This is a genomic window from Prevotella veroralis (assembly GCF_018127765.1).
Classification (GTDB): Bacteria; Bacteroidota; Bacteroidia; order Bacteroidales; family Bacteroidaceae; genus Prevotella; species Prevotella veroralis.
The window spans coordinates 1,384,116-1,845,488 of sequence record NZ_CP072330.1 but is presented as its reverse complement, the minus strand read 5'-3'; the positions used below and the strand labels follow the sequence as shown (position 1 = coordinate 1,845,488).

Sequence of the window (461,373 nt, the reverse complement as noted above, 5' to 3'; positions counted from 1 at the left end):
AGGTGATGTCTTCTTATGGTCATATTCGTGACCTTAAGAAGAAGGAGTTGAGCATAGATCTCGATACGTTGAATCCCGACTATGAAATCCCTGACGAGAAGAAGAAAGTAGTTAGCGAACTGAAGAAGAATGCTAAAGCAGCAAAGAAAATTTGGTTGGCTTCCGATGAGGATCGCGAGGGAGAGGCTATTAGTTGGCACCTATGTGAGGTGTTGGGACTTGATGAAGAGAAGACCAGTCGTATTGTTTTCCACGAGATTACCAAGCCTGCTATCTTGAAGGCGATAGAGACTCCACGTCATTTGAATATGAATTTGGTCAATGCACAACAAGCTCGTCGTGTATTGGATCGCCTTGTAGGCTTCCGTCTATCACCTGTTCTTTGGCGAAAGGTGAAGCCAGCTTTGAGTGCAGGTCGTGTACAGAGCGTTGCAGTTCGACTGATTGTTGAACGAGAACGTGAGATTCAGAACTTCCAAGCAGAACCTTATTATCGATTGAATGCTGTTTTTGCTGTGACTGGAGAGGATGGTACAAAGAATGAAATTAAGGCAGAACTGAATAAGAGATTCAAGACACATGATGAGGCTATAGCATTTTTGGAGTTGTGTAAGACGTCAAAGTTTACGGTTTCATCGATAACGAAGAAACCCTTAAAACGTACGCCGGCTCCTCCTTTCACTACGTCTACTCTACAGCAGGAAGCTGCTCGTAAACTTGGATTTACTGTTAGTCAGACTATGATGGTGGCGCAACGTCTGTATGAAGCAGGACGTATCACTTACATGCGAACCGATAGCGTTAACCTTTCGGCACTAGCCATTAATACAAGCAAAGCAGAGATTGAACGCTTGTATGGGGCAGAGTATAGTAAAGTTAGAAAGTATCAGACGCATAGCAAAGGTGCTCAAGAAGCACACGAGGCTATCCGTCCTACTTATATGGAGAATGTTTCTATTGATGGAACAAGTCAAGAGAAACGACTTTATGACCTTATTTGGAAGCGTACCATTGCTTCTCAGATGGCTGATGCACAGATAGAGAAAACGACGGTAAACATTGCTTTAAATACGGAAGGAGGTAAAAGTCAGACTGATTTGCAGTTTGTTGCAAATGGTGAAGTTATCGCTTTTGAAGGCTTCTTGAAGGTTTATTATGAGTCTACTGACGATGAAGATGGGAGTGAGGAGTTATCACATGCATTGCCAGTAATACATGAAGGTGAAGAGTTGGAACGTCGTGAAATAGTCTCAACAGAGCGTTATTCACAAGGTCCAAATCGTTATACAGAAGCCAGCTTGGTTCGCAAATTGGAGGAACTGGGTATAGGTCGTCCTTCAACTTATGCCCCAACTATTTCAACCATCCAGCAACGTGAATATGTTCAGAAAGGTGATCGTAAGGGTGAGGAGCGTAAGTATGCCATTGATTCTTTGCTTGGATTGAAGATAACATCTAAGAATAAGAAGGAAATGGCAGGTGCTGATAAGGGAAAGTTGATACCAACTGATGTCGGCATCGTTGTTAACGACTTCCTGATGGAGAACTTCCCTGATATCATGGACTACAACTTCACTGCCAAAGTGGAGCAAGAGTTCGATAAAATCGCAGCAGGTCAAGTAGAGTGGAATAGGGAGATGAAACTCTTCTATCAGAACTTTGAACCAGAGGTGGAGAAGGTTATGAATGCCCGTTCTGAGCATAAGGCTGGTGAGCGAGAACTAGGTATAGACCCAAAGAGTGGTAAACCTGTATTCGTAAAGATTGGTCGTTACGGTCCTGTTGTACAGATTGGTAGTGCTGATGATGAGGACAAACCGCGTTTCTCACAACTCCCTGTTGGGAAGAGTATGGAGACTATTACTCTTGGAGAGGCGTTGGAATTGTTTAAGTTGCCACGTACACTTGGACAGTTTGAAAATTCTGATGTAGTTGTTGGTGCTGGTCGTTTCGGACCGTATGTACTTCATGATAAGAAATATACATCAATTCCTAAGGGAGAAGATCCATTAACGATAACACTTGGTGCAGCTATTAATCTTATTCAGACGAAACGTTTACAAGAGGCACAACGTCACTTGAAGACTTTCGCAGAAGATGCCAAGATGGAGGTGATGAATGGGCGTTATGGTCCTTATATAGCTTATGATGGCAAGAACTATCGTATGCCGAAAGCCCTTCATGATAAGGCTGCTGAGCTAACTTATGAACAATGTATGGATATTGTTAAGAATGCTCCAGAGCCAAAGAGAAAGAAGTAAGGTTGATGGTATATCTTCTATAATATAATGTCCATCACATTCATTTTAATATACAGAAGAAGTATAATGGAACGTTAAAGTATCGTGGGCATGTCAGACAATAAGGCTGGAAACATACCGCTTCGGATTATTCTTATCGGCTATATGGGGTCTGGAAAAACTACCATTGGGCGTGCTTTATCGAAAGAGCTAAATATCCCTTTCTATGATCTTGACTGGTATATAGAGAGTAGGATGCGTAAGACTGTAAAGCAGATCTTCGATGAAAAGGGTGAAAATGGCTTCCGAAAGATAGAACAGTCCATGCTTCATGAGGTGGCAGAGTTCGAGAATGTTATCCTCTCTTGTGGTGGTGGAACACCTTGTTTCTTCGATAATATGGATTATATGAACGCCCAGGGGGAGACGGTCTACTTAAAGGCTACCCCTGATGTGTTATATGGTCATTTAAAGATGGGCAAGTCTGTTCGCCCTCTATTATTGGATAAAACACCTGAGGAAGTAAGCCTGTTTGTTCGCAAGCAATTGCAAGAACGTGAACCATTCTACACCAAGGCAAAGCATACATTAGACGTTAGTTTGATGGATAACTATGCGAAGATACAAATATCGGTTGATGGTGTCTGTCAATTGTTATCATTGGATAAGACATTAAACACGTGATAATGTGTAATAACAATAGAACTTATAGTTTAAAAAAGATATACAAGGGATAGAGAACTAAAATGAAAAAGTGGACGATTGAAGATTCTCAAGAGTTGTACAATACCTCTGGGTGGGGTACTTCTTATTTTGGTATTAATAGTAAAGGGGACGTCTATGTTACACCATGTAAGGACAATACACAGATAGATTTGCGTGATGTTATGGATGAATTAGCCCTGCGTGATGTTACTCCCCCTGTATTACTTCGTTTCCCAGATATCCTTGATAATCGAATAGAAAAGACTTCTTCTTGTTTTGAGAAGGCTAAGAAAGAGTATGATTTTAAAGCTGAGAACTTTATCATCTATCCTATTAAGGTAAATCAGATGCAGCCAGTTGTAGAGGAAATTATCTCTCATGGGCGCAAGTTTAACCTTGGTTTGGAGGCTGGTTCAAAGCCAGAGTTGCATGCAGTAATCGCTGTACAGTGCCAGAGTGATTCGCTCATTATCTGTAATGGATATAAGGATCAGAGTTACATAGAACTGGCTCTATTGGCACAGAAGATGGGTAAGCGCATCTTTATTGTTGTCGAGAAACTCAACGAGATAGACCTTATCGCTCGTGCAGCAAAGAAACTTAACGTTAAACCAAACCTCGGTATTCGCATAAAACTAGCATCTAGTGGCTCTGGAAAATGGGCAGAGAGTGGTGGTGATGCATCAAAGTTTGGTCTTACTTCATCTGAACTTCTTCAAGCCTTAGAGACGCTTGATGCGAAAGGCTTACATGATAGTTTGCGTTTAATACACTTCCATATCGGTTCACAAATTACAAAGATTCGTCGTATTCAGACGGCTCTTAATGAGGCAGCACAATATTATGTGAACCTGAGAAAGATGGGTTATAATGTTGACTTCGTTGATTGTGGTGGTGGACTTGGTGTCGATTACGATGGTACACGTTCGTCCAGCAGTGAAAGTTCAGTAAATTATAGTATTCAAGAATACGTCAACGATTGTGTTTACACCTTTGTTGATGCAGCTAACAAGAGTGATATTCCACATCCAAACATTATTACAGAGAGTGGTAGAAGTTTGTCTGCTCACCATTCAGTATTAGTTATTGATGTTCTTGAAACAGCTTCTTTACCAGAGATGTCGGAAGATTTCGAGGCGAAGGAGACCGACCATCAGTTGGTAAAAGACCTTTATGATATCTGGGATAACTTAGATGCTCGTAATATGCTCGAGGATTGGCACGATGCAGAACAGATTCGTGAAGAGGCTTTGGAATTGTTCTCTCATGGTATGGTAGACCTTCGTACACGTGCTGAAATTGAAGCAATGTATTGGAGTGTATGTCATGAAATCAACAACTTAGCAAAGAACATGAAGCATGTTCCTGATGAATTGCGTAACATGGATAAGCTTCTTGCAGATAAGTACTTCTGTAACTTCTCCCTTTTCCAGTCTCTTCCTGATAGCTGGGCAATAGATCAACTGTTTCCTGTGATGCCAATCCAACGTCTCAATGAGCGTCCGAGTCGTAATGCCACATTGCAAGATATAACCTGTGACAGCGATGGTAAGATCTCAAACTTCGTCGCTATGGGGCGTAGCAGTCATGTATTACCAGTTCATCCATTGAAGGCAAATGAGCCTTATTACCTTGGTGTTTTTCTTATCGGAGCTTATCAAGAGATTCTGGGAGATATGCATAATCTCTTTGGTGATACTAATGCTGTACATATCTCAGTGAAGGACGGGAGATACCATATCGATCAGATCTTTGATGGTGAGACTGTAGAAGAGGTCTTGGAGTATGTTCAGTACAACCCAAAGAAACTTGTCCGCCAACTGGAGATATGGGTTACTAAAAGTGTAAAGCAGGGTAAGATTTCGTTAGAAGAGGGTAAAGAGTTCCTTAGCAATTACCGCAGTGGACTCTATGGCTATACTTACTTAGAATAAAAAGCTCTCTCTTAATGGAAGAGGTAACCTTTTCTTAGAGAATGATAGACGCATGGTTTCTATGTCCTGATATTGTTTCTTTAATGTAGACATACGAACCTTACGTCTTTATTCGATAGAGAGATAGAGCCTTGTTATTATGGTTGATTTATGATGAAGGGTTGAGGGTAAATCGTAGTAAATGTGTTAATGAAGATTAAAGAATGAACTTTTGACCTCTTCCGTTGTAACTTCTACCTAACTATAATCGTCATTTAAACAGAGAGAAGATGAAGAATATCAGTTTCCGAGATGATGTCTTACCGTTAAAGAACGAACTCTTTCGGCTTGCACTTCGTATTACACTCAATCGGTTTGAGGCTGAGGACATCGTACAGGATACGCTGATTAAGGTTTGGAATCGTCGATCAGATTGGAATGACATAGACTCTATTGAGGCGTTTAGCTTGACGATATGTCGTAACCTCTCACTCGATCGCATCAAGAGAAAAGAGAATAATAACGATTCTTTAGAAGATGTGAAAGGAGCAGAACCTTTGGCTTCATCTAATCCACAAGACCGAATGATTCAAGCGGATAGGGTGGGTCTCATCAAACAGATAGTGGACTCACTTCCGGAGAAGCAACGTAGCTGTATGCAGCTAAGAGACTTCGAGGGGAAATCTTACAAAGAGATTGCAACGATCTTGGATATTACTGAAGAGCAAGTAAAGGTGAATATCTTTCGAGCACGACAGGCGGTCAAACACAAATATATGAAACTAGATAATTATGGATTATAAGTACATTGAACAGTTACTGGAACGCTATTGGCGTTGTGAAACTTCTCTCCAAGAAGAGGAGATTCTACGTGCGTTCTTCTCTCAAGAGGACATTCCAGCGGCTTTACTACCTTATCGTGACCTCTTCACCTATGGTCAGAGAGAGAAGGAAGAGAGCGTACTGGGCAGTGACTTTGACCAAAGGGTATTGGGTATCATAGAGAAGGATGAGCCTGTGAAAGCACGTGTTATCACGATGCGTCATCGTCTAATGCCTCTCTTTAAGGCTGCAGCTGTGGTCGCAATTATCCTCACTTTGGGGAATGCTATGCAGGTGGCTCTCTCTGACGAGGATGCTTCACGTGCAGTACCAAGTACAGCTACTGTCAATAAACCCCATAAAGGTCCTTCTGTTGCAAAGGCAGACTCAATGAAAGTGGATACCTTGCAGCATAAGATGCAGACGTCTGTGTCATCCATAACAAAGTAAGACAATTTCTATGCTTTCTCAATAAATAATCATTTAAAAGTAAAACAACTCGAGGCCGTGAGGTCTCAATATTCTCTCAAATTTTTCATAAATAGTAACGTAGAAGAGCTGGTATTCGTTAAGAGTATCGGCTCTTCTGTTTCTTAATAAACGTATGTTTAGATTGCTCCTAACTGGTCCGCAACTTTCATGACATTGGCTGGTGGACGTTGATTCAGTAGTTCGTTCTTCATGTAGTCCATATATGGAGCAATGTGTTGGAAGAACTTCTTATACCCTTTGCAGAGGTAGTTAAGACCAGAATTACCGTACTTGTCCTTTATAAATCGGTTCTTTGGACACTCTCCATGACAGGCAAACTCCCATTCACACTCACGACATTGACGAGGGAGAGAAGCGTGCTTGAGTTTGCTAAACTGCCGTTGTTTTTCACCATAAAGCATATTCACCAGCGTTTGATTCCTTATATTACCAAGTTTGTAATCAGGGAACACAAAGTGATCACAAGAGTACACATCTCCATTGAACTCCATTACTCCTGCATGTCCACACTCCTTTGCATACACACAGATACCAGGTGTTTGTCCCACCCAGTTAGCCAATATACAATCAAAGATCTCCACGTAGGTTTGTCCCACATCATTGCGTACCCACTCATCAAAGACAGCACACAAGAAGTCTCCCCATTGCTCTGGTGTAACCGAGAAGTCCGCTATTGGCAACTCTTCCTTATCGGTTAGAGTCGCTAGATGTCGCCCGTCCTTGTGTTGTACAATACGCTCTACAATGGGTGAAATCTGTATGAACTGGCATCTAATCTCCTTGAAGAAGTGATAGAAGTCGAGCGGGTAATCAGCATTGAAATCGTTTACTACCGCCATAGCATTCCATTCCACGTGGTGTTTCTGGAGCTGTTTAATCCCCTTCATAACCTTTGACCATGATGGACCATTGCGTGCTGTACGTCTGTATTCATCGTGAAATTCCTGTGGACCATCAATCGATACACCTACAAGCCAGTTGTTTTCACGTAGGAACTCACACCATTCATCAGTCAATAAAGTACCATTTGTTTGTATAGTATTGCTTATTCTGCGCCCATTAGCATACTTCCGTTGCAGGTCAACTGCCTTTTTGAAGAAGGATAGTGGGCGCATCATCGTCTCTCCCCCATGCCATGTAAAGAGTACTTCATTCATGGTTTGAGCATTGATATATTCCTTTGTGAATCGTTCTAATAGCTCTTCTGTCAGTATGCGAGTTGGTGTGTTCTTATAGAGATTCGCCTTTTCAAGATAATAACAATACTCACATCTGAGGTTACAGGAAGCCCCGACGGGCTTTAGCATGATGTATAATGGGTGTGAAAATGGCGCTATTGTGTTCATGTCTATGTGTCTTTTCTTATCTTACTTATCCTTATCTACATTTGCTTAATTGTCATCTTTTATCCAATGAAGGCATTGTAACAGGGAAAAGTTCACTATTCGTATGCTCTTTCAGAGCAATTTCTATCATCTTCTGTACGATATCTGGATGCTCATTTGCTATGTCATGATCCTCGTGAAGGTCGTTTGATAGATTGTAGAGATGTGGTATTCCATGAATAGTAATCAGTTTCCAATCCCCCATTCGAACAGCTGTTTGGTCCGTTTCAGCGAACTCCCAATAAAGATAAGGGTACTTCTTTTGTCCGATTCCATCGTTTATGAGCGTAGGAAGAATTGATATTCCATCGAAGTAATCGATAGTCTTTTTCTTATTGCGATAGCGTTGTACATAATCCTTTACACCTACCATTTCTGCAAAAGTAGGCATGAGATCATAGAAAGCAAAGGGCAAATTACTCTCTACACCAGCCTTAATATGTCCATTCCAGCGAGCTATGAAAGGTATTCTGATGCCTCCTTCGTAACATTGTCGTTTAATACCTCTTAGCTTTCCATCGCGGTTGAAGAACGAAGGATCAGCCCCACCTTCCTCATGAGGACCATTGTCACTGGTAAAGATAACGAGCGTGTTGTCCGCAAGTCCCCTCTCATCCAATAGCTTGAGAATCTCTCCTACGTATGAATCAAGGCGTGTTATCATTGCAGCAAACTGTGCGTGCGTGTGAACAACGGCGTTATATCGTGAGCCTTCTTGCCCTCCCCACGTCTTATCAGTGAAGAACTGCTTCTTATAAAACGCCACTAACGAGTCGTCTGGTTGTGTAAGTTCTGCATGAGGAAGCGTATAGGTGAACACTCCAAAGAATGGTTTATCCTTCGTTTGAGCCTTCAGCCAGTCCATGGCATGCTGGTGGATGAGGTCAGCCGAGTATTGCGTGCGTTTAAAGTATTCGTCTCCAAACATTGGATGATTGATGTTTTCTGTCAAAACAACACGTTTCACCGCTGTATCTCCTCGTTCTTTATAGTATTCGTTGAGGAAGTTTGGATAATAGAGATGGGCTTGGAATTGGCATATATAGCCATAGAAATCATCCACCCCTCGCTTATCAGGTGTTGAAAGAGAGCCTTCGTAACCTCCTGCCCACTTACCGAACATTCCCGTTCGATAGCCATTATCCTTCATTATCTCTGGTAAGATAATGTGATTAGGGTCGTAAGGATGCTGTCCAACAACGCTGAAGTCTTTGTTTTCCCCATAGTAAACAGGCTTGCTATTCGTCCAATACTCCTTGTTACCACGCACCTCCGTGTGTCCCGAGTGCTGCCCAGTCATCAGGCAAGCACGCGATGGTGCACTCACAGGCGCACCTGCATAAGCCTGCGTGAAGCGCATTCCTTCCTTTGCCATTCGGTCTATGTTGGGCGTAAGGATATACTTTTGACCATAGCAACCGAGGTCGCCATAGCCCATATCGTCACACATTATATATATAATGTTAGGCTTCTGTTGCTTCTTAGGAGTCATAGCATTGCCCTGTACACAGCCTAATGCTGTTATTGGCAAGAGTGTTTTTGTTAGTTTTGAAATCATATTAATAGGTTTTAGGTTTTCGTTATCTGTTTTTAAAAAGGACTTCCATTTTCTTCTACCAAACCTCCTCTCCATCACTAAACGACAGTGGGAAGCGACGGATAGTATCGGGTTGAATGATTGAAAGAGTTGTATTTCCTTTCTGCTTCACAATCCTGTTTCCAGCCTTTAGGTCTTTATCGGTTATTGCCCAGAACTTCGTTATTTTGTGCACACGTGTACGTCCGTCTCGGTCAACACCCTCTACTTGGTATTCTCGAGCAGACTTAAAGGACACCACTTTGAAGTCGAAGGTTTGCTCCTTAAGATACGCTATGTACTCTGAACGAGTGTCCCTTAAGCAATCGTAGAAGAATGCATAACCAAACAAAACATAGAGTATTACTTTTATAATTTCAGCCTTGTAAAGGTCTAAATAAGCAATATAATAGCTCAGATTGTGCATAGGCTATGATGGATCCATTGGTTATGTGCAAAGATACAAATATTTTCTTTTAATTGAGACAAGCATTAGTTATAAATTAGATGAGGCTTCTTCTCCATTTGAAGAGGGCGTTCCTTTGAGATGAAGGAGGCGTTCCTTTGATGCGAGAAGAGCCTTTCCTTGATGTAAGAAGGGCGTCTGCTTCTTTGTATTCTTTTTGTTTCTTGCTAATGAACCATTGTCTTGTTACGTTTGATGCTCACCTCTGCAGTGATGCACCTCCTCGTTTTTCTAAAGATATTTCTTCCTTTCGGAGAGGCTTGCGGGAGACTGTGAGAGACGGAAAAGCGTATTAGATGAAAGATAAAACAGCGCTCAAACCAATAAAAAGCCCGAATTAATCGATGATTAACTCGGGCGAATGAGGATTATCCTGAACATCTTTACCCCAAACCTAATTATGTTGTTCTTATTGTGTTGTTGTTACCCTTGGGTGTAGCAAAGCTCTTTTAACGATGATTCTATTACTTAATTCTATCCAACATTGCCTGTGGGATCTTAGGCATAGCACCGTTTTGTGTGCATACATAAGCACTTACCTCAACTGCTAACTTATGTGCTTCAGGGATGCACATACCAGCGAGAATAGCTGAAGTAAAGGCTGCTGTGAAAGAGTCACCGGCACCGACTGTATCGGCAACATCTATCTTTGGCGTCTCTTGGAACGACTGAATGTTAGGTGCGAAGACGTATGAACCATTCACGCCACAGGTCAGTACGAGCATATCAAGGTTATACTTGCCCAATAAGAGCCAGCATTTGTTCTCTATATCAAGACCCGGATAGCCAAAAAGACGCCCAAGGGTGATAAGCTCCTCATCGTTAATCTTGAGGATATTAGCATGGTGGAGCGAGTTAGTGATAATCTCCTTCGTGTAGAAGTTTTGGCGAAGATTGATGTCAAAGATCTTTAGACAGTCCTTTGGAGTAGCCTCCAAGAACTTCTGGATGGTCTGTCGACTGACACTACTACGCTGTGCCAATGAACCAAAACATACGGCACGACAATTCTTAGCAGCCTCCTCTATTTCGGGAGTAAAGGGTATATTGTCCCATGCCACACCTTCTTTGATATCGTATGTTGGTACACCCTCGCTGTCAAGTTCGACCTGTACAGTACCTGTCTGATAGTCTACTTCAGGCATAATATAGTGTACGCCCTTTTGGTCGAAAGCATTGAGAGTTTCCTTACCTAAGGCATCATTGCCCACAGCACTTATTGCTAACGAGTCGTGACCGAACTGTCCTGTATGATAAGCGAAGTTTGCTGGTGCCCCACCAAGCTTCTTTCCTTCAGGAAGACAATCCCACAATGCCTCTCCGAGGCCTACGATTACTTGTTTCATAAGCTCTTTCTTTTATTTGTTGTTCATCTTTGGAATATAGCTAAAGAGGTACAATACCCCAATAGCCATTATGAGTACAGCACCGAGCTGTTGGTTCATAGCATCGCTGGCAAAGCCCATAAGGAGTGGGAAGATGGTACCTCCAAAGAGTCCCATAATCATCAATCCGCTTACTTCGTTCTGCTTATCTGGAACGCTCTGAAGGGCTCTTGCGAATATCATAGAGAATATATTGCTATTGCCATAACCTACAAGTGCGATGGCAACATATACTGCTGTATCACGTGTTCCAACGCCTAACCATATCATAGCAATAACCATCATCAATACCGAAATAGTGAAGAATACTTTATTATTCATTACTCTCAAGAAGAATGAACCAGTAAGACATCCAAGCGTACGGAATATGAAGTAGAGTGAAGTAGCAAATGCCGCATCATTCAAAGTCATACCGAATCGTTCCATAAGGATCTTCGGTGCGGTGGTATTAGTACCTACATCGATTCCTACGTGACACATGATTCCAAGGAAGCTAAGCAATACGATTGGTTTACCCAATAGGCTTAAGCATTGCATGAAAGAGCTTGCTTTACCCTCAATAGGCTCTTCTTCGATAGGAGTTGAGAAGAGTAAGAGGGTGGCAAGAATACCAATTATAAGATATATAGGGAATAGGACACGCCATCCGAGACCAAAGGCTGGAATGCTTGCCTGCGCTCCCCACATGGCAAGATAGGGTGCCATGAATGAGGCGATAGCCTTAACAAACTGTCCAAAGGTGAGTGTTGAAGCAAGATTTCCACCTTTCATAACGGTAGAAACAAGCGGATTCAACGAGGTTTGCATCAGTGCATTGCCAATACCAAGGAGTGAGAACGATACGAGCATAAGCCCGTATGATTCGCCAAAGACGGGTAGTAGCAATGAAAACAAGGTGATGATGAGACTGAGTAAAACGGTCTTTTTACGTCCAATCTTGTTCATCAACATACCAGTTGGCACTGAGAAGATGAGGAACCAGAAGAAGACTAAAGATGGAAAGACGTTAGCTGTAGAATCAGTTAGGTGTAAATCGTCCTTTACGTAGTTAGAGGCAATACCTACCAAGTCCACAAAGCCCATTGCAAAAAAGCATAGCATGACAGGCACCATAGCCAGTTTATTGGTTTTCGACATAATGTTTAAATTTTTAGTTCGTGTAGTTTAATTGTTTTGGATAACGCTTGCAAAGTTATTACTTTGCGGTGGAAAGAGATTGAAAATTCCGTTCATTGATACCAACAAATGCTTCTTTAACATGATTATTTATAGGTAAATGAACGAATTATTCACCCTTTCTTTAGTCCTTACTATTAATCCTTTAGTGCATGAATCTTTACTTTGCAACCCTTAGCAATAACTTTGTCGTATGGCTTAGAAGGAAAGACAAGATTGGTCATTGATACCTTTCCATCAATATCGAAAGCCTCAACACTGCAGCGATCAACAAATATCTGCATCCCTTTGATTACTCCATTAGTTGGCGCAATGGTCTTTGCTTTAAAGTCATTGTGGAAGTCTGTGAGCCCACTCTGTGTGCGATCCATACTGAATGTACCATTCTTTCCATCATAGACCATTGTTACATGTTCGTTTTTGTCATTACTCAAAACGATGGAGGCATTGCTCTTGATGTTGGTTATCTCTATGTAGGCAGCAGCCTGAAAACGCCCCGATGGTTTCTGCTCGAAAGCTGTGAGTACCTCTGGAGATGGTTTAACGCTGAGGTAATCCTCACCGTTATAATTGTAAAGGCTCACATCTCGTGGCAAACCATTGGCTGAACGGAACTGTTGAGTGGGCACTTGATTAGCATACTGCCAGTTACTCATCCATGGAAGAACGACTATTCGACCATTAGGAGCATTGCTAAACGATACCGTGGCATAGTGATCTTTTCCATAATCCATCCACTTTGTTATCTCAGGCTTTGATTCGCAAGTGAACTTATGACCATCGAATGTACCAATAAAGTATTGTGTTGCACTACCACCGAAGGGACCGCCTGGGTTGATGTTACAAATAAGTACCCACTTATCACCCATCTTTAACAGGTCAGGACACTCCCAAACACCTCCATGATTACCATATCCTTCACCGAAGCTACTCTCATACTTCCAGTCCTTCAAGTTCTTAGAACTATAGATATTCATCTGTTGTCCAGCTGCAAGAATAAGGTTCCATTGCTTTACATCATCGTTCCAAAAGACATTAGGATCGCGGAAGTCGGGTACATCACTTGTGATGATTGGGTTATTGGCATACTTCTTAAAGGTCATGCCATTGTCTGTGCTGTACGCAATACTTTGTGTTTGTGCAGCCCCAGCAGATGTATAAAAAGCAACAACAGCGTCCTTTCCAAATCCAGCAGAGTTCTCTTTGTCAACAACACTACTACCACTGAATATGGTACCAAGGGCATCTGGCTGTATTGCTTCACCTTGATTTTCCCAGTGCATGAGGTCGGTAGAGGTGCTATGTGCCCATGTCATGTTCTCCCACTGCGAACCGTATGGATTGTATTGATAGTACAAATGCCATACACCATCCTTATAGAACATACCATTCGGGTCGTTCATCCAACCATAAGCAGGGGTGTGGTGATAGATGGGACGGAACTTCTCACGGTTCTTAGTGTCGAATACGTTAGTCACTTTTATATCTTTCCAACAAGCAAAGTCATTAATTAGTCCAATGCTACGTTTATCTCCCGTGAATTGGATGTCAAGCAATACATCACCGCTATACTTGCTAATGTCAAGTGGAACACTATAATCAGTTTTATTGATGGAGAGCTTACAGTTGAACTCTTTCACTACTTGGTTGTCCTTGATAATACGAATATGCGCATTATTCTCATCCTCTTCTACTGGTAGAAGAATGTACTTATCTGTTGTCATAATACGCTTGATTGCGTGATTCTGGCTTAAGAATGATTGTGCATGCATAAGCGTAGTACTTGTAAAAAGGCATATAGCCAATGTCATTAACTTTCTTTTCATCGTAGGTTGTGTGTCGTTGTTTGGGTTTCTAATGGACAAAGACAGTAATTTTATCGATAAGTCGAAAAGAAATAGTCGTCCATTCTATGATGTTTTCGCAATACTTAGCAAGTTCTCACGGAATGAACGACTTTCTTAGAAAAGTATCTTTTGTACTATCTTCATCGATGAAATGAGTGATAATCTTAATACTGACTTACTGTGAGATCAGTGATGGTAACGTTGCCACCATAGTTATTGATACTCCAGCAGTTCTTCTGTATTCCATAGATACGGTTGGTGTAACAACATACATCATTGATGTACATTACAGCAATACTATTGTCCGTATAGATGGTTACATGATATATATTGTCACTTGGACGAGCGAAGTTATAGCCGTCAATCCCTGCTATAAAGCCATGACCTGCGGTTCCTTCTTCTTCAAAGTTGACCTTACGTGTTTGGTCATTCTCGGGATTTACAATCATAGAGTAATACTTCTCAGAGTCGGTACCACGTACAAATGATATACCGAACTTGTCCCAGTTATTAGAGGTTGTAACCGTGAAGGTAATCTTATTGTGATAGCCGAGACGATTGAAGAGAAGATAAGAATCACCTGAAAGTTTATAGCCGTTGGTGACATTTTCAATGCCATTCTCACTTTTAGCCATAACCTTTACCTCTTGTTTCTTGGTGTATTTCTCACTGACACCTTTTACTTCTCCTAAGGTAAGAGTGCCATCGGCATGTTGTATGAGACGATGTGCAACTAGGTTACCTGCCCATTCGGGTTCATTAGGAGCAGCACCAACTGCTGTATTATCCTTGCCAGGACGTGTTGGACACCAGCCCCAGATGTAGCGATTCTGACCATCACTAGCAGTCTTTCCTGCATAGAAGGCACGACTGTCTAAGAAGCCCTCATGAGCATCAGGCCATAAACCTGCATCATTTTGTGTGCAGGCTCTCAATTCGTCAAGAGTTCTACCCTTAAAGTATTGTACACGGCGGATAGCAGCATGTTTCTCACTATAAACAAGATACCACCAGTTGCCCATCTTAAATAGATCTGGGCACTCATAGAATCGATCCCACATCATGGTCATGAATGTTCCTGCGTGATTCCATGTCTTGAGATCATCGGATGTGAACTCTGCTAAATGTCCTTTGCTACCTTTCAATGTAGCGACAAGCATGTGCCATTTGTTATCATCGCCTTTGAAGACAAAGGGGTCACGGAAATCGTTCTTACTATATCCGTAATCATCCCCCTTTAGTCGGAATGTGTGATTTTTAGTCCATGTCTTGAAGTCAGATGATGTTGCCATCATCACCATCTCACCATTATCTGTAGCAGTTGTTTGGTATCGGTGTCCTGTATAGAAGGTGTAGTACAATCCATCAGCATCATTATAAACTGTTGATCCTGTGCCCAGTGCCGCATCTTGTTCATTGATACCACCACAGTGAATAAGTTCACCAAGAGACTGATAGTTGGTTGCATCTTTAGTTTCGACAGCCCAAATAGGATGATAGGTGCCAGCTTGATTAGGTCGGAAATCTTGTAGATACATCACCTTAAAGTCCTTTGCTTTGGGATCGAAGAATGGCATCGGGTCTCCAACATAACCAACAGCTGGCTTATAAAAAGTGCTTTGTGCCACTTCATCGGTAGAATTGAAGTAGGTTGCAGTATCCCAGTCTTTTTGATCTACTATGGTCTTGTCATCGCTACAGCCCGTTAACGGGGCTGTTAAAGTCGCGATGAGTGCGAGAGAATATATAATAGTTCTCATTTTTATTAAACTTTTAATGATTCATTAAATAGTTGAATGCGTTCTGTGTCATCTTAGCGATATTGTTGTGATAGTAGGCTGGAACATCATCAATGCTATACCAGTCATAACATCCGGAACCGATACATAGTATCTTACCTTTCGTTCCTGTTGCAGGGAATTCCCATGCAACGACAGCACCATCACCACCATAAGCCAGATCTTGTGCACCTGTTTCTGTGCGCCATTTAGCTAAGTTGTCATATCCTCCCCAGTCTGTACCAATATGCCATTGAGCGGTAGAGTTCGTGATACGATAGTTTGCGTCACAAGTGTAAACAGAGTTTGGCTCGCCACTCTTCATTATGAGATTCTGGAAAAGAGGATGACTTGTATGTCCCTGAATAAAGAAGTTCCAAGGTCCGTTTGCTTTTTCTGCATCAGCTTCATTTTGTCCCCAACAATTATTAGGGGCAGCATTGTTTGTTACAGCGCCAATCTCTGCTGGCATGTTGGTAGCATATCGAGTGAAGAGGAAAGAACCACCATTGTTATAGTAGTCTCTCAATGCGACAGCTGCATTGATGGCTTCTGGTGCATTTCTTTCAAATGCTTCTTTTCCGTCAACACCACCATCTTTATGATAATGCCACCAAATGACTTTACATTCACTGAGGTCTACAGAACCATTCTTAATATCAGAGAATGATGCGTAGAGAGAGTTTGGAATGTTTTGAAGCATCCACTTACAAGCTGTTAACTCCTCTGGATTAAGCTCGTTCATAGTAGCTGGTAAACCAACGAAGACAGCGGTTGGCTTGCCTATAGCTGTTACCTTTACAGTGTATTGAGCAGATGCGGTATTATTGGTAACTGTGAATGTAACAGGGTTTGTGAAGTCTGTTGCTATACCATTAGATGGGCTGACCTTTGCATTTTCACTCAATCCAATTGTTGGTGTAAGAGAATGGAGGTCAAGCGTATTAGGTACATAGACAGAGATGGTCTTATGTGCCTCATCGATGATACCATTGTATATACCATTAATCTTAAATGAGGTTATTTTTGCCTCATCTCGTAGAACCTTGATAGTCCAATTGAGGAAGACATCACCATTCTTAATGCTTAACTGCTGTGCCGTGAGCATATTGAGCTTATCTCCCTCTTTGATATTACTGATGGCACTAGCGCTTAGTTTGAGTGTGGTGACCTTCATGTTTGTGACATCGTAAGTCTCTGGTACACGTATAGTAATTGTTCGTGAAGCCAGGTCTACGATACCTTTATAATTATCCAGTACAATGTTTTCGACTGAACATGATCCGTTTAATTGCAGGTCTGAGGTGTTCTCTTCACTGCAGCTACTTAAAGCTAAGAAAGCAATAAGAGCGATAAATAGTGTTGTTATTTTCGTTTTCATAATTACCACTGACCAATGTTTTGTTTGTAATGTCTATTTGATGCTGCTATTTGTGCGTATGGAATAGGTAAGTACTCATTCTTGTTTTTTGTAAAGTGAGCACTGCTATAGATAGAACAATCATTTGCTTCTTCTGCATAATACTTATTGAGGACGCGATCTGCTTCACCCCATCTAACAAGGTCAAAGAATCTTTCAGACTCCATGCCCATCTCTAGGCGACGTTCCATTTTGACGATGTCAAGAGCTTCAGCCTGACTGTAGGTTCCTGTGTATGGCATAATATTCATTCTTACACCATAGTCACTCTGATAATTGCTGATAGCACCTGTGCTTTGCTTAGCTCGATTGCGAATCTGATTGACAATATTGATAGCTTCATTGATACGACCATCATTTAGTTGAACTAAAGCTTCGGCACGTTCAAGGAGGACATCAGCATAACGGAAGACAATACGATTCTCAGATGTACCCCACCATGCTCCTTTCTTCAGATAAGGACTCTCTGGGTCAACATTCTGCTTTAAAGTTACGTAATAGCCATACAATCCATTACTTCTACTCCATATAGCAGTCTTATCCATTATAAACTTAGAGTTAAACTCATAAGGCAAACCAGGAATACCTACGGTAAGGAATAAACGTGGATCGGCATAATCGGTTACCTTGTTATAGTCATGATTATTGAAAGTACCGATATATGGATGTCCATTTGCATCTGTACGATAGGCATTAACAAGATTTTGACTTGGCTTATAAAAATCACATCCTCCATCAGTAACACCTGGAATGTTTGGCACAATCAGTCCGTAACTCCAGTTGAGATTACCATTCTTGGTTCCATCGTTGATAGAATATTGCATTGCCCAAAGGCTTTCTTTACCATTCTCGTATTGTGGTTCAGGTCTAAAGTTGTTGTGGAAGTCATTCTCCAGGCCATAGCCACCAGCTGTATAGATTGCTGGATCACTAAACTGAACAGCTTTCAAGAGATCATCCTTTGAGATACTTGTAACTTCATTTGTATTCTCATTGTCTTGGTGATAAGCCTTATACATGTAGACTTTCGTGAGGAATGCTGAAGCAGATGCTTTGGTTGGACGCCCCTTATCTGCCTGATGAACGGGTAATGTGTTATAGGCATCCATTAGGTCATCAATAATAACTTGCCAACCTTGGTCGTTTGTATATTGACGATTAGAAAGTGTGTTGTATTGCTCTGTTTTGAGGTTAGGATCTGTAATGAATGGTATGTTCTTATATAATCGTTTCAATAAGAAATGACCATACGCACGCAAGAATTTCATCTCTGCCAAACGTTCATCCTTTTGAGGATAAACAGAGCTATTGACTTGTTCAAGGAGTGCTATTGCCGTGTTAGCACGTGATATACAATTGTATAGTCTCTGCCACATATCGCTGATATTCCAATTTGTGGTCAGTATTCCTTGTTCTATTTCAAGCTGGTGGAACACATCACCATCACTGGTTCCATTGCCACCTTTATAAGCATCATCACTACGGACATCATAGTTCCACATTGAGAAAGAAGAGTTAATATCTTCTGCTGAAATAAATATAGCGTAAGCTGATATTACTAGCTCATCAGCATGATTAGCTTCCTTTACTTGCTCATCACTTAGTGTTGCTTGTGGAGTATGTTCATCTAAGAAGTCTGAACAACTTGTCATACTAAGAGTAGCAAGCACAAGTGCTGAATATATTACTTTTTTCATATTATATTGTCAGATGATAATTGTTAGAATGTAACGTTTATACCGAATGTGATATTGAGTGGAATAGGGTAACCATAGTTTGGATTCTCTGGATCAACACCCGTAAAACTCTTACTATGTATACTTAATAAGTTCTGCGCACTGAGGTAGAAACGTAAACGCTGCATTGCAAGACGATTAGTCATACTCTTTGGCAGATTATATCCTAACTGAATAGTACGTAGCTTTAAGTATGAGCCATTCTCCACCCAATAAGTAGAAACACGCTTCTCATTATTATTATCAGAGAGTGAGAGAGCTGGAATATTACTATCTGAGTTGGTTGTACTCCACGCATTTAACAAACGTTGTCCCTTGTTTAGGAAACCAATATTCAAACCAGCCCAAATATCAGTCTGCTTCTTTAAGTCAGAGATAATATCTACACCTTGTACGCCTTGCCAGAACATTGTGAAATCAAAGTTTTTGTATTCAAGATACACATTAAGTCCATATGAGAAGTCTGGTGTTGGGTCATAAATCCAATCTTGGTCTGCTTCTGTAATAATGTTATTGTCATCCAAGTCCTTCCAACGCATACGTCCAAGGGTTGCACCATCCTGTTTTGCATGATTATCAATTTCATCTTGACTCTTGAAGATTCCATCTGCGATATATCCAACTTGTGCACCCATAGGATGACCGATAACACTCTTCACACCATTACCACCAAAGGTTCCATTAGCCGCAACTGTTGATGGTAAAGCTGTAATCTTATTACGATAAGTACTAAAGTTACCTGCTATGTCATAATGAAAACCACCCTTGGTTGTCTTGCGATAACCCAAGTTGAGTTCAACACCACGATTCTCCATAGCACCAGCATTAATCCACTGTGTGCTTCCTTCTCCCATAGCCGCAATACCAGCCATCTGCACAAGGATATCCTTAGTCTTTTTATAATACCAATCAAAACTTCCATAGAGTGTAGAGTTGAACATAGCGAAGTCCAAACCAAGGTTAGTTTGATAGGTTGTTTCCCATTTGATATCATTGTTACCGAGTTGGTCACGTTTAAATCCACTTGGCAATTGACGACCACCATTGGTTCCAGCTATATCGTATGATGTCCCATAACTCTGACCACCATTTTCATTTACTCCATAGTTACTAACATATATGGTGTAACGCGCAATGTTAGAAATCTCTTGATTACCAGTTGCTCCCCACGATGCTCGAAGTTTTAAATCATTCAACCATTGTGCACTCTTTAAGAACTTCTCCTGATTAACACGCCAGCCCAAAGAGATTGATGGGAATGTCGCATAACGATTGTTTTTACCGAATCGAGATGAACCATCATAACGAAGGGTAAATGAGGCTAAATACTTGTCAGCATAATTATAATTCAGTTTACCAAAATAAGATACTAACGAGTATCCACCTCCACCACCATAGGCTTGTGCAGTACCAGTACCGGCATCAGGCCACATGTATGTAGGGTTAAGAATAAGGAAGTCTTCTTTATATCCAGAGAAATAGTTGTCATCTTCACGATTCAACTCAATACCTGCCATAGCGTCTACACGGTGTAAACCAGCTTGTAGATTGTAAGTCGCAATAGCATTCCACATCCACTTTGTCCAGTGTTCCTGTTTGGCCTCAACGGCATTCTTAGAATTGGCGACATTTCCTTCTGTGATTGGATAAGTGAAGAATCTCTGTTGTTTCTGAGCATAATCCAAACCAAAAGTTGAACGAAGATTGAATCCTTTAAAAAGGTGAAGGTTTATGTAAGCGTCACCGAAAGTACGCCAATAAATATATCGATTATCACTGTTACGATACAAACGAGCCACAGGGTTCTCACGGTCAGGATAACCACCAACAGGACCTGCATAAGTTCCTTTCTCCGTGTAAACAGGAAGAGAAGGATTGAATTGAAGAACGTTCTCAAGGAACCCACCAGGGGCTTGTACCTCCGATGTACGATTCAAGGTGAAGTGTTCGCCAATAGTCAAAACATCTTTTATCAACTTATATTCAGTATTTATACGAGCTGAATAACGATCAAAATCTGATGTTTTAATGATACCTAAGTTTTTATAATAACCTAAAGAGAAATAAGAAGAATGACGATCTGAACCACTACTAACTGCTACATTATAGTTTTGAACAACACCTGTACGTGTTGTCTTATCAAACCAGTCTGTATCATCAGCTGGTGTAGTACCTGCGTCATCAAGGTATTTACGCATACTAATGTTATTCAACACAGGATTACCCTGTGCGTTGTATCCCCAGTCATAACGATAACCTAAACCGTTAGTATTTGGATCCATTCCATCGTTAACATAAGCTTGCCACATTACTTGTCCGTATTGCTTCGCATTAAGAACATTCATCTTGTGAGCATACATTGATGCCGCAATAGAAGCATCAATATCTACATTTACTCTTCCTGCTTTACCTTTCTTTGTGGTAATGATGATGACGCCATTAGCCGCACGACTACCATAGATAGAAGCAGAGGAAGCATCTTTCAAAACTTGGATACTCTCAATATCACTACCGTTTAACTCATGCATACCAGCCTTTGTCGGTACACCATCAATGATATAAAGAGGGTCATTGTTGTTCAGAGTTCCAATACCACGAATACGCACTGTGGCTGATCCAGAGGGTGAACCATCTGCAGAGATATTCATACCCGGAACTCTACCTTGCAATGCCTTCATCGGGTTGTTTTCGTTCTGTTTAGCTAGTTCATCAACACTAACTACTGATACAGCACCTGTAAGATCAGCTTTACGTTGAGTGGTATAACCCGTCACAACCACCTCGTTCAGTTCACTTGCATTTGTTTGTAACTGCACTTTTAAACCAGTGCCAGCTTTTACTTCCACGTTCTTATAGCCCACATAGGAGACAATAAGTGTAGCACCTTGAGGGGCTTTAAACATGAAGTTTCCATCAATGTCGGTGACAGTTCCATTTGATGTGCCCTTCTGTACCACCGATGCACCGATAACAGGTTCTCCCTGTTCGTCAATCACTTTACCACTAACATCTAAAGTTTGCGCCATAGCCCCAGCACAATACATCAGAAGTAATAGGCTCGTGATCACTCGTAATAATTGTTTCATAACTTTTAATAGTTAGTAATACTAAATTAAAATCTTTGGTTTAGTGGCACAAAGATAAGTAATGGTAATATCCTTTCCATATAATAATCGTTCTCTGAATATAATAAATGTTACATGAAAAAGATATTAATAAAAAATGAACGATTTGTCTATTATCTTAAATCAGACAAATCGCTCATTCTATTGAAGCATTCGAGAAGATTATACCTCAGTTTCTCACTTCTTGGGATTCTCCCCAAACTCATCTTTATAGCACTTTGAGAAATAACTGGGCGTAGAGAAGCCTACGGCATAAGCAATTTCAGACACTGTGCGTTCAGTGGTTTGTAGGAGATGGCGAGCACGAGTGAGACGAGCTTTACGTAATATTTCCACAGGAGAATATCCCGTAAGAGCTTTTACTTTCCGATAGAGCTGTACACGAGAAAGCCCGATTTCATCGCCAATCTGCTCTACACTTAAATCACTATTGGCAAGGTTTTCTTGTATAATCTTTCGTAATTGTTTAAGGAAAGACTTGTCCGTTTCATTCGATAAATTACCGATTTTATCGTCCTCAACGCCTTTTGATAGAACTTGACTTAGCTTCTTCCTACTTTCTATAAGATTCTCAATGCGTGAAAGAAGTAAACGAAGCGAGAATGGTTTCGAAATATAGGCATCTGCCCCATGCTCATAACCTTCTGCACGTTGTTCATCCATACTACGTGCTGTTAGTAAAATGACAGGTATATGACTGATGGCTTTATCCGTTTTTAGCTGTTCACAGAATTCCAACCCATCCATCACAGGCATCATAATGTCCGACAGAACGATGTCTGGGACAGTTCTTCTCACCAGTTCTAAGCCCCTCTTTCCATCAGAAGCTTCACTCACATTATACTTTTGAGATAGTACTGACCTTAAATAAGTGCGAATATCACTGTTATCATCAATGATCAATATCTCTGGTTTGTCAGTCTGATAAGGCTGTATGAGGTCATCAATATGTCTTGCCTGATTGGGTATCTCTTGTGTATTGGATGCCTCAATTACCTGCTCTACTGATTCTGTTAATAACTCACTAATCTCTCCCTCTTGTTTAACAGGGATATTGATGGTAAACGTACTACCTTTTCCTAGCTTACTTGTGGCACTTACTTCTCCGTGATGTAATTCTGTGAAAGCTTTTACAATAGCCAACCCAATACCCGTTCCACGACCCGCATTTTTAGCTTGATAGAATCGGTTAAAGATATAAGGTAGTTCATCAGAGGCAATACCACAACCATTGTCTGTCACACTGATTATAACCCGTTCGTCTTTCTTTATAGCTTTCAGAGAGATTTTTCCACCTTCAGCCGTATATTTTAGAGCATTACTAAGAAGATTATAACAGATACGTTCGATCTTGTCATGGTCTGCCCTAAGCATGATTGTATCAGGTGCATCCAAACTGATGGTGATATGCTTCTTTTGTGCGGAGGCACTGAAGAGCGTGATCCATTGTTTCATGTTCTCCGTCAAATTAAAGTCAGAGAGGCGAAGCTCCATCTTTCCACTCTGCACTTTACGGAAGTCTAGTATCTCACTGACCAATTGTGTCAACACCAAAACATTACGTTGTACAATCTGGAGCATACTCCGTTGTTGTGTGTTGAGATTATCGTCATGAATGATATAATTTACAGGGTCGGCAATTAGTGTGAGTGGTGTACGTAATTCATGACTGATATTTGTAAAGAATTGTAATTTTGCTTTTATGGCCTCCTCTTCTATTCTCCGGCGCATGAGAGTGGCCCGATAGATATAAACCATGATTCCTATCAACAAGAGAAGAATTATGCTAAAGAGCACAATGTACATCTTTTGGTGATTATATTGCACCAAGTAAGTATCCACTTTCCCATGCAGTGCGTTGAGACGAGCCGTTTGCTTGTTCATTTCCTCATTTTGCATGAGTAGAACATTGGCATTACCTTTTGTCACTAATGCTCCTTTCAGATAGTTATCACGCTTGTAGGGCTTTTTCTCAAGGATATTCAATGCCAATTGCATAACGGCATCACCACGCGTAGGATAGATGTAGGATGCTTCTAAATTGCCATCCCGCACATTCTCCATACCACCTCCTGGAACAGGAAGAGCATCTATTCCGACAATCTTTATCCCCTTTGCTCCATGCTTCCTAATGGCTTGCAAAGCTCCCAAGCCCATACGGTCATTCTGTGCGAAGACGTATTGGATAGGCTCTTTTGCTTGTGTGAGTACACTGTCCATAGCCATTACGCCACTCTCTTTTACCCAATCTCCATGCTTACGAGCAATCACTTTTACCCCTGAATAATCCTTTAGTGCATCCATGAAACCACGATCACGTTCTATGGCGGGCGATGATGCCTTCAATCCACAAATCTCTACGATATTGCCTTTCCCCTCAAGTTGTTGAGCGATGAAATGACCTATTTCGTGTCCTGCTTCATAGTTATCGGCACCGATGAAAGCAGTATATTTCTTAGAATCGGTCTTACGGTCGAAAAGAATTACGGGTATTCCTCTGTCGTATGCTTTATCAATAACGGCAGAGATCGTATGCACTTGATTCGGAGACACAATAAGGAGATCAACTCCTTCATTGATGAACTGATTGATTTGCTTAGTCTGTAATCGGTCGTTATCATTGGCAGATGCAAACTTCAAACTCACGTTGTCATGTTGATAAGTGCTCATAATAAGTTCGTTGTTCAACTTATTACGCCATATATCTTCCGAGCATTGCGATACGCCAATAACATATCTCCTCTCGTTATTAGCCGTACAAGCGGAGAGGAGAATGGTAAGAAGGGCGATCCAGATATATTGTCTCATATCATATTCGGTTTTAGCATTGTACCTTTTTTAATGTACAAGTAAGGCTGATATGATTATAAGAATCTTATACAAACAGGGTGGCTCAAATAAATGTCTTGATTGGTGTTTTTAAGAAGTCCTGTGTTCTTGTTACGTGAAAAAACTTGAATTTTATTAGCATCACGACAAGCCACAAGGAGGAATTTACCATTGGGCGTGATGGCAAAATTACGGGGATGTTTGCCCGTTGATTGTTTGCCTACCCACGTTAGCGTTCCATTGCCATTCACACGGAAGATAGTAATGCCATCCCCCTTTAGGCGTGTACTAGCATAAACAAAATTACCGTCTGGGCTGACATGAATATCTGCACCTCCTTGCGCATGTGCATCATCAGCCACTAGCGTTTGGATTTCCTTCAACTTCCCTTCTTTATAAGTGTACACCGTCACTTTTCCTGACAATTCGCTTATAAGGTAAGCATATTTTCCATTAGGAGAGAAAGTCAGGTGTCGTGGTCCAGAACCAGCCTTTAGATGAGCAGCTATACCATGATCCTCAAGTTTTTTCTTATTCTTATCATAATAGAAGCTAAGAATCCGATCACCACTGAAGTCCGTTGAAAGAATATAACCATCAGGGGCAAAGATAGCACAATGGGCATGAGGCGTATTCTGACGCGTCTTGTTAGGTCCGCCTTTTTTACTACTTACCATAAGAAGTGACTTATCCAACGTGCCGTTCTTTAGGATGGGGAATACTGAAATTGTACCACTAGAATAATTGGCCGTGAGCGCAATCTTCCCGTCAGTATCAACATAACACGGATCTGCACCATGCGTCAGTTGAGAGTTCATAAATCCGAAATTGCCCTTTAGAGGATCAAAGCTGATGGCATTAAGTGCAGCTGTGGCATTGTTTTTCTCGCTTACAGCATAGATAAAACGCCCATTCTTGCTAAAGGTGAAATAAGAGGGATTGTCGACTTTTAACGAGCTGAGTTCCTTTGCAGAACCATTAGAATCATCAAAAGAGAAGGAATATAAGCCCTTACTTCCTGCGTCGGTATAAGTACCAACAACCATCTTGATGCCATTTTCAGCTCTATTCAAACTAGGGATAAGAGCGAATATAAGTCCCAATAAAATAGCTTTTGTTTTCATTGAATAAATGTTTATAGGTGTTTGTTTTATTCAGAGAATGCTATATAGCAATGCCGTACAGGGATCTCCGAACGCTTGCAAAAGTAAGGAAAAGTTCTAGAAAGAATCTACTTTTTATTTTTTTTGACTTCAAAGTGCAGATTTTTTAATTTTGACTAGGTCTTTATTAAAAAGGGTTTAAACCGTTCGGAACATATCTGTTCGTTCTGCACATTACAGGTCAATGGTTTTTAATGTTCAATGCAAAGATACGAAGAATCGAGGAAGAAAGCAAGGAAATGAGGGTGACGAGAGGGAGTTATTGCTCAAGAAAATGATGCAAACGATTATAACTTGCTAACAATCAGTATGATACAAAAATCCATTTTTCGCATTAACGAGTTGACGAGTTGGACGAGTAGACAAGTGAACAAGTTAATAGAGATTATTGGTACAACAAGTAAAAAACAAAATGTAGTAATAACTGGTTCACTCGTCAACTTGTTCACTTGTCTACTTATCCCCATCTCGATGAAATCGGGCTTTTTTGAAGATTATAAACGTCAGAGAGGGAAAAATAACTCCAGACGAGGGACTTTATTATCTCGCATTAAGTCCTTTTTTGTCAGAGTGTAAAACTGTGTCTTTTAATCTCAAAAAGCCTATCTATATTGCTTTAAAATCTATCCCTATTACACTAAAAGCCTCACTTTTGCCCCTGTTTCACCATAATATTTTTAGAGGTTTTAGAAATAGCATTTTTGAAGATGAAAAAGCATTATAACAAGAGTATTTTTACCATTATGATGATAAAAAAAGCACAGATTTTTATTATTAGGAAAGATAAGAAAATGGCGATTGGTTAAATAATCGTAAATAACATAGAATGATTATAGGAAAAGTATATATATAAGGTAGAAAACAATTACCTTTGCAGTCCGATTATTATAGGGGTACTCTTAGAGCCCCATACGATACATGTTAATAGTGTTGTCTTTGGCCGGGCGACATGGTTAGGAAAAGCATGATCGTGAAATAGAAAACGTTTTTTAGTAGTAAAATTATTAATTTTTTAGAATGGACACTTTAAGTTACAAGACTATTTCCGTTAACAAGGAAACAGCTAAGAAAGAGTGGGTCGTTATTGACGCGAGCGATCAGATTGTAGGTCGCCTTTGCTCTAAAGTAGCTAAGTTACTTCGCGGAAAGTACAAGCCAACTTTCACTCCCCACGTAGATTGTGGTGACAATGTAATCATTATCAATGCAGCTAAGGTTGTATTCTCTGGCAAGAAGGAGACAGATAAGGTTTACACACGTTATACTGGTTACCCAGGTGGTCAGCGTTTCAATACTCCTGCACAACTTCGTGCTCGTAAGAATGGTATCGACAAGATGATTCGTCACGCCGTAAAGGGTATGTTACCAAAGGGCCCTCTAGGTCGTCATTTGATGGATAACCTCTATGTTATCGACGGTACAGAACTCAACGGTCTCGAGGCACAGAAGCCAAAGGCAATTGATATTAACCAGTATAAATAATAAGGAGAAAGATGGAAGTAATTAATACAATTGGTCGCCGTAAGAGCGCAGTCGCTCGTGTTTACCTCTCAGAAGGTACGGGTAAGATCACAATTAACAAGAAAGATTTAACTGAATTCTTCCCATCAGCTATCCTGCAATACGTGGTTAAACAACCACTGCAGTTGCTCGGTGTAGAGGGTCAGTATGACATTAAGGCTAACCTCGATGGTGGTGGCTTTACTGGTCAGAGCCAGGCATTGCGTCTTGCTATCGCGCGTGCATTGGTAAAGGTTAACGCTGAAGATAAGAAAGCACTAAAGGATCAGGGATTCTTGACACGCGACAGTCGTACTGTTGAGCGTAAGAAACCAGGTCAGCCAAAGGCTCGTGCTCACTTCCAGTTCAGTAAGCGTTAATATTTCCTTTGATCTTTATAACCTTGAGAATTTATATGTAACATTTAGCATGTTCGTATTAAAGGCATAAAAGGTCGAAGATCAAAGAAAAGGGTTTTAGTATCTAAATTAATGAGATTCCTTTATCGGGGGACTACTCATTGATTGATTCTAACAAGCCTGACGAAGCTTATTCGTCAAGAAAGAATTAAAAGGAAAGTAAACAAGTAAAAACAAAACAACATGTCAAGAACAAATTTTGACCAGTTATTGGAGGCAGGATGTCACTTTGGTCACCTCCGTCGTAAGTGGAATCCAGCAATGGCGCCTTATATCTTCATGGAGCGCAATGGTATCCACATCATCGATCTTCACAAGACTGTGGCTAAAATTGATGAAGCCTCAGAAGCACTCAAGGGCATTGCAAGGAGTGGAAAGAAGATCTTGTTCGTTGCTACTAAAAAACAAGCTAAGGACGTTGTAGCTGAGAAAGCCGCATCTGTTAATATGCCATACGTTAATGAACGTTGGGCCGGTGGTATGCTGACCAACTTCCCTACAATCCGTAAGGCAGTTAAGAAAATGACGAACATCGACAAGTTGATGAAAGACGGAACATTCTCTAACCTCTCTAAACGTGAGTTACTCCAGATCTCTCGCCAGCGTGCTAAGCTCGAGAAAAACCTCGGTTCTATCTCTGACTTGACTCGCTTGCCATCTGCACTCTTCGTTGTAGATGTAATGAAAGAGCACATCGCCGTTAAGGAGGCTAACCGTTTGGGCATCCCTGTTTTCGGTATTGTTGATACCAACTCTGATCCTAAGAACATCGATTATGTTATCCCTGCAAACGATGATGCAAAGGATTCTGTAGAGGTTATCCTTGGGGCTTGTTGTGAGGCTATCGCTGAAGGTCTTACAGAGCGTAAGGCTGAAAAGGCCGATGAGAAGGCTAATGCAGAGCAGTCTGAAGTAGCACCAGAGGCTAAGCCAAGGCGTGCACGTAAGACTGAAGAGGCTTCAAAGGCAAAGAAAGAGGCATCAGCTTCTGAGTAATTAAATGAAACATAGTGGGCGCTGGTGAGTGCTAATGAGCTTCTATATTAATTATAACATGAAGTTTATTATCCCTCATCAACGCCCACATTATTTAATAATATTAGAAAAGAAAAACAAAAATGGCTGTATCTATTGAAGATATCAAGAAGCTCCGCGCTATGACTGGCGCAGGTTTGGCAGATGTAAAGAAAGCTCTCACAGAGGCTGAAGGCGACTTCGACAAAGCAAAGGAATTGCTTCGTGAGCGTGGTTTAGCTATTGCGGCTAAACGTTCTGACCGTGAGACATCAAATGGTTGTGTGCTTGTAAAGCAGGTTGATGGCTTTTCTGCTATGATTGCTGTTAAGTGTGAGACCGACTTCGTGGCTAATGGTAAGGACTTCATTGCATTGGTTCAAGAGATTTTGGATGCTGCTATAGCAAACAAGTGCAAGAGCCTTGATGAGGTTAAGGCATTGAAGCTTGCTAATGGTGAAGATGTAGTTACTGCTGTTCAACAGCGTTCTGGTGTTACCGGTGAGAAGATGGAGCTTGATGGCTATAACTTCCTTGAGGGTGAGAATGTATCTGTTTATGACCACATGAATAAGCATACTCTTGCTACTATGGTTCAGCTCAATGAGAATAATGAGGATGCTGGTCACAAGATTGCTATGCAAGTAGCAGCAATGAAACCAGTTGCTTTGGATGAGGCTTCTGTACCCCAATCTGTAAAGGACGAAGAGTTCAAGGTGGCTGTTGAAAAGACAAAGGAAGAGCAGGTTGAAAAGGCTGTTATAGCAGCTATTAAGAAGGCTGGTATCAACGCAAACTTGGTTGATAGCGATGATCACATCGAGTCTAACATCAAGAAGGGTTGGTTGACTCGTGAGGAGGCTGACAAGGCTATCGAGATTCGTAAGACTGTTGGTGCAGAGAAAGCCGCTAATCTCAATGAGACTATGATCCAAAACATTGCTAAGGGTCGTTTGAACAAGTTCTTCAAAGAGAGCTGCTTGGTTGATCAGGAGTTCCAGTTTGGTGATGGTGACAAGCAGAGCGTTGGCGAGTGGCTTAAGGCTCAGAGTAAGGACTTGAAGATTGTCGCTTATAAGCGTTTCACACTCTCTGCAGATTAATTAACGTATATCGTTAAAGTGAAATAAACAAGGAGTTGTAGGAAAGCCATCAGGCTCCTACAACTCTTTTTTAGATTATTAGCTCATCAGAATCATATCTATCCATATTGGTGGTGATTAATGGTTGTAGATGAGATAAGCAAGATAAGATATGAAGATATTTGCAGTCGGCATGAATTATGTCGGATACAATAAAGCACTAAATGAGCCGTTATTGAAACAAGATGATCCGGTTATCTTTACAAAGGCAGACTCTTCTCTATTGAAAGATAGAAAACCATTCTTCATTCCTGATGAGTTAGGAACGATAGAATATGAGGCCGAAATCGTCGTAAGAGTATGTCGTTTGGGTAAGTCTATATCCGAGCGCTTTGCTTCTAGATATTATGATGCCGTAACAGTGGGTATCGACTTTACGGCACGTGACTTACTAAAGAAACTGAGCCAGCAAGGGCTTCCTTGGGATATGAGTAAGAGCTTTGATGGTGCTGCGGTAATAGGCGAATGGGTGTCAAAGGATAAGTTTTTAGATGTTCAGCGACTCAGGTTCCATCTTGATGTCAATGGAGAGACGAAGCAAGAAGGATGTACGAGCGATATGATCTATAAGGTGGATGAAATCATTAGTTATGTCAGTCGGTTTTTTACCCTCAAGACTGGCGACCTTATCTATACGGGCTGTCCTGTGAGTGGAACTCCTGTTCATATCAACGACCGACTAGAGGGATATATAGAAGAACGTAAGGTGCTCGATCTCCATTGCAAGTAAAGAGATAGAAAGGGACTTTCTTAGTACGAAGTATATAGGTTGTGTGGTTCTGAATAGAAACCTTTATAACCATCAAAATGAATGATTAAGGCAATGATGAAACGAATAACAATACTCTCTTTCATCCTTCTGTTAGGCTGTATCACGATGAATGGACAACAGAGGAGATTCTTCAATCTAACGGTTGAGGATGTTACGATTGACTCGCTTTTACCTCATTTCCATTATGCTATACCCATTGGAGAGAATTATGCAGACTCCACCTATGAACTAGAGATACGCTATCCTGAGTTCATAGACATGAGCCCTGAGGACATACAACATTATAATTCTCTCACAAAACAAGTACCTCCAACATTGCCAGAGATACATCAACAGATGACGGTCGAGCGTAAGAAGGGTGTGTTGGAGTTCTCCTTAATGCCGATTGTAGAGCGTGATGGCAAGAAGCAGTTCCTTGTTAGCTTTATGATAGCACTCACTTCACGTCCGAAGTCGTTGAATGCTAAGAGAGGAATGAAATCTATGACATTTACTAGAGCTAGTGGGCTTACGACTTTAGAGGTATCCAATCGTTATGCTAACCATTCCGTCTTATCTACTGGCAAGTGGGCAAAGATACGTGTACCAGCTGATGGCATATATCAATTAAGTAATGATTTAATTCGTCGAGCAGGTTTCACCAATATAGATAAGGTGAAAGTCTACGGCTATGGTGGACATCTTCAAGATGAAGAACTGACCGCTGATTATATCATATCGCATGATGATTTGAAAGAGGTTCCAACCTATACAATTCATGGTAAGAGGCTCTTCTATGCTAAAGGTTCTGTTAGTTGGGATAGCAATTCAGCCACTCGACGCACTCGGAATCCCTATTCTGATTACGGATACTACTTCCTCACAGAAGATAACGCAGGTAATCCAGCATCCATATCAGATAGTACCACCTTCTTAAATAGTTTTTATCCATCAGCAAGTGATTACCATTCATTGCACGAGGTAGATAACTTCAGTTGGTTTAATGGTGGTCGTAATATCTTTGAAGAAACCCCATTAAAATTAAACGAGAGTAAGGTCTTCACTTTAAAGAATAAGACAAAAGCTAGTACAGGTATCTTGACTGTAGCTATGACAACGGGTGACTACACATCAACCATCAAGGTGGAAGCCAACGGAAAAGAACTCGGTGAGATACATATTGCACCTGGTGACTCCTTTGATAAAGGTTATGAGGTTATCAGGGACTATGCTGTCTCCAACCTCCAAAGTGTAGATAGCATCCGGCTCACGACGATCTCTGGTGGTCCAACAAGGCTTGATTATCTCGCAATGACCTATCCAACGCCTGCCCCAGTACCTTCACTGAATACATCGTTCCCAACTCCGGAGTATGTCTATAATATCACCAATCAAGACCATCACGCTGATGATCCAGTCAATATGGTGATTATCATCCCAACAAGTCAGAAGCTCTTACAACAAGCTGAGCGCCTAGCTGATTTCCACAGAACACATGATAATATTTCTGTACGTGTTGTCCCTGCTGACGAACTATACAATGAGTTCTCCAGTGGAACACCTGATGCAATGGCTTACCGACGTTACATGAAGATGTTGTATGATCGTGCGACAAATGCACAGACCATGCCTCAGTCTCTCTTGCTCTTTGGTGATTGTGTATGGGACAATCGCATGAATACTAATTCTTGTCGTCTATTAAATCCAGATGATTACCTACTTGCTTACGAGAGTGAGAACTCATTTAGCGAAACCGACTGTTATGTTAATGACGGATGGTTCACACTGATGGATGATGGTGAAGGAACTGACCTTCTGCGTCGCGATAAAGAGGATCTTGGTGTAGGACGATTCCCTGTTACCAATGCTATTGATGCGAAGACGCTCGTTGACAAGACCATTAATTACGCATTAAATAAGAATGGAGGAAGCTGGGAGAATATACTTATGTTCATGGGTGATGATGGCAATAATAATATCCACATGCGCGATGTGAATGAAACTGCTGAATCGGTATCATCCGCCTACCCTGCTTATCAAATAAAGAAGGTGATGTGGGATGCTTACCCTCGAATCTCTACTGCTACAGGGAACACCTACCCAGAAGCTAGTGCGCTTATCAAGCAACAGCAGGCACAAGGAGCATTGATAATGGATTATGCAGGGCATGGTAAAGAAGATCAGATTTCACATGAAGCAGTACTCCGTCTTGTTGACTTCAAGAACTTCTCCAATACAAATCTTCCGTTGTGGATTACTGCCAGTTGTGATATTATGCCCTATGATGGTGTGATTCCAACTATCGGTGAAGCGGCTATGTTGAATAGCAAAGGTGGCTCGGTAGCATTCTGGGGAACGACTCATACAGTATATACTTATTATAACAAGGCTATCAATACTGCCTTCCTAAAGCATGTGCTAAGTCTTACAAACGGAAAGCCAACCACACTCGGTGAGGCGCAACGACTCGCAAAGTGCGAGTTAATCAACTCTAGTAGAGACCTTACACCAAACAAACTGCAATATGCCCTCTTAGGTGATCCAGCTTTAGCCCTCAACCTTCCAAAGTTGCAAGTGAACGTAGAATCAATCAATGGGCAGGCGGTTAATGCTGGTAGTACTATCCTTATTAAAGGTGGCTCAATCGTGAAGGTGAAAGGCTCTATTACAAAGGGTGGTAATAAGCAAACGGACTTCAATGGGCTCATCACTGCGGTCGTAAGAGATACCAAAGAACTCGTAACCTGCAAGAAACAAGACCAGTCTGCCGACGTAGCCCTCACCTATTACGATCGTCTGAAGACGCTTTACAATGGTACGGATAGTGTGCGCAATGGCGAATTTACACTCACTTTTGCTGTACCACGTGACATCAATTATACCTCTGGTACGGGCTTAATGAACTTCTCTGCTATCAACGAAGACCATTCTCTCATGGCGCAAGGATATGAAGATAGATTCAATATTGATGGGTCAGAAGTTGTCTATAACGACTCTATCGGACCATCTATCTATGCCTACATCAATTCTCCTTCTTTTGTCGACGGAGGCAAGGTGAATAGCACTCCTTACTTCGTGGCACAGATAACTGACAAGGATGGTATCAATGCGTCTGGCAATGGGATTGGGCATGATATGCAGTTGTGCATAGATGGTAAATTGACACAAACCTACCTCCTCAATGATAACTTCCGTTATGATTTCGGCAGTTATACTTCGGGTACAACGGGATACAGTCTACCCGAACTATCAGAAGGACCACACACCTTGCAGTTCCGAGCATGGGACATCCAAAACAATGCGTCAACAGTAACGCTCCACTTCAATGTGGTCAAAGGGCTTGCCCCCGATATCTATAGCGTCAGTGCATCGAAGAATCCAGCTTACAACGAGACAACCTTCATCGTATCGCATAATTACATGGGTTCGAATGTGGATGTAGAGATAGAAGTATTCGACATGAGTGGACGCTTACTCTGGCATCACGTGGAGTCAGGCATATCATCAGGTAATGCCATCTCAACCAACTGGAACCTGATAGTAGATAATGGAACTCGATTGCAAACAGGCGTCTATCTCTATCGAGTTCGCCTCAGTTGTGATGGTGCAACAAAGGTGTCAAAGGCTAAGAAACTCATAGTCTTAGGCAATAAGTAACATAAGTAACACGTTTTAATCCATGATGTAAGCTGGCAAATTAGCTGCATCATGGATTCTTTATATAGCAATATTCCATAAGCAACTCAAGTAAATAAGATGAATAAAAAGCTTCGTTTATCCTTCTTAACTGTGGTCGTTATGACCTCTTCTGCTGCATTTGCACAGGGCACAAAGAAGGATATGTTCAACCCAGTTACTACCTCCGTTACCTCACAAACCATTGCTCCTGATGCACGCGCAGCAGGTATGGGTGATGTAGGAGTAGCCACTGACCCTGATGTCAATTCCCAGTATTGGAACCCTGCGAAGTATCCTTTTAATATTTCTCGCGCAGGTGTCTCTTTGAACTACACCCCGTGGCTTCGCCAATTGGTGAGTGACATCGACCTCGCTTACGTAGCTGGATATTATCGCATAGGTGATTACAGTGCAGTGTCGTCCTCCCTTCGTTACTTCTCTTTGGGTGAGGTGCAGACGAATGACGGCTCTAATATGACCATCAACCCATACGAAATGTCATTAGATGTAGCTTATTCTTTGATGTTAAGTGAGCACTTCTCGCTCGGAGCCGCCGTGCGTTGGATTTATTCCGACCTCACGTATGACTATAAGGAAAATACATCTCCCGGTTCCGCCTTCGCAGCCGACCTCTCTTGCTATTACCAGAATTATATCAACATTGGTGAGCGTGAGTGCCAGTTAGGAATAGGCTTGAATATCTCGAACATTGGTTCTAAGATAACGTTCGGTGGCGATAATCGCTCGGAATTCATACCAACTAATCTCCGCTTAGGTGCCGCATTGATGATTCCAGTTGATGAGTTCAATAAGTTCACCATAGCTGCTGATGCAAACAAGTTACTAGTTCCAACTTACCCCAAGCGTAATACGGGCGAATCGCAAGTAGATTATGACAACCGCTTGCAGAAGGATTACTACGATGTATCATCTATCTCGGGTATCTTCAAGAGCTTCGGCGACGCACCCAATGGATTCTCTGAAGAGATGCAGGAGGTGCAATGGAGTGTGGGAGCTGAATATACCTATAATGATAAGTTCTCACTTCGTGCAGGTTATCACAACGAGAGTGAGAATAAAGGAAACCGCAAGTACTTCACTGTAGGTGCTGGATTCAAGATGAATGTATTCGCACTAGATGCGGGCTATGTCATTGCAACAGCTAAGAACAACCCACTCGACCAAACGCTCCGATTCTCCCTATCATTCGATATGGATGGTATAAAGGACTTGTTTAAGAGGAAGTAAATGCCTCCCCCCGCGGGGCTATCATCTAACATATATGACAAATATTACTCAATCAATCCCATCTTTCCGCATTGGAATGGGTTATGATGTTCATAAACTCGTTGAAGGACGTGACCTCTATCTCGGTGGTATAAAGATAGAGCACAGCCTTGGATTACTCGGACATAGCGATGCGGATGTCCTCATTCACGCCATTTGTGACGCACTACTCGGTGCTGCTAATATGCGTGATATTGGTTATCATTTCCCAGATACTGCCAACGAAACATTGGATATGGACTCGAAAGTAATCTTACGTAAGACCATCGAACTACTTGCCACAAAGGGTTATGGTGTGGGCAACATCGATGCAACCGTATGCGCTGAGCGTCCGAAGATAAATCCTCACATACCAGCAATGTGCGAATGTCTAGCCAATATCATAGGTTGCGACATCGACGCTGTATCCATCAAAGCCACCACGTCAGAGCGAATGGGCTTCGTTGGACGAGAAGAGGGTATGGCGGCTTATGCGGTATGCCTGATAGTAAAGGTGTAAAAGGCTAATGAATACTAAATAAAAAACGGCTGATAGCGATTCTTAATACTGCTATCAGCCGTTTTTATTATACGAATATTCCAGCGCTATAAAGTCCAATCGTCTGCTTCTCCTACATGGATTCTCAGCTTGTGTCTATCTTTCCAGTAGATTTACCGAAGGGTGATAATAAAATCAGTTTATATTACAAGAAACAGTCACAGTCCTATCAAAGAGCGTCTGTTTCAGTGGCAGAACATCAACGTTTGACCTGTTTGCGAATCGTTTCCCACCTGTTCCAGCATTCCTTCTCACCTGTTCCAGCATTCCTTCTCACCCGTTCCGCATTCCCTTCTCACGTGTTGCGCATTTCTTTCTCACGTGTTGCGCATCATTTACACACGCATATAAAGTTAGTCTCATCATGATGAGACACAAGTTTCATCGTGAAGAGACACTGGTTTCATCACGATGAGACACTAGTTTCATCACGATGAGACTAATAAAAGATACGGATAAAAAAGACGTAAGACGCATGAGAAAGGAATGGGGAACGGGTGAGAAGGGAATGCGGAACAGGTGAGAAAGAAAGCGGAAACCTATTAGACAAAGAGCGCAAACAGGGTTCAAGGGCTCGTAGCTTTATACAGAACTTACCATTACTGACGTTGGAGACAACTTGACATCAAATGTGAATCTAATTCTTTATCCCCTTTGCCGTTTCAAGAATTATCCTTACTTTTGTCGCACATAACTACTTTAGAACAATTTATGAAGCGTGTCATCTTATCTTTATTATTGCTTGTCGGAGCTTTACAAGTATGTTTTGCGCAAAGTGATAAACCTGCGACGATTTCCGTTTATCCGGCAGTAAAGGATGCAAGGGGGCTTATCAATGGGATTAGTGAGAAGCTGTTGCCTTATCAGAAGCATATTACTTCTAAGTCGCTTATTAAGTTTATGAGTCGTGTACCCCATGCGTATGCTGGTGATGAAGGTCGTACAACAGAGGAGGATAGAGACTCATATCTTGTTAATTACACTTACTTTTATGTGGCAAGGACTGATCAGGCTAATGTGCAGAGTCTTTTAGAGCTTGCCAGAGAAAAGCATTTATATGATACCACCCGCTATCGCTTCTTGTTTTCTAGTGGAGAATCCGCATTAGAGCCGTCTGCCTTATATGCTATAGACCTAAAGAATCCCTACATAATTCCATCGCTTTCGTTTACAGATGTACGTTGCAGCAAGGGCTTTTATGGTGATTATGTATTTAAAATAAATCTTACACATGGTGCTGCGGATGCTTTCACAAACCTTACCTATCACGAAATAAATAATGTGATACTCTTTTTAGTGGATGGTAAGCTCCTCACATCTCCTTATGTTCGATGTGTTGTCTCTACTAAGACGCTGGAGCTATCATTTGGATTTAGTGAGGAGGAAGGTCAGAAACTATTGCCGCATCTGAAAGCTGCTGTGGTGAGTGATTCTGCTTATACGCCCCTTTATCGTTCGCAATACGTATTGGGTGATACGCTGACTTATCGTGTTTCTTTCCCACAGAGTAAGGGTACTGCACAGCGTTCGCACACCTTTCAACTCATCCCAAGGCTTGTGAACGATAGTATAACACGGATGGAATGTGTGGTAGATTCTATTGCTCTTACCACTGACGAGTTCTTTAAGGAAAACAAGGAATATAAAGACTTTGCTAGTTACTTCGTCTATGAGTTGCGTAATAACCATTTTATGATTGAGACAGATCAGTCGTCTCATTTTGCAGTGCCTATGCTGAAGGATTTACCAGCGTTATCCCATGCGTTGGAGACTTATCTTACAACGCATAGTGCAGTGGTCAAACCGATAATGTCTGAGCATGATGACTTGGAGCAGGTGGCTGAAAGGCTGGCAGAAGCCTGGGATGGATTTTTTGAACAAGGGTATATAGAAAGCATTCTACCGGAATTGAACGTGATGACACAGCTCGATAATCGCTTTTCTAATCAGCAGACACAAGGCACATGTTACCTTTATTTGGAGGATAAAATAGCAGAATATACGATCACGAAGATGGATGATGGACTGGTGATTACGCTTACTGTCAAGGCAGATAAGAATGGTGGGGCAGGGAGGTACACCTATTTAATCGACCAGCGTGGACTGATACGACAATTGAGGTATGAGGCGATTGCTAATGCGAAGGTACCTCGTAATGCTGTGAGTCCAACCTTCCGTGTTCCTTCGAGCTATCTTATAGAACGCATAAGATAGTCGGCTGTGGTGATAGCAGCGTATGACTTTAGAACAAATAACCAAATGATAAACCTTATGAAACGAATTATCCTTATTTTTGTCGCACATAACTACTTCAGAACAATTTATGAAACGTTTCTTCCTATCATTATTATCGCTTGTTGCTGTCCTACAATGCGCTATTGCGCAGAGTGACAAACCTGCAACGCTGTCTGTCTACCCTGCCTCTCAGAATGTGGCAAGCCTTATTCGACCAATCAACAAAAAGTTATTGCCTTATCAGAAGCATATTACATCGAAATCGCTTATCGACTTATTGGACTTTATCAGCACAGAGATTGACAAAGCGAGCCCTTCTTCCCCTACTGATGATGCCTTGTTCTATGTTTCTGAACAGAATATAAGTATGGTACAGAGTCTTTTAAATCTTGCCAAAGAGAAAGGATTGTATGACACTTCACATTATCAACTCTTGTTATCGAGGTCACCTTTGGATAAGGATTTGTACGACTTACACGTCATAGACTTAAAAAGTCCTGTGGCTATCCCAACATTGTCAATCACGAATGCGCGTTGCGGCAAGAGCTCTGATGGCAATCCCGTATTCCAACTAAGCCTTACACGTGATGCCGCAATAGCGTTTACGAAGTTGACTTATCAAGAAGTAGACAATAATATTGTGGTTCTGCTGGATGGAAAGTTCCTCGCCACGATGTTTGTTGATAGTGGGGTTTCCACTACAGAGATAGAAATTCCGAATGAGATGGGTGTGGTTAAAGCGGAAGAGGTTGTGCGACGCCTGAAGTCAACGGCTGTAAAGGAGGCTCCACTCAAACCACTTTATCGTCCGCAATACGTGATAGGTGATACCTTGACCTATCGCTTCACAGCTCGAAAAGAGGAAGGTAAGCAGAAGGAATCCCATGTATTCCGTTTCATACCAAGACTTGTAAACGACAAGATGACACGCATAGAATGTATTGAAGATACACTCCACGCTGCAAATGAAAAGGAGATGCGTGAATATGAAGAAGTCTTTCAGAAGATAATAGATTATACCTATGACAGGTTACGCAAGAGTCACATTATGATAGAGACTGACCTGTCAACACACACAGCAGTATCGACATTGATTAACTCCAAGACGTTCCTTAAAGAGATAGAGGAATATCTGATAGAGAATGCAGCTATGTTTGGTGCGAGCAAAGAGGAAATGCAAGGAGCAGCCAAGCAGATGGCTGAGGAACTATTGAAGGAGGTGAGTGCAGACTTTACGGGTGATAATATGGCACGTCGGTTACCCGAATTAGAGGTGATGACGGTAATGGATTACTTCTTCTCTGAGGGGCAGACACAAGGCACATGTTACTTTCCTTGTGCGAAGAACTTAGTCGATTATACAATCGCACAGGCTAACGAGGGACTTGTTATCACGCTCAAGACAAAGGATAAGGATAGTGATACGGAGGAAAGATATATCTACCATATAGATAAGCAAGGACTCATACAGCGGTTAGAATATCAATGGATTGTCAAGCAGGAAGCAACAGAGAAGGACAAAGAAATGTCAGATGTTGAAGCTTATGGCTATCTCATAGAGCGCATGAGCTAATCGGATGGGATGAATGAACGACGAATTAGAATGTAAATAATCAAACATATAGACTTTATGAAACGTATAAGCCTCCTCTTATTAATGCTTATTAGCTGTCTGCAAGTGACTACGGCGCAGACATTGAAGCCCGTGCAGATAGCATTTTATCCAGTAGTACATGACCCACACGAGCTGCTGAAGTCAATTAGTGATAAGCTCTTGCCTTATCAGAAGAATATTACTAAACGTCCATTGGAGAAGTATTTCGGACGCTTTAATGACGAGATTTATGGGAATCAAGATGTAACGGAAGCTGACTCAACAGCGGCTTTCAAGAAGCGTTTCGGGACCTTACCCGATACGGACGGATATGTTGCAGCAGCAGCGGCAGAAGCAGCTGATAATGGAGAAGATGTTGCTTTCCACATGAATTCGTATGTGCAGGTGAATCCACAGGATGAGAAGATGGTGATGCGGTTGCTGAATCTAGCACGTGAGAAGCAACTCTATGACACGTCACGTTACATCTTTGGCTTTGGTATAAACGAACTGATGGATGATTGGCTAATCCTTTGTGCCTTAGATAAGCAATCGACTTATGCCATACCTACGGCTTCATTCACTGCCGTGAGTAAAGATGAAATATCTGATGGGAGCGTTACTGGTACGTTAAGGCTCACTCGTCAGGATGCAAAACGATTGATCAAACTCTATAATAATCCGCAGAAGGATGATGTGTACATGGCGATTGATGATAAGCTACAATGGCCGATTGATAAAAGGAATGTGCCAGTCAACAGAAGAGTCTCATTCTTTCAAGAGATAAAGAATGTGGCAGAGGGGCAACTATTTATGAAGCGTATGCAGGCTTCAGTTGTGAAAGAACCAACTTACAAGCCCTTACTACCATCGCAATATACAGTGGGTGATACGCTCACTTATCGTATAAAAGTGGACTGCGAAATGAACTGGATAACGGGAATACACACCTTTAAACTTGTTCCGCTGGTAGTTAACAATGACCTTTGTCGCCTAGAATGTATAGTAGAGGGGCTCGATGTAAAGCAGCCTGATTGGACAACAGGTGCATACGACAAGGAACTAAATAAACTTGAAGCTAAGACGTTGCAACAGATGCTCAAGCAGCATTTTATCATCGAAGCAAATAATCTGACGGGAGAGACCAACGTTGAAGTGAAGGATCAGAAGATGTTCGATCAGTGGTATAAGAACCTCAAACGATGGTGTCAAGAGGACTGGAAAAGGAATAGAAAGTTCTCTAGAGTAACTGATGAGACGATGAGGACAACTGAAGGAGAGAATATCTTATATCACCTGGATAACTTCATAAAAGATGGATCATTTATACAATATATGCCTGAGTTAACGGCTATGATAGGACTAGAGATGCACTTTGATGAAGGTGAGACCACTGGCAGAGAGTACTTCGACCTACTTGGTGACTATGGAACTTATAACATATCAAAGGATAAGCAAGGGGTTGTCGTATCGCTTAAAGGCGACCCCGAAGTGAAAGATGGTGATCTTGTTGATGAATCGGAGCCAGCCATACAGGATATGAAGACTAGGATTGATTCTTACGAATATCGCTTTGATGCGAAAGGAAACCTACTACAGGTGAAGGGTAAAGTGCGGAGAAATCTATATTATAAGGACTTTGTAATAGACCGAGTGATGTAATCTTATAAAAGTAAACGCCGATACTCTCAACGAGCATCGGCGTTATCAGTATGTTTAACCAAAAATCTTTTTAAATGAAAGGGAATCTCACGACTACCTTTGTCATCCTTGATCAATCGTTAAACGTTTACCTTAAATAAAATAACTAAAAACCTAAATCTATTACTACTAACCTAAACAATCTATTAACCTTTTGACAATGCAAAGGTAGGATGATTCTTATTTCTCTGCAACTTTTTACTTCTGTTTTCTCAAGATAAAGCCTCTTTCTTGATGCAAATCAACCCTCTGTGTGCGGAAACAACTAATATTTTATTACTTTCCTTGTGTGTTTATGGCTTTTCTTGTAACTTTGCTGCAAAGGAAATAAGCGAATGAAAGTTCTGATAGTAAATACCAGTGAGAAGACAGGTGGTGCTGCTTTAGCTGCCAACCGGCTCAAGGATGCTCTGAACAACAATGGTGTAAAGGCGAAGATGCTGGTGCGTGATAAACTGACAGACGATATTACCGTTGTTGGTTTATCGCATACTTTGTGCAATCAGTTACACTTCCTTTGGGAGCGATGGTGTATCTTTTGGCATTTACACTTCAGTCGGAAGCATTTATTTGAGATAGATATTGCTAACTCAGGTGTTGATATTACAAAGCTACCAGAGTTTAAGGAGGCTGATATTATACATCTTTCTTGGATCAATCAAGGGATGCTTTCGCTGAAAGGAATTCGTAAGATCCTCGATAGTGGTAAGCCTGTTGTGTGGACAATGCACGATATTTGGCCTGCAACGGGTATCTGTCATATCACATTGAACTGCCAGCGTTACCAGTCATACTGTGGTAATTGCCGACTCTTACCCAATGGTGGTTCTCCTCACGACCTATCTTATAAGGTGCTTCAACATAAGAAGTTAATGCTTGATGGACGTAATATTATGTTCGTAACATGTAGTAAATGGCTTGAAAAAGAAGCCCAGAAGAGTGCCGTTCTTGCAGGTCAAAAGGTATTCTCTATTCCTAATCCCATTGATACACATACTTTTCAGCCTGCTGACAGTAAGCAAGCACGCATCAATGCAGGACTTCCTTTGAATAAGAAAATTATTCTTTTTGCCTCACAACGAGTAACGAATGTAAATAAAGGTATCTCTTATCTCATTGAAGCCTGCCACAAGTTAGCTTCTGATCATCCTGAGATGGTTGCTAAAATAGCTATCGCCATGCTTGGTGGACATGCGGAAGACTTACGAAAAGAGTTCGACTTTGAAGTCTGCGAGTTAGGTTATGTCAATGATACCCAGCGTATCGTGGATATCTATAATGCCTCTGATGTATTCGTATTACCCTCCCTTTCAGAGAATCTTCCTAATACTATTATGGAAGCAATGGCGTGTGGTGTTCCTTGTGTAGGCTTTAAGGTGGGTGGTATCCCAGAAGAGATTGATCACAAGGTGAATGGTTATGTGGCGAAGTATTGTGATGCTGCTGATCTCGCACAAGGACTTCATTGGATTTTAGAGGAAGCCGATTACCAAGAGCTTTCTTCGTCTGCAATAGCAAAGGTAAAGCGTAGCTACTCACAACGCAGCGTCGCTTTGCAATACATTAATATATATAATGAGGCTATGGCCTTTAAGAATTATCGATTATGATCACGTTCTCTGTTGTCACAATAACCTATAACGCTGCTGCTGTCTTACGCCCTACTTTAGATAGCGTGATGATGCAAGACTATCCGAATGTTGAACATCTTATCATTGATGGAGCTTCAACAGATGAGACACTGGCAATTACCAAGGCTTATCAGAAGCAATCGGATGAAGCAGAGAATGGGCATGTTGTGAAGATTCAAAGCGAACCCGACAAGGGACTCTATGATGCCATGAACAAAGGATTGCGCCTTGCAACAGGTGATTATATTGTCTTTATGAATGCAGGTGACCGCTTCCCAGAGGCTGACACATTAGATAAGGTGATGTTGGCAGCCGTAGTAGGAGATGGAGAAGAACGCCCAGCAGTACTCTTTGGAAATACTGATATTATTGATGATAAGGGTAACTTCTTGTATCATCGTCGCCTTAGTCCACCTGAACGGCTCACATGGCGTTCTTTCCGTTACGGTATGGTTGTCTGTCATCAAGCCTTTTATGCTCACACAGACATTGCTCGTTCGCTGCCTTATGACACCACTTTCCGTTATTCGGCAGATGTTGATTGGTGCATTAGGGTGATGAAAGAGGGTGAACGTCGACATCTTCTTCTGCGTAACATACATGCTGTTGTTGCCAACTACATGGAAGAGGGACAAACAACCATCCATCATAAGGACTCTCTCAAAGAGCGTTTTGAGGTGATGAGATGCCATTACGGACTTCTTACTACAGTCTTACTCCACGCGTGGTTTGCTGTCCGTAAACTATTGAAGTAGGGGGCTTTTATCCTTTTAAAGGCTTTTAAAGCGTACTATCGTTTGTTAAGGACTACAATTTTAGTAACCCTTTTATCGTTTAATCAATATTCATAAACGAAAGACAATGGAACGAATGAAAACGAAACTTATAGTTGTTTTGTCGTTGATAAGCCTATCGGCAACAGCGCAAACAGAGTATAGTGGTATTGCTGGAGCATCTCCACATTTGGTGAAAGAACGTCAGAAAGCAGAGGCAAAAAGGCATCATTCAAATTCAACAAAGCATATTATACCTGCTACTCCAGTAACTTCTACAGCGAAGCCTATTACAACAAAGAAAGTTGAAGCGGCTAGTGTTGAACGGAGAGATTCGGGCGAGACGGAAGTAAAAGACGGCTTGCGTACCATGTCTCGTGGTATTGGTCGTGTTGTAAAACGCGAAGTAAAGACAATGGGAGAGGTAACTCGTAAAATTGGAGAAGGCGGTAAGAAGTTCTTTAAGAAGCTCGGTAAGGGAATCTCCGATTCGTTTAAGAAGGATAGTACTGATACTAAGTAAAGGTTCAAGTGCCTATCGTTTGAATTACTTAAAAGCCCTAATTTAGTTTTAATTATAGTTGCTGTCACTTTTAACATTCATAGTATTTCACTCGTTATCAGGGGATTATACAAACTAAACAGGTGATAGGAATGACAGCAAAGTACAAAAGCTATCATAACAAAAAACACCTCGCTAGAACGTAACATCTAGCGAGGTGTTTGTTTATTATTGGATAATTCGTTTACTTACTAATCTTTAGAATCCATCCCTTGTCTACCTTTGTATATCGACCGAGGCGATTCAAGCGGCATAACTTATCGACATTTACACCATACTGTTCGGCGATTGATTCGATAGTCTCACCTTCCTTTACAGAGTGGTAGATAATCTGACCATTGCTACTTGTAGCCTCTGTGCGCGGTGTGCGATTAGAGAAATTAGTGTTGTAAGTCTTCTCTTGACGAGTAGAAGTGCTCTGACCGCGTGTGCCTTGAATGTTTTCACGAGAATAACCAAGGCTTGAAGAAGTACCACGAGCTGCTGTTGCTTGTTCTGACTCTTGTGCTAGTGTACTCTTGCGGAATACGTAGTAGTCGCCTGTAACATCCTGATGGGCAAAGTCGAAGAATAAGGCTGGATTCAAAGCAACGCCTGCAAGACGTGTTTCAAAGTGTAAGTGAGAACCTGTCGAACGACCGGTATTACCACCTAAAGCGATAGGCTGACCAGCGCGAACTGTTTGATTAATTGAAACAAGCTGCTTTGACAGGTGACCGTAGATTGTTTCAAGACCATTGTTATGGCGTATTACAACATATTTTCCATAACCATTTGCATCGTACTTAACAACACGAACCTTTCCAGAGAAGGCTGCGCGGATGGTATCACCGATGTAGACTTTAATGTCCATACCCAAGTGGCGACGTCCCCAACGGCGTCCGAAGTTACTTGTGATGACGCGACTTGGAGTTGGCATGTGGAATCCGCGGAGATCAATCTTATATACATCAGGAAGGTTTCCGCCCCTGTGTGCATAGTTATTGTTCCAATCGTTGTAAAGTTCTGATGCTGGTTCTTCAATTTCTTCAGACTCACGCAGGCGACTGATAACCATTGTGTCGAGTGCTTTAGCTCGTCTGTCGATTGGTGCTTGACGTGCAAGCAAGTCTTGTGCGTTAGCTGTGTGGGCTGTTAAGGCAAGTAGAGATGTAAGCGTAAAAGTCCTAACTATCTTCTTAAAAATCATAATTAAGTTATTTTATTTCCATACTATGAAGCCTAAGTAGGCCGGAACTAATTGCCAAGTTCCTATCTCTTGACGTGTTGATAACCTATAATGAAGAATCAAACTAAGTATCAAAAGACTTCGCAAAGATAAGAAAAAAATAACGAAAAGGCTACAGGTTAACAGTTTTTATAGGCTGTTTAACAAACGACTTTTATATCTTTTGCTTGGCAGATGATATATGTCAAGCCGTTTAGACATGCGTATTGTGGGCGTTTTCTCCATATTCTTTTTAAGAAGATAGTCGTATTCTTTTTAAGAAATGGCAGCCCAGTTTATGTTAGTCTTTCTTAACGCTTTCAGCCTATCCCACAGTAGTTTATACTCTATCTTTTGGCAAGTTGGATCATTATCTATTACTTTTTGTGCCTCTTCACGTGCCATTTGGACAATCTGACCATCACGAGCTATATCTGCAATCTTTAGGTCGAAGGCTATACCACTTTGTTGCGTGCCCTCCAAGTCGCCTGGTCCTCGTAGCTTCAAGTCGGCTTCTGCGATCTCAAAACCATCGTTCGTTTCACACATGATATCAATTCGTTTGCTCGTCTCTTTGGTTAGCTTGTGATTTGTGACGAGTATGCAATAACTTTGATCAGCACCCCGTCCAACACGCCCGCGCAACTGATGGAGTTGAGAAAGCCCAAAACGCTGTGCATCAAGGATAACCATTACACTTGCATTCGGTACGTTCACGCCCACTTCAATTACTGTTGTGGCTACGAGGATTTGTGTTTCTCCACTTACAAACTTCTGCATCTCCACCTCTTTCTCCTTGTCCTTCATCTTGCCGTGAATCTTACTTAGCTTGAACTCAGGGAATATCTCACACATAGCAGCGTATCCGTCCTCAAGGTTTTTGAGGTCAATTCGTTCGCTCTCTTTGATGAGTGGATAGACAATATACACCTGTCTGCCCAGCGTTATTTGCTGTCTTATCCCCTGATAGAGGCTTGTCATTTGGTCATCATACTTGTGAATCGTCTGTATGGGCTTGCGTCCTGGTGGCAACTCATCGATGATACTCACATCTAAGTCACCATAAATCGTCATGGCAAGGGTACGTGGAATAGGGGTAGCTGTCATTACGAGGATGTGAGGAGGGTTCTCGCTCTTGCTCCAGAGTTTAGCTCTTTGCGCCACACCGAAGCGGTGTTGCTCATCAACAACAGCCATACCGAGGTTCAGAAACTGCACCTTATCTTCTATGATAGCGTGTGTTCCGACGACAATATTTATACTTCCGTCCACGAGACCAGCAAGTACTTCCTTGCGTTTCTTGCCTTTCACAATGCCAGTCAGCAGTTCTATGCGAAGGTTCATACCCTTGAGAAACTCCTTGATAGTCTGCAGGTGCTGTTCTGCAAGTATCTCCGTCGGTGCCATCATACATGCTTGATAGCCGTTATCGATGGCTATGAGCATAGACATAAGGGCTACGAGCGTCTTACCCGAGCCTACATCGCCTTGCAAGAGGCGGTTCATTTGTTTGCCAGACATCATGTCTGCGCGTATTTCATGCATCACTCTCTTCTGTGCACCAGTAAGTTCAAAGGGCAAGTTATGCGTGTAGAACCAATTAAATTGTGCTCCAATGCGATTGAAGATATAGCCCCGATACTTGCGCCGATGGTCACTTGCATAGCGAAGAATATTGAGTTGAACATAGAAAAGTTCCTCAAATTTAAGGCGGATACGTGCCCGCTGCGTGTCATCAACCGACTTCGGATAATGTATCTTACGCATGGCAGCATCGTGAGAGATGAGGTGTAAGCGAGTAGTAATATATGGTGGAAGGGTCTCCTCAAGCGGAGTTGTGAGCTTACTAATCAATGTTTTCGTCAGCTTCTCCATTGCTCTTGAGGTGATACCAGCCTTCTTCATCTTCTCAGTCGTTATATAGAAAGGTTGCATACCCATGTCGTTGAGCTGCAACTGACTGGCATCGTCGATGTCAGGATGGCTGAATTGGAAGCGTCCGTTATAGTAGGTTGGCTTCCCAAAGATGATATATTCCTTATTAATTTGATAGTTCTGATAAATGTACTTAGTGCCGTTGAACCATACTATATCACATATTCCATGCCCATCCGTAGCGTGCGCCACGATTCGTTTCCGACGCTTCCCGACCTCAAACTCCTCGTAGCTTAGTATCTTACACTTCACTTGTACGAAGGGCATATCAGCCGACAACTCAGAGAGGAGATATACCTTTGTGCGGTCAACATACTTGTAGGGGTAGTACTCCAAGAGGTCACGATAAGTCAGGATGCCAAGCTCTTTGCTTAGAATCTCTTTCCTTCTCGGACCTACACCCGGTAGGTACATGATGTCTTGTGATAGTATATCCATCTGTTACAACAACTTTTGAGGATCTCAACACAGCCACAGAAAGCCTCCCCAAGCCCCTCCAAAGGAGGGGATGTAGCCTAACGGAAGCTAACAAGAGAGGCTCTCTTCTGGAACCCCACCCAGCCTCCCCCAAGGGGAGGAGAGCCTAACGGAAATCAGTTTGAATCGTTATGTCCATTTAACAAGAGCCTTTCTTTGATTTAAAGAGGGCGTTTCTTCGATGCAAGGAGAGGCTTTCTTCAATGCAAGGGAACGCCCTTCTCAAATTGTTCTGATTATAACTTATAATTATGAATCGTGTATTTTGAATTACACGTGGGCGTAAGCTTCTGTGGATTTTATTGTTCCGTAAGGAACTCTGTGTCGCCTTTAGGCTTCGTGCCCTCCGTGTATTCCGTGTTAAGAAAAGCCTCATCCCCGCCTCCTCTCCCAATGGAGAGGGGAGTAGACAGTATTGTTTCCTGCAGAACAAACAACTCGTTTACTTGTCAACCTGCCCACTCGTCAACTCTACCTAATCATAATTTTGAATTTTGAATGATGATTTTTGAATTGTAGTAATCCTCCTCGTTGATTGGAATGACTGCCTCAATGTAGGGACAGACGCCCTCGTCTGTCCGCATAAGAGGGGTCACTTGTAATGTAAAGTGGATGTTATGGCGGACAGACGAGGACGTCTGTCCCTACTTTGTTGTGCGACATTCCACAGAACAAATAACCAGTTTACTTGTTAACCAGTCAACTCGTCAACTCGAAGTAATCATAATTTTGAATTTTGAATGATGATTTTTGAATTGTAGTAATTCTCCTCGTTGATTGAAATGACTGCCTCAATGTAGGGACAGACGCCCTCGTCTGTCCGCATAAGAGGGGTCACTTGTAATGTAAAGTGGATGTTATGGCGGACAGACGAGGGCGTCTGTCCCTACTTTGTTGTGCTACATTCCACAGAACAAATAACCAGTCTACTTGTTAACCCGTCAACCCGTCAACTCGAAGTAATCATAATTTTGAATTATGAATTATGAATTTTGAATTATCAGAAGAGCCTTTTTATACCAAAACTTCCGCTACTTTCAGATCGAAGGGAGTAGTGATTTTGATGTTCTCACGATTCCCTTCCACCATAGTGACTGCCTGTCCAATACTTTCAACAACGCTGGCATCATCAGTAAAGCTGGTACTCTCGGGTTGATTATATGCTTTTTTGAGGAGTTGGATATCAAACACTTGTGGCGTCTGAACCACTCTGTAATCACTTCGCAACACATTCCTTCCCTTATCGGAATCGCCCACAAAGCGCAAGGTGTCCGTTACGGGCAATACTGGAATCACTGCCTTCTCTTTCTCTGCAGCGTCATAACAACGTGAGATAGCCTCGTTTGAGACGAAAGGACGCACCCCATCGTGAATGCCTACAAGCCCTTCTGCATCATTGGGTATCATCGATAAACCATTACGGCACGACTGGAAGCGACTTGCGCCACCATCCGCAAGCTGGTAATCTTCGGTGAAATGATATTCTGCACATAGTTCACGCCAATACTCCTGTTGCTCTTTGGGGAGTACGAGGATGATTTTTATATGTGCATCATAGGCTCGGAACCTACTGATAGTGTGCATCAGAACAGGCTTACCGGCGATGGGAAGGAATTGTTTCGGCACCTCCGTTCCCATTCGCAAGCCCTTTCCTCCAGCAACGATAATAGCGTATCTTGTCATCTTCTGACGATGTTTTAATGCAGAGCAATAAGTTCGTTGATCAACATACCCTCCCTGATTTCATTTGCTTTCTCAACTGATACGAGTTGTTCTAATAGCTTGAAACCATAAACGAAGGCAGCAGCAGGACCTTTACCTGTTGTCACATTGCCATCAATAGTGCATAATTCCTTGGTGTATTCTGCACCAGTAAGAAACTTCTCAAAGCCCGGATAGCATGTAGCACGCTTGCCCTTGAGGATTCCCAAAGCACCGAGAACCATCGGACCAGCACAGATTGCGCCCACACGTTTACCACTCTCCACCTGATGAAGCAGTGCTTTTCCAACACGCGCATCGTCCTTCAAATTCTGTGCACCAGGCATTCCACCCGGTATCAAGAGCATATCTGCATCATCAATAACGCCTAAGTCTTCTATTTGTAAGTCGGCTTTCACCATCACCCCATGCGATGATTCAACGAGCGGAGAGCCCGTTATGCTCACAGTCTTAACCTCCACGCCACCTCGACGTAGGATATCTACGGGTGCTAATGCCTCTACTTCTTCGAAACCATTAGCCAGAAACTCATACACTTTAGCCATAATTAATTTCGTATTTAAGCCTATAAATCCAATTAAAAACCTTACTTTTGCAGAAGTAAAGTACTTGCAAATATACTAATTATTCGTCGTTTAGTACCGTTTGCAAGGCTAAAAGATATTTAAAAGGTATGTTTTTATGACTGAGAGGAAACTGAGCTTTGCCGTTTTTGGTAGTGCTTCTAAAGCTTTAGAGTCTATTCGGATAAACGAAATGTTGGGTTATTTGGCTCAACACGAGGCTGATATTTATTTAGAGCAAGGCTTCTTTCATGCTTTAGAGAATAAACTTCAGGAGGATTTAAAGATAGCTGGTGTGTTTGAGGGGGTGAACTTTGATGTTGATTATGTTATCTCTCTCGGGGGCGATGGGACGTTCTTAAAGGCGGCAAGTAAGGTTGGTCCGAAGCAAATACCTATCATTGGAGTGAACATGGGACGCTTGGGATTTCTTGCAAATGTGGTTCCTGATGAGGCTCGATCTATCTTAGATGATGTCTTTGCAGGTGATGTTGAGATTGAGGAACGTGCCGTTATGCAATTAGAAGCACTTGGCGAACCATTGGAGGGATGCCCATACGCACTGAATGATATTGCGATCTTGAAGCGAGATAACGCTGCGATGATTTCTATTAAGGCAACTGTTAATGGTGAATATCTCACCACTTATCTTGCAGATGGACTCGTTATCAGTACGCCAACAGGCTCAACAGCTTACTCATTGTCCGTCGGTGGACCTATTATAGTCCCTCAATCGGACATCTTTAGCATGACACCTGTTGCGCCACACAGCCTTAACATTCGTCCAATCGTTATCAGTGACAATTCCGAGATAACCTTAGAAGTAGAGAGCCGAAGCCATAACTTCTTGGCAGCAGTTGATGGACGATCAGAGAAACTACGCGAGGGGGTAACGCTAAAGATAAGGAAAGCTTCTCATAAGGTGCGTATCGTAAAGCGGAAGGAACAGCATTTCTTCTCCACACTACGCGAGAAGCTCATGTGGGGAGCAGATGCTCGTAAGTTCTAAATGAGGCTTAGCTATAAGAGAATACCACAGCATTTGCTCCTGTAAAAACTGATAGATTAATCACAGCAAACGAAAGATAATGTAATGATTGATACGATAAGAAGACTCTTCCAGATACCCAATACACATTATACCACTAAAGAGATATTCAGGTGGCTATGGATCGCTTGGCGTGGAAATCGACGTCAGGCAGTACTCAATGCGGTGATTGGTCTGCTCAGTGTGGGCGTCTCTTTGGCTACAGTATGGGTTGTCCAAAATGCCATTGATGTTGCTTCACATGTCAAGCCAGGCAGCATTTACATCGCAGTTAGCATTATGGGAGCCTTGATACTATGCGATTTTGGATTGAACATTGCCTCTGTCTGGGTGCGTAATCTGCTGGGAATAAAGGCGCAGAATAGGATGCAACAGAACATGTTAGACCGTATCTTGCATTCAGAGTGGCATGGTCGGGAGCGTCATCACAGTGGGGATGTGTTGAACCGGTTGGAGTTTGACGTTGCTAATGTCGTCACTTTCCTCACCGAAACGATCCCTAGTTCCATCTCAACATTGGCTATGTTCCTCGGAGCTTTCTGTTACCTCTTAACGATGGATTGGCGACTTGCACTCTTGATTGTCGTCATCATACCATTGTTTGTATTGGTTAGTAAGGTCTATGTTCGTCAAATGAGACGACTCACAAGGGAGGTTCGTAACTCCGATTCTAAGGTACAAAGTGTACTCCAAGAGACCATCCAACACCGCATGTTGATTAAGACTCTTGAGAGCGACGAGATGATAGTTGGCAAGCTAGAAGGTACACAGAAAGAACTGCGACAAAAGGTTATTAGCAAGACAAAGTTCTCTGTTTTCTCTAACTTAGTATTGAACTTTGGCTTCGCATTTGGGTATCTTGTCGCCTTCACATGGGCGGCTATTCGCATGTCACTTCATACATTGTCATTTGGCGGAATGACGGCTTTCTTGCAGTTAGTGAATAAGATTCAGAGTCCTGCCCGACAACTAACAAAGCTTGTCCCAGCCTTTGTCTCTGTCTTTACAGCAGCCGAACGACTGATGGAATTAGAGGAGAATCCACTCGAAGAACAGGGCGATCCGATAGAGTTATCATCGCCTTGCGGCATCCGATTGAAGGGTATTAACTATCGTTACGAGGATGGTGATAGGGAGATACTAAGGGACTTGAACTTCGATTTCTACCCTTGTTCGTGTACCGCCATATTGGGTGAAACGGGAGCAGGAAAGACTACTCTCATCAGGATGTTACTGGCATTATTGAAGCCAACAAAGGGCAAGGTTGAGATTTATAATGCGCAGGAAAGTAGAGAACTCTCCCCTCTCATGCGTACAAACTTCGTCTATGTACCACAGGGGAACACGCTCTTGAGTGGTACAATACGTGAGAACCTCCTACTTGGAAAGGTAGATGCTACACAAGAAGAGATGGAAGAGGTGTTATGCAAGAGTTGTGCTGATTTCGTGTTCCACTTGCCTCTTGGACTTGATACTCCATGCTCCGAACAAGGCGGCGGATTGAGTGAAGGACAGGCACAACGCATTGCCATTGCTCGTTCCCTACTGCGTAATCGAAGCATAATGATATTCGATGAGGCCACTTCGGCACTAGACCCTGAGACTGAAAAGAAGCTCCTCAAGAACATACTCTCTACACATGATAAGACGGTGATATTCATCACGCACCGTCCAGCAGTTGTGGAGTATTGCGACCAAACACTGACAATTGAAAAAATACAATAGGTCTTGTGTTATTGAAAATAAGATAGTATATTTGCAACATAACCAACAGAACTAATACAAATAAGGTGAAATAAGAAAACAGCAAGTAGATAAGTAACGATATGAAAAAGATTTTCCTAACAGCTGTATGTGCGTTCTTTATGGCGGTTCCAACTGCTCTCGCACAAACAAATGATACCATTCAAGCCGCAATAGACTTGGATGCAAAGTATGCAACTAACATGTTGAAGCCGGGCACGAAAGCCCCAGAGTTTACCTTGAGAACCTATGATGGTAGGGATATCAAGCTGAGTCAGTACCGAGGAAGTTATGTTGTTTTAGACTTCTGGGCGAGTTGGTGCCCCGATTGTCGGCGTGATATTCCAGCCATGAAAGCACTTTATGAGCAGTTCCGTGACTATGGTGTGCAATTCGTTGGAATCTCTTTTGATACCGACCGAGAGGCTTGGGCAAAGACATACTGGAATCGTTATCAGATGAATTGGACGCAGGTGAGCGAGCTGAAGAAGTTTAGGAAGAATACATTTATCGACAAGTTATATAAGATTGATTGGATTCCTTCGATGTACCTCATTGACCCTAACGGCAAAATAGTTATGGGAACGGTAGAGATCAACAAGTTAAAAGCGAAGCTGGAGTCCATCGACTTGCAACCAAAAGTTAGTAAGGCGGATGTTCTCCCGACGTTTGAAGGAGGGCAGGAAGCTATCGCCAACTATTTTGCACGTAATCAGCACCATAGCCTTCAGGCTATTCGTTCGAAGGTACATGCCGAAATGACCGTCTTATTCAACGTCGAAATGGATGGTTCCGTGACGGGTGCTCGTGTCGTAGATGTTAAGAATGTGCAGGGCACAAGCAAGCATTTTATGAAGTTGGATACGGCTAAGCAGAAGCGAGTACTTGCTAATTGCGTGGAGTTCTACAAGGAGCAAGCGGTTCGATTAACCAATCGCATGGTGGGATGGAAGCCCGCTATGCAGAACGACCGCCCTATACAAGCACGCGTAACACTGCCTATCATCTTTCAACCCTAACGGCTTTTCAATTCAAGATACAAGCCTCACCCCCAACCCTTCTCCTACAGAGAGGGGCTTTTTTTACCCTTATCTCGCCAGTTAAGAGGCGTAAAGTAAGGATTAATATACTTTATTTTCTGTTCTTACTAATACTCATCTCGTATCTTCTTAACCACAATCTTGGTCTTTAAAAGAGCCTTTTTGGAATCTTCCTGAAGTCTTACAGAAATATTACAAAGGGCTTGTAATACTATTACAGAAGCCTTGGAGAAGTATTACAGAAGCCTTGTAATAATCCTGGAGAGCATTCAGTGCCTCAAAGATTGTCGTGAACCCTGATGGAGCTATCGCTTAATAGCAACTTAAAGGACGATTATTTGGAGGCAAACACATTATTGTGTATCTTTGCAACAGAGGTTACATCAAGCATTTCCGCTATATTCCTAACCTCGAAGTTATTAATTGGATGGATAGGTAACTGCCGTTATTAATAGAATAAAACAGATGAGGAAGCCCGTTTATTTATGTATTGTAATAGCCTTGATAGGCATTAGCTGTTCCAAAGGAAACCGAGTGTTGACGGCGAAGAATACGTCAGAAGCGTATGACTCCGTCGTTATTGAGTCACTTCCAGGCTTTGTTTCCAATCCTAAATACATTGCTTGGATAGTCGATAAACAGGGTCGTTCGTGTAAGTATATACAACATCATGTATCGGGAGAGGGCAAGGTGATAAACACAACAGACATAGTTCAGGTTAGTGACGAGCGCAGTTTCCGAGTCAAAGAACTCGTGGATGACATGTACGTCACAGGCTCTGCTAAGGATGTGATAGCCGTTAAGAATAACGATTTTTGTACTGATAAAGGGAGCTTATTTGTGACTATCTATTATCCAGGAAAGAATATTCGTCATGAGTACGAATGGGGTAAGACGGGTGTAAAATACTCCCCCGAGTTCAAAGAATTAGTACAGTTAATAGGTCTGCAAAAGTTTGAGTCGAACAAAGAAGATAAATAAACAAACAGCGAGAAGAGCTTGATTGCCTTCTCGCTGTTTATTGTTTATGGGTTTAGAAACTGAGTATCATCGTCTGACGATGCCCCAGTGGAATGTCCTTTGTGAGGTCGATTGTCTTGCCAGTTGTGATGTCTGTGGCTGTAGTATGTCGACCTATCACTTCTGCATAACGTGCTACCTCCACCTTATTATCAGCCTTCTTGCCATTGAGAATGGTGAGAACAGTCTTGCCATCAAGCTGTCTTGCGAGCACATAAACACCATGCCAAGGGATGAATTGGGTTTGTTTTCCCTTGCTAATCACCTCATTGTTTTGTCGCCAATGTAGTATTCTTGAAGTCCAATCGAACATGGCGTTCTCTGCAGTTGTGCGCCCTTCACGTGTGAACTTATCGACTTTATCACCTGGAAAACCACCTGGGAAGTCCTTACGAACATTGCCATCTGTAATCTCCTTCGTACCATTCATGAGTACTTCCGTACCATAGTAAAGTTGCGGAATACGGTTCATTGTGAGCAACAAAGCGTAAGCCTGCTTCAGAGCCGTTGTGTCCTTGCCATTGCCAAGGAACCTGTCTGTATCGTGATTCTCGATGAATGCCATCACAGAAGATGGGTTTGTATAGAGGTAATCATAGCACAATGAGTTGTAAATACGGTTCAGTCCCTTCCACCAATCATCGGTTTCTTCGTTCTTCGCAAGCGTTAGCTTATCAAAGAAAGAGAAGTCCATCACCGTCTTCAGATGGCTGTTAATATCAGAGAGCTTGCTATCCTTCTGCCAAGCAGCTGTGTAAGCAGGTTCTGTAACCCATATTTCTCCAACGGTATTGAAGTTTGGGTATTCCGCATCCAATGCCTTCATCCATTCAGCCATAGCCTTTCGATCAGCGTAAGGATAGGTATCCATGCGTATTCCATCTATACCCACTGTCTCTATCCACCACATTGAGTTCTGGATAAGATACTTGATAACGTGAGGGTTGCGTTGGTTCAGATCGGGCATGGAAGCGACAAACCAGCCATCAACAGTCTCCCTCATGTCCACCTTACTAGCGTATGGATCGAGCACAGGAGTTAACTTATAGCTTGTTTGCAAACCATAGTTTGGATAATTAAACCAGTCCTTTGAGGGCATATCTCGATTCCATGTGTGATAGTCACCACAATGGTTAAAGATCATATCCATGACTACTTTCAGTCCTTTCTGATGACATTCAGCAATGAGTTTCTTGTACTCATCGTTTGTACCAAAGCGTGGATCCACCTTATAATAATCGGTTGTTGCATAGCCATGATACGTACTATTCTTCCCGTTATCGGCTGGTCTATCGTTCTCCAAAACGGGTGTGAACCATAGAGCTGTTACTCCTAAACGAGTGAAATAATCGAGATGCTGACGTATACCTTCTAGGTCTCCTCCATGTCTGAGGCTCGGTTCGTTGCGGTCGCAAAGTTGGTCTTGCATACCCTTAACAACGTCATTCTTCGGATTACCATTTGCGAATCTGTCAGGCATGAGCATATAGAGAACATCCGAGTTATCGAATCCCTTGTGGTCAGCACTAGCCATAGAACGAGCCAAAAGTTGGTACTTTCGTTTGATAACTTTACCATCCTTGCCCTTAAATGATAGCGTCATCTCACCTGGTTTAGCGTCTTTTAGATTGAGATAAACCAGTAAGTAATTAGGCGAATCAAGTCTAACAAGTGAGTCAATGCGCACGTTCTGATAATCAGTCGATACGTCAGAGAACTTGATACCCTTACCATAAACCATCAACTGAAGTGTTGGATCTTTCATACCGACAAACCAGTTCTCTGGTTCAATACGTGTGATATCCACTTTCGATACCGATTGACTTTTAGGTACGGATGTACTGTTATGAGCTGTCATAGCTGTTGGAACGATGAATAAAGAGAATAAGAATAAGCTGCTCCATAGCCTTCTTGCGGAACAAAGAGCTGCTTTGTTGATTGTTTGTTTTAGGTTCATTGTTATTCGGAAAGCTCCCCAATCCATTGGAAGGATGGGGAGACTTGTTGAAAAGTTATACTTTTACTTCTTCTTACTAGCCTCTTTTTGCTATCTATTTAACCCTTGTAAGGAAGGGAGGAGACGCGTTTAATCATGTAAGATCAAGGCCGATTGCGCATCAACCATTACTTCTCCGCCTTCCATCTGACCAAGTCCTGCTTCGTTGATATCGCCATTTGCACATACAATCGTGTAGTTCCCTTTAGGGATGTTGACGGTTCTTAGACTTGGATTAGCATTGAGTATGACGTAAATATTGTTCCACTTATCACCACCGGCATGGTCTTTTAGACGGAAAGCAACCAGGCAGTCCTGTACTGGAAGGAACTCCAAATGCTTGCGAACAAGGTCTGCATTGCCTAAACGGAAGGCTGGGTGGTTCTTACGAAGTCGGATGAGACGACTGTAATATTGGAACACTTGTGGGTAAGCAGTTAGGTTATTCCAATCCAAGTGATTGATACTGTCAGGTGAATTAAACGAATTGTGGACACCCTTCTTATCGCGTAACATCTCCTCACCAGATAGCATGAAAGGTACGCCTTGAGATGTGAATACAGCCGTTTGAGCCAATTCGTCCAATCTAATTAACGCATCCTTATCATATACCACTTCGGGTATTGAGGCCTTTAAACGGTCTACTAAGCACAAGTCGTCATGGCAGCTTACGTAAGAGATCATCTGTGTTGGCTCTATTGCGTATGGTTTCTTCGAATAGTTCACCTTGTTGTAATCAACCTGCGGGTGGGCTATCATACCTGCAATACCAGCCTTTATGCTCTCTTCCAAACCTTTCACACCACCCAAGAAGCCTGCTTGGTGATCATCAGAGAATGGTCCGCGCAAAGCGTCGCGGATATCATCAGAGAACGCTGCAATGCCTGGCATTTGTGGAATAGCAGCCTTCATCGCCAGCTTGTCATGCGGATAAGCACAAGTTCCAGCACTCCATCCCTCGCCATAAACGAATATCTCGGGGTCAATAGCATTGAGTTCTTGACGGATATCATTCATAGTTTGAATGTCATGAACGCCCATGAGGTCTACACGGAAGCCATCGATGTGATACTCTTTGACCCAGTATTTCATTGACTCAAGCATAAACTCGTGCATAAGTGACTTCTCACTTGCCGTCTCGTTACCACAACCTGAACCATCCGAAGGCGTTCCGTCAGCCTTATAACGATAGTAGGCTTTAGGGAAGGTACGCTCGAAGTTGCTGTTAGCAAGGTCGTAAGTGTGATTATAAACAACGTCAAGTATCACCCTAATACCGGCTTTGTGCAATGCTTGTACCATCTGTTTGAACTCCATGATACGACGAGTTGGCAGACTGGCATCGTATGAGTAACTCCCTTCGGGGACGTTATAATTCAACGGATCATAGCCCCAGTTGTATTGAGGAACATCTGGTTTCGACTCGTCAATAGAGGCAAAGTCGAAGGAAGGAAGAATGTGAATAGCATTCACACCCAACTTCTTTAGATAGTCAATAGCCTTTTGCTCCGTCAGAGCAAGGTACTTCCCTTTGTTTACAAGACCAGATGACTTATCTATAGAAAAGTCCCGATGATGTAGCTCATATATAATAAGGTCGGCTGGACTCTTCGTCGGAACGCGTCTATCCGAGTCCCATCCAACAGGGTTAGTGTCCCTCATGTCCACCACAGCTCCACGACTACCATTGCATCCAACAGCCTTTGCGAAGACACCAGGAGTTTCTCCCTTACCAATATCAAAGGTATAGAATTTCCCTTTTAAGTCGCCTTTCACGACCACTGACCATGTATTATCACCACTCTGCGTGAGCTTCAACTTCTTATAAGCCTTACCACCAAGTCCCTCATCATATAGCCTTAGTACAGGTTTTGATGGTGCATTGAGACGGAAGGTTGTAGCCGATGGTGTGTAAGACACCTCATCGAATCTCTCTTGTGCAGCTGCACCTTGTGAGAGTATTAAGGCAGCGATAGAAGCAGCCAAATAATACTTTATCTTCATTGTTATGTTAGTCTTCTTAATGAATAGTTATAGATGGTTTTATTGATAATAGGCGATTATAACCACTTGTCAAAGCATCATAATCGCCTAATAGAATTATCTTCCAGCTTGGTTAATCAAGTCAATTACTTGTCCATTAAAGTCCTTGTTCTTCATTAACTCTTCGATACTTACATGCATACGATAGCGCCAGTAGTGCTTAGGATTAGCCGGGATGTTAATGCGTTCGGCGTCAGGATCAGCCAACCGGAGCGTTTCATCAATACTCATCCAGTCTTGAATGCCTAAGATGCAGAGCATACTTGGTGATGTCAAATGGCGACTAACGATGTCACGAGCAAGCCATCCAGGTAATGGGTGAGGTGCTGGTCCACCACGATGAAGCATACTATTGAAGTAATCCTGCGCCCTTGCCCAGTCTTCATCCCACCATTGTCGAAGTGTAGCCATGTCATGTGTGGAGATAGTACTTACACTTCTGTAGGGGTTCTGACCCAAGTGTCCGAATCGAACATGCGGGTCTTTCGGCATACTCTGTATCTCCAAACTAAGGATACGAAGCTCATTCATTACCCAGGCAACGCAATCAGGCACCATACCTAAGTCTTCGGCACATACCAACATACGTGTTGCATTCACCAACTTAGGCAACTTCTTCATTGCTTCCTGATACCAGAACTGGTTATTGCGACGATAATAATAATCATTATAAAGCCTGTTGAATACTGCTTTATCACTATCGTAAAGACTCTCATAGATGAATGCGAACTGCACACTAATGCGTGGATGGAAGCGGTTAGGATCCTTATGATCACGCACAAAGAGCACATCGCTAATCAGAGAATACAGACCGTCACGTATCCAAACATCAGTATCTGAGGTCTTACCAGCAAATGCCTTTTCTACCTTACGTTGCGTATCGAAGGCTGGACGCATCTTGTATCTGTCACCCCAAATATGCTCAACATACTTTTGACGAACCTCATCTGCATGCTCTCTAAATACACGATCTAATATCCAATCAGTGATGAATGGCTCGGTAAATAACTCCTCTTGCCAGTGTAAACCATAGCCCTCAATCTCCTCACGACTCATGCCGAGCGATGGAGCAAACTGTCCTAACAAACCATGAACAGAGCTTATTGGAATCTCCCATATACGGAAGAAGCCTAAGACATGATCGATTCGGTAAGCATCAAAATACTTCGACATGTTCTGGAAGCGACGTATCCACCACTTGCAGCCATCGCTTATCATCTCCTCCCAGTTGTATGTTGGAAAGCCCCAATTCTGCCCATTTACAGAGAAATCATCAGGTGGCGCGCCTGCCTGACCATTAAGGTTGAAGTATCGAGGTTGCGCCCACACGTCACATCCGTAACGGTTTACTCCGATAGGAATATCGCCTTTCAGGATCACTTTATGCGCCTGTGCATACTCGTGGACAGCCTTTAGTTGACTGCTAAGGATATATTGTACGTAATAGAAGAAAGCAACCTCCTTGTATGCTTTCTCCTTTGGTGATGATAGCTGTTTACGCTCTGCTTCATCCCATTGGTTATGGTCGGACCAACGTGAGAAGTCAGCTGTTCCATTCTTATCACGCATGTAGCAATATTGAGCATACGGCACTAACCAGCTCTCTGTTTCGATGAAGAAGGCTTTAAAAGCATCACTCGTGAGCACCTTCTGACCCTCTTGTTCGAATAGTAAACGTAGATATTCTGTCTTCGCGTCATTGACTCTTTCATAGTCAATCTGCGGTAAGGCGTTAAGTTCTTTACGCAAGGCTTCGAACTTATCACGCTGCTCTTTATCCTTTAAAGCAGGTAAGGCGTTGAGATCAACATACTGCGGATGAAGTGCAAAGATGGATATACAGCTATAAGGATAGGAATCCGTCCATGTGTGAGTGATGGTTGTATCGTTGATCGGAAGAATCTGTAGCGCACGTTGTTGCGTCAGACTTACCCAGTCAATCATCTTCTTTAGGTCGCCAAAGTCGCCTATTCCGAAGCTATACTCCGAACGAAGAGAGAAGACAGGGACTAATGTTCCGGCTATGCGAACGGCTGGAAGTGGGAAAAAAGCCTCATCCAACTCATAGACCATGACGTCTCCTTCATCCATAGGGGGCAACTCCACAACGCGATTATCGCTGTATTCCCATACGATAGCATCGTTATCTGCTTTGTTTTTAATGAAGAACTTCACTTCTAAATGGCTGCTTGCCAACTTTGCACCATCAATAGTTACCATCCACTCATTGATGTTGTGCTGTGTCATCTTCAGTGCTTTCTTTTCGTTCCAAGCGCCTAATGCTGGTTCAGCACCAATGAGATAGAGTTGATCATCAGCCCTCAACTGTGGTGCACGCACCTTGAGTGTGACCGATTTATTGAAGTTGTTGAGCTTAACCTTCTCTTGTTTCTTGCCAACAACACAATCAGCAATAGCAGAAGAGTATAGGTATGCATCCTCTGGAATATCACTCCAGTGGTCATAAACACAATAGTTTAAACCGCGTTCAGCATCGAAGTTCAATTGATGACACATGACGCTCCATTCCTTTCGCTCCTCGTTATCGCCACGAAGAACACTATAGAAGTAATCAATCTGCGTCCCCGGCTTCACGTCCTTACGCACTTCTACGCTCCAATGATAGCCGTCTAAGGTGTGCATCCTGTACTGTGAGGTCTCATTCACCCCGTTATGTCTCCCTGTAATTATGCTCAAGACAAGTTCTTGACCATAGTAGGTTTGATAGTTTATGTTAAACTGTATGTTCATAGAGTTGGGTAGTTATTTTTCGTCAAAGTTAATAATAATAATGTGAATAAGCAATAGCTCTTTGCATGATTTATATCAATTTGTGCGTAATCGTTTGCATTCTGCATACGAGGGAATGCTTAAGTTAATCAGAAGTAATAATAATCTTGAATTGAGAAGGTGCTTTCTTTGATTTAAAGAGGGCGTTTCTTCACCTCAAAGAGAGCCTCTCTTCACATCAAGGAAAGGCTCTCTTTGTTTGTAAACGATACTATCTACTCCCCTTTTCATTCGAAGAGGGGTTTGTTATGAGGCTGTTTGTGGTTTGTTGTGAGGCATTTACTAAGGTCTGTTCCTATGCTTTCTGTCTTAAAGGAATATTATTGTGGAAGCGGAGGTAAGGGCTAATACAAAGTAAAAAGGCATATCGGAATGCTTTCCGATACACCTTTTTGATTTAGAGAGAGTTATAAAAAAGTAATGTATTTGTTATTCACTTGCACGATGCTCTTTGATGACTGTCACCGAGAGAGCACCTAAGACTAAGGCAACTCCTGCTACAATCATCATGTGACTCTGCTCAGAGCCAACCATGTGAAGCAATAAGCCGCCCACTGCGGCAGCGATGATTTGAGGAATGCAGATCGTTCCGTTAAACAGACCTAAGTATGCGCCCATGTGTCCATAACCCTCCAGTGCGTTTGTAACAAAGGTGAATGGCATAGCAAGCATTGCTGCCCATGCACATCCAATGAGGATGAATGGGATGAACATAACGTACTGGTTGTGTATATAAGCAGCCATGACGAAACCGATACCACCGAGTATGAGCGATAAAGCATACGCCAATTTGCGGTTCTTGAATTGTGGGAGTACAGTTGCCCAAACGACTGATCCAATGGCTTGGATCGCGAAGAGGATGCCCACCCAATTACCTGCTTCCTGATAGCCAGCTGTTGTTGTGGCATCATGTGCAAGCATATCGACGTTCCAGCAGTTTGCTGCTACAGTGCCATTGGTGTATGTCCACATGTACATAAAGGCGAACCAACAGAAGAATTGAACCAATCCAACCTTCCAAAAGGTGGCTGGTGCGTTCTTTAATAAGGTTATCCAGCCCGCTTTCTGTTCGTTTTCTGGATTCTTCAAACTATGATATTCGGCATATTCCTCCGGTGGCATCTCCTTGACTTTGGCTGTTGTATAGATGACACAAAGGATGAGTATGGCTGCACCAATATAGAAGGAGTAGACAACGGAATCGGGGATTACACCCAAAGGAGCCTGATTTGAGATACCAAGGAATGTGAATAAGAAAGGGAAAACATAGCCAGCTATGGAGCCAGCGTTGCATAAGAAGGATTGAATAGAGTAGGCGAGTGTCTTTTGCTTCTCGTTTACCATGTCACCAACAAGCATCTTGAAAGGTTGCATTGCCATGTTGATACTTGTGTCAAGGAACATCAATGAGAGTAGACCAAAGACCATTGCAGTGGATACCGCCATACCCAATGAACCTGCATTAGGCAATAGACACATTACTAAGACGGCTACAGCTGCACCAATGAAGAGGTATGGAATGCGGCGTCCGAAGCGTGTCCATGTCTTGTCGGATAAGGTTCCAACGATGGGCTGAACGATGATTCCCATCAGAGGAGGGAGTATCCAAAAGTAGCTGAGCTTATGTGGATCAGCTCCAAGTGTAGCAAAGATACGAGAGATGTTAGCACTCTGAAGGGCGTAGGCAATCTGTACTCCAAAGAAACCGAAGCTCAGATTCCATAGCTGCCAGAAACTTAAATTAGGTTTTTGTTTCATTACTTATATTCTTTATTAAGCCTCCTTAATAGCTCCAAGGGAGTTTCCTGTAGAGGCAGACCTTGTTTTCTTATTTCGTAGTACCTCTTACTATTAACCTTGTACGTACCACCCTCTTCTCTATGCGGCTCTTGGGTATAACCCCTTCTACCTGATCAATGAGGATATTTGCAGCCTCTTCGCCTACACGCATACCGCGTTGTTCCACTGTTGTTAACATCGGATCGCAAGCAATGGCACGCTCTCCATTGGTAAAACCACAGATAGATATATCTTCTGGAATACGATACCCCATGCGTTTGCAAGAGTAGAGTATGCCAATGGCTGTATCATCATTGACAGCGAAGAAAGCATCAGGAGGATTGGATAAAGACATTACGTCAGGTGTTATAGACTCTGCATCAGCACGATTGTCACAAGTTCTTATCAAGTGTTCATCAGGCTTCATTCCATGCTTCAAGAGGGCATCTTTATAACCATTATATCGGTTTTTTCCAATCTCCATGGTTAGCGATGTCCCATAATAAGCAATGTGTTTACAACCTGTATCTATAAGGTGTGACACGGCAGCGTATGCCCCCATGTAATCGTCAACGACAACTCTACTGGCATTGACACCCGTGCAGATGCGATCGAAGAAGACGAGAGGTAGACCTTGGCTGATGAGCTTTTGGAAGTGATCATACTTCAATGTGTTCTTCGCTTGAGACACGATAATACCGCAAACCTTATTCTCGTGGAAGGCTTTACATATCCTTACCTCGTTCTCATACTTCTCTTTACTTTGTGCAACCATCAATTGGTAACCTCTTGCAGAGGCTTCCTCTTCGATGCCGGAAAGGATAGATGAGAAATAGAAGTGGGATAATTGAGGGATAATAACACCTATTATCTTTAGTGGTTGAACCTTGCTTTTGCGCAAGCTCTCGGCTATGATGTTTGGAAAAAAGTTGTGTTCGCGAGCATAAGCCTTAATCTCTTCGCGCTTCTCAGCCGATATCCTTGGGCTGTCTTTGAGGGCGCGAGAGACAGTAGCAACCGATACTCCTAAGTCTCGGGCTATATCTTTCATTGTTATGCTGGGCAGATTGTTCATCTGAATTAATAGATGTTCTTGATCCTTATAGATTTACTTCTGTAGCGCAAATATACATATTTTTCACAATTCCTTTGACCTATATCAATTTATTTATAGCCTTTTTATGTGCGCAAACGTTTGCGCAGTTTAAATAACATATTTAATACCCAAAAAGTGTGAAAGTCGTCTTTCTCGTTTAACTTTGCACTTACTAAATCTTCAGAATCGGCTATTAACCGACCTTGATGACGCTGAACATATATACTTTAATCAATTTATAACACTTTAATTAACAAAAAGATGAAGCAGGTAAAATGCAAGTTTCCTGTTAAGGTAATGGGGCTCTTCGCTGGTCTCTGCCTTTCAGTTAGTGCTTTTGCACAGTCTACTACTGTCACAGGACAGGTGAAAGATGCTTCAGGTGAGCCTGTTATTGGTGCCTCTGTTCTTATTAATGGAACTACAAATGGTACTGTAACGGATCTTGATGGTAACTTCTCTGTCAATGTGCAACCTGGTGCTACACTTACAATCTCTTACATTGGTTATCAAAAGCAGCAGGTTGCTGCATCCAATGGAATGGTCATTACATTGAAAGATGACCAAGCTCAACAGATGAATGAGGTAGTTGTTATTGGTTATGGTGCCGTTAAGAAGAGCGACTTAACGGGTTCTGTAACAGCTCTGAAGCCTGATGGCAAGAATAAAGGACTTGTTGTCAATGCGCAGGATATGCTCTCTGGTAAGGTTGCCGGTGTGAGTGTCACGAATGATGGTGGTACTCCTGGTGGTGGTTCAACCATTCGTATTCGTGGTGGTTCGTCTTTGAATGCATCTAACAATCCGTTGATTGTCATTGATGGTGTGGCTATGGACCAGACAGGTATTAAAGGTGTATCAAACCCATTGTCACTTGTTAACCCACAAGACATTGAATCATTTAACGTCTTGAAAGACGCTTCCGCTACTGCTATCTATGGTTCTCGTGGTTCGAATGGTGTTATCATCATTACGACAAAGAAAGGTCGTCGTGGAACACAGATATCTTATAATGGTAGCTTTACTGTTAGTACGAATTCAAAGAACTTAGACGTTTTGTCGGCTGATGAATATCGTAAACTTATAACAGAGAAGTTCGGTACGGCATTGTACACACTGGACTCTAATGGTAACAAAGTTCCTACTGCTTACGCTCGTTTGGGTAAGGCAAATACTAACTGGCAAGACGAGATCTTCCGTACAGCATTTAGTCATGATCATAACGTAGCAGTATCTGGTCAGGCTGCAAACTGGTTACCTTATCGTGTTAGTGCAGGCTATACAAACCAACAGGGTATCATTAAGACCTCTAACTTCGAGCGTTTCACTGGTGCCTTCACATTGAGTCCTTCTCTCTTGAATGACCATTTGAAGTTGACGTTGAATGCAAAGGGTATGTGGACAAAGAACCGCTATGCTGATGGTGAAGCGATAAAGGCTGCACGTCAGTTCGACCCTACACAGCCTGTTCGTGCAACTGGATTTGATAACTTCGGAGGTTATTATCAGTGGTTGGACGATGGTACTGCGCTCAATGACCCTACTTGGCCACAGACTTACTACTCATTGGCTACAAAGAATCCTGTGTCTATCCTTAATCTAAGGAACGAACGCGCCATTAGTCGCGACTTCTTAGGTAGTGCTGATGTAGACTATAAGGTACATGGTTTCGAAGACCTCCGTTTACACGTTACTGCTGGTATTGATATTGCCAAAGGACGTCAGACAAAAGATATTGATCCTGCTTCTCCACAGGCTATTTACTATGGTTCACATGGTTGGGAATCACAGTTGAAGCGCAATATGCAGCTTTCTGCTTACGCTCAATACTACCATGACTTCAACGACAAGGCTAAGAATCACTTTGATATCATGGCTGGTTATGAGTGGGCACACTTCTGGCATAATACGCACAACTCATATTGGAGCTTCTATCCAAAGACTAATAACGATGCAACACTTGCCGGTAAAGAGCGCAATCGTACGAAGTATGACTTCGCAACAGAGAACTACCTCGTATCTTTCTTCGGTCGTGCTAACTGGTCGTTGATGGATGGTCGCTACATGGTAACAGCTACTGTTCGTGATGATGGTTCGTCTCGTTTCAAAGATCACTGGGCTGTATTCCCATCATTCGCATTCGCTTGGCGTATGAATGAAGAGAATATGTTGAAGCAGATTGATTGGTTGTCTGACTTGAAGTTGCGCCTTAGCTGGGGTATGACAGGTCAGCAAGAAGGTATCGGAGATTATAACTACTTCGCCGTTTATGAGATGAATACAGGTAACGAGTCTTACTATCCTGTTTATGGCGATGGTACGTTAGCTCGACCAAAGGCATTCGATCCGAATCTGAAGTGGGAGACGACCACCTCTTATAATATAGGTTTAGATTGGGGTATCCTCAAGCAGCGTCTTAGCGGTACAGTTGATTGGTACTATCGTAAGACAAGTGACCTCCTTAACAGTGCAACTGTGTCTGCTGGATCTAACTTCCGCAATCAGGTTATGAGCAACATCGGCTCTATGTTTAACACAGGTGTTGAAGCAAGTATCCACTGGTTAGCTGTTAATACCAAGCTATTTAACTGGACAATGGATTACAACTTCACATATAATTATAATAAGATCACCAATCTTAACGGTGGCAATGATGCGAACTACTTCGTTCCAACAGGTGGTATTTCTGCTGGTACAGGTGGTAACATTCAGGCACAGCATGTAGGTAACGCTGTCAACTCCTTCCATGTATTCCAACAGGTATATGATAAGAATGGAAAGCCATTAGAGGGTGTAGTTGTAGACCGCAACGGTGATGGTAAGATCACAGATGCTGATAAGTACTATTATAAGGCACCTGCTGCTCCTGTAACAATGGGCTTTGCTTCTCGCTTTGAGTATCGTAATTGGGACCTCGGTTTCGCACTCCGTGCAAGTCTTGGTAACTATGTTTACAATGATGCTTTCGCAAGTGTTGCGAACATGTCAAACTCTGAGTTGTATTCAAAGAGTAAGTTTCTTGTAAACCGTCCATCGGATGTCTTGGCTGATAACTGGCTCACAACAGAGACAAAGTCTATACAGACTGATTACTGGGTACGGAATGCTTCATTCCTAAAGATGGATAATATCACCCTTGGTTACAGCTTCGCTAACCTTCTCAAGCAGGGTACTTGGAATGGTATCTCCGGTCGTGTTTACGGTACAGTGAACAATGTCTTCTGTCTTACTAAGTATAAGGGACTTGATCCAGAGGTGTTCAATGGTATTGACAATAACCTCTATCCACGTCCAATATCATTCATCTTGGGTCTGAATTTGAACTTCTAATCCATTTAAAGAGTAGTTACAATGAATACAAACATTAAATATATATTCTCTGCAGCAGCCTTTATGCTGTCTGTAGGACTTACCTCTTGTACTGGTGATTTGGATGTTAATCCAATTGATCCAAATCTAAAGACAAAGGTTAATACAAAGGCTGAAAGCTCCTTAAACAAGTGTTATGCTACCATCGCAATGGCTGGTAATGGAGGAGCTAATGGTGATTGTGATGTCGATGGTATAGATGGTGGTACGAGTGGTTACGTTCGTCAGTTGTTCAATACACAGGAACTTACAACAGATGAAGCCATCTGTGCTTGGGGTGGTGATGAAGGTATTCTCAACTTCAACTTCAATACTTATGATGCTTCACATCCTATGTTGAAAGGTTTCTATAACCGCCTTTACGCAGGCATTACTTACTGTAATCAGTATCTTGTCGACTATGGCGACTATAACGAAACGATGTCTGCTGAGGCTCGTTTCCTCCGCGCTTTGAACTATTATTACCTCTTGGATGAGTTCGGTAACGTGCCATTTACGACAGCAATATCGTCTAGTAAGCCTGCCCGTATCGTGCGTGCTGATCTTTACAAGTGGCTTGTTGATGAATTAAAGACCAATGTTGAGCCTAAATTGAGCGAGCCTCAACCAAAGACTTCAGCTACTGCTGGCTATGGTCGTGTTGATAAAGCTGCTGCATGGATGCTCTTAGCTCGTCTCTACATGAATGCTGAGGTGTATACAGGTACAGCTGACTGGGCTAATGCTAAGCTATATGCAAAGAAGGTCATCGACTCCCCTTACAAGCTCTACACAACCAAGAAAGGACAGTGGAGTGCCTATCAACAGCTCTTCATGGGCGACAATGGCGAGAATGGAGCTTCTGTTGAGGCTATCTTCCCAATCCTCCAAGATGGTAAGACAACTACCTCTTACGGTACAACGCTTTACCTCATGGCTGGCTCAAATGACAACAGCGAGCACATAAAGGATGCTACCACAAAGGGCAACAACACAACTGCAGGATGGGGTGGTAACCGTATGCGCCATGACTTAGTGCTGAAGTTCTTCCCTAATGATGACGCTCCTAATATTGGTGCTTACGCTATGCCAGCTGCTGCCGATGATGATCGTGCACTCTTCGATGGTGATGGAAGAAACGTAGATAATGGTAATAATGAAACTGATGTGAAAGTGTTTACGAACGGATTTGCCGTTTGTAAGTTCACTAACTTTAAGACGGATGGTTCTGCCGGACATGACTCTAATTTCCCTGATACCGACTTCTTCCTCATGCGTGCTGCTGAAGCTTATCTGATATATGCCGAGGCTGATGCCCGTATGAATGGTGGAACGACAACAACCGATGGTACACAATACATCAACGCACTACGTAGTCGTGCGCACGCTACCACTCACACCGCTTATTCTCTGCGTCAGATCTGTGATGAATGGAGCCGTGAGTTCTACTTCGAAGGGCTCCGTCGCACAACGCTCATACGTTTCGGTTACTTTGGAGGTGACGTTAACTATAACTGGAGTTGGAAGGGCGGCGTAAAGAACGGTCGTAACTTTGATGCTCACCTCAATCTCTTCCCAATTCCTTCATCTGACTTGACAGCTAACGGAAATCTTGTTCAGAATCAAGGATATAATTAAAGTGTATGCCAATACTTAGCTGATGGTGCACACCAGAGGCTAAGTATTGGATAGAAAGAAGATTGAACTATCGAATAGAACATAAATGATTAAATGATAATTAATATGAAATCAATAATTAAGTCATCATTGTTATTGTGTGCAGGTGTAGCGTTGTTCTCTGCTTGTGACAAGGACTTGGATCATAATCCAACCCTTCTTACTCCGAAGACATTCAAGCTGAATACTCCTGCCTACGCTGCACAGACAGTTGATCTAAAGGTTGCTGATAAGTTGAACTTCACTTGGTCACAACCAGAATATGGTGCTCCGATAGCTGCCGAGTATGGTATGCAATTCTCAACTACCAATAAGTGGACTAAATCAGTCGATAAGGTAGTTGATATGGATACTGAACGTGGCGACTACGCACCTGTTGGTACACCAACAGGAACATGTAGTACGTCGGTTAGCGCAGCCGAACTTGCGACCGCAATAGAGAAGATGGAGCGTTATGAAGAGGGTCATGTGCCAGCAAGCCAAGACCTCTATGCACGCGTTTACTCAATTGTTAAGGGTGATACCATCTATTCAAATGCCGTTAAGGTTAGCGTTGCTCCTTATTATGTTGAGCTCTCTGATGCTCCTGTTGAGACCTGGTATCTCGTTGGTGGTAGCTTCGGTGATGGCTCATGGGGCAATAGTCAGGTTGTACCATTGCTCCCACAGGAAGGTCAGGAGTATGACAAGAAAACTGGTAAGGGCGTTATCTCTTGGACTGGTTACCTATCAACAGCAGGCTTCAAGTTGAAGAAGAACCCTGCAAATTGGAATGATGGTGAGGTTGGACAAGGTGCAAGCTTTGGTGATTTCACCTATAATATTGGTGGATCAACAGATATTCAAGTGCCAACAGCAGGCTACTATACGATTACATTCGATACAAAGAATCCTAAGTTAAAGATTGTACCTTACACTGGTGCAGCACCTACTGTCTATACTTCAATGGCATTGCCTGGCAAGCACGATGGCTGGACTGTTGCAGGTGGTACACCAATGACTGCAGAGACATCTGTTGTTGAGAACCACGATTGGAAGGCTACAGTGACATTCACAGAGAAGTCAACAGGTGCTGATGGCGAAGGCTGCAAGTTTGCTGCCAATGGCACATGGGACGTAAATTGGGGTGCTGAAAACTTCCCATACGGTGTTGCAACTAAGGGTGGCAAGAATGTTCGTAACTTGAAGGGAACGTACACTGTTTACTTCAACGACATCACTGGACAGTATTCTTTCGTAAAACAATAATTAATAAAAGATACCTTTTAGGGGGTGTGTGCCGATAGGCATAGCCTTGGGGCGCACCCTCTGCTTAATAACAAGAAACGATATGAAGAAGATATTAATCTTAGCAAGTGTCGCACTGCTCCTTGCTTCTTGTGGTAGCAATGAATATGAAGAGTGGACTAAGCCACAGTATAGTCCAGAGGAGACTGCCAGCTCTGTGAAGTTCACAGTAGCCGAAGCACCCGCAATCGACTTCAATACGGTGACTGCCGACTCTGTCCTGCTCTTTACTCCATCAGTGGTTTCAACTGATGCCGTAGCTGCACAAACCTTGACTGCCGTACTTTCTAACAACAACAAGACGGCAACCTTGAATGTCAGCAATGCAGGAAAGGTAAAGAGTTCAGAACTTGTTTCTGCCATAGAGACCCTTTATGGTAAGAATGGCGACCAGCATGAAGTAGCCATAGCCGTAACCAATAAGATTAAACTACAGCGTGGCGAGGGCTACAATCTGTCGCAGAATGTAAAGGCAAAGGTCACCTGTATTGCTCCTGCCTTCACGCAGTATCTCTATATGTCAGGCGATGCTAACGGCTGGTCATTCAGTGATCCGCTCTATAGCCCAGCTACTGATGGCAAGTACACAGGCTTTATGTATCTCAATCAGAACGGCTTTAAGTTTGCTACCCAACAGAATTGGGATGGTACTGACTATGGTCAGGGACTTGTAGAGAAGGGTGCTAACATCGTTATGACAGAGCCTGCTGGCTTCTATAAGGTAGACCTTGATCTGACCACACAAAGCATTACTTACACAGCAATCAATAGTGTTGGTATCATCGGTTCTGCCACTCCTAACGGTTGGAGCAGCGACCAAGCAATGACTTACAATGCAGCTCAAAAGTGTTGGGAACTTAATAACATCACACTGACAACAGGTGAGTTGAAGTTCCGTGCGAATAGCGATTGGGTGTTAGATTGGGGCGGTTCATTGGATAACATCACCTTTAAGGGCGGTAATATCAATGTAACAGCTGGCAAGTACAACATCAAGTTGTATCTCTCTTGTGACAGCAAGTCACACTGCACAATGGAGCTTGTTCCATAGACGTTGAATACCTAATTATATATTTCGGGTGCGTTGGTTCAATCTTGACCAACGCACCTTTTTCTTGCTCCTTGTGTGCATCTGCCCTCGTGATAAGTGTGTTTCATTCCTGTTTCAGTCTATGAAACTCATCGTTTCAATAAATGAAACGTAGAGTTTCAATACATGGAACGCAGAGTTTCAGTATATGAAACGCATAGTCTCAAGCCTTGAGACACACTGTTTCAGGCTGTGAGACACATAGTTTCAAGCCCTGAAACACATAGTCTCAAGGCTTGAAACTCTCATTACTATGCGTTGGTAGTGATTGAAAGTATATTATTTTGAATCAGAGAGAGTCGTATCGTAGGGTGGAGAAAAGGGAGATGTGGGGATGTGATTGCCGTTAGTTGTGGTTGTGACCATACCCTGCTCGAAGTGCAAACGTTTGCATGAAAAAAAGAGTAAACCGTAAGCTGTATAGTAAGATAATGTGTTGTAAATCACTAACTTTGTGCTCATTGATAAGAATTAACTAAAAATTGAAATCTACATGAAACGTATTTTGACAAGTTTATGTGCCTCTTTATGTTGCATCTGTGCGATGGCACAAGGTTGGCCAAGCAGTTATGGCGGTGTGATGTTACAAGGTTTTTATTGGGATTCATTCGATGATTCGCAGTGGACAGTGCTTGAAAAGAAAGCCGACGACCTATCGGGTTACTTCGACCTTGTATGGGTTCCGCAGAGTGGTAAGGCTGCTGGCTCGAAGTCGATGGGCTATGATCCGCTCTATTACTTCAATCAGAACTCATCGTTCGGTACTGAGGCGGAACTCAAGAGTATGATTCGTACCTTCAAAGAGAAGCATATTGGGACGATTGCCGATGTAGTGATTAATCATCACGGAACGAATAATGGATGGTTTGGATTCCCTGCCGAGACATATAAGGGAGTTACTTATCAGCACCAGTCAACTGATGTCTGCGCTAATGATGATGGCGGAAAAGCGGGCGAACAGGCTCGGAAAGAGGGCGTGCAATTAAGTCGGAACAATGATGAAGGACAGGATTGGGGCGGTATGCGCGACCTTGATCATAATAGTCAGAACGTACAAACTATTGTCAAAGCATACGAAGATTACTTGCTCAATGACCTTGGTTATTCTGGTTTCCGATATGATATGGTGAAGGGATTTGGCGCTTCGCATGTTGGTGATTATAATACTGCAGCAGGCGTGAAGTACTCTGTTGGCGAGTATTGGGATGGTAATGCGAATACGGTAAAGGCATGGATTGATGGTACGGGAAAGCGTAGTGCCGCCTTCGATTTCGCCTTCCGTTATTCCGTTCGTGATGCTATCAATAGTCAGAATTGGGCTGTATTAGGCAACAGTTATACTACGGGTTTGAATGTTGATAATGGTGCTTACAAGTGTTATTCAGTGACTTTCGTTGAAAACCATGATGTTGAGTATCGCTCTGTATCAGAGCAACAAGACCCTATCCGAAGGGATACGTTGGCTGCTAATGCCTATCTTTTAGCTATGCCAGGAACGCCTTGTGTGTTCTATAAACATTATCTTGCTTATCCTAAAGAGATAAAGGCTATGATTGACGCACGCAAGTTGGCAGGGATTACTAACGAGAGTGCATATCAGCCTAATCGCTCTTCAAAGGATTATTATGCCAATGTTGTGAAGGGAGAGAAGGGCGATTTGCTTGTCGTTGTGGGTAAAGGTGCGAACCAACTGGATGTTCCTTCTTCACGTTATAAAAAGCTGTTGAGTGGTTATCATTACGCTTATTATCTTGCAAGAGAGGCTGAATTGCCATGGGCGGATAAGGCTAATGGAAGTTATGAAAGTGAGAACTTGAAGGTTAAACTGGTGGCTGTTTCTGCTGATGATAACGCTCAATTGGTTTATACCTTAGATGGTTCAACACCGACGATAGGTAGTGATAAGGTGGCAAATGGTACTGAAATTACATTGCCCGAGGGGAAGACTATATTAAAGGTGGCAGTGTTGTCGAATGGTAAAGTAGGGGAGAAGGTGCTCACACGCACGTATATGGTGAAGCAGCCGGAGCCTTTCGTTCCTCAAATTATCCGTGTTTACGTGAATACGGAGCAGGTGGGTTGGAACGATTATGTGAATATTCACTCTTGGGGTGGTACTCATGTCGGAACGTCTTGGCCAGGTGATAAGGTGACAAATAAGGCTACAGTGAATGGCAAGACATGGTTCTGTAAGGAATACACACTCAACAAGGCGAATGATTATGTCAACTTTGTTTTTAACATAGGGACGGCTACAACGGCTGCTAATAACCAGACCCTTGATATTGAACGAGTGAATAAAACCTCTTACTTTGTGGTTACAAGTACGAAAGAAGATGGGAAATATAAGGTGAATGATGAGACCTTTAGCGTGACAAAGATTGATAATGTACGTGGTAAAGAGGCACCAGTCAGCACCGATAACCATTATTACACCCTGTCTGGGCAACGCCTTTCTAAAGTGCCAACACAAGCTGGTATCTATATTCACAATGGTAAGAAGGTTATTATAAGATAGATAGATTAGGTTTTAGTTCATACTTTTAATTAATGTAGAAGTAATGGTTTTAGGTTTAAGTTTTTATGTTTGAATGGTTCAAAACAATATGTTTACTTAGATAACAAGTTTTGAATGACAATAAGCGAGGGCGTTCACAGCGGTGTTCGCCTTCCTTTCTTTTTATAATGTAAGTCGAATAGTACTTCTCTTATCCCTGCTCCTTTCTCCATTAGTCAGTGCTAATTGTTAAATAATGTAAGGCTTGTAATATTTACAAAGGATAGTTTCTTTTCTTCCAACAAATACTCTTAAATTTGCATCCGAACATTAATTAATAATTTATTATGGCGACAAGAAACGATGTATATAAGTGCCCAGAGACGGGTAGTTTAGTAGAAGTATTGGTTGGTGGAGAGTGTGAGTTAGGTAACTTACAACCAGTTAAAGAGAACACAACCGATGCTGCCACAGAGAAGCATGTACCAGTGGTTGAGAAGGTAGAAGGCGGTTATAGTGTTACAGTTGGTGAAGTTGAGCACCCAATGACAGAGGCTCATTCTATCCAATGGATCGAATTGATTACCGAAAACAACGAAGTTCTCCGTAAGTATCTCTCTCCAACAGACAAGCCTGTGGCAGTCTTCAAGACAGATGCTAAGGAGGTTTACGCACGTGAATATTGCAACCTTCATGGTCTTTGGAGATCAAAGTAAGTAAGAGCTTTAGCAGACATCAATAACTAAAGAGGGTACATAGACACCTTAATCAGGGTCTTATGTGCCCTCTCTCTTTATGGTCTATGAGTAAACTCGCTGTGTTATGGTGTTTAGGTAGGGGCTAATTCCCCTCTTTAAGAATAGTATGTGATTGTTAAGGCTTTGTTTTTAATAAACGAAAAAAGGAAGTTCTGTAATTGAGAACTTCCTTTTCTATGCGCTCCAGGATGGGCTTGAACCAACGACCCCCTGATTAACAGTCAGGTGCTCTAACCAACTGAGCTACTGAAGCAGTGCTTGTTTCTTGTAAGCGGTTGCAAAGGTAGTATGTTTATTTGTAACTACCAAATGTTTTGAGAAGATTTTTTAATTAAAGAGGAAAATCCTTTATTTTATCCTCGATATTATGTGTTTTCGATTATAATAATGTACTTTTGTTCCGTAGATAACCGCATAACTTACAAACAAAACATAAGTAATGAGAAAACTGTTTATAGTATTTAGTCTCTGTATTCTTACTTTCGGTGGTGCTGCGATGGCACAGAATAATACCGAAAAGGATCATAATTTTAAAGTAGCAAAGAATCTTGAGACCTTCTCCGCCATATATAAATACCTTGACTTGATGTATGTTGACAGTCTCAATGCAGATGAGGTTGTAGGCAATGGTATTAATTATATGCTTCATTCGTTGGACCCTTATACGGTGTATTACCCTGCAGATAAGGTGAAAGATCTCGACTTGATGATATCGGGTAAGTATGCTGGTATCGGTGCAATAATACGTTATAACTTTGCTATAAAGAATACGATTATTGATCAGCCATACGAGAATATGCCTGCTGCAGAGGCTGGATTGAAGAAGGGAGATATTATTCTTGCTATCGGCGATTCGTCTATGGTGGGTAAAGATGTATCCTATGTTAGTAACAGGCTACGTGGTGATGCGGGCTCACGGTTCGTCCTCACGATAAAGAGACCATCAACGGGAAAGAAGATGAAGTTTAAGATTACGCGTCGTTCCATCCAATTACCAGCAGTGCCATACTATGGCTTGCAGGATAATGGTGTGGGCTATTTAAATCTCAACTCTTTCACAACTGATTGTTCAAAGGACGTTCGTCGCGCCTTTCTTGATATGAAAAAACAAGGTATGAAGTCGCTTGTCTTCGACCTTCGTAATAATGGTGGTGGAAGTCTGCAAGAGGCTATCAATATCGTAAACATGTTTGTTCCGAAAGGTATCACATTGGTGAAGACCGTTGGAAAGATGGAACGCGCGAATAAGGAATATAAGACAACTGTAGAGCCAATAGATACAGTTATGCCAATAGTTGTTTTAGTGAGTGATGAGACCGCAAGTGCCAGTGAGATTACAAGTGGCAGTTTACAGGACTTGGATCGGGCTGTTGTTCTCGGTACACGAACATACGGTAAGGGACTCGTTCAGGTATCAATGGATCTCCCTTATAACGCCAACTTAAAGTTGACAACCAGCAAGTATTACATCCCTAGTGGGCGTTGCATCCAAGCTATCAATTATAAGCACTCTAACGGAGGCTATACCGAACATGTGCCTGACTCATTGACACATGTGTTCCACACAGCCAATGGACGAGAGGTTAGAGATGGTGGAGGTATTAAGCCAGATATCGAAGTACAACCTGACTCTCTACCTAATATTGCATTCTATCTAACGGCTTCTGGACGTGATTCAACCGAGGTTATGTTGAACTGGGAATTGAAGTATTTGAGAACACATCCTACAATAGCTCCAGCTAAGAACTTCGTTATCTCTGATGTAGATTACGCTGACTTCAAACAGGCAGTACTAAAGAGTGGCTTCAAGTATGACCGTGAAAGCAAGAAGTATTTAGAGGGTCTTGTGAAGCTCGCAAGGTTTGAAGGCTATTATGATGACGCTAAACCTGAGTTCGATGCACTGGAGAAAAAGCTCAATCATAACATTGCTAAGGATCTTGATTACAACAAGCAGACCTTAAAACAGTTGTTGACAAGTGATCTTGTTGCTGCTTATTACTATCAGAGGGGGGCAATGGAAAATGGCTTGCAGTTCGACAAACAATGGAAAAAGGCTGTAGAGTTATTGAATGATCCAGCTGCATATAAGAAAGTGTTACAGCCTTTAGTTGATTCTAAAAAGACTACCGAGACAAAATAAGGAATAATCGTTATAAGTAATAGACGATAGTTTTGAAAAGATTGAAGATACTCTCTGATGTTATCAAGGAGTATCTTTTTTGTTATAGATAGGCATTCTTATTCTTATAAAAGGGCGTTGGAGAGGTGAAAAATTAGTCTATTTTTATTTGATAAATAATTTGTTTAATGCTAATTTTTAGTCTATTTTCCTATTTTAAACAGCATCTTTTCAGAATTAGGTATATGTTTTTAAGAGGATTTGGAAGGCTTATCACAAAGATAATAAAGCGTGTGTCGGAAGGTAGGCGTATGGAGTTAGGCTTGTGTGATAGCGATGGTTGCCAATTACGTATATAATATGTATTAGAGCTACTTATACTTTAAGAAAATGCAGAAAACATTTGGCTTGTGTCGAATTTATTTGTAACTTTGCACACGTTCAGAGGAATGAGGGGCTTTCGATAGCTCCTCATTTTTCATATTAAAACGCTTATGATAGATAAAAACGTTGTAAAGAGTCTCGTTGACGAGTGGCTGGAAGGTAAAGAATACTTCCTTGTTGACATTCAAATAAGTCCAGATGACAAGATTGTTGTTGAGATTGATCATGCCGATGGGGTATGGATTGAGGATTGTGTAGAGCTGAGTAAGTATATAGAGGATCGCCTTTCACGTGATGAGGAAGACTATGAGTTAGAGGTAGGTTCTGCTGGTCTTGGTCAGCCATTCAAGGTTCCACAGCAGTATCAGAACTTCATTGGAAAGGAAGTTGAGGTGCTGGATAAAGACGGGAAGAAAGTTAAAGGCGTTTTGAAGAGCGTTGATGGCAATGATTTCATCGTTGCTGTCAATGAGAAAGTACAAGTGGAAGGAAAGAAGCGTCCTGTGAAGATGGATGTAGACCATGCGTACAAGATGGATGAAGTAAAGTATACAAAATATATAATAAGTTTCAAGTAAAGGCTATGGCAGCAAGAAAAGTAGAAGAAGAGCGTCCGAATATGATCGAGACCTTTAAGGAGTTTAAAGACACCAAGAGCATCGATCGTACAACACTTGTGAGTGTTTTGGAAGAGAGCTTCCGTAATGTTCTCGCAAAGATATTCGGTAGCGATGAAAACTTCGACGTGATTGTTAACCCAGACAAGGGCGACTTTGAGATTCATCGTAACCGTGTAGTAGTGGCTGACGGTGAGGTTAAAGACGAGAATAAAGAGATTAGTCTGACGGATGCACGTAAGATAGAAGCTGACTATGAAGTTGGTGAGGATGTTAGTGAGGAGGTCGATTTTAATAAGTTCGGTCGCCGTGCTATCTTGAATCTACGCCAAACTTTGGCTTCAAAGATCCTTGAATTGGAGCATGATTCACTATATAATAAATATAAGGATCGCGTTGGGCAGATTATTTCCGGTGAGGTTTATCAAACATGGAAACGTGAGGTCTTGCTTGTTGATGACGAGAATAACGAGTTGATCTTACCCAAGGGCGAGCAGATACCACGTGATCAGTACCGTAAGGGTGAGACCATTCGTGCGGTGATCCTGCGCGTTGATAACGAGAATAACAACCCAAAGATTATCCTCTCACGTACAGCACCTGAATTCTTGGAGCGACTTTTGGAGGCAGAAGTTCCTGAAATAGCAGAAGGCTTGATAGCCATTCGTAAGATTGCTCGTATGCCTGGTGAACGTGCTAAGATAGCTGTTGAAAGTTTTGACGATCGCATTGATCCTGTTGGTGCTTGCGTTGGTGTACGTGGTAGTCGTGTACATGGTATTGTTCGTGAGTTATGCAACGAGAACCTCGATGTCATCAATTGGACTGCCAATACTAAGCTCTTCATCCAACGTGCATTGGCTCCTGCTAAGGTTAGCAGTTTGACCATTGACGAGGAAAATAAGAAGGCGGAGGTTTACTTGCAACCAGAGGAAGTGAGCTTGGCAATCGGTCGTGGTGGTATGAATATCAAGTTGGCCAGTATGCTGACAGGTTATACTATTGATGTGTTCCGTGAGCTTGATGAACAGAATGCAGAGGAGGATATCTATTTGGATGAGTTCTCAGATGAGATTGATCAGTGGGTTATCGATGCTATTAAAGGCATTGGTCTTGATACCGCACGACAGGTATTAAATGCTCCACGTGAGATGTTGATCGAGAAAGCTGACTTAGAGGAAGAAACTGTAGATAACGTTTTGAACATCTTAAAGTCAGAGTTTGAACAGTAAAAGGTGATTGGTTGGTGGGTGATGGCTGTTGATGTATAGCTAACGGGTGTGACTATATTCAACTCCATGTTCGGAACCCCTCTCTACCAAAAGGCAATACAACAACCAACAACTAGCACCCAACACCGAATAAAATAAAGTTAATGAGCATCAGATTAAACAAAGCAATTCGCGAATTGAATATAGGACTTCAGACGGCAGTGGAGTTCTTGGAGAAGAAACAAGAGTTGGGGGAAGTTAAGAGTGACTTGAACTTCAAACTCAGTGATGAGCAGTATAATGCCCTTGTCGGAGCCTTTAAGAACGATAAAGAGGTGAAGAATGATGCAGCTAAACTTTTCCAGAAGAAGCCTAAAGAGAAGAAGTCTGCAACTGACCATAGGGCTGAAACGCTCCTAAAGGCTAATCGTCCGCAGTATAAACCAGTCGGAAAAATAGATCTTGAACAGCTTAATAAGCCGGTCAATAAGTCTTCTGTTGCTCCTACTGAAAAGAAGTCTGACCCTGTAGTTGCTACTGCCGTGAGTCAAGCGCAGGATAAGAAAGAGGCTGAAAAGGCTGTGAAAACCAAGAAGGTGGATAAGCCTGTAGTTAATGATAAGCCAGCCGAAAAGAAAGAGACGGTGAAGTCTGAAACATCTGTTAAGCCTAAGATGGAGAATCCTGTAAATACTTCTAAAGAGAAAAAGGTCGTTGACACAAAGGGTGTGAATACGTCTAAGGTGGAGAAGAAGCATGATGAGCCAAAGAAAGAAGTGAAAGCTGAAGTAAAGGCTGAGCCTGCTTCGACAACATCAAATACAACTACAAATTCTGAAGTAGTGGAGGATAAGAATGATAACGGACTGTTCCAGACCAAGAATGAGAAGAAGATGCTCAATACACCAAAGGTGAATGTATTGGGGAAGATAGACCTCAGTACGCTGAATCAGAGCACTCGTCCTAAGAAGAAGAGTAAGGAAGAACGTCGTAAAGAGCGCGAAGAGAAGGCTGGTCAGGGTAATGGTCAGGGCAAGAAGAAACGTGTTCGTATTAATAAGGAACGTGTTGATATCAATGCAGCCGCTAATCAGCAGCAGAACCAGAGTGGTAAGAAAGGTGGCAATAACGGCGGTAACAAGAATGGTGGAAAGAAGAATCGCAATCGTAATCAGAAACCTTTAGAGGTGGATGATGAAGCTGTAGCACGTCAGGTAAAGGAGACTCTTGCTCGTTTAACAAGTAAGAGCCAGAATAAGAAAGGTGCTAAATACCGTAAGGAGAAGCGTGATGCTGTACAGGAACGTCTCAATGCCGAGGCTAAAGCAGAGCGTAAGGAAAGTAAGATATTGAAGTTGACAGAGTTTGTTACCGTATCTGAGTTGGCTACAATGATGAATATCCCAGTAACAAATGTCATATCAACGTTGATGTCTGTAGGTATTATGGTTTCTATTAACCAGCGTTTGGACGCAGAGACTATCAACCTTGTTGCTGATGAGTTTGGCTTCAAGACAGAGTATGTCAGTGCAGAAGTACAGGAAGCTGTAAGCGAGGAGGTAGATGATGAGAACGACCTGGTTTCACGTGCTCCTATTGTTACTGTCATGGGACATGTAGACCATGGTAAGACCTCGTTGCTTGACCATATCCGTAATACTAACGTGATTGCTGGTGAAGCCGGTGGTATTACCCAGCACATTGGCGCCTATAGTGTGACATTGGAGAATGGTCGGAAGGTTACTTTCCTTGATACTCCGGGTCACGAAGCATTTACTGCTATGCGTGCTCGTGGTGCACAAGTAACGGATATTGCTATTATCATCATCGCTGCCGATGACTCGGTGATGCCTACGACAAAGGAGGCTATTGCTCATGCGCAAGCAGCTGGTGTGCCAATGGTGTTTGCTATTAATAAGATAGATAAACCAGGAGCTAATCCTGATAAGATACGTGAGGACTTATCACAGATGAATCTACTTGTTGAAGAGTGGGGTGGTAAGTATCAGTGTCAGGAGATCAGTGCTAAGAAGGGATTAGGTGTTAATGAACTTCTTGATAAGGTACTGCTTGAAGCTGATATGATGGATCTAAAAGCTAATCCTAACCGTAAGGCAACAGGTACGATCATCGAGTCATCTCTCGATAAGGGGCGTGGTTATGTTAGTACGGTACTCGTTTCTAATGGTACGTTGAAGATTGGTGATAACGTTATCGCTGGTACTTCTTGGGGTCGTATTAAGGCTATGTTCAATGAACGTAACCAACGCATTGAGAGTGCGGGACCAGCAGAACCAGCTATTATTCTTGGTCTGAATGGTGCACCAACAGCAGGTGATACATTCCATGTGATGGAGACTGAGCAGGAGGCACGTGAGATTGCTAACAAGCGTGAGCAGCTTCAGCGTGAGCAAGGCTTGCGTACACAGACTCGTCTTACATTGTCTGATATCTCTCACCGAATCGCTCGTGGAGAGTTCCATGAGATGAATATTATCGTGAAGGGTGATACCGATGGTTCTATCGAGGCATTGTCTGACTCATTCATCAAGCTGTCAACAGAGAAGGTGAAGGTGAATGTTATCAACAAGGCAGTAGGGCAGATTTCAGAGAATGATGTGATGTTAGCATCTGCTTCTGATGCTGTCATCGTTGGTTTCCAGGTTCGTCCTTCTGCTGATGCACGCCGTTTGGCTGACCGTGAGGGTGTTGAAATCAATACTTACTCTGTCATCTATGACGCTATCGACGATGTGAAGTCAACGATGGTGGGTATGCTTGACAAGGTGAAGAAGGAAATTGTCACTGGTCAGTTTGAGGTGAAACAAGTGTTCAAGATATCCAAGGTTGGAACGGTTGCTGGTGGTATGGTTACCGAAGGTAAGGTTCACAGCAAGGATAAAGGTCGTGTCGTTCGTGATGGTATCGTAATCCATACGGCTCCTATTGATGCCCTCAAGCGTTATAAGGACGATGTGAAGGAAGTCGCAACAGGGCTTGAATGTGGTATATCACTTGTTAATTACAACGACTTGCAAGTTGGTGATATCATCGAAACCTTCACGGAGATTGAGGTAGAACAGAAATTATAATAAGATAAAAAGAACCGTCTTTTCTCCATCAAAGGAGTAAAGACGGTTCTTTCTTTTTGGTAACAAATGTTGCTATTGTACTAGTGGCACGTAATTTGTCTACCTATACCATACATATATATTAGTATTGAGTTACAAATGTCAGAGAATAAAAATAATGAATTCGTAAAGAAGGTTGCAGAGCAAAAGTACGAGTTTGGCTTTACAACCGACGTACATACGGAGGTCATTCCGAAGGGTCTGAACGAGGATATCGTTCGACTTATTTCGCAGAAGAAAGGGGAACCAGAGTGGCTCCTCGATTTTCGTTTGAAGGCTTTCCATTACTGGGAAGCTCTCCCGATACCAACGTGGGGGCACTTACATTTGCCTGATTTGCATTTGCAAGATATCTCCTATTATGCTGATCCGTTGGCGAAGAAGCCTAAGAATAAGGAGATTGACCCAGAGTTAGAGAAGACTTTCGATAAGTTAGGTATTCCTTTGGAGGAACGATTAGCACTGAGTGGTACGGCTGTTGATGCCATTATGGACTCAGTGTCAGTGAAAACTACTTTCAAAAAGCAGTTGGCAGAGAAGGGAATCATCTTCTGTTCTATCGGTGAAGCAGTCAAGGAGCACCCTGACTTGGTGCGTAAATACCTTGGAAGTGTTGTTCCTTATCGTGACAACTACTCCGCAGCACTCAATTCTGCGGTCTTTAGTGATGGTTCCTTCGTGTACATTCCTAAAGGTGTCCGTTGTCCGATGGAGCTTAGTTCGTACTTCCGCATCAATGCTATCAATACTGGTCAGTTCGAACGTACATTGATTGTAGCTGATGATGATTCGTATGTTAGCTATCTTGAGGGCTGTACTGCTCCTATGCGTGATGAGAACCAGTTGCATGCTGCAGTAGTTGAAATCGTTGTGTTAGATAATGCTGAGGTAAAATACTCTACTGTTCAGAACTGGTATCCAGGTGATGAGAATGGTAAGGGTGGTGTCTTGAACCTTGTTACAAAACGTGGCGAACTGCGTGGAGTGAACTCTAAGCTGTCTTGGACACAGGTAGAGACAGGTTCGGCTATTACTTGGAAGTATCCTTCTTGTGTGTTGAAGGGTGATAACTCACAGGCAGAGTTCTATTCTGTTGCGGTGACAAACAACTACCAAGAGGCTGATACGGGTACGAAGATGATTCACATGGGTAAGAATACGAAGAGTACAATCATCTCGAAAGGTATCTCTGCCGGACATAGTCAGAACTCTTATCGTGGCTTGGTTCGTGCTACAGCCAATGCGGAGAACGCTCGTAACTACTCAAGTTGTGACTCTCTTCTCTTAGGTTCTGACTGCGGTGCACATACATTCCCTTATATGGACATCCACAACGATACTGCTATTGTTGAGCATGAAGCAACCACTTCGAAGATTAGTGAGGACCAACTCTTCTATTGTAATCAGCGTGGTATACCAACAGAGGATGCCGTTGGTTTGATAGTCAATGGTTATGCGAAGGACGTTCTCAACAAACTTCCAATGGAGTTTGCTGTTGAGGCACAGAAACTTCTCTCTGTAACTTTGGAAGGAACGGTAGGATAATATAACTGAATAAACAACATGCGAAAGCTCATTCTTATCACGTTTGGCTTGCTCCTTACAACAATGCTTCGAGCCCAGTCATGGCAGATAAAACCGTGGCAGAAGTATTTGATTGATGAGCAAGTGAAGCAAGATACGGCGATTACATGCCGGTCAGTGATGGGGTTACCGTATACACCCAAGCCCTTTGATACTCGCCTCTATCGTACAGTTACGGGCTCGGAGATGATAGGCAACTTACCACGTTACAAGAAGAAGTCGAAGTCTATCTTTGGTGATAGCGATCCTTCTCAGTCCGTATTTGCCGAGCAAGATGCAGCTACCGAGCGTGCTCGTATGGTAGAGGGAGATCATGATTCTGGATTCGGTTTCTTCTCTGCTATTTTGTCAACTGTCGCTGATATAATAGATTACAATCTTAAAGTAAAGAATAAATAATATGTTAGAAGTAAGAAACCTGCATGCTACCATCGCAGGAAAAGAAATATTAAAAGGTATCAACCTCACGATAAAAGATGGTGAGGTGCATGCTATCATGGGACCTAATGGTTCGGGTAAATCAACACTGAGTGCCGTACTGACGGGTAATCCTCTCTATGAGGTGACCGATGGTATGGCTATTTTTAATGGCAAAAACCTATTGGAGATGAAGCCAGAAGACCGCTCTCACGAGGGTTTGTTCCTCTCTTTCCAATATCCTGTTGAGATACCAGGCGTGAGTATGACCAACTTCATGAAGGCTGCTATCAATGCAAAGCGTGCCTATGAAGGATTAGATCCAATGAAGGCTGCTGAGTTTATGGCTCTCATGCGTGAGAAACGTCAGTTGGTGGGGATGGACTCCACACTCTCTCGCCGTAGTGTAAACGAAGGGTTCTCTGGTGGTGAGAAGAAGCGTAATGAGATTTTCCAGATGGCAATGTTAGAACCAAAACTCAGTATTTTAGATGAGACTGACTCTGGTCTTGACGTTGATGCTATGCGCATTGTAGCTGATGGCGTTAACAAGATGCACACTGATAAAACCTCATACATCGTCATCACGCACTATGAGCGACTGCTTGATATGATTAAACCAGACGTTGTTCACGTGCTTTATAAAGGTCGTATCGTGAAGACGGCTGGTCCAGAATTGGCGAAGGAGATTGAACAACGCGGTTACGATTGGATAAAGGAAGAAGTGGATAACGACTGATAACGTCATGTAAGAAAAAGTATTTACATAATGGAGCGAGTAGGAAAAGAGTTAGTAGAGAATTCAAATTGTCCTATAAGAGATTTTTGATTATCTGTAAGATAATGGTTCTCAACGAGTTATAAAACCTCTTTTTAGGTCATAATAAATGGTCAAAAAGGATTACAAAGACTACTCTTTCATTGCTCCAAAACTTCTTAAAACAAACATGCAAAGCGAAAAACAATATATAGACCTCTATACAGAGGCGCAGCAAATCATAAAGGATCACGCTGCTCCTGTGATGAATGAGGTGCGCGATAAGGCTTTTGACGATTTCCGTCGGCTGGGCTTTCCATCAAAGAAGGTGGAACGCTATAAGTACACGGACATGCAAAAGCTATTCGAACCAGACTATGGTTTGAACCTCAACAGGCTTGAAATACCCGTTGATCCATACGAGACATTCAAGTGTGATGTGCCCAATCTCAGTACTTCTCTTTATTTTATAGTCAACGATCAGTTCTATACAAAGGCTCTCCCAAAGGCAAAACTCAATGATGGAGTTGTCATTGACAGTTTGAACCATGTGGCTATTGAGCATCCAGAATTGGTGAGTAAGTATTATGGAAAGCTGGCTGATACTGAGAAAGATGCTGTTACGGCACTGAATACGATGTTAGCACAAGACGGACTCTTCATCTATGTGCCTAAGAATGTGCAACTTGACCGTACGGTGCAGGTAATAAATATCCTCCGTTCAGATGTTGACTTGATGGTCAATCGTCGTGTACTTATTGTGCTCGAAGAAGGTGCTAAGGCTCAATTCCTCTTCTGTGACCACGCAGCTGACGACCGGAACTTCCTTGCAACACAGGTGATCGAAGCCTTTGTGGGCGATAATGCGAACCTGGAACTGAACTGCATGGAAGAGACACATGCCAAGAATGTGCGTGTTTCGAATGTTTATATCGAACAGCAACGCAATTCACGTGCAAGTCATAACGTCATTACGTTGCACAATGGAGTAACCCGAAACATGCTCGACCTTGTCTTTAAAGGTGAGGGCAGTGAGTGTTTCTGCAATGGTTGTGTGATAGCTGACAAGAATCAGCATGTTGATAACAACACACTTATCGACCATCAAGTGCCTCATTGTATAAGCAACGAACTCTATAAATACGTACTCGACGAGAATGCTGTGGGTGCTTTTGCAGGTCGTGTACTCGTTCGTAAGGGTGCACAGAAGACACTCTCACAGGAGAATAACCGTAACCTCTGCGCCAGCAAGACTGCCAGAATGTTCACGCAGCCAATGCTTGAGATCTATGCTGATGATGTTCAGTGTAATCATGGCTCAACGGTAGGACAGCTCAATGATGCCGCTCTCTTCTATATGGAGCAGCGTGGTATCGACAGAAAAGAAGCTAAACTCCTCCTTGAGTTTGCCTTTATCAATGAAGTCATCGACAAGATGGAACTCGAACCACTGCGTGATCGCCTCCACCATTTGGTAGAAAAGCGCTTCCGTGGTGAACTTGATAAGTGCGAAGGGTGCAACTTGTGTAAGTAAATACCCACCCCTTACCCTCCCGAAGGGAGGGAGATTGATATGATAGTGAGGGCGAGGGAACCCTAAGGGGTTATTTCCGAAAGAACTTATGAAACTTCTCTTCTGTTGAAAACGAGTAGGAAGTTGAGTATTAGAAATTATATAACAATAATAACATATCCATCTCCCTTCCCTTGAAGAGGGATAGTTTTGCGTCTCAAGAGACTATATAGTAATAATAACATACCTATCTCCCCTCCCTTCGGGAGGGTTGGGGGTGGGTTTCCGAGTATCTTTATGTACGATATTAATAAAGTTAGGGAAGACTTCCCGATACTCTCTCGCACCGTCTATGGCAAGCCGCTGGTTTACTTTGATAATGGTGCTACCACACAGAAACCACTCTGTGTACTGGATGCTATGCGTGAAGAGTATCTTAATGTGAATGCAAATGTGCATCGTGGAGTACACTGGATGTCGCAACAGGCAACCGATCTACACGAAGCTGCACGCGGAACAGTAAAGAAGTTCATTAATGCTCGTTCCACTACAGAGGTTGTCTTCACACGTGGAACGACAGAGAGTTTGAATCTCGTTGCCTCCAGTTTCACTGAAGGTTGTATGCGAGAGGGCGATGAGGTGATTGTTTCAGTCATGGAACACCACTCTAACATCGTTCCTTGGCAGTTACAAGAACAGCGCAAAGGGATTGTTCTTAAGGTTATTCCGATGACCGATGAGGGAGTTCTCGACCTACATGCTTACGAGAAACTCTTCTCGAAACGCACGAAATTGGTCAGTGTAACGCAGGTAAGTAACGTCCTCGGAACCATTAATCCTGTAAAGGAAATGATCCGAATAGCCCATGAATGCGATGTACCCGTTATGGTTGATGGTGCGCAGAGCATACCTCATTTCGCTGTTGATGTGCAAGACTTAGATTGTGACTTCCTTGCTTTCAGTGGGCATAAGGTCTATGGTCCTACGGGTGTAGGCGTTCTTTATGGTAAAGAGAAGTGGCTCGATAAGATGCCACCTTACCAAGGTGGTGGCGAGATGATAGAACATGTCAGCTTTGGGAAGACCACCTTTGAACGTCCACCATTGAAGTTTGAGGCTGGAACCCCCGACTATATAGCTACTCACGGACTTGCTAAAGCTCTTGATTATGTATCCTCTTTGGGGATGGATAACATCTTTCAACACGAACAGGAACTTACCCACTACGCCCTTCAGAGGCTCCGTGAGATTGATGGAATGCACATTTATGGACATCACCAAGACGCTGGAGACGCTGTTATTAGCTTCAACGTTGGTGATATCCATCACATGGATTTAGGTACTCTCCTCGATCAACTCGGCATTGCGGTACGCACTGGTCATCATTGCGCACAGCCTTTGATGGATCGTTTGGGCGTCCTTGGCACAGTGAGGGCATCCTTCGGATTGTACAATACATGTGAAGAGGTCGATGCTTTAGTAGCAGGATTAAAGCGAGTGGTAATGATGTTTTAGTATTTACGTGCGTTCTATTTATGATATAGAAAATAGAGACATTGCCTCCAACTAAACATCCTTTCGTTATTCATTGTATGTATGAAGACGAATAAGGATAGGTGTCATAAGGGACAAAATCTCTATTTCTGTATTCAAAGTTTATCCTCTCTTGCACATCCACAGGCTTCTTATAAACCATAAGATAGCGATAATATGCAGCCAGATAGACGACATTATGGGGAATGCTGATAGAACGAATGCAATTTGAGTTTGCGTTATGTACGTTGCTTGTTGGCTGCTCACCTCCCGCTCAAGGATAGCACTATAATAATTGCGAAGCCATTCTGCAGGAGCATGTAACCACACATTTACATCTTTGAAAAATCGACTTAGGTCGTTGTAGGATGTGTTCTGCTCGGTGAAAGTCATTTCTTTTTTCATATCGTTTTGCTTTAGTTTGTTGCTATATATAATATATAAGGTGTAAGAACCATCTTTGGTTTACATTTGCAAAAGTAAGATTGATATGTGCAAAGGATGTTCATTCGCTTAAAAACATTTGTTATATACACTTAAAATGAAAGGTTCTTTAACTATTAAGACGTGCTATTCATGTTGAAAAGTCATTATTATGAAGGGTTGATAGAGGCTGGCTGCGATGAAGCAGGTAGAGGATGCCTTGCTGGAAGTGTGTATGCTGCGGCAGTCATCTTGCCTACTAACTACAAAAACGACCTACTGAACGATTCCAAGAAGTTGTCAGCTAAAAAGCGATATGCTCTTCGCAAGATCATTGAACATGATGCCATCGCATGGGCTGTGGGTATTGTTACACCCGAAGAGATAGACAAGATAAACATTCTCAACGCGTCCTTCCTTGCCATGCATCGTGCTTTAGATCAACTCAAGATGCGTCCCGAAGCCATTATCGTTGATGGTAACCGCTTCACTCCCTATCAAGATTTACCCTTTACCACCATCGTAAAGGGTGATGGAAAGTATCTTTCTATAGCCGCTGCATCCATCCTTGCCAAGACATATCGCGATGATTACATGCTCTCACTGGCTGAGAAATACCCCCAATATGACTGGCAGTCGAATATGGGATACCCCACTAAGAAGCACCGGGAGGCCATCCGTCAATACGGAATAACGCCATTTCATCGCAAAAGTTACAATCTCTTAGGAGATGAACAATTATCATTTGATTTCTAAAATAACGTACCTTCATCATGAGATTTGATAAACTAAAGAAGCAGTTAGAACTTATCATTCTCTTATCGAATGGTAGTAACTATTCGGTGCAAGACCTATGTGAACGCATGGACTTGTCCCGTCGCAATCTCTATTACCTACTCGACTTCATCAAACATGCGGGTTTTATCGTATTCAAGCATGAAGGTTGTTATCATATCGACCGTCGCTCCCCCTTCTTTGTACAACTCTTTCAGAGTATTCAATTGAGTGATACGGATGTAAAGACTATCCATAGTCTGTTGATGATGGCTGGTAATGACAGCGTAATGGTCAATCAACTCCGGCAGAGAATGGAGAATGCTTACAACTTCTCAATCGTTACTAATTCCCCAATTCATCGACAGATGGAGTCCAATCTAAAGGTTTTGAAGAAGGCAATGGAGCGAAAACACATGGTGAAACTATTAGACTATTCCAGTCCACATAGCCATACTGTCAAGGACAGAATAGTTGAGCCTTTTCTCCTTCTGCATAACAATGAGGATGTAAGATGCTATGAGTTGCTGTCAGGAGAGAACAAGACTTTCAAGTTATCGCGCATGGGGAGTGTTGAAGAACTTGATGCTTCGTGGTTGCATGAGAACCTACATCGGAAGATATTCACTGATATCTTCATGTTTAGTGGAGAAGTTCAGCATCGCGTTAAGTTACTCCTTGGGCAGTTATCACATAATCTTTTCATCGAAGAGTACCCTCAAGGAGCCTACTTACTGGTACAAAAATCAGATGATTCGTGGCTTCTTGATATTGAAGTATGCGATTATCGCGGGCTCGGTCGATTTGTCCTTGGACTCTTTAAGGATATTCGGATTATAGAAGGAGATGGTTTTAAAGAATATATGAGAGGTGAGATCGAAAGCCTCGCCCTTAATTTCTCTCTTTCAGAAAAGGAAGTGCAGGATAAGAGTAAATCGAAAGATTCAAAGTGAGGAAATACTCGATTAAATCGATAATAACAGGTATTCAGGATTTAAAACAGTCATAATATGACACGTAAGATTTTATTAGTTTTATTATTATTCATCGCCCTGACCATCCAAGCCCAGCAGCCTCATTGGGTGGGAACATGGGCTTGTGCGCCCCAAACAGTAGATAAATCATTCATGCCTTACAACAATCAGATGACCAATCGATCTGTTCGTCAGGTGGTGAAAGTGAGTATCGGAGGTAATGTTATTCGTTTGCAGCTTAGCAACGAACTCTCTTCTGAACCCGTAGAGATTACGAGTGTCTATATCGCAAAAGCAGGAAATGGACCAGAGATATACAAGACCTCTGCGAAGTATCTACAGTTTGGTAAGAAGCGTCAGGTGGTTATTCCTGCAGGAAAAGCCGTCTTTTCAGATGCTTTGAAGTTTAAGTTACAACCCTTGGAGCGCGTTTCCATCACTATTAACTACCTAAAGGCTCCGAAGGAACCAACCGTTCACATGGGGTCACGCACCACCTCTTATATACTTCGTGGAGTGACTAATTCTTACACAGACTTTACAACAGCTTTTAAGGAAGATCATTGGTTTAATATCTCAGCTATCGATGTTCTTGATGCGACAGCATCGAGTATAGCCATCCTTGGTAATAGTATTACTGATGGAAAGGGAAGCACTACCAATGCTCAAGATCGTTGGCCCGATTTCCTTTCAGCTGCGCTGAATAATGGTGCAGGTTTCAATCTCTTTAAGGTGGGAAAGACGGGTATCTTGAATTTAGGAATTGGTAACAACCGCATCTTGTCAGTAGGTTTGGGTGCACCGGGAAAGGAACGATTCGATCGTGATATACTTGCCCAAAGAGGCTTGCGAGCCGTTATCATCTTTGAAGCCATTAATGATATTGGAACCTCAACCAACCCTGATGAGACCGCACGAAAGCTCGTTGAGGCCTATCAAGTGATGATAAAGAAGGCTCGTCAACGTGGTTTGAAGGTTTATATGGGTACGATAACTCCATTCCGTGGATGCCGTGGTTATTTCACAGAAGAGCGTGAGAAGGCACGTAAAATAGTTAATTCATGGATTCGAACAACGCATGAAATCGATGGATTCATAGATTTTGATGCCCTTATGCGTGACCCTTCTGCCCCTGAACAATTACGCCGTGAGTGGCAAATTGGTGATTGGTTGCATCCTAATCCAGCAGGTTATAAGCAGATGGGAGAGTACGCGGCAAGGTTCTTGATGTAGTTATCAACCTTGCTCCAGTTTCTTTCTTAGCCTACTCTTAATCGATCTTATAGCTTGCGAAGTACAGCAGAATGCTTGTGCTTTTAGCTCATCTTCTATCCCATAATGCTCCATTACGTAATAGAAACACTCCTTAGGTGTGAGTGCAAAGCGTGGGTTGTTGAGGATATAAGACAGTTCGTAATCATAGTTGGGCATAATCATATTGAGGGCTTGTTGCTCTCTTTTGCCCATCTGTGATAAGTTCCCTCCTTTCAAGATGGTATATAAGGTGTCGATTCCGAGTTTAATTTGTTCGATGGAATCGGACGTTTTTATATTTTTACTATGAGCTTTGATAGAATCCCGAAGTTGGTTGAGTTCATCAAGTTTGTTATCTATTTCTGCCTTCATCTCATCTATCGTGGCATCTTTTCGACGTAATGTTAGTTGGATATTATGCTCTGTCTCCTGTTGTTGTAGGCGATAGAACCGAAGTTGTTGGCGCATCCGGCGACGAAACCATATCGTAATTCCAATGGAAACAAGGATGAGTGCAAGGAGAAGATAAGCAATGTAAAGTTTCAACTCGAGTGCTTTGCGCTGTGCTAAGGCTACCTCGTAGAGGTCTTGCAGTTGTACTATTTCAACGTCTTTGCCCGGTGATATGGCGACAATCTGATGCTTCTTGATGCGTTGACGCATCTCTTCTATGCGCTTCTCTTGGTCTTTTCGGATTCGAGGTTTGTACTTTTCCGCCTTTAGCAAGCAGTTAAGAGCAGAATCCCGTTTACCCATTTGGTTGTAAACAAAGGCTTTCTCTATGTCAATATCCGCCATCCTGTGGCTTCGTTTCACGTCATTAGCATGTCGAGCAGCATGTTTCAAGTAATCTAAAGCCAGTTTGTACGCTCCATCTTGTGCGTTGATTTGAGCAATGCGATAGTAAGTGAGAAACTTTAGAGAGTCTTCCGTAACGTTGAAAAGGCGCTTTTCTGCAGCTTTCAGTTGGTACATTGCCTTGTGTAAATCATGTCTTTTCGTATAGATTGCAGCACTGTCAAGGCGCATTTGGGTAATCCCGTCATCCGTTGCAGGATAATGCGGGAGCTTCCTTTGGCTGCATGATAACAACGACAAAAGGCTGATAAACCATAAAAGAAACCTTTTCTTCATGTGTACAAAGGTAGATAATTAATGTGGAAATGGCAAGTTTGCTAAGATTGGGAATGGTTATTTTGTGTCAAAGTGTGGTTGTTGCATCTTGTAAGTAGTTGTAAATTAGGTGTCTTTTTCTTATCTTTGTGTCAACAACAAGAGTGCTATTGCATTGAAGAAGAATGCTTCTTACCTTTGCATTGACGATTAGTTCCAATGATTGTCATCTGCATTTCATAAACCCGCAGCGGTGTGATTGCGTTTAAGCACTGGTGCGGGTTTTGAATAGAAAAGGTTTCGGAGACCTCTCCAAACACCTCCAAAAAGTGGATGTAGCCTATCGGAAGATAGTTAGAATACAATAGCTTGATTTCCAAGATATTGCTTTAGAAAAAAGAAGAGGTGCTTTCTTCGATGTGAGAAGGGCGTTTCCTTGATGTGAAGAGAGGCTCTCTTTGAATGGAGAAGAGGCTTTCCTTTAATTCAAAATTCATAGTTCATAATTCAAAATTATGATTAGGTAGAGTGGACGAGTATAGGAGTAGATAGTAAACGAGTATATGAGTAGACAAGTAAACGAGTTATTAGTCCGAGGGGATGTCGTGCTGCAAGTAGGGACAGACGCCCTCGTCTGGAACCCCTCCCAGCCTCCCCTAAGGGGAGGAGCGCCTAACGGAAGTTAGTTAGTGATAGTTTTTTTGCAGTCTATAATACGCCACAAGTAGGGACAGACGCCCTCGTCTGTCCGCATAAGAGGACGTATTTCACAAAGATGTAAGGCGGTTCGGGTTTCCAGACGAGGGTGTCTGTACCTACTTTTAGCACTTCTTCTTCTGCTTCGTTGGGGCTTGAAAAGAATTAAAGAAATAATGAATAAGGATATTTAAAACAGTAAGATTATGATGAAGAAGTTGTTTTTTGCGTTTTTAATCAGCTTTCTTATGATTGGAAATGCTACTGCCCAGCATCGTAAAAGAACGATGAAACCGAAGAAAAATGCCCCTTCTGGACCTACATGGCGTTATATGTGTGCAGATCCTTCGCAGGAGTTTTTAGACAAGATAAAGCCTGCGAAGAGTGATACAAACAAAGTTGATACCTGTAAACAAGTGCTAACAGAGAAGAAGGATAGTACTAAGAACTTTGTTTGTGAGCTCGGTCCGAGACCTTTCTTTCCTGGTGATTTACCAGAATTCATCGCTAAGAACCTGCGTTATCCACCTATTCTTGCAAATATGTGTGTACAAGGTCGTGTTATTATTGGGTTCTTTGTAGATGTTGACGGGACATGCAGTAATTTCAAAGTAGTGCGTTCCGTTTACCCTATTTTAGATGAAGAAGCACTGCGTGTAGCCAAGTTAATGCCTAAATGGAAGTGGACTTCAAAGCCTAAGAAAGGTATGCCTCTTTATATACCCGTTGGTTTCCGAATGTAAAGGTGTTGTTTTTGAAGCTGGATGATAATGTTTAGTCGTATTAAAGAACATTGTTAAACCTGTTTTAATTCATCGATTGGAGATCAAAAATCAGTAGGCTTTATGCTATCATCTTAGACTTTTATAGTATCTTTGCAAAAGATAGACAGCGATTGACAAATTGGGTATGTGTACTCTTGGTTATCGTTGGCACTATCTTTGCAAGACGTAGATAATAGTGTAAAATATAAAGGTAAAATTATGGCAAAGAAAGCTTTATTGATGATCCTCGATGGTTGGGGTAACGGAAAGCATGGTAAAGGTGATGTGATTTATAATACTCCTACACCTTACTTAGACTACTTGAACGCTGTTAGTGCACACTCTCAGTTGCAGGCATCAGGTGAAGATGTAGGTCTTCCTGATGGTCAGATGGGTAACTCGGAGGTAGGTCACTTGAATATAGGTGCCGGTCGTATCGTTTATCAAGACTTGGTTAAGATTAACAAGGCATGCCAGACTGGTGACATCCTAAAGAACCCTGGTATTGTTGAAGCATATAGTTATGCACAGAAAACAGGTAAGAAACTACACTTGATGGGGCTTACTTCAACTGGTGGTGTACACTCTTCTTTAGATCACCTATTCAAACTCATTGAGATAGGAAAGGAGTATAATCTAAAGGACGTGTACGTTCATTGTTTTATGGATGGTCGTGATACAGACCCAAAGAGTGGTGCTGGTTTTATCGCAGACATTCAAAAGGTGTGTGACAGCAACGGTGCTCATGTCGCTTCAATTGTGGGTCGTTTCTATGCAATGGATCGTGATAAGCGTTGGAATCGTGTGAAGGAAGCATACGATCTACTCGTTGAGGGCAAGGGAGTTCAGGCTACTGACATGGTGAAAGCGGTTGAAGATAGCTATGCAGCAGACGTTACTGACGAGTTTATCAAGCCTATCAATAACTCTTCTGTAGATGGAACTATCCAGGAAGGTGATGTTGTTATCTTCATAAACTTCCGTAACGACCGTGCTAAAGAGTTGACACAAGTGTTGACACAGCAGGATATGCCAGAGGAAGGTATGCATACAATCAAGGACTTGCAGTACTATTGTATGACACCATACGATGCTAACTTCAAGGGTGTACATGTACTCTTCCCTAAGGAGAATGTGATGGATACGTTAGGAGAATACCTCAGTCGCCTTGGTAAGCGTCAGCTTCATACGGCCGAGACAGAGAAGTATGCGCACGTAACCTTCTTCTTCAATGGTGGTAGAGAACAGCCTTATGAGGGTGAAGATCGTATTCTCGTACCTTCTCCAAAGGTTGCAACCTACGACTTAAAGCCTGAGATGAGTGCCTTCGAAGTGAAGGATAAGCTTGTTGGTGCTATCAATACACAGGAGTACGACTTCATTGTTGTGAACTTTGCTAATGGTGATATGGTCGGTCATACAGGTGTTTATCATGCCATCGCAAAGGCTGTTTGGGCGGTTGATCATTGTGTAAAGGAGGTTATCGAGGCTGCTAAGGCTAACGATTATGAGGCTATCATTATTGCAGACCATGGTAATGCTGATAACGCAATTAACCCTGATGGCACGCCCAATACAGCCCATTCACTAAATCCAGTACCATTCATTTACGTTACTGATAATAACTCTGCAACAGTGAAGGATGGTCGTTTGGCTGATGTAGCTCCATCTATTTTACATATTATGGGGCTTGAGCAACCAGCAGATATGACCGGTGAGAACCTTATAACAGATTAGTTAATTATTAATTAAACTGAAATATTTAAATCCCAAAGACATATTTTACTCTTTGGGATTTATTTTTTATACCTTTGCGTCCAGAGGGTTCTTATAACCACTAAAGAATAGGTATTAGAAGTTTAACTCATAAAAGAAAAAGGATTATGGATATACGTAAAGTAGCGTTGTCATTGGTAGTAATGGCTGGTTTTGGTGCTCTAAATGCACAAGCACAGAGTGCAAATACAACAAAGAAGCACGAAACTTTGATACAGCGTGTGGATACTCTTGCTAAGAAAGCAGGTGCAGATGTGAAGCATGCAGAGAAGACTGCAGTGACAAAGGTTAGCACGGATGCTAAGAAAGTTGGTGCAGATGTAAAGCATGCAGAGCAAGTTGCTGCTAAGAAGTTGAAGGCTGATGAAAAGAAGTTAAGCTCTGATGTTAAGAAAGTAAAGCAGAACATCAAGAAGACTTATCGTAAGGATAAAGCTAAAGTTAAGGCTTGGGAGAAGTCTAGAAAAGCTAAGAAAGCTCTCAAGAAGCAATTAAAGGCAAAGAAGAACTAATTCCGTTTGTATATAAGGAAGTCGTGTCGAAAGGCACGACTTTTTGTTATATCAGAACTTTGTAGTACTTTTGCAGGCAAAGAGTTAAAGCTATGCAAGTAAAGATAGAACCCTCGTGGGGGGTAAAACTCGGTGGTGAGTTTGAGAAACCTTACTTCCAACAACTGAGCGAACAAGTGAAGCTGGAGTATAAACATTATGCGTGTTATCCTCCAGGTAAGCTGATTTTTAATGCTTTTGACCTCTGTCCTTTCGATAAGGTTAAGGTTGTTATCCTTGGACAAGACCCTTATCATGAACCCGGACAAGCAATGGGTTTGAGTTTCTCAGTACCTGATGGTGTGCGACTTCCACCTTCTTTGGTGAATATATATAAGGAGATTGAAAGCGACTTAGGCATTCCTGTAAAGACTTCTGGTGACTTAACTCGTTGGGAAGAGCAGGGCGTTCTCTTATTGAATGCTACGTTAACTGTTCGTGCGCACATGGCTAATAGTCATCAAGGATTAGGGTGGGGCGCGTTCACGGATGCGGCTATTAAAGCTCTTAGTGATGGGCGGGAACATCTGGTATTTATGCTTTGGGGAAGTTTTGCTCGTAGTAAGAAAGCGTTGATCGACACGCATAAACACTTTGTTTTGGAGAGTGTTCATCCCTCTCCTTTATCAGCTAATAGAGGTGGATGGTTTGGTCAACACCAGTTCTCCCGTTGTAACCAATACTTAAAAGAGCATGCTATTGAACCCATAAAATGGTAGTTGGGAAGGCTGTAGATGTAATGATTTAAGGTAAGAATAAGTTGATGGGTAATACATACGAACATATATTCATGGTGGGAAACGTCTTAGTTTCTCCTGATATCATAAACGTCAAGTTCTGTTGTGATTTAGATAAGTGTCATGGTCAATGTTGTATAGATGGCGATGCTGGAGCACCAGTGACTCTGGATGAGACAATGGCTATTGAGAATGTGTTAGATACTGTTTGGGGAGATTTGTCAGCATCAGCTCAAGCCGTTATAGATAAGCAAGGCGTCGCTTATACGGATGTGGAAGGCGACTTAGTGACGAGTATTGTCGGTGGAAAGGATTGTGTTTTCACCTGTTACGATAAGGGATGTTGCCTCTGTGCATTGGAACGTTCGTATCGAAAAGGGGATATTGAATTTGTGAAACCTATCTCCTGTTCGCTATATCCTATCCGTGTGAAGGAGTTTGAGAATGGTACTTGTGGTATCAATTATCACCATTGGAAGATCTGTGCAGATGCTCGAAAGAAAGGAGAAGAACTGAATCTTCCCCTTTATAGGTTCCTAAAAGAGCCACTTACACGGCGTTTTGGAGCTGAATGGTATGATGAGTTATGTGATGTTGCACAGCAGTTGACAAGTGAAAAGTAGACAAGTAAACCTATTACTTGTATTAGGTAATTTCCCTGACGATACCAGTATTAACTCGTCAACTTATTAACTTGTACACTTGTCAACTCTTCCTAAACAATGAAGGGCTCATTCCTACATGCTCTTTGAAGTATTTTCCCATAAAGCTTTGATTAGCGAAATGAAGTTCGTCGGCTATTTCCTTTATGCTCATCGTGCTATTTTTCAGCATGACACAAAGCTCACGTACTACATACGAATCAATCCAATCGCTGGGTGTTCGTTTACTGATTGTTCGAATCGTCTCGGATAGATACTTCGAAGTAATACATAGATTCTTAGCATACCAACTGACACGACGCTCATGTCGGAAGTTCTTTTCAACCATTTGAATGAAGTCTCTAAAGATTACTTCTGCACGTGTTTGCCCCTCTGTTTCCAGTTGTTGGAATTGATAGATAATGTTACTCATGTCGTAAATGAGAGCTTTTAGCATTGTCATCACAAGTTCCTTGCGGAAACGATGTTGGGTATCTATGATTTTCTCTTTGATATGGCAGATATAATTCTCCAGTTCCTTCGTTTGATGCTTATCTAAATGAAAGACAGGATGTGTACGTGCGAAGAGGAAGAGAGCAGACAATTCATGGATGCCACTAACAATGTTGTTGAAGAAATTATACGACAAAAGAATGGCTATACCTTTGCAGTCTGGGGATAGCTGATAGTCTCCGACAACTTGTCCTTCACTAATGATAATGACATCTCCTTCGCTTACTTCATGCTTATGAGTATCTACTGTGTATTGCGCTTTACCGTCAGTACAGAGTGCTAGAAATAGACTTTTCATGCGAGAAGATCTCGAAGGGAGGGGCACTTTTGCCATATCTTCGAACAATATCAGGTCATTGTCTATGTATTTCCCCGCTGGGTAAACGTATTTTGCATGAGCTACGTTGACCTCAGCTAGCTTTATTTGATTACTCATGACACCTTATTTTTATTTACAAGATGAGAACTTAATAATCCCGCCTTGCCTTAGTTTCATTCTTGAAGACTTATTATTATAAGTGATGTTGACGTCTACATCTGTAACGGCTTTTATTTGTAAAGACGTTACAAGTTTGTTTTCCCACTTCATGTCGATGGTTAAACCGCCGCGTGTTCTTATACCTTTTATCTCTCCATTCGCCCACGCATCGGGTAGAGCGGGGAGGAGGTGGATGTTGTAAACAGGCTTCTTTGCCGTCATATCAACCGAACTTTGCACCAGCATTTCACACACTCCAGCAGTACCACCGAAGTTTCCATCAATTTGGAAAGGTGGGTGAGCATCGAAGAGGTTAGGGTAGGTTCCACCATGATGCACGGCATCCTTCCCACGATACCCTTCGGGTGAGACGTATGAAAGAAGGTTTTGGTAAATCTTGTAAGCATGGTTCCCATCACCCAATCGTGCCCATAGATTGATTCTCCATCCAGTGCTCCATCCTGTACTCTCATCGCCTTTCTGAATGAGTGTTTGGTGTGCTGCGGCTAAGATTGTAGAATCTTTCGTTTGCTTAGCTAGCGCCTGTAAGTGCATACCTGGATATAATCCTATTAGGTGCGACTGGTGCCTGTGATGTATATCATAGTCCTTCCAATCGTAATACCATTCGTTTAAGTCGCCTTGAGAACCTACAGTATAAGGATGCAAGCGATGCAGTTTATCATCCATCTCTTTGTCAGGCTTCAAACCAAGAGACTTACGTGCTTGCTGCATATTCATGAATAATTCTCGAATAATGGCTAGGTCAGCCGTACCACCATAACAGGTTGTTCCGTGGTAACCCTTATCTGTTACATATTCGTTCTCAGGGCTAGTACTAGGCGCTGTAATCAGTTCGTTTGGTTTGTTGGGATTGGTAACCAACCATTGTTGGAAGAACTTGCTAGAGCCTTCCATAAGTGGGTATATGGTGTTTTGAAGTAACTGCTTGTCTTGTGAATATAGGTAATGATCCCAAAGTGCATTGACCAACCAGGCACCACCGAGGTTCCAGTTAGCCCATTCGGGACTTTCCTTTCCTTCTCCAACGGGAGAAGTCTTGCACCAAGGGTCGCTATTATGAGCAGCACACCAGCCCTCATTTATGCCATAGAAGTTGCGTGCAGTGTGCTTACCAGTTGCCGACAAACCTTTGACAAAGCCAATCAGCGGTTGGATAGTTTCTGACATATTAGCTGGATCGGCAGGCCAGTAATTCTCTTCGAGGTTAATGTTCATCGTGTAATTTCCACGCCATGGTGAGAATAGGTGCGGTGTCCATAATCCTTGAAGATTGGCAGGGATATTTGGAGTACGTGAACAAGAGAGCAGGAGATAGCGTCCAAATTGGAAATAGAGAGTCTCCAAATAGCGTTGTGCAGCCTCTGGGAGCGGTGCTGTTGATGATGAATAGCGACGCAGGAGTTGATCCGTTGGTAGATTGTTCGTATATTCCTTATTTCCTAATTGTAATTTAATGCGATTATAAATCTGCTGATATTCCTTTATATGTCGGTCTTTGAATTCACTATATGTGAAGTTTTGTGTGTGCCAAGCAGCATTGACAGCATTGTCTATATAGCTTGCCCCATCCTTGACGGGATGCTTGTCGAAACCATTAAAACTCGTGGCATTGACAATGTATATGGTGGCATTATCAGCATTGGTTAGTGTGAGCGTGCTATCAGAAGCTATAACCTTTCCACCTTGAGGTAATAATCTTACGATCGTGCAAGCGTGTACGCTCTCTGTTTCTGAACCTGTTGTATGCCCCGTCATTGTCAACTGATTATTCGTTGCTTTAACCTTATGCGGAGTCTGTGCCGTTAGTTGGATGTGGAGGTTTATGGCTCCTGCTTGATTAGCTTTAATGTGTATGGCAATAAGACTATCACGATGCGTTGCGAAATATTCACGTGTGAATTGAATACCATTCTGTTGGTAGCTTATATGAGCCAACGCACTATCTAGATTCAGTTCTCTATAATAATTAGAGACTGCCCCCGTGTTTAGATTAATGATATTCAATGTTCCTAGAGGTTGATAAGAGGCAGATTGTTCGCCTTGAACAAAGTGTTGTAAGGAGTCAGCAGTGCGATAATTCTCTGCAAATAGAGCCTTTCTTATCTCTGGAATCCATTTAGCTTTACCCAATCCTTCATTTGGATCAACAGGTTTTCCTGTCCAATAAGTGATATCATTCAGGTAGATTGTGTCCTTTTGAGTACCACCATAAACCAATGCACCTAACTTGCCATTACCTAAGGGAATACTCTCTTCAAAGAAATGAGCAGGTTGGTTATACCATAATCGCATTGCCGGTTGTTGTGCCTTGACACTGACAAAAATTGCTAATAAGGATATACAGAATATGATTCGTTTCATTGTTTAGGTTGTTATTGGGTAAAAGAAAGACTCCCCTCCTTATCTCATGAGGAGGGGAGTAATATTTATTTATTGTTTATAATGACTTATGCATCGATATTAGCGTAAGTTGCATTCTTCTCAATAAACTCTCTACGTGGCTCGACATCATCTCCCATCAGCATTGAGAAGATTTCATCAGCATCCGCAGCGTTCTCTATCGTTACTTGCTTCAATAGGCGTGTCTTTGGATCCATTGTTGTTTCCCAAAGTTGCTCAGGATTCATCTCACCAAGACCTTTATAACGTTGTGTATGGATGGTTTTACCATCTTCTACTCCATTACCATATTTGTCCAGGAAAGCTTGTCGCTGCTGTTCGGTGTAGCAATATTCGCTTACCTTCTTGTAAGTACACTTATAGAGAGGTGGGGTAGCAATATACAAATGACCTTGCTCGATAACCTTCGGCATATAACGATAGAATAGCGTCATAATCAGCGTGTCGATGTGTGAACCATCGACATCGGCATCGGTCATGATGATAATCTTATCGTAACGGAGCTTATCAGTATTGGCTTCGAAGTCACCTTCATTCTCTACTCCAAATCGAACACCAATCGATTGAATGATATTCATAACTGATTCTGCCTCGAATACGCGGTGTCGTTGAACTTTCTCAACATTCAGAATCTTACCACGGAGTGGCAAAATGGCTTGTGTGTAACGATCACGACCCTGCTTTGCAGAACCACCTGCAGAATCGCCCTCTACAAGGAATATCTCGCAATCCTTGGGATCTTTGTTGGAACAATCGGCTAGCTTACCAGGCAGACCGCCACCACTCATCACGTTCTTACGCTGTACGCTCTCACGTGCCTTGCGTGCTGCTACACGTGCTGTAGCAGCTAAGATAACCTTGTTGCATATCATCTTAGCCTCGTTAGGGTGCTCCTCCAGGTAATCAGAGAGTGCCTCGCCAACTGCTTGTTGTACTGCACCTGCTACTTCGGAATTTCCTAATTTCGTTTTTGTCTGACCTTCAAATTGTGGTTCTGCCACCTTTATAGCGATAACGGCTGTCAATCCTTCACGGAAATCCTCACCTGCTATCTCTATCTTAGCCTTTTCAATTTGCTTAGATATTTGTGGGTCATTGTCAGCGTATGACTTTAGTGTACGGGTCAAAGCAGCACGGAAACCCTGTAAGTGAGTACCGCCTTCTATGGTGTTGATATTGTTAACGTATGAATGGATGTTCTCCGTATAATCAGTGTTATACATCACAGCCACCTCAATAGGGATGTTTTGCTTCTCTGTCTTGAGATAGATAACATCATCGAAAAGGTGCTGACGATGACGATCAACATAACGGACAAACTCCTTTAAACCATCCTTAGCATGGAAAACCTCTGTGCGAGTCTTGCCCGTCTCTGGGTCTGGACGCAGGTCAGTGAGCGTAATCTTAATACCTGCATTTAGATAAGCTAACTCACGCATACGGCGTGCAACGATGTCCCACTGATAGACTGTTGTTGTGAAGATCGTTGGGTCTGGCCAAAATTGTTGACGTGTACCTGTCTTCTGGGTTTCGCCTACAACCTTTACAGGATAGAGTGGCTTTCCTTTCTCATACTCCTGCTGATAAATCTTTCCATCACGATACACCTGTGACATCATGTGTGTGGAAAGGGCGTTAACACAACTTACACCCACACCATGTAGACCACCGCTGACCTTATAAGAACCCTTGTCGAACTTACCGCCAGCGTGTAGCACAGTCATAACAACTTCAAGGGCACTCTTGTGAAGTTTCTTATGTTCGTCAACAGGGATACCACGACCATCATCTTCAACCGTGATGGAGTTATCCTCGTTGATAGTTACTTCGATATTCTGACAGTAGCCAGCCATCGCTTCATCGATAGAGTTATCGACAGTCTCATTAATCAGGTGGTGAAGACCTTTCTCGCTGATGTCGCCAATATACATGGCTGGACGCTTACGTACAGCCTCTAATCCCTCTAACACTTGGATGTTACTGGCGGAGTAATTATTCTCGTTTTCTTGATTTTCTGCCATTTTTATTAGATTGTTCTTATAGTATGCAAAGATACTATTTTTCCTTTAGATGGGGAAATAAAAACTTGCTAAAAACATTTAAGAAGATGTAGTAAAAACGCTAAATTGGTTAATAACGAAAAGGTCGTAATCCCTCTGGATTACGACCTTATTATTTGTTTCAACTATGACAGAATTTTCTTTATCCTAAAGCAGCAACGTGCTTGCAGAGAGCAGACTTAAGATTAGCTGCCTTGTTCTTGTGAATAATGTTAGTCTTTGCCAACTTATCCAACATCTTCTGCACAACAGGATAGAGTTTTACAGCCTCTTCCTTGTCCGTCATATTACGCAACTTACGAACAGCATTACGCATTGTCTTTGCGTAATATCTATTGTGCAACGTCCTTACTTTGTCCTGACGTATTCTTTTCAATGATGATTTGTGATTTGCCATCTTTGTTCTTCTTTTATTTTACTTGTAGTCCCTAGCAGAGTCGAACTGCTCTTTAGAGAATGAAAATCTCTCGTCCTAACCGATAGACGAAGGGACCATGTCGAATTGCGGGTGCAAAGGTACTCCATTTATTCGAACCAACCAAACTTTTCTCGGATAAATTTCCTTATAATGTTGTCTTTTTGTACTTTTGCACAAGAAATTATATGATTTTAAAGTCAAAAGCCATAGTTTTGCGTAGTATGAAGTTTGGTGAAGCATCGCTCATTATAGATATGTTCACCGAACAAGAAGGGCGTATTTCATTCATAACACGCATAGCCAAGACAGCCAAAGGAAAGATAAAGAAACAGTATTTTCAGCCTTTAACTTTGTTAGAGTTGGAGTTTGATTATCGTCCGCGCACTTCCTTACAGCATATAAAAGAGGTTCGTATTCTTTATCCATACGCTTCTATTCCTTTTGATCCCATCAAATCGGCTATCTTGCTATTCCTTTCTGAGTTCTTATATCATGTTACACGAAGTGAGCAGCAGAACCTTCAGCTTTACAATTATGTGTGTACTAGTTTGCAATGGTTGGATGGTGCAGCGCGTAGTTACGCCAATTTCCATCTTGTATTTATGATGCGTCTAAGTCGGTTTATAGGTTTCTTTCCTAATTTAGAGGCTTACCATGATGGGGTATGCTTTGACTTACGCACCGCGTCGTTTACTCATAGTATTCCTCTTCATACCGATTACCTTCTCCCAGCAGAAGCCACTGCCATTCATCAACTGATTAGAATGGATTATGAGAATATGCATCTTTTCCGCCTTTCACGTGTAGATAGGAATCGAATTGCCAATCTGATCCTGCGTTACTATCGTATTCATGTGCCGAATATGCCCGACTTAAATAGTCTTCAAGTGTTGAGTGATCTTTTTGATTGATATGCTTCATGCTCTCCGCACCCTGCGTGTACCTTAATGTAATTTGTAATCTGTAATTTTGTAATCTCCAAAAGAGAAGTGAAAACGTCCTAAATCATGTAACAGATAGCTCCGTAAGCATCTTCCCAAGTTCTGAATATGTATAATCACGAATTAAATCCCGACACGAAATATTTGCGTTTGATATAGCTGCTTGCAAAGAACCTCCTTTATCTTTAAACTGTTTATGCAATCCTTTTTTGAAAAAATGCAAATCTTTCTTGTAACCGCACTTCTTTTCCAATTCCCTTACAAGCTCATCAGAAGAGAGAAACTCCTTTGTTGTATATTGAAAATAATAGAGGAAGAATAACTCCGTACACCTCTCAGTCTCAAAGAATCTTACTTCACAATTTATGCCCGATGACTTCTTTACAATGGGATTTCTGTACTTAGCTTTTAACTTCTGATACGCTTTCTTTTCTGTCCCACTTTTCTTGTTGTCCATGTCAATTATACAGAAAATCTTTGAGTATCCTTCAGATATACCATCTTCTATTTTCTTATCCAATTCTGAAAGACTACTATGCTTGGGCATCTTTGGTTCTATATTTCTTAACTGCGCCGGATAGTCATCTCGAAGAGAATTCATATAGAAACTTTCAGTAGGACCTTCGCCTAAAATCATAATAGCATCTACTAATTTCCCCATAAGTTATCAATCTAAATCAATAAAATATGAACCTAACTCTGGTTTCCCTCCCAATCTGCCTATCTTATACGAATTATACAGGGAGAGATTCTTGTGAAGTCCATACGAATCTGCTCGCGAATATTCTGAAGATGCAGTTTCAGCATTTTTATCAACAAACCAAACTAATCCTCGATGCTCATTCAGCAGATCCTCTGCAAGCAAGGATATTTCCTGACTTGTGAAGATTAACTGGGAAGACTCAGAGTTATAAATGAATACATTTAAGAAATACACAAATAAGTCGTAATGCAAATCTTCGTCCAACTCATCAAGAAGATACAAATGACTACCTGTTATCAATTCATACAGAAAAGACAAGACGTGTAGATACTGTTTAGTACCTTGTGATTGAAGATGCCAAGGAATACCAAAATTCCCATCTACTGATTGATTAACAAATAGTATATCCTCATCATCCTCTTCCAGCAATCTTTTCTTTGCTTTCTCAGAAAGTTCGTCGTTATCCGTTATTATCTGACGTAACTTGGGAGAAATCTTCTTTTCTTTTTTTATTACGAGAAAGTCCGAGATGTTTAAATCTGCTTTTTTTAGCATTAACTGATAAAACTTTCTAAGTTTCTTATTTGCAATAATATCTTTAAACTTCTCTACAATATCTTTTTTCCCATCTCCATTTATCTGATGCACATGCTCTTCAATCCATTTGAAAAGCTTGGCGATTGGCTGTATATCCTCCCCTGCCAAGACCTTTCTATAAGTTGATAAAACTGAGTGGTTGTGGAGCGTGTTTGCCGAAAGTATTTCTCTTGTTTTCGCTTTTATCCCTAAACTATCACCGAACTTTATATCAGCCTGTATGTCTGTACCCTTGAATGTACGTTCATAAAATAAAGCTTTGGAATTATTTGGATAATAATACAAATTTTCGCTGACAATATGATCAGAGCAATATTCAATATCGTAATCGTACCGGACTGTATCTGCATAAAAAGACACATGCATCATTGTATTATTATCCTTAGTTAATTCAAACGCAGGAGCAGATAAGACTTTCTCTGTAATATCTGTTCGGGATTGATATAATAAATCAAAGATGTTTTGAACAGCACATAACATATTCGATTTCCCAGAAGCATTTGCTCCGTAAAGAATACCCAACTTGTTGAGAAAAACACCCTTTGCAACTTCAAAGCTGAGAAAGTCGTCTTGAGTTTTGGAAACAAAACTCAGTTCTTGTCTATCTCGAATGGACAAATAATTTTCAACCCAGAAATCTCTTATCATAGCAATAAACAATTAATTTTTTGGTCTATTTCGTAATTTTGCTACAAAAATACAAAGAATTTTCTTCATTTACAAAGGAGTTCAAATCTTTTTTAAATAAATTCCACTCTTGTTTTTCTGATTGCGAAAAGCTGTTAGAGAAAATATATTATTCCAATATAGATTATAAGATAAGCTCTTTTTCTTTCTCCAAATTCAAGCGAAGCTGAATTGTACTCCAATTAAGCCTTAATTGACGTACAAAAGGTGCTTGATAGGGGAATAAGGGAATGCTGATTTGCCTAATCACAGGTTCGTCTTTGCTGTTAGTTTTTAATCCTCATTGCAAAAGTATAAAAAATAAATGATACTACCAAATCTTGATGAGATTTTTCTCTTCTAAATCGTTGTAAGGTACTAATAGTCAGGTGTTTAAATTTGTTTAAGGTAGAAAGAACTCTAACTGCTTATAGCAGAATGGTTTCAAGATAATAGCAATTTCGTTTCCCCATCGATTACAAATTACAAATTACAAATTACAAATTACATTAAGGTCGTGGGGGGTATTCTTTGAAGGTGGGAGGGGAAAAATAGGTGATAGATTGATAGAATAATAATGATAATAATTATAATTTATTATCTATAAATTTTTATTATAATATATAATATAATTATATTATATATTATAATAAACTATCTGGACTCGTCCCCCTCTGCACCCTGCATGGACCTTAATGTAATTTGTAATTTGTAATTTGTAATTTTCGATGTTGGAGTGGGAGGATGGTAGTAAGCTTTGATTGATAGTATGCGGTATCTGTAACATGCTGATTATTAGTTTGTTAAGACCTAATTATTATTTTTTTAACACTACGTTTTCTTGTTTTTCTTTTTTTTTCTTTATATCTTTGCAAAAGAAAAAGGGAATAATGATCCTCACCCCAGCCTCTCTCTGCATGAATAAGGGAATAAATAGCGAGATAGTCGACTTCAAAGGATAGCTTTCTTATGCTGAAAGATTAGCATTCTTATGCTGAAATATATGCTCTCTTAGGCAGAAAGCGATATGAAAAAAAGGTACACCTCATAGCTTGCTTGCTATTTCGATATACCTTCTTCTCTCGCCTTTAATATTTCATCAACGTGATTAAACGAAGCTAATTACGCCTTCAACCGTATCTTTGGAATCAGTCTCTTCTGGTTCTGTCTCGGGTGAACTGATGTGTTTGATGTCTTTTATCATTTGCTTTGTGCGCTTGTAAGTAGGTGTATTCTCTACGGCAAGAATTACATCCTCATTGTCAAGCTCATCAGCTGTAAAGCGATAGATGTGAGGGCGGTGTTTGTATTGAGTGTTGTTGTTGTCCCTATAGAAACGTTCACGGCGGTCACGACGTTCAGCATCTTTCTCCTCATTATCAGCTCTTCTGGCGGCCTCTTCCGCGGATAGTTTCTGTATGTGTCGTCCCATACCATCAACATCCTCTATGCCGAAACCAGTTGCAAGAATGGTTACTTTTACCTTCTGATCAAGTTCTGGGTCGATAGCCAATCCCCATTTCAATTCGAAGTCTTCGCTGAAATGATTCATAAAATCGGTTACATCACCCATTTCTTCCATTGTCAAGCCGGAGTTGTCCTTGTCATTGCTATTGAAGTTGATGGACAGAAGAATCTTCTTAGACTTGTAGACATCATTGTCGTTGAGTAGTGGTGAGTTAAGCGCATCCTCTATTGCTTGCTTTACACGACCTTCTCCTTCACCATAACCTGTGGACATGATTGCCACGCCACCATCCTTTAGGACCGTCTTCACGTCATTGAAGTCGAGGTTCACAATACCATGTACAGTGATGATTTCAGCAATACTCTTAGCTGCAACACTCAGTGTGTCATCAGCTTTACGGAATGCGTTTAAGAGGCTAAGTTCTGGATAGATCTCACGTAATCTTTCGTTATTAATAACGAGAAGAGCGTCAACGTGTTTAGCCATCTCTTCTACTCCGTCCAGGGCCTGATCAATCTTCTTCGCACCTTCGAAGCGGAAAGGAATGGTGACAATACCGACGGTGAGGATACCAAGTTCTTTACTGACTTGTGCGATGACAGGTGCTGCGCCAGTACCTGTTCCACCACCCATACCAGCCGTGATAAATGTCATCTTCGTACCATCGTTGAGCATATTCTTGATGTCATCGATCGTCTCTTCGGCAGCTTGTCTTGCGCGTTCTGGGCGGTTTCCTGCTCCTAACCCTTCCTTTCCTAATTGTAGATGAACAGGGACAGGTGAGTCGTTGAGGGCTTGTGCGTCTGTATTGCAGAGGACGAAAGTTACGTCATGTATACCTTCTTTATACATGTGGTTGACGGCATTGCCACCGCCACCACCAACACCAATGACTTTGATTATGCTGTTAGTAACGTCGCCATCACCGAAGTCTAATACATCTATTTTATTATTATTGTCTGCCATAACAGTATGTGTCTATATGATGAATATACTTATATTTGTGTTCCCATGAAAGCGTTACTCTTCGTCTTCCAGCATCTTACCTCCAAATTCTTTTGCTTTACGAACGAACTTGTTCCAGAAGCTATTACGACGTTTTTCCTCTTCTCTTTCACGTTCTCTTGCCTCTTCCTCTTCGCGTAGCTTGCGTTCTTCTTCTTCTCTTTTACGGCGTTCCTCTTCAGCTTTACGTTTCTCTTCGGGAGTAGGGACAAAACCTTGTCCTTGTGGACGTGTATTAGAGTTTGTAGTTGTTGTTTCTATTGGATGGGCTACAGCTACATCTTTTCCTTCAAATAGGTTGTTAGCAGCAGGGTTATATGCAGCACCAGCACAATTCATGTCTCCCTTTGCAAGTAAGCCTAATATGGTATTCGTTTCGCCGTTCTGTGCTGTTATTTCTGCATGACTTGAGGTGATCGTCTGTGTGACGAATTTAGCCTTGCGAATCTTCTCAATGCGTGTGACATTACGCACCAAACGCTCGATGTTCTTGAGGTTCATGCCACCACCAGTAAGTATGATACCCCCGAGGAGTTTGTCTGTGTATTCAGATGGAACCTGATACCACACATTCTCTATAATCTCTCCTGCACGTGCTTCTACTATTTCAATGAATTTACGACTATCAACAGTTCGCTCGGCATCTATAGAGTATTTGAGGTTGTTGTCGATATCGTTATTGTCGGTGAATGCAGAACCATATTTGAGTTTCATTGCCTCTGCTTCTTTATCTTCCATCTGCAAGGAAGCTATATCCTTGTTGATGTTATTGCCTCCTAATGGGATTACTGCAAGGTGGCGAAGAATATTCTTATAGTAAACAGAGACTGTAGTGGTATCAGCACCAAGGTCGACAAGCACGCAACCACCGCGCTTTTCGGCTTCGCTGAGTACACCATCAGCCAAGGCTAATGGTGCTAGGTACATCTCTGCTATTGCTATTCCTGCTTTCTCAAAACAGCTGTTTAAATTATTATAGAATGACTTGCGCCATAGGATATTTAAGAAGTTTCCCTCCAAGCGAGTGGCTTTTATGCCAACAGGATCTAGAGAGTATTGGCTGTCAACCTTATACTCCTGTGTAGCAGCATCTAAGATTTCTTGATCGGGGTAAGCCATGTTTCTGTTAGCATCCATCAGCTCATTAATCATGTCGGATGTAATGATGGTATCAGCTGGAAGATCTTTTACTATAACGTTACGAACGCTCCGTATGGACTGACCTCCTACACCTACATAAACTTGAGATATATCAAATTTCAGTTGTTTCTTGAGCTTATTAATAATGTTGGTGAGGCACTGACCAGTCTTATCAATGTTATAGACTACACCTTTGCGAATGCATTGTGATGCATCTTCCTTAGCAACGGCTAGCACGGAGATACTACCGTCAAGATTCTTCTTGCCGGCTATTCCCATAATCTTTGATGAGCCTAATTCAATGGCTACTATGAACTCTGCCATATTCGTTAAGTATTATATTTCTTAGTTTTAATGTTCTTTCTTCTCTTATTTACGTACATTGTCTTGTGGTTGAAGAACTTGTTATTCGGTTGGACCATCTGCTGCATGTTCTTGTTGGTCAACTTCTTTGCGTGCCTTTTCACGTTCCTCTTCTTCTGTACGTTGCCTGTCTTTTGTCTTCTCTTCTTTAGCTTCTTTTGCGATAGCTTCCGCCTCTTTTTGTTCAGCTTCAGGGTCTCTTCGCTTGCAGACAATTTGATTATCGAATTCGATATCAATATAAGAATACTTATTCCATCCCGCTTGTGATAAACCGTATCGATAGAACTTCTCTAATCGAGATAATTTGTTGTTAACGAAAGAGTTTATCTCCCTATTACGTGTCCATCTGTTGCGATTAAGAGGTAAATACCCCATGAAGATAATATGGTCACCCACACGTGGAACAAGTTCAATGCCATAATCTGGAAGGACGTTTATTTGCTCTATTTGGTTGATCCAAAGCGGTGAAGAGCTGATTGCTTTAGCAAGTGGTGCGATATAGAGTTTCGCAAAGCTGTTGTTAATATTTCCAGTGGCAATAATCAAGTCGCTCGTGTATTTGGAATTAGGAAGTATTCCTCCATTGTCATCAAGATAGTAGTCTCCACCCTGTTGGCTCTTTATACGGATGATAGGCATACGTTGAGTAATCTGTATGTTGATATGTCCGTTCTCCGTCTTGTAACACTGAGCAGTCTTTACAAAAGGTCCTTCTTTGAGCGTTTCCTCTATGTCTCGAGGATTGATATTTTCCATCTTTTTATTAAGAGGATAGAGATTGTGCTTTTGTAAGATGTGCTTTATTTCCTCTGCTGTAAGGAATCCGGCATTCTTAGAATCAGAGATTTCTATGTTCACTTTCGTGCATACACGACCTTGCTCATCAGGGTTGTTCCAAGCGGTAACAGCCATGATGAGATAGAAAGCTAGTATGATGTCCAGCGTAGTGATGATAATCTTTTTCCACTGAATATACATATATTATCTCTTCCTTTTGATGCTTTTATTCCTTAATTATATAGTTACGCTTTTGCGTTGTCGTTTATTCTTTTGCTTTGATAATCTTGGTTATCTCTGGTACATAATTGTCAAGATTGCCAGCACCAAGCACTACAAGTACATCGAAGTCACGTGACCTAACGAAATCAAGAACATCATCTTTTTTAATCATCTGCTTTGCTATGTTTGGACGGAGATTATCATAGATGAGTTTGCTTGTAACCCCTTCTATTGGTTGTTCACGTGCTGGATAAATCTCAGTAAGGATAACCTCATCAAAGTGACTTAATGCATCTGCAAAATCTTTATAGAAGTCCCGAGTACGCGTATAGAGGTGTGGTTGGAAGATAACAGTAATCTTTCTGTCAGCATAAAGTTCCTTTAGACTCTTTGCACTCTGTAGTATTTCCTTTGGATGATGCCCATAATCAGATAGAAAGACGTGGCGATCATTCTTTATCTTAAAGTCGAATCGGCGATCAACACCACCATAGGTTCTCATCCCTTCACGTAGCTCTTCAGCGGTGCAACCATTGAGTTGCGCCATAGCCATTGCTGCTATACCATTTTCAATGTTGATTGGAATAGGTTGACCGAGTTCTACATCCTTTACAGTCTCAATAGGAGAAACGAAGTCGAAAGTAATCGTTCCCTTCTCTATTCGGATATTCTCTGCATGGAAATCGCCCTCTTCACGACTATAGTCATAAACCTTGACACCTTCTTGTACGTGTTGCTTCATCTCAAGATTCTTATGAATAATGAGCGCACCACCTGGTTGTATGAGCTCAGTGTAATGGCGGAAGCTTTCAAGGTAAGCCTCTTTCGTACCATAAATATCCAAGTGATCCGGGTCGGTAGATGTAATAACGCTCATCCAAGGACGTAACCAGTGGAAAGAACGATCGAACTCATCTGCCTCGATCACAACATAATCGCTGTGGTCAGAGAGAATGTAGTTTGTGCCATAATTCTTCGATATTCCACCTAAAAAAGCATTGCAGTCTAAATGGCTTTTATGCATGATATGGGCACACATGGTTGATGTTGTGGTTTTACCATGAGTACCGGCAAAGCATAAACCTTTGTGTGTTCGGGTAAGAGTCCCTAGTACTTGTGCGCGCTTCTCTATTGTGAAGTTGTTATCATGGAAGTATATCAGTTCTGTATGAGTTGATGGGATTGCAGGGGTGTAGACAACCAATGTTGTGGTTGGTTGACGGCACTCTTCTGGAATGAGATTCACATTTTCCTCATAGTGAATCAACATACCTTCTTTCTCTAACTGGTGGGTAAGCTCAGAAGGAGTTTTATCATATCCTGCAACAACCAGCCCCTTATGAAGGAAGTAACGAGCAATGGCACTCATACCAATACCACCTGCACCAACGAAGTAAACTGACTTTATATCTTTAAGTTCCATGTATCTATATCTTTTCTATCTTTATTCTCTTTTAGACCTTTCAGTCTTTCACTTATTCCTAAAGGATTACCCTTCTCAATAAGTAATATTATTTTTTAATGAGTTTCAAAACCTCGTCCGCAATAACATCTGCCGAGTTTTGTAACCCCATCTTCTTCACATTCTCACTAAGGCTGGTAAGTTTTTGATCATCAGAGATGGTCTCTAATGCTAGTTTCAATAATGTCTCTGGAGCCTCAGAATCCTTTACGTAAATTGCAGCATGTTTATCTACTAATGCCATTGCATTCTTTGTTTGATGATCTTCCGCTACGTTAGGACTAGGAACGAGGATTACTGGTTTACCAATGAGTTGGAACTCACTAATGGAGCTTGCACCCGCACGGCTGATAACCAAATCAGCTGCTTTATAAGCTGCTCCCATATCGCTAATAAAGTCCATTACCTTTAAGTTGGGTAGCTCCTTACCCTTCATAAAGTCCATTATCTGCTGATGGTAGTACTTACCAGTTTGCCATATAAACTGCACTTCAGTGTTCTTTACGAGGTCAAGATGCTCCATAATAGAGCGGTTAATGGTGCGAGCTCCAAGGCTACCGCCTACTAACAAGATAGTCTTCTTATCACTCTTCAACCCTAGACTCTCTCGTGCTTCTTCGACAGAGAGAGGTGTATTTAAGACGTTTTGTCGTACAGGGTTTCCTGTCATAATAATCTTATCAGCAGGGAAGAATCGTTGCATACCTTCATACGCAACACATATCTTCTCTACGCGTTTTGCCAATAGTTTGTTGGTCACACCAGCGTATGAGTTCTGTTCTTGAATTAGACAAGGAATACCCATCTTTGCGCATGAGTAAAGTGTAGCACCACTGGCGTAACCACCAACACCAACTGCTACTTGGGGCTTAAAGTCCTTGATGATTTGGCGTGCCATACGCAAACTTTTCCATAACTTATATAGCACTTCAAAGTTCTTTAGCTTATGTGCACGATCGAAACCTTTGATTGGTAAGCCCTTTATCTCATATCCAGCAGCAGGCACACGTTGCATCTCCATACGTCCTAAAGCACCTACAAAGAGAATCTTTGCATCTGGGTGTTTAGCCTTGATAGCGTTTGCAATAGATACAGCTGGGAATATATGACCTCCCGTGCCACCACCGCTAATGATTATTCTTAAATCCTTGTCCATTTCAATCTCGTTTACTAACCTACAAAGGTAATCAATTTTTTCGTCTTCTTCTAACTTTAACTCTTTTTTAAGAATCTGCTGTCTATGCAATGACTCCATGTGTCTCTGCTATCGAAGGATTATCGGCTTTCTTCTTCTTAGCCGATCGGCTGATACTCAAGATGACGCCAATATAGACACAATTAATGATAGTTGAAGTTCCTCCCTTACTAATGAGTGGCAATGGTTGACCAGTTACTGGGGCTAGTCCAACGGCCACCAACATATTGAACAGAGCCTGTGTAACGAGCAAGAATGCAATTCCCATGGCTAAGAAAGCAGGGAAGGAGTTCTCACATCGATTGGCAATGATACCCGTTCGGAAGAGTAAGATGATATAGAGGAATGCTACGATAGCTGCTCCTTCAAGCCCCATCTCCTCAATAATAATTGCATAGATAAAGTCAGAGAAAGCCTGTGATAAGAAGTCTCGTTCGGTCGAGTTACCTGGTCCTTTACCCACAACATTAGATGTAGCGATGGCTATGTTGGCATGTGCCACTTGTGCATCTTTATCCAAATCATAATCTTTTGGTGCTACATAGTCGTTGTCCATGAACTTCTTGATACGTGCTTTCCATGTGTCAGCACGATGCAAGAGCTTCCCAAAAACACCTAATGATTCTTTTTGTTGCTGCTCTTGAACAGTTTGCTCAGTAAGGTTCTGTTTGGTTGGTAGGTCTTCTTCTACCTTTTTGTCATCACCTACTATCATCACCAGAGATAGGGTGAGGATAATACCCAGCACTACCACTCCAACCAATCTGCCGATCTGATTCAGTGGAACACGCCCCACAATCATCATTAAAACGATGGTTAAGGAGATGAGCATAGCCGTTGACAGGTTCTCAAAAAAGATCAAGAAAATGAATACACCAGATAGTATCAAGATGTATCGAAAGGCTTTTCTGTCCGCCCCATGATCGGTTTGCATGGCACTAAGTATTTGTGCAACTGCTAGCACAAGTGCGCCCTTTGCGATCTCAGAAGGTTGAAATTGTATGCCCGCAAAGCTTATCCATCTGTTAGCTCCGTTAGTAGTTTGTCCAGCGACAAGAACCCACAGTAACGTTATAAAAGCTATACCAAGAAGGATGGGGGTAATCAGTTTGAAGTACCTGCATTTGATATTTAATACCACCACCATTAAGCCTATTCCAACAGCAAGAATACTACAGTGGTAGATGATAGGACTCCAATAGTTTCCTCCCCTGTATGATAGTGAACTCGAAGCCGAATAGACCTCAATTATACTAATAATACATAGGAAGAAGAAGACCATCCAGATGACCTTATCTCCTTTAAAGAGGTTACTGAGAGATTTATTGTTCATTTTCTTTCTTTCCTTTATCGGGCATCTACGCTTTATAAAGCTCTAACGAGTGCTTTAAACTGGTCTCCTCTATCCTCCATATTCTTAAAGAGGTCAAAGCTAGCACAGCATGGACTCAACAAGACGGTGTCACCAGGTTTAGCCATTTCTGCACATGCCGTAACACAATCTTTCATAGAGTGTGTGTCGCGAACAGGGATTCCTAGGCTATCAAAGTTATCGTGGAGTTTCTTGTTATCTGCCCCGAGGTAGACAAGTCCTGTACACTTTTCTTTCACCAAGTCTTTGATGGCACTGTAATCATTACCTTTGTCCTTACCACCCAAAATGAGGATAGTTGGGGTTCTCATACTCTCTAGTGCATACCAACAGGCATCTACATTTGTAGCCTTCGAGTCGTTGATATATTGTACACCCGCAACCTTACAAACCTTTTCCAAACGATGTTCAACGCCGGGGAAGTCGCTTAAGCTCTTGCGGATACTCTCCTTTTTAATACCGCTGATGTTCGATGCGATACCTGCTGCAAGAGAGTTATATATGTTGTGGCGACCCGTCAATGACAAGTCTTCCTGTTCCATATTGAATGGCTCTGGTTGCTCTATCTTGTATTGTCCCTCTTCGATGTAACCAATGCTACCATGCTCCTTTAGCTCTGAAAAAGGATAACATACAGCATGTACATCATACTTCTTTAGCTCCTTCTTGATTACTGGATCATCATTCCAATAGATAAAACTATCATCCTTAGTTTGGTTCTGAATGATACGCATCTTGGCGTCTGCATAATTCTCAAACTTAAAGTCGTAGCGATCTAAATGGTCTGGAGTAATATTCAAGAGGATGGCAATATTAGCGCGGAAGTTGTACATGTTATCAAGTTGGAAGCTACTCAACTCAATGATGTAATATGCATGTGGATCTTCTGCAACCTGCAATGCAAGGCTATTGCCTATGTTTCCTGCCAATCCAACATCGTATCCTGCATCCTTAAAGATGTGATAGATGAGGCTTGTTGTGGTCGTTTTACCATTGCTACCAGTGATACATATCATCTTAGAGTTGGTATATCTACCTGCAAACTCAATTTCGCTGATGATGTGAGTACCCTTTGCCATGAGCTTCTGAATCATTGGAGCTTCCTTAGGAATACCTGGACTCTTGATGATTTCATCAGCATTAAGGATCTTATCCTCCGTGTGGTGTCCCTCTTCCCACTCTATGTGATGCTCGTCAAGTAGCTTCTTATACTTGTCCTTGATAGCTGACATATCTGAAACGAAGACGTCAAATCCTTCTTTCTTAGCGAGTACAGCAGCACCCGCACCGCTCTCTCCTGCACCAAGTATTACGATTCTTTTCATATTAATTTCCCTTTCTTTTCTTTCCTATTATCCGATCGGATGATGTCTCTGAATATCATCGTTCTAATGAGATAAGCCTCTCTTCAATTCTAAGTAACGCCCTTCTTCGTTGGAGAAGACGCCTATTTTAATGATTACTAAGCCTTTCTTTCTTTTGTACAGAGCATGTCTTACTTTTGAATAAACGTATCTATCTGATTTTCAGAGTGATAATTGTCAATGCAGCAAGTATGATTGTCACGATGATAAAACGTAAGGTAATCTTGCTCTCATGCACTGCTCCATGTGGAACTTTTACTAAGTACTTGCACTCGGGGTCTAACTGTGAATCCTGAGTACGGAAGTTGTCATGGATAGGAGTACGTTTGAAGATACGTTGCTTAATGCCTTTACGCTTCCCTAACTTATAATACCATACTTGTACGATGACGCTTAGACTCTCGACGAAGAATATTCCGCAGAGGATAGGAAGCATCAATTCCTTGTGTATGATGATAGCTCCAACGGCAATGATACCGCCGATTGTCAAACTACCAGTATCTCCCATGAATACTTGGGCAGGGTAGGCATTGTACCAAAGGAAGCCGATCAGTGCTCCGATAAACGCCATAAAGAATACTACCAGTTCCTCTGTGCCAGGGATATACATGATATTCAGGTAGGCTGCAAACTGTATGTGGCTACTGACATAAGCTAAGATACCGAGAACAACACCTATTACAGCCGAGTTACCAGCACACATTCCGTCCATTCCATCGTTGAGGTTTGCACCATTAGAAACGGCTGTCACGACAAAAATAGTCATGATTACGAATAGAATCCAACCGCCAGCTGTCTTATAATCACCTAAGAATCCAACGATTTCAGAGTAGTCCAAATTGTGTGACTTCACGAATGGTATGGTCGTTTTCAGCGTTTTCTCCGCCTTAGCCTCATGTTTTATAACTACTTCCTTACCGTTTTGATTGGCTACTTCAAGATTCAAGTTCGCCTTAACATCAGGTGATGCCCAAAGAACAAGACCTACTATGAGTCCGATTGTGACCTGACCTATAATCTTATACTTGCCCTTTAACCCCTCTTTATTATGTCTGAAGATCTTGATAAAGTCGTCCATTCCACCGAGAAAACCCAACCAGATGGTTGTAATGATCATCAGAATTAGATAGATGTTACGCAATCGACCGAGCAAGATGACGGGTACTAACAATGCAACGATAATGATAATACCGCCCATTGAGGGTACTCCTATCTTTTTTACACCGAATGGATCAATGCTTGCATCACGTTGTGTCTCCGTGATCTGCTTGCTTTTAAGATACTTGATAAATCTCTCTCCGAACCATGCCGATATAAGCAATGCCAGTATCATAGCCAATATGCCACGGAAACTTATGTACCCCCAAAGGTGGGAACCACTGATACCGAACTGGTCTAACCAGCGGAAGATATAATACAGCATATTACTTCTCTTTATTGTTTTTACTTAATTCCAAAGATCTCACGGATAACCTCGTGGTCATCGAAATGGTGCTTTACACCATTAATCTCTTGGTAAGTTTCATGTCCTTTACCTGCCACAAGGATTACATCTCCCCTCTTCGCCATCATCGCAGCAGTGCGTATAGCTTCTTTACGATCAACTATGTTGAGGACTTTCTTACGTTGTGTAGCATCAAGACCAGCCATCATGTCATTAATAATAGCCTGTGGATCTTCATCTCGTGGGTTATCACTTGTGAGGATAACTGTGTCACTCTGCTTTACAGCTTCCTGTGCCATTAAAGGACGTTTACCCTTATCACGATGACCACCGGCGCCACAAACGGTGATAATATGTCCGCCTTTGTTATCCAATACATCGTGAATTGCAGTCAAGACGTTCTCCAGGGCATCAGGAGTATGTGCATAGTCAACAATGGCAGTGAAGCCTTCTGGGGATTGAATAGGCTCAAGGCGTCCATTCACGCTCTTCAATGTACTAAGTGCGAGGAGTATCTCATCTGTACTCTTACCGAGCATCTTTGCAGCACCATATACAGCTAGTAAGTTGCTGACATTGAACTTGCCAATAAACTGAACGCCTACCTCTTTTCCATCAATCTCTAGATACATTCCTTCGAAGTGACACTCAAGAATCTTCGCACGGAAGTCTGCCATGCGCTTGGTTGAGTAGGTCTTGATGGTTGCCTTAGTGTTCTGAACCATAATCATACCGTTCTTGTCATCTGCATTTGTGATGGCAAAGGCATGCTTTGAAAGCCCATCAAAGAACATCTTCTTCGCATTACGATAGTTTTCGAAGGTCTTGTGATAATCGAGATGATCACGTGTGAGGTTCGTAAATATAGCCCCTGTGAAGTCTAATCCACCGATACGGTGTTGATGTATAGCATGACTAGAACACTCCATGAATGCGTATTCACAGCCTGCTGCAACCATGTCTGCAAGTAGTTGATTCAGCTCTATTGGATCTGGAGTTGTATGGTCGGCTGGTATTGCTTTATCATCGATATAGTTGCAGACAGTCGATAATAAGCCCACCTTATAACCAAATTCTCGGAACATATTATATAATAAGGTGGCAATCGTCGTCTTACCGTTTGTACCCGTAACGCCAACTAGCTTTAGTTTATGTGAGGGATCTCCATAGAACAAGGTAGCAACCTTTCCTGCTGTATTCTCTGTTGATTCAACTTGTACATAGGTGACATTATCATTCAAAGTATTGGGCATGTCTTCTAATAATACAGCCACAGCACCTTGCTCAATAGCCTTTCCAATGAATTGATGTCCATCTACCTGTGTTCCTTTCATTGCAATAAATAGATGACCGTTAGCAATCTTACGACTATCAATGTTTACACCAGTAATTTCAACCTCAGCATTGCCATGAATAGCAATAGGGGTGATGTTCTTGAGTAATTCGCTTAATTTCATATCTTTGTTCTATTCTTATTTCGTTGTTAATGCCTACAGATCTTAGCCTAATCGTAGTGAACATTCCATCCCTTTCTTAACTTTGTCGCCTGGAGCAAGGCTTTGCTCAATGACACGACCTCTACCATTAATACGCACTTTAATGCCTTTCTTCTCCATTAGATAGACTGCATCGCGAGCTCCCATACCACGCACATTGGGTACAATATGAGCCTTGTTGATAGCCTCCTTATGGAAGGTCAGCGATTTACCATTCTCTGTTGTAGTACCCCAAATAGGGCTTCCAAAGGGATAAGCACCATTCCATCCATTTGTCACGTTGAAGCCAAGTGCATTCAAAACATAGTCTGTTGCCAACAGATTCCCTATCTTTGCTGATGGGATGAGGATCGATGATTTATCTCGTGCATCACTGACATTTAACTTTAGACTCTGCGCCATTATTCCTTCTGCAATATGGTGGAACACGACCCCACTCATACCACCACCAGAGGCTGGCAGACCGCTCTTTTGAATACAAACAATACAACTGTAACGTGGTTTGTCAGCAGGGAAGAAACCTGCAAAACTTAGTAGATAGTTCACTGCACCAGCCTTGTATCCAGCTGCACCTTTGGACATCTGCGCTGTTCCAGTCTTACCTGCAACAAGAAACTTGTCGGATCCTGCCCTCTTACCAAGACCTTCTGATACTACTTCTGTTAGGATTCGTGTAATATCTTTGATGGTACTCTCCTTCGCAATATGCTCCTTTACGACTTGTGGAGGATTGTCATAAAGAACTTGACCATTCTTTACTATTTGTTTTACGAAGCGTGGTCTCATCATCTTTCCGCCATTGGCAATGGCATTGTAGAACGCTAGTGTAGAGATTGGGGGTATCTGTGTCTCATATCCAATACTCATCCATGGCAGTGCTGTTGCACTCCAGTTATCATATTGCCCATGGTGGTTCTTGTGTGGCATACGTATCTTTGCGGGTGAGTAACCAACGATAGGTATATGGAAATCGGTTGTTAATCCGAGGTCGTAAATACCTTGAACAAACTTCTCCGGGTTCTTATGGTAATGTAGATCGATGATACGACTTACACCGATGTTAGAGCTATATTTCAAAGTCCAAGGCAGTGTTAACGTCCCATAGCCACCACGAGTCCAATTGTGATCCTTCATCTCCCTGCCATACATAGGCCATACTCCTGGACCTGTCTGCACCGTATAAGTCGTATCAACGAGACCATCATCAAGAATAGTCATAATAGATGCTGTCTTAAAGACGGAACCCGGTTCTAGCAGGTCGCTAACCGCATGATTCTTTACTTCTCGATACTCCCCATCGCTACACTTATCCATGTTGACGATGGCTTTTACGTCTCCTGTCGCAACTTCCATAACGATAGCTACACCTACATTACCATTCACGTTTGGATCTTTCAGTTCGTCAATCAAAGCTCTCTCGGCTAAGTCTTGCATACCAACATCAATGGTTGTGATGATGTCAGCACCATCGATTGGAGGTGTATCAGTGATATTTAAGAACTTGTTTCGAACCTTACGGCGGTGAATGATACCATCAGTTCCGCGCAAAATCGAGTCGTATGACAGTTCAAGACCACAACGGGCGGTATCTTTTGCACCGAACATGTCTCCTACAGTGCGCTGTGCCAAGGAACCGAACGGACGCCTACGAGCATTGAACTCTTCCCAGTGGAAGCCGCTCTTAAACTTAGATAGATGTAAGATAGGTAAGGTCTGGATTTCTTTGAATGTATTGTAGTCTATGCGCTCATCCCATATCGCCCAGTGTTTACTCATCTTATGGTAACCTTCCAAGAGGTGTTCCTTGAAGGCAGCAGCTGACCGCTCAGGAAAGATGTTATTAAGACCTTTGCTGATGTAATTAATACTATCAATAAAGGCGGTATCATTGCCTGCTTCTTTAAGAGCATTGAAGTCTAAATACACCTTGAACTCAGGTAGTGAACTAGCCATAAGTTGCCCATCACAACTAAGAATGTTTCCTCGTGTTGGTTTAACCTTTACGCTATCTTTCTTTTGCGTAGCAGCAACTTCCATCCAATAAGACCTATTGGCTGTCATTGTATAGATGGTTTTTCCAAGTACAGCAAGTGCAATCAGCGACATCACAATGGCGATGATGCTGTAACGGGGGATGATCTTATTATTATTGAACTTGCTCATATTTCTTACTTCTCGGGTACATTTATTATATAAGGTGGGCGGTCTGACATTTTCAGAACGCTGTCCTTTCTATTCTTTAGTAGTTCCAGAATGTGGCTCTCTCGAGACTTCTCTGTAAGCTGACTACTACTTGATAAAGCTCTGTACTTTGCATCTTCTAATTCAGTGTTGAGCTTATCAATCTCTATCAGATACTTTTGTACGCTGTACCTATTAGATATATAAACGATGATGAAAGCAACAATTACGAGGATTAACCAGATGTTATTGCGTAACAGACGGGCAGAGAGAATGTCGCCACCAAGTATCTTACGCAGTGTAAAGTTAGATGATTGAGGCTGCTCGTCTTCACGTGCTTGTTCTGCGATAGCTGCCTTGAGTATCTTAACCTCAGCTTCTTCTTCTTTTTCTCGTTCCTCTTCTTGGTGTTTCTTCTCTTCTTCCTTTATTTGTCGTTTTGCTTCTTTCTTTCGTTCCTCTTCATCTTGAACAGGGGTGTCTTTAACCCTTTTCTCTGTTAATATATCACCTTTAAGGTGGGAAATGTTTATATCTTTATTACCATCTGTAACCTCTAAAGCTATTGGAGAGGACTCTTCTCCCTCATAGATATCACCTTTGGCGAGTGGATCAATGACCGATTCAGATTTTTCATCATCCGTATTGTCTCTACCACGAAAGCTTTCAGCGGTTACATCTATATTCTTTATGTCGTTCTTGTCAATCATCTGCTTTCTTTTCTGCTATTCTTAGTTTGGCACTTCGGCTACGTGGATTCAGTTCTTGTTCGGCGTTACTTGCAGTGATAACCTTGTTGTTTATTAGTCGGAAGGGAGTTTCCCGTCTTCCGTAGAAATCTTGCTTTACTTTTCCTTCTACATTCCCCGATTTCATGATGTTCTTAACCATTCGATCTTCCAAGGAGTGATAAGTAATTACAGAGAGGCGTCCCCCAGGGGCAAGTAACTCGGTCGCACCTAGCAACATCTCACGTAAGGCATCCATCTCATGATTGACTTCAATGCGTAGAGCTTGGAACATTTTTGCCATGTCTTTCTTCTCTCTTGCGTGTAAAAAGAATGGTTCAACGATGGATAGCAGATCCTTTGTCGTTTTGAATGTCCGCTTTTCTCTTGCCTTAACGATAGCTGCTGCGATACGACGGGATTGCTTAATCTCGCCATAGAGATATAATATATCAGCTATTTGCTCCTCATCATATTCATTGAGAATATCGGCTGCTGTACGACCAGCTCGCTTATTCATTCGCATATCGAGAGGTGCTTCGAACCGAAAAGAAAAGCCACGTGTTTCATCATCGAAATGATGACTGCTAACTCCCAAGTCGGCTAGTAAGCCGTCAATATGATCTATGCTATAATAGCGCATCCAGTTCTTTAAGTACCTAAAGTTCGAACGAATGAAAGTAAAACGGTCGATTTGCTCCTCGCTTAGTCCCATCTTGCTAACGTTCTGTTCAGCGTCTGCATCTTGATCGAAACTATATAGATGACACCCCTTCTTGAGGCGAGATAGGATCTCACGACTATGTCCACCACCACCAAAAGTCACATCCACATAAATTCCATTTGGGTGGATGTTCAGACCCTCAATACTATCGTTGAGAAGTACTGGAACATGATATGTTTCTGCGGTTTTAACCATCTTGTCAATCTTTTGTGGTTGCGGATTCTTCTTCATTCAAGAAGTTGTTTGAGAAGAAATCATCAGTTCCCATGGTTTCCTCCATGGCTTTGCTAAACTCTTCAGCCGACATGAAAGGCTGTTCGGAGTCACTAGTTGCCCATATCTCAATACAGTCATCCATCCCTGTAAAGCGTATTTGCTGGTCTATGTTGCCCATCTTTAGATAACGCTTAGGGATGAGGAAGCGTCCACTATTGTCTAGTGTGATAATCTCTACATCGGTTACAAACTGTCGATAAATCATCTGGTCATGTTTGTTCCAACGACTTAGTCGTTTGCGCAAAGCATCCATTCGTTGATTCCAAACCGATTGAGGATAAAGTACAAGGCATGGTTCAAAGATATCTTTACGCAATATTAACGACTCTTCGCCAGATGCATTTAGCACCTTGCGGAATGTTGCAGGCAGGAAAGCACGACCTTTCGTGTCTGTTTTTGCGTCTATATTTCCTAAGAACCTCACGTGTACTTCTTATAAAACTCGTATTTGGCTTCAAAGTTACACATTTTTCCCCACATATCTCCACTATACTCCACTATATTTCATAAAGGCTCTTTTTTTTGTGAAAATTAACGCTTTTCCGGTCATTGAAAACAGTGTTTTAAAATCAAGTAGTAGTATTCTTTTTGTTCTAAAGAGCATATTTTTCGATAAAAAAGAGGGTTAATTCAAATGGTTTAGTTATTTTTGCATGTTATTACGAGGAATTTCTTGAACATGAGTAGTTCGATAGAGAAGACAATAGACATTGACAAGATACTTGTAGATAAGATGGGAGCAAAAGCGAAGTTTGTTCCTTCTTTTGTTGTAAAGTGGCTGAAGCGTATCATTCATGAGGATGAAGTGAATCAGTTCCTGTGGAAGAATAGAGGCTTGACAGGTACTGAATGGCTCAAAGAGTGTGTACATTATCTGGATATGACGTTGCAGATTGAAGGTCTTGAGAATCTACCGGATAAAGATGACGGAAAGCTTTATACGTTTGTTTCTAACCATCCTCTTGGTGGGCAAGATGGTGTTGCTTTAGGTGCTATTATTGGGCAACATTATGATGGGAAGTTCCGTTACTTGGTGAATGATTTACTTTTAAATCTTCCAGGTTTGAAGCCTGTTTGTATTGGAATCAATAAGACGGGCAAGCAAAGTAGAGACTTTCCTCGTATGGTTGAGGCTGGCTTCCAAAGTGATAATCACATGTTGATGTTCCCTGCAGGACTGAATAGTAGGAAGATAAATGGGCGTATTCATGACCTTGAATGGAAGAAGACTTTCATTACAAAAAGCGTCGAATATCATCGTGATGTAGTACCTATCTTTTTTGGAGGGAGAAATTCTGATCGATTCTATCGTATAGCTCATTTTAGCGATAAATACGTCAAAAAGGTGAATATAGCAATGCTGTTTCTTGTCGATGAAATGTATAGAAATGTTGGGAAAACATTTCGTGTTGTTATCGGCAAACCTATTCCTTGGGAGACATTTGATAAGTCTAAAACGCCGATGGAATGGGCAAAATTCGTTGAAGATAAGGTGTATGAATTGTAGTTCTATCCTATGAAACTATTGATAGTTAAGGGATAGGAGCGAATGAGAGAATAAAAGAGAAAGCAAAAGAAAAGTATATATATGGAAGAAGAAATCATCCAACCCATCAGCAAGGAAGTGCTCAGAAGCGAACTGACAGCAGATAAGTTACTTCGTATGACCAATAAGAGTCATAACGAAATCTACGTCATTACGGCTAAGAGTTCACCTAATGTGATGAAGGAAATCGGGCGTCTTCGTGAGATCGCATTTCGTAATGCTGGTGGTGGTACGGGTAAGTCAATGGACATTGACGAGTTCGATACGATGGATAATTGTTGCCGACAACTTATAGTTTGGAACCCCGATGCGGAGGAGATTATAGGAGGCTATCGTTATATCTTCGGAAGCGATTGGAAGGTTGCTAAAGATGGACAACCAGTATTAGCAACAAGCCACATGTTTCATTTCTCCGACAAGTTTATGAAAGAGTACGCACCCTATACTGTTGAGTTAGGACGCTCTTTTGTATCCTTAGAGTATCAAAATGTTCGACGCAACTCGAAGAGTATCTTTGCTCTTGATAACCTTTGGGATGGGCTCGGAGCATTGACAGTCTTGAACCCAGATTGTAAGTATTTCTTTGGTAAGATGACGATGTATCCCTCTTATATACGCCGTGGAAGGGATATGATCCTATACTTTCTAAAGAAGTATTTTGATGATAAAGACAACCTTATAATACCGATTAAACCGCTTAAAATAGATACCCCTATAGCCGAATTGGATGCTCTTTTTAATGGTGAAAACTTTAAGGAAGATTACAAGATACTGAATAGTGAAATTCGAAAGTTGGGTTATAACATTCCTCCTCTCGTCAACGCTTATATGAATCTGTCTCCGACTATGAAGTTATTTGGTACCGCTATCAACTATGGCTTTGGCGATGTAGAGGAAACGGGAATCTTAATAGCTGTTGATGAGATCTTCGAGGAGAAGCGCATTCGGCATATTGAGAGCTTTGCGGATGAGCATCCAGAGGCATTAGAGTTCACAAGTGGGGCTAATCACGTTATTTATAAGGCGAAATAGGGTAGGGTATTCTCCCTTGTGGAGGGCAACTTTTACTTATATTGTTATTGATAAATAATCCTGCTATCAATGGCTTTCTACCTTTTTTTGATATATTTAGTAAACCATTCTTGAACCCCAGCTTATAACATAAGAATGTGCTTTCTTTATTCTTATGAGGCTTCTTCTTTTGTGTATTTGGGTTCTGTATATACAAAAGAAGAGTATTTTTAGAAGTGAAAAATAGATTAAAAATGCTGGTATAATAGATTATTAAATACTAAAAAATAATCTATTTTTTAAGGTTGATAAATATCTTTTCCTACTTACAGAAGTTGTTTCTCTAATAAAGAGAATGGTCTTTATGATTTTAGAAGATAATAGAAAGAGTGCATCAACGAGCCTATTTCTATGGTTCGTTTGATGCACTCATGTTATAGAAGTATATTCTTAGGATTCTCATCGATACTTATTACCGATGAAATCGTTGTTTTTATCGGATGAAGAGAAGTTCGCGATACTTTGGAAGTGTCCATAACTCATCACTGACAACCAACTCTAGTTTATCGATTTGATACCTAATCTTCTCCATTTTAGGAGCTATTGTATCATGATAAGCAATGGCTCTTTCTCGTTGATTCTCAATCTTGTTAGCTACCTTTCGTGCGTTAACAAGCTCTTCAATACCGCTTTCTATGAGTGTAGTACGCTCTGCTATCTCACGGATAATCTTGATATTCCGTTCACTAAGTTGTTTACCTTCTATATCCCCAAAGACGTCCATCATGTTCTGAACATTCTTAGCCAATTGACTCTGATAGTGCGTTGCAACAGGGATAATATGGTTCATTGCAAGGTCGCCCATGACGCGTGCTTCAATCTGAATCTTCTTAGTGTATGTCTCCCATTTAACCTCATTTCGAGCCTCTAACTCATTATGGCTTAAAACATGAGTAGCCTCAAACATTTTGATAGAGGCAGTATCAAGATAGCGATCAAAGCATATAGGACAACTTGCCTCACAATCAAGTCCGCGTTGAGCAGCTTCTTTCTTCCAATCATCAGAATATCCGTTTCCATCGAAACGGATCGGTTTGCAAGTCTTGATGTCTTCGCGTATAACATCAATGATAGCAGAGTTCTTTTCTTCTCCTTTAGCCATTAACGCATCCACCCGATCGGCAAAGTTGTTTAGAGCTTCAGCCACAGCAGCATTAAGAACAATCATTGCTGAAGCACAGTTAGCCTCTGAACCAACCGCACGGAATTCAAATCGATTACCCGTAAATGCGAATGGTGACGTGCGGTTTCGATCGGTGTTATCGATGAAAAGTACTGGTATCTCTGGTATCTCTATACGCATACCAGTCTTACCACTTAGCGCAAATAAATCATCTTTATCAGCTTTCTCAATATGGTCAAGAAGATCGCTAATCTGCTTACCAAGGAATGATGAGATGATAGCAGGTGGTGCTTCGTTAGCACCAAGACGATGATCATTGGTGGCACTCATTACTGATGCCTTCAATAAACCGTTGTGTTTATATACTGCCATCAATGTTTCTACGATGAAGACAACGAAACGGAGATTATCAATAGGGGTCTTTCCTGTGGCATGCAAGAGTACACCAGTGTCCGTACTCAAACTCCAGTTGTTATGTTTTCCAGAACCATTAATACCTCCGAAAGGCTTCTCGTGCAATAGAACTCGGAAGCTATGCTTGTGTGCAACCTTCTTCATTAAGGACATCAAGAGCATGTTGTGGTCAACAGCTAAGTTACATTCTTCAAAGATAGGAGCCAACTCGAACTGACCGGGAGCAACCTCGTTATGGCGAGTCTTGCATGGAATACCCAGCTCAAGAGCTTGTATCTCTAGGTCTTTCATGAATGCTTGAACACGCTCAGGGATAGTTCCAAAGTAGTGATCGTCCATCTGCTGGTTCTTTGCGGAGTCGTGTCCCATAAGCGTTCTACCCGTTAGCATCAAGTCAGGACGTGCGAAGTAAAGATCCTCATCAACAAGGAAATATTCTTGCTCCCAGCCTAGGTTGCTTGTAACTTGCTTTACCTCGGGATAAAAGTATTGGCAAACTTTAGTTGCTGCAACGTTTACAGCACGTAAAGCCTTTAGTAGTGGAGCTTTGTAGTCGAGTGCTTCTCCAGTATAAGATATGAATATTGTTGGAATACAAAGTGTGTCGTCGATAATAAATACAGGACTTGTCGGATCCCAGGCAGAGTATCCTCGGGCTTCAAAGGTGTTTCTTATGCCTCCATTTGGGAATGAACTCGCATCCGGTTCTTGCTGAACAAGGAGCTTACCAGAGAACTCTTCAATCATTCCGCCTTTACCATCGTGCTCAATGAAAGCATCATGTTTTTCGGCAGTACCTTCTGTTAATGGTTGAAACCAGTGTGTATAATGAGTTACACCATTCTCTTTAGCCCATTGCTTCATGCCTTGTGCTACTGCATCTGCAATCGATCTATCTAGTCGGCTGCCGTTATCCATGACATCAACGAGCTTTTTGTAAATGTCGGCAGGCAGATACTTATACATCTTAGAGCGGTTAAACACGAACTTTCCATAGAACTCTGAAGGGCGTTCCGTTGGTGCATTGACTTCTACTGGTCGCTTCTTGAACGCTTCTTCAACAGCTTCAAATCTTAAATTTGCCATATCTTTTACCTTAAAATGAAACTTCGTATTGCAAAAATAAGCATTTTCCTTATATTTAGCAAAGTATTTAAGAATATATAAAGGTGCAAAGTTTAAGAGACAAGGGGATAATACTTTACAATAAAGAAGAGTGTTGCCTGGATTGCTAAGGTTCTACTCACAGTGTTTGAAATGAGCCTCTTTTTCAAGTTAAAAGTCTTCTTCCTCTATTACAAAAAGAGTGTATATCTGCTCACGCAGACATACACTCAGCCACTTAACTAAATAACTCAAAAATTATTTGACTCAAAATATTCTTTAGGTAGTCTTCGTCACGAGGACATAACCTAAGTACTTACATTTGACTATTAACTTACTAATAACTATTTAAACGTAATTTGATTGCTACTCAATAATAGCTTTGAATTAACGGTTGCAAAGATAATACTTTTCTTTGAAAGGCGTGCCGATATAAACACTTTTTGTTTGTTGTAAGCGTAATTTATTGTAGTTAGTAGTAATTACAACCTGCTAAAAGCATCTATTTCCACCCTTTTCATCGACTATATTAGATGATGTTTTTATTTTTACAATTCATATATTGCAGGTGAGAAGAATAAGGATTTAAACTGATACTACCCTTTTTTCATCTTTATTAAAGCATGGTTGTCTTCATTACCAATAGAATGTCTGAATAAGAGATATTGGCTGGGCATAATATTTTAAGTGCTTTCAAATTAGCATCCTTACCTGCAAGTTTTATCTTTTGTTGTATAGTTCTTGCCTTTGATTCATCAATCACCTCATTCAGTTGTATGTATCCCTTTTGGATATAAGGGATGAGATGTCCCTGTATTGTTGCTGGTGTTAAGCCACGCTCCTTAGCAATAACTTCAATACTCTTACCCGCTTTGAAGAGATTATAAGAGATTTCGCCAGTACTGATTTTAGGTGCTTTTGGTGCAGAGTCTTCCGTTTTTTTCTTTTGCTTTCTGCCCGTTCCATCGTCCAAGCTATTAAGTATTGCTTCTTGTTTAGACGTTAGGTAGCCTGTAATGGAGAATCCTTCTTTCATAATAGCCTCTAATACTTCGTGTTTAGTTGAATATGCTTGGCGTAGATCGGAGAAGCTATTATCAAATCGTTTGTTGGCTGTTTTGTTGTTAGATTGTACCCCCTTCGTTATATCAATAAGGTGACTAAAGATCTCTGTAAGCTGACTATGGAAGTAAAGAGCACTCTTTTTCACCCGTTCTAAGAACTTCTCTTTGTGCAACTGTTCGGTAGTCATGCTCCAGATAACGCTTCCCCATTTCATAGAAACACCTATGATCCGCTCATCAAGATCAATTATTGCCATCTTGTGAAGCGTTGTTACTTTCGGAAACTTGAAGAAGTATTCTGATAAAACACGATAGATAGCATCTTCGCAAGTCTTAATTTCATTGAAGCTAAACAATTCTAAGAGTAGTTGTCGATAATACTCCTCTTTCAAAACTGGTAATGCTTTAATACTTTTTGCGGCTTCTTCCGTTTGATGAGATATGTAGTTTGTTACCTGACTATCGTTAATTATGGCAGAACTACTTATCGGTGAAGCCAAGACAAGCCCTTCCAATGTCTTACAACGGCTCAAGGCGACATACACCTGACCGGCGGCAAAGGACGACTGAGCGTCAATGATGGCATGTTCGAACGTCAGTCCCTGACTCTTGTGTATAGTGATTGCCCACGCCAAACGCAAGGGATATTGCTTAAAAGTGCCTTGTACCTCCGCTTCTATTTGTCTTGTCTTTTCGTTTAAGGTGTATTTTGTATTCTCCCAAGTCTCTTGTTGTACTTCAATTTCCTGTTCATCACCAGGACAAAGAACCTGTATTTTCTCATTATCAAGGTATGTTACATGTCCAATTCTCCCATTGTAGTAACGTCCGTTATTATCATTTCGGATGAACATAACCTGCGCCCCACGTTTAAGCGTAAGTTTGAAGTCTGCCGGATAGTTGTATTCTGGAAAATTGCCATCAACCTCTGCGGTGAATGTGCATGCTTTTGAAGGAAGATTACGCAGCTGATCATCATTGTAACTTTCAGCCATTCTGTTGTGAGTTGTCAGTCGGATATAGTCGCTTCCCACCTCTGGCTCAAACTTAGGATCGTACCTTTCGTTCAGTTTCAGCAAGTCGGTCTCACTCACTCGTCCCTCCCTTATATTATTAAGTAAGGTGATAAACCTGTCATCTTGCTGTCTATAGACATGCTTCAGTTCGATGGTTACATAGTTAATACTACGTAATGCCTTTGAACCAAAGAAGTATGGTGTGTCATAATAACGCTGAAGTAATCTCTCCTCTTCGGGCGTTACAACCGGAGTAAGTTGTTGTAAGTCACCAATCATAAGCAGTTGTACACCTCCAAAGGGCTTATCATGCTCTCTAAATCGGCGTAGAACGGAGTCAATAGCATCGAGAACATCAGAGCGCACCATGCTTATCTCGTCAATGATAAGCAAGTCTAACGTTCTCATTATCTTACGTTTCTCTTTGCTGTAATCAAATCTATTCTTAATACTTGCCTCTGGTACAAATGGAGAAAGGGGTAGTTGAAAGAAAGAATGAATGGTCATTCCACCTGCGTTAATTGCTGCCACGCCTGTTGGAGCAACGATGACACTACGCTTAGAACTCTTTTCTTTGAGCGTTCGGAGAAATGTTGTTTTCCCAGTCCCAGCCTTTCCTGTAAGGAAGATGCTGATACCAGTATGTTCAACAAAGTCCCATGCATGCCTTAATTCGGGGTTCTTTTCCATTGTCCTATCGTCTATTAATAATGGAGAACAAAGGTAATTGAAATTCTTGGAAGTAGCAAATAAACCTTTACTTGATAAATGTCAACCAACTTGATACATGGCAATAAAACCAAGAAAAAGAGCCTTTAGCCGTAATAATGCTTGTTCCTAAGTTGGAAACTAACTACCTTTGCACTCGTAAAAGATTAAGGATAACATATTAAAGAACCAGAGACAAAGGGTCTCTATTAAACGTAAATGATTATGGTTTCATTAGTATTATCAGCTGTAGTAATTGCAGCAACAGTAGCAAAGGCAGTAAGTGTTAACAACCACATGGCTGCCTAATTATTAGACAAAGTTTAGAAATTTGAGAGTAAAAACAATATTCCAAGTTCACCAAGAGTGTGCTTGGAATTTTTGTTTTATAGGTGTTTTATGACGTAAATATCATAGATTTACACCATAACCAAACAACGCAAAGTCTGCTTTTAATGGGTCTTCGGGGAAGAAAGAGGCAAGTTCTTCTGTTAACCGACGTGCTGCAACCATTGTTGCTGACTTGCTTTTAAGTAGCCCCAACTGCATAGCTTGCCGAATAACATGTGTGTCGAGTGGCATAATCAAGGTGCGTTGATCGATGAGTTCAGACCAAATACCTATGTCAACAGGCGATCCTTTGCGTACCATCCAGCGTAAAAACATACAAACGCGTTTACAACAAGAGTTTGTATTCTTCGGTACGATACCTGTAATCTCGTGTTTTTGGAAGTATTGACAGATAGCATCTATCGCCGTAAGGGCATCGATTTTCTCCATTTCATCGTACTTTTTAGCATACGAACGGATGTAACCCTCCATGTCCCCATGCTCCTCATACATTGATTGTAAGGCTTGGAAAAGACCGTACATCATGTGATTTGTATATAAACGATAGAAACAATCGTCATCATCGGGAATGTCCAATGCAAACCGTCCTGTCCTTACCCATTGATAAGGTTCACCTCTTGAGCAATCAAGGATATACTGAATACGAGGCATAAAGACTTGTCTTGAACCATAACTCAAACATGAAGCTATAAAAGCAATAGCCTCTTGGTTACGCTTACCAACGACTTGATGCATAAACCATGAGGGGTCATCTTTTATGAAATCTTGTGTTTCATATTGAGTAGCCAGGGCATGAAGTCTCTGCTCCAAGCCCTCGGAAGTCTTTGTTTTTACCATATAACACTCTTACAGCAGTGTGCTTCGTACCTGATTACTATTACTTGCTTGGAGCAAGAATTTGTGCTGCATGATCTTTCGTCTTAATCTCTTTCGGACCAATGATGCGTTCAATGATACCCTCTTCATTAATAATAAAGGTGGTACGGAATGTCCCCATGTAAGTACGACCATACATCTTCTTTTCTCCATAAACCCCAAAGGTCTCAACGAGCTTTAGGTCTGTATCAGCAATGAGGGGGAATGGTAGCTCATTCTTCTCTATGAACTTCTTGTGCGATTTTTCGTCTTGTATACTTGCTCCAACGATTGCATAGCCTTGAGCTTTTAGTTCCGTATAGTTGTCGCGGAGGTTACAAGCCTCTGCGGTACAGCCTGATGTCGAATCTTTAGGATAGAAGTAAAGGACGAGCTTCTGCCCTTTATAATCGCTCAACTTAATCTCCTTGCCGTCTTGATCAGTACCCAGAATCTCTGGTGCTTTATCTCCTACATTCATAATCTATTGTTTTTAATGTTTCACTTAATTGATTTACAAAGATACAGAAAGATATGGAATAATTACAAGCTAATGCTCTTAAACATTAAAAAAATATGGGACCTCATCTCACGATGAAGTCCCACTGGTAACTAAAAATATCCTATAAAAGTAGGATTTAGTAGTTTTCTCTTCAGTATAGCACCTATTTCTATACTTTATTTCTTATGTCTGCACTGTGTATTTTAGTAAACTTTATTCTCTTAGACATGCGTGTAAATGTTTTTACCTAAGCGGTAATTTGTGTACCATTCTATCGGCTGCAAATATACTACTTTTTGTGGAATTAATAGATAAATATCGCTATTTATTGTTTGTAAAGGGCAAAAAATTGATAAGTATCATTTGGCTTTATCTATGTTAATTTATTACATGTATCCTTGATAAAGGGCTTGGATTGTAAAATCAAGTGACATCATTTCCGATTGGTTAATCTATTCCGTATTATCTTGATATTGCTCTGTTAAGATCTTATCTGAATCTGTCTTTAGTGGTCTTATCGGTTGTTTAAAATAAAATGTGTGTGCTTTAGAACTTCTTCTAACTCTTCCCCAAGGAAGAAAGCAACTAATGAGTGCCAGTTTGAATAGGCTTCAATCAATCCATATTGTTGCCACAAAGTAGGGACAGACGCCCTCGTCTGTCCGCCCGTTTATCTTTCCATTGCATCCCGTTAGGCAACCTCCCCTCCCTCGGAGGAGCTTGGGGAGGTTTTTGGTAATTGTGTTTTGGCGGACAGACGAGGGCGTCTGTCCCTACTTTGTGATATCATATCCAACAGAACTAACGACTTCATTTCCGATTGGTTAATCTATTCCGTATTATCTTGATATTGCTCTGTTAAGATCTTATCCGAATCTGTCTTTAGTGGTCTTATCGGTTGTTTAAAATAAAATGTGTGTGCTTTAGAACTTCTTCTAACTCTTCCCCAAGGAAGAAAGCAACTAATGAGTGCCAGTTTGAATAGGTTTCAATCAATCCATATTGTTGCCACAAAGTAGGGACAGACGCCCTCGTCTGTCCGCCCGTTTATCTTTCCATTGCATCCCGTTAGGCAACATCCCCTCCCTCGGTGGAGCTCGGGGAGGCTTTTGATAATTGTGTTTTGGCGGACAGACGAGGGCGTCTGTCCCTACTGTGTTATATCATATCCAACAGAACTAACGACATCATTTTCGATTGGTTTATCTGTTCCGTATCATCTTGATATTGCTCTGTTAAGATCTTATCCGAATCTGTCTTTAGTGGTCTTATCGGTTGTTTAAAATAAAATGTGTGTGCTTTAGAACTTCTTCTAACTCTTCCCCAAGGAAGAAAGCAACTAATGAGTGCCAGTTTGAATAGGTTTCAATCAATCCATATTGTTGCCACAAAGTAGGGACAGACGCCCTCGTCTGTCCGCCCGTTTATCTTTCCATTGCATCCCGTTAGGCAACATCCCCTCCCTCGGTGGAGCTCGGGGAGGCTTTTGATAATTGTGTTTTGGCGGACAGACGAGGGCGTCTGTCCCTACTGTGTTATATCATATCCAACAGAACTAACGACATCATTTTCGATTGGTTTATCTGTTCCGTATCATCTTGATATTGCTCTGTTAAGATCTTATCCGAATCTGTCTTTAGTGGTCTTATCGGTTGTTTAAAATAAAATGTGTGTGCTTTAGAACTTCTTCTAACTCTTCCCCAAGGAAGAAAGCAACTAATGAGTGCCAGTTTGAATAGGCTTCAATCAATCTATATTGTTGCCACAAAGTAGGGACAGACGCCCTCGTTTGTCCGCCCGTTTATCTTTCCATTGCATTCCGTTAGGCAACATCCCCTCCCTCGGAGGAGCTCGGGGAGGCTTTTGATAATTGTGTTTTGGCGGACAGACGAGGGCGTCTGTCCCTACTTTGTGATATCATATCCAACAGAACTAACGCTCCTCTCTTTTTCAAGAGAGGCTTTCTTTAATGCAAGAAGGGCGTTTCTTCAACACGAAGAAACGCCCTTCTTGATATGAGGAAACGCCCTCTTTGTATGTAGAATGCTCTCTCCACTTTCCCTCTCATTTGGAGAGAGGGTGGGAGGGTCTGTTATCTTACCAGATGTGAGCACGTTTCTCCTGTGGGACAAAGAGTTTATCACCCTCTTTAATGTCGAATGCCTTGTACCAAGCATCTATCATTGGAAGGGCTGCATTAACACGACTTACGTTAGGAGAATGTACGTCTGAGTTAACGATGTAAGCAACAAATTGAGGTGCAACATTGCTTGCCCATACACGACCCCATGCGAGGAAGAAACGTTGAGAAGGGGTGAAACCATCCTTGTCAGTAAGCGGATTCTGCTTCATACTATTCTCTAATGCACGATAAGCAACGTTCAAACCACCATTATCACCAATGTTTTCTCCAAGCGTCTTCTCGCCATTTACCTTTAGTCCTGGTATGACTTCTTGCTGGTTGAACCAGTCTACTAACACCTTTGTTCGTGCATCGTAGTTCTTCTTGTCTTCGTCCGTCCACCAGTTCTTCATGTTTCCTTCCTTATCAAACTGGCAACCTTGATCATCGAAGCCGTGGCTCATCTCGTGCCCAATCACTGCACCAATAGCACCATAGTTAGCGGCATCATCGACCTCAGGATCAAAGAATGGAGGCTGGAGGATAGCGGCTGGGAAGTTGATACTATTCGTTGATGGATCATAATAAGCATTGACCGTCTGTGGTGTCATGTGCCATAGTTTCTTATCAACAGGCTTACCCCAACGCTTAGAGATAATATATTTTGAGGCAGCCTCTTGTACGTTCTTTACATTATCAAGGAGCGACTTTGCCTCGTCAATAACAAATACACTATCCATGTTCTGCCACTTATCTGGATAGCCAATCTTTATGTCGAACGCCTGTAACTTCTCGAGTGCTTTTGCCTTTGTAGCAGCTGTCATCCATGTGTTCTCTTCGATACGCTGTGCAAAAGCTGATTGCAAGTTCTTAACAAGCTGAATCATTCTTTCCTTGCTACTCTCTGGGAAGTACTTTTGAACATAGAGCTTACCAACGGCCTCTCCCATGATACCTTGTACGAAAGATAAAGCACGTTTCCAACGTGGCTGTTGCTGCTGAACGCCGTAAGCAACCTTTGTGTATTCGAATTTACGCTTTGAGAAAGCATCAGAAAGCATACCTGCTGAACTTGAAACAACAGCTAATTCCATGTAAGCCTTCAACTGATCGAGTGGCGCAGTAGCTAATATTTTCTCTACCTCATGTACTGGCTCCGGTTGACCAACATCCACCTTACCACCATTATTAGGATAACCAGCAATCTTCAAGATGTAGTTCCAATCGATACCTGGGTAATCCTTTAAGAGCTGTTCCCATGTCATTGGATGGTAATTAGCCTGTGGATCGCGTGATTTCACTTGATCATAACTAACCTTCGCAATACGATTCTCGAGTGCAAAAGCCTCTTCCATCTTCTTCTTTGCAACTGCTGGAGCATTACCAACCATCTTTAGGTAGTCATTCTTCAAGCTCTTGTAAGCAGCTACAACAGCCTTCTGTTGTTCGTTAGGTTGTGTGTAATACTCTGGATCCAAGCCCAATCCTGATTGTGAAACACCGATGATGTATCGGCTAGAGTTCATTGCGTCAGTAGTCATACCGAAGCCTACAGGGAAGGTATTATAGCCCTTCTCGTCAAGATCATACATCAGTTTGATGAGCTCCTTACGTGTCTTAGCAGCGCGAACTTTAGCTAATACAGGTTTAATAGGGGTATATCCCTCACGATTACGGCGTGTGCTGTCCATGTAGAGATTGTAGATAGAAGCAATCTTCTGTGCTACCGTACCCTTCTTCTGTGGTTTCTTAGCATAGTCCTCAACCATTTCTCGGATGCGTTTGTTGTTTAACTCCTCTAAATCAACAAATGCGCCGTTCATCGGATGTTCCTTGTCTAGAGGGTGAGTCTTCATCCAGTTACCTGCAGAATACTCATAGAAGTTCTCTCCCGGTTTGACATTTAAATCCATGTTGTTGCGGTCTATGCCCGATTTCAAGCCTTGTGCAAATGCAGAGGTGGCAACGAGTGAAGCCGCTAGAAATAGCATTCTTGCTTTCATGTGCTTAATATTTTAAAGTGTTGAATATTATCTTTTCTTTCGCTAACAAGCTACGAATGTTTTACAAAGATAGCTAAAAAAGAGTAATCCTTTTACTTCCTATGCTCTTTTTTGATAGTTAGTAGGTTTGTAAAGTGTTCTTTTAATTATTTTAACTGGCTGTTGGAGGTAGAATACTTCATGTTTTACTCTTCTTTCATGGAGGCTATCAAGCGATGGAACATTTCCTCTATATTATAATAAGGTGTCCATCCCAAACTTTGTATTCGTTGCGTGTCTAAGCGTAATTTGGTGGTAGGTGAATAGCCTAAACCCTCTTGTATCTCAATTACAACATGCACATGATCAGGGTTGAATGTCTCGGCAACAAGTTCAGCCATTTGTCGAATGGAGATGTAAGTTGCTTCATTTGCCACATTATATGCTGTTCCGTCTTCACCTTTCAATAGAATATAAAGCATGGCACTGATCGCATCTGTCGTATAACAATAACACCTACTTAATTCGCCAGTTGTATGTAAGATGATGTCTTCATCATGGATAACGCTACGTGCAAACTGCGCAAAGACGCGGTTGTCCTGTTTGCTAACTCCTGCGCCAAAGGTTTGTGCCAATCGTGCAACCTTTACTTTTACTTGCTTCTCCACAGCATAGTTATGACATAACCCTTCTGCTGCACGCTTTGCTAAAGGGTAACTACTACGGGTTGCCATAGGGTTCAGATAACCTTGTTTGTCCTCCGTGAGTGGAGTAGAGTCATCTGTTATCGTACCGTAGACTTCCAATGTTGAGGCTAAAACAAGTGATTCCAACTTGACTTGCTCTGCATAGTTGAGGATATTCTGCATACCCATATAAACCGTATTCATCGTTTCTACGGGTTTCTCAACGAAGTCTTTTGATGCGGTAGGAGCTGCAAAGTGGAAAAGATAATCCACCTTTCTCTTCGGTTGGAAAGGTTCTGTAGCACTGAAGTCATATTGATAATAGCTGAGCTCCTCACGCTCTTCTCCAAAGAGGCGAACAGCTTTCTCCATATTTCGTGCTACTGCCACGATATGTAAGTTGACGCTTCTTTGTGCCTTCAAAGCCAATAGACAACGCACCATACAAGCTCCTAACAATCCTGTGGAACCAGTTATTGCTATCGTCTTACCCTCTAACTCTGTGGCTAAAGCAAACCGAGACGCAAAGAGCTGTATGTCTTCTTTCAGTATATTATTCATCTTCTTTGTCGTTCTTACAATCCAAATATCTGTTGATCTTCATGTACCTGAACCATAGCACGCAGTACGAAGTAGTCTGTTGGAGTCGTAATCTTGATATTCTCCATGGGTCCGATAACCGTTGCCACCTTATGTCCATAATGGCTCATCATCGTACAGGAGTCTATAAAGTCATGTCTTCCTTCCTGCAAAGCACGTCGATGTGCTGCCATGATATCCGATAGACGGAAACTCTGTGGAGCACGAGCAATGAGTGATCTCGCACGTGAAGGAATCTCTAAATTGCCATCATCTTGTTTCACAATAAAGGTTTCGGTGGCAGGAATACAGGTGATACAGCTTCCTTCCTCTTCTACCTTCTTGATATTATCGGTGATGGTTTCTTCCGTTATCAATGGTCGCACACCATCATGTATTAGTACGGTTGTCTGCTTCGCATCAGCCTTATGTTCCTGTGCATATTCTTCAGCAGCACATAAACCATGGTAGATAGATTCTTGCCCAGAGCTTCCTCCTGGCACAATCTTCACCACTTTGTTGATTTCAAACTTGCGTATCTGCTTTTCTAAGAAGGGTATCCAACTTTCGATACAGGCTACAACAATAGCATCAATAGCCTCATGGTTATCGAATAACTCTAGTGTGTAAATGATAATCGGCTTACCATTGAGGTCAAGAAACTGCTTCGGTCTTGACTTTGTGTGCATACGGAGACCTGAGCCTCCAGCGAAGATTACGGCGATATTCATACGTTACTTTTAGAAGATTAATTATCCCTTTGCCTCCTACTTGAACTCAACATCAATCTTATGTCTGTCCCGCTTGTCCTTTGGAGGCAAGTCCATGTAATTGCCATAAGCAATCCGACAAAGCCCCTCAGGGTCAGCTGGCCCTTCAAAAGTATATCCTTCGAAGACGATATCTTTGTGAGGAATCATGTATTGACGTGGGTTCTGCTCATAAAACCATGCTCCGTATGAGTGCATGTATAGGTCAGGATTACCAAAGAGCCTACCGAGAATGCGGAAACCAGGAAACACAATGTGGTGTAAGAAATCGTAACCAAGCTGCGCTAACATGGGGTATCTGCCAGCAAATTGTAAGTTGAGATTCACTGACAATTTAGCTGCAAGGCGTTGTAAAGAGGGTATCATATATCCTTCGTAAGGGAAGATATCAATATGCAAGCCCCTAAACTTCTGTGCTTCATGCACTCTTCTGTTCTCACTGTCACTTGCTTCATGACTGCGATTCTCACTCTTTAAGTCGCGCAGACAAGCCCATTCTTTATAGAAACCAGGGTCAGTATCATTGTCTTGCAGCACATATTGAGGGTGGGGGTGGGCTTTGAGGTAATCGCAAAGACGCTTGAAATCATAATAACTCACCACCATATCAATGTCATCATCCCATGGAATAAAGCCACCATGACGCAGAGCACCGAGCACATTACCACCATCCAATCTACAAGGAACGCCTATCTTTCGTGCAGTCTCTTGTAGATAGATTGCCATATCCAATAGTCTCAGTTGTGCTTTACGTAGCACCGAACCATCTGGATTATATTCCTGTCTCAAACTCTCTTGAGTCTCCCCCGTGTTGAATGTTTCCATCATCTCTTCTCGATATGTTTCGTGCAAAGATAATAAAAGATTGTCCTTTTAATCACATATAAACCCGAGTTTATTTTTAATTCACGTTGCTGTCACTTTTAATATTTCGTGTAACATGTTTATTTTTAACTATTTACCCATTGCAGAATAGTGATACTTATGACAGTAAATTTGCTTTTCTTTTTTATCTTTTCTTCTTTCATATGTGTTGCTTTTGTAAACTCGAGTATCCTTTTCTCAATCTTTATTTGTAATTTTCCTCTTTAATACTAACTTGGGTGTGATTTTCATAAAAATCAAAACAGCAAGAATATTTCTAGTCGTAGATGCAATTATTAACGCAAAAGACTATCGAAATTTTGGCAGGTGCTATATAATTAAGGTTTAAAGCATTTACAAAAATGTAATAAAATGGTAGAAAGAAGCAACTATTCCGTTACTATTGGTGTAGTCGAGACAAATTAATTATATAATTTTGCCCCCGAATTAGACTAATTGATGCATACTATTGATTAAGGTGGTGCTCGAAGTCAATGTATGTGTTTTGTATATAACATTATTAATTAATATATATCGCCTTATAAAAGGGTTCGTACTAAAACAATAAATTATGATGAAGAAAGAGTTAAAAAGAATGGTGTATACAACTCCTCTAATGGAGATTGTTAGTCTTGAGACTTCGTGTCACATATTGGAGGCTTCTTATCCTGGACAGCATAAGAATGCCGAAAGAGGAGGAGAGGTGCAAGAAGATCCTGCAGGACAAAATGATGCAAAGAAAGCATTTCTCTTCGATGAATGATGGAGTTTCTAATTGGGAAAACTAGAAATATTAATATTTAATAAGAGATGAATTTTAGGTTTTTTATTGTGGCTTCAGCTCTGATAGGGCTCATGACAAGTTGCTCAAGTGATGATTTCTCACAAGACAATGAAAAGGCGGGGAAGAAAACAGAGGATACGAATCTGACTTCTTTTGCTTCTGCAGAGATAAGTACGCGAACATCAATGGATTATAGTACACTGGGTTTCTTTTGGGAAAAAGGTGATAAAATCTATGTGAAAGATGATAATGGAGGTTTTCAGGTAAGTAAGGAAGCTGTTGATGGCGACAAGCAGGCTGCTTTCAAGTTTATGATGCCGGGTAAATATACAAAACAGAAATATATGGTCTATTACCCAGGTGCAAAGACAAGTGAAGACAACGTGGTTATCAAAGATGAACAGACGCAGACAGAGCCGAACAGCACAAAGAATTTTGGTGAGAATGGAGATTGTGGTCTCGGAAAAGCTGAACTGGAGGGTGGACAATACAAATTCAAGCTTGACCACAAAGTTTCATTCCTTGCACTTCATCCCTATACAAGTCGTGAATTAAAGTCTACTTATATCACGGCAATAGAAGTGACAACGTCTGGAAGTGAGAATATAGCAGGATCTTACAAACTTGATGCGAATAATTATAAGCTGAAAGGTTCTGGGGATAAGAAGACGATCACTCTTACAACCAAGGGTACAGGAAGTTTTGAGCATGGATTCCTTCTCACTAAGCGTGATCCTAACTATCCATTTCGTGCTTTCGTAATCATTGCCCCAGGTACTCATAAGCTGATTATTAAATATCATTTGAAAGATATCAAGACTAATGTAGAAGGTGTCATGACTAAGACGCTTGCATCAAAAGAATATAAAGAGAATAATGTCTATGATATCAACTCTAAATTAGATATGACAGAATATGATGCCAAAGTCTATATGTGGGATGCTCTTAATAACTATTGGAATGGGTATGAGACATCACAGCCTTTCCTCAATGCTGATCCTGCAAAGGGTAACTATCCTAAGGATAAAAACGATACTAATAATCGTTGGTACAACACTACAATGATGGCAAAAACAGGTACTGCACAGGCTCAAAATTCTGCGAAAGATTGTCCCAATGTCAATGAGGCATTATGGTATGTGTTAAAGGGTGATCCACACTGGGATAACATCAAGTTATGGACAATAGGAGGCTACCTTTATAAGGGTGGTATATGGTTTAAGAAAGCATCTGCTATTGCAACAGAGAATGGTGGTCTCGGTATTAATAAGTTAAAAGAAGAGTTTGATGGTAAGGACTATCGTAAGGGTACAAAAGCATTGCAAGATGAGTTCCCTAAGAAGTACACTCTTAAATCCAACCAGAAGACTCCTCCTGTCAACAAGGCTGACTACTTCTATTTACCTGCAATAGACAACTATACGAAAGGGGAAATCAGAAAGGGAACTGGCTATGGAATGGGTCTCGAAGGACAATACTGGACTTCAACCTGTTATGGTCTTCATGAGTCTCCAACAAGTGCACTCTACTATGGAGCTTTCAATATTACAGTCAAAGAAGATCATATCGGTGTACACAGAAGTGAACGCGAAGGTGGTATGAGATGTGTAAAATTTGAATAAATATGTTCTGACAGTCTTTTCTATGAACTACAAATAAAGACTATAGTTAGAAATACTCTTAAAAAGATGGGAATCGTGAGTACACGCTTTTCCATCTTTTTTTCTTACATATCCCTATCCTTTATAAGGAAATCGAAAAGCGAGGATAGAAATGGATAAGGGGGTATAATTATCAAGTTTCTATTATAACTCACAAAAACGATAGGATGAATTTAAGAGGCTACACAAAAAAGCTTGTTGCTTTACCATTATTGCTTTGCTTCTCTTCTCAGGTGTATTCAATAGAAGTGGGGCGGTCTGTCACTATATGCTTTCCTAAGCAGAATACAGTCTTTCTGGCAATATCAGACACCCTCAATGGATCTACTGTGAGCTTTCCGAGTGACCATAATCCAGCATATCACGGAAAAACGGTGGAAGAAGAAGGTGCATATGTTATAAGCGATCACAACCCTGCGCATAAGATAATACTCGAAGAACGAGAATCCCAGGATTTAGATGATCTCCTGAATTATCCAGATCTCCCTGGTTCAGGCTTCCACATTCCTCGCATGGACATCCACATTGATGGAGGTACTTTAGTTGCAGATAAGAAAACTTTCCTAAAAGCACTGATAAAGATAGATGGAGGCGGATTTTATCCTGATCTGATCGACTCGGTCTGGATAAGGGGAAGAGGTAATAGTACATGGAATGCGGACGATCCTTACGATAAGAATCCATATCGTCTGAAGTTTAGGAAGGAAGTATCTCCTTTTGGATTGGCAAAAGGGAAAAATTGGATTTTACTCACCAATAAGGAAAGACATTCCCTGATGGCAAATGCTATTGGCATGAAAGTAGCCCAGTTGGTACAGCTCCGAGCTGCCAATCATATCATTCCGATAGATCTCTTTATCAATGGAGAATATCGTGGAAACTATAACTTTACAGAAAAAGTAGGATTGTACAGCAATAGTGTGAAGCTAACAGACCGATCACGGGCTGCGTTGCTTGAGCTTGACACTTATTTTGACGAAACATACAAATTTCATTCTGGTTGTTATCACCTACCTGTCAACATCAAAGACCATCATTTCAAGAAAGGTGAAAAAGCTGTAATGTTAAGCCGTATTCAAACAGAATTCGATCGATTATGCTCCATGCTACAAAATGAGGGAAAGATTTCACAGCTCGTAGATGTGGATCAACTCGCACGATACCTTATGGTGAATGAACTGATCGGAAATTATGAAATCATGCATCCGAAGAGTCTTTTCCTTTATAAGGAGGACTTTGCTTCACCAAACAGTAAATTCATCTTTGGACCAGTATGGGACTTGAACTGGACTTTTGGATATGAACAAAACCGTGATTATGGTACAACTGACCCTGAAGTCAATTTTTGGGATGCGCCTGCACATTTTGAAAACAGACAGTTTATCAATGACCTATTATTCAAAGATGAGTCTGTGTATAGGGCTTATTGCAAGGTTTGGAAGGATTTTATGGAGCATCATCTTCAAACATTACTTGACTATTGTGATAATTATTACAGATATACGAAAGACTCTTTCCTTCGAAATGCTGATAAATGGAATGATGGAGGGGATTATCATATTGTGGTGCAAAATATGAAGAACTGGCTAGAAAGACGTGCTCGCTATATCTATTCACATCTTAACATTTCTGCCTCTTTGTTAGGCAATACATCTGTGAAAGCAATCACCTCTGTCAACGGAACTCCTGCTATGAATGAATACGAGGAAATCTACGATTTGCAAGGTTTCCGTAAATATGGTCATATGCAAAAAACAGGAATATCTGATGTACTCGCCCCAGGAATTTATATTGTTGGAGGAAAGAAAATAGCTGTAATAAACCGATAGTCTAAGCTAGCATCATTTTTATAGTATAGAATTTTCTTCTTTGTTAAATTGTACTGCGAAAGGTCGTATATCATAAATTTAAGTTAACTTTGCAAGGAAATGAACGTGTATATATGAAATTTTTGAGAAGTGTAGCTTGCTTACTAAATAAGGTGTATCAGCCTATTAAGGAGAATGCCCGATTCTTTCTCTTCATGTATTTCCTTGGCGTGTTAGTCACGTTTGAAGAGTTGCCAAAGAATAATCCGAATGCATGTGTCTATGGTAATCTTTGGTTAGAACTCTTCCTTGATTTGTATGTTGTATGTCTATTGCTTACACTCATACCGATACGTGTGCGCCGATGGATTCGTGCTTTTTTATATGTTATTGCCTATGCAACGACAATAGCAGATGTGTTCTGTTGGGAGAAGTTCCAATCGACATTAAACCCTTCTATGTTGCTGCTTGTTGGGGAAACCGATGGGAGAGAAGCAAGTGAGTTCTTTAGTAGTTATTTTAGTGCAGACTTGCTCTTTTCTGGTGTCGGGCTGGTTCTGTTGGTCATGCTTATCCATATCCTTTGTGCTTTCTGGGGCAAGATTAGAATACAAATGTCCGAACGATTGAGGAAGAGATATACGGCTATTATTAATGAAATTAATCGTTTCCAATATGTGTTAGGAGCGTTATGTTTGGGCTTATTGGTGTGGTCTGCTTGCACTTCTGCACATAATAAGAAAGAAATGGTACAGATGTTTTCGATGGATACGATAGGTTCTGTCGAACATGAACTGACCACAAGTGATTGCGCACAGTTCTATCTTCCCGTGTATAGACTTGCCTTTAGCATCTTTGCAAATGAGTTAGCTTCACAGCAGATAGACCGATTGATTGAGGCAAAAGACAAGGTGAAAGTGGATAGTTGTACGTTTAAATCACCTAATATTGTCCTTATCATCGGTGAAAGTTATGGCAAACATCATTCGCAACAGTATGGTTACTTCATGCCAACAACACCTCGACAGATAAAGTTACAGAAGTCTGGTTTACTCGTTCCATTCAGTGATGTTGTCTCGCCATGGAACCTTACTAGCTTTGTCTTTAAGAATGTCTTTTCTCTACATGTGGTGGGAGAGAAGGGTGAGTGGTGCGATTATCCTCTCTTCCCAGAGCTTTTCCGTAAGGCTGGTTACCATGTGACATTCATTACCAATCAGTTCTTACCAAAGGCAAAGGAGGCTGTTTATGACTTTAGTGGTGGTTTCTTCTTAAATCATCCAGAGCTTTCTCAAGCTATGTTCGATACTCGTAATGATCAATTATATCAATATGATAGTGGTTTACTCGATGACTTCGATAAAAAAGAGAAGCAGCAGAGTACCGATCATAACCTTATTATCTTTCATCTAATTGGGCAGCATGTGGCTTACAAACAACGCTATCCAAGCGATAGAAGACACTTTCATGCAGATGATTATGCCAACAAACGGAGTGATCTGAATGTGAGTGAACGTAGCGTCTTGGCGCATTATGACAATGCAATACTATACAATGACTCAATAGTAAACCAAATCGTCAAACGTTTCAAGAATCAAGATGCCATCGTCATTTATATGCCTGACCATGGAGAAGAGTGTTACGAAGGGAATAGAGGCTTTATTTGTAGGAAGCATTCAGCCGCTATTGACTATGATTTGGCTAGGTATGAATTCGAGATTCCATTCTGGGTTTATTGTTCAAAGAAGTATATTGCAAATCATCCAGAAGTGTTCCGCGAGATCAAAGCAGCGAGGAATCGTCGTTTTATGACAGATACCTTGCCTCACATGTTATTGTATTTAGCGGGCATCCATACGAAGGATTATCATGCAGAATACAATATTTTGAGTTCGAAGTATGATGAGAAACGACCTCGATTATTAAAGAATACGACCGATTACGATAAACTTGTTGAAGCAAAGAAATGAAAAGAGAACTCTTGACAAGAGCAGAGTGTAATGCCTTGAGAGGCCTTGCCATCATAGGAATATTCCTCCATAACTATTGCCATTGGTTAGCTCCTGTGGTGAAGGAGAACGAGTATCAGTATTTTCAAGAGAATGTTAACTGGTTCTATCATGTGGTACATAGTCCGTTGGATAAGCTCTTCTTCTTTCATATTCTGTCTTTTTTCGGTCATTATGGCGTACCTGTTTTCCTCTTCCTTTCGGCTTATGGATTGACAATGAAGTATGAGCAACAGAGGGAAGTACCACAGGGAGATCGCCAACCCATGCAGGAAAAGTTACCAGTTTGGTGCTTTATTAAGTATCATTGGCTAAAGCTATTCCGCATGATGATCGTTGGCTTTGTTGCATTTACCATGTTGGACGCTATCACCCCTGGGGCACATCACTATGCAGTGATGGATATTATCGGTCAAATGGGACTTTTTAACAACCTCTTACCACACCCTGATGACATTATATGGCCTGGTCCTTACTGGTTCTTCGGACTGATGATTCAGTTCTATATCGTCTATCGGCTTTGCCTTTATCGGCGTCATTGGCTATGGAATGTATTGTTAATCGTTATCTGTGCAGCCATCCAAATGGCTTGTGATCCAGATGGAGAAGCCTTGAATAGATGGCGTTATAACTTTATTGGAGGTATGCTTCCTTTTGGTTTTGGTGTGCTTTATGCTCGTTATATGCGCCCTTTGAATACAGCAACTCACCTTGTTTTGTTTATTCTTTCACTATTTGCTATCGTCTTGATGAGCTTTGATTACATCACATGGTACTTCGTTCCGTTGGCTGTTTGTATAGCTTCTGTTAGTTTTGTAAAGCTAGCCAGTAGATTGCAAGTTGCACAAAAAGAATATAAAACGGGCTTTATGTCAATGCTCACATGGGTTGGTAGCATTTCTGCAGCACTATTTGTTTGTCATCCCATCACGCGTAAGATCTTCATACCACTATCTCGCGAAGGGGATTACTGGACGGGACTTCTACTCTATATTATCAGTTCCATCTGCCTGGCTTGGCTCTTTAAAGAATTGATGAAACGTATTCCCAGCCCTCAATTAAAGAAGAGATAAGTATAAAAGTAATGGATTCATCGAAGAAAAGATATGAAGATAAAGGACATTGAATTGGCTAATATCAGCCGCTATCGAGGTGAGTTAATGGGTGCTGCCATGCTCTTTGTCATCCTATTTCATGTAGGGTTACCTCGTGAAGACATGTTCTTCGGACTGAGAAGAATGGGCAATATCGGTGTTGATATCTTTCTTTTTCTTAGTGGTATGGGACTTTGGTTCTCATGGACCAAACGCCCATCTTTGTCCCATTTCTTCACTCGTAGGTTCTTACGCATTTATCCAACTTGGTTGCTTTTAGCCTCTTTGTATTATATTCCCGACTATCTCGAACTATCCTTTGTACAACATAGTGGACACAGCACAAGCATCATTGATTTGATAGGAGATATCTCGATTAATTGGGACTTTTGGTTACATGACGAGTTAACGTTCTGGTATATCCCTGCAATCATGCTCCTTTACCTGTTGAGTCCATTCTACATGAAGCTCATCCTCACGCACCCCATTTACCGATGGTTGCCTGTTGTGATGTTGATGTGGTGCATATTAGTACAATACGTTACACCCATTAATACTGCTGTCGGGCATTTGGAAATCTTTTGGAGTAGAGTTCCTATCTTCTTCATAGGCATTAATATGGCTGCATCTGTGCAACGGAAAGATACAATGGATGGTACTTCAATATGGATGATATGGTTAATATTCATCATGGCATTGGCTTCTAGCATCTTTTTAGAGCAAGAGAAGCATGGTCAATTCCCCCTTTTTCAAGAGAGAATGTTATATATTCCGCTTACAATTACAACCATCTTATTGTTGAATCGAGTGTTCCGTCGTACACCAGTAGCCATCAATAAGGCCTTCAAGTTTGTTGGTACGTTAAGTCTAGAGGCTTATCTTATGCATGACCATTTTGTATTAGCGTATGTGGAAAAGCTCCATTGGACTTATTGGCCTACCTTCTTATTGACCACCAGTATAACCTTATGCACTGCATGGATTGTCCATCAGTTGTTAGAAAGAATTATAACACCTTTAGAGAATAAGCTGAAATAATGAAGAATCTCATCCGTTTAATACGCCCACATCAATGGGTTAAGAACCTTGTAGTGCTCCTTCCTGTCTTTTTCGGAGGTGCATTACTGCATATAGAGTCCGTTTATGCAGGACTTGTTACAGCCCTTTGTTTCAGTTTTGCAGCCTCTTCTATCTATTGCCTGAACGATATTGTGGATGTAGATGACGATAGGCGACATCCAGTGAAGTGCCATCGCCCTTTGGCGTCGGGTGCAATCAGTATCACGCAAGGTTATATACTTATGTTCTTGATGTTCATTCTTTCGATGCTTTCGACCTTTTTGTTGCGTCACAACCAACTGGAGACAGCATCCGTAATCTTGTTTTATTGGATCCTAAATATAGCCTATTGTTTGAAGTTAAAACAATATGCAATCATTGATGTATGCGTTGTTTCCTTTGGATTTGTACTCCGCATCCTTGCGGGTGGATATGCTACAAGCATTCATCTAAGTAAGTGGATCGTCCTAATGACCTTTCTTCTCATGCTCTTCTTATCCTTTGCTAAGCGACGAGATGATGTCATTAGAATGAATGAAACAGGGCATGCACCACGCCAAAATACCATTCGTTACAACCTAACTTTCATCAATCAAGCCATCACGATAACAGCCAGTGTAACCCTCGTGTGCTATATTATGTACACAGTTAGCCCTGAGACCATCCAGAACTTCCACACGGATTACCTCTATCTGACCAGTGTTTTTGTCCTTGTTGGTCTATTACGTTATATCCAAATCGCTGTTGTTGATAAGAGAAGTGGCGATCCAACGAAGGTGATGTTGCATGACCGTTTCATGCAATTTGTCGTTTTGGCTTTTGGATTAGCTTTCCTTTTCATTATTTATGTACTATAAGAAAGGGGGCAGATGATGGTAAAGAAGGTTTATGCTTTCGACTTCGATGGTACATTAACGACGAAGGATACACTCTTAGAGTTCATTCGCTTTACTCGAGGAAATACTGCCTTCTTGTTTGGACTCTTATTATTTTCCCCCTTACTGGTGCTCATGAAGTTAAAACTCTACCCCAATTGGAAGACAAAACAACAGGTGTTCTCATGGTTCTTTAAAGGTATGCTGATAGACGATTTCAAACACCTTTGTACAGAGTTTGCCTTTCATAATAAGCAACTCCTGCGTCCGAAAGGAATGAAGGCAATAAAGAAAGCAATAGAGGAAGGTGCTCAAGTCGTGATTATCAGTGCGAGTATAGATAACTGGGTGCGTCCTTTCTTCGATGAAATGGGTAATAATATTATCGTTGTGGGTACTAAAATCGAAGTAAGCAATAACTATTTAACGGGCAAATTCATCACTAATAATTGTTATGGAGTAGAGAAAGTGCGACGCTTGCAAGCACTTTTCCCACAGCGAGAGACCTACACCTTAATCGCTTTCGGCGATAGTCGGGGTGATAAAGAACTATTAGCTTATGCCGATCAAGGTTTTTATAAGCCTTTTAGAGAGAGTCAGGAATAGGATGAAAACGCATGTCTTAGATAAGAAAAAGCTCGGTGAAATCGTTAGATTCATCATTGTTGGTGGTTTAGCAACAGCCATCCAGTATGGTATCTATTTACTTATGCTATTGTGGTTACAGCCTCTCTTGTCAAATACTATTGGTTACTTTGTGAGCTTCATCTTTAATTATATCGCCTCAACCCGCTACACCTTTCGTGTTAAGTCGACTACCAAACGAGGCTTAGGCTTCGTTTTCTCACATATAGTAAACTATCTCCTGCAAACCCTAACACTGCATGCTTTTCTGATGTTAGGGCTCGATAAAAAGATAGCCATGATTCCAATGTTTGCTATTTGTGTCCCAATTAACTTCGTATTGGTGCGCTTCTTCTTGCATCGAAAGTAACTTACACATTACTACATTTGGTTGGCTCTGCTTTAATTAGTACCTTTGCAGCGGTTAATTAACAGTTATTTAATGCGTATATTCAATATATTTAAGGTAAGAAAAGAGGAACGTTGGCTTACTCTTTCCATGCTTCTTGTGTTCATTCTGTTTAATGGCTTATTGATAGCAAGCCATTATCACACCTATACAATGGGTGCACATGGAGGCTTCTGGAGTATTTTTACCAAGCATTTCCGTATGTCTGGCTATGATAACTGGTCGTGGATAACCATCTCGGGGATGCGTATTCACTTCGTAACTAACCGTCATCCGCTTTACTTAACGTTCCTTTATCCCCTCTATCTATTGAATCATTGGCTCATAGAGACCGTTGGCTATAACTTTGCCGTGTATTTCATGGCAACGATCATCATCTTTTCTGCTTTTTATGCGGTACTCTTTACGTATCGTGTCTTCCGTGAAGTCATGGAGATGAAACAGAAAGATGCGACGCTACTAACACTCTTGCTCTTCTCTTTTGGGCATGTTCTCATCCCTTCCATGGTGCCTGATCACTTCATCGTGTCGTTGATGTTTCTTTCAATGACGCTCTACATCGCTGGAATGAAGATGAAGAAAGGTCGATTACTAACGGCTTGGCAGTCCCTTATACTTACTTTCTTTACTGCAGGAATGGCCACTTCCAATGGTGCGAAGATCCTTTTAGCAGGGTTGTTTACCAATGGTAAGAAGATATTCACAGCTAAGTTTATTACCATTGGTATTGTTCTTCCTTTCTTACTGTTGCTTGGTATACAACAATCACAGTACTATCTTTTGGAAGTACCACAGCAGGCTGTTATCCATCATATCGAAAAGGAGAGTCTCAAGAAAGACCCACAAAAGGTCATTGAGCATAAGAAACAACGTAATGAATGGCAACGAGCGCACCTCGGGCAACCTGTTGGGAATGGTGCAATCACTAAGTGGTTGGATGTTAAGACACCCCGTGTTCCAACCCTCGTAGAGAACTTCTTTGGCGAATCGATTCAACTCCATCAACGTTACTTGCTGAAGGATGTATCGTGGGAGAGACCCATCTTTGTGACTTATAACTGGGTCTTGAATTATATGGTGGAGGCTTTTGTTGTCTTATTGTTCGTTATTGGTATAGTGGTAAGCTGTCGACAACGATTCTTCCAAATGCTTTTAGCATGGTTTGCATGCGACATCACCTTACATCTCATCCTTGGTTTCGGTATTACGGAAGTGTATATTATGACAGCAGGGTGGGCTTTCATTATCCCAATAGCATACGGATTCTTACTAAAGAAACTATCGATGAAATGGCAAAAAAGCCTGCGCGTGGCATTGATCCTACTAACTGCTTACCTGTGGATATACAATGGTGGACAGACAGTTTACTATTTACTGAACCAATAAAGATAAGGAACAATGCTAAATATCTTTGCTATCAAGCGCAGTGAAAGGGCTCTTTGTTTAGTGGCTATCCTCTTCTTTATAGCCCTGAACGCACTTATGATCGCCTATAACTACCATCTATTCACTAAAGGAGGTAACCTTGGTTTCTGGGGATTGTTCTTTGATCACTACACAGTCTCAGGCTTTGACAACCTTTCCTACATGACTTTATCAAGGTGGAAAGTCTATTTCCGACTGTATCGCCATCCGTTACTTCCATCCTTCTACTATCCTTTCTATCTGCTTAATCATTGGTTGATGGGACTCACGGGGACTAATTTTGCTATCTTCATTGAGGCTTTCTTCAATGTAGTAGCAGATACTTATAGTTGCATTTTCATCTATCGTATTCTCAAAGAAGTGGTGGATTTATCGAGAAAAGATGCCCTTCTTCTTACGGCGTTCTTCTTTTCTTTTGCCTCAATCTTGCTCACTTCCTTTGTACCAGACCACTTCGCATTCTCCCTCTTCTTCCTTTCTATGACGCTGTACATTGCTGGTAGAGCCATGAAACAGCCTCATGGACGCATGAAAGCATGGCAAAGTATGTTACTGGTGTTCTTTGCTTCGGGCATATCACTTACTAATTTCGTGAAGATCGGATTAGCCGATTGGTTTGTAAACGGCATGCGAACCTTCCGAATAAAGCATATCCTCGTTGGTTGCATACTCCCTTTAGCAGCACTCTTCGCCATTTATGAGTATCAGCAGACAACCTTTGTAGAGCCAGATGCACGTCTACAGGAACAGATAAAGGCGAAGAAATTAAAGAAAGATCATAAGTTTGCAGTGAGATATGAGAAGCAGCAAGAGTTTATGAAGAGCCGTGTTGGAACGCAGGTAGCCAATAATCAGTTCTTTGAATGGACCGATCTCTCCAGCTCAAGGACAGATGCTGTTATTGAAAACCTCTTTGGAGAGAGCATACAACTGCATCAAGAACATACGTTGGAAGATGTGAATAAGTCGCGCCCCATCATCGTTAGGTATAGTAGTGCAATGAATTACATTGTCGAAGGAGTGATAGTTCTCCTCTTTTTAGGCGGTATCATCGTTGGAAGAAAGGATAAGTTCTTATTGATGTGTGTAACTTGGTTCGCCACAGACATAGTCTTGCACATCGTTTTAGGCTTCGGTATCATTGAGGTTTACATAATGGGAGCACACTGGCTCTTCGTCATTCCGATTGCAGTAGCTTATCTTCTTAAACACATTCAATCGACGAGGTTGAAGTTAGGGATGCGTTTACTCATAGCCAGCTTAGCTCTGGGTGTGTTCTTTTATAATATGAGTTTGATCGTTCCCTTTATGTTGCAAGGCTTCGTAGCACGCTAACAAAGCCTATAAAGAACATATATCCTGATTGCAAAACAGTACTTTCTCTGCAATCAGGATATAGTGTTTAAAGTCTTTCTAACGCTTATAAATTCTCTTTGTAAGCAGTAAATGGCTTGCCACAATACTGCCATTTACGAATAGCATTACGCAGTTTACAGCCATTCAATAGCTTATAAAGTTTAAAGAAAGGCTGATATAACTTGTTATTCTCAGGTAAGTATTGACCGTGATACTTATCCTTCAGTGCATCAGCATCACGTTTCCATATTGCTCCCCCTTGTGCTGTCTTGGTCTCTGGATAGATTCGGATAGCACCAAGGTTGCGGTTGATACGCCTTACCTTCAGCCCTGCTTCATACACACGAATGAGCCATTCCACATCCATTTTAGCGTGAAATGACTCATCAAGATAGCCTATCTTATCGAATATAGCACGTTTCCAGAACATTCCCGGTTGTGAGATATTATAGCAACCATGGCGGAAGAAGAAGTGACTCATTATAATATGAGTGAAGTTGATAATGGTTCCCTCCTTATCAATCTCAACCGTGTAGCCATTTGCGAAGTCTGTATCTGGATGATTGGAATAGAACTTTGCCACTGCAAGTAACGCCCCCGGGAGTAAGACATCATCGCTGTTTATCCAACAAACAATGTCTCCTGTCGCGCGGCGCATGCCCTTGTTGATAGCATTGCTTTGTCCCTTATCTTTCTCACTGCACCACCATGCGATCTTATCATCGTACTTCTTTAAAATATCTACGGTTCCATCGGTTGATCCACCATCACAGATAATGTACTCCAAGTTAGGATATTCCTGTCCTAAAACCGATTGAATGGTGGCTTCAATGAACTGTCCTTGATTAAACGAAGGCGTTACAACTGTTATTTTAGGATATTTCTTCATCTTTACTTAACCTTTCTTTGTTGTTGTCTTTATTTCTTTTTACGGATATAACCAATACAATCTTCCAATATTTGTGAGCCTGCCCACTTCATAATAAAGAAGTATAACAAGCCTGCTAAGATGATTCTCACGGTCAAAAGAAGTAGGAGATTGTTCACAAAGGAAGTAATATGATAGGTGAAGACCATCACTCCCACTGATGCTAAGAGGTACGGACTGATATCTTTCAGAGCATCAATAAGTCGCAAACCGATTTCCCTTTTGGCAAAAAACTGCCATACAAAGAACCACAAGATAGTCACAACAGTATAAGCACTCACCATGAAGATGACCCCTTGACGATAATAGACAATGACAAAAGCTATCTGTGCCAAGATGAGAGCTACCGTACACCACATGTAGACAGCGGACTTTCCACGACTGATGATAAGGTTTTGATACATCGTATAAAAGGGTAGGAAAGCACCACTGATACACAGGATTCGTAGCAAGGGAATGCTATCTATCCATTTATCTGATATCAAGAGAATGATGAACTCGTGCGCTACCATTGATAGACCGAACATAGCGGGAAAGACTAAAAAAGCAGTGAATCGGAGCATTTTACGGAACACTTTCACCTGTCGACTGGGGTCGTTATTTACCTCAACAAGCACTGGCTGCGCCACTTGTGATATAGTACCAGAGACGAAAGTACTTGCCATTGTGTCCCATTTGAAGGCTTGCGAGAAGTTGCCAACAGCCTTTGCACTGTACAAACGACCGAATATAAAGGTAAGAATGTTTTGGCTTATTGTGTTCACAACAGTGGTTATTAAGATCTTATAACTAAATGAGAACATGTGCTTGATAGGGGTAAAGTCTATGTGAAAAGAGGGTCGCCAAGGAATGATAAAGAATCGCCAAAGACTGGTGAGAGCGATGTAAAGCATTTGTTGCCACGCCAAACTCCAATAAGCATAACCTTTCAGTGCGAGCACGATACCCACTGCGCCCGATACAGCTAAGCAGGTAATGCGCAGAATGGTAGTCTCCCTTACCATCATGTTTTTGAATAGGTAAGCCGCAGGAGTTGTCCCCAATGAGGAGAATAACAGTGAGGCAAAGATGAAGCGAGACAAGTTGATGAGTTCAGGATGATGGAAGAACGAGGCGATTAAAGGTGCTGAAAAGAACAAGACTGTGTAAGAGATCCATCCAACAAAGGCACTGAACCAAAAGACAGCATTATAGTCATTGTCCGACGGATGCTCCATGTTGGTAAGAGCCGAGGTGAATCCGCTCTCTTGCAAAGCACCGGCAATAGCCGTAAACACCGCTAACATACCCACTAAACCATAGTCGGAAAGTGAGAGCAAGCGTGCTAAGAAGATTCCAATAACTATATTCAGAAGCTGCATGGTACCATTGTTCAATGCCCCCAAAAATAGTCCCTTTGCAGTCTTCTCTCTAAGTGTCTCTTGTCCCATGATTGTCCTTTTGGCTACCTGAAAACCTCTTGTTCTCCCGTTCGATAGCCTTTTTTATAACTGAAAATAATTGAGTTGCAAATATAAGGCATTATCGTGAATAATCCAAGGGGATTGCCCTTTAATCGTAGAGAAAGCCTCACCCCCGCCTCAGAGAAGCCTCATCTCAACCCCACTACAGCCTCTCCCCCGCCCCCTCTCCGAATGGAGAGGGGAGTAGATAGCATTATTTGCATACGAAGAAGACGTTATAAGTAGGGACAGACGCCCTCGTCTGTCCGCTAAACAGATAATTTCTTGTTAACTAATCGGCGTAAATGTGCGGACAGACGAGGGCGTCTGTCCCTACTTTGTGGCGTTATCTTCAATCGAAAATACTGATCGAGACTGGCTCCCGTTGGGCACTCCTCCCCTTTGGGGAGGCTGGGTGGGGTTTCCAGACGAGGGCGTCTGTCCCTACTTTGAAGCCTCACCCCCTTTCCCCTCTCCGAATGGAGAGGGGCGTGAATAGTACCATTTACATGTACGCCAATACCTGACAGATACAGAGGTAATAGTATTTTAAAATGAAAGAAACGCCTTCTTTCAATCGAAGAGAGCGTTTCCTTGCAATGAAAAGGGCGTCTCTTCACATCGAAGAAACGCCCTCCTTGTTTGCAAACAACACTATCTACTCCCCTCTCCATTCGGAGAGGGGGCGGGGGAGAGGCTGTAGTGGGGTTGGGGATAGGCTTCTTCTGAGGCGGGGATAGACTTCCTCTCGTTTCAAAGAGATAAGCGTTATAATATTGACATGTTTATTGCATGTTTGATAAAAAATGCTTATATTTGTCGCAAGATATATTAGTGCATGATTGAAAAAGAAAAAGATTCCAGTGTTTCGAACTCTAGTTTTAAAGAGATTATAACACGTTTTGTAAGCGATAAACCACTTGTAAGAGGTGATGTATATGTAGGTTCTTCATTCGGAATTGCGTTTGGTTTGCCTCCATTCTTTAAGCCTATCTTTGAGAAGAGCAATCTAGTAAGATTGAATGTTATGCGTGTGCTAATCGTTAAGAGTGGGTGGTGTGAACCCGTCATCAACTTTAAGAGGTATCGTTGTGAGGCTGGTGACATGCTGTTTCTCAATTGGGGTGTAGTCATCAGTGACGATAGTTTCGGTCCAGGAACAACTTTCGACGGTTTTATAATGACGGAGGAATACATGAAGATGATATTTCATGGCAGGTTACCTAACGTGTTCCTCTCACCCAACTTTTGCTTTTCTATACCTTTACAAAAGTCTGATCAAGATATTTGGGAGAAGTACATCCGTATGCTCTATGAGTTAGCACAAATGAAGTCAGACAGTATTAAGGATTCTTTGAATGCTCTTTTCGCATCGAGTTTGAGCTTTGCAGCATCGTTGTATCAGACGACAATGTCAATTGATAAGGCTCGTTGGACACGCAATAAAGAACTTGTAGAGCACTTTATACGCCTTGTGGATGAGCATGCAAAGACCGAACACGAACTTAACTTTTATGCTTCGAAGCTATGTGTTAGTACGCATTACTTAGGCATTGTGGTAAAGCAAGAGACGGGAAAGACTGCCAAGAATATTATAGATAAGTCTTTGCTGGTCTTGATACAACTTGAACTTAGATATTCAAACAAGCCTTTGAAGGTAATAGCAGATGAGTTGAATTTTGTCTCGATAAGTGCTTTGTGTAAGTTCTTTAAGCGGTGTACAGGGTTGACGACTGCGGCATATAGGGAGATGCCGGATACTCAACTCAGTGGGGAGCTGTCCTCGGATATTTTGGAAAGGAACTTAGATTAGCGTGTAAGAGCTTATTTGTAATATTGTAATATAAGGTCTTCTATCCTTGGGGGAACTAACTCTGTAATGGATTCCCCTTGCCTCACTCGTTGTCGGATGACCGTACTACTAATATCTATGAGTGGTGTTTGGAGTATGCTAACATGGTTAGGAAGCTGGGAGGGAGTAGTTAGGTGGTTGTGTCGAGGATATACCACGATATTGTAGTGATTGATGATGTCCTCGGCATGATACCAATGATTGAAGGCTTGCCAATTATCCCCACCAACAAGAAGAGTGAATGTGTTGCGTGGGAAATCATGCTTGAGATGTTGTAAAGTGTTCCATGTGTAAGAAGGTTTCGATAGATGGAACTCATAGTCTGAAGCCTTGAAATGCGGTTCATCAAGTATCGCTTGCCTTACCATCTCCAATCGGAGATGGTCGTCTAAGAGCCTTTGATTCACTTTAAAAGGGTTCTGTGGAGACACCATGAACCATACTTCGTCCAGTTCTTTTTCGGTTAGAAAAGCCTTAGCAAGTGCTATGTGTCCCTTGTGGATAGGGTCGAAAGAGCCGCCGAAGATGCCCACTGACAACCCTCCCTCTTCGTTGGAAGGAATAGAGATAAGGGGTGATTCCTTTAGAGAAGAGGGTGAGTTGGGTGTTTGTTGGGTTTTCTGAACCATTTATAGAAAGGCTTTTATGGTCTCGTAAACCTCTTGCTTTGCTTTATCGAGGTCGTCATTGACAATCACTTTATCGAACTTATCAGCGAAAGTAAGCTCGTAGGAGGCTTTTGCAAGACGGCTCTCTATGGCTTCGGCACTATCCGTTTGTCTGCCTATCAAGCGTCGACGGAGTTCGTCAAGAGAGGGTGGTTGGATGAAGAAACTCAATGCGCGTTCGCCATAGAAGCGTTTGATATTGCATCCCCCCTTAACATCTACATCAAAGACAACGTTCTGTCCAGCAGCAGATTGATGCTCTACTTGTTCTTTCAAGGTGCCGTAGAAACGGTCTTTATACACTTCCTCATACTCTAAGAAATCGTCATTTTTGATTCTTTCTTTGAATTGCTCGGGTGAAAGGAAGATGTATTCAACACCATTCTGTTCGGTACCTCGTGGCGCACGAGTGGTACAACTAATGGAGAAAGCAAGCCTTAGTTCGGGGTGTTCCTGCATTAACCATTGAACGATGGTGCTCTTTCCTGCACCTGACGGAGCCGAAAAGATCAATAGTTTACCAGTGCTTTTTGCATCCTTAGAGACTTCTGTCTGGGGTGTAGAATGCTGTTTTGACATATTGTTGAGTTGGGTGTTTGTCTTGTTCTTTATTGATTCCATGTGGCACTCTTAGAGTTTGTTTACGAATTAAAGAGCGTTTAAAACCTGTTCTTTAATCTGTTCCAACTCGTCTTTCATCTTAACAACAATGTTCTGCATCTCGGCTTGGTTACTCTTAGAACCAGTCGTATTGATCTCGCGTCCCATCTCTTGTGCGATGAAGCCGAGCTTCTTTCCCACGCCATGACCACACTCCGCCATAGTCTCACGGAAGTACTTCAGGTGGTTAGTTAAGCGTTGTTTCTCCTCGCTAATATCAAGTTTTTCGATGTAGTAGATGAGCTCTTGCTCTAAACGATTCTTATCGTAATCAACCTCAGGGATATGTTTTAAACCATCGACAATCTTATCTTTAATCTTTGGAACACGGCTCTTCTCGAAGGGTTCTATGCTCTTTAAGAGTGCAGAGATATTATCGATTTTCTCTGTAAACTTCTTTTGTAACGCTGCTCCCTCTTGTGTTCTAAATTCGATGAGTTTGTCAATAGCCTTGTTAATTGCCTGCTTTGCAGCCTCCCATTCATCTTCATCGAGTTCTTCAGCATCGGTCTTTGCGGTCACATCAGGCATTCGGAGGAGTGTAGAGAACCAGTCGTTTGGCTCGGGAATACCCGTTTTCTCAGCAATAGTCTTTATCTGTTTGTAATAGTTTTCGACGAGAGCTGCATTGATAGGAGTAGCATCTACGATTGCTTCCTTCTCAACCCAGAGAGAGAAATCAACCTTACCTCGCTCTAACTTCTGCGCAAGTAAGCGACGAATCTCCATCTCTTTCTCTCGGTAGAGTGGGGCGATACGAGCAGAGAGATCAAGTGACTTGCTATTAAGCGACTTAACTTCTACGTTGATTTTCTTTTCCTTGTAGGTTACTACTGACTTACCGTAACCTGTCATAGATAGTATCATTACTTTTCAAGTTAAATTTTTGCAAATGTACAAATAATGCGGGAAAAAAGAGTATATTTGCATGTTTTTAGAACATAATTAGCTTTTATGTCTTGTATATTAAGCATTGATACGAGCACAAATGTGTGCTCTGTTGCAGTAAGTCAGGATGGGATTTGTATCTTTGATAAGGTAGATAATAGTGGTCCTAACCATGCTGAGAAGTTAGGAACATTCGTTGATGAGGCCTTGGCATTCGTTGATAGCCACGAGTTAACGCTCGATGCGGTGGCTGTTAGCTGTGGTCCAGGTTCATATACGGGCTTACGTATAGGTGTGTCTATGGCAAAGGGCATTTGTTATGGACGTAATATAAAGTTGTTGGCTGTGCCTACTTTGGAATTATTAGCCGTTCCTGTTCTATTACATCATGAGTCTATAGAGGAGGAAGCATTGCTTGTTCCGATGATTGATGCACGACGAATGGAAGTTTATTCTGCCGTGTATGACCGTAGCTTAAAGGCTGTTCGTGCTATTCAAGCAGACGTAGTTGATGGTGATACATACAAAGAGTTCCTTGATAAAGGACCTGTTTATTTCTTCGGCGATGGTGCCGAGAAGTGCATGGAAGTTATCCATCACCCTAATGCCCATTTGATTAAGAATATCGAACCAGTGGCTAAGAACATGTTCCCGTTAGCAGAGAAAAGAATGGCAGAAGGTAAGTTTGAAGATGTAGCTTACTTCGTTCCATTCTATTTGAAAGACTTTGTTGCTAAACAGGCAAAGCCTCTGTTGTAATTAATAGATTATGATTGTTGATGAGGAAGGGCTTTATGTTCCATCCTCAGAGTTCAAAAGTTCAAACCTCAAAGATGAATATTGAAGGATTAGATTATAATACCCAACGAGAGAAACTCGTGCTTCCGCAATACGGACGAGAGATTCAAGATATGGTTGATTATGCGGTTAGTTTGCCTACAAAGGAGGAACGGCAGCATTGTGCGGAGACCATCATTTCTATCATGGATAGGATGAATCCACAGAGTCGGGGGAATGTTGATCACATGGATAAGCTGTGGGATCACTTGGCATTGATGTCTAACTTTAAGTTAGATATTGATTATCCTTGTGACGTATCACAGGCTTTGAAGATAGCAACGAAGCCTGAACCGATGTCTTACTCAACCTCAAAGATTCCTGTTCGGCATTATGGTAAGTTGCTTTTCGAGGCTTTTGACAAGTTGAAGACAATGGAGCCTGGAGCGGAGCGAGATGCTTTCGTTCGTTCAATTGCCAACCAGATGAAACGGAGTCTGGTGCAGTGGGGACATGGGTCAAGCGATGACGAGAAGGTTGCATCAGACCTTGCTCGCTTTACAGATGGCAAGATTCAGCTTGATCTTGATACCTTTAAGTTTGATAAGATAAATGAGAGAGAGCTTGTTCAGCCTCGTAATAAAAAGAAGAGATAAGCATGGAGTCCTTTATTATAGAAGGTGGACATCGATTGAGTGGAACGATTACGCCACAGGGAGCAAAGAATGAAGCACTGGAGGTAATATGTGCGACTTTGTTGACCACAGAGCCTGTTATCATCCATAATGTGCCTGACATCCTTGATGTCAACAATCTAATTCTACTCTTACAGGACATCGGTGTAAAGGTTAAGAAGCTCGCTCCCAATGAGTACTCATTCCAGGCTGATGAAGTAAACTTAGACTATTTGGAGAGTGTAGACTTCGTTAAGAAGTGTTCGTCATTGCGTGGTAGTGTGTTGATGATCGGTCCTTTGTTGGGTCGCTTTGGTAAAGCTACGATTGCAAAACCAGGTGGTGACAAGATTGGAAGACGCCGTTTAGATACTCATTTCCTTGGCTTTAAGAATCTGGGGGCGCGTTTTGTTCGATTGGAAGATCGTGATGTATATGAGATACAGGCCGATAAGTTAGTTGGACAATACATGCTTTTGGATGAGGCTTCCATAACTGGTACAGCTAATATCATTATGGCGGCAGTCATGGCGGAAGGCACTACAACGATTTATAATGCAGCTTGTGAGCCTTACATCCAACAGCTTTGTAAGATGTTGAATGCTATGGGTGCGAAGATTACGGGCATAGGAAGTAACTTGCTAACCATCGAAGGTGTGCAGAAGTTGTCAGCAACCGAACACCATATACTACCCGATATGATTGAGGTTGGCTCATTTATCGGTATGGCTGCAATGATTGGTGATGGCGTTCGCATAAAGGATGTTTCTATCCAGAACCTCGGTTTGATTCTCGATACATTCCATCGATTGGGTGTACAAATCATAGTGGATGGTGACGATCTTATCATCCCACGTCAAGATCATTATGTGATAGATTCTTTCATTGATGGAACGATTATGACCATCAGTGATGCACCATGGCCAGGCTTAACACCAGACCTTATCTCTGTGTTACTCGTTGTAGCAACGCAGGCACAAGGCAGTGTTCTCTTTCATCAGAAGATGTTTGAAAGTAGATTATTCTTTGTGGATAAGCTCATTGATATGGGTGCGCAGATTATTCTTTGCGACCCTCATCGTGCTGTGGTAGTCGGTCATGACCATGCTAAGATATTACGTGCTGGGCGCATGTCAAGTCCTGATATTCGTGCAGGTATTGCTTTGTTGATAGCTGCTCTATCAGCACAAGGAACAAGCCGAATCGATAATATTGCTCAAATCGATCGTGGTTATGAGAATATAGAAGAGCGACTAAATGCGCTGGGAGCAAAGATTCGCAGAGCAGAAATCTGTTAGCTTCGTCGTATCTGAAGCTACCCTTTGAGGAAAATAGGTGTTAGCTTTAAACAAAAAGGGTCTACCCTTTTTCTCAAAAAGGTCTACCTTTTCGGGCAAAAAGGTCTACCCTTTTTCATAAAAAGGTCAACCCTTTTATAGAACACACCATTTGATATAGAAGTAAGCTATAGTTTTATCAGCGTTGCTGGTATATGATAAAGAGATGATAAAGAAGGAAGAAGTCTATAAGATAGGGCGCATAGGGAAACCTCATGGCGTACACGGAGAGTTGCAACTGCAGTTCTCCGATGACGTTTTTGATGCTGTTGATGCCGATTACTTAGTATTGGAGATTGATGGAATACTTGTTCCCTTCTTTATGGAAGAGTATCGTTTCCGTTCGGATGAGATAGCGCTTATGAAATTCTGTGATATAGATACGGAGGCACAAGCACGTGAACTTACTGGTTGCGAAGTATTCTTTCCACGCAAGTTGGCGGCAGATCGAACCGAAGATGTGTCTTGGGCGCAGATTGTGGGCTACTCATTAATAGACGAGCAAACAAAGAGAACCATCGGAAAGATTACTGCCGTTGATGAGACAACAGTAAATACGCTCTTCGAAGTGGTTACGTCTGAGGGGAATGATGTTCTAATACCTGCGAGCAACGACTTAATCGTTAAGGCTGATACCATAGGTCAGACGATAACCATGCGCATTCCTGCTGGGTTGCTCGACCTATAACTCATCGTATAAAGAAAATACAAATGAAACAACAAATCTGTATATTAGGTTCCACTGGTAGCATAGGTACACAGGCGCTTGATGTCATTAGTCAGCACCCCGATCTCTATGAGGCTTATGCGCTAACAGCTAATAAGCGTTGGAAAGAACTGGCTGACCAAGCCCACAGGTTCCATCCATCTGCTGTGGTTATTGCCGATGAGAACTATTACGAATCGCTGTCTTCTGCACTATCCGATATGCCAGATATAAAGGTATATGCTGGTGCGAAAGCATTGGAAGAGATCGTTGAGTCGCCATCTATTGATATGGTACTTACAGCGATGGTAGGCTATTCGGGACTAGCTCCAACTATACATGCTATCAAGGCAAAGAAGAAGATTTGCCTGGCTAATAAGGAGACATTAGTAGTGGCGGGAGAGCTTATTTTGCAGCTCGCACAGCAATATCACACACCGATCTTACCAGTCGACAGCGAACATAGTGCTATCTTCCAAAGTCTAGTAGGGGAAGATGATAACGAGATAGAGAAGATACTTCTCACCTGTTCAGGAGGTCCTTTCCGCACCTTCACGCACGAACAGTTGAAGTCTGTCACAGCCGCTGACGCACTTAAACATCCCACGTGGGAGATGGGAGCAAAGATTACCATCGACTCCGCCTCATTGATGAATAAGGGTTTTGAAGTGATAGAAGCTAAGTGGCTCTTTGGCGTTCCTGCAGATAAAATCCAGGTATTGATACATCCGCAATCGATAGTCCATAGTGCTGTACAATTTGTGGATGGAGGTGTGAAGGCACAATTAGGAGTGCCCGACATGCGCCTTCCTATACAATATGCCTTCTCATTCCCTAAGCGATTGCCACTCAATGGCGATCGTTTGAATCTCTTCTCTCATCCCTTAGAGTTCTTCGAGCCCGATGTTGAGAAGTTCAAGTGTTTAGCGATGGCGTATGAGGCTATTAATAAAGGTGGCAATATGCCGTGTATCGTTAATGCAGCCAATGAGATTGTCAATGCTGGGTTCCGTCAAGGTGCGTGCTCATTCCTTGCTATGGGCGACATCATCGAACAGACGATGCAGCGTGTAGCCTTTGATAAGAATCCTGATTACGATATCTATGTGCAAACAGACGCAGAGGCGCGTCGTGTGGCACAATCAATTATGAACAATAAATAATGGTTATATAACAATGGAAACATTTCTAATCAGATTGCTTCAGTTCGTTCTGGCAATCTCTTTACTTGTCTTGCTACATGAAGGCGGACACATGTTCTTTGCGAAACTCTTTGGAGTTCGTGTGGAGAAGTTCTTTGTATTCTTCGATGTGAACATCGGTAAGTGGTCAGGTAAACTCTTCAGTTGGAAGCCGAAGAAGGACGATACCGAATATGGAATGGGCTGGTTGCCCCTGGGAGGATACTGTAAGATATCGGGAATGATAGATGAGAGCCTTGATAGGGAACAGATGAAGAAGGAACCACAACCATGGGAGTTCCGTACTAAACCAGCATGGCAACGACTCTTAATAATGATTGGTGGCGTGTTAGTCAACTTCGTCCTCGCATTATTCATCTATTCGATGATTATGTTCACATGGGGAGACAGCTACTTCAAGGTATCTGATATGACCATGGGAATGCGTTTCAATGCTGATGCCAAGGCTTTGGGATTCAAAGACCATGACGTTATGTTGGGTACAGACCAGGGTTCTTTCCGTGAGTTCGCTAATGTCAATGGAGATTTCTTCCGCCAGATTGCACAGGCAAAGCGTGTTGATGTGCTGCGTAATGGTAAGAAACAGAGCATTAAGCTACCAGGAGATATGGATATGTTATCCATGATTAAGACACGCCCTTACTTCGTTGAGCCATTTATTCCAGCACAGGTTGACAGCGTTATGAGCGGTTCTCCAGCCGCTAAAGCGGGTATGAAGGCAGGCGATGTTATCAAGTCTATCAATGGGAAAGCTGTTGAGACGTGGTCAGACATGAATTATCAGACAGGCGTCTTAGATGATGTTATGGCAGTGAAGAACACCCATAAGGATTCACTTGCAGCTCGTTCCGTCGTCTTAACGGTGCAGCATAAAGGCGCAACAAAGCTCGATACCATGCGAATGGTTATGACTCCCGACTTGAAACTGGGCGTTTATCAGTCGAGCTTAGCCTCTTTCTATAAGCCAGTGCAGGTTCAATATAGTTTCCTTGAGAGCTTCCCCGCTGGTGCAAAGCATGGTTGGAACGTTCTACGAGGCTATGTCGGCAACTTCCGTTACCTTGCTTCGGCTGATGGAGCAAAGAGTATTGGCGGCTTCGGATCGATTGGTAGCCTCTTCCCTCCTTATTGGGACTGGTATATGTTCTGGTCGATGACAGCCTTCTTGAGCATTATTCTAGCCTTTATGAACATCCTTCCTATCCCTGCGTTAGACGGTGGTCACGTAGTATTCTTGCTTTATGAGATGATTACACGTCGCAAGCCATCAGAGAAGTTTATGGTTTGGGCAGAGTATGCTGGTATAACAATACTCATTATATTAATGGTGTTTGCCAACCTTAATGACATCCTTCGCTGGCTGCATGTGATGTAATAAAAAGCCTCACCACAAGCCTCACTCCCGTCCTCTCTCCGAATGGAGAGGGGGGTGAACATTACTGTTTGCGTACAAAGGGATAGTTGGTTGGGCGTGTAACGAGGCTGTATTTTGTTAGCAGAACAGCAAGATTAAAGAGAAGAACGTGCCACAAAGTAGGGACAGACGCCCTCGTCTGTCCACTTTTAAGCCTTTGTGACAACTCCGTTAGACACTCCTCTCCTTTCTCGAGGAGGCTGGTTGGAGCTTTCGGTTGCTTGCGTTCTGGCGGACAGACGAGGGCGTCTGTCCCTACTTTGTGGCATCCCTTTGGATAGAAAGAACTATCCCAACAGGCTACCGCTATGCACTCCTCCCCTTGGAGGAGGCTGGGAGGGGTTTCTATCCGAGGGCATCTGTCCCTACTTTGTGGCATTATCATTAATTAAAGGAACGCTCTTCTCATGTCGAGAAGGGCGTTCCTTTGATGCGAGAAGGGCGTCTCTTCGATGTGAAGAGACGCCCTCTTTGTTAGCAGATGGTACCGTTCACTCCCCTCTCCATTCGGAGAGGGGGCGGGGGAGAGGCAGTAGATAGGGTGGAGGTGAAGCACCTTATAACTTACTCTCAACCCACTTACGTGCATTGACGAAGGCCTCAATCCATGGCGTTATCTCGTCTTTGCGACGCTCACGAGGATAGTAAGCCTGCTGCCAAGGGAATATAGATCGCTCCAAGTGAGGCATCATTGCGAGGTGACGACCATCCTGTGAGCAGATTCCTGCGACGTTATAATCGGAGCCGTTCGGGTTGCCTGGATACTCTGCATAGTTGTATTTCGCAACAATGTTGTACTTGTCTTCTGCCTCTGGGAGATAGAAGCGTCCCTCTCCGTGTGCTACCCATATACCGAGTTTGTCACCACTTAATGAACCAAACATCACACTATTGTTCTGTGGAATGGCTACATTGAGGAAGGTGCTCTCGAACTTCTTACTTGTATTATGGCATAGATGTGCACGGTGCTTATGCTCTGGATTGATGAGGTTCAGTTCCACCATCAACTGACAACCATTGCAGATACCGAGTGAAAGGGTATCCTCACGTGCATAGAAGCGGTCGAGTGCTTGCTTAGCCTTTGGGTTATAGAGGAATGCACCAGCCCATCCCTTAGCAGAACCGAGCACGTCAGAGTTAGAGAAACCGCCGCAGAAGACTATCATATTCACCTCTTCCAACGTCTCACGACCGCTGATAAGGTCGGTCATAGTGACATCTTTCACCTCGAAACCAGCTAAGTAAAGTGCATAAGCCATTTCTCTTTCACCATTAGTACCCTTTTCACGGATAATAGCAGCCTTTGGCGTTGCATGGTTCGTGGCAGGTTCTGATGACTTCCATCGGTCTGCATCCAATCCATATTGCTTGAGCGTTCCGGTGAAGTCAGCGTTGAATCTCATTTCTATAGGCTGCTTCTTATAGTTCGTGTAACGCTTCTTCGCCATACCATTCATGCTCTGCTTACGATCGAGCAAGTAAGAGGTCTTATACCATGTGTCACGTAGAGCATCAATATCGAGTTCTACCTTCCATTCGCCATCAGCTATGTTAAGTACACGTTGATTGATTTGTGGAGCACCGATACATGCGAATCCAATGCAATTCTCCTGTAAGAATGCTTGTACCTCGTCCTTGTGCTCATCCGCAACCTGTATTACTACACCTGGATTCTCAGCGAACAACTTCTTGATAACATCATTGCCTTGGATGTTCTGAAGGTCAATATGCAATCCACCTTCTGTATTGGCAAAGGTCATCTCAAGTAGGGTTGTAATCAAACCACCAGCCGAGATGTCATGTCCAGCGAGTATCCATCCACGACGGATAAGCTCTTGAATGGCATCGAAACAGTCGCAGAAGTATTGTGGCTCTTTGATAGTTGGAACGTCACTACCTATCTTTCCGAGACTTTGGGCGAATGCGGAACCTCCTAAACGTTGCTCATCAAAACTGAAATCGATATGATAGATGTGGCTCTTCTCATCGTTCACAAGTACTGGAGAAACTACCTGACGAACATCACTCACCTCGCCACCGCTCGTCACGATGACCGTTCCTGGAGAGATAATCTTGTCTCCATTAGGATATTGCTGGGTCAGAGAAAGAGAGTCCTTACCTGTTGGAACGTTCACACCGATAGCGCAGCAGAAGTCGGATAGAGCCTTAACTGCGCTGTAAAGGCGTGCGTCTTCACCCTTCTGTGAGCGACAAGGCCACATCCAGTTAGCCGATAAGCTGAGGCTGTCCATGCCGTCAGCCAATGGTGCCCAAACGATGTTCGTCAATGATTCAGCAACGGATAATACGGAGCCTGCCTCTGGTGATGCAAGACCTGCCTGAGGCGCATGGCCGAGTGCAGTGGCTATACCTTTATGTCCACGATAGTCTAATGCTACGACACCACAATCCGATAGTGGGAGTTGTATCTCACCCTGGCATTGCTGTCTTGCAACCTTACCTGTAACAGAGCGATCAACCTTGTTTGTCAACCAGTCCTTACATGCAACGGCTTCCAATTGGAGCACACGTTGGATGTACTCTTCCACCTTATTTATATTATAAGAGGCGTCTTCATATTTGCGAACGACGGTCTCATCCTTCATAATTGTCTTAGGAGAATGACCGAACATCTGCGCTACGTCTAAGTCGAAAGGCTTAACACCATCACCCTGAACGAATGAGAAGTGAGCATCGCCAGTGGTCTCACCAACAACATACATAGGTGCACGCTCACGCTCAGCAATCTTCTTTACGTGCTCGAGGTGCTTCTCATCAATGAGTAAGCCCATGCGCTCCTGTGACTCATTGGCTATAATCTCTTTCGCACTAAGTGTCTTGTCGCCGATAGGAAGTTGGGTCATATCTATCTTGCCACCGCAATCTTCTACTAACTCACTCAAGCAGTTTAAGTGACCTGCAGAACCATGGTCATGGATGGAAACAACGGGGTTGGTGTCTTCTTCTACCAATGCACGCACGAGGTTGTAAGCACGTTTCTGCATCTCTGGATTAGCACGCTGTATGGCATTCAATTCGATACCATTAGAGTAACGACCCGTATCAACAGATGAAACAGAACCGCCACCAAGTCCGATACGGTAGTTATCACCACCAACGACAACCACCTTGTTGCCTGCCTGTGGTTCGCCCTTTAGGCAGTCACGTTTGGTACCATAACCAACACCACCAGCCAACATGATGACCTTATCATAAGCATATTTCTCGCCATTCTCTTGGTGCTCAAAGGTGAGGAGTGAACCCGTAATCAATGGTTGACCGAACTTATTACCGAAGTCGCTAGCACCATTTGATGCCTTGATGAGGATTTGTTCTGGGGTCTGATAGAGCCATTGACGAACGGGCAATATGTCTTCCCAATCTCTAAGAGCTGGTGTTGAATTATCGTCCTCTTTAAGTCGTGGGTAGGCAGTCATATATACTGCAGTACCTGCGATAGGCCATGAACCAACACCACCACCCATACGGTCGCGTATCTCACCACCTGTTCCTGTTGCGGCACCATTGAATGGTTCAACCGTAGTAGGGAAGTTATGCGTCTCAGCCTTGAGTGATATTACACTCTCAATAGGCTTTATGCGGAAATAATCCGATACACTTTGATTGGCTGGAGCAAACTGTTCTATCTCTGGTCCTTGTGCAAAGGCGACATTGTCCTTATAGGCTGACAGAATCTTTCCTGGGTTCTCTTTCGTTGTCTTCTTAATGAGACTAAAGAGACTACTCTCCATTACTTTGCCATCAATGATGAACTCTCCGCCAAAGATCTTATGTCTACAATGCTCGGAGTTAATCTGTGCGAAACCAAATATCTCAGAGTCTGTCAGAGGGCGACCATTTTGCTTTTCAATCTTATGAAGGTATTCCATCTCTTCGGGTGAGAGCGCAAGACCTTCTTCTTCATTGAACTTTTCTAAGTCGTCCACATGCTTGATGGGCTCTGGCTCATGGTTAACAGTGAAGATGGATTGGTCTAATCCATCATACATACGTTGTAACATTGGGTCATAATCTGCCTCTTTGCTCTTCACAGGGAAGTACTCCTCTATACGCAAAATGCCGTCAAGACTCATGTTTTGAGTAATCTCGACGGCATTTGTACTCCATGGAGTTATCATTTCACGACGTGGCCCTACATAGTAACCTTGCAATGATTCTTCATTCTGCAAGTAGGTGGCGTCGCCGTAAAGCCAGCAAAGTTCGTTGATTTCTGCGTTAGACAAAGCATGATCTACTTCTGTAGCAATCACGCTCTTGGACTGAGTTCTGAAGAAAAGAATCATAGTCTTTATATAAAAATTGGTGTAACTTCTGTTTGCAAAGATACTATTTTCTTTGGATATATGACTTGTCTACAAATGTTTTTTGCGGTACAAGATATTTGCTTTGAGATAGATTTTTATTATAAGGTGGTATCAACTCATTTTGTTTTGCTATTGACCTAACATTGATAATAAGGTATGATATGTACTTGGAAGGTGGAGATGGTGTGTTATCATGCTATCTAAAGAGAATAAAAAGGGACTTGTTTGTAGTTTATTGCCATTTATGTTTAAATTGTTGCTATTAATATTGTTTATATTGAAATATAGTAGTAAATTTGCAACGTGATGTAGCTAATCGGTAAAATTTTGGCGTTCGTACCATTACGAGGCGTAATAATTAAACGCTAAAGGAAGAATTTCTCGTATTGTATCATAATAATCGGTATTGCGGTATATTGATATTGGTGATATTAAAGAAATTGTTTTTATTGATAACAGGAACCACTGCATTAAGTAATAAATATAATCCCTATAAAAAGAATGAAACGTATTTTTGTTTTAGGCATTATGCTCATGACAATGAGCATGGCGTATGCAGGTTCAACAACTGAGATGAAAGGCGACACGCTTGTCATCACTGTAAAAGCTAATGGAGACTTGGCTGTAAGTAATTTCTCAGATGCACAGAAGAATTCTACTAAGGTTAAGATTATCACAGCTAATGGTGTGAAGATATCGAAGAACGATTGGGATAGTTTCTTCGGTACTGATTATACGACACCGACTTTCTCTAAGATTATAGACTTGAATTTGGCATTGGCAGAGTTTGAGAATGATGATGTGCTTAAGACTCTGGGTTTTAATTCTCCTAAGCTGAATGATGAGAGGCAGCTTGGTGAACTTGTTCTTCCAGAGAGTATTCATGAAACCAAGTTCTCATTTGACGATAATCATAGCAAGTGGACAAGTGTAGTTTTCCCCAACGCTACTAAAGAGGTAAATAAGGGAACAACGGTGATTGCTGCAGGAGTCTTTACTGGTGAAGAATGGATTCAGAAGCTAACTATTGGTACGAGTGTCAAGTCTATTGGTGTATACGCTTTCAATAATTGTAAGAATCTCAAAACAGTGGATTTCCTGTATGGTATACAGCGGATTGATAAGCAGGCGTTTTGGGGCTGTGCTGGACTGACTCAGGTTATTCTGCCCGAGAGTCTTGAGGAGATTGGAGAGGGGGCTTTTGAGAGTTGTAAGAACATCACAACGCTTCGCCTGCCGAACTCACTGAAGACCATTAGGAAAGAAGCTTTTGAAGGAACAGGTATTAAGACTGTTGTTATCCCTGAAAGTGTAGAACTGATCGAGAGTCAGGCATTCGGTGGAAATGGTTCTCCTCTGACAGATGTGTATGTGCTTGGAAGTAATACGAAAGCAGCTTTACAGGCTTTCCAGCCAACGGGTTACACTTATGGTTATTCTTATAATGGTGCAGGCAAGGGCGAACGTGTGCAACTCAAAGATTTTACAACGAGCACAGGTCGTTATACGATATTGCATTACCCAGAAGGTGCGTATAAGAAGTATGTCAACAAATACATTCAGGTGATAGGTACAGATGAGTATGCAAAATCTGGTTATCCTGAATATTATAATCGTTGGGTGGTTGATGCTGAAAATAATAAATATCCTGTACAAGACTATGGACTATTCACCAATCCCAGTGGTGACTTCGCTGGTTGGAATGAATTCATGCTCACTGGTAAACTGAAAAATATAGAAAAGGACGAACGACTTGTTGAGGGTAAGTGGTATTCAGTCTGCTTTCCGTTCGATTTAACAGAAGAGCAGATTAAAAATGCTTTTGGTGATGCAACAGAAGTATGCGAGTTCAGCGGTGTGAAGAGTGAGAAAGATCCACTTGCTGCTGGTAAGAAATATATCACTTTGCAATTCAAGAAACCAGTAAAGGATATGAAGGCACACCATCCTTACATGATTCATCCAGGTTTACATCATGCCAAGAATAACGTCATAGTTGGTGTGACTAAAGATGAAGATACGGATCATGATAAGTATGCCAAGAAACTGAAAGAACAGAGTGTAAGCCATGTTTGTGATGGCGTAACATATACTTTTATTGGTAACCATACGGCAGGAGTACATGTTCCGAAGTATAGCTACTATTATTATTCTGGTAATGATGTAAGGTGGGAGAATGCCTTTTATAAAACGTATTACGCTGGTGTTGTCTTTACTCCGCAAACGGCTATCGTTAAGCTCGAGAAAGACAATGGTTCATCAGCTAGCACTGCTAAGCAGATTTATTATGAGCATGGCTTCCTTAATTTGGATGATTCGAGTACAACGGGAATCAATACACTCCCAGCAACTGATACATCAGTATCATCCCCTGTTAGTAATAACAACGTTTATAGTGTCTATGGACAGATTGTCCGCCGTGGTACGACAAGTCTCGAAGGATTGCCTGCCGGATTGTACATTGTGAACGGAAAGAAGTATGTTATTAGATAATTAACGATATAAAAACGAAAACAATGAAAGCAATATATATTCGTCCTACAATTGAGCAAATTACAGTAAATGTAGAGGCATTTCTTGCAGGAACAGGAACTGAAAAGGGTAAGTATGACATCGGTTCTGATTCTTCTCAATGGCCTAAAACTGGTGGTATCCATGATGACCATGGGGACGGTCCAGGTGTAAGTGGAGCGAAGAAGAATTTTTTTGAGAGTTCTTGGGAGGATTAAATTTGTATGATATTATAATAGAGGTGTGTCAGAAGTTTATTTTGACACACCTTCTCTATATGGAAGAAAATAAACTTCATGTGTTTTCTTTTGATCTGCTATTTCAAGTTAAAAATATCTAAACAGGCTATACTTCTGCTTGCTTTGTTCGCTTTTATAATATATCTTTGTGGCAGATATCAAAAAACGAAAATGGTTATATGAATATGAAAAAGAATCTTTTAATTATAGTTTTAGCTGTTGGGACATTAACTTTCGGTAGCTGTGCCAGTAAGAAAGATTTGGAGAATTGCCGTACAGAGAATAATCAGCTGATGGCAGACTACCAGAGTGCGAAAGAAACGATAGCTGCCAATAATGCACGTATCAAGAGCTTGGAGGATCAGTTGGCACAGGCAAGAGAGAGTGCTGCTGCATTACAGGGTAGTCTTGATAATAGTTTGAGAAATGCCAACTCAAACAATATCAACATTTCAAAGCTTGTTGATCAGATCAATGAGAGTAATCAGTATATTCGCCATTTGGTTGAGGTGAAGTCTAAGAGTGATTCTTTGAATATGGTGCTGACAAACAATCTTACTCGCTCTTTGAGCCGTGAGGAGTTGAAGGAGGTTGATGTACAGGTTTTGAAAGGAGTTGTGTATATCTCTTTAGCTGATAATATGCTTTATAAGAGTGGTTCTTACGAGATTAACGATCGTGCCGAGCAAACTTTAAGTAAGATTGCTAAGATTATTACGGATTACAGTGATTATGATGTTTTGATCGAAGGCAATACTGATAATGTGCCAATCAATACGGCAAATGACAAGATGAAGAATATTCGCAATAACTGGGATCTCTCTTGTTTGCGTGCTGCTTCTGTAGTACAATATCTGCAAGATCACTTCAATGTTAATCCTAAGCGTCTGACTGCTGGTGGTCGTGGTGAGTATAACCCACTTGCAACTAACGATACTGAGTTGGGTAAGCAGCGTAACCGTCGTACACAGATTATCATTACTCCAAAGCTTGATCAGTTCATGGATTTGATAGGTAAAGCTCCAGATTCAAATCAGACAAAGTAAGTTGTTAGAATAATTTGAGTTATTCTTAGTTTTAATAATCCTGCCTATTAAATTTTAGTGGGCAGGATTATTTGTGATAGTCTCCTCCTTTATAAGTCATTTATAATTCATCGAACTCACGTTAAACTTAATGTTCACTAATGTTCCTTATAATGCGCTTTGGGTTGTAGTCTTTTATTTTGAGGTTTTTTTGTTTAAAAAGACCTATTTTGAGAATTGGTGCTTTGTGTGGATTAAAATGGTCTTTAAATGGCTGTTTGAATTGATGTATGTCAAATAGGGTTGCTTGTTTTTACTTTTTTGAAACTTTTTCTTCAAAAGATTTGGAGGGTATCAAAATTATCCATACCTTTGCACTCGCTTTTACGAAATAGGCGGTTTGCTTATAACGTATAGAGTGATAAGAAAAGAGTTCTTTGAAAAGATTTACATAAACAGAGAAGTAGTACAAGAAGCGTCTGTTTGGTTATGAATCAAACAGATGGGTAAAAGAAACGAACCGATCAATTAATTGAAAAGGTGCTTTTTAACTTGATACTTAAGGATAGGCATTCTGAAACAGAGACAAACAGATGGCTTGTATTTATATAAGTTGTCACAAATGATATTTTACAATGGAGAGTTTGATCCTGGCTCAGGATGAACGCTAGCTACAGGCTTAACACATGCAAGTCGAGGGGAAACGGCGTTGAGTGCTTGCACTCTTCGGACGTCGACCGGCGCACGGGTGAGTAACGCGTATCCAACCTTCCCATAACTAAGGGATAACCTGCCGAAAGGCAGACTAATACCTTATGTAATTCTTAGATGACATCAGAAGAGAATGAAAGATTTATCGGTTATGGATGGGGATGCGTCTGATTAGCTTGTTGGTGGGGTAACAGCCCACCAAGGCAACGATCAGTAGGGGTTCTGAGAGGAAGGTCCCCCACATTGGAACTGAGACACGGTCCAAACTCCTACGGGAGGCAGCAGTGAGGAATATTGGTCAATGGGCGAGAGCCTGAACCAGCCAAGTAGCGTGCAGGATGACGGCCCTATGGGTTGTAAACTGCTTTTGTATGGGGATAAAGTCAATCACGTGTGATTGTTTGCAGGTACCATACGAATAAGGACCGGCTAATTCCGTGCCAGCAGCCGCGGTAATACGGAAGGTTCGGGCGTTATCCGGATTTATTGGGTTTAAAGGGAGCGTAGGCCGGAGATTAAGTGTGTTGTGAAATGTAGACGCTCAACGTCTGACTTGCAGCGCATACTGTTTTCCTTGAGTACGCACAACGTTGGCGGAATTCGTCGTGTAGCGGTGAAATGCTTAGATATGACGAAGAACTCCGATTGCGAAGGCAGCTGACGGGAGCGCCACTGACGCTTAAGCTCGAAGGTGCGGGTATCGAACAGGATTAGATACCCTGGTAGTCCGCACAGTAAACGATGGATGCCCGCTGTTGGTACCTAGTATCAGCGGCTAAGCGAAAGCATTAAGCATCCCACCTGGGGAGTACGCCGGCAACGGTGAAACTCAAAGGAATTGACGGGGGCCCGCACAAGCGGAGGAACATGTGGTTTAATTCGATGATACGCGAGGAACCTTACCCGGGCTTGAATTGCAGAGGAAGGATTTAGAGATAATGACGCCCTTCGGGGTCTCTGTGAAGGTGCTGCATGGTTGTCGTCAGCTCGTGCCGTGAGGTGTCGGCTTAAGTGCCATAACGAGCGCAACCCCTCTCTTCAGTTGCCATCAGGTGATGCTGGGCACTCTGGAGACACTGCCACCGTAAGGTGTGAGGAAGGTGGGGATGACGTCAAATCAGCACGGCCCTTACGTCCGGGGCTACACACGTGTTACAATGGCCGGTACAGAGGGACGGTGTAATGCAAATTGCATCCAATCTTGAAAGCCGGTCCCAGTTCGGACTGGGGTCTGCAACCCGACCCCACGAAGCTGGATTCGCTAGTAATCGCGCATCAGCCATGGCGCGGTGAATACGTTCCCGGGCCTTGTACACACCGCCCGTCAAGCCATGAAAGCCGGGGGTGCCTGAAGTCCGTGACCGCAAGGATCGGCCTAGGGCAAAACTGGTGATTGGGGCTAAGTCGTAACAAGGTAGCCGTACCGGAAGGTGCGGCTGGAACACCTCCTTTCTGGAGAGAATGTTTATTAGTTAGTAAGTTGACAAGTATTTAAGTATATGAGTTGACGAGTTAACGGTACTCAAGATAAGAGAAGAACCTTTGGTTCGTTTTTCTTCTTGTACTCACTGAAACTGTTATTAAGAATAAGAGAAAAGGAAGTCAGGTAGAAACACCACAAGCTTTCTTCCAACTCAGTCCTATAGCTCAGTTGGTTAGAGCGCCACACTGATAATGTGGAGGTCGGCAGTTCAAGTCTGCCTGGGACTACTTCTTTTATTATTGAATGTAGAGTTTCTAAATTAAAACTTCTAATTCAATACTCTAAAATTCCCTTGGGGGATTAGCTCAGTTGGCTAGAGCACCTGCTTTGCAAGCAGGGGGTCAACGGTTCGAATCCGTTATTCTCCACTTCGCTGTTTTATACAGCACAAGATCTTTGACATATTGACACAAGCAAGACTGTAAAGTAGAACGATTCTTTCTTTTAAATGGAAGAATTAGTATTCTAATTATTGAAGGTTAAAACTTCAAATTCTTTAGAATCACACAACAGCTGAAAGTATGAGCTACATTCTTTGTAAGTAATTACGAAGAAGGCGAAGAAAGTAAGAAAGGGCGCATGGCGGATGCCTTGGCTCACGGAGGCGACGAAGGACGTGATAAGCTGCGATAAGCCTTGGGTAGGTGCAAATAACCATTGATCCAAGGATTTCCGAATGGGACAACCCAGCAGGTTGAAGACCTGCTATCACTACAGACGTAGTGAGGCAAACGGAGGGAACTGAAACATCTTAGTACCTCTAGGAAGAGAAAATAAACTAATGATTCCCCTAGTAGTGGCGAGCGAACGGGGAATAGCCCAAACCAGTGACGTAGCAATGCGCCACTGGGGTTGTAGGACCACGCTGTCGTACTTAGATTGTGAGAAGAATGTTCTGGAAAGAACAATCATAGAGGGTGATAATCCCGTATTCGAAGCATGACGAGACGTAGTGGTATCCTGAGTAACGCGGAACACGTGAAATTCTGCGCGAATCCGCCGGGACCATCCGGTAAGGCTAAATACTCCCGTGAGACCGATAGTGAACGAGTACTGTGAAGGAAAGGTGAAAAGCACTCCGATGAGGAGAGTGAAATAGTTCCTGAAACCATGCGCCTACAAGCGGTCGGAGCTGTTAATTCAGTGACGGCGTGCCTTTTGCATAATGAACCTACGAGTTACCATGTCTGGCAAGGATAAGCGTCATGAGATGCGCATCCGTAGTGAAAGCGAGCCTGAACAGGGCGTCAAGTCAGATGGGGTAGACGCGAAACCAAGTGATCTACACTTGCCCAGGTTGAAGTTCGGGTAACACCGAATGGAGGACCGCACGGATAAGCGTTGAAAAGCTTCCCGATGAGGTGAGTGTAGGAGTGAAAGGCCAATCAAACTTGGAGATAGCTCGTACTCCCCGAAAGGCATTTAGGTGCCGCGTGCATCGATCTCCATAAGAGGTAGAGCGACCGATAGGTCAAGAGGGCTTCACCGCCTATCGAGACCTGACGAACTCCGAATGCTTATGGACAGCAGATGTGCAGTAAGGGGGCGGGTGCTAAGGTCCGTCCCCGAGAGGAGAAGAATCCAGACCGCCGTCTAAGGTCCCGAAATTCTGTCTAAGTTAGTCTAACGAAGTCTGGTCCCCGTGACAGCTAGGATGTTGGCTTGGAAGCAGCCATTCATTCAAAGAGTGCGTAACAGCTCACTAGTCGAGGGTCTGGGCATGGATAATAATCGGGTATAAGTCAGATACCGAAGGCGCGGGATAGTAATGTAAATTAAAAGTATCGGTAGGGGAGCATTCCATCGACGTCGAATGGTGAAGGTAACTGATCCTGGAGTTTATGGAAAAGCAAATGTAGGTATAAGTAACGATAAAAAGGGTGAGATTCCCTTTCGCCGAAAGACCGAGGTTTCCCGGGCGATGCCAATCAGCCCGGGGTTAGTCGGGTCCTAAGTCTCAGCCGAACGGCGAAGGCGATGGCAGATGCGGTTAATATTCCGCAACTCGTATGTTCAGTGATGTGGAGACGGAGCAGTGACACTGCCGCGCCCTGACGGAATAGGGCGTTTAAGTGTGTAGGTTATGAGAGTGGCAGGCAAATCCACCACTTGAGCTGAACCACGAAAGTACAACACTTCCTTCGGGAAGAGTTGAGTGCAGGTAATCATACTTCCGAGAAAATCCGCTAAACTTAATGTTCATACGACCCGTACCGCAAACGGACACACGTGGTCGGGTAGAATATACTAAGGCGTTGAGAGATTCATGGTTAAGGAACTAGGCAAATTGACCCCGTAACTTCGGGATAAGGGGTCCTCATAGCAATATGAGGCGCAGAGAATAGGTCCAGGCAACTGTTTAACAAAAACACAGGGCTGTGCAAACTCGAAAGATGAGGTATACAGCCTGACACCTGCCCGGTGCTGGAAGGTTAAGAGGAGATGTCACTAGCAATAGGAAGCATTGAATTGAAGCCCCAGTAAACGGCGGCCGTAACTATAACGGTCCTAAGGTAGCGAAATTCCTTGTCGGGTAAGTTCCGACCTGCACGAATGGTGTAATGATCCGGACGCTGTCTCAACCATGATCTCAGTGAAATTGTAGTATCGGTGAAGATGCCGATTACCCGCGATGGGACGAAAAGACCCCGTGAACCTTTACTACAGCTTAGCATTGACCTTGGTCATCCGATGTGTAGGATAGGCCGGAGGCTTCGAAGCGGGTGCGCCAGCATTCGTGGAGCCATCCTTGAAATACGGTCCTTTGGCTGTCTGAGGTCTAACACGCAGATTGCGTGGACACTGCTTGGTGGGTAGTTTGACTGGGGTGGTCGCCTCCAAAAGCGTAACGGAGGCTTCCAAAGGTGCCCTCGGACCGATTGGTAACCGGTCTCATAGAGTGCAATGGCATAAGGGCGCTTGACTGGGAGGCAGACATGCCGAGCAGGCAGGAAACTGGGGCATAGTGATCCGGCGGATGTGTATGGAAACTCCGTCGCTCAAAGGATAAAAGGTACTCCGGGGATAACAGGCTGATCCCCCCCAAGAGCTCATATCGACGGGGTGGTTTGGCACCTCGATGTCGGCTCGTCACATCCTGGGGCTGGAGAAGGTCCCAAGGGTTGGGCTGTTCGCCCATTAAAGTGGCACGCGAGCTGGGTTCAGAACGTCGTGAGACAGTTCGGTCTCTATCTATCGTGGGCGTTGGAGTTTTGCGTGGTGCTGACACTAGTACGAGAGGACCGTGTTGGACAGACCTCCGGTTTACCAGTTGTGCCGCCAGGTGCACCGCTGGGTATCTGAGTCTGGATTGGATAAGCGCTGAAAGCATCTAAGTGCGAAGCCAGCCGCAAGATGAGAACTCCTCATAAGGGTCGTCATAGACGATGACGTTGATAGGGTGTAGGTGTAAAGACGGTGACGTCAAAGCCGAGCACTACTAATTGCCCGAAACTTTCTTCGGGTCTCCCGCCTCCCTAGAGTGGAGAGCGGGGACCAGTGACTCAGACTTTGAGCTGTGTAATCTTCTTGATAGAAGTAGAAAAGTTCTATAATGTTTTGCTTGTGGAAATACGTCACCTTATACGGCTGACAAGTCAGTAGACGAGTTAACAAGTATACGAGTAGACAAGTTAAAAGTGTACAAGAAAGCGAGTTAAAAGTGAACGAGTAAACAAGTTATTAGTTCTAAGGACAATGTTTAATAACGAATCTACTGATAAGAAGACAGAAGGAAGACAAGAATAAAGACAAACAACTAGTTAACTTGTCAACTTCAAAACCAGTCAACCGAACAAGACATTAGGTGGTTATTGCGTCGGGGTTCCACCTCTTCCCATTCCGAACAGAGAAGTTAAGCCCGTCTGCGCCGATGGTACTGCAATGCAATGCGGGAGAGTAGGTCGCCGCCTTCTTTAATATGAGAGAGCTTTGAAGAGAAATCTTCGAGGCTCTCTTTTTTTTGTTCGTCTCACTCTCAAACTATAACTCTCAATCCCATCGTCCCATCCCTCCTCAACAGTTCTTCCTAACCCTTCCCCAACTCTTTCCCCAGCCTCTCCCCAATTTTCTCCCCAATCCTCTCCGTACAATCGCTTACCGTCCGCAGGGAAGTAATGCTGAAAGAGCGTAATTACCGAGATACGTAGGATGTGCATAAAGGGTGTTTAACACCTTTACTCAAGAGTGTTTAACACCCTTATCCAAGAGTGTTTAACACCTTTACCCAAGAGTGTTTAACACCTTTGCCCAAGAGTGTTTAACACCCTTGCCCAAGAGTGTTTAACACCCTTGCCTAAGAGTGTTTAACACCTTTGCCCAAGAGTGTTTAACACCCTTATCCTAGTCGTAGGACTTATGAAGTACGGCTGTACGACCCGTGGGGCACAGAAGTATAACCCGTGCCCCACGAAAGTATATTTCGTAGATGTTAACAATTCGAGCCTTACCTTAATAATCTTACGCCAATAAGACTTTATGAAAGCACCAAGAAGAAGCACTTCTAAGACAGGCTAAAAATTGTTCGCGAACAAAATCAAAATTGTTCGCGAACAATTCAAGAAAAGTTCGCGAACAAATTGGGAAGAGTTCGCGAACAATTTTTTGAGTGTCTTGTGTTATTTGTTTAATTGCCCTTACCTATATAATATGCGAGACCAATATTCCACATACCTTGCAGACCATAGCCTAGCTCTGAAGTGAAGCGGAGACGATGGCTTCCAAGCTCTATGCCAACAGGCGATAATTGGTAGACAAGTCTCATTTTATTCTCTTTGATATTAGGAAAGTTGCTACTTTTTGATCTTAGTTGATAGTAGCTTATCCCCATTCCGACCTTTGAATATAGTGTAAAGTTCCTATTTCCGAGCCATGTGTAATGCACTTCCGGCATAACAGTCCACGCTTTACTCGATAACTTCAGTTCATCATTAGGAAATATAGAGTAGAAAAGTCCTTCAAAAATCAGTCTGAAAGGGTTATCCTTCTCTTCTTCAGTCAATGGTCGATGTGCTCCTTTTGCAGCTGCTTCAGTATAGCTAATATCTGTTCCTACCGCCCATCTCTTATTCAGATGATAGATATATTCCATGTTAAGAGAGCTGTTGATATTCTGAAACGAAGAGAATAATGAAGCATCATCTTCAAGTTGAAACTGTTTAACGTAATTGTTTCTAACACTCTTCAAATGTGGCTCGTCCCCTAATCCGAAGCTCCATATTAATTCGTGTTTGGGTTGTTGAGCGTTCAACGAGAGAGCAATACCAGTTAATAGTAGTACTAAGAATCTTCTTTTCATACTGTGATATAGATTTTAATTATATTACTGCAAAGATAATAAAATTACAGCTCATCGTTATTTTTTGTTCCATCTTTTGTTTGATGTGTAGGTGTGAAGAATCGTAATAGAGGCTCTTCTCCATTCAAGGAGAGCCTTTCCTTGCCCTCAAAGAGGCGTCTTCTATGATTGAAGAAGCGCCCTCTTGTATTAGTAATAACAATGACAGGGAAGAAAAGCGTACCTATTATGTATGATTTTCTATCGTTTTCCCATGGTATATATATGCTTTTTAAGAAAAAAACGTTACTTTTGCTAATCGCATTACAATCAATATGATATACTTCATTAAACGATCCGTTGTATGGCTAAGACGTGCACAGTACTCTCGAGGGTTCGGTGTGCAATCGCCTTGGGCCTACAAGTTTATTCGTTACGTGGTGAATGAGCACTATCCATATTATAAGTATGCTCAACTGAAACAGCAGGTCTATGGAATTAATAAGCGTGTTCGTAAGCTCTGCAGACTCTATTTCCGAATCGCTAATTTCCAGCAGCCTCATAGTTTTATAGACTATCTTCCATTCTCTTCCTGTTATAAAATTTATACCTTAGCAGGTGCTAAGAAGACCCTCTATCAGCTTATTTCGCAAGATACAACACCAGAATCCTATATCCGAATACTTGCGGAAGTTGGTGATAATAGTATTGTTCGTGCCAGTTTAAGAGGCAACTATCGTGAGTTTATCGATAAAGCTATAGACCTTCTCCCATCGACTTCTGTCTTGATTATAGAGCATATCAAGCGCAATAAAGAGACGGAGGCTTACTGGAAAAGTTTAGTTGCCGATGAACGTACAGGTATCACCTTTGATTTATACTATTGCGGTTTAATCTTTCTAGACAAGACCATGATTAAGCAAGATTATATTGTTAATTTCTAAACATGAAGCTATATACAAAGACAGGCGATAACGGGATGACCTCCTTATGTGGGGGAAAACGAGTGTCAAAGGACGATATTCAGGTGGAAGCCTATGGAACTGTTGACGAGTTGAATGCCCATATTGGTGTATTGAAGTCCCTACTTCTACAATCTCAAATAAGCGATAATCTCAAAGAAGGACATACGTCCCAGAATATGAATTTATCCATCGATTCTTTCCTGGAAGAACTGCAGAACGAACTCTTTGTGGTAGGTGGAGCGTTGGCAAAAGAATCATCCATAACTTCAAAACTCCCTTCTGTATCAGCCTTAGTCGTGCAATTGGAACATCAGATAGATGGGCTAACCGCTGCTATTCCCGCCCAACACAATTTCATTTATCCAGGTGGTTGCCTCATGTCAGCCCAATGTCACGTTTGTAGGACGGTATGTCGTCGAGCAGAGCGACGTATTATCACGCTATCAAAAGTAGCCCAAATTCCAGAAGAGATATTCCCGTTTATGAACAGATTATCAGATTATTTCTTCATCTTGTCACGTTATTTAAACATTAAGAGTGATAATAGTGAAAAAACGTGGGAAAATGCTTGTAGATAAGAAATAATATATTACTTTTGCACGAACTAAGAACATGTAAAGAAATAAGAATATGTATTGGACATTGGAATTGGCCTCTAAATTGGAAGATGCTCCATGGCCAGCAACTAAAGAGGAGTTAATCGACTATGCTATACGATCAGGTGCACCTCTTGAAGTCCTAGAGAACTTGCAAGAGATAGAAGATGAAGGAGATGTCTACGATAGCATAGAAGATATTTGGCCAGATTATCCTTCTAAGGATGATTTCTTATGGAATGAAGACGAATATTAAGGCGTTGAAACAGAAATAGGTTACTCATGTGTAAGATGTGAGTAACCTTTTTTGTTATCCAAGAGTATGCTGATATAATAAATAAAAATTGCTCTTAATAGCAATAAACTACTACACCCTCCGTTATAAAAGCGTGTTTAAACGCTTATTTCTCATAATCATTCTAATGAGCTTGGCAGTAACTTCTACCAAAGCACAGTTCGATCCGTCCTATAGTCACTATTGGGCTATGGAACCTTCGTTCAACCCTGCAACCGTTGGAAAAGATAATAAATTAAATGTTATTGGAGCCTACGCTTTAGACTTCGCAGGCTATGAGCATAATCCAAATACTTTCTATGTGGGAGGTGATATGCCTGTTTTTTTCATGAAACAATACCATGGCGTGGGCGTGTCAATATTGAATGATAAGATAGGAGCCTTCACTCATCAGCGTATCGCAGGACAATATGCTTTCCGTAAGACGTTATGGGGAGGCATGCTTTCGGCAGGTGTACAAGTGGGTGTTTTGTTCGATAAATTCGATGGAAGTAAGCTTGATCCAGCTGAAGCAAGCGACCCTGCTTTGCTTACAACCGAAGCTAATGGAAACAGTTTGGATTTAGGTGTAGGACTCTATTATACCCATAAGAACTGGTACGCAGGAGTATCTGTTCAGCATTTGAATGCCCCCTTGTTAGAAATAGGAGATAAGAATCAATTACAAATAGATCGTACCTATTATTTGACAGGAGGATACAATATAAAATTGAGGAATCCGTTTCTTAATATACCAGTGTCTGTTTTAGGGCGGTATGATGGTACTGCCTATCGTGCCGACATCACAACCCGTTTGGTCTATACCAATGATAAGAAAGTTCTGTACGGAGGTGTCTCTTATAGTCCAACAAATTCTGTCACCGCCTACGTTGGTGGCTCTTTCCATGGAATCAATGTTGGTTATAGCTATGAGATGTACACCGGTTCTGCTGCTTTCGGCAATGGTAACCATGAGTTGTTTGTAAGTTATCAAACAGACATAAACCTTCAAAAGAAAGGACGAAACAAGCATAAAAGCGTAAGATTTCTATAAGAACGAGATATGAAAATGAAGAAAAGAATATTAACCATTTGTCTTGGTACACTCTTGCTAAGCTCTCTCACTGGTTGTTTCTCTGGTAAGACAGCTTCTTCATCAGGGCGCGGTGGTGAGGTCACTGGTGTTGGCAAAGGTGGTAGTTTTCGTGAACCAACACCTTATGGTATGACCCTCGTGAAGCGTGGATGGCTACACATGGGTTTAGACAAGCAGGATTCTCTTTGGGGAAAGAAGACTCCAGTAAAGGATATATCTGTAGATGGTTTTTGGATGGATGAGACCGAGGTCACCAATTCCGAGTATAAGCAATTTGTGGAGTGGGTGCGTGATTCCATTCTTCGTACACGTTTAGCCGACCCTGCCTATGGTGGTGATGAGACCTATATGATCACAGAGGACAAGAATGGAGACCCTGTTAAGCCCCATATCAATTGGAACAAACGATTGCCACGAAAGTTCAATGAAGATGAGCAAAGAGCTTATGAAAGTATGTTTGTTACTAATCCAGTAACAGGGGAGAAGAGTCTTGATGCAAAACAGATGAATTATCGCTATGAGATTTATGATTATACGACAGCGGCTTTGCGTCGTAATCGTTTGAATCCACAGGAGCGTAATTTGAATACAGATATAAAGGTTGATCCTAGTGAAGTAGTGATGATTTCTAAGGATACAGCCTATGTTGATGATGAAGGAAACATTCATCAAGAAACAATCAACCGCCCATTAACAGGTCCTTGGGACTTCTTGAATACTTACATCGTTAATATCTATCCAGATACAACTTGCTGGGTAAACGATTTCCGAAACTCAGATAATGAGATATACTTACGTAATTATTTCAGCAACCCAACCTATAATAACTATCCAGTAGTGGGAGTTACGTGGGAACAAGCCAATGCTTTCTGTGCCTGGAGAACGGAATATCTATTGAAAGGATTAGGTCGTGAGGCTCGTTATGTACAGCGTTATCGACTGCCGACAGAGGCTGAATGGGAGTATGCTGCACGTGGAAAGAATCAAGACGAGTTCCCTTGGGACAACCAGAATGTTAAGAATGGCAATGGTTGTTTCTATGCTAACTTCAAGCCAGATCGTGGTAATTACACGAAGGACGGAAATCTGATTACAAGTAAGGTAGGCATTTATGGTGCCAATTCCAATGGTCTTTACGATATGGCAGGTAATGTTGCTGAATGGACAAGTACCGTTTATACTGAAGCAGGTGTGGATGCGATGAACGATTTAAACCCACAGTTAGACTATAAAGCAGCCAAAGAAGACCCTTATAGACTCAAGAAGAAGAGTGTAAGAGGTGGTAGTTGGAAGGATCCGGAGAGCTACATTCGCAGTGCATGGCGTACTTGGGAATACCAGAATCAACCGCGTAGTTACATTGGATTCCGTTGTGTTCGTAGCCTCGCAAGTTCGTCTAGCGAAGCAGCAAAAGAGAATAAGAAAAGCAGTAAGAAAAGGAAAAGATAATGACACAGTATAGTAAATTCAACTTCATTTACCATCTACAAAAGTGGATGGATAGTGTCCCTGGACAAACTTTCCTCAATTATGGTTATAGTTGGGGAGCATCAATTGTAATCCTTGGTGCCTTGTTTAAGCTCACTCACTTACCAGGTGCTAACATCATGTTATACCTTGGTATGGGTACAGAGGTTATAGTGTTTTTCCTCTCTGCATTCGATCGTCCGTTTGATAAAACAGATGATGGTCGTGAGCTGCCGACGCATGTTACAGATGAATACCTAGCTGGGAAAGAAGAGAATAGGTCTACTTCTTCAGCTGTACAACCACAATCTTCTGCGGTTTCATCGGTAGATGTTGAGCGTGTACAGCAGGCTATTCCATCTGCTGATGATATAGCGGCTGCTGTTGTTGGACAGCAGAGTAAGGCTATTACAGATGCTCAACAACAAACGCCAGAGATGGTAGAGGCACAAACAAATTATGTCTCTGCTTTGCAGAATCTAACAGAGATGTTAGGTAAGGTGAACGATCAGAGTCAGCGTCTTACACGTGATAGTGAGGAGATGGAGAACCTCAATCGTACTCTTACAGGTATTGCAAAGGTTTATGAAATGCAACTCAAGGGAGCTAGTCAGCAGATTGGTACTATTGATCAAATTAATGAACAAACCCGTAAGATGGCTCACCAAATAGAGCAACTTAATAGTATTTATGCTCGAATGATTGAGGCAATGACTGTGAATATGCGTGTTGCTGCACCAGGGGCAACTACTCCGCAGTCAACTTCGGAAAGCTTATAAATTAACAGATTATGGTAGGGGAGAAGTTGTTAAGTTGTCTCCTTGATACTAATAAATAGGATTAATGGCTATTAAGAAGAAAAAGATTAGTCCACGCCAGAAGATGATCAACCTCATGTACGTTGTCCTCATGGCAATGTTGGCATTGAATATTTCTACGGAAGTACTCAATGGCTTCTCTGTTGTTGAGGAGAGTTTGAATCGTACAACGAATAACTCATCGAAAGAGAATGAAGCGATCTTTGGTGAACTAGACCAAATGATGCAGAAGAATCCACAGAAGGTTAAGGAGTGGTTTATGATGGCATCGACTGTTAGAGAGATGAGTGATTCTCTCTATAATTATGCTCAGTCATTGAAGGTTGCCATTGTCCGTGAAGCAGATGGTGAGAAAGGTGATCCTTTGCACATTGAAGGTAAAGACAATCTGGAGGCTGCCAGTTATATAATGTTGAACCCTGCTAATGGGCAAGGGCGCAAGTTATACAATGCAATCAATAGTTATCGCAGTCGAATCTTACAGTTTGTAACAGATCCACAGCAGAAGAAAATTATTGCAAGTAACCTCTCAACGACAGTGCCGAAACACTCAATGGGAAAGAACTGGCAGGAGTATATGTTTGAAAACATGCCTGTTGCAGCTGCTGTAACATTGTTATCAAAGTTACAGAGCGACGTTCGTTATGCGGAAGGGGAAGTCTTACACACGTTGGTGGCTAATGTTGGTTTGAAGGATTTACGTGTTAACAAATTGCAAGCATTCGTTGTTCCGAGTCAAACTCGTCTCTATCCAGGTGAAACCATGACTGCTCAAATGTTTATGGCAGCAGTAGATTCCACTCAACAACCACAGGTGTATGTTAATGGTCAACTAATTCAAGGGAATCAAGTGACCGTGAAAGCTGGTGCTCCTGGTAAGCATACTTTGAGTGGATACATGCTTATGAAGGATATGGCAGGTAATGTTTTGCGCCGTAATTTTGCACAAGACTATTGGGTTACTGGTGGACCACAACCTAAAGAATACATTAATCCTAATGGTATGCAAAAGATACCTCCTTTCGATGGGATGGCCACAATTGCAGCTGATTTGATGAATGTATTGTATGCTGGATTTGATAATCCAATTACCATAAGTATTCCTAATACCGCTCAAAACGATGTACAAGCAACGATGTCAGGAGGAACACTTATTGCACGTGGTGGCGGTCATTTCATAGCGCGACCATCAGCAGTCGGCAGTCCTGTTACCATTTCAGTATCAGCCAAGGGGCGCAAGGTTGGTGCCTATCAGTTCCGTGTCCGTAAGCTACCAGACCCATCTCCTTACATTGCTATGGGGGGTGATCGCTTTAAGAGTGGACCATTATCTAAAGCAGCCTTAATGGGTGCTCCAGGTATTCATGCGGCTATTGATGATGGATTACTTGATATTCCGTTCACTGTGACAAGCTTCCGTGTTGTCTTCTTTGATAATATGGGTAATGCTGTTCCATTGGCTAGTAATGGCGCTTCTTTCTCATCTCAACAGAAGGAGCAGTTCCGTCAGTTGAGTCGTAACAAGCGCTTCTATATTACCAATGTTGTTGTTCATGGACCTGATGGAATCACTCGAACCCTCAATGGACGCAACATGGAGGTTATTGTTCGATAACTATTTGTTAGATAAAACTAACTGAATAAAATATAGGGGATGGTCTTTTTTCCTCTCATAAAGATAAAACAAAGAAACAATGAAAAAGATATTTCTCATAACCTGTACGGTTTTCTTTGCACTAGCCATCAGTGCTCAGCCTGCTGCTAGACGTAACCAGCAAAGGGCGCAATCGCCTGCTAACACGATTACCACACGTGCGCAGATATCTCTCCCAACAGCTGCTCCTTTGCAAGAAGATGTTGTTTGGCGTCGTGATATCTATCGTGAATTGAAGTTGGATGAGGATGCGAATGCAGGACTTTATTATCCTGTTGAACCCGTAGGATCACAGATGAATCTCTTTACTTATATCTTCAAATTGATGATGAATGGTCCTAATCGAGGAGGTGTTGCCGCTTATAATTATCGAATGGATGGTAACGAAGTCTTTACCGACTCTGCCCGTGTAAAGCCCTTGCAGTTCCTTGACAACTATCATATCTATTATGAACGCACAGACCATGGCATCCGTCTTGATAATAGTGATATTCCTTCGAGCGAGGTAAAAGGGTATTATCTAAAGGAAAGTGCTTATTATGACCAAGGCACATCAACTTTCCATCGTAAGGTAGTGGCACTTTGTCCAATCATGTATCGCGAAGATGACTTCGGAGATGGAGAGGTTAAATACCCATTATTCTGGGTTCGCTATGACGACCTTGCCCCTTTCCTCTCTAAGCAAACCATGATGACTAGCAACTTAAACAATGCTGCTACGATGAGTGTGGATGATTATTTCACGATGAACTTATACAAAGGAAAGATTTACAAGACCACCAATCTGTTAGGAAAGACGCTTGCACAATATTGTCCAAACGATTCTGCAATGGCTACAGAACAGAAAAAGATAGAGCGTGAGCTTGCTGATTTTGAGAAGCATATCTATGGAGATCCTGCTCGTAAGGATAGTCTTGATAGTATTGCGGCAAGCCAAGATACAGCGAAAGCAAGCAAACGTTTGACTCGTGGACGTCGCTCCAGTGGTACATCAACACGCAGCGTTCGCCGTAGTCGTCCCACTTCCGAGCGTAGCTCTGGTATGACTCCTGCACGTGTGACTGTCCGCCGTGAGCGTCATTAAATGACAGAGTTAATAATAAAATTAAACATTTGAAAGATTGATTCATACACCTCTTCCGAATGTTTTCACCTTTAAAACGATAGGTTATGAAGAATGTTTTTTTATCAGCAATAGTAGCTTTAGCACTGCTATTTTCTGTTCCTTCCCATGCAGGTGAGCCTCTGCAATTTGGTTTGAAAGCAGGTTTGAACGTAACTGACATGAAGTTTAATAGTAGTGTCTTCAATAAGTCGAACCAAGCTGGATGGTTCTTTGGTCCAACGGTAAAGTTCACTTTGCCTATTGTTGGTTTGGGAATGGATGCCTCGGTACTCTATGACTATCGTTCAGCAAAGCTCGATTATGATAACGTTAATAAGACCATCAAGCAGCAACAAGTATCTGTTCCTGTGAATGTACGCTATTCTATCGGGTTAGGAAGTACTGCCAGTATCCTTCTGTTTGGTGGTCCTCAAGTTGCTTTTAACGTTGGTGACAAAGACTTCCGTTGGACAGAATGCAGCAACTATGCACTTAAAAAGAGTAATTTCAGTATTAATCTCGGTTTCGGTGTTACGGCTTTAAAGCATTTACAATTGACTGCCAACTATAATATTGCATGTGGTAAGACTGCCGATGTAACTTGGAAAACGGGACCAAATGCTGTTGGTTCCGCATTAGGACTTAATAAGAAGAGTAGTCGCAACAACTCTTGGCAGGTGGGTGTAGCTTATTTCTTCTAGGCAGATAATCGATATATATGACATAAAGCTCCATTTCCTTTCGATGAAATGGAGCTTTATCTTATATAGAAGTGTGTCTTTGGTATGGGATGAAATCGGTGTTGTTTCTGATAGATAAGGCTCATTATTGTATATATCTATCTTTCTTTGTAACTTTGTAAACAAACCAATACTTTCCTAAGAAGGTATTAATAAAGAATTATCAATGACCTACGCCAATATCATTTTGCCTCTTCCTTTAGAAGGTTATTTTACATATGCAGTATCTGAAGGGTTGGCTCCCCAGATACAAGTGGGTGTACGTGTTACTGTGCCATTAGGTAAGAGTAAGACTTATGTGGGTATAGTTGCTGAATATCCTGTTGATGTTCCTAAGCCTGCAAAAGAGGTAGCACAGCAAGGTAAGAAGAAGATTGTATATAAGAACATTGCTGATGTGTTGGATGATACCCCGATACTCCTTCCGCAGCAGTTAAGGCTTTGGAAATGGATAGCCGACTATTATATGTCGCCCATTGGAGACGTTTATAAAGCTGCCCTTCCTTCTGGTTTGAAGGCTGAAGATGGTTTCCGACCTCGCACGGAATTGTTTATTCGTTTGGCAGATAAGTATCGTGACGAACAAACGCTCACCCTTTTAATCAGTTCTATGAAGAGAGCAGCAAAGCAGTTGGATGTTCTTATGACTTATCTTAGACTGACGGGGGTTGATAATATAGAGCATATTTTGCCAGAAACAGAGCTTCGTGAGGTTACAAGAGAGGAACTTATGAATGAGTCTCATGCGTCAATAGCTGTCATTCGATCGCTTCAAGAAAAGATGATACTGGTTACTTATGAGAAGGAAGTGGGACGTCTTAATCATAATATTGCTCCTCATCCAGAGAAGATAAAGCCTTTGAACGAGGCACAAACCGAGGCTTACAATCATATCTTGGTGCAGATGATGGGGCATCCTGTGACTTTGTTACATGGAGTAACCTCTTCGGGTAAGACGGAAATATATATCCATTTGATCCAGAAAGCCATCAATGAGCATAAGCAAGTGCTCTATCTTCTTCCAGAAATAGCCCTTACTGTGCAGATAACAGAACGATTAAAAGCCGTGTTTGGCAATCGGTTGGGTATATATCATAGTAAGTATAGCGATGCCGAACGTGTGGAAATATGGAAGAAACAGCTTTCCTCCAATCCATACGATGTTATCCTTGGTGCGAGAAGTGCCGTCTTTCTTCCTTTTCATCGACTTGGTCTTGTCATAATAGACGAAGAGCATGAGCAAAGTTTTAAGCAGCAAGATCCTGCACCACGCTATCATGCTCGCTCTGCAGCCATCGTATTGGCACAAATGTATGCTGGTGCGAAGACATTGTTGGGTACAGCAACTCCCTCAATGGAATCATATTATAATGCAAAACAAGGCAAGTATGGACTTGTGGAGCTAAGCCGTCGTTATAAAGATATTCACTTACCATCAATCGAAGTGGTGGATATGAAAGATCTCTATCGTCGGAAGATGGTGTCAGGTCCTTTTTCTCCTCGCTTGTTAGCGGCTGTGCGTGGTGCTTTAGAGCGTGGGGAACAAGCAATCTTATTCCAGAATAGGCGTGGCTTCGCACCTATGATAGAATGTAGACAATGTGGTTGGGTACCGAAATGTCCTAATTGCGATATATCACTGACCTATCATAAGAGTATGAACTATCTAAGTTGCCATTATTGCGGATATACAATGAAGGTGCCCGAGGTATGCCCTTGTTGTGAAAGTAAGGATATTCGAGGACGTGGTTATGGTACGGAGAAGATAGAGGATGAGATTCGTTCCATCTTTCCAGAGGCTCGTATTGCACGAATGGACTTAGATACAACCCATACGCGCAATGCTTATGAGCGATTGATTAATGACTTCTCGACGGGCAAGAACAATCTTCTGATTGGTACGCAAATGGTTACTAAGGGATTAGATTTTGGGAAAGTCTCTGTTGTAGGCATACTAAATGCTGACTCAATGTTGAACTATCCTGACTTTAGAGCTTATGAGCAAGCCTTCATGATGATGAGTCAGGTGAGTGGTAGAGCCGGTAGAATGGGAAAGAGGGGAGAGGTGATACTTCAAACCAAGACTCCTGATTTACCCGTTATCCAGTATGTCGTTCATAATGATTACCCGACATTCTTTAAGGAACTATTGGACGAGCGATGCGAATTTCATTATCCCCCGTTCTATCATCTGGTGTATGTTTACTTAAAGCATAGGGATGAGAACATTGTTAATACGGCTGGGGTAGAACTTGGAAGTAGGTTGCGTGATATCTTCGGGGCTCGTGTTCTTGGTCCTGATAAGCCTGCGGTAGCACGAGTGAAGACATTAAGTATTCGAAAGATAGTACTGAAATTAGAGAATGGTATTGATTATCCTCGTGTCCGCCAGTATCTTCGTGGAGCATTAGAAGCTATGATGAAAGATAAGCGTTATGGTGCTTTGCAGGTGTATTATGATGTTGATCCGTTGTAAGGTGATATGGTTGTTTGCCTAGAAAGGATTACTTAATCGAAATAGGGATACAGCTCCTTAAAACCATTAACAATGTCTGTGATAAGCTGAGGATTCTTCTCCATCTCCTTTTTGTTTACCAATAAATAAGCACTTTTCTCAATATTGAATAGATGTTCGTATTCGTTATGTCCAAATAGCGTAAGTGTATATCTTCTGTAAACACGGAACCTACTTGTATTCTTCTCTTGTTCATCTATTCTATTAGCTCCAATAAAACCAAAAGAAGCACAAGAATCTTTATCTGCTATTTCCTTCATGATAGCCATGCAGGTATAGATACATTCCCTCGGTTCATTCAGTCCAGTCATAACATTATACTTCTTTTCACTATCCCTGTGAGCCTTTAGATGGAATTTAACAGCATAGAAATGATGCCGATAAACTTCTATCCATACCCAATAAGTTTGATGTGATTTGGGTGACTTGAATGAATACAAGTATTTATAAAGCAAAAAGCCTTGAGGTCCATCCCAAGGCTCTATGACTTTCTTTACAAAGCGATAAGAATAATGCTGTATACCCATGTTCTTTTTGCTTTATTGTATGAGGTAAGGATATGCATCAATCTTCTCTCGTTTTGCTTCTTCGTCTGGGACACGTACAAAACCATCCCCACTGAAGAGGATTTCCTTCTCTTCTTTGGAAAGACAAGAGGCTACTCGTTGTTGGTATTCTTCCGTCTTCCGAGCTTGATAGACTCTGCGTTTAGCTCTTAGAATCTGTATTCTTTTGTTTGTATCCATAATAGAAACATATTTTCTGCTGCAAATATATGAATATTACTTGATATTTGCAAGTGTTTAAAAGGATGTCTTTTCGGATCTTAAGGAATTGATGTGAAGAAAAAAATAAGGCGGAGATAAGTTGAAGTCATTCAATTATCTCCGCCTTGTGGTTAGATTAACTTGGTTGTGAGTGATTGTTTTTAGAAATCAATATCAAGCCCGACACCTAAAACTTTGTTTGTTCGGGTGAAGATGTCTGTATTCTTTGTTGCGATTGTCTTAGGCTGTGTCACGATTGTACCATCAGGTTGTGTAACTTGATCTTTACCGACAGTAATTGCATCGTTGTATTCTTTCTTAAAGTTAGAATAGTTCGTAAAGAAATAAGCAACGTTGAGGTGTGCATTCTTAGCAACTTTAATCTTTGCACCAAAGCCGAAGCTGTAACTGCTCGTAACGAAGCTGAGATCGGTAAGATACTTACCATCACCGAGTCCATACTTTGTGCGTTGTCCGCCAGCACTAACCGTCACAGCAGGAGTAATATCCCATTCAACACCAGCAAGGAATTCCTGTGTATTGTGCGCAAGGAGTTTCTGTTTGTTATTTGCCATTCGTGCATCTTTATCGAAGTAATAGTTGTAACCAGCCATAACGCGCAGGTTTTTCAATACTTCATATTGTGCGCCGAGAGCAAGAATACCGGGAATATCGTTAGGAGTTGTTACGCCATCTTCATAACTGTGCGTATCATCTGGATTAGCCTTTGTCTCAACATTGAACTTTGTTGTGAACTCATAGCGAGCTGCAAGATTCCATTTTCCATTGTGATAATCAATGCCGAGGATAGGAGTAATACCCCAACCACGTTGGCTCACCTTTACATAACGATCCTTTACGAGTTCCTTACTGCTACTGAGTTTGTCGGCTCCTGCACTCACTAACTTCGCTCCGTTACTCGCTTTCTCGGCACCCGCAGCATATTGATTTGCTGCAGCCAATAGTTGTGCTTTTGCTGTTGGATCTGTCGTTGCATTAGCTTGTGCCTGTAAAGCTGCGGCTTGCGTCCTAGCAGCTGCAGCTTGCGCTTGTAACGATGTAGCCTTATCGTTAAGTGCTTTTACTTTAGAGTCGAAGTAATTGTATAAGTTCTGATTATTTCCACCAACATTTGCTGAGATGTTCGTAAGATTTCCCTCGTACTTATTATAGATATAGTTGAATCGTGCACCACCATAAACAGCAAGATGATCATTGATCTTATAGGCTGCACCGAGTTGCAAACCGAAATCGTATTGCTGTCCGCTCATATAGCTCTGCATGCTATATGCTGTTGCAGGAGACTCTTGCTGACCAAGAAGAGCAGCGAAAGTAGGGAGGTTTTGATTGATTAATGCAGGAAGCAGCGAAACTTGTCGTTCAAAAGAAGGAAGTCCCTCATTGAAAGTTGCCTTTCCACCACCACCGGTCAAGCCGAAACCTACTTGGAAACTCCATTTATCCTTATTATAAGCAATCTGGAACGATGGGAGGATGGGCACAGATGCCTTGCCTTTATAGAACTTACTGCCATCTTCTTTTCCTCCATTGAGCTTGAAAGGTTGTGCAAAAGGCTGCAATGCCGGCACTTGTTCGAATGCAGGAACCGAAAAAGACGATGTAATTTCACGTGTTTGGTACACATTCTGAACGTTAAGAGATAGATGGAAACCATTGCTCAGGAATACTACTCCAGCTGGATTAAAGTAAACTCCATCAATACCAATCGCACCGACACGTGCAAAATTACGGTTGAAAGCAATGCTTTGATTGGTATTTGTGAGTAAACCTCCGGCTTGTGATGTTGTTGCCATTGCTAACATTGTGGCAGCAATAATCATCTTAGAATGCTTCATTGGTTGTTCTTTTGTATATTAAAAACCTATAAATTTGGTTGCAAAGTTATATATATTGTTCTAAAACTCCAAATCTTTCCTCTCTTTTTCTCACTTTGTTTCGATTTGTGCAATAGTTCTTTAAGTGCGAAAAGTAGAGAACATGTTGGGCAAAAGAAGGTAGGTTCGATTACAAAATAGCTGTCGATTTATGGATAAAGTCCCATGATTTTTACTTAAAGGAACATAGAATAAACGAGAAAAGATATTACATTTTTTGTTTCTAAAATATCTTATTCTAGCGAAAGAATAATCGATTTAAACTGCACGATAGTACCTTTTTCTAAAAAAGTACTATCGTTTTTAGTAAAAAGTACTATCGTTTTTGGTGAAAAGTACTATTGTTTTCAATAAAAAGTAGCATTGATTTTGATGAAGAAGAGCCTCATTTTAGCTGAAAAGTACCATATTTTTACAAAATAAGTGAGTTCTTTCTTATTATAAGGATAGTACGTTTCGTGTAATAACTTGTATTTCAATGAGTTATTACTTATATGTAAAAAGCTACCATAATTTGGCTATTTGAACCAAAGTAGGGTAGCTTTTGAAAATAACGCAAATACAGATAGCTAAATTGATAATATTCTATTACAATTTTAAAATAGCGTTGTCTATGCTTTTAGTGTTGGATATTGAATACGCGTGTGATACATTGCCTTGAGGCGTTCTATGAGTACGGCTTTCGCGGCGGAGATGTCACGGAAAGTGATAGGACAATCCGTGAAGTTACCATCAGCTACTTGTCCGTCAATAAGTTTGTTTACAAGTTCGCTGATACTGTCTTCTGTGTATTCCTTTAGAGATCGTGACGCCGCCTCAACAGTATCGCTCATCATCAAGATAGCTTGTTCTCGGGTGAATGGGTTCGGACCTGGATAACGGAAGAGGTCTTCGTTCACTTCCTCGTCAGGATGCTCATTCTTATAATGTATGTAGAAATATTTTGCAAGTCCTGTGCCATGATGCGTGGTAATAAACTCTTTTATTTCGCGTGGTAGATTATACTTCTCTGCGAGCTTTAATCCCTCCGTTACGTGACTGATAATAATACGCGCACTCTCTAAGTCGGTCAACTTATCATGCGGATTGATGCCCGCTTGATTCTCTGTAAAGAACGCAGGATTGAGCATTTTACCGATGTCATGGTATAAAGCTCCTGTACGAACCAGTTGGCTCTTAGCACCAATTCGGTTTGCAATCTCGGTCGCTAAGTTACCTACCGTGATAGAATGTTGGAAAGTACCCGGAGCAACCTCACTTAGTCGTCTTAGAAGTTCATTGTTTGTATTGGATAGCTCGAACATTGTAACCGTTGATACAAAGCCGAAAGTTTTCTCGATTACCAACATCAGAGGATAGGTAAAGAGCAAGAAGAAAGCATTGACTCCGAAGTGATAATACATGGTCTGATCGAGCTTTGAAAGGTCGTCGGCTTGGATGAGTTGTAAAGCTAAATACATAGCAGCTGAACCGATTGTAACCAATAGAGCAGTAAGGAATATCTGACTACGCTTGGATAATTCTCTTAGAGAATAAATGGCAATCAAACCTGCAACTAATTGTACGATGATAAATTCGTATTGGTATTTCACGGCGACCGCACAGATAAGAATCATCGTCACATGAGCTATAAAAGCCGTTCGGGAATCCATAAATACTCGGAAGAAGATCGGTGCCATGGAGAAAGGAAGAATGTAAACACTTAGGATGTTATGCTCCATCATTAGCGAAGTGAGGATAGGGAAGATGACTATCATCACATAAAGTAGCGATATGGAACGCGGCTTGTCGAAATAATCTTTGCGGAAGAGAGCGAGGTAAAGGGTGAATAATCCGATGAGGATTAATACATAGATACTTTGTCCGATGATGGTTGATGTAATCTCTGCTTCGGATGCGTTACGCTTCTCCATAGCCTGCTCGAATGAATTGAGCACACGGTAAGTCTTTGCATCAACGATATCACCTCGGTCGATGATTCTCTGTCCTTCCAATACCATTCCTGATGCTTGTGGAATGAGACTGAGCATATCATTCATCTCTGTCTCACTGCGATCTTTATCATAAATAAGGTTTGGTTCAATGTATTCGTTTAGATTACATTGTTGTAAGATAGCACGCTTTGAACCTAAAGTAGGATTCACAAAGAGATGCTCATACGCCCCGAGCGTTGAGAAGGTCTTATTGATTGGAACACTTACAGCTTGCTTACCAGTGACCACGCGGATCACATTATCGCTATCTTTCACGAGTTTGGAATATTGCTGTGGGTCAATCACACCAGCCTCATAAATATCATGCAAATGTTGGGCAATGATTTCTACATACGATTGCGGTAAGCCTGGAATACCATTCTTGTAAGCAGTCTTGAATTGTTCGATCTTCTTTGCTTCGATAGACGGATTAACGTTATAATACGGCTGGAAATGCTTCATCATCGAGTCACGTTCCGCCTTCAATGCCTCATCGGTCTTGAAGATAGGAAAGTCGAATTTGGCAATTAATTGTCCATACATCCATGGTTTCCCCTCATCATAATGGAAGAGTTTCCCCCTTGTTCGTGGTAGGAAAAGCACTATCATTACTACAGCAACAATGACCAAAGCCGTTCTTGAAGCCATATTACGCCAATAGTGGCTTTTGATGTTTCTGAATCTTATCATATTTCTATATACTTTCTATTAACTTCTAAGCACTTGCGAAAATACTAAAAATATGGCGTATACTCAAAAAAAAGCATTAATTTTGCAGGAAAAATAATATTTAAGACAATGGCAGAGAGAAATGTAAGAGTACGTTTTGCACCTAGTCCAACGGGCGCATTGCATATTGGTGGTGTACGTACAGCATTGTATAATTATCTTTTCGCACGTCAGCATGGCGGTAAACTTATCTTCCGTATAGAGGATACAGACTCTAATCGCTTTGTTCCAGGAGCAGAAGAATATATCCTTGATTCGTTTAAATGGTTAGGAATAGAGTTTGATGAGGGCGTTAGCTTTGGAGGTGAGCATGGTCCTTATCGACAGAGTGAGCGTCGTGAAATCTATAAGAAGTATGTTAATCAGTTGTTAGAGGCTGGCAAAGCATACATTGCCTTTGATACTCCAGAGGAATTAGATGCTAAGCGCAAGGAGATTCAGAACTTCCAATACGACGCACATACTCGTCTTCAGATGCGCAACTCTTTGACCATGTCGAAAGAAGAGGTTGATAGCTTGATAGACGATGGTCAACAGTATGTTGTTCGCTTTAAGATAGAGCCGGGTGAGGAGATTCATGTCAATGATATGATTCGTGGTGATGTCTGCATTAAGAGTGATATCCTTGATGATAAGGTCTTGTATAAGAGCGCAGATGAGTTGCCTACTTACCACCTTGCTAACATCGTTGATGACCACTTAATGGAAATCTCTCATGTGATCCGTGGTGAAGAGTGGTTGCCAAGTGCTCCTTTGCATGTATTGCTCTATCGTGCCTTTGGTTGGGAAGATAGTATGCCACGTTTCGCACACCTTCCATTGTTATTGAAACCAGAAGGAAAGGGCAAGTTAAGTAAGCGTGATGGTGATCGTTTAGGCTTTCCTGTGTTCCCATTAGAGTGGCATGATCCTAAGACAGGAGAGGTTAGCTCAGGTTATCGTGAGAGTGGATATTTCCCAGAGGCAGTGGTTAACTTCTTAGCATTGTTAGGTTGGAATCCAGGAACCGAACAGGAACTCTTCTCTCTTGATGAGTTAGTAAAAGCATTCGATATAACGAAATGTTCAAAGAGCGGAGCTAAGTTTGATTATCAGAAGGGAATGTGGTTCAATCACGAGTATATCCTTCGTAAAAGCGATGACGAGATAGCAGAACTCTTTGCCCCTATCGTTGCTAATAATGGTGTTGAAGCTACGATGGAACAAGTAAGACAGGTTGTTCACATGATGAAGGATCGTGTTAGTTTCGTGAAAGAGCTTTGGGAACTTTGTTCTTTCTTCTTTATCGCTCCAACAAGTTATGATGAGAAGACGGTTAAGAAGCGTTGGAAGGAATATTCTGCACAGCAGATGACTGAATTGGCAGAGGTACTTGAAGGTATAGACGACTTCTCTATCGAAGGTCAGGAACCTGTTGTGATGAAATGGGTAGAGGATAAAGGCTATAAGCTTGGCGATATAATGAATGCTTTCCGATTGACATTGGTTGGCATTGGTAAGGGGCCTGGTATGTTTGATATCTCTGCTTTCCTTGGCAAAGCGGAAACCTTGAAACGTATGCGCAAGGCTATAGAAGTACTTGGTTAATGATAGAAATCGAATAGATGAAGTATCAGATAACATGTGATAATTGTGGTACACAATTTATAGTGGAAGCTAATGAGGGGCAGACAATCGAATGTCAGTGCCCTCATTGTCATGGAACGATGGAGGTAACATTACCTCTTATTAGTGCAGGACAGCAGTATCAACCACAGAATCAAGTGAATGCACAAGTTCCACAAACGGCTCAAACAAACACAAAGAACAATCATGCCATCTTATGGGGTATATTGATTGGTTTGCTCGTTTTGGCGATAGGAATTGGTGCTTATGTTGCTTTCCGTCCAACACCACCAGCGGCAGTTGCATCGGATAGCCTGTCTGTTGATACGATTCCTTATGAAGCGCCAGTCCAGAACACTGCTCCTCCTGTTGTTGATACAGTTGTCACAGCACCAGAACCAGAGGAGCCAGAGGAAGAAGCAACCCCTGCGCCAAAGGAAGAGAAACAGCAAGCTGATACTGCAGCTGTCGAAGAGGAGCATCGGCAATAGGATTATGCAGACTTCCTATTAATAACGTAAATAAGAAATAAAGATACATGGGAAAGATTATTTTAACGGGTGACCGCCCAACTGGTAAGTTGCATCTTGGTCACTATGTGGGTTCACTTCGCCGTCGTGTGGAGCTACAGAACCTTGGCGACTACGATAGAATGTTTGTATTCATGGCTGATGTACAAGCCTTGACGGATAATGCTGATAACCCAGAGAAGATTCGCCAGAACATCATTGAAGTGGCTTTGGATTATCTTTCTGCAGGGCTTAGTCCGGAGAAATGTACGCTCTATATTCAGAGTCAGATACCAGAATTGGCTGAATTGACAACGTTCTTTATGAATCTTATCAGTGTAAGTCGTGTGCAGCGTAACCCTACTGTGAAGACTGAAATCAAGATGCGTAACTTTGAAGCAAACATCCCAATGGGCTTCTTTGCGTACCCTGTTTCACAGGCAGCCGATATAGCAGCTTTCAAGGCAACTACCGTTCCTGCGGGTGAAGATCAAGAGCCAATGATTGAGGTGACACGCGAGATTGTACGTCGTTTCAATCAGCTTTATGCACCCGTATTAGTCGAACCAAACATCATGTTACCGGAGAATGCAACGGCTCGTCGCTTGCCTGGAACGGATGGAAAAGAGAAGATGAGTAAGAGCTTGGGTAATTGTATCTACCTGTCAGATGATGCTGATACGGTATGGAAGAAGGTGAAGACAATGTACACCGACCCAACTCACTTGAATGTTTCCGACCCCGGTCATGTTGAGGGTAACGCTGTGTTTACCTACCTGGATGCTTTCTCAACCGATGAAGATTTTGCGGAGTTCTGGCCAGAGTTCCAGAATCTTGACGAACTGAAAGCTGCTTATACAGCTGGTGGTATCGGTGATATGAAGTGTAAGAAGCTCTTGAATAATGTGCTCAATAAGATACTTGACCCTATTCGTGCTCGTCGCCATGAATACGAGCAAGACATTCCAGAGATCTATAACATCTTGAAGAAAGGATCTGTTGAGGCTCGTGAAGTAGCTGCAAAGACGATGGATGAAGTTCGTGCAGCTATGCAGATCAATTACTTCGAAGACACTGCTTTGATTCAGAGTCAGGCTGAGAAGTTCAGGAAGAAGTAAAGAATAAGAAAGATATAGTTCTCTTTCGAGAGCAATATAATTAAAGAAAGGAACGTATTAAAGGTGTGTTTATCCTTTAATACGTTCCTTTTTATGTAACAGAAATTTAGTTTATAGTATATGAGTAGACTGCTACCTCTATTTGAATAAGGCGTTTCCTTGATATGAAGAAAGGCTTTTCTCATATTGAAGGGATGCTCTTTTGAAATGAAGGTAAGCCTCTCTTTATTTTGAGATATTCTCTCCTTCAGCTTGTCAACTTGTTTAACTATCCCTTTGTCAACCTATTTACTTACTTTTAGGTATTGTCTTATATTTTGTTATTCTCTATCTTTGCAACGTTATTTGATAACATTTTATTTTAACAGTAAGGACTTAAATCAATGTTTCCAATTAAGTTCTTTATCTATAATCCACATGGAGAGACAGAGAAAGAAACCTATAGGAGAAGTAGCTTCTAATGTTTATTTATTGTATAAGAAAGCATTTTGTTTAATATTGCTTTCGAGTCTTAGCCTGCTTACATGCTATGCGCAGGACGTTGTTAAGCGTGATACAACCTTAGAGATGAAGGAAGTTACTGTGACAGCACGCAGTGAAATTCGAAAGTTGAAGGAGTCAGCAATGCCTGTATCTGTCATTGGACAGCGACAATTACAGGGTACAGCATCTAATATCAATGATGTTCTTGCTCGTACGGTTGGTGTTACGATTCGTAATACTGGTGGTTTGGGCAGTGCTTCACGTATCTCACTTCGAGGCTTGGAAGGCAAACGCATGGGTATGTATGTTGATGAAACGCCGATGTCTCAATTGAGTAACTTCGTCGCATTGAATGATATTCCAACGAATATGATAGAGCGTATAGAAGTATACAAAGGTATTGTCCCTTACAAATTCGGTGGCTCGGCATTAGGAGGAGCAGTGAATGTTGTGACCAAGGAATATCCTCCTGTCTATTTTGACTTTACCTATGAAGTGGGTTCTTTCAATACACATCAAGTCTCAACGGTGTTTAAGCGGACTGATCGTAAGAGTGGATTGCAGTTTGGAATAGGCGGTGCTTTTTCATTTGCAAAGAACGATTACAAGATGAAATTGGCTAACCTTGATGGAAGAGAGGTGAAGAGAGATCACGACCAGTTCAATAAGATCATGGCTGGCATGTCCCTCAAAGCTACTAAATGGTGGTTTGATGAGATGAAGTGGGAGCTTATCTTCCTCAAGACACGGCAAGAGATACAAGGTATAGACCTTGATGTGCGTGAGGCGTATAACCATTCTATCAGTGGAGTAACGGCTTTGACGCTGAAACGTAAGAACTTTTTTGTAGATGGACTCGACTTCGATTTTGAAATAGGGTACGTTATCGGCAAGTATGGATTGCGTGATAAGGCTATGAATCGTTATGATTGGGATGGGAACAAGTTGCCTCCAGTCTCTCCGTTTGGTGGTGAGCAGAATAATTTCCCATCTGATGGAAAGAATCGATCTAATGAGTTGACTTCAAAGTTAAATATGGGCTATACCATTGATGAGCACCATGGACTCAATTTGAATATCTATTTTGATCAAAACTCATTACATCCTTCTGATTCCCTAATGGATAAAGCCTTGGGGTTCCGCTCAAACTTCCCAAGTAAGATGAAGACGCTTACCATAGGTTGGTCATACGATTTGACGCTCTTTAATGGGAAATTCCAAAATGCTTTTACATTCAAGAACTTCCTTTTCTCTTCACGCTCCCGTAGTATTGACGTATATTCTGTGAGCTCTCCAGAACCCGTCAAGGTGTCCAAGTCATACGTAGGTTTCAGTGATGCGATGCGCTATAAGTTTACGAATGACTTGATGTTGAAAGCCTCGTTTAATTCAGAGGTTAGAATTCCAACCAGTGAAGAACTCATTGGTAACGGATATTCTATTTTGGCATCACCTGCATTGAAGCCAGAGCGTACTTCTGGTGTGAATGTGGGTATGCTCTATCGTCATTTGCAGCAAAGAGGTGGGTTGGTAGAGATAGAATTGAATGTTTTTTACAATCAATTAAAGGATATGATAAGGTTTACCCCAGATATGATTCCTACCATGGCACGTTATCGTAACTTCGGTAGTGTGCGTACGAGAGGAATAGAACTTGATGCAAAAGGAGATGTTTGTCCACTACTTTATCTTTATGCCAATGCAACCTATCAAGATCTTCGTGATGTGCGAAAGCTAACACCAGGTACAGCGGTTGAGAACCCAACGTATAACAAGCGTATTCCAAATGTACCTTATCTATTGGCAAACTTTGGTGCTGAACTTCATAAAGAGAACCTCTTTGGTGGTAAAGAACAGAACACACGCCTGCTCTTTGATGCCTCATACGTGCATAAGTATTTCTATGATTTCGAGGTAAGTAGATATCAAGATAAGAAGATTCCATCTGCTTTGACAATGGATGCAGCTATTGAACATAGCTTTAAGAATGACCAATGGACATTGACGTTCAAGGTGAAGAACTTAACAGATCGGCGTGTTGTATCTGAATTTAATCGTCCCTTGCCTGGCAGATACATAGGGCTTAAGGTTAGATATCTATTCAAATAAAATAATAGAAAGCCTGGAGGAGTAAGTTTTCTGAAGCTCTTGAACATACAAGAAAAAGCTCGTCAGTTTTTTAGTTATTGCTTAATACCTCTTAAAGGCATGGTTTATATAATATTTCTACAATAAATAATGAAACAATGAAAAAGCTTAAATCAATCCTTTCTGCTGTTGTCTTAGCAGCTTTGTTTAGTGCGTGTAGCAGTAATGATGACCCAACGCCAGCTCCTAAGCCTACTCCAGGTGAAAAGGAGTTCCACGGTGTTGTCTTTGCAACGGGTATCACCAATCCTGAAGGTAGTAGTGGTAATGTTTATTTGCAAGCATTGCCAAGTTTCTTACCAGGAACATACGACAATAAGAACGGTATTCCTTGCGGTTTTGGTTCTACGCCAATTGTAACAGAGTCAGGCAATGTTTATACCTTCCCTGATTATATGGGAAATACGAAGGCAGAGGTTAATCGCTATCGAATTTTGGGAGATGGCACATGGAAGAAAGAAGGCGCATTGTCTATTCCTGCTGGTGCTGCAGCATGTAACATCGTAGAGGCAAGTAGTGAGAAAGCATATCTAAGTTTACAAGGTATTGGTGTTGTGATGGTATTCAACCCAACAACTATGACAAAGATTGCTGATATTGACCTTAATAATCTGAAACAGTCAGATACGAGGGTTGCACCAGCTGCAATGATTATTCGTGATGGAAAACTCTTTGTTGGATTGAATCAGATGAACGCACAATATATGCCAACACGTAACAACATAGAGTTTGCTATGATTGATGTGAAGACGGATAAGGTGGAGAAACACATCGTTAATCAGTCTTTGGAAATGTGTTTTGCTACACGTCCAATTGATCCGGGCTCTATCTTTATGGATGAGAATAAAGATATTTACATCAACTGTATCGGTTCGTTCGGTTTCATTCCAGGACTCAACGGCGGTATCGTGCGTATAAAGAACGGTTCAACGGATATCGATCCTAATTACTGCATCCGCCTTGACAAGACGGAAGTTGCCGGTCTGGCGACCAAGCATGCAGAGTTCCTGGCAACGATACTCTACGGCGGTAATGGACAGGCTTACGCCTATGCTAACTCTTTTGGTCTTGATCCTAACGGACTAAAGAAACCTTATGTTAGTCTTACCAATGTTCCGGTTGTCATTGACCTGAAGCAGAAAACTGTGGCGGTTATAAAAGGTATGGAGGTTTCCAATCCTCAAGGTATTGCTGTCGCAAAGCATAAGAATCTGATAGTCTTTGGTAGTGCTAATAAGAAGGCCACAGGATTCTACACTTACAATCCAGATACGAAAGAAGTCGCTGGTCCTATTATAAATGTAAAGGGCAACCCGAGCTTCTTTCATAGTTTTGAGAAGTAAAAAAGGAGGGCTCCTCACTTAATAATAAGTAAAAGTAAAAGGAGCCTTCCTGTTATCTAATCACTCAAATGATATTCATATAGAATACAAATGGAAAAGGTTAAATCCACTCTGACGGAGATTCCCGAGACGATGCTTACCACGTTGTGGGCAAAAGCTGTAGAGTCCAATCGCCCTAATCCCTTGCTGCGTGACGAGAAAGCAAAGGAAATTATCGGACAGATTGACTATGATTTCTCGAAATTTCAGAAAGCGAAGCTCTCACAGTTAGGCTGCTGCATTCGTGCCAAGCTGATTGATAATGAGGCGAGGGAGTTCCTTGCCCAGCACCCCGATGCTGTGGTAATACAGTTAGGAGCAGGGTTGGATGCACGTTACGAGCGGCTGGGAAGACCAGAAGTGACGCACTGGTTCGACCTTGATCTCAAAGAAGCTATTGACTTGCGCCGTCGCTTCCTTATGGAAACGGAACGCAACACTTATTTGGCTGAATCCATGTTTGATGAGGACTGGCTGGACAAAGTGAGAGCGTATAGTAAGTCGCCTGTACTAATTATTCTTGAGGGAGTGCTGATGTATTTCCCTGAGGAAAGAGTGCGAGAACTATTCCGCAATATCTGTGACAAACTCCCATCAGCTACCATTTTGTTTGATATGCTCGCTTTTGTGTTTGTTGGACGAGAGAAGAAACATGATATGCTGCAGAAGATGGACAAAGGTGTTGAGTTCAAGTGGTCACTACTCAATACAAAGGAGATGGAGAAATGGAACAGTCGATTGCACGTGAGGAAGGAATATTTTATGAGTGAGTACGATGAAGGGCGATTCCCGTCCATTTTCCATCTGCTCCTTCGCATTCCTTATTTCCATCGCCGCTTCAATCAGCGTATTGTTAGGATTGAGATAGAATAGTTCCGTCTCCTGTTTCTGCCCGTTAGTTGCAGAAGACAGGTAGAACTGTTCGAAAGTATTTCGAGATAACCTACGAACGTTTTAAAAAAGTCCCTAAGCTTTTTGTGAAAAGCTCCTAAGTTTTTTGGGGGAGACCTTTGAGTTCCTTACACGTTTTATCTGTCCAATAAGAAAGGCAACCGACTATAAATGTCGGTTGCCTTTCTCTAATAATATCTGCTGTTAACTCGTCAACTTGAAAGTGCACTTGTCAACTCATCAACTTGCTTACAGATTCGCATTGTCTTTCTTCCATTCAGCAACAGCTGGTACGATGTCGAGGCTAATGATTTCCTCACGCATCTTGCAGAGGTGCTCGTAAGAAGCTTGGAGAGAAGCCATCTCCTCTGGAGTACCTGTTGGCTCAGTGTAGTGAACACCAGTAGCGTCGATAGTTGTAGGCATAGCCATCATAACGTTCTTGAAGCCGAGCTTCTCGTCGTTAACGTAGCAACCTGCTGGCAAGGTGAACTTCTCACCACCCATAGCAGCCTCAATCATCTTAACAGCGTTGTAAGCTGGGCTTTGGAATGAGCTACGACCACGAAGCTTGATGATGTTTGAACCGCCCTGTACGGTGTGATGCTTAATCTCTTCCCAACGCTCTGCAGAAAGACCCATCTCTGACAATGGCTTGCCATCAACCTTAACCTGAGAAGCAAATACAGCCATCTGCTCACCGTGACCACCGTATGTGTGTGCACCAGTAACCTTATCCTGCTGTACACCGAACTCATGAGCCAAAGCCTGCTGTAGACGAGTAGAATCGAGGGCAGCGAGTGATGTCAACTGATTTGGCTTCAAACCAGAGTGGATAAGAGCTGTCAATGCTGTAACGTCAGCAGGGTTGAAGATAACAACAACGTGCTTTACGTCTGGGCAGTACTTCTTGATGTTCTCACCGAAGTCAGCTGCGATTTTGCAGTTACCCTTCAACAAGTCCTCACGTGTCATACCCTCTTTACGAGGAGCACCACCAGAAGAGATGATGTACTTAGCACCAGTGAAAGCCTCTGCAGGGTCAACGGTGTAAGAAAGGTTAGCACCAGGGAAAGCGCACTGTTCCATCTCGTCGAACACACCATGAACGCCTGGCTCATAGATATCATATAGACAGATGTTAGGAGTAAGACCGAGTGTAAGAGCGGTCTGAACCATGTTTGAACCAATCATACCGCCTGCACCGACGATAACAAGTTTCTCGTTTGTTAAGTAATTCATAATAAATATTTTATTTTAAAAGTATATTTTCCCTTTTGTTCGATACCGCAAAGTTAATAAAAAAAGAGTATGTGAGAAGAAAAAGGAATAATTATTTGTGTTATTAATTATAAAATAGTAAGCCTTTGTAAGATAGGTTTTGCATTTATAGATATTTCTTGTTATTCTTGATTTGTATGTTTTGGAATTATTGATTAACTTAGCGGTCGAAACAGAAGAGATAGTCTTTTCTATAATTGTTTTTTAACCTCTAACCCTATAAATATTATGCAAACAATCAATGAACGCCTTGTTGCACTTCGTAGATGGATGAAGGAGAATGCGCTTACTGCTTTGATTTTCCCCAGTAGTGACCCACATAATAGTGAATATGTAGCCGATCATTGGAAGACTCGTGAATGGATATCTGGTTTCAGTGGATCAGCTGGGACGGCAGTTGTCACATTACAGCATGCTGCCTTATGGACAGATTCTCGTTATTTCATTGCAGCTGCAAAGGAACTTGCGGGGAGTGAATATCAGTTGATGAAAGAGCGCATGGCGGGTACACCTTCAATTAGTGAATGGTTAGCAAGTGAGTTGGCGGAATACGAAAACCCCATCGTAGGAGTAGATGGGAGTGTCAATACGTATGCTGATGTTGCTGATTTGAAACAGAGTTTGGCGACAAAAGGGAACATGTTGGTGCGTTGTACAGATGATCCGATGGATGTTCTTTGGCATGACCGACCTGTCATTCCTAATAATAAAGTATGTCTTCATCCATTGAAGTATGCTGGTGAGACGACAGAGAGTAAACTGTGTCGAATACGTGAAAGTTTAGTTAAACAAGGTGCAGATGGACTCTTAGTTACCGCCTTAGATGAGATTGCTTGGGTGTTGAATCTGCGTGGAAGTGATGTTCATTGTAATCCCGTGTTTGTATCTTATCTTCTGATTTCCTCTAATAATGCCACCTTATATATTAATAGAGAGAAGTTGCCAGAGGATGTCTGTGAGTATCTTTCTACAGAGAATATTGATGTGGAAGAATACGAATCAGTAGAGACTGGATTGAAGAAATATACAGGAAAGTCACTTTTGATAGATGTCCATTCTACTAATTATGCCTTGTCAACAGCCGTAGATAATGATAAAATACATGTGGGGACATCTCCAATTCCGATGATGAAAGCCATAAAGAATAAGGTGGAGCAAGATGGTTTCCGTGCAGCCATGTTGCGCGATGGTGTTGCGATGGTTAAGTTCTTAGCATGGATGAAAGGTGCTGTTGAGGCTGGTGGACAAACTGAAATAACATTAGCAGACCGCTTGGAGGCTCTTCGCGCCGAACAGCAACACTTTAAAGGAATATCATTTGATTCGATTGTAGGCTATGAAGCGCATGGGGCAATTGTGCACTATGAGGCAACTCCAGAGACGGATATACCCATAGAACCCCATGGCTTTGTTCTTATTGATAGTGGGGCGCAATATGAAGATGGTACAACCGACATCACAAGAACCATTGCTTTGGGAGAACTGACGGACGAGCAACGTCGAGTCTATACGTTAGTTCTCAAGGGGCATATCCAACTTGACTTGTGTCGGTTCCCCTCTGGTGCATGCGGTTCACAGATTGACGCCATTGCACGAGAACCCATGTGGCGTGAAGGTTACAATTATCTCCATGGTACTGGACATGGGGTCGGAAGTTACTTGAATGTTCATGAGGGACCACATCAGGTTCGTATGGAATGGAGACCAGCTCCTTTGCAAGCAGGTATGACCGTTACAAACGAACCTGGACTCTATCTTGAAGGGAAGTTCGGGGTGCGCATAGAGAATACCTTACTTATTGTTCCAGCAGAGACAACAGCCTTTGGTGATTTCTTGAAGTTCGAGACACTTACTCTTGCACCCATTGATACAACGCCCATAGTGTTAGACCTGTTGACGGAGGAAGAGCGTCTGTGGATTAATAACTATCATCGTCGTGTCTTTAAGAGTCTGTCTCCATATTTGGCAGGACATGAGCGAAAATGGTTAGAAGAGGCAACTCGTTCTATCTAAAAGTTATAAAAAATAACTTCATATTATACTTTCTTAAAGTGTAGTTCTCGAGAGCTTATAAGGATCGTCATGGCTTTTAACAAGTATAGTATAGTTCTGCTGCGTGTGAGGTCGTTATAAATAATGTTCGACAAGAGCCTTCCTTTGAGTGCAAGAGACGCCCTTTTTATATCAAGAAGGGCGTCTCTTTCAGTATAGACTCTTGTCCGTCACTAATAAGTCAGAGTCTCGTTATGCACTGAATAGTTTCTCGTAGCCTTTCCATTCACTTTGTTTATGATGATATATGTTTGTCTGGTTATAATAACGAAAATTATTTTCCTGTCATTCCTGTCATTCACTTTGTGTGTATAATTTACTGATAAATAGTTGGTTATGTAAAATGTTAAAAGTGACAGCAACTAAAATGAAAAGTAAATTAGTGTTTTATATGAACCCAAAGAGTTGTTTGATCATTTCTTCAATACAGGCTTTCCTGTAAGATAATAGGCTGGTAAAGTTCTTAAAAGGGCAGGGAAACTTGTTAGAGTTCTGGGTTTCTATAGTTGAAAATCAATAATGAATAAGTAGATTTGGTGATTATACCCAAAGACAAATGTACTAAGAAAGTCTACAAATGTTTGGAAGTTAGGAGAATAAAGTGTAACTTTGCAGCCGCTAAAGTGGTGTTATAGCCCTTTTGCACATGTATAACAATTAAATTAATAAAAACAAAAAGCATGATTATTGTACCAGTAAAGGACGGCGAGAACATTGAGCGCGCTCTTAAGAAGTTCAAGAGAAAGTTTGAAAAAACAGGTGTTGTAAAGGAGCTACGTGCTCGTCAGCAGTTTGACAAACCTTCTGTAAAGAAGCGCTTGAAGATGGAGCATGCCGTTTATGTACAGCAGCTTCGTAACGCAGAAGAGTAAAATCTTCTTAAGGAATTTGGTAGTTTAGAATTAATTCCGTAAATTCGTTGCCAATAAATGATTTGACAATGTGCCGATGAAAGATTTGTTCTTGGATTACTTGAAGTTAGAGAGAAATTATTCTCCAGCAACTGTAAAGCATTATCGGGACGACTTAAAAGAGTTTGAACGATTTTTTCAAGGACTTGATCAGCAGCTCTCTTGGGAGTCTGTAGATTCCGATATTGTCAGGCGTTGGATGGAATATATGATGGATAAAGGCAATGCAGCCTCTTCTGTCAATAGAAGGCTTAGTGCGCTAAGGTCATTTTATCGCTATGCTCTCCGACGTAATCTTGTTGTGAAAGATCCCGTTCATGGGATTCAAGGACCAAGGAGAAAGAGACCTCTTCCACAATTCCTCAAGGAGTCAGAAATGGATCAACTTTTAGATGAGAGAATGTGGACAGATAGTTATAAAGATGTACTTGCACGTACAATTATTGTAACTTTCTATGAAACAGGAGTTCGTATTTCTGAGTTAATAGGTCTGAATGACAAGGATGTTGACTATATTAACTGTGAAATAAAAGTCACAGGAAAGAGGGACAAACAACGCATCATACCCTTTGGAGACGAATTATTAAAAACGCTCACTGCTTATCAGCAGCAACGAGATGTAGAGACAGAGAGCGAATCCGTTGCTTTCTTCCGAACGGAGAAAGGAAAAAGAGTGACAGATGAACAGGTGAGGCAGATGGTTAAAATAAACCTTTCTAAGGTGTCAACACTGAAGAAACGTTCTCCACATGTGCTCCGCCATACGTTTGCTACAGCAATGCTCAATCATGATGCAGGGTTGGAAAGTGTGAAAGAACTGCTTGGGCATGAGAGTTTATCAACAACAGAGATATATACTCATACAACCTTTGAGCAGTTAAAGAAAGTCTATAATAATGCCCATCCAAGGGCGTAACCTTTTAAAAATGGAGGTACCTATGGAAATTAAGATTCAGTCAATTCACTTTGACACTACCGAGAAGTTACAAGCCTTTATCACTAAGAAGGTCGAGAAATTAGAAAAGTCTTACGAAGACATTCAGAAAGTTGAGGTGCAATTAAAGGTAGAGAAACCTGCTACTGCATTAAATAAAACTACAAGTATATCAGTCGTTGTGCCAGGTACAACGCTTTTTGTAGAGAAGACATTCGATACTTTTGAAGAAGGAGTTGATGAGTGTGTAGATGCAATGAAGGTTCAGCTTACCAAGTTCAAGGAAAAGCAAAGAAAACGTTGAAAATATCTTCTAAAAGTTTTGGAGATTGAAAATAAATTATTACCTTTGCAGCCGTTTTACTACAAGTAGCCTTTGGCTGCAAAGTATGCCTCTTTAGCTCAGTTGGCCAGAGCACGTGATTTGTAATCTCGGGGTCGTTGGTTCGAATCCGACAAGAGGCTCTTCTTGAAAAGAGAAAGCATTTGATATAAGGGTAGTTTCCAGAGTGGCCAAATGGGGCAGACTGTAAATCTGCTGCTTCTAGCTTCGGTGGTTCGAATCCATCACTACCCACTCAAATGTTATTTGCGGAAATAGCTCAGTTGATAGAGCACTAGCCTTCCAAGCTGGGGGTCGCGGGTTTGAGCCCCGTTTTCCGCTCTATGGTTTTGCTGTAATAGCTCAGTGGTAGAGCACTTCCTTGGTAAGGAAGAGGTCCTGAGTTCAACTCTCAGTTACAGCTCTACTATATTTTTTAAGTTAGTATAACAAAAACGCAGATTATTCATTTAATATTAAATAAGAAAAGCTATGGCTAAAGAAGAATTCGTGCGTACCAAACCGCATGTAAACATTGGTACTATTGGTCACGTTGACCACGGTAAGACCACTCTTACTGCAGCAATCTCAAAGGTTCTTCATGAGAAGGGCTTTGGTTCTGAGGATGTTAAGTCTTTCGATCAGATTGATAATGCTCCTGAAGAGAAAGAGCGTGGTATCACCATTAACTCTGCTCATATTGAGTACGAAACAGCTAAACGTCACTATGCACACGTAGACTGTCCAGGTCACGCTGACTATGTAAAGAACATGGTTACTGGTGCTGCACAGATGGATGGTGCTATCTTGGTTGTAGCTGCTACTGATGGTCCTATGCCACAGACTCGTGAGCACGTATTGCTCGCTCGTCAGGTAAACGTACCTCGTTTGGTTGTTTTCTTGAATAAGTGTGATATGGTTGACGACGAGGAGATGCTTGACCTCGTTGAGATGGAGGTTCGCGAGATCCTTGAGCAGTATGGTTATGAAGAGGATACTCCAATTATCCGTGGTTCTGCACTTGGTGCTTTGAATGGTGTAGAGAAGTGGGTTGACTCTGTAATGCAGCTCATGGACACTGTTGATACTTGGATTCAAGAGCCAGAGCGTGAGGTTGACAAGCCATTCTTGATGCCTGTTGAGGATGTATTCTCTATCACAGGTCGTGGTACTGTTGCTACTGGTCGTATTGAGACTGGTGTATGTAAGGTAGGTGACGAAGTTCAGTTGCTCGGTCTTGGTGAGGACAAGAAGTCTGTAATCACTGGTGTTGAGATGTTCCGTAAGAACCTCGCACAAGGTCAGGCTGGTGATAACGTAGGTCTTCTCCTCCGTGGTATTGATAAGGCTGAAGTTAAGCGTGGTATGGTTGTCGTACACCCAGGAGCTATTACTCCTCACGATCACTTCAAGGCATCTATCTATGTATTGAAGAAAGAAGAGGGTGGTCGTCACACACCATTCGGTAACAAGTATCGTCCACAGTTCTACCTCCGTACAATGGACTGTACTGGTGAAATCAAGTTGCCAGAGGGCGTTGAAATGGTAATGCCTGGTGATAACGTTGAAATCGAAGTAGAGTTGATCTACAAGGTTGCTTTGAACGAGGGTCTTCGTTTCGCTATCCGTGAGGGTGGTCGTACAGTAGGTTCTGGTCAGATTACTGCAATCCTCGATGATATTAAGTAAATCATAGATTTACATCATAAATAGTTCCCGAGTCTTCGGGCTTGGGGACTTATTTACGGGTTTAGCTCAGTTGGTAGAGCACTGGTCTCCAAAACCAGGTGTCGAGGGTTCGAGTCCTTCAACCCGTGCAAACAGAGAAGATTTTATGTTTAAGAAGATAGTTAATTATTGCAAGGCTTGCTACGACGAACTTGCGCATAAGACTACATGGCCATCGCGTGCTCAGCTTACACATAGTGCAATGGTTGTTTTATCTGCTTCCCTTGTCATTGCATTGGTAGTGTTTGCTATGGATTTTGTTTTCCAACATGTGATGAACTTTGTATATCCGAGTTAATTCATTAGAAAATGGCTGATACAGAAAAGAAATGGTATGTTCTTCGGGCTGTCAGTGGTAAAGAGGCAAAGGTAAAAGAATATATCGATGCTCAACTACGACAGAACGATAAGCTTGCTGAGCGTGTTTTCGAGGTTTTATTGCCAATGGAGAAACACGCAACTTTGCGTAATGGCAAACGCGTTGTCAAAGAGAAACTAAGTCTTCCTGGCTACGTGCTTGTTCAAGCCAACATGACTCCAGACGTAGCTTCTACGTTACGTTTCATGCCTAATGTATTAGGGTTCCTCGGAGGTATGTCTGAGCCTTCTCCAGTTCGCCAAGCAGATATTAATCGTTTACTTGGTAACGTGGAAGAAACAGAACTTGATGAAGTTCAAGATGTTCCGTATGAGGTTGGTGAGACTGTTAAGGTTACTGATGGTCCTTTCAGTGGTTTCCATGGTGTCATCGAGGAGATGAATGCTGAGAAGCATAAGTTGAAAGTGATGGTTATGATCTTTGGTCGTCAAAACCCATTGGAGTTAAGTTTTATGCAAGTCGCAAAAGAAGAGTAGTATTGTTACGGATACTATTCTGTCTTTTATAGTTTAATTTTTAATATTAACAAGAAAATGGCTAAAGAAGTAGCTGGATTAATCAAATTACAGATTAAAGGTGGCGCTGCAAATCCATCCCCCCCTGTAGGTCCTGCATTGGGTTCTAAGGGTATCAATATTATGGGATTCTGCAAGGAGTTCAACGCCCGTACCCAGGACAAGGCTGGTAAAGTTCTTCCAGTCGTAATTACTTACTACAACGATAAGTCTTTTAGCTTTATTATCAAGACTCCTCCTGCTGCTGTACAGCTTATGGAGGCTGCTAAAGTAAAAGGCGGATCTGGTGAGCCAAACCGCAAGAAAGTTGCATCCGTAACTTGGGAGCAGATAAAGGCGATTGCAGAAGATAAGATGCCTGATCTTAACTGCTTCACAGTGGAAAGTGCGATGAAACTGATTGCTGGTACTGCTCGTAGTATGGGTATCACTGTAAAAGGGGACTTCCCTGGTAAATAATTTAAACTTCAAAAGTAAAAATGAGTAAACTGACAAAAAATCAGAAATCAGTCGCTGAGAAGGTTGAAGCAGGGAAAGCATACACATTAGCTGAAGCAGCTAAGTTGGTTAAGGAAATTACTACAACTAAGTTTGATGCTTCTGTAGATGTTGATGTTCGCCTTGGTGTTGACCCACGTAAAGCTAACCAAATGGTTCGTGGCGTTGTGTCATTACCAAATGGTACAGGTAAGGTGACACGTGTTCTCTGTCTCTGTACTCCTGATCAGGAAGCTGCCGCTAAGGAAGCTGGTGCTGATTATGTTGGTCTCGACGAATATGTTGAGAAGATTAAGGGTGGATGGACTGATGTTGATGTCATCATCACTATGCCATCATGCATGGGTAAGTTAGGTCCTTTAGGTCGTGTACTTGGTCCTCGTGGATTGATGCCAAACCCAAAGAGTGGTACTGTGACAATGGATGTTGCTAAGGCAGTGAAGGAAGTAAAGCAGGGTAAGATTGACTTTAAGGTTGATAAGGCTGGTATTATCCATACATCAATCGGTAAGGTTAGTATGACTGCTGAGCAGATTTATGGTAATGCTAAAGAGTTTATCTCTACCGTTATCAAGCTGAAGCCTGCTGCTGCTAAAGGTACATATATCAAGAGTATCTTTATTTCTAGCACGATGAGTAAGGGTGTCAAGATTGATCCTAAATCAGCTGAGTAACTCTAAAAGTTTTGTACAATGAAGAAAGAAGTAAAAGATACAATTATCGCTGAACTCGGTGAGAAGTTGAAGAGCTTCCCTCATTTCTATCTAGTTGATGTAACTGGTTTGAATGCAGAGGCTACAAGCTCTCTCCGCCGTAAGTGCTTTAAGAGCGAGATCAATATGGTCGTAGTGAAGAATACTCTTCTTCACAAGGCTTTTGAGGCTTCAGATGTAGATTTTGAACCACTGTATGGTTCTTTGAAAGGTAATACTGCAGTTATGTTTGCTCATACTGCAAATGTACCAGCTAAACTGTTGAAAGAGTATAAGAAGGAAGCTATTCCTGCTCTAAAGGCAGCTTATGTAGAGGAAACTCTATTTATTGGTGCAGATAAGCTCGAAGAACTTGCAGCTCTCAAGAGTAAGAACGAAGTTATTGCTGATGTTGTTGCATTGCTACAATCTCCAGCCAAGAACGTTGTTTCTGCTCTCCAGTCAGGCGCTGGCACTATTCATGGTGTACTTAAGACTTTAGGTGAGCGTGCTGAGTAAGAAATCTAATAAAGTCAAAGATATATTATTTTTAGAACAAAAAATTAAAAAGTTAGAATAAAATGGCAGACGTAAAAGCTATTGCAGAAGAGTTAGTAAACCTTACTGTTAAGGAAGTAAATGAGTTGGCAACTGTCCTCAAGGACGAGTATGGTATTGAGCCTGCAGCTGCAGCTGTTGCTGTTGCTGGTCCTGCTGCTGGTGGTGCAGCTGGTGGTGCAGAGGAGAAGTCAGAGTTTGACGTAGTTCTCGTTGAGGCTGGTGCTAATAAGCTTAAGGTAGTTAAGGCTGTTAAGGAGGCTTGTGGTCTCGGTTTGAAGGAAGCTAAAGATCTCGTTGATGGTGCTCCTTCTACTTTGAAGGAGGGTATGGCTAAGGCTGAAGCTGAGAACTTGAAGAAGACTATCGAGGCTGAAGGTGCTAAGGTAGAATTGAAGTAATTTTACTTCATTCTTATATTTAATATAATTTGGTTAGGATTTACCAAGTAGGTGAGTCCTAACCTTTTTGTGTCTTTTGGCACATCCGTGAGATATTTAATCACGCTTTTAGTCCGTCGTGGACTTTAAATATTCGAATATTTAATTTCAGTTTATGGCATTAGATAATAAACCCAGAGTAAATTTCGCCAGCGTTAAAAATCCATATCCATATCCGGATTTCCTCGATGTGCAATTGAAGTCTTTCCGTGACTTCTTGCAGCTGGACACTCCGCCTGAGGAACGCAAGAATGACGGTTTGTATAAGGTGTTCGCAGAGAACTTCCCTATCACCGATACGCGTAATAATTTCGTCCTTGAGTTCCTGGATTACTATGTTGACCCACCAAGATATACTATTGAAGAATGTCTTGAGCGTGGCTTAACCTATAGCGTACCTTTAAAGGCTAAGATGAAGCTGTATTGTACAGATCCAGATCATGAGGATTTTGGTACATTTATTCAGGATGTATTCTTGGGTACAATTCCATACATGACTAGCAATGGTACTTTTGTTATCAATGGTGCTGAGCGTGTCGTTGTTTCTCAGTTACATCGTTCTCCAGGTGTATTCTTTGGTCAAGGTGTTCATGCGAATGGTACGGTCTTATATAGTGCGCGTATCATCCCATTTAAAGGTTCTTGGATAGAATTTGCAACAGACATTAACAATGTCATGTATGCTTATATTGATCGTAAGAAGAAGTTACCTGTAACTACGATGTTACGTGCTATAGGTTATGAGTCTGATCGTGACATTCTTCAGATCTTTGATCTTTGTGAGGAGATTAAGGTTAATAAGAAGAATATGAAGGCTGCTATTGGTCGTAAGATCGCTGGTAACGTTATGAAGACGTGGACTGAAGACTTCGTAGATGAGGATACAGGTGAAGTTGTATCTATCGAACGTAATAAGGTCGTTGTTGAACGTGAGACGGTCATTACAGAGGAGAACGTTGATGAGATTCTTGATAGTTCTGTGTCAACAATCTTACTCCATAAGGATGAGGATGCAGCAAATAAGTATTCTATTATATTTAATACACTGGCAAAAGATCCTAGTCACTCTGAAATAGAGGCAGTAAATTACATTTATCGTCAACTTCGCAATGCCGATGCTGCAGACGATGCAAGTGCACGTGAGGTATTCCAAAACCTTTTCTTTTCAGACAAACGTTATGACTTGGGTGAGGTCGGTCGCTATCGTATCAATAAGAAATTGAACTTGGATACGGACATGGATACGCGTGTGTTGACTAAGGATGATATTGTTGAGATTATCAAGTACCTCATTAGCTTAGTCAATTCAAATGCAACCGTTGATGATATTGACCATTTATCAAATCGTCGTGTACGTACTATTGGTGAGCAGTTAGCTAACCAATTCTCAATAGGACTTGCTCGTATGAATCGTACTATTCGTGAACGTATGAATGTTCGTGATAGTGAGGTATTCCAGCCAACGGATTTGATTAATGCAAAGACGATCTCAAGTGTTATCAACTCATTCTTCGGTACTAATCCATTGAGCCAATTTATGGATCAGACTAATCCTTTAGCCGAAGTGACCCACAAACGTCGTCTTTCTGCATTGGGTCCAGGTGGACTTTCTCGTGAACGTGCAGGTTTTGAGGTGCGTGATGTTCACTATACTCACTATGGTCGCCTTTGTCCAATTGAGTCTCCTGAAGGACCAAACATTGGTTTGATATCTTCACTTTGTATGTATGCGAAAATAAACGATCTAGGATTCATCGTTACACCTTATCGTCGTGTTCGTGATTCTAAGGTTGATATGGACAACAAGGATGTTGTATTCTTGACGGCAGAAGAGGAGGAAGATCAGATTATTGGACAAGGTAATGCTCCATTGAATGATGATGGAACTTTCGTTCGCGACACCGTTAAGTGTCGTCAAGATGCAGATTATCCTGTTGTGGGACCTGACTCTGTTAACTTAATAGATGTTTCTCCACAACAGATAGCTTCTGTTTCTGCTGGTCTCATTCCTTTCTTAGAGCATGATGATGGTCACCGTGCATTGATGGGTTGTAACATGATGCGCCAGGCAGTTCCATTGCTACATAATGATGCCCCAATTGTTGGTACAGGTCTTGAGAAACAAGTATGTGAAGATTCACGTACGATGATTACAGCAGAAGGTGAAGGAGTTATCGAATATGTTGATGCCACAACTATTCGAATTCTTTACGATCGTACAGAGGACGAAGAGTTTGTTAGTTTCGAACCAGCATTGAAAGAATATCGTATCCCTAAGTTCCGTAGAACGAATCAAAATATGGTAGTTGACCTTCGCCCTATATGTGATAAGGGACAACGTGTGAAGAAGGGTGATATTCTTACTGAAGGCTATGCAACAGAGAATGGTGAATTGGCTCTAGGTCGTAATCTTCTCGTTGCTTACATGCCTTGGAAGGGTTATAACTATGAGGATGCTGTTGTAATCTCTGAGCGTATGGTACGTGAAGACGTATTAACATCAGTCCATGTAGATGAGTACTCTCTTGAGGTACGTGAGACGAAGCGTGGTGTTGAAGAATTCACTTCTGATATTCCAAATGTAAGCGAGGAAGCTACAAAGGATCTTGATGACAATGGTATTATTCGTGTTGGTGCTCGTGTAGAACCAGGTGATATCATGATTGGTAAGATTTCACCTAAGGGTGAGAGCGATCCTTCTCCTGAAGAGAAGCTCCTTCGTGCTATCTTTGGTGATAAGGCTGGCGATGTGAAGGATTCTTCCCTGAAGGCTAACCCTTCATTGAGTGGTGTCGTTATTGATAAGAAACTCTTTGCACGTGCTATTAAGACGCGTGAGAGTAAGCGTCAAGATAAGATAACTCTTGCTAAGATTGATGAAGAGCAAGAGGCAAAGGTAAATGACTTGAAAGACCTTTTGGTTGATAAGTTACTTGAGTTGACGGAAGATAAGGTATCAGAGGGTGTTAAAGATTATTCTGATGCAGAAATCATCACAAAGGGTAGTAAGTTTACAGCTGCAGCTCTGAAGAACCTTGATTATGAGGGAATCCAATCGAATGGTTGGACAGATGACGAACATACTAACCTCTTGATCCAGAAGTTAATTATGAACTTCATCCGCAAGTATAAGCAGATGGATGCTGAATTGAAGCGTAAGAAGTTTGCTATTACCATTGGCGATGAGCTCCCTTCAGGTGTACTTCAGATGGCTAAGGTTTACATCGCAAAGAAACGTAAGATTCAAGTTGGTGATAAACTTGCTGGTCGTCACGGTAACAAGGGTATTGTTTCTAAGGTTGTGCGTACCGAGGATATGCCATTCCTTGAGGATGGTCGTCCTGTTGACTTGGTATTGAACCCAATGGGTGTACCGTCTCGTATGAACCTTGGTCAGATATTCGAGGCCATCCTTGGTGCAGCAGGTCGTAAGTTAGGTGTTAAGTTCGCTACTCCAATTTTTGATGGTGCTAAACTTTCAGACTTGAAGGAGTGGACAGATAAGGCTGGTTTACCTAACCTTTGCTCTACATATATCTATGATGGTGAGACCGGTGAGAAGTTCGATCAACCAGCAACTGTTGGTATCACTTACTTCTTGAAGCTCGGTCACATGGTAGAGGATAAGATGCACGCTCGTAGTATCGGTCCGTACTCACTGATTACCCAACAACCACTTGGTGGTAAAGCACAATTTGGTGGTCAGCGTTTCGGAGAGATGGAGGTTTGGGCTATTGAGGCCTTTGGTGCATCTCATGTTCTTCAGGAGATTTTGACAATCAAGTCTGATGATGTTGTAGGTCGTTCTAAGGCTTATGAGGCTATCGTTAAGGGCGAACCAATGCCAACACCAGGTATACCAGAGTCACTTAACGTGTTGTTACACGAATTGCGTGGTCTTGGACTAAGCATCAAACTTGATTAATACGTACACCCCATAATAGAAGTAAAACATGGCTTTTAAGAAAGATAATAAAGTAAAGAGTAATTTCAGCAAGATTACTATCGGACTGGCTTCACCTGAAGAAATCCTTGAAAATTCTTTTGGTGAGGTAACCAAGCCAGAGACCATTAACTATCGTACCTATAAACCAGAACGTGATGGTCTATTCTGCGAGCGTATCTTTGGTCCTACAAAGGATTATGAGTGTGCTTGTGGTAAGTACAAGCGTATCCGTTATAAGGGTATTGTTTGTGATCGTTGTGGTGTTGAGGTAACAGAGAAAAAGGTTCGTCGTGAGCGCGCTGGTCATATTGAGTTAGTTGTCCCAGTTGCTCATATTTGGTATTTCCGTAGTCTTCCTAACAAGATTGGCTACCTCCTTGGTATGCCAACCAAGAAGTTAGATGCTGTTATTTACTATGAGAAGTATGTTGTCATCCAGCCGGGTGTCGTAGAGGGTATGAAGAATGCCGATACGGATGAGGATTTGAATGGTTCTCATAAGTTCGACCTTCTTTCTGAAGATGAATATCTTGATATCCTCGATAACAAACTCCCAGAGGGTAATGAACGTCTAGATGATTCTGATCCAAGTAAGTTTATTGCTAAGATGGGTGCAGAGGCGGTCTATGACTTACTTACTGGTATTGATCTTGATCGTCTTGCTGGCGAATTACGTGATCGTGCCACAACCGACTCTAGTCAGCAGCGTAAGACAGAAGCATTGAAGCGTTTGCAGGTTGTAGAAGGTTTCCGTCAGTCAATAGGTGTGAATAAGCCAGAGTGGATGATCATGAAGATTATCCCAGTTACTCCACCAGAGCTTCGTCCATTGGTACCATTGGATGGTGGTCGTTTTGCTACTTCCGACCTCAACGATCTCTATCGTCGTGTTATCATCCGTAACAACCGTTTGAAGCGATTGATGGAGATTAAGGCTCCTGAGGTTATTCTTCGTAACGAGAAACGTATGCTTCAGGAAGCTGTTGATTCTCTCTTCGACAACAGTCGTAAGTCTTCTGCTGTAAAGAGTGAGAGCAATCGTCCTTTGAAGTCACTTTCTGACTCATTGAAGGGTAAGCAAGGACGTTTCCGTCAGAACCTCCTCGGTAAGCGTGTCGACTATTCTGCACGTTCCGTAATCGTTGTTGGACCTGAGTTGAAGATGGGTGAGTGCGGTCTTCCTAAGTTGATGGCAGCAGAGCTTTACAAACCATTCATCATCCGCAAGCTCATCGAGCGTGGTATCGTGAAGACTGTAAAGAGTGCTAAGAAGATCGTAGATCGTCGTGAGCCAGTTATTTGGGATATCCTCGAGAATGTGATGAAGGGGCATCCTGTCATGTTGAACCGTGCGCCGACACTTCACCGTTTGGGTATTCAGGCATTCCAGCCTAAGCTCATAGAGGGTAAGGCTATTCAGTTGCACCCATTAGCATGTACAGCGTTCAATGCCGACTTCGATGGTGACCAGATGGCTGTCCACCTCCCATTGAGTAATGAGGCAGTCTTAGAGACTCAGATTTTGATGCTTCAGAGCCACAATATCCTTAACCCAGCAAATGGTGCACCTATCACCGTTCCTTCACAGGATATGGTGCTTGGTCTCTACTATATTACTAAGATTCGTCCAGGTGCTAAGGGGGAAGGTCTTTCATTCTATGGTTCAGAAGAGGCAATCATTGCTTACAATGAGAAGAAGTGTGACCTTCATGCTCAAGTAAAGGTCGTTGTTGACGACCTTGTTGATGGTAAGATACAAAAGCGAATGGTTGAGACCTCTGTTGGTCGTGTTATCGTCAACCAGATTATCCCAACCGAGATAGGCTTCTTCAATGGTATTATCTCAAAGAAGTCACTCCGTGGTCTTATTGCTGACGTTATTAAAGCTGTCGGTATGGCACGTGCTTGTGAGTTCCTTGATGGTATCAAGAACCTCGGTTATCACATGGCATACGTAGCAGGTCTATCTTTCAACTTGGACGATATCATCGTTCCAGAAGAGAAGACAGATATTGTCGGTAAGGGTCAAGATGAGGTGGATCAAGTGAAGGCTAATTACGAAATGGGTTTCATCACTGATAAGGAGCGTTACAACCAGGTAATTGATGCGTGGACACACGTTAACAACAACCTTAAGGCAAGTGTAATGAAGCACATGACTGAGGCTGACCAAGGATTCAATGCAGTATATATGATGCTTGACTCTGGTGCCCGTGGTTCTTCTGACCAGATTGCTCAGCTTGCTGGTATGCGTGGTCTTATGGCTAAGCCACAGAAGGCTGGTGCTGAAGGTGCACAGATTATTGAAAACCCTATCATCTCTAACTTTAAGGAGGGTATGTCTGTGTTGGAGTACTTTATTGCTTCACACGGTGCTCGTAAGGGTTTGGCTGATACCGCTATGAAGACAGCCGATGCCGGATACTTGACACGTCGTCTTGTTGACGTTTCTCATGATGTTATCATTAATGAGGAGGATTGTGGTTCACTCCGCGGTCTCGAGTGTCGCGCCTTGAAGAGTGGCGATGAGACGATTGCAACTCTATATGAACGCATCTTAGGTCGTGTGTCAGTTCACGATGTTATCAATCCAACAACTGGTGAAATCATCGTTGCAGCTGGTGAAGAAATCACCGAGGCAAAGGCACAGGCTATCGAGGATTCTCCTATTGAGATGGTTGAGATTCGCTCGGTACTTACTTGTGAGAGCAAGAAGGGTGTATGTAAGAAGTGTTACGGTCGTAACCTCGCTACCGCCCGTATGGTACAGATGGGTGAGGCTGTCGGTGTTATTGCAGCCCAAGCTATTGGTGAGCCTGGTACACAGCTTACACTTCGTACGTTCCACGCCGGTGGTGTTGCTGGTAACGCAGCAGCTAACGCAACTATCACGGCTAAGAATGAAGCTAAGATCGAGTTTGACGAACTTCGTACCGTACCATTCGTTGATGATGACGACAAGGAGTGCCAAATGGTAGTCAGTCGATTGGCTGAAATCCGCTTTGTTGATCCTAATACAGGTATCGTATTACTTACTGAAAACGTTCCTTATGGTAGTTCTCTCTACTTCAAGGCAGGCGATAAGGTACAGAAAGGCGATTTAATTTGTAAGTGGGATCCATTCAATGCTGTTATCGTTAGTGAGTATGCCGGTGTGCTTCGCCTACACGATGTTGTTGAAGGTGTAACCTATAAGGCAGAGACCGATGATGCAACAGGTTTGACGGAACGCATTATCACAGACTCACGTGATAAAGCAAAGGTGCCAACTGTAGATGTTGTTAAGGTCGGAGCAGAGAAAGGTGCCGATGGACAATACTTACCTAATGATATCCTCGGAACTTATAACCTCCCTGTAGGTGGTCACTTGGAGCAAATCCTCCAAGACGGTGCAGAAATCAAGACAGGTATGACACTCGTTAAGATTCCACGCTCTGTTGGCGGTGCCGGTGATATCACGGGTGGTCTTCCACGTGTTACCGAGCTTTTCGAGGCTCGTAATCCATCTAACCCAGCCGTTGTATCTGAAATCGATGGTGAGGTTACAATGGGTAAGGTAAAGCGTGGTAATCGCGAGATCATCGTAACATCTAAGACTGGTGAGCAGCGCAAGTATCTTGTTAGCTTGTCAAAGCAAATTCTGGTACAGGAGCATGATGCTGTTCGTGCTGGTACCCCATTGTCAGATGGTATTATCACTCCAGCTGATATCCTTTCTATCATGGGACCAACAGCCGTTCAGGAGTATATTGTAAATGAGGTACAGGATGTTTACCGTCTTCAAGGTGTGAAGATCAATGACAAGCACTTTGAGATTATCGTTCGTCAGATGATGCGTAAGGTACGTATTGATGACCCAGGAGATACAACATTCTTGGAGCAGGAATTGGTTGATAAGCTCGACTTTACGGAAGAGAATGATCGTATCTGGGGTAAGAAGGTTGTTACCGATCCGGGCGACTCAGAGAACTGTTATAAAGGTCAGATTCTATCTGTACGCAAGTTGCGTGATGAGAATTCAAGCCTGAAGCGTCGCGACCTCAAGGTTGTACAGGTTCGTGATGCCGTACAAGCAACAGCAACTCAGATCCTACAGGGTATCACGCGTGCTGCCCTTGGTACAAAGAGCTTCATGAGTGCTGCTTCGTTCCAGGAAACCACAAAGGTTCTCAACGAAGCTGCTATTCGTGGTAAGAGCGATAGACTTGAGGGAATGAAGGAGAACGTAATTTGCGGTCACCTCATCCCTGCCGGTACTGGTCTTCGTCAGTGGCAGAAGATTATCGTAGGTTCTCAAGAAGAGCACGAGCGCATGGAAGCGAATAAGAAGAATGTTATTGATTATGCTAATCAAGAAGTAGCAGAAGCTACGCAGGATTAAATCAGAACATTCTTTATATCAACATAAGAGGGATTCATGGCATTATGCTGTGAATCCCTTTTTTCTTAGTTAAAGGTTGTTTCGCACTGGTAAACTGTATGCAAAAAAATCGGCAATAGGAGCTACGGCAGAAGTTTCCCCTTCTTTTTTATACGTACTAAATTATAATTTCAGCGTAGTGAAAGAATATTTTCACTATGCTGAAATTGTTCTTTCACTATGCTGAAATTGTTCTTTCACTACGCTGAAATTGAAATTTGATCAGGATAGACTGATAAAAGATACGGATAAAAAAGACACAGGAGGCATGAGAAAGAAATGGGGAACTGGTGATAAAGAATGCGGAAACCTATTAAACAAAGAGTGCGAACAGGGTTAATTTAAATTGGAATAGGTTAGAAATGTAATTATAATAGGTATAAATGATGCGGAGACAAGGTTGAATCTTTATTTTGACCTATTGGTTTGTGATTGGTTCCGTGTATTGATGTAAAACTATTGCGTTAAGATTTTGGTAAGTGCAATGAATGTATTACCTTTGCATAAGCTAGACCGCACGGGGCAAAGAGGTCGTGGATAACGCTTCGCCTTGTTTGGATTATTCAAGCCATACAAACAGATTATTTATCTAAATCTTTTAATAAAAATGGACAATAACAATCAGAATCAAGAGGGACAGCAGTTGCAGATTGATCTCTCACCAGAAATCGCTAGTGGTGTTTATACAAACTTCCAGATAATCTCTCACTCTAGTTCAGAGTTCGTGCTCGACTTTGCTACACTTCTTCCTGGTGTTCCAAAGGCTACAGTTACCAGTCGTGTTATCATCGCTCCAGAGCATGCACTCCGTCTTCTTGCAGCTTTGCAGGATAATGTAGTACGTTACGAGAAAGAGTTTGGTAAGATTGACCGCCACGAACCAAAAGAGCAGGGACCACGCACCATCGCTCCATTCGGCAATGGTAAGGTTGAATCATAAGCAATCCCTTTAAGATTAAAATACTTGAAAGTCGCCTCCATATTGGGGGCGACTTTCTGTTTCAGAGGGGCTTGTAAGCATGTTACAAGTTTACTACTTTGGTTAAGCTATTGCGCTTTCACGTATAAGTTTGTGTATTGGTAGTAAGCCTGCGCTTTGCGGATGAGTTCTTGATTCATCTGCTTTGTAGGTTGCTCTTCAAATGTACCATCGTGTAATGGACGAACGATGTATTGTCGTATATTGCGGACTGGCGATAAAACTGTTAGTCGGTTACCTTCAAGATACCCAAGATCTTGGTAAGTTGCCATGAATGCACGGGGATGATAGGTTGGTGCGAGGATGTCTTGTCCTGTGAAACTTACAGTGCAACGTAACTTAAGGAGAGAAAGTAGGGTAGGCATGACATCAATCTGCGAGCATATAGTTTCAATCTTTCTTGGTTGGAGAATAGCTGGCGCATAGACGAGGCATGGAATATGGTAGCGGTCTATAGGAAGTGATGTCTTCCCGGCACTGGATGCACAGTGATCAGCAATAACTACGAATACGGTATTCTGGAACCATGCTTTCTTTCGGGCGTCATTAATGAATTTACCGATTGCGTAGTCTGTATATTTCACGGCGGCTTCTCTTGTGTTAGGGTCACCGTCTACTTTAATTCTGCCACTGGGATAGGTGTAAGGGCGATGGTTGCTCGTGGTCATAATCTGTGCGAAGAAAGGATGCTTCGACTGATAGTTCTTATCGAATACTTGTAAGCTCTTGTTGAAGATATCTTCATCACAGACACCCCAAATGTTTGCGAATGTTACTTGATTGTTCGGTATGTCCTTTCTGTCTATTACCTCGTAGCCATTATGACTGAAGAAGTCGCCCATGTTATCGAAATAACTATCTCCGCCATAGATGAATTGCGATTTGTACCCCAAGTGAGGAAGGATACGACCTATTGATAAGTTCCCCATTCGGTTAGCCTTTCGCTTGATGATGCTCTCTCCTGCACTCGGTGGAATACAAAGAGATAATGCTTCTAATCCTCTAACTGTTCTGTTTCCTGCTGCGTATAGACTGTCAAAGACAATACTCCCTTGCATGAGCTTGTCAAGTTGTGGGGTAAGGTTCTCTTTGTTTCCATATCGCGTAAGGAAATCAGCACTTAGGCTTTCAACTGTAATTAAGACGATGTTAGGGCGTTGTGGTGCAAGGGACTCTCCAATCGTCTTCTTTCCCTCATTATTAAGTCCACTTAGTTGACGATACTGGGACACACATTGTTGTTTGGGTAACATGGTATAGAACTTATCATACTCTAACTTGTTACTTTGGAAAGCAATGACAAAGTCGCAGGCTCCGTTTTGTTCAAGTTGGGTAACGTATTGATTGTTACTTTGTAGAGCATGGGTGCCTTGTAAGATAAAATATGAGCTTATTGCTAAGATCATATATATAGAAAGGTGTATAAGAAACTTCTTCGCATTGTAAAGATCAGTAACCTTTAGCTTGTAATGTCGCGATTGAAGGAAGATAATTGCAGCTGTTAAGAGTAATGTAATGCCAATCAACGGAACAATAGAATAGGATTCCATGATGTTCCCAATAACTTCGTGAGTGTAGACGAGATAGTCTACTGCAATGAAATTATATCTTACGCCAAACTCTCCCCAGAAGATGTATTCTCCTGCTGTGACGCAAAGTAATAAGAAAACATATACAGCCCAGGTTGTATAAAGGGAAACCTTACGCCATGTTTCTCTTGTTCTTGGAATGAAAAAGCGTATGGAGAAACTAAATAGTTTCCATCCGAGAAATATTCGTGCAATCTTTGGTGCGCCGCCTCCGTATTCGTGGAAGATGGTATGGAAGAATAATACGTAGGCAAAGGCAATAGTTAGTAGAAGTTCAATGATCCATCCTGTGATGCGATGATATTTAGCTTCATTTAGCCCAAGGTTTATAATCTGTAATGGCAAGGCAAGCAAAATTGCCATACAAATGTCTGTCACGAAGCCAACACTTAAGAATCTGATTATCTCCCAGAAAGAGAAAGAAGAATCTTCGGGGACATTCCACATTAAGATAATTCTTAGGATGAATCCAATGAGTAGATACAGTTTTAAGAATCGTGTTCCAATGAAATTAATAGGATTCTTGGTAATTACATTTGTTCTTTTGTCCATCGTTTGCTTATTTTTCGGCAAAGTTAATAATTATAGATGAGGTCCAGACATATTTTAGGCAGTAATTGCGCTCGCGTGTTTGAGAATGTTAGATCCTTAGAATGATAAATGTGCTTCTATTTGTCAATGGTATTTCTTTGTTTTTAGATAAGGTTCAACTTAATTTTAAAAAAGAGGCTATCTACTTTCGAAGTATTTGCTTACTTTTGCATTCAAAATTAAATCTCAATGAGTATTATTGTATTTACTATTCTTTTATTGTTAGGTGCCTACTGTGCAGGTTTGCTGGGTTCCTTGACTGGATTAGGTGGAGGTGTTATTGTTATTCCTCTTCTTACCTTATGTTTTGGCATTGACTTTCATTATGCCATTGGGGCAGCTTTAGTAGCTTCTATTGCGACATCTTCGGGGGCGGCGAGTGCGTATGTAAAAGAAGGTATGACAAACATTCGTTTGGGTATGTTCCTTGAAATAGCAACGAGTATAGGCGCTGTCTTGGGTGCCGCGGTAGCTTTATGGATGCCAACGAATGCCATTGCTATTATCTTCGGTGTGGTCTTACTTCTTACAATAGCCTTGCAGTTTCGCCAGAAGACCGATTATGTAGATGTGAAAGGGAGTCGGTTGGCTATGAAACTAAAACTGTTCGGTTCTTATCCTACTAAAGATGGTAAACAGCAGAAGTATGAGTTGACCAATGTTACAGGAGGTTTCTCTGTAATGGTTCTTGCTGGTGCTTTATCTGGACTATTAGGTATTGGTAGTGGCGCATTAAAGGTATTGGCAATGGATGGGTGCATGAAAGTCCCGTTTAAGGTAAGTACAACTACAAGTAATTTCATGATTGGTGTTACAGCAGTAACGTCTGCTGTTGTTTATCTTCAGCGTGGATATATTGAACCAGGTATTGCCTTTCCAATAATGATTGGTGTGTTAGCTGGTGCTATGAGTGGCGCAAAGTTACTGAAGCGTTTAGATGTAAGACTATTGAGAAAGATTTTTGCTGTGGCTATTTTGTTGGCTGCTTTAAATATGATATATAATGGTATAATAGGTAAGTTCTGATATGGGAAGTAGTTCAAACTCAAAGAATAATATGAATGCTCTGATTGGCAATACTTTGCGCATTGGAGTCTTTACAGCATGTCTAATCGCCTTAATAGGAGGTATTTGGTATCTTGTTGCCTCTTCTGATTCTACCTTGCCCGATTATAGTGTATTCCGTAAGGGAGATATTAGTTATACCACGTTTGAGGGAATCTTTAAGTCGGTTCTATCGTTCTCAGCTGTAGGTTGGGTACAATTGGGAGTTATTGTCCTTATGCTCACACCAGTAATGCGCGTTATGCTCTCGTTGGTAGATTTTAGTATTCAGCGCGACTGGCTTTATGTAGTCATAACAGGTATAGTTCTTTTTGTTATTATCATGAACTCCCTTGTAGGTGTTGGATAATCGATGTTAAATAACAAGTAAAAGGTTATTTATTGTTAATTGGATTACTCTCCTAATTTATTCCTTTTCTTATTATTAGGTCATTTAAAGGAAACTTTGTACCTTTGCACTCCGAAATCACAGAGCGGATAGTATACTTTAAGAAGCATTCGTCTGCATGTGTAATGGATTGAAAATAAACAAAATAAATATATAACAACAAAAAAGAAAAATCATGCCTACTATTTCACAATTAGTAAGAAAAGGCAGAAAGGACATCGTAGACAAGAGCAAGTCTCCAGCTTTGGACAATTGTCCACAGCGTCGTGGCGTTTGTGTTCGTGTTTACACAACAACTCCTAAGAAGCCTAATTCGGCAATGCGTAAGGTTGCCCGTGTTCGTTTGACCAACCAGAAGGAAGTAAACTCTTACATCCCGGGAGAGGGTCACAACTTGCAGGAGCACAGTATTGTTCTCGTTCGTGGTGGTCGTGTTAAGGACCTTCCTGGTGTACGTTATCACATTGTTCGTGGTACTCTTGATACCGCAGGTGTTGCCAATCGCACACAGCGTCGTTCTAAGTACGGTGCTAAGCGTCCAAAAGCAGTTAAGAAGTAATATTCAAGTTGCCTAAAGGCAGCTAAGAAACTTCAAACCATAAAGCCGAGGTGCAACGGTCGGTGATGGTCGATGCTCCAAGGCTCTTTCAAAAGAATAAACTAAAAACAAACAGTTTTGCTGGAGATTTGTGATCACAAAGGTTGAGTAAATGCCCAAGAGAGGGTGTTGAAGAACGAAAGACGACAGCCTCCGCAGAATTAAAGTTTAAAATTAAAATGAGAAAAGCAAAACCAAAGAAGCGTGTAATCCTTCCAGATCCAAAGTTCAATGATCAGAAGGTATCAAAGTTCGTAAATCATTTGATGTATGATGGTAAGAAGAATACCTCATACGAAATCTTCTATGCAGCCCTCGATATCGTAGGCGGTAAGATGAAGGATGAGGAGAAGTCTCCACTTGAGGTGTGGAAGCAGGCTCTTGATAACATCACTCCGCAGGTAGAAGTAAAGAGTCGCCGTATTGGTGGTGCTACTTTCCAGGTGCCAACAGAGATTCGCCCAGATCGTAAGGAGAGTGTTTCAATGAAGAATATGATAGCCTTTGCACGTAAGCGTGGTGGTAAGAGCATGGCTGATAAGCTTGCATCTGAGATTATGGATGCTTTCAATAACCAGGGTGGTGCTTATAAGCGTAAGGAAGATATGCACCGTATGGCTGAGGCTAATCGTGCATTTGCTCACTTCAGATTCTAATCAAGTTATTATAATAAGGTAAAAAGAAAATGGCAAATCACGATTTACATTTGACTCGTAATATCGGTATTATGGCTCACATTGATGCTGGTAAGACGACCACATCTGAGCGTATTCTTTTTTATACAGGTAAGACTCACAAGATTGGTGAGGTGCATGATGGTGCTGCTACCATGGACTGGATGGCACAGGAGCAGGAGCGTGGTATCACAATTACATCTGCTGCTACAACATGTAACTGGAACTATCTCGGTAAGTCTTATAAGATTAACTTGATTGATACTCCGGGACACGTTGACTTTACTGCTGAGGTAGAGCGTTCACTCCGTGTTCTTGATGGTGCAGTTGCTACTTATTCTGCAGCTGATGGTGTGCAGCCTCAGTCTGAGACTGTTTGGCGTCAGGCTGATAAGTACAATGTTCCACGTATTGGTTATGTAAACAAGATGGATCGCTCTGGTGCAGACTTCTATGAGACAGTGCAGCAGATGAAAGATATTCTTGGTGCAAATCCTATCGCTATTCAGATTCCTATAGGTGCTGAGGAAAACTTCAAAGGTGTTGTTGACCTTATCAAGATGAAAGCTATCCTTTGGCACGATGAGACTATGGGTGCAGAATACGATGTCGAGGAGATTCCTGCTGATCTCGCTGATGAGGCTGCTGAGTGGCGTGATAAGTTGCTAGAGGGTGCAGCTAACTTTGACGATGAGCTGATGGAGATGTATCTTGAAGGTCAGGATATCCCAGAGGATAAGATTATCGCTGCAATACGTAAAGGCTGTATTGCAATGGAATGCTGCCCAATGCTTCTCGGTTCTTCTTATAAGAATAAGGGTGTTCAGCCACTTCTTGATTATGTTTGTGCATTCTTACCTTCTCCATTGGATACACCAGCTATTGTAGGTACGAATCCTGATACTGAGGAAGAAGAGGATCGTAAACCTAGCGAGAATGATCCAACAGCTGCATTGGCATTTAAGATTGCTACTGATCCATTTATGGGTCGCTTGGTATTCTTCCGTGTCTATTCAGGTAAGGTTGTTGCAGGTTCTTATGTTTACAACCCACGGTCTGGTAAGAAGGAGCGTATCAGCCGTTTGTTCCAGATGAACTCTAACAAGGAAATTCCTATGGAGTCAATTGATGCTGGTGATATCGGTGCTGGTGTTGGTTTCAAGGATATTCGTACAGGTGATACTCTCTGCGATGAGAATGCCCCAATCGTATTGGAGTCTATGACCTTCCCTGATACCGTAATCTCTATTGCTGTAGAGCCAAAGAGTCAGGCAGATGTTGCTAAGCTTGATAATGGTCTTGCTAAACTTGCAGAAGAGGATCCAACCTTTACTGTTCGTACTGATGAGCAGAGTGGTCAGACAATTATCTCTGGTATGGGTGAGCTTCACTTGGATATCATTATTGACCGTTTGAAACGTGAGTTTAAGGTAGAGTGTAATCAAGGTAAACCACAGGTTAACTACAAGGAGGCTATTACTAAGGCTGCTCAGAGCCGTGAGACTTATAAGAAACAGTCTGGTGGTCGTGGTAAGTTCGCTTGTATTGATGTTACAATCGAGCCTAAGGATGAAGATTACTCCGAGGGTGACTTACAGTTCATCAATGTTGTTAAGGGTGGTAACGTACCTAAGGAGTTCATCCCTTCAGTTGAGAAAGGATTCAAGGACTGCCTGAATAATGGTGTACTCGGTGGCTTCCCAATGACTGGTCTTAAGGTTACTTTGACTGATGGTTCTTTCCACCCAGTTGACTCTGACCAGTTGTCATTCGAGCTCGTAGCTCACCAGGCATTCAAGGTTCTCTGTCCTAAGGCAGGTCCTGTTCTTATGGAGCCTATCATGAAAGTAGAGGTTGTTACTCCAGAAGAGAACATGGGTGATGTTATCGGTGACTTGAACAAGCGTCGTGGTCTTGTACAGGGTATGGATGAGGCTCGTAGTGGTGCACGTATCGTTAAGGCTATGGTTCCATTGTCTGAGATGTTCGGTTACGTAACTGCTCTCCGTACAATCACCTCTGGTCGTGCTACTTCTTCTATGGAGTATGATCACCACTCACCAGTATCAAGCTCTCTTGCAAAGGAGATTCTTGATGAGTTGAAGGGTAACTCAGACCTCGTTAAGTAAAGAATATAAGGAAGTGCTCTCTCATAGCGAATGACTCTTATGAGGGAGCAACCTTTATGTATATTAATAATAAATAATAAATTAAACATGAGTCAGAAGATTCGTATTAAGCTGAAGTCTTACGACCACCAGTTGGTTGACAAGTCAGCAGAGAAGATTGTGAAGGCTGTAAAGGCAACAGGTGCTATTGTTAGCGGTCCTATTCCATTGCCAACACACAAGCGTATTTACACTGTAAACCGCTCGACATTCGTTAACAAGAAGTCACGTGAGCAGTTCCAGCTCTCAGATTTCAAGCGTCTCATCGATATTTACAGCTCTACAGCAAAGACTGTTGATGCTTTGATGAAGCTTGAGTTGCCTTCAGGTGTTGAGGTTGAAATCAAGGTGTAGTCATCTGTTGACAAATAAGAAACAAATTAATACAAAAAGCATTTACATTCATTTTAAAATCATTAATTGAAATGCCAGGATTATTAGGAAAGAAAATCGGAATGACATCCGTTTTCAGTGCCGACGGTAAGAATGTTCCGTGCACTGTTATCGAAGCTGGTCCTTGTGTTGTAACCCAGGTTAAAACCGTTGAAAAGGATGGTTACAAGGCTGTTCAGTTAGGTTTCGGCGAGGCTAAAGAGAAGAGAACTTCTAAGCCACAGCAGGGACACTTTAAGAAAGCCGGCACATCACCAAAGAAGCACTTGGCCGAGTTCAAGTTTGACGAGGAATATAACCTCGGTGACACTATTACTGTTGAATTGTTCAATGACGTTAAGTTTGTAGACGTTGTAGGTACATCTAAGGGTAAAGGTTTCCAAGGTGTTGTAAAGCGTCACGGATTCGGTGGTGTAGGTCAGTCTACTCACGGTCAGGATGACCGCGCTCGTAAGCCGGGTTCTATTGGTGCTTGTTCTTACCCAGCTAAGGTCTTCAAGGGCATGCGCATGGGCGGCCAGATGGGAGGCGACAGAGTAACTACTCAGAACCTTCAGGTGTTAAAGGTTATTCCAGAGCACAATCTTATCCTTGTTAAGGGTAGTGTTGCTGGATGTAATGGTTCAACCGTAATAATTAAGAAGTAATGGATATTAACGTATTAGATATCAAAGGTCAGGAGACCGGCCGTAAGGTAACTCTTAACGAGAATATCTTCGGAATTGAGCCTAACGATCACGTCCTCTATCTCGCAGTTAAGCAGTATCTCGCTGATCAGCGTCAGGGTACAGCTAAGTCAAAGGAAAGAAGTGAGCACGCTGGTTCTACTCGTAAGTTGGGTCGTCAGAAGGGCGGCGGCGGTGCTCGTCGTGGTGATATCAATTCTCCAGTCCTCGTAGGTGGTGGTCGTGTATTCGGTCCTAAGCCACGTGATTACAGCTTCAAGCTGAATAAGAAGGTAAAGGTTCTTGCTCGTAAGTCTGCATTGGCTTATAAGGCACAGGATAATGCTATTGTTGTAGTAGAAGATTTCAATCTTGATGCTCCAAAGACTAAAGATTTCGTAAATATTGCGAAAAATCTTAAAGTTGATAGCAAGAAAGTCCTTCTCGTTTTGCCAGAAGTAGAGAAAAACGTATATTTGTCAGCTCGTAATCTGCAGAAGGCTGAGGTTATGACTGCTTCACAGGTAAATTCATACAAAGTTTTGAATGCTGATGTAGTAGTTATTACAGAAAACTCTCTGAAGGTTATTGACGAAATCTTAACCAAGTAATAATTAGGAGACAAGAAGAATTATGGGATTTATCATTAAACCAGTGGTCACTGAAAAGATGACCAAGTTGACAGACAAGTCTTCTGAGGATAAGGTTGTAAAGCGCAAGGGAGAGAAGAAAACTATTTTGGCACAGCCAAAGTATGGTTTCATCGTTAAGCCTGAGGCCAACAAGCTTGAGATTAAGAAAGAAGTTGAGGCTTTGTACAACGTTACAGTAGTAGATGTGAATACCGTTCGTTACGCAGGTAAGCGTCAAGCACGTTATACCAAGGCAGGTCTTGTGAAAGGACAGAAGAACGCATTCAAGAAGGCTATCGTCACTTTGAAGAATGGCGATTCAATCGATTTTTATAGCAATATTTAAATAAAAAATGGCAGTACGTAAATTAAACCCGGTTACACCGGGACAAAGACACAAGGTTATTGGCACGTTCGAGGATATTACTGCATCCGTGCCAGAGAAGTCTCTCGTTTACGGTAAACGTTCTACCGGTGGTCGAAACAACACTGGTAAAATGACTGTCCGCTATATAGGCGGTGGTCACAAGAAGAAGTATCGTCTTATCGACTTCAAGCGAGAGAAAGATGGTGTTCCAGCTGTAGTGAAAACAATCGAGTATGATCCTAACAGATCAGCTCGTATTGCGCTGTTATACTATGCTGATGGTGAAAAACGTTACATTATTGCTCCTAACGGACTGCAGGTTGGTGCAACACTGATGTCAGGTGCTGAGGCAGCACCTGAGGTTGGTAACGCCCTTCCTTTGGCTAACATTCCTGTTGGTACTGTAATTCATAATATTGAGTTACGTCCAGGGCAGGGTGCATTGCTCGTTCGTTCGGCTGGTAATTTTGCTCAGCTTACTTCTCGTGAAGGCAGTTATTGTGTTATCAAGCTCCCTTCTGGTGAAACACGCCAGATTTTGTCAGCTTGTAAGGCAACTGTAGGTAGTGTAGGTAACTCTGACCACGCTCTTGAGCAGTCTGGTAAGGCTGGTCGCTCTCGTTGGTTGGGTCGTCGTCCTCACAACCGTGGTGTTGTTATGAACCCTGTTGATCACCCAATGGGTGGTGGTGAAGGTCGCCAGTCTGGTGGTCATCCACGTTCACGTAAGGGCTTGTACGCTAAGGGTCTTAAGACTCGTGCACCTAAGAAGCTTTCAAACAAGTACATTATTGAGAGAGCTAACAAGAAGTAATCAAAGTAATTAAGAGTAAATTATGAGTCGTTCATTAAAAAAAGGTCCATACATCAACGTATCACTCGAGAAGAAGATTCTTGCTATGAATGAGAGTGGTAAGCAGAATGTTGTAAAGACATGGGCCAGAGCATCAATGATTTCCCCTGATTTTGTGGGTCACACTGTTGCAGTTCATAACGGAAATAAATTTATCCCTGTTTACATTACTGAGAATATGGTAGGTCACAAGCTCGGAGAGTTCAGCCCTACACGCCGTTTCGGTGGTCACTCTGGTAATAATAAGAGGTAAGCAGGTCATAATCCATTTAGAAAATAGAAAAATATAATGGGAGCAAGAAAACATATAAAGGCTGAAGCTCGTAAAGAAGCTTTGAGAAGCCAGTATTTTGCAAAGCTCAAGGACTGTCCTTCTTCTCCACGTAAGATGCGCTACGTTGTAGACATGGTTCGTGGTATGGAAGTCAATCGTGCCCTTGGCGTGCTGAGATTCTCCAAGAAGGCAGCTGCCCAGAATGTTGAGAAACTTCTGCGTTCTGCTATTAACAACTGGGAGACAAAGAATGACCGCAAGGCTGAAGACGGTGAACTTTTTATCTCTAAGATCTTCGTAGATGAAGGTGTTACAATGAAGCGCATGCGTCCTGCACCACAGGGCCGTGGCTACAGAATCCGCAAACGTTCTAACCACGTCACTCTTTTCGTTGATTCAAAGAATGACGCTAATAATGATGATAAATAAATAGTAGAATGGGACAGAAAGTTAATCCAATTAGCAACCGTCTTGGTATCATCCGCGGTTGGGAGTCAAATTGGTTCGGTGGCAAGAATTTCGGGGATAATCTCGTAGAGGATCGCAAGATTCGTACTTACCTGAACAAGCGTTTGGAAAAAGCAAGCGTTTCCCGTATTGTCATTGAGCGCACATTGAAGCTCGTCACCATTACTATTTGCACCGCTCGTCCGGGTATCGTTATCGGTAAAGGTGGTCAGGATGTTGATAAGCTTAAAGAAGAGTTGAAGAACCTTTTCAAGAAGGAGATTCAGATTAATATCTTCGAGGTTAAGAAACCTGAACTTGATGCAAACATCGTTGGTAACAATATCGCTCGTCAGGTAGAGGGTAAGATTGCTTATCGTCGTGCTATCAAGATGGCAGTTGCTAACACTATGCGTGCTGGTGCTGAGGGTATCAAAGTTCAAATTACAGGTCGTCTGAATGGTGCCGAAATGGCTCGTAAGGAAATGTTCAAAGAGGGTCGTACTCCTCTGCATACATTCCGTGCAGACATCGATTATTGTCAGACAGAAGCCCTTACTAAGGTAGGTCTGTTGGGTATTAAGGTATGGATTTGCCGTGGTGAAGTTTACAATAAGGTAGATCTTACTCCTAACTTTACTCAGGAGAAGAGCAATGGCCGTTCTAACAATGGTGGCCGTTCTGGAAGAGGTAATCGTAGAAGAAACAATAACCGTTAAAAGAAGAAGCTATCATGTTACAGCCAAAAAGAGTAAAATATAGAAGACCTCAAGACGGACGTGGCAATAAAGGCAACGCCCACAGAGGTACACAGCTGGCTTTCGGCTCATTCGGCATCAAGACACTTGAGGCTAAGTGGATCGACAGCCGTCAGATTGAGGCCGCTCGTATAGCAGTAAACCGCTATATGAACCGTCAGGGCCAGGTCTGGATTCGCATCTTCCCTGATAAGCCAATCACTCGTAAGCCTGCCGATGTTCGTATGGGTAAAGGTAAGGGTGATCCAGCAGGGTGGGTTGCACCAGTTACTCCAGGTCGTGTTCTCTTTGAAGTAGAGGGCGTAAGCTTTGATATTGCAAAGGAGGCTCTTCGTCTCGCTGCACAGAAGCTGCCTGTAAAGACAAAGTTTATTGTTAGACGTGATTTCGATAAAAACGCTTAAGAAAGATGAAGATTAAAGAAGTAAAAGAACTCGAGACCAAGGATTTGGTTGAGAAGATTGAAAATGCTGAGACAGCTCTTGCTAAGATGAAGCTGAATCATCAGATTACTCCACTTGAGAATCCATCTCAGATTAAGGCCGCTCGTCGTGATATTGCACGTATGAAAACAGAACTTTCTCAGAGAGAACTTAATAAATAACAATGGTCCAGATGGAAACAAGAAATTTAAGAAAAGTAAGACAGGGTGTCGTTATCAGCAACAAAATGGATAAAACCATCGTTATTGCAGCTAAGTTCAAAGAGAAGCACCCTATTTATGGTAAGTTTGTCCAGAAGACAAAGAAGTACCATGCTCATGACGAGAAGAATGAGGCTAATGTAGGTGATACAGTACTCATCATGGAGACTCGTCCTCTTTCTAAGACAAAGAGATGGAGATTAGTTCAAATTGTAGAAAAAGCTAAGTAATTATGATACAGACAGAATCAAAACTTACAGTATGTGATAACAGCGGTGCTCGTGAAGCTAAGTGCATTCGTGTACTCGGTGGTACTGGTCGTCGTTACGCAAGTGTTGGTGACGTTATCGTAGTTGCTGTACAAAACGTCATCCCATCAAGTGAATTGAAAAAGGGTGCAGTATCAAAGGCTTTGATCGTTCGCACAAAGAAGGAGATTCGTCGTGCTGATGGTTCATACATCCGCTTCGATGATAATGCATGTGTATTGCTGAACAACGCAGGCGAAATTCGTGGTAGCCGTATCTTCGGTCCTGTTGCTCGTGAGCTGCGTGCAGTGAACATGAAAGTCGTTTCTTTGGCACCTGAGGTTCTTTAATTATTAAATAGAATAATAAAATGGCAAAATTCCATATAAAGAAAGACGATCAGGTCATTGTTCTTGCTGGTGCAGATAAGGGCAAGACTGGAAAGGTGCTTAAGGTCATCGCAGATAAGGAGCGTGCTATTGTAGAGGGCTTGAATATGGTTTCTAAAAGCACAAAACCTTCTGCTGCTAACCCACAGGGTGGTATCATTAAGCAGGAGGCTGCAATTCATATCTCAAATTTAAGTCTCATCGATCCGAAGAGCGGTAAGGCTACACGTATCAAGATTGAGCGTGAAGGCAAGACTGTTAAGCGTATCGCTAAAAAGTCAGGGGAGGAAATTAAGTAATGAATACAGCTCAGTTAAAGAAACAGTATAAGGAGCAGATTGTTCCTGCTTTGCAGAAGCAGTTCAACTATTCTTCAGCTATGCAGGTGCCTGTTTTGAAGAAGATTGTTATCAATCAAGGTCTTGGTGATGCAACTCAGGATAAGAAGCTTATTGAGGTTGCTGTTAACGAGATTTCTTCTATTACAGGTCAGAAGGCTGTTGCAACTTATTCTAAGAAGGATATTGCAAACTTCAAATTGCGTAAGAAGATGCCTATCGGCGTAATGGTAACTCTGCGTCGTGAGCGTATGTATGAGTTCCTCGAGAAACTCGTTCGCGTATCTTTGCCACGTATCCGTGACTTCAAGGGTATCGAGAGCAAGTTCGATGGTCGTGGAAATTATACTCTCGGTATCACCGAGCAGATTATTTTCCCAGAGATTAATATCGATCAGGTTGACCGTATCCAGGGTATGAACATCACCTTCGTAACATCTGCTAAGACTGATGAAGAAGGATATGCTTTGCTGAAGGGCTTCGGACTTCCATTCAAGAATGCTAAAAACGATTAATTGATATGGCAAAAGAATCAATGAAAGCTCGCGAGGTAAAGCGTGCAAAGCTTGTAGCTCGTTATGCTGAGAAACGCGCAGCTCTGAAAAAGATTATCGCTACTTCAAATGATCCTGAAGAGGCTTATGAGGCTGCTCGTAAGTTGCAGTCTATTCCAAAGAATGCTAATCCTATTCGTCTGCACAATCGTTGTAAGATTACAGGACGTCCAAAGGGGTACATTCGTCAGTTCGGTCTCTCTCGTATTCAGTTCCGCGAGATGGCATCTCAGGGACTCATTCCAGGAGTAAAGAAGGCAAGCTGGTAAACAAATATATCGATGCGGATAGTGAATTGTGAAAAAGATTTTGTATCTTTGCAGCTCATTATCCGCTTTCAAGCGATTTTTTAATATTGTCGGGGTAGTCCCGATTAATTAAATATTTATATTTTATGACAGATCCAATAGCAGATTATCTGACAAGACTCAGAAATGCAATCATGGCTCATCACCGTGTTGTTGAGGTTCCTGCGTCTAACTTGAAGAAGTCTATTACAAAGATTCTCTTCGAGAAGGGTTACATCTTGAACTACAAGTTCATCGAGGATGGTCCCCAAGGTTCAATCAAGGTCGCATTGAAGTACGACCCTGTAACAAAGCAGAGCGCTATCAAGAAATTGAAGCGTGTTTCTACCCCAGGTCTACGCCAGTATACTGGTTACAAAGACATGCCGAGAGTAATTAACGGACTTGGAATTGCGATTCTTTCCACGTCTAAAGGTGTAATGACAGACAAAGAGGCTGCTGCTGAGAAGATCGGTGGTGAGGTTCTTTGCTATGTTTATTAATTGGAGGATTGAATATGTCAAGAATAGGAAAATTGCCAATTAGTGTTCCTGCTGGTGTTACAGTATCTCTCAATGGTGGTGTTGTTACGGTAAAGGGTCCTAAAGGTGAACTCTCTCAGAAGGTTGATTCTTCTATTAAGACTATCATTGAGGATGGTCAGGTAACATTTGAAATTGATGAGAATAGCCCAGTAAACTACAAGCAGAAGCAAGCTTTCCATGGTCTTTATCGTTCACTTGTCAACAATATGGTTGTTGGTGTAAGCGAAGGTTACAAGAAGACATTGGAGCTCGTTGGTGTAGGTTATCGTGTTTCTAACCAGGGCAACTTGGTAGAGTTCTCTCTTGGTTATACTCACCCAATCTTTATTCAGCTTCCTTCTGAAGTTAAGGTTGAGACGAAGAGTGAGCGTAACCAGAATCCAATCATCACTCTTGAATCAGCTGACAAGCAGCTGCTTGGTCTCATCTGTGCAAAGATTCGTTCTTTCCGTAAGCCTGAGCCTTACAAGGGTAAGGGTGTCCTGTTCCAGGGTGAGGTTATTCGCAGAAAGTCTGGTAAGACAGCTGCAGCTAAGTAACTTTAATACATCATTACGATTATGACAACAAAGAAAGAACAAAGAAGAATTAAGATAAAGTTCCGCATTCGTAAGAGTGTGAACGGTACTGCTGAACGCCCACGCTTGAGCGTTTTCCGCAGTAATAAGCAGATTTATGCACAGGTTATTAACGATCTGACCGGAACAACCCTTGCTTCAGCTTCTTCACTTGGCCTTGAGAAAATGGCTAAGATTGATCAGGCTAAGAAGGTAGGTGCGCTCGTTGCTGAGCATGCTAAGGCTGCTGGTGTAGAGCAGGTTGTTTTTGACCGTAACGGTTATCTCTATCACGGACGTGTACAGGCTTTGGCTGATGCTGCACGTGAGGGAGGACTTAAATTCTAAACGATTATGGCAATGAATAGAGTAAAAGTAAATAGTGACGTAGAACTGAAAGATCGCTTGGTTGCTATCAACCGTGTAACAAAAGTTACAAAGGGTGGTCGTACTTTCACATTCGCAGCTATCGTCGTTGTAGGTGACGGTAAGGGCGTTATTGGCTGGGGTCTTGGTAAGGCTGGTGAGGTTACTGCTGCTATCCAGAAGGGTACAGATTCAGCAAAGAAGAATCTTGTTAAGGTTCCTGTTTTGAAAGGTACTGTTCCTCATGAGGCAGAGGCTCGCTTTAGCGGTGCTCATGTTCTCCTTAAGCCAGCTGCAGCCGGTACTGGTTTGAAGGCCGGTGGTGCTATGCGTGCTGTTCTTGAGAGCGCAGGTGTTACTGACGTGATTGCAAAGTCAAAGGGTTCTTCTAACCCTCATAACCTTGTAAAGGCTACTATCGCTGCTCTTGCTGATATGCGTGACGCATATACAATCGCTGGTGAGCGTGGTATCAGTATGGATAAAGTGTTTAACGGTTAATTTAGGAGGTATTTAATTATGGCAACAATTAAGATTAAGCAGATTAAGAGCCAGATTGGTGCTCCTAAAGACCAGAAAGAGACTTTACGTGCTTTGGGGCTTCGTAAGATTTCTCAGGTTATTGAGGTTGAGGACACTCCAAGCTGCCGTGGTATGATTCGTAAGGTTCATCATCTGGTATCAGTAATTGATTAAGTAATCTTTTAAAGAAAACAGTAATTATGAAATTAAATAATTTGAAACCAGCTGTTGGCTCTACACATTCACGTCGTCGTATTGGTCGTGGTCCAGGTTCTGGACTCGGTGGTACTTCTACTCGTGGTCACAAGGGTGCGAAGTCACGTTCTGGTTATAAAAAGAAGATTGGCTTTGAGGGTGGTCAGATGCCTCTCCAGCGTCGTGTACCGAAGGCTGGTTTCAAGAATATCAACCACAAGGAATATTTCGCTGTAAATCTTTCAACTCTTCAGGCTCTTGCAGAGAAGAACAATCTTACTAAGATTGGTGTAGAGGAGCTTAAAGCTGCTGGTCTCACCAATGGTAAGGAACTTGTTAAGGTTCTTGGTAATGGTGAGTTGAAGGCTAAGTTGGAAGTTTCAGCAAATGCTTTCTCTAAGACTGCTGAAGAAGCTATTAAGGCAGTGGGTGGTAACACAACTATAATCTAAGTTAATGAAAAAGTTTATTGAGACACTGAAGAACTGTTGGAAAGTTGAAGACCTACGTCAGAGACTTCTAATAACGATTCTGTTTACAGCTATTTATCGATTCGGCTCGTTTGTAGTACTCCCAGGTATCAATCCAGCCTTATTAGAGAAATTGCAGTCGCAGACAGCTGGCGGTCTTATGTCGCTTTTGGATATGTTCTCCGGTGGTGCATTCTCCCATGCGTCAATCTTCGCATTAGGAATAATGCCATATATCTCAGCTTCTATTGTTATGCAGCTCCTTGCTGTTGCTGTTCCTTATTTCCAAAAGATGCAGCGCGAAGGCGAGAGTGGTCATAAGAAAATTAATTGGTATACGCGTGTCCTGACAGTAGTTATTCTATTGTTTCAGGCACCGTCTTACCTGATGAACTTGAAGATGCAGGCCTCTGGAGCACTTGCTACAGGTGTTGATTGGACTACATTTATGATTCCTGCAACTATTATCTTAGCTGCAGGATCAATGTTCATTTTATGGCTAGGTGAGCGTATTACGGATAAGGGTGTCGGAAATGGTATCTCTCTAATCATTATGATTGGTATCATTGCACGTCTGCCACAAGCTTTCATCCAAGAAGTAAGTAGTCGTTTTACAGCGATTACGAGTGGTGGTCTTGTTATGTTCATTGTTGAACTTATCATCCTTTATGCTGTTGTTTGTGCATCTATTCTTCTTGTGCAAGGTACACGTAAGGTTCCCGTGCAGTATGCTAAGCGTGTTGTCGGAAATAAACAATATGGTGGGGCTCGTCAGTATATTCCATTGAAGCTGTTTGCTGCTAACGTAATGCCAATTATTTTTGCGCAGGCGTTAATGTTCATTCCTTTGGCAATTGTACAGTATTCTACAGATAACACAAGTTCTGTGCTTCAGTCTCTGATGAATACGAAGAGCTTAGCATATAACTTGGTTTATGTGGTTCTTATTATTTTGTTCACCTACTTCTATACTGCCATTACTTTGAATCCAACTCAGATGGCTGAGGATATGAAGCGTAACAACGGATTTATTCCAGGTGTAAAGCCTGGTAAAGATACCGCTGATTATATAGATTCTGTTATGTCACGTATTACAGGACCAGGATCTTTATTTATTGCTTTCATTGCAGTTATGCCAGCTTTGGTGGGTTTCTTGAATGTTCAGGATGCATTTGGACAGTTCTTTGGTGGTACTTCATTGTTGATTCTTGTTGGTGTTGTTATTGATACGCTCCAGCAGATTGAGTCACACTTAATGATGCGTCACTATGATGGGCTTCTCAATTCTGGACATACACGTGGCAATGGTGGTGTTGCAGCATATTAAATCTTTATCTTAAGAAATGAGTATATTTCTAAAGACTGAAGATGAAATTGAACTCATGCGTGAGGCTAACTTGCTGGTTGGTAAAACACTAGTAGAAGTTGGTCATCATGTTAAGCCTGGGGCTACAACTCTGCAGTTAGATAAAATAGCTGAAGAGTTTATCCGTGATAATGGTGCTATACCTACTTTCAAAGGTTTTCCAAGTTCTTATGGGTCTCCTTTTCCAGGTAGTATCTGTGCATCAGTCAATGATGTTGTTGTACATGGTGTACCAAGTGAGGATGTTGTTTTGAAGGATGGAGACATCATTTCTATTGATTGTGGGACTTTACTAAATGGTTTCAACGGAGATAGTTGTTATACTTTTTGTGTTGGAGAAGTTAGTGAAGAAGTCAAGAATTTGCTTCGGACAACGAAGGAATCCCTTTATAAGGGTATTGAGGTAGCACAAGCAGGACATCACGTAGGTGATATTGGTCAAGTTATTCAGGATTATTGCCAGGCACAAGGTTATGGTATTGTTCGTGAATTAACGGGACATGGTATTGGACGTGAGATGCATGAGGAACCATCAGTTCCTAATTATGGTAAGCGGGGAAGTGGAGTGTTACTCAAGGCAGGAATGTGTATTGCAATAGAGCCGATGGTTACTATGGGTAAACGAGAAATTGGATTATTACCTGATCGTTGGAGTATTGTTACACGTGATCGTCGCCCAGCAACTCATTTTGAGCACACAATTGCGATTAGAGCTGGTAAGGCTGATATTTTATCTTCTTTTGAGGAAGTTGAACATTTAGAAGGACAAAATTTTTAATTAGTATATGGCAAAGCAAACTGCAATAGAGCAGGACGGGACAATTCTCGAAGCACTTTCGAATGCGATGTTTCGAGTGGAATTAGAGAATGGTGTTGATATCACCGCTCATATTTCCGGTAAGATGAGAATGCACTACATCAAGATTCTTCCTGGTGATAAGGTGAAGGTTGAGATGAGTCCATACGACCTGACTAAGGGTCGAATCGTTTTCAGATACAAATAAATAACATAGAGATATGAAGACAAGAGCATCATTAAAGAAGCGTACAGCCGACTGCAAGATAGTTCGTCGTAAGGGTCGTCTGTTCGTTATCAACAAGAAAAACCCTAAGTTCAAAATGCGTCAGGGTTAAGTTAAAAAAGCGTAAAGAGGTAAGTCTTCTCGTAATTTATGCTTACCTTTGCATGCTTTTTAGCGCTAAATGACATTTATTTATTTAATTATCAAACAATGGCAATAAGAATTGTTGGAGTAGATTTGCCCCAGAATAAGCGTGGCGAAATCGCATTGACCTATATCTATGGTATTGGTCGAAGTAGTTCAGCAAAGATATTGGATAAGGCTGGTATTAGCCGTGACCTGAAGGTCAGCGAGTGGTCTGATGACCAGGCAGCCAAGATCCGTGAAATTATCGGTGCTGAATTCAAAGTTGAAGGTGATCTCCGTTCTGAGATCCAGATGAACATCAAGCGCCTCATGGATATAGGTTGCTATCGTGGTGTTAGACATCGTAATGGTCTTCCTGTTCGCGGTCAGAGTACTAAGAACAATGCTCGTACCCGTAAGGGAAAGAAGAAGACTGTTGCTAATAAGAAGAAGGCTACTAAGTAATTCTAAGGAGGAAATTAATTATGGCAAAGAAATCAGCAACATCTAAGAAAAGAAATGTAAGAGTTGACGCGTTGGGACAGCTCCACGTGCACAGTTCATTTAATAACATCATTGTATCTTTGGCTAACAACGAGGGGCAGGTTATCTCTTGGTCTTCGGCTGGTAAGATGGGATTCCGTGGATCAAAGAAGAATACTCCTTACGCTGCACAGATGGCAGCAGAGGATTGCTCAAAGGTAGCTTTCGATCTCGGTCTTCGTAAGGTTAAGGCATTCGTTAAGGGTCCAGGTAACGGTCGTGAGAGCGCTATCCGTGCGGTGAACGCAGCAGGTATTCAGGTAACTGAAATCGTTGACGTTACTCCATTACCACACAACGGTTGCCGTCCTCCAAAGCGTCGTCGTGTATAATCACATCTTATAACAATTAAAAGAATTCATATTAATTATGGCAAGATACATAGGTCCAAAATCACGAATCGCACGCCGTTTCGGTGAGCCAATTTTCGGCGCAGATAAGGTATTAGCTAAGAGAAACTTCCCTCCAGGGCAGCACGGAAACAACCGTCGTCGCAAGGTATCTGAGTATGGTGCTCAGCTTGCAGAGAAGCAGAAAGCTAAATACACTTATGGCGTTTTGGAGCGTCAGTTCCGTAATCTGTTCGATAAGGCTGCTAAGGCAGAGGGTATTACTGGTGAGGTTCTCCTTCAGAGCCTTGAGAGCCGTCTGGACAATGTAGTGTTCCGTCTTGGTATCGCTCCTACTCGTGCAGCTGCTCGTCAGCTCGTTAGCCACAAGCATATTGTTGTTAACGGTAATGTCGTAAATATTGCTTCATATCAGGTAAAGGCTGGTGACGTGGTTGGCGTTCGTGAGAAGGCTAAGTCACTTGAGGTTATTGAGGCAGCTTTGGCTGGCTTCAACCACAGCAAGTACCCATGGCTTGAGTGGGATGATAACGCTAAGTGCGGTAAGTTCCTTCATCGTCCAGACCGTGCTGACATCCCTGAGAATATTAAGGAGCAGTTAATCGTTGAGTTGTACTCTAAACAATAAAATCATTAAATTAATGGCGATATTAGCATTTCAAAAACCTGATAAAGTAGTGATGCTGGAGGCCAATGACCATTTCGGCAAGTTCGAATTCCGTCCTCTTGAGCCTGGCTTTGGTGTTACCATTGGTAACGCTCTTCGCCGCATCCTCCTTTCATCGCTGGAAGGTTTCGCTATCAATACCATCCGTATAGCTGGTGTAGAGCACGAATTCTCTTCAGTTCCAGGTGTAAAGGAAGATGTTACCAACATCATCTTGAATCTCAAACAAGTTCGATTCAAGCAAGTAGTAGAAGAATTCGAGAATGAGAAAGTTAGTATCACCGTAGAGAATTCCACTGAATTCAAAGCAGGTGATATCGGTAAGTATCTGACTGGATTTGAAGTGTTAAACCCTGATTTGGTGATTTGTCATTTAGACTCCAAGGCTTCTATGCAGATTGATTTGACCATCAACAAGGGACGTGGTTACGTTCCTGCTGAGGAAAATCGTGAATTCTGCACTGATGTAAACGTACTCCCAATCGATTCCATCTACACCCCAATCCGTAACGTAAAATATGCCGTTGAGCCATATCGTGTTGAGCAAAAGACCGACTATGACAAATTGGTTGTTGAAGTTACGACTGATGGTTCCATCCACCCAAAGGATGCACTGAAAGAGGCTGCAAAGATTCTTATTTATCACTTCATGTTGTTCTCTGATGAGAAGATTACTCTTGAGAATCCAGATCAGGAGGGCAATCAGGAGTTTGATGAGGAGGTTCTTCACATGCGCCAGCTCTTGAAGACCAAGTTGACAGATGCAAGTCTCAACTTGAGTGTTCGTGCACTCAACTGCTTGAAGGCAGCTGATGTAGAGACATTAGGCGACCTCGTACAGTACAACAAGACGGATCTCTTGAAGTTCCGTAACTTTGGTAAGAAATCGCTTTCTGAGCTTGATGATTTGCTCGAGAGTCTGAATCTGTCGTTTGGAACCGACATTACAAAGTATAAATTGGATAAAGAATAGTTGACGAGTTGTCTAAAGACAAGTTGACGGGTTTATCCACAACAAGTTAAAAACAAAATGAGACATAATAAGAAATTCAACCATTTGGGTCGTACTGCTGACCACCGCGCTGCGTTGCTTTCAAACTTGGCAGTTGCTTTGATTCAGCACAAAAGAATCACTACGACTCTTGCTAAGGCAAAGGCTCTTAAGAAGTATGTTGAGCCGCTGATCACACGTTCTAAGAACGATACAACCAATTCACGTCGTGTTGTTTTCCGTTATCTTCAGAACAAAGAGGCTGTTACTGAGCTCTTCAAGGAGATCTCTGTAAAGGTAGCTAATCGTCCAGGAGGTTATACACGTGTTATCAAGCTCGGTACCCGTCAGGGTGATGCAGCTCAGATAGCATTTATCGAGCTTGTTGACTACAATGAGAATATGGCTAAGTATCCAAAGGCAGAAGCTAAGAAGACTCGTCGTAGCCGTCGTTCTACAAAGAAGGTTGATGTTCCTGTGGTAGAAGCAACAGAGAGTGCAGCAGAAGAGGCAAAGGCTGAATGATTAGAATATTAATTATCTCTATACAAAGGCTCCTGGCATAAAGTGCTAGGAGTTTTTCATTCTTTCTTTTTATAGCTCTCAATAATATTAAGGCAGTGTTTCGTCACAAGATGGAGCACTGTCTTCTTTTTAATTCAAAATTCATAATTCAAAGTTCAGAATTATGATTAGTTCCGTTTGAAGTGGATAAACCACACGTAAAGTCTGGGAAGATACTCTGTTCGGATGCTTGATACATCCGTATCTCGTTTCCATTCTATCCTTATTTTCTTTCCTTTTTTATTAGTTGCGTGATATGTCTATCCTTATTCTCTTTCCTTTTGATTTATCTCAGGATCATTTATACTTAGTATAATTACATTTCTCACCTATTCCAATTTAAATTAACCCTGTTCGCACTCTTTGTCTAATAGGTTTCCGCATCATTTATCACCCGTTCCCCATTCCTTTCTCATGCGTCTTGCGTCTTTTTTATCCATATCTTTTATTAGTCTCATCGTGATGAAACTAGTGTCTCATCACGATGAAATTAGTGTTTCTTCACGATGAAACTTGTGTGTCATCACGATGAGACTAATTTTATGTGCGTGTATAAATAATGCGCAACACGTTAGAAAAGAATGGGGAACGGGGATAAAGAATGCTGGAACAGGTGGAAAACGATTCGCAAACGGGTGAGAAAGATTGGGCGAACCTATCCAAAAAGCAGAGAAATGAAATATAATTGCTAGGCTCCTAATAGAAATGGTATTTAGACTGGGGATATTTGATGCGGGGATAGGAGGTACGAATCATTTTCTACGGTTTCCTGGTTCTTCGAAACTATAGTTAGATGATAAATAATGTGTCGTTTTATCGTTGGATGCAATATAAAAGAGTGGGAGGAAATGGTGAGCAATCCTTTATTAAAGGTTCCTGTATGCTTTTCCCTTAGTTGCTATAATACCTTATAGGGTTTTCCCCTCATCAAGTAGGGAAATGTCTTTGCTGAACTATAATGTAATTCTTACTTTTGCAAACATAAAATAACAGGCAAGTATGAAGAAGTTATTTATCCTCCCAATTTCTGCAGCCATCTTGTTGAGTAGTTGTGGGACATACGCTGGTTCCGGAGCGATGTCTGGTGGTTCTTTAGGTAGTATTTTGGGAAGTGCTATCGGGGGTATAGCAGGCGGTGCGAGAGGTTCAGATATAGGAATAATTGTTGGTATGGCTGGTGGAGCTGTGATTGGTGCTGCGATGGGGCAGAAGGCTGATCAGCGTGCTAAAGATGATGTTCACGATCATTATGAGAAGGTGCAGCAGCGTAAGGCACGTGAGAAACAGGCACGTTCTACTTCTGGGAACTATAACCAGACTGACGATTATGCCGTTCCAAATCGTGTAGATAGTAGTGGGTTTGATGCTTCTAACTCTGGCGATGATCGTCTCTATGATTTTCAAGGAAGTGATTACACGGGAGATTATAGTGCGGCTCAACCAAAGAGCAAGGCTCCTTCAGAATCGAGTGTAGAGCGGTTGGCTGGCAATTATCAATATGCTCCAAACATTGAAGTTGTAAATGCTCGTTTTGTTGATGATAATCAGGATGGAGTTTTATCACGCAATGAAGTTGGTAAGATTATCTTTGAGGTGATGAATAGCAGTGATAAGCCTGTTACGGATGTACAACCATCAGTTTTGGAAACAAGCGGTAATCGACATATTTACATTAGTCCTTCAGTTCATATAGAAAGTATTGCTCCTGGCAAGGGCGTTCGTTACACTGCGATTGTGAAAGCCGATAAGCGGATTAAGGCAGGTATGGCAACTTTTGCAGTAACGGTTTTACAAGGTCAGAAGAGTATAAGCAAAGTGACGGAATTTAACATTAAGACAAGTAAATAGATCATACGGTTGATTGAATATATATATTGTGATATTTGACTAACACCTGATAATTAGCTTTGAAACGACAGGTACTGGGGTAGGCGCGATAGTGTCTATCCCAGTTGACTTTTATCAATCCTTTAGCAATATGAAGCGGATAGGTGAAGGTGTCTGTCTCTATTGTTTTACTGTATTTGCCTCTTTGGAATAAGAAAAAATCAATTCTTTTAGAATCTAATACTTATTCAAACAGTCCTGTTACCCCATCTTTGATACGTTTAAAGAAGTTTGTCCAGCTACTGCTAGAGCCATTCTTTGTATTCTGGTTTTGTGTGTTCTGCTTATTTTGTTGTGCATTAGGTTTCCTCTGCTGTATCGTCTGCTGTTGATTATTTGATGATTGTGTCGTGCGAGTGGTAGGATTCCCTCCCTTTGACTTTGCTTCTTGTGTCGAAGAACGATTCGTTGAAGTTTGAACGTTTTTACGTGCTTCTGCACTTTGCGACTTTTCGTTTTTCACCTGTTGTGTGATGTGTTTACGATCCATTCGCGTATCAACTTTACGTTCAATATCCTTTGGCTTATCCTCTTCTTGCTTTTCCCATTCAGGTATAAACTCGTAACAAACACCCGCAGTACCATATTCTATTTCTGGCATCTCAATACCTTTAGACTCTTTCATGAATGGTATTTCAGTTTCTTTGGGTACAACTTCTACCTTAACATAAGCCACGCCCATAGCCAAAGTTCCTAGTTCACGGGCAGCTGCATAGGATAAGTCTACAATTCGACCACGAACGAAAGGACCGCGGTCAGTAACTCTTACAATTACAGACCTACCATTCCTTGGGTTTGTTACCTTTAATCTTGTTCCAAAAGGAAGGGTTCGATGTGCACAAGTAAAGGCATTCTTATCATAGCGTTCGCCATTACTCATCCTGCGACCATGTAGTCCGTTACTATAATAAGATGCTTTGCCATCTGGCAGCGAAGATTGTGCTGTCAGTTTAATACTACTTAGTAGTGATAAAAGAACTACTAAGAAAAGTCTGAATCTATTCATAAATAATCAATTAATAAACCAGCCTTCTCTTAGTAGTTTGTATCCCCCTCCCATCTATAAAGATGAAATAGAGGGGGAGGAATAACTGGTTTTGTTTATACAACGCCCTGTGCAAGCATAGCTTTCGCTACTTTCATAAAGCCTGCAATATTTGCGCCCTTAATATAGTCAATGTGACCATCAGCTTGCTTACCATACTTCACACACTGCTCATGGATAGAGCTCATGATGTAGTGGAGCTTCTGATCAACCTCTTCTGGACTCCATGAGAGGCGGAGAGAGTTCTGTGACATCTCGAGACCTGATGTAGCCACACCACCTGCATTAACAGCCTTGCCAGGAGCAAAGAGCTGTTTAGCTTCTGTGAACTTATCAGCAGCTTCAGCAGTACAACCCATGTTTGAAACTTCAGCAACACACAATGGCTTATAAGCTAAGATCTTATCAGCGTCTTCACCATTTAGCTCGTTCTGTGTAGCACATGGCAAATAGATGTCTGCCTTCTGTTCCCAAGGCTTGCGACCTTTGAAGAATTGTGCTCCAGGATACTTCTCTGCATATGGCTCACAAACATCGTTACCGCTGTTGCGAAGCTCGAGCATGTATTCAATCTTATCACCACTAATGCCATCTGGATCGTAGACGTAACCATCAGGACCACTCAATGTGATAACCTTTGCGCCGAGTTCTGTTGCCTTCTTAGCGGCACCCCAAGCCACATTACCAAATCCAGAAAGAGCAACGGTCTTACCCTTGATGTCAAGTCCGTGTGTTTCCATCATTTGATGAACAAAATAGAGCGCACCATAACCAGTTGCTTCTGGACGTAAGATAGAGCCACCCCATTCTCTGCCCTTACCTGTGAGCATACCTTGGAATTGGTGGGTTAACTTACGATACTGCCCAAAGAGATAACCAATCTCACGTCCACCAACACCGATGTCACCAGCTGGTACATCCTCATCAGGGCCGATGTGACGATATAACTCATTCATGAAAGCTTGGCAGAAGCGCATGATTTCGGCATCACTCTTTCCTCGTGGAGAGAAGTCAGAACCTCCTTTGCCACCACCCATAGGTAATGTGGTGAGCGCATTCTTAAATGTTTGCTCGAAACCGAGGAACTTCAAGATGCTAAGGTTTACTGATGCGTGGAAACGCAGACCACCCTTATAAGGTCCAATAGCACCATTGAATTGAACACGATAACCCAAGTTCACTTGCACTTTACCTTGATCATCTACCCAAGGTACGCGGAATGTGATGATACGCTCAGGCTCAACGATACGCTCGATGATGCTTGCACGTTCAAACTCTGGGTGCTGGTTGTAAACATCCTGTACTGAGACGAGCACTTCACGTACTGCCTGTAGATACTCTGACTCGCCTGGATGCTTCTGTTCCAGTGCTTGCATGATTTTTTCGACTTCCATAGTAAATTGACTTTATTTGTTTATGTTAGTTAGTATCATTCGGTTAGAATGGTGCAGCAAATATATCCAAATTCTATCAAACGACCAAATGAAAATCGAAAAACTTTTGTTTGCTCCTTTCTTTTTGACATCCCCGTGGGGAAGTCAAAGGCATGTCGAGCGTGCAAAGTAATATAAAATATATCAATTAAGTAACTAAAAGATAGGATGGCTTGTGTTTATTTCGTATTTTTGTAGAAAATTAAGTTTCCAGTCGATGAAAGAGCAACTACCAGTGCAGTGGAGCAACTTTTACCTAAAAGATGTAAGTTTCGTCAACCTAATGATGCGTCGTATCTACAACGTTCTGATTGTGGCTAACCCCTACGATGCGTTTATGTTAGAGGATGATGGGCGTGTTGAAGAGAAGATCTATAATGAGTATATGGAGCTGGGGTTGCGTTATCCGCCTACGTTTACGCAAGTTTCGACCATTGAAGAGGCTTCTCGAGTGTTGAATACAGTAGATATTGACCTTGTAATATGTATGCCTGGCAATGCAGATAATGATGCTTTCGATGTGGCAAGAGCTGTGAAAGCAGAGTTCTCGGACATCCATTGCGTTGTTCTCACGCCTTTCTCTCATGGTATAACGAAGCGAATAGAACATGAAGACCTAAGTATCTTTGATTATGTGTTCTGTTGGTTAGGTAATACAAACCTAATTCTTTCCATCATTAAGTTAATGGAAGACAAGATGAACATAGAGCATGATATTCGTGAAGTAGGCGTTCAGATGATTTTACTTGTCGAAGATTCCATCCGTTTCTATTCGTCTATTCTACCTAACTTATATAGTTATATCCTTACTCAAAGTCAAAACTTTGCTACCGAGGCGTTGACTCGGCACGATGCTTCCTTGCGTCAACGTGGTCGCCCGAAGGTTGTTCTTGCCCGCAATTATAAGGAAGCCTGGGGTGTTTATCAGCGTTATAAGGATAATTGCTTAGGTGTTATTTCCGACATGCGATTCCCTCTTAGTGATGGAGAAGAGGGAATACAATCAACCATGGGACAGCCAATTCATACCATCAAAGACTCTGAAGCCGGACTAAAGTTGCTCCGTGCCATTCATCAAGAGGATGAGTATCTACCCTTAATCATAGAGAGTTCAGAGAGTGATAACCGTGAGAAAGCAGAAAACGAAGGCTTCCGCTTTGTTGATAAGAACTCTAAGAAGATGAGTGTTGACCTCCGTCATCTCCTTGAAGAGCACATGGGTTTTGGTGACTTCATCTTCCGTAATCCCGAAACACGTGCTGAGATCATGCGCATCCGTAACCTAAAAGACTTACAAGACAACATCTTTAAGATACCAAAAGACTCCATGCTCTATCATATCTCACGTAATCATGTGAGTCGTTGGCTGTCTGCTCGTGCCATATTCCCCGTTTCCTCCTTCTTAAAAGACATCACTTGGCATAAGTTACAAGATGTTGATATGCACCGAAAGATTATCTTTGATGCCATAGTAGCCTATCGGCGCATGCGAAATGAAGGTGTTGTCGCTCTCTTCGATCGGCATAAATTCGACCAATATGCTCACTTTGCACGTATTGGTGATGGCTCGTTAGGAGGCAAGGGGCGCGGTTTAGCTTTCTTGGATAATGTTATCAAGCGTCATCCAGACTTCAACCAGTTTCCGAATGCAAAGGTTCAAATACCCAAGACTGTCGTTCTCTGTACGGATGTCTTCGATAGTTTCATGGAGAGAAACAACCTTTATCAAATTGCACTAAGCGATGCCAACGATGACGAAATACTCCATGCTTTCCTTCAGGCACAACTCCCTGATGAGTTTATAGGCGACTTCTTCGCCTTCTTCGAAGCGACTCGTTCGCCTATTGCTGTTCGATCCAGTTCGTTGTTGGAAGATAGCCATTACCAACCATTCGCAGGTATTTATTCCACTTATATGATACCTTATTTAGAGGATAAATACGAAATGTTACGTATGTTGGCATGCGCTATTAAGGCGGTATATGCCTCTGTTTATTATCGAGACTCTAAAGCCTATATGACCGCAACAAGTAATGTCATCGATCAAGAGAAGATGGCGGTTATCTTGCAGCAAGTGGTAGGTAAGCAATATGACAATCGATTCTATCCTAATCTTTCGGGCGTTCTCCGTTCCCTAAACTATTATCCTATTGGTGATGAGAAAGCCGAAGAGGGAATCGCCTCTTTAGCCTTAGGTTTAGGCAAATATATCGTTGATGGCGGTCAAACTCTGCGTGTTTGTCCGTATCATCCACACCAAGTGTTACAGCTAAGTGAACTGAAGTTAGCCCTCAGAGAGACCCAAACTCAATTCTATGCGCTCGATATGCAGCATGTGGGGGAAGACTTTAAAGTGGATGATGGGTTTAATATCCTCAAACTCAATCTCAAGGATGCTGAGGCTGACGGAAGCCTCCTTTATATTGCTTCTACTTATTCGATTGATGACGAAACCATCTATGAGGGGCTTTATGAAGGACGGAAGATTATATCCTGCTGTGGCGTTCTTCAACAGGGAGTTTTCCCATTACCAGAGTTGTTACAGATGGCTATGCGTTATGGAGCTGACGCCATGCGACGCCCTGTGGAGATAGAGTTTGCAGTCAATCTAAATGCTGATAAGACAGGAGAATTGTATCTTCTTCAGATCAGACCTATTGTTGATTCAAAGCAACGATTAGATGAGAACCTCTCTTCTATACCTGATGAACAGTGTCTCTTACGTAGTAATAACTCCCTTGGACATGGTATATCGGATGACGTGAAGGATGTTGTTTATGTCAAGACGGGGGCTTCTTTCACGGCGAAAGATAATCCTTTAATCGCTAATGATATTGAGCGAATCAACCAGAAGTTCCTTGATCAGCACCTTAACTACATCCTTATTGGTCCCGGCCGATGGGGTTCGAGTGATCCATGGTTGGGTATTCCAGTGAAGTGGTCGCATATTTCTGCAGCTCGAATCATCGTTGAAGAAGGATTAGAACATTATCGTGTTGACCCGAGCCAAGGCTCTCATTTCTTCCAAAACCTTACTTCCTTTGGTGTAGGTTATTTCACTATCAATCCTTATAAGGCTGATGGTTTCTATCAACGGAGCGTTCTTGATGCTCTTCCAGCTGTTGAGGAAACGCAATGGGTACGCCATGTTCGTTTCCAAAAGCCACTTAAGATCATGATGGATGGTAAACGACAAGAGGGTGTGGTGGTGCTTCCTGAAACTCCACCCAGCCCCCTCTAAAGATGGAAGACATAGCAACAAGTAGGGACAGACGCCCTCGTCTGTCCGCAAAACAACGTGATTTTAAGACAGAATGATTAAGGACATATTGTTGTAATGACATCTTCCTTGTTGTCTCAATATTCTATTTGTGCGGACAGACGAGGGCGTCTGTCCCTACTTTAAAGATGTTATAAGGAGATACTCCCACCTTTCATAAAGGTATGGGAAATCTTAGTTTAAATTAAAGAGATGCTCTTCTCCATTTAAAGAGGGCGTTTCCTTGATGTGAGGAAAGGCTCTCTTCACATCAAGGAAACGCCCTCTTTGATGCGAGAAGAGCACTTCTTACATTTGAGACTATATCTTCTTTGCCATCTTGATAGCCTTTTCATGCCTATAAGCCTGCACAGCTTCAGCTACATCTTTCTCAAATTTATCTCGTTCGGGAGTGCCTTTTTTGCCTAATAACTCGTCTTGTACTATATGTTGTAATGACATCTTCCTTGTTGTCTCAATATTCTATTTGTGCGGACAGACGAGGGCGTCTGTCCCTACTTTAAAGATGTTATAAGGAGATACTCCCACCTTTCATAGAGGCATGGGAAATCTTAGCTTAACTTAAAGAGATGCTCCTCTCCATTTAAAGAGGGCGTTTCCTTGATGTGAGGAAAGGCTCTCTTCACATTAAAGAAACGCCCTCCTTGATACGAGAAGAGCACTTCTTACATTTGAGACTATATCTTCTTTGCCATCTTGATAGCCTTTTCATGCCTATAAGCCTGCACAGCTTCAGCTACATCTTTCTCAAATTTATCTCGTTCGGGAGTACCTTTTTTACCTAACAACTCGTCTTGTACTATATCAAAGTCTTTTAGTTTCATCATCTTGTCTTTGTTTTCTTATTATTACGATATTATATTTTCTGTCTTTTCTGTTTACCAGTTGAAAGCATTCCGATGTTTTGGAAGGTTATACCATGTGGCATTTCAGCACGTGAGAGTTGGGGTTTGAGCCATGCGAGAAGCTCTTTCTCTGTCATGGATGAGGCTGGGGAACATTCAACTTCAGCCTGTATCACATTGCCAAAGAGTGGATGTGAGACAGCAAAGACACGTACTGCAATGATGGAAGGGTGGGCAAGTAGCACCTGTTCTATGTGTTCTGGGTGGACGTTCTCACCGCCACATACCACCATTCGATCGGTTCTACCTCGATGAAAATAGTACCCATCGAGATTCTGAAAGACCAAGTCTCCTGTGCTTTGCCATTGGTTCTTGCGTCCAGCCATAGCCCAACTCGAATGCACCCATAGTTCACCCACATGCTCCTCGTTCGCTTCCTTAATCTTACATCTTACTCCCCATATTGCTTTCCCAAGCGTTGTTTCGTCGAAAGCAGCAAGGTCTTGCGGAGTAGCAAGTAAGAAGAAGCCCGCTTCAGAAGTGCCATAGAGATTGTAAAGAACATCCCCCAGTTGTTGATGAGTAGTTTCGATGAGCTGCTTTGGAAGTCTGTCTCCCCCACAGATGAGGCATTTTAGGCTTTCCATTTGGCTTTTTGCTCCTTCTACCAGCCATAGTCTTGAAAGCATAGCTGGTACGATGGGCATTACTTCAATGCGTTCGTTCTGTATAATTGATAGTGTTTCTTGCACGAGGAAATGCCTTTGTAGACAGATCTTCTTACCCATTAAGAGTGAAACAATGAGTGTGGCAAGACCGAAACCATGATAGAAAGGTAAAGAGATGAGCACACTGTCATATTGATCAATCCCTATTTTGTGGAGCAGAGCGATGAGGGGTGGTAGGAAAGAGGTGATCGCTGGACGCCGAGCCACAGCCTTGTAATTACCACTCGAACCGCCCGTATGAATGATAATGTTCCTTCCGCGGCGCATACGAGGGAGCTTTTGTTTTTCTTCGTGATGGTCTCTATATATAATAAGGTGGTGGAGTTCCTCTGTTATTATGGCTTTGCATGCTAATAGTTGAGGCTCTTCTATCAGTTCTTTATCATATATGAAGAGTTGATAATGACGTTTTCTCAGATATTCTAAAAGCTGATCTTGTGGCATGTCAGTGTTCAACAAAGTGATATGAACGCCTATTCGGGAGAGAGCAGGGAGCAGTAAGGACAGGATGAGGCTGTTACGTCCTAAGAGAGCAACGTTCATCTTGGGGTGTAGTTGGTATTGTGTATAGAGCAGTTGAGCCAGTGTTTTTGCCTTCTCGTATGTTTCTTGATATGTTAGAGATTGTTCCTCGTCTTTTACCGCACAGCGATTTGGATAGAAGTGAGCGGCGAAACGGAGCAGAGCCATCAAACTCATTCCTTCTGAAAGCAAGTATTTTGCCCAGTAGAATAACCCTTTTGGCGAAAGAATATGTAGTCGATAAAGAATGAGAAAGAGGTTTTTTAATGTTTTGCTCTTCATAATTTCTGATAGAAAAGACGGATAACAGGAGCAATGACACGCGCAATGGGAACAGAGAGAATAGCCCACCAGGGTTGGTAACAATACTTCTTTCCTATGCAGAGGCGCAATAGAATTTTTGCAGCATCAGCTGGATTGTAAGCTGGGAGATGCCTATATTGCTCATTGACATCCGACATCTGTGTGTGAACCAAGGGCAGGTAAGCCAAATGAACACGCACCCCTAACTTCTTTAACTCTATCCTTGCCGTGTCAAGCCATGCGTTGGCAGCAACTTTGGAGGCGTGATAAGCCGACCAACCCGGTGCCATTGGATAGAGAGAACTTACGGAGGATGAGTAAACGATATGCCCTTTATTTGTTTGCAAGGCAGGTAACAATGCGAGTGATAACGCCACAAAGGATCGATAATTGAGGTCCATTGTGCGGTCATAATCGTGCAATCGGTCTATTGCCAGTGTGATATTGCGATGAATGGATTTGCCTGCATTGCAGAAAAGATAGTCCACTTGTGGCATATCCTTGCGTAGCTTTTGACAGAGACGGTTGAGTTGCTCCCTATCACGGAGGTCTATCGCACAATAATCGGCATGACGCCCTTGCTCCCTCGCCTTCGCACAGAGCATTTGTAACTCCGCTTCACTGCGTGCAAGAAGAAAGATGTTTGCTCCCAAAGAGATTAATTCCTCTGTCAGAGCACGCCCTATCCCGTGGGATGCACCCGTAACGATTGCCCACTTCCCGCGCATTTCCTTTGCCACTTCTTGGCGTTTTAAACGGATTGGCGGATAAGCTATTGCAGTGCTGATTGCCATTAACTTGCTTTTGATAGATGCTCTCATGGGTGTATTCATCTCTATTCGTCTCTAAGAGCCAACGCTATTCTATATAAGAATCATTCGGTTTCTTACCTTATTATAATAGGTGTTTAAACCATCTCAAGACTATAGTGTTGATAGTCACGGATAATGGTATAAAGGAATTTCTCATTACCCGTTTTCGTGTCAGAGATGCCTAAGTGTTCCCGAACTTTAGGTGCTAAGGTGGCAATTCGACGCTCCCTATCAGGTCCATAGTCGGCATCGAGCGTGCGTTGAATGACCTCTATCTGATTGAGCGAAAGGTCTTCTGCCTGTGGATAGACGGGTTTATAGTTGCGATCAAGGTACGAGAACTCGTCAAGAGAGACTTGGATCTTATGGTAATCATTGATTTTTATCACCATAGTGTGGGCTGCTAAGTCGCCTAAACGCTGTGAGTTCTTAGTCAAAAGGATAACAGCTACACCTAAGAAGGAGAACCCTATGTCAATAAACTGCAATAACCAGCGCATGAAGAAGTCGCCAATACCAGGTGTCGTACCGTCTTTCTTCACCACACGGATGTGCGTAATCATCTTTCCGAGGCTCTGTCCATGGTTGAAGAGTTCCATATAAAAGGAATAGAAGAGCACTGACAAGAAAACAAAGAACGCCGAGTATAATTGTAGTTTATTATTCAGATAGTCGTCTGTATTATATATTAGTAGCCCCATACCAAAGGCGTAAACGAATAGGATAAAAGCGTCAATCATCTGTGCAAGCATGCGTTCGCCAATGCTTGCTGGCGATTGGTTGATTTGCACATATTGCCCTGTAACGATGTTGGATTCCGACATTCTCTTCGTAACAAATTGGTTATTTCAGTTGCAAATATAGGAAAAAAACTCTACTTTTGTGGGCAGTTGGTAGAATTAATCACCATTACCTATAAAAGAGATAATGAAGGAAATCCTTTTCATACGTAATAACATCGAGAAGTGGAAAGCAATAGAAGCGTTGGTGGATAACATCAACTCGGTAATGCCTGACCGCTTGGCAGATGCTTACACAGACCTTACAACCGATCTTGCCTTTGCTCAAACACATTATCCAACATCACGAATTACAATCTATCTAAACAACCTTTCCTCTGCACTTCATAATGAGATCTATCGCAATAAGCGTGAGAAATGGAAACGAATGATCACCTTTTGGACACAAGAGGTACCTGATGTGATGTGGAAAGAACGCCGATTACTATTCCTGTCATTCGCTATCTTCATGATAAGTGTGCTCATTGGAGTCGTCTCAACATTAGGAGATGAATCTTTCCCAAGGCTCATTCTCGGTGATGGATACATGGATCAGACGCTCGAGAACATAGCACAAGGAAAGCCGATGGGCATTTATGGAAGTGAAGAAGAGGGGGGTATGTTCATCGGAATAACGCTTAATAACATCATGGTATCGTTCTATATATTTGCTATGGGCGTACTGACGAGCTTCATGCCAGGCTATTCCTTGTTTCAAAATGGTGTTATGGTGGGTTGTTTCGATACCTTCTTCTATCAGCACGGATTGTTATCTGAATGCTTACTAACCACTATGTTGCATGGAACCTTAGAACTTTCATCCATCGTGGTGGCTGGTGCTGCAGGCTTGGCAATGGGTAATGGATGGCTATTCCCTGGCACTTACTCACGCTTAGTGAGCTTCCAACGAGGTGCAAAGCGTGGTATGAAGATCATTGTAGGTACTGTTCCGCTCTTCATAGTGGCTGGTTTTATAGAGAGCTTCATCACTCGGCACACCGAAATCAACAACTATGTGCGGTTGAGCATCATTCTCCTTTCATTCGTATTCGTAATCTTTTATTTTATATACTTACCTTATAAACGTAATAAACATGCGCATTCAAGTAGAGAGACCCAAGGTTGACTTGTATAGAGTACGTACCTTTGGACAGAAGTTCACAGCAACTTTCGATTTCTTAAAAGAGAACTATAAGCTATGGTTAAAGGCTTGTTTTTATCTTGTCTTACCCCTTTGTCTGCTTCAGGCATTCGCTTTAGAGTGGTTAAGCTCTGTTGTTGTAGATAACAATTTGGCTGTTGCTGTTGATAATGCAGATTCAGATGGAGCTTTAGGAAACCTATTAGTGAATACGGGTCTGTCCTATCTTATATTGATAGTCTGCCTTGTTCTCGGTTCTATCTTACTCTCTTCAATCTGCTTCTCATTGATAAGGTATTATAATGGAAGCCCCACTCGCTTGCAAGGGGTGACCTTGCGTGACCTCAAGCCACTCATCATTCAGAGTATGAAACGCTCCTTCCTCTTAAGCTTAGTGTTTGCGGTTGCATGGGTGGTCATCACCATTATCCTTGGACTCTTTGCTTTTATCTTCTTTGAAGTGACCTCGAATGACCAATTCCCTAATGTCCTTATTGGTATTGGACTATTCTTTTTGGTCATTATCGGACTGTTAGTTGCCTTTGTCCCAGCCTATCTCTCATGGCCAGTATATATATTCGAAGATGATGAGAACGTCTTTAGCTCCATTCGTCGTGGGTGGAGATTAGGTGTTCATTCCTTCTGGTCTTTGATTGGATTGCTGCTTCTTATGGGTATTGTGGGGAATTTCCTCCAGATGGTAACGACGTTACCTTGGTACTTCATGTACCTTGCTAAGGTCTTTATCTCTGCAACGAATGAAGGAGCAACATCGGTTGTTAATTCTCCAATCTACAACTTCATCGAATACATCTTCTCGGTTATCATGAACTTTGGAACATATTTAGCAATGTCATTAACTGTCGTTGCGCTTGCCTTCCACTATGGTAGTGTTGCAGAGGAAGTAGATGGAGTTTCAGTTGAAGAAGGCATCCAGAACTTTGATCAACTGGCAGAGAAAGATAACGACATCAACAACTTTGATAAGCTATAACACAATTCGTAAAACCTCTTCAGTATGTTACAAGCCCTGTCCGACACGCTCTCTTGCGATACAGCTTTACTACATCAATACCGCGTTGATGAGGCGTATAACTATGCGAAAGAGCTACAAGCTCCAGAGCTTGACTTATGGGACTGGCTGGTAAATAAGCTGATGAAGTGGATATCGACACTATTCTCTCCGAATGGGAAAGGCGATGTCCGATTCTATATCTATATAGGTTTAGCCATTGCAGTGGCGGCTTTTATTGCCTTTCTTATGTACCGTTACCGTGCGAAGCTATTCCATCGTACAGGTAAGGTGAGTATCATTGATGCTGAAGAAGACAATATCTACGGTGTCAACTTTGATGTAGAATATACCAAGGCGATGGCTCAAAAGGATTATTATAAGGCTATACGAATGGTGTATCTGCGCACACTTCGTTGGCTGGCAGACCATCATAAGATTAATTGGCAGCTTTATAAGACACCAACGCAATACACACGTGAGTTCTTGTCGACCGACTTCCAGCGTATGACCAATGCTTTCATGCGTGTGAGATATGGTAATTATGAGGCGTCAGAAGAACTTGTCAACGAGCTACTCAATATAGAAGTTGAGATTGAGAAAGGAGACAGCTTGCATGAATAAGAAGTTCTTATTAGGTATAGTGGTTTTCCTCCTCTTTGTCTTAGTGATGGAGTTTAATGCTCCGGCAAAGTTTGTTTGGAGACCAACTTTCGGTCATTACGATGGTCAACCCTTTGGTTGTGCAGTCTTCGACACGCTTATGCAGAAGTCAATCCCTGCTGGTTATCATGTGACGAATAAGACTTTTGCGCAGTTAGAACGTGATGGATATGGCAAGAAACCACATGCTATTTTAGTGCAAACATTGGCATTTAACCCAACAGAAACCGATAGGAGAGCGTTGAGTAGGTTGTTAAAAGCAGGTAATAAAGTGCTTATTGTCACCTCAGACTTCGTTTGTGACTCCTCGAAAATAAACTTTGGTGTGGCGGTATCAGGTAGAGATACCTTCCTTCCCCAGTGGGTGAAGAAGTCGTTATCAGACTATCAAATCCCGATGGATACCCTCTATTGGAATGCAGTGAAGCCTTATACGCCTCATACTTATCAGGTCTATACATCAATGTCAGGCTATGGGATTGAGGTAAATGAGAGTGTCCAATGTGATACATTGTTATGTGCTTTCCAACGTTCTATTGATGGGGATGTAGATACAACAGACGTTTCTTGCGACGTAGATGATGATGAGTATGCTGACAAGATAGGCGGTTATTGGCAGGCACGACTCATACGAATTAAGTGGGGGAAGGGCGAGTTGTTCCTCTCATGTGACCCACTCCTATGGACCAACTATGGCGTACTTGACCCCGAGATAAACGGACTCTTATTCCGTGCGATGTCCCAATTCCGTGGCTTACCAGTAACACGTACAGATGCGTATGCGCCTAAGAACGAGATAAACAAGGAGAGTCCGCTCCGTTACTGGCTGCAAAATGCGCCACTCAGATGGTGTGTCTATCTCACATTGTTAGGTTTGCTGTTGTTCTGCGTGTTCTATGCTCGACGTCGCCAAAGGGTGATCCCTGTGGTAAAACAGCCCGAAAACAAGTCGTTGGAGTTTGTGAAACTCATCGGAACACTCTATTATCAGAAGCATGAGAACCATGACTTGTTACAGAAGAAGTATAGTTATTTTGCAGAGACAGTGCGTCGGCAGCTGCTAATAGATGTTGATGATGAAGAGTCGAGACGAGAGAATATAACCCAATTAGCTCTCCGAACAGGTATGCCGGAAGCCGAAGTGCGCATGATACTGGATAAGGTAAAACGCTACATAGAGGCAGATACGACCTTACCCGATAGACGATTGCAAGAGACGATAGACGGATTAGACACCATCATCAATAACCTTTAATCTTTATGGAAGGACTAATTAATAATAAAACTAACGAACAATACACCAACAAGATGGAAGAGAATAAAGCAGAGAGAACTGATCTTCAGGACTTCAGTGAGAAGATTACACAATTAAAGAAGGCTATCGGCAATGTGATTGTTGGACAGCAGGAGGCAGTCGACTTGCTGTTAACAGCCATCCTTGCAGACGGTCATGTGCTGATTGAAGGCGTCCCCGGAGTGGCAAAAACCCTGTTAGCTCGATTAGTCTCACGCCTCATTGACGCGCGTTTCAGCCGTATTCAGTTTACGCCAGACCTAATGCCAAGTGATGTATTAGGCACGACGGTGTTCAATATGAAGACCTCCGAGTTCGATTTCCATCAAGGACCTGTGTTTGCAGAGATGGTACTTGTTGACGAAATTAACCGTGCCCCAGCTAAGACACAGGCTGCTCTTTTCGAAGTAATGGAGGAGAGACAGGTCACAATCGATGGTGTTTCGCATCGTATGAACGACCTTTACACGATCATAGCGACGCAGAATCCAGTGGAGCAAGAGGGAACTTACCGTCTACCAGAGGCTCAATTGGATCGTTTCCTATTTAAGATTCGCATGAGTTATCCCACGCTTGAAGAAGAGGTAAGCATCTTGCAGCATCATCAAGAGAATAGAAAGCTTGTCAAACTGGATGATATTCAACCCTTATTAAGCGTTCGTGAGCTTCTAAACATGCGTCAGCAGTTGCAAAAAGTGTACATTGAAGATAGCCTCCTACGCTATATTGCATCCATCGTACAGCAGACACGCATGTCAAAGGCAGTCTATCTCGGAGCCAGTCCACGTGCTGCTGTTGCGATGCTCAATGCTTCTAAGGCATACGCCATGCTCTCCGGACGTGACTTTGTGACGCCGGAAGACATCAAATTCGTTACTCCTAACATCCTTCAACACCGTCTCCTCCTTACCGCTGAGGCTGAAATGGAAGGCTACACAGCGTTGAAAGTAGCGCAGAAGTTGATAGATAAGGTGGAAGTCCCTAAGTGATCCCAACATAGAGAGAGCCTTGTTTTATGTGTAAGGCTAATCACCCATACGGTTCGCAGTGTTGACCTATACGGGTCACAATGCTGACCCATACGGGTCAGAACGCTGATACGTATGAGTAAATATAATGACTTATATGTGTGCGAATGCTTCGCACAAATGGTTACACAACCTCACACTATTGGTGCGGAGGCTTCGCACCTTAGCAAAATAACCCTCTTATAGATAGAATAAATGTTCCTTACCAAGCGATTTTATATCATCTTTGCGTGCTTGACACTGCTTTGTGGGTTGGGATATGTCTATCCCTTCCTCTTCACGGCGGCTAAGTTTCTGTTGTTCGTCTTCGTCTTAACCCTCCTTATAGATGCTTTCATGCTCTATCATCGGCGTGCGATAACAGCGGAACGGAGCTGTGCGGATAGGTTTTCTAACGGCGATGAGAATGTGATAAAACTCCGTTTAGCAAGCGAATACACCTTCCCTGTATGGCTCACTGTCATTGATGAGGCTCCTAAAGTGTTCCAACGTCGAGACATACAATACGCTCTCCAGCTTGCTGCAAAGGGCGAGGACGAAATTCGTTACACGCTCACTCCAGTGAAGCGAGGAGTTTATTCCTTTGGGCGGATTCGTTGTTTCGCACGCACCATCATAGGACTTGTGGAGCGCAGATATAGCTTGGGCAATGCAAAGGACGTGAAGGTCTATCCTTCCTATCTGATGTTGAACCGATACGAATTGCTTGCGATGAGCAATAACCTTACCGAGATGGGCATCAAGCGGATTCGACGTATCGGAAATAATACCGAATTTGAACAGATAAAAGATTATGTGCAAGGCGATGAGTATCGTGCTATCAACTGGAAAGCAAGTGCTCGGAAGCATGAACTCATGGTGAATGTCTATCGTGACGAACGTTCGCAACAAGTGTTTTCCGTCATTGATAAGGGACGAGTCATGCAACAGTCGTTCCGTGGAATGACCTTATTAGATTATAGCATAAATGCCGCCTTGGTGCTTTCTTACGTCGTTATGCACCGCGACGATAAGGCTGGTCTGATTACATTCACCGATAAGATGGACACATTCGTAGCTCCCTCGCGCCGCACGGGACAAATGCAACGATTGTTGGATGCGCTTTATATGCAAGAAACCGACTTTGGAGAGAGCGACTTCAGTAACCTTTGTGTCAACGTGCGAAAGCAAGTTAGCAAGCGAAGTCTGTTCGTTGTCTATACGAACTTCTCAAGTATGACAGCTCTTAACAGGCAACTCTCTTATCTGAAACTACTAAGTCGTTGGCATCGTGTGCTCGTAGTCTTCTTTGAAGATAGTGAGATGAATGATTACATCCAAACGCCTAAGCGATCCATAGAAGAGTATTATCAGCATGTCATTGCAGAGAAGTTTACATACGAGAAACGCCTCATTGTGTCTACACTGCACCAGCATGGCATCTATAGCATACTAACGACTCCAGAGCGTCTCAGCGTAGATGTTATTAATAAGTACTTGGAGATGAAACAAAGGCAGGTGCTAACTTAAAGCGAACTAACAAAAATCATAATATGTTGGTATTGTGTTGTTGACATATATAAGCTAACTTTGCAACCAGTTAGAAACTAATATTAACAATGTCAATAACATGAGAATTAAAACTTTATGCAGGTCACTTGCTATCGCATTGTTGGCTACGTGGGGAGCAGTCTCTGCTTCCGCGGCTAATTATGTGAAAGTAACTGACAAAGACGGAAAGGCTACGACCTTTGCTCTCAAAGACAAACCAACGGTTACCTTTACGGCAGATCATCTTGTTCTGACGACTGATAGCAAAACCGTAGAGTATCCTTTAACGGATTTCCTTAGCTTTACTTTCACCGATCAGCCTACTGGTATCAATACAGTTGGGGCTGAACAGTCTAATGCAGTGTTCTCTTTTACCAACTTCTCGGTACGAGGAGAGGGGCTGAAAGCGGGCACTCGTGTGAGCGTCTATACCATCAATGGGCAGCTTGTCGGTAGTGCTGTTGTGAATCAAAATGGCGTCGCCGAGGTTCCTTTCGATGGTCAGAAGGGCGTGTTTATAGTAAAATCATTAACCAAGACATTTAAATTTATCAATCAATGAAGAAGTTCTTTACTTTAGTAATCGTATCACTTTTAAGTGCTGTGGCAGTACAGGCACAGAAGGTAGTAATCAATAAGACAGATGGCTCAAAGGTAACTTTTAGAGCTGATGAGATACAGAGTGTACAGTTTGCACCAGCGTCAGTAGCTGACCAGTTCGTAGGTAGTTACAAAGGAACAGACAAAATCTCGGTAGCCATTGTATTTAGTTATTCTACAGAAGAAGAGGTTACTTATCAGATAACAGACAATGAAGATGGTACCATCAACTTGATAGTTCCTGCGGTAACATATAAGAATACAATGATGGGAAACCTCTATTTAGGAACTTACACTATCCCTAATATCCCTTATGATGCGACTAAGAAGGCTTTTGTGAAAGCTTATAAGGATGACAATATCAAGTTCCATTTTAAAGTAATCGATGGATCTGGTAATGTTACAAAGGATCAGGAGTACACCTTTGATAAGGATGTTTGCAAGGTTACAATCACTAAAGAAGCTGATGGAAAGCTGAAGGTCAGCAATAACTATCAGATGGGAACAATGCCAATGACCATCTATGGCACTTTTGTTGGGGCTAAGCAATAAGTTTAAACGGGACACAATGAATCTCCGTAGACATATATATAATGTGGTTGCAGGTGTTGCCGTCATGTTGACGGCGACCGCCTGCAATGGTCTTTTTGATGGTATATACGATGATGCGCCAGCTTCTCCAACGATTACGGAAGGGCAGTTATTAGTTGATGCCACAAGTTGGAAGGACTGGTATTACGTTGATTTTGACTCGTTACAGGCTTATATTGAGAAAAAAGATACCGTCGGATTGCTGAAGGCACAGAGCCATTTTACACCTTATCATATTCCTTCCTCCCTGTCTACTGGCACCTCAAACGGGCAGACAGGAATCTATACTTATTGGTTCGATGTATTCGGAAAGGGGATAGCCGTCAATGAGAAGCGTTCGTTTAAAGTTACTGATGCACAACCAAAGCCGCCTTCATGGAGTCTTGCCTTCCATCGTAACAATGTGAGAACAAATGGGGGTGCAGTGTTGGAAACCAACTATAAGTCGATGAGTGAGCTTCCGAAGAGCAGCATAGACTTCCTCGGTGCAAACTTCCAAACGGATGAGTGGAGCGAAAATGAGGTCTGGTTCGATCAGTCGCAAATGCTCCTGAGTTTGATAGGATGCCAAGGGATAACTATTAATAAGGTGTTATCTTCATGGCTTCGACTCGATATCCCCCCTATGCCGCCAGCCTTTACAATGAAGAGCAATGTGTACATCCTGCGATTGAAGAATGGGAAGTATGCTGCCCTACAGTTGGTGAACTATATGAATACGGGAGGAACTAAATGTTGGTTGACCATCAATTACAAATATCCTTATTAAGCAATACATCCGCCCTTTCCCATACTATTGTGTGGCAATGAGAGGGGCAATGAGACCTTATATAATAGGTTATGAAACGAAAAACCATTCTATTATCAGTTCTGCTCGTTACACTTTCTTCGGTGTCATGGGCAGATGAGGTGAACGACTCCATCTATAAGTCTTACGAGTTAGAGCAGGTTGTTGTCACGGGTACGCGTACACCAAAGCTACTCGCAAACACACCTGTCTTGACGAAAATCATTACATCAGATGATATTGCAAAGACCGATGCTACTAATCTGCGCGACCTATTGCAACAGGTAATGCCAGGTGTTGAGTTTTCCTATGCAATGAACCAACAAGTACACATGAACGTGTCGGGATTTGGCGGACAAAGTGTATTGATTCTTGTTGATGGTGAACGTCTTGCAGGTGAGACGATGGATGATGTCGACTTCACAAGACTACTGATGGACAACGTAGATCACATTGAGATTGTTGGAGCATCATCTGCTCTTTATGGCTCGAATGCGGCTGGTGGAGTTATCAATATTATCACTAAGAAGAAGATGCAGCCGTGTTCTCTCAATCTGAATATGCGCTTTGGCAAGCATAACGAGCAACGTTACGGCTTGTCGTGGCAGTTGAAACAAGGGAAGTGGAGCAACCTCTTGACCGTAAATAGGAACAAGTCGGATAACTACAATGTGCAGAATGGCGACCATCCTATTACTCGTGTCGTGTCCACGATATATGGAGATGCAACTTGGAACATTAAGGAGCAACTGTCTTATACACCTACTGATAAGTTCTCAATAACAGGTAGGGCGGGTTACTTCTATCGCCAGCTTGTACGTACAACAGAGACACCAGAACGATATAGAGACTTCTCTGGCGGACTTAGAGGAGTATGGACTCCGACCGAATCGGATAACTTTGAGCTTACATACGCATTCGATCAATATGATAAGTCGGACTATCAACGAATCGCAAAGATCGATGTGCGCGACTACTCCAACGTGCAGAATAGCTTCCGATTACTCTATAATCACAACCTCAAAGGAGGCGATGTTCTATCCGTGGGTGCCGATTATATGCACGACTACTTATTGAATGTGAACCTTGAAGGACGCACCCGCAAGCAAGATTCCTTTGATGCTTTTACGCAATATGACTGGAACATTAACAAGCAATGGGAGGCTGTTGGTGCATTGCGTTACGACTACTTCTCGGATGGACATATCTCTCGCGTGACACCAAAGATAAGCCTTCGTTACCAGCCAATACACAATCTTAATCTCCGTCTTAGCTATGGTATGGGCTTCAGATCACCAACGTTAAAGGAGAAATACTATAACTTTGACATGGCAGGAATATGGATTGTAGAAGGGAATCCAGCCTTGAAACCAGAGGTAAGTCATAACTTCTCCCTGTCTACTGACTATACACATGGACATTACAACTACACTCTTACGGCTTACTACAATAGGATTAAGGATAAACTCGCTACTGGTGCTCCTTTCTATAAGAGTGCTGCTGACCTTATTCCTCATCTACCTTATCTTAACCTCGGAAACTACTCTGTGAGTGGAGGAGAGGCTACGGCACAAGCGAGATGGTCGAATGGTATTACCGCACGTCTGTCTTATGCTTATACCAATGAGCACCTACCAAAGGATAAGAACAATAACTCGGTGAATAACCAATACATCCCTGCTCGCAAGCACGCAATGACGGGGCATATTGATTGGGATCATCAGTTTGTGAAGAACTATGGGCTGAATATTGGTCTCGATGGTCGCTTCTTATCATCAGTAGACAATCAAGAGTTCGTTGATTATTACGACATCTCGAAGGGAATCCGCACCATTCATTACCCTGCATACGCGCTCTTTAAGCTCGCTGTTGTACAACGATTCAGCAAGAGTGTGAAGTTGAGTGTTGCCTTGGATAACCTCTTCAATTATAAACCAGAGTATTACTATTTGAATTGCCCATTGACAGATGGCATGAACCTGCAGGTTGGCTTGTCTGTTGATGTGGATAAACTATTTAAGTTCTAATATATAATAATGGAGAAAAAGAAAACTTATTGGTGGCGCACGATAGCCTCCTTTGTCCTCGTACTATTCACAATGCCGTTAGGTCATGCACTAATGATACTGATGGAGAAGTTCATGGATCCAGTGGCTGTACATTATGCTGGTTTCACAATGGGGTTCGTTGGCTTGATTATGGTTATCGTCGGTGTCTTTGTCAAAGGAGATACTCGTCAAACTTTATGGGGGCTTATTGGCGGTTTATTGTTTTGGACGGGATGGGTAGAGTTCCTATTCCTCTATTATGCACGCCGTTATGGAGTTCCACCCGAGATAGAGCATGGTAAAGTTGTTACCAAGCCTGAATATCTTATTATGCCAGCCTCCTTTGGATTGTGGATGATGGTCATGACGATGTATATCTTTAGTACTCGTAATGGTTGCGACTTCATCACATGGATACAAGAGAAACTCTTCGGAAAGCATAAGAATAAGATAGTTGTGCAGCCAATGACCCACCACACGTCTATAATCACGTTCATGGAACTGAACATGATACTATGGGCTTTCTATCTGTTGTTAATGTTCTGTTATGATAAAAACTTCCTTGGCGACCACCATCCAGTAACTTATCTCATCGGAATAAGCTGTTTCATTGGTTCACTCTTTATGTTCCGTCGACAGCTCCATATCGCCGCTTGGGGTGCAAACATTCGAATGGCTGTGGCGACAGTGATCGTCTTTTGGACGCCAGTAGAGATACTCGGACGCATCAACTTCTTCAAAGAGTTCTGGGTTCATCCACAAGAATATCGCATCCCATTGTTATTTATCTTGGGTGCATTCATCCTATTGTTGGGTTATATGTGGCTGAAAGGTGCTAAGAAAAAGCGCATTACGAATAAGTAAAACGCATATCTGAGATATACTTTCCCTATAATGCGCATTAGCGAGAGTTAGTCTGTTGGTAGCGTTGTTGTATATCGTGCCACAAAGTAGGGACAGACGCCCTCGTCTGTCCGCCCCAACGCCTATTTTTTATTGCAAATTACGCTTTCTATGCGGACAGACGAGGGCGTCTGTCCCTACAGTGAAGCATTCATTTCAATCAATGAGGGTACTTCTTCTAATTCAAAATTATGATTAGGTAGAGTTGACGAGTTGATAAGTTGACGTGTAAAAGAGTAGTTTATTCTGTTGAATGTAGTGCCAAAAGTAGGGACAGACGCCCTCGTCTGTCCGCCCCAACGCCTATTCTTCATTGCAAATTATACTTTCTATGCGGACAGACGAGGGCGTCTGTCCCTACTGTGAAGCATTCATTTCAATCAATGAGGGTACTTCTTCTAATTCAAAATTATGATTAGGTAGAGTTGACGAGTTGATAAGTTGACGTGTAAAAGAGTAGTTTATTCTGTTGGATATAGTACCACACAGTAGGGACAGACGCCCTCGTCTGTCCGCCCCAACGCCTATTCTTCATTGCAAATTATACTTTCTATGCGGACAGACGAGGGCGTCTGTCCCTACTTTATAGCATTCGTTTTTATCGATATGGAGGTTTCCTTTCATTCAAAAGTCATGGTTGATAATCCAAAACAAACGATTAGATACTAAGAAAGTATTTTACATTATGAGTACTTGTGCTATGCTTCAAATAGAATCATTATAGCTTTAAATCGAAGTCAATATTAGCTTTTTTGCAAAACGTACCTCCGTTTTTAGTAAAACGTACCTCCGTTTTTGGTAAAACGTACCTCCGTTTTTGGTAAAACGTACCTCCGTTTTTAGTGAAATGTACCTCCGTTTTTGGTAAAATGTACCTCCGTTTTTAGTAAAAACAGCCTTCCTTTCATGTATTTTGTTGCTTATTTATGCTCAGAACGATGCCTTGTTTTATGTAATATGCTGCTAATCAGGCGGTTAAAAATACTTAGCTTTTTTACTCTCTAATTGCGTTATTTGAGAACAAGTACGCATCTTCTTCAGAAAAACGCAGTTATAAGCCCTGAAATCGGTAGTATTTTATTACAAACATCAAAGTCTCTTTGAATGATATAGATGCGGAAGAATATGCAAAAGGAGCAAGTTCAAACCAAGAATCGATCATTATGAAGAACCTTTTTGAGGATAGAATCGGAGCTTAATAGCTGTTGGATATGATCGAGAGTAGTATTAAAAAACTCCTTCCAAATCGTCTCTCTTATTAGAGTTAGCTAATCCTCTTCTTTGTAGTATCGCTTTTTTTTCGTATTTTTGCAGCCAATTATAACTAAAAGAGATGAATAAATTATTTTTGTCCCTTTGTTTGTTGTTGATAAGTTGGGTAGCTTCTGCACAAGAGCGATTGCCCAAAGTTACTCTTAAAGACATAGAAGGGAAGACCGTACAAACCGACACTATTGCTAACAACTGCAATCCTCTTATCGTTGCATTCTTTGCAACTTGGTGCAAACCTTGCGATCGCGAACTCAAGAGTATAGATGAGGTTTATGATGATTGGCAGCGCGAAACAGGTGTTCGCATCGTTGCTGTTTCCATTGATCAAGCGCAGAATATTAATAAGGTGAAGCCTTTAGTAGATCAAAATGGCTGGCGGTATGAGGTGCTACTCGACCCGAATGGGGAGCTTCGCAGAGCCTTAAGCATCCAATCCGTACCTTATACTATCTTGCTTGATGGCAACGGAAAGATCGTTTATAAGCATAATGGCTATACTGACGGAGCTGAGTTTGAGCTGTATAAGAAGGTAAAAGAAGTGGCTGGTAAATAATCTTATGAGACGAAGAATACTAATGGTTCTACTCGTTGGGATGAGTAGTACTTGCCTATATGCGCAGGAAGTTTCTGATAAGTTGCGCCTTTCCGGAAGCATTCAAAGCGATATTTTATTGGCAGAGAAGGATAGCGTAATAGGTGCGGAGGCTGCTGGTGGACGCTTTCTAACCAATACTTACGTTGATTTAAAGCTCTCGAATCGTTATATTGAGGCTGGTGCTCGACTGGAATATCTCAAGCATCCGCTTCCAGGATACGAACAAGATTTTAAAGGGTGGGGCGTTCCTTATGCGTATCTAAAGGCTAATTATAAGAATGCCGAGCTTACTTTAGGTAGCTTTTATGAGCAGTTTGGATCGGGATTCATCCTTCGTTCTTATGAAGATCGCAGTCTTGGAATTGATAATTCACTACAAGGTGTACGCCTAAATATGCGCCCTTGGGATGGAGTTTCAGTGAAGTTGTTGTCAGGAAGACAGCGGAGATACTGGGGACATAATAAGAGTTGGATGACAGGAGCAGATGTTGAGTGGAACATTGAAGAGTTGTTTAAGTCCCTCCAACAGCATAACACCTTTATAACCCTTGGTGCTTCTTACCTCAATAAGTATGAGAAAGACGAAGTAATAATGGTTGATCCAACTCATCGGCTGCGTCTTCCTCGTTATGTCAATGCGTTCGATTTACGCCTGCGAGTGCAACATCACGGCTTCAATGTATTAGCAGAAATGGCGATGAAGACGCAGGATCCTTCGCATGATAATGGTTATATCTATCGTAATGGCTATGTGGCAATGCTCTCTGGCTCCTATTCAAAGCGCGGAATAAGCCTGCTTCTGCAAGCAAAACGCAGTACGAATATGGGCTTCCGTAGTCGTAGAACAATGGAAGGGAGTTCCTCTTTTATCAATCATCTGCCGCCTTTTACGATAGAGCATACCTATACCTTGGCTGCGCTCTACCCCTATGCCACACGACCAGAGGGTGAGTGGGCTTACCAAGCAACGGCAGCTTATACCTTCCCAAAGGGTTCTTGGATAGGTGGAAAGTATGGTACAACCATCAAAATGAACCTCTCACACGTTCATTCAATACGTAGAAAAGGAACAAATGAAATAGGGACAGATGGTTACGGAAGCCCTTTCTGGGCTTGGGGGACATCAACTTATTATCAAGACATAGACGTCCAGTTGGAGAGACGACTATATCGAGGAACGAAGCTAAATATGATGTATATGATTCAACGTTACAATCAATTGCTACTCGAAGGGCATGGGGGAATGTTGAACTCACATATCTTTATAGCTGATGTCAAGCAGAAATTGTCACCTAAAACGACCTTGCGTGTAGAGGCGCAATACCTTACTTCAAAGGATGGAGATCGTGATTGGGTATTTGGATTAGGCGAGTTGTCGCTTGCACCACATTGGATGTTTACTGTAAGCGACCTTTATAATGCGGGCAACACGCATGTACATTACTATCAAGGCTACGTGACCTATAGTGGTGGGGCACACCGGTTACAACTGGGATATGGTCGTACTCGCGCTGGATTCAACTGCTCTGGCGGTGTATGCCGATATATCCCTGCGACCAAGGGATTGACCCTCTCTTATAATTATAATTTCTAAACGAGATGAAGAATATATATCTATTCCTCCTAAGTTCATTAATCTTTTTGGTTAGTTGTGACCCTGTCAGTCGTGACGAACGATTGGTAGAAATCCCTGCAGTAACAGTTCAGCACAATGTCTTGATAGAAGAGTTTACAGGTCAACGTTGCATCTTCTGTCCTGAAGCTGCTACTGCGATTGTACAGTTACAGAACTCTTACGGAGCAGATAAATTGATTGCTGTAGCCTTTCATGCAGGTCCTCTCGCCCTAAAGAATACGTCAAGTGTAGTAGGCTTGCGCACAGATATGGGTGATATGTATTATAAGCATTGGGTTGTTCCGAACGTTCCGAAGGCACTTATCAATCGTCATGGAGGTGTGCTATCTAAGGATGCTTGGGCAGGACGTGTTTATGATGAACTTGCCCAAACAACAACTGTTAGCATAGACCTAAGATGTCAGTATAATACTAATAAGCGTCAAGTGAATATTGAAACAGACTTGAAGAGCTTGAAAGGAAATGTAAATGGGAAGCTACAACTATGGTTGGTGGAGGATAACGTGGTCGCTCCTCAGCTTTTCCCCAATAATAAATTGGAGAAGGAATATGTGCATCGTCATGTGTTCCGAGCAGCAATTAATGGTGAATGGGGCACAGAGTTAATGCTTTTTAATACGATGAAAGAGAAGTTTTTATATACGCTTCCAGAGGGTATTAAACCCAATAGAGCTTGGGTTATAGGCTTCTTTTATAATGAAAGTGGTGTGTTGCAAGTAGTGCAACAAAGGGTTTCTCTCTCATAAAATGACTATAAATTAAAACCATAAATATTAAAGATTCGATATGAAATTACGTTTACTCGCACTGGTAGGATTAGTTGCTTGTTTCTTTACCAGTGCCCATGCGCAAACAAGTACTAATGATGTTGCCTTTGTAGATGAGCAAGGCAATGTGATAAACAACAATACAACGATTGTATTGAACAATGTGGATCATGACATATTCAATCCTGGATGGAAGAAAATAGGCAGGGAGTTGTTTGTTCAGAATAGGTCTGGAAAGAGTCTGATAGTGACCCTTCACTGTACAATTAAGAAGATAGAGGAGGGCGAAGTAAAGGTTTGTGCATTGAAAGAATGTAGTATTAGTGATCAGCCTGGCTCATACGTGGTAGGTTCCCCGACGTTGTTTAGTAGTACAGACAAGGAAGTTATTGATGTAGAACACTATTTTAAGCAAAATGAGAAATGTGAGATAACCTTGCACCTAACAACAAAAGAAGAAGGAGCAGAGGCTGAAAAGCAGGGGTCAACACTAACAATTAAGTTTGATACAGACCCAACAGGTGTTGCTTCTGTGACGTCATCCTACGCAGGTTCTTACGATGTTTTCAATACTCAAGGCACATTATTATATAGGCAGCTTACATCCTTGTCGAATCTTCCTAAGGGTCTTTACATCGTGAAGCAGACGGGCTTAAAGGAGGCAATTAAGAAGTTCGTTGTCCGTTAAATACCATTCTTTAATCATTCAAATCTTGTATGTTACATAAGTTTTATATACAACTTCTTGTATTGGTTATGGTCAGTTGTTATGCAACTGACATCAAAGCCAATGACAATACACTTATCCCTTCTACTGGTCAGAAGGTGTATGTGCCCATCACAGCAACGAGTGTAAAGGCAAAGTTGCTGGTTTCTAATTATGGTAGGAATACTATTCACGATTTCGACTATACGCTTTCTTTTAATGAGAATATACTGGACTCAAAGCATTATACCTTACCTGAAGACTTGAATCACAATGATGGTGCAACGATAGAAATTGATGTTCCACCCCACACCGAGCTATCAGAAACTAACTTAATCTTTACGATTACAAAGGTAAATGGGGATAGGAACAATGCCACCTTCAACTATGCTACATTGCCAAGAGTGACAGTTAATAAGGTTCCTAAGCGACGAGTAGTGGTAGAGGATTACACTGCTATGTGGTGTGGATACTGTCCGCGTGGCATTGCATTAGTAGAGAATCTTGCCAACACCTACGCTGATGACTTCATAGGAATAGTCATTCATTCAAGCGATCCGTTACGTTGTCAAGACTATGATGCTAAAGCCTATGAAGATAGAAATCGCCCATCTCTATGGATGAATAGGAACCGGAAGCTGGCTTATTATATAGCAAGAGAGGAATTCGAAAGCGAAAGATCAGCTGGAGCAGACATGGATGTTGATGTCACCGCGGTATGGGATGAACAGAAGAATAATATCACCGTGACTCCCAGTGTGACCTTCTGTGTGAATAAGGAAGAGGCTCCTTACGGCTTTACTTATGTATTGACAGAAGACGGAATGTCTGATCCTTCGTGGGTACAAAGCAATAATTTCTCACAAGATACGAATGAGCTTGGTATATCAAAGGAGCTTGATGAGTTTATAAGAGCACCTTTTAATGTCAGTAATCTCGTAAACAACTTTGTTGCTATTGCAGCCGAAGGAGTGGGGAAACCTTTGATGGGGTATATCAAAGCTCCTATCAAAGCCGACCAGACACAGAGCCACTCTTACGTATTCAAGAATGTTTCGAGCAAGCCAATCATACGTGATAAAGCAAAGCTGAAGGTATGTGTTTTGCTGATAAACACCCAAACAGGTAGAATAGAGAATGCGGCTAAATGCAGTATTGCTGATGCTATCCCGAATTCTATCTCATCTGTTTCTGATAGAAAGGAAACCGCTGTTGAGACCGCACGTTATACATTGGATGGTCGGCGAATCACGGCTCCACAGAAGGGAATCAACATTGTGAAGTATAGCGATGGACGTGTTCGTAAAGAGGTTATAACGCAATAAATGCTTTCAATATAGTATATTTCTTAACATGAATAAGGAACTAACAGCTCGTTATCAACGGAAAGTTGAAGAAGAGAACAGCCTTCTCTCAAGGCTTCGCAACCGTAGTCGGGCTTTTATTCTGGCTGAAGTAAGCTCTTTCTTACTTGCGATTGGCTTCGTAGTACTCTATACTTTGCTTGCCAATGCAGCCTGGACATTACTTTGTGGGCTGTTAGCTCTCTTCTTATATCTATACATTCGCAAGTTAGATGTGCGTAACGACCGCCGTATAAAGGAGGGAGAAGCAATGGTGATGACCTATGAGAATGAGATAGACTATCATCATGGCGACTTCAGTAAACTTAATGCTGGCACGCAGTATGTCAATCCGCAACATCCATACACTTACGATTTAGACGTGTTTGGAGCTGGTTCTCTGTTCCAACGCATCAACCGCACCATCTCAACAGGTGGTAGCGACCAGTTGGCAGAGTGTTTATCAATGGAGTGGGGAAGTGCGCATCAGAGGGAACATGTTGAGCAAATCCTTCAGAGAATGGCATCCATTCAAGAGTTAGGACAGGCAGAAGCGTTTCTAACTCGGTTCAAGTCGTTTGGTGTAAAGGGGCAGATTCAAACAAAGGATGTGCTGATGGCACTGACAGATGTGCATCAAAAGCAGCTACCCAAATACTTCTCTCATCCACTTTTCCGCCTTTTCTGTTTTGCAAACTTGCTGGGTTTCTATGCCAGTATCGTACTTTCATTCATGGATATCGTGCCCTCCTTGTTGCCAATATGGTGGGGAATCTTCAACTTCCTGTTAGCTTTCTTATGTTCGCATAAGCACATTCGTGTTATATCCGAACTGATAGCAAAGGTGCAAACAGCGGTTGACGGCTATTTACAAGTGCTGAGGCTCATCAATCAGACCGACTTTCAAGCATCAGAATTGCAGGCATTGAAAGGGCGATTAGCAGGTGCGGAAGAGTCATTAGAGCGGTTAGCACTCATCTTACAGAAGATAGATAATCGCAGTAATGAGATTGGTATATTCATCTTTAATTGCTTTGCTTTGATTGATATAACCATTGTTCGACTCTTTCAACAGTGGCAACGAGCGTATGAAGAACGTACAAATGAATGGATAGAAACACTGAATCTCTTCGATACACTGGTATCTATGGGCAATTACAAACTCAATGAGAACAAGGCGGTGCAGGCTGAAGTTGTGGCAGAGAATCAGGTTGTCTTTAATGCAAAAGCACTCTATCATCCTTTCTTGGGAGAGCATGCTGTGGCAAACGACTTCGACATTCAGGATCGTGAATATTATATAGTAACAGGTGCGAACATGGCAGGTAAGAGTACGTTCCTGCGTTCGTTGGGTGTGAATTATCTGTTGGCAATGAACGGATTACCCGTGTTTGCCAAGCAACTAAAGGTCTCTGTCTTTCACTTATTCACGAGTATGCGCACAACAGATGACCTCACTCATGGTATTTCCTACTTCAATGCTGAGCTCTTACGACTCGATCAGCTGTTAGGCTCTCTACGTGAGTCTACACCGAACCTCATCATACTTGACGAGATACTAAAGGGCACTAACTCCTTGGATAAGCTAAATGGTTCACGCCTATTCCTACAACACATCGCCTCACGAAACGTCACGGGCGTAATTGCCACACATGACTTAGAGTTGTCAAAGATGGAAGATGAGGAGCCAGAACGCTTCCATAACTATTGCTTTGAGATTGAGTTAGGGGAGCAGATCACCTACTCTTACAAGATAAGTAAGGGTGTGGCGCGCAATCAGAATGCCACGTTTTTATTGAAGGGAATACTGGAGAAAGAGGATAGAAGAGATCTCTCCCCGCCCTTCTAAAGCCTCACCCCCGCGAGGGTGTGTCAAAATGGACACATCCTCTTTTCTACTCCTCTTTACTTCATCTACCGCATAATTCGTTATTTACTGCAGCTATGCCGCTAATTTCATATAAAATGATTTGTTGGTCTTCCAATAGCTTATATAAACTTCTATAGAGCATCTGAAGGTGACTAAAAGTACCTCCATAATAGCTTTTAGCTCCTTGAGATTATTTTTTTTGCACATTTTTCCTATGTTAAAGGCAATAGCAAAGAAGGCAAAGTCCATATTGACCTTGTCTTTTCCCAAATGCCTAAATCTCTTGTAGACTTTATTATATTTTGTTTGTCTAAAAACAGCTTCAGGTTCTATGCACCTTCGTCCTCGATGCTTGATGCCTTCTTCCGAGGTCAGTAGTTCCCGTGCCTTTTGTTTATAGTGCTGTAGTTGATGGTTTACTTCTATAATTCTGTTCCCTCTTGCCTTAAAACATGAGCCTCTCAACGGACAACCATCACAGCGTTCTGCCTGATAACGTACACTGTAAGTAACGAATCCATTAGAGGTTAGGGAACGCTTCATGCCTATACGCTTCATATGCTGTCCCATAGGGCAGACGTAGAAATCCTGTTCCTTATTATAATAAAGGCTTGCAGGACAGAATGGGTTAGGTGTATAGCGTGGATGCTGCTCTTTATGGAAGTAGTTATACTTCACATAGGCTTCCATATTATGTACGTCCATGAACAGATAGTTCTCCTCGGAGCCATACCCTGAATCGGCTACGACTGTCTTGGCATAACGATGGTAACGTGAGTTGAAGGACTCCAAGAAAGAAGGAAGTGTAAGCGTATCTGTACGGTTAGCATAGAGTGCAAAGTCGATGATAAACTGGTTCTCAGTTGCTATCTGCAGATTATATCCAGGCTTAGTCTGTCCGTTCCGCATAGCATCCTCCTTCATGTGCATAAACGTAGCATCAAGGTCGGTCTTGCTGTAGGAGTTTCTCTCCCCCATAATCTCAAGGTGTTGGTCATACTCTTGGAGTTTATTACGTTTCTTCTCAAGCTCTTTAAGCTGTTTTTTCTTGGTTCTAACAGCCTGCTTCTCTTCTTTTGTCTTAGGCTCAGGGGATGATTCCAAAGACTTGTTCAATTCCTCGGATATCTCATCGAGCAGAGCTGCAGTAAACTCGACACCTTCTGTCTTAGCGGCATTGTCCTGCGCTATGACATCATCAACCTGGAGCAAGAGTGTGCGTATTTGTTCCTGCAACTTGGCGCGGTTCTTTTCCACGGTTCTCTTCCAAACGAAGGTATACTTGTTGGCTTTCGATTCTATTTTTGTGCCGTCAATATATTCAACGTCAAGACTTATCAAACCTTTGGCTGCAAGTACTAATACCACTTGTGTGAAGATATTGTTGATTTCCTTTTTCACACGATTACGAAAACGATTGATGGTAATAAAATTAGGCTGCTCATATCCTGCCAGATAGATGAAATGAATGTCACGCTTGAGAAGCGACTCTATACGACGGCAGGAATAGATATTATTCATATAGGCGTAAAGAATCACCTTGAGCATCATTTGTGGATGATAAGGCTTGCGACCACTGGGCTTATAAAGCTTGTAGACATTATCCAACATAAGATTATCCACCAAGGCGTCTAAAAGACGAACAGGATCATCTTCTGCGATGTCCTTATCGATTCTTTGAGGAAAAAGAATCATTTTCTTGTGTATGTAAGAACGAAAGTGTACCTTTGTCATAATGAGATTTTTTGTATGCCTAAAGGTACAAAAACTTTAGGAAATAGCAAAGCCCTGGCTTGAGAAAGTCGGGGCTTTGTGCATAAAAAGAGTGTGTGGCTATTTTGACACACCCTCAGTAGATAGCATTATTTGCATACGAAGATAGTATTACAAAGTAGGGACAGACGCCCTCGTCTGTCCAGTCTAACCTCCTTACATCTTTGTGAAAAACGTCTTCCTATGCGGACAGACGAGGGCGTCTGTCCCTACCTTGTGGCAATATCATTGATTAAAGGAACGCCCTTCTCCAATTGAGAAGGGCGTTCCTTCGTATCGAAGAGAGGCTTTCCTTGCATCAAAGAAACGCCCTCGTGTAATTCAAAATTCAAAGTTCATAATTCAAAATTATGATTACTTCGAGTTGATGAGTTGATTGGTAGACAAGTAAGCGAGTTGTTTGTTCTGTGGAGAAGGGTACTATCTACTCCCCTCTCCATTCGGAGAGGGGGCGGGGGTGAGGCCTTTACTCTGCAAGAATAAATTGCTCAACGACATGTGCAACACCATCTTCTTCGTTCGATAATGTTACGTAATCGGCTTCTGATTGTATGTCTTTTGCTGCGTTCGCCATGGCTACCCCGAGTCCTGCAAAGCGTATCATACTAAGGTCATTATAGCCATTACCACAGGCGATAACCTCCTCTTTGGAGATACCGAGTATAGTGATTAAGCGGTTGAGCGACTGTGCTTTGTCGATACCTAAGGGCACACACTCTAAGAAGTAATCGGCTGAACGATAAAGCTCCATCTGTCCTTTCAGTTGAGCAAGTAAACTTAACTCTAATTGATGGAGCTTAGTTGGATCGCCAACAATCAGACATTTATTAATAGGATAGACCAGTTGGCGGAGGAAGTCATTGTATTGTACGACTGGCATCTTATTGATGTGCGCCTCAATCTGTACATATTTATCATCCTTTTGAGTGGCTGCAATCCCCTCACCTTGGTAAGTTAGAATCTGTAGACCAGCCTTCTTCGCCCCTTCATAGAGCATGGGAACGAGCTTTTCATCCAACTTCTGTTCAAATAAAACACGATTGTTCGCGCAGTCAATAATCTTTCCTCCATTGTAAGCGAGGATGAATCCGCCATGAGTCTTTAGTTCTAACTCCTCAGCAAGAGGTATGATTCCGTAAGTGGGACGCCCCGATGCCAATACAATATGTACGCCCTTTGCCTGCGCTTGCATAAGAACTTCCTTCGTCTTAGGCGTTATCTCCTTCTTATTATTCGTCAGTGTGCCATCGAGATCGAGCACAATCATCTTATACTTCATATATCCTTTACACTTAATCATTAGTTCTTCTGCGTACAAAGGTACGCCTTTTTATGCAATCCATAATTGTTTGCTTGATATAAAACAATAAATGAATTAAGTTTATTGTGGCGTGAAATAAATCGCAGATGATTGCGTTTATTTATGTGATAACGGCTTTTGGCGATATAAAGAAAGTGATAAATTAGTATTAATCAAATAATAAGAAAGTTATGAAAAAGTATCTAGCCGAGATGGTCGGCACAATGGTTTTAGTTCTTATGGGTTGTGGTGCAGCAGTGTCATTAGGCTGTGATCCTGTTAATAATCAGGCTGCGGTCGTTGGTACGGCAATGGCATTTGGATTATCTGTAGTGGCAATGGCGTATGCGATTGGTGGTATTTCGGGCTGCCACATCAACCCTGCAATCACTTTGGGTGTGTTCCTTAGTGGCAGAATGAGTGCTAAGGATTGTGCCATGTACATGATTTTTCAGGTAATTGGAGGTCTTATTGGCGCTGCACTTCTTTGTCTTTTGGTAACAAGTTCTGGCGAAGGTTTTGCGATGGCAGGCGCAGGCTTGGGGGCAAACGGGCTGCAAGACGGGATCAGTGTGACAGCAGGTTTACTTGCAGAGATTATCTTCACTTGTGTATTTGTGCTTGTTGTCCTTGGTACAACATCGAAGACCAATGGTGCAACCAACAACTTCGCAGGTTTGGCAATAGGCTTATCACTCATCCTTGTACACTTGGCTTGCATCCGTTATACAGGTACATCTGTCAATCCAGCACGCTCAATTGGACCAGCACTCTTCGCTCAGTTGATAGGAGGACCAGCCGCTGCGTTATGCAATCTATGGATATTTATCGTTGGTCCATTCATCGGTGGTGCAATAGCAGCAGGCATTTGGCGTGTTATTGAGCCTGTCCAAGACTAATAAGTAATGACAGATTACGCAATTTAACACTTGCGCTTCATTTAATAGCTATCATATCTTGGCTATCAGAAAATAATGTCGTACATTTGCAAGTAACAATAGGTATTGACTTATTCATTATTTAAAACATAAAGATTATGGCAGTTGTAGATTACAAGAAATTAGGTCTCGTGAACACACGCGATATGTTCAAGAGAGCAATCAAAGGCGGTTATGCTATCCCAGCATTCAACTTCAATAACCTTGAGCAGCTTCAGGCAATCATCAAGGCATCATCAGAACTAAAGTCACCAGTTATCCTTCAGGTATCTAAGGGTGCCCGCAAGTATGCTAACCAGACTTTACTTCGTTACCTTGCAGAGGGTGCTGTCCAGTACGCAAAGGAGTTGGGTTGCCATCATCCAGAGATTGTTCTTCACCTAGACCATGGTGATAGCTTCGAGACATGTAAGTCTTGTGTAGACTTCGGATTCTCTTCTGTAATGATTGATGGTTCTGCTCTTCCATACGAGGAGAATATCGCTTTGACAAAGAAAGTAGTAGAGTATGCACATCAGTATGACGTAACTGTAGAGGCAGAACTTGGTGTTCTCGCTGGTGTTGAGGATGAGGTTGCTTCAGAGGTATCTCACTATACAAAGCCAGAAGAGGTTGTTGACTTCGCTACTCGCACTGGTTGTGACTCATTGGCTATCTCTATTGGTACTTCTCATGGTGCTTACAAGTTCACTCCAGAGCAGTGTACACGTGACCCGAAGACTGGTCGTTTGATTCCTCCTCCATTGGCTTTCGACGTTCTCGCAGCCATCGAGAAGCAGCTCCCAGGCTTCCCAATCGTTCTTCACGGCTCTTCTTCTGTTCCACAGGAGTATGTTGACATCATCAACGAGCATGGTGGTAAGTTGCCAAACGCTGTTGGTATTCCTGAAGATCAGCTCCGTCAGGCAGCTAAGAGTGCTGTTTGTAAGATCAACATCGACTCTGACTCACGTCTTGCATTTACTGCAGGTGTACGCCAGACATTCGATGAGCACCCAGAGTACTTCGACCCACGTCAGTACTGCGGAAAGGCTCGTGAGTACATGGAGGACCTTTACAAGCATAAGATCACAGATGTTCTCGGTTCTGACAACAAGCTCGTTAACTGCGACTAATCATTAGCTATCGGTCTACGAGATCACATAAAAGATAGCGGTAGTTCCCTTTGTTGGGCGCTACCGCTATTCTTTTATACGTTTGTTCATTCTCTTTGAGATGATTATAAAGTCCTTTAAAACATCCATCCCCACTTGGACTTGCCAAATGGGGATGACTTTTCACCTTATTATATAGTAACTTCTAATCGTCTAAATGTTGGAATGCTTTGGGGAGATAATTGATGATATCACTTGCAACAAGGCTCTCTTTGCCAAGTTCTTTAATGGCAAGGTCGCCAGCAAGACCATGCAAATACATACCAACGATGCAGGCATTCTGCTGATGATAACCGCGTGCAAGAAGGGCGGTAATAATACCTGTGAGCACATCACCACTACCTGCTGTTGCCATTCCGCTGTTACCCGTTGGATTGAAGATTACGTTTCCGTTGGGTAAGCAAAGCGCACTATTGTGACCTTTTAATATGATATAAGCCTGCAAAGACTTAGCGAGTTCGGATGTTCGATGTAGACGTTCATAGTCGGCATTAGCGGGTGATCCCGTTAGTCGATCAAGCTCTTTTGGATGTGGAGTCATGATGATTCCCTTTGGTAACTGCTGCATCCATGCACGATGACTGGCAAGGATATTCAAAGCGTCAGCGTCCGCTACGATAGGACACTGTGCACGTCGAATCTGTGCAATCATCGCAATTGCAGTTGTTTCCTGGCGTCCCAAGCCTGGTCCGATACCTAACGCGTCGAAGCCATCAGTGTCTACAGCTTCTGTGAAAGCAGTCTCTTCATGATCCATCTGAAGTACTGCCTCGGGGACAGATATCTGCATGATATCATAGTTTTTCCTAGGTGTGTGGACAGTTACTTTACCGACTCCACTACGCAAGCAAGCACGTGTGGCAAGGACTGCTGCACCTGCCATTCCATAGCTTCCAGCAACGATAAGCGCATTACCCATGTTGCCTTTGTGGGCGAAGTCATCGCGATGAAGGAGGCGAGAACGAATGTCATTCTCTTCGAGAACGTAGTATTGAGCTTCTGTCTTTTGGATGTATTCGGGACTAAGGCGTATATCGAGAACTTTTAGTTTACCGATAAACTGCTGTGCATCTCCAAATAGGAAAGACAACTTCCTTTCGTGTAGTGTAAGTGTAAGATACGCATGGATGATATTCGCACGTACGTTATAAGTATTGTCCTCGGACATCAACCCAGATGGCACATCAATACTAACAACCTTTGCAGGACTTTGATTGATGTACTTCACCAAAGATGCAAATCCACCAGCTAAAGGCTTGTTTAATCCTGAACCGAAGAGCCCATCAACAACAAGCATGTCGGCTGTGAGCTCTGGAGGATCAAACTTGGCAGTTACTTCAATAAAGTCTTTTGCGTGCTTACCATCAAGTAATCGCTGTCGATTCGTTACACAATCATCAGAGAGATGATTCGTGATATTGAATAAGTAAGTATTAACTTTATATCCCTCATTTATTAGTAATCTTGCCACAGCAAGAGCGTCTCCACCATTGTTGCCAGGACCAGCAAAGACTACAACTGGCGTGTGAGTGGTCCATTCCTCAGTGATTGCATGAGTGATGGTTTTGGCTGCTCGCTCCATTAAGTCAACCGACCTAATGGGTTCATGTTCTATTGTATATCTGTCCAGTTCGTGTATCTGGGCACTAGTAAATATCTTCATACCGATGGCAAATTTACGAAATTAATGCTAATCGGATAGGTTTGTTTGCCATAATTTTCGTAATTTTGCGCAAAATAAAGAATTATATGATTATGAGTCGTGTAACTATTAAGGATAAAACGTTCGAGACTTCTATTCCCGAAACAGAGATTCTGGAGAGAGTAAAGCAGGTAGCTAATCGTATTAATAAGGATTTTGAAGGAAAGACTCCGCTCTTCCTTGCGGTGTTGAACGGCTCGTTCATGTATGCGTCGGACTTAATGAAGAACATCACAATTCCATGTGAGATATCATTCGTGAAGTTAGCTTCTTATGAGGGAACAACATCTACTGGAGCAATCAAAGAGGTGATTGGTCTGAACAATGATATCAGTGGTCGTGAGGTTATCATAGTAGAGGATATTGTCGATACAGGTGCAACTATGAAGCGTATGCTTGAAACTTTAGGTACGCGTAATCCTGCTGGTCTTCATATTTGTACATTGTTGTTGAAGCCAGGAAAGCTCGCTGTTCCATTGAATATAGAGTATGCTGCCTTCGAGATACCAAATGATTTTATCGTAGGTTACGGACTCGATTATGACCAAGAGGGTCGTAATTTAAGAGATATTTATACGCTTGTAAAAGATTAAAGGATAATGAAGAATATTGTTATTTTTGGTGCGCCTGGTGCTGGAAAGGGTACTCAGAGCGACAAGATGATTGAGAAGTATGGTTTCGAACACATCTCTACTGGGGATGTACTTCGTAATGAAATCAAGAACGGAACAGAGTTAGGAAAGACTGCAAAAGGCTACATTGACAATGGTCAGCTTATACCAGATGAGTTGATGGTAGATATCCTTGCAAGTGTCTATGATAGTTTTGGAAAGGATCACAAGGGCGTTATCTTTGATGGTTTCCCACGTACAATTCCACAAGCCGAAGCACTGAAGAAGATGTTAGCAGAGCGTGATCATAATGTTGCTGCAATGATTGAGTTGTTCGTACCAGAGGACGAGTTAATGAAGCGTTTGGTACTCCGTGGACAGCAAAGTGGTCGTTCTGATGACAACGAAGAGACTATCAAGAAGCGCCTTAATGTTTACCACACACAGACTTCACCATTGATTGATTGGTATAAGGGTGAGGGTATTCATCATCATGTAGAAGGCTTAGGTACTGTTGATGAGATATTCAATAGAATTGCAGAGGTTATAGAACAACTATAATAAATAACGCCTCCCCAAGCCCCTCCAAAGGAGGGGATGTTTAAGTTACCACTTGAGGTAATCAGACATCCCCTCCTTTGGAGGGGCTTGGGGAGGCTTCTCTTTAAATATATATAATGGATAGTAACTTCGTAGACTATGTAAAGATTTACTGTCGATCAGGTAAGGGTGGAAGAGGCTCTATGCACCTTCGTCATGTGAAGTATAACCCTAATGGCGGCCCTGATGGTGGTGATGGTGGTAAAGGCGGAAGCGTTTATCTGCGTGGTAACCATAACTATTGGACATTGCTTCACTTGAAGTATCAGCGTCATGTCTACGCTGAACATGGAGGCAACGGAGGTCGTGATAAGTGCCACGGAACGGATGGTAAGGATGTTTATATTGATGTCCCATGTGGTACTGTGGTATATGATGCCGAGACGGGAAAGTATGTCTGCGATGTTATGCACGATGGGCAAACGGTGATGTTGTTGAAAGGTGGACGAGGAGGATTGGGCAATTTCCAATTCAGAACATCGACAAACCAGGCTCCACGTTACGCCCAACCGGGTGAGCCAATGCAGGAGATGACGGTCATACTAGAGCTTAAACTCTTAGCCGATGTGGGACTTGTTGGATTCCCCAATGCCGGTAAGTCAACCTTGTTATCATCGCTTTCAAGTGCGAAACCAAAGATTGCCAATTACCCTTTCACTACAATGGAACCATCGTTGGGCATTGTTAGCTATCGTGATAATCAGAGTTTCGTGATGGCTGACATACCGGGTATTATCGAGGGAGCTAGCGAAGGAAAGGGACTCGGTTTGCGCTTCCTTCGTCATATTGAGCGCAACTCGCTCTTACTCTTTATGGTGCCTGGTGATACGGATGATATCAAGAAGGAATACGAAATTCTACTCAATGAACTAAGGCAATTCAACCCTGAGATGCTCGATAAACATCGTGTCTTGGCGGTTACGAAGTGCGACTTACTAGACGAGGAACTCATCGAAATGCTCAAAGAAACATTACCCGATGACCTCCCTGTAGTATTCATTTCGGCTGTAACTGGTCAAGGAATTGATGATTTAAAGGACGTTCTTTGGAAAGAACTAAACTCTGAAAGCAATAAGTTGCAAGACATAACTTCAGAGGATACACTCGTTCATCGCGATAAAGATATGAGTCGTTTCGCTGCGGAATTGGCTGCTGAAGATGCCGACATCGACGATGTTGAGGATGTTGGTATCGATGAATTGGATGAGGTGGAAGACCTTGATGACTTTGAATATACCAATGATTAAGCCCGTATTACACTATTATGACATTGCCAAAGGGGTTGTTGCTTTCAGCACAACTCGGCATGGTGGTGTCAGCAAGGGACAGCTTGCTACGCTGAACATCAACCCTCATCGTGGGGATGAGCCTACTGCTGTTGCCACAAACTTACAAGCTGTAGCAACCGAGATAGGGGTTGAGGCGGATAGAATTGTGCGCCTTCATCAGATACACGAAACCCATTGTCTGATCGTAACAAGCGATTTCTTCCAATTATCAAAGGCTCAACAAGCAGAAAAGGAAGAAGGGAAAGATGCCGTCATTACCGATTGTTGTAATGTTTGCATTGGTGTGCACACTGCCGATTGCGTCCCTGTTCTCTTCTATGATCCCACTCATCACGCCATAGGAGCAGCCCATGCAGGGTGGAGAGGGACGGTGCAGCGTATCGCACAACACACCTTGAAGCACATGATGGAGCAATATGATACGAAGCCAGCAGAGCTTAAAGTCGTTATCGGACCCTGCATATCTGAGAAGAACTTTGAGGTAGGGCAGGAGGTATATGACGCTTTCGCCACTGCGAACTTCCCTATGGAACGTATTGCAAAGAAGCACGAGAAGTGGCATATAGACCTCCCACTTTGTAACCAACTACAGCTTGAAGAGATGGGAGTTCCCGCCTCGAACATCCTTCAATCAGCTATTTGTACCTATGACAATGCCGATGACTTCTTCTCGGCACGAGTCCTCAAAGAGGGTTTCGGAACCATTTATACGGGTATAGCTCTGCGTTAGTTTCTTCACTTTTAAATACTTAACAGGAATGAGAAAAATAGTCTTTATCTTCGTAATCTGTACCTTGCTATTGTCCTGTGCAGATAGTCGTCAAGGACAATTAAGCAAGGTTTTATTCCTATTGAATTGGTCGGGTCACTTCGATGACTATACACTAACGGAGACAGCAAGGTGCTCTTACAATTATGATAGCCTGTTGGCTAAGGTCGACACAGCCTTTTTGAAGCGTAGAAAGGCAGTTGCTTATCCGCTTGTTCAAGACTTGTTAGACAGCCTTTGCACCGATTCTCAACTCCTAACTTATACCCATCATCGTTATTCGCCCGTTGTTCGTCTCTCCGCATTGGACGCTTTGATAAGACGAAAGAGCCCTCATGTGGAGCAGGTTTTATTGCAGACTTACAATGACACAACCATGATTGGTGTTGGTGGAGATGATTATTTCTGGGAGGAGGCAGTAGGGAGTATAGCCCTCCGACACGTCCAGCAAAGTCGTAAGAAAGGTGTAATTACGCTGCGCGACTCGCTGTATAATGATTCATTAGCACTATCTAATCCTAAATTCTCAACATACTCTTATCTTAAAGAACTACGTCTCAAATCGCATTGATATTGTACTTCGATAATGAAGTCCAGTATTAGTCCAACTCATTAGATACTTTAGTTCCGATATTATACACGTCTGAAGATAATTTCTAAAATGTATCTAATTGAAAATAAAGAAGTTACCTTGCTATGCAAACTAAACAGGTAACGATTTGGAAACGAGCGAAGTGCCATTAACCGCAGGTTTCTGCATCAACAAAGAACGCTTGTTATTCTATTTGCAAAGATAATCATTTGCTTTGAATAACAAGCGTTTTTGATAAGATTTTCACTCTTTTGCGTCATCTGTTGTTTGGAAAGATTGAAAAATGAGGAGAATGGTTATATTCCTCTTCCTCGTTTCTTCTTTTTCTTGGCTTGGTTTCTGAGTTTTCGTTGCCATACCGTCTCAGCATAATCATCGCCATGTGTCTGTGGATTGATAAGTCCACCTGCTCCCGAAATCATTTCTTCGGCTGCATTCAAGGCTGTGCTTGCTACATTTCCTACGGCTTGTGCAATAGGTGAAGTTTCGTTTGCTTTTGTAGGCGGTGTGTACGAACGGCTGGGAGGAACAAGTTGATAGCCTATATCCGGTTGAGTTTTATTCTTTACTGGCCCATGTTCTATTGTGGGAGCTTTTGTCATTGCCTGTTTCGTCTCGGTTTTATTAGGTGTCTCAAAATTCTTTTGCAAGGAGCGGTATCCGAACTCCCTGCCGATTTCGGAAGCTTTGAATGTCTGCCCACAGTAGGAAAACCTCAAACCATAGACTTTGCCCTGTTTATTCTTCATGCGCTCTATGATAATGTTGTTCTTGTTCAATTCGTAGAGAAACATGGAGTGCCCTGATATGCCACCGCCTTTATGTTTATCCAGCAAGGCATAACAGATTTGTTGTACTTCTTTCTTGGTTTGCTCTCTCGTAGGATTGGATTTTGCTTTCTGATGCATCCTTTCAGCCTTTACTTCCTTTGCAATGGTCAAGCCTTTCGAGCGACTTATTTCCTCCGCCACTCTTGCTGCCCTGTTGCTTACAAAAGTGGTGTCATAGACCTCCCCATACAGGCTGATGCGGTTGACAATGATATGGATGTGTCTGTTATCGGTGTCCTTGTGCGTTACTGCTACCCATTGGTGGTTGTTAAGTCCCATTTGTTTGGCAAACAGATGGGCTATCCGCATGAGTTCAGATACGGGTAGTTTCTTCTCATCCTGAGGTGCTATACCGATTTCAATGCGGAGGAACTTGTTTCTGCAACGACTGTTATAATCGCTGACCACTTTCATTTCCTCATAGATTGCTTTCGGTTCTCTGCTGCAAAGATTGTGGAAGGCAAGCCGATTACCGAGCTTTCCCTCTCTGAAAATATAATCCAAAGCCGTGCTGCCATGCGCTATCGCCTTACATTTTCCTATCATCTCTCGACATATTTAAGACCTTATATATTTCGTCGTCCACACGAAAATGCGGGTCGTAAAATCGCTTAAATGCTTCTTTGGCACATAGCGAAAGGTTCTGTGTGATATGTACCCATCTCTCATCCTTGACTTTAATAAGGTTGGAAATCTGCCCATAGAACCTGCCCGTATGCTGGAGAATGGCAATGGCTTCTCTCTCATTGTCCGTCATCTTAGGAATGGCAACCACTTCTCCATTAAGGAGTATTTCACGGCAGTAGTCTGAGAACTTCCGTCTTGTGCTTTCCGCCTTTGACTTGATGCGCTGCTTTTCCTCTAAGGTGCATCTTACCTTGATGAACTCCGTTTTGTTCATCCTCGCTTCTTCTTTACCTCGTTGCTGCCATTTGGCAGTTCTGCTATCATATCTGTTCATATAAAAGTCCTCTTTTCTTTGTTTTCAATCTTGCTTAATTTCCGAACGCTGACCGATGAGAACGGAGTGATTACGGTCTAATCTCCCCGATAACCGAACGAGGGGAGCAAGCGCAGTTTGTGGGTACAAACTGACGTCTTGCAATGTCAGCTAACGAAACGTCTACGCATAAAGCGTTTTGCCGTCCAAAAACGAATGCCGTGCATTCCATGACCAACTGTGTTCGTGGCATTCTCATAGAGAACTAAACCGAAGAAGAAAAGGTAGACCCTTTTAGCAAAAAAGGTAGACCTATTTGCCTGAAAAGGTAGACCTATTTTAAAGAAAGGGTAGACCTTTTTCCAGAAAACCGTCTACCTTTTCTTACAGCTTACAATCTTCTCCATTTCTCTATGTCTTCACCATATTCCTCCAGATGCTGACGAACGATGTTCTCAACAAAGTTTGAAAGGTTGCTTCCCCTGTCGCCTAATCTACGCACAATAAAGTCGGCACGCTCCTGTGTATCCCTACTCAGATAGACCGCCTTACGGTTGTTTAACTTGGTCGGCACAAGATAGGCTTGCTTGTAGGCTTCGAGTGTTTTCTTTCTCATCTTGGCACTGATGCGTTTCTGAATGGTTACGTTCTCAGCATTCCGTGCAGGCTCAGAGTGCGTAGTATTCTCTGTATCCTGCTTGTTTGTTGGTCTTTCTCTTTCAGGAACCGCAGTCGCTTCTTGTGAAGTAGATTCGTTCTCTGTTTCATCTTCCACACCCAAGAACCATGAAAGGTCTTTGTCGCTCATCATAGTTTCCTTTTCCATTTCTATTTCTTTTTAAGTTTAACTTGTTTTGATTTCTTGTTTTGTTCTGTAATTGATATGTGTGTCTGTTCCTGCGCTTTCCGTTTCTGCTGCTCACGGACACGGCTGACATGATATTCGTTGAGATCCTTGAAGTCTTTGTAATGTATGTTCATGTCCTCAACATGGAAGCCTGCCTTTATGAAATCTTGAACAGCCCTCCGTCCTGCTTCATCATTGTCAAGGAAGGCACGGATATGGGTAAGGTGTCGGTCATTCAAATAGCGGATAGTCCTTGCCACGTTGCTCACGGAGTTCATCACAAGGCAGTGGTTGGTAATCTCTTTTTTCATTGAAAGGAAGGAGAGGAAGTCCATGAAGCCTTCAAAGATACATACAGGTTCCGCTCTGTCCGTGAATATCGGAGTAACGTCCTTCGGGGCTATCGTTCCCTTGAACGTCTTATCGTCCCGAAGCTCATAGCCGCCCGAACGATTGGCAAAGCCGATGGCTTGATAGCGCCTGCCTCTTACCTCATAGCTGATACATTTGAGGAATGGTGTAGCCTTTTCCAAATCAATACAGCGTTCCTTCGTAAGATACTCCTGAAAATGTGGCAGCAGAGTGTCTGATATGCCTATCAGTCTCCTTGCCCCATTTGCAAGCATTACAGGTTGCGTGTTGTTTGGTGCGAAGCCATTACGAGAACTATATGTGCCATTATCGAGAGTGTTCTGCCCCAAACGGCGGATGGCTTCAGATAGCGTGCATCCCTCCATACGCATACAGAGGTCGATTATGCTTCCACCCCGTCCTTCGGCATAGTCTATCCAAAGGTTCTTCTCTGTGTCCACCTTAAAACTCGGATGCGTTTCCTCCCTGAGCGGTGAACGGTACAGCGTATAGGCAGCAGTCCTACGTACAGGCTTGATGCCTTTCCTTTCAAGATACTCCACGATGGGATATCGCTTGATAAGTGATAAATCTTCTTCTTTCATTGTTTTGATACATTAATGGGTTGAATGATAATTATTTATGTTTGTCTGTTTTTGTGGTTTTACCTTTTCCAAAGTTTTTCCCCTCCAAACTTTTTCATCTTTCTTCTTACTACATACTATCTTGTGATAAGTGATTGATAATCAGTGTTACTTTGTAGTATAAGACAATACTACACATTCTACTACATTTGGCTACTACAAGTTTGAAGGAGCGGGCAGGGCAAGATTTTCCTAATCTTGTAGACATAGATGGGGTTACCTCCGTTTCTTCGCTTGCTCACCTTTATGTATCCTGCTTTCTTCAAGGCTTCGCCCATACGCTTGGCAACAAGTGGCTGGTGGGTATAAATACCCAAATAGGTGAGTATCTCCGTAGTGGTCATTAACGAATAGTTTTCATCCTCCGTTGGCTTTTCAAAACAACGCAACAAAAGCTCCATCTCTGCAGTCTGTACTTGAAAGTCTTCACTCTCCCTGTATAGCTCGGCTATCTCATCATCGTCAAACCAATAGCGGAAACCTGACTTTAACAGGGCTTTGGCTTCCGCATAGACATTGTCCATCGAGATAGCCTTTGCTCTCTCAATATCTATGGAAAGCACTTCAAAGGGCAGGAAGCGTCTGCTTCCTGTCGGGTCTGTCAGAAAGTCGTTACCGTTCACCGATGCCACGAAGCTTGCCAAGTGGGGATGTTCCTCCACATACTTGTCGTAGGGCATACGGTATTTGACCATCGGGCAGGTAATGAGGTTCTTCAGCTCATTCTCGTCTCGTTTGTTGAGGGCTTTGAGTTGGTCGTCGATGTTCACGATGAGATTTTGTCCGATATAGGTAAGCGTGTCCTTCTCCTGCGGATATATCTTGCCCGTATAGCTGTAACCGCGCAGTGCCGGCGGACAGAGCAAATCCAAGAACGTGGTTTTGAACTTTCCCTGTTCGCCTGTGAGCACGAGGCAGGTGTGGTTACAGCACTCACGGTCGTCCATTGCGTTTGCAACTACTGCCACGAGCCATTTGGTGAGATATGGTAGCCATTTTTTGTGATTGTGCACAACAACGCAACTTGCCAGTCTGGGAATGGCTTTCAGTGAAAAGGAAGAAGCATTACTATCCCTGCAACCGGCATCATCACAGCTACTGCTATCACCTATATCTATCAATGGCAACCCTTTTAAATACTCCTGCACAGGATTGATACGGGGAGAAAAGCTGCTTTCAATGATGGAATAAAGGTTCTCGGCAGAAGTCGCTATGTTTTTATCGCAATCAAGTTCCCTGCGAAGCGTATTGATTTCATAACGACCGACTTTTGTAAATATGCGCTGTTCCTACTTCGGTATTCGGTTCTACCCAATACTGTATTGTATCTAAAATCGTAGTGTGTGGAGAGGTAGGTTTCTATCTCTGCGTTCTTGGATGAACTACCCCTGCGATGAGGATTTCTCCTGTTGTCTATATTGCCTGCATCTGCGTTCTTTTTCATTATTCCCTTGAATTGGTTTCCAAGAATGAAGTTAGGGTGAGAATGCGTAACTTCCAAGCATTCAGAATATTCTTGCATAATGTTGCGCTCGTCTGCTGCAAAATTCTTAGAGAAACAGGCAGGCAAGAAGAGCATCTATCGTCTCATTAAGCAAAAAACGGATGACAGGAAAGATAGGTTAGCAGAAATACGGATGTTACTGTCTGCTTTCAGATGCACTTTTTTGCTTTGATTGTCTTATTAGCCTTATTTGTATAGTGGCAAAAGTATCAATCTGTCTCTTTTGTCCTTGTCATAGTGCCACAAGCTGCCACGTGAATGAAAAGTGATGGAATAAGAAATGCCCGATATTAATTTTGCATAAGACAAGCTGCGCTCGGCAAAGGATAAGTGAACTTTCCTCTGCACTCGCTTGGATTGTCTTTGCAACAAAAGAAAAAAGACGGGGCAGGAAAACGCAAATGCGAACCGATGAAACGGATTGCTCTTTTCCCGATTGTTCCCGATACTTCCCTGCTGTTCCCCACGGCTTTGAGAGGCGCATGCACGCCATTATCTTTGCCGATGAAAACTGGAAAGATTTGAAACAACAAGCAATAACAATATAAAATTATGAACTATTACATCATTACAGAAACCAATTGGGCAAAGCTTCGAGATGAAATCTCGAACCTTGCGGAATGCTGCCACAAGGCATTCGGAGAAAAGAGTAAGCACACGGACTGGCTGCACAACGGCGATGTGTGCCGCTTGCTGAACATCAGCAAGCGCACCTTGCAGAATTATCGTGATACGGGCGTGCTGCCGTTTACGCAAATCGTGCACAAGTGCTATTACAAGCGTGAGGATGTGGAAACATTGCTTCTTACGAAGTCAAACAAATCTAGAAACAGACAGATATGATGGAAACAGCAAGAGACTTGAACATGGAGACGGACGAGATGCAGTTGGTCGTCTCGGCATTGAGAGGTGTAGGTAAACGAATAGTGGAAGTAGCGGATACGCACAAGCCACTCTTTGCTGGCGAACTTTTCCTTACGGGTAAGGAAGTGTGCGAGCGGCTGTATATCAGTCCCCGTACCTTGCAGGACTACCGAGACAGGAAGATTATTCCCTACACGCAGTTTGCAGGGAAGATACTCTACAAGGCTTCGGACTTGGAAAGGATGTTGGAGGAGAATTACTATTTTAAGTCCATTTGAGTTTAGTATTATAATTCGATTAAAAATACTTATTAATAAGTATTGCCAGTATAGAATTCTTCCCATACCTTTGTATCCAAAATTGAATTAATGATAAAAATATCACACAGCCGCATAAAGGCAACAATAAAAGGAGCGTACTGTTTTTTAAACAGTACGCTTTTTTTTATGAACAAAATTGAACGATGTCCGTTAATAAAATAGTAATGAAAATATTAAAAGAAGATATAAGAAACAGAATTGTCACAGCTGCCCGCAATGAATTTATTAAAAATGGTTTTAGAAAAACTTCGATGCGAACAATTTCTGCAAAATCAGGAGTTGTCTTAGGTAATATATACAATTATTTTAAGACAAAAGATGATATTTTTTATGCTGTCCTTAGGCCTTTACTTGCTGTCTTGGATGGAAGGCTGTCCTCCTATCGCATAGAACCCAACAAAATAGACAAACTTCGTTTCTCTATACAAAGTCAAAAAGATTTGCTAAGAGAAACGCTTAAAATAATTTTCTTGTATAAAGAAGAATTAAAGTTATTGCTCTTTGAATCAAAAGGTACTTCTGTAGAATTTTTCCGTGAAAATTTTATCGAAGAACAAGTTGCAATAAGTAAAGAATATATTGACCAAATGCAAAAAGTCTATCCACAAATACAAACAAAAGTTTCGTCACTATTCTTTCGGATTTCCTCTTCTATATGGGTAACAATCGTCGGAGAGATTGTCTCAAATCCAGAAATCCGTAAAGAAGAGGCAAAACAGGTTTTATCTGAATATATACGCTATAATACAGCAGGATGGCGAGAACTCATTAATCCATAAAATTATGAACAGATTATTCATCGTAACGATACTGTGTTTGTGTACAACAGTTTTGTCTGCCCAAAATATATTACGTGGGAAAATCATAGATAAAGAAACAGGACTTCCCATATTTGGGGCATGCATATCAATCAAAAATACAAAACAGAAAACAGTTTCTGACAAGACAGGCAATTATCAAATTGACATACCCTCAAATGGAACATGTATTGTTGAGGTTTCATTTGTTGGATATAAACGAGTAAGGCAAGTCATTGTATTAAACGGCAATATCACAAAAGACTTTTTCTTAGAATCATCAGCGAACGTCCTTAACGAAGTTGTAGTGAGGGGATCTTCCCAGCAGGCGGAAATAAACCGCATTCGGCAAAGTCCTATGGCTGTAACCGTAGTGGACGGATCCAAGCTGCGGGGACGTTCAAGCGGTATAGAAGAAATTCTTACACGCACGTCTGGCATCAAAGTAAGAAAGACAGGCGGATTGGGAAGTGCGTCGCGCATATCTGTACATGGTTTAGAAGGTAAGCGTGTCGCCGTATATATTAATGGGTTTCCACTCAACAGTCCTGACGGTTCTTTCGACATCAACGATATTCCAATAGATGTGATCAAATATATAGAGGTGTACAAGGGTATTGTGCCTGCAGAATATGGAGGCGACGGATTAGGAGGAGCCATCAATATTGTGACACGTGAGGATGAATGCGACCTAGTAGGATTCACGCAGGAATTGGCATCATTCGGAACATCCAAGACACTTACAAGTGCTCAAAAGCTTTTTGCAAAGTCAGGCATATTATTTAATGTTGCTTTCTTTAAGAATAAATCCAAGAACAACTACACGATGTCATGGCCAGTATTCGAAATAAATCTGCCAGTCTCAGAATACAGAAAGGTAAGACGAAATAATGACTATTATGACGCAGACTTCTATCATGTCGGCATTGGTTTTAGAAAGTTATACTTCGATAAACTGGATTTGGAATGCGCCTTCTACAGAAATAAAAAAGGTATACAGTCTCTTAACTTTGATTCGCAGCATGCCTATATGAAAGGCTTTAATATAATGCCCACTTTGCATATAGAAAAAGACGACTTCGTCTTTAAAGGTTTGGAAATGAAATCATCCCTTGTTATTCCTATTATACAAACGAGCCTGATAGACACAACAACAACAAGAAGACAATGGGATGGGACCATCACTCAGGCAATGGGGGAAACAGAAGATAATCTTCTTAATGAATCCCATAACCGGCAATTTGAATTACGAAACAAATTTAATTTAAAATATACATTTGGACAACATACATTCAACATAAATGATCAACTTGCTCTTTCGGACTACCGTCCTAAAGATGAACGCATGAATGACTATCTCGGGTTCGATCCTAGCTCGTTTCCCAGCAAAATGATTTCAAACAATATCGGACTCTGTCATTTGTATGCCTCTTCCAATCATCGTTTTCAGAATTCCTTGACGATAAGCATTTACTATCTGAAGTCAAAAATCTTTAGAACAAGCGATGCCTTGTCGAAAGCCCAAATGAAAGATGCATCAGCTCCCAAACAAACAAGTGTGAACAAAACGTACTACGGATTTAGTGAGGGAGTGAGCTATGAGTTTTGGAAAGGCGTGAGAGGAAAGTTCTCGTTTTCACACAATGTGAGACTCCCTGACACAGGAGAACTTTTCGGTAACGGAATGAGCATCAAGCCATCAGTGAACTTACTGCCTGAAATTGGAGACAACCTGAACGTTGGAACCATCATAGATACAAGAAATGTGATGGGACTTACCCGCGTGCAGTGGGAAACAAACTTCTATTACATGTATATCCAGAATATGATAAGGCTTTTCCCCGCTGATATCCGTTCCATCTACACAAACTTGGGAAAGACGAGCACGATGGGATTTGATACCGATTTGAAAGTAGACGTGACACCAAACATCTATACATATTTCAATCTTACACTACAGGACATTCGAGACCGGCAGAAATGGTTAAACGATGCAAAAGGGACGGATAATCCCACATATAATAAACATGTACCCAACATACCGTCTTTCTATTTTAACTATGGTTTGGAGTATCATGCAGAAAATTTGCTGGGGCGAAATGAACTATCTAGAATTTATATGGATGTGTCCCATGTCGGAGAATTCGATTGGGGATGGCAAATGAGCACACTGTCCGACCAGCGTAAAAAATGGATTATCCCCTCCAACGATGTGTTTACCATAGGCCTTCAACAATCCTTTTGGCACAACAACATTTCATTGAGTTTCGAAGTTGAGAACATCTTTGACAAGGAGAACTATATGGAATTCAAGATGCCACTGCAAGGACGCACTTTTAAAACAAAATTGCGTTTTAATCTGTTCCGCGACAAAACATCGGACGGAGCAATGAGTTTGTAATATATTACCAATTTAAAAACAAATAAAATGAAACATTATTTTTTAATCGCAGCCCTTGTGTTGCTATCTCTTGTAGGTCTCACCTCATGCGGAAAGGACTCTCCGGACTTTCCTCCCTCTACAAAATCTGAAGTAGGATTTGTACACAGCGTAAACATCGGAGAAAACACATATATTAGCCTGTTCAAGGATTTGAGTGTTAGTTCACTCAATACAGACAACGCATTGGTGCTTCCGAAGGGGGCATTCACATTCGTGTATAAAAATAAGATATATGTGACAGATACAGAACACCTCTACAAGTACATCCCTAAGGATGGAATCCTTGTTCAAGAAGGAAACACCATGCTATTTCCAAGTGGTGCAAAGGCCACATACATCACATTCTTATCCGAGAAGAAAGCCTACGTTTCTTGTCTTGGATTAGGAAAGGTGTGGATTATAGATCCGTCCTCCATGACAAAAACAGGAGAAATAGATTTATCTGGCTATTCCTTGGGGAAGTTGGCTGGCGACAATAATCCTGAACCATGTGCTTCCATCATCAGAGACGGCATCTTATACGTGACGCTCTGCCAATTAAAGTCTGCCTACTCATGCGAGAAGGGGGCACATATAGCCTTAATAGATACCAAGACCGATAAGCCCATCAAAATGATTAGTGACCCTCGTGCTACAATGGCCTCCTCTATGACCCCTGCTGGGGACCCATTCGTGGACGAGAAGGGTGACATCTATTTCTATTGCGTAGCTATGTTTGGATACCAGCCTGGGGTCAAAGAAGGATTCTTGCGCATTAAGAAAGGGGAGCAAGACTTTGACAACTCATATTGCTTCACCCTTGCAGACGTAAACTTAGAAGGAGTAAAGGGGAACAGAACATCGTATGCTTATAATAAAGTGTATGGTGGAAACGGAAAGGTTTATGGATACCTTAACATTCCCGGAGCGGCAAGCAATCCACCTGACTACGTTCATGACAAATCATTTCAAGCCTTTGAAATTAATCTATACAATAAGACTTGCAAGAAGATGAATTTTTCTGGAACTGTAGGCTGGGCCACATCCATCTGCAAGTCTGGCAATAATATCATCTTCGGCATGTCAACAGACCAAGGCATGGGCTACTCTGTCTATCACATGGATGATGGAAGCTATGAAAAATTGAAGGTAAAGGTTTCTGGAGCACCCTACATGTTGCATGAGCTTAAATAGTTGCCATAAAATATATTGGATACAAACTCAACATCTGAAAGGATGCGAACTTCTTGATTAGAAACTTTAATCTCCCTCAAAACAAGAAAAAGAGCTGTGTCGTTACTCATTATAGGGTTTGATACAGCTCTTTTAGTTTATGTGTTATAAACTATAAATTCTCATGGTTGTGCTTTTAGTTTTTATACACTGTCAATTCAGTTTTAATAAAAATCTTTCTTTTGTAGTAGCGTAGTAAATAATTGAAAGAATATTCGTATATCAATAAAAATCTTTAATCCTTTTTCTTTCAACGTATTATACCTTATTGTAGTTATGTAGTAAGATATAATCAATGAAAGAAAAAGAAAATATAATCATCAGGTATCCGTCTTTCCTATTAAGAATATCGGTGTTATTATGGATGTAGGTTTCTGCAATCTCTGACATACATGTTTCCTGAAGAAGTGTGCTTCCGTACTGTCCAATTGATAAGACAAAGCGATGATGATTGTGAGTGGATAAAGCGGAGCATATCCTCGCAGTCGTCCGTTCACGAATACTTCCTGCTCCCCTGTATCCCTTTCGTCGGGTTGCAGGGGAGAGACTTTTAGTAGAAGTTGCAGACGATAATTGAGCTTCCTCCATGTTACACTAAAGAAATCCACCAGTTCACTCTCTGTCATTGCTATTTCGCCTTTGCCTTTGCGAGTGATTTGCATATTATCGCCCCACTCGAAATAACTGCGATCTCTTTTTATTTGATGGTGATTGACATTCATACGGTTTCCTCCTTCGTTTCTTTTGTCTGATGTTTCCTTATCAACCTGTCCATGTCCTCAGAAATCTTATTATCTGTCACCTGTGCGTAGATTTGAGTACTGGATATAGAGGCGTGCCCCATCATCTTGGCAATACTCTCTATGGGTATTCCTGCACTTAAACTCAGCGTGCCGAACGTGTGCCTTGCCATGTGGTAGGACAACCGCTCTCTGATACCGCAAGCCTTACCCACGATGCTCAGGTTCTTGCTCATCACGCTACGGCTACAAGCACAGTGAAAGATAAAGTCGTCACCTTTTTCTTTCACCGTCTGCATTTCTTTCATGCTTGGTCGTTCTTTCTTGCATTGATTGATGATGGCTTCCGCTATGGGGTGCAGGGGCACAATAAACTCCATCTTTGTTTTCTGCCGTCCCTTTCTAATATATTTCTGTCCGTCTGCTGACATTTGGATATGACGGTATTGCAAATGTTCCATATCGGCAATAGCCAAACCTGTAAAACAGGCAAAGACAAACATCCGTCTTGCTTGTTCTGCCTCCTTATCAATTACTCTCAATGCCATGAGTTTGCCAACATCGCTCTTTTGCAAAAAGCGTATCTTCTGTTCCGTTTTCTCATACTTGGCATTCTCAAAAGGATTGCAACGGATGAGCCTTTGACTGACCGCACGATACATCAGCCTACTCAGCCAACAAAGATAGCGATTCATGGTTGCTGTTGCCAAGCCTCGTTTTTTCAGATAGAAACGGTATTCTTCAAACAAGTCTTCCTGTATAGTGGCTATGACTATATCCGTCATTCCCTTATCCTTTACAAACTCCGTAAGTAACTTATCTGAATAGAGAAGATTCTGATAGGTTCCCTCAGCTCTCGATTTGCCCACGCACTCTTTAACGGATTGCAGTTCGGCTTTGCTCATGGCAAGAAGTGTTGTCGGCGTAGCGGCTACTCCCTGCAAACGGTTCTTGAGCACTTCCACACTTACCACTCCGTCCTTTATCAGAATATCCTGATAGGTCTTTTCTACAAGTTCCTTAAACTCGCCGATTCTTTGATTGGTCTTCTTGTCGGTTGTCAGTCCTTGTTTGCTGCTCCACTCGGAGGACTTGCACTGCTCGCCTGTGGTGATAGCAGTGCTCTTTCCGTCTATGGTGATACGGCAGAGAATGGCGGTCTTGCCGTCTGCCTTTATTTTCTGTCTGTTGATATAGAACAGTATCTTAAATGTACTTCTCATAAAAAATCTTGGTTAAATGGTTAAACGCAAATCTTCAGTGAAAGAAAGGAAACGGTTAAACTCCTCAAAGAGTTTCTGCGGTGTAACCTTCGCATAACGTTCGGTCATACTTACGTTCGTATGTCCGAGCATCTTGCTCACCGTTTCAATAGGAACGCCCTGCTCCAAGGTGATAAGCGTGGCAAAGGTATGCCTTGCAGTATGCGAAGTAAAGGGGAAAGAAATACCTGCCCGTAATCGCAAGGCTTTAAGACAGGACTGATAAGTGGGATATTTGATATGGGGGAGCAGTGTTTCCCTTTCATCGCTGTGCATTTTCTCAATTAACCGAACAGCTTCCGGCAACAACTTGATACGACAAAGTACGCCTGTCTTTTGTCTGCTGAACTTCAACCACAAACTGCCTGCATCATCACGGACAAGGTGCTTCTTGCTTAGTTCCATCAAATCGCAATAGGCTGCACCGGTATAGCAAGCGAAGAGAAACACATCACGAGCAGTTTCCATTTCCTCTTCCAATTCATCAAAGCGGAGTGCCTTCAACTTGTCCAATGCTTCTTTGTCAAGAGCTTTAGGTGCTTTCTTGTCTCCTCGTTCTATATGTACTTTATCAAACAGAAGCGTATCAGCCAGTCCCTCACGATAAGCCAGCCTACAGACGGTCTTCAAATCTGCTGCAACTCTGAAAAATGTGCTTTGCTGATGACCGAGTTCACCGAGACAGAACGTCTGCAATTCATAGATAAAGCTTTCTGTAAGCTGTGAGAATGCCAAATCCGAAACATGGTATTTCTTCTGAATGAACTCCTGTAATCGTTTCCGAGTGGAATGATAGGCGGACATAGAGTTCCTCTTGATGTCTATACCGATATGGCTTTCTTTCTCCTTGATGAGCATATCCAATCTCTCGATGAGCATACAGCGAGCCTGCACGCTGCCTTGAAACAGCTCCTTTACATCGGTTGCGTCAAATGGCTGGCCTTTGGCAATCAACGACTGATAGGCAGATTGAATGGAAAGCAACAGGTTCTCCAACTTGCCGTTAATTTCCACCGCTTCACGGCTCTTGCCGTCCATCCTGCTCTCACGTGAATTCCATAAGTCAGGATTGCAGGAGAGTTTACAACTAAACTGAGCAATGGAACGCTCAATGGTAATACGCCCCATAATCGGAGCTCTCCCCGACTTGTCCAGACCGATCTTTTTAAGGTAGAGCAACACCTTCATTTTCTCTGTTTTCATACGCTTTAATATTTGTGGGCAAAGTTACCCGAATTAAAGCGTTCCTCACTTATGCAGAATACTGCCGACCGAAGCAACAGCCACACGAGCGAAAATAATTCAGTTACCTAATACTGCACCATCGTTACCTACATCAAAACAAGGTAACACACTGGTAACTGAACTTCTGCCTAAATCTGCATATTTCTGCCCTTTACAAATAGAGCAGTAGTATGCAAATCACCCCGTCTCATACTCATTATCAGTTAGTTTACATCAGCTTCGATATTTCTTCATTTTCATTGATTAGTTACGTGTATATAACTCATTATACACGTTTGTATAATTGATTATACACGTTTGTATAACTCATTCTACACACCTGTATAATACGACACATTAACTTTTCCAGATTTGGATAGACACCTTTTTGTTATATTAGCTGAATCAGTAGATACCCTTTTTGTATGTCTACTGGAAAGTGAGATACAAGTTGAGAATCCTACTGGGAAGATAGACGTAAAGAGGAGACACACCTTATTATATATATAGCTCAAATATTTTCTTTACGCTTTACTTGTAAGAATGAGAAAAAAGTTGAACCTTTGATGTCACAAAAACCTACTTATTACGTATTATAAGCAAAGACGGAAAGAAGTCATGACCATCAACGAGTACAAAGAAGAGGTGAAGCTGGTACGACCACAGATGCTCGCCATTGCCCGTAACTATCTAAAGGACAATGATGAGGCAGAAGATGCTGTGCAAGACGTACTACTGAAGCTTTGGCAACTAATTGACACTCTACATCTCCCGATGGCTCCTCTCGCTTCGGTACTGTTGAAGAACCGTTGCATTGACATTCTTCGCCGACATCACTACACAACAGAAGTGAATGAGACTATTCCTAATGAGGAGGAAAAAGCCGACGAACGATACGAAAAGGTAATTGCTCTCATTGACACATTACCTACAATGCAGCAAACTATCATGCGACTGCGGCACATGGAGGGAATGGAGATTAACGATATTGCCAAACTCACGGGCAGTAAGGAGACTGCAGTAAGGAAGGCTCTAAGCCGCGCTCGCCATGCTATTAAGGATCAATTTCTAAAAACTGAATGGGAATGAACAAATACGAAGATATAAAACAACTGGTAAGTCGCTTCATGGAAGGGGAGACTTCACTTGACGAGGAAAGACGACTCTACGATTATTTTAGATACGAGAAAGTGGCAGCAGAGCTACTTCCTCTGAAAGAAATGTTTTGTTCGATAAGTACACTCATGGAACCCAAACAGAAGGAAGTGCATCAGAAGAAACAAGCAACGTTTATCCTCCTTCATAGGAAACTGATAGGTATAGCTGCTTCAATAATCATTTTATTGGCAGTTGGGAGTATGGTATGGCATGCTCAACGGCAAGATTATTGCGAAGCATACATCTACGGCAAACACATCACTGATCCACAACAGGTAACAAAAGAGATTAGTGGGACACTACAAGACTTGCAACAAGAAGATGCTACCGACATAGATGATCAGTTGCACGACATCTTTCATCAATAATAGAAACTAATAAAGTAAACGTTATGAAACAACGATTATGCTTGATATTACTGCTGATGTTTACCTCACTTTGCATTCATGCACAGCAAAGTCTGAACGTTACTCCTCTCTTTCAAGGGAAGATAGTGCCTCATGGTGATTTAATCGATGTGAGAGCAAAAGGAAGAGCTGTCAGTAAGTATAAACTTGATTACTATCATAGTATTCGCTTCAAAGCTTCTGAACAGCAACGTGCAACAGTGTTCGAACTGGTTGAACGAGACCATAAGAATGCTATTGGAGCAGAACAAACTATGAAGAAGGGAACCTTCACGCTCATCCTTGCCTTACCTGCGCAAGGAGCATTACACAAATACCTCTGTTATTTAACACAACAAAGGGGGCGCACACTTACCATCACATTAGTTTATATGGAAGGAAAGGTTTCAAGTATAACAGAACTTAAAAAATTAATACAATAAAAATCAAAGCTTATGAAAACTATCTTACTTAGCATGTTGCTAACTTACAGCTCATCAGCTCTCGCATCCGTAAGTATCAATGACACACTAACGATTGAAGAACCACGACAAGTAAAGATTATCACAAACGATTCTCTACAACATATCGAGGTGCTGGGGAGTAAGGATAATCCCACTTACCGATACGTGAACACCATTCAATTGGTGGATAGCAACTACGTGAGCACTTCGTCAATCAATGAGAAATCATGGGATTTCTCTATTGCAGGGTTTAATAAACCTAAGGATAGCAACCGCACAATAGAGTTTGCTACTCGATTAGCTTTCGGTTTCAACAGTGCGCCTGGGATTCCTCATGCTGCAGATATACAACCTTTCAAGTCATGGGAGATATGGTGGATTATTGCTGACTGGGTATATAAGCCATGGCGTAGCAATCATAAATTTTCTGTAGGAGTAGGTGTTGACTGGCGTAATTATCGCATTACGGGCAACCAACGATTTGTAAAAGATAACAACGTTGTGTCACTTACCAGCTATCCCACAAATAGTAGCCCTAAGTTCTCACGCATTAAGGTCTTTAGTGTCAACTTCCCACTCACCTACGAGTATGATGGGAAATACTTTGGTTTCACGCTCGGACCTATTATAAATTTCAACACATATAGCAGTTTGAAGACTCGTTATAACCTTGATGGACATAAGATTGAAGACGAAAACAGTGGTGTTCGCGTGAAGCCTGTGACCATTGACTTTATGTGTTCTGTCAACTTTAATGGTGGTCCTGACTTCTATGTGAAGTATAGTCCATGCGACTTAATGCGTAACGGATATGGACCAAAGTTCAAAACTCTCTCATTCGGTATATTACTTCGTTAACACCACGAACAATATCAAACAAATAAAAAGCTTCGAAAGCTATAGGCTTCCGAAGCTTTTTTTATCTCTTAGCGATTATAAAGGTTTATAGGTGCAAGTCATGCCCCATACGATCACGCTTCGTCTTGAGATAACGATAATCGAACTTATTAGGAGCTATCTCGATGGGTACGTTCTCCGTAATCTCAAGTCCGTAAGCCTCTAAACCGACACGCTTTGTGGGGTTATTCGTCATCAATCGCATCTTATGAACCCCTATATGGCGTAGCATCTGAGCCCCACAACCATAATCACGTTCGTCTGGACGGAAGCCAAGATGTATATTCGCCTCAACCGTATCAAGTCCTTCATCCTGCAATTTATACGCTGCTATCTTATTCATCAGACCGATACCACGCCCTTCTTGTTGCATATAGATAATAACCCCCTTGCCCTCTTTCTCTATCATTTCCATCGCTTTATGGAGTTGTTCCCCACAATCACAACGCTTACTACCAAGGATATCACCCGTAGCACATGACGAATGAACACGAACAAGGATTGGCTCATCTTCCTTCCAAGAACCCTTTATCAGTGCCATGTTTTCCAGCCCATTAGCCTGACGGAAAGGTATCAATCGGAACGTACCATACTGTGTCGGAAGTGCCACCTCAACGCCTACTTCAATGCTAGACTCCTTCTTCAATCGGTAAGCAATGATGTCTTTTATACTGATAATCTTCATTCCCCACTCCTTAGCACGCTTCTGAAGATCAGGCATACGAGCCATAGTTCCATCTTCATTCATAATCTCCATCAACACACCAGCAGGGTAACAGCCAGCGAGTTTACAGAGATCTACGGCTGCTTCTGTATGTCCAGAACGGCGTAAGACGCCATTGTCTTGAGCATAAAGAGGGTTTATATGCCCCGGACGACCAAAGGTTTGAGGCGTTGAATTAGGGTCTGCCAACGCCTTAATAGTTGCAGCACGATCATGTGCAGAAACGCCAGTTGAGCATCCTTCCAACTTATCCACTGTCACCGTGAAAGGCGTTCCTAACATAGATGTATTATCAGATACTTGATGTGGCAAGTCCAACTCATCAGCCCGAGAAAGAGTTACTGGCACACATAAGACACCACGAGCATTCTTCAACATAAAGTTTACTTTCTCTGGTGTTATCATCTCTGCCGCCATGATAAGATCACCTTCATTCTCTCGATCTTCATCATCTACGACTATAACAAACTTTCCTTCACGGAAATCCTTTAGTGCATCTTCGATGCTATCAAGTTTAAACTCTTCCATATCTTGTTACTGATTATTATTGTTTTCTATTCTCAACACCCATCCTCCATGCGCTTCAATCTCTGCTATAATCTCGTTATTACAGGTCGTAATTGTACGTAAATCATTATAGAGACGGAGCCTGAAACGCCACATTCTTATATAGAAGAATATACCTGCGGGGACGATGATTGCCGAAGTTATGTTCATCCATCTGCGATCAAACGGACGTGTATGTGCTTTAACTGCAAGGATCGGATACTTATTTAAAGAGGTGAGGATTACTCTGTTTCGGGTGTTTCCTAATTCTTCAATAATGCTCTCCAACTCTGCATTTATATTCTCAATAGTATGATCGGCATGGTAACGGAAGAACACTTTAACCACATTTGGTAGTGCTTTAAGGTTGCGCGACTGAGAGTAACGGGCTATCTTTCCATTCATGATCCTCAATTGCTCGGCTATCTTAATATAGTCTGGATCATTGATAATAACCTCTTTGCTTGCTATACTACGCTTGATACGCAAGCCAAGCATACGCCTTAAAACATTCCTATAAGCGTCAGCATTGAATACTGCCGAATCATTATTTGCTTTATAAGTAAAGAATGCTGCCATCGGAACTAACACTGCCATTGATAGCCCGCGACCGAACCATATAGCCCAATCTCCCTGTCGGGACATGCGGTAACCTGTGTTATCAAGGATGTAATAAACGATGAATACCAACACACTCACTATAATTGGTATTCCCAAACCACCCTTTCGGATGATAGCACCCAACGGTGCGCCGATGAAGAAGAAGACGATACAAATGAGCGAAATAGTAAACTTGTTGATAAATTCTATCTCATGTTGTCGTATCATCTTATCGCCATCGCTGGTGATCATAGACTTGAAGTCGAGGTCGCTAACCTCCTGTTGAACGGTCGACAAAGCCTGATCTACGACCAGTCGTCGTTGATCAGCTGGAAGCCTCTTATATAATGAATCGATATCGAACTTCTTGCTATCTGCTATCTTAATAGCCTGCTTCTTATCCGCAGAAGATAGCTTGGGAACAGGGTAATAAAGCGATTGCGCATCTTTGTAATAAGCCTTTCCTACACTGTCATATACATGCACTAACGAGTCCTTGTCATGGCTTATCTTCTCCAGACTCTTCGTTCGCGCATCACTCGAAATACCTGTAGCATCAGTCAAATTAAAGTCTCCGTCAAAATCTAAGACTATATGTTTATGGGCGAAAGTTTCCCTTCGGTAAGGTACACTCGCACTATTTCCCATCTCTTGCGAACGCATGTTCTCGAACCATTCACCACTCCATAAGTTCAAGACGAGGTGCTTCTTTTCAGCCGTAGACTGCAACATCCCAGAGTCTGCAAGGATGATTGCTTGATCCTCATAACTATCTGTCATGCGGTACACCATTATATTATAAAGGTGTCCACTCTTCATGTCTTTTCGCTCAACATATAGATTCGTCTGTGGGATACCATCGTAGAAAACACCCTCAGGGATCTCTAATTCAGGACTTTTATGCCGCATAGAAATAAGCAGTTGAGCCATATTCTTCTGTGCCATAGGACCTATATTGTTTTGGAAATAGAATGAAGCTCCAGCGATGATAACGCTTATCACGATCAGACCACGGAATGATTGAATCAACGAAATACCTGCCGATTTGATCGCAGTAAGCTCTGAACTCTCACCAAGGTTACCGTATGCTATCAGTGAAGAGAGGAGGATTGCAAGCGGAAGAGCCTGTGGAACCATCATCAAACTCATATACCAAAAGAACTGTCCGAGCACCTCCATCGACAGTCCCTTACCTATCAAGTCATCCACATAACGCCACAAAAACTGCATCATCAGTACGAACAAACTGATAAAGAACGTTCCTGCGAAGAGCATACCAAACTGTTTGGCGATGAAGATATCTAATTTCTTGATACGAAACATGTACTGTCTTAGGATTGTTTACCGCTTTTATTTTCCTTGCAAAAGTACATAAAAATATCAGAGTAAAGGTCTTTTTTAGTATTTTTATTCTTTTCTCGGAGTCTTCATAATCGGTCATTTCAACCCAACTCTCACGTATTTTGTTATACGCATGACCATCCCTTACAGTGCCATTCACCTATAAGAACATTGCCTTAATAAAGTTCTCTATACAAAAGAGAGTACACCTCTAAAATCTTCTCCAGCCTTTCCAACAGAAAAGAACGTATAAAAGGAGGTAGGTAAACATACTTTCTCTTAATCCAATGATAGCCTTAACTTCATTGAATGTATTGATTAATACGAATGAGAAACATTGTCTCAAAGTAGGGACAGACGCCCCCGTCTGTCCGCCATAATACAGCCAATAAAAGCCTCCCAAAGCCCCTCCAAAGGAGGGGATGTAGCCTAACGGGATGCCATATAAGGGTAAATAAGCGGACAGACGAGGGCGTCTGTCCCTACTCTTAGCACCACCTTAAACAGAAGTAATCACAATTTTGAATCTTGAATTATGAATTATGGATTACCAAACGAGGGCGTCTGTCTCTACTTTGAAGCAATCGCCTTCATTTAACGAAGGCGTTTCTTCAATTCAAAGAGAGGCTTCCTTTGATGTCAAGAGAGGCTCTCTTCAATGCAAGGAAACGCCCTCTTCAAATCAAGGGAACGCTCTCTTGGTTTGCTAATGCTACTACTTACTTCTTCTATCAACCTCTATCAGCATTCTTTTTCATTGATCATTAGCATTAGACAAAAACCTTATCGGGGTTATAAAAAAGTTGAATAACATTTGTAAGTATCATTTTTTTTCTATACCTTTGCAACCGCTTTAGGACACTAAGGCACGTTGGATGGCGGGATAGCTCAGCTGGTTAGAGCGTCGGATTCATAATCCGGAGGTCGTGGGTTCGGGTCCCACCCCCGCTACAAAGATGGGAGTTACAGATTGTTCTGTAACTCTTTTTTTGTTGAAGTAAGGATGAGTACGAATGTAGCTACGGGTTAGGGAGCATCAAATTCACCTTTTTATATAGAAGATCCCATCGAACAACAAGCATCCAAGAAAGTATCTACAATTATATAAAAAAACATGCGAAGAGTTTTTGTCATGCCGTTGTTTTTTTTTAATTTCGCAGAGTTTTAGTTTTTAATAGATAGTGGTTAAAGAGGAAACAACAATCACTCAGGGCAGAACCAAAGCCTCTATCCATCTAATAACCTATAAGATATAACCATAATGAAAAGATTTCTTCTGTGCATAGCAGCACTGAGTTTTTACGTTAACTTGCATGCAAAAGTTGTCATAACAGGGCAAGTTACTGACGAAACAACATCCCCTATCATTGGTGCCGTAGTCAAGTTGGTCAATGAAACAACGTCAATTACACAGACAGTAACCAACAATGAGGGTTCATTTAACCTTACCATGGAGGAGAGCGATGGGCACAAAGAACTCATCATAACCTATATTGGATATACAGATTATCGTGTATCTCTGGAGAACACACAAGGGAATACCGACCTTGGAAAGATTCAACTGACTCCTTCCACACAAGAGTTAAAAGGTGTAGAAGTGATTGGGAAGCGTGAAATACAGAAGATTGACCGGCGTATTATCACCCCTTCAAAACTCCAGCTAAAGGCTTCTACTAACGGAGTTATGCTCATACAGAACATGCAATTAGCTGGTATTCGAGTCAACACCATCGATAATACCATCACGACGACGACTGGAGATGCAGTCCAATTACGCATTAATGGTGTCATAGCAAAGATAGAAGAGGTTAAAGCCCTACGCCCTCAAGACATTGTAAAGGTTGAATACCACGACATGCCCGGATTACGTTTTAATGGTGCAGCAGCCGTCCTCGACTTCATTGTGAAGTATAAGAATAAAGGTGGAAACATCAATGGTGACCTCACCGATGGACTATCGATGTTAGGCTATGGAGAAAACCTTTTGTCTGCCAACTATCACAAAGGTAGATCCGAGATAAAGTCTTCTTTCTATTGGAATAGGCGTGATTTGAGGTGGAAAAGAGAGAACTACGAGGAGTACCACTACCCTCATCAGACCATAGAGAATAGAGAGATTGGTGAGCCAACAAAGGCTAAGTTCGATAATATGAGCTTCTCTCTGTGGTACAACTATTCGTTTAAGAAGAGCAGTATTAGTGCTATCTTCCGTGATCACTACAATAAGGAATCTAACTCACCAGAGGATAGAATCAGTACGCTTTATCGTGGTACTGACGTCTACCACATCACCGACTTTAGGCATGGACATGATAACACGCCCTCGTTAAATTTGTATTTTCAAACTGAGCTTGCCCATAACCAGCACTTGTACTTCGACCTAATTGGCACTTACATCAATAGCCATAGCCAGCGTACATACACCTTATCATCAACCACACAACCTACTCAGACGATTGCTTCCATTACTGATGGTAACAAGTACTCCATAATAGGTGAGGGCATTTATGAGCGTATGTTCAAGGATAGCAAACTGTCACTTGGGTTGAAGCATACGCAGATGTACACCAATAACACGTATGATGGAAACATCCAAAGTCAGGTAAATATGAATACAGCAGAGACCTTCGCTTACACTGAATGGATGTCAAAACTGGGCAAGCTGACCTATACCCTCGGGTTGGGAGGGATGCGTATTTACAACCATCAGCACGATAAGAAGCTATCGAAGTTCATCCTTCGTCCGAAGCTCTCCCTCGCTTATCAACCTTGTAATAACGTAACTTTAAAATATCAAGGATACGTTTCGGCTTATGCTCCTTCACTCTCCGACATGAGCAATGTGTCACAGGATATTGACGTATATCAGCTTAGGAAGGGCAATCCTAACCTAAAGTCTGTAACCTTCGTATCGAATGAGTTGTCCTTAAACTGGGGCACAAAATGGTGCGATCTATCGTTATTTGGAAGGTATAGTTACGATTCCCACCCTATCATGGAAGAGACTTATATTGACAACGGAAAGTTTGTTAGGACAATAGATAACCAAAAGAACTTCCACAGACTACATACCCAAATGGACATAAAGTTGCATCCCTTTGGTGATTGGTTCTCGTTACAACTTACTCCATTCTTCAATCGGTACATCAGTAACGGGCATACTTACGCACATACACTCTCGAACTGGGGAATGAATGGAAATCTACTCGTAATGTACAAACAATGGGTATTCGCAGCCGGAGTACAGACCAGGTACAATGAATTATGGGGTGAAACACTTACCAAAGGAGAGGCGAATCACGTCATATCAGTAGGTTATAACAAAGACAAATGGGCGTTAAATCTCATCATGGCATCACCTTTCTCTAAACAATACTCAAATGAAACGGATAACTTGTCACGCCTCGCTCCTAACCGACAACTGGCTTTCTCAAAGAGTTTGAGACGAATACTTCTGCTTAACTTCACATTCAATTTGAATTATGGAAAAGGCAAATCAAGCATCAATAAACGTATTTCCAACTCTGATAATGATTCTGGTATCATGTATGGAAGATAAAATAAACACCTTTCGAATCGCTCCTCTCTTATGGGAGGAGCCATCATCAATACAATAAAAAAGGCGAGCCTCGAAAGGTTCGCCTTATGAATTTAATCAGTAACAGTCGTGTCCTTACTCTGGAAGACTAATTGCCTCGTTAGGACAAACTGATGCACAAGTACCACACTCAGTGCATGCGTCTGCGTCAATCTTATAGATATCGCCCTCAGAGATAGCCTCTACTGGACACTCATCGATACATGTACCACATGCGATACAATCGTTGCCAATTACGTAAGCCATAATATAATGTCTTTAATGTTAATAATGTTTTTGTACTATAAATAGGCTTCTATACCTACTTCTGATGGTGTAAAGGTAAAAAGAAAATCGTTAATACCTAAAGATTATGAGATAAATTACAAATATTTAGACGGCATAAAAATAGAAAAGGGGGGCTTTTCAACGAGCCTATTAACCGATTGACAGCAATGCTTACACTGATTATAAGGATTATAAAATATTGTATCATAACACATTACACATCATCAGCTTGATTATTCCCATCTACTTTCTCCACCCCAACGAGCCTGCACTACAGACAATGGGGATTGCACCATGAGATATATCTAAGAATTACATAGAACACAGAATACCTATAAGTAAGTAGGTAGACAGACAATAAAAAGGAGGTAAAACACGTTTAAGAAGACAAGATGAAGAGAATTATATTATCATTAACTCTGCTTGTCATTGCCCTAACAAGCGGTGCCCAAGAACGGAAAGTACAGAACCGTCCCTATACAGACTTGCGTAATTTCCACTTCGGTGTACTTGTTGGTACACACTTGCAAGATATTGAATTGAATAATGTTGGACCTCAAATGATCGACTTAGAGGATGGTGCTGGACCTGTGGAAAAGACTATCTCCACTGATCAAGACCGATGGGATGCGGGCTTCACTGTCGGTGTCTTGGGCGAACTACGCCTCAACCAGACCCTCCAACTACGCATTGCTCCTGCCATGTACTTCGGTACTCGACACCTTACCTTTCGTAATCTTACGGACTTAAACAGCCTCGGAGAGCCTACAGAACAGGTGCAGGAGATGAAGACCGCATACGTTTCTTGTGCCTTCGACCTCATCGCTGCAGCTCCAAGATTCAATAACCATCGCCCTTATGTCATGTTAGGTCTAAACCCAATGATGAATCTCTCGGGTAAAGACAACGACTATCTAAAACTTAAAAAGAGTGATTTATTCCTCGAGGTAGGTCTCGGCTGTGATTTTTATCTACCTTACTTTAAGTTAAGACCAGAGCTAAAATTCATGTATAGTCTCACTAACAGCCTTGATAAAAACCATTCCAAGAACCTTAGAGACAAGCACATGCTCATGTACACTAACGCTGTCAACGAGTCACGAACTAAGATGATAGCCCTCACATTCTACTTTGAATAACCTTTCGCAATCTTCTTTTACACCCTGATTATTCGTTCAGAGAATTAGTAAAAAAGCCCGATTACAGATAAAGAAAGCCTTTTAAAATCTATGTAAATTTGGAGTTCAACTTCAAATTTACATAGATTTCGCTTTAAAAACACCCTTTTCTCTTGTCTTATCAGTATATTTTATGTAATTTTGAAGTCGTACTTCAAGATTACATAAAACGATGGATAAGTATATACACCGCCAATTGGAAGGAACCATACTAGAGGCTTCTCGATACTTCTCAGTCATTGCCTTGACCGGACCAAGACAATCGGGAAAGAGCACACTACTATCTCAACTGTTCCCACTATACGATAAGTACAGTCTAAAAGACCTCTACTTATTAGATTATGCAGAGCATGATCCCATCGCATTCCTTAGTCAGACAGACAAGGGAATGTTTATAGATGAGATTCAAAAATGCCCTCAGTTGCTTGATTACATACAAGGGATAGTGGACAACGACCCGTCTAGACGCTTCCTACTATCAGGTAGTTCTAACTTTGAAGTGATGCATAATCTATCTGAGTCGCTGGCTGGAAGGGCTGGTATCTTCGAACTTCTCCCCATGTCAATACCTGAAATTGCGGAACAAACAGACTTTAGCAGCCTCAATAACGTCCTATATAACGGATTCTACCCAGCCATCTGCTCGGGTAAAAACATTGCCAAGTTCTTCTATCCCTCATACGTTAGGACTTATTTAGAAAAGGATGTTCGAGACCTCTTACAAGTAAAGGATCAACTGTTATTTACCAAGTTCATGAAGTTGTGTGCAGCCCGTATTGGATCCATCTTTAACGCTTCAGAACTAGGCGCGGAGGTAGGAGTTAGCTCCAAGACCATCGGTCATTGGCTATCCGTCTTACAGGCTTCTTACCTCATAACACTCCTCCCGCCCTACTTTGAGAATATATCAAAACGACTGGTGAAAAGCCCTAAACTCTATTTCAATGACCCAGGATTGGCTTGCTACTTACTTGATATTGAGACACCGCAACAGCTTGATAGGGATAAAATGCGTGGTGCCATCTTCGAGAATATGATTGTTGCAGAAGCCCTCAAGCACCGTTATAACAAGGGACAAGAGGGTGGTGTCTTCTTCTATCGGGACTCTAATCAGAACGAGGTAGACCTTCTTATAAAACAAGAAGGTGAACTTACTGCCATCGAAATAAAGTCTGCTATGACTTATAGTTCATCTTTTGAGAAAGTTATCTCACAATTAGATGGATGGATAAAAACACCTATTAAACAGAAAGTTATTGTCTATTCGGGGGATTATGAAAACCTCAATGGCAATGTAAAATTGATCAATTACAAGCATATAGCAAATATTTTCTGATAGAAAAGAGGTTTATTTCGAGAAAAAGAGTATATTTGCAACATTATTAACAGCAAACTATAACAAAGCATGAAACAATCTTTTATCTTTATCGCAGCCCTTCTCTTCAGTCTAAACATCAGTGCGCAGAAAACGGAGAAGCAAGACTCTCTGAACATACCAGTTATTCTGGTGGATGGAGTAGAGGTTAGTAACATGGACAATATAGCTAAAGATGACATCCAAAGTGTCACCGTCATCAAGACTCCAAGCGTCACGAAGCTGTTTGCACCACGCTTGGGTGGAGTGATATGTGTCACCACTAAGTCTAAAAAATACCTCCAACAGATTATCAAGAAATACGAAGAAGACAAGGAAAAAGCCGATAAGAAGAAAGAAGAAGGTAAGACTTATATAAGGTAAAAGGTACTTCTATTAATTCAAAATTCATAATTCATAATTCAAAATTGTGATTAGGTAGAGTTGGCGAGTTGATAAGTTGACGTGTAAAAGAGTAGTTTATTCTGTTGGATATAGTGCCAAAAGTAGGGACAGACGCCCTCGTCTGTCCGCCCTAACACGCCTGATTAGCCCCATACACTTCCTATTTATGCGGACAGACGAGGGCGTCTGTCCCTACTTTGAATCACCACCTTTAATAGAGATAGATAACTGGTAAAAACAAAGAGAGCCTTTCTTCATTATAAGGAAAGCCTCTCTTCAATACGAAGAAACGCCCCCTTCAATTGGAAGAGGGCGTTTCTTCTTTTTCATCCTATTGTCCTTTGCTAACGAGGCATCGCCTCGTTACACTCCGACAAGCCCTATCCTCCATGTGCAAACGGCACTATCTACGCCCCTCTCCGTTGGGAGAGGGGATGGGGGTGAGGCTTTACTTCTTCTTCATATTAAGCACCAGCTTGCCCACAAAGATAGCGTGCTTGCCATTCTGATCATCACCAACTAACTTGCCGTCGAGGTCTTTTACGTACTCAAGTTTCGTTAGGTACGTGTGAGAATGCCCTCCCAACACAAGGTCAAGACCACGAGTTCCAGCGATAACTTCCTCATCGCTGACCCCTTCAATGTCCCATCCAAGGTGCGAGATACAAATGATTAAGTCGCACTTCTTGCCTTTCAACTCGTTAATAACCTTCTGTGCGCACGCAACAGGGTCGTTATAAACGATCTTACCATAGTTAGCTTTCACCACAAGACCATCCAACTTAGGAGCAAGACCGAACACTCCTATCTTCAAGCCATTGCGTTTCAAGATGATATAAGGCTTTACCAAGCCCTGAAGTGGCGTACCCGTGAAGTCGTAATTAGCGCAGACTATAGGGAAATTAGCCATCTTAAAGAGGCGAACCATATTGTCCATACCAAAGTCGAACTCATGGTTTCCTATCGTAGCAGCGTCATAGTGCATCCGATTCATTAGTCCCACTTCAACGTCACCTTTGAACATTGTATAATAAGGAGAGCCTTGTGAGAAGTCGCCACTATCGAAGAGTAGCAAGTCAGGTTGCTTCTTTCTCTCTTCTTTGAGCATTGCTATACGACGCACGAAACCGCCTCGTCCAGCCTTCATAGTGTCTGCGAGGGTTGTACTTAACGGATAAATCTGACTGTGCGCATCGTTTGTATGCAGGATTGTTAACTGCTTTGTCTGTCCGAAAGCGAGGATTGCTATCAAACAGAAACTCATCAATAATATATTTCTTTTCATCTTCTTCAACTATAGATATGGTTATTCTACACGAATACGACCCTCTTTCTGAGCATTGACAATGCGCCCTTTAGCGGTTTGCTCCTTAAAGAAGTTCATGATAATAAAGCGTGTGTTGTTGCTTGATTCTTGCGGAGATACAACATTAGTTGCCGACTTGAACGCCTCCATCTTATCGTTTCCTTGTGCCAAATAATCAAGTGTTGCGATACGATAAGACGCTTTCGGGTCAATCTCCTTACCATTGAGAAGAGCCGACTTCAACTTGTGGTCGCGTGTGAAAACAAGCTCTACTCCATGGCTAACAGCCTCTCCACCAGTATAAGCCATCTGACGGAACAACTCTAAAACCTTCTCTCCAGTGAGCGTAACGAAGCATATCTTGTTCTCAAAAGGAGCTATATCAAGGACGTCGCCATAGGTGATTTTACCCTTAGGGAGGGCTGCACGAATGCCACCCATGTTGTAAACACCGAAGTCAACACGCTCATTATAATCGCGAGCACCCCACACCATGATGTCAGCCAAGAGGTTGGATAGGTCGCTCTCAGGTCTGTGTGCAACCATCTCATGGTCTGTTTCGCCCACAACAGGTCCCATTACCGAGTCCACCTTGTGCTTGAAAGGTTCCATAAACTTTGCTGCGTCGGCATCAGGAGCAGCGTCATACCTGCTATCCACCAGCACACGTGTACGCTGAATACCGGCTAACTCATAGTGAGACGCACAGCCCGTCAATGCCAGCAATGCTGTTAATCCAGATAGATAAACTGTTTTCTTATACATATATAATGATATTTTATAAATCTCATAAACATTCCTCAGCCCATAGGGCATCCTCTCTTTGATTGGATAACAATGTTTCCTACCTTATATATATAGGTAACATGGCATGCTGATAACATCTAAAAAGACAATGCAAAAGTAAGAAAAAAAATCGAATACACTGCTTGTCTAAGAATGAAAGATAGTCTCTCTTTTCATGAAAGGACAAACGACAGCATCCCCTACGACCCTAACTATACCTTGTTTTAGGTATTGTGAGTTTGAAAGACTATTTATACTTTTGTAACCAATAATTAATATTTAACGGATAGTGTTCACATGAAGAAAGAAGTAATTTACCTATCTCTTACAATGCTCACAATGGCTGCAATGCCATGTAATGCACAAGCACAAGAGATAGAAGACACCACATTACAACTCAAAGAGGTAACAATTAGTACAACACGTATGCCCGAAGTAAAGCAGAATGCGGCTGCTACTGTTACCATCATTGACCAGAAGCAAATAGCAGAAATGAGCAAGGCAGCTCCCGATATCACTCACCTCTTAGGCATGCTCACACCTGGTATGGCTCTATCAAGTAATACTACAAGCTCTCGGTCACAATCACTTCGTGGAAGAAGCGCACTTATCTTGATTGATGGTATTCCTCAATCAACTCCTTTACGTTCAACCGATCGTGACATCAGAACCATCGACATCGCTGCTATCGACCATATAGAAGTGGTGAAGGGATCTACTGCCCTCTATGGTAACGGGGCTATCGGTGGATTGATAAACATCATCACTAAGAAGAATACCACCACTAAGTCTTTTGCAGGAGAGACGACTCTCTCAGGGTCAACCTACAATTTCTTCCGTAAAGGAAAAGGCCAGGGTTATCGCATCAACCAGCAAGTCTATGGACGTGTGGGTAATTTCGATTACCTCGTAAATGGTGCTTTCGGGCGTACAGGTAGCGCTATTGACGGTGACGGAGAGTTTATTTCTCCACGTTACGGACTCGGTGATACTTACACTACGAATGCCCTCGTCAATCTCGGTTACAGCCTATCTCCAAAGAACAGAATTGAGTTGATGTATAATTTCTATCGTAGTTTGCAAGACACGAAACTGATTCCTTTCGGCGGAAAGTACCTCCAAAGTCCTTCTATTGGCGTCATTGGCAACAAGGACCCACAGGCAGTTGACGAGGGAACAAGGTATAACCACAATGCATACCTCAAGTTTACTTCAAAGGACATATTCAAGCACACCGACTTAGAAGCGTCTGTTTATGGTTCAAGTCTTTACACCATCTTCGACTTCCGCAAGGCTAATCCTGCACAACCAAGATGGGAGGAAACAAGCGGACAGTCGGCTGTTAAGGACCGTAAGTTCGGTGTTCGTGCCCAGTTCAACAGCCGTCTTATCTTCTCTGACAACGCCTTTGCACATCTTGCATACGGTTACGACTACCTCTACAATAAGACTTCTCAACCCTTAGTAGACGGCAGGTATTGGATGCCATGGCTCACCAGTAACAACCATGCACCCTTCCTTCAGATCAAGACAACGCTCTGGCAACACCTTAACATCAAACTCGGCGGACGTTACGACCATATCAGTGTGAAGGTGCCAGACTACGATGTACTGCGTAATAAGCTCTCCGACCCACAGGTGCACGTAAAGGGTGGCACGCTAAAGTATAATAACATGTCCTTTAACGTGGGTATTTCTTATAACAAATATCCTGCTTTTCAACCCTTCGTAGCCTACTCTCAAGGCTTTTCTATCTTCGACTTAGGTCGTACACTACGTGCTGCTAAGGCGGATGTACTCTCTAAGATCTCCACAGAACCAGTAAAGACTAACAACTACGAGATTGGTGCTTACTCTGATATTAACCATTGGCTGCAACTCAATGGCTCGTTCTTCTACACCTATTCTAAGCTAGGAAGTGACCTCAAGATAGACCACGGCTTCTGGGTAGTCAACCGTACTCCACAGAAGGTATATGGCGTTGAGTTGAGTGCAGATGCGCAAATCCTCAGCAACTTAAAGGCAGGTGCTAACCTCTCATGGTTCGAAGGTAAGCTCAAATCAGCTACTGGTAAGTGGGACACATACATGTCGAATATCTCCATTCCAGCCGCTAAGTTGGCAATGTATGTCAACTATGCTCCAGTCAAGAATACCTATCTCCAACTGCAATACATACACACGGGTAAGCGCGACCGATTCGCTCCTAACGCATCAGGTGTATATAACGAAGGAGAAGGAAAGGTAAGTCGTATCAACTTACTAAACCTCACTGCAGGTGTTAACTTGAAGGTTTGCGACTTGAGTTTGTCGGTAACCAACCTCCTAAACTACACTTATTACACACCAGCATCCATGATGATGGCACGCAATGCAGAGTATGCCCACGCCGATGGACGCAGGTTAACTCTCACCGCAGTGTTTAAGTATTAAGGCACAGAAACACGACAGGAAGGTCCCCACGTGGTGGGAGATTCCTAGAGAATAAATCAGGGGTAGATGTTCAGCATCTGCCCCTTTCTTATGCACAACGCGCCTCACAAAAAGGCAAAACAGCCTATCGCACATCGTAAACTATAAGCAGGAAAGACAGAATATAGCGTATATTGCATTTCTTCTTACCTGCTTTTCTTTTATTTTTATGCGTATTTCGCATTGCAGGAATGCGCATCAAATTGTATTATCTAAGCGTGATAATTAATTATCTAAGTGTGATAATACTTTATCTAAGTCTGATAATTAATTATCACGCTTAGATAATATAAAAACATACGCATTGCATGAATACGCAATACGTATCGAAATAATACGCGAAGCGCATAGAAAGAAGATAGAATCACTATCAGAGCGATGCTGACGCAGGTCGCCTATGTGCGAGTGTAGGCTACGCCGCCGTTCATTCATCCGAAGCTTTCCAGAAACAAATGGCTAAGGCTAAGAAGGAAATAGCCAAGATTCTTGCTACAAAATAAGCTTGATTCTTGCCCTAATAAGCATTAAAAGCAAACAAATACTTTGTTGTTTCGACGAAAAGCAGTAACTTTGCAACGCTTTTCGGTGTAACCGCTGGTTGTGGAAGAGTCATTAACTACGTTACATTGGAGCGACAAACAATATTTAATTAACAATAAGAAATGGATTTAATTAAAGTTGCTGAAGAAGCATTTGCAACCGGCAAGCAGTTCCCAGAGTTCAAGGCTGGTGACACAGTAACCGTCGCTTACAAAATTGTCGAGGGTAACAAGCAGCGTATTCAGCTCTATCGTGGTGTAGTAATCAAGGTTTCTGGCCATGGAGAGAAGAAGCGTTTCACTGTTCGTAAGATGTCAGGCACCGTTGGTGTTGAGCGTATTTTCCCTATCGAGTCACCAAATATCGATTCTATCGAGGTGAACAAGCGTGGTAAAGTTCGCCGTGCGAAACTCTATTACCTACGTAATCTTACAGGTAAGGCTGCACGTATCAAGGAGAAGAGAACGGTTGTTGCTTCTACTGAGAAGTAAGCCCTTGGAGATCCAAGAAAATAAAAGTCCGATACCAAAAAGGTATCGGACTTTTTTAATCTTCATAGTTCAACTTAGCATCATTGTCGCCATGCAAAGCCTTACTTAGGTCTTTCCAGTTCTGGAACCCGGCGAAGAGAGCCAACCTATCTAACGTCTTTTGTGATGGTTTCTCTTTACCTTTAAAATAACCAATCAGCCTTTTCAGTGATGTAGTCTCCAAATTGATATGGTAGACCGCCAGCCTGCTTGATAACTTCTCTACATCTGCCACTAGCTCTTTACGCACTTGAGTCTTATGCCCTAGATCCTCAATAATGGCTCTAAACTTCTTTTTCATCTCTCATTGAAAGCATTACTAACGTGCTGCAAAAGTAATAAAAGATTAGGTAAATACGTAAGGTTCAATGAGTTTTTTATATTGCTAATGGTGAATAACAACCTATATTTGACCTTAGATATTTGTATGCTAAATAAAAAGAGACTATCTTTGCAAAACGAAAAGAAAGTAAGATGGGAGCAATTATAGTATCAATATTCGTTTCAGCTATAGCATGGATTGGTGGAATATACTTCTATATTCAAGACCATAAGCCTACAGGAAATAAACAAGAAACGCTATAAAACATATATAGAAACTGATAACAGATAAACAAGAGAGCCTTTCTTGCAATTAAAGAGAGGCTTTCTTTGATGTGAAAAGGGCGTCTCCTTATTACAAGAAGGGCGTTCCTTTCATTTCACAAACATAGCATAAAAGTAGGGACAGACGCCCTCGTCTGTCCGAAAAGTATAGTTTTCTGTTGCATGAAAAGGGATTTTGAGACGGACAGACGGGGGCGTCTGTCCCTACAATCTTTGAATCTTATGTACAGAAGAAATGCTCTTCCTAAATGGAGAGAATGTCTCAATTACTTTACAGCAATGCACTCAACTTCCACCAAGGCACCCTTTGGCAAGGTTTTAACAGCTACTGCCGAACGTGCAGGATAAGGCTCTTTGAAGAACTCGGCATATACCTCATTCATCGCAGCAAAGTTATCCATATCAGAAAGGAAAACGGTTGTCTTCACAACATGAGATAGGTCGACACCAGCTGACGCCAGTACGTTTTGTGCATTAGTAATTGATTGGCGAGTCTGTTCCTTCACACTTCCTTCAGCGAAAGCGTTGGTAGCTGGGTCAATAGGAAGCTGACCAGATGCAAAGATGAAACCATTGGCTTCGATTGCCTGACTGTAAGGTCCAACTGCTGCAGGAGCCTTGTCTGTGTGTAATGCGTGCATGTCTTTAAGATTTAAAAAGGAGTTAGAGATGTTAAAGAAGTCATCAGGAGCAACCCTAACACCCCTATTCCTTATCTGTTAATACTGTTATTTACGGCTGTAAAATTACTATTTTTCTATAAAAGGAACAAAGCATAGCAGTGATTTTTATCGAATAACAACTAAGGAGAAAGGGCTTTTCAATTATTTTTCGCTACCTTTGTAGCACCAATCCACATATACCACATAAGTTATATGAAAGAATTAGCTCTTAAGTACGGATGCAATCCGAACCAAACGCCTTCACGTATTTATATGGAGGAAGGCGAACTCCCTATCACTGTTCTTAGTGGGCGTCCAGGATACATTAACTTCCTCGATGCGCTCAATAGTTGGCAACTCGTAAAGGAGTTGAAGGCAGCTACTGGACTGCCCGCAGCAGCTTCGTTCAAACATGTTAGCCCTGCTGGTGCTGCCGTAGGACTGCCTCTTAGTGACACACTAAAGAAGATTTACTTCGTTGATGACGTCGACTTCGAGTTGACACCATTGGCTAGTGCATACGCAAGAGCACGTGGCGCCGACCGTATGTGTTCGTATGGCGACTTCTGTGCACTTAGTGATACTTGTGACAAGGAAACGGCTTTGCTCATCAAACGTGAGGTGAGTGATGGCGTGATCGCACCTGACTTTACACCTGAAGCATTAGACATTCTCAAGGCGAAACGCAAGGGTGGTTACAACGTTATAAAGATTGATCCGAATTACACTCCAGCACCTATCGAGCACAAGCAAGTGTTTGGTATTACCTTTGAACAGGGCAGAAATGAGGTGAAACTAGATGATCCTGCGCTCTTCGAGAATATCCCTACAAAGAATAAAACGTTCACCGAAGAGGCAAAACGCGACCTTATTATCTCGCTCATCACACTGAAGTACACACAAAGTAACTCTGTTTGCTATGTGAAGGATGGGCAGGCTATCGGTATCGGAGCCGGTCAGCAAAGTCGTATTCACTGCACTCGTTTGGCTGGTAATAAGGCTGATGAGTGGTGGTTGCGTCAATGTCCAAAGGTGATGAACCTACCTTTCAAGGAGGGTATTCGTCGTGCCGATCGTGATAACACCATCAATGTTTACATCTCGGATGAGTATGAGGACGTATTGCAAGAAGGGGTTTGGCAACAGTTCTTTACCACTCGCCCAGAGCCTCTCACACGTGAGGAACGCAAGGAATGGATCGCTAAGAACACAGGAGTAGCACTCGGTTCGGATGCTTTCTTCCCCTTCGGTGACAACATCGAACGTGCCCACAAGAGTGGAGTGGAGTATATTGCGCAGGCTGGGGGCAGCATTCGTGACGACCATGTCATCGATACTTGCGATAAATATGGTATCGCAATGGCATTCACAGGAGTACGTTTATTCCATCATTAAACCGATTTTGTATGAGCGAGATAGATGATATTATAGAAGGAGGAATGGTCTTTCGAGGCGCATCAAAGCCCAAGAATGATGATGGGAAAGTAAAGACTAAAGCCAAGAAGAAGAAGTATATTACAGGTGCACACGGCTCTGGCAGTGCTAAGCAAAAGGCTAAGTACCGCCAGCAAAGAGCCAATCGTCACAAGTAATACCAATGATAGTGAAATAGTGAAAATGATAATTATATGAAATAAAGATGGAAAAATTACGTTATCAGAACAATAATACGTAATTTTGTATTCAATATTCATAAGGCAAGATTATATAAATGGCACAACTATCAGATCGTCTGAATCGACTCGCACCATCAGCAACGTTGGCAATGTCACAACGTAGTAATGAGATGAAAGCGCAGGGTATTGACGTTATTAATATGAGCGTTGGTGAACCTGACTTTATGACGCCAGATCATGTGAAGATGGCTGGTAAGAAAGCTATAGATGATAATTTTTCGAAGTATTCACCTGTTCCTGGTTACTTATCTTTGCGTAAGGCGATAGCAAATAAGCTCAAACGTGAAAATAACCTCAACTATTCTGCATCGGAGGTAATCGTTGGTACGGGTGGAAAACAGGGCGTTTGTAATACAATCTTGGCTCTTGTTAATCCTGGTGATGAGGTTATTATTCCTGCTCCTTATTGGGTAAGCTATCCACAGATGGTAAAGTTGGTGGGTGGGATCACTGTCATTGTTCCTGCTGGGATAGAGCAAGATTTCAAGGTAACAGCTGATCAGTTGAAAGCTGCTATTACATCGAAAACGAAACTAATTATTCTCTGTTCCCCAAGTAACCCTACTGGTAGTGTTTATACAAAGGAAGAGTTGGAGGCATTGGCAAAGGTTGTTTTGGAACATAATAACCTCTTTGTTCTCTCGGATGAGATATATGAACACATTAATTATATAGGTTGTCATGCAAGTATTGCAGCCTGTGAAGGGATGAAGGAACGCACGATTATTTGTAATGGTGTTAGTAAAGCGTACGCCATGACGGGCTGGAGACTCGGATGGGTAGCTGCTCCTGAGTGGATAATCAAAGGCTTGAATAAATTGCAAGGTCAGTATACTTCTGGTACAAGCAGTGTTAGCCAGGTGGCTGCTATAGCAGCTTATGAAGGTGATCAGAGATGCGTAGAAGATTTCCGCGAAGCTTTTCAGCGTCGTCGTGATTTAATAGTTTCTCTGGCGAAGGAGGTTCCAGGATTGGAGGTAAACGTTCCAGAAGGGGCATTCTATTTATTCCCTAAGTGCTCAAGTTTCTTTGGTAAAACTAATGGGAAGTATGTAATTAATAATTCAACGGACTTTGCTTTGTATCTCCTCGAAGAAGGTCATGTGGCAACAGTGGCTGGTGATGCATTTGGTTCGCCCGATTATTTCCGTATGAGTTATGCGACAAGTGACGACAATATCATTGAAGCTCTTTCACGCATTAAAGATGTCTTGTCGAAACTTAAATAGTAATTGATTAAATCGTAAGATAGCAAGGTTAGAAACTATATAACTATAATTGTTAAATGTTATTAATCGTAGTTTTAGTTCCTCATTAATTGCTATCTTTGCGGAAATAAGATGATGCTGTGACACGTATCTAATGGCATTGTCTCATACAAACAATTAAAAATCAGAAAGATATTAACAGTTTAATTCATTAATAACTAAAAATTAAAATTTCATCAAATTATGGCAACTACACAACAAAAAGCAGCCCCAAAGAAGAAATCAGAGGGCTTCACAGGAGTTAGAGGTGCATTCTGGGTTATCGTCGTTTGCGCTATCGTTGCATTCACACTGTTCTTTACATGGTTCGGTAATGATATGCACTTCCAGGATCCAGGTACACGTGAGAACCCTGCAGATGTTTGGGGTACTATCTTTAAGGGTGGTGTCGTCGTTCCTGTAATCCACACTCTCTTGCTCTCAGTACTTGCAATGTCTATCGAGCGTTGGATGGCTTTGAAGACCGCTTTCGGTAAGGGTTCTCTTCCAAAGTTTGTAGCAAACATTAAGGCTGCTCTTAATGCAAATGATCTTGCTAAGGCTAATCAGCTTTGTGATCAGCAAAAAGGTTCTGTAGCTAATGTTGTTAAGGCTTCTTTGAATGCTTATAAAGACATGGAGACAGGTGCTAATGCTAATCTTAAGAAAGCACAGAAGGTTGCTAAGATTCAGCAGGCTCATGAGGAGGCAACTCAGCTTGAAATGCCAGTTCTTACAATGAACCTCCCAATCCTTGCAACAATGGTTACACTTGGTACTCTTACTGGTCTTCTCGGTACTGTAACGGGTATGATCAAGTCTTTCTCTGCTTTGTCTGCAGGTGGTGGCGCTGACTCTGCTGCACTTTCTGCTGGTATTTCTGAGGCGTTGATCAACACAGCATTCGGTATTGCCACATCATGGTGTGCTGTAGTTTCTTACAACTTCTTCTCTAATAAGGTTGATAAGTTGACTTACGCTCTCGACGAGGTTGGTTATTCTATCGCTCAGACATACGAAGCAAACCATACAGAAGAGGCTTAATTTTTGCTAACCCTTTAAATATTTATCGCTATGGGTAAAGTAAAAATTAAGAAGAGTGACGTTTGGATCGACATGACGCCTATGTCAGACGTTATGACCCTGTTGCTTACCTTCTTTATGCTGACTTCTACATTCGTAAAGAATGAGCCAGTGAAGGTAAATACTCCGGGTTCTGTGTCTGAAATGAAGGTGCCAGAGAACGGCGTCCTTACAATCCTCGTTAGTCCTCAAAAAGGACCTAATGGTACACCAACTGGCGAAGGTCAGGTATTTATGAGCTACGATAATACAAACGAGCTTGGTCAGATTCTTGATCAGATGGCACCAGATTTAACTCCAAAATTGAAGAAGACCTTCATGGCAGAGTCTACATTTGGTACACCTCTAGATAAGTTGGCTGCATATCTTTCTAAGCCTGCAGCTGAGCGTAGCAAAGAACTCCCAAAGATGGGAATCCCTCTCGATAGTATCCAAGGACAGGAGATGACAGAGTTTCAGCAGTGGGTTAACGCAGCCCGCCAAGTAAATCCAAAGGTTAGACTTGCAATCAAGTCTGATGGTGATTCTCCTTATGGAACTGTTAAGAAAGTAATGAGCGAACTTCAGGATATGGATGAGAGCCATTACTACATGATCACACAGTTGGACGCTAAAAAGGCTGCTCAGGCAGCTAGTAAGTAAAGGAGGTCAAAGACATGGATATGATGGAAAAAGGAAAAAAAGGAGGCGGTAAGCAGAAGAAGATGACTGTACGCGTAGACTTTACGCCTATGGTAGATATGCTTATGTTGCTGATCACTTTCTTCATGCTTTGTACCTCACTTAGCAAGCCTTCAACTATGGAGTTGACTATGCCAAGTAATGATAAGACACCAAATGAGTCTATGAAGAATGAGGCCAAAGAGTCACACTCTATTACGATTTACATTGCCGATGGAGACAAACTCTTCTATGGTAATGGTAAACCAGAGTATGATAACGCAAATTGGCTACATGCTGCTGATTGGAGCAATACTCCTAAGGGCATCCGATATGTTCTTCAGCATAAGCAAGTTGGTGATCCTTCAACAGGTGAGGCTATTACACTGCCATACGAAGATATGAGTATTGCGGTAAAAGAGTTGAACCGTAAGAAGGCTGCGAACCCAGCTGCTTATCCAGACAGTGTTTATCAGTCGGAGATTGCTGCGATTAAGAGTGGTATGATTAATGGCAAGAAGGTGTCTACAATGACTGTCATTATTAAACCAACGGATCATGCTTCTTATCGTCACTTGGTAGATATCCTCGATGAAATGCAGATTTCATACATTGGAACTTACGTCATTGACAAGCTGACAGACCAAGACAAGTCACTATTGGCTAAGAAAGGGATTAAGGCTTAATCATTGATTCGTAAACAATTAAAGAAAGAAAACAATGGCAAAAATAGATCTATACGATCCTAAATGGGTCGACATGGTGTTCGCTGGTAAAAATAAGGAGTACGGTGCGTATAGGCTTCGTAAGTCCGTATCTCAGCGTAATATCAAAGCATTAGCTATTCTGCTTGTTGCTGCATTCCTCGGTGGTGGTTACTTAGCATACCAGATCAAGAAGCACAATGATGAATTAGCTGCTCAACAAGCATACGCAGCTAAGATGGAGTTGGCAGCTCTTGAAGCGGCAAAGAAAGAGCAAGCTGAACGTAAGAAGCAGCAGAAACAGCCAGAGCCTAAGAAGATTGAACCTGAAAAGGTCGTTCCAGAGACTCGTGCTACTGTTAAGTTTACAGCCCCTGTTATCAAGGATGATAAGGATGTGAAGGAAGAGATGCCACCTATGGTCAAGATGAATAAGGAGACCAAAGCTGTCGGTGTTGAGAATAAGGAAGGTACGGATAACCGTGCTGAAACTGCCGCTCGTACTACAGTTGCAACTCCTGAGCAGATTGTACCAAAGATTGAGAAACCTGTTGTTGAAGCTCCAAAACCAGAGCCGAAAGAAGAGGTTGAGAATAAGATCTTTACTGTGGCAGAGCAGATGCCTTCATTCAAGGGTAATGTTAACGCATGGTTGAGCTCTCACCTTCAGTACCCTGCGGTTGCTGCAGAGAATGGTATTCAAGGTCGTGTTATCGTTAAGTTCGTTGTAGGACGTGATGGTGGCGTTAGTCAAGCTCAAGTTGTTCGTGGCGTTGACCCATCACTCGATCGTGAGGCTCTTCGTGTTGTAAACAGCATGCCGAAGTGGAATCCAGGTATGAACAATGGTCAAGCAGCAAATGTTTGGTTCACTCTACCTATTACCTTCAAATTGCAGTAAAAGCAAATTTATATGAAAAGATCCAGATTCTACGTTATGGTAGGATTGATGCTTAGCCTTAGTTCTCTTTTGATCTCTTGTGGTCAGAAGAAAGCTAAGGACGGCAGAACAGATACACCGACGTCAGGGACGATTAAGTTCGCCTCTGACGAAAGTTTTAGTCCTATTATTGAGGAACTGCTACAAACTTACCAGTTCCGTTACCCACAAACCCACTTATTGCCAATCTATACTGACGATAACACGGGTATGAAGTTAATCCTCAATCAGAAGGTTAATCTCTTCTTCACTTCACATGCTTTGACGAAAGGAGAAGATGCTATTTTAAGAGGAAAAGGACCTATTCCAGAAGTATTCCCAATAGGCTATGATGGAATTGCTTTCATTGTTAATCGTGTGAACAACGATTCTTGTATGACGGTTAATGATGTGAAGAAGATTCTTAGTGGACAGATTGCAAATTGGAAGCAGTTGAATCCTAAGAATAATCAAGGCAACATTGAAGTTGTTTTTGATAATAAGGCTTCAGCCACATTACATTATGTAGTTGACTCCATTTTAGGTGGAAAGAACATCAAGAGTACGAACATTGTTGCTGCTAACAATAGTAAATCAGTTGTTGACTATGTTCACAAGACTCCCAACGCTATAGGTGTTATTGGTTCCAATTGGTTGAATGATCATCGTGACTCAACGAACACCACATTCAAAAAAGATATTACAGTGGTTGCTCTTTCAAAGGCTACCATTGCACAACCAGGTAATAGTTGGCAACCTTATCAAGCCTATCTTTTAGATGGTAGATACCCGTTTGTTAGAACGATTTATGCTATTGTTGCCGATCCTCATAAGGCTTTGCCTTGGGCATTTGCGAACTTCGTAACCAATCCTATTGGTCAGAAGATAATCTTCAAAGCAGGTTTACTTCCTTATCGAGGTCAGATTAATATTCGTGAAGTAGAAGTTAAGACAGAATAAGGAGTATAACTTATATAGTTAACGGGTGATAGTTTAAACAGTGGTTGATGATAAGTTGTAATTGTTAGTTGATTCGATTTTATTATTTATTTGAGTGTTATAATCTCTTATAAATGTTTATAATTGTCGACAACGAAGCAATTTCTCTTAAACCATAGCGTTTAACAAACATCTTAATGATAGTTTTCACTGGTATTAAACATTAAAAGAAGAGAATTATGAAAACAAAGAAATATTTAGTAGCTGGAGCTTTGATGTTGGCAATGTCAACTCCAGCAATGGCACAGGAGGTTAATTATGCAGAGGCTTTGAAGCCTATAGTTGCGGCTATTGAAGCAGCTCCAAACGATCCAAAGGCAGCAAAGGATCTCATCAAGGAATATCAGAAGAATTTCAAGAAGAATGAGGAAGCTTTGGTTGCTTTGGGTAATGTTTACCTATTACAGCATAATTACACACAGGCAGATGCAATTGCACAGAGTGTTATAAGCAATAAGAAGTTCAATGGTAGTCTAGCTTATGTACTTCTTGGCGACATCGCTGCAATCCAAGATTCTATTGGTAATGCAGGTGCTGCCGCAACGCAGTATCAGACTGCAATCAGCCTCGACCCACAGAATGTAACAGCCTATGAGCGTTATGCTAAGGTATATCGTCATGTAAATTCAAAGGTTGCAGTTGCTAAGTTAGAGGAACTTCGTAAAGTTAAGCCAGACTATCCAGTAGAAGCCACAGCTGCAGAGATCATGCTGAGCGATGGTAAGTATTCCGAAGCTTTGAAGTGGTATGATAAGGGCAATCCTGCTAATATGTCAGAGGATAACTTCTATAACTACGGCTTTGCTGCTTACATCACAAAGGATTATAACAAGGCTTTGAATGTAGCAAAGCAAGGTCTTGAGAAGTTTCCTGGTAGTGAGTATCTCAGCCGTATCGCTATGATGGCAGCTGTTGAGTTAAAGGATTATCCACAGGCAGTTAACTTCGCAAATGTAGTGTTTGCAGGTAAGGGTAAGAAGGTGTCAAACGACTATGATATGTATGCAAAGGCTCTCTGCGGTAACAAACAGTATGATGAAGCAATTACCGCAGTCAACAAAGCCCTTGAGCTTGATGCCAATAACCTCGAACCAATGAAGACTCTTGCTGCAATCTATGTTGCACAGGGCAATGAAGATAAGGCTCTTGAAGTACAGCAGGATTATCTCTCAAAGAGTAAGAAAGCAACTAATAACGATTGGGCAACACTTGCAAATACATACGTAACAAAGGCAGAAGGCATTACAGATCGTGCTGCGAAGAATGCCGTACTTGCTAAAGCCTTTGATGTATATGAGCAGATGGTCACAAAGTTCCCATCAATCTCTGACTGGGTATGGTTGAATCAAGCCAATGTAGCTCAGCTTATGAACGACCCTGACAAGGTTGCTGAAATCTATCAGAAGGTAGCAGCTTTCGAGGAGGCAAAGCCTAATCTTGATGAGGATAGCAAGAGTTATTTGGAAGGAGCTTACTATGGTTTAGGTTTCTACAACTCAAAGAAAGGTAACAAGGCTGTAGCTGAAGAGTACTTCCAGAAGGTACTCAAAGTTAATCCAAACAATGAGAATGCAAAGAAAGCTTTAGGTATGTAATATCTGAAACAATCAATATCTGCGAGGGTGATAGTCGTTAAGACCGTCGCCCTTTTTACTTCTTTCTTTTGCAGTGAGCTGTTGCATGTAGCCGTAAATAGCCTATATGTAAAGTTATTGCATCATAGTTTCTTTGATTCCTTGAGCTTATTTATGTAACACAAAACCCCTAATTTAGTTTTAATTATAGTTGCTGTCATTTTTAACATTTATACTAATACGTTCTTTATCAGAGGATTAAGAGTACAAAAAGGATGATAGAAATGACAGCAAAAACATTTTTGCTCTTTATTAGTCTGACTTTGTCTCATGTAGTTGTATTCTGTTCCTATTGTCTTTCCTATCATTAATTCCATTTCTGATTACCTATGATATACCTATTACTTTTACCTTTTGTTCGTAATAAAAAGGTTCTTTTTAACTTACTGATTATCATTGCTTAAGTTTGATAAAGAATTGTCTTATAAGAGAATTTGAAGTTACTTAGTGCAAAATTTGATGTTCCTCGATATTATACAGGAGTCTTACCTCGTGAGAGACAACCTTTATATAACGAAAATATAGAGCGAGATATATTTCAAAATGAGCGCTTGCAACAATATTCACAACATATTTACAAAAGAGTATCATAGTGTATTCTCATTAATTTTGTGTATCTTTGTGCTCGTTAGCAGATAATTACACATAAAAGATAATACGCACATTGAAAGCTGAAAGAAAGATAAGCCCATGGGCATGGATCCCTTCGCTCTATTTTGCGGAAGGGCTTCCTTATATAGCCGTAACCGTTTTATCCATTCAAGTCTATATGCAGTTAGGCTTGTCAGATGCCGAAGTAACGTTTTATACTTCATGGTTATATCTTCCTTGGGTAATCAAACCTTTGTGGAGTCCTTTCCTTGATTTGGTTAAGACGAAACGCTGGTGGATTGTCGTTATGCAGCTATTCCTCGGTGCTGCCTTTGCGGGTGTCGCCTTCACGGTGAACACTTCTTTTTGGCTACAAGGCTCTATCTGTTTCTTTTGGCTACTTTCTTTCAGTAGTGCTACACATGATGTTGCGGCCGATGGGTTCTATATGATGGGACTTAATCAGCATGATCAGGCCTTCTTTGTGGGTATTCGTTCAACGTTCTATCGCATTTCGATGGTTGTTGGTAAGGGCGGATTGATTGCCTTGGCAGGTCTTTTACATAAGATAGTGGGCATCCAACTTTCATGGGCATTGGTCTTTTATGGTCTGATGGCATTGTTCATAGGTCTTTCTTTGTATCATCGTTTCATTTTACCGAAGCCTTCAGAAGATACTGATAAGGTCAGTGTGTCTAAATCTCAACTCTTGTTAGACTTCTGCCAAACCTTTGTCTCCTTCTTAAAAAAGGATCAATCGTTAATAACAATAGTTTTCCTACTCCTTTTTCGACTGCCCGAAGCACTGATAACTCCAGTCTCTCAGCTCTTCCTGCAAGCACCTATAGCAAAAGGAGGATTGGCTCTTTCCGAGATAGAATATGGTACCGTTAATGGTGTCGTGGGCGTTTTAGGACTTCTTTTAGGTGGCATTATCGGTGGAATGATGATTAGTCGTGATGGCTTGAAACGCTGGCTATGGCCAATGACGGCAGCTATCACCTTGCCCAACATTGCTTATGTCTATCTTGCCTATATGCTTCCCGATAGTGTGATAGCCATTAGTATTGCCGTATTTATTGAGAACTTCGGTTACGGCTTCGGCTTTAGTGCCTACATGCTGTTTATGATTTATTTCAGTCAAGGCGAACACAAGACCAGCCATTACGCTTTGTGTACTGGCTTCATGGCACTTTCCATGATGATACCAGGACTGTTTGCAGGAGCCTTAGCAGAAGCTGTTGGCTACCGTTGGTTCTTTGTTATAGTGATGATCGTATGCGTATTTCCTTTCCTTGTTGCCCATCAACTGCGCATTGAAGGGAACTTTGGAAAGGAAGAGTAGGGGGTAATCGGATGTTACCATAAGGCTATCTTTCCAGCAATACCTAAGTCCAGTGTTGCTGTGCCAATGCCTAATGCCTGAAAAACTCGGCTCATAATAGGGAGTGTAATCACACTTCTACCACTTTCCAATCTACATATCTGTGCTCGTTGAACGCCTATCTTCTTACCTAATTCATCCTGTGTGAGGTTTTGAGATAGGCGTGCTTTGCGAATAGCCTCACCGATGTAGTATGAATTAACTTCGTCATTTATTTGTTTCTCCATAACGTCACGTTTGGTTGTACCTTTCTCTCCCCACACCTCGTCCACAATAGTTGATAGTGGTGTTAAATGCATCTTTTCCATATTATCTTTCTTTTTGTTTGAAATACTCTTGTTTGATTATCTCTGCCTTTGAAATCTCTTTCTTTGGGGTCTTCTGAGTCTTTTTAATAATGCCATGAGTCGCTATTATCAATGTCTCCGTATCTGTATCCCAGAACGAGAAGAGCCGATAACAATTACCATTGAAAAGTGTTCTGAACTCCCAAATCTCAGTTCCCTCTAATTTTTTGAAGAGTTCTTTACTTATAAGCCCTTGCTGTATTTTAAGGAAATTATAGGTAATTTTCTCCTGTACTTTCTGTGGTAAAGAACGGACGAAAGCTACAGCCTCATCCATCATTACGACTTTTATTTCATGCTCTATCATACATTATTAGTTTAATGATACAAAGATAGACATTTGTTTCCTAATTAAGAAACATATTGCATACAATTCTTTCGATAAGTGGGATCAGATATGCTCTCTTCTAATAGGACGTAGGTAGTATAAGAATCAAATGATATTTAAATATGCAACTAATGTTCTCTAAATAAGACGTCTACCATCAATATCCTTGGTATAATTTCTCTTTTGTATTTGAGTTTATATATTCCAACAAAACAAGCAGACGCCCTTCTTGCTATGAAGAAAGCCTCTCTTCACATCAAAGAAATGCCCTTTTCAAATTGAGGAAAGCCTCTCCTCTTTTTCGTCTCTTTGTCTGTTGCTAACGAGGCAATTCCTTGTTACACTCTCACACAGACCTTCTTCCTTTTTCTTTCATGCCTTCTTAGGTGCTTTGCGTGTTTCGGCTATGTAGTGTTTGATCCCCTTTTGGCGGACAGACGCCCTCGTCTGTCCCTACTTTTGGCACTATTTTAGACAGAAGTAATCACAATTTTGAATCTTGAATTATGAATTCTAAATTACCAGACGATGGCGTCTGTCCCTACTTTTGGCACTATTTTAGACAGAAGTAATCACAATTTTGAATCTTGAGTTATGAATTCTAAATTACCAGACGATGGGTTCTGTCCCTACTTTATGTTTCATTTCGAATGGTACGAATCGATGTTAAAGATTGGAGCCTAACATTAAGTTGCTCTTTCTTAATCTATCCAACAGAATCTCCATCAGTCTTGGAAGTGCGTAATCAGCAATCTTTTCTGTAGGAATCCATATAAAGTCAGCAGATAGGATAGGGCGTTGCTGTGGTGCCCAATAGTAGAGATTGGCGAAAAGAAGTTGGTGTGTAAGAACATGCTTTACGTCTTTACAAACTTCTATAGCCTCCCTTTTCCATTCCTCTCCATCCTCTTTCGATAGATGTTCAAGCTGTGGTAACTCCCAAAGACCTTGCCATATATCCCCTGCGCCACGCTGATGTAAGACTATTTCATCGTTATATTGAATATAAATATACGTCAAGTGACGCTCCTGCTGATGAATCTTCTTACTTTTAACGGGTAGTTGATTAATACGCTGCTCACGAAAGGCAACGCAGGACTCACATAAGGGGCAAATGTCGCAATGAGGGGAAGTTGGTGTACATTGAATTGCTCCAAAGTCCATGATCGCTTGGTTATATCGCGCTGAATCATGCGTTGGCAAGAGTGTTTGTGATAGACTTTGAAACTCCTTCTTACCCGATGTCGTGTCTATTGGTGTATCGATACCTTTATAGCGAGAAAGCACCCGATAGACATTACCGTCAACGACTGCTATCTTCTCATCAAAGGCAAAGGAAGCAATGGCAGCAGCGGTATATTCACCAACACCTTTCAGTTTCTTCAATTCCTTTGCTGTGTGGGGAAAGCCTTTCAGTTCCACTACCTGCTGTGCTGCCTTGTGTAGATTCCTTGCCCGAGAATAGTAACCTAGTCCCTGCCAAGCCTTCAATACTTCATCTTCTGATGCATTAGCTAAGTCGTAGACTGTAGGCCATTGCCGCATGAAATGTTGCCAATAAGACATGCCTTGAACTATTCGTGTCTGTTGTAGAATAACCTCACTAAGCCATATCGCATAGGCGTCTTTCGTTTCACGCCAAGGCAGTGGACGCTCGTTATTATCGTACCAAAGAAGTAGTGTTGATGCAAAATTCATGGAACAAAGGTAGTTAAAAAGTAGAAAAAGAATGAAAACTATCCGTGTCATTTGTTGTTATCTTCATTATTATTTTCTACTTTTGTCCCAATCAAGTAATGACAAATTAGGAGTTATAAAGATGAAACGTAATATTAAAAACATGCTTATGGGCGTTGCACTTATAGCCACGACCCTGTCCGTTAGCTCATGTTCTACACGTGAGTCGGCTATCAATGACTTACAGAACTTCTCGTATGAATTGCGCGATAACAGCCAATACTATACGGTAAAGAAATGGAAGAAAGCTGTTAACAAGTTCGGTAAGATTCGTCGCAGGATAGCTCGTCATGACTATACAGTAGCTGAACGCCAGCGCATTGGAAAGCTCGAAGGGGATTGTGCTCGTTATATGGCGAAAGGTGCGAAAGACGGCGTTTTGGATCAGATATTAGGGATTGGTAGTGAGATTCAAGGTATTTTGGATGCCATCGGAATCAAACGTTAGAGGCAGATAAAAGCGACAGACTATCAGCTAATTTGATATTACACAATTAGTTGATAGGTTTTAGTTTTTTTTGAGATAAAATGTTGCTTAGTCGCTTATAACTTAGTAACTTTGCAATTCAAATCCATAAAATGTTTTACAATGGCTGGTACAAAACAAATAAAGACTGCGCTTATCTCAGTCTTTCATAAGGATGGGCTTGATGATTTACTCAAGAAGTTACACGCCGAAGGGGTTAAGTTTTTAAGCACTGGAGGTACGCAAGAATTTATAGAGTCATTAGGTTATGACTGTCAGAAAGTAGAGGAAGTAACCTCTTACCCATCCATACTTGGAGGTCGAGTAAAGACGTTACATCCGAAGATTTTCGGCGGTATCTTGGCACGTCGTGATAATGAGAGCGACCAGAAGCAGATGGCTGAATATGATATTCCAGCAATTGACTTAGTTATTGTAGACTTGTATCCTTTTGAGCAAACAGTCGCTAGTGGGGCTAGCTCTGAGGATATTATAGAGAAGATAGACATCGGTGGCATCTCTTTGATTCGTGCTGGTGCAAAGAACTTCAAAGATGTAGTCATCATTCCAAGTAAGGCCGAATACCCTGTGTTGTTACAGATACTCAATACAAAAGGTGCACAAACAGATGTTGAAGACAGGAAGATGTTTGCAGAGCGTGCCTTTGGTGTTAGTAGCCATTACGATACGGCTATTCACTCTTGGTTCGTAGCCGAGTAAACATATAAAACTTGCCTTTTAAAGGAAGAACTTATTGACAAGGAGTAACTCTCTAAATAGAAATATACACTTACAAAACATACATTAATGGGATTATTTTCATTTATCCAGGAGATTGCTATGGACCTGGGAACGGCAAACACAATCATTATCAGTGATGACAAGATTGTGGTAGATGAGCCTTCAGTCGTAGCTTTGGATCGTCGTACAGATAAGATGATTGCGGTTGGTGGAGACGCAAAGATGATGTACGAGAAAGAGCACCCTAACATCCGTACTATTCGTCCTCTACGTGATGGAGTTATCGCTGATTTCACAGCTTGTGAGCAGATGATGCGAGGCTTGATAAAGATGGTTCATAGTGGTAACCGATTCTTTTCTCCATCATTGCGAATGGTGATTGGCGTTCCATCTGGGTCTACTGAGGTTGAGTTGCGTGCTGTTCGTGACTCTGCAGAACATGCAGATGGACGTGATGTTTATCTAATCTTTGAACCAATGGCTGCCGCTCTTGGTATGGGATTAGATGTAGAAGCTCCAGAAGGAAACATGATAGTTGATATCGGTGGTGGTAGTACTGAAATTGCCGTTATATCGTTGGGTGGTATCGTTTGTAATAACTCTATCCGCGTTGCTGGCGATGACCTCACTGCTGATATACAGGAATATATGAGTCGTCAACATAATGTGAAGGTCAGTGAACGTATGGCAGAACGTATCAAACTTCATGTTGGTTCAGCTCTTACAGATTTAGGAGATGAGGCTCCAGAGGACTATATTGTTCATGGTCCTAACCGTATTACAGCTCTCCCGATGGAGGTTCCTGTATGCTATCAAGAGATTGCACACTGCCTCGATAAGACTGTTGCTAAGATAGAGAATGCTGTTCTTTCTGCATTAGAGAATACACCACCAGAGCTTTACGCAGACATTGTTAAGAATGGTATCTACCTCAGTGGTGGTGGTGCATTACTACGTGGTATCGATAAGCGACTTACTGATAAGATTAACATTCCATTCCATATTGCCGAAGACCCATTGCACAGTGTTGCTAAGGGAGCAGGCATTGCATTGAAGAACGTAGACCGTTTCTCGTTCTTAATGAGATAACAACTAGGTTCATGCACAATCTGACAGAGTTCCTTGCTAGGTACAAGCATTGGTTCTTGTTTGTTGCCCTGGAAGTCTTGAGTATGGTTCTTTTGTTCCGATTCAATGACTATCAGGGCAGTGTGTGGTTCACATCTGCTAACTATGTCGCTGGTTTGGCGTATGAGGCGAGTTCGAAAGTTACGTCCTATCTTACTATGGGGGAGGTGAATGAGAAACTAACTAAACGCAACTTAGAGTTAGAACATCAAGTACGCGAACTATCCTCTCAACTATATGATAAGACGAAGGATTCAACTTTCTTACGTGGTCAGTATCGCTTTCTTTCGAAGTTCCGTCTGATACAGGCAAAGGTTGTTTCCAATAGTCTGGATAGACCAGATAACTTTATAACGATTAATAAAGGAACATGGGATGGCGTTAGAAAGGATATGGGTGTAGCCTGTGGCAATGGCGTTGTGGGTATTGTCTATATGGCTGGTATTCACTATGCTGTGGTAATTCCAGTGCTTAACTCAAAGTCGAATATCAGTTGTTCTATTCAAGGAAGAGACTACTTTGGCTATCTTCATTGGAATGGTGGCGCAACAGATATGGCTTATCTTGATGATGTCCCACGCCATGCTAAGTTTAAGTTAGGCGATCGCATAGTTACAAGTGGATACTCTTCTGTGTTCCCCGCAGGCGTGTTAGTAGGTAAGATAAAGCATGTCTATAATTCAGAGGATGGACTTTCTTATCGTCTAGCCATTGAACTATCGACCGACTTCGGCAACCTTCGTGATGTCTGTGTCATTGATGATGCCTCTATTAGAGAGCAGCGTCAGGTGATCAAGGCAGCGCAAGATTCTATTAAGCCGATAGAGCAGCAGAATGCGAACCAAGGCGAGTAAGGAATAGAGACGAGTTTTTATTTGGTGTAAATCAGAGCTTCCTTGTGGGCAAGAACCAATCTGGCAGTTCTTTTATATAATAAGGTAAGAGAGAATGAATGTAGATTTCCTAAAACGTTTATTATGGTTTGTAGTCCTGATATTGGCGCAGGTGTTTGTCCTTAATCACATCCATCTGTTTGCTGTTGCTACGCCTTTATTGTATGTTTACTTCATTCTCTTGTTCCCACGTAACTATCCCCAATGGGCTATATTGTTGTGGGGTTTCTTGATGGGACTTATCATTGACACCTTCTCCAATACGCCTGGTGTAGCCTCGGGATCCCTTACTTTCATTGCAGCTTTACAACCCTTTATCCTTCAACCATTCATTCCTCGGGACAGCAGTGACGACTTCCAGCCAGGAATGGATACTTTAGGAGTACCACAATACACGTGGTATGCAGCTATTCTGACGCTTATCTATAATGTAGTATTCTTCTCTTTAGAGATGTTCAGCTTCTTTAATGTGTTAGAGTGGCTCGAGTGTATTGGTGGCAGTTCATTGCTTACATTGATTCTGATCCTTGTTATTGAGAATGTAAGGAGGCGTTAGAAGGATGAAGAATTACGATCTTGAGAAGCGTCGATTAGTGCTTAGTGCAGTTGCAATAGGCATTGTTGTTATTTATATTCTCCGACTTTTTGCTCTTCAGATAGCGAGTGACGACTATAGAAAGAGTGCTGACTCAAATGCTTTCCTAAAGAAGATTGAGTTCCCATCACGTGGTACTATCACCGATAGGAATGGTAAGCTGTTGGTGTATAACCAGCCCGCTTATGACATTATGGTGGTTACTAACGAGATGGCAGGTCATCTTGATACACTCGACTTCTGTAATGCTTTAGGTATAACGAAAGCCGACTTCCTAAAGCGCCTACGTGATATTAAAGATAGAAACAAGAACCCCGGCTATTCCAGATTCACCCAACAACTCTTCATGAGCCAGCTGAGTGACAAGGAATTTAGTGCTTTCCAAGAGAAGCTCTATCGCTTCCCTGGCTTCTACATACAGAAGCGCAGCGTTCGACAATACCAACGACCAATAGCTGCACATGTGCTTGGTGACGTTGCTGAAGTTAGTCAGAGTGACATCGAGGATGACGATTATTACCAGCCCGGCGATTATATAGGTAAGATGGGTGTTGAGCGTGAGTACGAGCAGGATCTACGTGGTCGTAAAGGCGTACAGATACTCTTGCGCGATGCTCATGGACGAATACAAGGACGCTACAAGAATGGTGAATACGACCAGAGACCACAACCCGGTCGTGACCTTCAGTTAGGTCTTGATGCAGACTTACAAGCCTTAGGTGAACGCTTGATGGAGGGTAAACTCGGTGCTATCGTAGCGATAGAACCTAAGACAGGTCAGGTGCTTGCCATGGTTTCTTCACCAACCTTTGATCCTCGCATGATGATTGGTAAGTTACGTGGTAAGTATCAGCGCGATTTGACATTAGACCCCGCTAAGCCTTTACTTAATCGTGCTATCATGGGGCAATACCCACCAGGTTCAACCTTCAAGACTAGTCAGGCGGTTACTTACTACACAGAGGGAATCATCAACGATTCGACCCGTTACGTTTGTAACCATGGTTTTAACTTCAAGGGCTTACATGTAGGCTGTCACTCACATGCGTCTCCTTTAGCTCTCGTCCCAGCTATTAGTACATCCTGCAATGGCTACTTCTGTTGGGGACTTTATCACATGTTATCCAATAGAAAGAAGTATAAAACACTCGATGAAGCCATGACCGTATGGCGAAACTACATGGTTTCCATGGGCTTCGGGTATAAGTTGGGCATTGATCTACCTGGTGAGAAGCGTGGTATGATACCGAATGCGCAGTTCTATGATCATGCCTTCAAGGCATGGAATCCACTATCTGTTATATCCATCTCTATCGGTCAGGGCGAGGTCAATCTGACGCCATTACAGATAGCAAACCTCGGTGCAACGATAGCCAATCGAGGCTATTATATCACGCCACACATCGTTCGTCATATCGAAGGAAAGAAACTTGATAAGAAGTATTTGGAGCACCATCGCACGAAGGGAAGCGTCAGATCTTATCAAGAAGTCATAGCTGGTATGATGTCATCAGTACGTGGTGGTACCTGTGCACATGCCGTTCACCCCGGCTACTCATTAGCTGGTAAGACGGGTACGGCGCAGAATCGCGGTAGAGACCACTCTGTCTTTATGGGCTTTGCACCTGTTGATACGCCAAAGATAGCCATTGCTGTCTATGTAGAGAATGGTGGTTTTGGTGCCGACTATGGTGTTCCTATCGGTTCATTAATGATAGAGCAATATATTAATGGTAAGTTAACTCCAGGTGACGTAGCTAGAGCTGATGCCCTTCAGAAGCGTCACATTTCTTACCCCTTCAAGCGTCCATTGACGCATGCGGACTCTCTTCGCCTCGATTCCATCAAACGCGTCAATCAGATAAAGGACTCTTTAAAGATGGTAAACCAGAAGCAGGAGGCGGCAGAAGCAGCTAAACTCAAGGAAGCCCAACAGCAGAAAGAGGCAGAAGAAAAGGAGAGGAAGAAGCAACCACAGAATGATCCAGCTATCAAGGTGGAGCCTGAAGAGTTGGTAAAGACCGAGGAGAAGGGTAAAGACAAGGATAAGGATAAGCCCGAAAAGGACAAGGAGAGATCTCGAGAAAAGGAACGCGACAAGTCCAAAAAGCCCAAGGAAGTGCGCAAAGAGAGTAAAGATAATCATAAAGACAAGCAACAGAAGAGTAAAGACAATAAGGCGAAAGACAAGCCAAAGGACAAGTCGAAGGAGCAACCCAAGACTAAATCGAAAAGCAAGGAGAATGTAAATCGTGGTAAGTAATTATTCAACAGATAGGCAACCGGGCGTTCTTCGTTCACTGGACTGGTGGACAATCGCTATCTATATCGCATTGCTTAGCTTCGGATGGGTGAGTGTTTGTGGTGCTAGTTATACTTATGGAGACACCGAGATATTCTCTCTTGCCAGTCGGTCAGGTATGCAGATCGTATGGATTGGTACTTCCATCTGTTTGGGGTTCGTACTCCTAATGCTGGATGACCGCTTCTATGATACCTTTGCATACGTCATCTACGGACTCTTGGTACTGCTACTCTTTGCCACAATCTTTAATCCGCACTCCATTAAGGGATCGCGGTCATGGATTGTCATGGGACCTTTGCGACTGCAACCGGCCGAGTTTGCGAAGTTTGCCACAGCCTTAGCAATAGCCAAGTTCATGTCCGCTTACGGCTTTACTATCCATAACTGGAAACACTTTGCAGGTGCTTGTGGCATTATCTTTTTGCCTATGTTGTGCATTGTAGGGCAACGTGAGACAGGTTCCGCACTTGTTTATCTGTCCTTCTTCCTCATGTTGTATCGTGAAGGAATGCCTGGTTCGTTTCTCTTCATGGGCTTAGCAATGGTGATATACTTCGTCGTTGGTATTAAATATGAGGAGGTTTTCTTATGGGATACACCAACGTCCGTAGGTAAGTTTGTCGTATTGTTGCTGGTTCAAATATTCTCTTCAATGATGGTATGGGTGTATGTTAATGACAAGCGGAAGACTCGCTTGTTACTCACCTACGTCTTCGGAATAACGGGACTGGCTCTTCTTTTCTCCGAGTTTGTTATTCCTTTCGATATTGTTTGGGTACAATTAATTCTGTCGGCATGCGTGATAGGTTATCTGATATATAACGGTATGAACACACGCTTTGCCCATTACTTCTATATAGCCTTGTTTGCTCTGGGGTCAATCGCCTTTTTCTATTCAGCTGATTACGTGCTGAACGATGTGATGCAACCCCACCAACGTGTGCGTATCAACGTTCTTTTGGGTTTAGATGAGGACTTGGCAGGTGCTGGATACAATGTTCATCAAAGTGAGATAGCCATTGGTTCAGGTGGACTACAGGGTAAAGGCTTCCTAAATGGTACTCAAACGAAGTTGAAGTTCGTACCGGAACAAGACACAGACTTCATCTTCTGCACCGTAGGAGAGGAGGAGGGCTTCCTCGGTTCAGCATCTGTTCTGGTGTTATTCCTATGCCTTATCCTTCGACTAATGTACTTAGCGGATCGCCAACCATTTAAGTTTGGACGTGTATATGGCTATTGTGTCGCGGGAATCTTCCTCTTCCACTTGTTCATTAACATAGGGATGGTACTCGGATTAACGCCCGTTATCGGTATTCCTCTGCCTTTCTTCAGTTATGGCGGTTCGTCACTATGGGGCTTCACATTACTTCTTTTCATCTTCCTTCGTATAGATGCTGGACGTAACTTGATACGTCAGTAAGTGGGAGAAAAAGCCTCACCCCCGCCCCCTCTCCGAATGGAGAGGGGAGTAAATAGTACCCTTTCCCACAGAACAAACAACTCGTTTACTTGTCACCTGTCAACTCGTCAATTCGAAGTAATCATAATTTTGAATTATGAACGTTGAATTTTGAATTGCACGAGGGCGTTTCTTTGATGCAAGGAAAGCCTCTCTTCGATACGAAGGAACGCCCTTCTCGATTGGAGAAGGGCGTTCCTTTAATCAATGATATTGCCACAAGGTAGGGACAGACGCCCTCGTCTGTCCGCATAGGAAGATGTATTTCATAAAGAAGTAAGGAGGTAAACCGGACAGACGAGGGCGTCTGTCCCTACTTTGTGATACTGTCTTTGTATGTAAATGACGCTGTTCACTCCCCTCTCCATTCGGAGAGGGGGCGGGGGTGAGGCTTTTGGAGGGATAGTAGAGGCTACCTTCTCTGCAATCTTAGACCTATGTCACTGATGCCGGGAATACTATTTCTGCTCATAACATGGTGTATGGTAATGTGTAGAGAGTCGTTCCTATTTAGTTGGAAAGACGCTACGTGCTGGCGAATTTCCGTATTACTGATGCCATCTTGACCTGCTAACATACCCTTATCCGTGATGATTTCGCAATGAATTGTGTCTCGCCTCATCCTTTCCAGCTTCTTCTTATGCTTGTAATTGATGATAGCTGACTCCACAATTAGGCTCACACTGCGATAAGGAAAAGTCTGCGAAGCACGAAGCCCAAGGCTTAGTTCATAACTACCTTCCCACTGCCTTGGTAAGTTGAAGGTAAGAGTATCATTACGTTCCCAGCCCTTTACCGATACACTTTCATAGTGGTCATAGGTGCGTGGATCGTTACATGAAGTGGTACTCATGCCCCATAGCAAGAGTACCACCATATATATAAAGGTGAAAACCTTCGTTCTCATTCCTGTGTTCTGTCTGTTTGTTGAGGCTTTTTGTCCTCTTGTTTCTTGTTTTGTGCTGCGCCTTCTTCCTGCCTTTGGGGCTGTTTTCGCATGTTATTCTGCCTGCGATTACCATTCTGTTGATAGCGGTTGTTATCGTTATTCGGGCGTTGGCTGTCCTGTGCGGCACGCTGGTTACGATTGTTATCACGTTGCTGGTGTCCCCCTTGTGAATTGTTGTTATTGCGCTGCTGATTCCCTTTTTTGCGCTTCTTAGCCTTATCGAAACGACTGAGATCGGCTCCTGCAAGCAAGTCAGCAGACTTCTTTGCAGGCTTAGCCTTACCATCCTCAAGTAGCGAGAGAGGCTTCTCTCCACGCTTATTCATCTCTATGATCTCCTTAGCACGAGCCGCACTGATTATCTCAAGGTTTGCTCCTAAGTTCTTATCGGTCGAGTATGTGCATTGACCACTTAGTATATCCGTCTTGAAGAGGTGGTATTCACCATCCATAGTCTCCAACAATACCTCCTTACTTGGGAGCTTTCTGTTAGCTTCCATATACTGGTCAACCTCGTAGTTGAGGCAGCACTTGAGCTTAGCACACATTCCGGCGAGCTTAGTTGGGTTCGGGGAGATGTCTTGAATACGTGCTGCTGTGGTGGAGACACTCGAGAAGTTCTTCATCCAAGTAGCACAGCAAAGCTCTCTTCCACATGGTCCTGTACCACCAATACGCCCTGCTTCCTGTCGAGCACCAATCTGTTTCATCTCAATGCGGACGTGGAAAGCAGCTGCAAGATCCTTTATGAGCTGTCTAAAGTCAACTCGTTCGTCTGCAATGTAATAGAAGATTGCCTTGTTGCCATCGCCTTGGTACTCCACATCACCAATCTTCATCTTCAGTCCCAAGCCCTTAGCTATCTGCCTACTCTCTATCATTGTTCGGTGCTCACGGGCTTTTGCTTCATGATACTTCTGCATGTCGACTTCTTTAGCCAAGCGATATACTCGCTTGATATCATCGGGTGACTTGACTGCTGTCGACTTCTTTATCTGTAGCTTAACGAGCCTACCTGTCAGTGTAACGACCCCTATGTCGTGTCCAGGATTTGCTTCGACAGCTACGATGTCACCCTTTTTTAGGTCTAAGTTGTTGACGTTATGATAGTAACCCTTGCGTGTGTTCTTGAATTGAACCTCAACAAGATCGGTCGTCTGGTTGTTCCCTGGGACATCAGCTAACCAATCGTATGTGTTGAGTTGACGATCCTGTCTGCCGCAACCTTTATGACATAAGCCTCGATCGCAGCCGTGCCAGACCTTGAATTTCATATCTTTATAATCCATTGGAATCTATCTTTTTGTTTGCTGTGTGGCATTTCTGCCTATATATATGTTGATTATCTTTCTTGTTTTGATGGGCTGTTTCACTTCTTGAGTAGCAATACAATGAGCTTTAGAGCTACATCATAAAAGACCACCTTAGCGTTTGCGTTCTGTCCAATATCACGATTGGCACGTTCGAAGAGTTCGTTAATTTCAATCACATTTGCCTCATTAATGAAACGAGCAAAGTTCTTGGCGAAGTTCTCCTCTTCGAGTGTCATATAGTTAAGTTCAGCGTTCCTGAAGTTGAAGATGAAGTTTTCTCGCACTTGCTGTTGGAAGTAAACGAGCATACGACGCTCCTTCTCACGACCGTAACCAGCAACAACTTCACTCCAGCGCTTGAGGTCTTTGACGTTACGGAGGTAACATAAGCGCATAAGCATTTGGAACATATTGAGGAACTCACGGTTCTCGTTGCTCGTATCGAGGGTTTCTAAGGCTTTGAGCCAACTGCCATGTGCAATATGTGCAATGCGTTTTGCGGCATCAGGTTCTATCCCCCTTTGATGGATAAGAGCCTGTTCTATAGCATTATCATCAATTCGCTTCACATCAATTCGCTGTGTTCTACTGATGATCGTTTCGAGTAGCTTCTCTGGTTCCTCGCATACCATGAGGAAGATAGTGCCCTGCGGTGGCTCCTCCAAGAGCTTTAGTAGTTTGTTGGCAGATGTGAGATTCATGCGTTCCGGACGCCAGATGATGGACACCTTATAGCCTCCTTGACTTGATTTTAAGGATAGAACACGTGATAACTCATCGCTCTCGGCACCTGTAATAATCGCCTGCTGCGTTGTAGCACCCATCTGTTTCATCCATTGATTCATAGTGAAATAGGCACCACACATGATGAGTTCGTGCCATTCCTTTGCGAAGTCAGAGCTTACGGGTTGGTGGTCTCCACTCATACTGGGCAACTTTATGGTTGGAAAAGAGAAGTGTAAGTCAGGATGTTCCCACTTCCGAAGCATGGCAATAGCGTTTGAGATGAGTGGAGATTCAGTGTTATCGACCTCGTCTCCAGCAAGAAGATAGTTGGCAAAAGCCATTGCGAGTGCCATTTTCCCTACTCCCTCTGGACCACAGAAGAGCATTGCATGGGGCACACGATCCTCTTTTATCATCTGTAGGAGGCGTTGTTTCGTAGCCTCCTGACCTATTACATCAGAAAAGTTCATCCTCTCTTTATCTTTAGTTGCTTGATGTTCTGTTATTGAGATAAGCTTTATTTCAAGAGCTGGTTGACCACTTTGGTACCATTGTAAGCTGTGATAGCTTTGTGAAAGGCTTAATGCCAAGTACAATGGGGATGGTAATACCAATGCTTTTAGCGCGCTCTACGAAATCAAAGAACTTCTTCTATATCTATGAATTGATTGTGCATTTGGCTACAAAGTTAGCAAATAAAAGTGAGAAAAGTGCGTTATTAAGAGTACATGTTCATGTTGGTTATGTAATTAGTCATAATGCAGATGACATAGAAAAGGCAGTGAAAAGGGATTGTAAGTAGACATCCTTCAAACCTAAATCATCATCTTGTGCAGTATAATAGATATAATTTTTAATAGCTACTGATAGTATGAAAAGAGTTTTTATGACATTAATTGGTTTATCAATGATGGTAAGTACAATGGCAAGTAACTTTGTGAAAGTGGTCAACGGGCGCTTTGTTCGAGACGGGAAGCCCTATTGTTATGTGGGAACAAACGTCTGGTATGGTCCTTTGTTGGGCATGGAAGGGAAGGAGGGAAACCGCCAACGGCTCTGTAAAGAGCTTGATGCAATGCACCAGCTGGGGCTTGATAACCTCCGAATACTCGTTGGAGCAGATGGAGATACGGGTGTGGAGGATAAGATAGCACCGGTCTTACAAACCAAACCCGGCGTTTATAACGATAGTATTCTTGCTGGTTTGGATTACTTATTAGCAGAGATGAGCAAGCGAAAGATGGTTGCTGTGCTTTATCTCACTAACTCTTGGGAATGGAGTGGGGGCTATGGTGCTTACTTGGATTGGGCAGGTAAGGGACCTGTTGTTATACCTCGACGAGATGGATATGGCGCATACACCAAGTTTGCAAGCCAATTCGCTTCCAACCAACGGGCACACCTTATGTTATATGAGCACATCCGTCACATTCTTAGTAGGACTAACCGCTACACTGGAGTGCGCTATGTTGACGATCCAACCATCATGTCGTGGCAGCTATGTAACGAACCACGTGCCTTTTCAAAGGATGCTTTACCAGAGTTTGAGAAGTGGTTGTCAGAGGCAAGTGCACTCATCCGCAGTCTTGATTCGAACCATCTTATCAGCTTAGGAAGTGAAGGCTTCTATGGTTGTGAGCTTGATTATGGCTCTTACGAACGCATTTGTGCCGATAAGAACATTGATTATTGCAACATTCATATATGGCCTTACAACTGGCAATGGGCACGAAAAGACTATCTAAAGGCTGACTTGAAGACTGCTTGTGACAAGACTTTAGATTACATCAAACGGCATTTAGCAATAGCAAAGCGACTTAATAAGCCTTTAGTCTTAGAGGAGTTTGGTTACCCAAGGGATGGCTTTTCATTCTCATTAAATAGTTCTACGAAGGCACGTGATGCTTATTACAAGTATGTGATGAGCCTAATAGTCGACTATGCAGCGCAAGGCAGTGTTCTTCAAGGTTGTAACTTCTGGGGGTGGGGAGGCTTTGCACAACCTAAGCATGAGCGTTGGCAGGCTGGAGACGACTTCACCTGTGACCCAGCACACGAACCGCAAGGCTTTTATAGTGTGTTTGCTTCAGACAAGTCAACGCAGAAAATCATTCAACAACAGGCTAAACGGATGGCAACAGTCAAGTAGTTTCCTATTCTCTCATGGGCATATTCTGATAGAGAATACCAATATCAAACTGCGACAAGAGGGAACATTCACAACGAAAGCACCCGTCTCTTCACTTTGATTCTTTGGTCATGTAGAGAATAAAGTGTACCTTTGCAGGCATAAGTAAATACATGACTTTGCCTCATAAGCGTATAACAAAACAACTAAAATAAGCAACAATAACGTATGGAAATGTTTAAGTTTAATCCCCTCCTAAAGTCTACCATCTGGGGAGGAGAGAAGATTATCCCTTTCAAGCACCTGTCTTCTGATGAGCAACAAGTAGGTGAGAGCTGGGAAGTATCAGGCGTGAAAGACAACGAGAGTATCGTCTCTAATGGTAAATACAAGGGTTGGAAGTTAAACGACTTGGTTGATGCTCTGAAAGAGGAGCTCGTTGGTAAAGATAATTATGCACGTTTCGGTAATGAGTTCCCATTGCTTGTGAAGTTTATTGATGCACGTGCGCAACTCTCCATTCAGGTTCATCCTACTGACGAACAAGCGCAGGCTAAGGGTTTAGGTCGTGGTAAGACGGAGATGTGGTACGTAATGGAAAGTGATGAGAATGCCTCTTTACGCAGTGGACTAAAGCAGCAGATCACCCCCGAGCAGTATAAGGAAATGGTAGAAAATGATACCATTACCGGTGCTTTGGCAGAATATTCAGTGAAAGAGGGCGACGTATTCTTCCTCCCTGCAGGGCGTATCCACTCTATTGGAACAGGCTGTTTCTTGGCAGAGATACAGGAGACGAGCGATGTAACTTACCGCATTTACGACTTTAAACGCCAAGACAAGAACGGCAATTATCGCCAGTTACACACCAAGGAGGCTGCTGAGTGTATTGATTATACAGTCTATCCCGACTATAAGACACAATACGAACCACGACAGAATGAGCCAGTTGAACTCGTTAGTTGTCCTTATTTCACCACCTCGGTGTATGATCTTACAGAGCCTATGACACTCGATTACAGCGATTTGGATTCTTTCGTTATCTTCGTGGGACTAAAGGGTGAAGGCGAGATTACCGATGCGGACGGCAATAGTCTATCGTTCCGTGCAGGTGAGAGTGTGCTTATTCCTGCAACAGCAACTACTGTTAAAGTGTCTGGAACCATTAAGTTCTTGGAGTCTTACGTGTAACTTTTGAGCTCCAATGAGATTTATCTTACGTTGATATAAGCGTCTAATATCACTTGTGCTGATGATGGGCATGAGCGATATTAGGCGTTTTCTTATTTGTAGAATATTCTTCTTTAAAGCCTATTTCGATGATGATAGAGGAAGTACATACATAAGTTTATACTTGGAAAGCACGATAACTAATAACCCAAGGAAGTATGAGGAAGTATTTAAATGTATTGAGTTGCTTAACTATAAGCATGCTGTCACTAAGCTGTAATAGCTCTGCAAAGAAAGTTTCTAACCAGTCTATGTCAGGGGAAATAGAGGTAGTTAATGCAAAAGCCGATAATGGTAGAACATTAGAATCTGCCGTTAATTTAAAGAATGCTAACCGTGTGGATGAGTGTAACGGAGAGATTGACAAAGGTTCACAAGGTGATGGTAAGAATCGTAAAAGTAGGCAAGATGGAATTCAACCTTGGATGATTTTGGATGGTTATGATAGAGTGGTTGAAGTCAACGGAGACTTCTCTAAGGTATTAGCAAATAGTGTATATGACTATCTCGGGTATATCGGCAATGACTATCAAAGGCTGTTTATAGACATTAACTCTGCGCGCAGAACGGGTGGAAAACAATACTATGTAACAGGTGAATCACGCGTTAGAAACAATGCTTGTAAGTTTGAGGGAGATATCGAAATCCTTAGTATTAGAGAGAAAACCTATGGTAGTTATGGTGTAGATGATTATATGGAAGGAAAGGTAAGAAGGCGCGGTTGCTGTATAGCTAAGTATTCCCTTAGAGAAGACCCGAAGCATTTTGGCAGTGGAGTATTCGCTGGTTACCTGTTGTTCTATTGGTATGAAAACAATCACCGGCACATAGTCTATGACAATATAGATATTGATTCGGATGCTTATAGTAACTGTCAATATGCTGGAACATGGCAGAGTTATAAGACAAATAAGGTGAAGCCGTGTTGCTGGGGGCAGTGTCGTATCCCTAACAGTGGCGATTTGGACATTGGTTCGTGTGAGTTTATTGTTAACCCAAAGTATAGATCTAAGGGATGGGAAGGCTTCATCCAAGCATGGTAGGAGGCTATGGTACGAATAGCCAAACAGCCGATTAAGAGTTTAACTTACAACAGTCTATAATAGACAAGAGCGTTACATCATAGGAACAAATACTCTTGTCAGCCTGTACACAATGCTTATATAAAACATAGTTAGGTAGCTTGTTCCTCTCAAAATGCCTGCGCGAGCTTTTTATACAGCGGTGTATAACAGATTATACAGCGGTGTATAATGAATTATACCATACTGTATAACGGATTATACCTTTACTGTATAATGAATTATACCGTACTGTATAACAGACTATACCATGCTGTATAGCATTGTTTGATAAGGTTTTGATGAATTTAGTTGTTATGTTCCTCTTGAAGAGCTATCCATTAGGTGGAAACAAGGAAAGCCTCTCTTGCCAATGAAGAGAGGCTTTCTTTAATGCGAAGAGACGCCCTTTTCATTGCAAGGAAACGCCCTCTTCATATTGAAGAAAGCGTTCCTTTATTTAAAGAACATGCCAACCTGTAGGGACAGACGCTCTCGTCTGTCCGCTATAGCACAGCCAGATAAGACCTACCCCAAGCCCCTCTAAAGGAGGGGATGTAGCCTAACGGGATGCCATGTTAGGGTAAAAGAGCGGACAGACGAGGGCGTCTGTCCCTACTTTATAGCCTCACCTTCCAGCTCCTCTCAGAACGGAATAATCCCACCCAGCCTCCCCGAAGGGGAGGAGTGCCTAACGGGAGCCGGTTTGGAAAAGGCATTCTTAATACAAAGGAGGCGTTTCTTCACATCGAAGAGACGCCCTTTTCATTGCAAGGAAACGCCCTCTTCATATTGAAGAAAGCGTTCCTTTATTTAAAGAACATGCCAACCTGTAGGGACAGACGCCCTCGTCTGTCCGCTATAGCACAGCCAGATAAGACCTACCCCAAGCCCCTCTAAAGGAGGGGATGTCGCCTAACGGGATGCCATGTAAGGGTAAAAGAGCGGACAGACGAGGGCGTCTGTCCCTACTTTATAGCCTCACCTTCCAGTTCCTCTCAGAACGGAATAACCCCACCCAGCCTCCCCGAAGGGGAGGAGTGCCTAACGGGAGCTGGTTAGGAAAAGGCATTCTTAATACAAAGGGGGCGTTTCTTCACATCGAAGAGACGCCCTCTTTGAATGAAAGAGGGCGTCTTGTTTAAATCAATAGATTGTATGCTAATTGACTTCCGTTGCCCACTCCTACTCTTTGTGGAGGCGGGGTGGGGTGTAGGGAAACCTATATCATATTATTCTTTGGGTTTATTTCCCTTCTCAATAACGTTCATCACTTCCTTTAACTCCTCATCTTCATGCTCCTTCGTGACGTATCTTTGCCAGTAAGCAATGATGAGTGTCGTAAGTGGGAGAGCGATAATAAGACCGATAAAGCCTAACAATGCACCCCAAACAGAGAGTGAGAGGAGGAGGATGGCAGGGTTAAGTCCCATGGCTTTACCCATGATCTTCGGTGTAATCACCATATCCATAAGTGCTTGAACGATGGCAAATACAGCCAAAGCCGAGCCAAAGATAATCCAGAAATTCTGCCCCGTATCAGCCGCTTTAAGCAATGCTAAGAATGCAGTTGGGATGAGGGCGAAGGTGTGGAGATACGGAATAAGGTTGAGAACTCCTATCAGTATGCCCAGACCAATAGCCATTGGGAAGTCGATGATGGTGAATCCTATACAGAAGAGAACGCCCATGCAGAGCGATACAAGCCCCTGCCCGCGCACGTAGTTATTGAGTTCTCGTTCCACATCCTGCTCTAGTTCTCGCCAGAAAGGACGTGCTTTTTTAGGGAATATCCTTATCCAATTGGAGGTGAGGAACTCGTAATCCAGCAAGATAAAGAACATATAGAGTAAGGTGATGAAAGACGCTATGATGGATAGCACGATACTTGCTGTTTGACCTATAACAGAGAACAGTTTGGGCATAACCGATTTAATGGCATCGGTGAAGTCGGGGCTCTTTAAGAATCGTTCTATTTGGTATTGATTCTCCGAGACCCACTGTTGGATCATAGCCGAGATATTGTTAGTATGAGCCGTCTCATGTAAGTATCTATTGGCGATAGTCATAAGTCTGTCTATCTGACCAATCATCGGTGGGACGATGAAGTAGAGCACTCCTGCGATGATGGCAATAACAAAGATCATTGTAACGATAATGCTTAGTGCTCGGCTGGGAACGTGCAACTTGTATTGAACGAACTTCACGATGGGGTAGAGGAGATAGGCTAAGAACCATGCAATAAAGAATGGTAAGAGAACGCTCGAAAGCCCTTTTATCACTAAGAAAACGGCAACAACTGCCAGAGCCGTTAGTGACCAGCGTATGAATTTATCAAATGTAATAGTCTTATCCATATCTATTTATCTTTTGATGAACATTCGTTTTTAAGGCTCTTTTGGTAACAATCGCGGCACAAGGGTTCGTATTCTTGTTGTTCACCAAGCATTACCCGGCGGTCATCAGCTATCAGTCGATGACTGACATAAGCCAAGGCTCCACACTTAACACAGATGGCGTGTACCTTTGTTACATCATCAGCTATGGCACAAAGAGCGGGCATTGGACCGAAAGGAACACCTTTATAATCCATGTCAAGACCGGCTATGATGACTCGAACTCCATTATTAGCAAGTTGGTTGCAAACGTCAACGAGCCCTTCATCTAAGAACTGCGCTTCATCAATTCCCACGACATCTATATCTGAAGCTAATAATAAGATGTTACCCGAGGAGTCGATTGCTGTGGAGTGAATAGAGTTCTGGTCGTGGCTGACAACATCCTCTTCAGAGTAGCGAGTATCTATCGATGGCTTGAATATCTCTACCCTCTGCTTAGCGAACTGAGCACGTCTCATACGGCGGATAAGCTCTTCTGTCTTACCAGAGAACATACTTCCGCATATAACCTCTATGCGTCCTTTACGACACCTTTCACCATTAAGATTATTAATCGTTACCATAATTGCTGCAAAGATAAGTATTTTCTTGGAGTTAAAGAATACTTTCTTAGCCTTAACTCCTCTATTCGTTATGTAAAAAAAGCTAATTTATTTTGCCCTTCAGTGCTTTTGCTTTACATTTGCAAGCAACAAATGGGAATATTATACCTCGTACCTACACCGGTTGGAAACATGGAGGATATGACGCTCCGTGCAATCCGAATATTGAAGGAAGCCGACTTGGTCTTATGTGAAGATACCCGAACTTCGGGCATCTTATTGAAGCATTTCGATATAAAGAACCGTCTTCTATCACATCATAAGTTTAATGAACACAGCACATCAGCAGGTATCGTCAATCGATTGAAGGCTGGTGAAACCATCGCACTCATATCTGATGCAGGCACTCCTGGTATAAGTGATCCCGGCTTCTACTTAGCTCGTGAGGCTGCAGCAAGTGGTATTACGGTACAGACCTTACCGGGTGCAACAGCCTTTGTTCCAGCCCTCGTCTCTAGCGGACTGCCTTGTGATCGATTCTGTTTCGAAGGTTTCTTACCACAAAAGAAGGGGCGTAAAACACATTTGGAGAGCTTAACTGATGAGATGCGAACAATGATTTTCTATGAATCACCTTATAGGGTAGTGAAGACATTGAGCCAGTTTGCGGAGGTGTTCGGTGCTGATCGACAAGTAAGTTGTTGTCGTGAGATATCGAAGGTGCATGAGGAAAGTGTTCGAGGAACGCTTGCCGAGGTCATCAACCACTTCGAGGAAACAGAGCCAAGAGGCGAGTTTGTGATAGTGGTTGCTGGTAAGGAGAAGGTTAAGTCTTCGACTAAGAAGGCGCGAAATAAGATTAAAGAGTAATGTTATGAAGAAACTTTTAGTAGTGGCAGTATGTGGAGTTCTTGCACTGGCATCCTGCAATCAAGACAAGAAAACAGCGTTTAATCCAGCACAGATACAGAACGATTCCTTACGTGCAATTATTGATGCTCGTGACAACGAGATTAATGATATGATGGGGACACTCAATGATATTCAACAGGGATTTGCCGATATCAATGAGGCAGAGAATCGTGTGACTATCGCCAAAGATAGCGAGAGTAAGGATAAAAACGAGCAGGTGAAAGAGAACGTACAGTTCATTGCTCAACGTATGAAAGAAAATCGCGAGCTTATAAAGAAACTGCAACAACAGTTGCGCGAGACGGGTTTCAAGGGTGATGCAATGAAGAAGACTCTTACGCAGCTAACCAATCAGTTGGTTCGTAAAGAGGGTGAATTGAAACGCTTGCGCAGTGAGTTAGAGTCAAAGAATATCCATATTAAGGAGCTTGATGAGACGATCACGGGTCTGAATACAGATGTAGAAAACCTCAAGACAGACAAGGAGAACCTTACAACAGAGAAGGAGAACCTAACGACGGAGAAAGAGAATCTGCAGAACGAAAGCAATCAGAAGACTGAAACAATCAATACGCAAGATAAGCAGTTGAACACTGGTTGGTATGTATTCGGTACTAAGAGCGAATTGAAGGGACAGCGTATTCTTGATGGGGATAGGGTATTGCAGGGTGCTTTCAACAAGAGTTACTTCACGAAGATAGATATCCGCATTACCAAGGAAATCAAACTTTATAGTAAGAGCGCACGACTGTTAACAGCGCACCCAAGCAGTAGCTACAGCTTATCAGCTGACACAAATGGTCAGTATGTACTTCGTATTACTGATCCACAGACTTTCTGGAGTACAAGTAAATACTTGGTTATTCAAGTTAAGTAACCTTATATATATAACAAGGAAGAGGCATTCTCGTGATGAGAGTGCCTCTTCTTTGTATGTGTTAGATGGTTTTATGGTCATTTGTTGAAGTCTGCCAACTTTGAAGTAAGGAGCAGACTCAACATTATAAAGGTGGAACCAATGGCTAAACTAATGTATTTAATGTTGTTGAGAAGGACTATGATAAACTCCGAGTTAGAACTTTGCTTAAGTGATTCTGTTAGGTCGGGTAGGGTGAAGCTCGCAAGTGTCACGATAGTACCTAATACGATTCCAATAGCCAGCATGATGGTGGAGAACCGTTTGTTCTTACGTTTCTCCTCACGTTGATAAGCCTTTACCTCATCAATAAGAGCCATCTGGCGGTGTAGTCTTTGCATGAAGGCTGCATCGTCGGTGAGCTTTGGCTGATAATCAGTCAGCAGGTCTTTTAAGTATTTATCTTCGTCCATCTTTCAATAAGTGTTTTAGTTGTTCCCGTCCTCGGGATAGTTGTTTCTTAATCGCATCCTCACTGTTATCGGTTATTTCAGCAATCTCTTTGATTTGATATCCTTGCATATAATAAAGGAGAATACTGGTTCTTATCGTTTCAGAGAGTGTGGCTAATGCCACATGAAGCGCTTGATAACGGAAGCAATCATCTGCGTTTGCTGTTCCTTGAAGCGTAAACACTTTCTCTAAAGATAGTTTACTTTGCTCTTTCTGTTTACGTTTAGCATCAATAAAGATATGATATGCAATCTTTAATAACCATGCCGAGAACTGTCCGCGTTCATCATATTGCTCACAGCGGAGGTAAGCCTTGATAAGAGTCTCTTGTGCAATATCGTCAGCTTCAGTGCTGTCTCCGTAGCACAAAGCCATCAGGAACCGACGTAGATGAGCCTGTTCCTGATTGACTTGATTGACGAATTGATTCCTGGTCATACGCTCTTATTCGCTCACCGAAACCTGATTAAGTGACTTCTTACCGCTTTTGTAAGCTACTAACAGACCAATTCCAGTTGCTAAAGGAACTATTCCAAAGATCGCAAGGAAACCGATATCCATTCCTTCATACCCGTTGATGAAGCTCGTTGTGACTGTTGCTATAATACAGACAGCCCCTCCGATTGAACAAATGGTACCCCATAAGATTTCTTGATGTAGCCTATCGAGCATCCTCTCTTTGTATGTCTTCTGTGGAGGATTAAGTTTGCTTAGGAACTCTTGTACGTCAATATCGCTGTTCTTCTCTATTGCAGCCATGACAATCTCACTTCTTTTGTTTGTTTCATGCTGCTTCTTTTTATAGGCAATGTAGGCAATTGCAATGGGAAGTACTACTACTATTCCTAAAGGAACGATAATTGCTGTGAGTGTGCCAAGTGTTACTGGATTCATAACTTTATACTTTTTAATTTGTTATACATTGGTTGTGAATATTGAACCGATTCGTATGTATAACGAGAGTTAGGTGTAAAAGGTGACATTGATTATTAAGGTTTTTATCATGAAAGGCTATCTTCTCTCTTGGAAGAAACGTTGCATAAGAGCCTTACACTCCTCCTCTAGGACGCCAGAGGTTACGTTTGCTTTAGGGTGGAAAGCCTTAGGAGCATATTCATGATAGCCTCGCTTTATGTCAGGGCATCCATATACAATGCGGTGAAGTTGCGCCCATCCGATTGCTCCTGCACACATGATACAAGGTTCAACAGTAACATATAGCGTGCAATCTTGTAAGTACTTGCCCCCTAACTCGCTCTCCGCAATCGTGATGGCTTGCATTTCTGCATGGGCAGTAACGTCGTTCAAGGTTTCAGTGAGATTGTGGGCACGAGCTATGATACGATCTCGACATACTACGACAGCACCTATTGGAATCTCACCTTCACGGTATGCAGCCTTCGCTTCATCGATTGCACGCTGCATAAAATACATGTCTTTCTTTATTTGCTCATCAGTACTCATGCCACAAAAATACGTGTTTTATTTTGATTATACAAAACTTTGTCCTATCTTTGTGGGGCGAATAATAATGTGAGAAAGGCGCATGGCATACCATAATGATATAGGTAAATGGGGCGAAGAAGTTGCTGCTAACTATCTTCAACAGCAAGGTTATACCATCTTACATCGTAATTGGATGTATCAACACCGTGACTTGGATATTGTTGCAATGGACGCTGGAGCGTTGGTGATAGTGGAAGTGAAGACACGAAAGGACGAACGCTTTGTTAATGCCGATGCAGCTGTAACACCACAGAAGGTGCGCTCCTTGTCTCTTGCAGCTAATGCTTACGTCAAGAGATATAATATAAGTTTGGAGATACGATTCGATATTATCACCATCGTTGGATGCCCTGATGATAAGCACGAAGTACGCCATGTGAAGGATGCCTTTCTACCTTTTATATAATAGATAGCTATCATTCATGAAAATTATAGATGCAGTATTAGGTCTTTTCAAGCCTTCAGTCGTAGAAAAGAAGCAAGAAGTAAAGGTCATTCGATTACCTGAAGTGGATAGTACAAACAATTTCTTACGTAACTATACACCTGCGGAAGACGAGCTAATGACTGTTGTGGTAGCTGAACATCAGACCTCCGGACGTGGACAAGGGACTAATACTTGGGAGAGCGAAAGCGGTAAGAACCTATTATTCTCCATCCTTGTGCATCCTATAATGCTGCCAGTTCGCAGTCAATTCTTGCTCTCTGAGGCAGGAGCCTTAGCTTTGAAGGAAGCCTTGACAAGCTATGTTGCGGATGACATACGCCTCAAGTGGCCGAATGACATCTATTGGAAGGATAAGAAACTGAGTGGAACTCTGATTGAGACCAAACTTAGTGGCGGACATATAAAGGATTGCATCTTTGGTGTAGGGCTCAATGTTAACCAATCCACATTCGTTAGTGATGCTCCTAACCCCGTCTCTCTCTGCCAGATCTTAGGGCATGAAGTAGATAAGGAAGAACTCCTCAAGCAGATAATCGCTAAGTTCCAAGAGTGTTACCACCTGTTAGAATTAGGCGGATACAATGATATTAGTGCAATGTATCACGATGCTCTGTACCGTAAGGGAGGCTTTCATCAATACCGCGACACAGATGGCGAGTTTGAAGGAGCTATCGTTGAGGTAGAAGACGATGGGCATCTCATCCTAAGAGACCGTAGTGGAATGATTCGTGAATACCAGTTTAAAGAAGTAGAATTTATTGTTTAATTAAGATAAAGAATGGCAAGATTCAAACGTATATTATTGAAGCTCTCGGGCGAGAGTCTTATGGGTAAGCAAGGATTCGGCATAGATCCAGAACGCTTAAGTGACTATGCGAAGCAGATAAAAGAGGTGCATGACATGGGCGTGCAGATAGGTATCGTCATCGGTGGAGGTAATATCTTCCGTGGATTAAGCGGTAGCCAGAAAGGTTTCGATCGTGTGAAAGGAGACCAGATGGGTATGTGTGCCACTGTAATTAACTCTCTCGCGCTCTCTTCAGCACTTGAGGCAATCGGCGCAAAAGCCAAAGTCTTGACCGCAATTCGTATGGAGCCAATAGGTGAGTTCTATAGTAAGTGGAAGGCTATTGAGGCTATGGAAGCTGGCTATGTATGTATTTTCTCTGCCGGAACAGGCTGCCCTTACTTCACAACTGATACGGGTTCTAGCCTCCGTGGTATCGAGATAGAAGCCGACGTAATGCTAAAGGGTACACGCGTAGATGGCGTTTACACTGCTGATCCGGAGAAAGACCCAACAGCGCAGAAGTACTCTGAAATCACCTATGATGAGATTTACAACAAGGGCTTGAAGGTTATGGATCTTACAGCAACAACGATGTGTAAGGAGAATGACCTACCTATTTACGTCTTCAATATGGATGTTGTTGGAAACCTCAAGAAGGTGATGGACGGCGAAGATATAGGTACATTGGTTCACAATTAACCCATACCTAATATTATGATAATGTGATGATTTTGATAAAGATAAGAGTGTCTAAAGTTTCTGTAAGTTACTTTTGACACTCTTACTGGTTGATATTTTTGATGTCATATACCTATAATCTGTAATCAATTCAACGATATATAGAATTATTTATTTACCTTTGCAAGCGTTTTTTTAATCGTACAAATCAATGAACAAGAGAAATACATTACTATTTATCTTCATGTTGTTCGTTAGCTTAACAGCTTTCGCACAACAGAAGCCAGCACACTTTACTGTGCAACAGAAACAAGTGTCTCCAACAGAGGTAGACCTTATCTTCTCTGCTAAGATCGATCAGGGATGGCACGTCTATTCGACTAACTTACCTGCAGATGGACCTACTTCTACCACTTTGCATGTAGAGAAAGCAGAGGGCGTAACGCCTGTTGGTAAACTAACAGCACGTGGAAAGGAATTGAATGTCTTTGATAAAGCATTCGAGATGAAGCTCCGCTATTTCGAGAATAGTGTTAGCTTTGTTCAACGTTATAAGATCACAGCAAAGACATACGCGATCAAAGGTTACTTAGAGTATGGTACTTGTAACGATGAGATGTGTATGCCTCCAATGCAAGTGGAGTTCAACTTTAAGGGGAACGGCCCTGCTGAAGCTCCCGCTGCGACGCCAGCAAGCGCATCAACTACCACCGATAATACTGCGTCAGCTGCTACTCCGGTAGCAGCTGATGGTTTATCTGCACTGGCTGCAATGACCGCTGACACGGCAAAAGAGGCTACCACGGCTAAGACAGACTCAACTACTGCAACGGCTCAAACGGCTGTTCAGAGTACGCCAAACGCTGATCTGTGGACGCCTGTAGTAAAGGAGTTGGCGGCATTCAACAATGCACAAAATAACAAGAGCAACTCTCTTTGGTACATCTTCTTCATGGGTATTATTGGAGGACTCGTCGCTCTGCTCACCCCCTGCGTGTGGCCAATCATACCAATGACCGTTAGTTTCTTCCTAAAGCGTGCGAAGGACGACCGCAAGAAGGGTATTCGTGATGCCATAACATACGGTATCTCAATCATAGTAATCTATCTCGGGTTAGCGTCAATCGTAACAGCTGCATTCGGACCACAGAAGTTGAATGAGCTAGCAACCAATGCCCCGTTCAATATCTTCTTCTTCCTTCTGCTGTTAGTATTCGCCTTTAGTTTCTTTGGATGGTTCGAACTCCGATTGCCATCATCGTGGGGCAATGCTGTAGATAACAAAGCGGCAGCGACCACGGGATTGCTTTCAATCTTCCTTATGGCGTTCACCTTGTCACTGGTTAGCTTCTCTTGTACAGCACCCGTAGTGGGACTTTTGCTTGTTCAGGCAGCCACAAGCGGCGACTGGGTAGCCCCAGCAGTAGGCATGTTCGGCTTCGCCTTGGCGTTAGCCTTGCCTTTCACGCTCTTCGCCCTCTTCCCATCTTGGTTGAAGCAAGCACCTAAGTCAGGTTCATGGATGAATATGATTAAGGTTGTGTTAGGCTTCATTGAATTGGCATTTTCGCTGAAGTTCCTATCAGTAGCCGATCTCGCATACGGATGGCACATTCTAGATCGTGAGACATTCCTATCTATTTGGATTGCACTCTTTGGTTTGCTCGGTCTCTATCTCATAGGAAAACTCAAGTTCCCGCACGATGATTCGGAGCAGAAAGCAATGCCTGTACCAGCCATTATGCTAGGTCTTTGCTCATTGGCATTTGCTATTTATATGGTTCCGGGGCTTTGGGGCGCACCTTGTAAGGCGGTTAGTGCCTTCGCACCACCTATTAATACGCAGGATTTCAATCTAGCTCCACAAACCGTACATGCCCAATATACCGATTATGAAGAGGGCATGCGTGCAGCCGCAGCAGCAGGGAAACCAGTCTTAATAGACTTTACGGGCTTCGGATGTGTTAACTGTCGTAAGATGGAGGCTTCGGTATGGACCGACTCTCGTGTAGCTGATAAGCTCATGAAAGACTATGTTCTTATCTCGCTTTATGTAGATGATAAGACTCCGTTGAAACAGCCTGTAGAGGTGAAACGTCCTGATGGTTCTACTCGCACTCTGCGCACAGTGGGCGATAAGTGGAGCTATCTTGAAGAAACGAAGTTCGGTTATCTCGCACAGCCTTTCTATGTTCCTTTGGATAATGCCGGTAAGCCGCTCAATGGTAGCTTCAGCTTCAAAGAGGACGTGAAAGCCTATCTTGACTTCCTTGATAAGGGGCTTGAGAATTATAAAGTAGGTAAGTAATCAATGGTATAAGACAACACTTCTCTCCTTGGGAGAGGTTGGGTGGATTTCAAGAGACGCTCTTCTTTGTGGAAGAAAGGCGTTTCCTTGATACGAAGAGAGGCTTTCTTTATAGCAAAGGAAGCCTTTCTTTAAATGGAACAGGAAGTCGCTTCAAAGAGTGATGACACCTTTGTACAAATAAATAGAGTATATCGTTGGTTCGTGGGAACCTTGATATACTCTCAAACATATTTATCAACTTTAATACTATGGGTTCATTCTTGTTGGCCATCCTCTACTTCCGTGAAGTCTACATATTCGCCTTCACTATCAGGGATAACCTGTTTATTGCGTTCCTCTAAGGGTCTATTATCTGTAATCGTAGGCTCGTTCGATTGTGTCCTCTGCTGTTGTCTGTATGGATTAAATTGCTTCCGGGCACGTGTCAGTTGCTTATAGAAAGCATAAGCAACCCATCCTATCATGATGAGGAAGAATACAAATATGAGGAAAGCAAACTTCAGAAAATCTTCTATCATAGTGTTCCTTTGTATTATTACTTACTTGCCTGTTGCTTAACTATCGCTGATAACACAACGTACCAAGCAACGATGATGGCAAAGGCGGTAATGCCGAAGATTGCTAAAAGAGGAATACAAGTGAGTAAGAAGATGTATTTTACCTCGTTACCTTTCCATCCCCAATGCTTAAACTTTAGTGCGAACATTGGTATCTCAGATACAAGTAGCCACGAACTAACCAATATTCCAATCAGAATTAGGTATAGTGTCCAAGGGCGATAATACATCTGTTCTCCGATACCAACCAATAATGAGCCCCAGAAGAGGGCGTTGGCAGGCGTTGGCAAACCTATGAATCCGAGTGCTTGACGCTCATCGAGATTGAACTTAGCAAGGCGCAATGCAGAGAAAGCAGCCATGATGTAAGCCACGAAAGGGAGGTAGGGACGTAGAGGCTCGAGGAACTCTGGATAGCTCATCAGCTGTAGTTGAGTAAAGATAATAGTAGAGGGAGCTACGCCAAAGGTGATGTCATCCGCAAGAGAATCAAGTTCTTTACCAATTGGAGAACTGACATGTAAGAGGCGAGCAGTCATGCCATCGAAGAAGTCGAAGACTGCTCCAATAATAATCCAAAGCAACGCAATCTTCGCTTCACCAGTGAAAGCAAATGCCGTTGCGATGCAACCTGAAACCAAGTTACAGCATGTTATGCTGTTAGGAATATGTTTCTTCATTATTACCCGTTTATTTCTTAGGCTTCAACTTAGCGATAACTGTTTGGTCGCCAGTTGTTGCCTGTCCCATTTTAACGCATACTTCAGAGCCTACAGGGAGGAAGATATCAACACGACTACCCAACTTGATGAAGCCAAGGTGCTCATCAATATAACATTCCTCACCCTCCTTAGCATAAGTCACAATGCGTCGTGCCATAGCACCAGCAATCTGCCTGCATAACACATCAGTGCCATCAGGAGTAGTGATAATGGTATCGGCATGCTCATTCTCCTCACTTGCTTTAGGAAGCCAAGCCTTGTGAAAGTTGCCATCAAAGTGTTGTACTGATTTAACTACGCCATCTACAGGGAACCAGTTGGCGTGTACATTCCATAAACTCATGAATATTGAGATCATTAAACGGCGTTCATGGAAGTAGGTGTTTTCGTCTACTTCTTCTATAACTACGATGTGTCCATCCGCAGGAGCAACTACTATGCCTTCGGTCTCCTCGCTGCCAAAATAGCGGATAGGGCATCTGTAGAAGTTTAAAACAATTCCGTAGACTGTACCGAAGACTACTGCAAAGATCCAAAAGGGTATCTTTGACGGAATTGCAAACCATAGAATTAACGCGATAAGGGCTAAACATATACCGCTGTAGAGCAGCGTGTCTGTACCTTCGCGATGTATTCTTATCTTCTTTAGCTTCTTTTTAATTTTCCCCATGGTCGTTAAATCGACGTTTTGTAACGCTTGCAAAGGTACTTCTTTTTGGTCGTTTCTACAAATTTTCATTATCATTCTTTTGGCTATATGGGCTTTTCGTCGTAACTTTACAGCTCAAAATTCGTAGCTTAATGGAAGATTACATACATTTACATGTGCATACTAATTACTCCATTCTAGATGGTCAATCAAAGGTAACAAGGCTTGTTGATAAGGCAATCGCTGATGGAATGAAGGGTATGGCGATAACTGATCATGGCGTGATGTTCGGTATCAAAGAGTTTTCGGACTACTGCGCTAAGGTCAATAAGGAGCGTAAGAAGAATGGTGAAGAGCCTTTCAAACCTATCTTCGGATGTGAGATGTATGTTGCCCGACGCACTATGCACGATAAAGATAAGTCCATGCACGATAACTCTGGATACCATCTTATCGTCTTAGCAAAGAACTATAACGGCTACAAGAACCTTATTAAGCTCGTTTCTCACGCTTGGGTGGATGGCTACTACTATCGTCCTCGAACGGATCGAGCCGAGTTGGAGAAGTATCATGAGGACTTAATCGTATGTTCGGCATGTATTGCTGGTGAGATACCAAGTAAGATTATACATGGAGATATTGATGGTGCGCGTGAAGCCTGTGAGTGGTATCATCGTGTATTCGGCGATGACTTCTATCTAGAGTTGCAACGTCATGAGGTGAAAGACCCTACTATCCTTGCCAATCGAGAGGCTTTTCCCTTGCAGCAAAAGGCTAATAAAGTATTGTTGCAGTTCGCTAAGGAATATGGAATTAAGGTGGTTTGTACGAACGACTGTCACTTTGAAGATAAGGAGACAGCCGAGGCACACGATCACTTACTATGCCTTGCAACGAATGAAGACTTGGACGATCCGAAGCGCATGCGCTATTCCAAGCAAGAATGGTTCAAGTCTCGTCAGGAGATGAACGACGTCTTTTCGGATATTCCAGAAGCATTGACTAATACACTGGAGGTGCTTGATAAGGTTGAGATCTATAGTATTGACCATGGTCCTATCATGCCTTTCTTCCCCATCCCAGAGTCTTTTGGTACAGAAGAAGAGTGGGAGAAGAAGTTCACGGAGGAAGATTTATACAAGGAGTTCACCACAGATGAGAATGGTGAGAACCCTCTTTCCCCTGAGGAAGGACAAAAGGTTATAGAGCGATTAGGTGGTTATGAGAAGATATATCGTATCAAGTTCGAAGCCGACTATCTAGCTAAACTAGCCTACGATGGTGCTAAGAAGCTATATGGTGACCCTCTTTCAGATGAGGTGAAGAGTCATATTAGGTTCGAGTTACACGTCATGAAGACCATGGGTTTCCCTGGTTATTTCCTTATAGTACAGGACTTTATCAATGCAGCTCGCCAAGAGTTAGGGGTCATGGTAGGACCTGGTCGTGGTTCAGCAGCAGGTTCAGTCGTGGCTTATTGCCTAGGAATTACGAAGATAGACCCGCTTAAGTACGACTTACTGTTCGAACGCTTCCTTAATCCGGATCGTGTGAATCTTCCTGATATTGATACCGACTTCGATGATGACGGTCGTGGTCGTGTATTGCAATGGGTCATGGATAAGTATGGACATGAGAATTGCGCGCACATCATCACCTATGGTACAATGGCAACAAAGAACTCTATTAAGGATGTTGCCCGTGTAGAGAAATTACCTATTGCAATCGCTAATGAGCTGTGTAAAGCGATACCGGATCGTTTGCCAGATGGCATGAAGATGAATCTAGCAAACGCCATCAAGTGTACCCCGCAACTGCAAGATGCAGAGGTAAGTGAGGATATCCGAGAGCGAAACACTATAAAGTATGCGAGGATGCTTGAGGGTACTGTGCGTAATACGGGGATACATGCTTGTGGCTTCATCATCTGTCGTAACCCTATTGATGATTGGGTTCCTGTATCCACAGCGACCGATCCGGACTTCCCCGAGAAGAAAGTTCCTGTAACGCAGTATGACGGTCATGTCATTGAGGCAACAGGCTTAATCAAGATGGACTTCCTCGGTCTGAAGACCTTGTCAGAGTTAAAGGAAGCATGTAAAGTTATTCGACAGACAACAGGTGACATCATCGATCTTGACAACATTCCGATAGATGATGAACTGACCTACCAGTTATATCAGAAGGGGCAAACGATAGGTACTTTTCAGTTCGAGTCAGCCGGTATGCAGAAGTACCTCCGAGAGCTTCATCCAACAGTCTTTGAGGACTTGATCGCCATGAATGCACTGTATCGTCCAGGTCCAATGGACTATATTCCCGATTTTATTAAGCGTAAGAACGATCCTTCGCTAGTAAAGTATGACATCCCATGTATGGAGAAGTACCTCAAAGATACATACGGGATTACAGTCTATCAAGAGCAAGTGATGCTCCTAAGTCGCCAGTTGGCGAGCTTCACCCGAGGTGAGAGTGATGCCTTACGAAAGGCAATGGGTAAGAAAAAGAAGGCTATCGTTGACCAGATGAAACCGAAGTTTATCAAGCAAGGACAGGCTAATGGGCACGATCCGCAGATACTGGAGAAGATATGGAGTGACTGGGAGAAGTTTGCCAGTTACGCCTTCAATAAGTCGCATGCCACGTGCTATTCCTGGGTAGCTTATCAAACGGCTTACCTCAAGGCACACTATCCCGCCGAATATATGGCAGCCTTAATGACCCGCCGTTTCAGCCAGATTACCGAGATAACCAAGCTCATGGAAGAATGTAAAGCATTGAAGATAGCAACGCTCGGACCTGATATCAACGAGAGCCAGATAGGCTTTGGTGTAAATAAGAAAGGTGAGATTCGATTCGGTCTAGCTGCTATCAAGGGTATGGGAACAAGTGCTGCTGAGAGTATTGTAAGCGAACGGGAGAAGAATGGACCATATAAAGATATATACGACTTTGCCGAACGTGTCGACCTTAGCAATGTGAATCGTAAGGCATTCGAAAGCCTCGCTTATAGTGGTGGCTTTGATAGTTTCGGCTTGCAGAGAGAGCAGTTCTTCGGTGTATCAGGCAGAGATAGCGTCTTTCTTGATATTATCGTTCGTTACGGACAGTTATTCCAGACAGAGAAAGCAGAGCAACAGAACTCCCTCTTTGGAGGTATGGATGCTGTCGCAGTTATGCACCCCGTTGCACCGAAGACAGAGAAGTGGCCGACGATAGAAAAGCTTAACAAAGAACGCGAGTTAGTGGGTGTCTATTTGTCAGCCCACCCATTGGATGAGTATAGCGTCGTACTGAACAACATGTGTAACACGCATTGTTCGATGATAGGACGCAATGCTGATATGACGAAACTATCCCAAACTGATGAGGTAACATTCGGTGGTATCGTCACGTCAGTGAATGAGCGTTTCTCACAGAAGACGGGTAAGCCCTTTGGTTTCGTTACAATAGAAGACTTCGAGGGAACGGGTGAGTTAGCACTCTTCGGTGATGATTGGGCACGCTGGAACAATCTTCTAAAGGTGAATTACACCATATATATAACTGCTAAGTGCCAACCCCGTTATCGCAATAACCCGTCATTACTGGAGCTGAAAGTGCAGAATGTGGAGCAACTCTATGATGTTAAAGAGCATAAGTTACAGCGGTTTACCATCTCAATGGATGCCTCATCTTTAGATGACGAACTCGTATCAGAGTTGTCAACGGTGATAGATGAGCACCAAGGCAATACACAGCTGTTTATCCAGTTACGCACCTTAGAGAACACTATTGTCACTCTTCAGAGTCGCAATAAGACAGTCAATGTAGACCGAAAGTTGATAGACTTTATCACTGCCAGTGACAAGATGGAGTTCCACATCAATTAGTTATATATAAAGGTGGCATACACTTTGATATAACATAAGCGTGAGATATTAATTTAATAACAATCAGTATAATTATAAAAAAGTAAAGACATGGAAGTAAAAATTACTAGTGAGAACTTAGAGACTTATAAGAATGGTGACTTACCATTGGTAGTTGACCTATGGGCAACATGGTGTGGACCTTGCAAGATGGTCGGTCCAATCATCTCTGAATTAGCAGAGGAATACGATGGAAAGATCGTTGTTGGCAAGTGTGATGTTGAAGAGAATGATGATGTTGCAATCGACTTCGGAGTACGCAACATACCAACGATTCTATTCTTCAAGAACGGTGAGTTAGTAGATAAGTTCGTTGGTGCTGCATCAAAAGCAGTGCTTGATGAGAAGTTCAAAGCACTGCTGTAAGCAGTCAGTTGATAGATTAATAATGGTTGAAAGCCATATTAGGCAGTCGTTAAAAGACTGTTTAATATGGCTTTTTTAGTGGGATTTTGAGGACGTTCGAAAGGTATTCCAGAAGATTACAAGTCTTTTGTAATGGTTCTCCAAGTGCTTTGTAATAGTTTTCCAAAGCATTTGGAGAGGTCTGGAATGACTGCATATAGGAACCTCTTCCAGTTTTCTTCAAGGGGAAATGTAAGTTTCCTCTCTCCTTCTCTCACATAGAGTGGGGAGTAGATAGTGCCGTTTACTACAGAACAAACAGCGAATTTGCATGTTTACTTGTTAGCTCTTCGAATCGAAATAATTGTCAGAAGTAGGGACAGACGCCCTCGTCTGTCCGCCCATTTATCCTTTCATGACATCCCGTTAGGCGACATCCCCTCCTTTGAGGGGCTTGGGGAAGCTCTTATTGCTTGTGTTTTGGACGGACAGACGAGGGTGTCTGCCCCTACTCTGTGTCATTGATTTTCATAGATGTAGATTGTTAGGTAAAACTAAAGAGAGCCTCTCCTTGATATGAGAAGAGGCTCTCTTTGATGCGAAGAAGCACTCCCTTCGCATTGAAGAAAGCCTTTCTTTAAATAGTCCCGTAGGTTACACCCTCTCCTTTTAACGGGCTTGGGGAGGTTTCCTGCCGTTAGATTCAATTTCAGAAGGGCGTTGTTTCGTTACCTTAATACGTCAAGAGGCGGCTGCCATCAGGCTGTTCTTCGATCGTAACTTTGATGACGTTCTCTGGAAGAACGTCCTCAACGAGCTCCGGCCATTCGAGTAGACAGAGGTTACCACTATAGAAGTAATCCTCATAACCCATGTCGTAAACCTCCTCCAACTTCTTTATTCGATAGAAATCGAAGTGATAGATAGGGTTGTCGTTGCCGTCTGTATACTCGTTGATGATGGCGAATGTAGGGGAAGTAATCACATCCTTCACCCCGAGAACTTCGCAAAGTGCTTTGATAAAGGTGGTCTTTCCAGCTCCCATCTTACCATAGAAGGCAAACACCTTACCGTCTCCCATTCCCTTAATAAAGTCCTTTGCAGCCTCGTGAATGGTATCGAGACTATTGATTCTGATTTCCATATTGCTTTTATTTATCTGTTCTTTATGATCGTTTACGTGGTGTGAGCGTGACCAAAGGGATGATCATTTCTTCCAAAGAGATGCCTCCGTGTTGGAAAGTATCCTTATAGTAAGACACGTAATAGTTGTAGTTATTGGGGTAAGCAAAGAACGAATCGCCCGTAGCGAATACGTAACTTGTACTGAGGTTAGGGGCTGGCAGCTGTGCTTGATGCGGATTCTTGATAGTGAAAACCTCCTTAGCATCATAGTTAAGACTCTTTCCCAGCTTATAACGAAGGTTCGTATTCGTATTGCGATCACCGATAATCTTCACTGGATTAATCGTCCGAATGGATCCGTGATCAGTTGTGATTATCACCTTATAGTTCGATTGTGCCAACTCCTTGATGACGTCTGCAAGGACGCTGTGTTGGAACCAGCTAAGTGTAATGGAGCGATAGGCACTCTCGTCACTGGCTAGTTCACGTATCATCTTCATCTCTGTTCGCGCATGAGAAAGCATGTCGATGAAGTTAACAACAAGTACATTAAGATCGTTTTGAGCTAAGTTCTTGTATTGTTGCATGAACTTCTCAGCACCCGTTGAGTCGTTAATCTTATGATAAGAGAACCTGTCATGACGGCGATAACGCTCTATCTGCGTCCGAATAAGCGGCTCTTCGTTGAGATTCTTGCCCTCTTCTTCGTCCTCATCGACCCACAATTCGGGGTACATCTTTGCTATTTGTTGAGGCATAAGACCACTGAATATAGCATTGCGGGCGTATTGTGTTGCTGTTGGAAGTATGCTCATGTAAAGGTCCTCTTCGATCTCGAACATGTCACCAATCTCTTTCGACAGGATACGCCATTGGTCAAGTCGGAAGTTATCGATGACGATGAGGAATACTTTCTCGCCTTTGTCAATGAGTGGAAACACCTTTTTCTTGAAGACCTCTGGGCTTAGTAAGGGCTTATCGTTGGTTTCGTTGTTGGTATCAGACTTCTTATTGCGTCCTGCCAAACGTGCGAAACTACTGTTCATTTTTGTTTCCTGTGGTGCTACCCAGTTGAGATAATGCTTTGAAATATACTTAGCAAAGCCATTATTAGCCTCTTCTTTCTGCATTTTCAGCATTTCCACCATGTTGCTGTCAGTGCTGCTTAGCTCTAACTCCCAGTGTACTAACTTACGATAAACCTCTTTCCAATCATCGAACGAACGGCAGTCGGCAATCTCCATAGCTATCTGTTGATAGCTTTGTTGGTATCCGCTCTGCGTTACTTCAGTGACAATTTCCTTCTGATGGATATTCTTTTTCAGTGAAAGAAGTATCTGATTCGGGTTGACGGGCTTGATGAGATAGTCTGCAATCTTTGCTCCAATCGCTTGATTCATGATGTCTTCTTCTTCACTCTTCGTCACCATGACAATAGGTGTAGCAGGTTGAATCTCCTTGATCCGTTGTAAGGTCTCGAGCCCAGAAAGCCCTGGCATCTGCTCATCAAGTAGCACGAGATCGAAGGTCTGCATGCCACATTGCTCAATAGCATCAGCCCCGTTGCTAGCCATGACAACCTTATATCCTTTGTTCTCAAGGAATAGGATGTGCGCTTTCAACAGCTCGATCTCATCATCTACCCATAGTAACAATCCGTTGTTCATATATCTTCTTGCTTCTAGTTAGAACCCTTCCAAGTCATAATACTCATCTTCGATGTTGTTTTGAATGGGTTGATTCTTCTTGTTAGTCTTGTTGTTATTCTTCTTGCCAGATGTTGGTTCGTCATCTCCGAAGTAAATGATTGGACCATCATCTACCGCCTTTGGCTTCTTTGCCGGAGCCTGTTGAGGCTGCTTAGCAGGTGCTTTTTGCGGTGCAGCAGATGGTACTTTCTGCACTTTGGGTTCTGTCTTTTGCTGTGTTGGAGTAGGCTTTGTCACAGTATTCTTCGTCTCTTTTCCTGTGTTGGCAGGAGTTTTCGGGAGAGTTGGAGTAGGCTTTTCGGCAGGCTTCTCATCAGGAATAACGAACGTGTTAGTGTCCTCTAACGTTGGTTTCTTCACCTCCGTAGGAATCTCGAAAGTGTTTTCATTCTTTGGAGATGTCGTTGGCTCCATCTTCTTTGATGCTGGTGTGTCCAACGGAATATCCATCGTATTGTTTGCAGGAACATCCATATCGTCAGGGAAGAGATCCTTGTCATTGGCGTGCTTCTCCTCTATCTTCTGTAGAAGATCAGGCTCGCGCGGTGTCGCCACTTCGGCTGGTTCACTCAAGAGATAGCGTTTGGTCACTTCAAGCGGTGAGAAGTTCTTTTTATAGAAAGCCTCATAATCCTTATAACTATAGGTCGTTCCAATCAGTTTCAGGTTCTTGTCACTGATAATGACAGCCTTAGTAGTCTTGCTCATCTGCATCACCACGTCCTTAGCAGCAAATAGTTGATGGGCATATTGATACGCTTCATCATAACTGCGGAAGCCCGATATGATCATTTGATGTAATCCGCTGAGGTCTTCTATTTGTATTTCAAAGTTGCGAACGAGGAAGTTTGTGAAGTTGAAACGTGCTAACTCGAATAGTAATTGGTTCTCCTTCAATGAATCGGGGTTGTATATTAGCAAGAACTTAAAGTCTATGTTGCGTTCAGGAGAGAGCTTCGCTTGTCGGATACTGTCGCTATCACTAAGGATGGAAGCACGGTATGACCACACAGCATTTAGGTCGAACTTACCGCTGCGGAGCTTCTTTCCAGCCTGAACACCATTCACTATCATTCCAGCCATCTCACTGATACGACTGTTAGGGTACTTCTTTACAACCTCCTTCATGTCGGTTAAGCACCCATTAGCGTCTCCCGTGTTTAGCTTACTCAATCCTCCAATGAACAAGAACTTATCTCGGTTGGCTCCCATTGGGAATCGTTTCTCGGAGATTTGAGCGTTATTAGCAACCTCATTATAGCGTCCTTGCTTGAAAGCATCGTAAGTTGAGGCATATAGAGAGTCTTCTATCTGCACGCCGAAACGTAAGTTTTGTTTGTAATAAGGGTCAGTTAGGAGGGTAGTCCACTTGCTCTTGGGGTATTGCCGACTTAACTTTGTAAGGTAAGTCTCGGCTATCTCGGGTTCGTTCTTACGCATATAAAGCAAGTAGAGGTGGTAATAAACATCGTCCATAGCCTCATAGTCAGGATAATTATCACTCACTCTGCGTAGCGCCCGCTCTGCTAAACGAAGATTATTAAGCCTATCCTTGAATATTACTCCTGAATGATGTAGACCATCCTCAAGTATCTTGTTACTTGCAGCAAGCTGTTCCGCAGTGAATGGGATTTGTGCTAGATAATACTCCCGCTTATGTGGGTCGTTCTTTAAAGAGTCTCTTGTCTGTTCGAGCGAATCCCTCTTTGCTTCGGCTTTATATATGGAGTCGCGTTGAGCATCCGTCATTTCATAAGGGTTGTTAGTGTTTCCAATATTCCTAACAACGGTCTGATTCATGCGTTGCCAGTTGTCGATATTCTCTCTCTTGCCCCATAGTTGTTGGAAAGTAACCTTTCCTTGTTGTACAGCCGTTGGGTTATAGAAATACCAAGTACTCCCTTGTTGATGATTGGGGTTAACTCTTTGAATATTATTCGATGTGTTGTTACGTCCGAAATTACCATCCATACCTTGCTGCTGGGCGTTGTTATTTTGCAAGCCCAGTGCATTTTGTTCCTCTTTCTCCTTCTTCTTCAATGCCGTGATGACCCTATCTATAGCGGCATTACGCTCCTTCTCTGAGCATTTAGCAAGCTGTTGGAGAGAGTCCTGTAGCTGGACAGCATCCGTATAAGGTGCTAATTCGTCTAATATCTTCGAACGATCAGACAACTGTTCATAGTCTTTACGATCTCTGTCAAGTAATCCCAATGCTTCATCATAGCATTTCTTAGCATTGCCGAAACGCTCTTTAGCCCAATACAAATCGCCAAGATGTAATAACAAAACGCCTTTCTCAATTCCACTACGCGTCGCCTTCTTACGTCCCAGTTCGTAGGCATTGATAGCAGCAAGCGTATCTTTGTTCGCAAGATGTATGTTTCCCATTGCGTAATAGACCTGATCCAGATATTCCTTATTGTTATCTGAAGCCGCCATGTGCCTTAGTTTGCTTATCATCTGCTTGCTTTGTCCTTCTGCCATGACCTCTGTTTGAGCAATGCGAGCGTTGAACTCTAGTTCATAAGGGGGATTGGTACGAATGACGCGTTGGAAGGCTTCATAGGCATCTTGCCTCTTTCCTAATGCTGCATACACTTGTCCAAGTAGATAAAGTTCACGTGCTTTCTGCTTCTGACGCATCTCGTGCTTGATAACCTTTTGTAAGTAAGGCACAGCCTTAGCCAGTTCTCCCGTGTGAAGATAGTAGTCTGCGTAAGTATAATCCCACTCCTTCACCGCACGCCAGTCCATTGAATCACGTTGCATATTGCGAATAACATCCTCGGCATCGTATAGCCAGCCCTGTTCTATGTAACATTTAGCCAACCAAGCACGTGCTTTTCCATAGATGGCGGGCTGCCCCTTGTACATACGACTCATGTAGGCGAAGGTCGCAGCAGCCTCTTCAAAGGCTCCTTGATGGAACTGTGAGCGTCCCATTAACATCCATGCCTTCCACAAGAAAGGGTTATATTCGCGTCTTGAGAGCCACTCTATGTCCTTAGAGGTCTTCTTTCTGTTCTTAGTCCACTCTGGTCTCTTCTTGATACTATGCTTAGCTATTGCCTTCTCTGCCTTTTCTATGGCACGATTAAAGTTACTTTTCCCTAAGTCACGACTATTCTTATTGCCGACAGTATATAGTGGAATAAGTTCGGTAAAGTTATCCTTGTTCCCCTTTTCTTTCTCTATAGAACCATCGATATAAGCCTGTGCTCCATTAAAATATACGTTATATCGGGTATTAAAAGCCTGCCACCAGCGAGATTGAGCGGTGTTATTCTTCGTAGAGCAACCCACAATCACCATTGTAATGATTGCTAATAAAGAGAAGGTTATATGTCTGTTTGCTTTCTTCACGTTAGCCTTCAATCATTGTTATTAGTTCATCCTTAATCTGATTAGGGACATTTATCTCACGGAGGATGAGGCTTCTATTCCAGCCTTTTGCCTCTTGTGGCTGCATGGTATAGAGTATATTGGCAAACTCCTCGGCTTCTTCATCGGTGTATTGATTCGACTGTCGCCCACGGAAACGATCGAGTTCTTCGTCATCATAGTACTCTATTTCTCTTGTTGCAGCTTCCATCATGCACACTTGCTCGCACTTATCATCTGTGCCATCACACGATGAGCAATCACCAGAAGTAGGCATAACAACATCGGGTTCACCCTCTTTCTTCTTGGTGAATAAGGTTGTTATAGCGGCAAAAAGAGCCAGTACTATAAGTGCACCAATGCCAATATAAAATATACTCATTTGTTCTTTTCTTCTTTTGGAAACATGAGAAGTAGGCCAGCTAGGCTATTCTACCTCCGTAATGTGAAAGCCTGCAGAACGTAAGTCAGCCCAGAAATGAGGGTAAGACTTCGTTACAACTTCTGGATGATCTATGCGTATTTCCCCCAGTTTGATAGCTAATGGAGCGAAAGACATTGCCATTCTATGGTCTTCGTATGTGTTGATGACAGGAAGAGAAACAGGTTCGCAACGTTCACCCTCCCATGACAACTCTCCATCGTTACGGCTTTGAAGGACGTAACCCAGCTTTGCCATCTCTGTTTTCATTGCTTCTATGCGGTCTGTCTCTTTGATTCTTAGACTGTTCAAACCCGTGAAATGGAAGGGAATACCCAACACTGGACATGCTGCTATCAGTGTTTGTGCTAAGTCTGGATGGTTAATAAAGTCGTAATCCATCCTATTTAGCATACGAGTATGGCGTGTTAACGTTGCGTCAGTCAGCCCTTCTGCATCCTTGCGAGCGAAGTTTGTCTTTATACCCAGCAATGAGAAGATGTATCGAACAGCTGCATCTCCTTGTCGCGAACCATCTTTTAAACCCGAGAGAACCACCTCTCCGTCTAGATCTTCTTGTAGAGCGAGGATTTCATACCAATAGCTTGCTGCTGTCCAGTCATTCTCTATTGTATAAGTTCGGCGTGTGTATTGCTGTGGTTTGACGCTAATTGTGTCGAAGTTAGTCCATTCGGCAGCAACTCCAAACTCATGCATAATATGCAAAGTGAGGTCGATGTAAGGTCTAGACACAATCTCTCCCGTGAGCTTCAAGTCCAATCCTTTGGTCAAAATGGGCGCAATCATGAGTAAAGCCGAGACGTATTGCGAACTCACATTGCCAGGTATTACCAGTTGTCCACCCTCTAATTCACATCCACGAATGCGCAGGGGAGGATAGCCCTCATTACCAATATAATCAATATCTGCACCTAAGTAACGCAAAGCATCAACGAGAATCTTTATCGGTCGATGCTTCATTCGCTCTGTTCCCGTGATAATATGCTCTCCTTGTGATAGGCATAAATACGCTGTCAGAAAGCGCATTGCAGTGCCAGAAGCCTTTATGTCAATCACATCTGATGGTTGAGAGAAAGCCTGCAAAATAACTTTTGTGTCATCACAATCCGATAAGTTCTCTGGTAGAATCCCCTCTTTTGTAAGTGCCTGTACGATGAGTGCACGATTACTAACGCTTTTTGAGGCTGGAAGTGTAATGCGAGTATCAATATGTTGGGGTGGAGTTATGATGTATTGCATGCTTTTTTGGTGCATAATTATTACATCACAAAATTACAAAATAAACTTGGGATATGAGAAAAAGAACTTCAAAAGTTTGCTAATATCATGGAAAGTACGTAATTTTGCAGGGCTTTTAAAGGAACGGGATGTAGTTCAGTAGGTTTAGAATGCTGGTCTGGGGGACCAGTGGTCGCCAGTTCGAGTCTGGTCATCCCGACTTAATTGAAGAGAAAGAAATCATCTTTTGGTTTCTTTCTTTTTGTTTTTTAAGCTGTTAAAAACGTTTTCTTCGAGTCGACTTAAAGCCTTTCTGTAATGTTACAAAAGGCTTGTAGAAGTATTACAGAAGTCTTGGAGAGGTATTACAGAAGCCTTGTAATAATTCTGGAGGATATTAAGTGCTACCGAATATTATATTTTTTTGATAGGAGTTAATTACATTTTCTATTATCAAAGTACGCTTTGTGCATAAAAAGGTATGGTTAGTAATAGCTTTCCCAATTCTTATTTGTATCTTTGTCACCCATAGTGAAAACCAAAGTCTATTAATTTCTACAAATGAAGATGAACATGAGAAAGACGATAATTGAGGGGATCTTTGGGTGCAATCTCACCTGTGATCGTGTGCAATATAGGTTTGGAACATCCGCTTCCTCTTGTCAGGTGTATACGAAACATGCTATTAATAAGATACTGATAAGCATGTATATACTACTAGCTGCATTGCCAATGAAGGCTCAAAACTTTCGAACTCTGCGCGATGTAAAGGTGAATGAAACTGTACTCGACTTTTCTCAAACTGCCTGCAAAGTGATTCCACGTAATGCAATGCACTCTCGGCATAGATTACAAAAGCTTATTCTCCCTGCGACTTTGGACTCTATTGGTAGTCAGGCATTCTTTGCCTGTGATGGTTTAAAGGGGCAATTACTCATCCCATCATCAACTCGTGTGATAGAAGCATCGGCTTTCAATGGTTGTAGTGGTTTGGATGAACTCGTGTTTGAAGGTTCTCCTCGTTTGAAGTCTTTCGCTTTTGCTAATTGTAAGGGCTTGCGTGTGATACGTCTTTCAGCACTTGTTCCACCAGTTTGTGCTGCTAATACTTTTGTAGGAATTGATTTTAAGATAGTCAAACTCATTGTTCCTTCAAAGGCAAAAGCGGCTTATCTGAATGCTGTGGGTTGGCGTTCTTTCTTCTCGAAGACCGAAGAGAAGAATGTTTGTGAGCCTGAAGAGTTACTCGTTCCACGTCCTCTTCGCATGGAAGTGTTCTCTAAAACAAATCCAAAAGGCGTTTATAAAAAGGCGTTGATTTGGTCGGATGTTATCGGCGTTGAGGCTTCGAACGGCTTAGATAATGAAAAGGAACAAGCCGAACGCATACTTCGTGAACGTACAACGAGTGTGCTCCGTCCGCAAGCTAATAATATAAAAGGTGGTAAGAGTAGGGGAGTAATAGTGCGTTTATCACTTGATTCAACCCTAAACAATGCTGAGGCTTATACGTTAGACATATCAAATAAAGGCGTAGAGATAAAGGGAAAGACTGCAGCGGGAGTGTTTTATGGACTGATGACACTCGAACAATTATGTATAGGGAATGGTGTTGCTGCCCCCTCAACAACGATTCCTCCTCTTTATATAGTAGACCAGCCGCGAACGGAAGTGCGTGAGTTAATGGTGGATCCAGTGCGTCATTTCATCCCATTCAACGATTTAAAGCACTTCGTTGTAGAGATGGCTCGCTTCAAATTCAATGCTCTTCACCTCCATTTAGTTGATGATCAAGCATGGAGAATAGAGATTAAGAAGTATCCAGAACTTACTGAGAAAGCCTCCGACAGAGTAGGAATGGATGATATGCCAGAGCGTATTAGCGGCTTTTATACGCAAGAGCAGATGCGTGAGTTGGTACGTTTTGCAGCCCAATATCATGTTATGGTGATTCCAGAGATAGAACTTCCCGGGCATGAAGTGGCTGCTATTCATTGTTTCCCACAACTCTCTTGTGCTAAAAAAGAAGTCCCCATCCGTTTGACCTGTGGAGTTAGTAATGACTTACTCTGCCCTGCCGAACCCTTTGTTTACGAGTTTCTTGATAACGTTCTAAAGGAGTTAGCCGAGGTGTTCCCTGCTCCATACGTTCATCTGGGCGGTGATGAGGCGGGTCAACCACCATTAGGCGCATGGACAAACTGCCCTGCTTGTAAGGAACTAAAGCGGAAGGAAGGGTTTACAGAGAACTGGCAATTACAGCAATACCTCTTTGATCGAGTTATAAAACAGATTCATCAGTTGGGGAAGACGCCAATGTATTGGTATGAGAAAGAGTTTAAGACAATCCAACCGGGGTGCGTTGTTTATGCTTGGCGGAATGGTTTAACGCAGGTGGCGATAGATGCAGCCGTGCGTAACAAAGCAAAGATTATGATGTGTCCAGGCGAACATTGCTATCTTGACTACCCACAAGGGCGAGGCGATATGCCAGAGGTTAATTGGGGAATGCCCGTTACTTCGCATGAACAAACTTATCGTCTTGATCCGGCATGGGGGATGGATAGCACCTTTGTACAGCGTAATCTCTTAGGCGTGAGTGGTACACTTTGGAGCGAATGTATCAATTCAACCGAACGACTTTATTATCAAGCTTTCCCTCGTGCTGCTGCTTTGTCGGAAGCAGGTTGGACCATTCCTGAACGGCGCAGTTATACTGATTACCTCCTTCGTGTACGCCCTTTGATGGACGATATGTTGCGTCGTGGTATCGCTGTGAACGTGAATTAATCTGTTAAGTGCGCTCTTAAAGTCTTTCCAGTAGTATGAAGTATGAAGAAAGGGAGATACTCCATCTTTGGAAATCTCCCTTTTTATTGATGTTATCAATGTTTTTTCAAATTGATAAATAGTTATAAGTTAGATAGAACTTATAGGTTGATACGGATGCCACCGATAACCCACGTGCCGGGTTGAGGGACGTTTCCATAATCAAGGTAATGCGTTCCGAAGAGGTTGTTAGCCTCCAGATAGGCTGTCCAACCCTTATCAGTCCAACTTAATCTAGCGTCCATTACGCCGTAACTTCTGTATTTGTGACGTTGATTATTTACGTCCAAATAGCTGCCCATACGGTGTTGGAAGCGATAGTTAAGACCGAGGTCAAGATTGCGCCAAAGGTTCATTTGGAGGTTACTTACTACCTTATTCTTTAAGTATTCGAGGGCATATTTGCTCACGATACCTGCTTGCTCAGTCTTATCCTGGTTGATGTAACTATAAGCAACACAGAACTTCTTAAAGAAACGTTGCGATGGGATGAGCTGCAGAAGATTAAAGTCAAGTGCCATCTCTGCCCCGAAGTCGTTGATAGTTCCAAAGTTAACACTCTTCCAAAGCGGTGCTCCGCTGGCATCTAAAGTTCCATCATTGATCCAGTCGATGAGGTTCTTGTGATGATTCCAATATAGACTCGCTTTGGCAGTAACACCCTTGGTTTCATATTTAACGCCTGTTTCTAATGCTGAAAGTTCCTCTGGTTTGAGGTGCTTATCAGCCTTATGTCCACCTACAGAATAGAATAATTCCGTTACAGAAGGCATACGAAGAGATGTGTTGTAAGAGGCATATAACTTCCATGCTTGTCCAATGCGATAACTTGCGTCGATGCCTGGGTAAACACGCATGTGCATATCAGCTTGTGTGTTCTTAACGGCTATTAAACCCGCAGATAACGTGAATCGGTCAAGGATGAGATTGTGTTCAAAGACGAACTGGATATTCGTTCTGTTTAGACCAACGGTGTAGTCTCTGTCCGTACCATGTATGTGCTTAGGCTTAGCAAGCGGTTCGCCAAGGTTACCACTGACGAGATCTTCATTGCGAATCTCGGCTCCAACGGCTGTTCGTCCTAGTTTCCAATCAAAGTAAGTATTGAGGTTTACACCATAGACATCTGTGCGGTGATAATTGAAAGGATACTTGTTTGCAGCGTTTCGGAACAGTTCGAAGCGATCCATACTACGGTTCCAATAGATGGCAGGACGGATGTGGAAACGCCCTTGAAGATTCTCTGCTTGTATGGCAGTAAAGGTTTTGAAAGTGTGTTCGAACTGGTCATCATACTTCGTTGAGTAGAACGTGTTAGAGCCAAAGTCCTTGATACTCATACCTGCGTGCCACTGAACTCTAACGTCGTTATCCGTGTAATTGCCTTGATAGAAAGCCTTACCTGTGCGATAATCAGCATTCAGTTTGCCTGCTTTGTTACGAAGGTAACCATCACTGCGGGTATATGAACCAGATAGTTGATTGTTCCATTTTCCCTTTGATAAGTTCGCTCGCATACCAGTACTAAGATAGCCATAAGAGCCGCTTTCGACGTGTGCGGAGAGACTTGATTGTGGTGGAGTTTGGGTTACAATGTTTATAGCACCTAATAAAGAAGACGTACCATAAACTCGTGCAGCAGGTCCTTCAAGAATTTCTATACGCTCGATTTCACTAATATCAACTGGGAAATCGAAGGCGTTATGACCTGTTTGTGCATCACAGATATTGATGCCGTTGAGAAGAATTGTGACTTGTTCGGAGTTGCCCCCACGTATGCTTACGTCTGTCAAAGCCCCTAGAGGACCCTTTTGTCGTACATCGACACCGACGGCATACTTCAATAAGTCATTCACACTCTGTACTGGCGCCGCTTGGATATCCTCACGACTTAGTACAGTTACCATTCTCGCTTGCTGACTAACAGTCAGTGGTGCGCGTGTTCCCGTGACGCTTACTTCATCCATCATCACGCCTCGGTTGGTTATAACTGAGTCCATTTCTGCCTTTTCAGCATTAACGCTAATGCCTTTGGCAGTAGCATGCTGTAAGGTAGCAACACTCAGTACACCAATCAAAACCTCCTTGCCAAGAACGGCAAAGAGCGAGTAGCCGTGATTAGAGAAGTGCTTAAACTTCAGGACACTGCGCTTTTCAAAAGTTGGTTTGTACATAATATAATTAATAAAAAACGCCAGTTGTAAGTTTGTTAACAGACTGGCAAACGGGTGCAAAAGTACTAAATCTTTTTGTAACGGCAATGTTTAATCGATGTGAATGTGCTTTTCTGCAATAAAGAGAGATAAAAGTAAGGTTGTTATAGTGCTTATATTCCATCTTTTTAGTACTTTTGTAGGCAATTAATTCTCGGCATCGACAAACTATTAATTGCACAATGAAAGCATTACGTGACCGTATTTTAAAGGATGGTAAGTGCTATCCTGGAGGCATCCTAAAGGTAGACAAGTTTATTAATCATCAAATGGATCCTAATTTGATGAAGCGTATCTGTGTGGAATTCATACGTAGATACGCCTCAACGGAGATTAATAAAATCATCACAATAGAGGCTAGTGGCATTGCACCAGCTATCATGATGGGGTTCTTACTAGACCTTCCTGTTGTCTTCGCAAAGAAGAAGAAGCCTTCAACAATGACCGATATGTTGTCGACGACAGTGTTTTCTTTCACGAAGCAACGTGAGTATCATGTCGTAATATCCAAAGAATACCTACGAGAAGGCGATAAAGTGTTGTTCGTAGATGACTTCCTTGCCTACGGAAATGCGGCTAAAGGTATCATAGACTTGTGTAAACAAGCAGGTGCGGAACTAGTTGGTATGGGCTTTATCATCGAGAAGGCGTTCCAACACGGACGTGAGGTAATAGAGCAAGCGGGCGTTCGCTGTGAGAGCCTAGCAATCATTGAATCGCTTGAGAATTGTGAGATTAAACTGAAAGAAGATTAAACAAGGTGGACAGCATACGTCCACCTTGTTTGTTTATAGACTATTGCTCGTTTACTAATAGTCATTGAAACGTGTTTTAAATAGATATAACTTCACCTTATTATATAGTAGTTTTAAAAGTAAAAGAATGGAAGTATCAAAGGAACTTATCTATGGTTTGAATGACAGACCACCCCTTCGTGAAACGTTGTTTGCGGCTTTACAGCATTTATTAGCCATCTTTGTAGCTATTATCACGCCTCCCCTCATTATCAGTTCGGCGTTGAAATTTGACTTAGAGACCACTGGCTTCCTCGTATCGATGTCTCTTTTCGTATCAGGATTAGCCACCTTTATTCAGTGTAAACGTTTTGGACCGTTAGGGGCAGGGCTTCTCTGTATTCAAGGAACATCCTTCTCTTTCATCAGTCCGATAATTGGTGCAGGAATGTTAGGTATGGTTGGCGGAAAGATGAACGTCGAAATGGGTTTGAGTTACATCTTCGGAGCATGCCTTGTAGCGGCTTTTGTCGAGATGATTGTGAGTCGTTTACTCCCTTACACACGTAAGATTATCACGCCATTAGTGTCTGGTATTGTTGTTTCCCTCATTGGTATGTGCCTCATAAAGGCAGGTATCAATTCGTGCGGAGGTGGTCAGTCGGCTATAGATGCAGGTACTTTCGGATCCATGCAGAATCTTGGTTTAGCTTTCTTAGTACTTGTCAGCATTATATTCTTTAATCGTTCGAGCAACAGATTCCTACGAATGGCATCCATCGTGTTGGGTTTGTTGATAGGAAGTGTTGCTGCCTACGCCCTTAACATGATTGACTTTTCACGCATAAGTGGTGCCGGAACGCTGAATATACCAACCCCTTTCAAGTATGGACTGCGCTTTGATATAGGTTCAATCATCGGTCTTGGGCTCATCTACTTGGTTACTGCAGTTGAAGCATTCGGCGATATTACAGCCAACTCATTGATCTCTGGCGAGCCAGTTGAGGGTTCGGTCTTCTTGAAAAGGGCGCAGGGTGGAATCTTAGCAGATGGTTTTAATTCTTTCTTAGCCGCTATCTTCAATAGTTTCCCTAACTCCATCTTTGCTCAAAACAATGGTATGATACAATTAACAGGCGTTGCCAGTCGTTATGTAGGGTATTTCATTGCAGCAGCCTTGGTATTATTAGGACTCTTCCCAGTGGTTGGTCAGCTCTTTTCTCTTATCCCCGATGCCGTCTTAGGAGGTGCCACACTCCTCATGTTCGGTACTGTTGCAGCAGCAGGAATCCGTATCATCGCTTCAACGAAGATAACCCGTAAGGCAGTATTGGTTATGGCAATCAGCTTTGCAATGGGCTTGAGTGTAGAGTTAGTGCCTAATATTCTTGATAAGATGCCAGACCTCATTAAGAGTATCTTCTCGAGTGGTATCACCACCGGAGGGCTCACCGCCATCCTCGCCAATGCGTTTATTCGTATTAAAGAGTAGGCATTTATTATTTTTTATCATCGTTTCGGTGCGTTTTCCTTATAAATGTTTATCTTTGCAGATAGAGTGTAGGAGAACGCAACGATAGCGTTTTCTTTCATAAAGAAAATAATATATTAAAGCTAAGCCAATGCAGAATAAGAAGCGTAAATTTACTAAGTCACTCACGTTTAAGGTGCTATGTGGACTGGTAGTTATCGTTCTTTTAGGGATAGGATATAATCTGATAGTCGAAGACAAAGATAGTCCTTTAAGCGAAGAAGAGCAAGAGGAGGAACAGCAACGCACTGCCGATAAGGATACGATAGACATTGTCGGCGATTATCTGTGGCCTCATGCGAAGTCTTCAAAGGATGATTTAACAGCCAAGGACGACAAGGACAAGGATGCAGATGAGGCTAAGGACAAGACTGACAAGGCTGATAAAGCTAAGTCAAAGGAAAGCACATCCCATCAAGAAAGCAATGAGGCGCCAATGGCTGCACCAGCTTCTCCTACCCCAACAACGCCAGATCCAGAACCTTCCAGTAAGTCTTCTGCACCTACGATAGAGAAGATGAATGCACCAAAGATCGAACGCATAGACTAAAGCAAAGGCTTGTTTTCATCAGAGAGAAAGAGAGGTACTATTATGAAACGATTGTTTTTATGTTTGTTTTCGGCACTCCTAATGGTGGGATGTGCAACGACTTACTATGATTCGGATGGTAAGCCAATATCAAAGGAGACGATGGCTCAACTGAAAGCTGCCGCTGTCAAGGCTCATTTAGGCGAGCATCGTTACCGCATCTTCATGGATAGAATGGAGCCAATGAGGGGTCCTTCGATCTATTTACAAGATGATTGGGGCATTGAAGTAAGCGGTGATTCTGTTGGTTTATTCCTCCCTTATGTGGGTAGGGTGTACCAGATTCCATACGGTCGGGGCGGTGGCTTGTCCCTTGTTTCCCCTCTTTCGAGTTACAAAGAAGAGCCTATTAAGGGTGGCAGACGCATTTTTATGACCACTCGCAACGATTATGAAAGTTACCAGATAGTCTTGGAAGTGTTCGACAATGCGACAGCCTCCTTACTTGTCAACCCCAGCGGGAAGGATGCGATACGCTTTACTGGTGTGATGGAACTTAATGATTGTTTTACAGTTAAGGGTGGTAAGCCCGTGAAGAAACGGCAAGTATCGTTTATGAAACTATAAGATTAGGATAAAAACATTCATCCTGTCTCTGCTCATTTACTAATTGGTGAAGTGCAGATGACAGGATTTTTCATTTTAAGAAAGTAGCTTTTTTAGTAGAGAAACACAGTTTTAACAGTTAAGTCTATCAAAGTGTAAAAGGCTTGAAAGATAACTATTCACCTTGAATTGATATATATCAATTATATGACATAATGCTAATTGTTGTGCATGAAACCCTTAATAATAGTATAGTTCGCTTTCTTTTCAAAGCTATTTAACGCTTATTTCTTCTCTTTTTGTTATTCTTTTTACTCTTTAATTACAACTGAAAAGGCACGAAAAATTACTTAAAAATACCCTTCAGAATATTTGGTTGTATCATAGTTTACTATTAAATTTGCTTATAGAAAACGTATAATTAAAGACCTATCGACAATGAAAAAGTTACTTTTGACAGCTTTTGTCTGCCTGATTTCAGCATCATCTTTCGCTCGCGAAGGTGTGACAACAACAGTAGTATCACGTGATACAATCTTCTACAATCAAGCGTTACGATCAGTGAAAAGCTCTGAGAACGTTGCTTACTATCGTCTTCTTGCAAAAGAAAGCTATAAGGGTGTAGAGCGAGACATCTTCCAGGACTTCTATCCAGATGGTCAGAAGCGTTTAGAGGGTGGCTATTCTTTCCTCGACTTAGGCAATGATGCCAATACAGTTCTTGATGGTCATGTGACTGCTTATTACCCCAATGGTATGGAGAAGTGGCATTGCAATTACAAAGATGGTAAGCGTGAAGGCTATTTAACGCTACACTTGCGCGATGGAAGTATCGGTGTTGTGGCTTATAGAGAAGGTAAGAGTCGTTTCGACTACATGACGATTACGCACCCTGATGGTCGAATGGAAAAGGTTGGATTGAAGCACTATTCAAGTCTGATCCAGTAAGAGTTACCTGTCAGAGTTTAGTAATTACAAGCCTCCCCAAGCCCCTCCAAAGGAGGGGATGTGGGTTACTAAGATGTAATGGAGGTATGAAAAGAATGAGTAGCGAATTATAATTAGATTTAACAAGAGGCTCTCTTTGATGTAAAGAGAGCCTCTTTTCAACTGCAAAAGGGCGTCTCTTCGATATGAAGGAACGCCCTCTTCAAATGGAGTATCTTTTATCTTTCTGCATAGCCACTTGTTTGTTGCTAACGAGACGTGGTCTCTTTCTCTGTCTTATACATAAAGTCATAAATTATTTCAGTCACTCTTTCCTTGCCTTCATGTGTAAGATCAGGAAGAGTGAAGAGCCTTCCTTTCGTTGTATAAATTATCTGAACGACGAACGGAACGAAGTGGTAATTATAATCGTTGACGCCTTCTATCTCATCAGCTGTTACTTCGATGTACTTACAACGGAGGCAATCATAAAAGCAGATGTGGTCTCCTTTGATGGAAAGATAGTCTTTATTCCATAATTTCTGACATGTAATAAAGAGCTTGAAAAGCCAATATGAGATGGCAAAACCAGTCATCCACAATGCAAGAATAAGCATTAGAGGATGAGATGCATCTGTTCCTTTGTGTCCGAAGAAGAACCATATAAAAAACAAAACAGGGATGGGTGCAAGCAACGTATCGATGAATAGCAATGGACTATACTTGTATTTGATAATCATATCAGAACTGTGTGTAAATGAAAGGTTGTATACTATGCTGGCTAAAGTTGATGACTAATTGCAGAACAAAGGCGAAGATAGCGAGCTTCACCAGCCATGGTGAACGGATGAACTTCGTTTGTAACCATTCATAATCAGCCTCTTTAATGCTGTGAAGTTCCAAACTAATGAGTACAACTGCCGTCCAGAGCGGGTATTCTAATAGGAAAGCGTAAGCATCACAGAGCTTAGTTGTTTGAATGATATTCGTTATCAATGTCAGAGCAGAGTCCATATTAGGGGCACGGAAGAATATCCATGCGAGTGAAATATAGCCGAAGGTGATGAGCCAACAAGCAACTTTTATAGGCTTGGAATTGGGTATCTGCTTCAGACCATTGTTGTTGCAAAACTTATGAACGACAAGTCCTATACCATGCATAACGCCCCATACGATGAACATCCACGATGCCCCATGCCATAAACCAGCAATAATCATGACAGAGAAGCTATTGAGGTAAGTGCGAACAGTACCCTTTCTGTTACCTCCAAGAGGGATATATAGGTAATCGCGAACCCATGTTGAAAGTGCAATATGCCATCTATGCCAGAACTCCGTGAGGTTAAGACTTTGGTAAGGGAAGTTGAAATTGTCCTTTAACTCATATCCCATCAGGGCTGCAACACCAATAGCTAGGTCGCTGTAACCCGAGAAGTCGCAGTAAATCTGTACCGAGAAGCCCAACACACCCATAAGATCTCCAAAGCCATTCTGCACTGCTGGCGCATCAAACACTATGTTGTTATATTGCGCAAGATAGTCTGCTATGAGTGCTTTCTTTATCAATCCGCAGATAATCAACCACAGTCCTTTATAGACAAGGGCACTCTTGATATTCCTTTTAGGGGTTTGAATCTGTGGTAACAATACTTCGGCACGGGTGATAGGACCAGCTATGAGGAGGGGAAAGAACGTAAGATAGAATGTATAATCAAGTAGTTTCGCAGTCTTTGGATACCTCCCTTTATAAACATCCACTGTGTAGCTGATGGCTTGGAAAGTAAAGAAAGAGATACCAACAGGCAAGAGTAACTTCATAGGAGAGAAGTTACTGCGGAGGAGCTCATGGAATATTTCAAGGGTGAAGTTCGTGTATTTATAGTAGAGTAGGGGTATCAACTCTGTGAAAATGGTGATGGCTAAGCCCGTCTTACGCAACTTTCCATGTTTTAAACGCATCATAGAACGCGTTAGATACCATGATACAAAGGTGGTGAAAGGCAATAGCCACATCAAAGCACCATTCGCTTTGAAAGCGAAGAAGAGGCTAAAACAAATGACATAAACCTTTGTCCACTGTTGACGATAGTGTCTAAGGGGAATGTAAAGAGCAAAGAAAACGAGGAAACAAGCCATGAATGACAGCGTACACAACGACCAGTTCTTATCTTGTGAGGATAAGAAATCAAGGAACGTGGATGTTAGCTGCGATAGTTCTGTCATGCTTCTGTATTCTTTCGCTTACTTTCCTTTTCTGTATTAAAAGCCTTCAAATGCTGGTTGTAACAAACTTGTGTTTGTTGCCTTGTGATGTGCTTTAGGGGAATTGAGCTGCAATGGATAGTCACACTTATTACTGGCAATAAACTTTGCAGCCGTATCCATCCAATAAGCAGCAGCCTCCCATGTAGGGTGATAATGGTCACTTCCTCGCTTTAGTTTTAAGTGTCTACTATCGAAGAAATGCCCTGCACCTACTCTTTCTTTGATGATGTCATTGATACCAGTATCTCCATTCCAATCCGAAGGACTAATCCACACGAAAGGAATATCGCCTATCTTCTTAACCATCTCACTGACATATTGAGCCCTGTTAGCGAGGTCGTTGATGAATAACTCATTACTTCCAAGACAGATAAGGATGTAAGTTGGCTTGTATTTAGCGATGTAATGTTCCAGAGTATGCGTCGTTCCCCATCGTTCAGTGGATGAGCTATACCATATAACAGAGTATAGTTTGTGTCCATTCTCACCTGCGTAATCACCCAAGCGACGTGACAGTCCCTCCACCATAGAGTCTCCGATGAAGAGAATAGTTTGGTTGCGATGAATGGTCTTAGGCTTCTTCTTGTGTTTTTTCTGTGGTTCTTTAGGAGGAAGGAAGATACTTGTAAGTGTTATCTTCCTTATTGTGTAGCTGCCCAAAGTAAGCTCTTTTGGAGAGAAAGCATAGGCTATGATGGCTGCAAGAACTACAGCCATCAATAGCAATGATTTGATCTGGGCATACATAAGAGAGGCTTTACTTTAAGTCAATCTCTATGGGACAATGGTCGCTACCCATTATCTCTGTATGAATCTTAGCGTCTACCAATCGGTCTCTCAAGCGTTCGGAGATAAGGAAGTAGTCGATACGCCAACCCGTATTCTTCTCCCTTGCACGGAAACGATACGACCACCAAGAGTAGGTTACTTGCTCTGGATAAAGCGTGCGGAAGGTATCTATGAATCCATTACTCAATAGTTGGGTCATCTTCTGACGCTCTTCATCGGTGAAGCCAGCGTTTCGGCGGTTTGTTTTGGGGTTCTTTAAGTCGATCTCCTGGTGCGCAACATTCATATCACCGCACACTATGACAGGCTTAATCTCATCTAGTTTGTGTAGGTAGGATTGGAAGTCATCCTCCCACTTCATGCGATATTCCAATCGACGAAGCTCATCTTGCGAGTTCGGTGTATAGACAGTTACGAGGTAGAAATCGTCCATCTCTAATGTAATGACACGTCCCTCATGGTCGTGCTCATCGATATCAATGCCGTAAGTAACGCTCAATGGCTTATGTCTCGTGAATATCGCAGTACCTGAATAACCCTTTTTATCAGCGTAATTCCAGTATGACTCGTATCCAGGAAAGCTTAAATCAAGCTGACCAGCTTGCATCTTCGTCTCTTGCAAACAAAAGAAATCAGCGTTAAAGTCCTTGAATTGCTGCTCAAAGTCTTTGCCCACGCAAGCACGAAGACCGTTTACATTCCATGAAATAAGTTTCATCTCTCTTCCTTTCTCTCGTCCTTAATGTGTTATTAAATCTTTTGTTGTGATTCAAACTCAAATGTTATAGGCAAGTTGTAATCGGTGGATAGGGGAGTGAAACCGCCTCTTCCATTGTTCTTCTTCAAGTCTCTAATGGTGAAATTAAAGTGCATCTTTTGTGTAGGCATTGCATAGAAACAAGAGAAAGGCAGTGAGCCTCCTGTTCCAACCACCTCTACCTGTTGTCCATCAAGATTGATGGTGAAGGTGAGTTTAGCTGATGCATTGAAGAAAATCATTTGTTCCTGTGGTTTAAAACTCGTCATAATGACTTCTAACTTACCATTCGTAGCATTCAAAAGAGCTTGATATAACTTTGAAGATTGGTTCTTTACGCCAGCTGCGAGTTCGTCACCATTGATGTTCTTAACGCTGATTACCTCTTTCTTAGCTGTCCATGTTGCATTCTTTGAACCCAAGTCACCATTGCTGTTACGCATCTTTGCAGTACCAACGTAATTGCCATTGATGTTTTGGTAAAGCTGTTCAACATTAATACTTGGCGTATCTTTCTCCTTAGAACATGCCGTAAAGAAGTTGATTGTAACGATTGCCACGAATGCTAGTGTGGCCACTTTTAAAACCTTATTCATAACTTTTCTCCTTTTAAATATTAGTTGTTATTATATCCGTTTGGTCTCTCCACGCAGTAAGTTCATAAACTCGTTGCGGGTTTTACTTGATTCGAACACACCACTGTAAGCACTTGTTGTGGTGATAGAGTTCTGTTTCTCCACACCACGCATCTGCATACACATGTGTTTCGCTTCGATGACTACCATCACACCTTGCGGTTTCAACGTGTCGTTGATACATTGCATTACCTGTTCGGTGAGGCGTTCCTGCACTTGAAGTCGGTGAGAGTAGATATCGACAACACGTGCGATCTTACTCAAACCAGTGATCTTTCCGTTTGGAATATACGCCACATGCGCCTTGCCATAGAATGGGAGTATATGGTGCTCACACATTGAGAAGAAGTCAATATCCTTGACTATCACCATCTGATTGTACTTCTCTTCAAAGAGCGCGTCCGTTAATACCTTATGAGGATCTTGTGTATATCCACGTGTAAGAACCTGCATTGCCTTTGCAACTCGCATGGGAGTCTTCTCCAATCCTTCCCTTTCTGGATTCTCACCGAGCAACTTTAATATCTCTTTATAGTGTGTTGCAAGTTCGTCTAAACCATCACGAAATTGTGTTTCTGGAGTCATATTATATTGTTTCTGATTATTGCTGTTTATGAGGTGGGCTTTATTACCATAGTAAGGGTATTGCCTAAGACCCTTATAAGGGTGTTACCTGTTACCCCAGTAAGGGTGTTGTTTGGGGGTTATATATAATATATAAGGTGTGAATATATTTAGTTGTCAATGACAGTTGACGTCCTTATGCTAACCATCATACGTATCACGTTTGCTTGAGGATAGCCTTCTTTGCGCATCTTCCGCATTACTTTTTTAGCAGTGTTATAGTTTGTGAAGTTACCAATAAGGCACATCCAACGTGGCGCGTAGAAGTGAACATAGATGGGCTGATCGGGGAATAACTGCTTAGCAGTTTGTCCCGCTTTGTCTGCCTGTTGGTGAGCTATACGCGTATTACCGCCACTATAGACCTGAACACGGAATCCCCTAACCTTTTTAATGCCCTTCTTTACACGTTTGGTCACTATCTGTTTGCCATCGTCTATATCATCGAATGTGGGGTCATGAGGCCTTCTGACTAAACGTTTCACTAGCTTAGTCCCAACTTGCCTAACGGGCTGTAAGGTGTTATTGTCAGGTCTTGCAATCTCTGGTTTATGGTCGTTTAGCTTAGGAACAGACAGTTGTTTTGTATCTGGAGTCTTAATCTTTGAGCCTATTGACTGGCGTGATTGCTCACGCTGACTCTCTACTTTCTTGCTTTCTTTATTAGCTTTCTTCGCTGTTTTCTTACCATTGACTAATGCGTCAATATCGGTACTCTGCGTTACAGTTACCGTACTTTGAGCATGCGCTGATGTAATGGTTGTCAGTATGAGAACTATGATTGTAAGGAGTCTTTTCATGTCTTTTACTATAATTGAAAAGTGATGAGAGGAGCACAAAACGTGACTCCCTCTCATCATTAATATATGTATGGATTACTTCTTCCAAGCATCGATGATACCCTTGAAGTCAGCTGCCTTCAATGAAGCACCACCAATCAAGCCACCATCAATGTCAGGTTTAGCAAACAACTCTGGTGCGTTGCTAGCCTTACAGCTACCACCATAGAGGATAGAAGTGTCCTCTGCTACTTCCTTACCATACTTCTCTGCAACGATAGAACGGATGTAGGCTAACATCTCCTGAGCCTGGTCTGAAGTAGCAGTCTTACCTGTACCGATAGCCCAGATTGGTTCGTAAGCCAAGATAATGCTCTTCCATTCCTCTGCAGAGAGGTTGAATACTGAACCTTCCAACTCTGCCTTTACTACCTCGTTTTGCTTCTCTGCCTCGCGCTCTTCGAGTGTCTCACCACAGCAGAAGATTACCTTCAAACCATTAGCGAGTGCTAATTGAACCTTCTCTTTGAGGATCTCTGCTGTTTCTCCATAGTACTGACGACGCTCAGAGTGACCAAGGATAACATATTGTGCACCTGTACTCTTTACCATTGCAGCTGATACTTCACCTGTGTAAGCACCCTTCTCCTTGTCTGCACAGTTCTCTGCGCCAAGTCCAACAACGCTTGAATCTAATACCTGAGCAACACTTGCGAGGTGAATGAATGGAGTACAGATAACAACATCACAATTAGGTTTCTCTGCCTTGAGTGACTCGTTAATCTCTTTTGCTAGTTCGATACCTTCCTGCAAGGTCTCGTTCATCTTCCAGTTACCTGCTACGATTTTCTTTCTCATTTGTCTTTTACGTTTTAAAAGTTGATATAATTTATTTGATTGTTCCTTTTGCTTCACCCAATCTTCCTTTTGTTTGAGCCACTCTTCACGTTTCCTTACCCATCTTGTCCACGACCAAATGCGGTCAGCGGCAATAAGGAATGACAAGGGGAAGATGTAGCACACGATGATGAGCATAATCTTTGTCCATGTGTTATTAGCCGGTTCGCGCCCTATTTCTATGAGGGAGAGTGGGGCATTAAGTTCGGCTTGTTTGGGCAAATCGTTATGACTCCATTTATTGATGATAGTACCTTTGTAGAGCAGTACTAAGCCCGGATTACTACGAATGATGGTTTTTAGTGTTGTGCCGTCAGTCGTATAGAAAGGATATTCCGCACCAGTAATGTCCCTCCAATGCTGTACAGCTTTATCTGTACTAGCAGTCAATCCGTAGAATCCATATCCATTCTCTTTTGCATATTCGTAGATAGCATCAATATCACCAAAGTTACTATCGTCAGCCATTTCCAATACAGGAGCTATGAGTAAGAAGGTATATCCTTTATGGGTCAAGATACTATCCGTAATATCGTTTCCTGTCTGTTCGTTCGTGATAGAGAAATCGTGTATGGGTGGTTCATAACCCTGCTCAAGTATCTCTTGGCGTGTATCTTTAAATACCCACGTAGAGTCGTTATAAGGGTAATTATTCTCATTGAATTCCTTTGTTACACCATTCTTTTCACAGATAAAGGTCGTCTTATAGGTTGTTTGTTTAGCCCCCTTTGGAATCTCCATACCCTTTTTGATGTTCTGTCCGATATAATAAGGACGGAAGTCAAAGATGGGCAGATGATAAAGACTCAATAGTGACGCTATACAGATAAAGACGATAGTAAAATAGAAAGCTATCCACTGATTCGTCTTTGAAACGAAGCGCATCTGATGTAAAGGCCAGCGTGTGAGAATGATTGCTGCAACAAGCAAAACAATGTTCTTGATAAATGTCTGCGTGTTGGTTAGGTGTATGGCATCTCCGAAACAACCACAATCTTGTATCGGATTACTTACAGTCAACCACAATGTTACAGCTGTCATCACAGCCATGAAAAGCAAGGATATCTTACTGGCTAATCGACGGCGGATGGCCAAGAGGAGCATTACACCCAGCGTAAATTCTATGGCAGAAAGGGCTATCGACACCATTAGCTGTGCCCAATCGGGTACATAAGCCGATAATTGCACTGCCTCTAGGTATTCCGCAATCTTATATTGCGAACCTAGTGGGTCAATAGCCTTAACAAATCCAGAAAAGATAAACGTCAAGGCTAACAGCGCACGACTGAGGTTTACTAATAGTGTCTTTAATTTATTCATGTAGCTTGATAGCACCGAAAACGGCGTAATTCATTATATCCATATAATTGGCATCTATACCTTCACTGACGAGTGTTTCTCCATTAAGATCCTCGATTTCCTTGATTCGTTCAATCTTAGTGAGAATAAGGTCTGTGTAACTACTCACACGCATATCTCGCCATGCCTCTCCATAGTCATGGTTCTTCTTTACCATTAGTTCGTAGGCTTCGTTGGCATAGGTATCATAGAGACAGAGAGCCTCGTCGGGCGTGATGTCAACACTATCAACAAAGCCCTTGGATAGTTGAATCAGTCCAACAATACTATAATTAATCAATGCGATGAATTCGGGGCGTACTCCTTCTCCAACGAGATTCTCACCTGTAATCTCTAATGAGCGTATGCGTTTGGCTTTGATAAAAAGCTGATCTGTGAGGGAAGAGGGGCGTAAAATGCGCCATGAGGCACCATAATCATGGAGCTTCTTACCAAAGAGCTCTCTACATTCAGCCAGTATGTCTTTAAACTCTTGCTGTGTCTTTGTCAATTGACTTGCCATTGTTATGAATCGATTTGCCTGCAAAAATACTTAATTTCATTGTAATAAACGAATGAATTAACAACTAATACCATCCGTTTCGCTGGTTGGCGGGGATTCATGGAAGAGCATTGTAACCTATCTGTGCAGAATTTCTAACCTATTGGCAGTTGATGGAGATGCACGTTAGGTATTTTATGCAATCCTATATGTAAACAATAGTTAAGGCGAGGGGCGTAACTGTTAACATCGACGAAATGTACTTTTGTGGAGCACGAAAGTACATTTCGTGCTCCACAAGATGTACTCCCGTGCCTTACGAGTCCTACTTCCGTGATGAGCATAGAATAAGGGCTATTAATACAAGCAAGAAATTGTTTGCGAACAAATCGAAAATTGTTTGTGAAGATTTTAGAGTATCTCTTATTATTGATTAGTTCCTTGTTTTGTACCCAACTATGGGTATGAAAGCTTTTATTCGTTGGGTATAAATGTGGTAGATCTTTAGTGTAGAATTAGGTTGTTACATGTATGAAATAATAACTTAATTTGTGTGACTTAACTAATTTACGTATCTTTGCATTGCTATTCATACAAAGATAACATTTAATTATGCGAGATCTTTCAGATGCCGAATTGGCACAATTATTAGATAAAGATATATTTCATCATATTTCCAATGCCGCCGATAAACTCGGGCTGGAGTGTTACGTAGTGGGCGGCTATGTGCGTGATTTGTTTTTAGAACGCCCTTCCAATGATATCGATGTTGTTGTGGTGGGGAGTGGTATACAGGTAGCAAGCGAATTGAAAGCCGTTCTTGGCAAGAAAGCTCACCTCTCGGTGTTCCGCAACTTTGGTACTGCTCAAGTGAAATATAAGCACACAGAGGTTGAATTTGTAGGTGCTCGACGAGAGAGTTACAGCCATGATAGTAGGAAACCAGTGGTAGAAGATGGTACACTTGAGGATGATCAGAATCGTAGGGACTTTACAATCAATGCCCTAGCAGTGTGCTTGAATAAGGCTCGCTTTGGTGAGTTAGTCGATCCATTCGATGGTGTTGACGACCTATGGGATGGTATTATTCGCACGCCTTTAGACCCTGATGTAACCTTCTCTGACGATCCATTGCGTATGATGCGATGCGTTCGTTTTGCTACACAATTAAATTTCTTTATTGAAGATGAGACCTTCGAGGCGTTGGAACGCAATGCCGAAAGAATAAAGATTATTAGTGGGGAGCGCATAGAAGAGGAGTTGAACAAAATTATGATGACGCCAACACCGAGCAAGGGATTTATCGATTTGTATCGTTGTGGGCTCTTGCAAATCATCTTGCCAGAGCTAGTTGCTTTGGATGTCGTGGAGACTAGGAACGGACGAGCACATAAGAATAATTTTTATCACACCTTAGAAGTGTTGGATAATATCTGCAAGCATACGGATAACTTATGGTTACGTTGGGCAGCATTATTGCATGATGTGGGTAAAGCAATGTGTAAACGGTGGGATGCTGTAGCGGGTTGGACCTTCCATAATCACAACTATGTTGGTGCAAAGATGGTACCTGAAATCTTCCGAAGGTTGAAGTTACCAATGGATAGTAAGATGAAGTATGTGCAAAAGCAAGTAGACTTACACATGCGTCCGATTGTTATTGCCGATGAAGAGGTGACCGACTCGGCTGTGAGACGACTGCTGAATGATGCTGGCGAAGACATTGATGACTTGATGACTCTGTGTGAGGCGGATATAACGAGTAAGAATGTTGCCCGCAAACAACGCTTCCTTGATAACTTCCGAAGCGTTCGTAAGAAGCTAAAAGACCTGAAGGAACGCGATTACAAACGCCTTCTACAACCCTGCATAGATGGTAATGAGATCATGGAGATGTTTCATCTCAAACCTAGTAGAGAGGTGGGCATATTGAAGCAGACGCTGAAAGATGCCGTTCTTGATAATAAGGTGCCTAATGAGCGAGAGCCTTTAATGGAACTTCTGCGCAATAAGGCAAGAGAATTGGGACTGATTTAAGCATGACGGAAGATGCCATCTATTGGTAAGGGAGGTTATAGATAAGAACCGTAAATGGTATGTTTATAGGTAATAATTGTTAAATGCTGTTTGCAAAATAAGTATCTTTAGTGATTAATGAGTAGTTTTGCACATTGAAAAACTTATGCTTTACGCATCGGTTTCCAATGTGCTTTACTTTATTTAAAAGGTAAACTTGATACTATCTGAGAACATCTCTCTTGTGCGAAAGAGGGGGAAGAAAGATTAGAAAAGAATGAATATAATATATTAATTAGGTATGAAAAAGAATAAAATCTTATTGTTCGTAACTGCAACGGTAGCATTTCTAACCAGTTGCGGAGGCGGTCGGCAGGGTCTTCCTACAAGTGATGAGTATCCTGTGATTACGATTGGTGCATCTAATGCACAGCTAAAGACAACTTATCCAGCTACGCTGAAGGGTGTTCAGGATGTAGAGGTTCGCCCAAAGGTAAGCGGCTTTATCACGAAACTATACGTGCATGAGGGTGAGTATGTGCATGCTGGTCAGGTGCTCTTCGTTGTGGATAACTCCACTTATCAGGCTGCTGTTCGTCAGGCAGAGGCACAGGTTAACTCCGCTCAGAGTGCTGTGGCACAGGCTGAAGCTGGTGTTGTTCAGGCTAATGCAAGTCTTAATTCGGCTAATGCCCAGGCTGCCACCGCTCGTTTAACTTACTCAAACAGTAAGAACCTATATAATAATAAGGTGATAGGCGACTATGAGTTGCAATCAGCGAAGAATAGTTTTGAGACATCACAAGCTGCTGTTCGCCAAGCACAAAGTGGTGTCGCATCTGCGCAAGCTGCTGTTCGCCAGGCGCAAGCAGGTGTTCGCCAGGCACAAGCAATGCTATCAACTGCTAAGGATAACCTTGGTTTCTGTTATGTAAAGAGTCCTGCTTCAGGTTACATCGGTAGTCTTCCTTTCAAAGAGGGAGCATTGGTAAGTGCTTCTTCTGCACAGCCAGTTACAACCGTGAGCAACACTTCTACAATAGAAGTTTACTTCTCTATGACCGAGGCAGATGTGCTGAAACTAAGTCGTACAGACGATGGCTTGAGCAATGCCATTAAGAAGTTCCCAAGCGTAAGTTTGTTGCTTGCCGACGGAACAACCTACAATCACGAAGGATCTATCGTAAAGACAAGCGGTAGTATAGACCCTGCAACAGGAACAATAAGCGTTATTGCACATTTTCCTAATCCCGAACATTTGTTGAAGAGTGGTGGTAGTGGACAAATTGTTATCGCTAAGAACAATAATCACGCATTGTTGATTCCACAAGAAGCAACCACTCAGGTACAGGATAAGATATTTGTTTATAAGGTGGATGCTAATAATAAGGTACATTACAGCGAGATAACCATTAATCCACAGAACGATGGTATCAATTACATCGTTACTAGTGGATTAAAGATGGGCGACCGCATTGTTAGCAAGGGAATCTCAAGTTTGGAAGATGGTGCAAAGATAAAGGCATTGACTCCAGCAGAGTATGAAGAAGCCATCAAGAAAGCCGAGAAGTTGGGTGAGAATCAGAGCTCTGCTGCAGGTTTCTTGAAGACAATGAAAGGAGATAGTAAATAATTAGAAGTTAGGAATTTGGAGTTTTGAATGAGGATTTGAAGGTTGACCTTTGAACGAGGCAGGCTTCGTTAAGCTAAGTTTTTATCCATCTCCATAATTCAAAAGAACAATATTTATGACATTTACTAATTTCATTAAACGACCGGTTCTATCAACGGTTATATCCATCTTCTTTGTACTTTTGGGTATAATCGGTTTGATGTCACTGCCTATTGAGCAGTATCCGGATATCGCACCACCTACGATTTCGATATCAACATTTTATCAAGGTGCAGATGCGCAGACCGTATTGAATTCTGTAATCACACCATTGGAAGAAAGTATCAATGGTGTGGAGAATATGACTTATATCCAGTCAACTGCGACAAATGCGGGTATGGCGATGATTACGGTCTACTTCAAGCAAGGTGCTGATCCCAATATGGCTGCGGTCAACGTGCAGAACCGTGTTTCGCAAGCACAGGCTTTGTTACCTGCTGAAGTTACCCGTGTGGGTGTGACGGTATCAAAGCGTCAGAGTTCAAACGTCGTCATGTATTCATTGACAACAGATGATGGTCGATATGACGATGAGTTCCTGACGAACTATAACAACATCAACATCGTTCCAATGTTGAAGCGTGTCAATGGTGTGGGTGACGTACAGACGCCTGGTATGAAGACTTACTCAATGCGTATATGGCTCCAGCCAGATAAGATGAAGCAGTATGGTCTTGTCCCTTCTGATATCTCTGGTGCTCTTGCAGAACAGAACATTGAGGCGGCACCAGGTTCCTTCGGTGAGCAAAGTAAGCTCAAGTTCGAGTACACCATGCGCTATAAAGGACGTTTGAAGACGCCAGAAGAGTATGGTAATATTATCATCTCTAGCAATACAAATGGTCAGACTCTTCACTTGCGTGATGTGGCAAAGGTGGAATTAGGCGGTTTGCAATATTCCGTTGCCATGCGTAACAATGGGCAACCTGCTGTATTAGGTATGGTTAACCAGGTGGCTGGTTCAAATGCTACACAGATTGCTGATGACGTAAAAGCAGCCTTGGCTGACGCCCAAAAGCAAATGCCTCCTGGGATGAAGGTCACGATTGAGCAAGATGTAACCGAATTCCTTTTTGCTTCTATCGAAGAGGTAGTACGCACACTGGTAATTACTTTGGTCTTAGTGTTCTTTGTTGTGTATGTCTTCCTACAGGACTTCCGCTCTACACTCATCCCTATGATTGCTGTACCAGTAGCCTTGATTGGTACGTTCTTCTTCCTTTGGGTCTTTGGCTTCTCCATCAACCTTTTGACACTGTCGGCATTGTTATTAGCGATTGCCATCGTGGTGGATGATGCCATTGTGGTGGTTGAGGCTGTTCATGCAAAACTCGATTTAGGTTATAAGAGTGCTATGACGGCTGCCATTGATGCAATGAATGAGATTTCAGGAGCTATCATCTCTATTACTTTGGTGATGTCAGCAGTGTTCGTTCCAGTATCATTTATTGGTGGAACATCAGGTACTTTCTATCGTGAGTTCGGTGTAACTATGGCGGTATCAATCGTTATCTCTGCTCTGAATGCTTTGACATTGTCACCTGCCTTATGTGCTATCTTCTTGAAGCCACATAGTGATGACGAGGAACACAAGAAGCTGTCACGCATTGACAGATTCCACATGGCATTCAATACACAGTATGATAAGATCAATGCGAAGTATCAGAAGAAAGTAGAGAAGATTATCAACCATCGTTGGATTTCAGGTACAGCTGTAGTCGTAGGTTTCGTAGCTCTTGTGCTTACAATGACCTTCACAAAGACAGGTCTTGTACCTGATGAGGATACAGGAACATTGTTCGCTATGGTCAGTATGCCTCCAGGGACATCACAAGAAGAGACTCAAAAGGTAGTTGATCAAGTAGATAAAATGTTGGCAAATAACCCTTATATCGAGCGTCGTGAACAGATCGTTGGTTACAACTTCTTGGCTGGTCAGGGGTCTAATCAGGCAACTTTCATTGTTAAGTTGAAGCCTTTTGCCGAGCGTGAATATGGCATGTTCGACCGTATTAAGTCGGTATTCACGGGTGCTGGTATTGCTGGATTATTCATTGACCCAACTTCTTCTAATATGATTTTGGGCATGATTTACAAGCAAACAGCCAGTATTAAGGGTGCGCAGGTAATAGCCTTTGCACCGCCAATGATTCCTGGTTATGGTATGTCGAATGGTCTTTCTTTCTCTTTACAAGATAAGACAGGTGGAGATTTGAATAAATTCTTTAAGGTTGCACAGGATTACCTCGCTGCTTTGAACAAGCGTCCGGAGTTCAGCCGAGCACTTACCACTTACAACCCGAACTATCCACAATACATGGTGGATGTAGATGTTGCGAAAGCAAAGCAGGCAGGTACATCACCAGCAGCTATTCTTTCTGTATTGCAGGGATACTATGGTGGTATGTATGCGTCCAACTTTAATGCATACGGTAAGCTCTTCCGTGTGATGATACAAGGAACAGCAGAGAGCCGCATGGACGAGTCGAGCATGAATAACATCTATGTTCGAACAGCAGCGGGTATGGCTCCAGTAAGTGAGTTCTGTACGTTGAAGCGTGTTTATGGACCGTCAAATATCACTCGTTTCAACCTCTTTACCTCTATTGCGGTTAATGCGACACCGGCAAACGGGGTCTCTTCTGGAGAGGCTATTAAGGCCGCAGAGGAAGTGGCAAAGCAAGTGTTACCACAGGGATATGGCTATGAGTTCTCCGGCTTAACACGTTCAGAGCAGGAGTCATCGAACTCAACAGCGATGATCTTCGTCCTTTGTATCGTGTTTGTCTACTTGATTCTTAGTGCACAATATGAGAGTTATATCCTTCCATTAGCCGTTATCTTGTCAATACCATTCGGTCTTGCTGGTGCGTTCATATTCACGATGACCTTCGGGCATAGCAACGATATCTACATGCAAATATCCTTGATTATGTTGATTGGATTGTTGGCAAAGAACGCCATCCTTATCGTTGAGTTTGCTCTGGAGCGTCGCCGAACAGGTATGGCAATCAAGTATGCAGCCATCTTAGGTGCTGGCGCACGTCTTCGTCCTATCCTTATGACGTCTTTGGCAATGGTTGTCGGATTGTTGCCATTGATGTTTGCAAGCGGTGTAGGTCATAATGGTAACCAGACATTGGGTGCTGCTGCCGTCGGAGGTATGTTGATTGGTACACTCTGTCAGGTGTTTGTTGTACCAGCTCTGTTCGCTGGCTTCCAGTACTTACAAGAGCGTATTAAGCCTATTGAGTTTGAAGATGAGGCTAGTCTCGACGTCATTAAGGAACTCGAGAAATACGCGAAAGGTCCTGTACATGATTATAAGGTAGAAGAGTAGTACTATATTAAAAGAACAATAATGAAGAATAAAAATATAATCATCATAGCCCTTGCAGCCCTGTCATTGACAGGCTGTAAGAGTCTCTACGGCAATTACGAGCGTCCCGATGTGAAGACGAATGGGATTGTGAGAGACCCTGTTGATGACAAGGCAACGCTTGAGGGAGCCAATGACTTTGGTAACCTCCCATGGCGCAGTGTCTTTACCGATCCTCAATTACAGGCACTTATTGAAAAAGCTCTTAATAATAATCCCGACCTGATCAATGCTGCTTTGAACATTGATATTGCCGAACAGCAGGTGAAGACATCAAAGTTGGCGTTCTTACCATCTGTGGTCTTCGCACCGACGGGTACGATTTCTCACTTTGGTTCGCACACGCCTTCCACCCAGTCTTACACACTCCCTGTCTCTGCAAGTTGGGATGTTGATCTCTTTGGAAAGCTGCGTTCCCAGAAGAAAGCAGCCCAGATGATGCTCCTTCAGTCGAAGGATTACAGGGTAGCTGTGCAGACAAATCTTATCTGCAACGTTGCCAATCTCTATTATACATTGCTGATGCTCGATCGTCAGAAGCAGATAATAGATGATATGTCAGGACTGACAAAGAACACCTGGGACATGATGAAACTCCAAATGGAGTATGGACGTGCTCGTTCAACGAGTGTTCAGAGTGCAGAAGCAGCTTACTATAGTGTACAGACACAGGGCGCAGACATCCGTCGTCAGATACGTGAGACCGAGAACGCTCTTAGTCTTCTTCTTGGTGAACCAGCGCAAGGTATTGCTCGCGGTAGTCTAGCCAATCAGAGCTTACCGGCGAATTTCGCAGGTGGTATTGGTGTACAACTTCTAAGCAATCGTGCCGATGTGCATGCAAACGAAATGGCGTTGGCTCAATGCTTCTATAATATTCAGCAGGCACGCAGTCGTTTCTATCCAGCATTGAACATATCACCTACTGGCGCGTGGACCAATAGCAATGGCATGGTTAACCCTGGCAAGTTGCTCTTGAGTGTAGTTGGTAGTTTGACACAGCCCATCTTCATGCGCGGACAATTGAAAGCAGGTTTGCGTGTTGCTGAAGATAAGTATAAGCAAGCATATAACACATGGCAGAATAGTATTCTCAAGGCTGGTTCAGAAGTGAGCAACGCCCTTGTTGCTTATAATTCAGCTGGTGAGAAAGAGAAGTTGCAGCAACAACAAATAGATGTTCTGAAGCAGAATGTAGAGCACACACAGATGCTCTATGCACAAAGCTCAAGTACCTATCTTGAAGTTATCACCGCTCAGCAGAGCTTACTTAACGCAGAAATATCACAAGTGAAAGAGCAGTTTACGAAGCTACAATCTATCGTCAATCTGTATAATGCACTTGGTGGTGGTTCTAAGTAAATTGTTTGTTTAATTCTTAGTATTCAAGAGTATGAGTAGCGTAATTAGTCCAAAAGCCGAAGTCTCTCCGAAAGCAAAGATTGGAGACGGCTGTAAGATATTTCCATTTGTGTATATAGAAGACGATGTCGTCATCGGTGATAACTGTGTTATCTTCCCCTTTGTTAGTATTTTAAATGGTACTCGAATGGGAAGTGGAAACAAGATTCACCAAGGGTCGGTGCTTGCTGCTTTGCCACAGGATTTCAATTTCGTGGGTGAAAAAAGCGAACTGGTGATGGGTGATAACAACATTGTTCGAGAGAATGTGGTTATCAATCGTGCCACACACCGTGGCTGTAAAACCATTATTGGCTCGAATAATTTCCTCATGGAAGGCGCACATATTAGCCACGATACCATTGTAGGTGACAAGTGTGTCTTTGGCTATGGTGCGAAGATTGCAGGCGATTGTAAGATTGAAACGGGAGCGATTATCTCTTCAAACGTTGTGGAGAAAGCGAACACACGCGTAGGCGAGTATGCAGTGGTACAAGCAGGTACAACCTTCTCGAAGGACGTTCCTCCTTATATTATCGCTGGTGGTGCACCAATTGAATATCATGGTGTTAACACAACTATTGGTAAGCGAGCTGGTGTTGATGAGAAGGTTCTCAAGCACATTGCCAATGCTTATCGTCTGTTGTTCCATGGGCAGACATCAGTTTTCGATGCTTGTATTCAGATAGAACAACAAGTACCAGCTTCGCACGAGATTCGTAATATCGTTGACTTCGTGCGAGCAACGGAAGAAGGAATCATTAGTAAAATCTAAATTTCATATCAATGTTTTTTTGATGAGAGGAAAGACTAACCGTGAGGTTAGTCTTTCTGTTTTATATTCCTTCTAATGTTTATTTCTAAAAGCTTTGGAGTTTTTCTCAAAAAGCTTAAGAGCCTTTGGGAAATAATTACTTACATATATAATCTATGGGTATGGATTGTTTTATAAAATATCTAGTAGGATGCAGTGCAAGGAATGCCCATGGCAATTACTTTGTCACGAATGGTATTTAGTTCTTCAGGAGAAGCCTTGAGGAGATGCTGGTCAGGGGTTTCTCGATCAATGGTGTAAATCATTACCTCACGTGGAGCAATCTCTTTCACAACCTTGAGCCATGGAGTAACGAAAGAATCAGAAGTGTTGTCAACATCGACCCCTTCGTCAGTCGTTCCTTTTAGAAACATTGTTTGAATGATTGCCTGTCCCTTAAAAGCCTTGATGTCAGCAATGATACGATTCACGTCGTAGGATGGTTGTGTCGGTCGATCCACCTTTTTTATATATCCCATGTCAATCGTGTCTAGCTTCAAAATGTTGTTATCCACCTTTGATAATGCTTCATGAACCTTTGGGCGATGAATGAATGTAGAATTACTGAGGACAGAAATCTTTGCTTGGGGGCAATACTTATCACGTAGACGGATAGTGTCATCAATAATCTCAGCGAAATGAGGATGTGAAGTAGGCTCTCCGTTACCAGCGAAAGTTAGTACGTCAGGATGGATGTTATCCTTAATCATCTCTTTGAGTTTGTTCTCCAATGCCGTAGTAACAAGTTCACGGGCAGGGTGGGGCGTCTTCGTTCGATGATCTTCGTTAAATCCACATTCGCAATAAATGCAATCGAAGGTGCATATTTTACCATCGGCTGGCATAAGATTAATACCAAGAGAAACGCCCAAACGACGGCTATGTACGGGTCCAAAGATAGGTGAAGGATAAATAATCGTACTCATTATGCTTTTTGTTTTAATGTTTGAAAAGGAGGTACGAGTGCAAAGATAAGATAAATAAATTGTATCGTTAAGCGGCATAAAGATAAATAAAAGGAGAAGTCTAAATAAACTATAATTTCTTTTGCTGTTCTTTTATTTTGCTGTATCTTTGCAGCAATTTCGGTGAATTATACCCTTTTCAGAAATGGCAAAAAAAAGAAATAAAGCCCGCAACCGTCATAGTTTGCAGGTTATTACGCTATGTATTAGCACGGCGATGGTGCTGATGCTCATCGGTATGGTTGTACTGACAGGCTTCACCAGTCGTAACCTTAGTTCATACGTAAAGGAGAATCTGACCATTACGATGATTCTTCAACCTGATATGAGTACAGAAGAGAGTGCTGCGCTTTGTCAGCGTGTACGCTCGTTACATTATATCAATAGTTTGAATTTTGTCAGTAAGGAAGAAGCCTTGAAAGAGGGAACTCGTGAATTAGGGGCTAATCCTGCAGAGTTTGCAGGTGAGAATCCATTTACGGGTGAGATAGAGTTGCAATTGAAAGCGAACTATGCGAATAATGATTCTATTAAGACGATAGCACAGGAATTACGTACTTATCGGGGGGTGAGTGATATTACTTATCCTCAAAACCTGGTAGAGAGTGTGAACAACACTTTGGCTAAGATTAGTCTTGTTTTGTTGGTTATTGCAGTTCTGTTGACGATTGTTTCGTTCTCTTTGATTAATAATACAATCAGATTGAGTATTTACGCACGTCGTTTCTCTATTCATACAATGAAACTGGTTGGTGCTTCTTGGGGCTTTATTCGTGCTCCCTTCCTTCGTAGAGCGGTGCTAGAAGGACTGGTTTCAGCATTAATGGCAATTGTTGCTTTGGGTATTGGGATGTGCTTCTTATATGATTATGAACCTGATATTACAAAGGTTTTATCGTTAGAAGCCTTACTCATTACAGCAGTTGTGATGGTGGCTTTTGGCGTATTAATTGCAACACTCTGCTCATGGTTATCGGTAAATAAGTTCCTGCGAATGAAGGCTGGTGACTTGTACAAGATATAATCACCTTCTTTCACTCCTCATAATTCCTCAAATAAATATGGATAAAAGAAATTTAGCCTTTGGTAAGGTCAACTTTATCATGTTGGCAATTGGACTTGCTATTGTTATCATTGGATTCATTCTATTGAGTGGTGGTAGTTCAACAGAAACAGCATTTGATCCAAGTATTTTTAGTGCACGTCACATCAAGGTGGCACCAGTAGTGACTTTCATCGGATTTATTTCTATTATCGGTGCAATTATCTATAAGCCGAAAGATACAAATGATAAGGAGGTATAATGACACTTATACAAACTATCATTATCTCCATTGTGGAAGGATTAACAGAGTTTCTTCCTGTTTCTTCTACAGGTCACATGATTATCACCCAACATCTCTTGGGCGTTTCACAAGGTAGTCCCTTTGTACATGCCTTTACATTCATTATTCAGTTTGGCGCAATCCTTTCTGTTGTATGTCTGTATTGGAAACGCTTCTTCCACATTGACCGTACACCTGTTCCAGCTGATGTAGAGAATCCGTTTTTGCGTTTTATTCATCCATTAAGATTCTACTGGTTGCTCTTTGTTGGAGTTTTGCCAGCTGTAGTGATAGGTTTAGCTGCAAAGAAGAGTGGTTTACTCGACTGGTTGCTCGATTCTATTTGGGCTGTAGCAATTATGTTGGTTGTTGGTGGTATCTTCATGCTTTTCTGCGACAAGATATTCAATAAAGGTAGAGAAGAAAATAAGGTGAACGAAAAACGTGCCTTCAATATTGGTTTGTGGCAGTGTTTATCCGTGATTCCAGGAACGAGCCGTTCTATGGCAACGATTGTTGGAGGTATGGCAAACGGACTCACACGTAAGCGTGCAGCAGAATACTCTTTCTTCTTGGCAGTACCAACAATGGCTGGTGCTACACTGTTAGATCTTCTAGATATACTGAAAGAAGATGCCACATGGGTGAATACTCATGATTTGATAATGCTCGCTGTTGGCTGTGTTGTATCCTTTGTAGTCGCATTGTTAGCCATGAAGTGGTTTGTTAGCTTCCTTACTAAGTATGGCTTTAAAGTCTTTGGCTGGTATCGAATCATTATTGGTATTATCATTATCGTGATGTTGCTCTCTGGCATATCATTGAATATGGTTGATTAATCCACCTTTATTATATAGCAATCCTTATGAACTTCAAAGAAGGAGTAATCATCCCGATTGATAAACCCTACGGCATAACGAGTTTCAAAGCGTTGGCTCATGTACGTTATCTCTGTACACAAGCTAATGATGGAAAAGTGAAGATTGGTCATGCGGGAACGTTAGATCCCTTGGCAACGGGTGTATTGATTCTTGCTACGGGAAAGATGACAAAGCAAATAGAAACATTGCAGGCGCACACGAAGGAATATGTTGCTACATTACAATTGGGAGCTACAACTCCTAGTTATGATATGGAACATGAGGTGAACGAGAAATTTCCTGTAGAGCATATCACACGTGAGTTGATAGATAAGACTTTGCCACAATTCGTGGGTGATATAGAACAGATACCGCCAACCTATAGTGCTGTGAAGGTGGATGGGAAACGCGCTTTTGACTATCGTCGTAGTGGAAAAGAGGTTGTATTGAAGGCTAAAAATATCCATATAGATGAGATAGAAGTCTTGAACTTTGATACAGCTAAGATGCAATTGACAATTCGGGTTGGATGTGGTAAAGGTACTTACATTCGTGCATTGGCTCGCGATTTAGGACGAGCAATGAATAGCGGAGCCTATCTCACTGCATTGCGACGTACAAGAGTTGGTGACGTAAAAGTCGAAGATTGTGTTAATTATGATCAGTTTGAGACATGGCTCCAACAACAAATAATAGATAAATAAAACTCTCCCAAAATATTAATATGAAGCTTTCACAATTCAAATTCAATTTACCTAAAGAGCAGGTTGCCCTATATCCTCATTCTTCTAAACGTGTATTGACACGTTCTGATGGTAGTACGCAGACTTTCACAATCACTCGCCGAGATGAAAGCCGGTTAATGGTTGTACATCGTAAGTCTGGCAAGATTGATATGTTTAAGGGTGAAGTGAATGGAGATCCAACAGAGGATGATTATATCCGCTTCAAAGATGTCTTCGATTACTTTGAAGAGGGTGATGCCTTTATATTCAATGATACAAAGGTGTTCCCTGCTCGTTTGTATGGTACTAAGGAGAAGACAGATGCAAAGATAGAGGTGTTCTTGCTTAGAGAACTTAATCAAGAGATGCGCCTATGGGATGTGTTGGTTGAGCCTGCCCGTAAGATTCGTATTGGTAATAAACTCTTCTTTGATGAATCAGGAACAATGGTTGCAGAGGTAATTGACAATACTACCTCACGTGGTCGTACACTTCGTTTCCTATATGATTGTCCTCACGAGGAGTTTAAACGAGAGTTATTCGCTTTAGGTGAAGCGCCATTACCACGTTACATCATTGATAATCGTCCAAAGGAAGAAGGAGAAGAATTCGCTCATGCAACGAAAGAAGATATGGAGAACTTCCAGTCTGTCTTTGCAAGGAATGAGGGAGCAGTATCTGCGCCAGGTACTAATATTCACTTCTCTGAACACATGATGAAGATGATGGAGATTCGTGGGATAAAGAAATCGTTTATCACTTTGCATTGTGGTTTGGGTAACTTCCATGATATAGAGGTGGAGGATCTGACTAAACATAAGATGGATTCTGAAGAGATGCACATCAATGCTGAGGCTTGTGAGATTGCTAACAATGCAAAGAAAGCAGGACATCATTTATGTGCTGTTGGTGCGAGTGTAGTAAAAGCGACAGAGACAGCTGTTGGTACTGATGGTATGTTGAAGGAATATGATGGTTGGACTAATGAGTTCATCTTCCCGCCTTACAACTTTGGTTTCGCAGATTCTATGTTGGTTAACTTCTATCAACCTTATTCAACTCTATTGATGGAAACAGCAGCTTTTGGAGGTTATGACCTTATAATGGAAGCTTATGACAAAGCTGTGAAGAATGGTTATATGTTTGGTTGCTTCGGTGATTCATTGTTGATTCTCAACGATTAATATGCACATAGTTTATTTATCCCTCGGCACAAATCTTGGCAATAGAAAGGCTATTATGCACGAGGCAATAACACGAATAGGAGAAAAGATTGGCACAGTATTGCGCCAATCTTCTTTTCACGAGACAGAGCCTTGGGGATTTGAAAGTCCTAATCTCTTTCTCAATGCTTGTGTATGTGTGTCTACTTCTCTTGCTCCCCGACAGTTATTAGAGGCAACACAAGCCATAGAAATAGAGATGGGAAGAGTGAAGAAGTCAATCAATGCACAATATACAGACCGTATCATAGATATTGATATTCTGCTTTATGACAACTTAAATATCAACGAACCAAACCTTGTTATCCCTCATCCTTTGATGGAAGAACGCGATTTTGTGATGTTACCTTTAAAGGAAATATGGGACGACTGAATCGTCTACATGCAACAATATAAACTAAATCTATTTGTTTTGAGAGCTCTCAAACACAATAATCTTGATATAAAATATAACAAACCAATATACTTGACTAATAATATAAACAAATGAAAAGAACAATCTTGCTGGTGTTAACTGTGTTTGCAAGTATTTTATTAGCTAACGCAGACCCTATCACCAAAGCACAGGCTTTGAGTATTGCCTCAAAATATATTAATAAACCAATACTCTCTGGCAATTCTCCTAAGACCCGCTCGTTACAAGCTAATGAGCAACCAGCTTATTACATTTTTACTAATCTAAACGACAAGAAATTCGTTATTATCTCTGGAGAAAGTAAACTCAATGAGCTCGTAGGTTATGGAGATAAGATGACAGAAAACCCCAACGACCAGCCTCCATACTTCAAACTGTTCTTAAAGGAATATGAACGTGTTGTAAAAGAAGTGCGTTCTAAAGCTACAGCTACTACCCCACAGCGTCCTATAAAACGAAAGGTAGAACCCTTGCTTACTTGTAAGTGGAGCCAGTATGACCCTTTCAATAAGTACACCCCACTGAGTAATGGACAGCATACACCTACTGGATGTGTTGCAACAGCCACAGCACAGGTGATGTTCTACAATAAATGGCCTAAGAATAGACCACAAGATTATATAGCATCGACAGGTGATGATGCTAAGAAGAGTGCTACTTATTGGTGGGATGAAATGAAGAACACGACTAATGAGATGAGAACGGAACATTCTCGACAAGCCGTTGGCGTATTGATGTCTGACATCGGTAAGGCTGTCAATATGAGATACTATTATAGAGGTAGTGACTCAAACTTACAATATGCCTGCAATGCACTTCGTGATAAGTTCGACTATACCGTGCGTTATATTGACAAAAACTTCCTTCCTGCCAATGACTTCCTCAATGAGGTGATGCAAGAAATCTCAGACGGATATCCAGTCTTAGTAGTAGGTGGACCTCATGCCTTTGTTTATGATGGCTATGATGAGCAAGGCCTCATTCACACCAACTGGGGCTGGGGAGGCGAAAACGACGGATACTTCGACATCAACATAGTTACCCTTAATGTTTCAGGCTTTGCCCTCAATAGTGGAACATTCTGGGACGACATCTCAGTTGTCTTTGCCCATCCTAACGACGGTAAGGCTACACCTTTCAAGGATATAGAGCGCGGATTAGATGCAAGAACCACCACTTCACTCACTATTGACAAGACAGAAGCAAACCGTTCTGAAAGTTTTAGTGCAAAGATTGAGAAGTTGGGCTCGTATAGTTCGGTGAAAGGTGAACTTGGTGTATTCACTGGAAAGGTAGCACTTGCCCTCTATAATGATAAGAACGAACGAGTAAAAATCTTTAACTCAACTGCTGGCGACCAAACATGGGCATCCATCTTTACTTCCATGTCCTTTGATATTGCTGACATTAACTTTAAGGATATTGCTGACGGAAACTACCGTTTGGTTCCAGTATTCTCTGAGATGCTCGATACCAAGACGAAGAAACACGGTGACTGGAAGCCAATCAATCACGCCAATGAAATAGAAGTAAACCTCACCCCAAATGCAGTACAGCTCAATACAAACAACCCAAAGGATGTGGTTGTTATTGAAAAGGCTCCAAGCCTACTTGCACCTTACTATGAAGGCTCTGGATTTAAGGGTGCATACAGTTTCACGATGTACAACCCTGGACGCGAAGAGGTGCGTGGTGAGCTTGTGATGACACTTAAAAATCAAGAGACAAAGCAAGAATATAATGGTTATCTACTTACCCCAAACGTTGTTGCACAACGTCTTGGACGAACAACCTTTGTCATTAATATGCTTCCACTATATTACAACAAACCAAGTTTAGGTAATCTTCCAAGAGGTAAATATGACGTCACACTATCTATAAAGGTCAATCGAAAGGGAACAGAAACCATTGTTCCTATTGACATGAAAGAGCCATTTGAGATTGAAGTACTACCTTATGTCAATAATGGGAATATCGAATTAACTTTCCTCGACTACTATGCGGATGGTGAATACGCCAATTACAGCACCTTCCAACTTAATAAGATAAAGAATATCAGTCTGCAAGTACATTCTAAAGTATCTGGCTATCAGATAAGAAATGGTTATCGTGGATCTATCCATTATCGCCTACTCGATTTGACAAGTAATAAGTGGATTGAATTGGGAACAGTTCGTAATGTTTATCTTCCTTGTGATATAGACAACAATGCAGCCGAGACACGTATCACATTCGCTGCTTCGCTGTTAGAACCTAACCATTCATACGAAATACACATAGAGGTTGAAAGGGATGGGAAACGAGAAGACATTTGGAATCCCAATACGTTACGCAACGTATTTAATACGGTAGATGAGTTGAAACCTACTGGCATTGACTTGCTTAAGGAAGACAAAAAAGCAGTAAAGAATATATTTACTCTGCAAGGTGTCCGCTTATCAAAGACTTGGGAAGAACTCCCTGTAGGCATCTATGTTATAGATGGTAAGAAGGTGATAAAGACAAGATAACAGAAAAAAGGTAAGAAAGGAAAGCTTAAATAGCTTTGACTTTCTTACCTTTTATATTTTACTTAGCTGAAGTCTTACTTGCGGAGACCTAAAGCCTTAACGATAGCACGATAACGTTCAATGTCACGATCGTAGAGATACTTGAGTAAAGCACGACGCTTACCAACGAGCTGTGTCAATGAACGAGTTGTAACATAATCCTTACGATTCTTTTTAACATGCTCTGTCAAGTGCTTGATACGATAAGAGAACAAAGCAATCTGGCTCTCTGCAGAACCTGTGTCTGTTGCTTTCTGTGCCTTACCGAACTGTGCGAAGATCTCTTCTTTCTTTGTTTTTTCTAAATACATAACTTTGTTTTGATTAATTATTTGTGCAATTACATTCTTCTATTGCCAGTCTGCCTTAATCACAACAGACCACAACATCAAATGCATCGGAATCTCCGAAAACGCGGTGCAAAGATACAACTTTTTCTCTGAACGACAAGCGTTTTCCATTTTTTATTAGTACTTTTGCACCGTAATTCAGCGTAAGTTTTTAAGGTAAATACATGCAAGATATTCGTAACATCGCAGTTATTGCGCACGTTGACCATGGTAAAACGACCTTGGTTGACAAGATGATGCTCGCTGGTAAGCTTTTCCGTGATGGACAAGACAACAGTGGAGAAGTTCTCGACTCTAATGACTTGGAGCGTGAACGAGGGATAACGATTTTAAGTAAGAATGTAAGTATCAATTGGAAAGGTGTAAAGATTAATATCCTCGATACTCCTGGTCACTCTGATTTTGGTGGTGAGGTAGAGCGTGTATTGAACATGGCAGATGGTTGCCTATTGCTCGTAGATGCTTTTGAAGGTCCTATGCCACAAACTCGTTTTGTGTTGCAAAAGGCTTTGCAATTAGGTTTGAAGCCTGTTGTTGTTATCAATAAGGTAGACAAACCTAACTGTCGTCCAGAGGAAGTATACGAGATGGTGTTCGATCTTATGTGTGACTTGAATGCTACAGAGGAGCAGTTAAACTTCCCAGTTGTCTATGGTTCTGCTAAGAATGGTTGGATGAGTGAAGACTGGAAGAAGCCTACTGATAATATTGAATATTTGCTAGATCTTATTCTCGAAGCAATTCCTGCACCTAAGCAGCTCGAGGGTACACCACAGATGTTGATTACATCTTTGGATTACTCAAGCTATACTGGTCGTATTGCTGTCGGTCGTGTACATCGTGGTACATTGAAGGATGGTCAGAATATAACAATCTGCCATCGTGATGGAACACAAGAACGCACGAAGATAAAGGAGCTTCATACTTTCGAAGGTATGGGACATAAGAAGACCGATCATGTCGATTCAGGTGATATTTGTGCTGTAATTGGTTTGGAGAAGTTCGAGATAGGTGATACAATCGCAGATTTTGAGAACCCAGAACCATTACCACCTATTGCGGTAGATGAGCCTACTATGAGTATGCTCTTCACCATTAATGACTCTCCTTTCTTTGGTAAAGAAGGTAAGTTCTGTACTTCTCGCCACATTAGTGATCGTTTGAACAAAGAGTTAGAGAAGAACCTAGCATTGCGTGTTCGTCCAGTAGAAGGTTCAATGGATAAGTGGATTGTCAGTGGTCGTGGTGTTCTTCACCTCTCAGTTCTTGTTGAGACAATGCGTCGTGAGGGCTACGAGCTTCAAGTCGGACAGCCACAAGTTATCTACAAGGAGATTGATGGTCAGAAATGTGAGCCTATCGAGGAATTGACAATCAATGTACCAACAGACTTCTCAAGTAAGATGATTGATATGGTAACACGTCGTAAAGGCGACTTGTTGGGTATGGATGCAGAGGGAGATCGTGTTAACATTACCTTCGAAATCCCATCACGTGGTATCATAGGTCTACGTACTAACGTCCTTACTGCTAGTCAGGGCGAGGCTATTATGGCGCATCGTTTCAAGAACTATCAGCCTTTTAAGGGTGAGATAGTACGCCGTACCAATGGTTCAATGATTGCTCTTGAGACTGGAACAGCCTATGCTTATGCTATTGATAAGCTCCAAGATCGTGGTAAGTTCTTCATTGATGCAGGTGAAGAAGTATATGGTGGACAGGTTGTAGGCGAGCACGTTCATGATAACGACCTTGTTATCAACGTTACAAAGGCAAAGCAGTTGACCAATGTCCGTGCTTCTGGTTCTGATGAGAAGGCTCGTGTTATACCAAAGACAGAAATGAGTCTTGAGGAATGTCTTGAGTATATCAAGGCTAACGAGTATGTTGAGGTAACGCCAAAGAACATCCGTATGCGCAAGATAACGCTTGATCATTTGGAGCGTAAACGCGAGAACAAGGATTAAATCTTATTTCAATCATAAGACGAGGGGCGACTATCCAGTGGGATAGTCGCCCCTCTCTTTATTACTAATTTTTTGTTTATTGTAGTTGCTGTCACTTTTAACACTTCTCGTAACGGTCTTGTAGTTAGTAGATTATAACGTCAATATTATGACAGGAGTGACAGCAACTTTAAAAATAACCATCTTCTTATTTTGTCCCTTCCGTTAGTTTTCCTCTATTTTCATTTGTTTCATTAATGGATTATAGCTATTTTTGTATTCGGGTTTGTAGCCTTTTGTATAACTCCCGTTTGTTATATCAAAGGTAAGATATTATTGATTAACAGGTATGTAAAGTCGTAGTCTATGTTAGGAGCAATAGTTGGAGACATCATAGGGTCAGCCTATGAGTTTAATAATACGAAGCGGAAAGAGTTTCATTTGTTTACTCCGAGGAGTAAATTCACAGATGATACGGTGATGACGTTGGCTGTGGCTCGATGGTTGTGTGGCAATAAGGAACATCGCAAAGAAACACTGGTTCGACACATGCAAGAGCTTGGCAGACATTATCCAATGGCTGGTTATGGCGGTAGTTTTATGCGTTGGTTGTATAATCCAGAGCCTCGACCTTATAATAGCTATGGGAATGGCTCTGCTATGAGGGTAAGCCCCGTTGCTTTCTATGCGCATAGTTTACAGGAAGCATTAGGTCTTGCAAAGATATCAGCAGAGGTGACACACAATCATCCCGAAGGTATAAAAGGAGCACAAGCAATTGCTTCCTCCATTTATCTTGCACGTCATGGAGCAACGAAAGAAGAGATTAAGAGCTATGTAGAGGAGCACTTTCATTATGATTTAAGTCGGCAATTGGATGATATCCGACCTACTTATTCCTATGATATGTCTTGTCAGAATTCTGTCCCACAGGCTCTTTTAGCTTTCCTTGAAGGCGCCAATTTTGAAGATGTGATACGTTTAGCGGTATCTACAGGAGGCGATTCTGATACGATAGCAGCAATGGCTGGTGGTATAGCCCAAGCCTTTTACGTGATTCCGAAGAAGCTTTCAAGTTATTGCTATGCCCTTCTGACTCCCGAGTTGCGTGGTGTTCTTAATGATTTTGAAGACTTGTTGGGCTGTCGAGAGGCTGATCCTTTTAATATTGAACGTTTTATAGAGGCACAGAATACGAGCAATACTTATCGCCAAGCATTGGTAGAAATGCAGCAAGGACACAAGCAGACGCATTGGATATGGTTTATTTTCCCACAGCTAAAAGGCTTTGGTCACAGTGCGTATTCGCAGTATTATGGGTTGGCTGATACCGACGAAGCACGCACTTATCTGGCTCATCCACTATTGAACGAACGCTTACGCAAAATCACTAAAGCAGTCTTGTTGCATGGCAATATGGATGTGAAAAGGGTAATGGGGAGTAGTATTGATGCCGTTAAACTCAAATCTTCTATGACGCTATTTGACGTAGTTTGTCCTAATGATATCTTTGAAGAAGTACTGAAAATGTTCTATGGTGGGGAGCGAGATAGCCTAACCTTGAATAAGAATGGTTTATAAGAAGAGAGGATTTAAGTCTGATGAGCAAGCAGGGAGAGTATAATAAATAGCGAATAATATCGTTTTCTATGATGTAATCTTTAACTTAACAACATTCAAAACCAAATGAAACGGATAATTACATTAGCTTTCTTGAGTGCCATCTCGTTAGCTTCTTTTGCACAGAGTAGGGTTGGAACATGGTCGGTGATACCTCATGTTGGCGTGTCGATAGCCTCTCTAACTCATCAATCAGGCGGCACAGTGATTGGTGGTAATCAATCTCAAGAGGTGAAGCCACAGGCTCGCCCAGGTTTTACAGGCGGTGTCGATGTGATGTATCAGGCGTCTGATGTAGTTGGATTATCAGTCGGTTTAAGTTACGTTCAAGCAGGTTGTAAGTACAAGGACGTTGATGATAATGGTGTGATATGGCACGATCATTACGCTCGAACGGACTATATCTCTGTTCCTCTTTTGGGTCATTCTTACATTGCGCCGGGGCTTTCAATCAACGTAGGTGTCGCTCCTTCTTTCTTAATCTATGGTAACTATCATGCTGGAATGCTTAGTTATGACCTTGATGCAGATGGGCATAGAACGAATGTGCAAGAGGGTGTGATGGACATAGATACTAAGAAAGGACTACGTAAGTTCGACCTTTCAATCCCCGTTGGTATCAGTTATGAGTATGAGAATGTGGTGTTAGATGCTCGTTATAATATGGGTGTACTTAATGCTTATAAGCATGGACTAATCGCCCGCAATAAGGTCTTTGAGGTGTCTGTTGGTTATAAGTTTGATTTGTAAAAACAGCCCTATTACCTTCTTCTAATCTAACGGAAAGCCTCCTCAAGTCCCTCTGAAGGAGGGGATGTTGCCTAATGGAAGTTTGTTGGGAAAGTCTTGCTTGTTTTGAAGGAACGCCCTCTTCAATGCGAAGAAGGCGTTTCTTCATGTCAAAGAAACGCTTTCCTTAAATGGAGAAGAGGCTCTCTTAATTTGCTCACGTTCGTTCATCCTCCCTTTGAGGATGTTGGAAATGGGTTCAAAGACTACTTACTTCCCCCGTTGTTTCAATCTACGTAGAAGCCAGAAGTAAGCAGGGATAAGGAATAAATCAGCCATTATCCATGCGACAGGGTCGGCATAACAGACGCCTAACCATGCGAAGGTTGGTACTAACCAAAGGCTAACACCACAACGGGCAATCATTTCCATGACACCACTCATCATACTCAAATTGCTATATCCAAGCCCTTGAATACTATAACGGAGGATGACCAGCACACCTAATGACGGATAGAACCAGTTGGCTATACGCATGAGTTGAGCTGCATTAGCAATGACCTCTTGCTCACCACTATTGACAAAGAGCATCATCATCTCGTCTGCAAAAGGATAGATAATCGCTACTGTCAATACGAAGTAAGCCATCATAATCCACATAGAATCACGTACTCCCGTCTTTACTCGGTCTATTCTCTTAGCTCCAATGTTCTGTCCACAATAGGTTGCCATGGCTACGCCGATATTTTCCAGCACACAGGTGAAGAGATACTTAATGCGTATTGCCGCCGTAAACGACGCTACATAGATCGTACCCAGGGCGTTGTTTGCACTCTGAAGCATGATGATACCAATGGAAGTGATGGAGAATTGCAATCCCATTGGTATGCCATTGTTTAGTAGAATACTAATCTTCTTGTTATCAAAAGAGCGTTCCTCGCCCTTGGGAACAAGGATCGTTAGCTTCTTTTTAATATACCACCAACACAGAACGGAAGCAACAGCCTGACTCAAGAAAGTGGCGATACCTGCTCCTTCTACGCCCATTCTCAATAAGAGAATAAGCACGATATCAAGCAAGATGTTGAGGAATGACGATGCAATTAGGAAGTAGAAAGGTTGCTTCGAGTTCCCCAGTGCACGTATCTGACCTGATAGTAAGTTGTAAGCAATGGTAAATGGAATCGTACAGAACTGTAGGAAGAGGAAGACGTAAGCGTCATGGAACACATCCTCTGGCGTGTTGACGAGGTGAAGAATCTTACCACAAAAAACGCAAGAAAGCAATGTGATGACGATTGCCAATACAACGGCAATACGGATGGAATTGCTTACGTAGCATCGCATCTTGTGATAATCGCCTGCTCCGAAAGCCTGTGCTATAGGGATGGCGAAGCCTGCGCACGAACCATTACAGAACCCCATGATAAGAAACATGATACTGCTTGAGGCTCCAACAGCCGCTAATGCGTTCACTCCTATCCATCGCCCGACGATGGCGGCATCGATGATTAGATACATCTGCTGCAATAGGTAGCCGAGAATAAGGGGTATGGCAAACTTGATGATGGCACGAGATGGTGCGCCTTGGGTCATACTTTCTGTATGAATTGATTGTGGCATGGTGTGGTTGTGTTAGTGGTTGATGAGTTAATGGGTAGACAAGTTGACGAGTAGACAAGTTGTTTGCAATGAATACCGATACTATCAAGCAACTTGTCTACCCGTCTACTCGTCCACTTGTCTACTCTTTCTCCGGATACAGAAGATTAGCTTCTGTGATGTTATCCAGCACCTCTGTGAGGAATTTACGTGATTCCCACTTAGCCATGGGGAGGTCATGTAGTAGATAGTTACCGCAGTCGCGTGGTGCAGCACCGGGTATCTCACCCTCGTAATCAGCGACGAATTGGAAGGTGCGACGCATGAGTTCTACAATATCCTTCGACTCCAAGTCGCCTTGAAGGATAAGGTAATTACCCGTCAGGCAGCCCATTGGTCCCCAATATACAACTCGGTCTTTCCATTCCGGGTCGTTTCGAAGATAGGTAGCAGCCAAATGCTCAATAGTATGGATAGCCCCCACGTGCAGCACAGGCTCACGGTTTGGCTCCTTCATACGTATGTCGAAAGTGGTAACAACCTCGTTGCCTACCTCGTCTTTACGGCTTACGTAAATGCCACGTAGCAATCGCTCGTGGTCAATAGTGAATGATGGAATCTTGTTCATAGTTGCTTTCTTTTGTTGTTATATTGCTGTGTAACGAGGCACTCACTCCTTTTATATGATACTAATAAAGTGCTTCGTCACCTCGAAGCTACCGTTAGCTATTCTATTCCAGAAGTCGAAGTACTGGCTAGCCTTGTTATCCTTCAATGGAATATCACTGATGACGCGGAAGGATATAAAGGGTTTCTTGTAGACGTGGCAGACCTGTGCAATGGAGCAACTCTCCATGTCAACAGCCGTTGCCGATGGGAACTTATCAAGGATCTGTTGCATCTTCTCTCTTGTATTAACAAACCATTCGCCACTAACAGTGAGCCCTGCTTTGACATGAATATCCTTACAATCGTGGCGTGTATTTAGTGAGAGAGCCTTCTCAATAAGTGCTGATTGTGCTTTAAAACGGGCTGGCATCCCTATGATCTGACCGAACTGCACCTCGTCACCACAATATGCGTCATGGTAAGTACACTCGCTTGCTACCACCACATCAGTTACCTCCAAAGAGGTGTCGGCACCGCCTGCACAACCGCTTGATATAACTAAGTCGGGGTTGTAATGATTAATCATCTCCACAGCTCCAATAGCCGAGTTAACCTTACCAATACCACATTGTTGCAGGATAATCTCCTTATCCTCTAACGTTCCTGTTACGAAGTCTTTATGATGATAACGCTCTGTTTGCGTGTCTGAGAGAATTGACTTGAGTTGTGTGAACTCCTTGTCCATCGCAACGATGATTCCTATTTTCATACTGCAAAGGTACGAAAAAGTTAGAAGTTGGATGTTGTAAGTACTTTGTTTTTTGTAACTTTGCACGCATAATACGCATACTTTAGAAAGAACAAAAGGCTATTAAAATGAGAACTTATAAGAAATTTCTACCTGATGTAGTGGTTATCTTGGTGTTTGCGATTATCTCTTTCGCTTACTTCCTCGTGCCTATTACACAGGGAAAGATACTCTTTCAGCACGATGCATCGGCTGGTGTTGGCTCGGCACAGGAGTTTACAGAGTATCAGAATCGTACGGGTGAGACAACAAGATGGACTAATTCTATCTTCGGAGGTATGCCTACTTATCAGATGTCTCCATCTTATCAGTCGACTGATGGACTGTCACAAGTGATGAACGCATACCATCTCTGGTTGCCTGATAACGTATGGTTCCTCTTCGCCTACCTGTTAGGTTTCTATATTCTGTTGCGTGCCTTCGACTTCAGACAGACGTTAGCTGCACTCGGAAGTATCATGTGGGCATTCTCGTCCTACTTCCTAATTATCATCGCAGCAGGGCACTTGTGGAAGGTAATGGCATTAGCCTATCTACCGCCAATGATTGCTGGTATCGTCTTAGCCTATCGTGGTAGATACCTGTCGGGATTCATTGTTACGGCACTCTTCACGGCATTTGAGATAAAGGCGAACCACGTGCAGATGACGTATTACTACCTGTTTATCATCCTCTTCATGGTGATAGCTTACCTTGTAAAGGCTGTGCGTGAGAAGCAACTAGCAGGCTTTATGAAGTCGACTGGCGTCGTGGCAGCTGCCGCAGTGATTGGTATTGCAATCAATCTATCAAGCCTCTATCACACATGGCAGTATCAGAAGGAGAGCATGCGAGGCAAGAGTGAGTTGGTAAAGAAGGATGCCGCCAATCAAACAAGCTCTGGTTTAGATCGTGACTACATAACCCAATGGAGTTATGGCATTGATGAGACTCTAACGCTCTTAGTGCCTGATGCGAAGGGTGGGGCTACTGTCCCATTGAGCAAGAACGCCACTGCTATGGCAAAAGCCGACCCACAGATACAATCGATGATACCGCAACTCTATGATGCAATACCGCAATACTTTGGTACGCAGCCAGGCACTAGTGGACCTGTTTACGTGGGTGCTTTCGTGTTGTTCCTCTTCATCTTAGGATTGTTCATTGTGCGTGGCTCTATGAAATGGGCACTACTGGCGGCTACTGTTCTGTCGGTTCTTCTCGCATGGGGACATAACTTCATGGGCTTTACGAACTTCTTCCTCGATTATATACCGATGTATGCTAAGTTCCGAACTGTGGCTAGTATCCTCGTAATAGCCGAGTTCACGATACCTCTTTTGGCTGCTCTTGCCTTGAAGAAGATGGTTGATGAGCCTGAAGTACTTACCAAACAGATGAAGTTCGTTTACATCAGTTTAGCCCTTACAGCAGGTGTTGCGCTATTGATTGCCCTGTTCCCAGGTATGATGGAACCCTTTGTCAGCGACCAAGAGCGTCAGATGATTACCAGTATCCAAGGCATGGATGGCAATACTGCTAACACGATTTTAGCTAACATCGCAGCGATGCGTGAGGCAATGGTAAGTGCTGATGCATGGCGTTCGGTCATAGTGATCTTGATAGGTTTCGCCCTCTTGTTCCTCTACAAGATGAAGAAGTTACGTGCCGATTATATGGTTATCTGCATGGCGGTACTTTGTCTTGTTGATATGTGGCAAGTGGACAAACGATACCTAAATGATGAGATGTTTGTTCCCAAGAGTGAGCGTGATATGCCTCATCAAGCCACTTCCACTGACCTTGCCATTATGAAGGATAAGAGCCTTGACTACCGTGTGTTGAACCTCGCTTCGAACACCTTTAACGAGAACGAGACATCTTTCTTCCATAAGAGTATCGGTGGTTATCACCCAGCGAAGTTGCGTCGTTATCAAGAGATGATTGATGCTTACATTGCACCCGAGATGCAAGCTGCTATGCAGGCAATCGCTGCTAAGAATGGAAATATGCAGGAGGTGGATGGCGCGAAAGTGTTCCCTGTATTGAATATGCTTAACACGAAGTACTTCATCCTACCATTGCAAGGAGGTGCAACGATGCCTTTGCAGAATATTTATGCACAAGGGAATGGATGGTTCGTAGATAAGATTAACTATGTAGCTGATGCCAACGCGGAATATGCTGGAGTAGGTAAGATTGATGTACGTCACGAAGCCGTTGCAGATAAGAAGTTTGAGTCTGTCCTCGGACAAGCACAGAGTAACGATTCAACGGCTATAGTGAAACTCGTCAAGTATGAGCCTAACAACCTGCAATACACTATAGATTCTAAGAAGGGTGGAGTGGTTGTCTTCGCTGAAATCTATTATCCTGGATGGACAGCAACGATTGATGGTCAGCCTGCAGAACTCGGTAGGGTGAACTACATCCTACGTGCTTTGAATGTGAAGGCAGGCAAGCACACGGTTGTACTCGACTTCCATCCAACGAGTATATCCACGACTGAGACAATCGCTTACATCGCTATCGTCATCTTGCTCTTGGCTATTATTGGAGCGGGATATATGAGGTTTAAGAATCGAAAAGAAGCCTAATCTCCCAATAACAGCCCTACACAACCCCTCTACAGCCTCACCCCCAACCCCTCTCCGAATGGAGAGGGGAGTGATTAGGGACGGTGGGTAACGAGGTAACAACTTGTTTACCCGTTTACTCGTTAACGTGTTTACTCTCACACAATAGCATATATAAGAGGTGCTTTATGCAAGTGTTACACTCGCATGAAGCACTTCTTTTTGTTCGTAGGTGATAGGGCGAAGAGTAAAGACGGACGCTAATAGGTGCGCTCACTTATATGAAAGAATGCCCTGCATAGGCTTTTGTCACTCTCAAACCAGCGCATAGTAATGAGAGTTTCAGAGCCTGAGACTGTGTGTTTCAGAGCCTGAGACTGTGTGTTTCAAGCCTTGAGACTGTGTGTTTCAGAGCCTGAGACTGTGTGTTTCAGAGCCTGAAATTGTGTGTCTCGGAGCCTGAAACAATAAGTATCATAGTTTGAGATGCGTTCCATGTATTGAGTTACAATTCATTATATAGGCTTGTATAATTGTGTAGAATAATGGTTTTGCGGGTGATAAGACCTTATTGAACGAATAAGATATACATAAGAAAAAGGGGATGTATCAGTCGTTAATAACGCTTGTGATACATCCCCTTGAGTGAAGTTTTACTCTTCCATTAGTTTGCGATACCTGCCTTTCTTGATTTCTTCATTACCTAGACGGCGCGCTTTGTTAATCTCGTAATCGGAGAAACCGCCTTCGAAGAATACGACCTCGCCATTGCCTTCGAAAGCAAGGATGTGCGTACAAATACGATCGAGGAACCATCTGTCGTGGCTGATGACTACTGCACAACCTGCGAAAGCCTCTAAGCCTTCCTCAAGCGCACGTAGCGTATTCACGTCGATGTCGTTCGTTGGCTCATCGAGGAGTAACACATTGCCTTCCTGCTTAAGGGCTAATGCCAGTTGCAAGCGGTTGCGCTCACCACCAGATAGCACTGAACAGAGTTTGCTCTGGTCGGTTCCTGAGAAGTTGAAACGTGACAGATAAGCACGCGAATTGATGTCACGCCCACCCATGCGGATGGTTTCGTTGCCCTGTGCCACTACGTCATAAACGGTCTTGTTAGGGTCGATGTCCTTGTGTTGCTGGTCTACATAAGCCAACTTAACGGTCTCACCCACCTCAAACGTACCGCCATCTACCTGCTCAAGTCCCATGATGAGGCGGAAGAGGGTGGTCTTTCCTGCACCATTAGGACCGATGACACCAACGATACCATTAGGTGGCAACATGAAGTTGAGGTCGTTGAATAGCACCTTATCGCCAAACGCCTTCTTCACGTGCTGCGCCTCAATCACCTTATTACCGAGACGTGGACCATTCGGGATAAATATCTCTAACTTCTCTTCGCGCTGCTTCTGTTCCTCGTTGAGCATTTGTTCGTATGAGTTCAAACGAGCCTTACCTTTTGCCTGTCGAGCCTTTGGTGCCATGCGAACCCACTCCAGTTCTCGCTCGAGAGTCTTACGTCTCTTCGATGCAGACTTCTCTTCCTGTTCCATGCGTTTGGTCTTTTGATCGAGCCAAGAAGAGTAGTTTCCCTTCCAAGGAATCCCTTCCCCGCGGTCGAGTTCGAGTATCCATTCGCTCACATCATCTAGGAAGTAACGGTCGTGAGTGACGGCAATAACGGTGCCTTCATACTGCTGTAAGTGCTGTTCCAACCAATCGATACTCTCTGCATCGAGGTGGTTGGTAGGCTCATCAAGCAGTAGAACGTCGGGCTTCTGTAGGAGTAATCGGCACAAGGCAACGCGTCTGCGCTCACCACCAGACAGATTTGTCACAGGCAAATCGCCCTTAGGACAGCGCAAGGCATCCATCGCCCGTTCCAGTCGAGAGTCGATGTTCCATGCGTCAGTAGCGTCGATGATGTCTTGAAGTTCAGCCTGTCTCTGCATGAGTTTATCCATCTTGTCGGCATCAGAGTAATACTCCTCCAAGCCGAACTTCACATTGATATCGTCATACTCTTTGAGTGCGTCATAGATTTGTTGCACTCCCTCCATGACGTTCTCTTTGACTGTTTTACTCTCATCGAGCGGTGGATCCTGTGGTAGATAGCCCACCGAATAACCCGGGCTCCACACAACTTCACCCTGCGTAGGCTCTACGAGCCCTGCAATAATCTTCATTAAGGTGGACTTACCCGCACCATTAAGACCAATGATACCTATCTTTGCGCCGTAGAAGAACGATAGATAAATGTTCTTCAGGATTTGTTTTTGGTTCTGTGGGATGATCTTTGACACGCCCACCATTGAGAAGATAATCTTCTTGTCGTCAACTGTTGCCATTGAATGTACTGTTTTGTTTGGTGGACAAAGATAGCTAAAATAATCCGTATTGACAAATCAATAGCATTGCAGAAGGGCGTCTGCTCGAAATGAAGAGAGCCTTTCCTTTATGCGAGAAGAGGGTGTGTCAAAATAGCCACACACTCTTTTTTATGCACAAAGCCCCGACTTTCTCAAGCCAGGGCTTTGCTATTTCCTAAAGTTTTTGTACCTTTAGGCATACAAAAAAATCTCATTATGACAAAGGTACACTTTCGTTCTTACATACACAAGAAAATGATTCTTTTTCCTCAAAGAATCGATAAGGATATCGCAGAAGATAACCCTGTTCGTCTTTTAGACGCCTTGGTGGATAATCTTATATTGGATAATGTCTACAAGCTTTATAAGCCCAGTGGGCGTAAGCCTTATCATCCACAAATGATGCTCAAGGTGATTCTTTACGCCTATATGAATAATATCTATTCCTGCCGTCGTATAGAGTCGCTTCTCAAGCGTGACATTCATTTCATCTATCTGGCAGGATATGAGCAGCCTGATTTTATTACCATCAATCGTTTTCGTAATCGTGTGAAAAAGGAAATCAACAATATCTTCACACAAGTGGTATTAGTACTTGCAGCCAAAGGTTTGATAAGTCTTGACGTTGAATATATTGACGGCACAAAAATAGAATCGAAAGCCAACAAGTATACCTTCGTTTGGAAGAGAACCGTGGAAAAGAACCGCGCCAAGTTGCAGGAACAAATACGCACACTCTTGCTCCAGGTTGATGATGTCATAGCGCAGGACAATGCCGCTAAGACAGAAGGTGTCGAGTTTACTGCAGCTCTGCTCGATGAGATATCCGAGGAATTGAACAAGTCTTTGGAATCATCCCCTGAGCCTAAGACAAAAGAAGAGAAGCAGGCTGTTAGAACCAAGAAAAAACAGCTTAAAGAGCTTGAGAAGAAACGTAATAAACTCCAAGAGTATGACCAACACCTTGAGATTATGGGGGAGAGAAACTCCTACAGCAAGACCGACCTTGATGCTACGTTTATGCACATGAAGGAGGATGCTATGCGGAACGGACAGACTAAGCCTGGATATAATCTGCAGATAGCAACTGAGAACCAGTTTATCATCGACTTTGCACTCTATGCTAACCGTACAGATACGCTTACACTTCCTTCTTTCTTGGAGTCCTTCAACTCACGTTACCATCGTTATGCCAAGACAGTCGTAGCCGATTCAGGGTATGGCTCCGAGGAGAACTATCTGTTCATGGACGTACATAATATGGAAGCCTATGTGAAGTATAACTACTTCCATAAAGAGCAGCATCCACGCTATACACCTAACCCATTCTGTCCTGCAAGCCTTTATTATAATAAGGAACAGGATTTCTACGTCTGCCCTATGGGACAGCATATGAAGCGTATAGGCATGAAGCGTTCCCTAACCTCTAATGGATTCGTTACTTACAGTGTACGTTATCAGGCAGAACGCTGTGATGGTTGTCCGTTGAGAGGCTCATGTTTTAAGGCAAGAGGGAACAGAATTATAGAAGTAAACCACCAACTACAGTACTATAAACAAAAGGCACGGGAACTACTGACCTCGGAAGAAGGCATCAAGCATCGAGGACGAAGGTGCATAGAACCTGAAGCTGTTTTTGGACAAACAAAATACAATAAAGCCTACAAGAGGTTTAGGCATTTTGGAAAAGACAAGGTCAATATGGATTTTGCCTTCTTTGCTATTGCCTTTAACATAGGAAAAATGTGCAAAAAAAATAATCTCAAGGAGCTAAAAGCTATTATGGAGGTACTTTTAGTCACCTTCAGATGCTCTATAGAAGTTTATATAAGCTATTGGAAGCCCAACAAATCATTTTATATGAAATTAGCGGCATAGCTGCAGTAAATAACGAATTATGCGGTAGATGAAGTAAAGAGGAGTAGAAAAAGAGGATGTGTCCATTTTGACACACCCTCTCTTGAAATGGAGGGAACGCTCTATTGAATGCTTGTTTGTGTATGCTTTGTATATAAAGGTATTCTTTTCTGCTGTGTGTAAGGCGTTTATGACCGTGCAAATAATAAGAAGAATATTTAGTTAAGGTGCTCATTACACCAAGTTATGAGCGATGTTACTAATGGGAACAACTCTTTACCTGTTGTAGAGAGTGCGTATTTACCAGCCTTCTCCGTGATAATCTCGTCCTGTATTAATACTTGTAAGGAATCGGAGAGTTCGCTCTCAGGAACATCCCTTAGTAGTGTGTTGTATCCTTTCGAACCACTTGCACCGAGTAACTGGATAATCCACAGCGTGTCCGGTCGGCATATCCTTGCAAGGACATTACGTATCGGACACGTTGGAAATAAGGGGTCGGTTACCATTTAAGTGGCTCATTTAAGATATTTCCATCACTAGCGGGAGAGTCGCTTTCAACGAAGCTGTTTGCCTTATATTGTATGCAAAGCATGAGCAACTCGCCCTTACCTGTATTCTTCAATGCGCGTTTGCCTTCTGGAGCAACACGTATGATACTACCTTCTGAGACTGGGAATATATCTCCATCTACCTGATATTCGCCCTCACCTTTTAGTATGAAGTAAAGTTCCTCGTGCGTTTTATGTGTGTGCAAGAAGCCACTGTCTTGTCCTGGAACGAGTGTTTGGAATGATAGCTCACTACCTGTTGCGTGCAAAGCCTGCCCTGCGAACACCTTACCAGGTATCTCAATCTCGCCCATAGGGAGCACATAATCTTTGATCTCGTTGAGCTTTCCAACTGTTACTGCTGTGTAGTTCTTACCATTCTTAATTGTTTCAATCGTCTTCATAATGCTTTATTTGTTTAATTGTTATTATTTTGTTTTGACGATGCAAAGGTATATTCTTTCATAGAATCGCACAAGTAGGCACGCAAAGGTCAGCCAGTTACCTTGAAGTAAGTAATACGGTAAATAGAGAGATTGCCGTTTCTTAGTTTTACATAGTTTAACTATAAAGTAAAAGGGAACGTTGACTTTAATGGTTACTTTTGTATAGCAATAAGACACATAGACGTTATTAGAAATGAACAGAAGTGATATTAGAGATGCTCTTTACCCTAATTGTCCTATCCGAAATGTGCTCTCTAGAGTAGGAGATAAGTGGTCAATGCTGGTGCTCTTCACCCTTGAGTCGAACGATAACCAACGCTTTAAAGAGTTGCAAAGGAATATCCCAGACATCTCTCAAAAGATGTTGACAGCAACGCTAAAGATGCTTGAGGCCGATGGACTCATTCGTCGTGAAGTCTTTCCAGAGGTACCACCTCGTGTGGAGTATTCGCTTACGAAGAAGGGAAAGAGTCTGTTGCCTCTGATTGATAATCTACTCTCGTGGGCAAGTGAGAATATGGAGGATATCATCGAGTCGAGGCGGAAGTTCTTGTTGAAATAAGTTTTCCACTATTATATAAAGGTGTATAAACGAAAAGACTCCACTCATGGTGTGGTACTTATCCGACCATGAGTGGGGTCTTTTGTGATGTGTGTCTTATAGGTTATCAGGTATCTGCTTCTTCGGAGTAATCCCCAGCGTCTTCATACCTTCGAGGCGTCTAATGATATTACCTTTGCCTTCGTTGAGTTGTCCCTTAGCCTTGTTGAAGTCTGATTGGAGCTTCTCAATACTTGTCCCAATCTTTACGAAGGTTTCACCGAAGGTCACGAACTTATCGTATAGATCGTTCGACTGGCGGAGAATCTCATCTACATTCTTATTCAATCGATAGTTCTGCCACATCGTGCGGGTCAGTTGCAATGCCATGAGGAGATTGCTCGGACTGAGTACGATGATATGCTTTCTGTAGGCGTATTGTAGGATAGAAGGGTCGGTCTTGAGGGCTGCGGAATAGCCACTCTCGTAGGGGATGAACATCAAGACATAGCCGATACAACCAGGGACAATCTTCTCGTAGCCCTTAGCCGATAGCTCGTCGATGTGTTTCCGCACGGAGCTTACATGCTCTTTCAGCAATCGCTCCTGCTCATCAGGGTCTGTTTCCTTTATTGCCGATTGGTAAGCTGTGAGCGAAACCTTCGAGTCAACGACTGCTCTCTCCTTATTCGGCAACTCGATAACAGCATCTGGTCGGAAGTTATTACCCTCCTCGTCCTTGTAATTCTCTTGTAGGAAGAACTGCTGATCCTTAATAAGCCCGCAGTCTTCTAAGGTCTTTTCGAGAATCATCTCACCCCAGTCACCTTGCATCTTCGAGTCCCCCTTGAGTGCTTTCGTTAGTGAGGCGGCATCATTTCCAATGCGTTCTGTCTGTTCGCGAAGCTCCTTCACCGTTCGTTCTTGGTCTTCACGCATCGCCTTAATGGTCATTTCTTGCTCGGCATGAAGTCTCTTCATCGCCTCTTCGAAGGTCGTTTTGATCTCTGTTTTATTAGCTGCTGTCTCCTTACTGTTGTTTGTCACCGTCTGATTGAAAGCCTCCAAGCGGTCCTTCAAAGGCGTGAGTAAAGCCTCGAGACGCTCTTTATCAGCCGTATTCATCTTCTCTCGACTCTCTGAAAGCATCTGAGCCGCCATGTTACGCACCTCCTCTTGCAGCAACTTGTTCTTAGCCTCCGCCTGTTTCTGTAGTTCGTTACGTAATTCCTCGTTATGTTTGCGCTCTGCTTCCAAGCGTTGGGTGTAGCTGTTCTTGACTTCTTCTAATTGTCGGTCAGCCGCTTCTTTCGTTGCATCCACCTGTTGTGTCGCATTCTCTTTAGCGACAGCAAGGCGATCCTCTATGCTCTTTTGCTCCGCTTCCAGCTGACTGCGGAGTGCTGCCAGTTGCTCATTTGCTTTGCTCACATCCTGTGTCATCTTGCCTTTTAGCCACAAGAACGAGATGACGAAACCGATGATAAGTCCCAGAATTAAGTATATTATCTCCATAAATCTTATAGTTATTTATTTGTTACTAAGTTCATCTTAAACACAGAATACACGGATGAAAGGAAGTTATGGAGTCGTCCTTTTATCTGTGTATTCAGTGTTAAAAATGACTGTGAGAAGGTGAGTTTGATACAATCTATCCCCTCTTCAAGAGAAGAAGAGGGGATGAATAGCACTCGTTAGTCTTGGAAGTAAACCCGTTTCACACGGTTACTAATAGTGGTGAGAACCTCGTAAGGAATCGTGTCTAATACATCACTAAGGACTGTGACAGGCAGGTGGTCGCCGAAAATCTCAACGCTATCGCCCTCCTTACAATCGATACCTGTAACGTCAATCATCGCTACATCCATGCAAATATTGCCTACATATTCTGCCTTCTGACCGTTTACCAAGCAATAACAATGCCGATTCCCAAGGTGGCGATTGAGCCCATCTGCATAGCCAATAGGTATTGCGGCGATAACACTATCATGGTCTATTGAACCCTTACGAGAGTATCCTACCGTGTCACCCGCAGGCACATGGCGAAGCTGAAGGATGGTTGTTTTGAGCGTAGAAACATTGTTGATAATCTTATTTGTGCGTGGATTGATACCATAAAGACCCAATCCTAGCCTACACATATCTAGTTGACGTGCTGGGAAGTGTTCGATTCCTGATGAATTATCTATGTGTCGGATGATCTTGTGTTTGAATGCTGCTTGCAGCTTCTTACTACCCTCATCGAATAAAGCAAACTGCTTGGCTGAGAACTCATCGAAGCTATCTGCATCAGAGCCAACGAAGTGAGAGAAGACAGAACGCGGTATGATTGCATTCTGATGTTTAAGTCTATCAATCAATTCATCCATGTCTTTCTGTGGATCAAAGCCCAGTCTGTGCATACCAGTATCGAGTTTGATATGAACAGGGAAGCCCGTTATGCCTTCCTTTTGAGCGGCTTTGACGAGTGCATCAAGGAGTCGGAAACTGTAAACCTCAGGCTCAAGATCATAATCAAAGAGCGTCTTGAAGGATGACATCTCTGGGTTCATGATCATGATGTTACTTGTGATACCATTCTTGCGGAGCGTTACCCCCTCATCAGCCACAGCCACAGCAAGGTAATCGACACGATGATCTTGCAACGTCTTAGCAATCTCTACGGCTCCAGCTCCATAAGCATCAGCCTTGATCATGCACACTAGTTTGGTCTCAGGCTTCATAAAAGAACGGTACCAGTTGAGGTTATCTACCACCGCATTGAGGTTTACCTCCAATACAGTCTCATGTACTTTCTTTACCAATAGTTCGGTGAGATGGTCAAAACCAAACTGTCTTGCACCCTTTAAAAGGATCACTTCATCGTGCAAGTTAGCAAATACCTCGCTATGAATGAAGGCATTGATAGTAGCAAAGAAATGCTTTTCTCCTAAATGCTTAAAGGCATTGCGCTCTGCTAAAAGCCCTTCGCCAATGCCGATGAACTTATCAACTCCACGCTTCTCACATAGGAATGCCACCTTATTATATAGTTCCTTGTCATCCTCGCCACTCTGAAGTATATCACTCAATATCAGTGTTCTCTTGCGTCCCTTATGGTCTGGACGACGATTCATGAAGTCGAGTGCAATGTCAAGTGAGTTATAATCAGAGTTGTAGGAATCGTTGATAAGCGTGCAACCATGCTGTCCCTCTTTCACTTCCAATCGCATAGCAACAGGTTCCAATTGCGCCATTCGCTCTGCAAGAGCAGCCTGCGTTACACCTAAATGTAGTGCAACAACAGCACAAGTGATAGAGTTCTCCACACTTGCATCATCGATAAATGGGAGCTTATACTGGGCTTCTTTCCCACCTTTCCATGTGTAAGTAACGGTAGTCTCAATGTCCTTCTTCTCAATAGACTTTATATAGAACGTTGCGTCCGTATGCTTTGTTGACCAACTAAGTTGCTCTCCTTGGTAGTTATATTGAGCCAAGCAATGTGTCAGAACATCGTCATCCATAGAATAGACAATCGCTTGCGTGTCATGGAAAAGACATAACTTCTCCTTACATTTAGCCTCTATGGAAGGGAAGTTCTCTTGGTGAGCTGTACCCAAACTAGTGAACACTCCGATGGTAGGTTGTATGATATCGCGCAACGCCATCATCTCTCCTGGCTTACTGATGCCCGCTTCGAACACCCCTACTTGGGTGTTTTCATTGAGCAACCAAACCGATAGTGGGACACCGATCTGAGAGTTATAACTTCTTGGAGAACGCGTTACCACCATTTGAGGAGATAGTAGTTGATAAAGCCATTCCTTAACCATTGTCTTGCCATTAGAGCCTGTTATGCCCACAATCGGTATGAGGAACTCATCGCGATGACGCTCTGCTAGACGTTGCAAAGCCTCTAGGCTGCCCACAACCTTTAGGAAGTTTGAACCCGAGTAGAGCGTTTCCCAGTTATCTGGAACTACCTCTACTACGAAGTTCCTAACGCCCCTTGCATATAGTTCCGGTATATAGTTATGACCATCATTACGCTCTGTTTTGAGTGCAAAGAACAATGTTTCTTCAGGGAAGCAGAGTGATCGACTGTCGGTGAGAACGAAGCTTATATTAGCCTCTTTAGTACCATATCGGCGTGCACCAATTAGTGTCGTTACCTTCTCAATAGTATAATTCATTACTATTCTAATTGTTTTAATCTCTTGCAAAGATAATCAAAACTATTAATACAACATCTTATCTTGACCGTTTTTTATTACTTATTGATAAAGAATCTACCGATGGGAGCAATCTGGGCAGATTCCTTTAATCATGTAGTTAACGGCTGTCTGCCTATAACCAGTAGGTAAATTGACTTGCGGAACGGGTATTTCATTGAGGCAGAAGGTGCGATGGCAGTGTTCACAATAGAAGTGTACATGTATGTCTTCATCGGTTTCTTTGTTCAGACTATGACATAGTTCGTAACGCACAATGTCGTTCCCATCTTCCAACTGATGCACTAAATGATGGCTTTTGAAGTGTGATAACGTGCGGAAGATACTCGACTTATCCATCGTGAGGAGCATTGTTTCCAATTCTCTCATTGATACTGGATAATCCAAGGAAGACATGATTTTGGCTATTAGTATTCGATTGGCTGTTAGCTTAATACCGTGTTGCTCCAGTAAGCGTTCTATCTGTTGAGCGTTCATATCAGCATTGTTTCAGTTGTTCTTCGTCTATTTCTAGGTCGGGATATAGCTGTTTTAAGCGTCGAGCTTTCTCTTTGGTCTTCTCTAGAAAGAGCCGATAAGTCTCCGAGTCGGGATTGAATGGGCGATGTCCTAACGCCTCCTTAATAGGACGCCAAGCCTCCAGAAACTTCTTAGCTTCCGATGAGAAGCAAGTCTCAACGAGCCGTTCCCAGATGTATTCAACGGCTTGTTCGTTAGGATGTAACATATCCGCTTTATAGAAGCGATAGTCTCGCAGCTCATCATTCACTATCTCGTAAGCAGGGAAATAATAGACCGCCTCGCCTTCCTCTCGTGCTAGTTTATCAGCTGCCAAAAGTAATGTTGCCTTTGACAACTGGCTCCCGTGAAAGCCATATTTTGCATATCTTATCGGACTAACAGTCACTATCACCTTCACATTTGGGTTTTGTTTCCTTAATAAATGGATGGCTTCACGTAGGGCATTAGCCGATTCGTCAATCGTTAACTCCTGTTCGTTGAAAAGGTTTTGAGGGCGTTTTTGACAATTATCCACGATCTCTCCCGTAGCTTTCTCTATGTAGACATGGTTAGTCCCAAGCGTGAATACCACTATATCAAACGCCTGATTGGATAGTTTCCGTACTGTGTGAAGGATGGAAACTGGGTTATACATCACCCCAAAAGGGTTGACTTTCGTGCGAAACTTCTCCTCTTTGAATCGCTTCCCGATGTTATCTGCAAAGCAAGAACCCACAAAGAGGACTCTTTCGCAGGGCTTGAATGAGAAGTTCGGAATAGGGATGTCTATAATAGTTCGGAATTTCATAAAGGTAAGATAACTTATTCTTTGCATTGAAGAGGGCGTTTCTTTGCTATGAAGGAAGCCTCTCTTTGATGGGAAGAAACGCCCTCTTTAATATAAGGAAGGCGTCTCCTTAGAGGAACCCCTGCTGTCTTAGTGCTTCAAGCAAGCCCACAGACATAGCCTCGTTATCCTTCTTTGTATAACGAATATCGGTATATACCTGTGCAAGTGTTTCTTTCTTGTTCAGCTCAACGAAGTCTTTATTCTCTTTCAAGTTCTCCTTTTGCGTGTAAAACTCGTCTATTCTCTCGGGTGTATAATCGTTGTAAGTCTCATTGTGAATAATACTCTTCAATGGCAAACGATCGGTCTGCTCGGGTGTTTCAGCAGCCCATCCCAAGGTGATAGTAGCAACTGGCATGACCAAACGAGGCAATTCTAGTGCTTCAATTAGTGCTTTTGGACTATAGATCGTAGTGCCCAGGAAGCAGGTTCCCAAGCCCCTTTCTTCAGCGAGATTACAGAAAGTTTGGCAATAAAGAAGGGCATCTGTCGCCGCATTTAGGAATGACAAGAAGTTGTCATAACCAGGTGTTCCTTTCCTTTGTGCCGCCCATAAGGTTGTTCGGCGATAGTCTGCACAGAAGGTTAGAACCGCTGGAGCTTCCGTAACCATGGGTTGATTGAAGTGTGCCGGAGCGATCTTCTTCTTCATTTCCGGGCTTCGGGTGATAACGACCGAATAGAGTTGCAGGTTGCCCATAGTTGGTGTTCTCTCTGCAACCGATAGGAGTTCTCTTAACAAGTCATCCGATACATCCTCTTGAGAATATCGTCTTATAGTTCTTCTTGAATTGATAGTTTCCATTGCTAATAACTTTGTTTCGACAAAGTTAAGCAAATGTTTTAGAATTAAGAAAACAATTCGTAACTTCGCAGTCGTTAATTTTCTAAAAAGGACAATGGTAACTAATCAAACTTACTCATTCGATGAGGTCTATCAGACTTCATTAGCTTACTTCAATGGAGATGAGCTTGCTGCTCGTGTCTGGGTGAACAAGTATGCCATGAAAGATAGCCTCGGTAACATTTATGAGAAGTCTCCGGAGCAGATGCACAGACGTATTGCCAAGGAGATAGCTCGTATCGAGCACAAGTATAAGAACCCCTTAACAGAGGAAGAGATATTCAATCTTTTGGATCATTTCCGGTACATTATTCCAGCTGGAAGTCCGATGACCGGAATCGGTAATGACCATCAGGTAGCATCGTTATCCAACTGTTTTGTGATTGGATTAGATGGCGATGCCGATTCATACGGTGCTATCCTGCGTATAGACGAAGAGCAGGTTCAACTGATGAAACGCCGTGGAGGCGTTGGACATGACCTAAGTCACATTCGCCCGAAAGGCTCACCAGTCCATAACTCTGCCCTTACCTCTACTGGACTTGTCCCATTCATGGAACGCTACTCCAATAGTACAAGGGAGGTTGCACAGGATGGTCGTCGTGGTGCATTGATGCTCTCTGTGAGTATTAAACACCCAGACTCTGAGGCGTTCATAGACGCTAAGATGGAGGAAGGAAAGGTCACTGGGGCTAACGTGTCAGTAAAGATTACGGATGAGTTCATGCGTGCTGCCATTGATGACAAGCCTTATGAGCAGCAGTTCCCAATAGATTCTACGGAGCCAAAGTGCACTAAGAAGGTTTCTGCAAAGGCTCTTTGGGAGAAGATTGTGCATAATGCTTGGAAGAGCGCAGAGCCTGGTGTGCTCTTTTGGGATACTATTATTCGTGAGAGCATACCTGATTGTTATGCCGACTTAGGCTTTCGCACGGTCTCTACTAACCCTTGCGGTGAGATTCCTTTGTGCCCTTATGATAGCTGCCGATTGCTCTCGTTGAATCTATACTCTTATGTTTTAGATCCGTTCACAGACCATGCTTGCTTCGACTTCGACCTCTTTAGCAAGCATGCACAGCTAGCGCAACGTATCATGGATGATATCGTTGACCTCGAGATGGAGAAGATTGATCTTATCATGGCGAAGGTTAAGAGCGACCCACAAGTTGATGAGGTGAAGGAAGCCGAGTACCATCTTTGGGAGAAGATAAAGGATAAGAGCGGTAAAGGTCGTCGAACAGGAGTGGGCATAACTGCCGAAGGTGACATGATAGCTGCAATGGGTCTGCGTTATGGAACACAAGAGGCTACCGACTTCTCCGTTAGTGTTCATCGTGCGTTGGCATTGAATGCTTATCGTTCTTCCGTTCGAATGGCAGAGGAGCGCGGAGCCTTTGCTATCTATGATGCAAAGCGTGAGGAGCATAACCCCTTCATACTCCGCTTGAAGGAAGCTGATGCACAACTTTATGAGGAGATGATACGTTACGGGCGTCGCAATATAGCCTGTTTAACGATTGCTCCAACCGGTACTACGTCCTTAATGACACAAACTACTTCGGGCATAGAACCCGTCTTTATGCCTGTTTATAAGCGTCGCCGAAAGGTGAATCCAAATGATACTGATGTGCATGTAGACTTTGTTGATGAGGTTGGAGATTCCTTCGAAGAGTACATCGTGTACCATCGTAAGTTCCTAACATGGATGGAAGTGAATGGTATTGATACTCAAAAGAAGTACAGCCAAGAGGAGATTGATACGTTGGTAAAGCGTTCACCTTATTATAAAGCTACTGCCAACGATGTTGACTGGCTGATGAAAGTACGCATGCAAGGTACTATTCAGAAGTGGGTTGACCACTCCATTTCAGTTACAGTGAACCTCCCTAACAGCGTTGATGAGGCTCTTGTCAACAAGTTATACGTTGAGGCTTGGCGCAGCGGATGCAAAGGCTGCACCATATATCGTGATGGTAGCAGGTCCGGAGTGATGATATCTGTATCGAAGAAAGATAAGAAGAAAGAGACTAATACAGCCGAGGAAGAGAAGGTGAAAGACCTTACTTCAGCCGAAGAACACCATGAGCATGTATGCAACCGACCGCAAGTAGTGGAGGTTCGACCTAAGGAACTCGAGTGCGATGTGGTACGTTTTCAGAATAACAAGGAGAAGTGGGTGGCCTTTGTTGGGCTGTTGGATGGTTATCCATACGAGATCTTTACGGGTCTTCAAGACGATGAGGAAGGTATTGCCTTACCAAAGAGTGTTACCAAGGGAAAGATCATCAAGCAGACAGCAGAGGATGGTAGCCATCGTTATGACTTCCAGTTTGAGAATAAGCGAGGCTATAAGACGACTGTTGAAGGCTTGTCGGAGAAATTCAATCCAGAGTATTGGAACTATGCAAAGCTCATCTCTGGTGTGCTTCGTTACCGTATGCCGATAGACCATGTCATAAAGCTTGTAGGCTCATTGCAGCTTAAGAACGAGAGTATTAACACTTGGAAGAATGGTGTGGAACGTGCTTTGAAGAAGTACGTAACCGATGGTACGAAGGCTTCAGGGCTCCGTTGCCCTGTTTGCGGACAGGAGACTCTTGTTTATCAGGAGGGTTGCTTGATTTGTACTAATTGTGGTGCTTCTCGTTGTGGATAATCTTATGGGGGTGTATTAAGTGCTTATAGGGCATTTAATGCACCTTCTTTTTATCTTTAAAACTAATGTTTAATGATGGAATTAACGTCTACTTATATTCTTTTACAGGGTCTTCAATATCATGCCTTTATAGGAGTTGGAGAACAAGAGCAGGTTGTTGGCAATGATTATGTGCTTGATCTCCGATTGGGTTATCCCTTTGCTGAAGCCATGGAGAGCGATGCTGTCAATGATACATTGAACTATGCTGATGTGTTCAATGTCGTTTCAGAAGTGATGAAGCAACCTTCGAAACTGTTGGAAGCAGCAGCAGGAAAGATTGTAAAAGAGTTGTGTGCGCGATACAAGCGGCTGGAGAGTATAGACTTAAAGTTGGTGAAGAGGAATCCACCGATGGGTGCGGATTGTGATAGCACAGGCGTTGAATTACACTTAATAAATGATAAAACCAAGGATTAGAACCATGGTTTCCAAATGAAAAACCGTACCTTTGTCCTCTAAATAATTAAGTATGTTTAAGAAAATAACGCTTTTCATTGTTTTCTTTGTATTGTTCGTAGGCACTTCATGGGCTGCGAACGGGCGCTTCACACTTGTTATTGATGCTGGTCATGGCGGTCATGACGCTGGCGCTTTAGGTGCTATATCAAAGGAGAAGGACATCAATTTGAACGTAGCATTAGCCTTTGGACGTTATGTGGAGCAAAACTTACCAGACGTGCAAGTGATTTATACACGTAAGACGGATGTCTTTATTCCTCTACATCAGCGTGCCGATATAGCGAATAAGGCTAAGGCTGACCTCTTTATATCGGTTCACACCAACTCTGTTGTACCCGGTCATTATGCTAAGGGATTCCAAGTTTATACCTTAGGTATGCACCGTGCGAAGGATAACCTTGATGTTGCGATGCGCGAGAACTCGGTTATTTCGATGGAGAAAGGCTACCAACAGACTTATCAAGGCTTTGATCCAAAATCTTCCGAAAGCTATATTATGTTTGAGTTCATGCAGAATGCAAACATGGAAAAGAGTGTTGAGCTGGCGAGATTGATACAACGTTCGGTGTGTTCTAGTGCCAATCGCATTGATAAAGGTGTGCACCAAGCTGGTTTCTTGGTGTTGCGTGAGAGTTATATGCCTAGTTGTCTGATAGAGTTAGGCTTTATTACTGCAGCAGATGAGGAGGAGTTCTTAAATAGTCCAGATGGTATTGATGCCATGGCAAAGGGTATTTACAATGCTTTCGTTAAGTACAAGAACATGTACGACACGCATATTGTCGTACCATATAAGGCTGCTGACAATAGGAAGATTAGTGTTACAAGGGTGGTGCCAGTGCCTCCTTCGGGGCAACCGAACCTCGTGTCATCTAACACTATGGCGCAATCTACAAAAAAGGTTCCTACTAAGAAGACGATAAAAGAGGCTCCGAAGAAAGAAACTCCGGTATCTTCTTCTAACAAAACAAAGACTGATGCAAAGAAAGATAATAAGGTAAGTGCGCCCATTAATGCTCCTATCTTCAAGGTTCAAGTGATTGCTTCAAGTCGTCAACTACGCCCTGGTTGTGAACAGTTTAAAGGTCATAAGGATATAGAATGTATCCAAGAAGGATCTTGGTACAAATATACAATAGGTAACAGTACTAACTATAATGAGATAGCACGCCTACGTGAGAAGTTGAAGAAGGACTTTCCTCAAGCATTTGTTATAGCTTATAAAGCAGGCAATCGCATGGACACAAACGATGCTATCAACGAGTTTTTAAAGAATAAAAGGAATAAGTAAGGAAGTAATATGAGTAAGTTTTTCACGCCACAAGTTAAGATTGCACTCGTCGCTATATTGGGTGTTGTAGTATTGTTCTTCGGTATGCAGTTCCTAAAGGGACTCTCTATTTTCTCGACGGACACGCACTATCAGATGCGATTCAGTAATGTAAGTGGACTCTCAACGTCCACTCCTGTGTATGCAAATGGCTTTAAGGTTGGTACCGTAAAGAGCATAGAATACGATTATGCTAAGCCTGGAGAACCAATCATCGTCGGCGTAGATATCGATAAAAGCATGAACATTCCAGAGGGAACAAAGGCTGATATTATCAGTGATGTTATGGGTAATGTGAAAGTTGACTTAGTGCTTGGAACGAGTAGCAAGACGCTAGCCTCGAATGGAATTATTGATGGTCGTATTAATGACGGAGCTTTGGGACGAATGAAAGATATGGTTCCCTCCATTCAAAAGATGCTACCCAAATTGGATAGCATACTTGTTAGTATCAACTCACTCTTGGCTGATCCTGCTGTGAGAAGTTCCATCCATAATGTTGATCAAGTTACTGCAAACCTTACGAATTCGACGCGTGAAGTAAACCAGTTACTCGCTCAGATGAATCATTCATTGCCAGCTTTAACCACGAAAGCAGGTAGAGTGATGGATGGAGTTAACGACTTAATGGCAAATGCAAATGGCGGTATAACAGAAGCACGTGGTGCTATTCATGGTGCTAATGGCATGATCTCTACATTAAATAATAAGGTGAGTGGAATCGATGTAGAGGGTACAATGGCAAAGGTAAATACCACCCTTGACCACATGAACTCACTCACTGCAAAGCTAAATAGTAATGAGGGGAGCCTCGGACTATTGATGAATGATGCCTCTCTTTACAATAACTTGAACAGTACGATGCGTAGTGCTGATAGCCTACTTGTCAATCTCAAGGCTCATCCGAAACGCTATGTTCACTTCTCACTGTTCGGTAGAAAGGATAAGTAATTTAAATATCGTCTAAATTAAAAGATAGGTGTTTCACATGCAAGAGATGATTTAAAAGATACGTGTAAATCAGTTCCTTTGCTTGTCTCTTGCTTCTGTTCCACTCTTTAGACACGTTTTCTCTCTTTTCATATCGAAACCTTTTGACAATCAAGATATTATAATTGGGCAAACGACACATTATATATATAGATGCTTAAATAGCTGCAAAGTACGATAAGATAGCTATTTATGCGATTTAGATAGGTGTAGAGCAAATCGGAGGAAATAGGTTGTTTATTATTTAATTATTACCTTTGCATGTGTGTTAGAACTAGGAATGGTTTATCAACACACCATTTGTAGAAAGACATAAGAAACGTAGATATCAATATGAACGTCAATCCTAAACAACTTTGGGATCAGTGTCTCCAGCTTATAAAGGAGAATGTTACCGAGCAGCAATACGATACTTGGTTTCGTCCGATAGTACTTCAATCCTATCAGCCGGCCAGTAAGACATTGTTGGTTCAGGTGCCAAGTCAGTTCGTATATGAATATTTGGAAGAGCATTACGTTCCTTTGTTGCGTAAGACTCTCATACGTGTCTTTGGTCAAGGTGTTCAATTGAGTTATCGTGTGATGGTCGATCAGGAGCATCACTTATCACAAGACTTACAACCAGACACAGTCGAAGAGATCTCCTCACAGAGACCTACTGCTCGTGGTAACCAAAGTCCTACGATTTTGGACGCAGTGCCTCAAGACCTTGATTCGCAACTTGATCCTCATAAGTCATTCACTAACTATATAGAGGGAGATAGCAATAAATTGCCTCGTTCAATAGGACTTTCTATTGCAGAACATCCTAGTACAACGCAGTTCAATCCAATGTTTATTTATGGACCTTCTGGCTGTGGTAAGACGCATCTCGTCAATGCCATTGGATTGAAAGTTAAGCAGCTTTATCCCGAAAAGCGTGTGTTATATGTTTCTGCACGCCTTTTCCAAGTGCAGTACACAGATTCTGTTAGACAGAACACCACCAATGATTTCATTAATTTCTACCAAACGATTGATGTCTTAATAGTGGATGATATACAAGAGTGGATCACTGCTACCAAGACACAAGACACTTTCTTCCACATCTTTAATCACCTTTTCCGTAATGGAAAACGTATAATCTTAGCCAGTGACCGCCCTCCTGTAGATCTTAAAGGAATGAATGATCGCTTGTTGACACGTTTCTCTTGCGGTCTTATTGCAGAGCTGGAGAAGCCAAATGTACAGCTTTGTGTGGATATCTTGCACAATAAGATTAAGCGTGATGGGCTTAGTATTCCAGAGGACGTGATTAAGTTTATCGCAGAAACGGCTAATGGTAGTGTGCGAGACTTGCAAGGTGTTATCAACTCTCTCTTGGCTTATAGCGTTGTTTATAACAGTAACGTCGATATGCGACTGGCTGAACGTGTTATCAAGCGTGCCGTAAAGATCGATGATGAACCACTAACCATTGATGATATCTTGGATAAGGTTTGTACACACTTCAGCGTTACCACCTCTGCTGTCAACTCTCGTTCACGCAAGAAGGACATTGTTATGGCGCGTCAGGTGAGCATGTATATGGCACAGAAATATACGAAGATGCCTGCAAGCCGTATCGGTAAGTTGGTGGGCAATAGAGACCACAGTACAGTTATTCACAGCTGTTCTAAGATAGAAGACAGGCTTAAGGTGGATAAGGGTTTCTATGCAGAATTGGCAAGTATAGAGAACTCCTTTAAGTTGAAAGCATAAGTTTTTTGTCAATGGGGGTTACAATGAAGCGTATAATTATTGTAACTTATTATTAGTAGATAGATGTGACTTAAAGTAGACCTAACTTCTTCTTATCTTCTAAATGGGCTTTGTGAATTAGGAAAAATAGTTTAATTTTCTCTGTAAAATATCCTTAATCCTTTTGGAAAATAGACTATTTTTCGTATAAGAGACGTCCTTCTTTAAGCTGTCTTGATACTTTCTCTGTTCTATATAAGGACTTTCTGAAAGTAAAGAAAGACTTTTAATCATTGATAATGAGCAGCCTCTAAACAATAATTATTAAATGTTTCTATGTGTCCGATAGATTAAATAGTCTCCATCGGCATGGATAGTAAAGGATGTGGAAAGGGCTTCGTTCAGTGTTCCCTGCCATATTTCTGCGAAGGGGTATATGTCCCATTTGAGCCCTTCGCTACTTAGTTCCTTGCAAGAAGCATTGAAAATGCTTACTTGTTGACCTGCAAAAGAAGAGAAGGTGTTTGTACCTGATGCAGGTACAAACCATCCGTAATCGGTCAACATGAGGGGGGCTATGCTTAGTTGACGATGGTAATAAAGCATTAAAGAGATGTTCCCTAGCGTGTGATCTTCTCGTTTGCCAGTTGCTCCGAGGTAGCAGAAGCGGGGACGGGTATGGGTTGATGCGTCCATCTTCAAGTGTGAACGAGCAAAGAGGGTCGCCTTGGTGAGGTCGTTAAACTCTTGTTCTGATATATGATGATAAATGTGTGCATAGCGTTGTTTCAGCTCTTCAGAGAGAGAGTCGCCGTCGCCCACTACTGCCGTTGGCTCTATCTCATATTCAAGTAGATCCTTGAGTGCGCCATCACATACAATGAGATTATCCGCAGTGCGTAGGATGCGAAGGGGTAGGATGTGGGTGGGAAAGTCGCCAGCTGCAAGGATGACGGAGTTAAAGCCTCCCCAAGCCCCTCCGAAGGAGGGGATGTGCCTAGCGGAAGACACTTCCCCTAATGCCTCTGGAGGAAGGGAGTTAAAGCCTTCCCCAACCCCTCCGAAAGGAGGGGAGTACCTAGCGGGGGGTTCGTTGGGGATGTGAGGATGTTGTTCGTCCTTGTTATTCTCTTTGTTATTGATAATCATTTGTTGTGTTGTTCTATTTTATTGTAGCTCTCTTTCGAGAGGCTTTGTATGCGTTTTATTTATTACAGTAACTTCTTCTCCTATGAATATATTTTGGAGAACTCTGATGAAACCTTTATTCCGTTAGGCACATCCCCTCCTTTGGAGGGGCTTGGGGAGGCTCCTTTTCTATTCCTTTAAGAGGGGCTTGGGGAGGCTTCCCCTCCACTTAAAGTACCCTGCCACAGCGATAATCGTGTAGAGAGCATATAGCCCTGCGGTGAAAGGAATTCCTTTATAAAGGTAGAGTCCTGCCAGTTCGATGTCGACGACAATCCAGATCCACCATTGTTCGATGTATTTCTTTGCTAATGCCCACAGTCCGATGAAGCTGAGTGCATTGCCGAAGCTGTCTAATACTGGTACGGTAGAGTTCGTGAAGTTGATGAGAATGAGGTAGAGTGCGCCCCATAGGACGAGGAAGACAAGGATTGACGGGAGTATCAACCGACGTGGATAGTGTGTGATAGGAATCTCCTCCGCCCCTTTCTTCCGTCCGAACTTCCAATACAAGAAGCCATAAATGGCTGCTAATGTATAATATATCTGCATTCCAAAGTCCGCATATAGTCCCGCCTCGTAATAGACAACCATATAGATGGCAGGCATGATAATACCCGTCAGCCAAAGCCATATACTCGCTTTGTATTCTTGATAGATGTAAATGAGGCCGACGATGCAGCCCAGCATGTCTAGTGTCATAATGATGGCCTCACCCCCAACCCCTCTCCTATTGGAGAGGGGAGTGGAATGTGGCGTTTGCTAAGTTTATAATGTAATAGTTAAACTCGAATAGTAACCTTCTCATATATATATGGTTTATCATTTAGGGAAGTCTCGGTATCTACTCCCCCTCTCCAATCGGAGAGGGGGCGGGGGTGAGGCTAGAACTTCACCGCAACATTCCCCATCACATTAAAGCCTGCCATTGGGATAAAACCAATCTGCGTGTAACGGTTCTCGTTAGGATGACCGTCATTGTCGAGGATAGAGCTATATACCCATCCGCTGGCAGCATAATGGCGATTGAAGATGTTGTTAAGATTCACACCGAAGATAACTTCCTTCAAACCGATAAGACGCTTTGCAGGACGGAGAGAGTAGCTGATGTTGACATTCGTCTGTGAATAGCAAGGCAACGAACGGGTTATGTTCTCGGTGTTATCGAGATACTGACGACTTACGAAGTTTGTATGCCATACAGCCTTAATGCCTTTGTAATGCAAATCGAGGAAGCCATTGAGGATGGCTGATGGGGAGAATGCCAAAGTAGAGTGATTATAATGTATCTTGCGGAAAGAATCATCAAAGTTGACACTTGCCATTTCGTCGAAGTCCTTAATAACATTACGACTTAACGCAGCGTTACCTTCGACAGTCAACCATGACAGCGGACTCCAGCCAGCTTCCAACTCAGCACCCATACGGTAGCTGTTCTTGATGTTTGTGGTAAGATTCTCGCCGATGTCACTCTTCTCGCCAGTCTGCACAAACTGATTCGTATAGTCCATATAATAAAGGTTTACGCCTGCATGCCAGTTATTACCTGTGTACTGATAGCCAAGCTCTATATCCATCAATCGTTCTGGCGAAGGTGCAGGGTAACTACCATTGTTGGTAAAGTTATTGCGTTCTGGTTCACGGTTAGCATAGGCGATGGATGTATAAGCCTTGTGCCCATCACGATAGTAACTTACGCCCGCTTTAGGATTGATAAAGTCATAATGCTTATTGATATTCAACAGTTGATTATGGTATCCGTTGGCATCTTTACGGAACCTATCATTTTCGCCATTGGTTCTATATTCCACGCGGCGATACTGAAGGTCGATAAACGTATTCCAGTAGTTGTTAAAGTGGTAATTAGCTTTGAAGAAACCGCTGTAATCGAACTTACGAGCGTCAGAAGAATAATACTTATAATCCTTGCCGTTAGGTCGGAACTTGTTGTCGACCTGTTGGTCTTTGATATATGTAAGATATCCGAAGTGATCACCTCGGAACTGTTGGAGATTCAAGCCACCCATCACATCCCAGCTTTCATCTTTATAGTTGAGATTATAGATAACGCCGTAGGTGTGTTGTGACAAACCCTTACGACGCACGAGGTCAGTCTTTGCTATCTGTGTGCCAGTATTGTCGGTGAATTGCAAACCAAACTTAGCCAGCTTTGTTTTCCGCTTGAACTCGCTGTAATAACCATAACCATAAGTATAATGTAAGGTTATGTTATGGCTCCAATGCTGTGCAGGATGAATAAGGAAAGAAAGGATGTTGTGATTCTGATAGAAGTTATCGGTAGTCTTCTTCCAAAACGAACCATCGCGCATCTTAAATCGTTCCGTTTGATAATTCCCAGCAGCATCTTTGACGAAAGCACCATTATTGTCTGTCTGCAAATACTCGTATAGGGAATTGAATTTGCCTAATCCTCTATCGTAAAGATCCTTGTAAGTTTTAATACCCGTATGTACCCCGAAAGTACCATCCATCAAACTAAGATCGCCGCTACCAGCGACAACTCCATGCCAAGCCTGCCCCGTCTTCTCAAAGTTTCCGATGTTCTTGTAGCTAATGCGGAAGTTATCTCCTAACCAAGTCAAACCGCCATAGTAAGAACCCGACCGCCCGCTTGTTCCGTGAACATAACCATCGGTTGCTGTCTCGTGATATGCCCCATCAAAGATAAGATGATTGAAGAGCAAACCCGTTGAGAACTTCATTCCTGCGTTGTAAGTGTTATACGAACCGTATGATGCACTGACCTCTGCGCTCGGCGTCCGCATGGGTGAACTCATAGCCAAAGAAACCGAACCACCGAAAGCACCATCGCCGTTTGTAGATGTTCCGATACCGCGCTGTATCTGTACACTTCCCATAAGCGAAGCATACGAATTCATGTTCGCCCAGAACACAGACTGATCTTCTGGCGAGTTTAAAGCCACACCATCTAAGGTGATATTAATGCGACTTCCTGCTGCGCCTCGTATGCGCATTGCTGCAGTACCCGTTCCTAATCCGTTCTCGCCCCAAGCTAACACGCCTGGCGTTTGAGCTAATAAGAAAGGTAATTCACGTCCTGTTTTAGAGAAAGCCTCAAGTTCTGATTTCTTGATGTTAGCCACTGCATAAGGAGCATTCTTTTGTACTCGAACGCCAGCTACTATTACCTCTTCCAAGTGCTGTTGCTTGAGCGTGTCAGTTACTTCTTGTGCCTTTGTTGTTGCTACACATGTTAATGCAGCAGTGAATAGGATAATTCTTTTCATATCCTTTTAGTAATGATATTAAAATATAAATAAGGGGAATTTTCCCTACGACGGCATTACCCGTATCAGGTCAATGGGTATATTCTCAGCAAGCCCAAACAGGCAAGCACCCCCTAACTTCCGCTTTGGAAGTCGGTGCAAAAGTAATACATTCTTATCAAACTGCCAAAAGTAATCTGTACAAATATCGTATGCGTGTGTTTATATTCGTGTCTTCCTAATACGTGGAGTAGTAAGACTGGCTCAGCAGAAATATTGAGGGATAAACCAAAACTCTTACATATAAGGCACACAGAGCCACAGAGTTGACAGAGCTAATAGTAATATCATGGAGGTGCCAGTGATACAAAGAGTGACGGAGATATAGCGTACAGAATCCTAATACTTTTTAGATAAATATTTTGAACAGAATATGTCTAATATGATTGGCAAACAAGCTCTGTCGCTCCATGCACCGATGGTGCCTCCGTGCCTACCGTCACTTTGTCTTAATAATTCTCCATTTACTCCGTGCCTCTGTGTGACATTTCTTTAATACTCTAAATTCAAGAGGTAAACCTTATCTCACCAAACTACTGATGCCCTATAAATATTCTCTAATGGAAGAACCTGTTACACTTCTCACAATATAAGTTTAGTTTTGATTTGCTGTCACTTTTAACATTTTAATTAACTCCTCTGTAAACCAACGAGTTATCTTATACTTTTAAGTGATAGCAGTGACAGAAAAATCCGTTTTAGACAAGTGTTTGGTTGCTGAGGCACAGAGGCTGAGCGTGTAGGGTATTCAATCGTCATAGAGATATTAAAAAGGTTTAGGAAGAAACCGAGCAGAATGTAAGAAAGAGTGATGGTTATATCGACAATGCCACAACGCCCAAGTCTATGATTTTTGGGTGTCGAACCACACCGAGGGATATTGCCACATTTATTGACGATTTTCAGAAAATTACTTGTATATTTCGAGGATTTTGACGAATTTTGTGTAAATATTGTATATATGTTGACTTGAGCTTAATGCGTGAATTCAACAATAAGTGTAACTTTTTAAATAGATTTGGTAACTTAATTTAATTTAGCCAATGAGTATAGGATATAAATACAGAGCGAATATAATAGAAAAAAATAATTATCTTCGTGACATAGATTCTCTTTTAAAAGATGAATTATGGGCATCCTCATTTGATGACCTAAATGATCCTTTTGAAACCGAGTATATAGATAATATAAGCCGGGATTTGAACACGCTCAAAGAGTTGTTCAACATGAATATCAATGATGTGCAAGCTAAATGGGAAAATTTGAAGCGAATTAAAGAGAACTTAGGCATATATTCTTTATCTCTGTCTGAGAAGGATTATCCTTCAAGCAATTTGATGTGGTCACATTATTCAAATTCTCATAAGGGTTTTTGTATAGCGTACGATATTGATAAATTAAAGGATAGTGAGATATTGCCTTTCAGTGTGGATAGTGTAGAAGTTAAATATGTAGAAAATGTTCCGAAAATAGATGTAAACGATATTGCTCATAGGATAGATTTTATTGTAAAAATGTTTGGAACGAAAATGAAAGTCTGGCAATATGAAAAGGAAATAAGGCTCCTATATTCGACTTTTGGTATTAAGCATTATTCTCCGTTTGCCTTAAAAGCTGTTTATTTTGGCTTATATATGGACGAACAATATCAAAGTATAATTATTGATGGATTACAAAATAGAGATATAAAATTCTATAAGATGAATAGAAAAGAAAACTCGTATGAAATTTTACCTATTTCCCTTTGCGAGAATAGCCGAAAAATAGATGAAAAGTTACCTCTTGATTTGTTTGAAGTCTTGAAGATTGATCATAATTATACAGTTGAAAATTTTCATATACTGTATAAAGGTTTTCTGAAAGATGAAGCAACTTTACAAAGGTTCTCTTCTAAATTTCGAGAACAGTATTCAACCAAAGAAGCAAATATCTTTATCTATGATGATAAAAATATTCTGGATTTAATTGGAAAATACCCTTTGTATGGGAATGATCAATATAGACTTGCTAGCCATTTAATTGCGATGTCTACATTTGATGCTCCTAATGATATTTGGATGTATCCTGATAAAAGTTAATAATAGGAATTGGAGTGATTAAGTCTATCTAAAATCCAAAAGTAGGCAGTTGAATATTTTAAAATATAAGTTTGAGTATAATTTAATTTCTGAAGTTTTTCGTAGATATCTGTGAAAATATGAATAGATGATGCCAAGTATCGTAAAGAAAATTTTAACACTGAAATTCAGAAGGGTGTTAATTGGTTTTCAATTAACGCTCTTTTGGCTTGCAAGATAATATCTGAAATACAACTGATTGAAAATAAAGAAGTTACCTTGATGATACAACTGAATAGGTAACGATTTGGAAACGAGCGAGCTACTTGACTTCGCTGTTTTCTGCCTAACAAAGAACGCTTGTTATTCTGTCTGCAAAGATAATACTTTGTTACCGAATAACAAGCGTTTATGCTAAGAAATTCTTTGTTTTGCGTTTTTGTAAACTCGTGTGGCTTATAGTTTTCTCCCTCGTTTCTTTCTGTTCGCTTGGTATCTGAGCTTGCGCTGCCATGCTGCTTCGGCATAATCATCTCCCTGTGCGGTTGGTGTAATCATCCCGCCTAAGCCTTCCATTACTTCATCGACTACGCTCATGGCAGTATCAGCCACTGCGCCAATGGGACTTTGCATTTGTGGGATGTCATTGTCTCGTGAGATAGAGGAACGGCTTTTGGGTACAAGTTGATAACCTGTATCAGGCTGTTCGTTCTTTTCTATCGGTTCCTGTGTCGTTTGGTGTGGTCTTTTTAATGCTTCTTTGTTAGTTGGTTCAAAGTTCTTCTTCAGGGAACGGTAGCCGAACTCCCTGCCTATTTCCGACGCCTTGAAAGATTGTCCTCCGTATGAGAACTTCAAGCCATACACCTTGCCCTGCTTGTTCTTCACGCGCTCTATGGTAATGCCGTTCTTGTTTAATTCGTAGAGGAACATGGAATGTCCCGTGATGCCTGTACCTTTGTATTTATCAAGCAGGGTATAGCATATTCTTTGCAGTTCTTTCTTTGCTTCCTCCCTTGTGGGATTGGCTTTTACCTTTTGGCGTTTCCTCTCCGCCTTGACCTCCTTTGCGATGGTCAAGCCTTTCTCCCTGCTGATGTCCTCCGCCACCCTCGCTGCCCTGTTGCTCACAAAAGTGGTGTCATATACCTCTCCGTACAGACTGATGCGGTTGGCGATGATATGAATATGCCTGTTATCGGTGTCCTTGTGGGTTACGGCTACCCATTGGTGATTGTCAAGCCCCATTCGCTTGGCAAACAGATGAGATATCCTCATCAATTCAGAAACAGGCAGTTTCTTCTCGTCCTGCGGAGCGATACCTATTTCGATACGGAGGAACTTGTTCCTGCATCGGCTGTTGTAGTCGCTGACCACCTTCATTTCCTCATGGATAGCCTTCGGCTCCCTGCTGCAAAGATTGTGGAAGGCAAGCCGACAACCGAGCTTGCCCTCCCTGAAAATATAGTCCAATGCCGTGCTTCCGTGCGCTATCGCCTTACACTTTCCTATCATTTCTCGTCAAATTTAAGACCTTATAAATATCGTCATCAATCCGAAAGTGAGGGTCGTAAAAACGCTTAAATGCTTCCTTGGCACATATGGAAAGGTTCTTCGTTATCGGCACCCATGCCTTATCCTTGACCTTGATAAGGTTGGAAATCTGCCCGTAGAACATTCCCGTCCGCTGGAGTATGGCAATGGCTTCCCTCTCATTGTCCGTCATTGGAGGAACGGCTATCACTTCACCTCTGATTAACATCTCACGGCAGTAGTCGGAGAATTTACGCCCTGTGCTTTCCGCCCTTGACTTGATGCGCTGCTTCTCCTCCAAGCTGCACCTAACCTTGATGAACTCCGTCTTGTTCATCCTCTGTTCTTCCTTGTCCTGTTGCTGCCATCGGGCAGCTTTTCTTTTGTATCTACTCATATAAGTTTCTTTGAAAGTTTATCATTCTTCATGATTTATAGTCTCTTATTTCCCGAATACTGACCGATGAGAACGGAGTGATTACGGTCTATTCTCCCCGATAATTTAACGAGGGGAGCAAGCGCAGTTTGTGGGTACAAACTGACGTCTTGCAATGCTACCCTAACAGACCGTTTACGCATAAGGCGTTTTGTTGCCAAAAAGTGAATGCACGGCATTCCGTGTCTGACTGCGTTCGTGGCATTCCCACCGTTCAGTATGCTTGACAAATGTCCGTTGGCATATTCTCTGAAAAGGGTTTGGGGGGAAGTGAAAGGGATGTTCCTTCTCATATCCCCCTCGTCTTCTTTTCGTTCTGTTTACAGTCTTCTCCATTTCTCTATGTCCTCACCGTATTCCTCCAGATGAAGGCGCACGATGTTCTCCACAAAACTTGAAAGGTTGCTGCCCCTGTCGCCCAATCTGCGCACGATGAAGTCCGCCCGCTCCTGTGTCTCCCTGCTCAGATAGACCGCCTTTCGGCCTATCAATTTGGTTGGAACAAGATAGGCTTGCTTGTAGGCTTCAAGTGTCTTCTTTCTCATTTTGGCACTGATGCGTCTCTGAACGGCTGTGTTCTCTGTGTGCTGTGATGGTGCAGCATCCTGTGATGATACAGTATGCAGTTCATGTTCCGAATTCTCCGATGGAATACCCGACTGATTCATGGATATTCTTTTTTTCTGCTCCCTGACCTCTCCCCACTTAGGGATAAGTATGTCTTTTTATTCAGTTGTCTTTGAAGAAGTTTCTTCTTCGTTACCACCCAAGTAATATGAAAGGTCATGCTCCTCGTCTGTTGTTTTCTTCTTTTCCATTGTTTTATCTCATTTTATGTTTAACTTGTTTTGTCTTGATAGAATTGGTTTGCGGTTGTAATGTATTCAGTGATTGTCTTTTCTGCTGTCCACGCACCCTGTGGATATGGTACTCGTTGAGGTCTTTGAACCGTCCGTAATGCACGGACATATCCTCCACCTTGAAACCTGCCCTGATGAAATCATTGGTTGCTTTCCGTCCAGCATCGTCATTGTCAAGGAAGGCACGGATATGGGTTAGGTGTCTGTCGTTCAGATAGCGGATAGCCCTTGCAACGTTGCTTACGGAGTTCAGCACAAGACAGGCACTCGTTACTTCTTCTTTCATTGAAAGGAAAGAAAGGAAGTCCATGAAGCCCTCGAACACACAGACCGGTTGTATTTTGTCAGTTACCTTATTTCTCGACCTATCCATGAATATAGGGGTAATGTCCTTCGGGGCAATCGTTCCCTTGAACGAGCCGCTGTCCCGAAGCTCATAGCCACCCGACTGATTGGCGAAGCCGATGGCTTGATAATGCTGCCCCCTTACCTCATAGCTGATGCATTTGAGGAATGGCTTTGCCTTTGCCAAATCAATGTAGCGTTCTTTCATGAGGTAGTCCTGCAAATGTGGCGGCAAGGTGTCTGATATGCCTGTCAGTCTCCTTGCCCCGTTTGCCGATGTAGCCTGTCCAATACTTTCCTGATTGGAAGTGCCATGTACACATACCATACGAGGACTGCACGTTGTATCGGGAGCGTTCCGCCCCAAAAGGCGGATGGCTTCCGACAGGCTGCATCGCTCCATGCGCATACAGAGGTCGATGATGCTTCCGCCACGTCCCTCGGCATAATCTATCCAGAGGTTCTTCTCCGTGTCCACCTTGAAGCTCGGATGCGTTTCCTCCCTAAGCGGTGAGCGATAAAGGGCATAGGCAGGTGTCCTGCGGACAGGCTTGATGCCTTTCCTTTCAAGATACTCCACGATGGGGTATCGCTTGATGAGTGATAAATCTTCTTTCATTATTGTGATATTTATTGGTTGAACATTTCTTTCTTATCTCAAAATATTCTGTTCGACAGGACTCTACTTCCTTGATTATCTTTTCCAAAGTTTTTCCCTTCCAAACTTTTTTATCTTTCTTCTTACTACATACTATTTTGCAGTAAATACTTGATAATCAGTATCACATAGTAGTATATAACAATACTACACATACTACTACATCAGGCTACTACAACTGTTAAGAAGTGGGCAGGGCTGGATTTTCCGTATCTTATATACATAGACAGGACTACTGCCCTCACGCCTTTTGCTCACCTTTTCATATCCTGCCCTTTTGAGTGCTTCACCCATACGTTTGAGTGTCAAGGGTTGATGCGTATAGATGCCTAAGTAGGCAAGTATTTCGGTAGTAGTCATATAAGTACAATGAGGATTGTCCTCCATGGGCTTCTCAAAACAGCACGACAAGAGTTCCATTTCTGCGGTCTGCACTTGGAAGTCCTCACTCTCCTTGTAGAGTTCAGCTATCTCGTCATCGTCAAACCAATAGCGAAAGCCTGCGTTTAACAAGGATTTAGCTTCGGTATAGACGGCATCCATAGAAATAGCTTTAGCTCGTTCTATGTCAATAGATAGCACCTCAAAGGGAAGAAATCGTCTGCTGCCTGTCGGGTCGGTCAAGAAATCATTGCCGTTTACCGATGCCACGAAGCTCGCCAAGTGCGGATGTTCCTCCACATACTTGTCATAGGGCATACGGTATTTGACCATCGGGCAGGTGATAAGGTTCTTCAGTTCATTCTCGTCCCGCTTGTTGAGGGCTTTGAGCTGGTCGTCAATGTTTACGATGAGGTTCTGCCCGATATAGGTAAGTGTGTCCTTCTCCTGCGGGTATATCTTTCCCGTGTAGCTGTAACCGTGCAGAGCAGAAGGACAGAGCAGGTCAAGGAACGTTGTCTTGAACTTTCCCTGTTCTCCTGTCAGTACAAGGCAGGTGTGGTTACGACACTCTCGGTCGTCCATAGCATTGGCAACAACTGCAACGAGCCATTTGGTAAGATAGGACAGCCACTTTTCGGAGTTGCGGATGGTAACGCATGATGCAAGATTTGAAATGATGTTTTGATCTGTTTCTATCTTGTTCAGCACTTCTGAAGCATCAACCTCTGGCAAAGTCTTGAAGTATTCCTGTATGGGATTGATGCGTGGTGAAAAGCTGCTTTCAATGATGGAATAGAGGTTGTCGGACGATGTAACGATACCCACGTCGAAGTCAAGTTCTCTACGGAGAGAGTTGATTTCATAGCGACCTACTTTTGTGAAACGACTGCCTGCATCTTTATAGCTACGGTATTCTGTTCTGCCCAGCACGGTGTTGTACCTGAACGCATAGTGCGTACGGAGATAGGTTTCTATCTCGCTGTTCTTGGAGGTGTTTCCCCTGCGTTCGGTAGAATTGCCAGTTGTTTTCATTCTGCTTTTATCTGCTTCATTTTTCATTGTTTACCCGTTTTGGTTTCCTAGAATGAAGTTACGGCGAGAATGTCAATGTTCCAAGCAATCTGAGCATGCTTGCATAATGTTGCACTCATTGGCAATGAATTTCTCACGGATTTCTGACAGGAAGAAGCTGGAAAATAAGGATTTCAGGCTAATATAAGGGAGCAAGTATAGAAATACTACAAGAAAAGTATGTACTTATTTGCTCCAATCTGCACTGTATTGCTTTGACTAAAACAAACCTAGAAAAAAGGAAGATAAGGAACTACAGAATAGTAAGAAAGATAACCGCATTTCCTTCGGTTTCCCTATTCTTCCCTACTGTTCCCCACTGCTTTGCAGAATGGAAAGAAGCGAATACTTTTGCACGCAGAAACATGCGACGGAAAGCAAATCGCAAAAGGAAAATATAAACAAAACAAGATAACGCTATGGGATATTTTATCATTACCGACAAGCAATGGGCAATGCTGAGAGACGAAATCCTCGCCCTTGCCCAGACCTGCCATAAGGCATTTGGAGAATCGAGTAAGCACACTGATTGGCTGCACAACGGAGATGTATGTCAGCTACTGGGCATCAGCAAACGCACCTTGCAGCATTACCGTGATACGGGCATGCTTCCGTTTACACAAATCGGACACAAGTGCTATTACAAGCGTGAAGACGTGGAACGGTTGTTACAGACAAAGTCAGAGAAAACCAAGAACAACAAATAAACAATGAAAAGATGGAAACAGTTAGAGATTTAAGCATGGATGCGGACGAGATGCAGGTGGTGCTGTCCGCTATCAGCAGCGTAAGCAGAAGAATTAAGGAAGTGGCACAGACGCACAAGCCCCTGTTTGGAGGTGAGCATTTCCTAACGGGCAAGGAGGTGTGTGAGCGGCTGTATATAAGCCCTCGCACCTTGCAAGACTATCGAGACAGAAAGATTATTCCCTACACGCAGTTTGCAGGAAAGATTCTCTACAAGGCTTCGGACTTGGAGAGATTACTGGAGGATTGTTATAGGACCTCAATTCCGCAGCATTATTCCTTGTGAGGTACTTTTATATATTGAAGTGACATTTTGGGGATTTATCCATTGATATGGGGATTTTCTGAGGTTCTTGGTTCTTGCATAATCATGAAATCTCCCACCCAAACCAATGGGAAAGTATGATAACCACAAAGAAATACTGTTATTCTATGAAGACTTCAGCGTAGTAGGTTTTATTTGTATATAGGTTCAGAACGTTCTGCCTTCCAGTGCGCACCCATTTTGCTGGCACGCTGACAAAATGCAGGATAAAGGCTTTCAGCCTGCTTGTCTTTTTCAATGGCTTGACCTTATCGCTGATATGACGGACGAGATAGAGATAGAAGTTCTTCAGCATGGCGGTAACCATCATGAAAACCATGTTCTCAGCCATAAAGGAAAAGGGTAGATGTGACCATCCGAAGTCATTGTTCTGTATGTCGAAGTTCTTTTCGCTTGCTCCACGATCATTATAAATACTTCCATAACAGAATGCTTTGCCGCTACTTCCACGTTTACCCAATACAGATTCGGTAAGTTTTTCAAAGCCCAACTTTGAGAAAACGTCCATGATGTGATAAATTCCTCCGAAAGAAGTGATATTCTCGTTTTTAATTGCTACCTTTGTCATGTCAGTTTTTTGCTTACTTGTTATGTTTGCAGCACTAAGATAGGTGAAATTTCAGACATATTCAAGTGTTTTGAAAATTTTGTTTCTCAGGCACTTGGGATTCTCACAAGAATTTATGCTGCAGAATTAAGGTATTATAAGATGCGAACACGAACTTACTTTTTTAAGCCAGTACAATAATGAAATATTTTTTTATATTCGTGTTAGTATTATTCTCTTGTTCAGATCCAAGGGAAAAATTACCCTATAATTTGAGCGCACAAGTAGTTTATGAATATCCTGCGCATTTTGAGATAATAGATTCGCAAGGATTTCCTGTACTTGGGCCAGGCTTTAGATATACAAGGTCTTCCAGTTTTATAATTGCAACAACTATTGCCTATGGTTACAATAAAAGCGGTATAATAGTGCAGGTTACAGATAAACAAAAAAGAGTCCATTATTTAAAGACAGAGGTGAAAAAATAAATAATGATTATAATATAACTTTTATAGAAATAAGTAACAAAGATTTTAATAAAGAAAAAAAGAAATATAAATGGAAGATGGTTAGTATATAGTTATTATGGCTTATTTCTGACATGTCCAAGTGTTTTGAGAACTTTGTTTCTCAGGCACTTGGAGTTCTTACAAGAATTTATGCTGCGGAATTAAGGTAAAAAATAGATATGAAAAGATTTGGCTTACTATTGATTGGCGTAATGCTTGTTATTACAACTAACTGTAATAATCAGCAGTTAAATAACAGATATTCATCGAATAACTTATCATTTATAAAAAATGATAAACTTCATTATAATATCCTCTTAGTCGCATGTGACACCTGTGTTCCTATTATAAATAAGGGCTATAGAGTGCGTGTTAAGCTGACAGATAAACAGAAAAGTATTGTTAAGAAAATAGAAAAGGAAATGTGGAGGCACTTATTATCTGATAAGAAGACCGATTTTGCAGCAAATCTGATCCTCTATGATATTTATGATAAAGATGCTATTCTACTCTTTGGATTAGGCAACAATATAAGAGATTGGAGGAAAAATCTAAAACGGGATGATACATTGTTTTGGTTGAAGAAATTAAAATGAATTCGTATTGGTCATCAAATATAAAGCGTTATGAGGAATATTATATTCATTTTATCGATGCTTCTCATAAGGGCGGGACACTCCTAAAGCAGATACGAGCAATAGTAAGCTTTGGACAAAGAAAGTGAATTAATAAAAATACTTATCAATGGGGTATAGCATATATTGCTCCATTGATAAGTTAAAGTTTTGATTTCCTCTATTACCTCAATTCCGCAGCATTATTCCTTGTGAGGTACTTTTATATATTGAAGTGACATTTTTGGGATTCATCCATTGATATGGGAATTTTCTGGGGTTCTTGGTTCTTGCATAAGCATAAAATCCCCAAACCAATGGGGAAGTATGATAACCACAAAAAATACTTCCATAACAGAATGCTTTGCCGCTACTTCCACATTTACCCAATACAGATTCAGTAAGTTTTTCAAAGCCCAACTTTGAGAAAACGTCCATAATGTGATAAATTCCACCGAAAGAAGTGATCTTCTCGTTTTTAATTGCTACCTTTGCCATGTCAGTTTTTTGCTTACTTGTTATGTTTGCAGCACCAAGATAGGTGAAATTTCTGACATATCCAAGTGTTTTGAGAACTTTGTTTCTCAGACACTTGGAGTTCTCACAAGAATTTATACTGCGGAATTAAGGATGAAAGTGTTTTTACTTCTTTTATTATTATATTTTCCTCTTAACAGTAAAGTAGCGGAAGATCATCAGGTGGATGTTACCTTATCGTATGAATCTGGGTATATTTCCAAGAGTCTATATATAAATGGAAAGAAAGAAGCTGTCTATAAAAGCAAGAAAAAGAAACCTATAAGGCTCTCAAAAGTCGAGAAAGATATGCAAAATATCTTTTTCGAACAATTAAAATACTTGGAATCGTGGGGGGTGATTATAAAATATCCAGAGGTTATTTTCGAAGACCTTTGTATTATCTCTGATATATTATCCAATTATGATAAGTCGGAAATTCAATCTTTTATTCAAACAAAAGGCGATTGTAAAACAATTAATATATTAAAAATCAACAAATATTACACATATATTAATGCAAGAGTCGATTATGTTTTAACGCTCACAATAGTTATAGAAAAAGGTTTACTTAAAGAGTTCCGATATGAATACATGCCAGATTTTTCTGACGAGACCGTTATTTACAGATGTCAGTACAAATATGATAATTATGGTAGAATTATATATATAACAACTTTGGGGAAAGAAAAAAATGAGATTAGAATAACATATGCGAGTTTAAGATAATCCTTAATTCCGCAGCATTTTTTCTTGTGAGAAAATTTTATATGTTGAGATGTCTTTTTGGGCTCTATATGTTGATATGAGGTGCTTCGGTGTTTCTTGGGTCTTTTCTAAGCATAAAAGACCCAAACCAATGGGAAAGTATGAAAAACCACAAAAATACTTCCATAACAGAATGCTTTGCCGCTACTTCTACGTTTGCCCAATACAGATTCGGTAAGTTTTTCAAAGCCCATCTTTGAGAAAACGTCCATAATATGATAAATTCCACCGAAAGAAGTGATATTCTCGTTTTTAGTTGCTACCTTTGTCATGTCAGATTTTTGCTTACTTGTTATGTTTGCAGCACCAAGATAGGTGAAATTTCTGACATATCCAAGTGTTTCGAGAACTTTGTTTCTCAGGCACTTGGAGTTCTCACAAGAATTTATGCTGCGGAATTAAGGTTATAAATAAATATAGAAGTGAATACACCTCCCCTAATCGCTTATTATTCATACTCCGGAATAACAAAGGCACTGGCAGAAGACATTGCCTTGATTACCGATGGAGAGCTATTGGAGCTTATTCCACAGAAGCCATATTCTTTTTCCTACAATACTGCGGTGAAAGAAATCAGACAGGAGATAGAACGAGAATATTGCCCTCCTTTATCTAACTGTTTCGATAGCGTTGCAGTCTACGATACCATCTTCATCGGTTCACCTAACTGGCTAAAAACCTTTGCGCCGCCTATACGCTCTTTCTTGAGAAGTGTAGATCTGACCGGAAAAACAATAATCCCTTTCTGTACACATGGAGGAGGAGGATTCGGACATATGGTAGAAGACCTTCAACACGAGTGTAGCAACTGCCTGCTAAAAGAAGGTATTGCCCTAAAAGGCAACTATGATTTTGAAGAAGTGCAGAAATGGATTATAAGTCTTTAAACAAAACTCGGCATATGCTTCCTCAATTCCGCAGCATTATTCCTTGTGAGGTACTTTTATATATTGAAGTGACATTTTGGGGATTTATCCATTGATATGGGGATTTTCTAGGATTCTTGGTTCTTGCATAGACATGAAATCCCCCACCCAAACCAATGGGGAAGTATGAAAAGCCACAAAGAAATGATGTAAATTCCACCGAAAGAAGTGATATTCTCGTTTTTAATTGCTACCTTTGTTATGTCAGATTTTTGCTTACTTGTTATGTTTGCAGCACCAAGATAGGTGAAATTTCTGACATATCCAAGTGTTTTGAGGACTTTGTTTCTCAGGCACTTGGAGTTCTCACAAGAATTTATACTGTGGAATTAAGGACTTTGTAATCATAAACCCCAAAATGAGAAGAAAATGAAGTATGTAACGTTAAACAACGGAGTGAAAATACCCCAATTGGGCTACGGGGTATATCAAGTGGAACCGACAGAAGCCGGACGTTGCGTGAACGACGCACTCGGCGCAGGTTATCGGATGGTGGATACTGCTCAAGCGTATCACAACGAAGAGGGCGTGGGCGCAGCAGTGAAGAAGAGCGGCATTGCCCGCAGCGAAATCTTTCTGGTGTCTAAAATATGGATAGGCAACTACGGCTACGAACGTGCTAAAGCGAGCATCGACGAGAGTCTGCGCCAGTTGCAGACCGAATACATCGACCTCATGCTGCTTCATCAGCCTTTTTGTGACTACTATGGTGCCTATCGCGCTTTGGAAGAGGCTTATCGGGAGGGCAAATTGCGCGCCATCGGTGTGAGCAATTTCCAGCCGAACCATTTCATTGACCTTGCGAGCAATGTCGAAATCGTACCGGCAGTGAACCAAGTGGAGACGCACGTCTTCTGCCAGCA

Annotated in this window: 382 protein-coding genes, 10 tRNA genes, 3 rRNA genes, 5 pseudogenes and 1 riboswitch (2 of these 401 running past the window's edge); of the genes and pseudogenes, 255 read left to right on the top strand and 145 right to left on the bottom strand. The window is 42.2% G+C overall.

Translation table 11 applies throughout. The features are described from left to right. The 5 genes from topA to J5A55_RS07745 form a co-directional block, all read left to right on the top strand. On the top strand, positions 1 to 2,261 hold the 3' portion of the coding sequence (gene topA / locus J5A55_RS07765; protein WP_004382933.1) for a type I DNA topoisomerase. It extends 76 nt beyond the left edge of the window; only the last 2,261 of its 2,337 coding nucleotides appear in the window; its start codon lies beyond the left edge, outside the window; the stop codon is at positions 2,259 to 2,261. Between the two features lie 90 nt (positions 2,262 to 2,351). Then, on the top strand, positions 2,352 to 2,924 hold the full coding sequence (locus J5A55_RS07760) for a shikimate kinase (protein ID WP_004382932.1): 573 nt from the start codon (positions 2,352 to 2,354) through the stop codon (positions 2,922 to 2,924). Positions 2,925 to 2,986: 62 nt separating this feature from the next. Continuing rightward, positions 2,987 to 4,879, top strand: coding sequence for a biosynthetic arginine decarboxylase (speA, locus tag J5A55_RS07755; protein WP_004382931.1), 1,893 nt, complete (start codon positions 2,987 to 2,989; stop codon positions 4,877 to 4,879). Between the two features lie 269 nt (positions 4,880 to 5,148). Beyond that, positions 5,149 to 5,661: an RNA polymerase sigma factor gene (locus J5A55_RS07750; protein ID WP_004382930.1), complete on the top strand. Its 513-nt coding sequence runs from the start codon at positions 5,149 to 5,151 to the stop codon at positions 5,659 to 5,661. Beyond that, on the top strand, positions 5,651 to 6,130 hold the full coding sequence (locus J5A55_RS07745; RefSeq protein WP_004382929.1) for a hypothetical protein: 480 nt from the start codon (positions 5,651 to 5,653) through the stop codon (positions 6,128 to 6,130). Before J5A55_RS07750 ends, J5A55_RS07745 begins: the two co-directional genes overlap by 11 nt. A 158-nt stretch (positions 6,131 to 6,288) precedes the next feature. On the opposite strand, the gene J5A55_RS07740 is transcribed toward J5A55_RS07745, so the two are convergent. The 12 genes from J5A55_RS07740 to J5A55_RS07685 all read right to left on the bottom strand — a co-directional run bounded on the left by J5A55_RS07740 (position 6,289) and on the right by J5A55_RS07685 (position 26,019). Continuing rightward, entirely contained in the window at positions 6,289 to 7,518 is a 1,230-nt protein-coding gene (locus J5A55_RS07740) for an anaerobic sulfatase-maturation protein (RefSeq protein ID WP_039851181.1), read from the bottom strand. A gap of 52 nt (positions 7,519 to 7,570) precedes the next feature. Further along, positions 7,571 to 9,115, bottom strand: coding sequence for an arylsulfatase (locus J5A55_RS07735; protein WP_039851179.1), 1,545 nt, complete (start codon positions 9,113 to 9,115; stop codon positions 7,571 to 7,573). Between the two features lie 55 nt (positions 9,116 to 9,170). Further along, positions 9,171 to 9,560, bottom strand: coding sequence for a hypothetical protein (locus tag J5A55_RS07730; RefSeq protein WP_004382926.1), 390 nt, complete (start codon positions 9,558 to 9,560; stop codon positions 9,171 to 9,173). 503 nt (positions 9,561 to 10,063) lie between these two features. Beyond that, positions 10,064 to 10,945: a carbohydrate kinase family protein gene (locus J5A55_RS07725; RefSeq protein WP_004382923.1), complete on the bottom strand. Its 882-nt coding sequence runs from the start codon at positions 10,943 to 10,945 to the stop codon at positions 10,064 to 10,066. A gap of 12 nt (positions 10,946 to 10,957) precedes the next feature. Continuing rightward, entirely contained in the window at positions 10,958 to 12,121 is a 1,164-nt protein-coding gene (locus tag J5A55_RS07720) for an MFS transporter (protein ID WP_004382922.1), read from the bottom strand. A gap of 176 nt (positions 12,122 to 12,297) precedes the next feature. Beyond that, complete coding sequence (locus tag J5A55_RS07715) at positions 12,298 to 13,986, bottom strand: glycoside hydrolase family 32 protein (protein ID WP_004382921.1); 1,689 nt, start codon at positions 13,984 to 13,986, stop codon at positions 12,298 to 12,300. Between the two features lie 185 nt (positions 13,987 to 14,171). Further along, positions 14,172 to 15,767, bottom strand: a complete 1,596-nt coding sequence (locus J5A55_RS07710) for a glycoside hydrolase family 32 protein (RefSeq protein WP_004382920.1) — start codon at positions 15,765 to 15,767, stop codon at positions 14,172 to 14,174. A gap of 13 nt (positions 15,768 to 15,780) precedes the next feature. Continuing rightward, entirely contained in the window at positions 15,781 to 17,166 is a 1,386-nt protein-coding gene (locus tag J5A55_RS07705; RefSeq protein WP_004382919.1) for a DUF4960 domain-containing protein, read from the bottom strand. A 2-nt stretch (positions 17,167 to 17,168) separates the two neighbouring features. After that, complete coding sequence (locus J5A55_RS07700; RefSeq protein WP_004382918.1) at positions 17,169 to 18,902, bottom strand: RagB/SusD family nutrient uptake outer membrane protein; 1,734 nt, start codon at positions 18,900 to 18,902, stop codon at positions 17,169 to 17,171. Positions 18,903 to 18,925: 23 nt separating this feature from the next. Then, positions 18,926 to 22,027, bottom strand: a complete 3,102-nt coding sequence (locus J5A55_RS07695) for a SusC/RagA family TonB-linked outer membrane protein (RefSeq protein WP_004382917.1) — start codon at positions 22,025 to 22,027, stop codon at positions 18,926 to 18,928. Between the two features lie 216 nt (positions 22,028 to 22,243). Beyond that, the gene (locus J5A55_RS07690; RefSeq protein ID WP_004382916.1) at positions 22,244 to 24,874 is read right to left on the bottom strand and encodes a hybrid sensor histidine kinase/response regulator transcription factor; all 2,631 of its coding nucleotides are present in this window, start codon (positions 24,872 to 24,874) and stop codon (positions 22,244 to 22,246) included. Between the two features lie 56 nt (positions 24,875 to 24,930). Further along, positions 24,931 to 26,019, bottom strand: a complete 1,089-nt coding sequence (locus tag J5A55_RS07685; protein WP_004382915.1) for a lactonase family protein — start codon at positions 26,017 to 26,019, stop codon at positions 24,931 to 24,933. A gap of 1,056 nt (positions 26,020 to 27,075) precedes the next feature. Between J5A55_RS07685 and rplM the strand changes: the two genes are divergently transcribed. The 14 genes from rplM (at position 27,076) to J5A55_RS07615 (ending at position 44,844) form a co-directional block, all read left to right on the top strand. Continuing rightward, the gene (gene rplM / locus J5A55_RS07680) at positions 27,076 to 27,540 is read left to right on the top strand and encodes a 50S ribosomal protein L13 (RefSeq protein ID WP_004382913.1); all 465 of its coding nucleotides are present in this window, start codon (positions 27,076 to 27,078) and stop codon (positions 27,538 to 27,540) included. 11 nt (positions 27,541 to 27,551) lie between these two features. Beyond that, positions 27,552 to 27,938, top strand: coding sequence for a 30S ribosomal protein S9 (gene rpsI / locus J5A55_RS07675; protein ID WP_004382912.1), 387 nt, complete (start codon positions 27,552 to 27,554; stop codon positions 27,936 to 27,938). A gap of 222 nt (positions 27,939 to 28,160) precedes the next feature. Next, entirely contained in the window at positions 28,161 to 28,973 is an 813-nt protein-coding gene (gene rpsB / locus J5A55_RS07670) for a 30S ribosomal protein S2 (protein ID WP_004382911.1), read from the top strand. A 122-nt stretch (positions 28,974 to 29,095) separates the two neighbouring features. Beyond that, entirely contained in the window at positions 29,096 to 30,094 is a 999-nt protein-coding gene (tsf, locus tag J5A55_RS07665) for a translation elongation factor Ts (RefSeq protein ID WP_004382910.1), read from the top strand. Between the two features lie 151 nt (positions 30,095 to 30,245). After that, a complete protein-coding gene (locus J5A55_RS07660) occupies positions 30,246 to 30,863 on the top strand; it encodes a fumarylacetoacetate hydrolase family protein (protein WP_004382909.1) in 618 nt (205 codons plus the stop codon). 96 nt (positions 30,864 to 30,959) lie between these two features. Then, complete coding sequence (gene porU / locus J5A55_RS07655) at positions 30,960 to 34,541, top strand: type IX secretion system sortase PorU (RefSeq protein ID WP_039851284.1); 3,582 nt, start codon at positions 30,960 to 30,962, stop codon at positions 34,539 to 34,541. Between the two features lie 99 nt (positions 34,542 to 34,640). Next, positions 34,641 to 35,810, top strand: a complete 1,170-nt coding sequence (gene porV / locus J5A55_RS07650; RefSeq protein WP_004382905.1) for a type IX secretion system outer membrane channel protein PorV — start codon at positions 34,641 to 34,643, stop codon at positions 35,808 to 35,810. 34 nt (positions 35,811 to 35,844) lie between these two features. After that, entirely contained in the window at positions 35,845 to 36,348 is a 504-nt protein-coding gene (gene ispF, locus J5A55_RS07645) for a 2-C-methyl-D-erythritol 2,4-cyclodiphosphate synthase (RefSeq protein WP_039851175.1), read from the top strand. A gap of 750 nt (positions 36,349 to 37,098) precedes the next feature. Continuing rightward, the gene (locus J5A55_RS07640) at positions 37,099 to 38,601 is read left to right on the top strand and encodes a hypothetical protein (RefSeq protein ID WP_004382898.1); all 1,503 of its coding nucleotides are present in this window, start codon (positions 37,099 to 37,101) and stop codon (positions 38,599 to 38,601) included. A gap of 109 nt (positions 38,602 to 38,710) precedes the next feature. Then, a complete protein-coding gene (locus J5A55_RS07635) occupies positions 38,711 to 40,195 on the top strand; it encodes a hypothetical protein (RefSeq protein WP_004382897.1) in 1,485 nt (494 codons plus the stop codon). Between the two features lie 57 nt (positions 40,196 to 40,252). Further along, positions 40,253 to 41,878: a hypothetical protein gene (locus J5A55_RS07630; RefSeq protein ID WP_004382896.1), complete on the top strand. Its 1,626-nt coding sequence runs from the start codon at positions 40,253 to 40,255 to the stop codon at positions 41,876 to 41,878. 374 nt (positions 41,879 to 42,252) lie between these two features. Further along, positions 42,253 to 43,527, top strand: a complete 1,275-nt coding sequence (locus J5A55_RS07625) for a glycosyltransferase family 4 protein (protein WP_004382895.1) — start codon at positions 42,253 to 42,255, stop codon at positions 43,525 to 43,527. Then, a complete protein-coding gene (locus J5A55_RS07620) occupies positions 43,524 to 44,303 on the top strand; it encodes a glycosyltransferase family 2 protein (RefSeq protein WP_004382894.1) in 780 nt (259 codons plus the stop codon). The genes J5A55_RS07625 and J5A55_RS07620 overlap by 4 nt, the downstream gene beginning before the upstream one ends. A gap of 106 nt (positions 44,304 to 44,409) precedes the next feature. Further along, positions 44,410 to 44,844, top strand: a complete 435-nt coding sequence (locus J5A55_RS07615) for a hypothetical protein (protein ID WP_004382893.1) — start codon at positions 44,410 to 44,412, stop codon at positions 44,842 to 44,844. 223 nt (positions 44,845 to 45,067) lie between these two features. Here J5A55_RS07615 and J5A55_RS07610 read toward each other — a convergent pair whose 3' ends face one another. From J5A55_RS07610 to J5A55_RS07595, 4 genes are all read right to left on the bottom strand, one after another. Continuing rightward, a complete protein-coding gene (locus J5A55_RS07610) occupies positions 45,068 to 46,072 on the bottom strand; it encodes a peptidoglycan DD-metalloendopeptidase family protein (RefSeq protein WP_004382892.1) in 1,005 nt (334 codons plus the stop codon). A 294-nt stretch (positions 46,073 to 46,366) separates the two neighbouring features. Next, on the bottom strand, positions 46,367 to 48,463 hold the full coding sequence (recG, locus tag J5A55_RS07605; protein WP_004382891.1) for an ATP-dependent DNA helicase RecG: 2,097 nt from the start codon (positions 48,461 to 48,463) through the stop codon (positions 46,367 to 46,369). Positions 48,464 to 49,516: 1,053 nt separating this feature from the next. Continuing rightward, entirely contained in the window at positions 49,517 to 50,185 is a 669-nt protein-coding gene (locus J5A55_RS07600; RefSeq protein ID WP_004382886.1) for a 2-C-methyl-D-erythritol 4-phosphate cytidylyltransferase, read from the bottom strand. Positions 50,186 to 50,199: 14 nt separating this feature from the next. Continuing rightward, complete coding sequence (locus tag J5A55_RS07595) at positions 50,200 to 50,769, bottom strand: DJ-1 family glyoxalase III (protein ID WP_004382885.1); 570 nt, start codon at positions 50,767 to 50,769, stop codon at positions 50,200 to 50,202. Positions 50,770 to 50,905: 136 nt separating this feature from the next. Between J5A55_RS07595 and J5A55_RS07590 the strand changes: the two genes are divergently transcribed. The 4 genes from J5A55_RS07590 (at position 50,906) to J5A55_RS07575 (ending at position 55,599) form a co-directional block, all read left to right on the top strand. Further along, positions 50,906 to 51,796, top strand: coding sequence for an NAD kinase (locus J5A55_RS07590; RefSeq protein ID WP_004382884.1), 891 nt, complete (start codon positions 50,906 to 50,908; stop codon positions 51,794 to 51,796). Between the two features lie 84 nt (positions 51,797 to 51,880). Then, on the top strand, positions 51,881 to 53,560 hold the full coding sequence (locus tag J5A55_RS07585; protein WP_004382883.1) for an ABC transporter ATP-binding protein: 1,680 nt from the start codon (positions 51,881 to 51,883) through the stop codon (positions 53,558 to 53,560). Positions 53,561 to 53,661: 101 nt separating this feature from the next. Next, complete coding sequence (locus J5A55_RS07580; RefSeq protein WP_004382882.1) at positions 53,662 to 54,597, top strand: redoxin domain-containing protein; 936 nt, start codon at positions 53,662 to 53,664, stop codon at positions 54,595 to 54,597. 486 nt (positions 54,598 to 55,083) lie between these two features. Next, positions 55,084 to 55,599, top strand: a complete 516-nt coding sequence (locus tag J5A55_RS07575) for a hypothetical protein (RefSeq protein WP_004382881.1) — start codon at positions 55,084 to 55,086, stop codon at positions 55,597 to 55,599. A gap of 52 nt (positions 55,600 to 55,651) precedes the next feature. Here J5A55_RS07575 and J5A55_RS07570 read toward each other — a convergent pair whose 3' ends face one another. The 5 genes from J5A55_RS07570 to J5A55_RS07550 form a co-directional block, all read right to left on the bottom strand. Next, a complete protein-coding gene (locus J5A55_RS07570; RefSeq protein ID WP_394357748.1) occupies positions 55,652 to 57,595 on the bottom strand; it encodes a glycoside hydrolase family 13 protein in 1,944 nt (647 codons plus the stop codon). A gap of 129 nt (positions 57,596 to 57,724) precedes the next feature. Next, the gene (gene pulA / locus J5A55_RS07565) at positions 57,725 to 59,638 is read right to left on the bottom strand and encodes a type I pullulanase (protein WP_004382879.1); all 1,914 of its coding nucleotides are present in this window, start codon (positions 59,636 to 59,638) and stop codon (positions 57,725 to 57,727) included. A 96-nt stretch (positions 59,639 to 59,734) separates the two neighbouring features. Beyond that, a complete protein-coding gene (locus J5A55_RS07560) occupies positions 59,735 to 62,428 on the bottom strand; it encodes a 4-alpha-glucanotransferase (protein ID WP_004382878.1) in 2,694 nt (897 codons plus the stop codon). A 468-nt stretch (positions 62,429 to 62,896) separates the two neighbouring features. Next, a complete protein-coding gene (locus J5A55_RS07555; RefSeq protein WP_004382877.1) occupies positions 62,897 to 64,225 on the bottom strand; it encodes an SLC45 family MFS transporter in 1,329 nt (442 codons plus the stop codon). Positions 64,226 to 64,295: 70 nt separating this feature from the next. Continuing rightward, positions 64,296 to 65,321, bottom strand: coding sequence for a LacI family DNA-binding transcriptional regulator (locus J5A55_RS07550; RefSeq protein WP_018910737.1), 1,026 nt, complete (start codon positions 65,319 to 65,321; stop codon positions 64,296 to 64,298). 282 nt (positions 65,322 to 65,603) lie between these two features. Between J5A55_RS07550 and J5A55_RS07545 the strand changes: the two genes are divergently transcribed. From J5A55_RS07545 to J5A55_RS07520, 6 genes are all read left to right on the top strand, one after another. Continuing rightward, entirely contained in the window at positions 65,604 to 68,672 is a 3,069-nt protein-coding gene (locus J5A55_RS07545; protein ID WP_004382875.1) for a SusC/RagA family TonB-linked outer membrane protein, read from the top strand. A gap of 21 nt (positions 68,673 to 68,693) precedes the next feature. Beyond that, the gene (locus J5A55_RS07540; RefSeq protein ID WP_004382874.1) at positions 68,694 to 70,328 is read left to right on the top strand and encodes a RagB/SusD family nutrient uptake outer membrane protein; all 1,635 of its coding nucleotides are present in this window, start codon (positions 68,694 to 68,696) and stop codon (positions 70,326 to 70,328) included. 105 nt (positions 70,329 to 70,433) lie between these two features. Then, complete coding sequence (locus J5A55_RS07535; protein WP_039851279.1) at positions 70,434 to 71,615, top strand: SusE domain-containing protein; 1,182 nt, start codon at positions 70,434 to 70,436, stop codon at positions 71,613 to 71,615. An 82-nt stretch (positions 71,616 to 71,697) separates the two neighbouring features. Then, a complete protein-coding gene (locus J5A55_RS07530; protein WP_004382872.1) occupies positions 71,698 to 72,705 on the top strand; it encodes an Outer membrane protein SusF domain-containing protein in 1,008 nt (335 codons plus the stop codon). A 532-nt stretch (positions 72,706 to 73,237) separates the two neighbouring features. Further along, positions 73,238 to 75,262, top strand: coding sequence for an alpha-amylase family glycosyl hydrolase (locus tag J5A55_RS07525; RefSeq protein WP_039851172.1), 2,025 nt, complete (start codon positions 73,238 to 73,240; stop codon positions 75,260 to 75,262). A 326-nt stretch (positions 75,263 to 75,588) separates the two neighbouring features. After that, positions 75,589 to 75,957: a desulfoferrodoxin family protein gene (locus tag J5A55_RS07520; RefSeq protein WP_004382869.1), complete on the top strand. Its 369-nt coding sequence runs from the start codon at positions 75,589 to 75,591 to the stop codon at positions 75,955 to 75,957. Between the two features lie 221 nt (positions 75,958 to 76,178). On the opposite strand, the gene J5A55_RS07515 is transcribed toward J5A55_RS07520, so the two are convergent. After that, a tRNA-Asn gene (locus J5A55_RS07515) sits at positions 76,179 to 76,252 on the bottom strand. A gap of 186 nt (positions 76,253 to 76,438) precedes the next feature. Between J5A55_RS07515 and J5A55_RS07510 the strand changes: the two genes are divergently transcribed. From J5A55_RS07510 to J5A55_RS07470, 9 genes are all read left to right on the top strand, one after another. After that, positions 76,439 to 78,142 (top strand): S41 family peptidase, encoded by a 1,704-nt coding sequence (locus J5A55_RS07510; RefSeq protein WP_004382868.1) that lies wholly within the window; start codon positions 76,439 to 76,441, stop codon positions 78,140 to 78,142. Between the two features lie 473 nt (positions 78,143 to 78,615). After that, entirely contained in the window at positions 78,616 to 79,083 is a 468-nt protein-coding gene (gene rimP, locus J5A55_RS07505) for a ribosome assembly cofactor RimP (RefSeq protein WP_004382867.1), read from the top strand. Positions 79,084 to 79,088: 5 nt separating this feature from the next. Further along, a complete protein-coding gene (gene nusA / locus J5A55_RS07500) occupies positions 79,089 to 80,354 on the top strand; it encodes a transcription termination factor NusA (RefSeq protein WP_004382866.1) in 1,266 nt (421 codons plus the stop codon). A gap of 143 nt (positions 80,355 to 80,497) precedes the next feature. Then, positions 80,498 to 83,425, top strand: coding sequence for a translation initiation factor IF-2 (gene infB, locus J5A55_RS07495; protein ID WP_004382865.1), 2,928 nt, complete (start codon positions 80,498 to 80,500; stop codon positions 83,423 to 83,425). Positions 83,426 to 83,563: 138 nt separating this feature from the next. Continuing rightward, complete coding sequence (gene sufB / locus J5A55_RS07490; RefSeq protein ID WP_004382864.1) at positions 83,564 to 85,009, top strand: Fe-S cluster assembly protein SufB; 1,446 nt, start codon at positions 83,564 to 83,566, stop codon at positions 85,007 to 85,009. An 18-nt stretch (positions 85,010 to 85,027) separates the two neighbouring features. Further along, positions 85,028 to 85,447: a hypothetical protein gene (locus J5A55_RS07485; RefSeq protein WP_004382863.1), complete on the top strand. Its 420-nt coding sequence runs from the start codon at positions 85,028 to 85,030 to the stop codon at positions 85,445 to 85,447. A 1-nt stretch (position 85,448) separates the two neighbouring features. After that, a complete protein-coding gene (gene sufC / locus J5A55_RS07480) occupies positions 85,449 to 86,204 on the top strand; it encodes a Fe-S cluster assembly ATPase SufC (protein WP_004382862.1) in 756 nt (251 codons plus the stop codon). Between the two features lie 208 nt (positions 86,205 to 86,412). Further along, positions 86,413 to 87,756, top strand: coding sequence for a Fe-S cluster assembly protein SufD (gene sufD / locus J5A55_RS07475; protein ID WP_039851276.1), 1,344 nt, complete (start codon positions 86,413 to 86,415; stop codon positions 87,754 to 87,756). Between the two features lie 276 nt (positions 87,757 to 88,032). Continuing rightward, on the top strand, positions 88,033 to 89,250 hold the full coding sequence (locus tag J5A55_RS07470; RefSeq protein ID WP_004382860.1) for an aminotransferase class V-fold PLP-dependent enzyme: 1,218 nt from the start codon (positions 88,033 to 88,035) through the stop codon (positions 89,248 to 89,250). Positions 89,251 to 89,391: 141 nt separating this feature from the next. On the opposite strand, the gene J5A55_RS07465 is transcribed toward J5A55_RS07470, so the two are convergent. Then, positions 89,392 to 89,673, bottom strand: coding sequence for a hypothetical protein (locus J5A55_RS07465; RefSeq protein WP_004382859.1), 282 nt, complete (start codon positions 89,671 to 89,673; stop codon positions 89,392 to 89,394). 171 nt (positions 89,674 to 89,844) lie between these two features. Here J5A55_RS07465 and J5A55_RS07460 point away from each other — a divergent pair, with 171 nt between their 5' ends. Genes J5A55_RS07460 through J5A55_RS07450 form a run of 3 tightly spaced genes read left to right on the top strand, consistent with a single transcriptional unit; the run spans position 89,845 to position 92,672 of the window. After that, the gene (locus tag J5A55_RS07460; protein WP_004382857.1) at positions 89,845 to 90,447 is read left to right on the top strand and encodes a ribonuclease HII; all 603 of its coding nucleotides are present in this window, start codon (positions 89,845 to 89,847) and stop codon (positions 90,445 to 90,447) included. 17 nt (positions 90,448 to 90,464) lie between these two features. After that, a complete protein-coding gene (locus J5A55_RS07455; protein WP_004382856.1) occupies positions 90,465 to 91,418 on the top strand; it encodes a helix-turn-helix transcriptional regulator in 954 nt (317 codons plus the stop codon). A gap of 57 nt (positions 91,419 to 91,475) precedes the next feature. Continuing rightward, a complete protein-coding gene (locus J5A55_RS07450) occupies positions 91,476 to 92,672 on the top strand; it encodes an SGNH/GDSL hydrolase family protein (protein WP_004382855.1) in 1,197 nt (398 codons plus the stop codon). A 3-nt stretch (positions 92,673 to 92,675) separates the two neighbouring features. Here the strand turns inward: J5A55_RS07450 and J5A55_RS07445 are convergent, their stop codons facing one another. Next, positions 92,676 to 93,827, bottom strand: a complete 1,152-nt coding sequence (locus J5A55_RS07445) for a YfgM family protein (RefSeq protein ID WP_004382854.1) — start codon at positions 93,825 to 93,827, stop codon at positions 92,676 to 92,678. A 962-nt stretch (positions 93,828 to 94,789) separates the two neighbouring features. Here J5A55_RS07445 and J5A55_RS07440 point away from each other — a divergent pair. From J5A55_RS07440 to J5A55_RS07420, 5 genes are all read left to right on the top strand, one after another. Beyond that, positions 94,790 to 95,245: an energy transducer TonB gene (locus J5A55_RS07440; RefSeq protein ID WP_249118598.1), complete on the top strand. Its 456-nt coding sequence runs from the start codon at positions 94,790 to 94,792 to the stop codon at positions 95,243 to 95,245. A gap of 240 nt (positions 95,246 to 95,485) precedes the next feature. Further along, positions 95,486 to 97,003: a 2,3-bisphosphoglycerate-independent phosphoglycerate mutase gene (gene gpmI, locus J5A55_RS07435; RefSeq protein ID WP_039851267.1), complete on the top strand. Its 1,518-nt coding sequence runs from the start codon at positions 95,486 to 95,488 to the stop codon at positions 97,001 to 97,003. Positions 97,004 to 97,149: 146 nt separating this feature from the next. Next, entirely contained in the window at positions 97,150 to 97,554 is a 405-nt protein-coding gene (locus tag J5A55_RS07430; protein ID WP_004382848.1) for a hypothetical protein, read from the top strand. Positions 97,555 to 97,646: 92 nt separating this feature from the next. After that, positions 97,647 to 98,312, top strand: a complete 666-nt coding sequence (gene ung / locus J5A55_RS07425; RefSeq protein ID WP_004382847.1) for a uracil-DNA glycosylase — start codon at positions 97,647 to 97,649, stop codon at positions 98,310 to 98,312. Positions 98,313 to 98,356: 44 nt separating this feature from the next. Further along, positions 98,357 to 98,953 carry a DUF3109 family protein gene (locus tag J5A55_RS07420; RefSeq protein ID WP_004382846.1) on the top strand — a complete coding sequence of 199 codons (597 nt, stop codon included), beginning with the start codon at positions 98,357 to 98,359 and terminating at the stop codon, positions 98,951 to 98,953. An 82-nt stretch (positions 98,954 to 99,035) separates the two neighbouring features. Here J5A55_RS07420 and J5A55_RS07415 read toward each other — a convergent pair whose 3' ends face one another. From J5A55_RS07415 to rpsT, 4 genes are all read right to left on the bottom strand, one after another. Further along, positions 99,036 to 99,920 (bottom strand): helix-turn-helix domain-containing protein, encoded by an 885-nt coding sequence (locus J5A55_RS07415; protein WP_004382845.1) that lies wholly within the window; start codon positions 99,918 to 99,920, stop codon positions 99,036 to 99,038. A gap of 12 nt (positions 99,921 to 99,932) precedes the next feature. Next, a complete protein-coding gene (locus J5A55_RS07410) occupies positions 99,933 to 102,347 on the bottom strand; it encodes a glycoside hydrolase family 95 protein (protein WP_004382844.1) in 2,415 nt (804 codons plus the stop codon). 86 nt (positions 102,348 to 102,433) lie between these two features. Then, on the bottom strand, positions 102,434 to 104,407 hold the full coding sequence (gene gyrB / locus J5A55_RS07405) for a DNA topoisomerase (ATP-hydrolyzing) subunit B (protein WP_004382843.1): 1,974 nt from the start codon (positions 104,405 to 104,407) through the stop codon (positions 102,434 to 102,436). 181 nt (positions 104,408 to 104,588) lie between these two features. Further along, positions 104,589 to 104,843 (bottom strand): 30S ribosomal protein S20, encoded by a 255-nt coding sequence (rpsT, locus tag J5A55_RS07400; RefSeq protein WP_004382842.1) that lies wholly within the window; start codon positions 104,841 to 104,843, stop codon positions 104,589 to 104,591. A 206-nt stretch (positions 104,844 to 105,049) separates the two neighbouring features. Between rpsT and recO the strand changes: the two genes are divergently transcribed. Further along, positions 105,050 to 105,775 carry a DNA repair protein RecO gene (recO, locus tag J5A55_RS07395; protein ID WP_004382841.1) on the top strand — a complete coding sequence of 242 codons (726 nt, stop codon included), beginning with the start codon at positions 105,050 to 105,052 and terminating at the stop codon, positions 105,773 to 105,775. Between the two features lie 94 nt (positions 105,776 to 105,869). Here recO and J5A55_RS07390 read toward each other — a convergent pair whose 3' ends face one another. The 15 genes from J5A55_RS07390 to mraZ form a co-directional block, all read right to left on the bottom strand. Continuing rightward, positions 105,870 to 106,466, bottom strand: a complete 597-nt coding sequence (locus J5A55_RS07390; RefSeq protein ID WP_004382840.1) for an RloB domain-containing protein — start codon at positions 106,464 to 106,466, stop codon at positions 105,870 to 105,872. Between the two features lie 6 nt (positions 106,467 to 106,472). After that, a complete protein-coding gene (locus tag J5A55_RS07385) occupies positions 106,473 to 107,753 on the bottom strand; it encodes an AAA family ATPase (protein ID WP_004382839.1) in 1,281 nt (426 codons plus the stop codon). A 1,126-nt stretch (positions 107,754 to 108,879) separates the two neighbouring features. Next, complete coding sequence (gene ftsZ, locus J5A55_RS07380) at positions 108,880 to 110,205, bottom strand: cell division protein FtsZ (protein ID WP_004382836.1); 1,326 nt, start codon at positions 110,203 to 110,205, stop codon at positions 108,880 to 108,882. A gap of 54 nt (positions 110,206 to 110,259) precedes the next feature. Beyond that, complete coding sequence (ftsA, locus tag J5A55_RS07375) at positions 110,260 to 111,708, bottom strand: cell division protein FtsA (protein ID WP_004382835.1); 1,449 nt, start codon at positions 111,706 to 111,708, stop codon at positions 110,260 to 110,262. An 81-nt stretch (positions 111,709 to 111,789) separates the two neighbouring features. Beyond that, positions 111,790 to 112,728 (bottom strand): cell division protein FtsQ/DivIB, encoded by a 939-nt coding sequence (locus J5A55_RS07370; protein WP_004382834.1) that lies wholly within the window; start codon positions 112,726 to 112,728, stop codon positions 111,790 to 111,792. 64 nt (positions 112,729 to 112,792) lie between these two features. After that, the gene (gene murC, locus J5A55_RS07365) at positions 112,793 to 114,172 is read right to left on the bottom strand and encodes a UDP-N-acetylmuramate--L-alanine ligase (RefSeq protein ID WP_004382833.1); all 1,380 of its coding nucleotides are present in this window, start codon (positions 114,170 to 114,172) and stop codon (positions 112,793 to 112,795) included. 88 nt (positions 114,173 to 114,260) lie between these two features. Beyond that, positions 114,261 to 115,367 (bottom strand): undecaprenyldiphospho-muramoylpentapeptide beta-N-acetylglucosaminyltransferase, encoded by a 1,107-nt coding sequence (murG, locus tag J5A55_RS07360; RefSeq protein WP_039851167.1) that lies wholly within the window; start codon positions 115,365 to 115,367, stop codon positions 114,261 to 114,263. 82 nt (positions 115,368 to 115,449) lie between these two features. After that, a complete protein-coding gene (locus J5A55_RS07355) occupies positions 115,450 to 116,739 on the bottom strand; it encodes an FtsW/RodA/SpoVE family cell cycle protein (protein WP_004382831.1) in 1,290 nt (429 codons plus the stop codon). A 32-nt stretch (positions 116,740 to 116,771) separates the two neighbouring features. Further along, the gene (murD, locus tag J5A55_RS07350; RefSeq protein ID WP_004382830.1) at positions 116,772 to 118,103 is read right to left on the bottom strand and encodes a UDP-N-acetylmuramoyl-L-alanine--D-glutamate ligase; all 1,332 of its coding nucleotides are present in this window, start codon (positions 118,101 to 118,103) and stop codon (positions 116,772 to 116,774) included. 190 nt (positions 118,104 to 118,293) lie between these two features. Then, the gene (locus J5A55_RS07345) at positions 118,294 to 119,565 is read right to left on the bottom strand and encodes a phospho-N-acetylmuramoyl-pentapeptide-transferase (RefSeq protein WP_004382829.1); all 1,272 of its coding nucleotides are present in this window, start codon (positions 119,563 to 119,565) and stop codon (positions 118,294 to 118,296) included. A gap of 20 nt (positions 119,566 to 119,585) precedes the next feature. Further along, positions 119,586 to 121,043 (bottom strand): UDP-N-acetylmuramoyl-L-alanyl-D-glutamate--2,6-diaminopimelate ligase, encoded by a 1,458-nt coding sequence (locus J5A55_RS07340; protein ID WP_004382828.1) that lies wholly within the window; start codon positions 121,041 to 121,043, stop codon positions 119,586 to 119,588. Positions 121,044 to 121,085: 42 nt separating this feature from the next. After that, on the bottom strand, positions 121,086 to 123,245 hold the full coding sequence (locus J5A55_RS07335) for a penicillin-binding protein (RefSeq protein WP_004382827.1): 2,160 nt from the start codon (positions 123,243 to 123,245) through the stop codon (positions 121,086 to 121,088). A 5-nt stretch (positions 123,246 to 123,250) separates the two neighbouring features. Continuing rightward, positions 123,251 to 123,973 (bottom strand): FtsL-like putative cell division protein, encoded by a 723-nt coding sequence (locus J5A55_RS07330; RefSeq protein ID WP_004382826.1) that lies wholly within the window; start codon positions 123,971 to 123,973, stop codon positions 123,251 to 123,253. Then, positions 123,966 to 124,910, bottom strand: a complete 945-nt coding sequence (rsmH, locus tag J5A55_RS07325) for a 16S rRNA (cytosine(1402)-N(4))-methyltransferase RsmH (RefSeq protein ID WP_039851260.1) — start codon at positions 124,908 to 124,910, stop codon at positions 123,966 to 123,968. The genes J5A55_RS07330 and rsmH overlap by 8 nt, the downstream gene beginning before the upstream one ends. Positions 124,911 to 124,914: 4 nt before the next feature. Next, positions 124,915 to 125,415 (bottom strand): division/cell wall cluster transcriptional repressor MraZ, encoded by a 501-nt coding sequence (gene mraZ, locus J5A55_RS07320; protein ID WP_004382824.1) that lies wholly within the window; start codon positions 125,413 to 125,415, stop codon positions 124,915 to 124,917. A 255-nt stretch (positions 125,416 to 125,670) separates the two neighbouring features. Between mraZ and glsA the strand changes: the two genes are divergently transcribed. After that, positions 125,671 to 126,498, top strand: a complete 828-nt coding sequence (gene glsA / locus J5A55_RS07315; RefSeq protein ID WP_004382823.1) for a lyso-glycine lipid O-acyltransferase GlsA — start codon at positions 125,671 to 125,673, stop codon at positions 126,496 to 126,498. A gap of 81 nt (positions 126,499 to 126,579) precedes the next feature. Beyond that, positions 126,580 to 127,569 (top strand): glycine N(alpha)-acyltransferase GlsB, encoded by a 990-nt coding sequence (gene glsB / locus J5A55_RS07310; protein ID WP_004382822.1) that lies wholly within the window; start codon positions 126,580 to 126,582, stop codon positions 127,567 to 127,569. 472 nt (positions 127,570 to 128,041) lie between these two features. Here the strand turns inward: glsB and J5A55_RS07305 are convergent, their stop codons facing one another. The 8 genes from J5A55_RS07305 to J5A55_RS07270 all read right to left on the bottom strand — a co-directional run bounded on the left by J5A55_RS07305 (position 128,042) and on the right by J5A55_RS07270 (position 141,712). Then, positions 128,042 to 130,231, bottom strand: a complete 2,190-nt coding sequence (locus tag J5A55_RS07305) for a glutamine synthetase III family protein (protein ID WP_004382819.1) — start codon at positions 130,229 to 130,231, stop codon at positions 128,042 to 128,044. Positions 130,232 to 130,865: 634 nt separating this feature from the next. After that, complete coding sequence (locus J5A55_RS07300) at positions 130,866 to 133,019, bottom strand: helix-turn-helix domain-containing protein (RefSeq protein WP_004382818.1); 2,154 nt, start codon at positions 133,017 to 133,019, stop codon at positions 130,866 to 130,868. Positions 133,020 to 133,448: 429 nt separating this feature from the next. Further along, complete coding sequence (locus J5A55_RS07295) at positions 133,449 to 134,225, bottom strand: TIGR02757 family protein (protein ID WP_004382817.1); 777 nt, start codon at positions 134,223 to 134,225, stop codon at positions 133,449 to 133,451. Positions 134,226 to 134,265: 40 nt separating this feature from the next. Continuing rightward, positions 134,266 to 134,724 carry a thioredoxin-dependent thiol peroxidase gene (bcp, locus tag J5A55_RS07290; protein WP_004382815.1) on the bottom strand — a complete coding sequence of 153 codons (459 nt, stop codon included), beginning with the start codon at positions 134,722 to 134,724 and terminating at the stop codon, positions 134,266 to 134,268. Between the two features lie 2,118 nt (positions 134,725 to 136,842). Then, positions 136,843 to 138,870, bottom strand: coding sequence for a M13 family metallopeptidase (locus J5A55_RS07285; protein WP_004382806.1), 2,028 nt, complete (start codon positions 138,868 to 138,870; stop codon positions 136,843 to 136,845). Positions 138,871 to 139,055: 185 nt separating this feature from the next. Next, positions 139,056 to 140,096, bottom strand: coding sequence for an NAD-dependent epimerase/dehydratase family protein (locus tag J5A55_RS07280; protein WP_004382805.1), 1,041 nt, complete (start codon positions 140,094 to 140,096; stop codon positions 139,056 to 139,058). A 14-nt stretch (positions 140,097 to 140,110) separates the two neighbouring features. Continuing rightward, positions 140,111 to 140,845 (bottom strand): IspD/TarI family cytidylyltransferase, encoded by a 735-nt coding sequence (locus J5A55_RS07275; protein WP_004382804.1) that lies wholly within the window; start codon positions 140,843 to 140,845, stop codon positions 140,111 to 140,113. A gap of 36 nt (positions 140,846 to 140,881) precedes the next feature. Continuing rightward, a complete protein-coding gene (locus tag J5A55_RS07270; RefSeq protein WP_004382803.1) occupies positions 140,882 to 141,712 on the bottom strand; it encodes a LicD family protein in 831 nt (276 codons plus the stop codon). Between the two features lie 607 nt (positions 141,713 to 142,319). On the opposite strand from J5A55_RS07270, the gene J5A55_RS07265 reads away from it, so the two are divergent. From J5A55_RS07265 to J5A55_RS07215, 11 genes are all read left to right on the top strand, one after another. Then, entirely contained in the window at positions 142,320 to 142,511 is a 192-nt protein-coding gene (locus J5A55_RS07265; RefSeq protein ID WP_004382802.1) for a hypothetical protein, read from the top strand. 47 nt (positions 142,512 to 142,558) lie between these two features. Then, entirely contained in the window at positions 142,559 to 144,154 is a 1,596-nt protein-coding gene (locus J5A55_RS07260; RefSeq protein ID WP_004382801.1) for a fimbrillin family protein, read from the top strand. Positions 144,155 to 144,360: 206 nt separating this feature from the next. Then, positions 144,361 to 146,022 (top strand): CotH kinase family protein, encoded by a 1,662-nt coding sequence (locus J5A55_RS07255; protein WP_004382800.1) that lies wholly within the window; start codon positions 144,361 to 144,363, stop codon positions 146,020 to 146,022. 113 nt (positions 146,023 to 146,135) lie between these two features. Next, positions 146,136 to 147,971: a phosphoethanolamine transferase family protein gene (locus tag J5A55_RS07250; RefSeq protein ID WP_004382799.1), complete on the top strand. Its 1,836-nt coding sequence runs from the start codon at positions 146,136 to 146,138 to the stop codon at positions 147,969 to 147,971. Further along, entirely contained in the window at positions 147,968 to 149,083 is a 1,116-nt protein-coding gene (locus J5A55_RS07245; protein WP_004382798.1) for an acyltransferase family protein, read from the top strand. The genes J5A55_RS07250 and J5A55_RS07245 overlap by 4 nt, the downstream gene beginning before the upstream one ends. A gap of 33 nt (positions 149,084 to 149,116) precedes the next feature. Next, positions 149,117 to 150,142 carry an acyltransferase family protein gene (locus J5A55_RS07240; RefSeq protein ID WP_004382797.1) on the top strand — a complete coding sequence of 342 codons (1,026 nt, stop codon included), beginning with the start codon at positions 149,117 to 149,119 and terminating at the stop codon, positions 150,140 to 150,142. Continuing rightward, positions 150,142 to 151,020, top strand: coding sequence for a decaprenyl-phosphate phosphoribosyltransferase (locus J5A55_RS07235; RefSeq protein WP_004382796.1), 879 nt, complete (start codon positions 150,142 to 150,144; stop codon positions 151,018 to 151,020). Before J5A55_RS07240 ends, J5A55_RS07235 begins: the two co-directional genes overlap by 1 nt. A gap of 12 nt (positions 151,021 to 151,032) precedes the next feature. Continuing rightward, positions 151,033 to 151,644, top strand: a complete 612-nt coding sequence (locus J5A55_RS07230) for an HAD-IB family hydrolase (protein ID WP_004382795.1) — start codon at positions 151,033 to 151,035, stop codon at positions 151,642 to 151,644. A 1-nt stretch (position 151,645) separates the two neighbouring features. After that, positions 151,646 to 152,032 carry a GtrA family protein gene (locus tag J5A55_RS07225; protein ID WP_004382794.1) on the top strand — a complete coding sequence of 129 codons (387 nt, stop codon included), beginning with the start codon at positions 151,646 to 151,648 and terminating at the stop codon, positions 152,030 to 152,032. A 72-nt stretch (positions 152,033 to 152,104) separates the two neighbouring features. Beyond that, the gene (locus J5A55_RS07220) at positions 152,105 to 153,457 is read left to right on the top strand and encodes a DUF6080 domain-containing protein (protein WP_004382793.1); all 1,353 of its coding nucleotides are present in this window, start codon (positions 152,105 to 152,107) and stop codon (positions 153,455 to 153,457) included. A 12-nt stretch (positions 153,458 to 153,469) separates the two neighbouring features. Next, positions 153,470 to 154,831: a DUF6080 domain-containing protein gene (locus J5A55_RS07215; protein ID WP_004382792.1), complete on the top strand. Its 1,362-nt coding sequence runs from the start codon at positions 153,470 to 153,472 to the stop codon at positions 154,829 to 154,831. Positions 154,832 to 154,916: 85 nt separating this feature from the next. On the opposite strand, the gene J5A55_RS07210 is transcribed toward J5A55_RS07215, so the two are convergent. Continuing rightward, positions 154,917 to 155,741: a glycosyltransferase family 2 protein gene (locus J5A55_RS07210; RefSeq protein ID WP_004382791.1), complete on the bottom strand. Its 825-nt coding sequence runs from the start codon at positions 155,739 to 155,741 to the stop codon at positions 154,917 to 154,919. A gap of 29 nt (positions 155,742 to 155,770) precedes the next feature. Next, complete coding sequence (locus J5A55_RS07205) at positions 155,771 to 157,210, bottom strand: lipopolysaccharide biosynthesis protein (RefSeq protein ID WP_004382790.1); 1,440 nt, start codon at positions 157,208 to 157,210, stop codon at positions 155,771 to 155,773. Positions 157,211 to 158,060: 850 nt separating this feature from the next. Here J5A55_RS07205 and J5A55_RS07200 point away from each other — a divergent pair. Beyond that, complete coding sequence (locus tag J5A55_RS07200) at positions 158,061 to 159,035, top strand: helix-turn-helix domain-containing protein (protein ID WP_004382786.1); 975 nt, start codon at positions 158,061 to 158,063, stop codon at positions 159,033 to 159,035. Positions 159,036 to 159,046: 11 nt separating this feature from the next. On the opposite strand, the gene nadD is transcribed toward J5A55_RS07200, so the two are convergent. The 3 genes from nadD to J5A55_RS07185 form a co-directional block, all read right to left on the bottom strand. Next, on the bottom strand, positions 159,047 to 159,703 hold the full coding sequence (nadD, locus tag J5A55_RS07195) for a nicotinate (nicotinamide) nucleotide adenylyltransferase (protein WP_004382785.1): 657 nt from the start codon (positions 159,701 to 159,703) through the stop codon (positions 159,047 to 159,049). Continuing rightward, positions 159,704 to 160,321 (bottom strand): guanylate kinase, encoded by a 618-nt coding sequence (gmk, locus tag J5A55_RS07190; protein WP_050755891.1) that lies wholly within the window; start codon positions 160,319 to 160,321, stop codon positions 159,704 to 159,706. It lies immediately after the preceding gene. A 69-nt stretch (positions 160,322 to 160,390) separates the two neighbouring features. Further along, the gene (locus J5A55_RS07185; protein ID WP_039851163.1) at positions 160,391 to 161,269 is read right to left on the bottom strand and encodes a YicC/YloC family endoribonuclease; all 879 of its coding nucleotides are present in this window, start codon (positions 161,267 to 161,269) and stop codon (positions 160,391 to 160,393) included. Positions 161,270 to 161,356: 87 nt separating this feature from the next. Here J5A55_RS07185 and tsaB point away from each other — a divergent pair, with 87 nt between their 5' ends. From tsaB to rseP, 6 genes are all read left to right on the top strand, one after another. After that, positions 161,357 to 162,049 (top strand): tRNA (adenosine(37)-N6)-threonylcarbamoyltransferase complex dimerization subunit type 1 TsaB, encoded by a 693-nt coding sequence (gene tsaB, locus J5A55_RS07180; RefSeq protein ID WP_004382782.1) that lies wholly within the window; start codon positions 161,357 to 161,359, stop codon positions 162,047 to 162,049. 74 nt (positions 162,050 to 162,123) lie between these two features. After that, positions 162,124 to 162,723, top strand: coding sequence for a DUF4290 domain-containing protein (locus J5A55_RS07175; protein ID WP_039851253.1), 600 nt, complete (start codon positions 162,124 to 162,126; stop codon positions 162,721 to 162,723). A 2-nt stretch (positions 162,724 to 162,725) separates the two neighbouring features. Then, positions 162,726 to 164,039 carry a UDP-N-acetylglucosamine 1-carboxyvinyltransferase gene (gene murA, locus J5A55_RS07170; RefSeq protein WP_004382780.1) on the top strand — a complete coding sequence of 438 codons (1,314 nt, stop codon included), beginning with the start codon at positions 162,726 to 162,728 and terminating at the stop codon, positions 164,037 to 164,039. A gap of 205 nt (positions 164,040 to 164,244) precedes the next feature. Then, on the top strand, positions 164,245 to 164,766 hold the full coding sequence (gene rimM / locus J5A55_RS07165; RefSeq protein ID WP_004382779.1) for a ribosome maturation factor RimM: 522 nt from the start codon (positions 164,245 to 164,247) through the stop codon (positions 164,764 to 164,766). A gap of 23 nt (positions 164,767 to 164,789) precedes the next feature. Continuing rightward, entirely contained in the window at positions 164,790 to 165,947 is a 1,158-nt protein-coding gene (locus J5A55_RS07160) for a 1-deoxy-D-xylulose-5-phosphate reductoisomerase (RefSeq protein ID WP_004382778.1), read from the top strand. 13 nt (positions 165,948 to 165,960) lie between these two features. Further along, on the top strand, positions 165,961 to 167,361 hold the full coding sequence (gene rseP, locus J5A55_RS07155) for an RIP metalloprotease RseP (RefSeq protein ID WP_004382777.1): 1,401 nt from the start codon (positions 165,961 to 165,963) through the stop codon (positions 167,359 to 167,361). A 61-nt stretch (positions 167,362 to 167,422) separates the two neighbouring features. Here the strand turns inward: rseP and J5A55_RS12335 are convergent, their stop codons facing one another. Both J5A55_RS12335 and purL read right to left on the bottom strand, forming a co-directional pair. After that, a complete protein-coding gene (locus J5A55_RS12335; RefSeq protein ID WP_155813777.1) occupies positions 167,423 to 167,779 on the bottom strand; it encodes a hypothetical protein in 357 nt (118 codons plus the stop codon). Positions 167,780 to 167,957: 178 nt separating this feature from the next. Beyond that, the gene (gene purL / locus J5A55_RS07145; RefSeq protein ID WP_004382774.1) at positions 167,958 to 171,704 is read right to left on the bottom strand and encodes a phosphoribosylformylglycinamidine synthase; all 3,747 of its coding nucleotides are present in this window, start codon (positions 171,702 to 171,704) and stop codon (positions 167,958 to 167,960) included. Between the two features lie 522 nt (positions 171,705 to 172,226). On the opposite strand from purL, the gene J5A55_RS07140 reads away from it, so the two are divergent. The 8 genes from J5A55_RS07140 to rrf all read left to right on the top strand — a co-directional run bounded on the left by J5A55_RS07140 (position 172,227) and on the right by rrf (position 181,608). Continuing rightward, on the top strand, positions 172,227 to 174,218 hold the full coding sequence (locus tag J5A55_RS07140; protein WP_004382772.1) for a leucine-rich repeat domain-containing protein: 1,992 nt from the start codon (positions 172,227 to 172,229) through the stop codon (positions 174,216 to 174,218). Positions 174,219 to 174,241: 23 nt separating this feature from the next. Beyond that, entirely contained in the window at positions 174,242 to 174,454 is a 213-nt protein-coding gene (locus J5A55_RS07135) for a hypothetical protein (protein ID WP_004382771.1), read from the top strand. A 206-nt stretch (positions 174,455 to 174,660) separates the two neighbouring features. Then, the gene (locus J5A55_RS07130) at positions 174,661 to 175,521 is read left to right on the top strand and encodes an OmpA family protein (protein WP_039851252.1); all 861 of its coding nucleotides are present in this window, start codon (positions 174,661 to 174,663) and stop codon (positions 175,519 to 175,521) included. A 611-nt stretch (positions 175,522 to 176,132) separates the two neighbouring features. Further along, a 16S ribosomal RNA gene (locus tag J5A55_RS07125) occupies positions 176,133 to 177,663 on the top strand. A gap of 184 nt (positions 177,664 to 177,847) precedes the next feature. Beyond that, positions 177,848 to 177,921: transfer RNA gene (locus J5A55_RS07120), tRNA-Ile, on the top strand. Positions 177,922 to 177,988: 67 nt separating this feature from the next. Further along, positions 177,989 to 178,062: transfer RNA gene (locus tag J5A55_RS07115), tRNA-Ala, on the top strand. 191 nt (positions 178,063 to 178,253) lie between these two features. Beyond that, positions 178,254 to 181,156, top strand: a 23S ribosomal RNA gene (locus tag J5A55_RS07110). Between the two features lie 339 nt (positions 181,157 to 181,495). Continuing rightward, positions 181,496 to 181,608 (top strand): 5S ribosomal RNA (gene rrf / locus J5A55_RS07105). The 16S, 23S and 5S rRNA genes sit together here with 2 tRNA genes alongside, the layout of an rRNA operon. A gap of 710 nt (positions 181,609 to 182,318) precedes the next feature. Here the strand turns inward: rrf and J5A55_RS07100 are convergent. Then, complete coding sequence (locus J5A55_RS07100; protein WP_004383954.1) at positions 182,319 to 182,990, bottom strand: hypothetical protein; 672 nt, start codon at positions 182,988 to 182,990, stop codon at positions 182,319 to 182,321. A gap of 314 nt (positions 182,991 to 183,304) precedes the next feature. Here J5A55_RS07100 and J5A55_RS07095 point away from each other — a divergent pair, with 314 nt between their 5' ends. From J5A55_RS07095 to priA, 10 genes are all read left to right on the top strand, one after another. Next, the gene (locus J5A55_RS07095; RefSeq protein ID WP_004383953.1) at positions 183,305 to 183,913 is read left to right on the top strand and encodes a hypothetical protein; all 609 of its coding nucleotides are present in this window, start codon (positions 183,305 to 183,307) and stop codon (positions 183,911 to 183,913) included. A gap of 2 nt (positions 183,914 to 183,915) precedes the next feature. After that, positions 183,916 to 184,512 carry a cob(I)yrinic acid a,c-diamide adenosyltransferase gene (locus J5A55_RS07090; RefSeq protein WP_004383952.1) on the top strand — a complete coding sequence of 199 codons (597 nt, stop codon included), beginning with the start codon at positions 183,916 to 183,918 and terminating at the stop codon, positions 184,510 to 184,512. A gap of 52 nt (positions 184,513 to 184,564) precedes the next feature. Beyond that, positions 184,565 to 184,786, top strand: coding sequence for a DUF2795 domain-containing protein (locus tag J5A55_RS07085; RefSeq protein WP_004383951.1), 222 nt, complete (start codon positions 184,565 to 184,567; stop codon positions 184,784 to 184,786). Positions 184,787 to 184,919: 133 nt separating this feature from the next. Beyond that, the gene (locus J5A55_RS07080) at positions 184,920 to 185,858 is read left to right on the top strand and encodes a PorP/SprF family type IX secretion system membrane protein (RefSeq protein ID WP_050755901.1); all 939 of its coding nucleotides are present in this window, start codon (positions 184,920 to 184,922) and stop codon (positions 185,856 to 185,858) included. Between the two features lie 9 nt (positions 185,859 to 185,867). After that, complete coding sequence (porK, locus tag J5A55_RS07075) at positions 185,868 to 187,349, top strand: T9SS ring complex lipoprotein PorK/GldK (protein ID WP_004383949.1); 1,482 nt, start codon at positions 185,868 to 185,870, stop codon at positions 187,347 to 187,349. Next, positions 187,349 to 188,146 (top strand): type IX secretion system motor protein PorL/GldL, encoded by a 798-nt coding sequence (gene porL / locus J5A55_RS07070; protein ID WP_004383948.1) that lies wholly within the window; start codon positions 187,349 to 187,351, stop codon positions 188,144 to 188,146. Before porK ends, porL begins: the two co-directional genes overlap by 1 nt. 64 nt (positions 188,147 to 188,210) lie before the next feature. Continuing rightward, complete coding sequence (gene porM, locus J5A55_RS07065) at positions 188,211 to 189,800, top strand: type IX secretion system motor protein PorM/GldM (protein WP_004383947.1); 1,590 nt, start codon at positions 188,211 to 188,213, stop codon at positions 189,798 to 189,800. Positions 189,801 to 189,879: 79 nt separating this feature from the next. After that, positions 189,880 to 190,923: a type IX secretion system ring subunit PorN/GldN gene (gene porN, locus J5A55_RS07060; protein WP_004383946.1), complete on the top strand. Its 1,044-nt coding sequence runs from the start codon at positions 189,880 to 189,882 to the stop codon at positions 190,921 to 190,923. An 86-nt stretch (positions 190,924 to 191,009) separates the two neighbouring features. Then, entirely contained in the window at positions 191,010 to 191,645 is a 636-nt protein-coding gene (locus J5A55_RS07055; protein ID WP_004383945.1) for a porin family protein, read from the top strand. A gap of 205 nt (positions 191,646 to 191,850) precedes the next feature. Beyond that, positions 191,851 to 194,160 carry a replication restart helicase PriA gene (gene priA / locus J5A55_RS07050; RefSeq protein ID WP_004383944.1) on the top strand — a complete coding sequence of 770 codons (2,310 nt, stop codon included), beginning with the start codon at positions 191,851 to 191,853 and terminating at the stop codon, positions 194,158 to 194,160. Between the two features lie 32 nt (positions 194,161 to 194,192). On the opposite strand, the gene J5A55_RS07045 is transcribed toward priA, so the two are convergent. The 4 genes from J5A55_RS07045 to J5A55_RS07030 all read right to left on the bottom strand — a co-directional run bounded on the left by J5A55_RS07045 (position 194,193) and on the right by J5A55_RS07030 (position 199,524). Beyond that, the gene (locus tag J5A55_RS07045) at positions 194,193 to 194,726 is read right to left on the bottom strand and encodes a hypothetical protein (protein ID WP_004383943.1); all 534 of its coding nucleotides are present in this window, start codon (positions 194,724 to 194,726) and stop codon (positions 194,193 to 194,195) included. Between the two features lie 12 nt (positions 194,727 to 194,738). Then, positions 194,739 to 194,945 carry a hypothetical protein gene (locus J5A55_RS07040; protein WP_004383942.1) on the bottom strand — a complete coding sequence of 69 codons (207 nt, stop codon included), beginning with the start codon at positions 194,943 to 194,945 and terminating at the stop codon, positions 194,739 to 194,741. Positions 194,946 to 195,127: 182 nt separating this feature from the next. Next, complete coding sequence (locus J5A55_RS07035) at positions 195,128 to 196,822, bottom strand: hypothetical protein (protein WP_004383941.1); 1,695 nt, start codon at positions 196,820 to 196,822, stop codon at positions 195,128 to 195,130. Between the two features lie 650 nt (positions 196,823 to 197,472). Further along, the gene (locus J5A55_RS07030; RefSeq protein ID WP_018911375.1) at positions 197,473 to 199,524 is read right to left on the bottom strand and encodes an HD family phosphohydrolase; all 2,052 of its coding nucleotides are present in this window, start codon (positions 199,522 to 199,524) and stop codon (positions 197,473 to 197,475) included. Between the two features lie 108 nt (positions 199,525 to 199,632). Between J5A55_RS07030 and gltX the strand changes: the two genes are divergently transcribed. The 6 genes from gltX to J5A55_RS07000 all read left to right on the top strand — a co-directional run bounded on the left by gltX (position 199,633) and on the right by J5A55_RS07000 (position 207,681). Further along, on the top strand, positions 199,633 to 201,150 hold the full coding sequence (gltX, locus tag J5A55_RS07025) for a glutamate--tRNA ligase (RefSeq protein ID WP_004383937.1): 1,518 nt from the start codon (positions 199,633 to 199,635) through the stop codon (positions 201,148 to 201,150). A gap of 17 nt (positions 201,151 to 201,167) precedes the next feature. Further along, complete coding sequence (locus J5A55_RS07020) at positions 201,168 to 201,659, top strand: hypothetical protein (protein ID WP_004383936.1); 492 nt, start codon at positions 201,168 to 201,170, stop codon at positions 201,657 to 201,659. 47 nt (positions 201,660 to 201,706) lie between these two features. Next, positions 201,707 to 202,795, top strand: a complete 1,089-nt coding sequence (gene trpS / locus J5A55_RS07015; RefSeq protein WP_004383935.1) for a tryptophan--tRNA ligase — start codon at positions 201,707 to 201,709, stop codon at positions 202,793 to 202,795. Between the two features lie 417 nt (positions 202,796 to 203,212). Next, positions 203,213 to 205,387 (top strand): TonB-dependent receptor, encoded by a 2,175-nt coding sequence (locus tag J5A55_RS07010; RefSeq protein WP_004383933.1) that lies wholly within the window; start codon positions 203,213 to 203,215, stop codon positions 205,385 to 205,387. Positions 205,388 to 205,524: 137 nt separating this feature from the next. Further along, on the top strand, positions 205,525 to 206,769 hold the full coding sequence (locus J5A55_RS07005) for a DUF4374 domain-containing protein (RefSeq protein ID WP_004383932.1): 1,245 nt from the start codon (positions 205,525 to 205,527) through the stop codon (positions 206,767 to 206,769). 84 nt (positions 206,770 to 206,853) lie between these two features. Next, entirely contained in the window at positions 206,854 to 207,681 is an 828-nt protein-coding gene (locus J5A55_RS07000) for a class I SAM-dependent methyltransferase (protein ID WP_039851471.1), read from the top strand. 267 nt (positions 207,682 to 207,948) lie between these two features. On the opposite strand, the gene J5A55_RS06995 is transcribed toward J5A55_RS07000, so the two are convergent. After that, on the bottom strand, positions 207,949 to 208,941 hold the full coding sequence (locus J5A55_RS06995) for a malate dehydrogenase (RefSeq protein ID WP_004383930.1): 993 nt from the start codon (positions 208,939 to 208,941) through the stop codon (positions 207,949 to 207,951). 267 nt (positions 208,942 to 209,208) lie between these two features. Between J5A55_RS06995 and J5A55_RS06990 the strand changes: the two genes are divergently transcribed. The 19 genes from J5A55_RS06990 (at position 209,209) to J5A55_RS06900 (ending at position 227,315) form a co-directional block, all read left to right on the top strand. Then, a complete protein-coding gene (locus tag J5A55_RS06990; RefSeq protein ID WP_004383929.1) occupies positions 209,209 to 210,993 on the top strand; it encodes an aminopeptidase P family protein in 1,785 nt (594 codons plus the stop codon). A 719-nt stretch (positions 210,994 to 211,712) separates the two neighbouring features. Then, entirely contained in the window at positions 211,713 to 211,904 is a 192-nt protein-coding gene (rpsU, locus tag J5A55_RS06985; RefSeq protein ID WP_004383928.1) for a 30S ribosomal protein S21, read from the top strand. Between the two features lie 76 nt (positions 211,905 to 211,980). Then, on the top strand, positions 211,981 to 212,859 hold the full coding sequence (locus J5A55_RS06980) for a tyrosine recombinase XerC (RefSeq protein ID WP_004383927.1): 879 nt from the start codon (positions 211,981 to 211,983) through the stop codon (positions 212,857 to 212,859). Positions 212,860 to 212,881: 22 nt separating this feature from the next. Then, positions 212,882 to 213,181 carry a ribosome hibernation-promoting factor, HPF/YfiA family gene (gene hpf / locus J5A55_RS06975; RefSeq protein WP_024985866.1) on the top strand — a complete coding sequence of 100 codons (300 nt, stop codon included), beginning with the start codon at positions 212,882 to 212,884 and terminating at the stop codon, positions 213,179 to 213,181. An 87-nt stretch (positions 213,182 to 213,268) separates the two neighbouring features. Continuing rightward, positions 213,269 to 213,342 (top strand) — tRNA-Thr (locus J5A55_RS06970). Positions 213,343 to 213,372: 30 nt separating this feature from the next. After that, positions 213,373 to 213,454: transfer RNA gene (locus J5A55_RS06965), tRNA-Tyr, on the top strand. Positions 213,455 to 213,468: 14 nt separating this feature from the next. After that, positions 213,469 to 213,541, top strand: a tRNA-Gly gene (locus tag J5A55_RS06960). Positions 213,542 to 213,551: 10 nt separating this feature from the next. Then, positions 213,552 to 213,623 (top strand) — tRNA-Thr (locus J5A55_RS06955). A 68-nt stretch (positions 213,624 to 213,691) separates the two neighbouring features. Next, a complete protein-coding gene (gene tuf / locus J5A55_RS06950) occupies positions 213,692 to 214,888 on the top strand; it encodes an elongation factor Tu (RefSeq protein ID WP_004383925.1) in 1,197 nt (398 codons plus the stop codon). A gap of 55 nt (positions 214,889 to 214,943) precedes the next feature. Further along, positions 214,944 to 215,016, top strand: a tRNA-Trp gene (locus J5A55_RS06945). A gap of 17 nt (positions 215,017 to 215,033) precedes the next feature. Next, on the top strand, positions 215,034 to 215,225 hold the full coding sequence (gene secE / locus J5A55_RS06940; protein ID WP_004383924.1) for a preprotein translocase subunit SecE: 192 nt from the start codon (positions 215,034 to 215,036) through the stop codon (positions 215,223 to 215,225). Positions 215,226 to 215,236: 11 nt separating this feature from the next. Beyond that, positions 215,237 to 215,782 (top strand): transcription termination/antitermination protein NusG, encoded by a 546-nt coding sequence (gene nusG / locus J5A55_RS06935; RefSeq protein WP_004383923.1) that lies wholly within the window; start codon positions 215,237 to 215,239, stop codon positions 215,780 to 215,782. Between the two features lie 57 nt (positions 215,783 to 215,839). After that, positions 215,840 to 216,280: a 50S ribosomal protein L11 gene (gene rplK, locus J5A55_RS06930; protein WP_004383922.1), complete on the top strand. Its 441-nt coding sequence runs from the start codon at positions 215,840 to 215,842 to the stop codon at positions 216,278 to 216,280. Between the two features lie 20 nt (positions 216,281 to 216,300). Next, positions 216,301 to 216,993 carry a 50S ribosomal protein L1 gene (rplA, locus tag J5A55_RS06925; RefSeq protein ID WP_004383921.1) on the top strand — a complete coding sequence of 231 codons (693 nt, stop codon included), beginning with the start codon at positions 216,301 to 216,303 and terminating at the stop codon, positions 216,991 to 216,993. Positions 216,994 to 217,011: 18 nt separating this feature from the next. Beyond that, positions 217,012 to 217,530: a 50S ribosomal protein L10 gene (gene rplJ, locus J5A55_RS06920; protein ID WP_004383920.1), complete on the top strand. Its 519-nt coding sequence runs from the start codon at positions 217,012 to 217,014 to the stop codon at positions 217,528 to 217,530. A gap of 62 nt (positions 217,531 to 217,592) precedes the next feature. Then, entirely contained in the window at positions 217,593 to 217,970 is a 378-nt protein-coding gene (rplL, locus tag J5A55_RS06915; protein ID WP_004383919.1) for a 50S ribosomal protein L7/L12, read from the top strand. A gap of 154 nt (positions 217,971 to 218,124) precedes the next feature. Continuing rightward, positions 218,125 to 221,934, top strand: coding sequence for a DNA-directed RNA polymerase subunit beta (gene rpoB / locus J5A55_RS06910; protein WP_004383918.1), 3,810 nt, complete (start codon positions 218,125 to 218,127; stop codon positions 221,932 to 221,934). A 28-nt stretch (positions 221,935 to 221,962) separates the two neighbouring features. Beyond that, positions 221,963 to 226,336, top strand: coding sequence for a DNA-directed RNA polymerase subunit beta' (gene rpoC / locus J5A55_RS06905; protein WP_004383917.1), 4,374 nt, complete (start codon positions 221,963 to 221,965; stop codon positions 226,334 to 226,336). 646 nt (positions 226,337 to 226,982) lie between these two features. Next, on the top strand, positions 226,983 to 227,315 hold the full coding sequence (locus J5A55_RS06900) for a DUF3467 domain-containing protein (protein ID WP_039851469.1): 333 nt from the start codon (positions 226,983 to 226,985) through the stop codon (positions 227,313 to 227,315). A gap of 107 nt (positions 227,316 to 227,422) precedes the next feature. Here J5A55_RS06900 and J5A55_RS06895 read toward each other — a convergent pair whose 3' ends face one another. Further along, positions 227,423 to 229,495, bottom strand: coding sequence for an LTA synthase family protein (locus tag J5A55_RS06895; RefSeq protein WP_004383911.1), 2,073 nt, complete (start codon positions 229,493 to 229,495; stop codon positions 227,423 to 227,425). 228 nt (positions 229,496 to 229,723) lie between these two features. On the opposite strand from J5A55_RS06895, the gene J5A55_RS06890 reads away from it, so the two are divergent. From J5A55_RS06890 to J5A55_RS06715, 36 genes are all read left to right on the top strand, one after another. Further along, positions 229,724 to 230,560 (top strand): sulfite exporter TauE/SafE family protein, encoded by an 837-nt coding sequence (locus J5A55_RS06890; RefSeq protein ID WP_004383909.1) that lies wholly within the window; start codon positions 229,724 to 229,726, stop codon positions 230,558 to 230,560. 1 nt (position 230,561) lies between these two features. Further along, positions 230,562 to 230,948, top strand: coding sequence for a DUF1634 domain-containing protein (locus tag J5A55_RS06885; protein WP_004383908.1), 387 nt, complete (start codon positions 230,562 to 230,564; stop codon positions 230,946 to 230,948). A 214-nt stretch (positions 230,949 to 231,162) separates the two neighbouring features. Further along, positions 231,163 to 231,546 carry a 30S ribosomal protein S12 gene (rpsL, locus tag J5A55_RS06880; RefSeq protein ID WP_004383907.1) on the top strand — a complete coding sequence of 128 codons (384 nt, stop codon included), beginning with the start codon at positions 231,163 to 231,165 and terminating at the stop codon, positions 231,544 to 231,546. 218 nt (positions 231,547 to 231,764) lie between these two features. Continuing rightward, complete coding sequence (gene rpsG / locus J5A55_RS06875) at positions 231,765 to 232,241, top strand: 30S ribosomal protein S7 (RefSeq protein ID WP_008821977.1); 477 nt, start codon at positions 231,765 to 231,767, stop codon at positions 232,239 to 232,241. A gap of 29 nt (positions 232,242 to 232,270) precedes the next feature. Continuing rightward, on the top strand, positions 232,271 to 234,388 hold the full coding sequence (fusA, locus tag J5A55_RS06870) for an elongation factor G (RefSeq protein ID WP_004383904.1): 2,118 nt from the start codon (positions 232,271 to 232,273) through the stop codon (positions 234,386 to 234,388). An 87-nt stretch (positions 234,389 to 234,475) separates the two neighbouring features. Beyond that, positions 234,476 to 234,781: a 30S ribosomal protein S10 gene (gene rpsJ / locus J5A55_RS06865; RefSeq protein ID WP_004352787.1), complete on the top strand. Its 306-nt coding sequence runs from the start codon at positions 234,476 to 234,478 to the stop codon at positions 234,779 to 234,781. Between the two features lie 71 nt (positions 234,782 to 234,852). Continuing rightward, positions 234,853 to 235,467, top strand: coding sequence for a 50S ribosomal protein L3 (gene rplC, locus J5A55_RS06860; RefSeq protein WP_004383902.1), 615 nt, complete (start codon positions 234,853 to 234,855; stop codon positions 235,465 to 235,467). Then, complete coding sequence (gene rplD / locus J5A55_RS06855; protein WP_004383901.1) at positions 235,467 to 236,096, top strand: 50S ribosomal protein L4; 630 nt, start codon at positions 235,467 to 235,469, stop codon at positions 236,094 to 236,096. The genes rplC and rplD overlap by 1 nt, the downstream gene beginning before the upstream one ends. Positions 236,097 to 236,118: 22 nt before the next feature. Beyond that, positions 236,119 to 236,463, top strand: coding sequence for a 50S ribosomal protein L23 (rplW, locus tag J5A55_RS06850; RefSeq protein WP_004383900.1), 345 nt, complete (start codon positions 236,119 to 236,121; stop codon positions 236,461 to 236,463). A 7-nt stretch (positions 236,464 to 236,470) separates the two neighbouring features. Then, complete coding sequence (rplB, locus tag J5A55_RS06845) at positions 236,471 to 237,298, top strand: 50S ribosomal protein L2 (protein WP_004383899.1); 828 nt, start codon at positions 236,471 to 236,473, stop codon at positions 237,296 to 237,298. Positions 237,299 to 237,320: 22 nt separating this feature from the next. Further along, positions 237,321 to 237,590 carry a 30S ribosomal protein S19 gene (gene rpsS, locus J5A55_RS06840; RefSeq protein WP_004361611.1) on the top strand — a complete coding sequence of 90 codons (270 nt, stop codon included), beginning with the start codon at positions 237,321 to 237,323 and terminating at the stop codon, positions 237,588 to 237,590. Between the two features lie 36 nt (positions 237,591 to 237,626). After that, positions 237,627 to 238,040, top strand: coding sequence for a 50S ribosomal protein L22 (rplV, locus tag J5A55_RS06835; RefSeq protein ID WP_004383898.1), 414 nt, complete (start codon positions 237,627 to 237,629; stop codon positions 238,038 to 238,040). Between the two features lie 8 nt (positions 238,041 to 238,048). Beyond that, the gene (gene rpsC, locus J5A55_RS06830; protein ID WP_004352815.1) at positions 238,049 to 238,777 is read left to right on the top strand and encodes a 30S ribosomal protein S3; all 729 of its coding nucleotides are present in this window, start codon (positions 238,049 to 238,051) and stop codon (positions 238,775 to 238,777) included. Positions 238,778 to 238,791: 14 nt separating this feature from the next. Continuing rightward, positions 238,792 to 239,220: a 50S ribosomal protein L16 gene (gene rplP, locus J5A55_RS06825; RefSeq protein WP_004361613.1), complete on the top strand. Its 429-nt coding sequence runs from the start codon at positions 238,792 to 238,794 to the stop codon at positions 239,218 to 239,220. 5 nt (positions 239,221 to 239,225) lie between these two features. Then, positions 239,226 to 239,420, top strand: a complete 195-nt coding sequence (rpmC, locus tag J5A55_RS06820) for a 50S ribosomal protein L29 (protein WP_004361614.1) — start codon at positions 239,226 to 239,228, stop codon at positions 239,418 to 239,420. Positions 239,421 to 239,422: 2 nt separating this feature from the next. Continuing rightward, positions 239,423 to 239,689, top strand: coding sequence for a 30S ribosomal protein S17 (rpsQ, locus tag J5A55_RS06815; RefSeq protein WP_004361615.1), 267 nt, complete (start codon positions 239,423 to 239,425; stop codon positions 239,687 to 239,689). A 2-nt stretch (positions 239,690 to 239,691) separates the two neighbouring features. After that, positions 239,692 to 240,057 (top strand): 50S ribosomal protein L14, encoded by a 366-nt coding sequence (rplN, locus tag J5A55_RS06810; protein ID WP_004352833.1) that lies wholly within the window; start codon positions 239,692 to 239,694, stop codon positions 240,055 to 240,057. 20 nt (positions 240,058 to 240,077) lie between these two features. Continuing rightward, positions 240,078 to 240,395 (top strand): 50S ribosomal protein L24, encoded by a 318-nt coding sequence (rplX, locus tag J5A55_RS06805; RefSeq protein WP_004383897.1) that lies wholly within the window; start codon positions 240,078 to 240,080, stop codon positions 240,393 to 240,395. Then, positions 240,395 to 240,949 carry a 50S ribosomal protein L5 gene (rplE, locus tag J5A55_RS06800; RefSeq protein WP_004383896.1) on the top strand — a complete coding sequence of 185 codons (555 nt, stop codon included), beginning with the start codon at positions 240,395 to 240,397 and terminating at the stop codon, positions 240,947 to 240,949. Before rplX ends, rplE begins: the two co-directional genes overlap by 1 nt. 5 nt (positions 240,950 to 240,954) lie before the next feature. Next, positions 240,955 to 241,257 carry a 30S ribosomal protein S14 gene (rpsN, locus tag J5A55_RS06795; protein ID WP_004361619.1) on the top strand — a complete coding sequence of 101 codons (303 nt, stop codon included), beginning with the start codon at positions 240,955 to 240,957 and terminating at the stop codon, positions 241,255 to 241,257. A 125-nt stretch (positions 241,258 to 241,382) separates the two neighbouring features. Next, on the top strand, positions 241,383 to 241,778 hold the full coding sequence (gene rpsH, locus J5A55_RS06790) for a 30S ribosomal protein S8 (RefSeq protein ID WP_004361620.1): 396 nt from the start codon (positions 241,383 to 241,385) through the stop codon (positions 241,776 to 241,778). A gap of 14 nt (positions 241,779 to 241,792) precedes the next feature. Then, positions 241,793 to 242,359, top strand: coding sequence for a 50S ribosomal protein L6 (rplF, locus tag J5A55_RS06785; RefSeq protein WP_004383895.1), 567 nt, complete (start codon positions 241,793 to 241,795; stop codon positions 242,357 to 242,359). A gap of 21 nt (positions 242,360 to 242,380) precedes the next feature. Next, entirely contained in the window at positions 242,381 to 242,725 is a 345-nt protein-coding gene (rplR, locus tag J5A55_RS06780) for a 50S ribosomal protein L18 (protein ID WP_004352769.1), read from the top strand. Positions 242,726 to 242,731: 6 nt separating this feature from the next. Further along, positions 242,732 to 243,244: a 30S ribosomal protein S5 gene (rpsE, locus tag J5A55_RS06775; RefSeq protein ID WP_004361622.1), complete on the top strand. Its 513-nt coding sequence runs from the start codon at positions 242,732 to 242,734 to the stop codon at positions 243,242 to 243,244. Positions 243,245 to 243,262: 18 nt separating this feature from the next. Beyond that, positions 243,263 to 243,439: a 50S ribosomal protein L30 gene (gene rpmD / locus J5A55_RS06770; protein ID WP_004383894.1), complete on the top strand. Its 177-nt coding sequence runs from the start codon at positions 243,263 to 243,265 to the stop codon at positions 243,437 to 243,439. Positions 243,440 to 243,465: 26 nt separating this feature from the next. Beyond that, the gene (gene rplO / locus J5A55_RS06765; RefSeq protein ID WP_004361624.1) at positions 243,466 to 243,912 is read left to right on the top strand and encodes a 50S ribosomal protein L15; all 447 of its coding nucleotides are present in this window, start codon (positions 243,466 to 243,468) and stop codon (positions 243,910 to 243,912) included. Positions 243,913 to 243,916: 4 nt separating this feature from the next. Further along, positions 243,917 to 245,257, top strand: coding sequence for a preprotein translocase subunit SecY (gene secY, locus J5A55_RS06760; RefSeq protein ID WP_004383893.1), 1,341 nt, complete (start codon positions 243,917 to 243,919; stop codon positions 245,255 to 245,257). Positions 245,258 to 245,273: 16 nt separating this feature from the next. Continuing rightward, entirely contained in the window at positions 245,274 to 246,074 is an 801-nt protein-coding gene (gene map, locus J5A55_RS06755; RefSeq protein ID WP_004383892.1) for a type I methionyl aminopeptidase, read from the top strand. A 7-nt stretch (positions 246,075 to 246,081) separates the two neighbouring features. Then, a complete protein-coding gene (gene infA, locus J5A55_RS06750) occupies positions 246,082 to 246,300 on the top strand; it encodes a translation initiation factor IF-1 (protein ID WP_004352768.1) in 219 nt (72 codons plus the stop codon). Positions 246,301 to 246,313: 13 nt separating this feature from the next. Beyond that, positions 246,314 to 246,430 (top strand): 50S ribosomal protein L36, encoded by a 117-nt coding sequence (gene rpmJ / locus J5A55_RS06745; protein WP_004352823.1) that lies wholly within the window; start codon positions 246,314 to 246,316, stop codon positions 246,428 to 246,430. Between the two features lie 98 nt (positions 246,431 to 246,528). Continuing rightward, a complete protein-coding gene (gene rpsM, locus J5A55_RS06740) occupies positions 246,529 to 246,909 on the top strand; it encodes a 30S ribosomal protein S13 (RefSeq protein WP_004361628.1) in 381 nt (126 codons plus the stop codon). Between the two features lie 20 nt (positions 246,910 to 246,929). Next, positions 246,930 to 247,319, top strand: a complete 390-nt coding sequence (gene rpsK, locus J5A55_RS06735) for a 30S ribosomal protein S11 (protein WP_004383890.1) — start codon at positions 246,930 to 246,932, stop codon at positions 247,317 to 247,319. Positions 247,320 to 247,356: 37 nt separating this feature from the next. After that, entirely contained in the window at positions 247,357 to 247,965 is a 609-nt protein-coding gene (rpsD, locus tag J5A55_RS06730; RefSeq protein WP_004361630.1) for a 30S ribosomal protein S4, read from the top strand. Between the two features lie 13 nt (positions 247,966 to 247,978). Then, positions 247,979 to 248,977: a DNA-directed RNA polymerase subunit alpha gene (locus J5A55_RS06725; RefSeq protein ID WP_004383889.1), complete on the top strand. Its 999-nt coding sequence runs from the start codon at positions 247,979 to 247,981 to the stop codon at positions 248,975 to 248,977. Positions 248,978 to 249,034: 57 nt separating this feature from the next. Continuing rightward, the gene (gene rplQ, locus J5A55_RS06720; RefSeq protein ID WP_004383888.1) at positions 249,035 to 249,520 is read left to right on the top strand and encodes a 50S ribosomal protein L17; all 486 of its coding nucleotides are present in this window, start codon (positions 249,035 to 249,037) and stop codon (positions 249,518 to 249,520) included. Between the two features lie 1,038 nt (positions 249,521 to 250,558). After that, complete coding sequence (locus J5A55_RS06715; RefSeq protein WP_004383887.1) at positions 250,559 to 251,407, top strand: hypothetical protein; 849 nt, start codon at positions 250,559 to 250,561, stop codon at positions 251,405 to 251,407. 223 nt (positions 251,408 to 251,630) lie between these two features. On the opposite strand, the gene J5A55_RS06710 is transcribed toward J5A55_RS06715, so the two are convergent. Continuing rightward, complete coding sequence (locus J5A55_RS06710) at positions 251,631 to 252,452, bottom strand: septal ring lytic transglycosylase RlpA family protein (RefSeq protein ID WP_004383886.1); 822 nt, start codon at positions 252,450 to 252,452, stop codon at positions 251,631 to 251,633. A gap of 95 nt (positions 252,453 to 252,547) precedes the next feature. Further along, on the bottom strand, positions 252,548 to 253,885 hold the full coding sequence (gdhA, locus tag J5A55_RS06705) for an NADP-specific glutamate dehydrogenase (protein WP_004383885.1): 1,338 nt from the start codon (positions 253,883 to 253,885) through the stop codon (positions 252,548 to 252,550). Positions 253,886 to 254,141: 256 nt separating this feature from the next. Between gdhA and J5A55_RS06700 the strand changes: the two genes are divergently transcribed. Continuing rightward, the gene (locus J5A55_RS06700) at positions 254,142 to 257,165 is read left to right on the top strand and encodes a PEP/pyruvate-binding domain-containing protein (protein WP_004383884.1); all 3,024 of its coding nucleotides are present in this window, start codon (positions 254,142 to 254,144) and stop codon (positions 257,163 to 257,165) included. 339 nt (positions 257,166 to 257,504) lie between these two features. On the opposite strand, the gene J5A55_RS06695 is transcribed toward J5A55_RS06700, so the two are convergent. The 5 genes from J5A55_RS06695 to J5A55_RS06675 form a co-directional block, all read right to left on the bottom strand. Next, complete coding sequence (locus tag J5A55_RS06695; RefSeq protein ID WP_004383883.1) at positions 257,505 to 257,645, bottom strand: hypothetical protein; 141 nt, start codon at positions 257,643 to 257,645, stop codon at positions 257,505 to 257,507. A gap of 236 nt (positions 257,646 to 257,881) precedes the next feature. Then, positions 257,882 to 258,031: a hypothetical protein gene (locus J5A55_RS06690; RefSeq protein WP_004383882.1), complete on the bottom strand. Its 150-nt coding sequence runs from the start codon at positions 258,029 to 258,031 to the stop codon at positions 257,882 to 257,884. 29 nt (positions 258,032 to 258,060) lie between these two features. Beyond that, positions 258,061 to 259,581, bottom strand: a complete 1,521-nt coding sequence (locus tag J5A55_RS06685) for a class I adenylate-forming enzyme family protein (protein ID WP_004383881.1) — start codon at positions 259,579 to 259,581, stop codon at positions 258,061 to 258,063. Further along, the gene (locus J5A55_RS06680; RefSeq protein ID WP_039851479.1) at positions 259,578 to 260,396 is read right to left on the bottom strand and encodes an SDR family NAD(P)-dependent oxidoreductase; all 819 of its coding nucleotides are present in this window, start codon (positions 260,394 to 260,396) and stop codon (positions 259,578 to 259,580) included. The genes J5A55_RS06685 and J5A55_RS06680 overlap by 4 nt, the downstream gene beginning before the upstream one ends. Positions 260,397 to 260,509: 113 nt before the next feature. After that, positions 260,510 to 261,238: an RDD family protein gene (locus J5A55_RS06675; RefSeq protein WP_004383879.1), complete on the bottom strand. Its 729-nt coding sequence runs from the start codon at positions 261,236 to 261,238 to the stop codon at positions 260,510 to 260,512. Between the two features lie 103 nt (positions 261,239 to 261,341). Here J5A55_RS06675 and J5A55_RS06670 point away from each other — a divergent pair, with 103 nt between their 5' ends. The 17 genes from J5A55_RS06670 (at position 261,342) to J5A55_RS06590 (ending at position 280,958) form a co-directional block, all read left to right on the top strand. Then, on the top strand, positions 261,342 to 262,319 hold the full coding sequence (locus tag J5A55_RS06670; protein WP_004383878.1) for a stage II sporulation protein M: 978 nt from the start codon (positions 261,342 to 261,344) through the stop codon (positions 262,317 to 262,319). Then, a complete protein-coding gene (locus J5A55_RS06665; protein ID WP_004383877.1) occupies positions 262,288 to 263,328 on the top strand; it encodes a hypothetical protein in 1,041 nt (346 codons plus the stop codon). Before J5A55_RS06670 ends, J5A55_RS06665 begins: the two co-directional genes overlap by 32 nt. A 24-nt stretch (positions 263,329 to 263,352) precedes the next feature. Continuing rightward, complete coding sequence (locus tag J5A55_RS06660; RefSeq protein WP_004383876.1) at positions 263,353 to 263,970, top strand: DUF4129 domain-containing protein; 618 nt, start codon at positions 263,353 to 263,355, stop codon at positions 263,968 to 263,970. Then, positions 263,963 to 265,264 carry a DUF4350 domain-containing protein gene (locus J5A55_RS06655; RefSeq protein WP_004383875.1) on the top strand — a complete coding sequence of 434 codons (1,302 nt, stop codon included), beginning with the start codon at positions 263,963 to 263,965 and terminating at the stop codon, positions 265,262 to 265,264. Before J5A55_RS06660 ends, J5A55_RS06655 begins: the two co-directional genes overlap by 8 nt. A gap of 53 nt (positions 265,265 to 265,317) precedes the next feature. Continuing rightward, complete coding sequence (locus J5A55_RS06650; RefSeq protein ID WP_039851477.1) at positions 265,318 to 266,292, top strand: AAA family ATPase; 975 nt, start codon at positions 265,318 to 265,320, stop codon at positions 266,290 to 266,292. A gap of 234 nt (positions 266,293 to 266,526) precedes the next feature. Beyond that, complete coding sequence (locus J5A55_RS06645) at positions 266,527 to 267,840, top strand: DUF58 domain-containing protein (RefSeq protein ID WP_004383873.1); 1,314 nt, start codon at positions 266,527 to 266,529, stop codon at positions 267,838 to 267,840. Positions 267,841 to 267,940: 100 nt separating this feature from the next. After that, a complete protein-coding gene (locus J5A55_RS06640) occupies positions 267,941 to 268,423 on the top strand; it encodes a hypothetical protein (RefSeq protein WP_004383872.1) in 483 nt (160 codons plus the stop codon). After that, the gene (locus tag J5A55_RS06635) at positions 268,420 to 269,013 is read left to right on the top strand and encodes a calycin-like domain-containing protein (RefSeq protein WP_004383871.1); all 594 of its coding nucleotides are present in this window, start codon (positions 268,420 to 268,422) and stop codon (positions 269,011 to 269,013) included. Before J5A55_RS06640 ends, J5A55_RS06635 begins: the two co-directional genes overlap by 4 nt. A 16-nt stretch (positions 269,014 to 269,029) precedes the next feature. Then, positions 269,030 to 269,821 carry an HmuY family protein gene (locus J5A55_RS06630; protein WP_039851462.1) on the top strand — a complete coding sequence of 264 codons (792 nt, stop codon included), beginning with the start codon at positions 269,030 to 269,032 and terminating at the stop codon, positions 269,819 to 269,821. Positions 269,822 to 269,892: 71 nt separating this feature from the next. Continuing rightward, positions 269,893 to 271,866 (top strand): TonB-dependent receptor plug domain-containing protein, encoded by a 1,974-nt coding sequence (locus J5A55_RS06625; RefSeq protein WP_004383869.1) that lies wholly within the window; start codon positions 269,893 to 269,895, stop codon positions 271,864 to 271,866. Between the two features lie 9 nt (positions 271,867 to 271,875). Then, a complete protein-coding gene (locus tag J5A55_RS06620) occupies positions 271,876 to 272,751 on the top strand; it encodes a hypothetical protein (protein ID WP_004383868.1) in 876 nt (291 codons plus the stop codon). A 1,372-nt stretch (positions 272,752 to 274,123) separates the two neighbouring features. After that, complete coding sequence (locus tag J5A55_RS06615; RefSeq protein WP_004383865.1) at positions 274,124 to 274,615, top strand: TlpA family protein disulfide reductase; 492 nt, start codon at positions 274,124 to 274,126, stop codon at positions 274,613 to 274,615. Between the two features lie 4 nt (positions 274,616 to 274,619). Next, the gene (locus J5A55_RS06610) at positions 274,620 to 276,251 is read left to right on the top strand and encodes a DUF6029 family protein (protein ID WP_039851461.1); all 1,632 of its coding nucleotides are present in this window, start codon (positions 274,620 to 274,622) and stop codon (positions 276,249 to 276,251) included. A gap of 5 nt (positions 276,252 to 276,256) precedes the next feature. Next, positions 276,257 to 277,039, top strand: a complete 783-nt coding sequence (locus J5A55_RS06605) for an Omp28 family outer membrane lipoprotein (RefSeq protein WP_004383863.1) — start codon at positions 276,257 to 276,259, stop codon at positions 277,037 to 277,039. 40 nt (positions 277,040 to 277,079) lie between these two features. Continuing rightward, complete coding sequence (locus J5A55_RS06600) at positions 277,080 to 277,748, top strand: T9SS type A sorting domain-containing protein (RefSeq protein ID WP_004383862.1); 669 nt, start codon at positions 277,080 to 277,082, stop codon at positions 277,746 to 277,748. Between the two features lie 29 nt (positions 277,749 to 277,777). Then, positions 277,778 to 279,091 carry a thioredoxin domain-containing protein gene (locus tag J5A55_RS06595; protein ID WP_004383861.1) on the top strand — a complete coding sequence of 438 codons (1,314 nt, stop codon included), beginning with the start codon at positions 277,778 to 277,780 and terminating at the stop codon, positions 279,089 to 279,091. A gap of 28 nt (positions 279,092 to 279,119) precedes the next feature. Further along, entirely contained in the window at positions 279,120 to 280,958 is a 1,839-nt protein-coding gene (locus J5A55_RS06590) for a MutS-related protein (protein WP_004383860.1), read from the top strand. Positions 280,959 to 281,051: 93 nt separating this feature from the next. On the opposite strand, the gene J5A55_RS06585 is transcribed toward J5A55_RS06590, so the two are convergent. Both J5A55_RS06585 and J5A55_RS06580 read right to left on the bottom strand, forming a co-directional pair. Next, positions 281,052 to 282,713 carry an IS1182 family transposase gene (locus J5A55_RS06585; protein WP_211802925.1) on the bottom strand — a complete coding sequence of 554 codons (1,662 nt, stop codon included), beginning with the start codon at positions 282,711 to 282,713 and terminating at the stop codon, positions 281,052 to 281,054. A 505-nt stretch (positions 282,714 to 283,218) separates the two neighbouring features. Continuing rightward, a complete protein-coding gene (locus tag J5A55_RS06580; RefSeq protein WP_155813818.1) occupies positions 283,219 to 284,031 on the bottom strand; it encodes a Cof-type HAD-IIB family hydrolase in 813 nt (270 codons plus the stop codon). 212 nt (positions 284,032 to 284,243) lie between these two features. Between J5A55_RS06580 and J5A55_RS06575 the strand changes: the two genes are divergently transcribed. Both J5A55_RS06575 and J5A55_RS06570 read left to right on the top strand, forming a co-directional pair. Continuing rightward, positions 284,244 to 284,951 (top strand): MIP/aquaporin family protein, encoded by a 708-nt coding sequence (locus tag J5A55_RS06575; protein ID WP_004384736.1) that lies wholly within the window; start codon positions 284,244 to 284,246, stop codon positions 284,949 to 284,951. 137 nt (positions 284,952 to 285,088) lie between these two features. After that, a complete protein-coding gene (locus tag J5A55_RS06570; RefSeq protein ID WP_004384737.1) occupies positions 285,089 to 286,105 on the top strand; it encodes a class II fructose-bisphosphate aldolase in 1,017 nt (338 codons plus the stop codon). Positions 286,106 to 286,289: 184 nt separating this feature from the next. Here the strand turns inward: J5A55_RS06570 and J5A55_RS06565 are convergent, their stop codons facing one another. Beyond that, entirely contained in the window at positions 286,290 to 287,807 is a 1,518-nt protein-coding gene (locus tag J5A55_RS06565) for a bifunctional ADP-dependent NAD(P)H-hydrate dehydratase/NAD(P)H-hydrate epimerase (protein ID WP_004384738.1), read from the bottom strand. Positions 287,808 to 287,899: 92 nt separating this feature from the next. Here J5A55_RS06565 and hpt point away from each other — a divergent pair, with 92 nt between their 5' ends. From hpt to J5A55_RS06540, 5 genes are all read left to right on the top strand, one after another. After that, entirely contained in the window at positions 287,900 to 288,439 is a 540-nt protein-coding gene (gene hpt / locus J5A55_RS06560; RefSeq protein WP_018910374.1) for a hypoxanthine phosphoribosyltransferase, read from the top strand. Positions 288,440 to 288,445: 6 nt separating this feature from the next. Continuing rightward, positions 288,446 to 289,018 (top strand): adenylate kinase, encoded by a 573-nt coding sequence (locus J5A55_RS06555; RefSeq protein ID WP_004384740.1) that lies wholly within the window; start codon positions 288,446 to 288,448, stop codon positions 289,016 to 289,018. Between the two features lie 116 nt (positions 289,019 to 289,134). Continuing rightward, on the top strand, positions 289,135 to 290,304 hold the full coding sequence (gene obgE / locus J5A55_RS06550) for a GTPase ObgE (RefSeq protein WP_004384741.1): 1,170 nt from the start codon (positions 289,135 to 289,137) through the stop codon (positions 290,302 to 290,304). After that, positions 290,297 to 291,076: a peptidoglycan editing factor PgeF gene (gene pgeF, locus J5A55_RS06545; protein ID WP_004384742.1), complete on the top strand. Its 780-nt coding sequence runs from the start codon at positions 290,297 to 290,299 to the stop codon at positions 291,074 to 291,076. The genes obgE and pgeF overlap by 8 nt, the downstream gene beginning before the upstream one ends. A gap of 28 nt (positions 291,077 to 291,104) precedes the next feature. Next, positions 291,105 to 291,686 carry a hypothetical protein gene (locus J5A55_RS06540; protein ID WP_004384743.1) on the top strand — a complete coding sequence of 194 codons (582 nt, stop codon included), beginning with the start codon at positions 291,105 to 291,107 and terminating at the stop codon, positions 291,684 to 291,686. Positions 291,687 to 292,003: 317 nt separating this feature from the next. On the opposite strand, the gene J5A55_RS06535 is transcribed toward J5A55_RS06540, so the two are convergent. The 5 genes and pseudogenes from J5A55_RS06535 to J5A55_RS06515 form a co-directional block, all read right to left on the bottom strand. Then, complete coding sequence (locus tag J5A55_RS06535; protein WP_004384744.1) at positions 292,004 to 293,083, bottom strand: relaxase/mobilization nuclease domain-containing protein; 1,080 nt, start codon at positions 293,081 to 293,083, stop codon at positions 292,004 to 292,006. Then, positions 293,067 to 293,498, bottom strand: coding sequence for a plasmid mobilization protein (locus J5A55_RS06530; protein WP_004384745.1), 432 nt, complete (start codon positions 293,496 to 293,498; stop codon positions 293,067 to 293,069). Before J5A55_RS06530 ends, J5A55_RS06535 begins: the two co-directional genes overlap by 17 nt. Before the next feature lie 370 nt (positions 293,499 to 293,868). Next, positions 293,869 to 294,303 carry a DUF3408 domain-containing protein gene (locus J5A55_RS06525; protein ID WP_004384746.1) on the bottom strand — a complete coding sequence of 145 codons (435 nt, stop codon included), beginning with the start codon at positions 294,301 to 294,303 and terminating at the stop codon, positions 293,869 to 293,871. A 2-nt stretch (positions 294,304 to 294,305) separates the two neighbouring features. Further along, complete coding sequence (locus J5A55_RS06520; RefSeq protein ID WP_004384747.1) at positions 294,306 to 295,280, bottom strand: toprim domain-containing protein; 975 nt, start codon at positions 295,278 to 295,280, stop codon at positions 294,306 to 294,308. A gap of 182 nt (positions 295,281 to 295,462) precedes the next feature. Further along, a pseudogene (locus J5A55_RS06515) lies at positions 295,463 to 296,898 on the bottom strand (virulence-associated E family protein). Positions 296,899 to 297,375: 477 nt separating this feature from the next. Here J5A55_RS06515 and J5A55_RS06510 point away from each other — a divergent pair. The 5 genes from J5A55_RS06510 to J5A55_RS06490 all read left to right on the top strand — a co-directional run bounded on the left by J5A55_RS06510 (position 297,376) and on the right by J5A55_RS06490 (position 302,420). Beyond that, positions 297,376 to 297,666: a helix-turn-helix domain-containing protein gene (locus J5A55_RS06510; RefSeq protein ID WP_004384751.1), complete on the top strand. Its 291-nt coding sequence runs from the start codon at positions 297,376 to 297,378 to the stop codon at positions 297,664 to 297,666. Continuing rightward, positions 297,663 to 297,965, top strand: a complete 303-nt coding sequence (locus J5A55_RS06505; RefSeq protein WP_004384752.1) for a helix-turn-helix domain-containing protein — start codon at positions 297,663 to 297,665, stop codon at positions 297,963 to 297,965. Before J5A55_RS06510 ends, J5A55_RS06505 begins: the two co-directional genes overlap by 4 nt. Positions 297,966 to 298,150: 185 nt before the next feature. Further along, entirely contained in the window at positions 298,151 to 298,786 is a 636-nt protein-coding gene (locus J5A55_RS06500; protein ID WP_004384754.1) for a TetR/AcrR family transcriptional regulator, read from the top strand. A gap of 4 nt (positions 298,787 to 298,790) precedes the next feature. Next, a complete protein-coding gene (locus tag J5A55_RS06495) occupies positions 298,791 to 301,205 on the top strand; it encodes a TonB-dependent receptor (RefSeq protein ID WP_004384755.1) in 2,415 nt (804 codons plus the stop codon). A 27-nt stretch (positions 301,206 to 301,232) separates the two neighbouring features. Then, the gene (locus J5A55_RS06490) at positions 301,233 to 302,420 is read left to right on the top strand and encodes a YncE family protein (RefSeq protein WP_004384756.1); all 1,188 of its coding nucleotides are present in this window, start codon (positions 301,233 to 301,235) and stop codon (positions 302,418 to 302,420) included. A gap of 359 nt (positions 302,421 to 302,779) precedes the next feature. Here the strand turns inward: J5A55_RS06490 and J5A55_RS06485 are convergent, their stop codons facing one another. From J5A55_RS06485 to J5A55_RS06475, 3 genes are read right to left on the bottom strand one after another with little or no spacing between them, the layout of a single operon-like run. Next, positions 302,780 to 303,181, bottom strand: coding sequence for a hypothetical protein (locus J5A55_RS06485; protein WP_004384757.1), 402 nt, complete (start codon positions 303,179 to 303,181; stop codon positions 302,780 to 302,782). Continuing rightward, positions 303,178 to 304,422, bottom strand: coding sequence for a site-specific integrase (locus J5A55_RS06480; RefSeq protein ID WP_004384410.1), 1,245 nt, complete (start codon positions 304,420 to 304,422; stop codon positions 303,178 to 303,180). The genes J5A55_RS06485 and J5A55_RS06480 overlap by 4 nt, the downstream gene beginning before the upstream one ends. Positions 304,423 to 304,434: 12 nt before the next feature. Continuing rightward, entirely contained in the window at positions 304,435 to 305,664 is a 1,230-nt protein-coding gene (locus J5A55_RS06475) for a site-specific integrase (RefSeq protein ID WP_004384409.1), read from the bottom strand. Positions 305,665 to 306,303: 639 nt separating this feature from the next. Here J5A55_RS06475 and J5A55_RS06470 point away from each other — a divergent pair. Genes J5A55_RS06470 through J5A55_RS06455 form a run of 4 tightly spaced genes read left to right on the top strand, consistent with a single transcriptional unit; the run spans position 306,304 to position 308,551 of the window. Further along, positions 306,304 to 306,774, top strand: coding sequence for an RNA polymerase sigma factor (locus J5A55_RS06470; protein ID WP_004383724.1), 471 nt, complete (start codon positions 306,304 to 306,306; stop codon positions 306,772 to 306,774). Further along, positions 306,771 to 307,211, top strand: coding sequence for a hypothetical protein (locus J5A55_RS06465; protein ID WP_039851474.1), 441 nt, complete (start codon positions 306,771 to 306,773; stop codon positions 307,209 to 307,211). The genes J5A55_RS06470 and J5A55_RS06465 overlap by 4 nt, the downstream gene beginning before the upstream one ends. Before the next feature lie 23 nt (positions 307,212 to 307,234). After that, the gene (locus tag J5A55_RS06460) at positions 307,235 to 307,672 is read left to right on the top strand and encodes a DUF6108 family protein (RefSeq protein WP_039851447.1); all 438 of its coding nucleotides are present in this window, start codon (positions 307,235 to 307,237) and stop codon (positions 307,670 to 307,672) included. Between the two features lie 12 nt (positions 307,673 to 307,684). Next, entirely contained in the window at positions 307,685 to 308,551 is an 867-nt protein-coding gene (locus tag J5A55_RS06455; RefSeq protein ID WP_004383727.1) for a hypothetical protein, read from the top strand. 85 nt (positions 308,552 to 308,636) lie between these two features. Here the strand turns inward: J5A55_RS06455 and J5A55_RS06450 are convergent, their stop codons facing one another. Continuing rightward, positions 308,637 to 309,842, bottom strand: coding sequence for a bifunctional 3,4-dihydroxy-2-butanone-4-phosphate synthase/GTP cyclohydrolase II (locus J5A55_RS06450; RefSeq protein ID WP_004383728.1), 1,206 nt, complete (start codon positions 309,840 to 309,842; stop codon positions 308,637 to 308,639). 6 nt (positions 309,843 to 309,848) lie between these two features. Next, complete coding sequence (locus tag J5A55_RS06445; protein ID WP_004383729.1) at positions 309,849 to 311,783, bottom strand: LptF/LptG family permease; 1,935 nt, start codon at positions 311,781 to 311,783, stop codon at positions 309,849 to 309,851. 654 nt (positions 311,784 to 312,437) lie between these two features. Between J5A55_RS06445 and J5A55_RS12470 the strand changes: the two genes are divergently transcribed. The 3 genes from J5A55_RS12470 to J5A55_RS06435 all read left to right on the top strand — a co-directional run bounded on the left by J5A55_RS12470 (position 312,438) and on the right by J5A55_RS06435 (position 315,360). Further along, complete coding sequence (locus tag J5A55_RS12470) at positions 312,438 to 312,569, top strand: hypothetical protein (RefSeq protein ID WP_262502367.1); 132 nt, start codon at positions 312,438 to 312,440, stop codon at positions 312,567 to 312,569. Positions 312,570 to 312,678: 109 nt separating this feature from the next. Then, a tRNA-Met gene (locus tag J5A55_RS06440) sits at positions 312,679 to 312,752 on the top strand. A gap of 310 nt (positions 312,753 to 313,062) precedes the next feature. Then, positions 313,063 to 315,360, top strand: a complete 2,298-nt coding sequence (locus tag J5A55_RS06435) for a carboxypeptidase-like regulatory domain-containing protein (protein WP_004383732.1) — start codon at positions 313,063 to 313,065, stop codon at positions 315,358 to 315,360. Between the two features lie 114 nt (positions 315,361 to 315,474). On the opposite strand, the gene J5A55_RS06430 is transcribed toward J5A55_RS06435, so the two are convergent. Then, the gene (locus J5A55_RS06430; protein ID WP_004383733.1) at positions 315,475 to 315,645 is read right to left on the bottom strand and encodes a DUF362 domain-containing protein; all 171 of its coding nucleotides are present in this window, start codon (positions 315,643 to 315,645) and stop codon (positions 315,475 to 315,477) included. Positions 315,646 to 316,058: 413 nt separating this feature from the next. On the opposite strand from J5A55_RS06430, the gene porT reads away from it, so the two are divergent. The 3 genes from porT to J5A55_RS06415 all read left to right on the top strand — a co-directional run bounded on the left by porT (position 316,059) and on the right by J5A55_RS06415 (position 318,582). Further along, positions 316,059 to 316,805 carry a type IX secretion/gliding motility protein PorT/SprT gene (gene porT, locus J5A55_RS06425; RefSeq protein WP_004383734.1) on the top strand — a complete coding sequence of 249 codons (747 nt, stop codon included), beginning with the start codon at positions 316,059 to 316,061 and terminating at the stop codon, positions 316,803 to 316,805. A gap of 211 nt (positions 316,806 to 317,016) precedes the next feature. Beyond that, complete coding sequence (locus tag J5A55_RS06420) at positions 317,017 to 318,180, top strand: ATP-binding protein (RefSeq protein ID WP_004383735.1); 1,164 nt, start codon at positions 317,017 to 317,019, stop codon at positions 318,178 to 318,180. 69 nt (positions 318,181 to 318,249) lie between these two features. Then, positions 318,250 to 318,582, top strand: a complete 333-nt coding sequence (locus tag J5A55_RS06415) for a hypothetical protein (RefSeq protein ID WP_004383736.1) — start codon at positions 318,250 to 318,252, stop codon at positions 318,580 to 318,582. A 469-nt stretch (positions 318,583 to 319,051) separates the two neighbouring features. Here the strand turns inward: J5A55_RS06415 and J5A55_RS06410 are convergent, their stop codons facing one another. Both J5A55_RS06410 and J5A55_RS06405 read right to left on the bottom strand, forming a co-directional pair. Next, positions 319,052 to 319,888, bottom strand: a complete 837-nt coding sequence (locus J5A55_RS06410; RefSeq protein ID WP_004383738.1) for a bifunctional metallophosphatase/5'-nucleotidase — start codon at positions 319,886 to 319,888, stop codon at positions 319,052 to 319,054. 21 nt (positions 319,889 to 319,909) lie between these two features. After that, positions 319,910 to 320,674, bottom strand: a complete 765-nt coding sequence (locus tag J5A55_RS06405) for a 5'-nucleotidase C-terminal domain-containing protein (RefSeq protein ID WP_039851449.1) — start codon at positions 320,672 to 320,674, stop codon at positions 319,910 to 319,912. A 318-nt stretch (positions 320,675 to 320,992) separates the two neighbouring features. On the opposite strand from J5A55_RS06405, the gene J5A55_RS06400 reads away from it, so the two are divergent. The 3 genes and pseudogenes from J5A55_RS06400 (at position 320,993) to rplS (ending at position 324,198) form a co-directional block, all read left to right on the top strand. Next, complete coding sequence (locus J5A55_RS06400) at positions 320,993 to 323,128, top strand: TonB-dependent receptor (protein ID WP_004383740.1); 2,136 nt, start codon at positions 320,993 to 320,995, stop codon at positions 323,126 to 323,128. A gap of 404 nt (positions 323,129 to 323,532) precedes the next feature. After that, a pseudogene (locus tag J5A55_RS12330) lies at positions 323,533 to 323,667 on the top strand (acid phosphatase); the annotation flags it as partial. Positions 323,668 to 323,829: 162 nt separating this feature from the next. Next, complete coding sequence (gene rplS / locus J5A55_RS06395; protein WP_004383741.1) at positions 323,830 to 324,198, top strand: 50S ribosomal protein L19; 369 nt, start codon at positions 323,830 to 323,832, stop codon at positions 324,196 to 324,198. A 55-nt stretch (positions 324,199 to 324,253) separates the two neighbouring features. Here rplS and J5A55_RS06390 read toward each other — a convergent pair whose 3' ends face one another. After that, positions 324,254 to 324,538 carry a hypothetical protein gene (locus tag J5A55_RS06390; protein ID WP_004383742.1) on the bottom strand — a complete coding sequence of 95 codons (285 nt, stop codon included), beginning with the start codon at positions 324,536 to 324,538 and terminating at the stop codon, positions 324,254 to 324,256. Positions 324,539 to 325,109: 571 nt separating this feature from the next. Further along, complete coding sequence (locus tag J5A55_RS06385) at positions 325,110 to 325,484, bottom strand: RidA family protein (RefSeq protein ID WP_004383744.1); 375 nt, start codon at positions 325,482 to 325,484, stop codon at positions 325,110 to 325,112. 225 nt (positions 325,485 to 325,709) lie between these two features. On the opposite strand from J5A55_RS06385, the gene J5A55_RS06380 reads away from it, so the two are divergent. The 10 genes from J5A55_RS06380 (at position 325,710) to J5A55_RS06335 (ending at position 336,363) form a co-directional block, all read left to right on the top strand. Further along, a complete protein-coding gene (locus tag J5A55_RS06380; RefSeq protein ID WP_262502369.1) occupies positions 325,710 to 326,900 on the top strand; it encodes a phosphoribosylaminoimidazolecarboxamide formyltransferase in 1,191 nt (396 codons plus the stop codon). Between the two features lie 11 nt (positions 326,901 to 326,911). After that, on the top strand, positions 326,912 to 327,097 hold the full coding sequence (locus J5A55_RS06375) for a hypothetical protein (RefSeq protein WP_004383746.1): 186 nt from the start codon (positions 326,912 to 326,914) through the stop codon (positions 327,095 to 327,097). Between the two features lie 119 nt (positions 327,098 to 327,216). Further along, positions 327,217 to 328,410, top strand: a complete 1,194-nt coding sequence (locus J5A55_RS06370; RefSeq protein WP_004383747.1) for a pyridoxal phosphate-dependent aminotransferase — start codon at positions 327,217 to 327,219, stop codon at positions 328,408 to 328,410. Positions 328,411 to 328,632: 222 nt separating this feature from the next. Beyond that, complete coding sequence (locus J5A55_RS06365; protein ID WP_004383748.1) at positions 328,633 to 329,472, top strand: MotA/TolQ/ExbB proton channel family protein; 840 nt, start codon at positions 328,633 to 328,635, stop codon at positions 329,470 to 329,472. Positions 329,473 to 329,502: 30 nt separating this feature from the next. Next, the gene (locus tag J5A55_RS06360; protein ID WP_004383749.1) at positions 329,503 to 330,153 is read left to right on the top strand and encodes an ExbD/TolR family protein; all 651 of its coding nucleotides are present in this window, start codon (positions 329,503 to 329,505) and stop codon (positions 330,151 to 330,153) included. A 14-nt stretch (positions 330,154 to 330,167) separates the two neighbouring features. Further along, positions 330,168 to 330,857: an ExbD/TolR family protein gene (locus J5A55_RS06355; protein ID WP_018910351.1), complete on the top strand. Its 690-nt coding sequence runs from the start codon at positions 330,168 to 330,170 to the stop codon at positions 330,855 to 330,857. Between the two features lie 34 nt (positions 330,858 to 330,891). Beyond that, positions 330,892 to 331,776 carry an energy transducer TonB gene (locus J5A55_RS06350; protein ID WP_004383751.1) on the top strand — a complete coding sequence of 295 codons (885 nt, stop codon included), beginning with the start codon at positions 330,892 to 330,894 and terminating at the stop codon, positions 331,774 to 331,776. 12 nt (positions 331,777 to 331,788) lie between these two features. Continuing rightward, complete coding sequence (locus J5A55_RS06345; RefSeq protein ID WP_004383752.1) at positions 331,789 to 332,754, top strand: PstS family phosphate ABC transporter substrate-binding protein; 966 nt, start codon at positions 331,789 to 331,791, stop codon at positions 332,752 to 332,754. A 218-nt stretch (positions 332,755 to 332,972) separates the two neighbouring features. Then, positions 332,973 to 334,388 (top strand): tetratricopeptide repeat protein, encoded by a 1,416-nt coding sequence (locus J5A55_RS06340; RefSeq protein WP_004383753.1) that lies wholly within the window; start codon positions 332,973 to 332,975, stop codon positions 334,386 to 334,388. Between the two features lie 703 nt (positions 334,389 to 335,091). Next, the gene (locus J5A55_RS06335) at positions 335,092 to 336,363 is read left to right on the top strand and encodes an MFS transporter (RefSeq protein WP_004383756.1); all 1,272 of its coding nucleotides are present in this window, start codon (positions 335,092 to 335,094) and stop codon (positions 336,361 to 336,363) included. Between the two features lie 14 nt (positions 336,364 to 336,377). Here the strand turns inward: J5A55_RS06335 and J5A55_RS06330 are convergent, their stop codons facing one another. From J5A55_RS06330 to mutY, 3 genes are all read right to left on the bottom strand, one after another. Continuing rightward, positions 336,378 to 336,710, bottom strand: a complete 333-nt coding sequence (locus tag J5A55_RS06330) for a helix-turn-helix domain-containing protein (protein ID WP_004383757.1) — start codon at positions 336,708 to 336,710, stop codon at positions 336,378 to 336,380. 1 nt (position 336,711) lies between these two features. Then, positions 336,712 to 337,056 carry a type II toxin-antitoxin system RelE/ParE family toxin gene (locus J5A55_RS06325; protein WP_004383758.1) on the bottom strand — a complete coding sequence of 115 codons (345 nt, stop codon included), beginning with the start codon at positions 337,054 to 337,056 and terminating at the stop codon, positions 336,712 to 336,714. Positions 337,057 to 337,743: 687 nt separating this feature from the next. Continuing rightward, positions 337,744 to 338,775: an A/G-specific adenine glycosylase gene (gene mutY / locus J5A55_RS06320; RefSeq protein ID WP_004383760.1), complete on the bottom strand. Its 1,032-nt coding sequence runs from the start codon at positions 338,773 to 338,775 to the stop codon at positions 337,744 to 337,746. A 121-nt stretch (positions 338,776 to 338,896) separates the two neighbouring features. Between mutY and J5A55_RS06315 the strand changes: the two genes are divergently transcribed. The 7 genes from J5A55_RS06315 (at position 338,897) to rodA (ending at position 346,365) form a co-directional block, all read left to right on the top strand. Further along, positions 338,897 to 339,262 carry a hypothetical protein gene (locus tag J5A55_RS06315; RefSeq protein ID WP_004383761.1) on the top strand — a complete coding sequence of 122 codons (366 nt, stop codon included), beginning with the start codon at positions 338,897 to 338,899 and terminating at the stop codon, positions 339,260 to 339,262. A 141-nt stretch (positions 339,263 to 339,403) separates the two neighbouring features. Then, positions 339,404 to 340,000: a purine biosynthesis protein PurH gene (locus tag J5A55_RS06310; protein WP_004383762.1), complete on the top strand. Its 597-nt coding sequence runs from the start codon at positions 339,404 to 339,406 to the stop codon at positions 339,998 to 340,000. A gap of 87 nt (positions 340,001 to 340,087) precedes the next feature. Next, positions 340,088 to 341,110, top strand: coding sequence for a rod shape-determining protein (locus J5A55_RS06305; RefSeq protein ID WP_004360435.1), 1,023 nt, complete (start codon positions 340,088 to 340,090; stop codon positions 341,108 to 341,110). Positions 341,111 to 341,121: 11 nt separating this feature from the next. Then, entirely contained in the window at positions 341,122 to 342,003 is an 882-nt protein-coding gene (mreC, locus tag J5A55_RS06300) for a rod shape-determining protein MreC (RefSeq protein ID WP_004383763.1), read from the top strand. Between the two features lie 94 nt (positions 342,004 to 342,097). Further along, a complete protein-coding gene (gene mreD, locus J5A55_RS06295; protein WP_004383764.1) occupies positions 342,098 to 342,598 on the top strand; it encodes a rod shape-determining protein MreD in 501 nt (166 codons plus the stop codon). Positions 342,599 to 342,602: 4 nt separating this feature from the next. Next, the gene (gene mrdA, locus J5A55_RS06290; protein ID WP_004383765.1) at positions 342,603 to 344,900 is read left to right on the top strand and encodes a penicillin-binding protein 2; all 2,298 of its coding nucleotides are present in this window, start codon (positions 342,603 to 342,605) and stop codon (positions 344,898 to 344,900) included. Next, on the top strand, positions 344,890 to 346,365 hold the full coding sequence (gene rodA / locus J5A55_RS06285; RefSeq protein WP_004383766.1) for a rod shape-determining protein RodA: 1,476 nt from the start codon (positions 344,890 to 344,892) through the stop codon (positions 346,363 to 346,365). The genes mrdA and rodA overlap by 11 nt, the downstream gene beginning before the upstream one ends. 451 nt (positions 346,366 to 346,816) lie before the next feature. Here the strand turns inward: rodA and J5A55_RS06280 are convergent, their stop codons facing one another. From J5A55_RS06280 to J5A55_RS12325, 4 genes and pseudogenes are all read right to left on the bottom strand, one after another. Beyond that, positions 346,817 to 347,311, bottom strand: a complete 495-nt coding sequence (locus J5A55_RS06280) for a gliding motility lipoprotein GldH (protein ID WP_004383771.1) — start codon at positions 347,309 to 347,311, stop codon at positions 346,817 to 346,819. Next, positions 347,308 to 348,642 (bottom strand): PSP1 domain-containing protein, encoded by a 1,335-nt coding sequence (locus J5A55_RS06275; protein ID WP_004383773.1) that lies wholly within the window; start codon positions 348,640 to 348,642, stop codon positions 347,308 to 347,310. Before J5A55_RS06275 ends, J5A55_RS06280 begins: the two co-directional genes overlap by 4 nt. Positions 348,643 to 348,722: 80 nt before the next feature. Beyond that, positions 348,723 to 349,862, bottom strand: coding sequence for a DNA polymerase III subunit (locus J5A55_RS06270; RefSeq protein ID WP_039851475.1), 1,140 nt, complete (start codon positions 349,860 to 349,862; stop codon positions 348,723 to 348,725). Between the two features lie 70 nt (positions 349,863 to 349,932). Then, positions 349,933 to 350,043, bottom strand: a pseudogene (locus J5A55_RS12325) (methylenetetrahydrofolate reductase [NAD(P)H]); the annotation flags it as partial. Positions 350,044 to 350,263: 220 nt separating this feature from the next. Here J5A55_RS12325 and J5A55_RS06265 point away from each other — a divergent pair. From J5A55_RS06265 to J5A55_RS06255, 3 genes are all read left to right on the top strand, one after another. Then, on the top strand, positions 350,264 to 351,541 hold the full coding sequence (locus J5A55_RS06265) for a glycoside hydrolase 5 family protein (protein WP_004383776.1): 1,278 nt from the start codon (positions 350,264 to 350,266) through the stop codon (positions 351,539 to 351,541). A 207-nt stretch (positions 351,542 to 351,748) separates the two neighbouring features. Beyond that, positions 351,749 to 352,711: a type I phosphomannose isomerase catalytic subunit gene (locus tag J5A55_RS06260; RefSeq protein ID WP_004383777.1), complete on the top strand. Its 963-nt coding sequence runs from the start codon at positions 351,749 to 351,751 to the stop codon at positions 352,709 to 352,711. Between the two features lie 239 nt (positions 352,712 to 352,950). After that, positions 352,951 to 353,793: a hypothetical protein gene (locus J5A55_RS06255; RefSeq protein WP_050755900.1), complete on the top strand. Its 843-nt coding sequence runs from the start codon at positions 352,951 to 352,953 to the stop codon at positions 353,791 to 353,793. Between the two features lie 1,250 nt (positions 353,794 to 355,043). On the opposite strand, the gene J5A55_RS06250 is transcribed toward J5A55_RS06255, so the two are convergent. Continuing rightward, positions 355,044 to 356,168 carry an AI-2E family transporter gene (locus J5A55_RS06250; RefSeq protein ID WP_004383783.1) on the bottom strand — a complete coding sequence of 375 codons (1,125 nt, stop codon included), beginning with the start codon at positions 356,166 to 356,168 and terminating at the stop codon, positions 355,044 to 355,046. Between the two features lie 2 nt (positions 356,169 to 356,170). Next, entirely contained in the window at positions 356,171 to 356,773 is a 603-nt protein-coding gene (locus J5A55_RS06245; RefSeq protein ID WP_004383784.1) for a thymidine kinase, read from the bottom strand. A 132-nt stretch (positions 356,774 to 356,905) separates the two neighbouring features. On the opposite strand from J5A55_RS06245, the gene rsmI reads away from it, so the two are divergent. Both rsmI and J5A55_RS06235 read left to right on the top strand, forming a co-directional pair. Next, on the top strand, positions 356,906 to 357,622 hold the full coding sequence (gene rsmI, locus J5A55_RS06240) for a 16S rRNA (cytidine(1402)-2'-O)-methyltransferase (protein ID WP_004383785.1): 717 nt from the start codon (positions 356,906 to 356,908) through the stop codon (positions 357,620 to 357,622). A 4-nt stretch (positions 357,623 to 357,626) separates the two neighbouring features. Further along, on the top strand, positions 357,627 to 358,541 hold the full coding sequence (locus tag J5A55_RS06235) for a Cbp1 family collagen-binding glycoprotein adhesin (RefSeq protein WP_004383786.1): 915 nt from the start codon (positions 357,627 to 357,629) through the stop codon (positions 358,539 to 358,541). Positions 358,542 to 358,618: 77 nt separating this feature from the next. Here J5A55_RS06235 and J5A55_RS06230 read toward each other — a convergent pair whose 3' ends face one another. From J5A55_RS06230 to J5A55_RS06215, 4 genes are all read right to left on the bottom strand, one after another. Continuing rightward, positions 358,619 to 358,993, bottom strand: a complete 375-nt coding sequence (locus J5A55_RS06230) for a hypothetical protein (RefSeq protein WP_004383787.1) — start codon at positions 358,991 to 358,993, stop codon at positions 358,619 to 358,621. Further along, entirely contained in the window at positions 358,980 to 359,471 is a 492-nt protein-coding gene (locus J5A55_RS06225; protein WP_004383788.1) for an RNA polymerase sigma factor, read from the bottom strand. Before J5A55_RS06225 ends, J5A55_RS06230 begins: the two co-directional genes overlap by 14 nt. A gap of 6 nt (positions 359,472 to 359,477) precedes the next feature. Beyond that, positions 359,478 to 359,927 (bottom strand): hypothetical protein, encoded by a 450-nt coding sequence (locus tag J5A55_RS06220; RefSeq protein ID WP_004383789.1) that lies wholly within the window; start codon positions 359,925 to 359,927, stop codon positions 359,478 to 359,480. A gap of 117 nt (positions 359,928 to 360,044) precedes the next feature. Continuing rightward, on the bottom strand, positions 360,045 to 360,497 hold the full coding sequence (locus J5A55_RS06215; RefSeq protein ID WP_004383790.1) for a nucleoside deaminase: 453 nt from the start codon (positions 360,495 to 360,497) through the stop codon (positions 360,045 to 360,047). Between the two features lie 82 nt (positions 360,498 to 360,579). Between J5A55_RS06215 and J5A55_RS06210 the strand changes: the two genes are divergently transcribed. The 4 genes from J5A55_RS06210 (at position 360,580) to J5A55_RS06195 (ending at position 364,763) form a co-directional block, all read left to right on the top strand. Next, positions 360,580 to 360,945: a YraN family protein gene (locus tag J5A55_RS06210; RefSeq protein WP_004383791.1), complete on the top strand. Its 366-nt coding sequence runs from the start codon at positions 360,580 to 360,582 to the stop codon at positions 360,943 to 360,945. A 16-nt stretch (positions 360,946 to 360,961) separates the two neighbouring features. Next, a complete protein-coding gene (locus J5A55_RS06205; RefSeq protein ID WP_004383792.1) occupies positions 360,962 to 361,753 on the top strand; it encodes a biotin--[acetyl-CoA-carboxylase] ligase in 792 nt (263 codons plus the stop codon). 12 nt (positions 361,754 to 361,765) lie between these two features. Then, positions 361,766 to 362,476 (top strand): UMP kinase, encoded by a 711-nt coding sequence (gene pyrH, locus J5A55_RS06200; RefSeq protein ID WP_004383793.1) that lies wholly within the window; start codon positions 361,766 to 361,768, stop codon positions 362,474 to 362,476. Positions 362,477 to 362,666: 190 nt separating this feature from the next. Continuing rightward, positions 362,667 to 364,763 carry a protein-disulfide reductase DsbD family protein gene (locus tag J5A55_RS06195; RefSeq protein WP_004383794.1) on the top strand — a complete coding sequence of 699 codons (2,097 nt, stop codon included), beginning with the start codon at positions 362,667 to 362,669 and terminating at the stop codon, positions 364,761 to 364,763. A 257-nt stretch (positions 364,764 to 365,020) separates the two neighbouring features. Here the strand turns inward: J5A55_RS06195 and J5A55_RS06190 are convergent, their stop codons facing one another. Genes J5A55_RS06190 through J5A55_RS06180 form a run of 3 tightly spaced genes read right to left on the bottom strand, consistent with a single transcriptional unit; the run spans position 365,021 to position 366,715 of the window. Then, positions 365,021 to 365,284, bottom strand: coding sequence for a hypothetical protein (locus J5A55_RS06190; RefSeq protein WP_004383796.1), 264 nt, complete (start codon positions 365,282 to 365,284; stop codon positions 365,021 to 365,023). Between the two features lie 17 nt (positions 365,285 to 365,301). After that, a complete protein-coding gene (locus J5A55_RS06185) occupies positions 365,302 to 366,003 on the bottom strand; it encodes a CDP-alcohol phosphatidyltransferase family protein (RefSeq protein WP_004383797.1) in 702 nt (233 codons plus the stop codon). A gap of 10 nt (positions 366,004 to 366,013) precedes the next feature. Beyond that, positions 366,014 to 366,715 (bottom strand): phosphatidylserine decarboxylase family protein, encoded by a 702-nt coding sequence (locus tag J5A55_RS06180; protein ID WP_039851452.1) that lies wholly within the window; start codon positions 366,713 to 366,715, stop codon positions 366,014 to 366,016. A 131-nt stretch (positions 366,716 to 366,846) separates the two neighbouring features. Here J5A55_RS06180 and dnaE point away from each other — a divergent pair, with 131 nt between their 5' ends. Further along, the gene (dnaE, locus tag J5A55_RS06175) at positions 366,847 to 370,566 is read left to right on the top strand and encodes a DNA polymerase III subunit alpha (protein ID WP_004383799.1); all 3,720 of its coding nucleotides are present in this window, start codon (positions 366,847 to 366,849) and stop codon (positions 370,564 to 370,566) included. Between the two features lie 90 nt (positions 370,567 to 370,656). Next, positions 370,657 to 370,971: a thioredoxin gene (gene trxA / locus J5A55_RS06170; RefSeq protein ID WP_004383800.1), complete on the top strand. Its 315-nt coding sequence runs from the start codon at positions 370,657 to 370,659 to the stop codon at positions 370,969 to 370,971. A 712-nt stretch (positions 370,972 to 371,683) separates the two neighbouring features. On the opposite strand, the gene tsaE is transcribed toward trxA, so the two are convergent. The 5 genes from tsaE to J5A55_RS06145 are packed head-to-tail and all read right to left on the bottom strand — an operon-like array spanning position 371,684 to position 378,849. Continuing rightward, positions 371,684 to 372,094 carry a tRNA (adenosine(37)-N6)-threonylcarbamoyltransferase complex ATPase subunit type 1 TsaE gene (gene tsaE / locus J5A55_RS06165; protein WP_004383803.1) on the bottom strand — a complete coding sequence of 137 codons (411 nt, stop codon included), beginning with the start codon at positions 372,092 to 372,094 and terminating at the stop codon, positions 371,684 to 371,686. Between the two features lie 22 nt (positions 372,095 to 372,116). Then, on the bottom strand, positions 372,117 to 373,742 hold the full coding sequence (gene porX, locus J5A55_RS06160) for a T9SS response regulator signal transducer PorX (RefSeq protein ID WP_004383804.1): 1,626 nt from the start codon (positions 373,740 to 373,742) through the stop codon (positions 372,117 to 372,119). Between the two features lie 18 nt (positions 373,743 to 373,760). Next, positions 373,761 to 377,099 carry a type IX secretion system periplasmic lipoprotein PorW/SprE gene (gene porW, locus J5A55_RS06155; protein WP_234396087.1) on the bottom strand — a complete coding sequence of 1,113 codons (3,339 nt, stop codon included), beginning with the start codon at positions 377,097 to 377,099 and terminating at the stop codon, positions 373,761 to 373,763. Positions 377,100 to 377,151: 52 nt separating this feature from the next. Next, the gene (locus tag J5A55_RS06150) at positions 377,152 to 377,550 is read right to left on the bottom strand and encodes a FeoB-associated Cys-rich membrane protein (protein ID WP_004383806.1); all 399 of its coding nucleotides are present in this window, start codon (positions 377,548 to 377,550) and stop codon (positions 377,152 to 377,154) included. 45 nt (positions 377,551 to 377,595) lie between these two features. Beyond that, positions 377,596 to 378,849 (bottom strand): 3-phosphoshikimate 1-carboxyvinyltransferase, encoded by a 1,254-nt coding sequence (locus J5A55_RS06145; RefSeq protein WP_004383807.1) that lies wholly within the window; start codon positions 378,847 to 378,849, stop codon positions 377,596 to 377,598. A 124-nt stretch (positions 378,850 to 378,973) separates the two neighbouring features. Here J5A55_RS06145 and J5A55_RS06140 point away from each other — a divergent pair. Together J5A55_RS06140 and J5A55_RS06135 are read left to right on the top strand one after the other, a co-directional pair. Then, a tRNA-Pro gene (locus J5A55_RS06140) sits at positions 378,974 to 379,048 on the top strand. A gap of 341 nt (positions 379,049 to 379,389) precedes the next feature. Next, positions 379,390 to 381,618: a family 20 glycosylhydrolase gene (locus J5A55_RS06135; RefSeq protein ID WP_004383810.1), complete on the top strand. Its 2,229-nt coding sequence runs from the start codon at positions 379,390 to 379,392 to the stop codon at positions 381,616 to 381,618. Between the two features lie 140 nt (positions 381,619 to 381,758). On the opposite strand, the gene J5A55_RS06130 is transcribed toward J5A55_RS06135, so the two are convergent. Continuing rightward, positions 381,759 to 383,831 carry a TonB-dependent receptor gene (locus J5A55_RS06130; RefSeq protein ID WP_004383811.1) on the bottom strand — a complete coding sequence of 691 codons (2,073 nt, stop codon included), beginning with the start codon at positions 383,829 to 383,831 and terminating at the stop codon, positions 381,759 to 381,761. A 221-nt stretch (positions 383,832 to 384,052) separates the two neighbouring features. On the opposite strand from J5A55_RS06130, the gene xpt reads away from it, so the two are divergent. The 5 genes from xpt to J5A55_RS06105 all read left to right on the top strand — a co-directional run bounded on the left by xpt (position 384,053) and on the right by J5A55_RS06105 (position 388,218). Next, on the top strand, positions 384,053 to 384,625 hold the full coding sequence (gene xpt, locus J5A55_RS06125; protein WP_004383813.1) for a xanthine phosphoribosyltransferase: 573 nt from the start codon (positions 384,053 to 384,055) through the stop codon (positions 384,623 to 384,625). A 127-nt stretch (positions 384,626 to 384,752) separates the two neighbouring features. Continuing rightward, positions 384,753 to 386,096 carry a nucleobase:cation symporter-2 family protein gene (locus J5A55_RS06120; protein WP_004383814.1) on the top strand — a complete coding sequence of 448 codons (1,344 nt, stop codon included), beginning with the start codon at positions 384,753 to 384,755 and terminating at the stop codon, positions 386,094 to 386,096. A 130-nt stretch (positions 386,097 to 386,226) separates the two neighbouring features. Next, positions 386,227 to 386,685 carry a hypothetical protein gene (locus J5A55_RS06115; protein WP_004383815.1) on the top strand — a complete coding sequence of 153 codons (459 nt, stop codon included), beginning with the start codon at positions 386,227 to 386,229 and terminating at the stop codon, positions 386,683 to 386,685. 42 nt (positions 386,686 to 386,727) lie between these two features. Further along, positions 386,728 to 387,291: a DUF4251 domain-containing protein gene (locus J5A55_RS06110; RefSeq protein WP_039851455.1), complete on the top strand. Its 564-nt coding sequence runs from the start codon at positions 386,728 to 386,730 to the stop codon at positions 387,289 to 387,291. A gap of 417 nt (positions 387,292 to 387,708) precedes the next feature. Then, positions 387,709 to 388,218 carry a toxin-antitoxin system YwqK family antitoxin gene (locus J5A55_RS06105; protein ID WP_004383817.1) on the top strand — a complete coding sequence of 170 codons (510 nt, stop codon included), beginning with the start codon at positions 387,709 to 387,711 and terminating at the stop codon, positions 388,216 to 388,218. A gap of 248 nt (positions 388,219 to 388,466) precedes the next feature. Here the strand turns inward: J5A55_RS06105 and J5A55_RS06100 are convergent, their stop codons facing one another. The 9 genes from J5A55_RS06100 to J5A55_RS06060 all read right to left on the bottom strand — a co-directional run bounded on the left by J5A55_RS06100 (position 388,467) and on the right by J5A55_RS06060 (position 396,804). Then, positions 388,467 to 388,937 carry a hypothetical protein gene (locus J5A55_RS06100; RefSeq protein WP_004383819.1) on the bottom strand — a complete coding sequence of 157 codons (471 nt, stop codon included), beginning with the start codon at positions 388,935 to 388,937 and terminating at the stop codon, positions 388,467 to 388,469. 1 nt (position 388,938) lies between these two features. Then, the gene (locus tag J5A55_RS06095; RefSeq protein ID WP_039851457.1) at positions 388,939 to 390,420 is read right to left on the bottom strand and encodes an MBOAT family O-acyltransferase; all 1,482 of its coding nucleotides are present in this window, start codon (positions 390,418 to 390,420) and stop codon (positions 388,939 to 388,941) included. Between the two features lie 36 nt (positions 390,421 to 390,456). Beyond that, positions 390,457 to 391,209 (bottom strand): SGNH/GDSL hydrolase family protein, encoded by a 753-nt coding sequence (locus J5A55_RS06090; protein ID WP_004383821.1) that lies wholly within the window; start codon positions 391,207 to 391,209, stop codon positions 390,457 to 390,459. A 10-nt stretch (positions 391,210 to 391,219) separates the two neighbouring features. Then, positions 391,220 to 391,969: an exodeoxyribonuclease III gene (locus tag J5A55_RS06085; protein WP_004383822.1), complete on the bottom strand. Its 750-nt coding sequence runs from the start codon at positions 391,967 to 391,969 to the stop codon at positions 391,220 to 391,222. Between the two features lie 32 nt (positions 391,970 to 392,001). Beyond that, entirely contained in the window at positions 392,002 to 392,604 is a 603-nt protein-coding gene (locus J5A55_RS06080) for a DUF4840 domain-containing protein (RefSeq protein WP_004383823.1), read from the bottom strand. 30 nt (positions 392,605 to 392,634) lie between these two features. Continuing rightward, entirely contained in the window at positions 392,635 to 393,228 is a 594-nt protein-coding gene (folE, locus tag J5A55_RS06075) for a GTP cyclohydrolase I FolE (RefSeq protein WP_004383824.1), read from the bottom strand. A 149-nt stretch (positions 393,229 to 393,377) separates the two neighbouring features. Continuing rightward, positions 393,378 to 394,067: an SPOR domain-containing protein gene (locus J5A55_RS06070; protein ID WP_004383825.1), complete on the bottom strand. Its 690-nt coding sequence runs from the start codon at positions 394,065 to 394,067 to the stop codon at positions 393,378 to 393,380. A 75-nt stretch (positions 394,068 to 394,142) separates the two neighbouring features. Next, entirely contained in the window at positions 394,143 to 396,263 is a 2,121-nt protein-coding gene (locus J5A55_RS06065; RefSeq protein WP_004383826.1) for a BT_3928 family protein, read from the bottom strand. Continuing rightward, positions 396,256 to 396,804, bottom strand: a complete 549-nt coding sequence (locus J5A55_RS06060; protein ID WP_004383827.1) for a DUF1599 domain-containing protein — start codon at positions 396,802 to 396,804, stop codon at positions 396,256 to 396,258. Before J5A55_RS06060 ends, J5A55_RS06065 begins: the two co-directional genes overlap by 8 nt. A gap of 591 nt (positions 396,805 to 397,395) precedes the next feature. Between J5A55_RS06060 and J5A55_RS06055 the strand changes: the two genes are divergently transcribed. The 5 genes from J5A55_RS06055 (at position 397,396) to lpxA (ending at position 406,026) form a co-directional block, all read left to right on the top strand. Then, positions 397,396 to 398,820 (top strand): CCA tRNA nucleotidyltransferase, encoded by a 1,425-nt coding sequence (locus tag J5A55_RS06055; RefSeq protein WP_004383829.1) that lies wholly within the window; start codon positions 397,396 to 397,398, stop codon positions 398,818 to 398,820. A 280-nt stretch (positions 398,821 to 399,100) separates the two neighbouring features. Beyond that, a complete protein-coding gene (locus J5A55_RS06050) occupies positions 399,101 to 400,432 on the top strand; it encodes an efflux RND transporter periplasmic adaptor subunit (RefSeq protein ID WP_004383830.1) in 1,332 nt (443 codons plus the stop codon). A 115-nt stretch (positions 400,433 to 400,547) separates the two neighbouring features. Continuing rightward, the gene (locus J5A55_RS06045) at positions 400,548 to 403,811 is read left to right on the top strand and encodes an efflux RND transporter permease subunit (RefSeq protein WP_004383831.1); all 3,264 of its coding nucleotides are present in this window, start codon (positions 400,548 to 400,550) and stop codon (positions 403,809 to 403,811) included. Between the two features lie 21 nt (positions 403,812 to 403,832). Beyond that, positions 403,833 to 405,212: an efflux transporter outer membrane subunit gene (locus J5A55_RS06040; RefSeq protein ID WP_004383832.1), complete on the top strand. Its 1,380-nt coding sequence runs from the start codon at positions 403,833 to 403,835 to the stop codon at positions 405,210 to 405,212. 31 nt (positions 405,213 to 405,243) lie between these two features. Next, positions 405,244 to 406,026, top strand: coding sequence for an acyl-ACP--UDP-N-acetylglucosamine O-acyltransferase (lpxA, locus tag J5A55_RS06035; RefSeq protein ID WP_004383833.1), 783 nt, complete (start codon positions 405,244 to 405,246; stop codon positions 406,024 to 406,026). Between the two features lie 182 nt (positions 406,027 to 406,208). On the opposite strand, the gene J5A55_RS06030 is transcribed toward lpxA, so the two are convergent. Continuing rightward, positions 406,209 to 406,991 carry a radical SAM protein gene (locus tag J5A55_RS06030; RefSeq protein ID WP_039851460.1) on the bottom strand — a complete coding sequence of 261 codons (783 nt, stop codon included), beginning with the start codon at positions 406,989 to 406,991 and terminating at the stop codon, positions 406,209 to 406,211. Positions 406,992 to 407,175: 184 nt separating this feature from the next. On the opposite strand from J5A55_RS06030, the gene J5A55_RS06025 reads away from it, so the two are divergent. From J5A55_RS06025 to J5A55_RS05995, 7 genes are all read left to right on the top strand, one after another. After that, positions 407,176 to 408,054 (top strand): cell division protein FtsX, encoded by an 879-nt coding sequence (locus J5A55_RS06025; protein ID WP_004383835.1) that lies wholly within the window; start codon positions 407,176 to 407,178, stop codon positions 408,052 to 408,054. Between the two features lie 37 nt (positions 408,055 to 408,091). Beyond that, on the top strand, positions 408,092 to 408,334 hold the full coding sequence (locus J5A55_RS06020; RefSeq protein ID WP_004383836.1) for a DUF3098 domain-containing protein: 243 nt from the start codon (positions 408,092 to 408,094) through the stop codon (positions 408,332 to 408,334). Continuing rightward, a complete protein-coding gene (locus J5A55_RS06015) occupies positions 408,334 to 409,194 on the top strand; it encodes an undecaprenyl-diphosphate phosphatase (protein WP_004383837.1) in 861 nt (286 codons plus the stop codon). The genes J5A55_RS06020 and J5A55_RS06015 overlap by 1 nt, the downstream gene beginning before the upstream one ends. Before the next feature lie 26 nt (positions 409,195 to 409,220). Then, a complete protein-coding gene (gene truB, locus J5A55_RS06010) occupies positions 409,221 to 409,919 on the top strand; it encodes a tRNA pseudouridine(55) synthase TruB (protein WP_004383838.1) in 699 nt (232 codons plus the stop codon). A 20-nt stretch (positions 409,920 to 409,939) separates the two neighbouring features. After that, entirely contained in the window at positions 409,940 to 411,124 is a 1,185-nt protein-coding gene (locus tag J5A55_RS06005; protein ID WP_004383839.1) for an S-adenosylmethionine:tRNA ribosyltransferase-isomerase, read from the top strand. A gap of 1 nt (position 411,125) precedes the next feature. Continuing rightward, a complete protein-coding gene (gene folK, locus J5A55_RS06000) occupies positions 411,126 to 411,536 on the top strand; it encodes a 2-amino-4-hydroxy-6-hydroxymethyldihydropteridine diphosphokinase (protein WP_004383840.1) in 411 nt (136 codons plus the stop codon). 113 nt (positions 411,537 to 411,649) lie between these two features. Then, a complete protein-coding gene (locus J5A55_RS05995; RefSeq protein ID WP_004383841.1) occupies positions 411,650 to 414,088 on the top strand; it encodes a C10 family peptidase in 2,439 nt (812 codons plus the stop codon). Positions 414,089 to 414,162: 74 nt separating this feature from the next. Here the strand turns inward: J5A55_RS05995 and rpsO are convergent, their stop codons facing one another. Beyond that, a complete protein-coding gene (gene rpsO / locus J5A55_RS05990) occupies positions 414,163 to 414,438 on the bottom strand; it encodes a 30S ribosomal protein S15 (RefSeq protein ID WP_004383844.1) in 276 nt (91 codons plus the stop codon). A 203-nt stretch (positions 414,439 to 414,641) separates the two neighbouring features. Between rpsO and typA the strand changes: the two genes are divergently transcribed. The 3 genes from typA (at position 414,642) to J5A55_RS05975 (ending at position 418,793) form a co-directional block, all read left to right on the top strand. Further along, positions 414,642 to 416,444, top strand: coding sequence for a translational GTPase TypA (typA, locus tag J5A55_RS05985; protein ID WP_004383846.1), 1,803 nt, complete (start codon positions 414,642 to 414,644; stop codon positions 416,442 to 416,444). A 345-nt stretch (positions 416,445 to 416,789) separates the two neighbouring features. Beyond that, a complete protein-coding gene (locus tag J5A55_RS05980; protein WP_004383847.1) occupies positions 416,790 to 418,004 on the top strand; it encodes a DUF1810 family protein in 1,215 nt (404 codons plus the stop codon). A 105-nt stretch (positions 418,005 to 418,109) separates the two neighbouring features. Then, positions 418,110 to 418,793, top strand: coding sequence for a porin family protein (locus tag J5A55_RS05975; protein WP_004383848.1), 684 nt, complete (start codon positions 418,110 to 418,112; stop codon positions 418,791 to 418,793). Between the two features lie 249 nt (positions 418,794 to 419,042). Here the strand turns inward: J5A55_RS05975 and J5A55_RS05970 are convergent, their stop codons facing one another. The 3 genes from J5A55_RS05970 to J5A55_RS05960 all read right to left on the bottom strand — a co-directional run bounded on the left by J5A55_RS05970 (position 419,043) and on the right by J5A55_RS05960 (position 421,752). Then, positions 419,043 to 420,395, bottom strand: coding sequence for an MATE family efflux transporter (locus J5A55_RS05970; protein ID WP_004383850.1), 1,353 nt, complete (start codon positions 420,393 to 420,395; stop codon positions 419,043 to 419,045). 121 nt (positions 420,396 to 420,516) lie between these two features. Next, positions 420,517 to 421,002, bottom strand: coding sequence for an S-ribosylhomocysteine lyase (locus tag J5A55_RS05965; protein WP_004383851.1), 486 nt, complete (start codon positions 421,000 to 421,002; stop codon positions 420,517 to 420,519). A gap of 51 nt (positions 421,003 to 421,053) precedes the next feature. Then, a complete protein-coding gene (locus J5A55_RS05960) occupies positions 421,054 to 421,752 on the bottom strand; it encodes a 5'-methylthioadenosine/adenosylhomocysteine nucleosidase (RefSeq protein ID WP_004383852.1) in 699 nt (232 codons plus the stop codon). A 107-nt stretch (positions 421,753 to 421,859) separates the two neighbouring features. Here J5A55_RS05960 and J5A55_RS05955 point away from each other — a divergent pair, with 107 nt between their 5' ends. Continuing rightward, positions 421,860 to 424,367 (top strand): YfhO family protein, encoded by a 2,508-nt coding sequence (locus J5A55_RS05955; protein ID WP_004383853.1) that lies wholly within the window; start codon positions 421,860 to 421,862, stop codon positions 424,365 to 424,367. 632 nt (positions 424,368 to 424,999) lie between these two features. On the opposite strand, the gene ettA is transcribed toward J5A55_RS05955, so the two are convergent. Next, positions 425,000 to 426,697 (bottom strand): energy-dependent translational throttle protein EttA, encoded by a 1,698-nt coding sequence (gene ettA / locus J5A55_RS05950; protein ID WP_004383854.1) that lies wholly within the window; start codon positions 426,695 to 426,697, stop codon positions 425,000 to 425,002. A gap of 237 nt (positions 426,698 to 426,934) precedes the next feature. Here ettA and J5A55_RS05945 point away from each other — a divergent pair, with 237 nt between their 5' ends. Continuing rightward, complete coding sequence (locus tag J5A55_RS05945) at positions 426,935 to 428,596, top strand: IS1182 family transposase (RefSeq protein WP_211802924.1); 1,662 nt, start codon at positions 426,935 to 426,937, stop codon at positions 428,594 to 428,596. Between the two features lie 197 nt (positions 428,597 to 428,793). Here the strand turns inward: J5A55_RS05945 and J5A55_RS05940 are convergent, their stop codons facing one another. Both J5A55_RS05940 and J5A55_RS05935 read right to left on the bottom strand, forming a co-directional pair. Continuing rightward, positions 428,794 to 429,084: a winged helix-turn-helix transcriptional regulator gene (locus J5A55_RS05940; protein WP_004384300.1), complete on the bottom strand. Its 291-nt coding sequence runs from the start codon at positions 429,082 to 429,084 to the stop codon at positions 428,794 to 428,796. Further along, entirely contained in the window at positions 429,078 to 429,530 is a 453-nt protein-coding gene (locus J5A55_RS05935) for a cupin domain-containing protein (RefSeq protein ID WP_004384301.1), read from the bottom strand. The genes J5A55_RS05940 and J5A55_RS05935 overlap by 7 nt, the downstream gene beginning before the upstream one ends. A 235-nt stretch (positions 429,531 to 429,765) precedes the next feature. Between J5A55_RS05935 and J5A55_RS05930 the strand changes: the two genes are divergently transcribed. Beyond that, positions 429,766 to 430,134, top strand: coding sequence for a winged helix-turn-helix transcriptional regulator (locus J5A55_RS05930; protein ID WP_004384302.1), 369 nt, complete (start codon positions 429,766 to 429,768; stop codon positions 430,132 to 430,134). Between the two features lie 96 nt (positions 430,135 to 430,230). Here J5A55_RS05930 and J5A55_RS05925 read toward each other — a convergent pair whose 3' ends face one another. From J5A55_RS05925 to J5A55_RS05905, 5 genes are all read right to left on the bottom strand, one after another. Continuing rightward, the gene (locus J5A55_RS05925; RefSeq protein WP_004384303.1) at positions 430,231 to 431,628 is read right to left on the bottom strand and encodes a DNA recombination protein RmuC; all 1,398 of its coding nucleotides are present in this window, start codon (positions 431,626 to 431,628) and stop codon (positions 430,231 to 430,233) included. 179 nt (positions 431,629 to 431,807) lie between these two features. Continuing rightward, positions 431,808 to 434,288: a bifunctional UDP-N-acetylmuramoyl-tripeptide:D-alanyl-D-alanine ligase/alanine racemase gene (locus J5A55_RS05920; RefSeq protein WP_004384305.1), complete on the bottom strand. Its 2,481-nt coding sequence runs from the start codon at positions 434,286 to 434,288 to the stop codon at positions 431,808 to 431,810. 96 nt (positions 434,289 to 434,384) lie between these two features. After that, complete coding sequence (locus J5A55_RS05915; RefSeq protein ID WP_004384306.1) at positions 434,385 to 434,804, bottom strand: Fur family transcriptional regulator; 420 nt, start codon at positions 434,802 to 434,804, stop codon at positions 434,385 to 434,387. A gap of 1 nt (position 434,805) precedes the next feature. Further along, positions 434,806 to 435,663, bottom strand: a complete 858-nt coding sequence (locus J5A55_RS05910) for a GSCFA domain-containing protein (protein ID WP_004384307.1) — start codon at positions 435,661 to 435,663, stop codon at positions 434,806 to 434,808. A gap of 82 nt (positions 435,664 to 435,745) precedes the next feature. Beyond that, positions 435,746 to 436,483, bottom strand: a complete 738-nt coding sequence (locus tag J5A55_RS05905) for a nitroreductase family protein (RefSeq protein ID WP_004384308.1) — start codon at positions 436,481 to 436,483, stop codon at positions 435,746 to 435,748. Between the two features lie 94 nt (positions 436,484 to 436,577). On the opposite strand from J5A55_RS05905, the gene J5A55_RS05900 reads away from it, so the two are divergent. The 5 genes from J5A55_RS05900 to dnaA all read left to right on the top strand — a co-directional run bounded on the left by J5A55_RS05900 (position 436,578) and on the right by dnaA (position 443,739). Continuing rightward, positions 436,578 to 439,178 carry an adenosylcobalamin-dependent ribonucleoside-diphosphate reductase gene (locus J5A55_RS05900; RefSeq protein WP_039851537.1) on the top strand — a complete coding sequence of 867 codons (2,601 nt, stop codon included), beginning with the start codon at positions 436,578 to 436,580 and terminating at the stop codon, positions 439,176 to 439,178. Positions 439,179 to 439,253: 75 nt separating this feature from the next. Further along, positions 439,254 to 439,637 (top strand): dihydroneopterin aldolase, encoded by a 384-nt coding sequence (folB, locus tag J5A55_RS05895; RefSeq protein ID WP_039851556.1) that lies wholly within the window; start codon positions 439,254 to 439,256, stop codon positions 439,635 to 439,637. A 52-nt stretch (positions 439,638 to 439,689) separates the two neighbouring features. Then, the gene (locus tag J5A55_RS05890) at positions 439,690 to 440,970 is read left to right on the top strand and encodes an N-acetylmuramoyl-L-alanine amidase family protein (RefSeq protein WP_004384311.1); all 1,281 of its coding nucleotides are present in this window, start codon (positions 439,690 to 439,692) and stop codon (positions 440,968 to 440,970) included. Positions 440,971 to 440,979: 9 nt separating this feature from the next. Next, on the top strand, positions 440,980 to 441,960 hold the full coding sequence (locus J5A55_RS05885; RefSeq protein WP_004384312.1) for an MlaD family protein: 981 nt from the start codon (positions 440,980 to 440,982) through the stop codon (positions 441,958 to 441,960). A gap of 372 nt (positions 441,961 to 442,332) precedes the next feature. Continuing rightward, positions 442,333 to 443,739: a chromosomal replication initiator protein DnaA gene (gene dnaA, locus J5A55_RS05880; RefSeq protein ID WP_004384313.1), complete on the top strand. Its 1,407-nt coding sequence runs from the start codon at positions 442,333 to 442,335 to the stop codon at positions 443,737 to 443,739. Positions 443,740 to 444,042: 303 nt separating this feature from the next. Here dnaA and J5A55_RS05875 read toward each other — a convergent pair whose 3' ends face one another. The 3 genes from J5A55_RS05875 to J5A55_RS05865 form a co-directional block, all read right to left on the bottom strand. Beyond that, entirely contained in the window at positions 444,043 to 444,867 is an 825-nt protein-coding gene (locus J5A55_RS05875; RefSeq protein WP_004384314.1) for a thiamine diphosphokinase, read from the bottom strand. Between the two features lie 168 nt (positions 444,868 to 445,035). After that, complete coding sequence (gene pnuC, locus J5A55_RS05870) at positions 445,036 to 445,608, bottom strand: nicotinamide riboside transporter PnuC (RefSeq protein WP_004384316.1); 573 nt, start codon at positions 445,606 to 445,608, stop codon at positions 445,036 to 445,038. A 182-nt stretch (positions 445,609 to 445,790) separates the two neighbouring features. Further along, positions 445,791 to 448,175: a TonB-dependent receptor gene (locus J5A55_RS05865; protein WP_004384317.1), complete on the bottom strand. Its 2,385-nt coding sequence runs from the start codon at positions 448,173 to 448,175 to the stop codon at positions 445,791 to 445,793. Positions 448,176 to 448,200: 25 nt separating this feature from the next. Then, positions 448,201 to 448,299: riboswitch (TPP riboswitch) on the bottom strand. Positions 448,300 to 449,257: 958 nt separating this feature from the next. Here J5A55_RS05865 and J5A55_RS05860 point away from each other — a divergent pair. Beyond that, positions 449,258 to 450,292 carry a DUF2971 domain-containing protein gene (locus J5A55_RS05860; RefSeq protein ID WP_004384318.1) on the top strand — a complete coding sequence of 345 codons (1,035 nt, stop codon included), beginning with the start codon at positions 449,258 to 449,260 and terminating at the stop codon, positions 450,290 to 450,292. Positions 450,293 to 450,727: 435 nt separating this feature from the next. Here the strand turns inward: J5A55_RS05860 and J5A55_RS05855 are convergent, their stop codons facing one another. From J5A55_RS05855 to J5A55_RS05835, 5 genes are all read right to left on the bottom strand, one after another. Beyond that, positions 450,728 to 451,786, bottom strand: a complete 1,059-nt coding sequence (locus J5A55_RS05855; protein WP_004384319.1) for a relaxase/mobilization nuclease domain-containing protein — start codon at positions 451,784 to 451,786, stop codon at positions 450,728 to 450,730. Next, positions 451,770 to 452,201: a plasmid mobilization protein gene (locus J5A55_RS05850; RefSeq protein ID WP_004376977.1), complete on the bottom strand. Its 432-nt coding sequence runs from the start codon at positions 452,199 to 452,201 to the stop codon at positions 451,770 to 451,772. The genes J5A55_RS05855 and J5A55_RS05850 overlap by 17 nt, the downstream gene beginning before the upstream one ends. Before the next feature lie 359 nt (positions 452,202 to 452,560). Next, positions 452,561 to 452,959, bottom strand: coding sequence for a DUF3408 domain-containing protein (locus J5A55_RS05845; RefSeq protein ID WP_234396097.1), 399 nt, complete (start codon positions 452,957 to 452,959; stop codon positions 452,561 to 452,563). A gap of 103 nt (positions 452,960 to 453,062) precedes the next feature. Next, positions 453,063 to 454,064 (bottom strand): toprim domain-containing protein, encoded by a 1,002-nt coding sequence (locus J5A55_RS05840; RefSeq protein WP_004384323.1) that lies wholly within the window; start codon positions 454,062 to 454,064, stop codon positions 453,063 to 453,065. Positions 454,065 to 454,262: 198 nt separating this feature from the next. Beyond that, on the bottom strand, positions 454,263 to 455,546 hold the full coding sequence (locus tag J5A55_RS05835) for a virulence-associated E family protein (protein WP_004384324.1): 1,284 nt from the start codon (positions 455,544 to 455,546) through the stop codon (positions 454,263 to 454,265). Between the two features lie 431 nt (positions 455,547 to 455,977). Between J5A55_RS05835 and J5A55_RS05830 the strand changes: the two genes are divergently transcribed. Together J5A55_RS05830 and J5A55_RS05825 are read left to right on the top strand one after the other, a co-directional pair. Then, positions 455,978 to 456,265, top strand: a complete 288-nt coding sequence (locus tag J5A55_RS05830) for a helix-turn-helix domain-containing protein (RefSeq protein ID WP_004384325.1) — start codon at positions 455,978 to 455,980, stop codon at positions 456,263 to 456,265. A gap of 11 nt (positions 456,266 to 456,276) precedes the next feature. Further along, entirely contained in the window at positions 456,277 to 456,591 is a 315-nt protein-coding gene (locus J5A55_RS05825) for a helix-turn-helix domain-containing protein (protein WP_004384326.1), read from the top strand. Between the two features lie 139 nt (positions 456,592 to 456,730). On the opposite strand, the pseudogene J5A55_RS12560 reads toward J5A55_RS05825, so the two are convergent. After that, positions 456,731 to 457,048 (bottom strand): annotated as a pseudogene (locus tag J5A55_RS12560) (IS1380 family transposase); the annotation flags it as partial. Between the two features lie 329 nt (positions 457,049 to 457,377). On the opposite strand from J5A55_RS12560, the gene J5A55_RS05815 reads away from it, so the two are divergent. Both J5A55_RS05815 and J5A55_RS05810 read left to right on the top strand, forming a co-directional pair. After that, positions 457,378 to 457,665, top strand: a complete 288-nt coding sequence (locus J5A55_RS05815) for a hypothetical protein (protein WP_004384329.1) — start codon at positions 457,378 to 457,380, stop codon at positions 457,663 to 457,665. Positions 457,666 to 457,865: 200 nt separating this feature from the next. Next, on the top strand, positions 457,866 to 458,282 hold the full coding sequence (locus J5A55_RS05810) for a hypothetical protein (RefSeq protein ID WP_004384330.1): 417 nt from the start codon (positions 457,866 to 457,868) through the stop codon (positions 458,280 to 458,282). A gap of 324 nt (positions 458,283 to 458,606) precedes the next feature. Here the strand turns inward: J5A55_RS05810 and J5A55_RS12555 are convergent. Beyond that, positions 458,607 to 458,798, bottom strand: a pseudogene (locus J5A55_RS12555) (hypothetical protein); the annotation flags it as partial. Positions 458,799 to 458,930: 132 nt separating this feature from the next. On the opposite strand from J5A55_RS12555, the gene J5A55_RS05795 reads away from it, so the two are divergent. Beyond that, positions 458,931 to 459,545, top strand: a complete 615-nt coding sequence (locus tag J5A55_RS05795; protein WP_004345460.1) for a hypothetical protein — start codon at positions 458,931 to 458,933, stop codon at positions 459,543 to 459,545. Between the two features lie 107 nt (positions 459,546 to 459,652). Here J5A55_RS05795 and J5A55_RS05790 read toward each other — a convergent pair whose 3' ends face one another. Then, positions 459,653 to 459,856 (bottom strand): hypothetical protein, encoded by a 204-nt coding sequence (locus tag J5A55_RS05790; protein ID WP_004384332.1) that lies wholly within the window; start codon positions 459,854 to 459,856, stop codon positions 459,653 to 459,655. A 150-nt stretch (positions 459,857 to 460,006) separates the two neighbouring features. Here J5A55_RS05790 and J5A55_RS05785 point away from each other — a divergent pair, with 150 nt between their 5' ends. Further along, positions 460,007 to 460,471: a flavodoxin gene (locus J5A55_RS05785; protein ID WP_004345462.1), complete on the top strand. Its 465-nt coding sequence runs from the start codon at positions 460,007 to 460,009 to the stop codon at positions 460,469 to 460,471. Positions 460,472 to 460,879: 408 nt separating this feature from the next. Next, positions 460,880 to 461,373: the 5' portion of an aldo/keto reductase gene (locus J5A55_RS05780; RefSeq protein ID WP_004384334.1), read on the top strand. It continues 352 nt past the right edge of the window; only the first 494 of its 846 coding nucleotides appear in the window; its start codon is at positions 460,880 to 460,882; the stop codon falls past the right edge of the window.

What these genes read in the sequence shown, in the direction of transcription:
- gdhA (WP_004383885.1), bottom strand. Translation starts at nt 253,885, where the DNA reads ATGGAAGTCGAAAAAATCATGCAAGCACTGGAACAGAAGCATCCAGGC.
- J5A55_RS06390 (WP_004383742.1), bottom strand. Translation starts at nt 324,538, where the DNA reads ATGAAAAAGAAGTTTAGAGCCATTATTGAGGATCTAGGGCATAAGACT.
- J5A55_RS07555 (WP_004382877.1), bottom strand. Translation starts at nt 64,225, where the DNA reads ATGAAACAAAAACCTAATTTAAGTTTCTGGCAGCTATGGAATCTGAGC.
- rpsH (WP_004361620.1), top strand. Translation starts at nt 241,383, where the DNA reads ATGACAGATCCAATAGCAGATTATCTGACAAGACTCAGAAATGCAATC.
- infA (WP_004352768.1), top strand. Translation starts at nt 246,082, where the DNA reads ATGGCAAAGCAAACTGCAATAGAGCAGGACGGGACAATTCTCGAAGCA.
- J5A55_RS06625 (WP_004383869.1), top strand. Translation starts at nt 269,893, where the DNA reads ATGAAACGAAAAACCATTCTATTATCAGTTCTGCTCGTTACACTTTCT.
- J5A55_RS06110 (WP_039851455.1), top strand. Translation starts at nt 386,728, where the DNA reads ATGAAACGATTGTTTTTATGTTTGTTTTCGGCACTCCTAATGGTGGGA.
- J5A55_RS07295 (WP_004382817.1), bottom strand. Translation starts at nt 134,225, where the DNA reads ATGGTAAAAACAAAGACTTCCGAGGGCTTGGAGCAGAGACTTCATGCC.
- J5A55_RS07450 (WP_004382855.1), top strand. Translation starts at nt 91,476, where the DNA reads ATGACACGTAAGATTTTATTAGTTTTATTATTATTCATCGCCCTGACC.
- J5A55_RS05940 (WP_004384300.1), bottom strand. Translation starts at nt 429,084, where the DNA reads ATGGTAACCGACCCCTTATTTCCAACGTGTCCGATACGTAATGTCCTT.
- trpS (WP_004383935.1), top strand. Translation starts at nt 201,707, where the DNA reads ATGGGAAAGATTATTTTAACGGGTGACCGCCCAACTGGTAAGTTGCAT.
- J5A55_RS06400 (WP_004383740.1), top strand. Translation starts at nt 320,993, where the DNA reads ATGAAGAAAGAAGTAATTTACCTATCTCTTACAATGCTCACAATGGCT.
- J5A55_RS06315 (WP_004383761.1), top strand. Translation starts at nt 338,897, where the DNA reads ATGAAACGTAATATTAAAAACATGCTTATGGGCGTTGCACTTATAGCC.
- J5A55_RS06680 (WP_039851479.1), bottom strand. Translation starts at nt 260,396, where the DNA reads ATGGCAATCAGCACTGCAATAGCTTATCCGCCAATCCGTTTAAAACGC.
- ettA (WP_004383854.1), bottom strand. Translation starts at nt 426,697, where the DNA reads ATGGCAACAGTTGACGACAAGAAGATTATCTTCTCAATGGTGGGCGTG.
- J5A55_RS06370 (WP_004383747.1), top strand. Translation starts at nt 327,217, where the DNA reads ATGGCACAACTATCAGATCGTCTGAATCGACTCGCACCATCAGCAACG.
- J5A55_RS07470 (WP_004382860.1), top strand. Translation starts at nt 88,033, where the DNA reads ATGTACGATATTAATAAAGTTAGGGAAGACTTCCCGATACTCTCTCGC.
- dnaE (WP_004383799.1), top strand. Translation starts at nt 366,847, where the DNA reads ATGGAAGATTACATACATTTACATGTGCATACTAATTACTCCATTCTA.
- rpsE (WP_004361622.1), top strand. Translation starts at nt 242,732, where the DNA reads ATGGCAATGAATAGAGTAAAAGTAAATAGTGACGTAGAACTGAAAGAT.
- tsf (WP_004382910.1), top strand. Translation starts at nt 29,096, where the DNA reads ATGGCTGTATCTATTGAAGATATCAAGAAGCTCCGCGCTATGACTGGC.
- murG (WP_039851167.1), bottom strand. Translation starts at nt 115,367, where the DNA reads ATGGACAAGGATTTAAGAATAATCATTAGCGGTGGTGGCACGGGAGGT.
- rpsN (WP_004361619.1), top strand. Translation starts at nt 240,955, where the DNA reads ATGGCAAAAGAATCAATGAAAGCTCGCGAGGTAAAGCGTGCAAAGCTT.
- murA (WP_004382780.1), top strand. Translation starts at nt 162,726, where the DNA reads ATGGAGTCCTTTATTATAGAAGGTGGACATCGATTGAGTGGAACGATT.
- J5A55_RS07700 (WP_004382918.1), bottom strand. Translation starts at nt 18,902, where the DNA reads ATGAAAAAAGTAATATATTCAGCACTTGTGCTTGCTACTCTTAGTATG.
- J5A55_RS06360 (WP_004383749.1), top strand. Translation starts at nt 329,503, where the DNA reads ATGGGTAAAGTAAAAATTAAGAAGAGTGACGTTTGGATCGACATGACG.
- porX (WP_004383804.1), bottom strand. Translation starts at nt 373,742, where the DNA reads ATGAACAACGGATTGTTACTATGGGTAGATGATGAGATCGAGCTGTTG.
- J5A55_RS06115 (WP_004383815.1), top strand. Translation starts at nt 386,227, where the DNA reads ATGCAGAATAAGAAGCGTAAATTTACTAAGTCACTCACGTTTAAGGTG.
- rpsI (WP_004382912.1), top strand. Translation starts at nt 27,552, where the DNA reads ATGGAAGTAATTAATACAATTGGTCGCCGTAAGAGCGCAGTCGCTCGT.
- J5A55_RS06630 (WP_039851462.1), top strand. Translation starts at nt 269,030, where the DNA reads ATGAATCTCCGTAGACATATATATAATGTGGTTGCAGGTGTTGCCGTC.
- J5A55_RS06225 (WP_004383788.1), bottom strand. Translation starts at nt 359,471, where the DNA reads ATGACCAGGAATCAATTCGTCAATCAAGTCAATCAGGAACAGGCTCAT.
- J5A55_RS07205 (WP_004382790.1), bottom strand. Translation starts at nt 157,210, where the DNA reads ATGGGACAAGAGACACTTAGAGAGAAGACTGCAAAGGGACTATTTTTG.
- J5A55_RS07560 (WP_004382878.1), bottom strand. Translation starts at nt 62,428, where the DNA reads ATGAACATACAGTTTAACATAAACTATCAAACCTACTATGGTCAAGAA.
- J5A55_RS06505 (WP_004384752.1), top strand. Translation starts at nt 297,663, where the DNA reads ATGATGGAAACAGCAAGAGACTTGAACATGGAGACGGACGAGATGCAG.
- purL (WP_004382774.1), bottom strand. Translation starts at nt 171,704, where the DNA reads ATGATTCTTTTCTTCAGAACTCAGTCCAAGAGCGTGATTGCTACAGAA.
- gyrB (WP_004382843.1), bottom strand. Translation starts at nt 104,407, where the DNA reads ATGGCAGAAAATCAAGAAAACGAGAATAATTACTCCGCCAGTAACATC.
- J5A55_RS05945 (WP_211802924.1), top strand. Translation starts at nt 426,935, where the DNA reads ATGACAAAGGTACACTTTCGTTCTTACATACACAAGAAAATGATTCTT.
- rpsQ (WP_004361615.1), top strand. Translation starts at nt 239,423, where the DNA reads ATGGTCCAGATGGAAACAAGAAATTTAAGAAAAGTAAGACAGGGTGTC.
- J5A55_RS05970 (WP_004383850.1), bottom strand. Translation starts at nt 420,395, where the DNA reads ATGCCACAATCAATTCATACAGAAAGTATGACCCAAGGCGCACCATCT.
- J5A55_RS07610 (WP_004382892.1), bottom strand. Translation starts at nt 46,072, where the DNA reads ATGATTTTTAAGAAGATAGTTAGGACTTTTACGCTTACATCTCTACTT.
- J5A55_RS07100 (WP_004383954.1), bottom strand. Translation starts at nt 182,990, where the DNA reads ATGAAAAGAAGATTCTTAGTACTACTATTAACTGGTATTGCTCTCTCG.
- J5A55_RS06210 (WP_004383791.1), top strand. Translation starts at nt 360,580, where the DNA reads ATGGCATACCATAATGATATAGGTAAATGGGGCGAAGAAGTTGCTGCT.
- J5A55_RS07130 (WP_039851252.1), top strand. Translation starts at nt 174,661, where the DNA reads ATGAAAAAGAATCTTTTAATTATAGTTTTAGCTGTTGGGACATTAACT.
- xpt (WP_004383813.1), top strand. Translation starts at nt 384,053, where the DNA reads ATGAAAGCATTACGTGACCGTATTTTAAAGGATGGTAAGTGCTATCCT.
- map (WP_004383892.1), top strand. Translation starts at nt 245,274, where the DNA reads ATGAGTATATTTCTAAAGACTGAAGATGAAATTGAACTCATGCGTGAG.
- nadD (WP_004382785.1), bottom strand. Translation starts at nt 159,703, where the DNA reads ATGGTTCAGAAAACCCAACAAACACCCAACTCACCCTCTTCTCTAAAG.
- J5A55_RS07640 (WP_004382898.1), top strand. Translation starts at nt 37,099, where the DNA reads ATGAAGCGTGTCATCTTATCTTTATTATTGCTTGTCGGAGCTTTACAA.
- J5A55_RS06895 (WP_004383911.1), bottom strand. Translation starts at nt 229,495, where the DNA reads ATGGACAAAAGAACAAATGTAATTACCAAGAATCCTATTAATTTCATT.
- J5A55_RS06085 (WP_004383822.1), bottom strand. Translation starts at nt 391,969, where the DNA reads ATGAAACTTATTTCATGGAATGTAAACGGTCTTCGTGCTTGCGTGGGC.
- folK (WP_004383840.1), top strand. Translation starts at nt 411,126, where the DNA reads ATGCACATAGTTTATTTATCCCTCGGCACAAATCTTGGCAATAGAAAG.
- J5A55_RS05955 (WP_004383853.1), top strand. Translation starts at nt 421,860, where the DNA reads ATGAGAACTTATAAGAAATTTCTACCTGATGTAGTGGTTATCTTGGTG.
- J5A55_RS06050 (WP_004383830.1), top strand. Translation starts at nt 399,101, where the DNA reads ATGAAAAAGAATAAAATCTTATTGTTCGTAACTGCAACGGTAGCATTT.
- rpsT (WP_004382842.1), bottom strand. Translation starts at nt 104,843, where the DNA reads ATGGCAAATCACAAATCATCATTGAAAAGAATACGTCAGGACAAAGTA.
- J5A55_RS07510 (WP_004382868.1), top strand. Translation starts at nt 76,439, where the DNA reads ATGAGAAAACTGTTTATAGTATTTAGTCTCTGTATTCTTACTTTCGGT.
- trxA (WP_004383800.1), top strand. Translation starts at nt 370,657, where the DNA reads ATGGAAGTAAAAATTACTAGTGAGAACTTAGAGACTTATAAGAATGGT.
- J5A55_RS07530 (WP_004382872.1), top strand. Translation starts at nt 71,698, where the DNA reads ATGAAGAAGATATTAATCTTAGCAAGTGTCGCACTGCTCCTTGCTTCT.
- J5A55_RS06070 (WP_004383825.1), bottom strand. Translation starts at nt 394,067, where the DNA reads ATGAAAAGACTCCTTACAATCATAGTTCTCATACTGACAACCATTACA.
- J5A55_RS07415 (WP_004382845.1), bottom strand. Translation starts at nt 99,920, where the DNA reads ATGAGTAATCAAATAAAGCTAGCTGAGGTCAACGTAGCTCATGCAAAA.
- rpsC (WP_004352815.1), top strand. Translation starts at nt 238,049, where the DNA reads ATGGGACAGAAAGTTAATCCAATTAGCAACCGTCTTGGTATCATCCGC.
- J5A55_RS07725 (WP_004382923.1), bottom strand. Translation starts at nt 10,945, where the DNA reads ATGAAACAAGTAATCGTAGGCCTCGGAGAGGCATTGTGGGATTGTCTT.
- J5A55_RS06260 (WP_004383777.1), top strand. Translation starts at nt 351,749, where the DNA reads ATGGAAATGTTTAAGTTTAATCCCCTCCTAAAGTCTACCATCTGGGGA.
- J5A55_RS07160 (WP_004382778.1), top strand. Translation starts at nt 164,790, where the DNA reads ATGAAACAACAAATCTGTATATTAGGTTCCACTGGTAGCATAGGTACA.
- rplS (WP_004383741.1), top strand. Translation starts at nt 323,830, where the DNA reads ATGGATTTAATTAAAGTTGCTGAAGAAGCATTTGCAACCGGCAAGCAG.
- J5A55_RS07570 (WP_394357748.1), bottom strand. Translation starts at nt 57,595, where the DNA reads ATGAACCTAAAACAAACAATCAACAAAGCAGCTCTTTGTTCCGCAAGA.
- J5A55_RS07540 (WP_004382874.1), top strand. Translation starts at nt 68,694, where the DNA reads ATGAATACAAACATTAAATATATATTCTCTGCAGCAGCCTTTATGCTG.
- rplQ (WP_004383888.1), top strand. Translation starts at nt 249,035, where the DNA reads ATGAGACATAATAAGAAATTCAACCATTTGGGTCGTACTGCTGACCAC.
- rplL (WP_004383919.1), top strand. Translation starts at nt 217,593, where the DNA reads ATGGCAGACGTAAAAGCTATTGCAGAAGAGTTAGTAAACCTTACTGTT.
- J5A55_RS06650 (WP_039851477.1), top strand. Translation starts at nt 265,318, where the DNA reads ATGGAAGAGAATAAAGCAGAGAGAACTGATCTTCAGGACTTCAGTGAG.
- J5A55_RS06655 (WP_004383875.1), top strand. Translation starts at nt 263,963, where the DNA reads ATGAATAAGAAGTTCTTATTAGGTATAGTGGTTTTCCTCCTCTTTGTC.
- rpoC (WP_004383917.1), top strand. Translation starts at nt 221,963, where the DNA reads ATGGCTTTTAAGAAAGATAATAAAGTAAAGAGTAATTTCAGCAAGATT.
- J5A55_RS07735 (WP_039851179.1), bottom strand. Translation starts at nt 9,115, where the DNA reads ATGATTTCAAAACTAACAAAAACACTCTTGCCAATAACAGCATTAGGC.
- J5A55_RS07760 (WP_004382932.1), top strand. Translation starts at nt 2,352, where the DNA reads ATGTCAGACAATAAGGCTGGAAACATACCGCTTCGGATTATTCTTATC.
- J5A55_RS06555 (WP_004384740.1), top strand. Translation starts at nt 288,446, where the DNA reads ATGAAGAATATTGTTATTTTTGGTGCGCCTGGTGCTGGAAAGGGTACT.
- rpmD (WP_004383894.1), top strand. Translation starts at nt 243,263, where the DNA reads ATGGCAACAATTAAGATTAAGCAGATTAAGAGCCAGATTGGTGCTCCT.
- J5A55_RS07260 (WP_004382801.1), top strand. Translation starts at nt 142,559, where the DNA reads ATGAATTTTAGGTTTTTTATTGTGGCTTCAGCTCTGATAGGGCTCATG.
- J5A55_RS07385 (WP_004382839.1), bottom strand. Translation starts at nt 107,753, where the DNA reads ATGATAAGAGATTTCTGGGTTGAAAATTATTTGTCCATTCGAGATAGA.
- J5A55_RS06485 (WP_004384757.1), bottom strand. Translation starts at nt 303,181, where the DNA reads ATGAATGTCAATCACCATCAAATAAAAAGAGATCGCAGTTATTTCGAG.
- J5A55_RS05825 (WP_004384326.1), top strand. Translation starts at nt 456,277, where the DNA reads ATGGAAACAGTTAGAGATTTAAGCATGGATGCGGACGAGATGCAGGTG.
- J5A55_RS07580 (WP_004382882.1), top strand. Translation starts at nt 53,662, where the DNA reads ATGAAAAAGATTTTCCTAACAGCTGTATGTGCGTTCTTTATGGCGGTT.
- J5A55_RS05915 (WP_004384306.1), bottom strand. Translation starts at nt 434,804, where the DNA reads ATGAACGCTCAACAGATAGAACGCTTACTGGAGCAACACGGTATTAAG.
- rpmJ (WP_004352823.1), top strand. Translation starts at nt 246,314, where the DNA reads ATGAAGACAAGAGCATCATTAAAGAAGCGTACAGCCGACTGCAAGATA.
- J5A55_RS07020 (WP_004383936.1), top strand. Translation starts at nt 201,168, where the DNA reads ATGAAGTATCAGATAACATGTGATAATTGTGGTACACAATTTATAGTG.
- J5A55_RS07660 (WP_004382909.1), top strand. Translation starts at nt 30,246, where the DNA reads ATGAAGATATTTGCAGTCGGCATGAATTATGTCGGATACAATAAAGCA.
- J5A55_RS06645 (WP_004383873.1), top strand. Translation starts at nt 266,527, where the DNA reads ATGTTCCTTACCAAGCGATTTTATATCATCTTTGCGTGCTTGACACTG.
- J5A55_RS07715 (WP_004382921.1), bottom strand. Translation starts at nt 13,986, where the DNA reads ATGAAAAGAAAGTTAATGACATTGGCTATATGCCTTTTTACAAGTACT.
- J5A55_RS06235 (WP_004383786.1), top strand. Translation starts at nt 357,627, where the DNA reads ATGAAGAAACTTTTAGTAGTGGCAGTATGTGGAGTTCTTGCACTGGCA.
- J5A55_RS05815 (WP_004384329.1), top strand. Translation starts at nt 457,378, where the DNA reads ATGAAATATTTTTTTATATTCGTGTTAGTATTATTCTCTTGTTCAGAT.
- rplP (WP_004361613.1), top strand. Translation starts at nt 238,792, where the DNA reads ATGTTACAGCCAAAAAGAGTAAAATATAGAAGACCTCAAGACGGACGT.
- rplD (WP_004383901.1), top strand. Translation starts at nt 235,467, where the DNA reads ATGGATATTAACGTATTAGATATCAAAGGTCAGGAGACCGGCCGTAAG.
- J5A55_RS06270 (WP_039851475.1), bottom strand. Translation starts at nt 349,862, where the DNA reads ATGAACTTTTCTGATGTAATAGGTCAGGAGGCTACGAAACAACGCCTC.
- J5A55_RS05965 (WP_004383851.1), bottom strand. Translation starts at nt 421,002, where the DNA reads ATGAACAAGATTCCATCATTCACTATTGACCACGAGCGATTGCTACGT.
- rpsS (WP_004361611.1), top strand. Translation starts at nt 237,321, where the DNA reads ATGAGTCGTTCATTAAAAAAAGGTCCATACATCAACGTATCACTCGAG.
- J5A55_RS07335 (WP_004382827.1), bottom strand. Translation starts at nt 123,245, where the DNA reads ATGAGCAAGTTCAATAATAATAAGATCATCCCCCGTTACAGCATCATC.
- J5A55_RS06090 (WP_004383821.1), bottom strand. Translation starts at nt 391,209, where the DNA reads ATGTATGCCCAGATCAAATCATTGCTATTGATGGCTGTAGTTCTTGCA.
- J5A55_RS06215 (WP_004383790.1), bottom strand. Translation starts at nt 360,497, where the DNA reads ATGAGTACTGATGAGCAAATAAAGAAAGACATGTATTTTATGCAGCGT.
- J5A55_RS06345 (WP_004383752.1), top strand. Translation starts at nt 331,789, where the DNA reads ATGAAAAGATCCAGATTCTACGTTATGGTAGGATTGATGCTTAGCCTT.
- J5A55_RS07445 (WP_004382854.1), bottom strand. Translation starts at nt 93,827, where the DNA reads ATGAAGAAAAGGTTTCTTTTATGGTTTATCAGCCTTTTGTCGTTGTTA.
- J5A55_RS07575 (WP_004382881.1), top strand. Translation starts at nt 55,084, where the DNA reads ATGAGGAAGCCCGTTTATTTATGTATTGTAATAGCCTTGATAGGCATT.
- J5A55_RS07340 (WP_004382828.1), bottom strand. Translation starts at nt 121,043, where the DNA reads ATGAAATTAAGCGAATTACTCAAGAACATCACCCCTATTGCTATTCAT.
- pulA (WP_004382879.1), bottom strand. Translation starts at nt 59,638, where the DNA reads ATGAAGATAAAGTATTATTTGGCTGCTTCTATCGCTGCCTTAATACTC.
- J5A55_RS07040 (WP_004383942.1), bottom strand. Translation starts at nt 194,945, where the DNA reads ATGGATACAAACAAAAGAATACAGATTCTAAGAGCTAAACGCAGAGTC.
- J5A55_RS06055 (WP_004383829.1), top strand. Translation starts at nt 397,396, where the DNA reads ATGCGAGATCTTTCAGATGCCGAATTGGCACAATTATTAGATAAAGAT.
- J5A55_RS07305 (WP_004382819.1), bottom strand. Translation starts at nt 130,231, where the DNA reads ATGGCAAATTTAAGATTTGAAGCTGTTGAAGAAGCGTTCAAGAAGCGA.
- J5A55_RS07485 (WP_004382863.1), top strand. Translation starts at nt 85,028, where the DNA reads ATGCGAAAGCTCATTCTTATCACGTTTGGCTTGCTCCTTACAACAATG.
- J5A55_RS05835 (WP_004384324.1), bottom strand. Translation starts at nt 455,546, where the DNA reads ATGAAAAATGAAGCAGATAAAAGCAGAATGAAAACAACTGGCAATTCT.
- J5A55_RS06725 (WP_004383889.1), top strand. Translation starts at nt 247,979, where the DNA reads ATGGCGATATTAGCATTTCAAAAACCTGATAAAGTAGTGATGCTGGAG.
- porT (WP_004383734.1), top strand. Translation starts at nt 316,059, where the DNA reads ATGAAGAGAATTATATTATCATTAACTCTGCTTGTCATTGCCCTAACA.
- J5A55_RS06695 (WP_004383883.1), bottom strand. Translation starts at nt 257,645, where the DNA reads ATGTCATTACAACATATAGTACAAGACGAGTTATTAGGCAAAAAAGGC.
- rplB (WP_004383899.1), top strand. Translation starts at nt 236,471, where the DNA reads ATGGCAGTACGTAAATTAAACCCGGTTACACCGGGACAAAGACACAAG.
- J5A55_RS07690 (WP_004382916.1), bottom strand. Translation starts at nt 24,874, where the DNA reads ATGAGACAATATATCTGGATCGCCCTTCTTACCATTCTCCTCTCCGCT.
- porL (WP_004383948.1), top strand. Translation starts at nt 187,349, where the DNA reads ATGACACAGTATAGTAAATTCAACTTCATTTACCATCTACAAAAGTGG.
- rsmH (WP_039851260.1), bottom strand. Translation starts at nt 124,910, where the DNA reads ATGGTTAAAACCGCAGAAACATATCATGTTCCAGTACTTCTCAACGAT.
- glsA (WP_004382823.1), top strand. Translation starts at nt 125,671, where the DNA reads ATGAGTAGTTCGATAGAGAAGACAATAGACATTGACAAGATACTTGTA.
- porU (WP_039851284.1), top strand. Translation starts at nt 30,960, where the DNA reads ATGAAACGAATAACAATACTCTCTTTCATCCTTCTGTTAGGCTGTATC.
- J5A55_RS06640 (WP_004383872.1), top strand. Translation starts at nt 267,941, where the DNA reads ATGAGAATTAAAACTTTATGCAGGTCACTTGCTATCGCATTGTTGGCT.
- J5A55_RS05840 (WP_004384323.1), bottom strand. Translation starts at nt 454,064, where the DNA reads ATGAAAGAAGATTTATCACTCATCAAGCGATACCCCATCGTGGAGTAT.
- recO (WP_004382841.1), top strand. Translation starts at nt 105,050, where the DNA reads ATGATTTTAAAGTCAAAAGCCATAGTTTTGCGTAGTATGAAGTTTGGT.
- glsB (WP_004382822.1), top strand. Translation starts at nt 126,580, where the DNA reads ATGGAAGAAGAAATCATCCAACCCATCAGCAAGGAAGTGCTCAGAAGC.
- J5A55_RS06635 (WP_004383871.1), top strand. Translation starts at nt 268,420, where the DNA reads ATGAAGAAGTTCTTTACTTTAGTAATCGTATCACTTTTAAGTGCTGTG.
- rplK (WP_004383922.1), top strand. Translation starts at nt 215,840, where the DNA reads ATGGCTAAAGAAGTAGCTGGATTAATCAAATTACAGATTAAAGGTGGC.
- J5A55_RS07750 (WP_004382930.1), top strand. Translation starts at nt 5,149, where the DNA reads ATGAAGAATATCAGTTTCCGAGATGATGTCTTACCGTTAAAGAACGAA.
- rpsU (WP_004383928.1), top strand. Translation starts at nt 211,713, where the DNA reads ATGATTATTGTACCAGTAAAGGACGGCGAGAACATTGAGCGCGCTCTT.
- J5A55_RS06590 (WP_004383860.1), top strand. Translation starts at nt 279,120, where the DNA reads ATGAATAAGGAACTAACAGCTCGTTATCAACGGAAAGTTGAAGAAGAG.
- nusA (WP_004382866.1), top strand. Translation starts at nt 79,089, where the DNA reads ATGGCAGCAAGAAAAGTAGAAGAAGAGCGTCCGAATATGATCGAGACC.
- J5A55_RS06990 (WP_004383929.1), top strand. Translation starts at nt 209,209, where the DNA reads ATGCAAACAATCAATGAACGCCTTGTTGCACTTCGTAGATGGATGAAG.
- rpoB (WP_004383918.1), top strand. Translation starts at nt 218,125, where the DNA reads ATGGCATTAGATAATAAACCCAGAGTAAATTTCGCCAGCGTTAAAAAT.
- J5A55_RS06100 (WP_004383819.1), bottom strand. Translation starts at nt 388,937, where the DNA reads ATGATTATCAAATACAAGTATAGTCCATTGCTATTCATCGATACGTTG.
- mrdA (WP_004383765.1), top strand. Translation starts at nt 342,603, where the DNA reads ATGAAGAATTACGATCTTGAGAAGCGTCGATTAGTGCTTAGTGCAGTT.
- J5A55_RS07215 (WP_004382792.1), top strand. Translation starts at nt 153,470, where the DNA reads ATGCTAAATATCTTTGCTATCAAGCGCAGTGAAAGGGCTCTTTGTTTA.
- pgeF (WP_004384742.1), top strand. Translation starts at nt 290,297, where the DNA reads ATGATTAAGCCCGTATTACACTATTATGACATTGCCAAAGGGGTTGTT.
- J5A55_RS06135 (WP_004383810.1), top strand. Translation starts at nt 379,390, where the DNA reads ATGAAGATGAACATGAGAAAGACGATAATTGAGGGGATCTTTGGGTGC.
- J5A55_RS06535 (WP_004384744.1), bottom strand. Translation starts at nt 293,083, where the DNA reads ATGATAGGAAAATGTAAGGCGATAGCGCATGGCAGCACGGCTTTGGAT.
- rpsK (WP_004383890.1), top strand. Translation starts at nt 246,930, where the DNA reads ATGGCAAAGAAATCAGCAACATCTAAGAAAAGAAATGTAAGAGTTGAC.
- J5A55_RS07055 (WP_004383945.1), top strand. Translation starts at nt 191,010, where the DNA reads ATGAAGAATGTTTTTTTATCAGCAATAGTAGCTTTAGCACTGCTATTT.
- rimM (WP_004382779.1), top strand. Translation starts at nt 164,245, where the DNA reads ATGATAAAGAAGGAAGAAGTCTATAAGATAGGGCGCATAGGGAAACCT.
- rplX (WP_004383897.1), top strand. Translation starts at nt 240,078, where the DNA reads ATGGCAAAATTCCATATAAAGAAAGACGATCAGGTCATTGTTCTTGCT.
- infB (WP_004382865.1), top strand. Translation starts at nt 80,498, where the DNA reads ATGAGCATCAGATTAAACAAAGCAATTCGCGAATTGAATATAGGACTT.
- rpsM (WP_004361628.1), top strand. Translation starts at nt 246,529, where the DNA reads ATGGCAATAAGAATTGTTGGAGTAGATTTGCCCCAGAATAAGCGTGGC.
- J5A55_RS06690 (WP_004383882.1), bottom strand. Translation starts at nt 258,031, where the DNA reads ATGATGAAACTAAAAGACTTTGATATAGTACAAGACGAGTTGTTAGGT.
- J5A55_RS06130 (WP_004383811.1), bottom strand. Translation starts at nt 383,831, where the DNA reads ATGTACAAACCAACTTTTGAAAAGCGCAGTGTCCTGAAGTTTAAGCAC.
- J5A55_RS06435 (WP_004383732.1), top strand. Translation starts at nt 313,063, where the DNA reads ATGAAAAGATTTCTTCTGTGCATAGCAGCACTGAGTTTTTACGTTAAC.
- murD (WP_004382830.1), bottom strand. Translation starts at nt 118,103, where the DNA reads ATGAAAAGAATCGTAATACTTGGTGCAGGAGAGAGCGGTGCGGGTGCT.
- mutY (WP_004383760.1), bottom strand. Translation starts at nt 338,775, where the DNA reads ATGAATTTTGCATCAACACTACTTCTTTGGTACGATAATAACGAGCGT.
- ispF (WP_039851175.1), top strand. Translation starts at nt 35,845, where the DNA reads ATGACAAATATTACTCAATCAATCCCATCTTTCCGCATTGGAATGGGT.
- J5A55_RS07330 (WP_004382826.1), bottom strand. Translation starts at nt 123,973, where the DNA reads ATGATTGACAAGAACGACATAAAGAATATAGATGTAACCGCTGAAAGC.
- J5A55_RS07250 (WP_004382799.1), top strand. Translation starts at nt 146,136, where the DNA reads ATGAAATTTTTGAGAAGTGTAGCTTGCTTACTAAATAAGGTGTATCAG.
- J5A55_RS06275 (WP_004383773.1), bottom strand. Translation starts at nt 348,642, where the DNA reads ATGGATTATAAAGATATGAAATTCAAGGTCTGGCACGGCTGCGATCGA.
- obgE (WP_004384741.1), top strand. Translation starts at nt 289,135, where the DNA reads ATGGATAGTAACTTCGTAGACTATGTAAAGATTTACTGTCGATCAGGT.
- J5A55_RS07745 (WP_004382929.1), top strand. Translation starts at nt 5,651, where the DNA reads ATGGATTATAAGTACATTGAACAGTTACTGGAACGCTATTGGCGTTGT.
- sufD (WP_039851276.1), top strand. Translation starts at nt 86,413, where the DNA reads ATGCAAAGCGAAAAACAATATATAGACCTCTATACAGAGGCGCAGCAA.
- J5A55_RS06460 (WP_039851447.1), top strand. Translation starts at nt 307,235, where the DNA reads ATGAAACAACGATTATGCTTGATATTACTGCTGATGTTTACCTCACTT.
- J5A55_RS07280 (WP_004382805.1), bottom strand. Translation starts at nt 140,096, where the DNA reads ATGAATAATATACTGAAAGAAGACATACAGCTCTTTGCGTCTCGGTTT.
- J5A55_RS05875 (WP_004384314.1), bottom strand. Translation starts at nt 444,867, where the DNA reads ATGATTATCAATAACAAAGAGAATAACAAGGACGAACAACATCCTCAC.
- dnaA (WP_004384313.1), top strand. Translation starts at nt 442,333, where the DNA reads ATGAACGTCAATCCTAAACAACTTTGGGATCAGTGTCTCCAGCTTATA.
- rimP (WP_004382867.1), top strand. Translation starts at nt 78,616, where the DNA reads ATGATAGATAAAAACGTTGTAAAGAGTCTCGTTGACGAGTGGCTGGAA.
- J5A55_RS06430 (WP_004383733.1), bottom strand. Translation starts at nt 315,645, where the DNA reads ATGGCTTACGTAATTGGCAACGATTGTATCGCATGTGGTACATGTATC.
- J5A55_RS07630 (WP_004382896.1), top strand. Translation starts at nt 40,253, where the DNA reads ATGAAACGTATAAGCCTCCTCTTATTAATGCTTATTAGCTGTCTGCAA.
- J5A55_RS06330 (WP_004383757.1), bottom strand. Translation starts at nt 336,710, where the DNA reads ATGGAAAAGATGCATTTAACACCACTATCAACTATTGTGGACGAGGTG.
- J5A55_RS06580 (WP_155813818.1), bottom strand. Translation starts at nt 284,031, where the DNA reads ATGAAGTATAAGATGATTGTGCTCGATCTCGATGGCACACTGACGAAT.
- J5A55_RS06575 (WP_004384736.1), top strand. Translation starts at nt 284,244, where the DNA reads ATGAAAAAGTATCTAGCCGAGATGGTCGGCACAATGGTTTTAGTTCTT.
- J5A55_RS06500 (WP_004384754.1), top strand. Translation starts at nt 298,151, where the DNA reads ATGTCCGTTAATAAAATAGTAATGAAAATATTAAAAGAAGATATAAGA.
- J5A55_RS07420 (WP_004382846.1), top strand. Translation starts at nt 98,357, where the DNA reads ATGGGTAATACATACGAACATATATTCATGGTGGGAAACGTCTTAGTT.
- tuf (WP_004383925.1), top strand. Translation starts at nt 213,692, where the DNA reads ATGGCTAAAGAAGAATTCGTGCGTACCAAACCGCATGTAAACATTGGT.
- recG (WP_004382891.1), bottom strand. Translation starts at nt 48,463, where the DNA reads ATGGATATACTATCACAAGACATCATGTACCTACCGGGTGTAGGTCCG.
- J5A55_RS06255 (WP_050755900.1), top strand. Translation starts at nt 352,951, where the DNA reads ATGCTGTCACTAAGCTGTAATAGCTCTGCAAAGAAAGTTTCTAACCAG.
- J5A55_RS07370 (WP_004382834.1), bottom strand. Translation starts at nt 112,728, where the DNA reads ATGTATATTCAGTGGAAAAAGATTATCATCACTACGCTGGACATCATA.
- porN (WP_004383946.1), top strand. Translation starts at nt 189,880, where the DNA reads ATGAAAAAGATATTTCTCATAACCTGTACGGTTTTCTTTGCACTAGCC.
- J5A55_RS06595 (WP_004383861.1), top strand. Translation starts at nt 277,778, where the DNA reads ATGTTACATAAGTTTTATATACAACTTCTTGTATTGGTTATGGTCAGT.
- J5A55_RS06245 (WP_004383784.1), bottom strand. Translation starts at nt 356,773, where the DNA reads ATGGTAACGATTAATAATCTTAATGGTGAAAGGTGTCGTAAAGGACGC.
- J5A55_RS06310 (WP_004383762.1), top strand. Translation starts at nt 339,404, where the DNA reads ATGGCTGGTACAAAACAAATAAAGACTGCGCTTATCTCAGTCTTTCAT.
- J5A55_RS07705 (WP_004382919.1), bottom strand. Translation starts at nt 17,166, where the DNA reads ATGAAAACGAAAATAACAACACTATTTATCGCTCTTATTGCTTTCTTA.
- J5A55_RS07035 (WP_004383941.1), bottom strand. Translation starts at nt 196,822, where the DNA reads ATGAAGCATTCTAAGATGATTATTGCTGCCACAATGTTAGCAATGGCA.
- J5A55_RS06190 (WP_004383796.1), bottom strand. Translation starts at nt 365,284, where the DNA reads ATGATAGAAGATTTTCTGAAGTTTGCTTTCCTCATATTTGTATTCTTC.
- rplO (WP_004361624.1), top strand. Translation starts at nt 243,466, where the DNA reads ATGAAATTAAATAATTTGAAACCAGCTGTTGGCTCTACACATTCACGT.
- J5A55_RS05980 (WP_004383847.1), top strand. Translation starts at nt 416,790, where the DNA reads ATGTTAGGAGCAATAGTTGGAGACATCATAGGGTCAGCCTATGAGTTT.
- J5A55_RS07740 (WP_039851181.1), bottom strand. Translation starts at nt 7,518, where the DNA reads ATGAACACAATAGCGCCATTTTCACACCCATTATACATCATGCTAAAG.
- J5A55_RS07225 (WP_004382794.1), top strand. Translation starts at nt 151,646, where the DNA reads ATGAAAACGCATGTCTTAGATAAGAAAAAGCTCGGTGAAATCGTTAGA.
- gmk (WP_050755891.1), bottom strand. Translation starts at nt 160,321, where the DNA reads ATGTCAAAACAGCATTCTACACCCCAGACAGAAGTCTCTAAGGATGCA.
- J5A55_RS06195 (WP_004383794.1), top strand. Translation starts at nt 362,667, where the DNA reads ATGAACAAGAGAAATACATTACTATTTATCTTCATGTTGTTCGTTAGC.
- J5A55_RS07430 (WP_004382848.1), top strand. Translation starts at nt 97,150, where the DNA reads ATGGATATACGTAAAGTAGCGTTGTCATTGGTAGTAATGGCTGGTTTT.
- J5A55_RS05995 (WP_004383841.1), top strand. Translation starts at nt 411,650, where the DNA reads ATGAAAAGAACAATCTTGCTGGTGTTAACTGTGTTTGCAAGTATTTTA.
- sufB (WP_004382864.1), top strand. Translation starts at nt 83,564, where the DNA reads ATGTCAGAGAATAAAAATAATGAATTCGTAAAGAAGGTTGCAGAGCAA.
- J5A55_RS05930 (WP_004384302.1), top strand. Translation starts at nt 429,766, where the DNA reads ATGAACAGAAGTGATATTAGAGATGCTCTTTACCCTAATTGTCCTATC.
- J5A55_RS06305 (WP_004360435.1), top strand. Translation starts at nt 340,088, where the DNA reads ATGGGATTATTTTCATTTATCCAGGAGATTGCTATGGACCTGGGAACG.
- rplJ (WP_004383920.1), top strand. Translation starts at nt 217,012, where the DNA reads ATGAAGAAAGAAGTAAAAGATACAATTATCGCTGAACTCGGTGAGAAG.
- folE (WP_004383824.1), bottom strand. Translation starts at nt 393,228, where the DNA reads ATGACTCCAGAAACACAATTTCGTGATGGTTTAGACGAACTTGCAACA.
- J5A55_RS07005 (WP_004383932.1), top strand. Translation starts at nt 205,525, where the DNA reads ATGAAAAAGCTTAAATCAATCCTTTCTGCTGTTGTCTTAGCAGCTTTG.
- J5A55_RS07175 (WP_039851253.1), top strand. Translation starts at nt 162,124, where the DNA reads ATGAATATTGAAGGATTAGATTATAATACCCAACGAGAGAAACTCGTG.
- J5A55_RS07030 (WP_018911375.1), bottom strand. Translation starts at nt 199,524, where the DNA reads ATGATAAGATTCAGAAACATCAAAAGCCACTATTGGCGTAATATGGCT.
- J5A55_RS07585 (WP_004382883.1), top strand. Translation starts at nt 51,881, where the DNA reads ATGATTGATACGATAAGAAGACTCTTCCAGATACCCAATACACATTAT.
- J5A55_RS06205 (WP_004383792.1), top strand. Translation starts at nt 360,962, where the DNA reads ATGAAAATTATAGATGCAGTATTAGGTCTTTTCAAGCCTTCAGTCGTA.
- J5A55_RS07275 (WP_004382804.1), bottom strand. Translation starts at nt 140,845, where the DNA reads ATGAATATCGCCGTAATCTTCGCTGGAGGCTCAGGTCTCCGTATGCAC.
- J5A55_RS06410 (WP_004383738.1), bottom strand. Translation starts at nt 319,888, where the DNA reads ATGAAAAGAAATATATTATTGATGAGTTTCTGTTTGATAGCAATCCTC.
- J5A55_RS06385 (WP_004383744.1), bottom strand. Translation starts at nt 325,484, where the DNA reads ATGCACGCATTACACACAGACAAGGCTCCTGCAGCAGTTGGACCTTAC.
- porV (WP_004382905.1), top strand. Translation starts at nt 34,641, where the DNA reads ATGAATAAAAAGCTTCGTTTATCCTTCTTAACTGTGGTCGTTATGACC.
- J5A55_RS06080 (WP_004383823.1), bottom strand. Translation starts at nt 392,604, where the DNA reads ATGAATAAGGTTTTAAAAGTGGCCACACTAGCATTCGTGGCAATCGTT.
- rplN (WP_004352833.1), top strand. Translation starts at nt 239,692, where the DNA reads ATGATACAGACAGAATCAAAACTTACAGTATGTGATAACAGCGGTGCT.
- typA (WP_004383846.1), top strand. Translation starts at nt 414,642, where the DNA reads ATGCAAGATATTCGTAACATCGCAGTTATTGCGCACGTTGACCATGGT.
- J5A55_RS07185 (WP_039851163.1), bottom strand. Translation starts at nt 161,269, where the DNA reads ATGATACTATCTATGACAGGTTACGGTAAGTCAGTAGTAACCTACAAG.
- J5A55_RS06565 (WP_004384738.1), bottom strand. Translation starts at nt 287,807, where the DNA reads ATGAAGATATTTACTAGTGCCCAGATACACGAACTGGACAGATATACA.
- J5A55_RS07200 (WP_004382786.1), top strand. Translation starts at nt 158,061, where the DNA reads ATGATTGAAAAAGAAAAAGATTCCAGTGTTTCGAACTCTAGTTTTAAA.
- J5A55_RS06265 (WP_004383776.1), top strand. Translation starts at nt 350,264, where the DNA reads ATGAAAAGAGTTTTTATGACATTAATTGGTTTATCAATGATGGTAAGT.
- J5A55_RS06145 (WP_004383807.1), bottom strand. Translation starts at nt 378,849, where the DNA reads ATGCAATACATCATAACTCCACCCCAACATATTGATACTCGCATTACA.
- folB (WP_039851556.1), top strand. Translation starts at nt 439,254, where the DNA reads ATGGAATTAACGTCTACTTATATTCTTTTACAGGGTCTTCAATATCAT.
- J5A55_RS07240 (WP_004382797.1), top strand. Translation starts at nt 149,117, where the DNA reads ATGAAGATAAAGGACATTGAATTGGCTAATATCAGCCGCTATCGAGGT.
- rpsJ (WP_004352787.1), top strand. Translation starts at nt 234,476, where the DNA reads ATGAGTCAGAAGATTCGTATTAAGCTGAAGTCTTACGACCACCAGTTG.
- J5A55_RS06570 (WP_004384737.1), top strand. Translation starts at nt 285,089, where the DNA reads ATGGCAGTTGTAGATTACAAGAAATTAGGTCTCGTGAACACACGCGAT.
- J5A55_RS06525 (WP_004384746.1), bottom strand. Translation starts at nt 294,303, where the DNA reads ATGGAAAAGGAAACTATGATGAGCGACAAAGACCTTTCATGGTTCTTG.
- J5A55_RS07270 (WP_004382803.1), bottom strand. Translation starts at nt 141,712, where the DNA reads ATGATGGAAACATTCAACACGGGGGAGACTCAAGAGAGTTTGAGACAG.
- rpsB (WP_004382911.1), top strand. Translation starts at nt 28,161, where the DNA reads ATGTCAAGAACAAATTTTGACCAGTTATTGGAGGCAGGATGTCACTTT.
- J5A55_RS07550 (WP_018910737.1), bottom strand. Translation starts at nt 65,321, where the DNA reads ATGAACAATCTGCCCAGCATAACAATGAAAGATATAGCCCGAGACTTA.
- J5A55_RS07390 (WP_004382840.1), bottom strand. Translation starts at nt 106,466, where the DNA reads ATGGGGAAATTAGTAGATGCTATTATGATTTTAGGCGAAGGTCCTACT.
- J5A55_RS12335 (WP_155813777.1), bottom strand. Translation starts at nt 167,779, where the DNA reads ATGCCACAAAGTAGGGACAGATGCCCTCGGATAGAAACCCCTCCCAGC.
- J5A55_RS06220 (WP_004383789.1), bottom strand. Translation starts at nt 359,927, where the DNA reads ATGAATCCAGTAACACTTGGCACACTCACAGCAATTATCGTTCCTTTA.
- J5A55_RS07440 (WP_249118598.1), top strand. Translation starts at nt 94,790, where the DNA reads ATGAAACCGAAGAAAAATGCCCCTTCTGGACCTACATGGCGTTATATG.
- bcp (WP_004382815.1), bottom strand. Translation starts at nt 134,724, where the DNA reads ATGAATGTAGGAGATAAAGCACCAGAGATTCTGGGTACTGATCAAGAC.
- speA (WP_004382931.1), top strand. Translation starts at nt 2,987, where the DNA reads ATGAAAAAGTGGACGATTGAAGATTCTCAAGAGTTGTACAATACCTCT.
- J5A55_RS07135 (WP_004382771.1), top strand. Translation starts at nt 174,242, where the DNA reads ATGAAAGCAATATATATTCGTCCTACAATTGAGCAAATTACAGTAAAT.
- J5A55_RS07685 (WP_004382915.1), bottom strand. Translation starts at nt 26,019, where the DNA reads ATGAAAACAAAAGCTATTTTATTGGGACTTATATTCGCTCTTATCCCT.
- J5A55_RS06350 (WP_004383751.1), top strand. Translation starts at nt 330,892, where the DNA reads ATGGCAAAAATAGATCTATACGATCCTAAATGGGTCGACATGGTGTTC.
- J5A55_RS05920 (WP_004384305.1), bottom strand. Translation starts at nt 434,288, where the DNA reads ATGAATTATACTATTGAGAAGGTAACGACACTAATTGGTGCACGCCGA.
- J5A55_RS06005 (WP_004383839.1), top strand. Translation starts at nt 409,940, where the DNA reads ATGAAGCTTTCACAATTCAAATTCAATTTACCTAAAGAGCAGGTTGCC.
- J5A55_RS06700 (WP_004383884.1), top strand. Translation starts at nt 254,142, where the DNA reads ATGAAAGAGCAACTACCAGTGCAGTGGAGCAACTTTTACCTAAAAGAT.
- J5A55_RS06065 (WP_004383826.1), bottom strand. Translation starts at nt 396,263, where the DNA reads ATGAATAAATTAAAGACACTATTAGTAAACCTCAGTCGTGCGCTGTTA.
- J5A55_RS06530 (WP_004384745.1), bottom strand. Translation starts at nt 293,498, where the DNA reads ATGAACAGATATGATAGCAGAACTGCCAAATGGCAGCAACGAGGTAAA.
- secY (WP_004383893.1), top strand. Translation starts at nt 243,917, where the DNA reads ATGAAAAAGTTTATTGAGACACTGAAGAACTGTTGGAAAGTTGAAGAC.
- J5A55_RS06885 (WP_004383908.1), top strand. Translation starts at nt 230,562, where the DNA reads ATGGGAAGTAGTTCAAACTCAAAGAATAATATGAATGCTCTGATTGGC.
- J5A55_RS05790 (WP_004384332.1), bottom strand. Translation starts at nt 459,856, where the DNA reads ATGACAAAGGTAGCAACTAAAAACGAGAATATCACTTCTTTCGGTGGA.
- J5A55_RS05910 (WP_004384307.1), bottom strand. Translation starts at nt 435,663, where the DNA reads ATGCAAAGAATAAGTTATCTTACCTTTATGAAATTCCGAACTATTATA.
- J5A55_RS06120 (WP_004383814.1), top strand. Translation starts at nt 384,753, where the DNA reads ATGGAAGTATCAAAGGAACTTATCTATGGTTTGAATGACAGACCACCC.
- J5A55_RS06890 (WP_004383909.1), top strand. Translation starts at nt 229,724, where the DNA reads ATGAGTATTATTGTATTTACTATTCTTTTATTGTTAGGTGCCTACTGT.
- J5A55_RS06415 (WP_004383736.1), top strand. Translation starts at nt 318,250, where the DNA reads ATGAAACAATCTTTTATCTTTATCGCAGCCCTTCTCTTCAGTCTAAAC.
- J5A55_RS06150 (WP_004383806.1), bottom strand. Translation starts at nt 377,550, where the DNA reads ATGAGTATATTTTATATTGGCATTGGTGCACTTATAGTACTGGCTCTT.
- J5A55_RS06480 (WP_004384410.1), bottom strand. Translation starts at nt 304,422, where the DNA reads ATGAGAAGTACATTTAAGATACTGTTCTATATCAACAGACAGAAAATA.
- ftsZ (WP_004382836.1), bottom strand. Translation starts at nt 110,205, where the DNA reads ATGGCAGACAATAATAATAAAATAGATGTATTAGACTTCGGTGATGGC.
- J5A55_RS06665 (WP_004383877.1), top strand. Translation starts at nt 262,288, where the DNA reads ATGCGCATTCAAGTAGAGAGACCCAAGGTTGACTTGTATAGAGTACGT.
- J5A55_RS06020 (WP_004383836.1), top strand. Translation starts at nt 408,092, where the DNA reads ATGGATAAAAGAAATTTAGCCTTTGGTAAGGTCAACTTTATCATGTTG.
- J5A55_RS06405 (WP_039851449.1), bottom strand. Translation starts at nt 320,674, where the DNA reads ATGTATAAGAAAACAGTTTATCTATCTGGATTAACAGCATTGCTGGCA.
- J5A55_RS07010 (WP_004383933.1), top strand. Translation starts at nt 203,213, where the DNA reads ATGGAGAGACAGAGAAAGAAACCTATAGGAGAAGTAGCTTCTAATGTT.
- J5A55_RS05865 (WP_004384317.1), bottom strand. Translation starts at nt 448,175, where the DNA reads ATGAAAAGAATTATCCTATTCACTGCTGCATTAACATGTGTAGCAACA.
- J5A55_RS05830 (WP_004384325.1), top strand. Translation starts at nt 455,978, where the DNA reads ATGGGATATTTTATCATTACCGACAAGCAATGGGCAATGCTGAGAGAC.
- rplC (WP_004383902.1), top strand. Translation starts at nt 234,853, where the DNA reads ATGCCAGGATTATTAGGAAAGAAAATCGGAATGACATCCGTTTTCAGT.
- J5A55_RS07695 (WP_004382917.1), bottom strand. Translation starts at nt 22,027, where the DNA reads ATGAAACAATTATTACGAGTGATCACGAGCCTATTACTTCTGATGTAT.
- J5A55_RS07255 (WP_004382800.1), top strand. Translation starts at nt 144,361, where the DNA reads ATGAATTTAAGAGGCTACACAAAAAAGCTTGTTGCTTTACCATTATTG.
- J5A55_RS06900 (WP_039851469.1), top strand. Translation starts at nt 226,983, where the DNA reads ATGGACAATAACAATCAGAATCAAGAGGGACAGCAGTTGCAGATTGAT.
- J5A55_RS07285 (WP_004382806.1), bottom strand. Translation starts at nt 138,870, where the DNA reads ATGAAAGCAAGAATGCTATTTCTAGCGGCTTCACTCGTTGCCACCTCT.
- J5A55_RS06610 (WP_039851461.1), top strand. Translation starts at nt 274,620, where the DNA reads ATGAGACGAAGAATACTAATGGTTCTACTCGTTGGGATGAGTAGTACT.
- J5A55_RS07235 (WP_004382796.1), top strand. Translation starts at nt 150,142, where the DNA reads ATGAAGAATCTCATCCGTTTAATACGCCCACATCAATGGGTTAAGAAC.
- J5A55_RS06180 (WP_039851452.1), bottom strand. Translation starts at nt 366,715, where the DNA reads ATGGGGAAAATTAAAAAGAAGCTAAAGAAGATAAGAATACATCGCGAA.
- priA (WP_004383944.1), top strand. Translation starts at nt 191,851, where the DNA reads ATGACCTACGCCAATATCATTTTGCCTCTTCCTTTAGAAGGTTATTTT.
- hpt (WP_018910374.1), top strand. Translation starts at nt 287,900, where the DNA reads ATGAGTCGTGTAACTATTAAGGATAAAACGTTCGAGACTTCTATTCCC.
- J5A55_RS07455 (WP_004382856.1), top strand. Translation starts at nt 90,465, where the DNA reads ATGAGATTTGATAAACTAAAGAAGCAGTTAGAACTTATCATTCTCTTA.
- J5A55_RS06585 (WP_211802925.1), bottom strand. Translation starts at nt 282,713, where the DNA reads ATGACAAAGGTACACTTTCGTTCTTACATACACAAGAAAATGATTCTT.
- J5A55_RS07265 (WP_004382802.1), top strand. Translation starts at nt 142,320, where the DNA reads ATGATGAAGAAAGAGTTAAAAAGAATGGTGTATACAACTCCTCTAATG.
- porW (WP_234396087.1), bottom strand. Translation starts at nt 377,099, where the DNA reads ATGGTGATTGTGGGTTGCTCTACGAAGAATAACACCGCTCAATCTCGC.
- J5A55_RS05890 (WP_004384311.1), top strand. Translation starts at nt 439,690, where the DNA reads ATGTTTAAGAAAATAACGCTTTTCATTGTTTTCTTTGTATTGTTCGTA.
- nusG (WP_004383923.1), top strand. Translation starts at nt 215,237, where the DNA reads ATGGCTGATACAGAAAAGAAATGGTATGTTCTTCGGGCTGTCAGTGGT.
- J5A55_RS07090 (WP_004383952.1), top strand. Translation starts at nt 183,916, where the DNA reads ATGAAGCTATATACAAAGACAGGCGATAACGGGATGACCTCCTTATGT.
- J5A55_RS07230 (WP_004382795.1), top strand. Translation starts at nt 151,033, where the DNA reads ATGATGGTAAAGAAGGTTTATGCTTTCGACTTCGATGGTACATTAACG.
- fusA (WP_004383904.1), top strand. Translation starts at nt 232,271, where the DNA reads ATGGCAAATCACGATTTACATTTGACTCGTAATATCGGTATTATGGCT.
- rplW (WP_004383900.1), top strand. Translation starts at nt 236,119, where the DNA reads ATGGGATTTATCATTAAACCAGTGGTCACTGAAAAGATGACCAAGTTG.
- J5A55_RS07345 (WP_004382829.1), bottom strand. Translation starts at nt 119,565, where the DNA reads ATGCTGTATTATATCTTCCGCTGGTTAGACCAGTTCGGTATCAGTGGT.
- J5A55_RS06015 (WP_004383837.1), top strand. Translation starts at nt 408,334, where the DNA reads ATGACACTTATACAAACTATCATTATCTCCATTGTGGAAGGATTAACA.
- J5A55_RS06540 (WP_004384743.1), top strand. Translation starts at nt 291,105, where the DNA reads ATGAGAAAAATAGTCTTTATCTTCGTAATCTGTACCTTGCTATTGTCC.
- rpsL (WP_004383907.1), top strand. Translation starts at nt 231,163, where the DNA reads ATGCCTACTATTTCACAATTAGTAAGAAAAGGCAGAAAGGACATCGTA.
- J5A55_RS07465 (WP_004382859.1), bottom strand. Translation starts at nt 89,673, where the DNA reads ATGAAAAAAGAAATGACTTTCACCGAGCAGAACACATCCTACAACGAC.
- J5A55_RS06620 (WP_004383868.1), top strand. Translation starts at nt 271,876, where the DNA reads ATGGAGAAAAAGAAAACTTATTGGTGGCGCACGATAGCCTCCTTTGTC.
- J5A55_RS07355 (WP_004382831.1), bottom strand. Translation starts at nt 116,739, where the DNA reads ATGAACAATAAATCTCTCAGTAACCTCTTTAAAGGAGATAAGGTCATC.
- J5A55_RS06475 (WP_004384409.1), bottom strand. Translation starts at nt 305,664, where the DNA reads ATGAAAACAGAGAAAATGAAGGTGTTGCTCTACCTTAAAAAGATCGGT.
- tsaB (WP_004382782.1), top strand. Translation starts at nt 161,357, where the DNA reads ATGTCTTGTATATTAAGCATTGATACGAGCACAAATGTGTGCTCTGTT.
- rpsO (WP_004383844.1), bottom strand. Translation starts at nt 414,438, where the DNA reads ATGTATTTAGAAAAAACAAAGAAAGAAGAGATCTTCGCACAGTTCGGT.
- J5A55_RS07525 (WP_039851172.1), top strand. Translation starts at nt 73,238, where the DNA reads ATGAAACGTATTTTGACAAGTTTATGTGCCTCTTTATGTTGCATCTGT.
- J5A55_RS06105 (WP_004383817.1), top strand. Translation starts at nt 387,709, where the DNA reads ATGAAAAAGTTACTTTTGACAGCTTTTGTCTGCCTGATTTCAGCATCA.
- rpmC (WP_004361614.1), top strand. Translation starts at nt 239,226, where the DNA reads ATGAAGATTAAAGAAGTAAAAGAACTCGAGACCAAGGATTTGGTTGAG.
- J5A55_RS06340 (WP_004383753.1), top strand. Translation starts at nt 332,973, where the DNA reads ATGAAAACAAAGAAATATTTAGTAGCTGGAGCTTTGATGTTGGCAATG.
- porM (WP_004383947.1), top strand. Translation starts at nt 188,211, where the DNA reads ATGGCTATTAAGAAGAAAAAGATTAGTCCACGCCAGAAGATGATCAAC.
- J5A55_RS06685 (WP_004383881.1), bottom strand. Translation starts at nt 259,581, where the DNA reads ATGAAGAGCAAAACATTAAAAAACCTCTTTCTCATTCTTTATCGACTA.
- J5A55_RS07620 (WP_004382894.1), top strand. Translation starts at nt 43,524, where the DNA reads ATGATCACGTTCTCTGTTGTCACAATAACCTATAACGCTGCTGCTGTC.
- J5A55_RS07590 (WP_004382884.1), top strand. Translation starts at nt 50,906, where the DNA reads ATGACTGAGAGGAAACTGAGCTTTGCCGTTTTTGGTAGTGCTTCTAAA.
- J5A55_RS06325 (WP_004383758.1), bottom strand. Translation starts at nt 337,056, where the DNA reads ATGATAGAGCATGAAATAAAAGTCGTAATGATGGATGAGGCTGTAGCT.
- J5A55_RS06520 (WP_004384747.1), bottom strand. Translation starts at nt 295,280, where the DNA reads ATGAAAGAAGAAGATTTATCACTTATCAAGCGATATCCCATCGTGGAG.
- J5A55_RS07245 (WP_004382798.1), top strand. Translation starts at nt 147,968, where the DNA reads ATGAAAAGAGAACTCTTGACAAGAGCAGAGTGTAATGCCTTGAGAGGC.
- J5A55_RS06250 (WP_004383783.1), bottom strand. Translation starts at nt 356,168, where the DNA reads ATGGATAAGACTATTACATTTGATAAATTCATACGCTGGTCACTAACG.
- J5A55_RS07720 (WP_004382922.1), bottom strand. Translation starts at nt 12,121, where the DNA reads ATGTCGAAAACCAATAAACTGGCTATGGTGCCTGTCATGCTATGCTTT.
- J5A55_RS07635 (WP_004382897.1), top strand. Translation starts at nt 38,711, where the DNA reads ATGAAACGTTTCTTCCTATCATTATTATCGCTTGTTGCTGTCCTACAA.
- rplE (WP_004383896.1), top strand. Translation starts at nt 240,395, where the DNA reads ATGAATACAGCTCAGTTAAAGAAACAGTATAAGGAGCAGATTGTTCCT.
- J5A55_RS07710 (WP_004382920.1), bottom strand. Translation starts at nt 15,767, where the DNA reads ATGAGAACTATTATATATTCTCTCGCACTCATCGCGACTTTAACAGCC.
- truB (WP_004383838.1), top strand. Translation starts at nt 409,221, where the DNA reads ATGAACTTCAAAGAAGGAGTAATCATCCCGATTGATAAACCCTACGGC.
- J5A55_RS06715 (WP_004383887.1), top strand. Translation starts at nt 250,559, where the DNA reads ATGAAGAAGTTATTTATCCTCCCAATTTCTGCAGCCATCTTGTTGAGT.
- J5A55_RS06030 (WP_039851460.1), bottom strand. Translation starts at nt 406,991, where the DNA reads ATGAGTACGATTATTTATCCTTCACCTATCTTTGGACCCGTACATAGC.
- J5A55_RS07140 (WP_004382772.1), top strand. Translation starts at nt 172,227, where the DNA reads ATGAAACGTATTTTTGTTTTAGGCATTATGCTCATGACAATGAGCATG.
- J5A55_RS05855 (WP_004384319.1), bottom strand. Translation starts at nt 451,786, where the DNA reads ATGATAGGAAAGTGTAAGGCGATAGCGCACGGAAGCACGGCATTGGAC.
- J5A55_RS05935 (WP_004384301.1), bottom strand. Translation starts at nt 429,530, where the DNA reads ATGAAGACGATTGAAACAATTAAGAATGGTAAGAACTACACAGCAGTA.
- murC (WP_004382833.1), bottom strand. Translation starts at nt 114,172, where the DNA reads ATGGAACTTAAAGATATAAAGTCAGTTTACTTCGTTGGTGCAGGTGGT.
- J5A55_RS07535 (WP_039851279.1), top strand. Translation starts at nt 70,434, where the DNA reads ATGAAATCAATAATTAAGTCATCATTGTTATTGTGTGCAGGTGTAGCG.
- rplA (WP_004383921.1), top strand. Translation starts at nt 216,301, where the DNA reads ATGAGTAAACTGACAAAAAATCAGAAATCAGTCGCTGAGAAGGTTGAA.
- J5A55_RS06605 (WP_004383863.1), top strand. Translation starts at nt 276,257, where the DNA reads ATGAAGAATATATATCTATTCCTCCTAAGTTCATTAATCTTTTTGGTT.
- J5A55_RS06365 (WP_004383748.1), top strand. Translation starts at nt 328,633, where the DNA reads ATGGCAACTACACAACAAAAAGCAGCCCCAAAGAAGAAATCAGAGGGC.
- J5A55_RS06230 (WP_004383787.1), bottom strand. Translation starts at nt 358,993, where the DNA reads ATGGACGAAGATAAATACTTAAAAGACCTGCTGACTGATTATCAGCCA.
- J5A55_RS06600 (WP_004383862.1), top strand. Translation starts at nt 277,080, where the DNA reads ATGAAATTACGTTTACTCGCACTGGTAGGATTAGTTGCTTGTTTCTTT.
- J5A55_RS12470 (WP_262502367.1), top strand. Translation starts at nt 312,438, where the DNA reads ATGTCAAGAGAGGCTCTCTTCAATGCAAGGAAACGCCCTCTTCAAATC.
- gpmI (WP_039851267.1), top strand. Translation starts at nt 95,486, where the DNA reads ATGGCAAAGAAAGCTTTATTGATGATCCTCGATGGTTGGGGTAACGGA.
- lpxA (WP_004383833.1), top strand. Translation starts at nt 405,244, where the DNA reads ATGAGTAGCGTAATTAGTCCAAAAGCCGAAGTCTCTCCGAAAGCAAAG.
- rplF (WP_004383895.1), top strand. Translation starts at nt 241,793, where the DNA reads ATGTCAAGAATAGGAAAATTGCCAATTAGTGTTCCTGCTGGTGTTACA.
- rsmI (WP_004383785.1), top strand. Translation starts at nt 356,906, where the DNA reads ATGGGAATATTATACCTCGTACCTACACCGGTTGGAAACATGGAGGAT.
- J5A55_RS06355 (WP_018910351.1), top strand. Translation starts at nt 330,168, where the DNA reads ATGGATATGATGGAAAAAGGAAAAAAAGGAGGCGGTAAGCAGAAGAAG.
- J5A55_RS07520 (WP_004382869.1), top strand. Translation starts at nt 75,589, where the DNA reads ATGGCGACAAGAAACGATGTATATAAGTGCCCAGAGACGGGTAGTTTA.
- J5A55_RS06495 (WP_004384755.1), top strand. Translation starts at nt 298,791, where the DNA reads ATGAACAGATTATTCATCGTAACGATACTGTGTTTGTGTACAACAGTT.
- J5A55_RS06040 (WP_004383832.1), top strand. Translation starts at nt 403,833, where the DNA reads ATGAAGAATAAAAATATAATCATCATAGCCCTTGCAGCCCTGTCATTG.
- J5A55_RS07300 (WP_004382818.1), bottom strand. Translation starts at nt 133,019, where the DNA reads ATGGAAAAGAACCCCGAATTAAGGCATGCATGGGACTTTGTTGAACAT.
- J5A55_RS06185 (WP_004383797.1), bottom strand. Translation starts at nt 366,003, where the DNA reads ATGAAGAAACATATTCCTAACAGCATAACATGCTGTAACTTGGTTTCA.
- J5A55_RS06995 (WP_004383930.1), bottom strand. Translation starts at nt 208,941, where the DNA reads ATGAATTACTTAACAAACGAGAAACTTGTTATCGTCGGTGCAGGCGGT.
- pyrH (WP_004383793.1), top strand. Translation starts at nt 361,766, where the DNA reads ATGGCAAGATTCAAACGTATATTATTGAAGCTCTCGGGCGAGAGTCTT.
- ftsA (WP_004382835.1), bottom strand. Translation starts at nt 111,708, where the DNA reads ATGGCAGAGTTCATAGTAGCCATTGAATTAGGCTCATCAAAGATTATG.
- J5A55_RS05900 (WP_039851537.1), top strand. Translation starts at nt 436,578, where the DNA reads ATGGTAACTAATCAAACTTACTCATTCGATGAGGTCTATCAGACTTCA.
- rpsD (WP_004361630.1), top strand. Translation starts at nt 247,357, where the DNA reads ATGGCAAGATACATAGGTCCAAAATCACGAATCGCACGCCGTTTCGGT.
- J5A55_RS06465 (WP_039851474.1), top strand. Translation starts at nt 306,771, where the DNA reads ATGAACAAATACGAAGATATAAAACAACTGGTAAGTCGCTTCATGGAA.
- rpsG (WP_008821977.1), top strand. Translation starts at nt 231,765, where the DNA reads ATGAGAAAAGCAAAACCAAAGAAGCGTGTAATCCTTCCAGATCCAAAG.
- J5A55_RS05905 (WP_004384308.1), bottom strand. Translation starts at nt 436,483, where the DNA reads ATGGAAACTATCAATTCAAGAAGAACTATAAGACGATATTCTCAAGAG.
- ung (WP_004382847.1), top strand. Translation starts at nt 97,647, where the DNA reads ATGCAAGTAAAGATAGAACCCTCGTGGGGGGTAAAACTCGGTGGTGAG.
- J5A55_RS06455 (WP_004383727.1), top strand. Translation starts at nt 307,685, where the DNA reads ATGAAAACTATCTTACTTAGCATGTTGCTAACTTACAGCTCATCAGCT.
- J5A55_RS07045 (WP_004383943.1), bottom strand. Translation starts at nt 194,726, where the DNA reads ATGGGTATACAGCATTATTCTTATCGCTTTGTAAAGAAAGTCATAGAG.
- J5A55_RS06445 (WP_004383729.1), bottom strand. Translation starts at nt 311,783, where the DNA reads ATGTTTCGTATCAAGAAATTAGATATCTTCATCGCCAAACAGTTTGGT.
- J5A55_RS06675 (WP_004383879.1), bottom strand. Translation starts at nt 261,238, where the DNA reads ATGTCGGAATCCAACATCGTTACAGGGCAATATGTGCAAATCAACCAA.
- J5A55_RS07220 (WP_004382793.1), top strand. Translation starts at nt 152,105, where the DNA reads ATGCGTATATTCAATATATTTAAGGTAAGAAAAGAGGAACGTTGGCTT.
- J5A55_RS06615 (WP_004383865.1), top strand. Translation starts at nt 274,124, where the DNA reads ATGAATAAATTATTTTTGTCCCTTTGTTTGTTGTTGATAAGTTGGGTA.
- J5A55_RS06095 (WP_039851457.1), bottom strand. Translation starts at nt 390,420, where the DNA reads ATGACAGAACTATCGCAGCTAACATCCACGTTCCTTGATTTCTTATCC.
- rplV (WP_004383898.1), top strand. Translation starts at nt 237,627, where the DNA reads ATGGGAGCAAGAAAACATATAAAGGCTGAAGCTCGTAAAGAAGCTTTG.
- J5A55_RS06490 (WP_004384756.1), top strand. Translation starts at nt 301,233, where the DNA reads ATGAAACATTATTTTTTAATCGCAGCCCTTGTGTTGCTATCTCTTGTA.
- sufC (WP_004382862.1), top strand. Translation starts at nt 85,449, where the DNA reads ATGTTAGAAGTAAGAAACCTGCATGCTACCATCGCAGGAAAAGAAATA.
- tsaE (WP_004383803.1), bottom strand. Translation starts at nt 372,094, where the DNA reads ATGGAAATCAGAATCAATAGTCTCGATACCATTCACGAGGCTGCAAAG.
- J5A55_RS07095 (WP_004383953.1), top strand. Translation starts at nt 183,305, where the DNA reads ATGATATACTTCATTAAACGATCCGTTGTATGGCTAAGACGTGCACAG.
- J5A55_RS07615 (WP_004382893.1), top strand. Translation starts at nt 44,410, where the DNA reads ATGGAACGAATGAAAACGAAACTTATAGTTGTTTTGTCGTTGATAAGC.
- J5A55_RS07210 (WP_004382791.1), bottom strand. Translation starts at nt 155,741, where the DNA reads ATGAAGAAATATCCTAAAATAACAGTTGTAACGCCTTCGTTTAATCAA.
- J5A55_RS07410 (WP_004382844.1), bottom strand. Translation starts at nt 102,347, where the DNA reads ATGAAACGAATCATATTCTGTATATCCTTATTAGCAATTTTTGTCAGT.
- J5A55_RS07625 (WP_004382895.1), top strand. Translation starts at nt 42,253, where the DNA reads ATGAAAGTTCTGATAGTAAATACCAGTGAGAAGACAGGTGGTGCTGCT.
- J5A55_RS07085 (WP_004383951.1), top strand. Translation starts at nt 184,565, where the DNA reads ATGTATTGGACATTGGAATTGGCCTCTAAATTGGAAGATGCTCCATGG.
- J5A55_RS06710 (WP_004383886.1), bottom strand. Translation starts at nt 252,452, where the DNA reads ATGAATAGATTCAGACTTTTCTTAGTAGTTCTTTTATCACTACTAAGT.
- mreC (WP_004383763.1), top strand. Translation starts at nt 341,122, where the DNA reads ATGCACAATCTGACAGAGTTCCTTGCTAGGTACAAGCATTGGTTCTTG.
- porK (WP_004383949.1), top strand. Translation starts at nt 185,868, where the DNA reads ATGAAAATGAAGAAAAGAATATTAACCATTTGTCTTGGTACACTCTTG.
- J5A55_RS06470 (WP_004383724.1), top strand. Translation starts at nt 306,304, where the DNA reads ATGACCATCAACGAGTACAAAGAAGAGGTGAAGCTGGTACGACCACAG.
- J5A55_RS06375 (WP_004383746.1), top strand. Translation starts at nt 326,912, where the DNA reads ATGAGCGAGATAGATGATATTATAGAAGGAGGAATGGTCTTTCGAGGC.
- J5A55_RS06660 (WP_004383876.1), top strand. Translation starts at nt 263,353, where the DNA reads ATGTTACAAGCCCTGTCCGACACGCTCTCTTGCGATACAGCTTTACTA.
- J5A55_RS07600 (WP_004382886.1), bottom strand. Translation starts at nt 50,185, where the DNA reads ATGACAAGATACGCTATTATCGTTGCTGGAGGAAAGGGCTTGCGAATG.
- J5A55_RS06280 (WP_004383771.1), bottom strand. Translation starts at nt 347,311, where the DNA reads ATGAGAACGAAGGTTTTCACCTTTATATATATGGTGGTACTCTTGCTA.
- J5A55_RS07730 (WP_004382926.1), bottom strand. Translation starts at nt 9,560, where the DNA reads ATGCACAATCTGAGCTATTATATTGCTTATTTAGACCTTTACAAGGCT.
- rplM (WP_004382913.1), top strand. Translation starts at nt 27,076, where the DNA reads ATGGACACTTTAAGTTACAAGACTATTTCCGTTAACAAGGAAACAGCT.
- J5A55_RS07595 (WP_004382885.1), bottom strand. Translation starts at nt 50,769, where the DNA reads ATGGCTAAAGTGTATGAGTTTCTGGCTAATGGTTTCGAAGAAGTAGAG.
- pnuC (WP_004384316.1), bottom strand. Translation starts at nt 445,608, where the DNA reads ATGACACTAGACATGCTGGGCTGCATCGTCGGCCTCATTTACATCTAT.
- J5A55_RS07460 (WP_004382857.1), top strand. Translation starts at nt 89,845, where the DNA reads ATGTTGAAAAGTCATTATTATGAAGGGTTGATAGAGGCTGGCTGCGAT.
- J5A55_RS06510 (WP_004384751.1), top strand. Translation starts at nt 297,376, where the DNA reads ATGAACTATTACATCATTACAGAAACCAATTGGGCAAAGCTTCGAGAT.
- J5A55_RS05960 (WP_004383852.1), bottom strand. Translation starts at nt 421,752, where the DNA reads ATGAAAATAGGAATCATCGTTGCGATGGACAAGGAGTTCACACAACTC.
- J5A55_RS05925 (WP_004384303.1), bottom strand. Translation starts at nt 431,628, where the DNA reads ATGGAGATAATATACTTAATTCTGGGACTTATCATCGGTTTCGTCATC.
- gltX (WP_004383937.1), top strand. Translation starts at nt 199,633, where the DNA reads ATGGCAGAGAGAAATGTAAGAGTACGTTTTGCACCTAGTCCAACGGGC.
- J5A55_RS05975 (WP_004383848.1), top strand. Translation starts at nt 418,110, where the DNA reads ATGAAACGGATAATTACATTAGCTTTCTTGAGTGCCATCTCGTTAGCT.
- J5A55_RS06670 (WP_004383878.1), top strand. Translation starts at nt 261,342, where the DNA reads ATGAAGGAAATCCTTTTCATACGTAATAACATCGAGAAGTGGAAAGCA.
- J5A55_RS06045 (WP_004383831.1), top strand. Translation starts at nt 400,548, where the DNA reads ATGACATTTACTAATTTCATTAAACGACCGGTTCTATCAACGGTTATA.
- J5A55_RS07545 (WP_004382875.1), top strand. Translation starts at nt 65,604, where the DNA reads ATGAAGCAGGTAAAATGCAAGTTTCCTGTTAAGGTAATGGGGCTCTTC.
- J5A55_RS05795 (WP_004345460.1), top strand. Translation starts at nt 458,931, where the DNA reads ATGAAAGTGTTTTTACTTCTTTTATTATTATATTTTCCTCTTAACAGT.
- rplR (WP_004352769.1), top strand. Translation starts at nt 242,381, where the DNA reads ATGACAACAAAGAAAGAACAAAGAAGAATTAAGATAAAGTTCCGCATT.
- J5A55_RS05860 (WP_004384318.1), top strand. Translation starts at nt 449,258, where the DNA reads ATGAGTATAGGATATAAATACAGAGCGAATATAATAGAAAAAAATAAT.
- J5A55_RS05885 (WP_004384312.1), top strand. Translation starts at nt 440,980, where the DNA reads ATGAGTAAGTTTTTCACGCCACAAGTTAAGATTGCACTCGTCGCTATA.
- J5A55_RS05810 (WP_004384330.1), top strand. Translation starts at nt 457,866, where the DNA reads ATGAAAAGATTTGGCTTACTATTGATTGGCGTAATGCTTGTTATTACA.
- rseP (WP_004382777.1), top strand. Translation starts at nt 165,961, where the DNA reads ATGGAAACATTTCTAATCAGATTGCTTCAGTTCGTTCTGGCAATCTCT.
- secE (WP_004383924.1), top strand. Translation starts at nt 215,034, where the DNA reads ATGTTTAAGAAGATAGTTAATTATTGCAAGGCTTGCTACGACGAACTT.
- J5A55_RS05850 (WP_004376977.1), bottom strand. Translation starts at nt 452,201, where the DNA reads ATGAGTAGATACAAAAGAAAAGCTGCCCGATGGCAGCAACAGGACAAG.
- J5A55_RS06025 (WP_004383835.1), top strand. Translation starts at nt 407,176, where the DNA reads ATGGCAAAAAAAAGAAATAAAGCCCGCAACCGTCATAGTTTGCAGGTT.
- J5A55_RS06450 (WP_004383728.1), bottom strand. Translation starts at nt 309,842, where the DNA reads ATGGAAGAGTTTAAACTTGATAGCATCGAAGATGCACTAAAGGATTTC.
- hpf (WP_024985866.1), top strand. Translation starts at nt 212,882, where the DNA reads ATGGAAATTAAGATTCAGTCAATTCACTTTGACACTACCGAGAAGTTA.
- mreD (WP_004383764.1), top strand. Translation starts at nt 342,098, where the DNA reads ATGAATGTAGATTTCCTAAAACGTTTATTATGGTTTGTAGTCCTGATA.
- J5A55_RS06060 (WP_004383827.1), bottom strand. Translation starts at nt 396,804, where the DNA reads ATGGCAAGTCAATTGACAAAGACACAGCAAGAGTTTAAAGACATACTG.
- J5A55_RS06980 (WP_004383927.1), top strand. Translation starts at nt 211,981, where the DNA reads ATGAAAGATTTGTTCTTGGATTACTTGAAGTTAGAGAGAAATTATTCT.
- J5A55_RS06420 (WP_004383735.1), top strand. Translation starts at nt 317,017, where the DNA reads ATGGATAAGTATATACACCGCCAATTGGAAGGAACCATACTAGAGGCT.